Annotated in this window: 413 protein-coding genes, 10 tRNA genes, 1 other RNA gene and 1 pseudogene (2 of these 425 only partly in view); 243 read left to right on the top strand and 182 right to left on the bottom strand. The window is 73.3% G+C overall.

Going from position 1 to position 457,669, the window contains the following annotated elements; translation table 11 throughout:
- The 7 genes from J3P32_RS07640 to J3P32_RS07670 form a co-directional block, all read left to right on the top strand.
- Positions 1-84: the 3' end of an anti-sigma factor gene (locus J3P32_RS07640; protein ID WP_210439219.1), read on the top strand. Its footprint begins 648 nt before the window's first position; 84 of the gene's 732 nt are visible here — the last part of the coding sequence; the start codon falls outside the window, past its left edge; the stop codon is at positions 82-84.
- A gap of 58 nt (positions 85-142) precedes the next feature.
- The gene (locus J3P32_RS07645) at positions 143-694 is read left to right on the top strand and encodes an RNA polymerase sigma factor (protein WP_210439220.1); all 552 of its coding nucleotides are present in this window, start codon (positions 143-145) and stop codon (positions 692-694) included.
- Between the two features lie 34 nt (positions 695-728).
- The gene (locus J3P32_RS07650) at positions 729-1,757 is read left to right on the top strand and encodes a hypothetical protein (protein WP_210439221.1); all 1,029 of its coding nucleotides are present in this window, start codon (positions 729-731) and stop codon (positions 1,755-1,757) included.
- Positions 1,758-1,824: 67 nt separating this feature from the next.
- A complete protein-coding gene (locus J3P32_RS07655; protein ID WP_246849968.1) occupies positions 1,825-2,292 on the top strand; it encodes a helix-turn-helix domain-containing protein in 468 nt (155 codons plus the stop codon).
- A gap of 10 nt (positions 2,293-2,302) precedes the next feature.
- Entirely contained in the window at positions 2,303-2,767 is a 465-nt protein-coding gene (locus J3P32_RS07660) for a VOC family protein (protein ID WP_210439222.1), read from the top strand.
- Positions 2,764-3,243: a cupin domain-containing protein gene (locus J3P32_RS18450; RefSeq protein WP_210439223.1), complete on the top strand. Its 480-nt coding sequence runs from the start codon at positions 2,764-2,766 to the stop codon at positions 3,241-3,243. The genes J3P32_RS07660 and J3P32_RS18450 overlap by 4 nt, the downstream gene beginning before the upstream one ends.
- On the top strand, positions 3,243-3,800 hold the full coding sequence (locus J3P32_RS07670) for a protein-L-isoaspartate O-methyltransferase family protein (RefSeq protein WP_210439224.1): 558 nt from the start codon (positions 3,243-3,245) through the stop codon (positions 3,798-3,800). The genes J3P32_RS18450 and J3P32_RS07670 overlap by 1 nt, the downstream gene beginning before the upstream one ends.
- A 7-nt stretch (positions 3,801-3,807) precedes the next feature.
- Here the strand turns inward: J3P32_RS07670 and J3P32_RS07675 are convergent, their stop codons facing one another.
- Together J3P32_RS07675 and J3P32_RS07680 are read right to left on the bottom strand one after the other, a co-directional pair.
- Positions 3,808-4,185, bottom strand: a complete 378-nt coding sequence (locus J3P32_RS07675; protein WP_307861617.1) for an MmcQ/YjbR family DNA-binding protein — start codon at positions 4,183-4,185, stop codon at positions 3,808-3,810.
- A 249-nt stretch (positions 4,186-4,434) separates the two neighbouring features.
- Positions 4,435-4,905 carry an SRPBCC family protein gene (locus J3P32_RS07680; protein WP_307861618.1) on the bottom strand — a complete coding sequence of 157 codons (471 nt, stop codon included), beginning with the start codon at positions 4,903-4,905 and terminating at the stop codon, positions 4,435-4,437.
- Positions 4,906-5,243: 338 nt separating this feature from the next.
- Here J3P32_RS07680 and J3P32_RS07685 point away from each other — a divergent pair, with 338 nt between their 5' ends.
- Entirely contained in the window at positions 5,244-5,714 is a 471-nt protein-coding gene (locus J3P32_RS07685; protein ID WP_210439225.1) for a DUF4282 domain-containing protein, read from the top strand.
- Between the two features lie 99 nt (positions 5,715-5,813).
- Here the strand turns inward: J3P32_RS07685 and J3P32_RS07690 are convergent, their stop codons facing one another.
- From J3P32_RS07690 to J3P32_RS07705, 4 genes are all read right to left on the bottom strand, one after another.
- Complete coding sequence (locus J3P32_RS07690; protein ID WP_210439226.1) at positions 5,814-7,364, bottom strand: hypothetical protein; 1,551 nt, start codon at positions 7,362-7,364, stop codon at positions 5,814-5,816.
- Positions 7,348-8,046 (bottom strand): ABC transporter ATP-binding protein, encoded by a 699-nt coding sequence (locus J3P32_RS07695; protein WP_210439227.1) that lies wholly within the window; start codon positions 8,044-8,046, stop codon positions 7,348-7,350. Before J3P32_RS07695 ends, J3P32_RS07690 begins: the two co-directional genes overlap by 17 nt.
- A gap of 255 nt (positions 8,047-8,301) precedes the next feature.
- Positions 8,302-10,584: a 3-hydroxyacyl-CoA dehydrogenase NAD-binding domain-containing protein gene (locus tag J3P32_RS07700; RefSeq protein WP_210439228.1), complete on the bottom strand. Its 2,283-nt coding sequence runs from the start codon at positions 10,582-10,584 to the stop codon at positions 8,302-8,304.
- Between the two features lie 15 nt (positions 10,585-10,599).
- Complete coding sequence (locus tag J3P32_RS07705) at positions 10,600-11,811, bottom strand: acetyl-CoA C-acetyltransferase (RefSeq protein WP_210439229.1); 1,212 nt, start codon at positions 11,809-11,811, stop codon at positions 10,600-10,602.
- Positions 11,812-11,915: 104 nt separating this feature from the next.
- Here J3P32_RS07705 and J3P32_RS07710 point away from each other — a divergent pair, with 104 nt between their 5' ends.
- The 3 genes from J3P32_RS07710 to J3P32_RS07720 all read left to right on the top strand — a co-directional run bounded on the left by J3P32_RS07710 (position 11,916) and on the right by J3P32_RS07720 (position 14,877).
- Positions 11,916-12,506, top strand: a complete 591-nt coding sequence (locus J3P32_RS07710; RefSeq protein WP_210439230.1) for a helix-turn-helix domain-containing protein — start codon at positions 11,916-11,918, stop codon at positions 12,504-12,506.
- An 88-nt stretch (positions 12,507-12,594) separates the two neighbouring features.
- A complete protein-coding gene (locus J3P32_RS07715) occupies positions 12,595-13,923 on the top strand; it encodes a cation:proton antiporter (protein ID WP_210439231.1) in 1,329 nt (442 codons plus the stop codon).
- 45 nt (positions 13,924-13,968) lie between these two features.
- Positions 13,969-14,877 (top strand): NAD(P)H-binding protein, encoded by a 909-nt coding sequence (locus tag J3P32_RS07720; protein WP_210439232.1) that lies wholly within the window; start codon positions 13,969-13,971, stop codon positions 14,875-14,877.
- Here the strand turns inward: J3P32_RS07720 and J3P32_RS07725 are convergent.
- The 5 genes from J3P32_RS07725 to J3P32_RS07745 form a co-directional block, all read right to left on the bottom strand.
- On the bottom strand, positions 14,860-15,546 hold the full coding sequence (locus J3P32_RS07725; RefSeq protein WP_210439233.1) for a CPBP family intramembrane glutamic endopeptidase: 687 nt from the start codon (positions 15,544-15,546) through the stop codon (positions 14,860-14,862). The two genes, J3P32_RS07720 and J3P32_RS07725, sit on opposite strands and share 18 nt — an antisense overlap.
- Positions 15,547-15,566: 20 nt before the next feature.
- A complete protein-coding gene (locus J3P32_RS07730; RefSeq protein WP_210439234.1) occupies positions 15,567-16,697 on the bottom strand; it encodes a glutamate--cysteine ligase in 1,131 nt (376 codons plus the stop codon).
- A 58-nt stretch (positions 16,698-16,755) separates the two neighbouring features.
- Entirely contained in the window at positions 16,756-17,832 is a 1,077-nt protein-coding gene (locus J3P32_RS07735; RefSeq protein WP_210439235.1) for an LLM class flavin-dependent oxidoreductase, read from the bottom strand.
- Between the two features lie 115 nt (positions 17,833-17,947).
- Positions 17,948-19,462 carry a DEAD/DEAH box helicase gene (locus J3P32_RS07740; RefSeq protein ID WP_210439236.1) on the bottom strand — a complete coding sequence of 505 codons (1,515 nt, stop codon included), beginning with the start codon at positions 19,460-19,462 and terminating at the stop codon, positions 17,948-17,950.
- 270 nt (positions 19,463-19,732) lie between these two features.
- Positions 19,733-20,137: an ArsI/CadI family heavy metal resistance metalloenzyme gene (locus J3P32_RS07745; RefSeq protein ID WP_210439237.1), complete on the bottom strand. Its 405-nt coding sequence runs from the start codon at positions 20,135-20,137 to the stop codon at positions 19,733-19,735.
- Between the two features lie 82 nt (positions 20,138-20,219).
- Here J3P32_RS07745 and J3P32_RS07750 point away from each other — a divergent pair, with 82 nt between their 5' ends.
- Genes J3P32_RS07750 through J3P32_RS07760 form a run of 3 tightly spaced genes read left to right on the top strand, consistent with a single transcriptional unit; the run spans position 20,220 to position 21,647 of the window.
- Positions 20,220-20,576, top strand: a complete 357-nt coding sequence (locus tag J3P32_RS07750; RefSeq protein WP_210439238.1) for an ArsR/SmtB family transcription factor — start codon at positions 20,220-20,222, stop codon at positions 20,574-20,576.
- Positions 20,573-21,259 carry an aquaporin gene (locus tag J3P32_RS07755; protein WP_307861619.1) on the top strand — a complete coding sequence of 229 codons (687 nt, stop codon included), beginning with the start codon at positions 20,573-20,575 and terminating at the stop codon, positions 21,257-21,259. The genes J3P32_RS07750 and J3P32_RS07755 overlap by 4 nt, the downstream gene beginning before the upstream one ends.
- Entirely contained in the window at positions 21,252-21,647 is a 396-nt protein-coding gene (locus tag J3P32_RS07760) for an arsenate reductase ArsC (RefSeq protein ID WP_210439239.1), read from the top strand. Before J3P32_RS07755 ends, J3P32_RS07760 begins: the two co-directional genes overlap by 8 nt.
- Before the next feature lie 57 nt (positions 21,648-21,704).
- On the opposite strand, the gene J3P32_RS07765 is transcribed toward J3P32_RS07760, so the two are convergent.
- From J3P32_RS07765 to J3P32_RS07775, 3 genes are read right to left on the bottom strand one after another with little or no spacing between them, the layout of a single operon-like run.
- Entirely contained in the window at positions 21,705-23,153 is a 1,449-nt protein-coding gene (locus J3P32_RS07765) for a flavin-containing monooxygenase (RefSeq protein ID WP_210439240.1), read from the bottom strand.
- A gap of 43 nt (positions 23,154-23,196) precedes the next feature.
- Positions 23,197-24,411: an MFS transporter gene (locus tag J3P32_RS07770; RefSeq protein ID WP_210439241.1), complete on the bottom strand. Its 1,215-nt coding sequence runs from the start codon at positions 24,409-24,411 to the stop codon at positions 23,197-23,199.
- Positions 24,408-25,556: a CaiB/BaiF CoA transferase family protein gene (locus tag J3P32_RS07775; RefSeq protein WP_282593970.1), complete on the bottom strand. Its 1,149-nt coding sequence runs from the start codon at positions 25,554-25,556 to the stop codon at positions 24,408-24,410. Before J3P32_RS07775 ends, J3P32_RS07770 begins: the two co-directional genes overlap by 4 nt.
- Positions 25,557-25,665: 109 nt before the next feature.
- Here J3P32_RS07775 and J3P32_RS07780 point away from each other — a divergent pair, with 109 nt between their 5' ends.
- Together J3P32_RS07780 and J3P32_RS07785 are read left to right on the top strand one after the other, a co-directional pair.
- A complete protein-coding gene (locus tag J3P32_RS07780; protein ID WP_210439242.1) occupies positions 25,666-26,205 on the top strand; it encodes a PadR family transcriptional regulator in 540 nt (179 codons plus the stop codon).
- Complete coding sequence (locus tag J3P32_RS07785) at positions 26,202-28,289, top strand: NADPH-dependent 2,4-dienoyl-CoA reductase (protein ID WP_210439243.1); 2,088 nt, start codon at positions 26,202-26,204, stop codon at positions 28,287-28,289. Before J3P32_RS07780 ends, J3P32_RS07785 begins: the two co-directional genes overlap by 4 nt.
- Positions 28,290-28,553: 264 nt before the next feature.
- Here J3P32_RS07785 and J3P32_RS07790 read toward each other — a convergent pair whose 3' ends face one another.
- The 3 genes from J3P32_RS07790 to J3P32_RS18160 all read right to left on the bottom strand — a co-directional run bounded on the left by J3P32_RS07790 (position 28,554) and on the right by J3P32_RS18160 (position 30,240).
- The gene (locus tag J3P32_RS07790; protein ID WP_210439244.1) at positions 28,554-29,552 is read right to left on the bottom strand and encodes a beta-ketoacyl-ACP synthase III; all 999 of its coding nucleotides are present in this window, start codon (positions 29,550-29,552) and stop codon (positions 28,554-28,556) included.
- A gap of 50 nt (positions 29,553-29,602) precedes the next feature.
- A complete protein-coding gene (locus J3P32_RS18155) occupies positions 29,603-29,737 on the bottom strand; it encodes a hypothetical protein (RefSeq protein WP_282593971.1) in 135 nt (44 codons plus the stop codon).
- 371 nt (positions 29,738-30,108) lie between these two features.
- Positions 30,109-30,240: a hypothetical protein gene (locus tag J3P32_RS18160; RefSeq protein WP_282593972.1), complete on the bottom strand. Its 132-nt coding sequence runs from the start codon at positions 30,238-30,240 to the stop codon at positions 30,109-30,111.
- Between the two features lie 118 nt (positions 30,241-30,358).
- Between J3P32_RS18160 and J3P32_RS07795 the strand changes: the two genes are divergently transcribed.
- The 3 genes from J3P32_RS07795 (at position 30,359) to J3P32_RS07805 (ending at position 33,097) form a co-directional block, all read left to right on the top strand.
- Positions 30,359-31,084 (top strand): hypothetical protein, encoded by a 726-nt coding sequence (locus J3P32_RS07795; RefSeq protein WP_210439245.1) that lies wholly within the window; start codon positions 30,359-30,361, stop codon positions 31,082-31,084.
- Positions 31,085-31,115: 31 nt separating this feature from the next.
- Positions 31,116-31,835 (top strand): hypothetical protein, encoded by a 720-nt coding sequence (locus J3P32_RS07800; protein WP_210439246.1) that lies wholly within the window; start codon positions 31,116-31,118, stop codon positions 31,833-31,835.
- A gap of 137 nt (positions 31,836-31,972) precedes the next feature.
- The gene (locus J3P32_RS07805) at positions 31,973-33,097 is read left to right on the top strand and encodes a nucleotide sugar dehydrogenase (RefSeq protein ID WP_210440694.1); all 1,125 of its coding nucleotides are present in this window, start codon (positions 31,973-31,975) and stop codon (positions 33,095-33,097) included.
- A gap of 45 nt (positions 33,098-33,142) precedes the next feature.
- Here the strand turns inward: J3P32_RS07805 and J3P32_RS07810 are convergent, their stop codons facing one another.
- The 5 genes from J3P32_RS07810 to J3P32_RS07830 all read right to left on the bottom strand — a co-directional run bounded on the left by J3P32_RS07810 (position 33,143) and on the right by J3P32_RS07830 (position 40,015).
- On the bottom strand, positions 33,143-34,705 hold the full coding sequence (locus J3P32_RS07810; RefSeq protein ID WP_210439247.1) for a glycosyltransferase family 2 protein: 1,563 nt from the start codon (positions 34,703-34,705) through the stop codon (positions 33,143-33,145).
- Between the two features lie 4 nt (positions 34,706-34,709).
- Positions 34,710-36,500, bottom strand: coding sequence for a hypothetical protein (locus tag J3P32_RS07815; RefSeq protein WP_210439248.1), 1,791 nt, complete (start codon positions 36,498-36,500; stop codon positions 34,710-34,712).
- Positions 36,497-37,435, bottom strand: a complete 939-nt coding sequence (locus tag J3P32_RS07820; RefSeq protein ID WP_210439249.1) for a glycosyltransferase family 2 protein — start codon at positions 37,433-37,435, stop codon at positions 36,497-36,499. The genes J3P32_RS07815 and J3P32_RS07820 overlap by 4 nt, the downstream gene beginning before the upstream one ends.
- Positions 37,435-38,505, bottom strand: a complete 1,071-nt coding sequence (locus tag J3P32_RS07825; protein ID WP_210439250.1) for a sulfotransferase family protein — start codon at positions 38,503-38,505, stop codon at positions 37,435-37,437. The genes J3P32_RS07820 and J3P32_RS07825 overlap by 1 nt, the downstream gene beginning before the upstream one ends.
- Positions 38,506-38,668: 163 nt before the next feature.
- A complete protein-coding gene (locus J3P32_RS07830) occupies positions 38,669-40,015 on the bottom strand; it encodes a GH1 family beta-glucosidase (RefSeq protein WP_210439251.1) in 1,347 nt (448 codons plus the stop codon).
- Positions 40,016-40,032: 17 nt separating this feature from the next.
- Here J3P32_RS07830 and J3P32_RS07835 point away from each other — a divergent pair, with 17 nt between their 5' ends.
- Complete coding sequence (locus tag J3P32_RS07835) at positions 40,033-40,719, top strand: pirin family protein (RefSeq protein ID WP_210439252.1); 687 nt, start codon at positions 40,033-40,035, stop codon at positions 40,717-40,719.
- Positions 40,720-40,775: 56 nt separating this feature from the next.
- On the opposite strand, the gene J3P32_RS07840 is transcribed toward J3P32_RS07835, so the two are convergent.
- Positions 40,776-43,805, bottom strand: coding sequence for an amidase family protein (locus J3P32_RS07840; protein ID WP_210439253.1), 3,030 nt, complete (start codon positions 43,803-43,805; stop codon positions 40,776-40,778).
- A 241-nt stretch (positions 43,806-44,046) separates the two neighbouring features.
- On the bottom strand, positions 44,047-45,630 hold the full coding sequence (locus J3P32_RS07845; protein ID WP_246849972.1) for an FAD-binding oxidoreductase: 1,584 nt from the start codon (positions 45,628-45,630) through the stop codon (positions 44,047-44,049).
- Between the two features lie 17 nt (positions 45,631-45,647).
- On the opposite strand from J3P32_RS07845, the gene J3P32_RS07850 reads away from it, so the two are divergent.
- Together J3P32_RS07850 and J3P32_RS07855 are read left to right on the top strand one after the other, a co-directional pair.
- Positions 45,648-46,238, top strand: coding sequence for a TetR/AcrR family transcriptional regulator (locus J3P32_RS07850; RefSeq protein WP_210439254.1), 591 nt, complete (start codon positions 45,648-45,650; stop codon positions 46,236-46,238).
- Positions 46,239-47,810 carry a glycerol-3-phosphate dehydrogenase/oxidase gene (locus tag J3P32_RS07855; RefSeq protein ID WP_210439255.1) on the top strand — a complete coding sequence of 524 codons (1,572 nt, stop codon included), beginning with the start codon at positions 46,239-46,241 and terminating at the stop codon, positions 47,808-47,810. It begins immediately after the preceding gene.
- A 150-nt stretch (positions 47,811-47,960) separates the two neighbouring features.
- Here the strand turns inward: J3P32_RS07855 and glmS are convergent, their stop codons facing one another.
- A complete protein-coding gene (gene glmS / locus J3P32_RS07860) occupies positions 47,961-49,784 on the bottom strand; it encodes a glutamine--fructose-6-phosphate transaminase (isomerizing) (protein WP_210439256.1) in 1,824 nt (607 codons plus the stop codon).
- 12 nt (positions 49,785-49,796) lie between these two features.
- The gene (locus tag J3P32_RS07865) at positions 49,797-50,057 is read right to left on the bottom strand and encodes a hypothetical protein (RefSeq protein ID WP_210439257.1); all 261 of its coding nucleotides are present in this window, start codon (positions 50,055-50,057) and stop codon (positions 49,797-49,799) included.
- Positions 50,058-50,304: 247 nt separating this feature from the next.
- On the opposite strand from J3P32_RS07865, the gene J3P32_RS18165 reads away from it, so the two are divergent.
- A complete protein-coding gene (locus tag J3P32_RS18165) occupies positions 50,305-50,430 on the top strand; it encodes a hypothetical protein (RefSeq protein ID WP_282593973.1) in 126 nt (41 codons plus the stop codon).
- Positions 50,431-50,606: 176 nt separating this feature from the next.
- The gene (locus J3P32_RS07870; protein WP_210439258.1) at positions 50,607-51,176 is read left to right on the top strand and encodes a YceI family protein; all 570 of its coding nucleotides are present in this window, start codon (positions 50,607-50,609) and stop codon (positions 51,174-51,176) included.
- A gap of 146 nt (positions 51,177-51,322) precedes the next feature.
- Here the strand turns inward: J3P32_RS07870 and J3P32_RS07875 are convergent, their stop codons facing one another.
- Entirely contained in the window at positions 51,323-53,062 is a 1,740-nt protein-coding gene (locus J3P32_RS07875) for a DEAD/DEAH box helicase (RefSeq protein WP_307861621.1), read from the bottom strand.
- A 105-nt stretch (positions 53,063-53,167) separates the two neighbouring features.
- On the opposite strand from J3P32_RS07875, the gene J3P32_RS07880 reads away from it, so the two are divergent.
- The 6 genes from J3P32_RS07880 (at position 53,168) to J3P32_RS07905 (ending at position 59,178) form a co-directional block, all read left to right on the top strand.
- The gene (locus J3P32_RS07880) at positions 53,168-54,118 is read left to right on the top strand and encodes a GNAT family N-acetyltransferase (protein ID WP_210439260.1); all 951 of its coding nucleotides are present in this window, start codon (positions 53,168-53,170) and stop codon (positions 54,116-54,118) included.
- Positions 54,119-54,288: 170 nt separating this feature from the next.
- A complete protein-coding gene (locus J3P32_RS07885) occupies positions 54,289-55,122 on the top strand; it encodes a response regulator transcription factor (RefSeq protein ID WP_210439261.1) in 834 nt (277 codons plus the stop codon).
- 155 nt (positions 55,123-55,277) lie between these two features.
- Positions 55,278-56,027, top strand: a complete 750-nt coding sequence (locus J3P32_RS07890; RefSeq protein WP_246849974.1) for a response regulator transcription factor — start codon at positions 55,278-55,280, stop codon at positions 56,025-56,027.
- Positions 56,028-56,103: 76 nt separating this feature from the next.
- Positions 56,104-56,754, top strand: a complete 651-nt coding sequence (locus tag J3P32_RS07895) for a response regulator transcription factor (RefSeq protein ID WP_210439263.1) — start codon at positions 56,104-56,106, stop codon at positions 56,752-56,754.
- A 55-nt stretch (positions 56,755-56,809) separates the two neighbouring features.
- Positions 56,810-58,330 (top strand): SDR family NAD(P)-dependent oxidoreductase, encoded by a 1,521-nt coding sequence (locus tag J3P32_RS07900; protein ID WP_210439264.1) that lies wholly within the window; start codon positions 56,810-56,812, stop codon positions 58,328-58,330.
- Positions 58,331-58,383: 53 nt separating this feature from the next.
- Positions 58,384-59,178: an alpha/beta hydrolase gene (locus tag J3P32_RS07905; protein ID WP_210439265.1), complete on the top strand. Its 795-nt coding sequence runs from the start codon at positions 58,384-58,386 to the stop codon at positions 59,176-59,178.
- A gap of 25 nt (positions 59,179-59,203) precedes the next feature.
- Here J3P32_RS07905 and J3P32_RS07910 read toward each other — a convergent pair whose 3' ends face one another.
- The 4 genes from J3P32_RS07910 to J3P32_RS07925 all read right to left on the bottom strand — a co-directional run bounded on the left by J3P32_RS07910 (position 59,204) and on the right by J3P32_RS07925 (position 62,147).
- A complete protein-coding gene (locus tag J3P32_RS07910; protein ID WP_210439266.1) occupies positions 59,204-59,629 on the bottom strand; it encodes a VOC family protein in 426 nt (141 codons plus the stop codon).
- A 176-nt stretch (positions 59,630-59,805) separates the two neighbouring features.
- Positions 59,806-60,222, bottom strand: a complete 417-nt coding sequence (locus tag J3P32_RS07915) for a PRC-barrel domain-containing protein (protein WP_210439267.1) — start codon at positions 60,220-60,222, stop codon at positions 59,806-59,808.
- A 108-nt stretch (positions 60,223-60,330) separates the two neighbouring features.
- The gene (locus tag J3P32_RS07920) at positions 60,331-60,993 is read right to left on the bottom strand and encodes an FMN reductase (RefSeq protein WP_210439268.1); all 663 of its coding nucleotides are present in this window, start codon (positions 60,991-60,993) and stop codon (positions 60,331-60,333) included.
- Positions 60,990-62,147, bottom strand: a complete 1,158-nt coding sequence (locus tag J3P32_RS07925) for an LLM class flavin-dependent oxidoreductase (RefSeq protein WP_210439269.1) — start codon at positions 62,145-62,147, stop codon at positions 60,990-60,992. Before J3P32_RS07925 ends, J3P32_RS07920 begins: the two co-directional genes overlap by 4 nt.
- A 111-nt stretch (positions 62,148-62,258) precedes the next feature.
- Here J3P32_RS07925 and J3P32_RS07930 point away from each other — a divergent pair, with 111 nt between their 5' ends.
- The 3 genes from J3P32_RS07930 (at position 62,259) to J3P32_RS07940 (ending at position 64,454) form a co-directional block, all read left to right on the top strand.
- The gene (locus J3P32_RS07930) at positions 62,259-63,014 is read left to right on the top strand and encodes a hypothetical protein (protein ID WP_210439270.1); all 756 of its coding nucleotides are present in this window, start codon (positions 62,259-62,261) and stop codon (positions 63,012-63,014) included.
- A gap of 119 nt (positions 63,015-63,133) precedes the next feature.
- A complete protein-coding gene (locus J3P32_RS07935) occupies positions 63,134-63,520 on the top strand; it encodes a tetratricopeptide repeat protein (protein ID WP_210439271.1) in 387 nt (128 codons plus the stop codon).
- Between the two features lie 133 nt (positions 63,521-63,653).
- Positions 63,654-64,454, top strand: a complete 801-nt coding sequence (locus J3P32_RS07940) for a glycerophosphodiester phosphodiesterase family protein (protein WP_307807795.1) — start codon at positions 63,654-63,656, stop codon at positions 64,452-64,454.
- Between the two features lie 12 nt (positions 64,455-64,466).
- Here J3P32_RS07940 and J3P32_RS07945 read toward each other — a convergent pair whose 3' ends face one another.
- A complete protein-coding gene (locus J3P32_RS07945) occupies positions 64,467-65,102 on the bottom strand; it encodes a helix-turn-helix transcriptional regulator (protein WP_210439272.1) in 636 nt (211 codons plus the stop codon).
- 188 nt (positions 65,103-65,290) lie between these two features.
- On the opposite strand from J3P32_RS07945, the gene J3P32_RS07950 reads away from it, so the two are divergent.
- From J3P32_RS07950 to J3P32_RS07975, 6 genes are all read left to right on the top strand, one after another.
- Positions 65,291-65,593 (top strand): metal-sensitive transcriptional regulator, encoded by a 303-nt coding sequence (locus J3P32_RS07950; RefSeq protein WP_210439273.1) that lies wholly within the window; start codon positions 65,291-65,293, stop codon positions 65,591-65,593.
- 94 nt (positions 65,594-65,687) lie between these two features.
- The gene (locus tag J3P32_RS07955; RefSeq protein WP_210439274.1) at positions 65,688-65,894 is read left to right on the top strand and encodes a heavy-metal-associated domain-containing protein; all 207 of its coding nucleotides are present in this window, start codon (positions 65,688-65,690) and stop codon (positions 65,892-65,894) included.
- Positions 65,894-66,895, top strand: coding sequence for a hypothetical protein (locus J3P32_RS07960; RefSeq protein WP_210439275.1), 1,002 nt, complete (start codon positions 65,894-65,896; stop codon positions 66,893-66,895). The genes J3P32_RS07955 and J3P32_RS07960 overlap by 1 nt, the downstream gene beginning before the upstream one ends.
- Complete coding sequence (locus J3P32_RS07965) at positions 66,885-69,131, top strand: heavy metal translocating P-type ATPase (protein WP_210439276.1); 2,247 nt, start codon at positions 66,885-66,887, stop codon at positions 69,129-69,131. Before J3P32_RS07960 ends, J3P32_RS07965 begins: the two co-directional genes overlap by 11 nt.
- A gap of 560 nt (positions 69,132-69,691) precedes the next feature.
- On the top strand, positions 69,692-70,051 hold the full coding sequence (locus J3P32_RS07970; RefSeq protein ID WP_210439277.1) for a hypothetical protein: 360 nt from the start codon (positions 69,692-69,694) through the stop codon (positions 70,049-70,051).
- On the top strand, positions 70,048-70,449 hold the full coding sequence (locus tag J3P32_RS07975; RefSeq protein WP_210439278.1) for a hypothetical protein: 402 nt from the start codon (positions 70,048-70,050) through the stop codon (positions 70,447-70,449). The genes J3P32_RS07970 and J3P32_RS07975 overlap by 4 nt, the downstream gene beginning before the upstream one ends.
- Before the next feature lie 238 nt (positions 70,450-70,687).
- On the opposite strand, the gene J3P32_RS07980 is transcribed toward J3P32_RS07975, so the two are convergent.
- Positions 70,688-71,878 carry a RimK family alpha-L-glutamate ligase gene (locus J3P32_RS07980; RefSeq protein WP_210439279.1) on the bottom strand — a complete coding sequence of 397 codons (1,191 nt, stop codon included), beginning with the start codon at positions 71,876-71,878 and terminating at the stop codon, positions 70,688-70,690.
- 55 nt (positions 71,879-71,933) lie between these two features.
- Here J3P32_RS07980 and J3P32_RS07985 point away from each other — a divergent pair, with 55 nt between their 5' ends.
- Genes J3P32_RS07985 through J3P32_RS07995 form a run of 3 tightly spaced genes read left to right on the top strand, consistent with a single transcriptional unit; the run spans position 71,934 to position 74,630 of the window.
- Positions 71,934-72,437, top strand: coding sequence for an ATP-dependent zinc protease family protein (locus J3P32_RS07985; protein ID WP_210439280.1), 504 nt, complete (start codon positions 71,934-71,936; stop codon positions 72,435-72,437).
- A 29-nt stretch (positions 72,438-72,466) separates the two neighbouring features.
- Positions 72,467-73,384: a succinylglutamate desuccinylase/aspartoacylase family protein gene (locus J3P32_RS07990; RefSeq protein WP_210439281.1), complete on the top strand. Its 918-nt coding sequence runs from the start codon at positions 72,467-72,469 to the stop codon at positions 73,382-73,384.
- A 31-nt stretch (positions 73,385-73,415) separates the two neighbouring features.
- Positions 73,416-74,630 carry a cysteine desulfurase-like protein gene (locus J3P32_RS07995; RefSeq protein WP_210439282.1) on the top strand — a complete coding sequence of 405 codons (1,215 nt, stop codon included), beginning with the start codon at positions 73,416-73,418 and terminating at the stop codon, positions 74,628-74,630.
- Positions 74,631-74,646: 16 nt separating this feature from the next.
- Here the strand turns inward: J3P32_RS07995 and J3P32_RS08000 are convergent, their stop codons facing one another.
- Both J3P32_RS08000 and J3P32_RS08005 read right to left on the bottom strand, forming a co-directional pair.
- Complete coding sequence (locus J3P32_RS08000) at positions 74,647-74,889, bottom strand: hypothetical protein (RefSeq protein WP_210439283.1); 243 nt, start codon at positions 74,887-74,889, stop codon at positions 74,647-74,649.
- A gap of 134 nt (positions 74,890-75,023) precedes the next feature.
- On the bottom strand, positions 75,024-75,257 hold the full coding sequence (locus tag J3P32_RS08005; protein ID WP_210439284.1) for a hypothetical protein: 234 nt from the start codon (positions 75,255-75,257) through the stop codon (positions 75,024-75,026).
- A 41-nt stretch (positions 75,258-75,298) separates the two neighbouring features.
- Here J3P32_RS08005 and J3P32_RS08010 point away from each other — a divergent pair, with 41 nt between their 5' ends.
- On the top strand, positions 75,299-76,348 hold the full coding sequence (locus J3P32_RS08010) for a DNA polymerase IV (protein ID WP_307861622.1): 1,050 nt from the start codon (positions 75,299-75,301) through the stop codon (positions 76,346-76,348).
- 132 nt (positions 76,349-76,480) lie between these two features.
- On the opposite strand, the gene J3P32_RS08015 is transcribed toward J3P32_RS08010, so the two are convergent.
- A complete protein-coding gene (locus J3P32_RS08015) occupies positions 76,481-79,024 on the bottom strand; it encodes an ABC transporter permease (RefSeq protein WP_210439285.1) in 2,544 nt (847 codons plus the stop codon).
- A gap of 4 nt (positions 79,025-79,028) precedes the next feature.
- The gene (locus tag J3P32_RS08020) at positions 79,029-79,805 is read right to left on the bottom strand and encodes an ABC transporter ATP-binding protein (protein WP_210439286.1); all 777 of its coding nucleotides are present in this window, start codon (positions 79,803-79,805) and stop codon (positions 79,029-79,031) included.
- A gap of 156 nt (positions 79,806-79,961) precedes the next feature.
- Here J3P32_RS08020 and J3P32_RS08025 point away from each other — a divergent pair, with 156 nt between their 5' ends.
- Entirely contained in the window at positions 79,962-80,561 is a 600-nt protein-coding gene (locus J3P32_RS08025; protein ID WP_307807797.1) for a LysE/ArgO family amino acid transporter, read from the top strand.
- Between the two features lie 427 nt (positions 80,562-80,988).
- Here the strand turns inward: J3P32_RS08025 and J3P32_RS08030 are convergent, their stop codons facing one another.
- The gene (locus J3P32_RS08030) at positions 80,989-81,171 is read right to left on the bottom strand and encodes a hypothetical protein (protein ID WP_210439287.1); all 183 of its coding nucleotides are present in this window, start codon (positions 81,169-81,171) and stop codon (positions 80,989-80,991) included.
- A 39-nt stretch (positions 81,172-81,210) separates the two neighbouring features.
- Between J3P32_RS08030 and J3P32_RS08035 the strand changes: the two genes are divergently transcribed.
- Positions 81,211-81,843, top strand: a complete 633-nt coding sequence (locus J3P32_RS08035) for a hypothetical protein (protein ID WP_210439288.1) — start codon at positions 81,211-81,213, stop codon at positions 81,841-81,843.
- On the opposite strand, the gene J3P32_RS08040 is transcribed toward J3P32_RS08035, so the two are convergent.
- Complete coding sequence (locus tag J3P32_RS08040) at positions 81,833-82,789, bottom strand: helix-turn-helix transcriptional regulator (RefSeq protein ID WP_210439289.1); 957 nt, start codon at positions 82,787-82,789, stop codon at positions 81,833-81,835. The two genes, J3P32_RS08035 and J3P32_RS08040, sit on opposite strands and share 11 nt — an antisense overlap.
- Before the next feature lie 112 nt (positions 82,790-82,901).
- Here J3P32_RS08040 and J3P32_RS08045 point away from each other — a divergent pair, with 112 nt between their 5' ends.
- Positions 82,902-83,585 (top strand): alpha/beta fold hydrolase, encoded by a 684-nt coding sequence (locus tag J3P32_RS08045; RefSeq protein ID WP_210439290.1) that lies wholly within the window; start codon positions 82,902-82,904, stop codon positions 83,583-83,585.
- An 8-nt stretch (positions 83,586-83,593) separates the two neighbouring features.
- Here the strand turns inward: J3P32_RS08045 and J3P32_RS08050 are convergent, their stop codons facing one another.
- Entirely contained in the window at positions 83,594-84,568 is a 975-nt protein-coding gene (locus tag J3P32_RS08050) for a serine/threonine-protein kinase (RefSeq protein ID WP_210439291.1), read from the bottom strand.
- 158 nt (positions 84,569-84,726) lie between these two features.
- Here J3P32_RS08050 and J3P32_RS08055 point away from each other — a divergent pair, with 158 nt between their 5' ends.
- The 7 genes from J3P32_RS08055 to J3P32_RS08085 all read left to right on the top strand — a co-directional run bounded on the left by J3P32_RS08055 (position 84,727) and on the right by J3P32_RS08085 (position 90,650).
- Complete coding sequence (locus J3P32_RS08055; protein ID WP_210439292.1) at positions 84,727-85,068, top strand: ArsR/SmtB family transcription factor; 342 nt, start codon at positions 84,727-84,729, stop codon at positions 85,066-85,068.
- 26 nt (positions 85,069-85,094) lie between these two features.
- A complete protein-coding gene (locus tag J3P32_RS08060) occupies positions 85,095-85,583 on the top strand; it encodes an SRPBCC family protein (protein WP_210439293.1) in 489 nt (162 codons plus the stop codon).
- A gap of 49 nt (positions 85,584-85,632) precedes the next feature.
- Positions 85,633-86,196 carry a dihydrofolate reductase family protein gene (locus J3P32_RS08065; RefSeq protein ID WP_210439294.1) on the top strand — a complete coding sequence of 188 codons (564 nt, stop codon included), beginning with the start codon at positions 85,633-85,635 and terminating at the stop codon, positions 86,194-86,196.
- Positions 86,197-86,429: 233 nt separating this feature from the next.
- Positions 86,430-88,268, top strand: coding sequence for a Na+/H+ antiporter (locus tag J3P32_RS08070; RefSeq protein ID WP_307861623.1), 1,839 nt, complete (start codon positions 86,430-86,432; stop codon positions 88,266-88,268).
- A 20-nt stretch (positions 88,269-88,288) separates the two neighbouring features.
- On the top strand, positions 88,289-89,950 hold the full coding sequence (locus tag J3P32_RS08075) for an FAD-dependent oxidoreductase (protein ID WP_210439295.1): 1,662 nt from the start codon (positions 88,289-88,291) through the stop codon (positions 89,948-89,950).
- A 103-nt stretch (positions 89,951-90,053) separates the two neighbouring features.
- Positions 90,054-90,269: a hypothetical protein gene (locus J3P32_RS08080; protein ID WP_210439296.1), complete on the top strand. Its 216-nt coding sequence runs from the start codon at positions 90,054-90,056 to the stop codon at positions 90,267-90,269.
- Positions 90,270-90,332: 63 nt separating this feature from the next.
- A complete protein-coding gene (locus J3P32_RS08085) occupies positions 90,333-90,650 on the top strand; it encodes a hypothetical protein (RefSeq protein ID WP_210439297.1) in 318 nt (105 codons plus the stop codon).
- Positions 90,651-90,659: 9 nt separating this feature from the next.
- On the opposite strand, the gene J3P32_RS08090 is transcribed toward J3P32_RS08085, so the two are convergent.
- Positions 90,660-90,896 carry a DUF1059 domain-containing protein gene (locus tag J3P32_RS08090; RefSeq protein WP_210439298.1) on the bottom strand — a complete coding sequence of 79 codons (237 nt, stop codon included), beginning with the start codon at positions 90,894-90,896 and terminating at the stop codon, positions 90,660-90,662.
- Positions 90,897-90,979: 83 nt separating this feature from the next.
- A complete protein-coding gene (locus J3P32_RS08095) occupies positions 90,980-91,843 on the bottom strand; it encodes a sigma-70 family RNA polymerase sigma factor (RefSeq protein WP_210439299.1) in 864 nt (287 codons plus the stop codon).
- A 101-nt stretch (positions 91,844-91,944) separates the two neighbouring features.
- Between J3P32_RS08095 and J3P32_RS08100 the strand changes: the two genes are divergently transcribed.
- Complete coding sequence (locus J3P32_RS08100) at positions 91,945-93,081, top strand: alpha/beta hydrolase family protein (RefSeq protein ID WP_246849981.1); 1,137 nt, start codon at positions 91,945-91,947, stop codon at positions 93,079-93,081.
- A gap of 28 nt (positions 93,082-93,109) precedes the next feature.
- Here the strand turns inward: J3P32_RS08100 and J3P32_RS08105 are convergent, their stop codons facing one another.
- Positions 93,110-94,531, bottom strand: coding sequence for an MFS transporter (locus J3P32_RS08105; protein WP_307861624.1), 1,422 nt, complete (start codon positions 94,529-94,531; stop codon positions 93,110-93,112).
- A gap of 131 nt (positions 94,532-94,662) precedes the next feature.
- Here J3P32_RS08105 and J3P32_RS08110 point away from each other — a divergent pair, with 131 nt between their 5' ends.
- Positions 94,663-95,166, top strand: coding sequence for an MOSC domain-containing protein (locus J3P32_RS08110; RefSeq protein WP_210439300.1), 504 nt, complete (start codon positions 94,663-94,665; stop codon positions 95,164-95,166).
- Positions 95,167-95,259: 93 nt separating this feature from the next.
- Here J3P32_RS08110 and katG read toward each other — a convergent pair whose 3' ends face one another.
- The 6 genes from katG to J3P32_RS08140 form a co-directional block, all read right to left on the bottom strand.
- A complete protein-coding gene (katG, locus tag J3P32_RS08115) occupies positions 95,260-97,533 on the bottom strand; it encodes a catalase/peroxidase HPI (protein WP_210439301.1) in 2,274 nt (757 codons plus the stop codon).
- A 47-nt stretch (positions 97,534-97,580) separates the two neighbouring features.
- Complete coding sequence (locus J3P32_RS08120; RefSeq protein WP_210439302.1) at positions 97,581-98,024, bottom strand: Fur family transcriptional regulator; 444 nt, start codon at positions 98,022-98,024, stop codon at positions 97,581-97,583.
- Positions 98,025-98,093: 69 nt separating this feature from the next.
- The gene (locus J3P32_RS08125) at positions 98,094-98,963 is read right to left on the bottom strand and encodes an aldo/keto reductase (protein WP_210439303.1); all 870 of its coding nucleotides are present in this window, start codon (positions 98,961-98,963) and stop codon (positions 98,094-98,096) included.
- Between the two features lie 108 nt (positions 98,964-99,071).
- On the bottom strand, positions 99,072-99,506 hold the full coding sequence (locus J3P32_RS08130; protein ID WP_210439304.1) for a BLUF domain-containing protein: 435 nt from the start codon (positions 99,504-99,506) through the stop codon (positions 99,072-99,074).
- A gap of 69 nt (positions 99,507-99,575) precedes the next feature.
- On the bottom strand, positions 99,576-100,508 hold the full coding sequence (locus J3P32_RS08135) for an NADP-dependent oxidoreductase (protein ID WP_210439305.1): 933 nt from the start codon (positions 100,506-100,508) through the stop codon (positions 99,576-99,578).
- A 99-nt stretch (positions 100,509-100,607) separates the two neighbouring features.
- Positions 100,608-100,925, bottom strand: a complete 318-nt coding sequence (locus J3P32_RS08140) for a hypothetical protein (RefSeq protein ID WP_210439306.1) — start codon at positions 100,923-100,925, stop codon at positions 100,608-100,610.
- A 150-nt stretch (positions 100,926-101,075) separates the two neighbouring features.
- Here J3P32_RS08140 and J3P32_RS08145 point away from each other — a divergent pair, with 150 nt between their 5' ends.
- Complete coding sequence (locus J3P32_RS08145; protein ID WP_210439307.1) at positions 101,076-101,366, top strand: DUF1540 domain-containing protein; 291 nt, start codon at positions 101,076-101,078, stop codon at positions 101,364-101,366.
- Between the two features lie 47 nt (positions 101,367-101,413).
- Here J3P32_RS08145 and J3P32_RS08150 read toward each other — a convergent pair whose 3' ends face one another.
- The 3 genes from J3P32_RS08150 to dnaB form a co-directional block, all read right to left on the bottom strand.
- On the bottom strand, positions 101,414-102,070 hold the full coding sequence (locus J3P32_RS08150; protein ID WP_210439308.1) for a class F sortase: 657 nt from the start codon (positions 102,068-102,070) through the stop codon (positions 101,414-101,416).
- A 12-nt stretch (positions 102,071-102,082) separates the two neighbouring features.
- Positions 102,083-110,170: a CshA/CshB family fibrillar adhesin-related protein gene (locus J3P32_RS08155; RefSeq protein WP_210439309.1), complete on the bottom strand. Its 8,088-nt coding sequence runs from the start codon at positions 110,168-110,170 to the stop codon at positions 102,083-102,085.
- A 203-nt stretch (positions 110,171-110,373) separates the two neighbouring features.
- Positions 110,374-111,771 carry a replicative DNA helicase gene (gene dnaB, locus J3P32_RS08160; protein WP_210440702.1) on the bottom strand — a complete coding sequence of 466 codons (1,398 nt, stop codon included), beginning with the start codon at positions 111,769-111,771 and terminating at the stop codon, positions 110,374-110,376.
- A 550-nt stretch (positions 111,772-112,321) separates the two neighbouring features.
- Between dnaB and J3P32_RS08165 the strand changes: the two genes are divergently transcribed.
- The 4 genes from J3P32_RS08165 (at position 112,322) to J3P32_RS08180 (ending at position 120,327) form a co-directional block, all read left to right on the top strand.
- The gene (locus tag J3P32_RS08165; protein WP_307807801.1) at positions 112,322-113,647 is read left to right on the top strand and encodes an MATE family efflux transporter; all 1,326 of its coding nucleotides are present in this window, start codon (positions 112,322-112,324) and stop codon (positions 113,645-113,647) included.
- 46 nt (positions 113,648-113,693) lie between these two features.
- A complete protein-coding gene (locus tag J3P32_RS08170; RefSeq protein ID WP_210439310.1) occupies positions 113,694-114,851 on the top strand; it encodes a hypothetical protein in 1,158 nt (385 codons plus the stop codon).
- A gap of 195 nt (positions 114,852-115,046) precedes the next feature.
- Positions 115,047-119,771, top strand: a complete 4,725-nt coding sequence (locus tag J3P32_RS08175) for a S8 family serine peptidase (protein WP_210439311.1) — start codon at positions 115,047-115,049, stop codon at positions 119,769-119,771.
- Between the two features lie 163 nt (positions 119,772-119,934).
- On the top strand, positions 119,935-120,327 hold the full coding sequence (locus tag J3P32_RS08180) for a hypothetical protein (protein WP_210439312.1): 393 nt from the start codon (positions 119,935-119,937) through the stop codon (positions 120,325-120,327).
- 81 nt (positions 120,328-120,408) lie between these two features.
- Here J3P32_RS08180 and rplI read toward each other — a convergent pair whose 3' ends face one another.
- From rplI to rpsF, 4 genes are all read right to left on the bottom strand, one after another.
- The gene (rplI, locus tag J3P32_RS08185; protein ID WP_210439313.1) at positions 120,409-120,855 is read right to left on the bottom strand and encodes a 50S ribosomal protein L9; all 447 of its coding nucleotides are present in this window, start codon (positions 120,853-120,855) and stop codon (positions 120,409-120,411) included.
- Positions 120,856-120,869: 14 nt separating this feature from the next.
- Positions 120,870-121,106, bottom strand: coding sequence for a 30S ribosomal protein S18 (rpsR, locus tag J3P32_RS08190; protein ID WP_056603689.1), 237 nt, complete (start codon positions 121,104-121,106; stop codon positions 120,870-120,872).
- Positions 121,107-121,216: 110 nt separating this feature from the next.
- Positions 121,217-121,792, bottom strand: coding sequence for a single-stranded DNA-binding protein (locus J3P32_RS08195; protein ID WP_210439314.1), 576 nt, complete (start codon positions 121,790-121,792; stop codon positions 121,217-121,219).
- 116 nt (positions 121,793-121,908) lie between these two features.
- A complete protein-coding gene (gene rpsF / locus J3P32_RS08200; protein ID WP_210439315.1) occupies positions 121,909-122,199 on the bottom strand; it encodes a 30S ribosomal protein S6 in 291 nt (96 codons plus the stop codon).
- 244 nt (positions 122,200-122,443) lie between these two features.
- Between rpsF and J3P32_RS08205 the strand changes: the two genes are divergently transcribed.
- Together J3P32_RS08205 and J3P32_RS08210 are read left to right on the top strand one after the other, a co-directional pair.
- Positions 122,444-123,382 (top strand): serine/threonine-protein kinase, encoded by a 939-nt coding sequence (locus J3P32_RS08205; RefSeq protein WP_210439316.1) that lies wholly within the window; start codon positions 122,444-122,446, stop codon positions 123,380-123,382.
- Positions 123,379-124,179 (top strand): deoxyribonuclease IV, encoded by an 801-nt coding sequence (locus tag J3P32_RS08210; RefSeq protein WP_210439317.1) that lies wholly within the window; start codon positions 123,379-123,381, stop codon positions 124,177-124,179. Before J3P32_RS08205 ends, J3P32_RS08210 begins: the two co-directional genes overlap by 4 nt.
- 6 nt (positions 124,180-124,185) lie before the next feature.
- Here the strand turns inward: J3P32_RS08210 and J3P32_RS18170 are convergent, their stop codons facing one another.
- Positions 124,186-124,833, bottom strand: a complete 648-nt coding sequence (locus tag J3P32_RS18170; RefSeq protein WP_307861625.1) for a class F sortase — start codon at positions 124,831-124,833, stop codon at positions 124,186-124,188.
- Positions 124,826-126,187: a hypothetical protein gene (locus tag J3P32_RS08220; protein WP_210439318.1), complete on the bottom strand. Its 1,362-nt coding sequence runs from the start codon at positions 126,185-126,187 to the stop codon at positions 124,826-124,828. Before J3P32_RS08220 ends, J3P32_RS18170 begins: the two co-directional genes overlap by 8 nt.
- Positions 126,188-126,518: 331 nt before the next feature.
- Here J3P32_RS08220 and J3P32_RS08225 point away from each other — a divergent pair, with 331 nt between their 5' ends.
- Together J3P32_RS08225 and J3P32_RS08230 are read left to right on the top strand one after the other, a co-directional pair.
- A complete protein-coding gene (locus J3P32_RS08225; protein WP_307861626.1) occupies positions 126,519-127,655 on the top strand; it encodes a lipid II:glycine glycyltransferase FemX in 1,137 nt (378 codons plus the stop codon).
- A 7-nt stretch (positions 127,656-127,662) separates the two neighbouring features.
- The gene (locus tag J3P32_RS08230; RefSeq protein WP_210439320.1) at positions 127,663-128,742 is read left to right on the top strand and encodes an alanine racemase; all 1,080 of its coding nucleotides are present in this window, start codon (positions 127,663-127,665) and stop codon (positions 128,740-128,742) included.
- Here the strand turns inward: J3P32_RS08230 and J3P32_RS08235 are convergent.
- Together J3P32_RS08235 and J3P32_RS08240 are read right to left on the bottom strand one after the other, a co-directional pair.
- Complete coding sequence (locus J3P32_RS08235) at positions 128,653-129,888, bottom strand: hypothetical protein (RefSeq protein ID WP_210439321.1); 1,236 nt, start codon at positions 129,886-129,888, stop codon at positions 128,653-128,655. The two genes, J3P32_RS08230 and J3P32_RS08235, sit on opposite strands and share 90 nt — an antisense overlap.
- Before the next feature lie 2 nt (positions 129,889-129,890).
- Positions 129,891-132,263 (bottom strand): transglycosylase domain-containing protein, encoded by a 2,373-nt coding sequence (locus J3P32_RS08240; RefSeq protein WP_210439322.1) that lies wholly within the window; start codon positions 132,261-132,263, stop codon positions 129,891-129,893.
- Positions 132,264-132,336: 73 nt separating this feature from the next.
- Here J3P32_RS08240 and J3P32_RS08245 point away from each other — a divergent pair, with 73 nt between their 5' ends.
- The 6 genes from J3P32_RS08245 (at position 132,337) to J3P32_RS08270 (ending at position 141,421) form a co-directional block, all read left to right on the top strand.
- Positions 132,337-132,933: a PadR family transcriptional regulator gene (locus J3P32_RS08245; RefSeq protein WP_210439323.1), complete on the top strand. Its 597-nt coding sequence runs from the start codon at positions 132,337-132,339 to the stop codon at positions 132,931-132,933.
- Between the two features lie 69 nt (positions 132,934-133,002).
- Positions 133,003-134,085 carry an inositol-3-phosphate synthase gene (locus J3P32_RS08250; RefSeq protein ID WP_210439324.1) on the top strand — a complete coding sequence of 361 codons (1,083 nt, stop codon included), beginning with the start codon at positions 133,003-133,005 and terminating at the stop codon, positions 134,083-134,085.
- Positions 134,086-134,242: 157 nt separating this feature from the next.
- The gene (locus J3P32_RS08255) at positions 134,243-135,619 is read left to right on the top strand and encodes an extracellular solute-binding protein (RefSeq protein ID WP_210439325.1); all 1,377 of its coding nucleotides are present in this window, start codon (positions 134,243-134,245) and stop codon (positions 135,617-135,619) included.
- Positions 135,616-136,551, top strand: coding sequence for a carbohydrate ABC transporter permease (locus J3P32_RS08260; RefSeq protein ID WP_210439326.1), 936 nt, complete (start codon positions 135,616-135,618; stop codon positions 136,549-136,551). The genes J3P32_RS08255 and J3P32_RS08260 overlap by 4 nt, the downstream gene beginning before the upstream one ends.
- 70 nt (positions 136,552-136,621) lie before the next feature.
- Complete coding sequence (locus tag J3P32_RS08265) at positions 136,622-137,560, top strand: carbohydrate ABC transporter permease (protein WP_210439327.1); 939 nt, start codon at positions 136,622-136,624, stop codon at positions 137,558-137,560.
- A gap of 96 nt (positions 137,561-137,656) precedes the next feature.
- Entirely contained in the window at positions 137,657-141,421 is a 3,765-nt protein-coding gene (locus J3P32_RS08270; RefSeq protein WP_210439328.1) for a PKD domain-containing protein, read from the top strand.
- 115 nt (positions 141,422-141,536) lie between these two features.
- Here J3P32_RS08270 and J3P32_RS08275 read toward each other — a convergent pair whose 3' ends face one another.
- The gene (locus tag J3P32_RS08275; protein WP_210439329.1) at positions 141,537-143,018 is read right to left on the bottom strand and encodes a CCA tRNA nucleotidyltransferase; all 1,482 of its coding nucleotides are present in this window, start codon (positions 143,016-143,018) and stop codon (positions 141,537-141,539) included.
- Between the two features lie 53 nt (positions 143,019-143,071).
- Between J3P32_RS08275 and J3P32_RS08280 the strand changes: the two genes are divergently transcribed.
- From J3P32_RS08280 to trxA, 7 genes are all read left to right on the top strand, one after another.
- The gene (locus J3P32_RS08280; protein ID WP_210439330.1) at positions 143,072-145,327 is read left to right on the top strand and encodes a DUF6049 family protein; all 2,256 of its coding nucleotides are present in this window, start codon (positions 143,072-143,074) and stop codon (positions 145,325-145,327) included.
- A complete protein-coding gene (gene murJ / locus J3P32_RS08285) occupies positions 145,324-146,955 on the top strand; it encodes a murein biosynthesis integral membrane protein MurJ (protein WP_210439331.1) in 1,632 nt (543 codons plus the stop codon). Before J3P32_RS08280 ends, murJ begins: the two co-directional genes overlap by 4 nt.
- 74 nt (positions 146,956-147,029) lie before the next feature.
- Complete coding sequence (locus J3P32_RS08290; protein WP_210439332.1) at positions 147,030-149,066, top strand: protein kinase family protein; 2,037 nt, start codon at positions 147,030-147,032, stop codon at positions 149,064-149,066.
- The gene (gene sigM / locus J3P32_RS08295) at positions 149,063-149,716 is read left to right on the top strand and encodes an RNA polymerase sigma factor SigM (RefSeq protein ID WP_210439333.1); all 654 of its coding nucleotides are present in this window, start codon (positions 149,063-149,065) and stop codon (positions 149,714-149,716) included. Before J3P32_RS08290 ends, sigM begins: the two co-directional genes overlap by 4 nt.
- A 97-nt stretch (positions 149,717-149,813) precedes the next feature.
- Complete coding sequence (locus J3P32_RS08300) at positions 149,814-150,593, top strand: hypothetical protein (RefSeq protein WP_210439334.1); 780 nt, start codon at positions 149,814-149,816, stop codon at positions 150,591-150,593.
- An 88-nt stretch (positions 150,594-150,681) separates the two neighbouring features.
- Positions 150,682-151,710 (top strand): thioredoxin-disulfide reductase, encoded by a 1,029-nt coding sequence (gene trxB / locus J3P32_RS08305; RefSeq protein WP_210439335.1) that lies wholly within the window; start codon positions 150,682-150,684, stop codon positions 151,708-151,710.
- A 144-nt stretch (positions 151,711-151,854) separates the two neighbouring features.
- Positions 151,855-152,178, top strand: coding sequence for a thioredoxin (gene trxA / locus J3P32_RS08310; protein WP_056603764.1), 324 nt, complete (start codon positions 151,855-151,857; stop codon positions 152,176-152,178).
- 27 nt (positions 152,179-152,205) lie between these two features.
- Here trxA and J3P32_RS08315 read toward each other — a convergent pair whose 3' ends face one another.
- Positions 152,206-152,850 carry a GNAT family N-acetyltransferase gene (locus J3P32_RS08315; RefSeq protein WP_210439336.1) on the bottom strand — a complete coding sequence of 215 codons (645 nt, stop codon included), beginning with the start codon at positions 152,848-152,850 and terminating at the stop codon, positions 152,206-152,208.
- Between the two features lie 42 nt (positions 152,851-152,892).
- Here J3P32_RS08315 and J3P32_RS08320 point away from each other — a divergent pair, with 42 nt between their 5' ends.
- Together J3P32_RS08320 and J3P32_RS08325 are read left to right on the top strand one after the other, a co-directional pair.
- Positions 152,893-154,107, top strand: coding sequence for a pyridoxal phosphate-dependent aminotransferase (locus J3P32_RS08320; RefSeq protein WP_210439337.1), 1,215 nt, complete (start codon positions 152,893-152,895; stop codon positions 154,105-154,107).
- A 46-nt stretch (positions 154,108-154,153) separates the two neighbouring features.
- The gene (locus J3P32_RS08325; RefSeq protein ID WP_210439338.1) at positions 154,154-154,936 is read left to right on the top strand and encodes a lysophospholipid acyltransferase family protein; all 783 of its coding nucleotides are present in this window, start codon (positions 154,154-154,156) and stop codon (positions 154,934-154,936) included.
- Positions 154,937-155,145: 209 nt separating this feature from the next.
- Here J3P32_RS08325 and J3P32_RS08330 read toward each other — a convergent pair whose 3' ends face one another.
- From J3P32_RS08330 to rpmH, 8 genes are all read right to left on the bottom strand, one after another.
- On the bottom strand, positions 155,146-156,156 hold the full coding sequence (locus tag J3P32_RS08330) for a ParB/RepB/Spo0J family partition protein (RefSeq protein ID WP_210439339.1): 1,011 nt from the start codon (positions 156,154-156,156) through the stop codon (positions 155,146-155,148).
- Complete coding sequence (locus J3P32_RS08335; protein WP_210439340.1) at positions 156,153-157,187, bottom strand: ParA family protein; 1,035 nt, start codon at positions 157,185-157,187, stop codon at positions 156,153-156,155. The genes J3P32_RS08330 and J3P32_RS08335 overlap by 4 nt, the downstream gene beginning before the upstream one ends.
- A 130-nt stretch (positions 157,188-157,317) precedes the next feature.
- Complete coding sequence (gene rsmG / locus J3P32_RS08340; protein WP_307807805.1) at positions 157,318-158,010, bottom strand: 16S rRNA (guanine(527)-N(7))-methyltransferase RsmG; 693 nt, start codon at positions 158,008-158,010, stop codon at positions 157,318-157,320.
- 50 nt (positions 158,011-158,060) lie between these two features.
- Entirely contained in the window at positions 158,061-158,615 is a 555-nt protein-coding gene (locus tag J3P32_RS08345; RefSeq protein ID WP_307807806.1) for a R3H domain-containing nucleic acid-binding protein, read from the bottom strand.
- A gap of 66 nt (positions 158,616-158,681) precedes the next feature.
- Entirely contained in the window at positions 158,682-159,659 is a 978-nt protein-coding gene (gene yidC / locus J3P32_RS08350; RefSeq protein WP_210439342.1) for a membrane protein insertase YidC, read from the bottom strand.
- A complete protein-coding gene (gene yidD, locus J3P32_RS08355) occupies positions 159,660-159,914 on the bottom strand; it encodes a membrane protein insertion efficiency factor YidD (RefSeq protein ID WP_210439343.1) in 255 nt (84 codons plus the stop codon).
- Positions 159,911-160,264 (bottom strand): ribonuclease P protein component, encoded by a 354-nt coding sequence (gene rnpA / locus J3P32_RS08360; protein WP_210439344.1) that lies wholly within the window; start codon positions 160,262-160,264, stop codon positions 159,911-159,913. Before rnpA ends, yidD begins: the two co-directional genes overlap by 4 nt.
- A 25-nt stretch (positions 160,265-160,289) precedes the next feature.
- Entirely contained in the window at positions 160,290-160,427 is a 138-nt protein-coding gene (gene rpmH, locus J3P32_RS08365) for a 50S ribosomal protein L34 (protein ID WP_011758123.1), read from the bottom strand.
- 511 nt (positions 160,428-160,938) lie between these two features.
- On the opposite strand from rpmH, the gene dnaA reads away from it, so the two are divergent.
- The 11 genes from dnaA to J3P32_RS08420 all read left to right on the top strand — a co-directional run bounded on the left by dnaA (position 160,939) and on the right by J3P32_RS08420 (position 173,041).
- Positions 160,939-162,378 carry a chromosomal replication initiator protein DnaA gene (gene dnaA / locus J3P32_RS08370; RefSeq protein ID WP_374222512.1) on the top strand — a complete coding sequence of 480 codons (1,440 nt, stop codon included), beginning with the start codon at positions 160,939-160,941 and terminating at the stop codon, positions 162,376-162,378.
- A gap of 450 nt (positions 162,379-162,828) precedes the next feature.
- Positions 162,829-163,965 (top strand): DNA polymerase III subunit beta, encoded by a 1,137-nt coding sequence (gene dnaN / locus J3P32_RS08375; RefSeq protein WP_210439346.1) that lies wholly within the window; start codon positions 162,829-162,831, stop codon positions 163,963-163,965.
- A 68-nt stretch (positions 163,966-164,033) separates the two neighbouring features.
- Entirely contained in the window at positions 164,034-165,008 is a 975-nt protein-coding gene (gene gnd / locus J3P32_RS08380; RefSeq protein ID WP_210439347.1) for a phosphogluconate dehydrogenase (NAD(+)-dependent, decarboxylating), read from the top strand.
- A gap of 6 nt (positions 165,009-165,014) precedes the next feature.
- On the top strand, positions 165,015-166,172 hold the full coding sequence (gene recF, locus J3P32_RS08385) for a DNA replication/repair protein RecF (protein ID WP_210439348.1): 1,158 nt from the start codon (positions 165,015-165,017) through the stop codon (positions 166,170-166,172).
- Positions 166,162-166,746: a DUF721 domain-containing protein gene (locus J3P32_RS08390; RefSeq protein WP_210439349.1), complete on the top strand. Its 585-nt coding sequence runs from the start codon at positions 166,162-166,164 to the stop codon at positions 166,744-166,746. The genes recF and J3P32_RS08390 overlap by 11 nt, the downstream gene beginning before the upstream one ends.
- Positions 166,747-167,229: 483 nt before the next feature.
- Positions 167,230-169,281, top strand: coding sequence for a DNA topoisomerase (ATP-hydrolyzing) subunit B (gene gyrB / locus J3P32_RS08395; protein ID WP_210440706.1), 2,052 nt, complete (start codon positions 167,230-167,232; stop codon positions 169,279-169,281).
- Positions 169,282-169,338: 57 nt separating this feature from the next.
- A complete protein-coding gene (gyrA, locus tag J3P32_RS08400; RefSeq protein ID WP_210439350.1) occupies positions 169,339-172,062 on the top strand; it encodes a DNA gyrase subunit A in 2,724 nt (907 codons plus the stop codon).
- A gap of 3 nt (positions 172,063-172,065) precedes the next feature.
- Complete coding sequence (locus J3P32_RS08405; protein WP_210439351.1) at positions 172,066-172,611, top strand: DUF3566 domain-containing protein; 546 nt, start codon at positions 172,066-172,068, stop codon at positions 172,609-172,611.
- 93 nt (positions 172,612-172,704) lie between these two features.
- Positions 172,705-172,778: transfer RNA gene (locus J3P32_RS08410), tRNA-Ile, on the top strand.
- 34 nt (positions 172,779-172,812) lie between these two features.
- Positions 172,813-172,938, top strand: a complete 126-nt coding sequence (locus J3P32_RS08415) for a DLW-39 family protein (protein WP_210439352.1) — start codon at positions 172,813-172,815, stop codon at positions 172,936-172,938.
- A gap of 30 nt (positions 172,939-172,968) precedes the next feature.
- Positions 172,969-173,041: transfer RNA gene (locus J3P32_RS08420), tRNA-Ala, on the top strand.
- A gap of 58 nt (positions 173,042-173,099) precedes the next feature.
- Here J3P32_RS08420 and J3P32_RS18175 read toward each other — a convergent pair.
- Positions 173,100-174,911, bottom strand: coding sequence for a zinc-dependent metalloprotease family protein (locus tag J3P32_RS18175; protein ID WP_282593975.1), 1,812 nt, complete (start codon positions 174,909-174,911; stop codon positions 173,100-173,102).
- 301 nt (positions 174,912-175,212) lie between these two features.
- Between J3P32_RS18175 and J3P32_RS08430 the strand changes: the two genes are divergently transcribed.
- Genes J3P32_RS08430 through J3P32_RS08445 form a run of 4 tightly spaced genes read left to right on the top strand, consistent with a single transcriptional unit; the run spans position 175,213 to position 178,209 of the window.
- The gene (locus tag J3P32_RS08430; protein ID WP_210439353.1) at positions 175,213-175,941 is read left to right on the top strand and encodes an SURF1 family protein; all 729 of its coding nucleotides are present in this window, start codon (positions 175,213-175,215) and stop codon (positions 175,939-175,941) included.
- Positions 175,942-175,965: 24 nt separating this feature from the next.
- Positions 175,966-176,346, top strand: a complete 381-nt coding sequence (locus J3P32_RS08435; RefSeq protein WP_210439354.1) for a DUF3817 domain-containing protein — start codon at positions 175,966-175,968, stop codon at positions 176,344-176,346.
- Between the two features lie 19 nt (positions 176,347-176,365).
- Positions 176,366-177,196 carry a patatin-like phospholipase family protein gene (locus tag J3P32_RS08440; RefSeq protein WP_210439355.1) on the top strand — a complete coding sequence of 277 codons (831 nt, stop codon included), beginning with the start codon at positions 176,366-176,368 and terminating at the stop codon, positions 177,194-177,196.
- Entirely contained in the window at positions 177,193-178,209 is a 1,017-nt protein-coding gene (locus tag J3P32_RS08445; RefSeq protein ID WP_307861627.1) for a lysophospholipid acyltransferase family protein, read from the top strand. Before J3P32_RS08440 ends, J3P32_RS08445 begins: the two co-directional genes overlap by 4 nt.
- Before the next feature lie 84 nt (positions 178,210-178,293).
- On the opposite strand, the gene J3P32_RS08450 is transcribed toward J3P32_RS08445, so the two are convergent.
- The gene (locus J3P32_RS08450; protein ID WP_210439356.1) at positions 178,294-179,163 is read right to left on the bottom strand and encodes a hypothetical protein; all 870 of its coding nucleotides are present in this window, start codon (positions 179,161-179,163) and stop codon (positions 178,294-178,296) included.
- Positions 179,164-179,387: 224 nt separating this feature from the next.
- Here J3P32_RS08450 and J3P32_RS08455 point away from each other — a divergent pair, with 224 nt between their 5' ends.
- Positions 179,388-179,900 (top strand): peptidylprolyl isomerase, encoded by a 513-nt coding sequence (locus J3P32_RS08455; protein WP_210439357.1) that lies wholly within the window; start codon positions 179,388-179,390, stop codon positions 179,898-179,900.
- 63 nt (positions 179,901-179,963) lie between these two features.
- Positions 179,964-180,929: a rhomboid family intramembrane serine protease gene (locus J3P32_RS08460; RefSeq protein WP_210439358.1), complete on the top strand. Its 966-nt coding sequence runs from the start codon at positions 179,964-179,966 to the stop codon at positions 180,927-180,929.
- Positions 180,930-181,512: 583 nt separating this feature from the next.
- Here J3P32_RS08460 and J3P32_RS08465 read toward each other — a convergent pair.
- Entirely contained in the window at positions 181,513-181,965 is a 453-nt protein-coding gene (locus J3P32_RS08465) for a cell division protein CrgA (RefSeq protein WP_307861628.1), read from the bottom strand.
- Between the two features lie 94 nt (positions 181,966-182,059).
- On the opposite strand from J3P32_RS08465, the gene J3P32_RS08470 reads away from it, so the two are divergent.
- On the top strand, positions 182,060-182,812 hold the full coding sequence (locus tag J3P32_RS08470) for a DUF881 domain-containing protein (protein ID WP_210439360.1): 753 nt from the start codon (positions 182,060-182,062) through the stop codon (positions 182,810-182,812).
- A gap of 55 nt (positions 182,813-182,867) precedes the next feature.
- Here the strand turns inward: J3P32_RS08470 and pknB are convergent, their stop codons facing one another.
- From pknB to J3P32_RS08505, 7 genes are read right to left on the bottom strand one after another with little or no spacing between them, the layout of a single operon-like run.
- On the bottom strand, positions 182,868-184,664 hold the full coding sequence (gene pknB / locus J3P32_RS08475) for a Stk1 family PASTA domain-containing Ser/Thr kinase (protein WP_210439361.1): 1,797 nt from the start codon (positions 184,662-184,664) through the stop codon (positions 182,868-182,870).
- Positions 184,661-186,325, bottom strand: coding sequence for a serine/threonine protein kinase (locus J3P32_RS18455; protein WP_210439362.1), 1,665 nt, complete (start codon positions 186,323-186,325; stop codon positions 184,661-184,663). The genes pknB and J3P32_RS18455 overlap by 4 nt, the downstream gene beginning before the upstream one ends.
- A complete protein-coding gene (locus tag J3P32_RS08485) occupies positions 186,322-187,782 on the bottom strand; it encodes a peptidoglycan D,D-transpeptidase FtsI family protein (RefSeq protein ID WP_210439363.1) in 1,461 nt (486 codons plus the stop codon). The genes J3P32_RS18455 and J3P32_RS08485 overlap by 4 nt, the downstream gene beginning before the upstream one ends.
- The gene (locus J3P32_RS08490) at positions 187,779-189,185 is read right to left on the bottom strand and encodes an FtsW/RodA/SpoVE family cell cycle protein (RefSeq protein ID WP_210439364.1); all 1,407 of its coding nucleotides are present in this window, start codon (positions 189,183-189,185) and stop codon (positions 187,779-187,781) included. Before J3P32_RS08490 ends, J3P32_RS08485 begins: the two co-directional genes overlap by 4 nt.
- 10 nt (positions 189,186-189,195) lie before the next feature.
- Complete coding sequence (locus tag J3P32_RS08495; RefSeq protein WP_210439365.1) at positions 189,196-190,437, bottom strand: PP2C family protein-serine/threonine phosphatase; 1,242 nt, start codon at positions 190,435-190,437, stop codon at positions 189,196-189,198.
- Positions 190,437-190,916 carry an FHA domain-containing protein FhaB/FipA gene (locus J3P32_RS08500; RefSeq protein WP_210439366.1) on the bottom strand — a complete coding sequence of 160 codons (480 nt, stop codon included), beginning with the start codon at positions 190,914-190,916 and terminating at the stop codon, positions 190,437-190,439. Before J3P32_RS08500 ends, J3P32_RS08495 begins: the two co-directional genes overlap by 1 nt.
- Entirely contained in the window at positions 190,909-191,625 is a 717-nt protein-coding gene (locus J3P32_RS08505) for an FhaA domain-containing protein (RefSeq protein WP_210439367.1), read from the bottom strand. Before J3P32_RS08505 ends, J3P32_RS08500 begins: the two co-directional genes overlap by 8 nt.
- A 186-nt stretch (positions 191,626-191,811) precedes the next feature.
- Between J3P32_RS08505 and J3P32_RS08510 the strand changes: the two genes are divergently transcribed.
- Positions 191,812-191,898: transfer RNA gene (locus J3P32_RS08510), tRNA-Leu, on the top strand.
- A gap of 53 nt (positions 191,899-191,951) precedes the next feature.
- On the opposite strand, the gene J3P32_RS08515 is transcribed toward J3P32_RS08510, so the two are convergent.
- Positions 191,952-194,144, bottom strand: coding sequence for a glycoside hydrolase family 15 protein (locus J3P32_RS08515; RefSeq protein WP_210439368.1), 2,193 nt, complete (start codon positions 194,142-194,144; stop codon positions 191,952-191,954).
- A gap of 105 nt (positions 194,145-194,249) precedes the next feature.
- Between J3P32_RS08515 and J3P32_RS08520 the strand changes: the two genes are divergently transcribed.
- The 3 genes from J3P32_RS08520 to J3P32_RS08530 all read left to right on the top strand — a co-directional run bounded on the left by J3P32_RS08520 (position 194,250) and on the right by J3P32_RS08530 (position 195,772).
- Positions 194,250-194,588, top strand: coding sequence for a hypothetical protein (locus J3P32_RS08520; protein WP_210439369.1), 339 nt, complete (start codon positions 194,250-194,252; stop codon positions 194,586-194,588).
- An 87-nt stretch (positions 194,589-194,675) separates the two neighbouring features.
- Complete coding sequence (locus tag J3P32_RS08525; protein ID WP_210439370.1) at positions 194,676-195,299, top strand: nitroreductase family protein; 624 nt, start codon at positions 194,676-194,678, stop codon at positions 195,297-195,299.
- The gene (locus J3P32_RS08530; RefSeq protein WP_210439371.1) at positions 195,296-195,772 is read left to right on the top strand and encodes a glutathione peroxidase; all 477 of its coding nucleotides are present in this window, start codon (positions 195,296-195,298) and stop codon (positions 195,770-195,772) included. Before J3P32_RS08525 ends, J3P32_RS08530 begins: the two co-directional genes overlap by 4 nt.
- Before the next feature lie 70 nt (positions 195,773-195,842).
- Here J3P32_RS08530 and J3P32_RS08535 read toward each other — a convergent pair whose 3' ends face one another.
- From J3P32_RS08535 to J3P32_RS08555, 5 genes are all read right to left on the bottom strand, one after another.
- The gene (locus tag J3P32_RS08535; RefSeq protein WP_210439372.1) at positions 195,843-197,108 is read right to left on the bottom strand and encodes a glutathionylspermidine synthase family protein; all 1,266 of its coding nucleotides are present in this window, start codon (positions 197,106-197,108) and stop codon (positions 195,843-195,845) included.
- Between the two features lie 27 nt (positions 197,109-197,135).
- The gene (locus J3P32_RS08540; protein ID WP_210439373.1) at positions 197,136-197,594 is read right to left on the bottom strand and encodes a DUF350 domain-containing protein; all 459 of its coding nucleotides are present in this window, start codon (positions 197,592-197,594) and stop codon (positions 197,136-197,138) included.
- 84 nt (positions 197,595-197,678) lie between these two features.
- Positions 197,679-198,065, bottom strand: coding sequence for a hypothetical protein (locus J3P32_RS08545; RefSeq protein ID WP_210439374.1), 387 nt, complete (start codon positions 198,063-198,065; stop codon positions 197,679-197,681).
- Positions 198,062-198,634, bottom strand: coding sequence for a potassium channel family protein (locus tag J3P32_RS08550; RefSeq protein WP_210439375.1), 573 nt, complete (start codon positions 198,632-198,634; stop codon positions 198,062-198,064). The genes J3P32_RS08545 and J3P32_RS08550 overlap by 4 nt, the downstream gene beginning before the upstream one ends.
- Before the next feature lie 84 nt (positions 198,635-198,718).
- A complete protein-coding gene (locus J3P32_RS08555) occupies positions 198,719-199,000 on the bottom strand; it encodes a GNAT family N-acetyltransferase (protein WP_210439376.1) in 282 nt (93 codons plus the stop codon).
- A 60-nt stretch (positions 199,001-199,060) separates the two neighbouring features.
- On the opposite strand from J3P32_RS08555, the gene J3P32_RS08560 reads away from it, so the two are divergent.
- Complete coding sequence (locus tag J3P32_RS08560; protein WP_210439377.1) at positions 199,061-200,440, top strand: NAD-dependent malic enzyme; 1,380 nt, start codon at positions 199,061-199,063, stop codon at positions 200,438-200,440.
- Positions 200,441-200,601: 161 nt separating this feature from the next.
- On the opposite strand, the gene J3P32_RS08565 is transcribed toward J3P32_RS08560, so the two are convergent.
- Positions 200,602-202,701: an MMPL family transporter gene (locus J3P32_RS08565; RefSeq protein WP_307861629.1), complete on the bottom strand. Its 2,100-nt coding sequence runs from the start codon at positions 202,699-202,701 to the stop codon at positions 200,602-200,604.
- Between the two features lie 88 nt (positions 202,702-202,789).
- On the opposite strand from J3P32_RS08565, the gene J3P32_RS08570 reads away from it, so the two are divergent.
- Positions 202,790-203,281 carry a MarR family winged helix-turn-helix transcriptional regulator gene (locus J3P32_RS08570; RefSeq protein ID WP_210439379.1) on the top strand — a complete coding sequence of 164 codons (492 nt, stop codon included), beginning with the start codon at positions 202,790-202,792 and terminating at the stop codon, positions 203,279-203,281.
- Positions 203,282-203,309: 28 nt separating this feature from the next.
- Here J3P32_RS08570 and J3P32_RS08575 read toward each other — a convergent pair whose 3' ends face one another.
- Entirely contained in the window at positions 203,310-207,581 is a 4,272-nt protein-coding gene (locus tag J3P32_RS08575) for a LamG-like jellyroll fold domain-containing protein (RefSeq protein ID WP_210439380.1), read from the bottom strand.
- 150 nt (positions 207,582-207,731) lie between these two features.
- Positions 207,732-208,487 carry a polyphosphate--glucose phosphotransferase gene (gene ppgK / locus J3P32_RS08580; protein WP_210439381.1) on the bottom strand — a complete coding sequence of 252 codons (756 nt, stop codon included), beginning with the start codon at positions 208,485-208,487 and terminating at the stop codon, positions 207,732-207,734.
- A gap of 280 nt (positions 208,488-208,767) precedes the next feature.
- On the opposite strand from ppgK, the gene J3P32_RS18645 reads away from it, so the two are divergent.
- Positions 208,768-210,234, top strand: a complete 1,467-nt coding sequence (locus J3P32_RS18645; RefSeq protein ID WP_210439382.1) for a fatty acid desaturase — start codon at positions 208,768-208,770, stop codon at positions 210,232-210,234.
- Positions 210,235-210,401: 167 nt separating this feature from the next.
- Here J3P32_RS18645 and J3P32_RS08590 read toward each other — a convergent pair whose 3' ends face one another.
- The 3 genes from J3P32_RS08590 to J3P32_RS08600 form a co-directional block, all read right to left on the bottom strand.
- Entirely contained in the window at positions 210,402-212,144 is a 1,743-nt protein-coding gene (locus J3P32_RS08590; protein WP_210439383.1) for a selenocysteine-specific translation elongation factor, read from the bottom strand.
- A complete protein-coding gene (gene selA / locus J3P32_RS08595; RefSeq protein WP_210439384.1) occupies positions 212,144-213,442 on the bottom strand; it encodes an L-seryl-tRNA(Sec) selenium transferase in 1,299 nt (432 codons plus the stop codon). The genes J3P32_RS08590 and selA overlap by 1 nt, the downstream gene beginning before the upstream one ends.
- Before the next feature lie 21 nt (positions 213,443-213,463).
- A tRNA-Sec gene (locus J3P32_RS08600) sits at positions 213,464-213,558 on the bottom strand.
- Positions 213,559-213,595: 37 nt separating this feature from the next.
- Between J3P32_RS08600 and selD the strand changes: the two genes are divergently transcribed.
- From selD to J3P32_RS08655, 10 genes are all read left to right on the top strand, one after another.
- A complete protein-coding gene (gene selD, locus J3P32_RS08605; protein ID WP_210439385.1) occupies positions 213,596-214,609 on the top strand; it encodes a selenide, water dikinase SelD in 1,014 nt (337 codons plus the stop codon).
- 75 nt (positions 214,610-214,684) lie between these two features.
- Positions 214,685-218,068 carry a formate dehydrogenase gene (gene fdh / locus J3P32_RS08615; protein WP_307861630.1) on the top strand — a complete coding sequence of 1,128 codons (3,384 nt, stop codon included), beginning with the start codon at positions 214,685-214,687 and terminating at the stop codon, positions 218,066-218,068.
- Positions 218,065-219,009, top strand: a complete 945-nt coding sequence (locus J3P32_RS18460) for a 4Fe-4S dicluster domain-containing protein (RefSeq protein ID WP_307807812.1) — start codon at positions 218,065-218,067, stop codon at positions 219,007-219,009. Before fdh ends, J3P32_RS18460 begins: the two co-directional genes overlap by 4 nt.
- Complete coding sequence (nrfD, locus tag J3P32_RS08625) at positions 219,006-220,025, top strand: NrfD/PsrC family molybdoenzyme membrane anchor subunit (protein ID WP_210439388.1); 1,020 nt, start codon at positions 219,006-219,008, stop codon at positions 220,023-220,025. Before J3P32_RS18460 ends, nrfD begins: the two co-directional genes overlap by 4 nt.
- Positions 220,026-220,080: 55 nt before the next feature.
- Entirely contained in the window at positions 220,081-221,364 is a 1,284-nt protein-coding gene (locus J3P32_RS08630; RefSeq protein WP_210439389.1) for an L-lactate MFS transporter, read from the top strand.
- 19 nt (positions 221,365-221,383) lie between these two features.
- Entirely contained in the window at positions 221,384-221,959 is a 576-nt protein-coding gene (locus tag J3P32_RS08635) for a TetR family transcriptional regulator (RefSeq protein ID WP_210439390.1), read from the top strand.
- Positions 221,960-222,007: 48 nt separating this feature from the next.
- Positions 222,008-223,396, top strand: coding sequence for an MFS transporter (locus J3P32_RS08640; protein ID WP_210439391.1), 1,389 nt, complete (start codon positions 222,008-222,010; stop codon positions 223,394-223,396).
- Positions 223,397-223,406: 10 nt separating this feature from the next.
- On the top strand, positions 223,407-224,660 hold the full coding sequence (locus J3P32_RS08645) for a M15 family metallopeptidase (protein ID WP_210439392.1): 1,254 nt from the start codon (positions 223,407-223,409) through the stop codon (positions 224,658-224,660).
- 168 nt (positions 224,661-224,828) lie between these two features.
- A complete protein-coding gene (locus J3P32_RS08650) occupies positions 224,829-225,806 on the top strand; it encodes an NADPH:quinone oxidoreductase family protein (RefSeq protein WP_210439393.1) in 978 nt (325 codons plus the stop codon).
- 35 nt (positions 225,807-225,841) lie between these two features.
- Positions 225,842-227,785 carry a M13 family metallopeptidase gene (locus J3P32_RS08655; protein WP_307861631.1) on the top strand — a complete coding sequence of 648 codons (1,944 nt, stop codon included), beginning with the start codon at positions 225,842-225,844 and terminating at the stop codon, positions 227,783-227,785.
- Positions 227,786-227,854: 69 nt separating this feature from the next.
- On the opposite strand, the gene J3P32_RS08660 is transcribed toward J3P32_RS08655, so the two are convergent.
- On the bottom strand, positions 227,855-228,382 hold the full coding sequence (locus J3P32_RS08660; protein ID WP_210439394.1) for a hypothetical protein: 528 nt from the start codon (positions 228,380-228,382) through the stop codon (positions 227,855-227,857).
- Between the two features lie 125 nt (positions 228,383-228,507).
- Between J3P32_RS08660 and J3P32_RS08665 the strand changes: the two genes are divergently transcribed.
- The 6 genes from J3P32_RS08665 to J3P32_RS08690 all read left to right on the top strand — a co-directional run bounded on the left by J3P32_RS08665 (position 228,508) and on the right by J3P32_RS08690 (position 238,234).
- A complete protein-coding gene (locus J3P32_RS08665) occupies positions 228,508-229,305 on the top strand; it encodes a 2-phosphosulfolactate phosphatase (protein WP_210440710.1) in 798 nt (265 codons plus the stop codon).
- Between the two features lie 75 nt (positions 229,306-229,380).
- Positions 229,381-232,239: an AfsR/SARP family transcriptional regulator gene (locus J3P32_RS08670; RefSeq protein WP_210439395.1), complete on the top strand. Its 2,859-nt coding sequence runs from the start codon at positions 229,381-229,383 to the stop codon at positions 232,237-232,239.
- A gap of 143 nt (positions 232,240-232,382) precedes the next feature.
- Positions 232,383-232,922, top strand: a complete 540-nt coding sequence (locus tag J3P32_RS08675; RefSeq protein ID WP_210439396.1) for a GNAT family N-acetyltransferase — start codon at positions 232,383-232,385, stop codon at positions 232,920-232,922.
- Positions 232,923-232,933: 11 nt separating this feature from the next.
- Positions 232,934-234,826 carry a hypothetical protein gene (locus tag J3P32_RS08680; protein ID WP_210439397.1) on the top strand — a complete coding sequence of 631 codons (1,893 nt, stop codon included), beginning with the start codon at positions 232,934-232,936 and terminating at the stop codon, positions 234,824-234,826.
- Positions 234,827-234,927: 101 nt separating this feature from the next.
- Positions 234,928-235,959, top strand: coding sequence for an Ig-like domain-containing protein (locus tag J3P32_RS08685; RefSeq protein ID WP_210439398.1), 1,032 nt, complete (start codon positions 234,928-234,930; stop codon positions 235,957-235,959).
- 139 nt (positions 235,960-236,098) lie between these two features.
- On the top strand, positions 236,099-238,234 hold the full coding sequence (locus tag J3P32_RS08690; RefSeq protein WP_210439399.1) for a RecQ family ATP-dependent DNA helicase: 2,136 nt from the start codon (positions 236,099-236,101) through the stop codon (positions 238,232-238,234).
- A 547-nt stretch (positions 238,235-238,781) separates the two neighbouring features.
- Here J3P32_RS08690 and J3P32_RS08695 read toward each other — a convergent pair.
- On the bottom strand, positions 238,782-240,356 hold the full coding sequence (locus J3P32_RS08695) for a DHA2 family efflux MFS transporter permease subunit (RefSeq protein ID WP_307807814.1): 1,575 nt from the start codon (positions 240,354-240,356) through the stop codon (positions 238,782-238,784).
- Between the two features lie 712 nt (positions 240,357-241,068).
- Between J3P32_RS08695 and J3P32_RS08700 the strand changes: the two are divergent.
- Positions 241,069-243,150: pseudogene (locus tag J3P32_RS08700) on the top strand (DEAD/DEAH box helicase); the annotation flags it as partial.
- Positions 243,151-243,382: 232 nt separating this feature from the next.
- Positions 243,383-244,090 carry an SWIM zinc finger family protein gene (locus J3P32_RS08705; RefSeq protein WP_210439400.1) on the top strand — a complete coding sequence of 236 codons (708 nt, stop codon included), beginning with the start codon at positions 243,383-243,385 and terminating at the stop codon, positions 244,088-244,090.
- A gap of 8 nt (positions 244,091-244,098) precedes the next feature.
- Here J3P32_RS08705 and J3P32_RS08710 read toward each other — a convergent pair whose 3' ends face one another.
- Both J3P32_RS08710 and J3P32_RS08715 read right to left on the bottom strand, forming a co-directional pair.
- The gene (locus J3P32_RS08710) at positions 244,099-244,611 is read right to left on the bottom strand and encodes a ferritin (protein ID WP_210439401.1); all 513 of its coding nucleotides are present in this window, start codon (positions 244,609-244,611) and stop codon (positions 244,099-244,101) included.
- 48 nt (positions 244,612-244,659) lie between these two features.
- The gene (locus tag J3P32_RS08715) at positions 244,660-245,211 is read right to left on the bottom strand and encodes an SACE_7040 family transcriptional regulator (RefSeq protein WP_307807815.1); all 552 of its coding nucleotides are present in this window, start codon (positions 245,209-245,211) and stop codon (positions 244,660-244,662) included.
- 307 nt (positions 245,212-245,518) lie between these two features.
- On the opposite strand from J3P32_RS08715, the gene J3P32_RS08720 reads away from it, so the two are divergent.
- From J3P32_RS08720 to J3P32_RS08755, 8 genes are all read left to right on the top strand, one after another.
- Positions 245,519-246,214 carry a response regulator transcription factor gene (locus tag J3P32_RS08720; protein WP_246850003.1) on the top strand — a complete coding sequence of 232 codons (696 nt, stop codon included), beginning with the start codon at positions 245,519-245,521 and terminating at the stop codon, positions 246,212-246,214.
- On the top strand, positions 246,211-247,422 hold the full coding sequence (locus tag J3P32_RS08725; RefSeq protein ID WP_210439403.1) for a sensor histidine kinase: 1,212 nt from the start codon (positions 246,211-246,213) through the stop codon (positions 247,420-247,422). Before J3P32_RS08720 ends, J3P32_RS08725 begins: the two co-directional genes overlap by 4 nt.
- A 9-nt stretch (positions 247,423-247,431) precedes the next feature.
- Positions 247,432-249,039 (top strand): carboxyl transferase domain-containing protein, encoded by a 1,608-nt coding sequence (locus tag J3P32_RS08730; protein WP_455430090.1) that lies wholly within the window; start codon positions 247,432-247,434, stop codon positions 249,037-249,039.
- A 10-nt stretch (positions 249,040-249,049) separates the two neighbouring features.
- Complete coding sequence (locus tag J3P32_RS08735; protein ID WP_307861632.1) at positions 249,050-250,999, top strand: ATP-binding protein; 1,950 nt, start codon at positions 249,050-249,052, stop codon at positions 250,997-250,999.
- Positions 250,992-251,924 carry a hydroxymethylglutaryl-CoA lyase gene (locus tag J3P32_RS08740; RefSeq protein WP_210439404.1) on the top strand — a complete coding sequence of 311 codons (933 nt, stop codon included), beginning with the start codon at positions 250,992-250,994 and terminating at the stop codon, positions 251,922-251,924. Before J3P32_RS08735 ends, J3P32_RS08740 begins: the two co-directional genes overlap by 8 nt.
- A gap of 80 nt (positions 251,925-252,004) precedes the next feature.
- Positions 252,005-253,090, top strand: a complete 1,086-nt coding sequence (locus J3P32_RS08745; protein ID WP_210439405.1) for a hypothetical protein — start codon at positions 252,005-252,007, stop codon at positions 253,088-253,090.
- Complete coding sequence (locus J3P32_RS08750) at positions 253,087-254,235, top strand: hypothetical protein (protein ID WP_210439406.1); 1,149 nt, start codon at positions 253,087-253,089, stop codon at positions 254,233-254,235. The genes J3P32_RS08745 and J3P32_RS08750 overlap by 4 nt, the downstream gene beginning before the upstream one ends.
- The gene (locus J3P32_RS08755) at positions 254,232-255,422 is read left to right on the top strand and encodes a hypothetical protein (RefSeq protein ID WP_210439407.1); all 1,191 of its coding nucleotides are present in this window, start codon (positions 254,232-254,234) and stop codon (positions 255,420-255,422) included. Before J3P32_RS08750 ends, J3P32_RS08755 begins: the two co-directional genes overlap by 4 nt.
- Positions 255,423-255,429: 7 nt before the next feature.
- Here J3P32_RS08755 and J3P32_RS08760 read toward each other — a convergent pair whose 3' ends face one another.
- Positions 255,430-256,107, bottom strand: coding sequence for an EcsC family protein (locus tag J3P32_RS08760; protein WP_210439408.1), 678 nt, complete (start codon positions 256,105-256,107; stop codon positions 255,430-255,432).
- 106 nt (positions 256,108-256,213) lie between these two features.
- On the opposite strand from J3P32_RS08760, the gene aat reads away from it, so the two are divergent.
- The 3 genes from aat (at position 256,214) to J3P32_RS08775 (ending at position 257,963) form a co-directional block, all read left to right on the top strand.
- On the top strand, positions 256,214-256,900 hold the full coding sequence (aat, locus tag J3P32_RS08765) for a leucyl/phenylalanyl-tRNA--protein transferase (protein WP_307861633.1): 687 nt from the start codon (positions 256,214-256,216) through the stop codon (positions 256,898-256,900).
- Positions 256,901-256,976: 76 nt separating this feature from the next.
- Positions 256,977-257,465, top strand: coding sequence for a hypothetical protein (locus tag J3P32_RS08770; RefSeq protein ID WP_210439410.1), 489 nt, complete (start codon positions 256,977-256,979; stop codon positions 257,463-257,465).
- Positions 257,466-257,576: 111 nt separating this feature from the next.
- Positions 257,577-257,963 carry a ClpX C4-type zinc finger protein gene (locus tag J3P32_RS08775; RefSeq protein ID WP_210439411.1) on the top strand — a complete coding sequence of 129 codons (387 nt, stop codon included), beginning with the start codon at positions 257,577-257,579 and terminating at the stop codon, positions 257,961-257,963.
- Positions 257,964-258,083: 120 nt separating this feature from the next.
- Here the strand turns inward: J3P32_RS08775 and J3P32_RS08780 are convergent, their stop codons facing one another.
- Positions 258,084-258,965, bottom strand: coding sequence for an Fpg/Nei family DNA glycosylase (locus J3P32_RS08780; protein ID WP_210439412.1), 882 nt, complete (start codon positions 258,963-258,965; stop codon positions 258,084-258,086).
- A gap of 45 nt (positions 258,966-259,010) precedes the next feature.
- Here J3P32_RS08780 and J3P32_RS08785 point away from each other — a divergent pair, with 45 nt between their 5' ends.
- Both J3P32_RS08785 and J3P32_RS08790 read left to right on the top strand, forming a co-directional pair.
- Entirely contained in the window at positions 259,011-259,274 is a 264-nt protein-coding gene (locus tag J3P32_RS08785; protein WP_210439413.1) for a hypothetical protein, read from the top strand.
- A gap of 221 nt (positions 259,275-259,495) precedes the next feature.
- Entirely contained in the window at positions 259,496-260,701 is a 1,206-nt protein-coding gene (locus J3P32_RS08790) for an ATP-binding protein (protein WP_210439414.1), read from the top strand.
- A 355-nt stretch (positions 260,702-261,056) separates the two neighbouring features.
- Here the strand turns inward: J3P32_RS08790 and J3P32_RS08795 are convergent, their stop codons facing one another.
- Positions 261,057-262,472, bottom strand: coding sequence for a dihydrolipoyl dehydrogenase family protein (locus J3P32_RS08795; protein ID WP_210439415.1), 1,416 nt, complete (start codon positions 262,470-262,472; stop codon positions 261,057-261,059).
- Between the two features lie 177 nt (positions 262,473-262,649).
- Between J3P32_RS08795 and J3P32_RS08800 the strand changes: the two genes are divergently transcribed.
- Positions 262,650-263,663, top strand: coding sequence for a TerC family protein (locus tag J3P32_RS08800; protein WP_210439416.1), 1,014 nt, complete (start codon positions 262,650-262,652; stop codon positions 263,661-263,663).
- A gap of 72 nt (positions 263,664-263,735) precedes the next feature.
- On the opposite strand, the gene J3P32_RS08805 is transcribed toward J3P32_RS08800, so the two are convergent.
- Complete coding sequence (locus J3P32_RS08805) at positions 263,736-264,359, bottom strand: LysE family translocator (RefSeq protein WP_210439417.1); 624 nt, start codon at positions 264,357-264,359, stop codon at positions 263,736-263,738.
- A 174-nt stretch (positions 264,360-264,533) separates the two neighbouring features.
- On the opposite strand from J3P32_RS08805, the gene J3P32_RS08810 reads away from it, so the two are divergent.
- From J3P32_RS08810 to J3P32_RS08820, 3 genes are all read left to right on the top strand, one after another.
- Positions 264,534-264,884, top strand: a complete 351-nt coding sequence (locus tag J3P32_RS08810) for a UBP-type zinc finger domain-containing protein (protein ID WP_210439418.1) — start codon at positions 264,534-264,536, stop codon at positions 264,882-264,884.
- Positions 264,885-264,957: 73 nt separating this feature from the next.
- Positions 264,958-265,779, top strand: coding sequence for a glycerophosphodiester phosphodiesterase family protein (locus J3P32_RS08815; protein ID WP_210439419.1), 822 nt, complete (start codon positions 264,958-264,960; stop codon positions 265,777-265,779).
- Positions 265,780-265,838: 59 nt separating this feature from the next.
- Complete coding sequence (locus J3P32_RS08820) at positions 265,839-266,768, top strand: DUF5926 family protein (protein ID WP_210439420.1); 930 nt, start codon at positions 265,839-265,841, stop codon at positions 266,766-266,768.
- 165 nt (positions 266,769-266,933) lie between these two features.
- Here the strand turns inward: J3P32_RS08820 and J3P32_RS08825 are convergent, their stop codons facing one another.
- The 6 genes from J3P32_RS08825 to J3P32_RS08850 form a co-directional block, all read right to left on the bottom strand.
- Positions 266,934-267,971, bottom strand: a complete 1,038-nt coding sequence (locus J3P32_RS08825; protein ID WP_307861634.1) for an adenylate/guanylate cyclase domain-containing protein — start codon at positions 267,969-267,971, stop codon at positions 266,934-266,936.
- Positions 267,972-267,976: 5 nt separating this feature from the next.
- The gene (locus J3P32_RS08830) at positions 267,977-268,351 is read right to left on the bottom strand and encodes a cyclic nucleotide-binding domain-containing protein (protein ID WP_210439421.1); all 375 of its coding nucleotides are present in this window, start codon (positions 268,349-268,351) and stop codon (positions 267,977-267,979) included.
- 282 nt (positions 268,352-268,633) lie between these two features.
- The gene (locus tag J3P32_RS08835) at positions 268,634-269,860 is read right to left on the bottom strand and encodes an arginine deiminase (protein WP_210439422.1); all 1,227 of its coding nucleotides are present in this window, start codon (positions 269,858-269,860) and stop codon (positions 268,634-268,636) included.
- Positions 269,861-269,914: 54 nt separating this feature from the next.
- On the bottom strand, positions 269,915-271,066 hold the full coding sequence (locus J3P32_RS08840; protein WP_210439423.1) for a GNAT family N-acetyltransferase: 1,152 nt from the start codon (positions 271,064-271,066) through the stop codon (positions 269,915-269,917).
- Positions 271,048-271,653 carry a TMEM165/GDT1 family protein gene (locus J3P32_RS08845; protein WP_307861635.1) on the bottom strand — a complete coding sequence of 202 codons (606 nt, stop codon included), beginning with the start codon at positions 271,651-271,653 and terminating at the stop codon, positions 271,048-271,050. The genes J3P32_RS08840 and J3P32_RS08845 overlap by 19 nt, the downstream gene beginning before the upstream one ends.
- A 16-nt stretch (positions 271,654-271,669) precedes the next feature.
- The gene (locus tag J3P32_RS08850; RefSeq protein WP_307861636.1) at positions 271,670-272,530 is read right to left on the bottom strand and encodes a prephenate dehydratase; all 861 of its coding nucleotides are present in this window, start codon (positions 272,528-272,530) and stop codon (positions 271,670-271,672) included.
- 69 nt (positions 272,531-272,599) lie between these two features.
- On the opposite strand from J3P32_RS08850, the gene J3P32_RS08855 reads away from it, so the two are divergent.
- Entirely contained in the window at positions 272,600-272,992 is a 393-nt protein-coding gene (locus J3P32_RS08855; RefSeq protein ID WP_210439424.1) for a DUF4446 family protein, read from the top strand.
- A 65-nt stretch (positions 272,993-273,057) separates the two neighbouring features.
- Here J3P32_RS08855 and J3P32_RS08860 read toward each other — a convergent pair whose 3' ends face one another.
- Positions 273,058-274,632 (bottom strand): YegS/Rv2252/BmrU family lipid kinase, encoded by a 1,575-nt coding sequence (locus J3P32_RS08860; RefSeq protein WP_210439425.1) that lies wholly within the window; start codon positions 274,630-274,632, stop codon positions 273,058-273,060.
- 59 nt (positions 274,633-274,691) lie between these two features.
- Here J3P32_RS08860 and serS point away from each other — a divergent pair, with 59 nt between their 5' ends.
- The 4 genes from serS to J3P32_RS08880 are packed head-to-tail and all read left to right on the top strand — an operon-like array spanning position 274,692 to position 278,198.
- Positions 274,692-275,957 (top strand): serine--tRNA ligase, encoded by a 1,266-nt coding sequence (serS, locus tag J3P32_RS08865; RefSeq protein WP_210439426.1) that lies wholly within the window; start codon positions 274,692-274,694, stop codon positions 275,955-275,957.
- Entirely contained in the window at positions 275,950-276,789 is an 840-nt protein-coding gene (locus J3P32_RS08870) for an HAD family hydrolase (protein ID WP_210439427.1), read from the top strand. The genes serS and J3P32_RS08870 overlap by 8 nt, the downstream gene beginning before the upstream one ends.
- 1 nt (position 276,790) lies before the next feature.
- Entirely contained in the window at positions 276,791-277,615 is an 825-nt protein-coding gene (locus tag J3P32_RS08875; protein ID WP_210439428.1) for an HAD family hydrolase, read from the top strand.
- Positions 277,616-277,625: 10 nt separating this feature from the next.
- Positions 277,626-278,198 (top strand): hypothetical protein, encoded by a 573-nt coding sequence (locus J3P32_RS08880; protein ID WP_210439429.1) that lies wholly within the window; start codon positions 277,626-277,628, stop codon positions 278,196-278,198.
- A 42-nt stretch (positions 278,199-278,240) separates the two neighbouring features.
- On the opposite strand, the gene J3P32_RS08885 is transcribed toward J3P32_RS08880, so the two are convergent.
- The 4 genes from J3P32_RS08885 to mobA all read right to left on the bottom strand — a co-directional run bounded on the left by J3P32_RS08885 (position 278,241) and on the right by mobA (position 280,870).
- On the bottom strand, positions 278,241-278,867 hold the full coding sequence (locus J3P32_RS08885) for a bacterial proteasome activator family protein (RefSeq protein WP_210439430.1): 627 nt from the start codon (positions 278,865-278,867) through the stop codon (positions 278,241-278,243).
- A gap of 30 nt (positions 278,868-278,897) precedes the next feature.
- A complete protein-coding gene (locus J3P32_RS08890) occupies positions 278,898-279,866 on the bottom strand; it encodes an NAD(P)H-quinone oxidoreductase (protein ID WP_210439431.1) in 969 nt (322 codons plus the stop codon).
- 4 nt (positions 279,867-279,870) lie between these two features.
- Positions 279,871-280,194 carry a DUF6457 domain-containing protein gene (locus J3P32_RS08895; protein WP_210439432.1) on the bottom strand — a complete coding sequence of 108 codons (324 nt, stop codon included), beginning with the start codon at positions 280,192-280,194 and terminating at the stop codon, positions 279,871-279,873.
- Between the two features lie 85 nt (positions 280,195-280,279).
- Entirely contained in the window at positions 280,280-280,870 is a 591-nt protein-coding gene (gene mobA / locus J3P32_RS08900; protein WP_210439433.1) for a molybdenum cofactor guanylyltransferase, read from the bottom strand.
- Positions 280,871-280,895: 25 nt separating this feature from the next.
- On the opposite strand from mobA, the gene J3P32_RS08905 reads away from it, so the two are divergent.
- From J3P32_RS08905 to J3P32_RS08920, 4 genes are read left to right on the top strand one after another with little or no spacing between them, the layout of a single operon-like run.
- On the top strand, positions 280,896-281,660 hold the full coding sequence (locus tag J3P32_RS08905) for a carbon-nitrogen hydrolase family protein (RefSeq protein WP_210439434.1): 765 nt from the start codon (positions 280,896-280,898) through the stop codon (positions 281,658-281,660).
- 11 nt (positions 281,661-281,671) lie between these two features.
- Entirely contained in the window at positions 281,672-282,973 is a 1,302-nt protein-coding gene (locus J3P32_RS08910; protein WP_210439435.1) for a hypothetical protein, read from the top strand.
- Positions 282,974-283,030: 57 nt separating this feature from the next.
- Positions 283,031-283,258, top strand: a complete 228-nt coding sequence (locus J3P32_RS08915; RefSeq protein ID WP_210439436.1) for a biotin/lipoyl-binding carrier protein — start codon at positions 283,031-283,033, stop codon at positions 283,256-283,258.
- 33 nt (positions 283,259-283,291) lie between these two features.
- On the top strand, positions 283,292-284,302 hold the full coding sequence (locus J3P32_RS08920) for an aldo/keto reductase family protein (RefSeq protein ID WP_210439437.1): 1,011 nt from the start codon (positions 283,292-283,294) through the stop codon (positions 284,300-284,302).
- A 143-nt stretch (positions 284,303-284,445) separates the two neighbouring features.
- Here the strand turns inward: J3P32_RS08920 and J3P32_RS08925 are convergent, their stop codons facing one another.
- Positions 284,446-285,723: an MFS transporter gene (locus tag J3P32_RS08925; RefSeq protein WP_210439438.1), complete on the bottom strand. Its 1,278-nt coding sequence runs from the start codon at positions 285,721-285,723 to the stop codon at positions 284,446-284,448.
- 65 nt (positions 285,724-285,788) lie between these two features.
- Between J3P32_RS08925 and J3P32_RS08930 the strand changes: the two genes are divergently transcribed.
- Positions 285,789-286,121: an ArsR/SmtB family transcription factor gene (locus J3P32_RS08930; RefSeq protein WP_210440718.1), complete on the top strand. Its 333-nt coding sequence runs from the start codon at positions 285,789-285,791 to the stop codon at positions 286,119-286,121.
- Positions 286,122-286,130: 9 nt separating this feature from the next.
- Here the strand turns inward: J3P32_RS08930 and J3P32_RS08935 are convergent, their stop codons facing one another.
- On the bottom strand, positions 286,131-286,739 hold the full coding sequence (locus J3P32_RS08935) for a vitamin K epoxide reductase family protein (RefSeq protein WP_210439439.1): 609 nt from the start codon (positions 286,737-286,739) through the stop codon (positions 286,131-286,133).
- Between the two features lie 136 nt (positions 286,740-286,875).
- Here J3P32_RS08935 and J3P32_RS08940 point away from each other — a divergent pair, with 136 nt between their 5' ends.
- From J3P32_RS08940 to chrA, 3 genes are all read left to right on the top strand, one after another.
- Positions 286,876-287,775 carry a cation diffusion facilitator family transporter gene (locus tag J3P32_RS08940; protein WP_210439440.1) on the top strand — a complete coding sequence of 300 codons (900 nt, stop codon included), beginning with the start codon at positions 286,876-286,878 and terminating at the stop codon, positions 287,773-287,775.
- Between the two features lie 111 nt (positions 287,776-287,886).
- A complete protein-coding gene (locus J3P32_RS08945) occupies positions 287,887-288,147 on the top strand; it encodes a GlsB/YeaQ/YmgE family stress response membrane protein (RefSeq protein ID WP_210439441.1) in 261 nt (86 codons plus the stop codon).
- A 74-nt stretch (positions 288,148-288,221) separates the two neighbouring features.
- The gene (gene chrA / locus J3P32_RS08950) at positions 288,222-289,631 is read left to right on the top strand and encodes a chromate efflux transporter (RefSeq protein ID WP_307807821.1); all 1,410 of its coding nucleotides are present in this window, start codon (positions 288,222-288,224) and stop codon (positions 289,629-289,631) included.
- A gap of 141 nt (positions 289,632-289,772) precedes the next feature.
- On the opposite strand, the gene J3P32_RS08955 is transcribed toward chrA, so the two are convergent.
- Genes J3P32_RS08955 through J3P32_RS08965 form a run of 3 tightly spaced genes read right to left on the bottom strand, consistent with a single transcriptional unit; the run spans position 289,773 to position 293,770 of the window.
- On the bottom strand, positions 289,773-290,543 hold the full coding sequence (locus tag J3P32_RS08955; protein WP_210440720.1) for an HAD-IIA family hydrolase: 771 nt from the start codon (positions 290,541-290,543) through the stop codon (positions 289,773-289,775).
- 54 nt (positions 290,544-290,597) lie between these two features.
- A complete protein-coding gene (locus J3P32_RS08960; protein WP_210439442.1) occupies positions 290,598-293,081 on the bottom strand; it encodes an MMPL family transporter in 2,484 nt (827 codons plus the stop codon).
- A gap of 29 nt (positions 293,082-293,110) precedes the next feature.
- On the bottom strand, positions 293,111-293,770 hold the full coding sequence (locus tag J3P32_RS08965) for a TetR/AcrR family transcriptional regulator (RefSeq protein ID WP_210439443.1): 660 nt from the start codon (positions 293,768-293,770) through the stop codon (positions 293,111-293,113).
- A 63-nt stretch (positions 293,771-293,833) separates the two neighbouring features.
- Here J3P32_RS08965 and J3P32_RS08970 point away from each other — a divergent pair, with 63 nt between their 5' ends.
- Both J3P32_RS08970 and J3P32_RS08975 read left to right on the top strand, forming a co-directional pair.
- A complete protein-coding gene (locus J3P32_RS08970) occupies positions 293,834-295,333 on the top strand; it encodes a fused MFS/spermidine synthase (protein WP_210439444.1) in 1,500 nt (499 codons plus the stop codon).
- Between the two features lie 29 nt (positions 295,334-295,362).
- Positions 295,363-295,830, top strand: coding sequence for an aminoacyl-tRNA deacylase (locus J3P32_RS08975; protein WP_210439445.1), 468 nt, complete (start codon positions 295,363-295,365; stop codon positions 295,828-295,830).
- A gap of 80 nt (positions 295,831-295,910) precedes the next feature.
- Here the strand turns inward: J3P32_RS08975 and J3P32_RS08980 are convergent.
- The 4 genes from J3P32_RS08980 to J3P32_RS08995 all read right to left on the bottom strand — a co-directional run bounded on the left by J3P32_RS08980 (position 295,911) and on the right by J3P32_RS08995 (position 297,743).
- Positions 295,911-296,000 (bottom strand) — tRNA-Ser (locus J3P32_RS08980).
- 299 nt (positions 296,001-296,299) lie between these two features.
- Entirely contained in the window at positions 296,300-296,764 is a 465-nt protein-coding gene (locus tag J3P32_RS08985; protein ID WP_210439446.1) for a GNAT family N-acetyltransferase, read from the bottom strand.
- Entirely contained in the window at positions 296,761-297,231 is a 471-nt protein-coding gene (tadA, locus tag J3P32_RS08990; protein ID WP_210440721.1) for a tRNA adenosine(34) deaminase TadA, read from the bottom strand. The genes J3P32_RS08985 and tadA overlap by 4 nt, the downstream gene beginning before the upstream one ends.
- A 26-nt stretch (positions 297,232-297,257) precedes the next feature.
- Entirely contained in the window at positions 297,258-297,743 is a 486-nt protein-coding gene (locus J3P32_RS08995) for a tRNA adenosine deaminase-associated protein (RefSeq protein WP_210439447.1), read from the bottom strand.
- Positions 297,744-297,854: 111 nt separating this feature from the next.
- Between J3P32_RS08995 and upp the strand changes: the two genes are divergently transcribed.
- Positions 297,855-298,496: a uracil phosphoribosyltransferase gene (gene upp, locus J3P32_RS09000; RefSeq protein WP_210439448.1), complete on the top strand. Its 642-nt coding sequence runs from the start codon at positions 297,855-297,857 to the stop codon at positions 298,494-298,496.
- Between the two features lie 127 nt (positions 298,497-298,623).
- Here upp and J3P32_RS09005 read toward each other — a convergent pair whose 3' ends face one another.
- The 3 genes from J3P32_RS09005 to J3P32_RS09015 all read right to left on the bottom strand — a co-directional run bounded on the left by J3P32_RS09005 (position 298,624) and on the right by J3P32_RS09015 (position 300,693).
- A complete protein-coding gene (locus J3P32_RS09005) occupies positions 298,624-299,340 on the bottom strand; it encodes a PDDEXK family nuclease (RefSeq protein WP_210439449.1) in 717 nt (238 codons plus the stop codon).
- A 55-nt stretch (positions 299,341-299,395) separates the two neighbouring features.
- Positions 299,396-299,533, bottom strand: coding sequence for a hypothetical protein (locus tag J3P32_RS09010; RefSeq protein ID WP_210439450.1), 138 nt, complete (start codon positions 299,531-299,533; stop codon positions 299,396-299,398).
- Positions 299,534-299,652: 119 nt separating this feature from the next.
- Entirely contained in the window at positions 299,653-300,693 is a 1,041-nt protein-coding gene (locus J3P32_RS09015) for a LacI family DNA-binding transcriptional regulator (protein WP_210439451.1), read from the bottom strand.
- Positions 300,694-300,844: 151 nt separating this feature from the next.
- Between J3P32_RS09015 and J3P32_RS09020 the strand changes: the two genes are divergently transcribed.
- The 12 genes from J3P32_RS09020 to J3P32_RS09075 all read left to right on the top strand — a co-directional run bounded on the left by J3P32_RS09020 (position 300,845) and on the right by J3P32_RS09075 (position 313,935).
- Entirely contained in the window at positions 300,845-302,362 is a 1,518-nt protein-coding gene (locus J3P32_RS09020; RefSeq protein WP_210439452.1) for a sugar ABC transporter ATP-binding protein, read from the top strand.
- On the top strand, positions 302,359-303,438 hold the full coding sequence (locus tag J3P32_RS09025; RefSeq protein ID WP_210439453.1) for an ABC transporter permease: 1,080 nt from the start codon (positions 302,359-302,361) through the stop codon (positions 303,436-303,438). The genes J3P32_RS09020 and J3P32_RS09025 overlap by 4 nt, the downstream gene beginning before the upstream one ends.
- Positions 303,435-304,514, top strand: coding sequence for an ABC transporter permease (locus tag J3P32_RS09030; protein ID WP_210439454.1), 1,080 nt, complete (start codon positions 303,435-303,437; stop codon positions 304,512-304,514). Before J3P32_RS09025 ends, J3P32_RS09030 begins: the two co-directional genes overlap by 4 nt.
- Before the next feature lie 21 nt (positions 304,515-304,535).
- Entirely contained in the window at positions 304,536-305,582 is a 1,047-nt protein-coding gene (gene rhaS / locus J3P32_RS09035) for a rhamnose ABC transporter substrate-binding protein (protein ID WP_210439455.1), read from the top strand.
- A gap of 80 nt (positions 305,583-305,662) precedes the next feature.
- Positions 305,663-306,082 carry an L-rhamnose mutarotase gene (locus tag J3P32_RS09040; protein WP_210439456.1) on the top strand — a complete coding sequence of 140 codons (420 nt, stop codon included), beginning with the start codon at positions 305,663-305,665 and terminating at the stop codon, positions 306,080-306,082.
- Complete coding sequence (rhaI, locus tag J3P32_RS09045) at positions 306,082-307,260, top strand: L-rhamnose isomerase (RefSeq protein ID WP_210439457.1); 1,179 nt, start codon at positions 306,082-306,084, stop codon at positions 307,258-307,260. The genes J3P32_RS09040 and rhaI overlap by 1 nt, the downstream gene beginning before the upstream one ends.
- Positions 307,261-307,329: 69 nt before the next feature.
- Complete coding sequence (locus J3P32_RS09050) at positions 307,330-309,372, top strand: bifunctional aldolase/short-chain dehydrogenase (protein WP_210439458.1); 2,043 nt, start codon at positions 307,330-307,332, stop codon at positions 309,370-309,372.
- 32 nt (positions 309,373-309,404) lie between these two features.
- Positions 309,405-310,823, top strand: coding sequence for a rhamnulokinase (locus tag J3P32_RS09055; RefSeq protein WP_307807822.1), 1,419 nt, complete (start codon positions 309,405-309,407; stop codon positions 310,821-310,823).
- A complete protein-coding gene (locus tag J3P32_RS09060) occupies positions 310,820-311,029 on the top strand; it encodes a response regulator transcription factor (RefSeq protein ID WP_210439459.1) in 210 nt (69 codons plus the stop codon). The genes J3P32_RS09055 and J3P32_RS09060 overlap by 4 nt, the downstream gene beginning before the upstream one ends.
- 55 nt (positions 311,030-311,084) lie before the next feature.
- Entirely contained in the window at positions 311,085-311,867 is a 783-nt protein-coding gene (locus J3P32_RS09065) for a (Fe-S)-binding protein (RefSeq protein ID WP_210439460.1), read from the top strand.
- Positions 311,864-313,354 carry a lactate utilization protein B gene (locus J3P32_RS09070; protein WP_210439461.1) on the top strand — a complete coding sequence of 497 codons (1,491 nt, stop codon included), beginning with the start codon at positions 311,864-311,866 and terminating at the stop codon, positions 313,352-313,354. Before J3P32_RS09065 ends, J3P32_RS09070 begins: the two co-directional genes overlap by 4 nt.
- The gene (locus J3P32_RS09075; RefSeq protein ID WP_210439462.1) at positions 313,351-313,935 is read left to right on the top strand and encodes a LutC/YkgG family protein; all 585 of its coding nucleotides are present in this window, start codon (positions 313,351-313,353) and stop codon (positions 313,933-313,935) included. The genes J3P32_RS09070 and J3P32_RS09075 overlap by 4 nt, the downstream gene beginning before the upstream one ends.
- 114 nt (positions 313,936-314,049) lie before the next feature.
- On the opposite strand, the gene J3P32_RS09080 is transcribed toward J3P32_RS09075, so the two are convergent.
- The gene (locus J3P32_RS09080) at positions 314,050-314,805 is read right to left on the bottom strand and encodes an endonuclease/exonuclease/phosphatase family protein (protein WP_210439463.1); all 756 of its coding nucleotides are present in this window, start codon (positions 314,803-314,805) and stop codon (positions 314,050-314,052) included.
- Between the two features lie 53 nt (positions 314,806-314,858).
- Between J3P32_RS09080 and J3P32_RS09085 the strand changes: the two genes are divergently transcribed.
- The 3 genes from J3P32_RS09085 to pntB all read left to right on the top strand — a co-directional run bounded on the left by J3P32_RS09085 (position 314,859) and on the right by pntB (position 318,580).
- On the top strand, positions 314,859-315,428 hold the full coding sequence (locus J3P32_RS09085) for a nucleotidyltransferase family protein (protein WP_210439464.1): 570 nt from the start codon (positions 314,859-314,861) through the stop codon (positions 315,426-315,428).
- Positions 315,429-315,591: 163 nt separating this feature from the next.
- A complete protein-coding gene (locus J3P32_RS09090) occupies positions 315,592-317,136 on the top strand; it encodes a Re/Si-specific NAD(P)(+) transhydrogenase subunit alpha (RefSeq protein WP_210439465.1) in 1,545 nt (514 codons plus the stop codon).
- A 1-nt stretch (position 317,137) separates the two neighbouring features.
- Positions 317,138-318,580: a Re/Si-specific NAD(P)(+) transhydrogenase subunit beta gene (gene pntB / locus J3P32_RS09095; protein ID WP_307861637.1), complete on the top strand. Its 1,443-nt coding sequence runs from the start codon at positions 317,138-317,140 to the stop codon at positions 318,578-318,580.
- Between the two features lie 15 nt (positions 318,581-318,595).
- Here pntB and thpR read toward each other — a convergent pair whose 3' ends face one another.
- Both thpR and J3P32_RS09105 read right to left on the bottom strand, forming a co-directional pair.
- Positions 318,596-319,159, bottom strand: coding sequence for an RNA 2',3'-cyclic phosphodiesterase (gene thpR / locus J3P32_RS09100; RefSeq protein ID WP_210439466.1), 564 nt, complete (start codon positions 319,157-319,159; stop codon positions 318,596-318,598).
- A 10-nt stretch (positions 319,160-319,169) separates the two neighbouring features.
- Positions 319,170-320,315, bottom strand: a complete 1,146-nt coding sequence (locus J3P32_RS09105; RefSeq protein WP_210439467.1) for an acyl-CoA dehydrogenase family protein — start codon at positions 320,313-320,315, stop codon at positions 319,170-319,172.
- A gap of 120 nt (positions 320,316-320,435) precedes the next feature.
- Here J3P32_RS09105 and J3P32_RS09110 point away from each other — a divergent pair, with 120 nt between their 5' ends.
- The 3 genes from J3P32_RS09110 (at position 320,436) to J3P32_RS09120 (ending at position 324,993) form a co-directional block, all read left to right on the top strand.
- Positions 320,436-322,208 carry a sensor histidine kinase gene (locus tag J3P32_RS09110; RefSeq protein ID WP_210439468.1) on the top strand — a complete coding sequence of 591 codons (1,773 nt, stop codon included), beginning with the start codon at positions 320,436-320,438 and terminating at the stop codon, positions 322,206-322,208.
- Positions 322,209-322,212: 4 nt separating this feature from the next.
- A complete protein-coding gene (locus J3P32_RS09115; protein ID WP_307807824.1) occupies positions 322,213-323,100 on the top strand; it encodes a M15 family metallopeptidase in 888 nt (295 codons plus the stop codon).
- Positions 323,101-323,220: 120 nt separating this feature from the next.
- The gene (locus tag J3P32_RS09120) at positions 323,221-324,993 is read left to right on the top strand and encodes a sensor histidine kinase (protein WP_210439469.1); all 1,773 of its coding nucleotides are present in this window, start codon (positions 323,221-323,223) and stop codon (positions 324,991-324,993) included.
- Positions 324,994-325,025: 32 nt separating this feature from the next.
- On the opposite strand, the gene J3P32_RS09125 is transcribed toward J3P32_RS09120, so the two are convergent.
- Together J3P32_RS09125 and J3P32_RS09130 are read right to left on the bottom strand one after the other, a co-directional pair.
- Positions 325,026-325,703, bottom strand: coding sequence for an NAD-dependent deacylase (locus tag J3P32_RS09125; protein WP_210439470.1), 678 nt, complete (start codon positions 325,701-325,703; stop codon positions 325,026-325,028).
- 16 nt (positions 325,704-325,719) lie between these two features.
- Positions 325,720-326,655 (bottom strand): 1,4-dihydroxy-2-naphthoyl-CoA synthase, encoded by a 936-nt coding sequence (locus tag J3P32_RS09130; protein WP_210439471.1) that lies wholly within the window; start codon positions 326,653-326,655, stop codon positions 325,720-325,722.
- A gap of 116 nt (positions 326,656-326,771) precedes the next feature.
- Between J3P32_RS09130 and J3P32_RS09135 the strand changes: the two genes are divergently transcribed.
- A complete protein-coding gene (locus J3P32_RS09135; protein WP_210439472.1) occupies positions 326,772-327,230 on the top strand; it encodes a nitroreductase family deazaflavin-dependent oxidoreductase in 459 nt (152 codons plus the stop codon).
- Positions 327,231-327,341: 111 nt separating this feature from the next.
- On the opposite strand, the gene J3P32_RS09140 is transcribed toward J3P32_RS09135, so the two are convergent.
- From J3P32_RS09140 to J3P32_RS09165, 7 genes are all read right to left on the bottom strand, one after another.
- Entirely contained in the window at positions 327,342-327,521 is a 180-nt protein-coding gene (locus J3P32_RS09140) for a hypothetical protein (protein ID WP_210439473.1), read from the bottom strand.
- Positions 327,522-327,742: 221 nt separating this feature from the next.
- Positions 327,743-328,348 (bottom strand): ACT domain-containing protein, encoded by a 606-nt coding sequence (locus J3P32_RS09145; protein WP_210439474.1) that lies wholly within the window; start codon positions 328,346-328,348, stop codon positions 327,743-327,745.
- A gap of 64 nt (positions 328,349-328,412) precedes the next feature.
- Entirely contained in the window at positions 328,413-330,215 is a 1,803-nt protein-coding gene (recD, locus tag J3P32_RS09150; protein WP_210439475.1) for an exodeoxyribonuclease V subunit alpha, read from the bottom strand.
- Complete coding sequence (locus tag J3P32_RS09155; protein WP_210439476.1) at positions 330,212-333,625, bottom strand: UvrD-helicase domain-containing protein; 3,414 nt, start codon at positions 333,623-333,625, stop codon at positions 330,212-330,214. Before J3P32_RS09155 ends, recD begins: the two co-directional genes overlap by 4 nt.
- On the bottom strand, positions 333,622-337,026 hold the full coding sequence (gene recC / locus J3P32_RS09160) for an exodeoxyribonuclease V subunit gamma (RefSeq protein WP_210439477.1): 3,405 nt from the start codon (positions 337,024-337,026) through the stop codon (positions 333,622-333,624). Before recC ends, J3P32_RS09155 begins: the two co-directional genes overlap by 4 nt.
- Positions 337,027-337,105: 79 nt before the next feature.
- Positions 337,106-337,240, bottom strand: a complete 135-nt coding sequence (locus J3P32_RS18195; protein WP_282593977.1) for a hypothetical protein — start codon at positions 337,238-337,240, stop codon at positions 337,106-337,108.
- A 114-nt stretch (positions 337,241-337,354) separates the two neighbouring features.
- Complete coding sequence (locus J3P32_RS09165; RefSeq protein WP_210439478.1) at positions 337,355-337,528, bottom strand: CsbD family protein; 174 nt, start codon at positions 337,526-337,528, stop codon at positions 337,355-337,357.
- 229 nt (positions 337,529-337,757) lie between these two features.
- Between J3P32_RS09165 and J3P32_RS09170 the strand changes: the two genes are divergently transcribed.
- The 4 genes from J3P32_RS09170 to speB all read left to right on the top strand — a co-directional run bounded on the left by J3P32_RS09170 (position 337,758) and on the right by speB (position 341,168).
- Positions 337,758-338,219 carry a DUF6328 family protein gene (locus tag J3P32_RS09170; protein ID WP_210439479.1) on the top strand — a complete coding sequence of 154 codons (462 nt, stop codon included), beginning with the start codon at positions 337,758-337,760 and terminating at the stop codon, positions 338,217-338,219.
- A gap of 81 nt (positions 338,220-338,300) precedes the next feature.
- Entirely contained in the window at positions 338,301-338,879 is a 579-nt protein-coding gene (locus J3P32_RS09175) for a TetR-like C-terminal domain-containing protein (protein WP_210439480.1), read from the top strand.
- Positions 338,876-340,036 (top strand): GDSL-type esterase/lipase family protein, encoded by a 1,161-nt coding sequence (locus tag J3P32_RS09180; RefSeq protein WP_210439481.1) that lies wholly within the window; start codon positions 338,876-338,878, stop codon positions 340,034-340,036. Before J3P32_RS09175 ends, J3P32_RS09180 begins: the two co-directional genes overlap by 4 nt.
- Before the next feature lie 121 nt (positions 340,037-340,157).
- A complete protein-coding gene (gene speB, locus J3P32_RS09185) occupies positions 340,158-341,168 on the top strand; it encodes an agmatinase (RefSeq protein ID WP_210439482.1) in 1,011 nt (336 codons plus the stop codon).
- On the opposite strand, the gene J3P32_RS09190 is transcribed toward speB, so the two are convergent.
- From J3P32_RS09190 to J3P32_RS09220, 7 genes are all read right to left on the bottom strand, one after another.
- Complete coding sequence (locus tag J3P32_RS09190; protein WP_210439483.1) at positions 341,169-342,017, bottom strand: nucleoside hydrolase; 849 nt, start codon at positions 342,015-342,017, stop codon at positions 341,169-341,171.
- A 130-nt stretch (positions 342,018-342,147) separates the two neighbouring features.
- Positions 342,148-343,155 (bottom strand): signal peptidase I, encoded by a 1,008-nt coding sequence (locus tag J3P32_RS09195; RefSeq protein WP_210439484.1) that lies wholly within the window; start codon positions 343,153-343,155, stop codon positions 342,148-342,150.
- Complete coding sequence (locus J3P32_RS09200; protein ID WP_210439485.1) at positions 343,152-343,817, bottom strand: SipW-dependent-type signal peptide-containing protein; 666 nt, start codon at positions 343,815-343,817, stop codon at positions 343,152-343,154. Before J3P32_RS09200 ends, J3P32_RS09195 begins: the two co-directional genes overlap by 4 nt.
- A 22-nt stretch (positions 343,818-343,839) precedes the next feature.
- Positions 343,840-344,358 (bottom strand): signal peptidase I, encoded by a 519-nt coding sequence (locus J3P32_RS09205; protein ID WP_307861638.1) that lies wholly within the window; start codon positions 344,356-344,358, stop codon positions 343,840-343,842.
- Positions 344,359-344,391: 33 nt separating this feature from the next.
- Positions 344,392-344,964 (bottom strand): alternate-type signal peptide domain-containing protein, encoded by a 573-nt coding sequence (locus J3P32_RS09210; protein ID WP_210439487.1) that lies wholly within the window; start codon positions 344,962-344,964, stop codon positions 344,392-344,394.
- A 221-nt stretch (positions 344,965-345,185) separates the two neighbouring features.
- Positions 345,186-346,256, bottom strand: a complete 1,071-nt coding sequence (locus J3P32_RS09215; protein WP_210439488.1) for an NADH:flavin oxidoreductase/NADH oxidase — start codon at positions 346,254-346,256, stop codon at positions 345,186-345,188.
- Between the two features lie 149 nt (positions 346,257-346,405).
- A tRNA-Arg gene (locus J3P32_RS09220) sits at positions 346,406-346,478 on the bottom strand.
- A 174-nt stretch (positions 346,479-346,652) separates the two neighbouring features.
- On the opposite strand from J3P32_RS09220, the gene J3P32_RS09225 reads away from it, so the two are divergent.
- From J3P32_RS09225 to J3P32_RS09235, 3 genes are all read left to right on the top strand, one after another.
- A complete protein-coding gene (locus tag J3P32_RS09225) occupies positions 346,653-348,491 on the top strand; it encodes a phosphoenolpyruvate carboxykinase (GTP) (protein ID WP_210439489.1) in 1,839 nt (612 codons plus the stop codon).
- Between the two features lie 242 nt (positions 348,492-348,733).
- Positions 348,734-350,587, top strand: coding sequence for a phosphoenolpyruvate carboxykinase (GTP) (locus J3P32_RS09230; protein WP_210439490.1), 1,854 nt, complete (start codon positions 348,734-348,736; stop codon positions 350,585-350,587).
- An 84-nt stretch (positions 350,588-350,671) separates the two neighbouring features.
- Positions 350,672-351,670, top strand: coding sequence for a phospholipase D-like domain-containing protein (locus J3P32_RS09235; protein ID WP_210439491.1), 999 nt, complete (start codon positions 350,672-350,674; stop codon positions 351,668-351,670).
- Positions 351,671-352,195: 525 nt separating this feature from the next.
- Here the strand turns inward: J3P32_RS09235 and J3P32_RS09240 are convergent.
- Both J3P32_RS09240 and J3P32_RS09245 read right to left on the bottom strand, forming a co-directional pair.
- Positions 352,196-352,286: transfer RNA gene (locus tag J3P32_RS09240), tRNA-Ser, on the bottom strand.
- A 63-nt stretch (positions 352,287-352,349) separates the two neighbouring features.
- Positions 352,350-352,811 carry a hypothetical protein gene (locus J3P32_RS09245; RefSeq protein WP_210439492.1) on the bottom strand — a complete coding sequence of 154 codons (462 nt, stop codon included), beginning with the start codon at positions 352,809-352,811 and terminating at the stop codon, positions 352,350-352,352.
- A gap of 117 nt (positions 352,812-352,928) precedes the next feature.
- Here J3P32_RS09245 and J3P32_RS09250 point away from each other — a divergent pair.
- Positions 352,929-353,013: transfer RNA gene (locus tag J3P32_RS09250), tRNA-Ser, on the top strand.
- A 347-nt stretch (positions 353,014-353,360) separates the two neighbouring features.
- Here the strand turns inward: J3P32_RS09250 and J3P32_RS09255 are convergent.
- Genes J3P32_RS09255 through J3P32_RS09265 form a run of 3 tightly spaced genes read right to left on the bottom strand, consistent with a single transcriptional unit; the run spans position 353,361 to position 356,086 of the window.
- On the bottom strand, positions 353,361-354,713 hold the full coding sequence (locus tag J3P32_RS09255; RefSeq protein WP_210439493.1) for a hypothetical protein: 1,353 nt from the start codon (positions 354,711-354,713) through the stop codon (positions 353,361-353,363).
- Between the two features lies 1 nt (position 354,714).
- Positions 354,715-355,662, bottom strand: a complete 948-nt coding sequence (locus J3P32_RS09260; protein WP_210439494.1) for a hypothetical protein — start codon at positions 355,660-355,662, stop codon at positions 354,715-354,717.
- A 1-nt stretch (position 355,663) separates the two neighbouring features.
- Positions 355,664-356,086, bottom strand: coding sequence for a hypothetical protein (locus J3P32_RS09265; RefSeq protein ID WP_210439495.1), 423 nt, complete (start codon positions 356,084-356,086; stop codon positions 355,664-355,666).
- Between the two features lie 208 nt (positions 356,087-356,294).
- Here J3P32_RS09265 and J3P32_RS09270 point away from each other — a divergent pair, with 208 nt between their 5' ends.
- Positions 356,295-357,812 (top strand): potassium/proton antiporter, encoded by a 1,518-nt coding sequence (locus J3P32_RS09270; protein WP_210439496.1) that lies wholly within the window; start codon positions 356,295-356,297, stop codon positions 357,810-357,812.
- Between the two features lie 16 nt (positions 357,813-357,828).
- On the opposite strand, the gene J3P32_RS09275 is transcribed toward J3P32_RS09270, so the two are convergent.
- The gene (locus J3P32_RS09275; protein WP_210439497.1) at positions 357,829-358,332 is read right to left on the bottom strand and encodes a LytR C-terminal domain-containing protein; all 504 of its coding nucleotides are present in this window, start codon (positions 358,330-358,332) and stop codon (positions 357,829-357,831) included.
- The gene (locus J3P32_RS09280; protein ID WP_210439498.1) at positions 358,329-358,628 is read right to left on the bottom strand and encodes a type II toxin-antitoxin system VapB family antitoxin; all 300 of its coding nucleotides are present in this window, start codon (positions 358,626-358,628) and stop codon (positions 358,329-358,331) included. Before J3P32_RS09280 ends, J3P32_RS09275 begins: the two co-directional genes overlap by 4 nt.
- A gap of 70 nt (positions 358,629-358,698) precedes the next feature.
- On the opposite strand from J3P32_RS09280, the gene J3P32_RS09285 reads away from it, so the two are divergent.
- Positions 358,699-360,315: a helicase HerA-like domain-containing protein gene (locus tag J3P32_RS09285; protein ID WP_210439499.1), complete on the top strand. Its 1,617-nt coding sequence runs from the start codon at positions 358,699-358,701 to the stop codon at positions 360,313-360,315.
- A gap of 393 nt (positions 360,316-360,708) precedes the next feature.
- Here the strand turns inward: J3P32_RS09285 and eccCa are convergent, their stop codons facing one another.
- Positions 360,709-364,710, bottom strand: a complete 4,002-nt coding sequence (gene eccCa / locus J3P32_RS09290) for a type VII secretion protein EccCa (RefSeq protein WP_307861639.1) — start codon at positions 364,708-364,710, stop codon at positions 360,709-360,711.
- A gap of 116 nt (positions 364,711-364,826) precedes the next feature.
- Here eccCa and J3P32_RS09295 point away from each other — a divergent pair, with 116 nt between their 5' ends.
- The 8 genes from J3P32_RS09295 (at position 364,827) to J3P32_RS09330 (ending at position 373,638) form a co-directional block, all read left to right on the top strand.
- Entirely contained in the window at positions 364,827-366,197 is a 1,371-nt protein-coding gene (locus J3P32_RS09295; protein WP_210439500.1) for a hypothetical protein, read from the top strand.
- Positions 366,198-366,339: 142 nt separating this feature from the next.
- Complete coding sequence (locus tag J3P32_RS09300) at positions 366,340-366,651, top strand: WXG100 family type VII secretion target (protein ID WP_210439501.1); 312 nt, start codon at positions 366,340-366,342, stop codon at positions 366,649-366,651.
- A gap of 36 nt (positions 366,652-366,687) precedes the next feature.
- Entirely contained in the window at positions 366,688-366,978 is a 291-nt protein-coding gene (locus tag J3P32_RS09305) for a WXG100 family type VII secretion target (protein ID WP_210439502.1), read from the top strand.
- A gap of 165 nt (positions 366,979-367,143) precedes the next feature.
- Positions 367,144-368,526, top strand: a complete 1,383-nt coding sequence (gene eccD / locus J3P32_RS09310) for a type VII secretion integral membrane protein EccD (protein WP_210439503.1) — start codon at positions 367,144-367,146, stop codon at positions 368,524-368,526.
- A gap of 16 nt (positions 368,527-368,542) precedes the next feature.
- The gene (locus J3P32_RS09315; RefSeq protein ID WP_210439504.1) at positions 368,543-369,961 is read left to right on the top strand and encodes a type VII secretion protein EccB; all 1,419 of its coding nucleotides are present in this window, start codon (positions 368,543-368,545) and stop codon (positions 369,959-369,961) included.
- Positions 369,961-371,193, top strand: coding sequence for a S8 family serine peptidase (locus tag J3P32_RS09320; RefSeq protein WP_210439505.1), 1,233 nt, complete (start codon positions 369,961-369,963; stop codon positions 371,191-371,193). The genes J3P32_RS09315 and J3P32_RS09320 overlap by 1 nt, the downstream gene beginning before the upstream one ends.
- Before the next feature lie 37 nt (positions 371,194-371,230).
- Positions 371,231-372,298, top strand: coding sequence for a sugar phosphate nucleotidyltransferase (locus tag J3P32_RS09325; RefSeq protein WP_210439506.1), 1,068 nt, complete (start codon positions 371,231-371,233; stop codon positions 372,296-372,298).
- Positions 372,299-372,336: 38 nt separating this feature from the next.
- Positions 372,337-373,638, top strand: a complete 1,302-nt coding sequence (locus J3P32_RS09330) for a UDP-N-acetyl glucosamine 2-epimerase (protein ID WP_210439507.1) — start codon at positions 372,337-372,339, stop codon at positions 373,636-373,638.
- 68 nt (positions 373,639-373,706) lie between these two features.
- Here J3P32_RS09330 and J3P32_RS09335 read toward each other — a convergent pair.
- A tRNA-Ser gene (locus tag J3P32_RS09335) sits at positions 373,707-373,792 on the bottom strand.
- Positions 373,793-373,881: 89 nt separating this feature from the next.
- Here J3P32_RS09335 and ffs point away from each other — a divergent pair.
- From ffs to J3P32_RS09370, 7 genes are all read left to right on the top strand, one after another.
- Positions 373,882-373,974, top strand: an RNA gene (gene ffs, locus J3P32_RS09340) — signal recognition particle sRNA small type.
- 77 nt (positions 373,975-374,051) lie between these two features.
- Positions 374,052-376,220: a DNA polymerase III subunit gamma and tau gene (locus J3P32_RS09345; RefSeq protein WP_210439508.1), complete on the top strand. Its 2,169-nt coding sequence runs from the start codon at positions 374,052-374,054 to the stop codon at positions 376,218-376,220.
- A 78-nt stretch (positions 376,221-376,298) separates the two neighbouring features.
- Positions 376,299-376,685 (top strand): YbaB/EbfC family nucleoid-associated protein, encoded by a 387-nt coding sequence (locus J3P32_RS09350; RefSeq protein ID WP_210439509.1) that lies wholly within the window; start codon positions 376,299-376,301, stop codon positions 376,683-376,685.
- A gap of 8 nt (positions 376,686-376,693) precedes the next feature.
- Entirely contained in the window at positions 376,694-377,290 is a 597-nt protein-coding gene (gene recR, locus J3P32_RS09355; protein ID WP_210439510.1) for a recombination mediator RecR, read from the top strand.
- The gene (locus J3P32_RS09360) at positions 377,287-377,868 is read left to right on the top strand and encodes a DUF5063 domain-containing protein (RefSeq protein ID WP_210439511.1); all 582 of its coding nucleotides are present in this window, start codon (positions 377,287-377,289) and stop codon (positions 377,866-377,868) included. The genes recR and J3P32_RS09360 overlap by 4 nt, the downstream gene beginning before the upstream one ends.
- An 89-nt stretch (positions 377,869-377,957) precedes the next feature.
- A complete protein-coding gene (locus tag J3P32_RS09365; protein ID WP_210439512.1) occupies positions 377,958-379,244 on the top strand; it encodes an aspartate kinase in 1,287 nt (428 codons plus the stop codon).
- Entirely contained in the window at positions 379,241-380,290 is a 1,050-nt protein-coding gene (locus tag J3P32_RS09370; RefSeq protein WP_210439513.1) for an aspartate-semialdehyde dehydrogenase, read from the top strand. The genes J3P32_RS09365 and J3P32_RS09370 overlap by 4 nt, the downstream gene beginning before the upstream one ends.
- On the opposite strand, the gene J3P32_RS09375 is transcribed toward J3P32_RS09370, so the two are convergent.
- The 4 genes from J3P32_RS09375 to J3P32_RS09390 form a co-directional block, all read right to left on the bottom strand.
- Entirely contained in the window at positions 380,291-380,968 is a 678-nt protein-coding gene (locus tag J3P32_RS09375) for a hypothetical protein (RefSeq protein WP_210439514.1), read from the bottom strand. It lies immediately after the preceding gene.
- Between the two features lie 64 nt (positions 380,969-381,032).
- Positions 381,033-381,106, bottom strand: a tRNA-Pro gene (locus tag J3P32_RS09380).
- Between the two features lie 51 nt (positions 381,107-381,157).
- Positions 381,158-381,808, bottom strand: a complete 651-nt coding sequence (locus J3P32_RS09385) for a dihydrofolate reductase family protein (RefSeq protein WP_210439515.1) — start codon at positions 381,806-381,808, stop codon at positions 381,158-381,160.
- Positions 381,809-381,851: 43 nt separating this feature from the next.
- Entirely contained in the window at positions 381,852-382,787 is a 936-nt protein-coding gene (locus J3P32_RS09390; RefSeq protein ID WP_307807827.1) for a metallophosphoesterase, read from the bottom strand.
- Between the two features lie 25 nt (positions 382,788-382,812).
- Here J3P32_RS09390 and J3P32_RS09395 point away from each other — a divergent pair, with 25 nt between their 5' ends.
- Positions 382,813-383,271 carry a GatB/YqeY domain-containing protein gene (locus tag J3P32_RS09395; protein WP_210439517.1) on the top strand — a complete coding sequence of 153 codons (459 nt, stop codon included), beginning with the start codon at positions 382,813-382,815 and terminating at the stop codon, positions 383,269-383,271.
- 50 nt (positions 383,272-383,321) lie between these two features.
- On the opposite strand, the gene J3P32_RS09400 is transcribed toward J3P32_RS09395, so the two are convergent.
- Complete coding sequence (locus tag J3P32_RS09400) at positions 383,322-385,664, bottom strand: penicillin-binding protein (protein WP_210439518.1); 2,343 nt, start codon at positions 385,662-385,664, stop codon at positions 383,322-383,324.
- Between the two features lie 195 nt (positions 385,665-385,859).
- Here J3P32_RS09400 and J3P32_RS09405 point away from each other — a divergent pair, with 195 nt between their 5' ends.
- A complete protein-coding gene (locus tag J3P32_RS09405) occupies positions 385,860-386,159 on the top strand; it encodes a WhiB family transcriptional regulator (protein ID WP_210439519.1) in 300 nt (99 codons plus the stop codon).
- Positions 386,160-386,180: 21 nt separating this feature from the next.
- Here the strand turns inward: J3P32_RS09405 and J3P32_RS09410 are convergent, their stop codons facing one another.
- Positions 386,181-387,335 carry an ArsA family ATPase gene (locus tag J3P32_RS09410; protein ID WP_210439520.1) on the bottom strand — a complete coding sequence of 385 codons (1,155 nt, stop codon included), beginning with the start codon at positions 387,333-387,335 and terminating at the stop codon, positions 386,181-386,183.
- Positions 387,332-388,369 carry an ArsA-related P-loop ATPase gene (locus tag J3P32_RS09415; protein WP_307861640.1) on the bottom strand — a complete coding sequence of 346 codons (1,038 nt, stop codon included), beginning with the start codon at positions 388,367-388,369 and terminating at the stop codon, positions 387,332-387,334. The genes J3P32_RS09410 and J3P32_RS09415 overlap by 4 nt, the downstream gene beginning before the upstream one ends.
- Positions 388,370-388,570: 201 nt before the next feature.
- On the opposite strand from J3P32_RS09415, the gene J3P32_RS09420 reads away from it, so the two are divergent.
- The 4 genes from J3P32_RS09420 (at position 388,571) to J3P32_RS09435 (ending at position 397,822) form a co-directional block, all read left to right on the top strand.
- Positions 388,571-395,512, top strand: coding sequence for an OmpL47-type beta-barrel domain-containing protein (locus J3P32_RS09420; RefSeq protein WP_210439521.1), 6,942 nt, complete (start codon positions 388,571-388,573; stop codon positions 395,510-395,512).
- Between the two features lie 129 nt (positions 395,513-395,641).
- Positions 395,642-396,475: a CoA transferase subunit A gene (locus J3P32_RS09425; protein WP_210439522.1), complete on the top strand. Its 834-nt coding sequence runs from the start codon at positions 395,642-395,644 to the stop codon at positions 396,473-396,475.
- Between the two features lies 1 nt (position 396,476).
- Positions 396,477-397,157 (top strand): 3-oxoacid CoA-transferase subunit B, encoded by a 681-nt coding sequence (locus J3P32_RS09430; protein WP_210439523.1) that lies wholly within the window; start codon positions 396,477-396,479, stop codon positions 397,155-397,157.
- Positions 397,158-397,315: 158 nt separating this feature from the next.
- Positions 397,316-397,822 (top strand): hypothetical protein, encoded by a 507-nt coding sequence (locus J3P32_RS09435; protein ID WP_210439524.1) that lies wholly within the window; start codon positions 397,316-397,318, stop codon positions 397,820-397,822.
- A 98-nt stretch (positions 397,823-397,920) separates the two neighbouring features.
- On the opposite strand, the gene J3P32_RS09440 is transcribed toward J3P32_RS09435, so the two are convergent.
- The gene (locus J3P32_RS09440) at positions 397,921-399,180 is read right to left on the bottom strand and encodes a sulfatase family protein (RefSeq protein WP_210439525.1); all 1,260 of its coding nucleotides are present in this window, start codon (positions 399,178-399,180) and stop codon (positions 397,921-397,923) included.
- 437 nt (positions 399,181-399,617) lie between these two features.
- Here J3P32_RS09440 and J3P32_RS09445 point away from each other — a divergent pair, with 437 nt between their 5' ends.
- Positions 399,618-400,088, top strand: a complete 471-nt coding sequence (locus J3P32_RS09445; protein ID WP_210439526.1) for a hypothetical protein — start codon at positions 399,618-399,620, stop codon at positions 400,086-400,088.
- A gap of 17 nt (positions 400,089-400,105) precedes the next feature.
- On the opposite strand, the gene J3P32_RS09450 is transcribed toward J3P32_RS09445, so the two are convergent.
- Positions 400,106-400,495, bottom strand: coding sequence for a VOC family protein (locus J3P32_RS09450; RefSeq protein ID WP_210439527.1), 390 nt, complete (start codon positions 400,493-400,495; stop codon positions 400,106-400,108).
- A 158-nt stretch (positions 400,496-400,653) separates the two neighbouring features.
- Here J3P32_RS09450 and J3P32_RS09455 point away from each other — a divergent pair, with 158 nt between their 5' ends.
- The 6 genes from J3P32_RS09455 (at position 400,654) to J3P32_RS09480 (ending at position 406,847) form a co-directional block, all read left to right on the top strand.
- Positions 400,654-401,715, top strand: a complete 1,062-nt coding sequence (locus J3P32_RS09455) for an LLM class flavin-dependent oxidoreductase (RefSeq protein WP_210439528.1) — start codon at positions 400,654-400,656, stop codon at positions 401,713-401,715.
- 96 nt (positions 401,716-401,811) lie between these two features.
- The gene (locus J3P32_RS09460) at positions 401,812-402,864 is read left to right on the top strand and encodes an ABC transporter substrate-binding protein (protein ID WP_210439529.1); all 1,053 of its coding nucleotides are present in this window, start codon (positions 401,812-401,814) and stop codon (positions 402,862-402,864) included.
- Positions 402,864-403,700: an ABC transporter permease gene (locus J3P32_RS09465; protein ID WP_210439530.1), complete on the top strand. Its 837-nt coding sequence runs from the start codon at positions 402,864-402,866 to the stop codon at positions 403,698-403,700. The genes J3P32_RS09460 and J3P32_RS09465 overlap by 1 nt, the downstream gene beginning before the upstream one ends.
- On the top strand, positions 403,676-404,458 hold the full coding sequence (locus J3P32_RS09470) for an ABC transporter ATP-binding protein (RefSeq protein WP_210439531.1): 783 nt from the start codon (positions 403,676-403,678) through the stop codon (positions 404,456-404,458). The genes J3P32_RS09465 and J3P32_RS09470 overlap by 25 nt, the downstream gene beginning before the upstream one ends.
- The gene (locus J3P32_RS09475; RefSeq protein WP_210439532.1) at positions 404,455-405,804 is read left to right on the top strand and encodes an LLM class flavin-dependent oxidoreductase; all 1,350 of its coding nucleotides are present in this window, start codon (positions 404,455-404,457) and stop codon (positions 405,802-405,804) included. Before J3P32_RS09470 ends, J3P32_RS09475 begins: the two co-directional genes overlap by 4 nt.
- Positions 405,801-406,847 carry an aldo/keto reductase gene (locus J3P32_RS09480; protein ID WP_210439533.1) on the top strand — a complete coding sequence of 349 codons (1,047 nt, stop codon included), beginning with the start codon at positions 405,801-405,803 and terminating at the stop codon, positions 406,845-406,847. Before J3P32_RS09475 ends, J3P32_RS09480 begins: the two co-directional genes overlap by 4 nt.
- 29 nt (positions 406,848-406,876) lie before the next feature.
- Here the strand turns inward: J3P32_RS09480 and J3P32_RS09485 are convergent, their stop codons facing one another.
- Positions 406,877-408,268: an MFS transporter gene (locus tag J3P32_RS09485; protein WP_210439534.1), complete on the bottom strand. Its 1,392-nt coding sequence runs from the start codon at positions 408,266-408,268 to the stop codon at positions 406,877-406,879.
- 87 nt (positions 408,269-408,355) lie between these two features.
- On the opposite strand from J3P32_RS09485, the gene J3P32_RS09490 reads away from it, so the two are divergent.
- On the top strand, positions 408,356-409,390 hold the full coding sequence (locus tag J3P32_RS09490) for an LLM class flavin-dependent oxidoreductase (protein ID WP_307861642.1): 1,035 nt from the start codon (positions 408,356-408,358) through the stop codon (positions 409,388-409,390).
- Positions 409,391-409,393: 3 nt separating this feature from the next.
- On the opposite strand, the gene J3P32_RS09495 is transcribed toward J3P32_RS09490, so the two are convergent.
- From J3P32_RS09495 to J3P32_RS18465, 3 genes are read right to left on the bottom strand one after another with little or no spacing between them, the layout of a single operon-like run.
- The gene (locus J3P32_RS09495; RefSeq protein WP_210439536.1) at positions 409,394-409,792 is read right to left on the bottom strand and encodes a low affinity iron permease family protein; all 399 of its coding nucleotides are present in this window, start codon (positions 409,790-409,792) and stop codon (positions 409,394-409,396) included.
- Between the two features lie 20 nt (positions 409,793-409,812).
- Positions 409,813-410,472 (bottom strand): response regulator transcription factor, encoded by a 660-nt coding sequence (locus tag J3P32_RS09500; RefSeq protein ID WP_210439537.1) that lies wholly within the window; start codon positions 410,470-410,472, stop codon positions 409,813-409,815.
- The gene (locus tag J3P32_RS18465) at positions 410,469-412,526 is read right to left on the bottom strand and encodes a sensor histidine kinase (RefSeq protein ID WP_210439538.1); all 2,058 of its coding nucleotides are present in this window, start codon (positions 412,524-412,526) and stop codon (positions 410,469-410,471) included. The genes J3P32_RS09500 and J3P32_RS18465 overlap by 4 nt, the downstream gene beginning before the upstream one ends.
- Positions 412,527-412,708: 182 nt before the next feature.
- Between J3P32_RS18465 and J3P32_RS09510 the strand changes: the two genes are divergently transcribed.
- From J3P32_RS09510 to J3P32_RS09535, 6 genes are all read left to right on the top strand, one after another.
- Positions 412,709-413,329, top strand: a complete 621-nt coding sequence (locus tag J3P32_RS09510) for a hypothetical protein (RefSeq protein WP_210439539.1) — start codon at positions 412,709-412,711, stop codon at positions 413,327-413,329.
- A gap of 150 nt (positions 413,330-413,479) precedes the next feature.
- Positions 413,480-413,635 carry a hypothetical protein gene (locus J3P32_RS09515; RefSeq protein WP_210439540.1) on the top strand — a complete coding sequence of 52 codons (156 nt, stop codon included), beginning with the start codon at positions 413,480-413,482 and terminating at the stop codon, positions 413,633-413,635.
- Position 413,636: 1 nt separating this feature from the next.
- Positions 413,637-414,104: a RidA family protein gene (locus J3P32_RS09520; RefSeq protein WP_210439541.1), complete on the top strand. Its 468-nt coding sequence runs from the start codon at positions 413,637-413,639 to the stop codon at positions 414,102-414,104.
- Between the two features lie 2 nt (positions 414,105-414,106).
- On the top strand, positions 414,107-414,967 hold the full coding sequence (locus J3P32_RS09525) for an NUDIX hydrolase (RefSeq protein ID WP_307861643.1): 861 nt from the start codon (positions 414,107-414,109) through the stop codon (positions 414,965-414,967).
- Complete coding sequence (locus J3P32_RS09530) at positions 414,964-415,758, top strand: MBL fold metallo-hydrolase (RefSeq protein ID WP_307861644.1); 795 nt, start codon at positions 414,964-414,966, stop codon at positions 415,756-415,758. Before J3P32_RS09525 ends, J3P32_RS09530 begins: the two co-directional genes overlap by 4 nt.
- 38 nt (positions 415,759-415,796) lie before the next feature.
- Entirely contained in the window at positions 415,797-416,333 is a 537-nt protein-coding gene (locus tag J3P32_RS09535) for a TIGR03086 family metal-binding protein (RefSeq protein WP_210439542.1), read from the top strand.
- A gap of 118 nt (positions 416,334-416,451) precedes the next feature.
- On the opposite strand, the gene J3P32_RS09540 is transcribed toward J3P32_RS09535, so the two are convergent.
- Complete coding sequence (locus tag J3P32_RS09540; RefSeq protein WP_210439543.1) at positions 416,452-417,129, bottom strand: Crp/Fnr family transcriptional regulator; 678 nt, start codon at positions 417,127-417,129, stop codon at positions 416,452-416,454.
- Between the two features lie 227 nt (positions 417,130-417,356).
- Between J3P32_RS09540 and nth the strand changes: the two genes are divergently transcribed.
- The 4 genes from nth to J3P32_RS09560 are packed head-to-tail and all read left to right on the top strand — an operon-like array spanning position 417,357 to position 420,543.
- Entirely contained in the window at positions 417,357-418,013 is a 657-nt protein-coding gene (nth, locus tag J3P32_RS09545; protein ID WP_210440729.1) for an endonuclease III, read from the top strand.
- Positions 418,010-418,639 (top strand): TlpA family protein disulfide reductase, encoded by a 630-nt coding sequence (locus J3P32_RS09550; RefSeq protein WP_210439544.1) that lies wholly within the window; start codon positions 418,010-418,012, stop codon positions 418,637-418,639. Before nth ends, J3P32_RS09550 begins: the two co-directional genes overlap by 4 nt.
- A complete protein-coding gene (locus J3P32_RS09555; protein ID WP_210439545.1) occupies positions 418,636-419,364 on the top strand; it encodes an NUDIX hydrolase in 729 nt (242 codons plus the stop codon). The genes J3P32_RS09550 and J3P32_RS09555 overlap by 4 nt, the downstream gene beginning before the upstream one ends.
- Positions 419,365-419,367: 3 nt before the next feature.
- Positions 419,368-420,543 (top strand): MarP family serine protease, encoded by a 1,176-nt coding sequence (locus J3P32_RS09560; RefSeq protein WP_210439546.1) that lies wholly within the window; start codon positions 419,368-419,370, stop codon positions 420,541-420,543.
- A gap of 27 nt (positions 420,544-420,570) precedes the next feature.
- On the opposite strand, the gene J3P32_RS09565 is transcribed toward J3P32_RS09560, so the two are convergent.
- Positions 420,571-420,975, bottom strand: coding sequence for a phage holin family protein (locus J3P32_RS09565; protein WP_210439547.1), 405 nt, complete (start codon positions 420,973-420,975; stop codon positions 420,571-420,573).
- Positions 420,976-421,150: 175 nt separating this feature from the next.
- Here J3P32_RS09565 and nhaA point away from each other — a divergent pair, with 175 nt between their 5' ends.
- A complete protein-coding gene (gene nhaA, locus J3P32_RS09570; RefSeq protein WP_210439548.1) occupies positions 421,151-422,530 on the top strand; it encodes a Na+/H+ antiporter NhaA in 1,380 nt (459 codons plus the stop codon).
- 281 nt (positions 422,531-422,811) lie between these two features.
- On the opposite strand, the gene acs is transcribed toward nhaA, so the two are convergent.
- The 3 genes from acs to J3P32_RS09585 form a co-directional block, all read right to left on the bottom strand.
- Entirely contained in the window at positions 422,812-424,764 is a 1,953-nt protein-coding gene (acs, locus tag J3P32_RS09575) for an acetate--CoA ligase (protein ID WP_210440730.1), read from the bottom strand.
- A gap of 132 nt (positions 424,765-424,896) precedes the next feature.
- A complete protein-coding gene (locus tag J3P32_RS09580) occupies positions 424,897-426,504 on the bottom strand; it encodes a solute symporter family protein (protein ID WP_210439549.1) in 1,608 nt (535 codons plus the stop codon).
- Complete coding sequence (locus J3P32_RS09585; protein WP_210439550.1) at positions 426,504-426,845, bottom strand: DUF485 domain-containing protein; 342 nt, start codon at positions 426,843-426,845, stop codon at positions 426,504-426,506. Before J3P32_RS09585 ends, J3P32_RS09580 begins: the two co-directional genes overlap by 1 nt.
- 326 nt (positions 426,846-427,171) lie before the next feature.
- Here J3P32_RS09585 and J3P32_RS09590 point away from each other — a divergent pair, with 326 nt between their 5' ends.
- The 4 genes from J3P32_RS09590 (at position 427,172) to J3P32_RS09605 (ending at position 430,957) form a co-directional block, all read left to right on the top strand.
- A complete protein-coding gene (locus J3P32_RS09590) occupies positions 427,172-427,570 on the top strand; it encodes a VOC family protein (protein WP_210439551.1) in 399 nt (132 codons plus the stop codon).
- Positions 427,571-427,673: 103 nt separating this feature from the next.
- Entirely contained in the window at positions 427,674-429,251 is a 1,578-nt protein-coding gene (locus J3P32_RS09595) for a phosphatidylinositol-specific phospholipase C/glycerophosphodiester phosphodiesterase family protein (RefSeq protein ID WP_210439552.1), read from the top strand.
- A 124-nt stretch (positions 429,252-429,375) separates the two neighbouring features.
- Positions 429,376-430,032: a phosphatase PAP2 family protein gene (locus J3P32_RS17805; protein WP_210439553.1), complete on the top strand. Its 657-nt coding sequence runs from the start codon at positions 429,376-429,378 to the stop codon at positions 430,030-430,032.
- A 22-nt stretch (positions 430,033-430,054) separates the two neighbouring features.
- Positions 430,055-430,957: an NAD-dependent epimerase/dehydratase family protein gene (locus J3P32_RS09605; protein WP_210439554.1), complete on the top strand. Its 903-nt coding sequence runs from the start codon at positions 430,055-430,057 to the stop codon at positions 430,955-430,957.
- A 46-nt stretch (positions 430,958-431,003) separates the two neighbouring features.
- Here the strand turns inward: J3P32_RS09605 and J3P32_RS09610 are convergent, their stop codons facing one another.
- Positions 431,004-431,402, bottom strand: coding sequence for a DUF1304 family protein (locus J3P32_RS09610; protein ID WP_210439555.1), 399 nt, complete (start codon positions 431,400-431,402; stop codon positions 431,004-431,006).
- A gap of 1 nt (position 431,403) precedes the next feature.
- Positions 431,404-432,486 (bottom strand): methyltransferase, encoded by a 1,083-nt coding sequence (locus J3P32_RS09615; protein WP_210439556.1) that lies wholly within the window; start codon positions 432,484-432,486, stop codon positions 431,404-431,406.
- Between the two features lie 55 nt (positions 432,487-432,541).
- Here J3P32_RS09615 and J3P32_RS09620 point away from each other — a divergent pair, with 55 nt between their 5' ends.
- Positions 432,542-432,976 (top strand): MarR family winged helix-turn-helix transcriptional regulator, encoded by a 435-nt coding sequence (locus tag J3P32_RS09620; protein WP_246850025.1) that lies wholly within the window; start codon positions 432,542-432,544, stop codon positions 432,974-432,976.
- A 59-nt stretch (positions 432,977-433,035) separates the two neighbouring features.
- The gene (locus J3P32_RS09625) at positions 433,036-434,571 is read left to right on the top strand and encodes an alpha/beta hydrolase family protein (RefSeq protein ID WP_210439557.1); all 1,536 of its coding nucleotides are present in this window, start codon (positions 433,036-433,038) and stop codon (positions 434,569-434,571) included.
- A gap of 4 nt (positions 434,572-434,575) precedes the next feature.
- Here the strand turns inward: J3P32_RS09625 and J3P32_RS09630 are convergent, their stop codons facing one another.
- Complete coding sequence (locus J3P32_RS09630; RefSeq protein ID WP_210439558.1) at positions 434,576-436,033, bottom strand: phospholipase D family protein; 1,458 nt, start codon at positions 436,031-436,033, stop codon at positions 434,576-434,578.
- Between the two features lie 56 nt (positions 436,034-436,089).
- On the opposite strand from J3P32_RS09630, the gene J3P32_RS09635 reads away from it, so the two are divergent.
- Positions 436,090-436,533 (top strand): hypothetical protein, encoded by a 444-nt coding sequence (locus J3P32_RS09635; protein ID WP_210439559.1) that lies wholly within the window; start codon positions 436,090-436,092, stop codon positions 436,531-436,533.
- Between the two features lie 106 nt (positions 436,534-436,639).
- Here the strand turns inward: J3P32_RS09635 and J3P32_RS09640 are convergent, their stop codons facing one another.
- The 6 genes from J3P32_RS09640 to J3P32_RS09665 are packed head-to-tail and all read right to left on the bottom strand — an operon-like array spanning position 436,640 to position 442,767.
- Positions 436,640-438,154 (bottom strand): sodium/solute symporter, encoded by a 1,515-nt coding sequence (locus J3P32_RS09640; RefSeq protein WP_210439560.1) that lies wholly within the window; start codon positions 438,152-438,154, stop codon positions 436,640-436,642.
- A gap of 7 nt (positions 438,155-438,161) precedes the next feature.
- Positions 438,162-438,551: a hypothetical protein gene (locus J3P32_RS09645; RefSeq protein WP_210439561.1), complete on the bottom strand. Its 390-nt coding sequence runs from the start codon at positions 438,549-438,551 to the stop codon at positions 438,162-438,164.
- A gap of 10 nt (positions 438,552-438,561) precedes the next feature.
- A complete protein-coding gene (locus J3P32_RS09650) occupies positions 438,562-439,287 on the bottom strand; it encodes a LytR/AlgR family response regulator transcription factor (protein ID WP_210439562.1) in 726 nt (241 codons plus the stop codon).
- The gene (locus J3P32_RS09655; RefSeq protein WP_210439563.1) at positions 439,284-440,408 is read right to left on the bottom strand and encodes a sensor histidine kinase; all 1,125 of its coding nucleotides are present in this window, start codon (positions 440,406-440,408) and stop codon (positions 439,284-439,286) included. Before J3P32_RS09655 ends, J3P32_RS09650 begins: the two co-directional genes overlap by 4 nt.
- A 40-nt stretch (positions 440,409-440,448) precedes the next feature.
- Positions 440,449-441,879: a calcium-binding protein gene (locus tag J3P32_RS09660; RefSeq protein ID WP_210439564.1), complete on the bottom strand. Its 1,431-nt coding sequence runs from the start codon at positions 441,877-441,879 to the stop codon at positions 440,449-440,451.
- Between the two features lie 36 nt (positions 441,880-441,915).
- Positions 441,916-442,767, bottom strand: a complete 852-nt coding sequence (locus tag J3P32_RS09665) for a class I SAM-dependent methyltransferase (RefSeq protein WP_210439565.1) — start codon at positions 442,765-442,767, stop codon at positions 441,916-441,918.
- An 81-nt stretch (positions 442,768-442,848) separates the two neighbouring features.
- Between J3P32_RS09665 and J3P32_RS09670 the strand changes: the two genes are divergently transcribed.
- The gene (locus J3P32_RS09670; RefSeq protein ID WP_210439566.1) at positions 442,849-443,568 is read left to right on the top strand and encodes a Fic family protein; all 720 of its coding nucleotides are present in this window, start codon (positions 442,849-442,851) and stop codon (positions 443,566-443,568) included.
- 254 nt (positions 443,569-443,822) lie between these two features.
- Here the strand turns inward: J3P32_RS09670 and J3P32_RS09675 are convergent, their stop codons facing one another.
- Positions 443,823-444,617, bottom strand: a complete 795-nt coding sequence (locus tag J3P32_RS09675) for an HAD family hydrolase (protein WP_210439567.1) — start codon at positions 444,615-444,617, stop codon at positions 443,823-443,825.
- Positions 444,618-444,845: 228 nt separating this feature from the next.
- Between J3P32_RS09675 and ssd the strand changes: the two genes are divergently transcribed.
- From ssd to J3P32_RS09695, 4 genes are all read left to right on the top strand, one after another.
- A complete protein-coding gene (gene ssd, locus J3P32_RS09680; RefSeq protein ID WP_210439568.1) occupies positions 444,846-445,859 on the top strand; it encodes a septum site-determining protein Ssd in 1,014 nt (337 codons plus the stop codon).
- Complete coding sequence (locus J3P32_RS09685; protein ID WP_210439569.1) at positions 445,856-447,031, top strand: TadA family conjugal transfer-associated ATPase; 1,176 nt, start codon at positions 445,856-445,858, stop codon at positions 447,029-447,031. Before ssd ends, J3P32_RS09685 begins: the two co-directional genes overlap by 4 nt.
- Entirely contained in the window at positions 447,028-447,702 is a 675-nt protein-coding gene (locus J3P32_RS09690) for a type II secretion system F family protein (RefSeq protein ID WP_210439570.1), read from the top strand. The genes J3P32_RS09685 and J3P32_RS09690 overlap by 4 nt, the downstream gene beginning before the upstream one ends.
- Positions 447,703-447,821: 119 nt before the next feature.
- Positions 447,822-448,385 carry a type II secretion system F family protein gene (locus J3P32_RS09695; RefSeq protein ID WP_307807832.1) on the top strand — a complete coding sequence of 188 codons (564 nt, stop codon included), beginning with the start codon at positions 447,822-447,824 and terminating at the stop codon, positions 448,383-448,385.
- Between the two features lie 31 nt (positions 448,386-448,416).
- Here J3P32_RS09695 and J3P32_RS09700 read toward each other — a convergent pair whose 3' ends face one another.
- Entirely contained in the window at positions 448,417-448,890 is a 474-nt protein-coding gene (locus J3P32_RS09700) for a GNAT family N-acetyltransferase (RefSeq protein ID WP_210439572.1), read from the bottom strand.
- Positions 448,891-449,063: 173 nt separating this feature from the next.
- Between J3P32_RS09700 and J3P32_RS09705 the strand changes: the two genes are divergently transcribed.
- The 3 genes from J3P32_RS09705 to J3P32_RS09715 are packed head-to-tail and all read left to right on the top strand — an operon-like array spanning position 449,064 to position 449,982.
- Positions 449,064-449,249 carry a DUF4244 domain-containing protein gene (locus J3P32_RS09705; RefSeq protein WP_210439573.1) on the top strand — a complete coding sequence of 62 codons (186 nt, stop codon included), beginning with the start codon at positions 449,064-449,066 and terminating at the stop codon, positions 449,247-449,249.
- Positions 449,249-449,611 carry a TadE family protein gene (locus J3P32_RS09710; protein WP_210439574.1) on the top strand — a complete coding sequence of 121 codons (363 nt, stop codon included), beginning with the start codon at positions 449,249-449,251 and terminating at the stop codon, positions 449,609-449,611. The genes J3P32_RS09705 and J3P32_RS09710 overlap by 1 nt, the downstream gene beginning before the upstream one ends.
- A complete protein-coding gene (locus tag J3P32_RS09715) occupies positions 449,608-449,982 on the top strand; it encodes an Rv3654c family TadE-like protein (RefSeq protein ID WP_210439575.1) in 375 nt (124 codons plus the stop codon). Before J3P32_RS09710 ends, J3P32_RS09715 begins: the two co-directional genes overlap by 4 nt.
- 28 nt (positions 449,983-450,010) lie before the next feature.
- Here J3P32_RS09715 and J3P32_RS09720 read toward each other — a convergent pair whose 3' ends face one another.
- Both J3P32_RS09720 and J3P32_RS09725 read right to left on the bottom strand, forming a co-directional pair.
- Positions 450,011-450,316 (bottom strand): hypothetical protein, encoded by a 306-nt coding sequence (locus J3P32_RS09720; RefSeq protein ID WP_210439576.1) that lies wholly within the window; start codon positions 450,314-450,316, stop codon positions 450,011-450,013.
- A gap of 9 nt (positions 450,317-450,325) precedes the next feature.
- Complete coding sequence (locus J3P32_RS09725; RefSeq protein ID WP_210439577.1) at positions 450,326-452,674, bottom strand: DEAD/DEAH box helicase; 2,349 nt, start codon at positions 452,672-452,674, stop codon at positions 450,326-450,328.
- A gap of 168 nt (positions 452,675-452,842) precedes the next feature.
- Between J3P32_RS09725 and J3P32_RS09730 the strand changes: the two genes are divergently transcribed.
- From J3P32_RS09730 to J3P32_RS09745, 4 genes are all read left to right on the top strand, one after another.
- Positions 452,843-453,178 carry an anti-sigma factor antagonist gene (locus J3P32_RS09730; protein ID WP_129427178.1) on the top strand — a complete coding sequence of 112 codons (336 nt, stop codon included), beginning with the start codon at positions 452,843-452,845 and terminating at the stop codon, positions 453,176-453,178.
- A gap of 179 nt (positions 453,179-453,357) precedes the next feature.
- Positions 453,358-455,640, top strand: coding sequence for a sodium-translocating pyrophosphatase (locus J3P32_RS09735; protein ID WP_210439578.1), 2,283 nt, complete (start codon positions 453,358-453,360; stop codon positions 455,638-455,640).
- Positions 455,641-455,842: 202 nt separating this feature from the next.
- A complete protein-coding gene (locus tag J3P32_RS09740) occupies positions 455,843-457,312 on the top strand; it encodes a DUF7059 domain-containing protein (protein WP_210439579.1) in 1,470 nt (489 codons plus the stop codon).
- Positions 457,313-457,374: 62 nt separating this feature from the next.
- Positions 457,375-457,669, top strand: partial view of a baeRF2 domain-containing protein gene (locus tag J3P32_RS09745; RefSeq protein ID WP_210439580.1) — the beginning only. The gene runs 863 nt beyond the window's last position; 295 of the gene's 1,158 nt are visible here — the first part of the coding sequence; it begins with the start codon at positions 457,375-457,377; its stop codon lies beyond the right edge, outside the window.

Here is a 457,669-nt window from a genome sequence, read left to right on the forward strand (position 1 = left end):
GGCATCACCGTCGAGCCGGACGGCGGCTCCGAGCAGCCGACCAGCGACCCGATCGCGCTGTTCGACCTCACCGAGGGCGTCTGACCGGCACGCGCCGGGGGCAGCCTGTCGGTGGGGACCGACCGCGGGTGACAATGCGCGGGTGGCTGGGGAGGGCGGCCTCGACCGGGCGGTCGAGGCCCTGCGGGACGGGGACGAGGCGGCTTTCCGCCTGGTCTACCGCCACGTGCAGCCCCCGCTGCTGCGCTACCTGACCGTCCTGGTCGGCCCGGACGATGCGGAGGACGTCGCCAGCGAGGCGTGGGCGCAGGCGGTCCGCGACCTCGACCGCTTCCGCGGCGACATCGACGGGTTCCGCGGCTGGATGACCACGATCGGCCGCCACCGGGCGCTCGACCACCTGCGCCACGGCCGCCGCCGACCGGTGTCCGAGCGCCCCGTCGACGAACTGGTCGACCTGCCCGACGTCACCGACGTGGAGGGCGACACCCTCGCGCGGGTGGGGTCGGAGGTGGCGCTGGAGCTCATCCGCTCGCTGCCGCGGGATCAGGCCGAGGCGATCATGCTGCGCACCGTGCTCGGCTTCGACGCGCCCACCACTGCGCGCATCCTGGGGAAGCGACCGGGCGCCGTGCGTGCGGCGTCGCACCGAGGCCTGAAGCAGCTGGCGAAGAAGCTGGCGCCGGAGGCGTAACACCCGTGATGACCGAGACGCTGAAAGGAGTGAGATGACCACTCCCGACCCTCGCCTGTCCCGCCGCGAAGCCGAGCGCCTGCTCGACGCCCCGGAGGAGCACGGCAGCGCCCTCGGGGCGGCTCTCGGCGCCGCCCGCGGCCCGGGCACCCCGCGGGAGCTCGCGGGCGAGGAGGCCGCCCTCGGCGCCTTCCGCGCGGCGCGAGCGACCCCCTCGGCCGCCGCTCCGGCCGCTGCTCCGGCCGCACCGGCCCCACGCCGGCGGGCAGCCTCGCGCGCGGTCGTCGCCACCGGGGCCGTCGTCGCCCTCGTCTCGGGAGGCCTGGCGCTGGCGGACGTCGCCGACGTCCCGCTGCTGCCGGGGCCGTTCGAGCGCACGTCGGAGTCGGCCTCGGAGCCCCCCTCCCGCTCGACGTCCGGCTCGGCGTCGGGCTCGACGCCGGGCTCGACGTCCGGCTCGACCTCAGGGCCCGGTGACGGGACGAGCGAGCCCTCGACCGGTGGCCCGACGAGCGGGTCGTCCTCACCGGGCGCTCCCGACGGCTCGTCCAGCCCGACCCGGCCGGGATCGCCCAGCGGCTCCGACCCCGGCTCCCCCTCGTCGCCGTCCTCCCCCACGGCGTCCTCCCCGACCTCGCCCGCACCCACCTCGTCCACGCCGTCCTCCCCCACCTCGCCCTCCCCGGCACCCGACCTGCGCGGGCTCTGCCGCGCCTACCAGGCCAGCCAGCGCGGCGGCGCCCCCCTCGACAGCGCCGCGTTCCGGACGCTCGCGGCCGCGGCCGGAGGCGCCGGGCGGGTCGCCGACTACTGCGTCGCCCTGATCGGCGAGCCGGACCGCGACAAGCCCGGCAAGCCCGCCAAGCCCGAGCCCGATCCGGACAGGACCGGTCAGTCGGGCCAGCAGAGCCAACCGGGCCAGCAGACCCCGTCCGGCCAGCAGACTTCGTCCGGCCAGCAGGGCCCGTCCGGCCAGCAGACCCCGTCCGGCCAGCAAAGCCAGCAGAGCCAGCCGAGCCAGCCCGCTCACGTGGGACAGCCCGCCCGGGACGGCGACCTCTAGACGTCGGGCCATCCGGACGTCACGTCATCCGGGCGGCGCGGTCGTCGGTGTGTCGTAGGTTCGTCCCATGGGGCGGTCGCTGTCGCAGCAGGAGGACACCAACCGCCGCATGCTGCGCGCCCGCGACGAGATGGACCGGCGCTACGCCGAGCCCCTCGACGTACCGACGCTCGCCGCGATCGCCCACCTCTCCGCGTCGCAGTTCGGCCGGGTGTTCAAGGACGTCTACGGCGAGACGCCGCACCGCTACCTGCAGCGTCGCCGTGTCGAGCGGGCCATGACCCTGCTGCGGCAGACCGACCGTCCCGTCACCGAGGTGGCCTGGGACGTCGGCTTCGCCAGCCTCGGCACGTTCAGCCGCACGTTCAGCAACATCGTCGGCTGCTCACCCACCGAGTTCCGCGCCCAGCACGCGCCGGTCGCGGTGCCGTCGTGCTTCATCGCCGCGTGGACCCGGCCGCGCGAGCACCCCGCGCCCACGGCGCCGCCCCGGACAGCGGTTTCGGAGAAGCGGGAGGAGGTCGACGCTGGCTAGCGTCCTCGTCATGACCACCAACCACATCACCAGCCTCCACCTCCGCAGCGTCCCGGTCCTCGACCAGGACGAGGCGCTCGACTTCTACACCACCCACCTGGGCTTCGAGGTCCGCGACGACATCGACCTCGGCTTCATGCGCTGGCTCACCGTCGGCGTGCCCGGCCAGGACACCGCGCTCCTTCTCGAGCTCGTCGGCGGGCCGCAGCACGACGAGTCCACGGCGAAGCAGGTGCGCGAGCTGGTCACCAAGGGTGCGCTGGGCGGGCTGTTCCTCATCAGCGACGACGTGCAGGCGACGTACGCCGCGCTGCGCGACGCCGGTGTCGAGATCACCCAGGAGCCGGTCGAGCAGCCCTACGGCACCGACTTCGGCATCCGCGACCCCTTCGGCAACCACGTCCGCATCAACCAGCCGAGCGGCGCTGCGGCGGGCGACGTGCAGGACGCCTACGACGCGGCGGGGGCCAGGTGAGCTACCCGCCGCCGATCTACCACGGCGACTCCGGGGAGGTCTCCGCCCGCGTGACGCCGGCGGACGTCGAGCCGGCGGTCGTCTACCCCAACGGCAACAAGGTGTTCTACCTCGCGCAGGGCACCGAGACCGCGGGGACGTTCGGCCTCTACCGCTGGGAGTTCGCCGGTCCGGCCAGCGGTCCAGGAGCCCACTTCCACCGGACGATCACCGAGTCGTTCTACGTCCTCGAGGGCACCGTGACCATCTTCGACGGCGGGGACTGGGTGAAGTGCCACGCCGGCGACTTCGCCCACGTCCCCGCCGGGGGGATCCACGGGTTCCGCAACGAGGACGGCGCCGCCACGATGCTCCTGCACTTCGCCCCGGGCGCGCCGCGTGAGGCCTACTTCGAGGGGCTCGCGGCGGGCATGGGCAACCTCGACGGCGACGCCTACGACCGCTTCATGCGCGGGCACGACAACACCTGGGTGTGATGGCCGTGGACCCGGTGTCGGCTGCCTTCGACGCGACTCCGCGGCGGGACTTCCTCCCGCCCGGGTTGCGCCGACGGGCGGCGTACGACGGCCCGTTGGAGATCGCGGCCGGGCAGACCAGCTCCCAGCCCCGCACCGTCGAGGACATGCTGCGGCTGCTCGACGTGCGGCCGGGGCAGCGAGTGCTCGACGTGGGCGCCGGGTCGGGCTGGACCACCGCGCTCCTCGCGCACCTCGTCGGGCCCACCGGCTCCGTGCTGGGGCTGGAGCTCGAGGAGGAGCTGGTGGCCTTCGGCGGCGCGAACCTCGCGCGCGCCGACCGGCCGTGGGCGGCCATCCGGCCGGCGGACCCGGGGGTGCTCGGCGACCCCGCCGGCGCGCCGTACGACCGGATCCTCGTCTCGGCAATGGCCGACGAGCTGCCCGCCGCGCTGGTGGCGCAGCTCGCCGACGACGGCGTGCTGGTGGTTCCCGTGGCCGGCACGATGCTGCGGGTCGCGAACCCCGGCCCGGTCGTCACCGAGCACGGGCGCTACCGGTTCGTGCCGCTGCGCTGAGCGCCGCTCAGGCGCCCGGGCGCTGCACCTGCGCGGCGAGGTGGGCGGGCGCCTGGATGCAGTAGGAGTCGGTGAGCAGCTCGGCGAGCTCGTCCCAGTCGGTGTCGTCGTCGAGGAGCATCCCGATCGCGTTGCCGCCCCACCCGGAGCGGAAGTAGGGCTCGCCCAGGTGCTCGAAGGCCGCGACCTCGTCGGGCTCGCCGCGGAACGTGATGCGGAACAGCTGGTCCTCGCCGCCGAAGACGTGCGCCACGGTCGCGCCCCCGACCCGCCACCGGGTGCCCGTCCAGGCCTGCTCCTGCGTGCAGCGAGGCAGCCGGCCGAGGATGGCGTCGATGCGCAGCACCCACTCCTCGGGCACGAGCGGACGGTCGGCGAGGGCCACGCGGCGATCCTGCCACCGGGCGCCGACAGTCGCCGCCGTCCCCTCGTCCGCCGCTGCGGTCCCGGCTTCGGCCGCTGCGTCATACGAACCCGCGGCTATACGTTCCGATCGGCATGACGCAGCCCGCTCACGGCCCCCTCTTCCGCCGCTACGTCATACGAACCCGCGCCTATACGTTCCGATCGGCATGACGCAGCACCGGGCTCACGCCGCCGGCGGGCTTGTCGGGCATCGACCCACGAGGGGACGTCACGCCTCCACCACCGCCTTCATCCGCGCCAGCGTCGTGCGCATGCCGCGCTGGTTGGTACGCCGCCGCAGTGGCCCGAGGACCAGCCAGTAGAGCCGCGTCGGAAGGTTCGGGTCGAGACGGAAGTACTCCGTCACCAGGGTGCCGCCGTCCTGCGGTTCGAGGCGGTAGCCCCAGTTGTTGACCGTGACGGCGTCGGTCCCGACGGAGAACTCGAAGACGCGCTCGGGCTCACACCGCGTGACCCGGCAGCCCGACCAGTAGGTCGGCCCGACGCCGTTGCGCTTGACGTGGCCCTTGAAGTACGCGCCCACCTCGGGCCCGGTCGATCCCCGCGTCCACCGCGCCTCGAACGTCTCCGGGCTGAACTCGCCGATGCGCGTGACGTCGCTGACGAGGTCCCACACCTCGGCCGGCGAGGCGTCCATCCAGAGGGAGACCTCGTCACCGAGCGACGGAAGCGTGATCACCCTCGTCCCCCATGTGACCGCTGGCTCGACGTCGCCCGGGCGTCCGCAGGCCGGCAGGGGCGTCCGCGCCGCGCGACCACGCGCTCCGCGACGGGGCGACGAGGTCGACGGGGAGCTGCTCGACCGGCGCGTCGAGGCCGTGCGCCCGCAAGGACCAGGTGTACGGATGCGCCCACAGGGGGCGCCGGGGCGGACTCGGGTGCCGGGGTCACCGCGCCAGCCTGACGGCGTACGGACGAAAGTCAAGCCTGACCCCTCCTCGGACGGCTGGGTTTGCGGGGCTCGACGCGGGGCAGGTAGGGCTCGACCGCCCGACCCACGCCTCCCGAGGAGACCGCATGTCCCAGCCCGGTGACCACCAGCAGCAGCCCTACGGCCAGCCGACCGCCCCGTACGGCCAGCCGCCCGCCGGTGGCTCGTACGGCGGCGGAGGTTCGTACGGCGGGGGCGGCTCCTACGGGGGCGGCGGCTCGTACGGCGGGGGCTCCTACGGTGGCGGCCCGGTGGGCAACCAGCTCGCCGGCAAGGGGTTCGTTGGCGCGCTGTTCGACCTGAGCTTCACGACGTTCGTGACCCCGATGATCATCAAGGTCGTCTACGTGATCGGGCTCGTGCTGATCGGCCTGGCCACGCTGTTCTTCGCGTTCAGCGGCTTCGCCGGCGACAACGCGGCGCTCGGGATCGTCACGCTCGTCGTCAGCCCGCTGGTCGGCCTCCTCTACCTCTGCTTCTTCCGGATGATGTGCGAGTTCTACCTCGCCGTCACGAGGATGAGCGAGGACATCAACCGGCGCCTGCCCCGCGTCTGAGCCGGCTGCCGCCGCGACCTCCTGACCCTTCTGTGAACTTCCGGGGGCGTGCAGGCCCCCGGAAGTTCGCAATCCCCCGCTTGAGCGGGGGATTCGAGATCACACCGCCGCGACCGTCAGCACGACGCGAGCCCGTTCGTCGCCGGTCAGCCAGCGACGCCGCGCCCGCAGGAACCGGCCGCCCGACCAAACCAGGAACGGCAGGGCGAGGACCGCGGGCGCCCACACCCAGGGCAGGGCCGCCGCACCGGTGAAGAGCATCGCGGTGAGGGTCGTGACCAGCGAGAGCCGGCCGGCGTAGCCCGCCATCGCGGCGTGCGGGGCAGGCGTGGCGCGCGGCGACGAGAGGTCGACGGCGTAGGGCGAGCGGATCGACCACGTCATCGTTATCGCGAGCACCTGCACGACCACGACGAGCCAGCACGCCGCCACCGCGATGCCGGTGACCAGCGGCGGGGGCCCGTTGCGGAGCAGCGCCAGGACGACGGTGACGCCCGAGACGAGCGCCATGCACTCCGCGACGACCTGGGCGCGTACGTCGAACACGTCGCCGGCCGAGACCGGGAGGGTCTCGCGCCACACCATCCCCCGACCGTCGAGGCAGAAGGCGTTCACCCCGAAGAGCAGCGCCGCGCCGCTCGCGGTGAGCCCGGGCAGCAGCATCACCGAGCGCCACTCGAGCCCGGCCACGAGCGCCACCACCCCCGGCCCGAGGCCCAGGACGAGGAGGCCGCGTCGCATGCCGACCGACCGCCATACGGAGCCGCGGTCGAGGCGGCGCAGCAGGGCGCGGTCCGGCGATCCCCGGCGCGGCGTCGGCACGGGACGCGCCTCGTGGACGCCGGACTGCACCCGCAGCTCCTCGCGGGGTGGCAGGCGGAGCGCCCAGGCGGCCGGCCCGGCGCCGGCGACCACCCCGGCAACGGCGACCGCGAGCAGGAGCAGGACGACGACGGGCCACCCGGCGGTCTGCCCCGTCGCGGCGACCCACGTCGTGGGCAGCGACCGCACGAGCGGCAGCAGCACCCCGGCCAGGTGGAGGCCGGCCAGGGCGGCGGCGGCCAGGACGGCGGCGAGCCGGACGACGAGGACGCCGTGCGCGGTTCGGCGTACCCCCTCCACCACCCAGCCGACCACCTGACCCCAGGCGGTGGCCGCGAGCACCCAGGCGAGCACCACGAGCTGCGCGCCCAGCAGGCGCCCGTCCGGCGCGACGAGGGCGGTGACCGCCAGGAGGGCCCAGGCCTGCACCAGCCAGGCGAGGTTGACCGGCGCGAGCAGGAGGGCGCCCAGGTGCTCGGTCACGGGGCTGATCGGGTGGACGGCCGACTCGGTGCGCGACAGCAGCTCCCGTCCGCCGCCGCTCGCCACCGCCGAGCTCACGGCCAGCAGCACGAAGCCGGCGAGCGCGGCACCGAGGTTGTCCTGCAGGGCGCCGAGGGCGCGCTCCAGGGCCGGCTGGTCGACGGATCCGACGTCCACCGCACGGGGCCCGAGCGCGAAGATCGCGGTGAGGCCGAGCACGACCGCGAGGCCGAGGGCGCTCGCGCGGCGGCGTCGTACGGTCCGGGCGCGGAAGGCCACCAGGTGGCCGGTGTCGCGCACCGCGTCCCACCAGGCGCCGGGCCCCGCCTCAGTCGAGGAGCGCACGGTAGGTCTCGCCCGTCAGCTCGGCGGCCTGCATCGCGGCCACCCGGTTGCCGCCGCGCAGCACGACCGCCTCGCCGCAGGCCTCCAGGGCGAGGTCGCGCAGGTGGGTGGAGAGCAGCACGCACGCGCCCCGGGCCCGCGCGTCGGCCACCACCTCGAGGGTCGCCTCGACCCCGATCGGGTCGACGCCGTCGAAGGGCTCGTCGAGCAGCAGCACCGCCGGCTCGTGCAGTGCAGCCAGGACGACGCTGAGCCGGCGGCTCATGCCGTGGCTGAAGCCGCCCACCACGCGGTGCGCGACGTCGCCGAGCCCGAAGCGCTCCAGCAGGTCACGCCCGCGCTGCTCCCAGTCGTCCATCCGGCGCAGCCGGGCGCTCAGCTGGAGGTGCTCCCAGGGGGTGGCGCGCGGCACCAGGCCACCGACGTCCGGGCAGTAGCCGACGGCGCGCTTGACCCCCAGCGCGTCGGTGGCGGCGTCGTGTCCGGCCACGATGACCTCGCCGGCGGTGGGTGGCACCACGCCCGCCAGCACCTTCATGGTCGTCGACTTGCCGGCGCCGTTGCGGCCCAGCAGCGCGGTCGCGCGGCCGCTCGCTGCCGTCAGGTCGACGCCCGACACGGCCTCGACGTCACCGAACCGGACGTGCAGGTCGCGGACGACGACGGCGGGCGCTCGACTCACCCGTCCATCCTCCCCGAGTCGGCGCTTGTGCGCCCCCGAAACGCCTCGAGTCGGCGCTCGGGGACTTCCCAGGGGCGCCGAGTCGGCGCTGGGGCACTCCGTGGAGGAGTCGAGTCGGCGCCGAGGTCCCCGAACGCGGGACCGAAGCGCCGAGTCGGCGGCCGAACGCGGGACCGAAGCGCCGACTCGGCACCCGAACGCGGGACCGAAGCGCCGACTCGGCACCCGAACGCGGGACCGAAGCGCCGACTCGGCTCAGGCGGGGAAGGACCCGCCCGTCGCGGCCAGCTCGCGGAGGTACGCCGTCGGCCGGAAGCGCTCGCCGTAGGCCTCGGCCAGCTCGTCGGCGCGGTCGAGGAACGCCTGCAGCCCCACCGGCCCGACACCCCGGCCCGTCTCGTCGAGCGCCTGCCACCCGGTCATGAACTGCGCGGCGCCACCGGTCATCGCCGGGAAGCCGATGCCCATGATGGAGCCGATGTTGGCCGCGGCGGCCGAGGTCACCACGCCCTCCTCGAAGCACTTCGCGGTCTCGAGCGCCTCGATGAACAGCATCCGGTCGCGGACGTCGCGGATCGGGACCTGCTGCTCGGCCACCGGGAACGTCTCCGCGAGGCCGGGCCACAGCGTCGTGCGCCGCCCGTCCGCGTCGTAGTCGTAGAACCCGGCGCCCCGCAGCCGCGAGGGCCGGCCCAGCGCGATCATCGTGCTGATGACCTCGCCCGCGGGGTCGGGACCGAGGTCGACGCCCTCGCGTGCGGCCGCGTCGGCGGTCGCCTTGCGGATCTTCGCCATCAGCTCCATGTTGAGCTCGTCGCTGATCTGCAGCGGACCGACGGGGAAGCCCGCCGAGGTCGCCGCCCGCTCGAGGGAGACCGGGTGCACGCCCTCGGCGAGCATGGTGAGGCCCTCGTTGATCTGGGTGCCGATGACGCGCGAGGTGTAGAAGCCGCGGGAGTCGTTGACCACGATCGGCGTCTTGCGGATCTGCTGGACGACGTCGTACGCCCTGGCCAGCGCCGCGTCGGACGTCTCGGCACCGCGGATGATCTCGACCAGCGGCATCTTGTCGACGGGGCTGAAGAAGTGCAGGCCGATGAAGTCGGCCGGACGGTCGACACCCGTGGCGAGCTCGGTGATCGGCAGCGTCGAGGTGTTGGAGCACAGCAGCGCGTCGGCGTCGACGTGGGGCGCCACCTCCGCGAACACCTGCGCCTTGAGCGTCGGGTCCTCGAAGACGGCCTCGATGACGAGGTCGCAGCCGGCGAGGTCGGCGGCGTCGGCCGTCGCGGTGATCCGGCCGAGCAGCTCGTCGGCCTTCTCCTGCGTGATCTTGCCGCGCGCGACGCCCTTGGCGTTGAGCTTCTCGGTGTACGCCTTGCCCTTCTCCGCCGCCTCGGTCGAGACGTCCTTGAGCACGACCTGCATGCCGGCGCGGGCGCAGGAGTACGCGATCCCGGCGCCCATCATCCCGGCACCGAGCACGCCGACCTTGGTGGCGGTCCACCTCTCGAAGCCCTGGGGTCGCAGCGAGCCGGAGTTGATCGCCTGCAGGTCGAAGAAGAACGCCTGGATCATGTTCTTGGCCTGCTGGCTGACCACCAGGCTGGTGAAGTAGCGGCTCTCGATGCGCGAGGCGGTGTCGAAGTCGACCTGCGCACCCTCGACGGCAGCGCTCATGATCGCGCGGGGAGCGGCGTAGACCGCACCCTTGGTCTGCTTGCGCAGCAGCGCGGGGAACGCGGGCAGGAACTGCGCGAGCGCGGGCGTCCTCGGCGTGCCGCCCGGCATCTTGTAGCCGGCGCGGTCCCACGGGTTCTTCGCCGCCTCCTCGTCGTCGCGGTGCTCGAGGATCCACGCCCTCGCCGCCGGCAGCAGGTCCTCGCGGGTCGCCACAAGCGCGTCGACAAGGCCCTTGGCGAGCGCGCCCTGCGGGTCGAACTGGGTGCCCGGCATCAGCACGTCCATCAGCGCCGTCTGCAGCCCCAGCATCCGGACTACGCGGGTCACGCCGCCCCCGCCGGGCAGCAGGCCGAGCGTCGACTCCGGCAGGCCGATCCTGACCGACCGGTCGTCGACCGCGATGCGGTGGTTGGCGGCGAGGGCGATCTCGAGGCCGCCGCCGAGCGCAGCGCCGTTGATCGCCGCGACGACCGGACGCGGATAGGTCTCGAGGGCGCGCAGGCTCGCCTTGACGGCCTCGCCCATCGCGAAGATCGCCTCGGCGTCGTCGGGGGTCGCCCTGATCATGCTCTTGAGGTCGCCGCCGGCGAAGAAGGTCTTCTTCGCGCTCGTGACGACCACGCCGGTCACCTCGTCCTGCTCGTCGCGCAGGCGCCGGACGGCCGCCTCCATCGACGACTGGTAGAGCTCGTTCATCGTGTTGGCGCTGGACGTCGGGTCGTCCAGCGTCAGGGTCACGATGCCGTCGGCGTCGCGGTCGTAGCGCACGGCGCCCGGCTCGTCGGTGCCTGCGGTCCCGGTGCCTGCGGCCTCGGTGCCTGCGGTCTCGGTGCGTGCGGTCTCGGTGGTGCTCATGGTGTCCAGTCCTCCTCAGACCAGCTCGACGATCGTGGCGATGCCCATGCCGCCGCCGACGCACAGCGTGGCCAGGCCCCGCTTCTGGTCGCGGCGGGCGAGCTCGTCGATCAGGGTGCCGAGGATCATCGCGCCCGTGGCGCCGAGCGGGTGGCCCATGGCGATGGCGCCGCCGTTGACGTTGGTGACGTCGTGGCCGATGCCCATGTCGCGCATGAAGCGCATGGCGACGGCCGCGAAGGCCTCGTTGATCTCCCACAGGTCGATGTCGTCGACCTCGAGACCGGCGCGGGCGAGCGCCTTGCGGGCGGCCGGGGCGGGCCCGGTCAGCATGATCGTGGGGTCGGCGCCGGACACGGCGGTGGAGACGATGCGGGCGCGAGGCGTGAGGCCGAGCGACGTACCGACCTCCTCCGTGCCGATCGCCACCACGGCGGCACCGTCGACGATGCCGGAGGAGTTGCCCGCGTGGTGGACGTGGTCGATGGCGGGGATCCAGTGGTACTTCTCCAGCGCCACGTCGTCGAACCCGGCGTCGCGGCCGATCTGCGCGAACGACGGCTTGAGGCCGGCGAGTCCCTCGACGGACGTGTCGGGACGGACCGTCTCGTCCCGGTCGAGCACCGTCACGCCGCTGAGGTCCTTGACCGGGACGACGGCGGCGTCGAAGTAGCCGTTCGCCCAGGCCTTGGCCGCGCGGTGGTGGGACTCGGCGGCGTAGGCGTCGACGTCCTCGCGGCTCCAGCCCTCGATCGTGGCGATGAGGTCCGCGCCGATGCCCTGCGGCACGAAGCCCGTCTGCAGCGCGGTGGCCGGGTCCATCGCCCAGGCGCCGCCGTCGCTGCCCATCGGCACCCGGCTCATCGACTCCACGCCGCCGGCGACGACGAGGTCCTCGAAGCCCGAGCGCACCCGCTGGGCGGCCTGGTTGACCGCCTCGAGCCCGGAGGCGCAGAAGCGGTTGAGCTGCACCCCGGCGACGGTCTCGGGATAGCCGGCCTTGAGCGCGGCGGTCTTGGCGATGTCGCCACCCTGGTCGCCGATCGGGGTCACGACGCCCAGCACGACGTCGTCGACGCGGGCCGGGTCGAGGGTGGGGTTGCGGGTGCGCAGCTCGTCGAGGAGCCCGACGACCAGGTCCACCGGCTTCACCTCGTGCAGGGAGCCGACGGCCTTGCCGCGGCCGCGCGGCGTGCGGAGGTGGTCGTAGACGAATGCTTCAGCCATGCGCATGATTGTGACACCATCACTGTCACAGTCCAACAGGTGTGGCGCGGGTCACCACGGCGGGCCGCTCGCGCGCCCCCCACCCGCGACGAGAGGATGGGCGCGTGGAGACGGAGTCGGACGAGGCCGGGCTGCTCACGCTCGACGAGCTGACCGAGCGCACCGGCGTGAGCGCGCGCAACGTGCGCTTCTACACCTCCCGCGGCCTCGTCCCGTCGCCGATCCGCCGCGGCCGGTCGGGCTACTACGGCCCCGACCACGTCGCGCGCCTGGAGCTGGTCCGCGAGCTGCAGGGCCACGGCTTCACGCTGTCGGCCATCGAGAGGTACGTCGAGCAGATCCCCGCCTCGGCCACCCCGTCCGACATCGCGCGGCACCTGTCGCTGCTCGCGCCCGTCACCGCCGACAGGGACGTCGACGTGTCGGGCGACCTGTCGGGGATGGGCATCTCGCCCGAGGCCGCGGAGGCGGTCGCCGAGGTCTACGCCGAGCACGGGCGGCAGGTGGCCCAGGAGCTGTCGGAGATCGTCCGGACCATGGTGTGGCCCCAGTTCCGCGAGGCCGGCTACACCGCCGAGCAGCTGCGGGAGTTCATCCACCGCCTCAAGCCCCTCACCATCGCCGGGCTGGTGACGGCCTACGAGCAGGCGATCGACGAGAGCCAGGCGTCGTACGACGGCCGGCGGGCGCGCTGACCGCCCGTCGGGGTGTTCGGTGGCCGCCCGGCCGCTGGGAGGCTGGGGACGTGCCTGACGACGCGACGCCGCCCGGGATCCGGACGCGATGACCGACGCCACGGTCTACCTCCTCCTCGGACTGTCGCTGCTCCTGGCGACGGTCCTCCCCCACGCGACCCGGCGCATCGCGCTGTCGCCGCCGATGGTGCTGGTGGGCGTCGGCATGGCCTTCGGCATGCTGCCCCTGGTCGACGAGGTGAGCCTCGACCCCGAGGAGCACCGCGACCTCATCACGCACGTCACGGAGTTCACCGTCCTGGTGTCGCTGATGGGCGTGGGACTGGCGATCGACCGCGCCCTCGAGGCGCGCTCGTGGCGGTCGTGGCGGTCGTGGTCGCCGGTGTGGCGGCTGCTCCTGGTGACCATGCCGCTCACCATCGGCGGCGTGCTGCTGCTCGGGTGGTGGGTGGCCGGGCTCGCGCCAGCGGTCGCGCTGCTGCTGGGCGCGGTGCTCGCGCCCACCGACCCGGTGCTGGCCTCCGACGTGCAGGTCGGCGAGCCGATGACCGAGGACGTGGACCGGCCCGAGGGTGAGGACCCCGAGGGGACCGAGGAGGACGACGACATCCGGTTCTCGCTCACCGCCGAGGCGGGACTGAACGACGGCCTGGCCTTCCCCTTCGTGCACCTCGCCCTGCTGCTGCTCGCCGGCGGGTTCGGCCTGGCCGACGCGGCCGAGTGGGTCGGCTGGTACGTCGTGGGCAAGATCGCGGTCGGCGTCGCCGTCGGCGTGGCGATCGGCTGGCTGCTCGGCCGCCAGGCGTTCCACGCGCGCGCCGACACGCTGCGCCTCGCCGAGGTGGGCGAGCCCCTCCTCGCCCTGGCGGCGCTGCTGGCGTCGTACGGCGCCGCCGAGCTGATCGGGGGCTACGGGTTCCTCGCGGTCTTCGTGTGCGCCATGCGGCTGCGCGCCTCGGAGCGCGACCACTCCTACCAGCGCGCCATGCACGGGCTCGTGGAGCGGCTGGAACGGCTGATGACCCTGCTGGTGCTGCTCGTGCTCGGCATGGCGATGACGCAGGGCCTGCTCGACCACCTCGACTGGCGCGGCATCGTCGTGGCGCTGGCCCTGGTCCTGGTCGTGCGACCGGTCGCCGGCTACGTCGCGCTCGCGGTCCTGCCTCGCGGCGAGCAGCACGACGGCGGGCTGGACCGCGGCGAGAAGCTCGCCGTGTCGTTCTTCGGCGTCCGCGGCGTCGGCTCGCTGTTCTACCTGGGCTACGCCACCAGCCACGAGCACGTGCCGGACGAGCCGTGGCTGTGGTCCACCGTCGCGTTCACGATCATCGTCTCGGTGCTGCTGCACGGGGTCACCGCGACGCCCGCCATGGCGCGCATCGACGCCCGCCGCGGTCGCGAGCCGGCGACGGCCTGAGGCGCGGGTGCACAGGGTTCGGGTCGGGCTGGGAGAGTGGACGCCATGGCCACCGTCCTCGTGACCGGCGCGACCGGCTTCATCGGCCGCCGGCTCGTCCCCGCTCTCCTCGACGCCGGGCACGACGTCCGTGCGATGACCCGTCGCCCCGAGTCGTACGACGGTCCGGGCGAGCCCGTCGGCGCCGACGTGATGGACGCCGAGTCGCTGGCGCCCGCGCTGCGGGACGTCGACGTCGCGGTCTACCTGGTCCATTCCCTCGACGACCCCGACTTCGAGCGCAAGGACGCCGAGGCGGCCCGCCACTTCAGCGCCGCGGCCGCCCGGGCCGGCGTGCGGCAGATCGTCTACATGGGCGGCCTCGGCGACGAGGACCACGACCTGTCGGCCCACCTGCGCTCGCGGCGCGAGGTCGAGCGGCTGCTCGGCGGGGACGGGGTGCCGGTCACGGTGCTGCGCGCCGCGATCGTCGTCGGGCACGGAGGGATCTCGTGGGAGATCACCCGCCAGCTGGTGAAGAACCTCCCCGCGATGGTGGTCCCCCGCTGGGTCGGCACGCGGACCCAGCCGATCGCGATCGACGACGTGGTCCGCTACCTCGCCGGGGTCGTCGACCACCCCGACGCGATCGGGCGGGTGTTCGAGGTCGGTGGCTCCGAGCAGCTGACCTACAAGACGATGCTGGAGGTCGCCAACGAGGTCGCCGGCGGCCGGGCGTTCCCGATCGTCGTGGTGCCGATGCTCACCCCCCGGCTCTCGTCGTACTGGCTGGCGCTGGTCACCGACGTGGACGTCACGACCGGTCGCAACCTCATCGACTCGATGTCCACCGAGGTCGTCGTGCGCGACACGTCGATCCGCGAGGTGGTCCCGGGCGAGCCGCTGTCCTACCGCGAGGCCGTGCGTCGGGCGCTGGCCGAGCAGGACGCCGCCGGCTCAGAACAGCAGCGGTAGCAGGAACAGCATCGACAGCGACCAGGTGATGTGGGTGAGGATCGGCGCGAGCACCCCGCCGCTCGCCCGCCGCTCGAGGCCGCAGACGGTGCCGAGCAGGATCGCCGCGAAGGCCAGCATCACGTTGCCGGTGGCGAGCGTGGCCACCACGTAGGCGATGGTGGTCCACAGCACCGGGTGGTGCGGGATCGCGGCGTACATCGCGCCGCGGAAGAACAGCTCCTCGGCGATGCCGTTGACGAAGGTGATGGCCGCCAGCAGGGTGAGCGAGCCCTCGTCGGCGTACTCCAGGACGGAGGCGACGTAGGTGGCCAACGGCTCGATCTCGCGCACCACCAGCGCCCCGAGGACGAAGACGCCGACGATCAGCAGGCCGAGCAGGACGGGCGCGAGGATCGGGCGGATGAAGACCTCACCGTCGCCGGCGATGCGCCCGAGGTGCAGGCGCCCGGACAGGAACGCTCCGGCGGCCCAGACGCCGGCCAGCACCACAGCGGCGACGTAGAAGGTGTTGCCCCCGGGCTCGAGGCGCAGCGACCAGCCGAGGACGGTGGCACCGACGAGGACGACCGCCGCCGCCACCACCTGCCGTCGGCGCAGCGCCTCGGCGGTGTCGCGCTGGTCGCGGGGGACGACGTCCCACAACGACCGCTTGATCCAGGTGCGCATGCGGCCAGCCTAGGAAACGCTCACTCGTCGACCGTGAGGCGGCTCAGCGCGACGACGGCCTGGGCCAGGGCGTCCTCGTCGTCCGGGTCGAGGCCGTCGAGGAGCTCGCGCTGCCGCTGTGCGCCCGTGCCCCCGGCGAGCAGGCGCTCGAGGCCGTGCGACACGTGGTCGTGGTCGCCGGCGTCGCGCAGGGCGTCGCCGACGTGGTCCAGCAGCGCGCCCAGCACGTCGGCGGCCGGGCGCGACGTGCCCGTGGGCGGGTGGACGAGCTCGGCGGTGAGGCCGTGGCGTCCGGCCTTCCACCCGGCCAGCCGGACGAGCGGGGCCGGCACGTCGGGCGCCGGCACCCCCTCGGCCCACTCCCTGGCAGCGGTCTCGACAAGGGCGCGGGCGAGCGCGGCCACCAGCACCGTGTCGCGCACGTCGAGGCACACGTCGGCGGTGCGGATCTCGAGCGTCGGGTGGTGCGCCGAGAGTCGGGCGTCGGTGTAGACCATCCCCTCGTCGAGGGGCACCCCGGTGGCGAGCATCGCGTCGACGTAGCCGCGGTAGGCCTCGAGCGAACCGAGGACCGGCATCGGGCCCGCGCTCGGCCACCGCATCTGCATCTGCCAGCGGTAGCTCTCGTAGGCGGTGTCGACGGACTGCGACCACGGCGAGTTGGCGCTCACGGCGAGCAGGAGCGGCAGCCAGGTCCGGATCCGGTCGAGGACGCCGACGCCCTCCTCGGGCCCCGACACGTCGACGTGCACGTGGCAGCCGCACACCAGCTGCTCGGCGATCATCAGCCCGTAGCGCTGGGCCATCGCGTCGTAGCGCGGACTGCGCTCCATCTTGGTGTCACCGGCGAGGGGCGAGGTGCCCGAGGCCAGGACCCGGGCGCCGACCTGCAACGCGGCCGTGCGCACCCGCTCCCGCCAGGCACGCAAGGCGTGGTCGAGGGCCGGGAGGGACTCGAGCGGGGGTGTGTCGGTCTCCACCTGGGTCTGATGGAGCTCGTGCCCGAGCGAACCCCCGTGCTCGTCGCTCGGCGCCGGGTTGCGCGCGTCACGTGCCGCTGCCGCCCGGATCACCTCGGCGGCGACGTTGCGCGGTCGGCCCGAACGCGCGTCGACCAGCAGCAGCTCCTCCTCCACGCCCATCGATCGCATGGCACGATCCAAGCAGTGGCAGCGGGGCGCCGCTCCATCCCTTCGGACCTCCGGCAGGTCAGCCCGCCGCGAGCAGCCGGCGCACGCGCGGGATCACTTCCTCGCCGTACAGCCGGATCGACTCCATCCGCTGCTCGTGGGGCAGCGAGCCGACGGAGTACTTCAGCTGGAACCGCGAGAGGCCGAGCGTCTGCACGGCCCAGGCGATCTTCCGGGCCACGGTGTCCGGCGAGCCGACGAACAGCGCCCCCTGTGGCGAGGCCCCCTGCTCGAACGCGATCCGGCTGTAGGGGCCCCACCCGCGCTCGCGTCCGATGCGGGTGACGAGCTCGGCCTGGTGGGGGTAGAGCTGCTCGCGCGCCAGCTCGTCGGTCGCCGCGACGTGGCCGGGCGAGTGCATGCCGATCGGCAGGTCGGGGCGCCCGTACTCCACCAGGGAGCGCCGGTAGAGGTCTGCGAGCGGCACGAACTGGGCGGGTGAGCCGCCGATGACGGCGAGCATCAGCGGCAGGCCGTGGTGGGCGGCGCGCACGACCGACTGCGGCGTGCCCCCGACGCCGATCCACGCCGGCAGCATGCCCGCGGCCGTCGTCGGGTAGACCCGCTGGTCGACCAGCGGCGGGCGGACCGTGCCCTCCCACGTCACGGGCTGCTCGGACTGCAGCGCGACGAAGAGGTCGAGCTTCTCGGCGAAGAGCCGGTCGTAGTCGGACAGCTCGAGGCCGAAGAGGCCGAAGGACTCGACGAAGGAGCCGCGACCCAGCTGCACCTCGGCGCGGCCACCCGAGACCGCGTCGAGGGTGGCGAAGCGCTGGTAGACCCGGATGGGGTCATCGGAGGACAGCACGGTGACGCCGGTGCCGAGCCGGATCCGCTCGGTCTGCCCGGCGATCGCGGCGAGGACGACGTCGGGCGCCGAGATCGCGTAGTCGGGACGGTGGTGCTCGCCCAGGCCGACGTAGTCGACGCCGACCCGGTCGGCCAGCGCTGCCTCGGCGACGACCTCCCGGATGGCCGCGGGGTGGTTGTCCGGTGCGCCGTCGAGCGGCGCGTCGCCGAAGGTGTCCAGGCCCAAGGTAGGGTGCTCGCGGGTGCCGAGCACCGCGTAGTCGAAGCTCGTGTCCGGATCAGCCATCACGCTCGTCCTCCGCCTTCGTCGGTCGGAGGATGAACGCCGGCGCCCGCGCACGGATTCCCGTGCAGCCTCGCCAGGGATCCCCGGGCCGGCCGGGGATCCCTCACGGGCCGGTTCAGCGGCCGCGGCTGAACGACGTGGCGCTGTGCCCGCCGGAGCTGCGCTGGCCCTGTCCGGACGCGTTGGCCGGACCGCCCTGGCCGCCGCGACGGCGGCGGCTGCCACCGCCGCCCTGGCCGTTCTGGCCGCCCTGGCCGCCCTGGCCGCCGCCGGAGCGACGGCGCTGGCCGCCGGTGGAGCCGCCGGCGCTGGGGCCGCTGCCGGCGGAGCCGCCGGTCGGGTTGCCGCGTCGCGACTGGCCGTTGGTCTGGCCGGCGCTGCGGGCCCGCTTGCGCTGGGCGTTGGCGCCGGTGGAGCGGCCGCCGCCGGTGGACGACGGCACGTCGACGACGAGGCCACCGGGGACGAGCGTGCGCTCGCCCGGGGCGAGCTGGACGAGCACCGGGTGGCCGGGGCCGTCGACCTTCGTCGTGACCGGCTTGATGCCCGCCTGGCGGGTCAGGTCGCGCACGTCGCGCACCTGCTCGTCGGTCATGAGCGTGATGACGGTGCCCTCGTTGCCCGCGCGCGCCGTACGGCCGGAGCGGTGCAGGTAGGCCTTGTGCTCGACCGGCGGGTCGGCGTGCACGACCAAGGCGACGTCGTCGACGTGGATGCCGCGGGCGGCGATGTCGGTGGCGACCAGCGTCGTGGCGGTGCCCGAGTGGAACGCCTCCATGTTGCGGGTGCGCGCGTTCTGCGACAGGTTGCCGTGCAGCTCGACGCTCGGCACGCCCGACTTGTTGAGCTGGCGGGCCAGCGCCTTGGCGCCGTACTTGGTGCGGGTGAAGACGACCGTGCGGCCCGGCGCGCTGGTGAGGTCGACCAGCACCGGGACCCGCTGCTCGCGCGCGAGGTGCAGCACGTGGTGCGACATGGTCGCGACCGGCGACTGCGCCGAGTCGGCCTCGTGGGTGACCGGGTCGGTCAGGAACCGCTTGACCAGGACGTCGATCGCCTTGTCGAGCGTCGCCGAGAACAGCAGGCGCTGGCCCGACCGCGGGGTCTTGTCCATGATGCGGCGCACGCCGGGCAGGAACCCGAGGTCGGCCATGTGGTCGGCCTCGTCGAGCACGGTGATCTCGACGGCGGACAGGTCGGCGTGGCCCTGGCCCATGAGGTCCTCGAGGCGCCCCGGGCAGGCGATGACGATGTCGACGCCCTTCCTCAGCGCGGTGACCTGCGGGTTCTGGCCGACGCCGCCGTAGACGACGACGGTCGACAGGCCGGCGGCCTTGGCGAGCGGTGCGAGCGAGGCGTGGATCTGGCCCACGAGCTCGCGCGTCGGCGCGAGAACGAGGGCGCGGGGCTTGCGCGGCATGGCCGGCAACTTGGACGCGTCGAGGCGGGCGACCAGCGGCAGGAGGAAGCCGTACGTCTTGCCCGAGCCGGTGCGGCCGCGGCCGAGCACGTCACGGCCGGCGAGGCTGTCGGGCAGCGTCGCGGCCTGGATGGGGGTGGGAGTGGTGATGCCCTGCTGCTCGAGGATCTGGACGAGCGAGGACGGCACGCCGAGGTCGGCGAAGGTCATGTGTTGTGCTTTCGGTTGGCGTCTCGCCACCGTGAGCCGCGAGCCATCGCGGCGTACGTGCCTCAGAGTGAGGGAGGGTGTCGCGCTCGCGACACCTGCGCCCGGGGCAAGACCGGCCGGGCGGCTGTGGTGGGAACGCTAGTGGGACCGGGGGTGTTCCCGTGAATCGGTGGCGGTGTGATGCGCGCCCGGCAGGCAGCTCGCGGTCCGTCTCGCCGCTCGCGCGCTCGAGGACGGGGCCGGACCGGCGAGCTGCCATCGAGGTGCACGTCAGGCGCAGCACACAGCGGGCTCGGCCGGCTCGGCCGGCGTGTCGTCGGTGACCGTGTAGACCTCCCACCGCTCGCCGTCGGGCGCGCCACCCACCCAGAACTTCTCCTGCCGGGCATGGCAGCAGACGGTGTCGCGCTCCTCGCTCGTCGCCAGGCCCGCCCCGGCCAGCCGGGCCTGCTCGGCGTCGACGGTGGCGACGTCCCCGACCTCGATGCCGAGGTGGTTGATGCCGCCGCCGCGGCCGGGGCTCTCGACCAGCACCAGCTTGAGCGGGGGCTCGGCGACGGCGAAGTTGGCGTAGCCCGGACGGACCTTGTGGGGCGCCGTGCCGAGCAGCGCGGAGTAGAAGGCGATGGACGCGTCGAGGTCGTCGACGTCGAGGGCGAGCTGCAGTCGGGACATCAGGTGCTCCTGTCATATAGATGGATATCGATGTTGTGGCAGCAGGTTGCACCCTCATATCGACATCTGTCAATATCGACCCATGTCGAAGTCCCAGCTGACCCTCACGCCGGTCGAGACCGTCGCGTGCTGCTCGCCGCTCGTGCGCGAGCCGCTCTCCGCCGAGCGGGCCGAGCGGGTCACGCCGCTGCTCAAGGCCCTGGCCGACCCCGTCCGGCTGCGCCTGGTCTCCATCGTCGCGGCGAGCGAGGGCGGCGAGGCGTGCGTGTGCGACCTCAACGACGCCTTCGACCTGTCGCAGCCGACGATCAGCCACCACCTCAAGGTGCTCCACGACGCCGGCCTGCTCGACCGGACCAAGCGCGGCGTGTGGGTCTACTACGCCGTACGCCGCGACGTGCTGGCCGACGTCGCCGCCCTCATCGGCGGGGGCGCGTGAGCCCGTCGCTGGCCGCGCGGGCCACGGCGGAGCTGGTCGGCACGGCGCTGCTCGTCGCCACCGTCGTCGGCTCGGGCGTGATGGCGACGCGGCTCACGCACGACGTCGCCGTGCAGCTGCTCGCCAACTCGCTGGCGACCGGCGCGGTCCTCGTCGCCCTCATCGTGTCCCTCCAGCCGGTCTCGGCCGCGTTCAACCCCGTCGTCACGCTCGCCGAGGTCGTCCTGCGGGTGCTGGCGCCGCGCGCGGCCGTGGCGCTCGTCGTCGCGCAGCTCCTCGGCGGGGCGATCGGCGCCGTGCTCGCCAACGTCATGTTCGACCTCGACGCGGTCAGCATCGCGACCCGCGACCGCACCGGCGCAGGCGTCTGGACCGGCGAGGTCGTCGCGACCCTCGGACTGCTGCTGGTCGTGCTCGGCTGCGCTCGCGCGAGGCGTCCGGACGCGATCCCGTGGGCCGTGGCCGGTTGGATCGTCGCCGCCTACTGGGCCACCTCCTCCACCAGCTTCGCCAATCCGGCCGTGACCGTCGCCCGCACCCTGTCCGACTCCTTCGCAGGGATCAGCCCCGCGTCCGTGCCGATGTTCGTGCTGATGCAGCTGCTGGGCGGCGCCGTCGCCTTGGGCGTTATGCGGCTGCTGCACCCGAGCCCCCCGAGCCCCCTGGAGGCCACCGATGGCTGAGACCACCGTCCTGTTCGTGTGCGTGCACAACGCCGGCCGCTCCCAGATGGCCGCCGGCTGGCTGCGCCACCTCGCCGGCGACCGCGTCCGGGTGCTGTCCGCAGGCTCCGCACCGGCCGACGGCGTCAACCCCGTCGCGGTCGCGGCGATGGCCGAGGTCGGCATCGACATCGCGGGGCGGCAGCCCGAGCTGCTCAGCGACGCGGCCGTGCAGGAGTCCGACGTCGTGATCACGATGGGTTGCGGCGACGCCTGCCCCTTCCACCCGGGCAAGCGCTACGAGGACTGGGCGCTCGACGACCCCGCCGGCCAGGGCATCGAGACCGTCCGGCCGATCCGCGACGAGATCCGGCGGCGGGTCGAGGAGCTCATCGCCTCGCTGGACTGACGGCGCTCAGGCGCTCTGCCGGTGCACCGGCGTCGGCGGGATGACGGGCGTCACAGGTCACGCCCAGCGCAGCACGCCGTCGTCGAGCCGGGCGGTGCGCAGCGCCACGGCGTCGTGCAGGTAGCTCTGCTTGAGCGTCCACGGCGCGGCCGTCCCCTGGCGGGGCAGGGTGTGCACCGCCCGCTGGACGTAGCCGGCGTCGAAGTCCATCAGCGGCACCTCGGCCATCGACTCGTCGCGCACCGGGACGACCGAGCGCGCGCCGGTGGACCGCATGCGCTGCAGCAGCCGGACGACGTACTCGGCGACGAGGTCGGCCTTCAGCGTCCAGGAGGCGTTGGTGTAGCCGATGGTGAAGGCGAAGTTGGGCACGCCCGAGAGCATCATCGCCCGGTAGGCCATGGTCTCGTGCAGCTTGACGGCCTCGCCGTCGACGCTGAGCTCGGCGCCGCCGAAGACCTGGAGGTTCAGGCCGGTGGCCGTCACGACCACGTCGGCCTCGAGCCGCTCGCCCGAGGTCAGCTCGAGACCGGTCTCGGTGAAGGTCTGGATGCGGTCGGTGACCACCGAGGCGGCACCCGACCGGATGGCCCTGAAGAGGTCACCGTCCGGCACCAGGCACAGCCGCTGGTCCCACGGGTCGTAGGACGGCTTGAAGTGGGTGTCGACGGCGTACCCGGGCGGCAGCTGTGCGACGTTGGCCTTGCGCACGATCCTGCGCACGAGGTCCGGTCGCGAGCGGCTGAGCTTGTAGAGCGCGGACTGGACCGCGATGTTCTTCCACCGCGTGACGGCGTACGACGCGCCCTCGCCCAGGATCGGCGTCAGCCGGGCCTTGACCGCGTCCTCGGCGGGCACGGACAGGACGTAGGTCGGCGAGCGCTGCAGCATCGTCACGTGCGCCGCGCCCCGCGCCGCGATCGCCGGCACCAGCGTCACCGCGGTCGCGCCGGAGCCGATGACGACGACCCGCTTGTCCGCGAGGTCGAGGTCCCCGGGCCAGTGCTGCGGGTGGACGAGCCGACCCCCGAAGCGCTCCCGGCCCGCGAAGTGCGGCGCGTGGCCCTGGTCGTAGTCGTAGTAGCCGCTGCACGCCCACAGGAAGTTCGCGGTCGTCGTGCGCGGCTCGCCGTCGACCACGGCCGTCACCGTCCAGCGCGCGGTGGCCGAGTCCCAGGCGGCGGAGGTGACGTGGTGGCCGTAGCGGATGTGCCGGTCGACGCCGTACTCCCGTGCGGTGTCGCGCACGTAGCGCAGGATCGAGGCGCCGTCGGCCAGCGAGGTCTCGCCGCGCCACGGCCGGAAGCGGTAGCCGAGGGTGTGCATGTCGGAGTCGGAGCGGATCCCCGGGTAACGGAACAGGTCCCACGTCCCGCCGCTGGCCGCGCGACGCTCCAGCACGGCGTACGACGTCCCCGGCAGGTCCTTGGCGAGGTGGGCCGCCGCGCCGATGCCCGAGAGGCCCGCTCCGATGATCAGCACGTCCACGTGCTCGACAGCAGTCACGCCCCGAGCCTAGGCGACGCGGACGACGATCCGTAACTGCGAGTTACACCTGCCGGAGGTCGCGCGCCATCGCGACCAGCCCGAGCACGGGGCCGGGGAGCAGGAGCCACGAGACGTGGGCGCCGAGGTCGCCGACGAGCGCCGTGCCGAGCGCGATGGCGCCGATGGTGAGCCCGAACCCCAGGCCGTTCTGGATGGCGAGCGCGCTGCCCACGAGGTGCGGGGGGCAGGCCCGGGCCGACAGCGCGGAGAACTGCGCCGAGTCGGCGACGACGGCGACACCCCACACGAGCAGCAGCGCGAGCACGACGGCCGTCGGCGCGGGTGCTGCGAGGGGGAAGACCAGGCAGCAGACGCCCGAGACCGTCAGCGCCGTGGCCGCGACGCGGACACCGCCGACGCGGCGGCTCCACAGCCCGCCGGCGACGGACCCGGCGGCGCCGATCCCGATGACGGCGAAGGACCAGCCGCTGACGCGGGCACCCCCGTCGTCGAGCACGCCCGCCAGGAGCAGCGGCACGAGGGTCCAGAAGGCGTACAGCTCCCACATGTGGCCGAAGTAGCCGAGCGCGGCGCCCCGGTAGGCCGGCAGGCGGAACGCTCCGAGCACGGCGCCGGGTCGCCACCCGCTCCGCCTGCCCCGGGGCAGGTGCGGGCCGTCGCCGAGGGACAGGACCACCGCCCCGGCGAGGAGGGCGAGCACCGAGGACGCGAGCACGGTCCCCTCCCAGGGCCACCCCACGCCGACCGACGTCACCAGGTGGGGCAGGGCGGTGCCCAGCGTCAGCATGCCGACGAGCCAGCCCAGCGCCTCGCCGGACCGTGCCGGAGCCCACGACACGACCAGCTTCATGCCGAGGGGGTAGATGCCGGCCAGGCTCAGGCCGGTGACGAACCGCCACGCCGTCCCGGCGCCCGTGCCGTCGGCCAGCAGCGCGAACCCCGCGTTGCTCGCGGCGCCCAGCACGCACGCGGCCGCGAAGATCCGGCTGGCCGGGAAGCGGTCGGCCAGGCTGGTCACCGCCGCCAGGACCGTGCCCAGCGCGAAGCCGGACTGCACGGCGATGGTGAGCCGGCCGAGGTCGTCGTCGGTGAGCGCCCACACCTCCCGGAGGTCGGCGGCAGCGGCATTGGCGCTGAACCACAGCGACGTGCCGAGCAGCTGCGCGACCACGACGAGCGGCACGGCGAGGCGGGCCCTCCACGCTCCGCGCGCTCCCCCGGCTGCCTCGTGCCGCTCGTCCGGCGACGGCCTCATGCCTGGGTCGCGGCGCCCGAGGCGAGCAGCGCGTCGACGTCGGCCACGCCCCAGGCCGCGAGCGCCTCGCGGGTGTGCTCGCCCGGGAGCGGTGGCGGCGCGCCCAGGGTGGCGCGGGTGCGCGAGAACCGCGGGGCGGGCGCCGGCTGCACCACCCCGTCCGGGGCCACGAAGGTGCCGCGGGCCGCCAGGTGCGGGTGGTGCGGCGCGTCCGCGAGGCGTACGACCGGCGTGACGCAGGCGTCGGTGCCGTCGAACGTCGCGGCCCACTCGGCCTGCGTGCGCTCCTTGAAGCGCGCGGCCAGCGCTGCCCGGATCGCGGCGTGGTTGGCCGGGTCGTCGCGGTCGGGGAGGTCGGCCCCGACGCGCTCCACGAAGGCCGCCCAGAACTGCGGCTCGAGCGCCGCGAGGCTGACGTGCTCGCCGTCGGCCGTCTCGTAGAGGTCGTACCACGGGACCCCGCCGTCGAGCAGCCCGGCAGCGCGCCTGCCGGTGGCCATCCCGGCGGCCGCGAAGGCCCATGCGATGGCGTTGAGGTGGGCGGTGCCGTCCACGATCGCCGCGTCGACGACCTGGCCCGTGCCACTGGTGCGCGCCTCGAGGAGGGCGGCGAGGATGCCGATCACGAGGTACGTCGAGCCGCCGCCGAAGTCGCCGAGCAGGTTGCCCGGGAAGTGCGGGCGGTCCGGGTCCTGGCCGAGCCCGTGGAGCGCGCCGGTGACCGCGACGTAGTTCATGTCGTGGCCCGCCGCAGAGGCCCACGGGCCGTCCTGGCCCCAGCCGGTCATCCGCCCGACGACGAGGCGCGGGTTGCGCGCCCAGCAGTCCTCGGGGCCGAGGCCCATCCGCTCGGCGGTGCCGGGCCGCATGCCCTCGACGAGCACGTCGGCCTCCGCGACGAGGTCGAGCACCGTCGCCACCGCCTCGGGGTGCTTGAGGTCGAGCGCGACGCTGGGCCGACCTCGGTTGAGCAGGTCCGAGCGGCCGCTGGAGAACATGCCGCCGCCCGGGCGGTCGACGCGGATCACGTCGGCGCCGAGGTCGGCGAGGAGCATGCACGCGTGGGGTCCCGGCCCGATGCCGGCCAGCTCGACCACCTTGACGCCCCGCAGCGGACCGGTGCCGTGACCCAGCTCGTACGCCATGCGGACGATCATGACACCGGCGCTGTCAGGGTCGCGAGCGCCGTCGTCGCCGACCACGCCGCGAGCGAAGGCTTGCAACTCGTTGCATAGGTGAGCCACACTGCCCGGCATGCCCCTCGAGCACGCCCTCCTCGTCGCGCTCAGCGAGCGCCCCGCGAGCGGGCTCGAGCTCACCCGGCGTTTCGAGAAGTCGCTGGGCTTCTTCTGGCACGCCACCCACCAGCAGATCTACCGCGTCCTGGGACGGATGGAGGCCGACGGCTGGGTGAGCGTGGAGGTCGTCGAGCAGGAGGGCCGCCCCGACAAGCGGGTCCACACGCCGTCGCCGGAGGGCCGCCGGGTGCTCGCCGAGTGGCTGGCCACGCCGATCCCGCCGGAGACCTTCCGCAGTGAGCTCGCCGTGAAGCTGCGCGGAGCGTCGTACGGCGACCGCGCGACGCTCGCCGCGCACCTCGTGGAGGTCCGCGCCGACCACGCGGCCCGGCTCGCGCACTACGAGACGCTCGAGCGCGAGCAGTTCCCCGACCCCGGGTCGCTCGCCGGGCCCGGGCTCGACCAGTGGCTGGTGCTGCGCGGCGGCATCCGGCTCGAGCGGTTCTGGGTCGAGTGGATCACCGAGTACCTGCAGGCCCACGAAGGAGCCACATGACGCACCCCCGCTACCCCCACCTGCTCGAGCCGCTGACCCTCGGGGCCGGTCCGGACGCGCTGACGCTGCGCAACCGGGTGGTCATGGGGTCGATGCACACCGGGCTCGAGGACCGCCCGTGGGACATCGACAGGCTCGGCGCGTTCTTCGCCGAGCGGGCGCGCGGCGGCGTCGGCCTCATCGTCACCGGCGGGTACGCCCCGACCAAGCGCGGCTGGCTCAAGCCGTTCGCCTCCGAGATGACCAACCGTCTGCACGCGATGCGCCACGAGCGGATCACCGGGGCGGTGCACGACGCCGGCGGCGCGGTCGCGCTGCAGGTGCTGCACGCGGGCCGCTACGGCTACCACCCGCTCTCCCAGAGCGCGTCGGCCCGCAAGTCGCCGATCACGCCGTTCACGCCGAGTGCCATGTCGAGCCGGGAGGTCGACCGCACGGCCACGGCCTTCGCCCGGAGCGTCGCGCTGGCGCGCAAGGCCGGCTACGACGCCGTCGAGGTCATGGGCTCGGAGGGCTACCTCCTCAACCAGTTCCTCGCCGCGCGCACCAACGACCGCGACGACGAGTGGGGCGGCTCTCCCGCGCGCCGGATGCGCTTCGCCGTCGAGGTCGTCCGCCGCTCGCGCGAGCTGGTCGGCGGGGACTTCCCGATCGTCTACCGGATCTCGCTGCTCGACCTCGTCGAGGGCGGCCAGACGTGGGAGGAGACCGCCGAGCTCGCGCTGCGCCTGCAGGACGCCGGCGTCACCGTGTTCAACACCGGCATCGGCTGGCACGAGGCGCGGGTGCCCACGATCATCACGCAGGTCCCGCGCGGGGCGTGGCGCTCGTGCACCGCCCGGCTCAAGCAGGTCGTCGACGTCCCGGTCTGCGCGTCCAACCGGATCAACACGCCCGAGCTCGCCGAGGACATCCTGGCCTCGGGGGAGGCCGACCTGGTGTCGATGGCCCGCCCGCTGCTCGCCGACCCGGCCTTCGTGGCCAAGGCGATGGACGAGCGTGCCGACGAGATCAACACCTGCATCGCCTGCAACCAGGCGTGCCTCGACCACGTGTTCAGCAACGAGCGGGCGTCCTGCCTGGTCAACCCGCGCGCGTGCCGGGAGACCGAGCTGGTGCTGCTGCCGGTCCCGTCGGTGCGCGCGCCGGCCCCCTCCGCTGCGTCATCCGAGGCCGCGCCCATGGGTGCGGGTCCGCATGACGTCGCGCGGCGGCCCACCCTCGCGGTCGTCGGTGCGGGACCGGCCGGCCTGGCGGCCGCGACGGCCGCGGCGGAGCGGGGCTTCGAGGTGACGCTGTTCGAGAGGTCGCCCGAGATCGGCGGGCAGTTCCGCCTCGCGATGGAGGTCCCCGGCAAGGAGGACTTCGCCGACACGCTGCGCTACTTCGGTCGCCGGCTCGAGGTGCTCGGGGTGGACGTACGCCTCGGCGTGGAGGCGACGGCCGACGACGTCGCCGGCTTCGACGATGTCGTCGTCGCGACCGGCGTGGAGCCGCGGATGCCGGCCATCCCGGGCATCGAGCACCCCCGCGTCGCGTCGTACGCCGACGTGCTGAGCGGCGCGGTCGTCCCGGGTCGCCGCGTGGTCGTGATCGGCGCCGGCGGCATCGGCGTCGACGTGAGCGTCTTCCTCACGCACGAGGAGGAGGACCTGGAGGACTGGATGGCCCACTGGGGCGTCGGCGACCCCGCGCTCCACGAGGGCGGGCTGACCGAGCCCAAGCCACGCAGCGCTGCCCGCGAGGTGACGCTCGTGCAGCGCAAGACCACGCCGATCGGCATCGGCCTCGGCCGGACGTCGGGCTGGGCGCACCGGGCGGTGCTCAGGCAGTCCCAGGTCACCCAGGTCAGCGGCGCGACGTACGACCGCATCGACGACGACGGCCTGCACGTCACCGTCGACGGCGTCGCGCGCGTCATCGAGGCCGACACCATCGTGGTCTGCGCCGGCCAGGACTCCGTGCGCTCCCTCTACGACGCGCTGGACCGCGAGGCGCACCTGGTCGGCGGCGCCGACCTGGCGGCCGAGCTCGACGCGAAGCGCGCCATCAGGCAGGGCACCGAGGTCGTCGCGGCGCTCTGAAGCCTCGGGCGCGTGTCGGACTCGCCGACCCGAGCGCTGCCCGGGTGCACCGGCGGCACCGGCGGGCCGCACCTGACGATCCGGCCCGCCGGGCAACCCCTGCCGATGTGGTCGTACCACTGTTCACGGATCCCGGTCGCCGCGCAGGTCGAGCCTGCGGAGCCCGGCCCCAGGGGTGAGGCGAGGACTCGAGTCCAGGCGGGCCGTCGGGCGGCACGAGGGCGTCATCGTTCGGCGGCTGAGCGGATCGGCCGCGCCGCGGGCTCAGGCCAGCGGCGGGAGCGTCACGACCTGGCCGGCGTAGCTCAGGCCGGCGCCGAACGCGATCAGCAGCGCGGTGTCGCCGGCCGACGCCTCGTCCTGGCGGAGCATCGCCTCCATGGCGAGCGGCACCGACGCGGCCGAGGTGTTGCCGGCGTCGATGACGTCGGTCGCGACCGCGACCGAGTCGGGCAGGTCGATCTTCTTCGCGAGGGTCTGCGTGATGCGCAGGTTGGCCTGGTGCGGGATGAAGGCGTCGAGCTCGTCGACCGAGACGCCGGCCAGGCGCAGCGCCTCGTGGGCGACGTCCGCCATCGCGAACGGCGCCCACCGGAACACCGCGGTCCCCTCCATCTGCACGACCGGGTGGCCCGTCGACCCGTGCCCGCCGAGGCAGCTGGGCGACTGGGTGATGACGTGCGCCTGCGACCCGTCCGAGCCCCACGCGGTCGGGCCGATGCCCGGGGCGTCGGACGGTCCCACGACCACGGCGCCCGCGCCGTCGGCGAAGATGAAGGCGGTGCCGCGGTCCGTCGGGTCCATGAACCGGCTGAGCTGCTCCACGCCGACCACGAGGACGTACGTCTCGGCGCCGGCGCGCACCATGGAGGCGGCGAGGTTCAGCGCGTGGCAGAAGCCCGCACACCCGGCCGAGATGTCGAAGGCCGCAGCGGTGATGCCGAGGTTGGTCGCGACCTGCGGCGCCGCGGCCGGGGTGTGCTCCGGATGGGTGGAGGTCGCGACGATGACGCACCCGAGCTGGGCGGCGTCCACGCCGGCGGCCGCGAGGGCGCGCTCCGCGGCGGCGGTCGACATGCCGATGAGCGTCTCGTCCTCGCCCGCGAAGCGCCGCGTGCGGATGCCCGAGCGCGTCTGGATCCACTCGTCGGAGGAGTCCAGGACCTCGCAGATCTCGTCGTTGGTGACGACCCGCTCCGGGCGGAACACGCCCAGGCCGAGCATCGCGGCGTGGGTGAGGTCGGTGGACTGCTGGATCGTCATGGCGCGAGCATAGGCAGGGGCACGGGCAGCGGTACGAATCGGCCAGCCGGCTAGCGCGGACCGTCCGGCTGCGTCTCCGGAATCGGCGAGTCGGGCACCTGACCCGGGTCGATCGGGCTGACGTCGGGGTCGCCGGAGGGCACGACCGTGGGCTCGACCTCGGGCTCGCTCGGTGTGGTGGTCATCCGTCAGTGGTACGCCGCCGGCAGCGCTCGCGCAACGGCCGGTCACCCCTTGTGATGGGCCGAGCCCGCGCCGAGCCGCCCCGCGCGGAGCCGCCCCCGAGCCGCCCCCGCGCGGGTAACGCCGCCAAGACGGCACTCCCGCCCCCACCGGTGGGGGCGGGAGTGCACGTCTCGAGGCGTTACCCGAAGGAGGGGGACCACGGCGGACGTCCGGCAGCGCCAGAGGGACGCGCGGGCGGCGTCGCCGGGCTGCTCGCACGCGGCGCGACCCGTCCGCGCGAGCAGCCGCCATGAACGGCGCTCGCCCGCCCGAGGGCGACGAGCTCTGCAGGCTCTGCCGGACCGAGGCCCCTGGTCGGGCCCCGAGCGGATCAGCGCGGCCTGCGGCGCTCCTGCACCTTCTGCATGGCCGCCCTGATCTTGGCCTGGTTGTGCGGCTTGCGCGCCTCGTCGTAGACCTTCTTCGCGATGCCGAGCGCCGCGATCTTCTTCGCCATACCCATGCCCCGACCGTACCCAGCAGCGGCAAGGGTGATCCCCACCCATCCGTGACGCGGGCCACTCCGAAGCACCGGCGAGCCGCCGGTCCGGGCGGCCCCGCCGACGAAGGGTCACACGCACATGCGCCTCCCCGCTCTCCGCCGCCCGTCCCCCTCCATGGCCGTCTCGGTCATGGCGCTGGTCGTGGCCTCCACCGGGACCTCGTACGCCACCGGTCTGATCGGCTCCGCCGACATCCGCAACGACTCCGTCCAGTCGCGAGACGTCAAGGACCGGACCCTCAAGGGCCGCGACCTGAAGAACGGCGTCATCGGCTCGAACAAGGTCCGCAACGGGTCACTGAAGTCGAAGGACTTCTCGGCCGGCCAGCTCCCCGCCGGTCCCCAGGGCCCGGCCGGCGTCGGACGCTGGGCGCTGGTCGACGCGACCGGGGCGATCGTGGCGCAGTCGGGCGGGTTCTCGGTGACCGCCGCCTACCCGACCCTCGCGCCGTCCGGCGCCGACACCGCGGGGCTCCGCGCCAACGGCAATGTCTACATCAACGCGGGCGAGAACCTGGCCGACAACGGCATCCTCGCCGTCGTCGCGCTGCAGAACACGGTGGACCAGAACGGCGACTCGATCACCAACGGCCGCGCCGCGGGCGCGGACGCGAACCCGGAGTTCTCCGGCGAGATCACCGCGGCGATGTGCCAGCCCGGCGTGGTCAACTGCGCGCCCCCCGGCACCGGCAACGCCAACCACCTCGTGGTGAGCCCGCGGAACAGCGACGGCAGCGTCACCACCGACGGCACCCGGAAGCGGTTCTACGTCGTGGTGACCGGGAACTCCGCCGACCGCGGCTGAGCCCCAGCCGGTGGAGCGGTAGACATGGACCGTGCGGCTGCTCGAGGCCACGATCACCTGGCTGCGCGTCGCGCTCGCCCGGTGGGCGGGGCCCGGGCGGCCGCCGGTCGTCGCCGGTCCGGCACCGCTCGGCGCGGGCCGGCGCGTGGTGGTGGCAGGACTCGTCCAGCCCGACCGGACCACCTGCGGCTCCGCGTGCCTCGTCGTGGCGCGGATGCTCGGCGACCCGTCGTACGCCCGGTGGCTGGCGACGGGTGAGGCCGGCGGGAGCCGGCGCGACGTGCGCGCGCCGGAGCGCCGCTTCGCCGACGAGGCCCTGGCCGCTCACGCGCGCACGAGCCACTGGGCGGACGCCGACGGCCACCTCCAGGTCCCGTGGCCGCGCCGGTACGGCACCGCGCCGTGGTCGCTGGCCCGCGAGCTGAGCCTGGTTGGTGGGACGACGCCGCCCGGGACCAGGCACCGCGTCCGGACGATCTCACCCCGCCGGCGCGGAGAGGCGTTCGACGAGGTCGCCGTGAGCGTCGGCACCGGTCACGCCGTCCCGCTCTTCGTCGGCAACCGGCTGCTGCCCCGCCACGTCGTGCTGGTCGTCGGTGCGAGCGCCGACCGCCTCACCGCCTACGACCCGGCCACGGGCCGGCGCGTCGTCCTCCCCCGCGACGCCTTCGTCACCGGGACGCTGCGGGTCTCGGGCTGGTCCGAGCCGTGGTTCGCGGTGCTGCCCGAGCCGCCGCAGGCCGACGGGTGAGAGCCGGCCGCAGAGCGCTCACCGCCCAGGTTCGGTAGGTGCGCCCGGAGTTCACCTCCCGGCCGGCCACGTGCGGCAGACTGAACGCCGTGACCACGAAGATCTCCGTCGCCGGCCTCGGCTACGTCGGCCTCTCCATGGCGGTGCTGCTCGCCCGGCACAACATCGTCGTGGGCCTCGACCTCGACGCCGCCCGGATCGAGAGGCTCAAGGCCGGCCAGAGCCCGATCCACGACGAGGACATCTCGCGGTTCCTGGCCGAGGAGGACCTCGACCTCACCTTCACCACCGACCCGGAGGAGGCGCACGCCGGCGCCGACTTCGTCATCATCGCCACGCCGACCAACTACGACCCGGTCACCAACTACTTCGACACCTCCTCGATCGAGGCGGTCATGCGCGACGTGCACCGCATCAACCCGCACGCGACGATGGTCGTGAAGTCCACGGTGCCGGTCGGCTACATCGAGGACGTCCGCGTCCGGCTGGGCATCCCCGACGTCATCTTCTCGCCCGAGTTCCTGCGCGAGGGGCGGGCGCTGCACGACAACCTCCACCCGGCGCGGATCGTCGTGGGCGAGGACTCCGAGCGCGCCCGGGCCTTCGCCGAGCTCCTCGTCAAGGGCGCGGACGCCGACGACGTGCCCGTGCTCTTCACCGAGCCCACGGAGGCCGAGGCGATCAAGCTCTTCGCCAACACCTACCTCGCGATGCGGGTCGCGTACTTCAACGAGCTGGACTCCTTCGCGCTGTCCCGCGGGCTCGACACCCGCCAGATCATCGACGGCGTCGGGCTCGACCCGCGGATCGGCACGCACTACAACAACCCGTCGTTCGGCTACGGCGGCTACTGCCTGCCCAAGGACACCAAGCAGCTGCTCGCCAACTACTCCGACGTCCCGCAGACGCTGATCTCGGCGGTCGTCGACGCCAACACGACCCGCAAGGACTTCATCGCCTTCGACATCCTCGACCGCAACCCGGAGGTCGTCGGCATCCACCGGCTGATCATGAAGGCAGGCTCGGACAACTTCCGCGAGTCCTCGGTGCAGGGGATCATGAAGCGGCTCAAGGCCAAGGGCGTCGAGGTCGTGGTCTACGAGCCCGAGCTCGGCGAGGACACGTGGTTCGGCTCGGAGGTCGTCGACGACCTCGACGGCTTCAAGGAGCGGGCGGACCTCATCGTCGCCAATCGCATGGTCGAGGAGCTCCACGACGTGCGCGAGAAGGTCTACACGCGCGACCTGTTCGGCGGCGACTGACCGGCGAACGGCGGTGTCCGACGGGTCGGCTGGTCCGGCGACGCGTCAGCGGCGGCGGCCGAACAGGCCCCGCTTGTGCTCGCCGTCGGCGGGCGGCTCGGTCGGCAGCGCGGGGGCGGCCTCGTCGGCCTTGCGCAGCGCCTTGCGCAGCCGGTTCTCCGACTTGTCCGGGTCCATCGGCGGACGGGCCCCGAGGGTGAACCGCTCGACGACGCGCTGGTCGGCGGGGACCCAGCCCACGTCCGTCGCCGGGTAGGTCTTGACCCCGAACGACTCCTCGAGCAGCGCCTCGCGGTCGTCGCCCGGGCCGGCCAGGCGCGCCACCCGCGCCGACGCCGACGTGCGCTCGAGACGCGCGAGCGCGCCGTCGGCGTACGACAGCAGGCGGGCGCCGTGGTGGGTGCGCTCGAGGTCGTCGAGCAGGGCTCCCAGCGCCGCGGGGAGCGGCGCGAGCGAGACGTCCGGCAGGTGCATCACGAACTCCGCGTCGGACACCGCGGGTGCCTCGACGAGCCGGACGCGCGGCTCGTGGAGGTACGAGCGGTGCACGAGCCGCGTCTCGAGCACCGGGTCCTCCACGGGCTGGACCCGGTCGTCGTGGACCGAGGACCACGGCCCGACCACCGTCACCCGCAGGTCGGGGACGTCGCCGTCGAGCAGCGAGTCGACGACCCGGATGGTCTGGTCGGCGGGTCCGGCCTCGAGGACCACCTCGAGGTAGGGCACCTGGTAGGCCCGGCCCCGCTTGTTGCGCTTGGGCCGCATGGTCGGCACGAGGTCGGCGAGGTAGGGGTCGTTGAAGCGGTTGACCTGCTCGGCCCGTCGGAGCACCTGGGAGCGACCGAGGTGCCAGCTGCGGGCCTCCCGGTCGACGACGAAGACGCCGCCGGCCTGGGCGAGCGCGTGGCCGAGGTGCATGTCCTCGCCGAGGCGCAGCGTGCGGTCGAAGCCCTCGGAGTCGAGGTAGAGCGCCTTGGTCACCGAGCCCGTCATGCCGATGTGGTAGCGCTGCGCCCGCGGACCGGCGGTGCGGAGGTCGTCGGTCTTCGCCCAGTAGTCCTCCACCCATTGGTGCGGCTCGTGCTCCAGCCCGGGGAACAGGTCGCCGGCCCCGCCCGCGGCGACGCGGTCGCGGACGGTCGCGGGGTCCAGCTCAAGCAGGGACGTCGGGTCGACGAACAGCTTGTGGCCCCCGGGGACGGCGTAGTCGACCAGGTGGTGCCAGCGGGCGTGCGCCTCGACCTCCTCGCGGTAGGCCAGCATGTCGGCGTCGTACCAGTGCAGGACGTCGCCGCCGGCGGCGAGCGCACCGAGGTGGCAGGCGTTGGCACGGCCCCAGCCCTCCTCGACGCGCACCAGCGTGGTGTTCTCCGGCCGCACCTCGGGCAGCTCCTGCGGAGGTGAGCTCTGGTCGTCGACGACGACGACCTCGAGCAGGTGCGCGGGGTAGGACTGGGCGGCGAGGCCGGCCAGGACGTAGGGCAGGGTGCGCTGGTAGTTGAACGTCGGCACGACGACGCTCACCGCCAGCCGCGGCTCCCAGTCGCCGAGGGCGGGCGGCGTCAGGCTGCCCCAGTCGTTGTGGCGCACCACAGGCTGCCGCGGCACCGACTCACCCCCCATCCGTCGTGACCGACACCGGTCGGTCGAGCGGGTCGGCCTCCAGCGCCCGGCTCGGCCGGAACCCCTCCCACTCGGAGGCCACGATGTCAGGTCGGCGGAACTCCTCGTCGTCACGGACCCAGGTGTGTCCCTCGCCGGTGCGGCGCAGCACGTAGCCCAGTCCGTGGGTGCGGTAGATCCGTCCGCCCGCCGCCTCCACCCCGGAGAGCAGCTGGGCGTCGACGAACCTGCGCACGCGCCGGAAGTCGCCGAGCGAGCGGAGCAGGCCGCGCTCGAGCAGGAGGGTGCCGCCGGCCACGAACCGCGCGAAGACCTCCGAGGGGTGCCTGCGTCGCACGGTGAGGTCGCCGCGGTGCAGGTAGACGAACTCCGAGGGCATCCCGACGACGTCGGCGCCGGAGAAGCGCCGCGCCATCAGCAGGTCGTGGACGGCGTCGGGCGAGTACCAGTCGTCGTCGTCGACCTTGAGCAGCACCTCGCTCGACGCGGCGCGCGAGGCAGCGGTGAGCACGTCGCCGAAGAACGCCGACGCGTCGAAGGTGAGGACCTGGTGCGGTCGGTCGCCGAGCGCGCGGCGCACGGCGTCGCGGTCGGGCTCGAACCCGTGCGCGGCCAGCACCAGCTCGACCTCCGCGCCCCGCTGGCGCGCGACCTGTCGCAGCGCGAAGTCGAGCATCTCCGGGCGCCGGGTCGCCAGCAGCGCGCTGACCGGCGGGAGGGCGACGTGGCGCACCCCGGCGCGCGAGGCGAGGGCGGAGCGCCAGGCCAGCGTGGAGTGGTGGTCGAAGGCGGCGCGCCGCACGGCGAGGCTGTGCTCCTCGCGACGCAGGGGGTCGTCGAGGTCGACGTCGGCGTCGAGCGCCTCGGCCAGCGGCGGGGCGACGTCGAGGACGCCCGAGGTGACCAGGGGGACCCCGGCGCTCGCGAGCGCGAGGAGGTCGGCGGTGCGGGTGTCGGTCGGGAGGCGTACGGCCTGGAAGGCGCGGGCGGCCGCCACGACGTCCTCGGTGACCGGTCCGCGTCCCGAGCCGGTGACGAGCCGGGCGAGGTCGACGACGGGGTGGTCCCAGTCCTTGCGGAAGCCGACGGGGTTGAACACCAGCTCGTCGACGGGCTCCGGGCCGGGGTCGGTCACGACGGTCGGGGCTCGGTCGATCACGTGGTGCTCGGCCACCTCGCCACCGCGGCTGGCGACGACCACGTCGGGCGGGACGTCGCGCGCGCCGTCGCCGGCGTCGGCGACGTCGGCCAGCAGGACCGAGCGGGCGTCGAGCCCGGGCGCGGCGGGTCGGCCGGCGTAGGACACGACGAGTCCGCCGTGGGTGGTCTCGCCGGGCCCGGCGGCCTGCCGGGCCATCTCCATCACCACGAGCTGGGCCCGCGCCCCCGACGCGAAGCGGGCGACGGTGAGCACGCCGCGGTCGCCGGCCTCGCGGGCGGCGAGGTGCACCAGCCGCGGCCACTCCGGGCGCGGCACGAGCACCCACGGCGTGGGGGCGTCGGTGAGCCAGCACGCGACGGCCTTGCACTGGCCGAGCAGCGGCACGGCGCTCGCCATCCGGCGCAGCCGAGCGCGGTCGGCGGCGACGACCAGCACCGAGCCCCAGCCCTTGAGCGGCCCGTCGAGGGAGGACAGCGTGACGACGCGCGGCTCGATGCCCGGGACGTCCTCGACGCCGCGCAGCGCGTCGAGGGCGAGGCCGTCGGAGTCGTCGACGAGGACCAGCGTCGGGCCGGGGAGCCGGAGGTCGTGGAGGGGGTGCTGGGCGGGCGGGTTCACGGTCGCGCGCGCTCCTTGAGCGAGGCCGGCAGTGAGTGCTGGACGAGCGGACGCGGCTGGCGCCAGAGCCAGTCGCGGCTGACGTGGTCGATGATGTGGACGCCCTCGGGTGCGGTGACCTTCACCAGTCCGCCGAGCGCCTCCGGGTCGCCCGTGCGGATCGCCTCGTCGACCTCGAACTCGCGCAGCTTGCGGTAGAGCCGGGTGTTGGTGAAGTCCACGCCGTCGCGTCGCCAGTGGGCGTACTCGTCGGCGTCGAGCCACTTGACCTCGAGCACCAGCCCCTGCTGCAGCACGATCCGCTCGACGCCGGGCGGGAACTCCCGCAGCTCCCAGTCGAAGGCCTTGACGAAGGTGAACTCCGGACCCATCGGGTAGACCCACGGCTCGAGGAAGCGCAGCGAGAGGTCGAGCCAGCCGGTGCGCTCGTCGACGACGGTGAGCGGGTGGCGCGGGATCGCGACGATCGCGCGCGTCGCCTGCAGCTGCCACGACAGGTCGCGCAGGATGCCGGTGCCCTCCGGGGTGAGCACCATGTCGCCGTCCCACTTCATCGAGTAGGTCGTGCGGACGTGCGAGAAGCACCAGTTGTAGAAGTGCGTCAGCGAGTGCACGCTCGTGGCCGGCGTGGCCAGGTGCTCGCTGCCGGCGCGCGCGACCCGGTGCGGGTAGTCCAGCACGGTGAGCCGGTCCACGGCGCCGCACCGCTCGGCGACCTCGCGGGCGACGTCGGCGGTGCCGTCGTCGGAGCCGTTGTCGACGAGCAGCACCTGCTGCACGGCGGCGAGGATCGGGGGCAGCACCCACGGCAGGTTGCGGGCCTCGTTGCGCACCCGGAACACGCAGGTCAGCCCCGGCGCCAGCGGCTCGCCGGAGGTCCACGGCCACGTGACGTCGTACGCCGGGTCTCCCTCGAGGGAGACGATGTCGGGCATCAGGCCTGGCCCCGGGGGCGCTCCCGGCCCACGGCCCTCCGCAGCCTTCGCCGGGCGGCTGGCGGCACCATGGCGCGGACGGCGTGGGGCACCCGGTCGGCGACGCTGCGCGCGGCACCCTGCCGCTCCGCCGGACCTCGTGCCGCCTCGGTCGCCGCCGCCCGCCGCTGCGCGACGACGGTCGAGTGCGCGAACGCCTCCGCCTCGGCGTACTGCTCGGCGTAGGCCGCCCGCAGCTGGTCGCAGGTCTGCTGCAGCTCGGCCGAGTCGTCGGCGGCGAGGGCGTCGAGGGCGTGCCAGGTCTCGTCGGCGAGCTCGCGCAGCCGGTCGGGCACGGGGACGTCGTCCCACGTCATCGTGACGCGTCGCAGCGAGGGGTCGATGAAGCGGTGCACCTCGGCGATGTCCACGGCCATGGCCGTCTTCACCGCCGCGAGGTCGAACGCCTCGCCCAGCGCGAACACCGGCCGCGTCCAGTCGTCGAGGAGGTCGGCGTAGTGGACGAACGCGCGCTGCTGGCCGCGGGTCGCGCGCTCGGTGTGCAGCATCATGTTGACCCAGGCGGCGGTGCGGGTGACCGCGCCCCGGTCGGAGCCGGCGCCCATGCGGCCGTAGTAGGTCTGCTTGGAGCCGACCACCTCGGTGACCGGCCGGAGCATGGTGACGTACGACGACGTGGCGCCGCAGCGGTCGGCCGCCGCCCGCCACAGCCCGAGGAACCAGGCGGCGCGCGGGTCCTTGATGACGAGCTCGTTGCCGACGGCGAGCTGCTCCTCCAGCCAGGCGGTCACCCGGGCGCGGGTGGCGTGGTCGCCGCTGGTGGTGCCGGTGTCGAGCCAGGCCCGCGGGCGGGCGTCGGAGACCTGGACGTTGCTGCGCGCCAGCAGCTCGGCGTGGAGGTCGACGACCCAGCGCGGCTCGCCGAACCCCTTGGGGTTGGTGGCGTCGGCGACGACCTCGGGCTGGGGCACGTGCAGCCCCAGCGTGCGCAGGGTGCCGGCCATCGTGCTCGTGCCGCTGCGTCCCGAGCCGACGACGAACACGACCCGTCGGCTGGTCGGCTCCGTCATGCGTCAGAGACTATCGGTGGGGACGACCGCCACTGACCCGCCCGGGGGCGGGGCCGGTCCCCGGATCCCCCGCTTGAGCGGGGGATTGCGAACTTCCCGTGGCATGCAGACCCCCGGAAGCTCACGGAACCCTCGCGAGGTCCGGCGCTCCGGAGGCAGCCGGCTACAGGTGCTGGGGCTGCGCCTTGATGAGGTCGGCGTACCACTGGAACGACGCCTTCCTGGTGCGCGCCTGGGTCTCGAAGTCGACGTGGACGAGGCCGAAGCGCTGGGTGTGGCCCTCGGCCCACTCGAAGTCGTCCATCAAGGACCAGCAGTAGTAGCCGCGGACGTCGACGCCGCGCGTGACGGCCTCGGACACCGCGTTGACGTGGGCCCGGAGGTAGTCGATGCGCGCCTGGTCGTCGACGACGCCGTCCTCGCCGGGACCCGTGTTGTAGCTGCAGCCGGACTCGGTGATCACGATGGGCGGCAGCGCCGCGCGGAAGCGCGCGCGGAACATGACCAGCCACTCGCGCAGGGCGTCGGGCACGACCGGCCACCCCGCGTCGGTGGTGGGGTAGCCGACGATCTCGCGCAGCTCGAAGGGCACCTCCGCGTCCTCGTCGGCGGCGGCGACCTTCATCGGGTTGTCGTAGTTCACGCCGTAGAAGTCGAGCGGCTGGCGGATGGTGGCCAGGTCGCCGTCGGCGGCCACGCCCTCGAAGAGCGGCACGAGGTCGACCGGGTAGCGCCCGAGCAGCATCGGCTCGAGGAACATGCCGTTCCACAGGGCGTCGAAGATCTTGCTCATCCCGACGTCGGCGTCGTCGTCGCTGGCCGGCCAGATCGGCGCGTGGTTGTTGGCGCAGCCGACGGACGTCGCGCCCGCCCGGCGCAGCTCGATCGCGGCCCGTCCGTGCGCCAGGAGCAGGTGGTGGGCCGCGGGCAGGCAGTCGAAGAGCAGCGCCTTGCCGGGCGCGTGCTTGCCGAGGCCGTAGCCGAGGAGCGAGGCCACGTTGGGCTCGTTGACCGGGATCCAGTGCTCGACCCGGTCGGCGAGGCGCGCGCCCACGATGGCGGCGTACTCCGCGAAGCGCTCGACAGTGCCGCGGTTGAGCCACCCGCCGTCGTCCTCGAGCGCCTGGGGCAGGTCCCAGTGGTAGAGCGTGACCATCGGCTGCTGGCCGTGGGCGAGCAGCGTGTCGACCAGCCGGTCGTAGAACGCCAGGCCCTTCTCGTTCACGGGCCCCCGGCCGGTGGGCTGGACCCGCGGCCACGCGACCGAGAAGCGGTAGCCGCCCGTGCCGAGCTCCCCCATCAGCGCGACGTCCTCGTCCACCCGGTGGTAGTGGTCGCAGGCGACCTCGCCGCTCGTGCCGTCTGCCACCCGCCCCGGCTCGGCGGTGAACGTGTCCCAGATGCTCGGCCCGCGTCCGTCCTCGGCCACCGCGCCCTCGACCTGGTAGCTCGCGGTGCTGGTCCCGAACCGGAAGCCCGGTGGGAGCAGGGGGAAGTCATGCGGGGGCACTGAGCGAAGATATCGGCATGGCAGTCGCCCTGTACGCCGGTTCGCGGAGGTCGTCCTCCGCCGGAGCGGGGCGGCTGACCCGGCACTCCTTCTCCTTCGGCCCGCACTACGACCCCGCGAACCTCGGGTTCGGCCCGCTGGTGTGCCACAACGACGACCTGCTCGACCCGGGCGCCGGCTACGGCGAGCACCCGCACTCCGAGCTGGAGATCGTCACCTGGGTGCTCGAGGGGTCGCTGGTGCACACCGACTCGACGGGCGCCCGCCACGTGGTGGACGCGGGCCGGGCCCAGGTCCTCTCGGCGGGCGCCGGCATCCGGCACAGCGAGGTGGCCGACGCCGGGTCGGGACGCTGCCGCTTCGTGCAGGCGTGGCTGCGGCCCAGCGAGCCGGGCGGGCAGCCGTCGTACGTCGTGGGCGAGGCGCCGACGCCCGGCTCCGGCGGCCTGACCGAGGTGGTCGGCGGCGACGGCCTCCCCATCGGGGCGTCGGGCGCGCGACTGCTCGTGGCACGGCTCGCGGCCGGTCAGTCGGTGACGCTGCCCGAGGACCCGCGCCAGCACGTCTTCGCCGCGACGGGATCCGTCGACCTCGCCGGCACCTCGCTCGGCGACGGCGACGCGTTCCGGATCGAGGGCGAGCCCGGGCGGGTGGTCACCGCGAGCGCGGCGGCCGAGCTGCTGGTCTGGTCGTTCTCGGCCTGACCGGCCGCGGCCGCTGGTCGAGGAGGGCGACCTCCTCGACCAGCGGACCGCATGGACTACCTCCGCCGCTGGACGACCTTCAGGCGGAGCGTCCTGCTGGTGGCTGCGGCGTGCTGCTCGCCCGCGACCACCTGGAGCCGGATCTTGTGCTTGCCGGCCTTCAGCCGGGGCAGGGTGATCGTGCTCCGGCCGGTCACCGACCGGGTGCGGACCACCTCGGCGCCGACGTGGACCAGGACGGTCGAGGCGCCGACGCCGCCGACCGCGACCCGGACCTTCGCCTTGGTGCCGACCTTGATCCTCGACTTCACGAGCGCGGCGGTGATGCTCGGTGCCGCCCTGTCCACCTTGAGCGTCGCGGTCGCGGCGCTCGGCGCCACCGTCGGCGAGCCGGCGTACGACGCGGTGACGAGGTGGGTGCCCACCGGCGTGCCGGCCGGCAGGGTGACGGTTGCCGTGCCGCCGGCGAGGGTGCCGGTGACGCTCGTGCCGGCGACCTCGACGGAGACCGAGCCGGTGGCCGCGGGGTCGGCCGCGACGGTGACGGTGGCCGTGGTGGCGGTGCCGTACGCCGTCGCGGTGGAGGCGAGGCGCACCGAGGTGGTCGACGCCGCCGGACCGCTCCAGGCGAGGGCCGGGGCGAAGTCGGTGCGCACCGCGGCCTTCGCCTGCTGCTCGACGGCGTACGCGTAGCCGAGCACCGCGGCGTCGTCCCAGGCCCGGCCGACGATCTGCACGCTGTTGGACTGGCCCTCGTCGTTGGCGCCGACCGGCAGGATCGCGGTCGGCAGGCCGATGCCCTGGGTGATCACTCCCGAGGCGCGGTCGGAGCTCATGATCGCCGACGCGGCGTCGTTGTTGCCGACGCTCGAGAGGAAGCCCGGGTAGACCACCGCGTCGACCGACCGGCCGAACGCGGTGTCCATCCACGCGTCGGCGTTGACCTTGTACGCGTCGCGCCGGGCCAGCAGGTTGGCGACGCTGGTGTCGTCCATCGGGCTGTAGGTGTAGTTGCTGGAGACGTTGTAGGGCAGGTTGGCCTGGTTCTCCAGCAGCTGCTCGGCGGTCATCGGGAAGGTCGCCGGACGCTCCTCGGCGATGTAGCGCTCCCAGCCCTCCGAGCCGGCGCTGCCCGAGGTCGGGCCGACGGCCGGCGGGTTGGTGGGCGCCGTCGCGGCACCTGCGGGCAGCGCCACGAGGGTGCCGCCGGCGGCCTCGATGGCGGCCCGGGCGTCCGCGAGCGCGACCGCGCCGGCGTTGTCGTCGACGATCGCGGTCGAGGCGAAGGCGGTGGGCACGTAGCCGATGACCTTGCCCTGCAGCGCACCCGCCTCGAGCGAGGACTTCCACTCGACCGGCCGCAGGCTGTTGTCCACGCGGCTGGTGAGCAGGTCGTCGGGGTTGTTGCCGGTCGCCTGCGTCGAGGTGGCGTCCAGCAGCGACGCCACGTCGGTGACCGACTTGGCCATCGGGCCGGCGTAGTCGGTCGCCCACGTGAGCGGCATGACGCCGTTGGTGCTGGCGAGGCCGTCGGTGCCGCGGAAGGTCGTCAGACCGGCACCGGTCGACGGCGCGTAGAGCGAGACGCCGGTCTGGGTGCCCATCGCCGCGGCCGCGAGGTCGGCGGCGACCGCGGTGGCCGAGCCGCCGCTGGAGCCGAACGACGTCTTGGACGGGTAGAGGGCGTTCCAGACCTGCTTGAAGCCGCTCTCGCTGAAGGACCCGGAGTTGGCGAACTCCGAGAGCACGGTCTTGCCGATGATGACGGCGCCGGCCTCGCGCAGCCTCGCCACCTGCCAGGCGTCCTTCTTCGGCTCCCAGTCCTTGAGCGCGAGGGTGCCGCCGGAGGTCGGCATGTCCTTGGTGTCGTAGATGTCCTTGAGCGCGATCGGGATGCCGAGCAGGTCGCCGGTGCGACCGCCGCGGCGTGCCTCGTCCGCGGCGAGCGCCTGGGCGACGGCGTCCTTGGCGACGGTGATGAAGGAGTGGAACCCGAGGGCCCCGTCGTCGTACGCCTCGATCCGGTCGAGGTAGGCCTTGGTGACCTGCACGGAGGTGACCCGTCCCGCGACCATGTCGGCCTGGAGCTCGGCGATGGTCTTGCCGGTGACGTCGTAGGCCACGTCGGTGGTGTGCTCGACCTCGACGTCGGCGGCCGGCAGCTGCAGCGGCTCCGCGCCGGCGCAGGCCGCGGCGTACGCCGCGAGGTCGACGTTCTGCAGGGTGCAGATCTCGTCGATGGTGAGCGTCGAGAGGTCCGGGGTGGCCGCCAGCGCCGCCGTGTCGGCGGTGATCTGGGTGGTGTCGGCGAGGGCGCCCACGACGACGTACTGCATGAGGGACTCGGTGGCGCCGGGCTCGATGGTGAGCGTCCGGACGAAGCCCAGGTCGTTGGCGCGGCTGCCGGTCGGCACGTACGCCGTCTCGAACGGGTTCGACTGCTGGTCGCCCAGCTGCGTCACCCCGGTCCCGACGACGACGCCGGTCGGGCGGGTGTTGCCCGGGGTGGTCGCGGTGACCCAGGTGTCGGCTGGACCCACGACAGCGTCGCCGCTGCTCGAGGCGCTGATGGTGGCCTTGTTGGGACTGGTCGTGGACGTCAGGCCCGAGCCCAGCGAGCCACCGAAGGACACGTCGAGGGTGACCGGCTCGGTCGAGGTGTTGGTGAAGGTGTCGAAGAAGCTCGTGGTGCTGCGCGCCGTGGCCACCTGCACCTTCCGGGTCATCAGCACGTCCCCGAGGCGCACCGACCTCGTGGAGGCGTACGAGCCGGGCGTGGTGGCGGTCAGGCCGAAGCCGCGCATCATCTGGTCGTTCATCCGCGGCTCCTCGCCGGCGGGCGCGTCGACGTGGACGAAGATGTTGCCGAAGCCCTCCAGGCGCGACCCGCTCACGTTGCGGATCGAGCCGGTGTCCAGGCCGGGGCGGCGGGCGTCGTTGATGTTGACGGTCGCACCGTTGGCGGTGGCGACGCTGGTCAGCGCCTGGGAGGCGGGCGTGACGGCGAGGGTGCCGACGGCGACCGTCGTGATCGCCGGGAGGGCGACCAGGCGGGCGGCGCGGCGCCCGGGTGTGCAGAAGGACATGTGGGATCGAGCGCCTCTCGGGGACGGGGGATGAAGGCGCTGCCTGTCTATGAGCCGCACGTGACGGCCGTCGACGGCATCCGTTTCGCCCATGTAACGTTTCAACCCGCGTCGGCGTCATACCGATCCGCAGCTGTACGTGCCGGTCCGCATGACGCAGGCGGGTCCGCGTCGGAGGGCCGCGGGTGGCCGCCGGGGTCCGCCGGGGTCCCGCTGAGGATCGTGCGGGTGGGAGCAGCGGCTAGGGGACCAGCACCCCGGGGTTGAGGATCCCCTCCGGGTCGACCTCGGCCTTCACCGCACGCAGCAGCCGGACCCCCACCTCGCCGACCTCGGCGGCGAGCCACGGCAGGTGGTCGGTGCCGACCGCGTGGTGGTGGGTGATGGTGGCGCCGGCGGCGACGATCGCGTCGCTCGCTGCCGCCTTCGCGGCCCGCCACTGCGCGACGGGGTCCTCGCCCTGGCGGGCGGCGACGGTGAAGTAGAGCGAGCACCCGGTCTCGTAGACGTGCGAGACGTGGCAGAGCACGAGCGAACCCTCGCCGAGCGCGGCGGTCAAGGCCCGCTTCACCTCGGCGTACAGCCGCTCGCGGCCGGACCAGAAGGTGGCGGTCTCGAGGGTCTCTACGAGCACGCCGTGGTCGAGGAGCGCGTCCCTCAGGTACGGCGCCGCGAACCGGCCCTGCGCCCACCTCTCCCCCGGCTCCGGGCCGAGCGGCGCGCCGCCGAGGCCCTCCAGGGCGGCCGCGACCGCGGCCCGTCTCGTGCGCACCTGCTCGGGGGTGCCCTCGTAGCCGGCGACCATCAGGCAGCCGGGGTCCTCGGCGCCGCCGATCGAGGACGGGTCGGCGAGGTTGATCGCCGTCTCGGCCTCGTCGGAGAGGCGCAGGACCGTCGGCAGCAGTCCCGCCTGGGCCAGCACGCGCATCGCCTCGGACCCGGCGCCGAACGACGGCCAGCGCCACCCCTCGTACGCCGTCTCCTCCGGCGCGCGACGGACGCGCACCCGGACGGAGGTGATCACGCCGAAGGCGCCCTCCGAGCCCAGCAGCAGCTGGCGCAGGTCCGGGCCGGCGGCGCTGGTCGGCGCCGCGCCGAGGTCGAGCGAGCCGGTCGGCGTGGCCGCCGTGAGCCCGACGACCATCGCGTCGAACCGGCCGTAGCCGGCGCTGGACTGGCCGCTCGACCGGGTGGCGGCGAAGCCACCGATCGTCGCGTGCTCGAAGGACTGCGGGTGGTGGCCCAGCGTGAGGCCGTGCCGGCCGAGCAGCGCCTCGGCCTCGGGTCCGCGCAGGCCCGGCTCCAGCGTCGCGGTCATCGACACCTCGTCGACGGCGAGCAGGCGCCTCATCCGGGCCAGGTCGAGGCTGACCAGCCCCGCGAAGCCGTCGCGGCGCGCGGCCAGCCCGCCCGTCACGGAGGTCCCCCCACCGAAGGGCACGACCGCGACGCGGTGCTCGTGGGCCCACCGCAGGACCGCCTCGACCTCGCCGTGGCCGTCGGGCCGGACGACGGCGTCGGGCGCGTCGGACAGGTCGCCCGCGCGGGCGCGCAGCAGGTCGGGCGTCGACTTGCCCCGGGTGCGCCGGGCGCGCGTCGCGTCGTCGACCAGCACGTGCTCGCGGCCGACGAGAGCCCGCAGCTCCTCGAGCAGCTCCGCGCCGAGGGCGGGCGGCGGCGGCGTCGCCGGCGCGGGTGAGCCGAGCCGCTGCAGCCCGAACGCCAGGTCGACCAGCTCCAGCGCGGGGGCGGGCAGGCCGACGGCGGCGGCCGGGTCGCCCCAGCGCTGCGGGTGCATCTCGACGGCGAACGGCACGGTGCTCATGCGTTACAGTGTGACATATGTCGTCACTTCGTCACAGGGCCGACCCGCGGCTCGACGCGTACCTCGACTCCGCACGCGACTGCATCCTCGACCTCGGGTGGCGCCGCACGACGCTCACCGAGGTCGCCCGGCGCGCCGGGGTCTCCCGGATGACGATCTACCGCGCGTGGCCCGACATGGGCTCCCTCCTCGGCGACCTGATGACCCGCGAGTGGGTCGCCGTCGCGGCAGCGACGCGCGTCGCGGCGGACGACACGACGAGTCCGGCGGGCATCGCCGCCGCAGCGCTCAGCACCGTGCGAGCGCTGCGCGACAACGAGCTCTTCGTCCGCATCGTCGAGCTCGACCCCGACCTGATGCTTCCCTACCTGCTGCACCGCCGTGGCCGGTCGCAGGAGGCGCTGATCGAGATCCTCGCCTCCGAGATCGCGAGCGGGCAGGCCGCCGGCGCGATCCGGCCGGGCGACCCCGTGCTGCTGGCGCGGACCCTGACGCTCGCCGGGCACGGCTTCGTGTTCTCCGCGATGACGATGACCGACGACCGGATCGGTCTCACCGAGCTCGACGCGGAGTACGCCCGGCTCATCACCCGGACCCTGGAGCCCTGAATGCCGCCGGGCCGCGCGATCACCCCGGGGCTCGCCGGGATCCGGGACGAGGTGGACGTGGTGGTCGTCGGCCTCGGCATCACCGGCGCCGGCCTCGCGCTCGACGCGGCGGCCCGCGGGCTGACGGTGCTCGCGCTCGACGCCCACGACCTCGCGTTCGGGACCTCGCGGTGGTCGTCCAAGCTCGTGCACGGCGGCTTGCGCTACCTCGCCCGGGGACACCTCGCGATCGCCCACGAGAGCGCCGTCGAGCGCGGCATCCTGATGGACGTCACCGCTCCGCACCTCGTGCACCCGCTGCCGATGCTCACCCCGGTCGGCCACGACCTGACCCGGGCCCGCGCCGCGATGACGTGGGCCGGGCTCCACGCCGGCGACGTGCTCAGGCGCACGGCCCGCACGAGCGCGCGCACGCTCCCCCGGCCGCGCCTGCTCAACGCGACCGAGGCCCTGCGCCTCGCCCCGTCGCTGCGCGCGGACGCCCTCCGCGGCGGCCTGCTCGCGTGGGACGGGCAGCTCGAGGACGACGCCCGCCTCGTCGTGACGGTCGCCCGCACCGCGGCGTCCCTCGGGGCCGACCTGCGCACCCGCGCCCGCGTCACCGCGGCGACCGGCACCCGCGTCGCGGTGCGCGACGAGCTCACCGGGGTGGCGTACGACGTGCGCGCCAGGGCGGTCGTCAACGCGACCGGCGTGTGGGCCGGCGGCCTCGACGAGGAGGTGCGGCTGCGTCCGAGCCGCGGCACCCACCTGGTGCTGCGCGCGTCCACCCTCCCCCACACGCGCGTCGCCGTGATGGTGCCGATCCCCCGGACGAGCGCGCGCTTCGCGATGGTGCTGCCGCAGCCGGACGGCACGATCTACGTCGGCCTGACCGACGAGGCGGTGACCGGACCGGTGCCCGACGTCCCGGTGCCCAGCGAGGCCGAGGTCGACTTCCTGCTCGACGTGGTGGCGTCCGCCTTCGCCAGCCCGCCGACGCGTGCCGACGTCGTCGGGGCGTACGCCGGGCTGCGGCCGCTGCTGGAGGTGCCCGGCAGCAGGGCGACGTCGGACCTGTCGCGCCGCCACGCGGTCCTCACCTCCGACACCGGCCTCACCACGGTGGTCGGCGGCAAGCTCACGACCTACCGCCGCATGGCCCAGGACACGCTCGACGCGCTCGTGGCCGACGGACGCCTCGACGCCGGTCCGTGCCGCACCGCCTCGCTGCCGCTCCTCGGCGCAGCGCCCCCCGACGAGCTGCGGCGCCTCGACGCCGACGCCCGGCTCGTACGTCGCTTCGGCACCGACGCGGAGCTGGTGCTGTCCACGGCCCGCGGGGTGACCGGGCTCCCCGACGACGACCTCCTCGCGCCGGCCTCCGACGACGTGCCGGTGACCCTCGCCGAGCTGGTGTTCGCCGTCACCGACGAGGGCGCGCACGACGTCGGCGACCTGCTCGACCGGCGCACCCGGGTCGGGCTGGTCGCCGCCGACCGGGTCGTCGCGGAGCCGCTCGCCAGGCGGGCGCTGGAGCTGGTCCGCGCTGCGCCGCAGGGCGCCCGTGACCCGCGCCTGCACCGCACGTGACGCCGGCCACACCGGAATCCGTGGCGAGTTCGGAGGAATCCCGGACAGGACGGGAGCCGGGTGGGAAGGTTCTCTCCGGCGCGCCCCTTGCCGACCCCATGCGGCAAGGGGCGGCCAGTCCATCCCGGGCCCGGAGCGACGCCCCGGGGCTCACTCGACGGTGACCGACTTGGCGAGGTTGCGGGGCTTGTCGATGTCGTGACCGAGATGCAGCGCCGCGTGGTAGGCGAGCAGCTGCAGCGGGATCGTCAGCAGGATCGGGTCGAGCTCGGGCTCGTTGCGGGGAACGACGATCCGGCGGGCGCCGATCTCACCGAGGTCGACGTCCTCGTGGGTGACCACGACGAGGGGGCCCCTCCGCGCGGCGATCTCGTGCAGGGCCCCGACGTTGCGCTCGGTCAGCTCGTCCTGGGGCACTAGCGCGACCGTCGGCACCTCCGGGTCGATGAGGGCGAGCGGACCGTGCTTGAGCTCGGACGTCTGGTAGGCCTCGGCGTGGCGGTAGCTGATCTCCTTGAACTTCTGCGCGCCCTCCCGGGCCACCGGGAAGCCCCGCACGCGGCCGATGAAGAACAGGCTGCGCGCGTCGGCGAGCTCGTGGGCGACGTCCACGAGGTCGGCCTCGCCGGCGAGGACCTCCTCGATCTGGCCCGGCAGCCGCTCCAGGCCGGCGACGAGCCGCTTGCCGTCGGCGATCGAGAGGTCGCGCACCCGGCCGAGCTGCAGCGCCAGCAGCGCGAAGCCGAGGAACATGTTGGTCAGGGCCTTGGTGCTCGCGACGGCCACCTCGGGCCCGGCGTGCAGGTAGATCCCGCCGTCGCACTCGCGCGCGATCGCGGAGCCGACGACGTTGACGAGGCCGACGCAGCGCCCGCCCTTGCGGCGTACCTCCTGCACCGCGAGCAGGGTGTCGATCGTCTCCCCGGACTGGCTGACCGCGACGTAGAGGGTGTCCGGCTCGATCACCGGGTCGCGGTAGCGGAACTCGCTGGCGGCCTCGGCGTCGGCGGGGATGCGCGCCAGCTCCTCGACGAGGGCGGCGCCCATCTGGCCGACGTAGTAGGCCGAGCCGCAGCCGAGGATCTTGACCCGGCGCACCGCCCGCAGGTCGCGCGCGTCCATCTCCAGGCCGCCGAGGTGCGCGGTGCCGAACCGCTCGTCGAGCCGACCTCGGAGCACCGCCTGCGCCGTGGTGGGCTGCTCGAGGATCTCCTTGCGCATGTAGGACTCGTGCTCCCCCGCCTCGTACGCCGCGGCGTCGATGTCGACCTGCGCGGCGGTCTTGCCGGTCGAGGCGAGGTCGCTGTGCCGCATCGTGCTGAAGCCCGCGGCGGTCACGGTGGCCATCTCGCCGTCGTCGAGCACCGCGACCGTGGTCGTGTGGCGCACGATCGCGGCGAGGTCCGAGGCGACGTACATCTCCTTGTCGCCCACCCCCACGACCAGCGGGCTGCCGTTGCGGGCGACGACGATGCGGTCGGGGAAGTCGGCGTGCAGCACGGCGAGGCCGTACGTCCCGACGACGGCCCGGAGGGCGTCGCGCACCTTGCCCTCGAGCGTGTCGGCGTCGCTGCGAGCGACCAGGTGCGCGAGCACCTCGGTGTCGGTGTCGCTGGCGAGCTCGACCCCGGCGCGGGTGAGCTCGGCGCGCAGGGCGGCCGAGTTGTCGATGATGCCGTTGTGCACGACCGCGACGCGTCCCGACTCGTCGGTGTGCGGGTGGGCGTTGACGTCGGTCGCGGGGCCGTGCGTGGCCCACCGGGTGTGGCCGACCGCCGTCGTGCCGGCGAGACGCCTGGGCAGCGCGGCGGTCAGGTCGCGCACCCGGCCGGCCTGCTTGGCGACCCGGATCCCGCGGCCGCCGAGCACGGCGACCCCCGCCGAGTCGTACCCGCGGTGCTCGAGGCGGGTGAGACCCTCGAGGACGACGGGAGCCGCGTCCTGGCGCCCGATGTAGCCGACGATTCCGCACATGGTTCCTGCTTCCTATCCGTAGACGATCCGGCGCAGCTGCCGCTCGGAGAGCTCCGGCGGCGCGACGACGCGGCTGCCGAGCTCCTCGGCGATGGCGGCGAAGATCTCGGGGTTCTTGGCGCCGTACGCCTTGAGGTGGGCGTGACGCATCCGGACGTAGTCCTCCACCGGCTGGGCGTGGAAGGCGATGACGTCCTCGATCACCCGGACCGCCTCTCCCGGCGTCAGCGACGTGGTGGCGACGACGTGGGAGACAAGAGCGGGGTCGGGCACTCCCCGAGCATGAGCCGATGCCCGTCGTCGTGCAACTTCCTGCCCGAATTCGGGCAAGAACAGGCTTGGTGGCGCCAGGTGCTCGACCGAGCCGCACCCCTGCTGCGCACGAGGTGGAGCACCGCGTGCCGCCAGCCGCAACTCCTGCCGGCCGAGTGGGGGATGCTCGCGATGTCGCGCGATCACGATGGTGCGTGGGTGGGGCTGTGGTACCTTGGGTGAACAGAAGGTGAACGGGAGGTGTCACATGAGCAAGCAGTCGATGACCGGAGCCCCGGCCTGCACCTGGGTGGCCGTGACGGATGCGTCGGGTCGCACCCGCATGGAGGCACGCTGGTCGACAGCCACCGCGGTCGCCGCGCAGGCCGCCTGACCTCGGTCCCGGAGACGAGCCACGCCCCACGGGGGCGTGGCTCGCCGGCATTTCGGCCCAGCGGCGACGCCCGGCCCGGGCGCGGCGGGAAAAATCCTCGGGTCGGGGAATGAAACTGGACCGCGGTCCGTTCCAGTGGTTGAATCTTCTACCAACACCCCGACCCAGGAGCTCTCATGACCACCGGTTTCGACGCCCCCACCACCGCCATCGACAACACCACCGGCGACTACACCATCGACGTCACGCACAGCCGCCTCGGCTTCGTCGCGCGCCACGCCATGGTGACCAAGGTCCGCGGCCAGTTCACCTCGTTCAGCGGCACCGCCCACGTCGACGAGGCCAACCCCAGCGCCTCCAAGGTCGAGCTCTCCATCGACGTCGCCTCGATCGAGACCGGCACCGCCGACCGCGACGGCCACCTCAAGTCCGGCGACTTCTTCGACGCCGAGACCTACCCCAACATCACCTTCTCCTCGACCGACGTGCAGCGCGACGGCACCACGTGGACGATCACCGGCGACCTCACCATCAAGGACGTCACCAAGCCCGTCACGATCGAGTTCGAGCAGACCGGCTCGGCCCGCGACCCCTTCGGGAACCTCCGCGTCGGCTTCGAGGGCGAGACCACCATCAACCGCAAGGAGTGGGGCCTCACCTGGAACGCCGCGCTCGAGACCGGCGGCGTCCTCGTCTCGGACAAGATCAAGCTCGAGTTCGACGTCTCGGCGATCCAGAACGCCTGACGCCACGGGCCTCCCGGCCCTGGAGTCCTCGAGGAGCCCCGCCTGCGACCCCCCGGTCGCGGCGGGGCTCCTCCGCGTTCGGACGTGGACGCGGTGCGTGGACCGACGTGCGGTCGCCGCGGGGGCACCGCTGCCGGGACGCCGGCTCAGTCGCGGGGGCGCTTGCCCTGGTAGCCGCCGCCCTTGCGGTGACCGGTCGGACGGCTGCGCGGCGGGCCGTCGTCGGCCTTGATCTCGATCAGCTTGCCGGAGATCCGGGTGCCGGCGAGCCGGTCGAGCGTGCCCGGGGGCAGGTCGGCGGGCAGCTCGACGAGGGAGAAGTCGGGCTTGATCGAGATGTAGCCGAAGTCCCCGCGCGACAGGCCGCCCTCGTTGGCGAGCGCCCCGACGATCTGGCGCGGCTCGACCTTGTGCCGCTTGCCGACCGCGAGGCGGTACGTCGCCATGGGCACGCCGCTGCGCGACTCGCGCGGGCCTCGGGAGGCCGACCGGTCGGCCTTGCCGCCGTGGCTGGCGCGCTCCTCGAACGTGCGTCCCCGCGGCTCGGGCTCGGGCTCGAGCAGCAGGGGCTGCTCCCCGTGCATCACGGCGGCGAGGGCGGCGGCCACGTCGACCTCGGCGACGCCGTACTCGCTGACGTAGTGCGAGACCACGTCGCGGAAGAACTCGATCCGCTCGGGCTCGGCCAGCGCCTGGGTGATCTGGTCGTCGAAGCGGGACAGGCGCGTGGCGTTGACGTCGTCCACGGTCGGCAGCTGCATCTGGGTCAGCGGCTGGCGCGTGGCCTTCTCGATCGCCCGCAGCAGGTGGCGCTCACGGGGGGTGACGAAGGCGATCGAGTCGCCGGTGCGCCCGGCGCGGCCCGTGCGGCCGATGCGGTGGACGTAGGACTCGGTGTCGGTCGGGATGTCGTAGTTGACCACGTGGCTGATGCGGTCGACGTCGAGCCCACGCGCGGCGACGTCGGTGGCCACGAGGATGTCGAGCTTGCCGGCCTTGAGCTGGTTCACCGTGCGCTCGCGCTGCACCTGGGCGACGTCGCCGTTGATCGCCATCGCCGAGAAGCCGCGGGCCCGGAGCTTCTCGGCCAGCGTCTCGGTCTCGTTCTTGGTGCGGACGAAGACGATCATCGCCTCGAAGTTCTCGACCTCGAGGATGCGGGTGAGCGCGTCGACCTTCTGCGGGTAGGACACGATCAGGTAGCGCTGGGTGATGTTGGCCGCGGTCGAGGTCTTGCCCTTGACGGAGATCTCCACCGGCTCGGTCAGGTAGTTCTCCGCGATGCGGCGGATGGCCTTGGGCATGGTCGCGGAGAACAGCGCCACGTCCTTGTCGGCCGGGGTGTCGGCGAGGATGGTCTCGACGTCCTCGGCGAAGCCCATGTTGAGCATCTCGTCGGCCTCGTCGAGGACGAGGAAGCGCAGCTCGCTCAGGTCGAGGGTGCCCTTGTCGAGGTGGTCCATGACGCGGCCGGGGGTGCCGACCACGACGTGCACGCCGCGGCGCAGCGCGGAGAGCTGGACGCCGTAGCCCTGGCCGCCGTAGATCGGCAGCACGCGCACGCCCGGGAGGTGGGCGGCGTAGCGCTCGAAGGCCTCCGACACCTGCAGCGCCAGCTCGCGGGTGGGCGCGAGGACGAGGGCCTGCGGGGTCTTCTGCTCCCGGTCGAGCCGCGAGAGGATCGGCAGCGCGAACGCGGCGGTCTTGCCGGTGCCGGTCTGCGCGAGACCGACGACGTCGCGGCCCTCCAGCAGCGGCGGGATGGTGCGCGCCTGGATCGGGGAGGGCGACTCGTAGCCGACGTCCGCCAGCGCCTTCAGCACCTCGGCGGAGAGTCCGAGGTCGGAGAAGGTCTGCTCGGGTGCTGCGGGCTGGTCGTCACTCACGCTCCAACGGTAGGGCCTCACGGGGGAACCACGCATTCCCCGGACGGCCGCTGCAGCCCCCATAAGCGCGCGACAGCGCAGCACGTGAGGCAGCACACTCCTCCCATGCCCCACCAGCCCTCCCGCCGGGCGCGCCCGCCCCTCCCCGCCGGCCTCGCCACCCGACCGCTCCGGACGTCTGATGCACGCGACGTGCACCTCCTCATCGCCGCGCAGGAGCAGGAGGACATCGGCGAGGTGGTCATCGAGGAGGCCGACATCGTCGGCGACTGGGCCAAGCCGAGCCACGACCTCGGCGCCCGCTCGGTCGGCGTCTGGGACGGCGAGACCCTCGTGGCGTACGCCGAGCTGATGGGCGTCGACCGCGCTGACACCGCGGTGCTGCCCAGCCACCGCGGTCGCGGGATCGGCACCTGGCTGGCGTACTGGCTCCAGGACCTCGGGCGCAGCCTCGGCTCCCCGGTCCTCGGCATGCCCGTCCCGCAGGGCTCGCCGGGCGACCGGCTCCTGGAGTCCCTCGGCTACCGCGTGCGGTGGACGAGCTGGGTGCTCCGGCTGCCCGAGGGCGCGGCGATCCCGGACCGGGAGCTGCCCGAGGGCTACGCCGTCCGCACAGCACGGCCCGAGGAGCTGCGGGCCGCCCACGACGTGCTCGAGGACGCCTTCCTCGAGTGGTCGGTGCGCGAGCGGGAGCCCTTCGAGGACTTCGAGGCCGCCACGCTGGGCCGGCCCGGCTTCGAGCCGTGGAACCTGCGCGTGGCGCTCGACCCCGAGGCACGGGTCGTCGGCGTCTCCCTGGTGCTGGTGGCCGATGACGGCCGGACCGGGTACGTCGACCGGCTCGCGGTCCGACGCGACCAGCGCAACCGCGGGCTCGCGCAGGCGCTGCTCGTCGACTCCTTCGCCGCGGCCCGCGCCCACGGCACCACCACCTCCGAGCTGAGCACGGACTCCCGCACCGGAGCCCTGAGCCTCTACGAGAAGGTCGGCATGGTGGCGGAGAGCGTCTGGGTCAACCGTGCCGTCGACTTGGTTTCCGCGGAAACCGCACCCTGACGCGTTCACGACAAAGGTTTCCGTCGATTCGCGCGGTCTAGACAGGAGTTCAGCCATGAGAACGCCTCTAGGCCTGGACCGTCTGTGGCATTAGCATCAAGCGACGCCGCTCGGGCGGCGACACGGCGGGGGCGTGGGGCCCTTGTCTCGTTTTTTCTGTGGGGGTTGTCGTGCAGGAACTTCATGCTCTGGTCGTCGAGGACGATCCGGACATCTCGTCAGCGCTGGTGGAGACCCTCGAGGGGGCGGGTTTCCGGGTGACGTCGGCACGGGACGGACGGGAGGCGGTCGGCGTCGCAGCCGCCGATCCGCCCGACCTGGTCACGCTCGACCTGACACTCCCGCACATGGACGGCATCGAGGTGTGCCGCCGCATCCGCGAGACGAGCGACTGCTACATCGTGATCGTCTCCGCCCGCTCCGACGAGGTCGACAAGCTGATCGGCCTGGAGGTAGGCGCCGACGACTTCGTGCTCAAGCCCTTCTCGCCGCGCGAGCTCCGGGCCCGGGTCGCAGCGCTGTTCCGGCGGCCCCGCTCCGGGGCGCCGGCGGACGAGCCGGCGCGCCCGGCACCGCACGTGCCCAGCCCGTCGCAGCCGGCGGACGAGCCGGCCACGATCTCCGCGGGGGCGGGGCTCGTGATCAACCCGGCTCGCCGTGAGGTGCAGATCGACGGCACGATCGTCGAGCTCACCCGCATCGAGTACGACGTCCTGGAGTACCTCGCCAGGCACCTCTCGCGCGTCTGCACCCGCGAGGAGATGGTGCTGGCGATCTGGAGCAGCGCGCTCACCCACGACCACCACCTCGTGGACGTGCACGTGGCCAACCTGCGCGGCAAGCTGCGGCGCCACTCGGACGCGACCTGGATCCACACGATCCGCGGCATCGGCTACCGGATGGACCGCGAGGACGGCGGCCAGCAGGACCGGCGCGCGGGCGGCGGGCCCTACCTCGTCGCCCGGATCGACTCCGAGGACTGGGCACGCGGCCTCGACTTCTGAGGACGACGCCTCCGAACGGCGGAACCGGGCGCCGAGCAGGGGGAGGCCGCCTACGATCGCGGGGCCGGCCTCGTGCACGGCGGCCGGGATTCCGCGTTTCGGCCCCGGCGGGACCGGGTAGGTGGTTGACTCCTCAACCGGGAGCACAGGTGATGATGGACGAACGTAGCGCCGTGGTCGTCGAGGACGACCCTGATCTCGGCGACGCCATCTCCCAGGTGCTGCAGCAGGCCGGGTTCCACACGGTCGTGGCGTCCACGGGCGCCGACGCCCTCGCACTGGTGCACGGCACTGCTCCCGACCTCGTCACGCTCGACCTCACGCTCCCTGACATCGACGGCGTCGAGGTCTGCCGCCAGATCCGCACCGTGAGCGACTGCTACGTGATCGTGATCAGCGGTCGCTCCGCGGAGGTCGACCGGCTCATCGGGCTCGAGGTGGGGGCGGACGACTACCTGGTCAAGCCGTTCTCGATGCGCGAGCTGCAGGCCCGCGTGGCGGCGCTCTTCCGTCGCCCACGAGGCACCGACCCGGCCGTGGCCGTGGCCGCCGCCGCCCCTCCGGCGAGGCGGGCTGAGCCGCCGGCGTGGACCCCCCCGCCCGGTTGCGACGACCTCGTCCTCGACGAGAGCGCTCGCGAGGTGCTCGTGAAGGGTGCGGAGGTCGACCTGACCCGCACGGAGTTCGACCTGCTCGCGCACCTGGTCAACCGACCGGGTGTCGTCATCGCGCGCGACGACCTGATGCGCGCGGTGTGGGCGAGCGACTACGTCCCCGACAGCACACACGTCGTCGACGTGCACCTGGCCAACGTGCGTCGCAAGCTGCGCCACGCGGCCGCCGGCAACCAGTGGATCCGCACGATCCGCGGCGTGGGCTTCCGCTACGACCCCTGCTGCACCTGAGCGCGGCCGGCAGGGCCCGGTGAGCCCGGTCGCCGGAAAACGGTTCACGGCCGCCGAACCGCAGTACGTTGAACACATGGTCATCCGGGTCGCGCTCGTGAACGACGACGAGGTCGTCGTGCGCGGCCTCGACGCGATGCTCCGCAGCTACGGCCACCGGGTCGAGGTGGTCGAGCTGGCCGCGTCCAAGCCGGTCGCCCACCCGGTCGACGTGGCGCTCTACGACACCTTCGGCATGGGTCAGGGCAACGGTTCGGCGGTGCGCGAGCTGGTCCAGAACCCTCAGGTGCGCACCGTCGCGGTGTACACGTGGAACTTCCAGCCGTGGCTGACCCGGGAGACCCTCGACCTGGGGGTGCGCGGCTATCTCGCGAAGAGCCTGCCCGCGGCGCGGCTCGTCGACGCGCTCGCCGCGATCTCCGCCGGCCAGCTGGTGGTCTCACCGTCGCGCGGACGCTCCTCCCTGGTCGGCGGCGACTGGCCCGGGCGCGAGGAGGGCCTCACCGCCCGCGAGGCGGAGGTGCTGTCGCTGATCACGATGGGACTGAGCAACCAGGAGATCGCCGAGCGCACGCTGCTCTCGCTCAACTCGATCAAGTCCTACATCCGCTCCGCGTACCGCAAGATCGACGTGGACTCGCGCTCCAAGGCGGTGCTGTGGGGCGTCGAGCACGGCATGCGGGCCGACCGGGTCCGGATCACCGGCTCGCCCGCCCGGGAGGCGTGACCGTCGGAGCCGGGGAGCCGGCGACCGCGGCGGTCGCGGCCCGTACCCTGCTCCGGTGACCCAGCCGGAACCCGTCGTCCTCGACAGCCCCGCCGGCGTCGACCCCGAGAAGCTGGCGGTCGCGCTCGACGTGCTGCGCCAGGTGTCCGCGCTGCCGCCGGACCACGACGACGTACGCACGGTGAAGCGCGCCGCGTCCTGGATGTACAAGCAGCTCAAGAAGCAGCGTCGCGCCGAGATCCGCCTCGAGCGGCAGCGCCACGACCAGCGGATCATCGAGCGCACCGCGACCGGCTCCCCGATGCGCATCGACGACGAGACCGCGGGCATCCCGCTGGTGCCAGGCACCACCGGCGCCTTCGCCGGAGAGCTGATCACCGCCCGCGGCTGCTACATCTGCAAGCAGGACTTCACGCTGGTCGACGCGTTCTACCACTGGCTGTGCCCCACGTGCGCGGCGATGAGCCACGCGAAGCGCGACCAGCGCACCGACCTCACCGGCCGGCGCGCGCTGCTCACCGGTGGGCGGGCGAAGATCGGGATGTACATCGCCCTGCGCCTGCTCCGCGACGGCGCGCACACCACCATCACCACCCGGTTCCCCAGGGACGCGGTGCGGCGCTTCTCCGCGCTGCCCGACTCGCACGAGTGGATCGACCGGCTCAAGGTCGTCGGCATCGACCTCCGCGACCCCACGCAGGTGCTGTCGCTGGCCGACGACGTCGCGGCCGCCGGACCGCTGGACATCCTCGTCAACAACGCCTGCCAGACCGTGCGTCGCACGCCCGGCGCCTACGCGCCGCTCGTCGACGGCGAGTCCCGTCCGCTGCCCGTAGGGGTCGCGCTGCCCGAGCTGGTCACCTTCGACCACGTCTCCGAGGCCCACCCCGCCGCCATCGCCGGGGCCCTGCGCGACACCGCCGTCGCGCACCACGAGGGCGAGTCGCGCGAGCACGCACGTGCCGCCCACAACGCCGCGACGCTCACCGCGCTGGCGCTGAAGGCCGGCCACGCCTCCCTCGACGCCCACCTCGCCGGCACCGCCGTCGACGCCGGCGGCCTGCTGCCGGACGTGCAGGTCAGCAACTCGTGGACCCAGACGGTCGGCGAGGTCGACCCGCTGGAGCTGCTCGAGGTGCAGCTGTGCAACTCGATCGCACCGTTCCTGCTGGTGTCCCGGCTGCGCCCGGCCCTGGCCGCAGCCGCGTCGGCGGCCGCGTCGGGGCGGTCGTACGTCGTCAACGTCTCGGCGATGGAAGGGCAGTTCAGCCGCCGCTACAAGGGCGCCGGGCACCCCCACACCAACATGGCGAAGGCCGCGCTCAACATGCTCACCCGGACCAGCTCGGGGGAGATGTTCGAGACCGACCGCATCCTCATGACGGCGGTCGACATCGGCTGGATCACCGATGAGCGCCCGCACCACGAGAAGCTCCGGATCGCCGCCGAGGGCTGGCACGCGCCGCTCGACCTCGTCGACGGGGCGGCCCGCGTCTACGACCCGATCGTGCTCGGCGAGGCGGGCACCGACCTGTTCGGCTGCTTCGTCAAGGACTACCAGCCCTCGCCGTGGTGAGCGCCGGCGCGGCGCCGCGGCATGGCCCGGCCACGGCTGGGTAACGACAGGCGGTGAGCCTCAGTCGCAGGTCCGTGCTGGTCGGCGGCGCGACGGTGTCGATGACCGCCACGCTCGGTGCCTGCGGCCGGGAGCCGGGGGTGGACGAGAGGAGCCCCGCGATGGACGCGTCGACCGCCGAGGTGCGGCGGGGCCGCCTGGCGTTCCGGCCGCCGGAGCAGCCCCGAGCCGCCACAGGACGAACGGGGACGTTCGCGATGTCGGGGGGCGGCGGGGCGCCGCCCGCGGAGCTCCACGTGCCTGCGCTCGACGGCCGGGAGCCGCTGCGCCTCGTGGTGATGCTCCACGGCGCCGGCGGTGTCGCGCGCAGTGCCCTCGACCGACTCCGTGGCGCGGCGGACGCGCACCGGCTGCTCGTGCTCGCCCCGAAGTCGACCTCCACCACGTGGGACGTCATCGGAGGCGGCTACGGTCCCGACGTCCGCAACCTGGACCGGCTGCTGGCCGAGGTCGCGGCCGCCTACCCGCTCCGCGGCTTCACCATCGGCGGGTTCTCGGACGGCGCGAGCTACGCCCTGTCGCTGGGGATCGGCAACGGTGACGTCTTCGACTCCGTCATCGCGTTCTCACCCGGGTTCCAGGCCGCCGGGACGATGAACGGTCGACCGGAGTTCTTCGTCTCGCACGGCACCGCGGACCGGGTGCTGCCCATCGATCGCTGCAGCCGCCGCATCGTCCCGGCGCTCGAGGAGGCCGGCTACGACGTGACGTACCACGAGTTCGACGGCGGCCACGTGGTGCCGGAGCCGGTCCGGGACGAGGCGGTCGCCTGGCTCGACGCGCGCTGACCGGCGGGCGGTTCGGCCTCCCCGCTCAGCCCGCCGGAGCGCCGGCGATGTTGACCATCCAGCTGATGCCGAACCGGTCCACGAACATCCCGAACTCGTCGCCCCAGGGCGCCGGCTCGAGCGGTTGACGCACGTCGCCGCCCTCGGAGAGGCCCGCGAACCACGCGCGCATCTCGTCGGCGTCCTCGGGGCCGCCCGACAGGCTGACCGAGACGTTGTCGCCGTAGGTCACCTGCACCATCTCCGCGGGCGCGTCGGCGCACATCAGCGTGAAGCCCGACGGCGTCTCCAGCTGCCCGTGCATGACCTGGTCGGCCAACGGGCCCCCGGTGCCCATGTCGCCGAAGGTCATCACGTCGAGCTCGCCGCCCAGCACGGACCGGTAGAACTCGATCGCCTCCCGAGCCCTGCCGTCGGGGAAGTTCAGGTAGGGGTTCAGCCTGGTGGTCACGGGACGCTCCTCGCACGCTCGGACGACGAGCACCACGCTAGCCAGCGGCGGCGCACGGCGGAAGGCTCAGCGGCCCATGTTCAGCAGCACCGTCAGCAGCACCGAGAGCACCACCGACACCAGGATCATCATCAGGCAGCCGATGCCGCCGCCCAGCGGGCGGATGCGCGCGGGGCTCATCGCTCCCCCACGTTCCCGCCGGCGCCCTCGCCCGTCGACCAGGAGTCGCCGGGCAGGTCCTCGCGGTTCTCGTGGCCGGTGCGCTGCGTGTAGTGCTCGGCGTGCAGGCCCCGCGACGTCTCGTCCCAGGTCCCCTCGTCGTAGTCCGGGGCGTCCTTGACCTGGTCCTTGCTGACGTTGACGATGATGCGGCGTCCCTCGTGGTCCATGCCCACCACGGTGCCGGCGGGGATCACCCGCTTCTTGCCGAAGATCCAGAAGCCCGTGTCGACGACGAGCCACGCGCCGTCGGTGTCGGCGGTCGCCTGGTCGACCGTGCCGAGCGAGCCGTCCTCGCCCTCGACGTCGTAGCCCACCAGGTCGCGGTCCTCGGCCCACTCGCTGTCGCGGTAGCTCCAGACGATGTCGCTCATGGTCTCCTCCAGGTTCGGCGGTGCGGTCCCTCCGACGCAACCATGCCGCCGCACCCGCCACCACCCGCGTCGGGGTGGGTGTCGCGGGGGACGTGAGCCGGGCCTGCGTCAGTCGGAGCCGGAGTGGCCGCGCAGCAGGTCGCCGAACGGCGTCACCTCGGCCTCGACCTGCGCGCCGGACGTACGCCGGGGGCGGGCCGCGAGGTCGGGGCCGAAGCCGCCGACGCCGTAGCCGTCGCGGCCCACCACCAGCGCGGCGAGCTCGGAGGCCGCGCGGGCGATCCGCTCGGACAGGCCGTGGCTGCCGAAGTCCTCGGTGGCGGCGAAGACGCCGGTCGGCACCACGACCGCGCGGAGGTAGGCGAACAGCGGCCGCATCGCGTGGTCGAGGACCAGCGAGTGGCGGGCCGTCCCGGCGGTGGCCGCGACCAGCACCGGCGTACCGGTCAGCGAGTCCTTGTCGAGGGCGTCGAAGAACATCTTGAACAGCCCGCTGTAGCTGCTGTTGAAGACGGGGGTCACGGCGATCAGGCCGTCGGCGGCGGCCACCTGCTCGCGCAGCTCGGTGAGCCGGGGGGTGGGGATGCCGCCGGTCACCATGAACTGCGCGAGCTCACCGGCGACCTCGCGCAGCTCCACGAACTGCACCTCCAGGGCCTCACCCCGTGCCGTCACCTGCGCCGAGGCGGCCTCGGCCAGCTGGTCGGCGAGCAGCCGGGTCGACGACGGGACGGTCAGTCCCGCCGTGACGACGACGACGCGCCGGCTCATGCGGTGGCCTCGGCGGCCTGCTCGGCCTGCAGCTTCTCCACGTGCGCGCGGGCGGGCTCGACGAGGTGGTGCGGGGCGTCCGCGCCGGCGGCGACGAGGGAGGCGTGGGTGGGCGGGTCGCTCGGCACGTGCGCCGGGCGGCGTCGCTCGAACTCGGCGCGCAGCACGGGGACGACCTCGGTGCCGAGCATCTCGACCTGCTCCAGCACCAGCGACTCGGGCAGGCCGGCGTGGTCGGCGAGGAACAGCTGCCGCTGGTAGTCGCCGACGTAGTCGGCGAAGCCGAGGGTGCGCTCGATGACCTGCTCGGGGGTGCCGACGGTCAGCGGCGTCATCTTCGTGTAGTCCTCCAGCGAGGGGCCGTGGCCGTAGACCGGGGCGTTGTCGAAGTAGGGACGGTAGACGCGCTTGGCCTCCGCCTCGCTCGAGGCCATGAAGACCTGCCCGCCGAGACCGACGACGGCCTGGTCGGCCGCGCCGTGGCCGTAGAACTCGAAGCGGCGCCGGTAGAGCCGCACCATCTGCTCGGTGTGCTCCTTGTTCCAGAAGATGTGGTTGTGGAAGAACCCGTCCCCGTAGTAGGCCGCCTGCTCGGCGATCTCCGTGCTGCGGATCGACCCGTGCCACACGAAGGGCGGCGTGCCGTCGAGCGGCGCCGGGGTCGAGGTGTACCCCTGCAGCGGCGTGCGGAACTGCCCCTGCCAGTTGACGACGGGCTCACGCCACAGCTTGCGCAGCAGGTGGTAGTTCTCGACCGCGAGCTTGATGCCGTCGCGGATGTCCTTGCCGAACCAGGGATAGACCGGGCCGGTGTTGCCGCGGCCCATCATGAGGTCGACACGCCCGCCCGACAGGTGCTGCAGGAAGGCGTAGTCCTCGGCGATCTTCACCGGGTCGTTGGTGGTGATCAACGTCGTGCTGGTGGAGAGCAGCAGCTTCTCGGTCTTGGCCGCGATGTAGCCGAGGTGCGTGGTCGGGGACGACACGACGAAGGGCGGGTTGTGGTGCTCACCGGTGGCGAAGACGTCCAGCCCGACCTCCTCGGCCTTGAGCGCGACCTTCGTCATCAGGTCGATGCGCTCGGCCTCCGACGCGGTGCGCCCCGTGGTCGGGTCCGTGGTGACGTCGCCGACGCTGAACATGCCGAACTGCATGATGTCCTCCGGTGGTGGTTGAAGATTGTACGACCTTCAACGGGCCTGGCGTGCCCAGTATTCCGCGCGTTCGGCTGCACGGCGGTCGGCGCCCACCTACGCTCGCGTCCCATGCGCTCCTCCCTGGCCTCGATCGCCGCCCTCGCGACCCTGGCGGCCCTCGCCCCCATGGGCCCAGCGGCGCATGCCGCAGCGCCGGGCGACTGGCGTACCGCCGCCTGTGCGGACGACAACCACGACGACCTCGCCCTCGGCGCCTACACGGTGACGCAGGCGAAGAGCCACCGCGTGCGGCAGATCCGCTCGCTCACCCTCACCGCCGAGCGACTCGTCTTCGCGAGCGGGACCCGGTGCGACCTGCTCAGCGTCGACGGCCGGGTGCGAGGTGGCCACGAGCTCACCGGCCACGGCTCGGACATGGCCTTGATGGGCGAGCTGGTCGTGGGCGGCGTGAGCCAGGGCGAGATGGAGGGCCACAGCTCGCAGACCGGCGCTGGTGGCACCGAGCCGATCCGTCACGCTCGGCACCGGGTGCTGGACGCGATGGTCTTCCGCGACGTGGAGAGCGGCACCGTGCCCGACTCCGCGGCCGTCCCGGAGGCCTGGCGCAACCAGCCCTACACCTTCACCCACACGAGGACGACCTTCACCGCGACGGTCACCGGCCGGGTGGCCCGGAGGAAGACCTTCACCGTCACGCCGGCCACGACGGCCGCCGCGGATCGCCGGCTCGCCGCAGCGCTCGCGGTCGCCGACTCCACCGCCGAGCGCAGGGCCGCGCGCAAGGTGCACCGGCTGGCACTGCGTGGGGTCCGGGTCGTCATGAGGAAGTTCCGCCACGACTGGAGCGACGAGCTGCCGCGTTGACGCCCACCCTCGCGGCGCCGCGCCCGAGGAATGCCTCCCGCGTCCCGGGCGTTGAGCGGGGCACCATCGATGTCATCGATGTGACCGACCCGCCACCGGGCCGTGCGAGAGGAGCGACGATGACCGACTTCACCCCCTTCGAGGACCTGCTGCGCGGGCACGCGGGCCTGCTCGAGGACACCACCCACGACCGCTGGGTCCGCGCGCAGACGCTCTTCGAGGAGCGCGCCTACCGCGAGGCCGCCGTGCTGCTGACGGAGCTGCTCGACGACCACGGTGAGGTCGTGCACGAGCTCACCGACGTACGCCTGCTGCTGGCGCGCTCGCTGTTCCACTCCGCCCAGCTCGAGGGCACCATCCGGGTCGCGACCGAGCTGCTCGAGCACGACCCCAACGAGCCCTACGCCCACCTGCTCCTGGGCCGGGCGATGCAGCGCCAGGGCCGCAAGGACGAGGCCCAGCCGCACCTGCGCCTGGCCGAGCTGCTGGGCGGCTACCGCAGCTGAGCGCGCCCGCGACGGCGCGTCCGGGAGCTGACGTACGACGCCTCCCGGACCTCCGCGCGAAGGCTGGGTGAACACTCGCCGCAGGGCGCCTCGCGGGCGCGACAGCGTCCTGCGAGCGGCCCATGCTGGGGACGTGACCAGCTACGGCGACCACACTGGACCGCTGGCCATCGCCCACCGCGGTGGCATGGCGCTCGCCCCCGAGAACACCCTGGCAGCCTTCGGGCGCGCCACCGCCCTCGGCCTCACCCACCTCGAGACCGACGTGCACACCACCCGCGACGGGCACGTGGTCTGCTTCCACGACGCGACGCTCAGGCGCGTCACCGGCCACCGCGGCCGGGTCGCCGACCTCGACCTCGCCGACCTCCGCCGGCTGCGGGTGCACGGGACCGACCAGGTGCCCACGCTGGTCGAGGCGATGGCGACCTTCCCGCACGCGCGCTTCGCGATCGACCTCAAGAGCGAGGCCTCGATCGGGGCGATGGCGCGGCTCCTGCGTGCGCACCCGGGGTGGGCGGAGCGCGTCTGCGTGGCCGGCGCGTGGAGCCGGTGGCTGCGCCGCCTCCAGGACGACGCGCCGGGCGTCACGACGGCGCTCGGCTGGCGGTCGTTGACGACGCTCATCGCCTGCTCGCGCGGCGGCGTACGACCGCCGGGGATCGGGCCGGCGGGCGGCGCCTTCGCGCACGTGCCGATGCGGCTGGGCCGGCTGCCGATCCACTCGGATCGGGTCATCGCGCGAGCCCACGAGCTCGGCATCCGCGTCGTCGTCTGGACCGTCGACGACCCGGCGACGATGCGCGGACTCCTCGACATGGGCGTCGACGGGATCATCACCGACCGGCCGGACGTGCTCCGCGAGGTGCTGATCGCGCGCGGCGAGTGGTCCCGGCCCGCGCCCGTGCGCCCCGCGGCCCCCGCGCCGCGGTAGCGCCCCCGACCCTCAGGCGGGGTCGCCCACGGACAGGTCGGCGAGCGCCTCGGCGCCGAGGCCGTGCGAGACGGCCCACAGCACCGCCTGGCTGCGGCTCTGCACCCCGGTCTTGCGGTAGGCGTTGCGGATGTAGGACTTCACCGAGTTGAGCGAGATCTGCATCTGCCGGGCGATCTCGTCGTTGCTCTTCCCGGTCGCGATGTGGGCGAGCGTCTCCCGCTCGCGCACCGTGAGCAGGTCGACCTGCGTGGTCGAGCGGAGCTCCTTGGTCGGCAGGACCGGCAGCAGCGGCGCCACGACCGTCTCCCCGAGGTGGATGCTCCGCAGGGCCCGCCCGAGCTGGGCGGCGTTCAGGCTCTTGGAGAGGTAGCCCGCGACACCGTGCGCGAGCGGCTCGTGCGACAACCCCGGTTGGTGGTTCCACGTGTAGACCGCCACGTGCCGGATGAAGGGGTCGGCGACCGCGCGCTGCAGCGTGGTGTCACCCCGGGGCGCTCCGAAGGTCTCGACCAGCGCGACGTCGACGGGCGTGCGTGCGCGGTCCTTGACCGACACCAGCTCGAAGCCGCCCAGCGTTTTGAGCATGCTGTCCAGACCGCGCCTGACGAGCTCGTCGCCGCCCAGCAGCGCGACACGGATGTCCATGAGGGGTCCCCAGTCGTCCAGGAGGCGTGGACCGTCCACTCCTCGACGACCCCCCAGCCGTCACAAGGACAGTAGACCGCGCCGGCCCGGTTCATGCGTCGCCGTCGACCGGCCCCCACGCGACTACACCCCCACGGGTGAGCCTGGCCGGTTTGGAACTGATACCCCCTAGGGGTATAGTCGACGGCATGAGCGAGCAGCACGGTCACCTCGAGGGCAACGCCGACGCGGTGCAGGCCCACCTGAAGCGACTCCGCCGGATCGAGGGCCAGGTCCGCGGCATCCAGCGGATGGTCGAGGAGGAGAAGTACTGCATCGACATCCTGACCCAGGTCTCGGCCGCGACCAAGGCGCTCCAGGCGCTGGCGCTCTCGCTGCTCGACGACCACATGGCGCACTGCCTCGTCGACGCCGCCCGCGAGGGAGGCGCTGAGCAGGAGCAGAAGCTCAAGGAGGCGTCCGAGGCCATCGCGCGCCTCGTGAGGTCCTGAGCCGCCAGGCTCCCCACCGCGCACTCCCGCCCGCACACCGTCCGACCAGCCCGACCCGCCTGACCCCATTCCACCGCCTGACCAGGAGCCCACCATGAGCCAGACCCAGACCTACGCCGTCACCGGCATGACCTGCGAGCACTGCGCCGCGTCGGTCACCGAGGAGATCTTCGAGATCGCCGGCGTCGAGGACGTCGACGTCGTCGTCGAGACCGGCGCCGTCACCGTGACCAGCACCGCCCCCCTCGACGAGTCGGCCGTCCGGGCCGCCGTCGAGGAGGCCGGCTACACGCTCGCCTGATGAGCACCCCCGTGCGCGTCGTCGCCTTCGTCACCGCCCTCGCCGCCGCCTTCGCGGTGGCGTGGGGCGGGGGCCGGCTCGTCGGCCCCCTGGACACCGAGCCCGTCGCCGCCCACGGCGGCATGGCCGGCGTGTCCGCCCACGACGAGCAGGCGGACGCGGCGGGTCGCGGTGCCGCGGACGGGCACGGCGTGCACGCAGCCGGCGTCGCCGCGGCTTCGGGGCTCACCGCCCGGGCGGACGGCCTCACCCTCGCCCTCGCGGACCGCTCCCTGCGCCCCGGTCGTCAGCGGCTGGACTTCCGGGTGCTGACGTCCAGCGGCCGGCCGCTGCTCGACTACACCCGCGAGCACGAGAAGAACCTCCACCTGATCGTCGTACGTCGCGACCTCACCGGGTTCCAGCACGTCCACCCGACGCTCGACCGGTCGACCGGCACGTGGTCGGCGCGGGTTCGCCTCACGCCGGGCGTGTGGCGGGTCGTGGCCGACTTCACCCCCGAGGACCGTGACGGCACCACGCTGGCCGACGACGTGGCCGTGGCCGGGACGTTCGCGCCGGCCGACTCCCCCGTCGACGACCGCACGGCGACGCTCCGGACCGACCAGGGCACCTACACGGTCACCCTCACCGGCGACACCGCTCCCGGCGCGCCCACGGTGCTGACCACCCGCATCGAGCTGGACGGCGAGCCGGTCACGGACCTCGAGCCCTACCTGGGCGCCCACGGACACCTCGTCGCGATCCGTGCCGGCGACCTCGGCTACCTGCACGTGCACCCCGAGGAGGGCGCGCCCGGACCGGGGATCGACTTCGCCACCGGGTTCCCCGAGCCCGCGACGTACCGCCTGTTCCTCGACTTCCGGCACCGCGGCACGGTCCGGACGGCCGCGTTCACCGTGGCCTCCGGCGCCGCGCGGGGCGACGCCACCACCGAGCACCCGACCCAGCACCCGAGCCAGCACCCGAGCCAGCACGAGGAGGACGACCATGACCACTGACACCTCCCCGGCCCAGCTCAGCGACGTCGAGCTCGCCATCACCGGCATGACCTGCGCCTCGTGCGCCAACCGGATCGAGCGCAAGCTCAACAAGCTCGACGGGGTCACCGCGAGCGTCAACTACGCCACCGAGAAGGCGAAGGTCTTCTACCCGCAGACGGTCTCGACCGACGACCTGCTGCGCACCGTCGAGGCGGCGGGGTACGCCGCCGCGCTGCCGGCAGCCCCCGACGCCGCGACGGCGACCACCGGGCCCGAGCGCGACCCCCTGCTGCAGCGGCTGCTGGTCAGCGCCGCGCTCAGCATCCCGGTCGTCGCGATGGCGATGGTGCCGGCGTGGCAGTTCACGTCCTGGCAGTGGGCCTCGCTCACCCTCGCCGCGCCGGTCGTCGTCTGGGGCGCGTGGCCCTTCCACCGCGCCGCGTGGACCAACCTGCGCCACGGCGCGACGACGATGGACACGCTCGTGTCGCTCGGCGTACTGGCCGCCTTCGGCTGGTCGCTGTGGGCGTTGTTCCTGGGCACCGCCGGCGAGCCCGGCATGACCCACCCGTTCCGGCTCTCGATCGACCGCACCGACGGCGCGGCCAACATCTACCTCGAGGCCGCGGCCGGGGTGACGACGTTCCTCCTCGCCGGCCGCTGGCTCGAGCACCGCTCCAAGCGGCAGGCCGGTGCCGCGCTCCGCGCCCTGCTCGAGCTCGGAGCGCGCGACGTCGGGGTGCTGCGCGACACCTCGTCCGGCGAGCGTCGAGAGACCCGCATCCCGGTCGACCAGCTGGTCGTGGGCGACGAGTTCGTCGTCCGCCCGGGCGAGAAGGTCGCCACCGACGGCGAGGTGGTCGAGGGCACCTCCGCGGTCGACGCGTCGATGCTCACCGGCGAGTCCGTGCCCGTGGAGGTGCGTCCGGGCGATGCCGTCGTCGGCGCCACCGTCAACGCCGGCGGGCGGCTCGTCGTCCGCGCGACCCGCGTGGGAGCCGACACGCAGCTCGCCCAGATGGCGCGCCTGGTGGAGGACGCGCAGAACGGCAAGGCGGAGGTCCAGCGCCTCGCCGACCGGATCTCCGGCGTCTTCGTGCCGATCGTGATCGGCCTGTCGGTCGCGACCCTCGGCTTCTGGCTCGGGGCGGGCGGCGGCGCGACGGCCGCCTTCACCGCGGCTGTCGCCGTCCTCATCATCGCCTGCCCGTGTGCGCTCGGCCTGGCCACGCCCACCGCGCTCATGGTGGGCACCGGCCGCGGCGCCCAGCTCGGCATCCTCATCAAGGGCCCGGAGGTCCTCGAGTCCACCCGCCGAGTCGACACCGTCGTGCTCGACAAGACGGGCACCGTGACCACGGGGGAGATGACGGTCCACGACGTGGTGGCCGCCGACGGCGAGTCCGTCGACGACGTACGCCGCCTCGCCGCCGCTCTCGAGCAGGCCTCCGAGCACCCGATCGGCCGGGCCATCGCCGGCACCGGCGACCGGCTGCCCCCGGTGGACGACTTCGTCAGCCGCGAGGGGCTCGGCGTGCAGGGCCTCGTCGAGGGCCACGCCGTCGTGGTCGGTCGCCCGCAATTGCTGGCCGAGTGGGCACAGCACCTCGACGACGACCTGCGCGCGGCCGTCGAGCAGGCCCAGGCCTCCGGTCGTACGCCCGTCGCGGTGGGCTGGGACGGGCGGGCGCGCGGCGTCGTGGTGGTGGGGGACACCGTGAAGCCGACGTCGGCCGAGGCCGTCGCGCGCCTGCGCGACCTCGGGCTGGAACCGGTCCTGCTCACCGGCGACAACGAGGCGGCGGCCCGCCACGTCGCCGAGCAGGTCGGCATCGAGACGGTCGTGGCCGACGTGCTGCCCGCCGACAAGGTCGCCGAGGTGCAGCGGCTCCAGGCCGCCGGCAAGGTCGTCGCGATGGTCGGCGACGGCGTCAACGACGCCGCGGCGCTCGCGCAGGCGGACCTCGGTCTCGCGATGGGCACCGGTACCGACGTCGCCATCGAGGCCGGCGACCTCACGCTCGTGCGCGGCGACCTGCTCGTGGCCGTCGACGCGATCCGCCTCGCCCGCAGGACGTTGTCGACGATCAAGGGCAACCTGTTCTGGGCGTTCTCCTACAACGTCGCCGCCCTGCCGCTGGCCGCGGCGGGGCTGCTCAACCCGATGCTCGCCGGTGCGGCGATGGCGTTCTCGAGCGTCTTCGTGGTGACCAACAGCCTCCGGCTGCGTGGGTTCCGCTCCTCGGTCTCGTGAGCGGTGCGTGAGGCAGGTTCTGCACCTCCGGAACCTGCCTCACCCACCGCTCGCCCGCCGCGTTTCTTCAGCGGTGCGTGACGCAGGTTTCGCGCTCCCGAAAGCTGCCTCACCCACCGCCCGCCACGCCGCCGCCTCTCCGGCGGTGCGTGACGCAGGTTCTGCGCTCCCGGAACCTGCCTCACCCACCGCTCGCCACGCCGCGTTCCCCCGGCGGTGCGTGACGCAGGTTCTGCGCTCCCGAAAGCTGCCTCACCCACCGCTCGCCACGCCGCGTTCCCCCGGCGGTGCGTGACGCAGGTTCTGCGCTCCCGGAACCTGCCTCACCCACCGCTCGCCACGCCGCGTTCCCCCGGCGGTGCGTGACGCAGGTTTCGCGCTCCCGGAACCTGCCTCACCCACCGCCCGCCACGCCGCCGCCTCTCCAGCGGTGCGTGAGGCAGGTTTCGCGCTCCCGGAACCTGCCTCCCCACCGCCCGCCACGCCGCGTTCCCACCGCCGCCGGGCAGAGGGTCGGCGCGGGGCAGCCCGCCGCGAGGCGTCTGGGACAATCGGCCCTCGTGGACGGACCCCTGCCCCTCGCGCTGCTCGTCGGCTCCCTGCTGTTCGCGGCGGTCGTGCTGGTCTACGTCGTGCTCGACCGCACGCCCGACTGGGGCCTGCTCGGCCTCGCCGGCGTGGTCGAGGCGGCGACGCTGGTGCTGCTGGTGGTCGCCGCAGTGCAGGTGGGCGGCGTGGATCTCTCCGGAGGCGCGGTCGTCACCCTGTTCGGGTACCTGCTGGCCGGTCTGGTGCTGCTGCCCATCGGCTTCGTGTGGTCGCTGGCCGAGCGGAGCCGCGGCGCGACCGCGGTGCTGCTGGTCGCGGGACTCGCGCAGGCCTTCGTCGTGCTGCGCGTCATGCAGGTCTGGCCGTCATGAGGACGAACCCTTCCACCCGCACAGGCGCCGGCCGCGCCCTCGTCGCCGTCTACGGCGTGTTCGCGCTCGCCGCGACCGCGCGCTCGCTCGTCCAGCTGCTCACCAAGGCCGACGAGGCGCCCCTGGCGTACGCGCTCTCGGCCGTCGCCGGGCTCGTGTACGTCGCGGCCACGATCGGCCTCGCCGAGCTCGGTCCCGACCCGCGCCGGCTGGCGTGGGCCGCGGTGGGCTTCGAGCTCGTCGGCGTGCTGACCGTCGGCACGCTCACGGTCCTGGACCCCGAGCTCTTCCCCGACCAGACGGTGTGGTCGGCGTACGGCGCCGGCTACGGCTGGCTGCCCCTGGTGCTCCCCTTCGCCGGCATCGCCTGGCTGTGGCACACGCGGCCGCGGCCCTGAGGCGGCGCCAGGCGCCGAACCGGATCCACTCCTCTCGGAGACCGCCTCGAGGGACCCGTCCACGACCCGGATCGCGGTCTGCTCGTCGATCGCGTACGCCGGTCCGCCGACCCGGCTGCCCACCGCTCCGCCTCGGACGGCGAGTTCTCCGGGAACGCGCCGAGGTGGGGGAGGACCGAGAAGTCGACGACGCTGAGGGTGCAGTCGTCCGGCGCCGCCGGCCGCCCGACCGCCGAGGTCAGTGGCTCTCCGGCGGCAGGTGCTTCTTCATGAGCCGCCGGACCCGCTTCTGCTTGCGGTCGGGGATCATCGAGCGCATCTCCTCCAGCTTGCCGAAGCACAGCAGCCGGTCCTCGCCCTCGAGCACGGTCTTGTTGCGGGGGTTCGGGATGACGTGGGTGCCGCGGTGCAGCGTCAGCACGGTGATGTCGCGCTCGTCGAGGCCGGACTCGCCGAGCCTCTTGCCGACCATCTCCGAGCCGGCGTGCACGACGATCTCGGCCACGCCGTAGCCGGTCGACACCGTCAGCCGCTGGCGTACGTCGATGTCGGGGAAGGCGACCTGGTTGGCCATGTAGTCGACGATCGCGCCGGCGACGTCGAGCCTGGTCGCGGTCTCGATGCCCTCGAGCCCGGGCGAGGAGTTCACCTCCATCACCTGCGGTCCCTTGCGGCCCTCGAGCATGTCGACGCCGGCGACCCGGAGCCCCATGATCTGCGCGGACCGCACGGCGACGCGCTCGAACTCCTCGTCGAGCTCGACCGCCTCCACGCTGCCGCCGCGGTGGACGTTGGAGCGGAACTCGTCTCCCTGTGCGACCCGGCGCATGGCCGCCACCACCCGGTCGCCGACCACCAGCGCGCGGATGTCACGGCCCTTGCTCTCCTTGACGAACCGCTGGATGAGCACGTTCTGCCGGGTGCTCTGCAGCGTCTCGATGATCGCCTCGGCGACCTTGAGGGTCGGCGCCAGGATCACGCCGATGCCCTGCGTACCCTCGAGCAGCTTGATCACCACCGGGGCGCCGCCGACCCGCTCGATCGCCGGGATCACGTCGGCGCGGTCCCGCACGAACGTCGTGGCCGGCATCGGGATCTTGTGGCGCGACAGGATCTGCGTGGCGCGTAGCTTGTCGCGGCTGTTGGCGATGCCGTAGCTGGTGTTGGGCGTGTAGACGTCCATCTGCTCGAACTGGCGCACCACGGCGGTGCCGAAGTAGGTGATCGAGTTGCCGATGCGCGGCAGCACGGCGTCGTACGTCGAGAGCTGCTTGCCGCGGAACAGCAGGTCGGGCTCGTCGCCGGACAGGTCGATGCCGAAGCGCAGCGTGTTGAGCACCTTCACGTCGTGGCCACGGTCGAGGGCCGCCGTCCGGAGCCGCTGGGTGCTGTACGAGCGCGGGGCGCGGGAGAGGATGGCGAGCTTCACGGGCGTCATACAAGCACGCCCCCTCCTGGTCCGGACCACCTGACAAGATGGGCCCGTGTCGTCCCCCGAGCCGCCCGAGCCGCCCGAGCAGCCGGCGCAGCCGCACGTCGTCGTCGGGTGGCGTGAGTGGGTGGCGCTGCCGCAGGCCGGCCTGCCGTGGGTGAAGGCCAAGATCGACACCGGGGCACGGTCGTCCTCCATCCACACCTTCGACCTCGAGTCGTTCGACCGCGACGGCGAGGAGTGGGTGCGCTTCTCGATCCACCCCTGGCAGCGCTCCGACGAGGACCACGTCGAGCTCGCCCTGCCCGTGCTCGACCGCCGGGAGGTGCGCTCCAGCAACGGCCAGGCGGAGGAGCGGTACGCCGTCGCGCTGGACGTGACGCTCGCCGGGCGCACCGTCACCACCGAGATGACGTTGAGCAACCGGGACGAGATGGGCTTCCGGATGCTGATCGGGCGCGCGGCGCTCGAGCGCGGGTTCCTCGTCGACGCGTCGCGCTCCTACGCCGGCGGCCGGCCGCGCCGGTCCGTGCGGCGGAAGAACTGGGGGAAGTAGTGGCGCGCGAGTCGTTCGCCATCGGGGGCGTGAGGATCCGCTCCGGGACCGCGCGCGCCCTCGAGCTGCCCATCACGCGGCTCGTCACCGGCGCCGACGTCACGCTGCCGGTCCGCGTGGTGCACGGACGGGAGGACGGGCCGAGCGTGTGGATCGACGCGGCGATCCACGGCGACGAGGTCGCCGGCGTCGAGGTGGTCCGGCAGGTGATGGCCGGCCTCGACCCCAAGGCCTTCCGCGGCACCCTGGTCGCGGTGCCGATCGTCAACGTCCTCGGGTTCATGACCGGCGACCGCTACCTGCCCGACCGGCGCGACCTCAACCGCTCCTTCCCCGGCTCCGCGCGGGGCTCGCTCGCGAGCCGCATCGCCCACCTGTTCATGCGCGAGATCGTCGCGGGCTGCGAGGTGGGCATCGACCTCCACACCGGCTCCGACCGGCGCAGCAACCTGCCGCAGGTCCGCGCCGACCTCGACGACCCGCGCACCCGCGAGCTCGCCGCCGCCTTCGGGGCGCCGGTCATGCTGCACGCCCGGATCCGCGACGGCTCGCTGCGCCATGCCGCCCGGGAGCAGGGCGCGAAGGTGCTGCTCTACGAGGCCGGCGAGCCGCTGCGGTTCGACGACTACGCCGTGCAGGCCGGCGTCGTCGGCGTACGCCGGGTGCTGGCGGCGCTGGGCATGACCGAGGCCGTCGACGAGCCCCCCGTCGAGCCGAGCCTGGAGTGCCGCGCCAGCGGCTGGGTGCGCGCGCGGCGCACCGGGATCCTCCACCTCGACGCTCAGCTGGGCCAGAAGGTCAGCGACGGGGAGCGCCTGGGCACGCTGTTCGACTCCTTCGGCAAGACGCTGCGGGCGGTGTACGCCAACCGCGACGGCATCGTGATCGGCCGCACCGAGGCGCCGCTCGTGAACTCCGGCGACGCCGTGGTGCACATCGCCGAGTGAGCGGTCCGGCGCGTCTGGTTGAGTGCGCGACATGGTCTTCGACGCTCCTGCCTTCGACGTGGCGGCCTTCCGCGCCGGGTTCCCGTCCCTCGACTCGGGCATCGCCCACTTCGACAACCCGGGCGGCACCCAGACACCACGCGTGGTCGGCGACGCGATCGCCCGGACCCTGACCGGGCCGCTCTCGCAGCGCGGCGCCGCGACGCTGAGCCAGCGCAACGCCGAGGACGCCGTCGCCGGGTTCCGCTCGGCGGTCGCCGACCTCGTCGGCGGCGACCCGCGCGGTGTGGTGCACGGTCGCAGCGCCACCGCGCTGACGTACGACGTCTCCCGCACGCTCGCGGCGACGTGGGCCGCCGGCGACGAGGTGGTCGTCAGCGAGCTGGACCACGACGCCAACGTGCGGCCGTGGGTGCAGGCGGCCGAGCGCGTCGGGGCGAGCGTCCGGTGGCTCCGGCTCGACCCCGCGACGGGCGAGCTCGATCTCTCCTCCCTCGACGTCATCGGCGAACGCACCCGGCTCGTCGCCCTGACGGCTGCCTCCAACCTGCTCGGCACGCGGCCGCCGGTGGCGACCGTCGCCGCCCGGGCGCACGAGGCGGGCGCGCTGGTCCACGTCGACGCGGTGCACCACGCCGCGCACGCGGCTCCGGACGTCGCCGTGATGGGGGCCGACCTGCTGGTCTGCTCGCCCTACAAGTTCTTCGGTCCGCACTGCGGCGCCCTCGTCGCCGACCCCGCGCTCCTCGAGACGCTGCGGCCGGACAAGCTGGTGCCGTCGAGCGACGCGGTCCCGGAGCGGTTCGAGCTCGGGACGCTGCCCTACGAGCTGCTCGCCGGGACGACCGCCGCGGTCGACCTCATAGCCTCCCTCGGCTCCGGTGCCTCCCGGCGGGAGCGGCTGGTCTCCGCAGCAGGCCTGGTCGCGGCGCACGAGCTGCGGCTGCGGGAGCGGATCGAGGAGGCGCTGGGCTCGCTCGGCGACCACCTGACCCTCCACTCGCGGGCGGCGGACCGGACGTCCACGCTGTTCCTCACCTTCCACGAGCGCCGGCCCGTGGACGCGTACGAGCACCTCGCGAAGCGCGACGTCCTCGTGCCGGCCGGCACGTTCTACGCCCACGAGACGTTCCGGGCGCTGCGGCTGCCGGTCGACGCCGGCCTGCGGATCGGGCTGGCGGCCTACAACGACGACGGCGACGTCGACCGGCTGATCGACGGGCTGACCGACTTCCTCGGGGCCTGAGTCGCCGGGGTCCGGCTCAGCCGTGCCGCCACCCGTACGTCCGGCTGCGGGCGCCCGCGCGGAACCCGATCCGGCGGTGGAGCCGCCCCGGCGCGGGATAGCCGTCGTCCCCGTCAGGGCCGGTCACGACGTGGTCCAGGCCGGGGTCGTGGGGCGCGAGCGTCATGAGCCGCTCGTACGCCGCGGCGGTGACCCGGAACGTGGCCGACCAGGCGGCGCGGTGGACCGCCGCCCAGCGCTCGTGCTCGCCGCGGCGCACCGCGAGCCCGGCGAAGACAGCCGTGACGCGAGCGCCTGCATCCGCCGCAGCGCCTGCTCGACGTCGAGCCGCTCGGGGGTCATGACCGCACCGTGGCACCGCGCGGGGTGGACGCGCGCAGGCTCTGCGCGCCGTCAGCCGTCGTGGACCTGCTCGGCCACCTCCTCGGAGGCGAGGCCCTGTTCGTGGGCGCGCGAGTCCACGCCGTCGGCGTCGACCATGTCGCCGACGGTCGCGTTGCCAGTGGGCTCGGCGTCGAGGGCGGCCTGGCGCTCCTCGTCGCTGACCCGCTCGCCGGCGGTCGGGAACGCCGACTCCTCGGGGTGCGGGGCGTAGGGGTCGGGCTCGGTGCGGTCGTCGCTGGTCATGGTCCGACCGTACGCCGCCGGCGCTCCTCCACAATGGACGGGTGGACGGCGAGGCTCACTGGGTGCTCCACGTCGACATGGACCAGTTCCTCGTCGCCGTGGAGCTGCTGCGCCGTCCCGAGCTCGTCGGCCTCCCGGTCGTGGTCGGCGGCCGCGGCGACCCGACCGAGCGCGCGGTGGTGTCGACGGCGTCCTACGAGGCCCGCGCGCGCGGCGTGCGCAGCGGCCTCGCGCTCAAGCTCGCGAAGCGGCGCTGCCCCGACGCGGTCTTCCTCCCGGTGGACTTCCCGGTCTACGAGGAGGCCTCGGCGCGCGTGATGGAGACGCTGCGGTCGCTCCCCGGCGCGGTGGTCGAGGTGCTCGGGTGGGACGAGGCGTTCGTCGGCATCGAGACCGACGACCCGCTCGCCACGGCCCGGGCGATCCAGGCGGCGGTGCTCGAGGCGACCGGGCTGCACTGCTCGGTCGGCATCGGCGACACGCTGGTGCGCGCCAAGATCGCCACCGACTTCGGCAAGCCGCAGGGCACCTTCCTGCTCACCCGCGACAACTGGATGGAGGTCATGGGCCACCGGCCGACGACCGCGCTGTGGGGGGTCGGCACCCGGATCGGGGCCCGCCTGCAGTCGATCGGGATACGCACGGTCGCCGACCTGGCCCGCGCCGACGAGGCCGCCCTCGTCGCGGAGTTCGGGCCGTCCAACGGACCGCACCTCGGTCGGCTCGGTCGCGGCGGCGGACGCGCGAAGCCCGACGACACGCCGTGGGTCGCGCGCGCCCACGGCCGCGAGACGACCTACCAGGCCGACCTCACCACGCCCGAGGAGGTCCGCGAGGCGCTGCGTGAGCTCGCCGAGCGGGTCGTCGACGACGTCCGCGCCGAGGAGCGCCCGGTGCAGCGGGTGCACCTCAAAATCCGCTTCGTCCCGTTCTTCACCGTCACCCGCATCCGCAAGCTGCCCGAGCCCACGTACGACGTCGAGGTGATCGCGCGGACGGCCTTCGAGCTGTTCCTCGCCCTCGACGACGCCCGGCCGGTGCGGCTGCTCGGCGTGCGCGGTGAGATGGTGCCGCCCGCCGGCGGCTACTGACGCCTAGCCGCCCGCCAGCGGCGACAGGCCGGCCGCAAGGGCGCGCCGCGCTCGCGTCCGGGGGTCGTGGGCCGTGAGCCGGGTCACGACCGGAGCCGTGGGCGCCGCCGCGGGTGCGGCCGCGCCGCCGGGCTACTCGGTCGCGATGGCGTCGAGCACCTTCATCCGCGAGGCGCGGACGGCCGGGACGATCGCCGCGAGCACGCCGAACACCACGGCGACGACCAGGAACATCACGAGGGAGCCGAACGGGATCGCCAGCACCGTGAGGTCCTCCGCGAGCGACTGGCGCAGCGCGACGCCGACCAGCAGCCCGACGACGAGCCCCAGCACGGCGCCGAGCACCGCGATGGCGATCGACTCCAGCGTGATCATCCGGCGCAGCCGGCGACGCGACAGTCCGACCGCGCGGAGCAGGCCCACCTCGCGCGTGCGCTCGATGACGCTCAGGCCGAGCGTGTTGACGATGCCGATGACCGCGATGATCACGGCCAGCGCGAGGAGCCCGTAGATCATGAACAGCAGCTGGTTGACCTGCTGCTTGATGAGCTCGGCGAAGCCCTCCTTGTCCTGCACCGTGACGATCGGGGTGTCCGCGACGACCTCGTCGAGGGCCTCGTGCACCTCGTCGACGTCCGCGGACTCGGTGACGTTGACGCTGAGCATGCTGTCGGTGCGGCGCAGTCCGGCCTCCTCCAGGACGCTGATGGGCAGCGTGACGCCGTTGGTGATCGGCGTGTCCTCGAAGATGCCGACGACCTCGAGGTCGACGACCTCGCCCCCGGGGAACGCGACCGGCACCTCGGAGCCCACCTCGGCGCCGAGCTCGGCGGCGCTGCTGGCGCTGAGGATCGTCTGCTCACCCGACATCTGCTGGGTCCCGCGGCGCATCTCGAGCTCGTAGATCTCCGCGAAGGCCTCGTCGACCCCCATCACGAAGCCCTGGTCCTGCTTCACCATCGCCACCGAGCCCTGCATCCGCGAGACGGTCTCGACGCCGTCGACCGCCGCGATCTCGTCGCCGATGGTGGTCGAGAACCCCTGGAAGGTCGGCGACTGCACCAGGAAGTCGCTGCGGAACTCCTTGTCGACGAGCTCGTCGTTGGTGGCGCTCAGCGAAGACGCCAGCACGCCGACGGCGGACACCACGGCGAGGCCGATCATCAGCGCGGAGGCGGTCGCGCCCGTACGACGGGGGTTGCGCAGCGCGTTCTCCCCGGCCAGCTTGCCGGTGGTGCCGAACACGCGGCCGAACACCGTCCGGCAGGCCAGCAGCACCGGGTGCCCCAGCACGGGGGCGAGCACCGCGACGGTGATCACCCAGATCACCGCGCCGGCGCCGATCCAGGCGGCGTCGGCACCCGGCGCACCCACCAAGCCGGCGCCGATGAGCGCGGCCCCCACGAGGAGCGCGAGGCTGCCCAGCACGATCCGTCGGCGGCCGAGCGCCTTCTCCTGCACGGTCAGGTCGTCGCGCAGGGCCGCCACCGGCGGGACCTTCGCCGCGCGGCGCGCGGGCACGAAGGCCGCCACCATGGTCACGCCGATCCCCACCGCGAAGGCGGCCACGACGGTCGAGGTCGTGAGCACCAGGACGTCGCCGGCGATGTCGAGGCCCTGGGCGCGGAAGATCGCGGCGAGGCCGCGCGAGAGGCCGAGACCGAGCAGCAGCCCGAGGGCGGAGCCCAGCAGGGCCATGAGGAACGCCTCGACGAGCACCGACCGCGTCACCTGGCGCCGGCTGGCGCCGAGCGCGCGCAGGAGGGCCGACTCGCGGACCCGCTGGGAGACCAGGATGGAGAAGGTGTTGAAGATGATGAAGGCACCGACGACGATCGCGATCACCGCGAAGGCGATGAGGAAGTAGCCGATGAGGTCGAGCAGCTGGCCGATCTGCTCGTCGGACTCGTCGATGACCTGCTGCCCCGTGACCGCGGTGAAGCCGTCGGGCAGGACCGTCCTCGCCGCGTCGGCGAGCTCGGTCTGCGAGACGCCGTCGGCGGCGGTCAGGGTGACCGTCGTGTAGGCGTCCGCGCCGTCGAGGAAGGCCTCTTGCGCCTGGCTCGTCTCCAGCAGCGCGAGGGTGGCGCCGGCGGTGCCGCCGCCGTTGAAGTTCGACGTGCCGACCAGCTCGAACGTGCGGCGCTGCTCACCGGTCGGCATCAGGAGGGTGACCTCGTCGCCGATCTCGTACCCCCCGCGCTCGGCGGAGGACACGTCGAGGTTGATCTCGCCGGGCCGCTCCGGCCAGGCCCCCTCCTCCAGGATCAGCACCGGCTCGCCCTGGACGTTGACGCTGTCGTAGTAGTTGAAGACCAGGGTCGGCGCACCCGTGCCGCCGACCAGCTTGCCGTCCTCGTCGAGGAGGTTGGCCCCGACGCCGTCGACGGAGCCGTCGGCCGCGGCGACCTCGGGCAGCTCCCGGAGCCGCTCGACGACCTCCGGCTCGACGAGGTTGGTGGTGCCGGCACCCGAGGCCTGGAAGGACACCTCGCCCTCGGTGCGCACGACCGCGTCGGAGGTGGAGCCCTCGATGATGTTGTCGAACGTCGCACCCAGGCCGTGGCTGAACGTGAGCACGCCGGCCAGGAACCCGATGCCCAGCACGATGGCCAGGGTGCTCATCACCAGCCGGACCTTGCGCGCGACCAGGTTGCGCCACGTGAGGCGGAGCACCGGCTCAGCCCGCCTTGCGCGCGGAGGCGTCGTGCAGGCGCCCCATGCGCTCGAGGATCGCGTCGCGGTCGGGGTCGCGCAGCTCGTCGACGATGCGGCCGTCGGCGAGGAAGAGCACGCGGTCGGTGTACGACGCCGCCACCGGGTCGTGGGTCACCATCACGACCGTCTGGCCGAACTCGTCGACGCTGCGGCGCAGGAAGCCGAGCACCTCCGCCGAGCTGGTGGAGTCGAGGTTGCCGGTCGGCTCGTCGGCGAAGACGATCGACGGCCGGCTGACCAGCGCGCGGGCGCAGGCCACCCGCTGCTGCTGGCCGCCCGACATCTCGCTGGGCCGGTGGCCCAGGCGAGGCCGGAGCCCCACCGCGTCGATGACCGCGTCGAACCACTCCTGGTCGGCCTTCCTCCCGGCCAGGTCGAGGGGCAGCAGGATGTTCTCCCGAGCGGTCAGGGTGGGCACGAGGTTGAAGGCCTGGAAGACGAACCCGATCCGGTCGCGGCGCAGGGTCGTCAGCGCCTTGTCCTTCAGGCTGCCGAGCGAGGTGCCCGCCACGACCGCCTCGCCCGAGGTCGGCGTGTCCAGCGCCGCCAGGCAGTGCATCAACGTCGACTTGCCGGAGCCCGACGGACCCATGATCGCGGTGAACTCGCCGCTCATCAGGTCGACCGTCACCCCGTCCAGCGCCCGTACCTCCGCCTCCTGCGACCCGTAGGTCTTCACCAGGTCCCGAGCGCTCGCCGCGACGCCGCGCGTCGCCTCCCCCGTCGCGTGTCCAGTCATGCGGCAAGTCTGGCAGCGGGCTCCGACGCCCTGCCATGGGATAAGACCCGCAGGCGACCCTGACATCTGTCAGGGGACACACCGGGGGCGCAGGTGGGCGTACCTGGGGCGGACCGCCGGTCGGGGCAGGGCCGGCGAGGCCCTAGGTTGTCGGGCGTGGGAGACGTCGCGGCCGGGCTGCTGACCGGCCTGTCCCTCATCGTGGCGATCGGGGCGCAGAACGCCTTCGTGCTGCGCCAGGGCCTGCGCCGCAGCCACGTCGGCCTGGTCGTCGCGGTCTGCGCGGTCTCCGACCTCGTGCTCATCCTGGCCGGCGTCACCGGCATCGGCGTGGTGGTGGACCGCGCGCCGTGGGCCGTCGAGGTCGTGCGCTGGCTCGGCGTCGCGTTCCTCACCGTCTACGGCGTCGGCTCGCTGCTGCGCGCCCGCCGGCCGCAGGTGCTCGCCGTCGGCGAGGGCGCCGTCGAGTCGCGGCGCGGCGTGCTCGCCCGGGCGGTCGCCCTGACCTGGCTCAACCCGCACGTCTACCTCGACACCGTGCTGCTGCTGGGCTCGATCGCGGGCACACACGGCGACCCCGGCCGCTGGTGGTTCGCGGTGGGCGCGGGCGTGGCGAGCATCCTGTGGTTCGCGGGGCTCGGGTACGGCGCGCGCCTGGCCGCACCGCGGCTCGCGAGCCCCCGGGCCTGGCAGGTGCTCGACGTGCTGATCGGCCTCGTGATGCTGGCGATCGCCGTACGCCTCGCGCTCGGCTGACCCCTCCCCTCCCCCTGGGTAGTCCACCGGGAAACGGTCGTCGGGGGCGCGTCGCGGCAGCCGTTCCCCGGTGGACTACCGCAGCTGGCGGCGGCGGGCCCGCGGCGGGCCGGCGGCGGTCATTCGCCGGCCATTCCGCGGGCCCCCGCGGGGTAGTCCACCGGGTAACGGTCGTCGGAGGCGCGTGGCGACAGCCGTTGCCCGGTGGACTACCGCAGCTGGCGGGGGGCCGGCGGCGCCCATTCGGCGGCCATTCCGCGGGCCCCGCGCGGGGTAGTCCACCGGCAAACGGTCGTCGGGGGCGCGTCGCGGCAGCCGTTGCCCGGTGGACTACCGCAGCTCGCGACGGCGGGCGGCGGCGGCGGGGCCGGCGGCGGCGGGGCGGCGGCCGCGGGCCGGCGGCGGGCCAGCGATGGGCGGCGGCCCGTCAGTCGGCGTCGGGGGCGGACGCGGCGTCGCGGGCGACGGCCTCCTCGTGGCGCCGGTGCAGCCGCTCGCGGATCTCCGCCGCGTCGTAGTGGCGGCGTACGCGCTCGTCGCGGGCGACGGCCGCGCCCGTGGCCACCCCGGCGAGGATCCCGGCGAGGCCGAGCCACTTCCATCCCTGCACGGGCCGAGCCTAGACGCGTCGTGCGGCAGACTGCCACGCATGGCAACGCCCCTGACCCTCGACGAGGCGGTCGACCTCACCCGCAGCGGCGACATCTGGTTGTTCCGGGGCCGCCGGGCGCCGGACCGCGCGATCCGGGCCGTCACGAACTCGCCGGTCAACCACGTCGGCATGGCCGTCGTCGTCGACGACCTGCCGCCCCTGATCTTCCACGCCGAGCTGGGCAAGAAGCAGGTGGACATGTGGACCGGGGCCAACCACCGCGGCGTGCAGCTGCACGACCTGCGCGAGGCGGTCGCGCGGTGGCAGGGGGAGTACGCCCAGGACGCGTGGTTCCGCCAGCTCGAGCCCGAGATCGGGCGGGACGAGGAGGACGGCATGCTGCGGGCCATCGCCCGGCTCGACGGCGTGTCGTTCCCGAGCCTTACCCGGCTCGGCGCGCGCTGGCTGCGCGGCCGGGACGCCTACGTGCCGCGGCGCAAGCGCGGCCACCGGGTCACGCCCGAGGCGGCGTTCTGCGCGGAGATCGTCGCGACCTGCTACATCGAGATGGGCATCCTGCGCGACGACCGGCGGGCCACCTGGTACGACCCCGGCACGTTCTGGAGCGGCGACTACCTGCCGATCTCCTCCGGCTGGAGCCTCGGCACGGAGGTCGCGGTCAGCCGCTGACGGCCCGGGCCAACCGGTCCGCGACCACCCGCACGGCGGCACGCAGCTCGTCGCCGCCCACCACCGTGAACGGGATCGGCACGTGCGCCAGCCACTCGCCGGCGTACGCCTCGGGGTTGCTGGTGCTGCCCACGAGCTCGCAGCGGCCGTCGGACAGCTCGCGCAGGTCGCCGAGCGTGGGGCGCACCCACGGCCGGACCTCCGCGAGGGGCGCGTCGAAGACCACGTGGGTGTCGTGCTCCCAGCCCTTGCCGAGGTTCGCCTCGAGCGCGGCCGCCGGGTCGAGGTCGGCCGGCACCTCGAAGACCCCGTCGAGCCGGGTGACCTCGGTGATGCGGTCGATCCGGAAGGTGCGCAGCGCGTCGGCGTGGTGCGAGTGGCACAGCAGGTACCACCGGCCGTAGCGCACCACGACCGACCACGGGTCGACCTCGAAGGTGCGCGCGTTGCCGGCCGCCGTGCGGTAGCCGACCCGCACCCGGCGCTGCGCCGCGACGGCGGCGACGAGCTCGCTGGTCACCTCAGGGTCGGGCCGGGCCGGGTGCCGCTGCGGCACCGCCCGGGCCGTCTCCCGCAGCGCGACCGCCTGCCGCGCGACGTTCGTCGGCAGCACCCGCAGGATCTTGCCGAGCGCCGAGCCGACCGGGTCCTCGGGGTCGGCCACCGCGTGCTGGGAGTCCAGCGCCGCCATCACCAGGCCGAGCGCCTCGGTCGCGGAGAAGACGAGCGGCGGCAGCCGCAAGCCGCGTCCGAGCGTGTAGCCGCCGTACGGACCGCGCGTGGACTCCACCGGGATGTCGGCCTCCCGCAGGATCGCCACGTAGCGGCGAGCCGCCCGCTCGGTCACCCCGAGGCGCTGGGCCAGCTCCGCGGCTGTGGTGCCGGGACGGCCCTGAAGCACGTCGAGGGCACGCAACGCCCTGGCTGTGGGGCTGGTCGGGCTCATGCACAGATCCTGCCACCGGTTCCGGACGCGGATCGTCCGGAATGCTCCCTAAGGTCGGTGTCGGGATCGGTGCTGCCGACCCCGCCATCCCATCACCACCGAAGGAGAACCCATGGACATCGTGCTCGTCGCCGGACTCTGGCTCGACGGATCGGCGTGGGACGCCGTGCTGCCCGAGCTCGAGCGGCTCGGCCACCGCGGCATCCCCCTGACGCTGCCCGGCCAGGGCGACGGCGCGACCTCGTCGACGTACGACGACCAGGCGGCGGCCGTGGCCGCGGCGGTCGACGCCGCCGACGGGTCGCCGCTCGTCGTGGGTCACTCCGCCGCGTGCACCCTCGCCTGGGTGGCGGCCGACCGGCGCCCGGAAGCCGTCACCGGCGCGGTGCTCATCGGCGGCTTCCCGGCCACCGAGGGCAGCACGTACGCCGACTTCTTCGAGCCGGCCGGCGAGAGCGTCCCCTTCCCCGGCTGGGAGCCGTTCGCCGGGCCCGACTCCGACGACATGTCACCCGAGCTCAAGGCCGAGGTCGCCGCCGGCGCCCATCCGGTCCCGGTCGGCGTCACCAAGGGCGTCGTGCACTGGACCGACGAGCGCCGCCACGGCGTGCCGCTCACGCTGGTCTGCCCGGAGTTCAGCCCGGCCCAGGCGCAGGAGTGGATCGCGTCCGGTGACGTGCCCGAGCTCGCCGCCGCGACCGCCCTGGAGCTCGTCGACATCGACTCGGGCCACTGGCCGATGTACACCCAGCCGGCCGCCCTCGCGTCACTGCTGGACGAGGCGACACGCCGCTGAGCCGCTGCTCAGTCGAGCAGCTCCTCGGGACCGGCCGCCATCGTCGGCATGTCGGCCGGCGCCCGGTCCGCGGGTCGGACCGCCTCGAGCGGCGTCGGCGGCGTCATAGGGGTGATCGGCAGGACGACGTACCCGCTCGGGACCCCGGCGGCCAGGTCGACGTCGAGGTCGACCAGCTCGGCCGGCGCCACGCCCAGCATCACCGCGACCGTGAGGGCGTTGTCGGGCCGGTCGGCGGGGTCCTTCTGCAGCAGCGCCGCCACGACCTCTCGCAGGTCCTCGGGCACGTCGTCGCCCAGCGGCGGCGGCGGCTCGTTGACGTGGCACATCGCCGTCGCGATCGGGGTGCCGCGGTCGAAGGGGCGCTGCCCGGTGAGCATCTCGTGCCCGACGACGCCGAGGGCGTAGAGGTCGCTGGCCCCCGTGGCGCGCTCGCCGACGGCCTGCTCGGGGCTGATGTAGTTGGGGGTGCCGAGCATCTCGCCCACCCGCGTGTGGCCGATGGCGTCGATCGCCCGGGCGATGCCGAAGTCGGTCAGCTTCACCAGTCCGTCCTCGCGCACCAGGATGTTCGCCGGCTTCACGTCGCGGTGGACCACTCCCGCCTCGTGGGCGGTGCCCAGCGCGAGGGCCGCCTGGCCGAGGATCGAGCGCACGGTGTCGGGCGGCATGGCCCCGTGCTCGCGGATCAGCGCGGAGAGCGGCAGGCCCGGCACGAGCTCCATCACCAGGTAGGAGAGGTGGTCGTCCTCGCCGTAGTCGAACACGGTGGTGATGTTGGCGTGCAGCAGCGCGGCCGAGTGGAGCGCCTCGTCGCGGAAGCGCTGGGCGAAGATCTCCTCGTTGTCCGGGTCGGGGCGCATCACCTTCACCGCGACGTCGCGCTGGAGCACGTCGTCGAGGGCGCGCCACACGTCGGCCATGCCGCCGGACGCGATGCGCTCCTGCAGCACGTAGCGGTCCCCGAGACGGAGTCCTTCCACGAGCCTGTGCATCGGGCTGTGCCCCACTTCCCTCGGAATCGGTGCAGATGACCGCACCAGCCGGTGATGCTACGCCGCCTCCTCGCCATCCCGCTCGTCGTACCCCCCTGCGGGTGACCGCTTGACAACGTACAACCACTCGGTTGTATGTTTGTCCTGTGAACGAGACGGACGAGGACCGGGCCGATGCCTGGTTCCACGCGCTCGCCGACCGGACCCGGCGCGACATCCTGCGTCGCGTGCTGGCCGGGGAGCACTCCGTCTCCACCTTGGCGCGGAGCTACGACATGAGCTTCGCCGCCGTCCAGAAGCACGTCGCCGTGCTGGAGCGGGCGGGCCTGCTGACCAAGCGTCGCCAGGGACGCGAGGCCCTGGCGAGCGGCGACGTGGAGGCGGTGCGGTCGGTGGGCGCCATGCTCACCGAGCTCGAGGCGCTCTGGCGCGGCCGCATCGCGCGGATGGACGAGCTCTTCGCCACGGACCCCGACCCCCAGCAGTAGCACCCACTCACCGGAGGATCACCGCCATGCCCGTCACCGACGTCCAGCACGACCTCGACGCCCTCACCCTGACCATCACCGCCGACTTCGCCGCGCCGGTCGAGCGGGTCTGGCAGGTGTACGCCGACCCGCGCCAGCTCGAGCGCGTCTGGGGCCCGCCCGGGTGGCCGGCCACCTTCGTCGACCACGACCTGTCGGAGGGCGGCCGGATGACCTACTACATGACCGGTCCCGAGGGGGAGAAGTACTACTCCTACTGGAACGTCGTCGAGGTCCACGAGCCGCACCGCTTCGACTTCAAGGACGGCTTCGCCCTCGACGAGACCTTCGCGCCCAACACCGAGATGCCCGAGTCGTTCAACACCTACAACTTCTCCGGCACCGCCGACGGCACCCGCGCGACGTTCATCGCGACCTACGGCTCGGCCGAGGCGCTGCAGCAGGTGCTCGACATGGGTGCCGTCGAGGGCTCGACGCAGGCCATCAACCAGATCGACGACCTCCTCGCCTCCTGACCACGCTCGTCCCCCACCTCTCCAGACCCCGACCCGGAAGGCTGCACCCATGCGACCCATCGTCGTGACCGAGTTCATCACCCTCGACGGCATCGTCGACTCCCCCGGCGGCGGGGACCACCCCCACGCCGGCTGGACGTTCAAGGACGTCCCCTTCGAGGAGGCGGCGTACGAGATCAAGGGCCGCGAGACCGACCAGGCCAGCGCGCTGCTGCTGGGCCGCCGCTCCTACGACGAGTTCGCGCCCGTGTGGCCCTCGATGGAGGAGTTCACGACCTACAACGCCATGCCGAAGTACGTCGTCTCCACGACGCTCGCCGGCGACACCGCTCCCTGGGGCGACGGCGAGGTCGCGGTGCTGCGCTCGATCGACGACGTCGCCGCCCTGCGGGAGACCGACGGCGGCGAGATCCACGTCCACGGCAGCGCCACGCTCGCGCAGGGCCTCGCCCGCGCCGGGCTCGTCGACCGCTACCACCTCCTGGTCTTCCCGCTCCTGCTCGGCGGCGGCAAGAAGCTCTTCGGGGAGGGCGACAAGACGTCGCTGCGGCTCACCGAGCACGCGACGTACGCCAACGGCATCACCCTCCAGGTCTACGAGGTCGCTCGCTAGGTCCCGCTGAGGATCCGCTGAGGTCCCCCGCCGCGAGGTCCCGCGCCGGCCGAGCCTCGGGTAACGCCACGGAACGTGCGCTACCGCCGCCACCGGTGGGGGCGGGAGTGCACGTTTCGTGGCGTTACCCGGGCGGCGGGTGGGACGGCGGGGCGCGGCGGAGGGACGGCCGGGCGCGTCCGGGACCGGCGGGACCGGCGGAGCGGGGACCTGCGTTCTGCCAGACTCGGCGGGTGGAGCTCGCCCTGCTGCTGGTCTCGATGGCGGCCGTCGTCCTGGCGGCCACCGCGGTCAGCGACCGCCTGCACGTCCCGGCGCCGCTCCTCCTGGTCGCGGTCGGCGCCGCGGTGGCGTACGTCCCGGGCGTGCCGACCATCCACCTCGAGGCCGAGGTCGTCCTGCTCGGCCTGCTGCCGCCCCTGCTGTACGCCGCTGCGATCCAGACCTCGCTCGTCGACTTCAACGCCAACCGCGGGACCATCCTGCGCCTGTCCGTCCTCCTCGTGGTCGTCACCGCGCTCGCGGTCGCGGTGGTCGTCCACTGGCTGGTGCCGAGCCTCGGCTGGGCCGCGGCCATCGCGATCGGCGCGGTCGTCGCGCCGCCGGACGCCGTCGCCGCCACCGCGGTGGCGCGACGGATCGGGCTGCCCCGCCGGGTCGTGACCATCCTCGAGGGCGAGTCGCTGCTCAACGACGCCACCGCGCTCGTCGCCCTGCGCACCGCGATCGCCGCGCTGTCGGGCGGTGTGGCGCTCGCCGAGGTGGGCATCGACTTCCTCCGCGCGGCCGGCGGCGGGCTCGTCATCGGCGTCGCCTGCTTCCTGCTCGTCGCGTGGCTCCGCAAGCGCGTCACCGACCCCCTGATGGACACCGCCATCTCCTTCCTGACCCCGTTCGCGGCGTTCGTCGCCGCGGAGGAGGTCCACGCCTCGGGAGTGATCTCGGTCGTCGTGGCGGGCCTGCTGCTCGGGCACAAGGCGCCGATCATCCAGACGGCCCAGTCGCGCATCACCGAGCGGATCACCTGGCGCACCGTCGCCTTCGTCCTGGAGAACGCCGTCTTCCTCCTCATCGGCCTGCAGCTCGACTGGATCCTCGAGGACGTCAGCGAGTCGACCCTCCCCGCCGGCCGGATCGTCCTGCTGTGCCTGGCCACCCTCGCCACGGTCGTCGTCGTCCGGGTCGTCTACATGCAGCTCACCTGGTACCTCCGGCGCTCCAACCCGATCCCGGCCAGCTGGACCTTCCTCCTCGGCTGGGCCGGGATGCGCGGCGTCGTCACGCTGGCCGCCGCCTTCGTCATCCCCGAGGACGCCCCGCACCGCGAGGTGCTGCTGCTCGTGGCGTTCAGCGTCGTGGCGGGGACGCTGTTCCTCCAGGGGCTCACGCTGCCGCTCCTCACCCGGCTGCTCCACGTCCCGCCCCCCGACCCGGCGGAGGACGCGCTGTCGCGCGCCGCCCTGCTCCAGCAGGCCGCGGACGCGGGCATGAAGAAGCTCGAGGAGCTGGAGTACGACGACCACCACGGCGTCGTCGACCAGATCCGGGCCCGCGTCGACCAGCGCACGTTCGCCGCCTGGGAGCAGCTCGCGACCGCGGACGGCGAGGAGACCCCGTCCGAGCTCTACGCGCGCATCCGCGGCGAGATGATCGACGCCGAGCGGGCCAAGGTGCTGCTGGTGCGCAGCCGGGGCAAGGTGCCCTCCGACGTCGTCAGCCAGGTCCTCGGGATGCTCGACATCGAGGAGTCGATGCTCGACGCCGGGGCCCAGGCGCGCGAGGGCGTCCGGTCCGGGTCGCTCGCCTTCACGGCCGGACGCTCCTGCGACGACCTCGCCGCGTTCCCCGCGACCGACACGGTGGCCGACCCCGCGTGCGCGACCTGCCTGGCCGACGGCACGAGGTGGGTCTCCCTGCGCCAGTGCCTGGAGTGCGGCCACGTCGGCTGCTGCGACTCCTCGGTCGGCAAGCACGCGACGGCGCACTTCCACGAGACGCTGCACCCCGTCATGCAGTCGGCGCAGCCCGACGAGTCGTGGCGCTGGTGCTACGTGCACAACCTCACCGGCTGAGCCGCACTAGGCTCCTCGGCATGGGCGCCCCTGCCATCGTCATCGCCACCGCGAACCACGCGACCGAGCTGGGCGAGGCCTTCGCCCGCTACGAGCGTGAGTACGACGTCCGCCTCGTCGGCGACGAGATCGCCGCCAAGGCCACCGCCAAGGAGCTGATCGGCTCGGGCCACCAGGTCGCGCTGTTCGTCGTCGACAGCGACCAGGACCAGGACGCGCTCTACCACCTGATCGGCGGCACCCGGCAGGCCGTGCCGACCGCGCGACGGCTGATCGTGACGCACGTGAGCCGGTTCCGCGACGACAACCAGACCTTCCGCCACGCCGTCGCGGCCGGGAAGGTCGACGCCCTCCTGCTGATGCCGCAGGGTCCGCGCGACGAGGAGTTCCACCTCGCGGTCGGCGAGCTGCTCAACGAGTGGAACGCCACCGTCGCCGCGCCCGTCGTGGAGAACGTCCGCATCATCACCCCGGAGAAGGACACGCTCGCCCGCGAGCTGCTCGACTACCTCGCCCGCGTCGGCATGCCCGCCGGCGTGCACCACCCCGACAGCGAGGTCGGGCGCGCGGTGATGGAGCAGTGCCCCGAGGAGCACGGCCGCTGGCCGGTCGTCTCCTCGCTCGCCGGCTGGTGCGGCCACTGCCCCGACGTGCGCGCGCTGGCCAACCAGCTCTACGGCCGGCCCGACGACATCGACGTCGACGAGGTGGTCGACCTCGTCGTCGTCGGGGCGGGCCCCGCGGGGCTCGCCGCCAGCGTGTACGCCTCGAGCGAGGGCCTCACGACGGTCTGCCTGGAGGCCGAGGCCATCGGCGGGCAGGCCGGCACCAGCTCGATGATCCGCAACTACCTCGGCTTCCCGCGCGGCATCTCCGGGATGCGGCTGGCCCAGCGCGCCCGCGGGCAGGCGCTGCGCTTCGGCACCCGCTTCTTCACCGGCTGGCCGGCGACCGGCATCTCACCGTGCGAGGACGGGGGCCACCACGTCGTGCACACCGACGGCGGCGACGTGCACACCCGGTCCGTGCTCGTCTCGACCGGCGTCGACTACCGCCGCCTCGGCGTGGAGTCGCTCGAGGAGCTCGTCGGCCGCGGCGTCTACTACGGCGCCGCGATGGCCGCGGCGCGCGAGCTCGCCGGCGACCACGTCGTGATCGTCGGCGGCGGCAACTCCGCCGGGCAGGCGGCGATCCACGCCGCCCGCTTCGCGCAGTCCGTGACGATCGTGGTGCGCCGCCCGGACCTCACGGCCACCATGTCGTCGTACCTCATCGACGAGATCGAGTGGAACCCGCGCATCGAGGTCCGCGGCTGCACCCGCGTCGTCGCCGGCGGCCCGGACGACGTCGGGCACCTGGCGTGGCTGACGGTGGAGGACGTCGGGTCGGGCGAGCAGGAGCGCGTCGAGGCGCGCGGCCTGTTCCTCCTGCTCGGCGCCGCCCCCGAGTGCGGCTGGCTGCCCGACGCGGTGCTGCGCGACGAGCGCGGCTTCGTGCTCACCGGTCGCGACATCCCGCCCGAGCGGTGGGCCGGGGACGTGCCGCCGGAGGACCTCGCCACGACGGTCCCGGGGATCTTCGCCGGCGGCGACATCCGCTCCGGCTCGATGAAGCGGGTCGCCTCGGCGACCGGCGAGGGCGCCTCCGTGGTGTCGTCGGTGCACGCCTTCCTGGGCCGCTGACCCGGAGCGCGCGCCTACCCCAAGGTGGGTGGTACGACGCTGCGCCGGGGACGCACAGTGGGGCGAGGCGGCAACCCGGCCGTGAGGATCGAGGGAGGTCCCCGTGGGACGACTGATCGGCATCCTTCTCGTGATCTGGCTCCTCGTCGGGGCGTTCGCCGCCTACCAGCGCGGCTACTTCGACGACACGCGGACGAACTGCTCCGAGGCCAGCGACATCGCGCTCAACGTCGTCGCCGGACCGCTCAACTACGCCGGCCTGAACCCGAAGGTGTCGTGCGCCGACGTGGACGTCGACACCCCCGAGCCCAGCCAGTAGTCACCACCGCACCCGGCGCCGCGTGAGCAGGGGCCACCACGCGGCGCCGGCTAGGCTCGTGCGGTGCCCGACCTGACCAGCGTCCCCACCGCTCCCCTGCTCGCCGGCGGCCTCGTCGGCGGGTTCACCCTCGCCCAGCGGACCGGCGTACGCCCCCTCGGCGGCGCCGCGATGCTCGCCGCGAACGCCGCCGCCGCCCCGCAGTGGTACGCCGTGGGCGGCGCGCCCCTGGCGGCTGGCCTCAGCGCGGCGTACTGGTCCGCGATGGGGGTCTCGCACCCGCTCGCCAGGAGGGTCGGCACCTGGCCGTCCGTCCTAGGCGTGGCAGCGGCCGCCTCGGGGGCGGCGTGGCTGCTCTCGGACCGTCGCCGCGCTCGCTGAGGACGCAGCTCACTCCTCGGGCAGGTCGGCGAAAACCTGCCTCATGTCGCGGTACCACCCGAGCGACTTCTTCGGGTGCCGCCACCGCTTCTTCATCTCCTCCCGCGCCGGCTGGTGGGCGACGTCCCCGTCCTTCTCGGCCTGCTTGAGGTGCTGGTCCTGGGCGTTGATCACGTCGTCGTGCGTCTCGCCGCGGTGCGCGAGGTCGCAGGGGCCGCCGAGCTGGCGGCAGGTCATGGTCTTCATCGCTGGCCTCCGTGGTGGGTGTGGTCGTGGTCGTTGCTGCCCTGCTGGTCCGACGGTCGGGCGGGGACCGATGTGACGGGGCGTCACCTCCGGGCGGCGCCGTCGCGACGCACCACCCGGGCGAGCACCGACGGGTCCGCACGGAAGGTGATGCGCCGGACGTGACCGTCGCGGACCTCGAAGTCGAAGACGACGGCGGCCGCGCCGCGGTGGAACCAGGCGGACCCCGGGCGGTCGCCGACGAAGACGGCCAGGGCGGCCTGCGCGCTGCCGTTGAAGAACGCGGCCACCTCGTCGCGGCCCTCGATGGCCGCCGGCGTCCCGACGAGGATCGCCGCCTCGTCGGCACCGACGACCGCGTCGGGCGCCAGGAGCTCGAGCAGCCGCTCGAGGTCGCCGCCCCGGGCGGCGGACATGAAGGCGTCGACGACCTCCCAGTCCGCCAGCGCGTCGTCCGTGGCCGGCTGCGCCACCTTGGCCCGGGCCCGGGACGCGAGCTTCCGCGCGGCCGCGGGCGTGGTGTCGAGGACCGCGGCGATGGTGGCGAACTCGAACCCGAAGCTGTCGTGGAGGACGAACGCCACCCGCTCGCGCGGCGAGAGCCGGTCGATCACGGCCTGGAGCGCCACGCCCACCATGTCGGCCAGGGCGACGTCGTCGGCCGGGTCGCTGGCCGGCCTCGCCCAGGCCCCGCCGGCGTCGAGCTCGAGGTCCTCCACCGGCACGGGCGTGCGGGCGCGCAGGCGGTCCAGGCACAGCCGGGTGGTGACGGTGGTCAACCAGGCGGGCAGGTTCTCGATGCCGGTGCCGTCGCCGGACGCCGCGCGGTCGAGCCGCAGCCACGCCTGCTGGACCACGTCCTCGGCCTCCGCGTGGTCGTCGAGCACCCGGCCCGCGAGGCGGAGCAGGCGCGGCCGCTCGGCCTCGAAGATCTCCGTCTGGTCCATGGCTCCCACCCTCTGTCGTCGGCATCATCGACCATCCGACGTGCGAGGCGGCGCGAGTGTGACACGCGCGCGGCGACCGGGCGTCCCGCACACTGGTGGACATGGCAGCCCAGCACCGACGTGCCGCCGGCCCGGTCGCGACCGTCACCGCTGCCCTCGTGCTGCTCGCCGGGTGCTCCGCGGCGTCGGGGCCCGGGTCCTCGGAGTCCTCCGGGTCCGGATCGTCGGAGTCGGCGCCCTCGGACCCGGCCGCGAGCGACCCCACCGACCAGCCGGCCGACGAGCCGACCGACCAGCCCACCGAGGAGCCGACCGAGGAGCCGACCGAGGAGCCCGAGCCGGCGCACCCGATCTCCGTCGCCGCCCTCGCCCGGGCCGACCTGACCGGGGGCGGTCTGCGGCTCGGCTCCGTGCGCGAGCGCACCGCGGCGTACACGTCGTACGACGTCACCTTCGCCTCCACCACGATGGGAGCCGGGACCGAGCCCCTGCGGATCAGCGGGGTGCTCAACGTGCCGGCGGGCCGCGGCCCCTTCCCCGCGGTGGTGCTCGCGCACGGCTACATCGACCCGGCGTACTACGTCCGCGGGCAGGGCATGACCCGCGAGCGCGGCTTCCTCGCCCAGCGGGGCTATGTCGCGCTGCACGTGGACTACCGCAACCACGCCGAGTCCACCGACGACCCCCGCGTCGAGCAGGCCGTCCGGCTCGGCTACGCCGCCGACACGATCGCCGCCCTGCACGCCCTGCGGAGGTCCCGGGACGTCCGCGTGGACCCCGAGCGGATCGCGCTGTTCGGACGTTCGATGGGTGGCGGGGTGATGATGAAGGCGCTGGCCGCGAAGCCCGGCCTCTTCGCCGCCGGCGTGGGCTGGGCGTCGGTCTCCAGCCTCGAGGCCGAGAACTTCGACCAGTTCCAGCGGCCGGACGCGCCGCTCGCCCAGCTCGAGGCGGGGTTCCGCGGCCGGCACGGCCTGCCGGGCGAGGACCCGGCGTTCTGGCGCGGCGTCTCCCCGCGACCCCTCTTCGGTGCGATCACCGAGCCGGTGCTGATGGTGCACGGCCGCTTCGACGACACCTGCCCGCCGGCGTGGGCCCGCGCGACCCATCGAGCCATGACGCGGGCCGGCGTCGACGCGACGCTCGAGTGGTACGACGACGGGCACGCGTTCGGACCGGCCTTCGTCGCGGCGATGGACCGGACCGTGCGGTTCCTCGACGCCCGGATGCCAGCCTGACGCCGCCCGGTCGACGGGAGGTCGCGGCTCAGTCGGTGGCGCCGCTCGTCTCGAGCTGCTGCGGCGGCGCCGCGGCGTACGCCGAGGAGAGCCGCCGGTAGGGAGCCGAGGCCAGCGCCAGCAGCACCGTCACGAACATGATCGCCCCGGCCGCGAGGAAGACGAGCGCGATGCCGCGCGCGTCGCCGTCGCCGAGCAGCCAGCGCCACGTGTCGCGGCCCTCCGCGGACTCCATGTAGGGGATGAGCGCGAACTCCGCGACCGGACCGATGAGGAACGCCGACAGCGGGCTCGCCGCCAGCTCGACGCTCTGCGCGAAGCCGAACACCCGGCCCTGCGTGCGGTAGGGCACGACCCGCTGCAGGATCGTCTGCTCCGCCGACTCGGCCATGGGGATGATCGCCATGAAGACGAAGATCCCCAGGACGTAGAGCCAGGCCCACTCCCGGAGCGTGAAGGTCATGCCCAGCACGGCGATGCCGAGGTTGACGAGCAGGAGGGTGCGCACCGGGTCGGAGCCCAGGCCGAGCTTGGCGACGAGGCCGCCGCCGACCACGAAGCCGAGGCCGGTGACACCCAGCACGATCCCCCACGCCTCGACGCTGAAGAGCGTCAGGCCGTAGGGGTCCATCAGGGCGATGTAGACGCCGTTGACGAGGTTGTTGAACGTCGTGAAGAGGATCAGCGCGACGAGGCCCGGGACGGCGGTGATGGCGCTGATCGCGCCCCGGACGTCGATGCGGGGCCCGCCCTCCTCGGGGTCCGGGTCGAGCTCGGGGATGGTGACCGGCACGAGGTGCAGCAGGGCGACGCCGGTGAGGACGATCGCGATCGCGAGGGTCCACCCCATGCCGAGGAGGCCGACGCTCAGTCCGCTGAAGACGCTGGTGATCATGAACGAGACGCCCTGGACGGTGCCGACCAAGCCGTTGGCCTTGTCGCGTCCGTCCTCGGGGACGAGCAGGGTCACGGTGGTGGACAGCGCGATGTTGCGCAGACTCTCGACCACGCCGCCGACGAGGATGACGCCGGTGAACAGCCAGAACCAGGCGCTCCCCCAGTCGGCCAGCCGCTCCTCGCCCAGCAGCAGCCACAGGCCGCCGGACGCCGCGTAGGCCAGGAGCGTGACGGTCGAGGAGGCGACCATGACCTGCTTCTTGCGGTGCCGGTCGACGAGGGTGCCGAAGAAGGTGCCGAGGACTGCGGTGAACAGCATGTAGCCGCCGCCGATGATCGCGGTGGCCATGACCGAGCGGGTCTCGAGGTAGGCCCAGAAGGTCAGGGCGAACCACAGGTAGCTCGAGGTCACGTTGGCGACGAGGGTGTTGGCGAGGACCTTCCGGAACGCGCGGAGCGTCCCCTCCCCCCGGGTCACGCCCGGTGGGAGGTGCGCCTCGACGTGCGGCGCCGAGGGGTCCGCCGGCACGGGGTCCGTCTCGTCGATGGGCACGTCCGGCACCCTAGGCGGCACCACCGACAGCGCGCCTCCGAGTTTCCGGGCCGTCGCGCTGGTGCGGGCGCTGCCTGTCCGGGCACTGGGTCGTCCGCGACCGCGTTGTGCGCGGGTCGTACGGTCGCACCGTGAGGACCCGCGTGCACGCGATCCACGTCGCGCCCGGACGGCGGCTGCCGACGAAGGCGGTCGCGCAGGTCGCGGCCGAGGCGGGCGCGGGGCTCGTCGGCGACCGCTACCACGGCACCAGGCACCGCCACGTGACGGTGCAGGCGCTCGACGACCTCGCCGCGGCGGCCGAGGTCCTCGGTCGCCCGGTCGATCCCGGCCTGACCCGCCGCAACGTCACCGTCGAGCACGGGCCGCTCCCGACCCGCCCCGGCGAGCGGCTGCGCATCGCGGACGTCGAGCTCGAGGTCGTCCGGATCGCCGCCCCGTGCCGCCTCCTCGACGACTGGCTGGGGGCGGGGGCGATGCAGGCGATGCGGTCGCCGCGCGGCGGGACCGTGTTCCGCCTGCTGTCGTCGGGCACGATCCGCCTCGGCGACGAGGTGGTCGGCGGCGACGACCTCGACGGCGCCCCGGCCCGGGACGTCATGGGAATCGACGGCCCTGGGCGGAGATCGCCATGACGTCCCGCGGTGGGCGCACGGCGGCGGTCCCGGCCGGGACGCGCGACGGCCCGGACCCCAGCGGGGTCCGGGCCGTCGTGGTCGTACGAGGCGTCAGCGCAGGTCGAACCGGTCGCTGTCCATGACCTTGACCCAGGCGGCGACGAAGTCGCGCACGAACTTCTCGCGGGCGTCGTCGCTGGCGTAGACCTCGGCCAGTGCGCGGAGCTGCGAGTTGGACCCGAAGATGAGGTCGACCGCGGTGGCGGTCCACTTCAGGTCGCCCGTCGCGGCGTCGCGGATGTCGTAGACGTTCTCCTCCGACTCCGAGGCCTTCCACTGCGCGCCGGGGGCGAGCAGGTTGACGAAGAAGTCGTTCGTGAGCACGCCGGGCCGGTCGGTGAGCACGCCGTGCTGCACGCCGCCGACGTTGCCGCCCAGTGCGCGCATGCCGCCGACCAGGACGGTCATCTCCGGGGCCGTCAGGTCGAGCATGTAGGCCCGCTCGACGAGCAGCTTCTCCGGCTGAAGCTTCTCACCGGCACGCAGGTAGTTGCGGAAGCCGTCGGCGCGCGGCTCGAGCACCCGGAAGGAGTCGACGTCGGTCTGCTCCTGCGAGGCGTCGGTGCGACCGGGGTGGAACGGCACGGTGACCTCGACGCCGGCGTCGCGGGCGGCCTTCTCGACCGCGGCCGATCCGGCGAGGACGATCACGTCCGCGAGCGACACCTGGGCACCGCCGCGGCCGTTGAACTCCGCGCGCACGCCCTCGAGGACCTCGAGGACGCGCTCGAGCTGCTCGGGCTGGTTGACCGTCCAGCTGCGCTGCGGCTCCAGGCGGATGCGGGCACCGTTGGCGCCACCACGCTTGTCGGTGGAGCGGAAGGACGCCGCGGACGCCCACGCGGTCGAGACCAGCTCGGCGACGGTCAGGCCCGAGTCGAGGACGGCGGCCTTGAGCGCGGCGACGTGGGCGTCACCGACGAGCTCGCCCTCGTGCGCCGGCACCGGGTCCTGCCAGAGCTGGGTCTCGGGCACCCACGGGCCGAGGTAGCGCGTGACGGGACCCATGTCGCGGTGCAGCAGCTTGTACCAGGCCTTCGCGAACGCCCGGGCGAACTCGTTGGGGTTCTCGAGGAAGCGGCGCGAGATCTTCTCGTACTCCGGGTCGAAGCGCAGGGCCAGGTCGCTGGTGAGCATCGTGGGCTTGCGCTTCGGCGAGTCCGGGGTCGGGCCCGGGACGATGTCGTCGGCGTCCTTCGCGACCCACTGCCAGGCGCCGGCCGGGCTCTTCACGAGCTCCCACTCGTACTGGAAGAGGAACTTGAAGTAGTCGTTGCTCCACCGGGTCGGGGTCGAGGTCCAGGTGACCTCGAGGCCGGAGGTGATGGCGTCCTTGCCCTTGCCGGAGCCGAACGAGCTCCGCCAGCCGAGGCCCTGCTCCTCCAGGGGAGCGGCCTCCGGCTCCGGGCCGACGAGGTCGGCGTCGCCGGCACCGTGGGTCTTGCCGAAGGTGTGACCGCCGGCGATGAGGGCGACGGTCTCCTCGTCGTTCATGGCCATGCGGGCGAACGTCGTGCGGATGTCGCGGGCCGAGGCCAGCGGGTCCGGGTTGCCGTTGGGGCCCTCGGGGTTGACGTAGATCAGGCCCATCTGGACCGCGCCGAGGGTCTCCTCGAGCTCGCGCTCGCCGGAGTACCGCTCGTCGCCCAGCCAGGTGTCCTCGGGACCCCAGATGATCTCCTCCGGCTCCCAGATGTCCTCGCGGCCGAAGCCGAAGCCGAAGGTCTGGAACCCCATGTCCTCCATGGCCACCGTGCCGGCGTACACCAGCAGGTCGGCCCACGAGATCTTCCGGCCGTGCTTCTGCTTGACCGGCCACAGCAGGCGACGGGCCTTGTCGAGGTTGGCGTTGTCGGGCCAGCTGTTGAGCGGGGCGAAGCGCTGCGAGCCCTCGCCGGCGCCGCCGCGGCCGTCGAAGATGCGGTAGGTGCCGGCCGCGTGCCAGCTCATCCGGATGAAGAGCCCGCCGTAGTGGCCGAAGTCGGCGGGCCACCAGTCCTGGGAGGTGTTGAGCACCTGGACGATGTCGCGACGCAGCTCGGCGAGGTCGAGCTTCTCGAACTCCTCCGAGTAGGAGTAGTCGGGGCCGAGCGGGTTGCTCTTCGAGGAGTGGGCGTGCAGCGGCGTCAGGTCGAGGGTGTTGGGCCACCAGTCCTGGTTGGTGCGGGGGCGGCGGTTCGTCGCCGGCGTGGGCGAGTCGATCGCCGGGTTCTCGCTCTCGCTGCCCTGGGCGGCGGCGGAGTCGTGCATCACCGGGCACCCGGCCTCGGCCTTGCGGTCCACCCCCTGCGGGCTCTCGGTCACGTTGTCCTGGCTGTCGGTCATGGCGTTCCTTCCGGATGCGGGGCGGGTGTCACGGGTGTGCGAGTGGCTCAGGGCGCGGCAGCGGCGGGGGCACGGTCCGCGGCGCAGGTGGGGCACAGCCCCCAGTAGGTGACCTCGGCCTCGTCGATCACGAAGCCGTGGGTGTCGGAGGCGTCGAGGCAGGGGCGTACGCCGACGGCGCAGTCGACGTCGGCCACCGTGCCGCAGGAGCGGCACACCACGTGGTGGTGGTTGTCGCCGACGCGCAGCTCGTATCGCGCGACCGAGCCGGCGGGCTGGATCCTGCGCACGAGGTCGGAGTCGGTCAGCGCGCCGAGCACGTCGTAGACCGCCTGGTGCGAGACCGACGGCTCCTCGACGCGCACCGCTGCGAGCAGCGTGGCGGTGTCGGCGTGCGGCTGGCGCCGGACGGCGCGCAGCACGGCGAGACGCGGGCGGGTGACCCTCAGGCCGGCGCTGCGGAGCAGGTGCTCGAACTCGCTGTCCTCCATCGGGTCAACCCTGCCCGGCTTTCTTGAACGAGTCAAGTTTTCCGGTCCGCTCCCGCCGGGCCGCTGCGTTCAGCTGGCGTCGAGCCGCTCCAGCTCGTCGGCGGTGAGCTCGAGCTCGGACGCGGCCGCCGAGTCGAGGATCGAAGAGGGGCGCTTGGCCCCGGGGATCGGGATCACGACCGGCGACTGGGCCAGCTCCCAGGCCAGCGCGACCTGCTGGGCGCTGACGCCCCGGTCGGCGGCGATCTCGGCGAAGGCGGGATGTCTGTCGGCCAGCTCCTTGGCGTCGGACAGGCCGCCGAGCGGGCTCCAGGGCAGGAACGCGAGGCCGAGCTCCTCGCACACGTCGATCTCCGGCCTGCTCGAGCGGAACTTCGGGCTGAACTCGTTCTGCACGCTGACCAGGGCGTCGCCGAGGACGGCGTGGGCGTCGCGGATCTGCTGCGGGTTCGCGTTGGAGAGCCCTACGTGGGCGACCTTGCCGCTGTCGGCGATCTCCTTGAGCGTGCCGATGACCTCGTCGTAGGGGACGTCGGGGTCGGGGCGGTGGTGCTGCCACAGCGACAGCTGCTCGACGCCCAGCCGCTGCAGGCTGGCGTCGACCGCCCTGTGGAGGTGGGCCGCGGAGCTGTCGGTGTCCCAGCCCCCGCCCTCGGTGCGCACGTGGCCGCCCTTCGTGGCCAGGAGGACGCGGTCGCGGGCACCGAGCTCGTCGAGGATCGAGGCGATCAGCCGCTCGTTCGCGCCCTGCGCGTCGGCCCCCAGCTCCTCCCCGGGCCCGTAGGCGTCGGCGGTGTCGAACAGGGTGACGCCGGCGTCCAGCGCGGCGGTGACGGTGTCGACGAGCTGCTGGCGGGGCTGGGTGCCGGTCTGGTCGAAGGTCATCAGGCCGAGGCCGATCGCGCCGACCTCCTGGCGTCCGAGGGTGCGAGTCTGCATGCCGTCGACCCTACGGCCCGGGGTGTCGCGGCCGTCGGGGGCGCCGGGAGCTCGGCCGGCCGGCCGTCGACGGCGCCACGTGCGCGCCGCGGTCGCACGGCTGGGGCCTCAGCCGGCCTCGGCCCGGAAGGTGTCCAGCAGCCTGAGTGCCGCGACGGCGTGGGCGCTGAGGTCCTCGGCTACCGACCGGCGAGCGAACTCGGTGACGTCCCGCAGCTCGTCGACCTCGCGGGCGGTGACGTTGCGGAAGCCCATCGACCACGTGGCGAACGCGCGGTCGTCGACGATCCGGCGGTCCACGACCTGCAGCTCGGTGTGGCGCGGGTCGTCGACGATGGCGCCGTACACCTCGTCGACCGCATCGGTCGTGCCCTCCAGCGTCTGGATCACGTTCCCGCCGCTGTAGAGCAGCAGGCCGGTGATGCCGAGCCGCTCGTTCTTCGGCCGGATCTGCTCGATCAGCTCGACCAGCTGCGGGACGTCCAGCAGGTCGGTCGCCGAGCTGGTGTAGGTCAGGGTCAGCAGCGGTGGGTCCGTGTCCATGGCGTGACCGAGACTAGCCCGGCGCGTCGCGGGCCCCCTCGGACGAGGTCCCGGCCCGCGGGTCGGCCCTCAGATCGTGACGGCGATCTTGCCGCCGGGGCTGCCCTCCTGGGAGAGCCGGTGGGCGTCCGCGATCCGCTCGAGGGGGAAGGTGTGGGCGACCCGCACGCGCAGACGCCCCGACTCGACGAGGTCCGCGAGGGCGTCGAGACCCGGGCGGTCGGGGCGTACGAAGACGTAGCGACCCCCCAGCCCGAGGACCGTCTCGGGCTCGATCACCGAGGCGATGCGTGCCGTGTCGCGCACCTGCCGGGGTGCATCGGCGAGCGCGGCGCCGCCCACCAGGTCGAGCACCGCGTCGACGGGGCCGCCGTGCGCGGCGAGCTGACCGCTCACCGGGCCGGCGCGGTGGTCGAGCACCGCGCTCGCGCCGAGGCCGCGCACGAGCTCGTGGTGGGCGGGCGAGGCGGTGCCGACGACCTCGGCGCCGAGGGCCACCGCGATCTGCACGGCCAGCTGACCGACGCCCCCGGACGCGGCGTGCACGAGCACCCGGTCACCCGTCCCGACGTCCAGCGCCTCGGTGAGCGCCTGGTAGGCCGTCAACCCGGCCAGGGGGACCGACGCCGCCTCCTCGAACGACAGCGACCCCGGCTTGTGCGCGACGGTGCGCTCGGGCGCCGGCACGAGCTCGGCCGCGGTGCCGTGGGCCACGTCGTCGCGACGCACGTAGCCCCAGACCTCGTCGCCCACCCGCAGGCCGGTGCGCACCGAGGGGCCCACCGCCTCGACCACTCCTGCCACGTCCCAGCCGGGGATGATCGGCAGGTGGTGCGGGTAGGCGCCGCGGAGGTGGCCCTCGCGGATCTTCCAGTCGACGGGGTTGACGCTGGTGGCGCGCGCCCGGACGAGCACGGTGTCGGGCCCGACCGGCGGGTCCGGCCGCTCGCCGATGGTGAGGACCTCCGGCCCTCCGTACGTGTCGTAGCTGGCTGCGCGCACCACTGTCTCCTCACCTCGTGTCGGCCCCGCGGGACGGCGGGCACCTCTCGCCAACACGGTCGGGGGCCGGCCTGTTCCGACGGCGTCGGGTGCGGCGCCTCAGTCGTCGTCGAGGTCGATGGTGCCCACCCAGCGCTCGCCGGGGTCGCCGCCCCAGGCGTCCCAGGCGACGCGGCCCGGCGAGGGGAAGCCGTCACCGCCCTGGGCGAACCCGTCGGCGTCCTTGTCGACCGTGTGGCGGGCGAAGTAGGCCTGCATCTTCTTCACGTCCTCGTCGCTCACGTCCTGGCCCTCGGCGAGCTGGTGCGCTCGGTGGCGTCCGACGTCGGTGAAGCCCTTGCCGGCCTTGCCGTCCTCGATCCAGCGGACGGCGCGCTGGGCGGCCTCCTGCACGTCCTTCGGGGGCTTGTGCGGCATGGCTCCTCCTCGGGTCGGTGGTCGCTCCACGCTAGGCACGTGGAGCGACGGTGCGCCTCACCCCCCGGACGGTGGTCGCGGCACCGGGGTCGGTCGAAGGCAAGCCTGTCCTGTCTGGACGGGCGGCGGTTCGAGGCGCATGGTCGGAGCATGACCACCATGAACCTCCCCATCGTCAGCTCGTGCAGCGTCGACGGCTGCTCCTACAACCACGACCACGACTGCCACGCCGGCGCGATCACCGTCACCGAGGCCGCCGGGCCCGCCTGCGGGACCTTCGTCGACGCCCACGACAAGGGCGGTGTCGACGCCAGCGGGCACGTCGGCGCGTGCCACCGGTCCGACTGCACCCACAACGACCACCTCGAGTGCACCGCTGCCGGGGTCGACGTGGGCGCCGGCGAGGACCGCGCCGACTGCCTCACCTTCGCGCCTGCCTGACGCGGCCCGCGTGCTCGCGTGGAGCCCGCCGGCGGAGCGACGCGTGGTCAGGAACGCTGCACGGGCTCGGCGAACCAGATGGTGCGGTGGCTCCAGTCGCCCGGGCCGCGCCGCGTGCCCGAGCACACCAGGATGGCGAGCCGGTGCCGTCCGGTGGAGGCGTAGTAGGCCGGCGCCGTCCGCTCGGCCCGCACGTCCAACCGCCTCGTGACCCGGTAGCACAGCCGGTCCCCGCCCCCACCGGCGACGACCAGCCGGTCGCCGCGGCTCAGGGTGGACAGCAGCCGGTTGCCCAGCGCCAGGCCGTGGCTGCCGTCGCGCGGATAGGTGTGCGCCGTGAGCCTCATGACACCTCGAGGCGCACCCGCCGCGACCTGGCGGTCCCAGCCCACCTGCCACTTGCCGCGGTCGGTCAGGGGCGGTGTCCGCGGCACACCGCCGCGGTCCCGGCCCAGCGCCAGCACCCTCGTCGCACCCACGACCTCCCGGATCGTCATCTGCCGGGGAGCGAAGGCGCGGTCGCCGGTCCCGCAGGCCGGGCTCGTGGGAGCCGGGGCGGCGGCTCGGACCGGCGCCCCGACCGCCAGGCCGGGACCCGCCCCGGGACCGGCCAGCGCGGTGCCGGACAGTGCGGTGCCGGACAGCGCCGCGCCCGCGAGCACGGTGGCTGCGACGCGCAGCGTCCATCGAGTCGTGGCGTCCATCCGGCGGTCCGCTCAGTCCCGGCGGGCGTTGCCGCGCCCGGCGGAGCGGAAGCCGGTCCCGGGCAGCGCCGGCGGCGCGGAGACCCTCACCCCGGCGACGTCCCGATTGTCCGCGGGCCGGGTGTCCCGACCGCCCCTGACGGTGGCGACGTTGACGGTGCGGCCCGTGGCCGCCGCGGTGGCGCGGGCGACGAGGACGACGGCGGGAGTCCTCGCGCCGGGGCGCAGCGCGCTCGTGCGCGTGCACGCGGCGCGGTCGGCGCCCCGGTCGACCTCGCACTCCCAGCCCCGGCCCTTCGCCGAGAGCAGCTCGAGCCCACGCGGGAGCCGGTCGCGGACGACGATCGGCCCGGCCGCGACCGCAGGTCCCTTGTTGGAGACGCGCAGCGTGTAGCGGATCCGGTCGCCCACCAGCACCTTGCGACCGGAGACCACACGCTTCGCGAGGGCCAGGTCGACGTCGGAGGCGGCGACCGGGTTCGAGGTGCAGTCGGACTGGCCGGCACGTGCCGTCGGCGGCGTGCTGCACGACGTCGGCGGTGCCTGGCCGGGGTCGACGAGGTGGTTGACCAGCCGGTCGTCGCCTCGCCGGCCGTCCGGTCCGACCTCGACGGTGTAGGTCACGGTCGCGGTCGTCCCGGCGGGGACGGTGCCGGTGACCGAGATCCGTCCCGCGACCGGCGCCCCGGCCGCCAGGCCGGGAGTCGACGCGGTCGGACCCGCGACGAGCGCGGCGTCGTCCAGCACGCCACTGAGGTCGTCGACCCGGTGGACGCGGACCGGACCGGTGCCGGAGCCCTGGAAGTGCAGCGTGTACGTCACCCTCTCGCCGGCACGCACCGCGGTCCCGGCCGACGGCGCCACGGTCTTCCAGTCCACCAGGTCGCCGACGGGGTGCCTGGTCGTGGCAGGCGGCACCGGCGTGCACCCGGAGACGGTGCAGCCGACCTGCGGGGTGTCGGGGGCCAGCACGTTGAGGAGCGAGTTGTCACCGTGCTGGCCGGCCGGCCTCACGAGCACGACGTAGGTGACGGCGACGGTCTCCCCCGGGGCGAGCGGCCCGGTGACGCGCAGGCGGTCGCCCGTGCGGGTCGCCGTCACGGCCGGGTCGGAGCTGGTCGGCTCCTGCACCACCTCGGCGTCGTCGAGGACTCCGGACAGGTCGTCGGTGCTGTCCACGGCACCGACCGCCCGGCCGTCGTTGCTCCACGTCAGCGTGTAGGTGACCCGGTCCCCCGGCTGGACGGGCTGGCCGCCCGCGGGCGTGGCCGACTTGCCCGGCACCACGTGCGGCAGCGGCGTCACCACGGGGTCGGGCGTGCACTCCGCGAGGGCGCACCCGCTGACGGAGGCGATGTTGACGAGCCGGTGGTCCCCGAGGTTCGTCACCACGACGGAGTAGGCGACGCGCGCCGTCTCGCCGTGGGCGAGGGCGCCGGTCCAGGTGAGCTCGGGCTCGGAGAACGTCACCGCACCGGTGGAGGCGCTCGCGTCGTCGGCCCAGGTCGCGTCGTCGAGCACGCCCGCGAGGTCGTCCACGACCTCGGCCGGGTCGGCGCTGGTCCAGTCGCCCGCGCCGTCGTTGCGCACGGTGAGGGTGTAGGTGACGCGGTCGCCGGTGTCGGGGGACGCCGGCGAGGTCTGCTCCTTGTGCAGGGTGAGGTGGCGCACCGGGTTGGACGTCGTGGCCGGCGCGCAGGGCGTCGGGTCGCCCGGCTCGCACGCCAGCGCGTTGGTGAGGACGTGGTCGCCCTGGCGATCGAACGGCTTCACCGTCACCCGGTAGGTCACCGTGCGGGTCGCGCCGGCGGGCACGGTGCCCGTGACGGCGATGGTGTCCGGTGCTTCGGCCGGGTCCGGCGTGGCGGTGAGCCCGGCGCCGGCGGTGACGGACGCCTCGTCGAGCGTGGCGTCGTCCACGACCCGGCGGAGGTCGTCGGTGGTGTCCACGACGGCGGCAGCGGCGCCGGCGGTGTTGTCGAAGGTGAGCGTGTAGGTGAGCGTGTCACCCACCTCGACCGCGGTGCCGGACGCGGGGTCGACGGTCTTGCGGTGCACGAGCCCCGAGCCCGGGACGGACGCGGTGTCGCACGCCGCCGCGGGGTCCTGCGCCTCGGCGGCCGGGACGCAGGCGGTGTTGTCGAGAACCCGGTCGCCGGTGCCCCGGTAGGTCACGGTGTAGGTGACCTCCGCGGCGTCGCCGGGCGCACCCAGCACGCCGGTCCACGACAGCTCGTCGCCGTCGAGGGTCGCCTCGCCCACCGTGGCGGTGGGTACGCCGACGGTCCCGTCGTCGGTGACGTCGGAGAGGTCGTCGGTGAACGTCGCCGGGTGCTCGGCGGTGTAGCCGCCCGGGCCGGCGTTGGCGACCCGCACCGTGTAGGTCACGGTCTGCCCGACGGCGGGCAGGTCGGCGCGGTCGGCCGACTTGTCGAGGGTGAGCTTGGGCAGGTCGAAGGACTCGGTGCTGCAGGGCACCGTCGCGGTGGCGCAGTCCGGGGTGGGCCCCGGGTCGCGCGGGTCGGCCGGCTGCCAGGCGACGTTGCGCACGACCCCGTCGCCGCCGCCCTTCAGCACCACCTCGTAGGTGACCCGGACCTCCGTGCCGGCCCGCAGCGGCCCGGACCAGCTGAGCCGGGGCGCGTCGTACGTCGGGGCGGGACCCTGGTTGACGTTCGCGACGCCGGCGAACGTGGCGTCGTCGAGCACACCGGTGAGGTCGTCGACCACGGTCGCCGGGGCCGCGGCGGTGTAGTCGCCGGCCCCGTCGTTGCGCAGCCGGACCGTGTAGGTGACGGTGTCGCCCGGCTTGCTGTCCGCGGTCGCGTCCGAGGTCTTGCCCACCACCAGGTGGCGCACCGGGTTCGACGTGGTCGTCGGGTCGCACGGCTGGGGGTCACCGGGCTGGCAGGCCAGCGCGTTGGTGACGACGTGGTCGCCCTGGTCGGCGAAGGCCCGGACGCGCACCCTGTAGGTGACGGTCAGCACCTCCCCGGTCGGGACGGAGCCGGTGATCGTCAGCGCCTCGCCGCCCGCGTCGGGCGTCACGACCAGGCCGGCGTCGGCGCTGATCGAGTCGACGAGGAGGTCGGCGTCGTCGACGACGCCGGACAGGTCGTCGACCGTGTCCACGGTCGCCGCGGCGGGGCCGACGTTCTCGAAGGTCAGCGTGTAGGTGAGCACCTGGCCCTCCACGACCGAGGTGCCGGTGCGGGGGTCGACCTTCTTGGTCTGGCGCAGGCCCGATCCGGGGGTGTGCACCGTGCGGCAGGGCTCGTCGGGGTCGAGTGCCTCGTTGAGCGGGATGCAGGCGCGGTTGTCCACGACGAGGTTGCCGGTCTCCTCGTAGGTCAGCGTGTAGGTCACCGTCGCCGACTGGCCGGCGGGGAGTGCCCCGCTCCAGTCGAGGGTGTTCCCCACGAGGGTGGCGGTACCGGTCGATGCCGCGATGGACCCGTCGTCGAAGGTGGCGTCGTCGAGGACGTCGGAGAGGTCGTCGGTGAAGCTCGCCGGGGCCGACGCCGTGTAGTCGCCCGGACCGCGGTTGGTGACGGTGACCGTGTAGGTGATCTTGTTGCCCGCCGCGGGGAGCTGTGCCCGGTTGGAGGTCTTCCTGATCGTCAGCTTGGGCAGGTCGAACGACTCGGCGGCGCAGGCGCGGGGGGCGCCGGTGCACACCTCGTTGTCGACCTCGCCGTCGCCGCCGCCGCTCAGCGTGACGGTGTACTCGACGGTGACGCTCGCGCCGGCGGCGAGCGCTCCGGTCCAGGTCAGCCGCGGCGCGGCGTACGACGTGCTGCCGGCGCTGGCGGTGGCGGTGCCGTCGAAGTCGGCGTCGTCGAGCACGTCGCCGAGGTCGTCGACCAGCGTGGCCGGGTCGGTGGCGGTGAAGTCGCCGGTGCCGTCGTTGGTGGCCGTGACGGTGTAGGTCACCTGGTCGCCGGGCCGGCTGTCGGCGGTGGCGTCGGAGGTCTTGGTGACGGCGAGGTGGCGCACCGGGTTGGTCGTGGTCTCCGGCGCGCAACCGGCCGGCTCCCCGGGCTCGCAGGCCAGCACGTTGGTCAGCACGTGGTCGCCCTGGTCGGCCCACGGGAGGACCTGCACCCGGTAGGTGACCTCGAGGGTCTGCCCGGGCGGCACGCTGCCGGTCACGGCGATCGCGTCGCCGGAGGCGCTCGGGGTGGCGACGAGACCGGCGTCCGCGGTGACGGACGTCGGGTCCAGGACGGCGTCGTCGACGACGCCGTCGAGGTCGTCGGTGGTGTCGACGGTGGCCGGCGTCGGCCCGACGTTCTCGAACGCCAGGGTGTACGTCAGGACCTGCCCGGCCTCGACCGGCGTGCCGGAGGCGGGATCGACGGACTTGTCGTGCCGCAGGCCCGAGCCCGGGACCGACACGGTGCGGCAGGCCTCGTCGGCGTCGGCAGCCTCGGCGGCCGGCACGCATGCGCTGTTGCGCAGCACCTGGTCGCCGGCGCCGGTGTAGGTCAGCGTGTAGGTGACCGTGGCGCTCTGGCCGGCCGCCAGGGTCCCGGTCCAGGCGAGGGTCGAGCCGGACACGGTCGCGGTGCCGCGACTGGCCGTGACGTCGGCCTGCGCCAGCGTGGCGTCGTCGAGGACCTCACTGAGGTCGTCGGCGAACGTCGCGGGGTGGTCCGCCGTGTAGGCGCCGAGACCGGCGTTCGTCACGGTGACCGTGTAGCTGACCTGCTGCCCGACCGCGGGGAGCTGGGTGCGGTTCGCGGTCTTGGTGATGCTGAGCCTGGGCAGCTCGGTGGTGGTCGTCGCGCAGGGCCGCGCGGTCTGCGCGCAGTCGGGCGTCGGCGGGTTCGGGTCGCCCGGCGGCGGCACGAAGGCGGTGTTGCGGACGTGGCCGTCTCCGCCGCCCTCGAGGTCGACCGCGTAGGTGATCACCACCGAGGCCCCCGCTGCGAGCGGGCCGGACCAGGAGACCCGCGGCTCGGCGTACGCCGGGGCGGCGACGGCGGTGCCGCCGACGGTGGCGGTCGCGCCGCCGGCGTACGTGGCGTCGTCGAGCACCGCGGACAGGTCGTCGACCACCCGCGCCGGGTTGGCGGCGGTGAACGCGCCGCTGCCGGTGTTCGTGAGCGTGACGGTGTAGGTGACGGTGTCGCCGGGACCGCTGTCGGCGGTGGCGTCGGAGGTCTTGGTGAGCGTCAGCGCCGGGTTGAGCACGGTCACGCGGTGGTCCTCCACCTCGCCGACGGGGCCTGCGCCGGTCGGCTGGGGGTCGGCGATCGCGCCGCGCAGCAGCCGGAACCGGACGTAGGTGTCCTGCGTGGTCGTCACCGCACCGAGGTCCACGGTGTACGTCGCCGTCCCGGAGCCGGCAGGCACGGGGACCATCACGCGCTCGTCGGCGTCGAACGTGCCGGAGCGGTCACGGTCGAGCCAGGCGGCCAGCGTGGCGGGGTCGGCGAGGTCGTTGGTCACGCTGACCTCGGCCGACGACGGCTCGCCGCGAGTCACCGAGATCGGTGCGGCGACGGCGTCCTCGTCGTCGTTGCGGTTGGTGTCGTCGCCGTCCGCGGCCGCGGTGGGCTGCCCGTCGGCGTCGAACTCCACGTCGGCGCCCATCTTGAGCGACTGGGACGCGAAGTTGCGGGCGCCGTCCCTCGCCAGGGTGGTGCCGTAGGTGTCGGGGGCGTCGCCGTAGTCGTCGCACGACGTGGGGACGGGGGTGTCGCCGTCGCCGTCCACCAGGAACCCGGAGCCGGCGAACCCGCGCCAGATCGCGCCGACGGCGCTCCTGTTCTTGAACCACACCTGATAGCGGCTGCGGGTGTCGTTGTTGCCGCTAACCGTGCCGCTGAAGACCAGACGGCCGCCCGAACGGCTCACCGCCACCATGCTGCCCGGGGTGAGCGCGTAGTCCTCGACCTGGGTGTCCGGGACGAAGTCCGTGCGCTCGGTGGCGTCCATGTCGTTGATGGTCCACACCGAGTTGAAGGCCACCGGTGTGCTGGTCCCGGTCCGGACGAAGCTGAAGGTCACCGCCGTGGCGGCACCGCTGCCGTTGAGGTTCCACGCCGCGTCGTCGCCGGCCACGAAGAAGCCGTTGGCGTTGATCGTGCTTCCGGGGTTGCCGGTTGTGGCCACCGCATCGACGACCTCGCCCCTGACGACCGCGACCCGTGGGTACCTCGCGGAGGTGCCCGGGGCGCCCGCGCCGCTCTTGTCGGTGACCGAGTTGAAGGTCATCGCGTAGTACGGCTCCGCCACAGGCGAGCACGCCGCCGGGACGATGAGCCGCTCGACGAGCACCCGGTAGTCCTCGACCTCGCCGTCGGGGGCGATCCCGACGGGTGAGTGGACGGCCGACGCGTCGGTGCTGTAGCGGACCCGCACCAAGGCCTCGATGTCCGGCGGGTTCACGCCCTCGGTGAAGGTGATGATGTTGGCCCCGGCCACGACGGGCGCCGCGTCGACCTCGCGCTCGCCGTCGTCGCCGAAGTCGCCGTCGCCGTTCAGGTCGACCCACACGCTGACGAAGCCGGCCGAGGAGGCCGTGACGTCGAGCGTGTTGACGACCGGGTCCAGGGTGATGGCGTCCGTGCCGGTGCGCAGCACGGGCGCGGCGTACCCGAGCGAGGTGTTGAAGGCAACGCCGTCCTCGTCGTCGACGCCGGCGTTGTCGTCGCCGTCCGCGGCCGGGCCGGGCGCGCCGTCGTCGTCGAGGTCGATCCGGTCGCCGAGCATCACCGGCGCGGTCGAGCGGGCCGCGTCGTGGTCGGGGACGAGGTGGCGCGCACCGTTGTCCGCCGCCGTGGTGCCGGCCGTGTCCGGTGCGTCGCCGTAGTCGGCGCGAGGCACGACGACCACCGCGTGGTCCTCGACCTCGCCGGCGGTGCTGACGCCGGTCGGGCCGGCTACGGCGGCGGCGTTCGGACCGATGCGCAGCCGCATGAACGTCGGACCGGTGTCGGGGCGAGCCGGCACGTCCCAGGTGAGGGCGACGCTGGAGCCGGTGCAGCTCGGCTGGTCGGACCGCTCGCTCGGCTCGAAGGTGCCGTTGCCGTTCCAGTCGACCCAGCCGCTGACCACACCCGGGCCGGTGCAGGCGACGTCGGGCAGGGTGTACGACGTGCCGGGAGTGGGGCGCAGGCGCACCGGAGCGGCGAGCGCGTCCTCGTCGGCGCCGTCCGCGCCGGCGGCCGGCCCGGCCTGGTGTGCGCCCTCGGAGTCCACGGTGGCGCCGAGCCGGGGCGCCGGTTGGGTCGGCGAGGCGAGGGGTCGGGCGAAGAGCGCTGTGGTGCCCTGCGGCACCGGGTCACCGGTGAATCCGGGCGAGTACAGCGCACCGGCGTCGCCATAGCTGGCCGGGGCGTCCCCGAAGTCGTTGAAGAGCATGACGCCCAGGGCGATCGCCGACGCCCCACCGCCCTGGATCACCACGTCGGCGGAGGTTGCGCCTTCCATGAAGGCCACACCCGTAGGCCCGGAGGGGCAGGCCTGGGCGTTGCCTGCAAGGCGCAGGGTCTGGCCGGTACGCACCACGGCGGTGTCGTTGGTGCAGCCCGCCGTCCGTCCGCGGTCGATGATCCGCCAGTCGGCGCCGGCCGGGATGGTGGCCTGGACGTACTCGTTGGTGATGCTCTGCTCGGCATCGGCCATGACGAGACCGGCCAGCGGGACGGGGACCCCGTCGAGGGTGACGTCGCACGAGAGGTGGAAGAGGACCGGCCCGCCGCCGATCCACAGGCCCGAGATGAGCTGGTTGGCGCTGCCGGACTGGGCGCCGATGCGGTACATGTCGTCCAGGCCGTCACCACCCCAGTGGCCCGGCCGGTAGGCGGACAGCTTGTTGCTCGCGCCCTGGGCCCGGTCGTCGATGTCGGAGAGGGTGCAGGTGGTCGCCAGGGTCCCGCCCGCCACGACCCGCGTGTTGGTCCTGGTCAGCCCTGCGGGCGGGATCTTCTCCAGGTGCGCACCCCACTCGAACCAGTCGATGGCGCCCAGGTAGGTGCCCGTGCCGTGGGTGGCGTACCTCGCCTCGGCCGGCGAGGCCGTCAGCAGCGTCACCGGGACGACCGCGAGGAGCGCGCCGAGGAGCGACGTGACGACCGCCGCCGTCGACATCCGACGTCGGCGTCCCCGACGAGCAGTGCGACCGGACCGAGATGTACCCGAGTGCTTCACGATGCCTCTTCCCCCGTGCACGGGGAACCGGCAGTCCCCCGACAGACTACGACGACGGTAGGGGCAGGTCCTCGCTCACGTCCGGAGAACGAGGAAATCGGGCGAGGGTCGCTCCGCGACGGGAGGACCGGCAGCGGCGCCGGTCAGCCCTGCGCCATGTCGACGAAGCGCGAGTAGTGGCCCTGGAACGCGACGGTCAGGTCGCGGGTGGGGCCGTTGCGGTGCTTGGCGACGATGAGGTCGGCCTCGCCGGGGCGGGTCGACTCCTTCTCGTAGACGTCGTCGCGGTGCAGCAGGATCACCATGTCGGCGTCCTGCTCCAGCGACCCGGACTCGCGCAGGTCGCTCATCATCGGGCGCTTGTCACCACGCTGCTCGGGACCGCGGTTGAGCTGGGAGAGGGCGATGATCGGCAGCTCGAGCTCCTTGGCGAGGAGCTTGATGTTGCGGGAGAACTCCGAGACCTCGAGCTGGCGCGACTCGACCTTGCGGCCCGAGCTCATCAGCTGCATGTAGTCGATGACGATGAGCTTGAGGTCGTGGCGCTGCTTGAGGCGGCGTGCCTTGGCCCGGATCTCCATCATCGTCATGTTCGGGCTGTCGTCGATGAACATCGGCGCCCCGGAGACCTGGCCCATCTTGCGGGCGAGCTTCTCCCAGTCGTCGTCGCGCATCGTGCCGTTGCGGATGTGGTTGAGCGGCACCTTCGCCTCGGCCGAGAGCAGGCGCATCATGATCTCCGAGCGCGTCATCTCCAGGCTGAAGAAGACGCTCGTGAGGTTGTTGTGGATCGACGCTGCGCGACAGAAGTCCAGGGCGAGCGTCGACTTCCCCATGGCGGGACGGGCCGCGACGATGATCATCTGGCCGGAGTGGAGGCCGTTGGTGAGGTCGTCGAGGTCGGCGAAACCGGTGGGCACGCCGTAGAGGCCGGCCTCCCGGTTGCCGATCATCTCGATCTCGTCGAGGACGCCGCTCATGATGTCGCTCAGCGGGGCGTAGTCGAGGGTCGCGCGCCGGTCGGTGACCTTGTAGACCTCGGCCTGCGCGCTGTCGACGACGTCGTCGATCTGTCCCTCGCCGGCGTAGCCGAGCGCGGCGATGCGGGTGCCGGCCTCCACGAGGCGGCGCAGCACCGCCTTGTCGCGCACGATCTCGGCGTAGTAGCCGGCGTTGGCCGCGATCGGCACGTTGGCCGACAGCGTGTGGAGGTAGGGCGCGCCACCGATGCGCTGCAGCTCGCCGCGCTTCTGCAGCTCGGCCGCGACCGTGATCGGGTCGGCCGGCTCGCCGCGGCCGTAGAGGTCGATGATCGCGTCGTGGATGACCTCGTGGGCCGGCCGGTAGTAGTCGACGCCCTTGATCACCTCGACGACGTCGGCGATCGCGTCCTTGGAGAGCAGCATCGAGCCGAGCACGCTCTGCTCGGCCGCGTTGTCCTGGGGCGGCGTGCGGTCGCCGGCCGAGCGCGGCGACTCCCCCGGCTCGTAGGCCGCGGGACCGTCGCCCCACGCCTCGTCGGTGTCTCCCCCGAAAGCGATGCTCACCGGCGCTCCTCCCCTGTCCACTGATCCTGTCCGCCGACCGCCTGCCACGACCCTGCCGACGACGGTAGGGACGACCACCGACACCGCCGACGGCCTTCGCACGCCCCGGGAGCCGGATCCCGGAGACCTCGTCCGCGCGAGACCGTACGTGCTCCGCGGCCGTGGGGGGAAGCCGGCGGCGCCGACTTGTCCACAGGCTCTGTGGACAAGCTGGGCACTCAGGTGGACGACACGCGCGCGGAGGTGCACACGCCGTGGAACCGGCTGTGGAGAAGCCGGGGCCGGTGCCGATGATGCGCCGTCTGACCTGCGCAAACTCGGTCCCCAGCCTGTGGATCGAAATTCCTTGGTCGGCTCGGTCGTTCACCTGTCCGACATCTGGGAGATGCCGGGCGCTGGGTCGCCACCGACGCGTGACGACCGACACCGGCGGCGTCATCCACACGGCCATTCACAGGTAGTCCGAAGAGACTATGGACACGTCCGGCCGGCCGACCGGCCGTCGCTGCACGCGGCCGGTGGCACGGTCCCTAGGCTGGGCCGCGTGAGGGCGGTCGACCGGGAGATCCTGCGCCTGGCCGTGCCCGCCTTCCTCGCGCTGGTCGCCGAGCCGCTGTTCCTGATCTCCGACGCCGCGATCGTCGGCCACCTCGGCACCCCCGAGCTGGCCGGGCTCGGCGTCGCGGCGGTGGTGCTCCAGACCGTGGTGGGCCTGTGCGTGTTCCTCGCCTACGGCACGACCGCCAGCGTCGCGCGCCACCTCGGTGCCGGCGACCTGCGCGCCGCCCTGGCGCAGGGCGTCGACGGCGTCTGGCTGGCGGTCGTCATCGGCACGATCGCCACCGTCGGCGGTGTCCTGGCGACCCCGGCTCTCGTGGGCGCCTTCCACACCGGCGCGGACGTCGCCGAGCACGCCGAGACCTACCTGGCCATCGCGTTCCTCGGCACCACGCCCCTGCTGGTCATGCTGGCCGCGACAGGCGTGCTCCGCGGCCTGCAGGACACCCGCACGCCGCTGCTGGTCGCTGTCGTCGGCAACGGCCTCAACATCGTCCTCAACGTCGTGCTGGTCCACGGCCTCGACATGGGGATCGCCGGGTCGGCCCTCGGCTCGGTCGCCGCACAGGTGATCAGTGCCGGCTGGTTCCTCGTCGTGGTCGTCCGCGCGGCGCGCGAGCACGGGGCGCCCCTGAGCCCGGACCGCGCCGGCATCCTGGCTGCCGCCCACGCCGCCGTGGCGCTCGTCGTCCGCACCGTCGCGCTGCGCGCCTGCCTGCTCGTGGGCACGTACGCCGTCACGCGCGTCGGCACGCAGGCCAGCGACGTCAACGTGGCCACGCACCAGGTCGCGATCACGCTGTGGAGCTTCCTCGCCTTCGCCCTCGACGCCATCGCCATCGCCGCGCAGGCGCTCACGGGGCGGGCGCTGGGCAGCGGCGACGTCGACGGCACTCGTCGACTCACCCGACGGATGGTCGCGTGGGGCTGGGGCAGCGGCATCGTCGCCGGGCTCGGTCTCGCAGCCGTCTCGCCCTTCATCGGCGCGCTGTTCACCAGCGACCCCGCGGTGCGCGACCTGCTCGTGCCCGTGCTGCTGGTCGCCGCGCTCGGGCAGCCGGTCGCCGGCGTGGTCTTCGTGCTCGACGGCGTCCTCATCGGCGCCGGCGACGGCACCTACCTGGCCTGGGCGGGCATCGTCGTGCTGGCGCTGTACGCCCCGGCGGCCCTGTGGGCGGCCACGCTCCCGCACGGGGTGGTGGCCGTCTGGGTGGCGATGACCGTCGTGTTCATGGGCGCCCGGTGGGTGCTGCTCTCCCGACGGGCACGGAGCGACCGCTGGCTCGTGACCGGAGCGAGCGTCGTTCGTTAGGCCGTGCAGTCCTCGCCGGAGGACTGAGTCGAGACGAGGGGGGACCATGGCAGGCCACAGGATCGCGGCCCGGCTGGGAGTGCTGGCGCTGCTCGCGGGGGCGCTCGTGCCGCTCGGCGCCGCGCCCGTGAGCGCCCAGCCCGGGTGCGTCGACGAGACCTCGCCCGGCATCCTGCAGAACGGCTGCGACGACAGCACCCCGCCCGAGACCACCCTCACCGCGTCCGCGACGCCGAACGCGGCCGGACTCGTCGCCGTGCCGTCGATGACCTTCGCCCTCGGCTGGCAGGTCTCCGACGGCGACGCCGGACCCTTCGGCCTCGAGTGCCGGCTCACCGGCGGCCCGCAGGCGCACGACTGGCGGGCGTGCACCAGCCCCGTGACGTACGCGGGCCTGCCGGACGCCCCGGCCGGCACGTACGTCTTCGCGGCGCGCGCCGTCGACCTCGGCGACCGGGCCCGCACCCCCGACGTCGCGCCGCTGCTGCCACCCGCCGTCGAGGACACGCCCGACGAGGACCCCACGCCCGCGACGCTGACGTGGGGCCAGGACACCACGGCGCCGTTCGTCTACGTGACCAGCACCTCCTACGACGAGGCGACGCCCACGCAGCCGGTGGTGACCGGCGCGAGCGTGCCGATCAGGATCAACACCAGCGAGCCCGGCTCGACGTTCGAGTGCACCGACAACGGCCGTGCCGTGGCCTGCGCGGGCGGCCGCTGGCAGCTCGAGCACCCGCGGTCGGGCCGTCACACCTTCGCCGCGCGGACGATCGACCGTGCCGGCAACGCCAGCGCGTGGTCGGCGCCCATCGAGTTCTTCGTCCCGCGCAACGTGACCCGGCAGCGGGGCTGGAGGAAGCTGCGCGACGCGGCCTGGTTCCGCGGGGACGCCGTCACGGCGTCGCGGCGTGGCGCCCGGCTGGTGATGCCGCGCGCCGACGTCGGCGAGCTGCGCCTGATCGCGCCGAGCGGCCCGCGCTACGGCAAGGTGCGGTTGCGCGTGGGCAAGCGTGACTGGCACGTGGTCGACCTCGCCGGCACGAAGGCGGCCCTGCGCCAGCACGTCGTCATCGACCGCTACTCGGGCATGCGGACCGGCCGGATCGTCATCGAGTCGCTGAGCGACAAGCGGGTCGTGATCGACGCGGTCGTCGCGCGCCCGAACCGGTTCCCCGCGGCGACCCGCCGCCACACCCGCTGAAAGCCCCCTGAAAGCCTTCCGGGGTTACGTCTCCGTTACGGAAGAAGTTCCAGGTCAGGAATTCGTTGACACCTGCCCCACCGGTGACTTCAGATACAGGGGCTCCACCACCCTCCGCCTGCACCGCTACGTGTCTCGTCCTCGGGGTCGCTTCGTGCTGCAGTCGGGCCATCCTGAGTCGAACGGGGAATACGCGTGATCCGTCGTACCATCGCGGCCGGCGCTGCCACCAGCGTCGCTGCCGCACTACTCGCGCCGTGGGGGGTGGCGGCCACCGCGGCCGACCTCGACCCCGGCCGGCTGACACCGGCGAAGGCGTCGCCGGCGAAGGCGCTGAAGAAGGGCACGGTGCTCGAGCTGGGCACCGGGACCGCGCCCGAGACGTACATCGTCCAGCTGGACGCGCCGGCCGTCCCGACGCGCGAGCAGGCCGAGGACCGCGGCCTCGCCGCCGCCGCCGACTCCGAGTCGGCCTACCGGAGGGGGCTCAAGGCCGAGCAGGCCGACCTGGTCTCCTCCATCTCCCGGGTGACCGGCCGCCCCGCCAAGGTGCTCCACCGCTACACCGAGGCGCTCAACGGCATCGCGGTGCAGCTCACCCGCGGCCAGGCGCAGAAGGTCGCCGGGATCGACGGCGTCTCCGCCGTGCAGGTCGACTTCGAGCGCCAGCTCACCACGGACAAGGGACCCGAGTGGATCGGCGCGCCGACCATCTGGGACGGCTCGAACGTGCCCGCCGGCTTCGAGGGCACGAAGGGCGAGGGCGTCGTCGTCGGCATCCTCGACTCCGGCATCAACCCCGCCAACCCGTCCTTCGCGGACGTGGTCCCGGCCGAGGACGGCGGTGACGGCTACGACCACACCAACCCGCTCGGCGCGGGCACGTACCTCGGCATGTGCGACCCGGCCAACGCCGCCCAGTACGTCGCGGACTGGGGCTGCAACGACAAGCTGATCGGCTACTACAACTTCGAGAACCCCGCCACCGGTGGCAACCCGTTCGACGACCCCTACGACGACGACGGCCACGGCAGCCACACCGCCAGCACCACCGCCGGCAACCAGGTCGAGGCCACGGCCTACTCGGCGAGGGGCACCGAGCACGAGTTCTCCGTTACGTCGACGATCAAGGGCGTCGCACCCCACGCCAACATCATCGGCTACGACGTGTGCGACGGCGGCTGCCAGGGCTACTCGATCCTGGCCTCGATCAACCAGGCGATCCTCGACGGGGTCGACGTCATCAACTACTCGATCGGGTCCAGCGCCCCGTCGAACCCGTGGACCGATGCCGACGCGGTGGGCTTCCTCAACGCCCGCGCCGCCGGCATCCACGTGGCGACCTCCGCCGGCAACGACGGGCCCGGCGAGGCCACGCTCGGCAGCCCCGGCGACGTCCCGTGGATGACGACGGTCGGCGCGACCACGCACGACCGGAAGTACGTCGCCTCGGTCACCGACATCAGCGCCACCGACGGAGCCACCCTGCCCGACATCGCCGGTGCCGGCCTGGCCGGCGCGACCGACGGCACCTTCCCGGTCGTGTACGCCGGTGCGGCGCCGTACAACAACCCGCAGTGCGGCCTGCCGCCGGACAGCACGCCGGCCGGCACCTTCCCGGCGGGGACGGACCTCAGCGGCCTCATCATCATCTGCGACCGCGGCGGCAACGGCCGGGTCGAGAAGGGCGAGAACGTCGAGTCCCTCGGCGCCGAGGGCATGATCCTGGCGAACGACCAGGCCAGCGGCACCTCGCTCAACGGTGACGCGCACGCCCTGCCGGCCGCGCACATCACCTACGCCGACGGGCAGGCGCTCAAGTCGTTCATCGCCGCCCACCCCGGCACCGAGGCCGCCCTGTCCGGCTCCGTGGCCGACGTCGCCGACGAGAACGGCGACATCATGGCCGCCTTCTCCAGCCGCGGTCCCAACCGCGCGCTGTCCTCGATCAGCCCGTCCGTGTCCGCGCCCGGCGTGGACATCCTCGCCGCCGCCGGCGCGGAGAACAGCGTCGAGTGGCACTTCATCTCGGGCACCTCGATGGCGAGCCCCCACACGGCTGGCGCCTTGGCGCTGCTGCGGGGCATGCAGCTCGACGACGAGGACGCGTGGACCCCCGCCGAGGCGCAGTCGGCGCTGATGACCACCGCGGAGCGCGACATCACCGACTCCGACGGCACGGCGGCCGACTGGTTCGACATGGGCTCGGGCCGCATCGAGCTCCGCCGCGCGGCCAAGGCCGGCCTCGTGCTCGACGAGGACCTCGCCGGCTACCAGGCCGCCGACCCCGCCAAGGGCGGCGACGTGCGCGACCTCAACACCGCCAGCATGGCCGACGACGAGTGCCTGCAGACCTGCGGCTGGACGCGTACGTTCACCGGCACCGCGACCGGTGCCGGCACGTGGACCGTGTCCGTGGAGGACCTCTCCGAGGGCATCACGCTCGACACCGACGTCGAGTCCATCGAGGTGACCGACGGCGGCACCGCCGACGTCACCGTCACCGCGACGGTCGACAACGGCGCGGCGACCGACGAGTGGCTGTTCGGCACCCTGGTGCTGACGCCCCCCGCCGGCTCCGAGGCACCGGTGGCCCACCTGCCCGTGGGCGTGCTGCCCTCGGCGGGCGTGCTGCCCACCTCGATCGACGTCACGACCCGTCGTGACGCCGGCTCGCAGCTCACCACGGACCTCGAGGCCATCGCGATCACCGACCTGCAGGTCGACGCGAGCGGCCTGGTCCCCGAGGACCGCACCGAGCTGTCCATCTTCGCGGACTCGACGAACACCGACCCGTACGACGGCAACGGCACGCACGTCGAGATGATCGACGTGCCTGCGGGCGCCACCAGCCTGATCGCGAGGCTGCAGGACCCGACGGCGCCCGACTTCGACCTCTACGTCGGTCGGGGCGAGGTCAGCGCCGCCAACGAGATCGCGATGAGCGCCAGCGCCGGCTCCGACGAGGCGATCACGATCGCCGACCCCGAGCCGGGCACCTACTGGGTCCTGGTGCAGAACTGGGAGGCCTCCACGGCCGGCGGGACCGACACCACCGACCTCGTCACCGCGGTGGTGGCCGGCGACCAGGGCAACCTGTGGGCCGAGGGTCCTGAGGGCCCCGTCCCTGCCGCCACCCCGTTCGACATCCGCACCTTCTGGGACGAGAACGAGATGGACGCCGGGGAGACCTGGCACGGCACGCTGACCCTCGGCACCTCGCCAGCGACCCCGGGCGACATCGGGGTCGTCCCGGTGACCGTGTCCCGGGTGGCCGACGACGTGACCAAGACGGCCGACACGACCGAGGCGGCACCGGGTGACACCATCACCTACACCGTCGACGTCGCGCCCAACGTCTCGCAGGAGGACCTGACCTACTCCATCACCGACGCGCTCCCCGAGGGCACGACGTACGTCGAGGGCTCCGCCACCGACGGCGCCACCTTCGCCGACGGCGTCGTGTCGTGGAGCGGTGTCCTCGACTCCACCTACGGCGAGGAGGGCAACTACACGCTGACCACCAGCGCGGACGACCCCGAGGCCTGCGAGCCGGGCTACCTCGACCTCGCGTCCCTGGGCATCCCCGCCCAGGACGCGGTGGTGGGCGACACCGAGACGTTCTCGGCCTTCGGCTCGGGCACCTTCGGGTTCTACGGCCAGGACCACAAGGGCCTGACGTTCTCCGACGACGGCTTCCTCGTCTACGGCGACGGCTACGCCGGCTCGCCGTGGGTCCCGCAGTCAGTTCCCAACGCCGCCGCGCCCAACGACGTGGCAGCCCTGCTCTGGCAGGACATGGAGATCCGCTACGACGCCGCCTCCGGCGCCGGGGTGACGCTGGCCAGCACGGCCGGCGCCAACGGGGTGCTCGACCCGGGCGAGATCGCGATCGTCGAGTACGACGACATGCGCCTCTACGACGACGACGCGGGCGCCGGTGGGCAGCTGGACATGCAGGTCATCGCGACGGCCGGCAGCAACGACCTCGTGTTCGTCTACGACAACGTGGACGCGGGAGCGATCCTCGACGACGTCACCATCGGCACCGAGAACGCCGACGGCACCGTGGGCGCGGCGCTCATCAACGCCGGCGACGCCTCCGCGGTGATCGAGGACGACCTCGCCGTCTGCGCGACGTACTCCGAGCCGGAGGCGGAGGGGGCCAGCTTCAGCTACCAGGTCACCGTCGACCCGACCGTGGGTGAGAAGGACCTGACCAACAAGGTCGTCCACACCACCGACGACCCCGGCGCGAAGCCCGTCACGGCCCGGCACACCGTGCGGATCACGGGCTCCGCCGTGCGCACCAACGTGGCGCTGTCGCTGGACCCGACCACCATCGAGACCGGAGGCACCACCACCGCCACCGCGCAGGTGTTCAGCACCGGCCCGAAGGCGCCGACGGGCACCGTGGAGTTCTGGGCGGGCACCCGCCTGGCCGGCACGGGCACCCTCGACGCCACCGGGAGGGCGACCGCCACCCTGTCGGGCTTCGCCACTGCCGGGACCGTCCCGGTGACGGCGAAGTACCTCGGTGACGCCGCCAGCGCGCCGGCCACCTCGGCACCGGTCAACCTGGCCGTCACCGCGAACGGTCCGGTCGACAAGGCCCGGGCCAAGATCGCCACCAAAGTGGTCAAGCCGGTCGAGGTCGGAACCCGGGTCAAGCTGCGGGTCACCGTGCGGGCACGGGACATCGTGCCGAGCGGCACGGTGAGGATCGTGGTCCGCGGAGCCGGCCAGGAGAAGACCTGGACCGAGACGTTGAACGACCGGGGCAGGACCAAGGTCGTGCTGCCGAAGTTCACGAGGACCGGGAAGGTCAAGGTCCGCGTCGTGTACGCCGGCGACGCCGCGACCGAGCCGGCCACGAAGGACATCCGGTTCCGGGTGGTCGACCGGCGCACCGTGCGCTGAGGTGGAGTGAGCTCCAACGAAGGGGCCGTCGGTGCGATGCACCGGCGGCCCCTTCGCCATGTCGGACCCTTCGCCATGTCGGACCCTTCGCCATGTCGGACCCTTCGCCATGTCGGACCCTTCGCCATGTCGGACCCTTCGCCATGTCGGTCATGCTGGTGACATGACGGTCGTCCGTGCCTGGGTCCTGGCGGCGGCGTGCTGCCTGGCCCTCGCGGGGTGCGCCGACGGTCCCGCTCAGCCGCCCGAGAAGGAGACCCCCGTGGACGAGCCGTCCTCCGCGCCCTCGACGGCGTCCCCGCCCCCCTCGGCGGTCCAGCAGTCCGTCGCGGACCTGGCTTCGAGCCTCGGCCTCCCCGCCGACGAGGTCGAGGTCGTGTCGGTCGAGGAGGTCACCTGGCGCAACGGGAGCCGCGGCTGCGCCCGTGCCGGCATGGCGTACACCCAGGCGCTGGTCGACGGCTCACGGATCGTCCTGCGCGCCGGCGGCCGGACGTACGAGTACCACGCGGGCGGGCGCCGACCACCGGAGCGGTGCGACGAGCCGACGGAGTGAGCGCGACGCACCCCGGGACGCCGAACGGCCCGCCGCCTCCGAGGAGGCAGCGGGCCGTCGGGTGCTGCGTGACGTCGGCGGTCAGGCCGGGACGACGTTGAGGGCCACCGTGGCGGACACCTCGTCGTGGAGCTTGACCGTCACCTCGTGGGCACCGAGCGACTTGATCGGGTTGGCCACGACGATCGTGCGGCGGTCCACCGTCTCGCCGGAGACGGCGGTGACCGCGTCGGCGATCTCGGCGGTGGTGACGGCGCCGAACAGGCGACCACCCTCACCGGCACGCACCTTCACGTTGACCGCGTTGGCCTCGAGCTTGCCCTTGATCTCCTGGGCGTGGCTCTCGTCGCGGGCCGCGCGGCTCGCGCGGGCGGACTTGATCGACTCGATGGTCTTCTCGCCACCGCGGGTCCAGCGGATGCCGAGGCCGCGGGGGACGAGGTAGTTGCGGCCGTAGCCGTCCTTGACCTCGACCACGTCGCCGGGGGCGCCGAGGCCGTCGACCTCCTGGGTCAGGATGAGCTTCATGTCCCGTGCTCCTCTCAGCGACCGGTGGACGTGTAGGGCAGCAGGGCCAGCTCGCGCGCGTTCTTGACGGCGATGGCCACGTCGCGCTGGTGCTGGACGCAGTTGCCGGTCACGCGGCGGGCGCGGATCTTGCCGCGGTCGGAGATGAACTTGCGGAGCAGCGTGGTGTCCTTGTAGTCGACACCGGTCGCCTTCTCCTTGCAGAACTGGCAGACCTTCTTCTTCGGCTTGCGCAGAATTGCCTTGGCCATTGTGGTGCTCCCTTTCAGTGAGCCCGGCCCTGAAGGCAATCAGGGACGGAATGGTGATGGATGAAAGTGTCCTCGGGCCCCAGGCAGCGTGCTGCATGTGGCCGAGGGGATCAGAAGGGCGGCTCGTCGTTCCCGCCGCTGACCCCGGGCGTGGCCCAGGGATCGTTGGTCGGAGCGGACTGGCCGCCACCCTGGGACTGACCGCCCCAGCCGCCGCCACCCTGGGAGGGAGCCGGGCTGGCCCACGGGTCGTCGGCCGGCGCGGACTGACCGCCGCCGCCCGAGTAGCCGCCGCCGGAGTAGCCGCCACCGCCGCCCTGCCGCGTCGTCTTGGTGACCTTGGCCGATGCGTTGCGCAGCGACGGGCCGACCTCCTCGACGTCGATCTCGAACACGGTGCGCTTCTCACCCTCGCGGGTCTCGTACTGACGCGACTTGAGGCGACCCTGGACGATCACGCGCATGCCCCGCTGGAGGGACTCGGCGACGTTCTCCGCTGCCTGCCGCCACACCGCGCAGGAGAGGAACAGCGTGTCGCCGTCCTTCCACTCGTTGCTCTGGCGGTCGAAGGTGCGCGGCGTCGAGGCGATCCGGAAGTTGGCGACGGGCGCCCCCGAGGGGGTGAACCGCAGCTCCGGGTCGTCGACGAGGTTGCCGATGACGGTGATCGTGGTCTCGCCTGCCATGTCAGGTCTCCTCAGAATGTCCTGCTGCTGATCCGGGGTCCGCCCCCGGCGATGCGCCCATCAAACAGGCACGCACCGACGGCGGGAAGGGTCTTTCCACAGACGCCCGTGGGCGGTCAGTGGGCGTCGGGACGCATGACCTTCGTGCGCAGGATCGACTCGTTCAGCGTGAGCTGGCGGTCGAACTCCTTGACCGTCGCGGGCTCGGCCGTCAGGTTGATGACGGCGTAGATGCCCTCGGCGTTCTTCTTGATCTCGTACGCCATCCGGCGACGACCCCACACGTCGAGCGACTCGATCGAGCCACCGTCCTTGCGGATCACGTTGAGGTACTTGTCGAGCGACGGCTCGATGGTGCGCTCGTCGAGACTCGGGTCGAGGATGACCATCACTTCGTAGGCACGCACAGCGTCTCCACCTCCTCTGGGCTAGAGCGGCCACGGGCTCTCCGTGGCAGGAGGACTCTGCGTTCGTGGCCGCGACACCGGTCGCACGCCACGGTCGCCCGAAGGCAACCGGGCAAGATTACCAGCGGCCGCGCGGCAGGCCCGCATCGCGGAGCGCCCGGCCGCCCGGTCCCGCCCGACCCGCCTCGCGCGCCCCTGTGGAGGGCGCGCCCGCGGCGGGGCGGCTCGGGGCTAGCGTCGAGCGGTGTCCAGGACCGCAACGCCCCGGTCCGCCATCGTGGTGGCGGGACGCTACCGCCTGCTCGACCAGGTCGGCACCGGGGGCATGGGCTCGGTGTGGCGCGCCCGCGACGAGCGCACGGGTCGCCTCGTCGCGGTGAAGGTGCTGGGCCGGCACGGCTCGGCGGTGCTCGCGCGGTTCGTCCGCGAGCAGGCCGTCCGCGTGCGCCACCCCCACGTCGTGGCACCGCACGGCTGGGCCGCCGAGGACGAGCTGGTGGTGCTCGCGATGGAGCTGGTCACGGGCGGGTCGGTCGCCGACCTGCTCCGCGAGCACGGCGCGCTCGACGCCGGCACCGCGGGGCTCCTGGTCGGGCAGCTGCTCAGCGGGCTCGCGGCCGTGCACGGTGCCGGACTGGTGCACCGCGACGTCAAGCCGGCCAACCTCCTGCTCGAGGCGACCGGCGACGGACCACCGCACCTGCGCCTCGGCGACTTCGGCGTCGCCGCCCCGGTGGCCGACCGGCGCTTCACCACCGTCCCCGGCGCCATCGGCACCGACGGCTACATGGCGCCGGAGCAGGCGCGTGGCGCCCCGCCCGACCCCGCCCAGGACCTCTACGCCACGGGTCGCGTCGCCCTCGAGCTGGTCACGGGGCTGCCTCCCGCCCTCCAGCGGGGGATCCCCTCCCACCCGCTGCGGCCCCTCGTCGAGCGGCTGGTCGTCGACGACCCGGAGCAGCGCATCGCCACCGCCGAGGCGGCGCTCCGCCTGCTCCGCCGGCTCCCCCTGCCGGCGCCCGACGGCCCGCCGGTGCCCGACCGCCTGGGTCCCCCGCCGCGCCGCCGCACGCCCTCGGCGTCGGTCCGCGGCGACGTCGACTGGGCCGGCTGGACGGCCGTCGCGGTCCTGGCCGGCGTGGTCGTGGCGTGCCTGTGCCTGCTCCTAGGCTGGACCGCATGAGCACCCAGCTTGCCGTCGGCGCCCACGTCGCGCAGGAGGACCCGGTCGGCGAGGCCGTCGCGCGCGACACCTCGCTCGTGCAGTTCTTCCTCGGTGACCCGCAGGGCTACAAGGGTCCCGAGGTCCGCTTCGACGGCGGGGCGGCCGCGCTGCGCGCCGCGGCGGAGGACGCCGGGGTCGACCTCTACGTGCACGCCCCCTACGTCGTCAACGTCGCCACGACCAACAACCGCATCAGGATCCCGAGCCGCAAGCTGCTCCAGCAGCACATGGTCGCGGCGGCGGAGATCGGCGCCAAGGGCCTCATCGTCCACGGCGGGCACGTCAACAAGGCCGACGACCCGGCCGTCGGCTTCGACAACTGGCGCAAGGCGATCGAGGCCACCGACATCCTGGTCCCCCTGCTGATCGAGAACACCGCGGGCGGCGAGAACGCGATGGCGCGCCACCTCGACCGGATCGCCGGCGTGTGGGACGCCATCTCCTCGGCCGACGGCGCCGAGCGTGTCGGCTTCTGCCTCGACACCTGCCACGCGTGGGCCGGCGGCATCGACCTCGGTGACGCCGTCGAGAAGGTCCGCGGCATCACCGGCCGCATCGACCTCGTCCACGCCAACGACTCGCGTGACGACTTCGGCTCGGGCGCCGACCGCCACGCCAACTTCGGCCGCGGCCGACTGCCCGCCGACGAGTTCGCGGCGGTGGTCCGCGAGGCCGGCGCGCCCGTCATCTGCGAGACGCCCGGCGGGGCGGCCGACCACCTCGCCGACTTCGCCTGGCTGCGCGAGCGCCTCTGACCGGGCTCAGCTCGTGGGGAGAGCGGTCACCACGACGTTGCTGAGGTAGGCGGTCCCGTCCCAGTCCTCGCAGGTGATCAGGACCAGCCGTGCGGGTCCGCCCCGGCCGAGGACGCGCTCGTTGCGGCGAGCCAGCTCGCCGCGGCCCAGCACCTCGACCGACGCGACGGCGTACGACGAGCGGCGGGTGCCGTCGAGCACCAGCACCTCGTCGCCGCGACGCAGGTCCTCGAGGTCGTCGAAGGCACCGCCCCCGCTGCTCACGGTGTGCCCGGTCAGGACCGTGGCGCCTGTGGCGGAACCGGGGCGGGCCCCATCCGCCCACCAGCCCACGCGACGAGGGTCCGCGGGAGGGGTCAGCACGCGGCGGACGGCCACGATCGGCGTCACCGCGGCGCGCACGCCGAGGGCGGGGACGACGACACGCCGCGGTCGCCGGGCCGGGACCGAGGACGCCGGCGGCGTGGCAGCCGTCGGCTCGGCCCGGTCGGCGCGGACGACGCCGGCGGTCTCGCGGGCCTGCTCGTCGACCGCCGGAGCCTCGCCGGGGCGCAGCCCGACGAGGACGCCGGCGACGACGAGCGCCGGCGCGGCGAGCACCGCCCCCAGGTGGAGGAGGCGCTCGCCGCGTCGAGAGGAGGTCGGCTCAGCCACGAGCCCGTCGGGTCCACGCGAGCCGTCCCGCGACGCCACCGAGCAGGACCAGCAAGAGGGCGAGCAGCGAGGTGCCGGCGACGGCGTCGGAGCTGCCTCGGGCGTCCACGCCGGCGTCTACCGCGGTGGGAAGCACGTCGTTCGACGCGCCCTGCTCGGTCGGGAGCGTGGCGTCCGACCCGAACGCCTGCTCCCCGAGGACCTCGGCGTCGGACGGCTCGAGGGACACGGGCGACTCCAGCGACTCCGACGGCTCGGTCGACGCGGGAGACGTCGGGGACGTCGGGTCGGACGTCTCGTCGTCCACGTCGGTCGACCCGGGCGTCGTCGACGTGGGGGTGCCCGGCGTCCCCGGCTCGGTCGGCGCCGACGACGTGCCGGGCGCGCACTGCTGCACCCAGAAGACCTTGGTCTTGGTGTCGTTGCCGTTGGAGCGCGGCGTGCTGATCGTCAGGCGCACGTGGTAGCCCTGCTTCGGGTGCGGTTCGCCGGTGAAGGAAAGAGTGTACGCCTGGCGCCCGTCCAGCCCGGTCTCCGTGCCGGCACCGGTGGCCGGGTCGCCCCCGACGAACACCTGCGCCGGTCCGTCGACCGTCATGCCGACGCCGGTCGTCGGCGCGTGCTCGGTGAACGTCACCGTCGAGATGATGTCGGCGCCCTGGTCGAAGCCGTACCACTCGACCTGGAAGGTGCATCCGGGGTGCGGGGTGTTGTTCGGGATGCGGTCGAGCTCGCCGAGGGGGGCGATCTTCACCGTGCCGTTGTTGCCCGCGGGATCGCCCTGACCGCTGCCGTTGCCGTTGCCGTTGCCCGGGTTGCCGTTGCCGTTGCCGGGGTTGGCGTTCCCGGAGCTCCCGTTCCCGTTGCCGGGGTTCGCGTTGCCGTTGCCCGCGTTGCCGTTGCCCGGGTTCCCCTGGTGGCCGTTGCCGTTGCCGCCGCCGTTGCCCTGGCCGTTGCCCTGGCCGTTGCCCTGGCCGTTGCCCTGGCCGTTGCCCTGGCCGTTGCCCTGGCCGTTCGCCTGGCCGTTGCCCCGGCCGCCGCCGTTGCCGTTGCCGTTGGCCTGGCCGTTGCCGTTGGCCTGGCCGTTGCCGTTCCCTTGGCCGTTGGCCTGGCCGTTGCCCTGCGGCGCCGGCGGCTGCTGGGCGGCCGGAGGGGCCGTCGGCGTCGCGGCCTGGGTCCCGCCGTTGCCGTTCGTGAGCCCGTGCGCGTTGCCGTTGCCGTTGCCGGGGTCGGCGACGGCGGGCGTTGCCGCGAGCCCGAGGCCCAGACCGGTGCTCGCGGTGAGGATGGCCGCAGCAGCGAGTCGGGCCTGCGACCGGATCCGGTGGCCGGTCGAGCGAGACGTGGGTGACATGTGTCGTGTTCCTCCTATAGTCCGGCGACGCTGCCGGAGACCTGTACGCGAGTCATCGGCTCAGCCGTCCCTCCCGAGCGGGCCGATGCGCCGTAGTACCCACCTCAACCACCCACCCACCGATGGGTTACGCCGAGCCACCCGGTCGGGTGGGGGTCTCCTCACCCGTTCGGGCCACGCGGGGCGAGCCGCCCGGGTCAGGGCTCGCCGGGAAGGGGGTCGCAGGAGCTCGGCACGGGCGTGCAACCGAACCGGCGGGCACTGCGTCTCTCCTCACGAAGGGACCAGACACGCACGGGGGTGGTGTCTGGTCCCTTGTAGCCTTTCCGGAGTGACGACCCCCCTGACGCTGCGCCCTGTCTCCGCGCCCGAGCACCGAGACTTCATCGCCGGCCGGTCGTCCGCCAGCTTCCTCCAGACGCCCGCCTGGGCGCAGGTGAAGGCCGAGTGGAAGGCCGAGTCCATCGGCTGGTTCCGCGGCGGCGAGCTGGTCGGTGCCGGTCTGGTCCTCTACCGCCAGCTGCCGAAGGTGAAGCGCTACCTCGCCTACCTCCCCGAGGGTCCGGTCATCGACTGGTCGGGCGACGACCTCGAGTCCTGGCTGCGCCCGATGGTCGCCCACCTCGCGCGCCAGGGCGCGTTCGCCGTGCGGATGGGTCCGCCCGTGGTGACCCGCCGCTGGTCCGCGGAACAGGTGAAGGCCGGGATCGCCGACGAGTCGGTGCGGCGGCTCGGCGACGTACCCCCTCTCGAACGCTGCCAGGACGGGGCGCGGGTGATCGCGCAGCTGCACGAGCTGGGCTGGCAGCGGCAGTCGGCGGAAGGCGGCTTCTCCGCCGGACAGCCGCAGTTCAACTTCCAGGTCCCCCTCGTCGACGAGGACGGCCGCCCGCGAGCGGAGTCCGACGTCCTGGCCGGGATGAACCAGCTGTGGCGCCGCAACATCAAGAAGGCCGACAAGGCGGGCGTGGAGGTCTCTCTCGGCGAGCGGGCGGACCTCAAGGCCTTCCACGACCTCTACGTGCACACCGCCGAGCGCGACGGCTTCACCCCGCGCCGCCTCGCGTACTTCCAGACGATGTACGACGCACTCGCCGCCGAGGACCCCGACCGGATCCAGCTCTGGCTGGCCCGCCACGAGGGCGACCTCGTCGCCGCGACGATCGCGATCCGGGTGGGGACCCATGCCTGGTACTCCTACGGCGCGTCCTCGACGGAGAAGCGCGAGGTGCGCGGCTCGAACGCCGTCCAGTGGGCGATGATCCGCCACGCGCTGGCGGCCGGCGCGCACGTCTACGACCTCCGGGGGATCACCGAGACCCTCGACGCCGACGACCCGCACGTCGGGCTGATCCAGTTCAAGGTCGGCACCGGCGGGCAGGCGGTCGAGCACGCGGGCGAGTGGGACCTGCCGGTCAACCGGGTCATCTACAAGGCGTTCCAGCTCTACCTGGCGCGCCGGGGGTGACGGGTCGATGAGCCTCACCCTGACCGTCGACGGCGAGCGCTGGCGCGCACACCTCCTGGCCACCGTCGCGCGCCACCCCGGCATCGTGCCGGTCGCCAAGGGCAACGGCTACGGGATGTCCGTCGGACGCCTCGCGCGCCGGGCGCAGTGGCTGGCCGACCACGCCGCCGAGACCGGCACCGACGTCGACCTGCTCGCGGTCGGCACCTACGACGAGGTCGAGGAGGCGGCCAGCCGCTACGCCGGCGACTTGCTCGTCCTCACGCCGTGGCGCCCGTTCGGCGCCGCCCTCGAGCTCGACGACCGGACGGCCCGCCGGGTCGTGCACACCGTCAGCCGGCCCGAGGACCTCGCCGCCCTGCGGGGGCGACACCCCGACGCCAGGTTCGTGCTCGAGCAGCTGACCTCCATGCTGCGGCACGGGATGACCCGTCGCGACCTCGCCGCCGTGGCCGAGGCGCTCGGCCCGGGTCGTGGCGGCCTCGGGGGCGTGGCCATGCACCTGCCGCTCAACACCACCTCGCACCTCGGCGAGGTCAGCCGGCTCGTCAACGACGTCGTCGCCTCGGGACTGCCCACGCGCACGGTGTTCGTCTCGCACCTCACCCACGCCGAGCTCGCCCAGCTGGCGGCGGCCTACCCCGACTTCACGGTGCGCCCGCGCATCGGCACCGACCTCTGGCTGGGCGACCGCGGTGCGCTGCGGGCCACGGCCACCGTGCTCGACGTGCACGAGGTGGAGCGCGGCGACACGTTCGGCTACCGCGGCCGCACCGTGCCCAAGCCCGGGCACATCGTCGTGGTCAGCGGCGGCACCGCGCACGGCATCGGCCTCGAGGCACCGACCGGGGACCAGTCGCTCAAGGCGCGCGCCGCGACCCTGGCGCGTGGCGGCCTCGACGCGGTCGGCTTCGTCCGGTCGCCGTTCTCCATCGACGGCAAGCAGCGGCTGTTCGCCGAGCCGCCCCACATGCAGGCGTCGATGCTGTTCGTCCCCTCAGGGGCGCGCGTCCCGAGCGTCGGCGAGGAGATCGACGTCCGCGTCCGCTTCACCGCCACCGACTTCGACCGCGTCGTCGTCGCCTGAGGCGTCCTTCAGCACCGCGACGACCAGCCACACCAGGCCCAGCACGCGCAGCACGACGGCCAGCCAGTAGGCCCTGCCGTCGTCCTGCAAAGTCGGCACGAGAGCCTGGCCGACGTACCACCCGGTGAGCACCCAGCTGACGAGGTGCAGCCCCTGCCAGACGAGCAGGTCGCGCCAGCGACGTACGGCGAGCGCGGCCAGCGGGAGCAGGAGCAGCGCGGTCTCCGGCGGCGCCGACGGCGCGACCACGAGGGCGGCGGCCAGCAGCACCAGGCCGGCACGCGCACTCGCCCGCGGGGTCGGGGGCCCGCCCCGGATCCCCCACCACGCAGCAACCGCGGCGACGGCGAGCACCACGAGCTGCGCGACGGCGCGGGCGGCGCCCGAGCTGCCGACCCCGAGCTGCTCGAGCAGCAGCCAGATCGAGCCGAGGTCGGGGTCCTCGCCCGTCGCCCGGCCGGGCAGGGTGACGACGACGTACGCCGCCGCTGCCGCGAGGATCGCGTCGACGCGGTCGCGCGTGCGGCCACCGACGGCCACCACGCCGAGGAGCGCCACGGCCACCGGCAGCGCGAACGCCGCACCGACACCGGCGCCGACGCCGGCGAGCCAGGCCCGCCCGGACGTCCAGCCCCAGAGCAGCACCGCGACACCCGCGGCCGCGACGAGCTCCCACGACAGCCAGTGGACGAGCAGGACCGGGCCGAGCGCCCACCCGGCGGCGGCCCACGGACGCCGGCGGTCGACACGCACGAGCAGCACCGTGGTGAGCAGCGCCAGGGCGGCGAGCAGGACGGCCAGCCCCGCTGTCGTCGACACCGTGCCCGAGCCCGGGTGGAGCGCCGCGAGGCGCTCGATCCAGGCCGCCACGCGCGGCGGGGTGCCCGCGTCGGCGGAGGCGCCCGCCAGCTCGGTCCAGCACAGCTCGGCGTAGGGCTGGTCGGGCTTGCTCCACCCCGAGGGCACGCATGCCGCCTTCGTCGCCATGCCGGCCGCCAGCACCACGGACGTCGCGCCCACGAGCGCCCGGGATGCGTTCCACCACCGGTGGCCGCCGGCGTGGTCCCCGACCGGTCCGCCGAGCACCTCCGACATCGCGGACGCCACCGGGTCGGTGCGCGTGGGCGCCTCGCGGTCGGGCCGCACGGTCAGGGTCGGGTGTCCGGCACGGCCCGGCGCGCGGCCGGCGACCACGGGGAGCGCGACGTCGGGGTGGGCGTCGGAGTGGGCGTCGGGGTGGCCGTGGGCGGCGGCGGGGGCGGCACCGGGGTGGTGGGCGGCGGCGGCACCGGGGTGGTCGGCGGCGGCGGCACCGGGGTCGTCGGTGGCGGCGGCACCGGGGTCGTCGGCGTCTCCGTCGGCGTCTCGGTCGGCGTCTCGGGCACCACGGTGGGCTCCCCGGTCGGGCTGGGGTTCCGCGTCGGCTGCTGGGTCTGCGACGGCGTGGTCGGCGGCGGGACGTACTCGTGCCCGTCGTCGGGCGCGTCACCGTCGACGAAGACCGGCTCCGGGAAGTCCTCGACGTCCTTGCCCTCCATCACGCGCTGCATGATCGAGGTCCAGGTCTTGGCCGGGTAGTTGCCGCCGAAGTAGCCCGACCGGCCGTCGGAGCTCGTCGGCAGCCAGAGGTCCGCGCCGTCGGGGCGCGGGACGTCGAGCCCCTCCCGGCCCTTGCCACGGACGTACATCACCGCGGTGGAGATCTGCGGGGTGAAGCCGACGAACCAGGACGACGACACGTCGCCGTCGTCGTTGGTCGCCGTGCCGGTCTTCGCGGCGGCGGGACGGGCCAGGCCCAGCGCCTCGGTGCCCGAGCCGCTCTCGACGACCTGCTGCAGCGCGTAGGTCACGTCGGCCGCGATGTCGGGGTCGACGGTCTCCTTGCTGCGCTGCTTCGCCTCGTAGAGGACTTCGCCGTCCTTGTCGACGACCTTCTGCAGCACGTGCACCTCGTTGCGGGTGCCGCCGTTGGCGAGCGTGGCGTAGGCGTTCGCCATGTTGATCGGGCTGACCTGCGCCGTGCCGAGCGTGACGCCGACGTTCTCCTGGAAGTCGATCGAGCGGCGCGGGATGCCCCAGCGCTCGCCCCCGTTGCCCGGGATGCCGAGGTCCTCGGCCGCCTGGATGACCTTCTGCGGGCCGTCCTCCATCGAGTCGACCATGTCGACGAAGGCGGTGTTCACCGAGTTCTCGGTCGCGGTGATCATCGAGACCGCCGACCCGTAGTCCTCGTCGCCCTGGTTCTCGAACTCGGTGCCGGCGATGTCGATGGGACTGTTGCCCTCGAAGGTGTCGTTGAGCGAGAAGCCGTCACGGATGGCGGCGACGTCGGTGGCGGCCTTCATCGTCGAGCCGGCCATGCCGCCGGAGACCGCCCAGTTGATCTGGGACTCGAGGTAGTCCTGACCACCGTAGAAGCCGAGCAGCTCGCCGGTCCGGGTGTCGACGGTCGCGGCCCCGACGTGCAGCTCCTTGTTGCCGGCCGGCCCGGGCATGCCGGCGTCGGGTCGCTGCTCCTCGACCGACTCCTGGACGTCGGCCATCACCTGGGGGTCGAACGTCGTGGTGATCCGCAGGCCGCCGCCGTCGATCTCGTCCTCGCTCGCGATGCCGCGGTCGAGGATCTCCTGCTTCACCAGCGAGAGCATGTGGCCGCGCTGGCCGCCGAACTGGCTCTGGGCCTTCACCTTGGGGAACTTCGGGAGGCGCTGGACCGCCTGGTCGCGCTCCTCGGTGGTGATCGTCCCCATCTCGGCCATGCCGTCGAGGACGTACTCGTAGCGGACCCTGAGGTCGTCCTTGGCCTCCTGGCCGTTCGCCGGGTCGTAGCGCGAGGGGTTGTTGAGCACGGTGGCGAGCACCGCGGACTCCCGGAGGCTGAGCTCGCTCGCGTCGTGGTCGAAGTAGGCCTTCGACGCCGCCTGGATGCCGTAGGCGCCGCGGCCGAAGTAGATGGTGTTGAGGTACCCCTCGAGGACCTCTTCCTTGCTCAGCTGCTGCTGGATCTTGAGGGAGACGATCGCCTCGCGGATCTTGCGCTTGTAGCTCTGCTCGCTGGTCAGGTAGAGGATCTTGACGTACTGCTGGGTGATCGTGGACGCACCCTGGCGGTCGTTGCCGCGGGCGTTGGAGAACAGCGCGCGCAGGATGCCCTTGGGGTCGATGCCCTTGTCGGTCCAGAACGTGCGGTTCTCGGCGGCGACGACCGCGTCCTGCATGGTCTGCGGCATCTCGCCCAGGGGGATCGACTCCCGGTTCTGGTCCTCGTAGTAGGTGCCGAGCTGCTGCTTGCCGTCGCGGTAGTACACGAAGGTGGTCTGCGCCTCGAAGGCGGAGTTGGGCGTCGGGATGCTGATCGCCTGGTAGAGCACCACCACGATCCCGCCCAGCACGAGGGCGCCGACGACGCCGAGGATCGAGAGGACCTTGACGACCTGGGCTGCTCGCTGCTTCCTCGTACGCCGCGGCTGGGGCCGCCGGGTCTGGGCCTTGCCGTCAGCCCTCCGCTTCTTCGCACTCACGCGGGCAAGCGTACGGTGACCGGCGCGGCAACCCGGATTCGTCACCGGCGGATATATCGCTACGATAGGTCACATGGCACGCCGTGGTGACACCATCGAGCTGGCAGTCCTCGGGCTGCTGCACGAGGGACCCATGCACGGCTACGAGCTGCGCAAGCGGCTCAACCTCATGCTCGGCTGGGGCCGTGTGCTGTCCTACGGCTCGCTGTACCCCGCCCTGAAGAAGATGCTGCGCGCCAACCTGATCCGCGAGGTCAGCGCCGCTGCCACGCCGACCAGCCGTCGGCCCCGCATCGTCTACGAGGTCACCCCCGCCGGCAACGAGGAGTTCCAGCGCCTGATGTCCGAGGTGGGCCCCACGGCGTGGGAGGACGACAACTTCGACATCCGGTTCGCGTTCTTCTCCTCCACCGACATGGAGATCCGGCTCAGGGTCCTGGAGGGTCGGCGCTCGCGGCTGCAGGAGCGACTGGCGCGCGTCCAGGCCGAGCTCGCGCGCACCCAGGCCGAGGTCGACCGCTACGCCGGCGAGCTCCAGCGCCACGGGGTGGAGTCGGTGGAGCGCGAGGTCCGCTGGCTCTCCGACCTGATCCGCGCCGAGCGGGGCGACTCCGAGGCGCCACCGACCCGGTCCGCCGGCACCGCCGGCGTCCCCACCCCGAGCGACTGACGGCAAGACCCGCACACAGACCCCCAACACAGACCCCAGCACAGAGCCAGGACAGAGAAGGAGAGCCCCATGGGTTCGGTACGAGTAGGCATCGTGGGAGTCGGCAACTGCGCCACCTCCCTCGTCCAGGGCGTGGAGTACTACAAGGACGCGGACCCCGCAGGGACCGTCCCGGGCCTCATGCACGTCGTGTTCGGTGACTACCACGTGCGCGACGTGCAGTTCGTCGCCGCGTTCGACGTCGACGACAAGAAGGTCGGCAAGGACCTCTCCGAGGCCATCAACGCCTCGCAGAACAACACGATCAAGATCGCCGACGTCCCGACCCTCGGCGTCGAGGTCCTGCGTGGGCCGACCCTCGACGGCCTCGGCAAGTACTACAGCCAGACCATCGAGGAGTCCGGCGCGGAGCCGGTCGACGTCGTGCAGGCGCTCAAGGACGCCGCGGTCGACGTGCTGGTGTCCTACCTGCCGGTGGGCTCGGAGGAGGCCGACAAGTTCTACGCCCAGTGCGCCATCGACGCGGGCGTGGGCTTCGTCAACGCGCTCCCCGTCTTCATCGCCTCCGACCCCGAGTGGGCCAAGAAGTTCGAGGACGCCGGCGTCCCGATCGTCGGCGACGACATCAAGAGCCAGGTCGGCGCGACCATCACCCACCGCGTGATGGCCAAGCTCTTCGAGGACCGCGGCGTGGCGCTGGACCGCACCTACCAGCTCAACGTCGGCGGCAACATGGACTTCAAGAACATGCTCGAGCGCGAGCGCCTGGAGTCCAAGAAGGTCTCCAAGACCCAGGCCGTGACCTCCAACCTCAAGGGCGAGCTCGCCGACAAGGTCAGCGACCGCAACGTCCACATCGGCCCGTCCGACTACGTCGAGTGGCTCGACGACCGCAAGTGGGCCTACGTCCGCCTCGAGGGCCGCGCGTTCGGCGACGTCCCGCTCAACCTGGAGTACAAGCTCGAGGTGTGGGACTCCCCCAACTCGGCCGGGATCATCATCGACGCCGTCCGCGCCGCGAAGATCGCCAAGGACCGCGGCATCGGCGGTCCCATCATCCCCGCGTCGACCTACCTGATGAAGTCGCCGCCGGTGCAGATGCCCGACGACCTCGGTCGCGCCGAGCTCGAGAAGTTCATCGCCGGGGAGTGATCTCCCCGCGTCGCACGACGCGCGCAGCAGCGGCCCCACAGGTCCACGTCCCGGACCTGCGGGGCCGCTGTCGTCCCCTGCCTATGGATAGAAGCGCTTCTCGTCGGGTACAACCGGACGAGGCCACCGGAGACACCGGTCGGGGAGGAGGACCCACATGCGAGGCGTACGACGGATCAGCGTGGCGGCCGCGGCGATGCTGCTGGCGGGGTGCGCGCAGGGCACCGGTGACTCGGAGGACACGTCCGACGCGACGTTCGACAGCGACGCGGAGCTGTCGGGCGAGGTGCAGGTGATGGGCTTCGGCGCCGGCGACGAGATCGCCACGGTGCGCCTGGACCGGGCCACGGAGGCCCTGGGCAGCGAGGCCGACGTCAAGCTGATCGAGGGCGACCTCGACATCCAGCAGTTCCTCTCCTCCGTGGCCTCGGGCGAGCCCCCGGCCCTCGTCTACGCCGAGCGGTCCCAGATCGGGACGTTCGCCTCGCGCGGTGCCGTCGTGCCCCTCACCGACTGCATCGAGGGCGAGGGCATCGACACCTCCGTCTTCCGCGAGTCGGCGCTCAACGAGGTGACCTTCGACGACGAGGTCTACGGCATCCCCGAGTTCAACGTCGTCCAGCTCACCCAGGCCAACGCCGACCTGCTCGAGCAGTCGGGGCACACCATCGAGGACGTCAACGGCTCGGACTGGGACGCCGTCTCCGCGGCCAACGAGGACCTGATGAAGATGGAGGGCGGCAACCTCGCCACCATCGGCTACGACAGCAAGCTCCCCGAGTTCCTGCCGCTGTGGGCCAAGGCCAACGGCGCCGACCTGATCTCCGAGGACGGCCGCACCGCGCAGCTCGACGACCCGGCGGTGGTCGAGGCGCTCGAGTGGGCGGTCTCGATCTACGACGCGCAGGGCGGCTTCGGGGAGGTCAAGGCGCTGCGCGACTCGGCCGACTTCTTCGGCGACGGCAACCAGTTCGCCACCGGTGTGCTGGGGGCGATGCCCATGGAGCAGTGGTACGTCAGCGTGCTCAACGACGTCTCCCCCGACGCGCCGATGGCCTTCGACACCGTCCGCGACCTGCAGGGCGAGCCGATCGCCTGGGCCTCCGGCTCGGCCTGGGCGATCCCGAAGGGCAGCCCCAACCCCGAGGCGGCCTGCCGGCTCGCCCGCGTGATGACCGAGACCGACTCGTGGATCGCGGCCGCCGAGGAGCGCGTGCGGCTCCGCGAGGAGAGCGGCGGGCTGTTCACCGGCATCCTCACCGCCAACGAGGCGGCCGACGAGGCCGTCCGCGAGATGGCGCCCACCGACGGCGACTCCGTGTGGTCGCAGGCCGTCGCCGCGATGTACGAGGCGAACGACCACACCTTCGCGATGCCGGCCAACCCGGCGGGCGACGAGTTCGAGCAGGCCTGGCAGGACGAGGTCAACAAGGTCCTGACCGACGGCAAGGAGCCGGCCGACGCGCTGGCCGACGCCCAGACCGCGGCGCAGGAGGCGCTCGACGAGGCCTGGGCGACCTGGGACGAGAAGTGAGCGTCGCCGCCCCTCCGGCCCGACGGGCTGCCGGAGGGCGGCGGCGGCGCGAGGGACGCGCCGCGCTGCTGTTCATCAGTCCGTGGCTGATCGGCTTCGCCGTCTTCATGGCCTACCCGGTCCTCTACACGATGTACCTCTCGCTGACCGACTACGACGTCATCAACGACCCGACCTTCGTCGGCCTGGAGAACTACCGCGAGCTCGTCTCGGACGAGAAGGTCACGCTGGCCCTGCGCAACACCTTCGTCTACACCGCCATGGCCGTGCCCGCCCAGCTGGTGCTGTCCCTCGCCCTGGCGCTGCTGCTCCAGCGGGCGGGGCGGGCGGCCGGGTTCTTCCGCACCGCGTTCTTCCTGCCCAAGATGACGCCGCCGGTCGCCGTCGGCGTGCTCCTGCTGATGCTGCTCAACGGCCAGAGCGGCCTGCTCAACGAGTTCCTCGGCTGGTTCGGCATCAACGGCCCGAACTGGACCACCGACCCGGACTGGGTCAAGCCCGGCCTGGTCGTCATGTCGCTGTGGACCGTGGGATCCTCGGTCATCATCCTGCTCGCGGCGCTGCAGGAGGTCCCCGACGAGCTGCTCGACGCCGCGCGCGTCGACGGTGCCGGGTGGTGGGGCCGGCTGCGGCACGTGGTCCTGCCCATCATCAGCCCGGCCATCTACTTCATCGTCGTGGTCGACACCATCGCCTCGCTGCAGTCGTTCACCGAGGCGTACACCGCCTTCTTCGGTGCCGGCAACACCACCTACAGCAACGACGCGGCGCTGTTCTACGCCATCTACCTCTTCCAGCAGGCCTTCGAGTTCCTGCACATGGGCTACGCGTCGGCGATGGCGGTGCTGCTCTTCGGCATCGTGATGGTCGTGACCGCCGTGCAGGTGATGCTGAGCCGGCGCTACGTCCACTACACGGGGGGCCCACGATGAGCTCACCCCACGTCGTTCTCCGACTCCTCCGCTTCGCTCCCCCGCCGAACAACGACGAGGGGACCCCGAAATGAGCACGCTCGACCGGGCCGGCGAGGTCGGCCCCACCACGGTTCCGCCCCTCGTCGAGGACGAGGCGCACACGCCCCCGGCCCCGACCGCCCCCCCGAGCCGGCGGCCGCGCGGGCTCGCCGCGCGCGTCTTCGTCACCGTGGCGCTCGTGGTCATGACGATCGCCTTCGTCTACCCGTTCGTCTGGCTGATCAGCGCCTCGCTCAAGCCGCGCAGCGACGTCTTCGACAACCGGCTGATCCCCGAGACGCTGACGTTCGACAACTACGTCGAGGTGTGGAACGCCGCCCCGATGGGGGCGTGGCTGCTCAACACGGCGTTCGTCACGGTCATGGCGACGCTCACCGTGACGCTGTCCAGCGCGCTGGTGGCGTGGGGGTTCGCGCGCTACCGGTTCCGCGGGCGCAACGTGCTCTTCGGGCTCGTCCTCGCCTCGATGATGATCCCGGGCGCCGCGACGATGATCCCGACGTACCTGATCTGGGACTCGCTCGGCATGGTCGGGACGCTCACGCCGCTGTGGGCGGGCAACCTGTTCGGCACGGCGTTCTACATCTTCCTGCTGCGGCAGTTCTTCCTCGGCCTGCCGCCCGAGCTCTTCGACGCCGCCGAGATGGACGGCGCCGGGCACTGGAAGGTGTTCTGGCACATCGCGCTGCCACTGACCCGCCCCGCGCTGGTCGTGGTCGCGCTGTTCGAGTTCCAGGCCGCGTGGACCGACCTCATGCGGGGCCTGATCTACCTGCGCGACCGCGAGGACTTCACCGTGCCGCGGGGGCTCAAGTCGATGCTCGACCAGTTCGGGTTCGGCGGCGAGTGGCACTGGGAGCTCGTCGTGGCGGCCAGCGTGATCGCGACGCTGCCGATGATCGTCGTGTTCTTCATCGGCCAGAAGCAGATCATTCAGGGAGTCGCCAGCACCGGCACGAAGGGCTGAGCACACCGGCCGCCCACGAGCGAGTAACTTCGCGACCACGACGTCGTTCTCAGGTCATCGACGCGCCCCCGACGCGTCCTACCACTGAGGAACCCGATGTCCCGATCCCGTCGGCTCGCGGCCACCACGGCCGTACGCGCCCTCGCCACGACCACCCTCCTCGCCGGGCTGCTGACCGCCACCACGGTCGCCACCGCCGGCTCCGCCACCGCCGCCGGCGCCCCCAGCGCCCCGGCCGCGTCCCCCACCGTCGTCTCGGAGGGGGTCGTGGGCGGCCTCGAGGTGGAGAACTCGTTCGTCTCCGCCGTCGGCTGGGTCAAGCCCGGCGAGACCTACCCCTCGCGCATCATCGTCCGCAACACCTCCGCACTCCCCGTCGTCGGGGCGAGCGTCGCCATCACCGCACCCACCGGCAGCCGCATCCTCAAGGCCGGCGCCACCGCGGTGGACGCCCGCAGCCACACCTGGCAGGTCGGCAGCCTCGCTGCCGGCGCGACCCGCACCCTCGTCCTCGAGAGCCGCGCCGACGACCTCGCCCAGCTGCCCACCGTCGTGTGGCGCGACCTGTCCACCACCGCCACCGTCACCGTCGCAGGCGCCAGCCGGGCCTTCACCAGCCACGGCCCCAAGGTGATCCCGCCCGGTTCCGAGTACGACACCGCGCGCTACGGCGACCGGCCGTTCCCCGTCGTCCCGGTCGCCTACACCGACCGCGGCTACGGTGAGCACGAGCGCTCCCTCGACACCGTCATCAACGACCCCTCCTTCGAGGGCTCGACGTTCAACCTGTTCCAGGAGATGAGCCTGGGCCAGCTCTACCCGGAGGGCACCGTCCCCTCCGCCGGCATCGAGTCCGCGGACTTCGCCTACGAGGGCAACACCGCGACCGGCGGCCAGAAGGCGTTCCCGTTCACCAAGGTGGTGCCGGGCCAGACCTGCCTCGGCGTGACGCACGCCGACGTGCCGCTGCCGACGAACCCGCTCTACACCCAGCGGATCCGCGACGGGGTCTACCAGCTCCCGGGCAGCACCGGCTACTACGGCTCCGACGGCAACGGCTCCGCCGTCGTCGGCTCGCTCGCCGGCGCCGCGGCGCTCATGCAGATCGACTCCGGCTGCGGACCCACCGGCAAGATCGTCGTCGACGCGGCCGCCATCGCCGACCCGGAGATCGACTACTCCGACTACGACACCGACAAGGACGGCGTGGTCGACTTCTTCATGGCCGTGTTCGCCGGGTGCGGCGGCAACGGGTCCTCGCAGCTCGGCCCCGCCGGCTGCGACCTGCCCAACCCGACGACCGGCACGCCGGACCTGCCCTACGACAACATCTGGCCCCACTCCTCGAGCCTGGAGTTCTACTACACCGACCCCGTCACGGGCCTGCCAGGCTTCACCACCGACGACCAGCTGAAGGACCTCGAGGGCCGGCCCCTCTGGTACACCGACGACAGCTACGACGAGATGACGACCACGCCGGGTCCCGACGCCCTCAAGGTGTTCGTGCGCGTGGGCCCCTACAACCTCAACCCGGAGACGGCCATCGACCACGCGTCGGTCATCTCCCACGAGTACGGCCACTCGCTCGGCCTGCCGGACTTCTACTCCCTCGGCGGGCGCGAGACCTACGGCGACTGGAGCCTGATGGCGACCGACAAGTCGCACCACATCGACGCCTTCGGGCGCCAGGAGCTCGGCTGGGTGGTCCCCGAGGTCCTCGACTCCTCGCGCACCGAGTCGGGGATCACCGACTCCAAGCAGGACACGAACACCATCACGTGGCAGACGCCCACGGGGACGGCGTACACCCTCACCGAGGGCCAAGGCGGCGTCGGCCGGGTGCAGAACTCCCAGATGTACGTCGCGAAGCTGCCCGGCCGCGTCCTCCTCGACCCGGCGAAGTTCGACACCGGTGACACCGCCACCGCCTCGCACACCTGGTGGTCGCGCTCCGGCAACGACTTCGGCTGCTCGACCGACGGCGGCGGGCACAACATCGACGTCGCCCTCCCCGAGGCGGCCGACCTGCCCGCCGGCACCACGCTCTCGCTCGATTTCAAGTCGATGTGGGACATCGAGTGGGACTACGACTACGGCTTCGTGCTGACCTCCGGCGACGGCCGGGACTACGTCTCCCACGCGTCCGCCGAGGGCTACACCACCTCCAACACCGACCTGCTCGCCGGCAACCCCAACCAGAACGGCTGCCAGGCGGCCTACGACAACGGGATCACCGGCACGTCCGGCTCCTACGCAGCCGGCACCGAGGCCACCGACCGCAAGCTGGGCGAGACCCCGGAGATGGTCTTCCTCGCCGACTCCTACGACATCTCCGACCTGGTCGGCACCGACGCCCCGGTGCTGCGGTTCAGCTACGCGACCGACCCCGGGCTGGCGCGCCCCGGCTGGTTCATCGACGACGTCACGGTGACCGCGACCCTGCCCGACGGCACCACGCGGGAGATCTACGCGACCGACTTCGAGACCAGCGGCTCGTCCGACGACCCGCGGATCTTCAACGGCGGCTGCCGGGCCGACGGCCCGGGCGGGGACTGCGGACAGGGGTGGCAGTACGTCGCCGCCGGCGCGGAGGGCCCGTCCGACCACGCGTACTACCTCGAGATGCGTGACCGGTCCGGGTTCGACCTCGACGGCAACGGCCAGGTCGACCGCGACCCGATCGCCTTCCAGTCCGGGTTCTACACCGCCTACACCGACGAGGCGCACGGCTACGGCAATGCCGGGACCGACGACCCGCCCGCCCAGTCGCCGCTCGACAGCCAGCCGGAGCCGGGCAGCAACACGCCCGACCTCGGCGACGCGGCCTGGACCGCGGCCGACGGCGACTCCCACTTCTCCGACGGCGGCGAGGGGTGGACCGACAACTACGCCGACCCGAGCAGCCCGTCGGGCAACTGGGAATTCCGCCACGACTGCCTCACCTTCGACGTCCTGCGCATGACCGGCAACGGCGACGGCACGGAGACCGGCGAGGGTCCGCAGCAGGCCGACGGCGACCTGACCGGCGACGTCCGGTTCACCCTCGGGAAGGGCTGCGGCACCTTCGACTACGGCTACGACGAGGAGCCCCTGCCGCCGGCCAACACCGCGCCCCAGGCGCGGGCGACCGCGACGCCGGCCACCGCCGCCGCGGGGACCGAGGTCACCCTCGACGCCTCCGGCAGCACCGACGCCGAGACACCCGGCAGCCTCACCTACTCGTGGGACCTCGGCAACGGCGGCACCACCAAGGACGCCGAGGGCCCGGTGGTGAAGCGCGTCTTCGGCAGGCCCGGGACGTACGACGTCACCGTGACCGTCTCCGACGCCGAGGGCCTGACCGGCACGGCGACGGTGCGGGTGACGATTACCGAGCGCGGCGGCCCGACCGGTCCCTCGCCCACCCCGGACCCCACGTCCACCCCGGACCCGGGTGCGGGCGGCGCGGGCCAGCCGACGGTCGCCGTGACCTCCCAGGCGCCCGACGGCCTCACGCGCCGGCACCCGTGCCAGGGGCGCTCGGTGGGCCACCTCGGGAGCTGGCGGGTGCTGCGGGGCGAGGCCCCCGGCGGTTCCTACTGCGACAACCGCGGTCGACGCCCGGGACGCGACGTGCTGCGCCTGACCTTCGAGGGCGACGCGGTGGACGTCGTCCTCGGGCGCGCGGCGCGGGGCGGCCGGGCCGTGCTGTTCGTCGACGGCGAGCGGATCGGAACGGTGTCCTTCGCGGGACGGCGGGCGCGTCCCCGCCTCGACCGGCACGCGGTGATCAGCGGCCTCCGCGGCGACCGCCCGCACCGGCTGCGGCTCGTGGTCACCCGCGGGACGGCGTACGTGGAGGGCTTCCGCACCGCGCGCTGACCGCCGCCCACGCGGTGCCCACACGGCACCCACACGCGACCCGCCCGGACCCGGTCCGGGCGGGTCGTGCCGTTCCGGCGCCGGTCACGGGTCGGCGGGTCAGCGGGTCGGCGGGTCAGCGGGTCGGCGGTTCCTGGTCCTGCCGCCCGGCCCACCAGGCGCGCAGCGCGGCCTCGGCCTGCTCGGGCGTCTGCGGGCCCTCGTCCATCCGCAGCTCGAGCAGGAACGCGTACGCCTGCCCCACCTCGCGACCGGGTCCGATGCCGAGGACCTCCATGATGCGGTTGCCGTCGAGGTCGGGCCGGATCGCGGCCAGCTCCTCCTCCTCCGACAGCCGGGCGATGCGCTCCTCGAGCGCGTCGTACGTCCGGCGCAGGCGGTCGGCCTTGCGCTGGTTGCGCGTGGTGCAGTCGGCCCGGGTGAGGATGTGCAGCCGCTCGAGCTGGTCGCCGGCGTCGCGGACGTAGCGCCGGACGGCGCTGTCGGTCCACTCGCCCGAACCGTAGCCGTGGAAGCGCAGGTGCAGCTCCACCAGCCGCGAGACCGCCTCGATGTCGTGGTTGGAGAAGCGCAGCGCCTGCATCCGCTTGCGGGTGAGCTTGGCACCGACGACGTCGTGGTGGTGGAAGGTCACCACCCCGCCGGCCTCGAAGCGGCGCGTCCTGGGCTTGCCGACGTCGTGCATGAGGGCGGCGAAGCGGCTGATGAAGTCGGGAGCAGCGTCGCGACCGCCGCCGAGGCGGTGCTCGAGGTCGATGGTCTGCTCGAGCACGGTCAGGGTGTGCTCGTAGACGTCCTTGTGCCGGTGGTGCTCGTCGCGCTCCAGCGCCAGCGCCGGCAGCTCCGGCAGCACGTGGGCCGCCAGCCCGGTCTCGACGAGGAGCGTCAGGCCGAGCCGCGGGTGCGGGGCGCACACCAGCTTGACGAGCTCGTCGCGCACCCGCTCGGCCGAGATGATCTCGATGCGCCCCGCCATCGCGGTCATCGCCTCGACGACCTCCGGGGCGACGGAGAACCCGAGCTGCGCGGCGAACCGGGCGGCGCGCATCATCCGCAGCGGGTCGTCGGAGAACGAGTCCTCAGGGGCACCCGGCGTGCGCAGGACCCGCTCGGCGAGGTCGACGATGCCGCCGAACGGGTCGACGAACTCGCGCCCGGGCACGCGGACGGCCATGGCGTTCACGCTGAAGTCGCGCCGCCCCAGGTCGCCCTCGAGGCTGTCGCCGAAGTCGACGTCGGGCTTGCGCGAGGCCGGGTCGTAAGTCTCGGAGCGGTAGGTCGTGATCTCGACCTGCCACGGGCCCTTGCGGCAGCCGATCGTGCCGAAGTCGCGACCCATGTCCCACACGGCGTCGGCCCACCCGGCGAGCAGTCGCTCGGTGACGTCGGGACGCGCGGAGGTGGTGAAGTCGAGGTCGTTCTGCAGCCGTCCGATCATCGCGTCGCGGACCGGGCCGCCGACCAGCGCCAGCTCCTCGCCCGCCGCGGTGAACCTCGCGCCCAGCTCGTCGATCACCGACCCGATGCGCGCGAGCTCGTCGGCGACGCGCGCCTGGATCTCCACGATCGTGAGCGGTTGCAGGGAGGCGTCGGACACGACAGGCCAGTCTACGTGCCGGCGCGGCTCGGCCCAGCAACTAGCATCGGTGCGTGCCCCGCCCGTCCGTGTTCCGTGCTGCCCTGGCGGGGCTCCTGACCTCCGCGGTCGCGGCCGCGGGCCTCGCGGCGCCGGCCGCCGGCGCCCCGGCACCCGCCGAGGCCAAGGACGCCGACCCGCTCGTGGTGCACCTCGACGCCATCAGCCCCGAGCTGCCGCGCTCGGGCGACGTCGAGATCACGGGCACGGTCACCAACGTCAGCGACGAGACCTTCACCCGGATCAACCTGCACGCGTTCTCCTCCCAGACGCCGATCCTCGACTCCGCCACGCTCGGCGTCTCGGCGACCATCGACCCGGCCGAGTACGTCGGCCAGCGGGTGACGGTCCCGGGCACGTTCGACACCGTGGACGAGCTCGCGCCCGGGCAGAGCGCCACGTTCTCCGACACCGTGCCCGTCGAGCTGCTCGAGACCTCCGGCCAGCCGGGCGTCTACTGGATCGGCATCCACGCCCTGGGCGACAGCTCGGTCCCGCGTGACGGCGTGGCCGACGGTCGCGCCCGCACGTTCATCCCGATGCGCCCGACCGGCCGCGACACCCAGGAGGTGTCGGTGGTGCTCCCGATCCGCGGCCGCGTCTGGTTCGACGAGGACGGCGCCGTCGCGGGCACCGAGCGCTGGGCCCGCCGACTCGCCGAGGGCGGCAGCCTCGACGGGGTGCTCGACATGGCCGACTCCGCCGGGTCGACGCCGTACAGCTGGCTCGTCGACCCGGCGGTGCTGCTGGCGGTCGCGCGGCTCTCGCACGGGAACGTCCCCCGAAGCCTGGGCCCGGACCCGAGCGTGCCGGACCAGCAGCCGACGCCGAGCGAGTCACCGAGCGACGACACGCAGGACCCGGAGTCCCTCGAGACGCTCACCCCGACCGAGTCGCAGCCCAGCGAGGAGCCGACCGAGGACCAGGCCGCCCTCGCCGTCGCCGCCGGGGCATGGCTGGCCCGCTTCCAGGACCTGGTCGGCGCCACGCCCGTGCTGACCCTGCCCTACGGCGACATCGACGTGTCGGCGGCCGTCCGCCACGACCGCACCCGCCTCGACCAGGCCGTGGCCCGCGGCGCGGAGGTGATGGCGGCCCTCTCGCTGCCGTCGCAGCCGGTGGTGGCGCCGACCAGCGACGTGCTCAGCCCCGAGGCCCTCGCGCAGGTGCCGGCCGGCACGCAGGTCCTGGTGGGCGACAACGCGTTCGCCGTCCCACCCGCCAGCCCCACCTCGATGGTCCGCGTCCTCGGCCACAAGGTGCTGGTGACGAGCACCGGCGCCGAGGCGGGAGGCCCCGGACCCACGGCCGCGAACGACCCGCTCGCCCTGCGGCAGCGGCTGCTCAGCGAGGCGGCCCTGCGGCTGAACGGCGACGACACTGCGCCACTGGTGGTCACGCTGCCGACGGTGTGGCGCGGCGAGGACGCGCAGAGCTTCTTCGACGATCTGGAGCAGTCGTGGCTCGAGGTCGTGCCGGTCGCCGACGTCACGTCCCGGCAGGCCTTCGGCGTGCCGGCCTCGAGCCTCGCCTACACCGACGAGGACCTCGCCGCCGAGCTCGACGCCGCGAGCTTCACCGCCGCCAGCCGCGCCACGCAGGCCGCCACCCTGCTGGAGCAGGTCCTGGCCCTGGTGACCCGGGTGGAGGCCCAGGTGCGCGACGAGGTGCTGGTGACCCTCTCCGAGCAGCACCGCGCCCAGCCCGGTCTGGCCCGTGCGGCGGCGGAGCGCGTGGAGGACGCGATGCGCGAGGACCTCGGCAAGATCGACATCGAGGCGCCGGCGGCCGTCACGCTGTCCAGCGACTCCGGACCGCTCGGCGCCACCGTCGTCAACGGCCTCGACCAGCCGGTCGAGGTGCGCATCGAGGCCCGGACGGACGGCGAGGTCACGCTCACCGGCGGCGGCGTGCGCGAGCTGGGGCCCCGGGCCCGCAGCTCGCTGCGCTTCGTGGCCACCACCCGCCAGCCCGGGGTCCACAACGTCCGGCTGAGCGTGCTCAGCGTCGACGGCGTACCGCTCGGCTCGTCGGACCAGCTCCCCATCCGCGCGGCCCGCGTCAGCGCGGTCATCTGGATCCTGATGGGCGTCGGCGCGCTCGTGCTGTTCGGGATGATCGGCTACCGGCTGCCCGGGCAGATCCGGGCCCGGCGCGCCGAGCTCGCGGCGGCCGAGCCACTGGCGGGTGCGCAGGAGCCCCCCGGTCGCGCCGAGCCGGCCGCCGAGCACCCCCCGGGCCCCACGACCCCGCTCTCCGGACGCCCATGAGCGACCAGCGGATCCTCGCCTCCTCGGCCGTGATGGCCGCCGGCACGGTGTTCTCGCGCGCGTCGGGCTTCATCCGCAGCGCCCTGCTCGTCGCCGCGCTCGGTGGCGTGCTGCGCGCGGACCTCTTCACGATCGCCAACACGCTGCCCAACATGGTCTACATCCTGCTGGCCGGCGGCATCTTCAACGCCGTCCTGGTGCCGCAGCTGGTGCGACGCATCACCGACGACCCCGACGGCGGCGACGCCTACGCCAGCCGGGTCATCACCTTGTCGGCGCTGTTCCTCGGCACCGTCACGGTCCTCCTGGTCGTGCTCGCACCGCTGTTGCTGCGGGTCTACCTCGACGGTCGCTTCCTCGAGCCCGACCGGGCCGCCCACCTCGAGTCGATCGTGGACCTGACGCGGTGGTGCCTGCCCCAGGTGTTCTTCTACGGCATGTACGTCCTGGTCGGCCAGGTGCTCAACGCGCGCGGACGCTTCGGACCGATGATGTGGGCACCGATCGCCAACAACCTCATCGCGGTCGCCATGCTGCTCACCTACCTCCTCGTCTGGGGTCCCGTCGGCGAGGGACCGCTGCGCGACCAGGCGTTCGACACCGGCCAGGAGGTCCTCCTCGGCCTCGGCTCAACGGTCGGGATCGTCGCGCAGTGCCTGGTGCTGGTGCCCTACCTGCGCGCCTCGGGCTTCACCTACCGCCCCCGCTTCGACTTCCGCGACCCCGAGCTGCGCAGGACGCTGTCGCTCGGGATGTGGACCGTGCTCTTCGTCGTCGTCACCCAGGCGGCGTACCTCGTCGTCGTGCGCCTCGCCTCCGGCGGCGCCGTGGCGGGCGGCACCGGCTACACGGTCTACTCCAGCAGCCTGCTGATCATGATGGTCCCGCACTCGATCGTCACAGTCTCGCTGGCGACCGCGATCCTCCCGCGGATCTCGGGCTTCGCCCACGAGGGCCGGCTCGCCGACCTCGGGAGCACCGTCGGCTCGACGCTGCGGACGGCGCTCGCGCTGGTGCTGCCGTTCGCCGTGCTGCTGCCCGTGGTCGCCGAGGACGTCGCCGGCTTCGCCTTCGGGTGGTCCGACCCCGACACGGCAGCCACCTTCGCCCCGACCCTGGCGCTCTTCGGCCCGGCGCTGGTCCTCTTCACCGTCCACTACTTCATGCTCCGCGGCTTCTACGCCATGGAGATGACCCGGCTGGTGTTCCTCATCCAGGTCGCGGTGTCGCTCACCAACGTGCTGGTGGCCACGGCGCTGGTGCCCTCGCGGCCGCCGGAGGAGACCGCCCCGATGCTCGTGGTCGCCTATCTCGCGTCGTACGCCGTGGGAGCGGTCGCGAGCTTCGCCCTGCTCCAGCGCACCGTGGGCGGGCTCGAGGCGCCGCAGCTGGTCCGGTTCCTGGTCCGGATGGCGGTGGTGCTCGCCGCGGCGGGCACGACCGCCTGGCTGGTCGAGCGCGGCCTGGCCGGCCTCGGCGAGCACCCCGGACCGGTCGTCGCCCTGCTCCGCGGCGGCGCGAGCGCCGGGGCCGGGCTGCTCGTCGTGCTCGTCGGCGCCCGCCTGCTGCGGGTGCGCGAGGTGATGGGGCTGGTCGACACCGTCGCGGCACGGCTGCGGCGCCGGTGAATCTGCCTAGAGTGGCCGCAACAACGGTGAGGCGGGTCGGGACCGACCGGCCGGACGCGGACGGGAGGTGAGCGGTGCCCACGTCGACGCAGGCCGGTGACGTGCTCGCGGAGCGCTACCGGCTCGACGACCTCCTCTCCGAGAACGGGTCCTGCCGGTTCTGGCGGGCCCACGACCTGGTGCTGCACCGTCCGGTCTCCGTCCACGTGATCCCGGCCGACGACGAGCGCGCGCAGCCGGTCCTCGACGCCGCCCGGCGCACCGGGCCCGTCATCGACCGGCGCCTGCTGCGAGTGCTCGACGCCGAGGCCGCGGGCGGGCTCTGCTACGTCGTCAACGAGTGGGGGCAGGGCGACTCGCTCGACGCGCTGCTCACCCGCGAGGGCCCGCTGGCCCCCCGGCGGGCCGCGTGGCTGGTCGCGGAGGTGGCCGACAGCCTCGCGGTGGCGCACGCCGCCGGTCTCGCGCACGGGCACCTCGCGCCGGAGAACGTGCTCGTCGACCAGAACGGGCACGTCCGGATCATCGGCTTCGGGGTCGAGGCGGCCCTGCGCGGACTGACCCCCGGCCGGCTCAACGTCGACGAGATCGACCTCGTCGGCCTGCTCTACTGCTCGCTCACCGGCAGGTGGGCCGGTGTGTCACGCTCCGCGGTGCCCCCGGCGCCGGAGGTGCACGGCGAGGTGCTGCGTCCGCGCCAGGTGCGCGCCGGGATCCCGCGCACCCTCGACGCGCTGTGCGACCAGGTGCTGAACCCCCGGCAGGGCCCCGCGACCACCCGCCCGTCGGCCCAGACCGTCCGCGACCTGCTCCGCGACTACGTCGGCGAGACGACCGGGACGCTCGTCACGGTCCCCGGCGGGCACGCACCTGCCACTCGGGCCTTCCCGCCGGTCGATCCGTCGTCGGTCCCCACCGCCGCGGTGCCGGTCGTGCCCGTCGACGACCCGGCAGCCCGGGCCGGCCGCCCGGAGGCCGCGGAGCCCGCAGAGCCCGCAGAGCCCGCGGAGCCAGCAGAGCCCGCAGAGCCCGCAGAGCCCGCAGAGCCCGAGCACGAGGACCCGGCGGGCCAGGCGGAGGTCGCGGCACCGCAGGACCCCGGTCCTGCGGCCGCGTCGACGGCGCCGCCCTCCAGCACGGACCTGCCCACGGAGGCGGGCATGCCGGTCTTCCACGAGGACGACGAGGTCGACTGGCTGCGCGCCCGCACCGAGAAGCCCACGCCCCCTCCACCGCTCACCGACCCCGATCCGAAGCCGCTCTTCGCCCCCGACCCGCCCGAGGGCCAGCCCGTCCGCCGGCCGCGCCCGGGCAGCCGCGCGCCGTCGGCCCCCGACTACTGGCCGTGGGACGCCTCCCAGGACTCCGGCCGGGACGCCGGCCCCGACTCCGGCACCGGAGCGGTGGGCCGCGACACCGGCTCGTGGGCCTCGGGTTCGTGGGGCACCGGCTCGTGGTCCGACGACCGGTGGGGCACCGGTCAGGGGCTCGACGACACGAACGACCAGGTGCCCGGGCGCAGCTGGATCCGCCTGGCGCTGATCGTCGCGGCGTGCCTGCTCGTCGGGGTTGCCGCCGTCGCCGCGTACCAGCTCGGCCTCAAGCCGCCCACCGTCGGGTCGGACGACGACCCCACGGCGACGGCCAGCCCGACGGCCGTGGAGCCGACCCCCCTCACCGACCTCGTGGCCGACGACTTCGACCCGCAGGGCACCGACGGCCGGCAGGAGAACCCCGAGACCGTCCCCAACGTCCTCGACGGTGACCCCGCGACCTCGTGGACCACCTCGACCTACGAGCAGAACTTCGGCCCGGCCGGCCTGAAGACCGGCGTCGGCCTGGTCGTCGACCTCGGCTCCACCCGGGCGGTGCGCCGCGTGGTCGTGTCGACTGAGGGCGGGCAGACCTCGCTGGCGGCGTACGTCACCTCAGACGCGCCGACCGGCGTCTCCGAGCTCACGCCCGTCGGGACGGCGTCGGGCACCGGCGAGCTCACGATCGACCTCGACGAGGCGGTGTCCGGCCAGTACGTGACGGTCTGGCTGACGCTGCTCCCGCCGGTGGACGGCGGCTTCCGCGGCACGATCACCGAGGTTCAGGTGCTCGGGTGAGCGACCGCTCCGACCAGGCACTGCTGCAGGCCCACGTCGACGGGGACACCGAGGCGTTCGGTGAGCTCTTCGCGCGGCACCGCGACCGGTTGTGGGCCGTCGCCCTCCGCACGATGGGCAACCCGGAGGACGCCGCCGACGGCTTCCAGGACGGCATGGTCGCCGCGTTCCGCCGGGCCGGGTCGTACCGTGGCGAGGCGGCCGTGACCACGTGGCTGCACCGGGTCGTCGTCAACGCCTGCCTGGACCGCCTCCGCGCCGCCAAGATCCGCCGCCTCGATGCGCTGCCCGACGACGTCGAGGACCGCGGCACCGTCGTCGCGAGCGCCGTGCGCGACGACCAGCCCGATGCCGTCGCCGAGGACACCGAGCGCCGGCAGCGGGTGCTCGCCGCGCTTGCGACCCTGCCTGCCGAGCAGCGCGCCGCGCTGGTGCTGGTCGACATGGAGGGCTACCCCGTCGCGGAGGTCGCCGCGATGCTCGGGTGCGCCGAGGGCACCGTGAAGTCCCGCTGCTCGCGCGGGCGCACCAAGCTCGCGGCGCTCCTCGCCGACCTGCAGCAGGAAGCCGGTGACCAGTCCGGCGGGAACCCCCCGCCCGACGGACCCGTCCAACCCACCGTGCGTCCGCGCGGGCCGCCCGCGTCCTGACCCCGTCCGCGCCCCGACCACGCTCACCACGCCCCGCACCCACGCTCCGCACCCGGCACCCACGCCCCGCACCCACCCCTCGAGGAGGTGACCCGCGATGACCGACGCCGGACTGACGCCCGAGCAGGAGGCCGTACGCCGCCTGCTCGCCGACGCCCGTCACGACGGGCCGCCCCCGCCCGAGGTCGTCGCGCGCCTCGAGCGGACGCTCGAGACCCTGGTCGCCGAGCGGGGGTCCACGCCCGACGCCGCACCCGACGCCCCGACCCACGCCCCGGGCCACGCCCCGGGCCACGACAGGCCCCACGACACGCCCCCGCGGGTCGTCGACCTCGGGTCCCGGCGCCGCCGCCTCGCCTCGGCAGGCGTGCTCGCGGCTGCGGCGGTCGTGGTCGCCGGCATCGCCGTGGGCCAGATCCTGCCGCAGGACGGCGGGGACGACGCCGGCGCCGGCTCGAGCGCCACGTCCGCGGACTCCACCTCCCCCGGGCTGGCCGACGGCCGCGGCGGGAACGGCGGCGCCCGCACCGAGGAGGGCGCCGGGGCCGACGCCGGGCTCGCGCCGGAGTCCCTGAAGAGCTCCGCGCCCTCGGCACCCGGGAGCTATCCGACGCTCTCCTCGACCGACGCCGAGCTGGCCCAGCAGCTGCTCGCCCTGCGGCCCGGCGCCGCCCGCCGCTCCTCGGCCACCACCCTGGAGGCCCTCAGCGGCTGCGACGGCCCTCGCCACGGCCCGGGTCGTCGCCTCGTGGCCGAGGTCGACGGGCAGCGCGGCGTCGTCGTGTTCCGTCGCCCGGACGCGGAGGCGCAGCGGGCCGAGGTCTACGTGTGCGGCACCCCGGACCCGGTGCGCACGCTGACGCTGCCCGCGCCCTGAGCGCTCGCGCCACCGGCGGAACAACGGTCGCCTACGATCGGTTGGACAGGCGTACGCCCCATCCGATCCCAGGAGTCACTGACCGCTCATGAGCACCAGCACCGCCACCACCGAGTCGACGCCGCGCAACGTCATCATCATCGGCTCGGGGCCCTCGGGGTACACCGCCGCCGTCTACGCGGCCCGCGCCTCCCTCGAGCCGCTCGTGTTCGAGGGGTCGGTGACCGCCGGCGGTGCGCTGATGAACACCACCGAGGTGGAGAACTTCCCCGGCTTCCGCGACGGCATCATGGGTCCGGCGCTGATGGACGAGATGCGCGCCCAGGCCGAGCGCTTCGGCGCCGAGCTGGTCGCCGACGACGTCGTCGAGGTGGACCTCACCGGTGACCTCAAGGTCGTCAGGACCGCCACCGACACCTACACCGCGCGGTCGGTGATCCTCGCGACCGGATCTGGCTACCGCAAGCTCGGGCTCCCGCGCGAGGACGAGCTCTCGGGGCGCGGCGTCTCCTGGTGTGCCACCTGTGACGGCTTCTTCTTCCGCGACCAGGCGATCGCCGTCATCGGCGGTGGCGACTCCGCGGTCGAGGAGGCGACGTTCCTGACCCGCTTCGCCTCGAAGGTCTACCTCGTGCACCGCCGCGGCGAGCTGCGCGCCTCCAAGATCATGCAGGAGCGCGCCTTCGCCGACCCCAAGCTCGAGATGGTGTGGAACGCCGAGGTCGCCTCGATCAACGGCACCGACAAGCTCGAGTCGGTCACGCTGCGCGACACCGGGACCGGCGAGGAGCGCCGGCTCGACGTCACCGGCCTGTTCATCGCGATCGGCCACGACCCGCGCTCGGAGCTGCTGACCGGCCAGGTCGACCTCGACGACGACGGCTACGTGCTCGTCGACCACCCCTCCACCAAGACCAACCTGCCGGGCGTGTTCGCGGCCGGCGACCTGGTCGACCACCACTACCGCCAGGCCATCACCGCGGCCGGCACCGGCTGCGCCGCCGCCCTCGACGCCGAGCGATTCATCGCCGCCCTCGACCACGAGGCGTCCACCGCCGGCGACGCGGCGGCCACCGTCGCGCTGATCGAGGAGCAGGTGGAGACCGCCCGCGCCTGAGCGCGGGCCGGCCGCCGACGGACGGCCGCGCCGGGTGCCGGACGGGAACAACCGTCGCGAGCCCGGTGTTGACCCAGACGTCGGTCGTTGGAGACCGTTCAACGACCCGGACCATCGAAGAGACCCACGAAAGGGGCAACCGCCGTGGCCAACATCGCCGCCGTGACCGACGCCGAGTTCGAGGCGCAGGTCCTCAAGTCCGACAAGCCCGTCCTGGTGGACTTCTGGGCCGAGTGGTGCGGCCCGTGCCGCCAGGTCGCCCCCATCCTCGACGAGCTCAACGCCGAGCACGGTGAGAAGCTCACCTTCCTCAAGATGAACGTCGACGAGAACCCGGTGACGCCGTCGTCCTACCGTGTCACCGGCATCCCCACCATCAACGTCTACCAGGGCGGCGAGGTCGTGAAGTCGATCGTCGGCGCCAAGCCCAAGGCCGCGCTCCTCAAGGAGCTCGAGGGCATCATCTGAGCGACGCGCAGTCGACGAGCACGCTCGTCAGTCGCGAGAGGCGACCCGCACCGATCCGATCGGGCGGGTCGCCTTCTGCGTGGGGCGCACGACGCCCCACACCCGCTCGAGAGCCAGCTCGACCTCGTCCTTCCAGCTCAGCGTGGTGCGGAGCTCCATCCGCATCCGCGGGGTCGTCGGGTGCGCCCGCTGGGTCGCGAAGCCGACGCTGCCGAGGAACTCCGCGGGGAGCACGCAGCCGTTCGGTCGGCCCCGCGTGTCGCCGTACGCCTCGATCGCCGTGTGCCTGCGCTCGACGAGGTCGGCCGCCATCGACTGCACGAGCAGCCGCCCCAACCCGCCGCGGCGGTGCCGCGGCTCGATCCAGGCCGTCGCCGCGAGCACGGCGTCGGGCGAGCCCGGCGCGGTGGGGAGCGCCGCGGCCCCGGGCAGCAGCGCCGCGGGGGCGTACACGATCAGCCCCACGGTGCGGCCGTCGACGCGGACGACCCGCCCACAGGAGCCCCAGTCGCGCAGCGTGCCCGCCAGCCACTCCTGCTTCGCCGCGGCCCGTTCCTGCTCGTCGAGGCGGGCACGCTCCACCGGTGGAAGCTCCCAGAACAGGCAGGAGCGCACCGGGTCACCCAGGTCGACGAGGTGGTCGACCGTCAGCGCTGCGGTCTTGCGGGACACGCAGTCGATGCTAGCCCCGGTGGGCGCCTGAGAGGATGCAGCGTGCGCCCGATCCGACAGAGCAAGAAGCTGCAAGGTGTCCGCTACGACGTGCGCGGGCCGATCCTCGTCGAGGCGCAGCGCCTCGAGGCCGAGGGCCACCGCATCCTCAAGCTCAACATCGGCAACACCGCTCCGTTCGGCTTCGACGCCCCCGAGCAGATCGTCGCCGACATGGTGCACCACCTGCCGCAGTCCCAGGGGTACGCCGACAGCCAGGGCATCTGGTCGGCCCGCACCGCGGTGATGCACTACTACCAGTCGCGAGGACTGCGCGACGTGGGCGTCGAGGACGTCTACATCGGCAACGGCGTCTCCGAGCTGATCTCGATGGTGCTCCAGGCGTTCGTCGACGACGGGAACGAGATCCTGGTGCCGGCACCGGACTACCCGCTGTGGACCGGCGCGGTGACGCTCGCGGGCGGGGTGCCGGTGCACTACCGGTGCGACGAGGAGGACGGCTGGAACCCCGACCTCGCCGACATCGAGTCCAAGATCACCGAGAACACCCACGCCATCGTCATCATCAACCCCAACAACCCCACGGGCGCGGTCTACAGCGAGGAGACCGTGAAGGGGCTGGTCGACATCGCGCGTCGCCACCAGCTCGTCGTGATGTCCGACGAGATCTACGAGAAGATCCTGTTCGAGGACGCCCAGCACCACCACGCGGCGACCTACGGCGGCAACGACGTGCTGTGCCTGACGTTCTCGGGCCTCTCCAAGGCCTACCGCGTGTGCGGCTACCGCGCCGGCTGGGTCATGGTGTCGGGCCCCAAGGAGATCGCCACGGACTTCCTCGAGGGCCTCACGCTCATCGCCAACATGCGCATGTGCGCGAACGTGCCGGCTCAGCACGCCATCCAGACCGCGCTGGGCGGCTACCAGTCGATCGAGGAGCTCGTCGGACCCGGCGGACGCTTCTACGAGCAGTCGATGCTCGCGCACCGCCTGCTCAACGAGATCCCCGGCGTCACGAACGTCAAGCCGCGCGGCGCTCTGTACTGCTTCCCCCGGCTCAACCCGGAGGTCTACGCGATCGACGACGACCAGGCACTCGTCATCGACCTGCTCCGGGCCAAGAAGATCCTCGTCACCCACGGCACCGGCTTCAACTGGCCGGCCCCCGACCACCTCCGGCTGGTGACCCTGCCCGAGGCGAGCGTCCTGGAGGAGGCGATCGGACGGATCGCCGACTTCCTGGCCACGCGTCGCTGACGACCTCGGTTCGCGGGCGGTCAGGGCGCGACCCTAGGCTCTCGTCATGCGCGACGTGACCTACCCGGCCATCATCGTCACCGCCAAGGCGGCGTTCCGGGCGCTGGGCCAGCGCATCCACCTCAGCGGCACCGAGCACGTGCCGCGGGAGGGCGGCGTGCTGCTGGCCTGCAACCACGTCAGCTACGTCGACTTCATCTACGGCGGGCTCGCGGCGAACCCGTCGGGCCGGCTGGTGCGCTTCATGGCCAAGCGTGAGGTCTTCGACCACCCGGTGGCCGGACCGGTCATGCGCTCGATGCACCACATCGACGTCGACCGGGACGACGGCGTCGCGAGCTTCCGCACCGCGGTCGACCGCCTCCGCGAGGGCGAGGCGGTCGGCATCTTCCCCGAGGCGACCATCTCGCGCGCGATGGAGCTCAAGGAGTTCAAGACCGGGGCGGTCCGCATCGCCGCGACGGCCGGCGTACCCGTCGTCCCGGTCATCCTGTGGGGCACCCAGCGGATGATGACGAAGGACCGCCCGCGTGACTTTTCCCGGGGCAGGTCGATCGTGATCAAGGTCGGCGAGCCGCTCCACCCCACCGGCGCGGACCCCGTCGCGGAGACGGCCACCCTGCACGCCCGCATGTCGCAGCTGCTCGGCGAGGCGGTCCGGGAGTACCCCGCCGATGAGCAGCCCCCCGGCTCCTGGTGGGTGCCCGCGTCGATGGGCGGCTCCGCCCCGACGCTCGAGGAGGCGGCCCGCCTCGACGCCGAGGAGATGCGTGCACGGGCCCGCAGGCGGGCGGAGCGGGCGGCGGCGAAGCGACAAGGCGGCAAGTAGATCCGTCGACAGGTCGACGTGTCTCTTCGGCGCTTTGTCCCTTTGTTTGTTTGTCGACATTACCGCGCGCGTAGTCGTCCCCCCTGAACCCCCGCTTAAGCGGGGGATTCGAAACTTCTAGAGGCATGCAGACCCCTCAAAGTTCACAATCCCCCGCTTAAGCGGGGGATTTGAGAGGGCCCGTACGCCGGGCGCGCGGGCGACGAGCCTTAGATCGGGCGGTCGTCGCGGTTGCGCGGGTCCATGATGTCGACGATGCGGCGGAGGTCGTCCAGGCTGGCGAACTCGACGGTGATCTTCCCCTTGGCCTTGCCGAGGTCGACCTTGACGCGCGTCTCGAGGCGGTCCGAGAGCCGGTCGGCGAGCTCGCTGAGGCCGGGGGCGACGGGCTTGCGCCGCATCACGCGCGGAGCAGCTTCCTCCTCCACACCGAGGGACACGATCTCTTCGAGCCCACGTACGGAGATGCCTTCGGCCGTGACCCTGGCGGCGAGCTTGTCCTGGAGAGCCGGGTCCTCGACCGACAGCAGGGCGCGGGCGTGACCGGCAGACAGCACGCCCGCCGCAACACGGCGCTGGACCGCGGGCGAGAGCCGGAGCAGGCGCAGCGTGTTGGAGATCTGGGGCCGCGACCGGCCGATGCGCTGGGCCAGCTCCTCATGGGTGCACCCGAAGTCCTCGAGCAGCTGGCCGTAGGCCGCGGCCTCCTCGAGCGGGTTGAGCTGCGAGCGGTGCAGGTTCTCCAGCAGCGCGTCGCGCAGCATGTCGTCGTCGTCGGTCTCCCGGACGATCGCCGGGATCGTGTCGCGACCTGCCTGCTGCGACGCCCGCCAGCGCCGCTCCCCCATGATCAACTCGTAGGAGTCCTCATCGGTCCTGCGCACCACGACGGGCTGCAGGAGGCCCACCTCGCGGATCGAGTGCACCAGCTCGGCGAGGGCCTCCTCCTCAAAGACCTGTCGCGGCTGCCGGTGGTTCGGGCGCACCTGCGCGATGGGCAGCTCGGCGAAGTAGGCGCCCGCCACGGTGCCGGCCGTCCCGGCCTGGCTGGTCGGCGCCGGGGCGGACGCCGTGCCTGCGGCGGGTCCGGTGCCGGTGGTGCCTGTCCGCGGCGCGGTCGCGGTGGTGCCGGACCCGCCGTCCGCCGGGCTGCTCGGGGCGGTCGGGATGAGCGAGCCGAGGCCGCGTCCGAGGCCGCGACGGGGCGGGGTGGCGTTCATGCGCGTGGGGCTCCCTTGCTGGCGATCTCTCGGGCGGCCTCGAGGTAGGAGAGTGCTCCGGCCGACGCCGGATCGTAGGTCATCACGGTCTGCCCGTACGACGGTGCCTCCGAGACCCGCACGGAGCGGGGCACCGCGGTCTTGAGCACCTGGTCGCCGAAGTGCCCGCGGACCTCCTCCGCGACCCCCGCGGCGAGCCGCGTGCGCGCGTCGTACATGGTCAGCAGGATCGTCGAGATCGTGAGTCGCGGGTTGAGGTGCTGGCGCACCATCTCGACGGTCTCGAGCAGCATGCCGAGGCCCTCCAGCGCGTAGTACTCCGCTTGGATCGGGATGAACATCTCTCGTCCCGCGACCAGGGCGTTCAGCGTCAGCAGGCCCAGCGACGGCGGGCAGTCCACCAGGACGTAGTCGAACCGGTCGTCGCCCACCTCGACCGCCGTCCCCACCAAGGGGTGCGCCGCGATCGCCCGGGCGAGGCGCTGCTCGCGCGCGACGACGCTCACCAGCTCGATCTCGGCGCCCGCGAGGTCGATGGTGGCCGGGACGACCCAGAGGCCGGGGAGGTCGGCACACTCGGTCATCACCTCGGCCAGGGGCCGGCCCTCCACGAGCATGTCGTACGTCGAGGGGACGCCGCGGTGGTGGTCGACGCCGAGCGCGGTGGAGGCGTTGCCCTGTGGGTCAAGGTCGATCACGAGGACCTTCTGACCGAGCTGCGCCAGACCGGCTGCCACGTTCACGGTCGACGTCGTCTTGCCGACGCCACCCTTCTGGTTCGCGACGACGAGCACCCGGGTGGCCGCGGGGCGCTCCACTCCCTGGCGCCGGAGCCCACCGGAGCGGGCCAGCACGGAGTGCTGGGCGGCTTGGGCGAGCGGCGTCCCGGGGTCCGTGAACTCGCTGTCCTGGGCCGCGATCTCCGCGGCCGTGCGTACGTGCCGCAGCGGGTTGGTTTCACGTGAAACGCCGGCGTGGCCGGCAGATCCGGACGCATCGGATGCTGTTTCACGTGAAACGTCGCTGTCCACGCCCTGTGGATGAATCGCGACGTCCTGTGGACGGCCGCGCTCAGCCGGGCGGTCTGAGCCGGTGGAAAACGGGTACGGCGCGCCCTCGACGGCGCGCCACCCGGCGTCCTCGGTAGGACCCTCGCTCAACTCAACTCACCTCTCGGCTCGCTCGGCGGTCGCGGCGCGACGAGCGCCGCGGGGACCGCTTCTTCTCCGTCCGCGGAAGGGGCCAACCTATCCGGCCGGGGTCCGCCCAGGGCACCCGCACCACGGTGGTCGCGGGATCGACCACGCCGACCCCGACCTCGAACACCTCGGGCTCACCACAGCGCCACTCGCTCAGGAACGCGCGCGCCTCGGCGATCTCGTCGCGCACGCCCCGGCCCTTCATCGCCACGAGGGCTCCCGTCGGCGCCACGAGCGGCATCGACCAGCCGAGCAGACGCTTGAGCGGGGCGACGGCGCGCGAGGTGACCACGTCGAACGTCGCCCGCCCGTGCAGGTCCTCGGCCCGTCCCCGGACCACGGTGACGTGGGCCAGCTCGAGCTCGGCCACCACCTCGTCGAGGAACGTCGTCCGCCGCAGCAGGGGCTCGACGAGCGTCACGTCGAGGTCGGGGCGGGCGATCGCCAGCACCACGCCTGGCAAGCCGGCGCCGGTCCCGATGTCACAGACGGATGCCTCGGCCGGAGCCGCGTCGCTGAGCACCGCCGAGTTGAGGACGTGGCGCTCCCAGAGGCGCGGCGCCTCCCGGGGACCGATCAGCCCACGGACGACGCCCTCGGTCGCCAGCAGCTCGGTGTAGCGCTCGGCGAGCGGGAGCCGGTCGGACGCGAACACCCTCCGCGCCTCGGGAGGCACGGAGGGTGTTCCACGTGAAACGTCCTCGCTCACGCGGGCAGGATCACCACGTGGCGCCTCGGCTCCGCGCCCTCGGACTCGGAGGTCAGGCCGGCGGCGGCCACGACGTCGTGCACCACCTTCCGCTCGAACGCGCTCATGGGCTCGAGGGAAACCGCCTCGCCCGTCTCCCTCACCTGCGCGATCGACGTCTCCGCCAGGGCGACGAGACGGGTGCGCTGCTGCGCCCGGTGGCCACTGATGTCGAGCATCAGGCGCGACCGCTCGCCGGTCTCGCGGTACACCGCGAGCCGCGTGAGCTCCTGAAGCGCCTCGAGCACCTCGCCGTTGCGCCCCACGAGGAGGCTCAGGTCCGCGCCGCCGATCTGCACGCTCGCCCGGTCGCCCTCGACGTCCATGTCGAGGTCGCCGTCCAGGTCGGCGATGTCGAGGAGCTCCTCGAGGTAGTCCGCGGCGATGTCGCCCTCGTGCTCGAGGCGCTCCACCTTCGACGGGCGGGCCTTGCCCGTGGCGGCGTCCTCGGAGGCGGACGCATCGGCGTCGGTGCTCTCGACGGACTCGCCGTCGGTCAGCTGCTCAGTCACGTGTGTCTCCTGCTTCTCGATCAGGTACGACGGCAGCCACGCGGGCGCCGTCGCGGGATGTCTGGGTCAGCGCTTCTTCTTGCTCTTGGTGCGCTGTGCCTTCGTCTGGCGCTGCGGCTGCTGACGGATCTGCGCCTTCTCCTCGCGCCGCGCCTCCGCCTCGGCCGCGAGCCGCTCCTCCTCGAGCTGCGCCGGCGTCTTCAGACCCTTGCGCGCGGCCTTGGCACGGTCGCGCTCCTCCTTGGCATCGGCCGCCGGGGTTCCCGGAGCGGGGTTGTTCCGGATGACGTAGAACTGCTGGCCCATGGTCCACAGGTTCGAGGTCGTCCAGTAGAAGAGGACGCCCACGGGGAAGGCGATGCCGCCTACCGCGAAGACGATGGGCAGGACGTAGAGCAGCATCTTCTGCTGCTGGGCGTAGGGACCCGAGAGCGCGTCGGCGGGCATGTTCTTGCTCATCAGCTGTCGCTGCGTCAGGAACGTCGTCGCGGTCATGGCCAGCACCAGGACGGCGGCGAGCACCCGGACCTCGACGCCGTCGGCGTTGAGGAACGTGTCGGAGATCTTGCCGCCGGCGAACACCGCCGAGCGGAGCTGCTCGTTCAGCTCGGGCGTCATCAGGCCGCGCTTGTCCTGGGGGTTGCGCGCAGCCTGGTCGAGGATGCGGAACAGCGCGAGGAAGATCGGCATCTGCAGCAGGATCGGCAGGCAGGAGGCGAACGGGTTCGTCCCGGAGTCCCGGTACAGCTTCATCGTCTCCTGCGCGAGACGCTCCCGGTCGTGCCCGTACTTCTTCTGCAGCTCGCGGACCTTGGGCTGGATCAGCTGCATGTTCCGGCTGGACTTGATCTGCTTGACGAACAGCGGGATCAGGGCCGCCCGCACCACGAGCGTGAGTCCGATGATCGACAGCACCCACGCGAGTCCGGAGGTCGGGCCGAAGAGACCGCCGAACACGTTGTGGAAGCCCACCAGCACGAAGGAGATCGCGTAGTAGAGCGGCGTCATGATGGCGCTGCCGATCGCGCCGAAGAAGTCGAGCACTCATGCTCCTCGAGTTGCAGGGGACTCCGCGGCCTGGGCGGCACGGGAGGGAACGGGGTCGTAGCCGCCAGCGGCCCAGGGGTGGCACCGGCACAGGCGACGTACGGTGAGCCAGGAACCGCGCACCGACCCGTGCTGCGTGACGGCCTCGAGGGCGTACGCCGAGCAGCTCGGGTGGTAGCGGCACACCTGGCCGTAGAGCGGGCTGATGGCGAAGCGCCACGCACGGATCAGGCCGATGAGCAGGTGCTTCATGTGGCGCTCACCCTGCCCAAGGTACGGGCCAGGTCGGTACCGAGGGCGGCGTACGGGGCCTGCGCCGCGGCGGGGAGCGCCCGCACCACGAGCACAGCACGACCCGGGAGCTCCTCCAGTGCAGGGAGGTGCTCCCGGGTCAGGTGCCGGAGTCGTCTCTTCACACGGTTGCGGGTGGCGGCGTTGCCCACGGCCTTGCTGACCGTGAACCCCACCCGCACCGGGCCGGGCGCGGCGGCCGGGTCGGTCCACAGGTGGACGACCACGGTCGAGCAGCCCGAGCGACGCCCGCTCCGGACCGCGCGACGGAAACCGTCGCTGTCGGTCAGGCGGTTGACGGCGGAGAGCACGGCGGGCGCCGTGAGCCCGGGGCCGTCAGACGGCCAGGCTCTTGCGGCCCTTGCGGCGACGGCTCGACAGGATCGCGCGGCCGGCACGGGTCCGCATGCGCAGGCGGAAGCCGTGCACCTTGTGACGGCGACGGTTGTTCGGCTGGTAGGTACGCTTGCTCACGGCTATTTCTCCGAAGGTTTCGAGGGATGTCCACTCCACGCGAGTCGGTGCTCGGCCCGGGTCAGGGCTTTCGGCCGGCACCGCCCACCCACGCGGCCGCCAGGTGGCGGATCGTGGACATGCGGCACCCGTCGACACGGAGCGACCGGCCAACGGTACGCGGTCGGGAAACAGAGGGTCAAACCCACGACGGCGGCCTCCCGCCGGCCTGTGGATGACGTCTTGCCCGCGCGCGGACCCGGTTGTTACGTTCCCCTTCTCCGAGGTCTGTGGAAATCGCGGTCTCGTCAGGTTCACCGAGGTGCTGTGAGCCGGGTCACGCGCACGCGCAACCCGGTCCTGACCTGCGGGAACATCGACGGGACGCGCTTGCGCGGCATCGCGGGTGGTCCGATCCCGACGATCGGTCCGATGAGTTCACAGCTTGTGGACAACTCTGTGGACTCGGTGGGCAGGCGCCAGCCGCGACCTGGGCCCCAGACAACTCACGGTGGAAGCGAAGGCGAGTCCGGTGGACGACCAGGTAGATCTCGGAACGGTGTGGCAGCAGATCGTCGCGGACCTGCAGCCCAACCAGCGCGCCTGGCTGCGCCCCAGCGTGCCGATGACCCTGCATGAGAACACCGCGATCATCGCCGTCCCCAACGACTTCACCCGCAACCAGCTCGAGGGCCGCCTGCGCAGCCACATCGAGGACGCGCTCACCGAGCGCTTCGGTCGGGAGATCCGGATGCTGGTGACCGTCAACCCCGCCCTCGAGGACGCGGAGCCCGCGCACGCCGCCGTCGACGAATCGCCAGATCGATCTGTCGGTATGTCGACAATGGAGCCGAGCTACGAGCCCGCCGCGCCGATGGCGGCCGAGCAGCACGAGCCGTCCGCGACCGCCACCGAGCGTCGCCCGTCGGCGCTCGAGACCCGGCTGAACCCCAAGTACACCTTCGAGACCTTCGTCATCGGCTCCTCGAACCGCTTCCCGCACGCGGCGGCGGTGGCGGTGGCCGAGGCGCCCGGCAAGGCCTACAACCCGCTCCTGGTCTACGGGGAGTCCGGGCTGGGCAAGACCCACCTGCTGCACGCGATCGGCCACTACGTCCGCAGCCTCTACAGCAACGCCAAGGTCCGCTACGTCTCGAGCGAGGAGTTCACCAACGAGTTCATCAACGCCATCCGTGACGACCGTCAGGACCGGTTCAAGCGGCGCTACCGCGACGTCGACGTCCTGCTCATCGACGACATCCAGTTCCTCGAGGGCAAGACCCAGACGCAGGAGGAGTTCTTCCACACCTTCAACACGCTCCACAACGCGAACAAGCAGATCGTCCTGACCTCCGACCGGGCGCCGAAGCGGCTCGAGGCCCTCGAGGACCGCTTGCGCAACCGCTTCGAGTGGGGGTTGATCACCGACGTCCAGCCGCCTGACCTCGAGACCCGCATCGCGATCCTGCGCAAGAAGGCGGCAATGGACCGCCTCACCGCGCCGCCGGACGTCCTGGAGTTCATCGCCTCGAAGATCCAGACCAACATCCGCGAGCTCGAGGGGGCCCTCATCCGGGTGACGGCCTTCGCGAACCTCAACCGCCAGGAGGTCGACATGACCCTGGCCGAGATCGTGCTCAAGGACCTGATCCCCGAGGGCGGCGAGCCGGAGATCACGCACGCACTGATCATCGCGCAGACCGCGGCCTACTTCGGCGTCTCCCTCGAGGACCTCACCGGTCCCTCGCGCGGCCGGCACCTCGTCATGGCCCGGCAGATCGGCATGTACCTCTGCCGCGAGCTCACCTCGATGTCGCTCCCGCAGATCGGCCGCGAGTTCGGCGGCCGCGACCACACCACGGTGATGTACGCCGACCGCAAGATCCGCCAGCTGCTCGCCGAGCGCCGCGCGGTGTTCAACCAGGTCAGCGAGCTCACCAACCGCGTGAAGATGCAGGCACGCCAGGGCTGACCCGTCCCGCACGGACCGGACGGACCCGACGGACCGGACCGGACGGCTCCCGGGGCGTCCGGCGAGGTGCCGCGTGTGGAGAAGTTGTGATGCGCCCCGACGTGTCGTCCCCAGACCCTGTGGACACCGGGGGACGAACCACACGACGGCGGCGCCCGTCCACACGGGCCGCAGGTCCGCCGAAGCGCGTCCACATCCGTCGTCCACAGGGCGCCACCGCCCTGACCTGCGCAGATCGTGGCCGTCCACAGTTTCCACGGACCCTATGACGACTGTGAACCTCAAGACTGGTCCCATCTCCCACGAACACCGGACCGACCTCCCTCTGGGGAGAACCCTGCCGCCGGCGCGACGGCGCGTGGCAGGATGCACTTCCCACGTGCACGCGTGTGGTTCCCGCCTGCGTGCAGCCGCTCGTTGCCCGCACCACCTCTCGTCGAGGAGATCCCCGTGAAGTTCCGCGTCGAACGCGACGTCTTCGCCGATGCCGTCGCCTGGGCTGCCCGCAGCCTGCCGGTCCGTCCCAGCTCGCCGGTGCTCGCCGGCCTGCTGATCGAGGCGAGCGACGCCGGCCTGGTGCTCTCCACCTTCGACTACGAGACGTCGGCGCGCGCCACCCTCTCCGCGGAGGTCAACGACGAGGGCCGGGCGCTCGTCAGCGGCCGCCTCCTGGCCGACATCTGCCGCAGCCTGCCGGCCAAGCCCGTCGAGCTGACGCTCGAGGGCCCGCGCGTCTCGCTGACCTGCGGCTCGGCACGCTTCAGCCTCCAGACGATGCCGGTCGAGGACTACCCGACCCTGCCGGAGATGCCGTCGGCCACCGGCACCGTCTCCAGCGCCGACTTCGCGCACGCGGTCGCCCAGGCGGTCACCGCCGCGGGCCGCGACGACATGCTCCCCGTGCTCACCGGCGTCAGGATCGAGATCGACGGCTCGACCATGGCGCTGCTGGCCACCGACCGCTTCCGGCTCTCGCACCGTGAGCTGACCTGGAACCCCCAGTCCCCCGACGAGTCCGTCGCCGCCCTCGTCCCGGCCAAGGTGCTCGGCGACACCGCCAAGTCCCTCACCTCCGGCGCGGAGGTCACGATCGCGCTGAGCGCGAGCGGTGCCGGCGAGGGCCTGATCGGCTTCGAGGGCACCGGCCTGGGCGGCGTACGCCGCACCACCACCCGGCTGCTCGACGGCGAGTTCCCCAAGGTCCGCTCGCTCTTCCCGGCCGAGCACCTCACGGTCGCGAAGGTCAACAAGGCCGAGCTCATCGAGACCGTCAAGCGCGTCGCGCTCGTGGCCGAGCGCAACACGGCGGTGCAGATGAAGTTCGCCGACAACCAGATCGTGCTCGACGCCGGCTCGGGCGACGAGGCCATGGCCACCGAGGCGGTCGACGCCGACATCACCGGCGACGACCTCACGACCGGCTTCAACCCCCAGTTCCTGCTCGACGGGCTGACCGCCATCGACGGCGAGCACGTCGACCTCGCCTTCACCCAGGCGACCAAGCCGGTCGTCATCTCGGGCACCGACGCCGACGACGACACCAGCTCCTTCCGCTACCTGCTGATGCCTCGGCGACTGCTCAGCTGAGCACCCGCGCGAGCGCTCGTCCCCGCTGGGCCGCTCGCGCGGCGAGGCGGGGAGGCTAGGCTCCGAGCATGGACATCGGACTCGTCGGACTCGGCAAGATGGGCGGCAACATGCGCGAGCGCATGCGCCGCGCGGGACTCACCGTCGTGGGCTACGACCGCAACCCCGACGTGAGCGACGTGGACTCGCTGTCCGCGCTGGTGGAGGCCCTGCCCAGTCCCAAGGTCGTGTGGGTGATGGTGCCCGCCGGTGACCCCACGCGCGCCACGGTCGAGGAGCTCGCCGGGCTGCTCGGCGAGGGCGACGTGGTGGTCGACGGCGGGAACTCGCGCTGGACCGACGACCTCGTCAACGCCGAGCTGCTGGCGGAGAAGGGCATCGGCTACGTCGACTGCGGCGTCTCCGGCGGCGTGTGGGGTCTCGAGAACGGCTACGCCCTGATGTACGGCGGCGACGAGGCCGACATCGCCAAGGTGCAGCCGGCGTTCGACGCCCTCGCCCCCGAGGGCGACTTCGGCTCGGTCCACGCGGGCAAGGTCGGAGCGGGCCACTTCTCCAAGATGGTCCACAACGGCATCGAGTACGCGATCATGCAGTCCTACGCCGAGGGCTGGGAGCTGCTCGAGGCGGCCGACGTGGTCGACAACGTGACCGAGGTGTTCCGCTCGTGGCGTGAGGGCACCGTCATCCGCTCCTGGCTGCTCGACCTCATGGTCGCCGCACTCGACGAGGACCCCGGCCTGAGCAAGATCGCCGGCTACGCCGAGGACTCCGGCGAGGGCCGCTGGACGGTGGAGGCCGGCATCCAGCACGCCGTCGCCACGCCTGCGATCACCGCGGCGCTCTACGCACGCTTCGTCTCCCGGCAGGACGACAGCCCCGCGATGAAGGCCGTCGCGGCGATGCGCAACCAGTTCGGCGGGCACGCCGTGCGCACGCCCGCACCGAAGGGCGGCGACGTCGAGGACGGCGGCACGGCCGCCCAGACCGAGACCGCGCAGCAGGCCGGTGCCGGCACCGATCAGGAGCCCAGCGAGAGCTGACGGCCCGTGCACGTCGCGCACCTGTCCCTCCACGACTTCCGCTCCTACGTCGACGTCGACGTCGCGCTGGAGCCGGGAGCCACCGCGTTCATCGGGCGCAACGGCCAGGGCAAGACGAACCTCGTCGAGGCGATCGACTACCTCTCGCGGCTGTCGTCGCACCGGGTGGCGACCGACGCCCCGCTGGTCCGCGCCGGCGCGGACCAGGCGGTCGTCCGGGCTTCGGTGGTGAAGGAGGGGCGCACCGCCCTCCTCGAGGTCGAGCTGAACCCGGGTCGCGCCAACCGCGCCCGCATCAACCGCTCCCCGCTGCCGCGCCCGCGCGAGATCATCGGGCTGGTGCGGACGGTGGTGTTCGCGCCGGACGACCTGACCCTCGTCAAGGGTGACCCGTCGGACCGGCGGAAGTTCCTCGACGACCTGCTGGTCCTGCGTGCTCCCCGGCTCGCCGGTGTGCGCTCGGACTACGACCGCATCCTCAAGCAGCGCAACAGCCTGCTGAAGACCGCCGGCATCGCCCGCGGGTCGTCGCGCGACGCCGCGCTGTCGACGCTCGAGATCTGGGACGACAACCTGGCGCGCACCGGCGCCGAGCTGCTCGGCGCGCGGCTGGCGCTGGTGGAGGACCTGCGGCCCTACCTCGGCAAGGCCTACGAGGCGGTCGCCCGGGGGGCCAGCCGCGACGACGCCGACCTGGAGTACCGCGCCAGCGTGGACCTCGGCTCCGTGGGCCCGCAGCAGGAGGCGCTGCAGCAGGGGCTGCAGGAGGTGCTGCTGGGCGCGATCGCGTCGAGGCGCAAGGAGGAGCTCGACCGCGGCATCTCGCTCGTCGGACCGCACCGCGACGAGCTGCTGCTCACCCTCGGCGACCCCGAGCTCCGGCTCCCGGTCAAGGGGTACGCCTCGCACGGGGAGTCCTGGTCGTTCGCGCTCGCCCTGCGGCTGGCGTCCTACGACCTGCTCCGAGCCGACGGCGACGACCCGATCCTCGTCCTCGACGACGTCTTCGCCGAGCTCGACGCCGAGCGGCGCAACCAGCTCGCCCAGCTCGTGGCCGGCGCCGAGCAGGTGCTGGTCACCGCCGCCGTGGCAGCGGACGTGCCTCCGTCGCTGCAGGGGGTTCGGTTCCTGGTCGCGGACGGGACGGTCACCCGTGACGAGTGAGGAGACGCCCGGTCCGGGCGGCGAGGCCCACGAGGACGCCGGCGTCGGCACGCCGGCTCCGGAGCACCACCCCGACGGTCTCGACCTCGCGCGCGCAGCCGCGCGCGCCGCGGCCACCGGTCCCGGCGCCCCGCCCGCCCGCCGCGGGTCCTCCGCCGCGCGTCGGCGTACGACCGGACGCGTGAGGAGCAGGGCGTCCGGGGCCAGGCCCGACGACCGCGACCCGCAGTTGCTCGAGGAGGCGATCGGTCGCCTCGTCGCCAGCCACGGCTGGGAGGTCGACCTCAAGGTGCAGGGCGTGTTCGGCCGGTGGGTCGAGCTGGTGGGGACCGAGGTGGCCGACCATTGCACGCCGGAGTCCTTCGACGACGGGCGGCTCGTCGTGCGCACCGACTCCACCGCCTGGGCGACCCAGCTCAAGCTGCTCGCGCCCACCGTCGTACGCCGGCTCAACGAGGAGCTGGGGCACGGCACCGTGACGGTGATCGACGTGCTCGGTCCGCACCTGCCGAGCTGGAGCAAGGGCCGGTTCTCCAGCCGCGACGGTCGCGGCCCGCGCGACACCTACGGCTGAGGCGTCGGGACGCGCGGGCCCCGGAGGCCCGCTCTGCCGATCTGGGAGGTCGTCGACCGCATGGGGGCCCACCAACCCCCCTGTTCGTCCGGCTGACAGGCCCTCACGGGGCCGCCAGGGGCACTTTTTCCGCCGGATCCATCCCCAACCCCGGGTCGGTCCTTCGGTCCAGGAGCGCTGGCGGGTAGTATGGGCTCACGAGTCGCACGTCGTGTTGCCGTCGCAACCGCCGCGACTCGACTCATGTCGAGCGTGCCCGGCGAAGGCCGGGCGCGATGAGCAGAAGGCCGTGCCTTGAGCGAAGAGAATCACGAGTCCACCGCAGGTCCGACCCCCGATTCCGCTCCTGACCCGCAGCCCGCCGAGGCCTCCTTCACCGAGGCCGAGCGCGCGGCGGCGCTGGCCGACGCCGTCGAGGCCGCGGGCGACCCGGCCGCCGACCCGGCATCCGGTGCGGTCGCGGAGCGCCGCTCGAACACCGCCGTGGACTCCGGCGTCGAGTACGACGCCTCGGCCATCCAGGTCCTCGAGGGGCTCGAGGCCGTGCGCAAGCGACCCGGCATGTACATCGGCTCGACCGGGGAGCGCGGCCTGCACCACCTGATCTGGGAGATCGTGGACAACGGCGTCGACGAGGCCCTCGCCGGCTTCGCGACCCGCATCTGCCTGACGCTGCAGGCCGACGGCGGCGTGCGCGTGGAGGACGACGGCCGCGGCATCCCGACCGACACGGCGCCCGGCCAGGAGATGCCCGCCCTCACGATGGCGCTGACGATGCTGCACGCCGGCGGCAAGTTCGGCGGCGGTGGCTACAAGGTCTCCGGCGGCCTGCACGGCGTCGGCGTCTCGGTCGTCAACGCGCTCTCGACGCGGCTCGTGGCGGAGGTCAGGAACCGCGGCCACCTCTGGCGCCAGTCGTTCCAGCTCGGCGTGCCCGACGCCGACCTCGAGCAGGTGCGCCCGATGGAGCCCGGCGAGAGCACCGGCACGACCGTGACCTGGTACGCCTCGGAGGACATCTTCGAGAGCCTGCACTACAACCTCGAGACGATCACCTCCCGGCTGCGCGAGATGGCGTTCCTCAACAAGGGCGTCGAGTTCGTCGTCCGCGACGAGCGACCGCAGGCCGACGCGATCATCGACGCCGTCGAGGACGACACCATCGCCAACGACGTCGACAGCGCCGGGCACGACGCGATCAAGCGCGGCGAGTCCGGGGGCCTGGAGCAGGTGTTCAAGTACGACCGCGGCCTCGTCGACTACGTCGAGCACCTCAACCGCCGCAAGGCCACGGCCAACCCGACGGTCATCTCCTTCGAGGCCGAGACCGCCGAGGGCGCCACGGGGCAGCACATGAGCCTCGAGATCGCGATGCAGTGGAACACCAGCTACACCGAGTCGGTCCACACCTTCGCCAACAACATCAACACCCACGAGGGCGGCACCCACGAGGAGGGCTTCCGCGCCGCGCTGACGTCCCTGGTCAACAACTGGGGCGAGGAGTGGGGCCTGATCAAGAAGCGCGAGGACCGCGTCTCCGGCGACGACATCCGCGAGGGCCTCACGGCGATCATCTCCATCAAGCTCAGCGAGCCGCAGTTCGAGGGGCAGACGAAGACCAAGCTCGGCAACACCGAGGCCAAGGGCTTCACCCAGCGCGTCGTCAACGACCAGCTCGGCGCCTGGCTGGAGCAGAACCCCGCCGAGGGCCGCGACATCATCCGCAAGGCGCAGGCCGCCGCCACCGCGCGCATCGCCGCGCGGAAGGCGCGCGAGCTGGCGCGCAGCCGCAAGGGCCTGCTCGGCGGCGGTGGCCTGCCCGGCAAGCTGAGCGACTGCCAGTCGACCAACCCCGCCGAGTGCGAGGTCTTCATCGTCGAGGGCGACTCCGCCGGCGGCTCGGCGCGGCAGGGCCGCGACCCGCGCATCCAGGCGATCCTCCCGATCCGGGGCAAGATCCTCAACGTCGAGAAGGCCCGCATCGACAAGGTGCTGGCCAACACCGAGGTCCAGGCGATCATCTCCGCGCTGGGCACCGGCATCCAGGAGGAGTTCGACCTCGAGAAGCTGCGCTACCACAAGATCGTGCTGATGGCCGACGCCGACGTCGACGGCCACCACATCAACACGCTGCTCCTCACGTTGCTCTTCCGCTTCATGAAGCCGCTGATCGAGCACGGCTACGTCTTCATGGCGCAGCCGCCGCTCTACCGCCTGCGGTGGAACAAGCCGGCCGAGCACGAGTTCGTCTTCTCCGACGCCGAGCGCGATGCGCTGATGCGCGACGGCCTCGCCCAGGGAAAGAAGCTGCCCAAGGAGAACCCGGTGCAGCGCTACAAGGGTCTCGGCGAGATGAACGCCGACGAGCTGTGGGAGACCACCATGGACCCCTCGGCCCGCCTGATGAAGCAGGTGACGCTCGAGGACGCCGCCCACGCCGACGAGATCTTCTCGATCCTCATGGGGGAGGACGTCGAGCAGCGCCGGTCCTTCATCCAGCGCAACGCCAAGGACGTCAGGTTCCTCGATATCTAGGTCGCTAGTCCCCTCTACGACCAGCCCTAGACATCGTCAGACAGCAGGAGAGAACCCATGACCGAGATCCCGACCGACCTCACCGCCGGAGCCGGCGACGGCGGTGGCGACGAGCGCGTCGAGCAGGTCGAGCTGCAGCAGGTGATGCAGCAGTCCTACATCGACTACGCGATGACCGTCATCGTCGGTCGCGCGCTGCCCGACGTACGTGACGGGCTCAAGCCCGTGCACCGGCGCATCCTCTACGCGATGTACGACGGCGGCTACCGGCCCGACCGCGGCTTCTCGAAGTGCTCGCGCGTCGTCGGCGACGTGATGGGTCAGTACCACCCGCACGGCGACTCGGCGATCTACGACACCATGGTCCGCCTCGCCCAGCCGTGGGTGCTGCGCGCGCCGCTGATCAACGGGCAGGGCAACTTCGGCTCGCCGGGCAACGACTCCGCCGCCGCCATGCGGTACACCGAGTGCCGGATGGCGCCGCTGGCCATGGAGATGGTCCGCGACATCGACGAGGACACCGTCGACTTCCAGCCCAACTACGACGGTCGCTCGCAGGAGCCGACCATCCTGCCCAGCCGGTTCCCGAACCTGCTGGTCAACGGCTCGGCCGGCATCGCGGTCGGCATGGCCACCAGCATCCCGCCGCACAACCTCGTCGAGGTCGCCGAGGGCGCGCGGTGGGCGCTCGAGCACCCCGACGCGACGAAGGAGGAGCTGCAGGACGCGCTCGTCGAGCGCATCAAGGGCCCCGACTTCCCCAACGGTGCGCTGATCGTCGGCCGCCAGGGCATCGAGCAGGCCTACCGCACCGGCCGCGGGTCGATCACCCAGCGCGCGGTGGTGGAGATCGACGAGGACAGCAAGGGCCGCACGATGCTCGTCATCAGCGAGCTGCCCTACCTGGTCAACCCCGACAACCTCGCGCTCAAGATCGCCGAGCTCGCCGACTCGGGTCGGGTGCAGGGCATCTCCGACGTCCGCGACGACACGTCCTCGCGCACCGGCCAGCGGCTGGTCGTCGTGCTCAAGCGCGACGCCGTCGCCCGCGTCGTGCTCAACAACCTGTTCAAGCACACCGAGCTGCAGACCAACTTCTCGGCCAACATGCTGGCGCTGGTCGACGGCGTGCCGCGCACGCTCAGCATCGACGCCTTCATCAGCCACTGGGTCACCCACCAGATCGAGGTCATCCAGCGGCGCACCCGCTTCCGCCTCGCCGAGGCCGAGCGCCAGGCCCACGTCTACCGCGGCCTGGTCAAGGCGCTCGACGCCCTCGACGAGGTCATCGCGCTCATCCGCCGCAGCCCCGACGTCGAGGAGGCGCGCACCGGGCTGATGGGGCTGCTCGAGATCGACGAGATCCAGGCCAACGCCATCCTCGAGATGCAGCTGCGCCGGCTCGCCGCCCTGGAGCGCCAGAAGATCCTCGACCGCCTCGCCGAGCTCGAGCGGGTCATCGCCGACCTCGAGGACATCCTCGCCAACGAGGCACGGCAGCGGCAGATCGTCTCCGACGAGCTCACCGAGATCGTCGACAAGTACGGCAACGAGCGGCGTACGCAGATCATCGCGGCCGACGGCGACCTCTCGATGGAGGACCTGATCCCCGACGAGGACCTCGTCGTGTCGATCACCCGCGGCGGCTACGCCAAGCGCACCCGCGCCGACCAGTACCGCCTGCAGAAGCGCGGCGGCAAGGGCGTGCGCGGCGCGACGCTGCGCGGCGACGACGTCGTGCAGCACTTCATCGCGACCACCAACCACCACTGGCTGCTGTTCTTCACCACGGCCGGCCGGGTCTACCGCACCAAGGCCTACAACCTGCCGGAGGCCGCGCGCGACGCGAAGGGCGGACACGTGGCGGGGCTGCTGAGCTTCCAGCCCGACGAGGACATCGCCCAGGTGCTCGCGATCCGCGACTACGACCAGGCGCCCTACCTCGTGCTCGCCACCCGCACCGGACTCGTGAAGAAGACCAGGCTCGCCGACTACAACAGCCCGCGGCAGGCGGGCGTCATCGCGATCAACTTCCGCGAGGACGACGACGAGCTGATCGGCGCCGAGCTGGTCAACGGCGACGACGACATCCTGCTCGTCTCGCGCAAGGGCCAGTCGATCCGCTTCAAGGCCGACGACGAGCAGCTGCGCCCGATGGGCCGGGCCACGGGCGGGGTGCGCGGCATGAAGTTCCGCGACGGCGACTCGTTGCTGTCCATGTCGGTGATCCGCGCCGCACAGATCGAGGCGGAGGAGGCCGTCGAGGGCGACGCCGCGGACTCCGACGAGGTGAAGGAGCAGTACGTCTTCACGATCACCGACGGCGGGTTCGCCAAGCGCAGCCGCATCAGCGAGTACCGGCTGCAGACCCGCGGCGGCCTGGGGATCAAGGCGATGTCGCTGTCCAACGAGGACCGCGGCGGGCTCGTCGGTGCCTTCATCGTGGAGGAGGGCGACGAGGTCCTGTCGATCACCAGCGGTGGTCAGGTCGTGCGCAGCCCCATCGACGAGAACTTCCGGCCCACCGGCCGCTCGACCATGGGCGTGAAGTTCGTGTCGCCCAAGTCCGGGGACTCCGTCGCCGTGGTCGCCCGCTCGGTCGAGGCCAAGGTCGCCGAGGAGGTGGAGGAGCAGGTCGCGGAGAGCGCCGCCGCCGTGGACGCGGAGGCGCGCGAGTCCGCAGCCGTTTCGCCGGACGTGGTCGACGATGCAACAATCGAGGGTCAGGACGCTGTCGAAGCACCTGCCGACGCCCCCGACGAGCACCCCGAGGATGAGTGAGCCATGTCGGAACGCACCGCGACTCCCCGACGTACGTCCGGGAACGAGCCGGAGAAGCGGTCCCTGACGGGGCGGCTCCAGGACACCCTGTCCAACGCGGCCGAGGAGCACCGCGCGAACGCCACGCCGCGTGACGCCCGGGGCAACCGCGTGCGTCGTACGCCGGGGCGCCAGCCCCGGCGCGCCCGCCTGCGGCTGACCCGCATCGACCCGTGGTCGGTGATGAAGACGTCGTTCCTGCTCTCGGTCGCCTTCGGTGTCGTCACCTTCGTCGCCATCTTCATGGTGTGGTCGGTGCTCGGCGCGGCCGGCGTGTGGGACTCCATCAACTCCGCCGTGGCCAGCATCGTCGAGGGCGACAGCGGCAACTCCTCCTTCGACGTCACCGACTACGTCGGCATGTCGCGGGTGCTGGGCTTCACCCTCCTGGTGTCGGTGCTCGACGTCGTGCTGATCACCGCGATCGCGACGCTGACGGCCTTCCTCTACAACCTCGCGGCCGCCCTGCTCGGCGGCATCGAGGTCACCCTCGCCGAGGACGAGAAGTGAGCCGGAGCCGAGCGGTGCTCCTGGGGCGACCCTCGATTGGCACCGCCTGACCGCGGTCAGGTAACCTTCGGCGTCGCCGCTTGCGGCGCATGCGGGCCTATAGCTCAGACGGTTAGAGCGCTTCCCTGATAAGGAAGAGGTCACAGGTTCAAGTCCTGTTAGGCCCACTCCCGTTCGTCGTCCGATCCCGAGGAGAGTGGCGTGAAGAAGCTCCTGCTGGTCGCCCTCGCCGCCGCCGGCGCGGCGTTCGCGAAGCGGAAGATGGACGAGGGCAGGAACGAGCAGGCCCTGTGGGCCGAGGCCACCGACCCCGTCGACAAGGCCTGAGCCCGATCCACCCGGCGCCGCAGGCGCTGCGGGGCCTTGGCGCAATTGGTAGCGCACCTGCTTTGCAAGCAGGGGGTTAGGGGTTCGAGTCCCCTAGGCTCCACCGACAGGCCGACGGCGTGCGTCGGCCCATCCCGAAGCGGCCGCATCCTGCCGAGCGGTCAGCAGACGCGGAGGCGGAAGGTCCGCCGTGTCGACACGTCCGACCCGACGAGGGTCACCTGGACGTCGAACCGACCGCGCCGCCGGGCCGCTCCCACGACGACGATCCGCCCACCGCGCCGGCGCGCCTCGAGGCCGGGCGCCAGGCCGCGGATCCTGGCTGTCACGGCAGTACCGGTGAACTCGATGACCCCGCGGTAACGCTCCTTCCGCGTCGCCCGTGGCAGACGAGGGTCCGTGGTGAACGTCGGCGGCCGTGCGACGACAGTCGTGGACACGGAGGTCGCGGAGCCGGTCGGAGCGGCCCCGGGGGTGGGGCCTGGGGTGGGCACCAGGGTCGGCGTCGGGGTGGGCGTCGGGGTGGGCTCCGGCTGCGTGGTGTCGCTGCTCGCGTGCAGGACCACCTGGTAGGCGCCGAGCGACCCGTAGTCGTCGTAGCCGCCCGGCGCGAGTGGGTCGCCGAAGCCGGTGCCGTCCACCAGGGCGACGTACGTCCTGGGGGTGTCGGGCAGCGTCACGTTCCACGTCGCGTGCAGGGAGGCGTCGTTCGCCGTGTCGCTCGTCGGGTTGACGGTGGCCACGCGGGCGCCCGCCTCGTCCAGGACGGTGAGCGCGATGTCGCTGTCCGACACCCCCTGGCCTCCTGCGACCGAGAGCTGCGTCGCGCCTGACGCGACGAAGGCGAAGGCGTCCACGTCGGTGCGCGAGCCGATGATCCCGCCGACGGGGACGTCTGCGACGAGACGGGTGGCGCCGGCGGAGGTGGCGCCGTGGTCGTCGACCCGCAACGGCGCCGCACCGGCGACGATCGCGATGTCGTCCTCCTTGTTGGTGGCGCCGGCGTACCGCCCGTTCGACCACTGGGACAGACGCTTGTTGTACGACGCCCCCATGAGCGGCGCCCAGCCGTTGGCACCGGCGTAGTACGCCGAATTCGACGTCCCGTCGTGGTGGAGGCCGAAGTTGTGGCCGACCTCGTGGGAGATGGCCTGGGCGACGTTGTACCCGTTGAGGCCCGTGCCATCGGTGAAGACCCACGCCGGTTGGTAGTAGCCGCCACCCACGCTGTCGAAGACGTCGATGTAGGCGACGCCGCCGCAGCTGCAGCGCTCGCGCACAGCGTTGGTGGGGGTGATGACCACACGTGTGCCGTACGTCGTGTCCGAGGGCGAGGACCTCACGATCGCCGCGGGGTCGGGTTCACGCGTCGTGACGTTGACGTCGAACGCGGCGAAGTCCTCGGCGACCGTGCGCCAGGCCAGGTGGATCGCAGCGCGCTCGGCGTCGTCGAACCTCGCATCGACCGGGGCGTTCAGGGAGTATGCGGGCGAGGTGATGGTGGTGCCGTACGTCTGGTTCCACGCGGTGCCGGTGGTGGTGTCGCCGGTGAAGTCGAGATAGATGGTGCGCGCCGACCCAGGCAGCGACGAGAGGTCCAGCACGTCGGACGGCACCGCCGCACCGGCGGTCGCGGGGGCGGCGCTGCTGGGCGCACCCTCCCCGGCGTGCTCGTCGTGACCGCGGGCGGGCTCGGTGTAGAACACCGCGCCGCAGCGGTCGACCCAGGCGCGGGGGTCCGCGACCACCGTGGACAGACCCGTGGCGGTGAGGTCGTTGCGCTCGCGCACGGCGGCGAGGTCGGCGTGCCGCACCTTGCTGGCGCGCACCGGCTCAGCGAAGGCGTCCGTGGAGCATCCGGCAGCCCCGCCCCGGGGCTGCGACGCCTGCCCGGCCGAGACCGGAGGGGCGGCCGTCACCACAACGGACACGACGGCGGCGAGCACGAGGAGGGCGGAGCACGAGCGGAGCATGCCCCCATTCCATCGGTAACAAGACATCCACAAACGAGTAACAGAACAGGATGGTCAGAACGGACCATGCCGGACCCCCGGGTGGGTCGCGCGCCGCAGCACCACGCCGGGGCGAGCGCGGAGCATCCGGGTCACCCGGTGGCACTGATCCTCCACGATGTCGCATGACGTCGGGCCGCCCGGCGTCCGACCGCGGCGACCCGGCTGACCGGCACCGCCGAGATGGCGTACCTCACGCGCAGGAGGCACGAGCTCGCGGCCGCCGGGGGTTGCTGACCGGCCGGCTGGGACAATCGGCGGCGTGACCGCACCCCGCCGACCCGGCCTGCTGACCGACCTGGGCGCGGCGGCCCTGGCGCTGGTGCTCGTGGTGATCGCGGGCCTGCTCGGCAAGTGGCAGTACGACGCGTGGCAGGCGCACCGGGACGCCGAGGCGCGTGACCTGACGGGCCTGGCCCCCGTGCCGATGACCGACGTCCTCGACAGCGACGACCCCTTCCCCGCACCCGACGTCGGCCGGCCGGTCGAGGTCGCCGGCGAGTGGCTCGACGGCGGCTTCTGGGTGGCCGACCGCGAGCACGACGGGGTCCCCGGCTACTGGGCCGTCGCCCCGCTCGACATCGGCGACGCCGCGGTGCTCGTCGTACGCGGCTGGGCGCCGCAGCCGGACGACGACCTGCTCCTCGCGACCGGCGAGGCCGACGTCAGCGGGTGGCTGCAGCCGCCGGAGGGCAGCCTGGTGACCGACGACGACCCGAACGACGACGTCTTCCCCGAGATCCGCGTCGCGGACGCCGTGCAGCGCGTGGACGTCGACCTCTACTCGGCCTACGTCATCAGCCAGGAGCCGGCCGGGGGGCTGGAGGACGCCGAGCTCGAGGCGCTGCCCAACCCCAGCCGCTTCACCGGCGTCCGCAACCTGCTCTACGCCTTCGAGTGGTGGGTCTTCGGCGCGTTCGCGGGCTACATCTGGTGGCGCTGGCGGCGCGACGCCACCGCTGCGGAGGTCGCCTCGCCGACGGTCCGGTAGGCGCTGCCCGATACGTTGGGCGCCGTGTCACGCAACCTCACCGCCTACCGCGTCATGGCCGCCGTCGTGGGCGTCCTGCTCGTGGTGCTCTGCCTGATCGGCGTGCCGCTGGCCAACTTCGACGGCTCCCCCATGTGGGGCGTCTTCGACAGCACGCCGGCTTGGTTCGCGACGGGATCCGACGCCCAGCACGCGGGCGACCTCATCACGACGTACCTCGGTGTCGCGCACGGCTGGCTCTACATGATCTTCCTGTTCAGCGCCTTCCTGCTCTCGCGGCGGGCCGGGTGGGACCTGCCCTTCACGTTGGTGACGCTCGCCTGCGGCACCGTCCCGGTCCTGTCCTTCTGGGCCGAGCGCCGCGCGACCAGGCGGGTGCGCGCCGAGCACCCCGAGCTGGCCTGACCTTCACTACGCTCGGGCCATGACCACCGCGTTCGTGCTGGGGGGCGGGGGAGTCCTCGGCGCCGTGGAGGTCGGCATGCTGCGCGCCCTGCTGCAGCGCGGCATCGTGCCCGACCTCGTCCTCGGCACCAGCGTGGGCGCGCTCAACGGCGCGATGGTCGCGCGCCAGCCCGACGTCGGAGTCGTCGAGCGGCTCACCAGCCTGTGGGCGGCGACCGCCGAGAGCCGCGAGGTGTACGGCGACCGGCCGCTGCGCACCGTCCGGCGCGTCGTGTCGACCGGCACCCACATCTACTCCGCCACCCCGCTGCGCCGCCGGCTCGAGGAGGAGCTCGGCGACGCCCGCTTCGAGGACCTCCCCGTGCACCTGGAGGTGTGCGCGGCCAGCATCGAGCGCGCCGCTGAGCACTGGTTCACGAGCGGACCGCTCGTGCCGGCCATCCTGGCCAGCGCCGCCGTCCCGGGGCTCCTGCCGCCCGCCGAGGTCGACGGCGAGCACTTCCTCGACGGCGGACTGGTGAACTCCATCCCGGTCGGCCGCGCGGTCGAGCTCGGCGCCACCCGCGTCTTCGTGCTGCAGGTCGGCCGCATCGACCGGCCGCTCAAGCCGCCGACCCGGCCGTGGGAGGTCGCGCGGGTCAGCTTCGAGGTGGCCCGGCGGCACCGGTTCATGCGCGACATGGCCACGATCCCCGACGGCGTCGAGGTGCACGTGCTCCCGGCCGCCGGCACGTCCGCGCGGGACGACTCGCTGTGGGCCCACCGCGACTTCCGCGGGGTGCAGGAGCGGATCGACGCGACGTACGCCGCCTCGCGGGCCTACCTGGACGAGCGGCTCGGCCGCTCGTGAGCCGCCTGCTCGTCCGAGCCCTCCGTCGGCTGGTGGGCGCGCCCGCCGTGGTCCTCGTCACGGTGGCGATGTGGGTGACCCTGCCGCTGTGGCTGCTCGCCACGGCGGCGCTCTCCCCGATCCTGCCCGGACGGTGGCGCGCCCTGCGCCTGCTGTGGCTGGTGGTGGTCTACCTGACCTTCGAGACGCTGCTGCTCCTGGTGCTGCTGGGGCTGTGGCTGGCGAGCGGCTTCGGGTGGCGGATCCGGTCGCCGTACTTCACCGGGATCCACTACGACCTGGTGCAGGGCACGCTCATCGTGTTCTTCCGCGAGGCCCGCCGCGTGCTGGCGCTGCGGATCCGCACCGACGGCCCCCACCCCTCGCGCGTGCCCGACGAGCCAGTGCTGGTGATGTGCCGGCACGCGGGACCGGGCGACTCGTTCATCCTGATGTACGCCCTGCTCCACTGGTACGCCCGCGAGCCGCGGGTGGTCCTGAAGAACACGCTGGCCTGGGACCCCGCCATCGACGTCATCCTCAACCGGATCCCGGCCCGCTTCATCTCCCCGAACCCCGCGGCCGGCGAGGACCTGGAGTCGCAGATCGCGGCCCTGGCGACCGGGCTGGACGTCAACGACGCGTTCGTGATCTTCCCCGAGGGCGGCAACTTCACCCCCGTGCGCCGCGACCGTGCGATCGCCCGGCTCCGGCGGCTGGGCCTGGAGCGGATGGCGGTGCGCGCGGAGGAGATGACGCACGTGCTCGCCCCGCGACCCGGCGGCGTGCTCGCCGCCCTCGAGGCGGCGCCCGGGGCCGACGTCCTCATGGTCGCGCACACCGGGCTGGACCACCTGCTCACGGTGGCCGACCTGTGGCGCGAGCTGCCGATGGACAAGCAGATCACCATGCGGTGGTGGCAGGTGCCGCGGGAGGACATCCCCGCGGACCGGGAGGCGCGGATCGACTGGCTCTACGCGTGGTGGGAGCGGATCGACGACTGGATCGAGGAGAACCGGGTCCCCGCGCCCTGAGACGGCGCGAGCGGCGCGCCGGCCACCGGCCCGCGGACGGGAAGTGGCCGGCACGCCGCTCGGGCGTGCCGCGGGTGCTGCCCGCTACGACCGCTTGGTCGCGTCGTCGATGTCGATGACGTCGGCGGGGTCGTCGGGCGTGGTGGACTCGTGCGGGTCCTCCACCGCGTCGCTGATCGCCTCGCCGGGCGCGCCGCCGCCGGCGTCATCGGTCGCCGGCGGGTCGACGGTCACCACGTCGTCGGCAGTGACCTCCTCGGCGGTGACGTCGGGCAGCGGGTCGGTGAGCGGGTCGCTGAGCTGGTCGGTGAGCGGGTCGGTGAGCGGGTCGCCGACCGGCGCTGCCGGCGCGGCCGCTGCCGCCGACGTGGTGGCGGGCGAGGCCGGCGTGGGGGGCGGCGTCGGCGCGGTGGGCGCCGGCGGGGCCGGAGGCACGTAGGTGGACTGCCAGTTCGCGTCCGCGTCCTGCTTCCCGCGGAGCTTGCTGAACACGACCCCGCCGATGGCGAGCAGGCCGCCGAGCAGCAGCAGCCGCTTGAGCCGGCTGCCCCGGGGCTCGGGCTCGACGCCGCGCAGCTCGTTGATCCTGGTGGCCGCCACCTCGCGGGCCTCGGCGGCCCGCTCGGCGGCGAGCGCCGCGGCGACGGCCGCCTTGTCGGCCCCGGCGGCACGAGCCTCGGCAAGGATGGGGGCGGCCTTCTCGCGGACCTCGGCGGTCTTCAGCGCGGCCAGCGCGGCGCCGGCGGTCGCCGCCTCAGCCGCGCGCACGCGACCCTCCTCGATGAGCGGCGTGGCCTTCTCACGTGCATCGGAGATGGCGGGTGCGGCCTTCTCCACGGCCTGCTCCCACGCCGACTCCAACTGGGGGATGACGGTCTCGGTGACGGTGTCCGACAGCTGCTCGACGTAGTCGTGGGCCCGGTCCATGAGGGACTTCCTGCGGCCGAAAGGCATGCGTGACCTCCTCAGTCAGTGTGTCTCCATCTCACCATGCACACCCTGACGCGACCAGCCCCGTCCGGACCGGCGCGGAGGTGAACCCGGGTGGGCAGCCGCGGCGGCGCCGGCGTACGACGGCGTACGACGGCGGGGCGAGGCCTGCGTGCGCCCCGTGTGGGCGGTGCGTGGCAGGATCGAGTCGCACACGCGATCGAGACCCACAGCTGAGAGGCACTTCCATGGCCGACCCCAAGGCGACCTTCAAGACCAACCGGGGCGACATCGTCGTCAACCTGTTCCCGAACCACGCCCCCGAGACGGTCGACAACTTCGTCGGCCTGGCCGAGGGCACCAAGGACTACCGCGACGACGCCGGACGCTCGGGCGAGAAGTACTACGACGGTCTCGGCTTCCACCGGGTCATCGACGGCTTCATGATCCAGGGCGGCTGCCCGCTCGGCACCGGCACCGGCGGACCGGGCTACACGTTCAAGGACGAGATCCACCCCGAGCTGGTCTTCGACAAGCCCTACCTCCTCGCGATGGCCAACGCCGGCCCGGGCACCAACGGCTCGCAGTTCTTCATCACCGTCGGCGCCACCCCGTGGCTCAACCGCAAGCACACGATCTTCGGCGAGGTCGCCGACCAGTCCAGCCGCGACGTGGTCGACGCGATCGCCACCACGCCCACCGGCGCGATGGACCGTCCCGTCGAGCCCGTCGTCATCGAGTCGGTCACGATCGAGCGCTGAGCCGGTCCGCGACCGGTCCACGGACCGACCGATCGACCGACTGATCGACTGATCGAGCCACCCATGACCCAGCCGCCCGAGGGGCCGACTGCGGACACGACCGCGGCCGGGGTGCCGACCTGCTACCGGCACCCCGACCGCGAGACGTGGATCCGCTGCCAGCGTTGCGACCGTCCCATCTGCCCCGACTGCATGCGCGACGCCGCTGTCGGGTTCCAGTGCCCCGACTGCGTCAAGCAGGCCAACAAGGGCTCGCGCCAGAACCGCGCGATGTACGGCGGCGAGCGCAGTGCCGACCCGCGGCTGACGTCGTACGTCCTCATCGCCCTGAACGCGCTGGTGTGGCTGGCGATCACCGCGACGGGCGGCCGCCTGTCGCGCGTCGTGGAGCTGCTGGCGCTGGCCCCGACCGGGCTCTGCGGGTCGGCGTCCACCCCCAATCAGTACTACCCGGCCATCACGGATTCCCGGATCTGCGAGACCTTCACCTCCGGTGACGGGGTGTGGCGTGCCGGTGTCGCCGACGGCGCCTGGTGGCAGCTGGTCACCAGCGCCTTCACCCACGTCGAGATCTGGCACGTCGTGATGAACATGTTCGCGCTGTTCGTCTTCGGGCCGGCCCTCGAGGGCATCCTGGGGCGGGCGCGCTTCCTCGCGGTGTACCTCATCGGCGCGCTGGGCTCGTCGGTGCTGGTCCTTTACCTCGCCGACGCCGACTCCAGCACGGTGGGCGCGTCCGGTGCCCTCTTCGCCCTGCTCGGCGCGCTGCTCGTCACCGCCCGCAAGGCCCGGCTCAACTCCCAGTGGCTCGTGCAGAACCTCGTGCTCGGCGTCGTGATCACGGTCGTGGGCTGGCGGATGATCTCCTGGCAGGGACACCTCGGCGGCTTCCTCGCCGGAGTGGCTGCCGCCGCCGTCATCGCGTACGCCCCGAAGTCGCGCCGCTCCCTCGTCCAGTGGGCGGGGCTGGGCGCGCTCGCCGTCGTGCTGCTCGTGCTGGCCGTGGTGCGCGCCGGCGCGCTGTCCTGACGCCGGGTCCCGCTGCGCGGCCTGACGCGGCGCTCCGCCCAATTTCTGCCCGGCCGGCGTCATACGAACCGGCACATATGGGTACGCCTTCGTCTGACGCAGGCAGCACCGGCCGCGTCGGCCCAGTGAACCCACAGGTGTGCACATTGCTGTGGACAACTACACGGGTGTAATTCTCCACAGCGGTTTTCCACAGTGTGGAGAACCGAGCGGACGTTCGACCGCTGACCGGCGGCTAGGTAGGCGCTCGACATGCGGCTGGCCGGCGCTGGCTCCGCGTCCTGGGTGGGCCGCGAGCCGACGCGAGCCGGCCGGCGGCGTTGGGCGCGCTGGGCGGCGTACGAACCTCCGCCGCGCCGAAGCCCCGTGCCCCGAGCCGGACTTCCCGGGGGTTGTGCGAACTTCTCGGGGTCTGCACGCCACTGGAAGTTCGCAATCCCCCGCTTAGGCGGGGGATTCGAAGTGCCGGCCAGTCCCGGAAAAGCGGCTCGAGCGGTGAGAGAGACGCCTCCCCTTCCCCAGGAAGGCGCCTCACTCACCGCTCGAGACGACGAGTGCCCCGCTCAGCGGGACGAGGGAGAACCTACTCCCACTTGGTGGCGAAGCTGAACCCCACCGCCATGAAGGCGATGCCGACGACGAGGTTCCACTGGCCGAGGTCGTTGAGGACCCACAGGCTCGAGAGGTCGTCGGAGAAGACGTAGAACGTGCAGATCCACAGCAGGCCGATCAGGAAGCACGCCAGCATGCCCGCCACGACGCCGCGGCCGCGGCCGAGCGGGGTGGAGCGGTGCGCGGAGACGACGAGGCCGAGCATGAGCAGGCCGAACCCGATGACGTAGTTCCACCGGCCCAGGTCGGCCACGGCCTTGGGGCTGCCGGCGACCGGGGGGACCGCCGTCGGGTTGCCGCGGCCCTGGACGTAGTAGAAGACGATCCAGGCGATGCCGGCGACGATCAGCAGCAGGGCGATCAGGAACCTGGCGGTGAAGAGCGAGGTCTTCTCCTCGGTGGCGATCGTCTTGGACTTGGACACTGCTGCTCCTGGGGTTGGGCTGGACGGGTCGCGGCGGGTCAGGGCGCGCCGGTCACGGGGCCTCGGCGCCCGACGGGGGGTTAGCGTAGTCGCCATGCCGTCGCCGTCACACTCGTCCCCCGGGCGCCGCCGCGCCTGGCGGGCCGCGACGCCCGTGGTCGTGCTGCTCAGCGGAGCGCTCTTCGCCGTGAGCGCCGAGCAGAGCGACGGCTTCGACCTCCGGGGCGGACGCCTCACCGACCTGGCGTCGGTCGTGCGTGCCGAGCGCGACGAGGCGGGCGACCTGACGACGCAGGTCGCGGCCCTCAACGCCGAGGTCGAGGCGCTCAGCACGAGTCTCGGCGACCGCTCGGTCGGGCGGGTGCAGGACGAGATCGCCACCCTCGTCGACCCGGCCGGACTCACGGAGAAGTCGGGTCCCGCGGTGCAGGTGACCCTCGACGACGCGTCGATGGAGGCGCGGCTGGCCTACGAGGGCGACCCCGGGGACCTCGTCGTCCACCAGCAGGACATCCAGGCCGTGGCCAACGCGATGTGGAACGCCGGCGCGGTGGCGGTGACCATCCAGGGCCAGCGCCTCATCTCCACGACCGGCATTAAGTGCGAGGGCAACCAGGTCACCCTCCACGGCCTGCCCTACTCGCCGCCCTACGTGATCGTGGGGATCGGCGACCCCGCCCGCCTCGAGGCCGAGCTCGGCACCGACCCGATCCTGGCGACCTACCGCGACTACACCGACATCCCCGGTGGCGGCGTCTCGTGGGAGATGACCCCGCTGGAGTCCGCGGTCGCCCCGGCGTACGACGGCCTGCTCGACCTCACCTACGCGACACCGATGACCGACTGAGCGGCGCTGGTCGTCCGCGGCCGTCGTCGGCGGCGCGACCGAGCCGTCGGAGCCCTCAGGGCCGCCGCGGTGCGGTCGTCGGGGTCTCGGTGGGCGTCTCGGTGGGGACCTCCGTCGGCGTCTCGGTCGGGGTCTCCGTGGGGGTCTCGGTCGGCGGCTCGGTCGGCGGCTCGGGCTCCTCGAACACCGAGACGAAGATCGTGACGGTGCTGCCCTGGTCGGCGGTGCCGCCGACAGGGATCTGGTCCACGACGGTGCCCTTCGGCTCGGTCGACGCAGGGTCGGTGCGCACGTCCGGCACGAAGCCCACGGCGCGGATCGCGCGCTCGGCCTCGCGCTGCGTCAACCCGCGGACGTCGGGCACCTGCTCGGGACCGTCGGAGAAGACGATCGTGACCAACGTGCCCTCGGCGAGCGGCGTGCCGGCCGGGGGGTTGGTGCTGAGCACCTGGTTGCGCGGTGCGTCGGCGTCCTCCTGCTGGAACCGGACCCGGAGGTTCTGCTCGAGCATCGCGGCCCGGGCGTCCTTGCGCATCGTGCCCACCACGTAGGGCACCTCGACCTCGGGGCGGCCGAGCGACAGCACGAAGTCGATCGCGCTGCCCGGCTCGGCGAACACGTCACGGTTGGGGTCCTGCTCGATCACCGTGTCGGCCTCGACGGTCTCGGAGGTCTCCCGGTCGACGCGGCCCACCCGGAAGCCGGCGTCGACGATCGCGAGCCTCGCGTCGTCCTCGGTCATGCCGACGACGTTGGGCACGGGGTCGCGCTGCGGAGCCTCCTCGAACAGCACCCCGTTGAGGACGTACGCGCCACCCGCGAGCAGCGCGACCACGAGGATGCCGGCCAGCACCCACCAGGCGGTGCGGCGTCGCGACGGCTCGTCGCGGTGCGGCGGCGGGGCCGCGCCCAGGGCGCTCGTCGCGTCCGGCGGCAGCACGGGCGGCACGTACTGCGTGTCGGCCGGCGGCGGCACCACGGCCGGAGCCTGGATCGGGTGACCGGCAAGGTAGCGCTCGATGTCGGCCTTCATCGCCGCGGCGCTCTGGTAGCGGTCCTCCACGCGCTTGGCGAGGGACTTCATCACGATCGCGTCGATCTCGGCGTCGAGCTCGTCGTCGAGGTCCGACGGCGGCGCCGCCGGCTCACGGACGTGCTGGTACGCCACCGCGACGGGGCTGTCCCCGACGAAGGGCGGCCGCCCGGTGAGGAGCTCGTAGAGCAGGCAGCCGGTCGAGTAGACGTCGGACCGCGAGTCCACGGTCTCGCCCCGGGCCTGCTCCGGGGACAGGTACTGCGCCGTGCCCACGACGGCGGCGGTCTGGGTCATCGTCGAGGAGGCGTCGGAGATCGCCCGCGCGATGCCGAAGTCCATGACCTTGACGTCGCCCGACGGCGTCAGCATGACGTTGCCCGGCTTGATGTCGCGGTGGATGATGCCGGCGCGGTGGCTGTAGTCGAGCGCCGAGAGCACGCCCGCGGTGATCTCCAGGGCCCGCTCGGGCAGGATCTTGCGGCCCTCGCGCAGGATGTCGCGCAGGGTGCGTCCCTCGACGCACTCCATCACGATGTAGGGCTGGGCGACGCCCGTCCCGTCGGTCGCCATCTCCTCGCCGGTGTCGTACGTCGACACGATCGCCGGGTGGTTCAGCGACGCCGACGACTGGGCCTCGCGGCGGAACCGGGCCTGGAAGGTCGCGTCGCTGGCGAGGTCGGTGCGCAGGCGCTTGACGGCGACGGTCCTGCCGAGCCGCAGGTCCTTGCCCTTGCGCACCTCGGCCATGCCGCCCCGGCCCAGCAGCTCCCCGAGCTGGTAGCGGCCCCCGATCAGGGTCGGGTCCGACTGCGTCATCCCTCGCTGCCCTCCTCGTTGCCGTCCCCCGCGTCCACGCCCTCCACGCCCTCCACGCCCTCAACGTCCCCCGCGCCGTCCGAGCGGCCGGGCGCCCCCTGGCCGTCGGGTCCCTGCCCGTTGCCGACGCCCTCCCCGTTGCCGAGACCGTTGCCCACGCCGTTGCCCTGGCCGTTGCCCTGGCCGTTGCCCTGGCCCTCGCCGCCGGGCTGCTTGCCGGCGTAGGTCACCACGACGGTCTCGCCGACGGGCACGCTGCCGCTCGGGTCGACCGAGGTCACCAGCCCCTCGCCGACGTCACCCGCGTTCTCGACCTCCTGCTCGGTGACGGTGAGCCCCAGCTCCTCCAGCTCGCGGGTCACGTCCTTGTGGTCACGCCCGACGTAGGCCGCCGGGTCGACCTCGACGGTCTCCGGCTCGGTCTCGGTCGGCGTCTCAGTGGGGGTCTCGGTGGGGGTCTGCGTGGGCGCCTCGGTCGGCGTCGGGCTGCTCGGGTCCTGCGTCGGGGTGTCGGTCGGCGACGGCGACCGGTCCTGCGTCGTGCTCGGATCGGCGGTCCCCGACCCGGTGGGCGCGTCGTCGCGGGTGCCCAGCCAGAACGCCAGCAGCACGGCGGCGAGCACCGCGACCAGCCCGATGAGCAGGGGCCAGGGGGTCGTCCGCCGGCTCTCGCGGCGCTCCGGTGCCGGCGTCGGGCGCGCGGGCGGCGGGGCGGGCGCGGCGGCCGGCACAGGCGCGGCGGCGGGCATGACCTGCGTCGTGGACCCGCCCGGAGCGGCCGCCGGTGCCACGACGGTGGACTCGCCCGCCGGACCGGCCGTCGCGGGGTCCCGCAGGGCCGCCGCGAACGCGGCCCCGTCGCGGAACCGGTCGTCGGGGGACTTCGCCAGGGCTCGGCGGACGACCGCGGCCAGGTCGGGGGGCACCGTGCCGGGGAGCTCGGGGACCGGGTCGCGCAGGTGCGCGACGGCGGTGGCGACCGGGGTGTCGGCGGCGAAGGGCTTGCGGCCGGCCAGGCACTCGAAGGCGACGACACCGAGGGAGTAGACGTCGGACGCCGGGGTGGCAGTGCGGCCCTCGGCCTGCTCCGGTGAGATGTACGCGGGCGTGCCGAGCACCTGTCCGGTCTCGGTGAGCGCCATCCCCTCGGCGGCCCGGGCGATGCCGAAGTCGGTGACCTTCACCTGCCGGTCGGGGGTCACGAGCAGGTTCGCCGGCTTCACGTCGCGGTGCACGATGCCGGCCGCGTGCGCGACGCCCAGCGCGTCGGCCGCCTGGGCGAGCAGCAGCTGGGCGGCGGCCGGGTCGAGCGGCGCACCCGGGCGCAGCAGCGCGGAGAGCGGCTGCCCCTCGACGAGCTCCATGACCAGGTAGGGACGCGGGGCCGACGAGCCGTCGTCGGCGGTGCTCTGGCCGTAGTCGAAGACCGCGGCGATACCGGGGTGGTGCAGGGCGGCGGCGTGCCGCGCCTCGGTCTCGAAGCGGCTGCGGAAGAGCGCGTCGTCGGCGTACTCCGGCTTGAGCACCTTGACCGCGACCGGCCGGTCGAGCACGGTGTCGCGCGCCGCCCACACCTCGCCCATGCCGCCGGTGGCGATGCGGGCCTCGAGGACGTAGCGGCGGGCGTCGTCGACGGGATTGCCCGGGGCGAGCGCGCTCACGGGTTGATCACCGCCTCCATGACCGCCTTGGCGATCGGACCGCCGAGGAGGCCGCCGGCGATCTCGTCGCGCGAGGTGTCGCTGGACTGCACGAGGACGGCGACGGCGACCTTCGGGTCGTCGGCCGGTGCGAAGGAGACGAACCACGCGTACGGCGGGCGGTCGGCGGTGGACTGCGCGGTGCCGGTCTTGCCCGCCACCTCGACACCCGGGATCTGGGCGGGCGTCGCGGTTCCGGTCTCGACGGTGGCCACGAGCATCTTGGTGAGCTCGTCGGCGGTGGTGCTCGACATCGCCTTGCTGATGCTCTGGGGGTCGGTGCGGTCGAGCACCGACAGGTTGGGTGCGCGGACCTCGTCGACGACGTAGGGGCGCATGACGTCGCCGTCGTTGGCGATCGCCGCGGCGACCATGGCCATCTGCAGCGGCGTGGCGGTGACGTTGGACTGGCCGATCCCGGACATCGCGGTCTGCGGCGCGTCCATGTCGCGGGGGTAGAGCGACTCCGCCTGCCCGCCGAGGTCCTCGAGCGAGGTGTCGTTGAAGCCGAACGCCTCGGCCTGGTCGGCCATCGCCTCGGTGCCGAGCTCGTTGGCCAGGGTGAGGAAGGTGACGTTGCACGAGACCTCCATCGCCTGGGTCATCGTGATGCGCCGCCCGCCGCAGTCGCCGCCGTCGTGGTTGCCGATCGTGGTGCTGGACTGCGGCAGCTTGTACCGGAAGCCGCCGGGGACCATCGAGTCCGCGTCGTAGTTGCCCGACTCGATGGCGGCGGCCGCGGTGACCAGCTTGAAGGTCGAGCCGGGCGGCAGCGTCGTGCCGATCGCACGGTTGACGAGCGGCTGGCGCGGGTCCGCGTTGAGCTGCTCGCTGAGGTCGGCCACCGCGCCGAAGTCGTGGGAGGCGAGGTTGTTGGGGTCGAAGGTCGGCGTCGAGGCCATCGCCAGAACCCGGCCGGTCGTGGGCTCCAGCGCGACGACCGCGCCCTGGGCGTCGCCGGGGAGGTTCTCCAGCCCCGCCCACGCGGCGTCCTGCGCGGCTGCGTCGAGGGTCAGCTGGACGTTGCCGCCCTTGGGGTCGCCGTTGCTGAGCATGTCGACGAGCCGGGTGACGAACAGCCGGGAGTCGTCGCCGGCGAGCACGGAGTTCTGCGAGCGCTCCACCCCGGTCTGGCTGAAGAACGCGAAGTAGCCGGTCACGGGGGCGTACTTGAACGGCTCGGAGTAGGTGCGCTGGAACTTGTACCTGTCGTCGGAGGGGACGCTGCGCGCGATCGCCTCCTTGCCGACCAGGATCGCGCCCCGCTCGCGGGAGTACGTCGCGGTGATCACGCGCCGGTTGCGCGGGTCGTCGGACAGGTCGTCGGCGCGGACGTACATCAGGTAGGTGGCGTTGACGAGCAGCGCGAGGAAGAGGACCAGGCAGAACACCGAGACGACGCGGATGGGCTTGTTCACCGGAGCTTCACCACCTGGGTGCTCTCGCTGTCGGCGACGGAGTCGTCCACCGGGTCCAGCCGCGGCGCAGGACGGCGCGCCTGGTCGGAGATGCGCAGCAGCAGCGCGACGACCACCCAGTTGGCCACGAGCGACGAGCCGCCGTAGGAGAGGAAGGGAGTGGTGAGGCCGGTCAGGGGGATGAGCCCGGTGACGCCGCCGATGACGACGAAGACCTGCAGCGCGATGATCGCCGCGAGGCCGACGGCCATGAGCTTGCCGAAGCCGTCGCGCGAGATGAGCGCGATCCGCAGCGCGCGCTCCACGATCAGGCCGTAGCACAGGACGATCGCCATCACGGCGGTCAGGCCGAGCTCCTCGCCGATGGTGGACAGGATGAAGTCGGAGTAGGCGAACGGCACCCGCTCGGGGAAGCCGTTGCCGAGGCCGCGGCCGATCAGGCCGCCCCACCCCATCCCGAAGAGCGCCTCGACCAGCTGTCCGCTGCCGGGGCTGGCCTCGTAGTACTCGAAGGGGTGCAGCCAGAAGTTGAAGCGGTTCTGCACGTTGCCGACGAAGGTGTACGCCGCGAGCGCGCCGCCGGTGAAGAGCAGCCCGCCCACGACCAGCCAGCCGGCGCGCTCGGTGGCGACGTAGAGCATCACCAGGAACAGGCCGAAGAACAGGAGCGAGGACCCGAGGTCGTTCTGCGCGACGAGGATCATCATCGAGATGCCGAACATGGCCAGGATCGGCCCGAGGTCGCGCCCGCGCGGGAGGTCGACGAAGAGCACCCGTCGGCCCGCGAGCGCGAGGGCGTCGCGGTGCAGGACGAGGTAGCCGGCGAACGCGATCACCAGCAGGACCTTGGCCACCTCGCCGGGCTGGAAGCTGAAGCCGGCGACGTAGATCCAGATCTTCGCGCCGTTCTTCGCGCTGCCGATGACCGGCAGGAACGGCAGGACCAGCAGCACGATGCCGGCCAGGCCGGAGGTGTAGGTCAGCCGCTGCAGCGAGCGGTGGTCGCGCAGCAGGAAGAGCGTGGCGACGAAGAGGATCACGCCGAGCGTCATCCAGGTCAGCTGCTGGCGCGCGAAGGTGTGCTGGTCGAAGCCGTTGGCCTCGTAGGTGAGGTCGAGCCGGCGCAGGATCGCCAGCCCGAGGCCGTTGAGCGCGGCGACGAGCGGCAGCAGGACGGGGTCGGCGTACGGCGCGACGAGGCGGACGGTGACGTGGGCGGCGACGATCAGCGCGGTCAGCCAGCCGCCGTAGCCGACGAGGTCCGCCGGCACGACGCCCTCGACGCCGAGGCCGACGGCGGCGTAGGCACCGATGCCGACCACCAGCGCCAGCACGAGCAGGAACAGCTCCGCACCCCGGCGGCGCCGGTGCACGAAGCCCATGAGGGTCCCGGTCTGACTCATCGAGGGCCCGTCAGTCGACTTCCTGCCACGCGGCGTAGTTGTCCACCGTCAGCCGTGCGTCGTCGAGGTCGTCGGCCTCGATGCCCTCGCGCACCGTCTCGGCGTCGATGTCGCTGAGCTGGGTCAGCTCGACGTCGGTCACCTCGAAGGGGTGGGACAGGGAGATCCCGGGCAGCGAGGCGTCGATGCCACGGAAGATCGCGACCTTGCCGTCGTGCTCGGCGACGTAGAACTGCTGCTGGCTCCACGACCAGCCGGCGGCCAGCACGACCCAGGCCAGCCCGAGCACCACGACGGCGGCCAGCAGCCGGCGCAGCCAGGCGTGGCGGCCGGGGTCGCGCGGGGCGTAGCGCACCGTCTCCGGGTCGATCGGGTCGGCGACGTAGGCGCCGGGAGGCAGGTCGTCGGGCACCGGCGCGATCTCGCCGGTGTCGCCGGACCGGTGACCGCGGAACAGCCCGCCGACGGCGCCGCTCAGCGGCATCCGCCGCGGCAGGTCGGCCGCCGCGCCGACGAGGAGCGGGGCCAGCTCCTCCGGTGGCGGCTCCTCGAGGACGTCGGCGACGACGCAGGTGACGTTGTCGGTGCTGCCGGCCTCGAGGCTCGCGCGGACGAGCTCCACCGCGGCGAAGTCGGGGGTGCCGCTGCCGAGGATGTCGGCCATGCGCTCGTGGCTCAGCGTGCCGCAGGCGCCGTCGCTGCAGATGAAGATGCGGTCCCCGGGCTCGGCGGGCAGCTCGAAGAGGTCGGGCTCCTCGTGGCGCACGCCGTCGAGGGCCTTGAGGATGAGGTTGCGGTGCGGGTGGGTCCGCGACTGCTCCTCGGTGATGCGCCCCTCGTCGATCAGCGACTGGACGAACGTGTGGTCGTGGGTGAGCTGGCGCAGCTCGCCGCGGCGGTAGAGGTAGGCGCGGCTGTCGCCGATGTGGCCGATGCCGAAGCGGCTCCCGTCGAAGAGGGCGACGGTCGCGGTGGTCGAGGTGCCGTTGAGGTCGGGGTCCTCCTCCACGAGCTCGGCGATCCGGTCGTCGGCGCGGTGCACGGCGCCGGCCACCTGCCCGAGGAGGTCCTCGTCGGGCTGCTGGTCGAGCTTGCGCAGCGCCTGCACGGCCGTGCTCGAGGCGAGGTCGCCGCGCACGGCGCCGCCCACGCCGTCGCACACGGTGAGCAGCCAGGGCCCGGCGTACCCGCTGTCCTGGTTCTCGCGCCGCACGCGTCCGACGTCGGAGATCGCGGAGTAGTGGAGGTACATCACTTCCGCAGCTCCAGGATCGTCTTGCCGACGCGGACCTGGACGCCGAGGCCGATGGTGGTGGGCTGGGTGATCCGGACGGGGCCGACGTAGGTGCCGTTGGTGGAGCCGAGGTCCTCCACGAACCACTCGTCGCCGGAGGCGGCGACCCGGGCGTGGCGGGTGGAGACGTAGTCGTCGTCGAGCTTGATCGCCGCGTCGCTGCCGCGGCCGATGAGCAGCGGTGCGTCGGCGAGCTCCGCACGGACGCCGGAGTTCTCGCCCTCGACCACGAGCAGGTGGGTCGGCGCGCCGCGGCGCGGCTTGCGGGGCTTGCCGTTGCCCTTGCGGCTCGTCGGCGCCGGGGCGCCGCCGCGGGCGGTCTCCGGGACGCGCGCGCCGAACATGTCGGAGCGGATCACCGAGATCGCCGAGAGCACGAAGATCCAGAGGATCGCGAGGAAGGCCACGCGGATCAGGAAGAGGGTCAGCTCAGACATTCCAGCCCCCGGCCTCGTCGCGACCGCCGTCGATGCGGACCGTCATGTCGGTGTGCCCGATGCGGATGGTGGACCCGTCGCGCAGCCGGGCCCGCGTGACCTTCGTGCCGTCGACCAGGATGCCGTTGGTCGAGCCGAGGTCGACCGCCTCGACGCCGTCGATGCTCACCTCGAGCTCGAGGTGGCGCCGGCTGACACCGGGGTCGTTGATGCGCAGGTCGGCCTCGGTGCCGCGGCCGATCACCAGGCCCGGCGGCCGGAGCGGGTGGCGGGTGCCGTTGACCTCGAGCGTGGCGTGGGAGGAGCGGGTCCGCGTGCGGTGGTCGTTGTCGGTGACGCTGGCCTGGGCCTTGCTGCGGATCCGGAAGCGGCCGGTGGTGAGGTCGTCGGCGGACTCGAAGGCGATCGAGATCGGGCCGGTGAACACGTAGCCCTGCGCGTCGGCGTGGTCCTGCAGCTGGTCGACGAGGTCCTGCTCGAGCGCGCGACCGAGGCCGACGATGCGGTCGAGGTCGGTGGCCGACAGCTCGACGTGGAAGTCGTTGGGCACCAGTCGGCGCTGGCGGCTGAGCACCTGCGCGTTGTTGTCGCACTCGCGCTGGAGCGCCGCGGCGATCTCCACGGGCTGCACGGCGCTGCGGAAGGCTCGTGCGAAGACCCCGGAGATGACGGTCTCGAGCCGCTGCTCGAAGCGTTGCAGGGGGTTCATCGTCAGGCCTCCTCTCGTCGCGCTCGGGTCGCACCGTCGTGGTGGGCAGGCTTCACGGACCGCCCGGCCGGTGCCGCCGAGCGTACCGGCCGGGCGCGATGGCGCGACGGTGCCGCCCCGCCGAAGGGGTGGCGTCGCCCGATTGGGAGCGCGCCTCGCGGGTGGGGTAGCCTGAGCCCGCTTCTGGCGCGAGTGGCGGAATAGGCAGACGCGCACGGTTCAGGTCCGTGTGTCCGAAAGGACGTGGGGGTTCAACTCCCCCCTCGCGCACCACCAGAGCACGAAGGCCCCGGATGACCTCCGGGGCCTTCGTGGTCTCGCCGGACTCACCGCAGGTAGCGCCGCGCCACCACGTCCGGCTGGTCGACGGGGGTGCCGCGCTGGATCGTCCAGGCCAGCCGCACCAGCCCGGCGTGCGACCAGGTCAGCGGGGTCGCGGCCCGCGTGCCCTCGCCGAGCGGGCAGCACGCCTCGCCGGTGGGCGGGCGGCCGTCCCAGACCTGCTCGGAGATCATGTCGCTGCTGCCGGCGGCCGCGGCCATGGCGGCGAGGAACGGCGTCGCGTCCTGGCCGGCGGTGACGGCGTACTCGCCGCGCTCGCCGGTCAGCAGCGGCCACGCGCGCCCGAGCGTGGTGCCGGTGTCGTCCTCGGTGATCTCCCACTGTCCGCCGTCGCGGGTCTCGCCGTAGCCGTCGAAGCTGAAGCGGTGCCAGAACGGCCCGTTGGGCGTCTCGACGCGAAGGTCCTCGTCGACCACGGCGAGGGTCGAGACGACGTCCGCGTCGTCGGCCGGGAGCAGGCCGAGGCGGACGAGGTCGAGGAAGCTCGGGTCCACGACCCGCCGCTGGTCGACCTCGGAGGGGCCGCCGTCCCCGATGGCGTACTCGGTGCCCCGGTCGGGGCGGCCGTCCTTGGTGATGCGCAGGAAGTAGGGCGCCTCGGACAGCGGCCCGGTGGTGGTGACCGTCCAGTCCTTGACCCGGGACTGCCACCGGTCGGCGACCCGCAGCCAGCGGCGCGCCGAGCGGCGGTCGCCGTTCTTGCGGGCGATGTCGGCGGCGCAGACCAGGCCGGCCACCTGGGTCGCGATCGAGTTGGGCGAGTAGCCCGCCTGGTTCTCCCAGCGCTCCTGGGGCGAGTACGGCGCGCGGCGGCCGGTCTCCTCGTCGCGGAACCGCACGAGGAAGTCGGCCGCCCGGCGCACGCCCCGCCACGTCCGGGCCCCGTCGCGGCCGACGAGGTGCGCCAGCACGATGGGCAGCGCCACCTCGTCGAGCTGCAGCTCCGACCACACGGGCGTGCCCTCCACGTCGGAGTTCTGCGGGAACGACCCGTCGGGCTTCTGCTGCACCTCGAACAGCCAGTCCACGGACCGCCGCGCCGCGGCCCTGTCGCCCATCGCCCAGAGCGCGGTGCCGAACTGGTAGGAGTCGCGCGACCACACCAGGTGGTAGGCGCCCGAGGGCGAGGACAGGTCCTTCACCTCGTCGCCCCACACCCACGGCGCCGAGGGGGAGGCGACCAGCGCGCCGGGGTTGAGCTTGTCCTCGGCGGCCGCCAGGACGAGCGCGGAGGCGAGGTACTGGCGACGTACGCCGTGCGCGCTGGCGGGCACCGCCTCGAGGCTGCGCAGGTAGCGGTGCCAGCCGCGGTCGTAGCGGGCGGCCGTGGTGCGCGCCCCGGTGCGGACCGCGGCCGACGCCGCCCTGGCCGCCGCGCGACCGGTCCGGCCGTAGCCCAGCACGAGCGTCGCGCGCTGCTTGCCCGGGCGGCCTGTCACGCCTGCGACCCGGCCCGTCTGGACCACGTTGCCCGGACCTGCCGCGCGCCTGCCGTCGTCGAGGCGGTGGTCGGCATCGAGGTCGGTCCACCCGTCGTCGCGGCCCAGGACCCCGGTGCGCGTGCGGTCGAAGCGCGGCCGGGCGACGAGCGCGGACGCGACCGGCTCGGTCCCGTCCGTCGCCACCAGCGCGCGCCCCGTGCTGCGGCCGGAGTCGTCCATCCCGGAGTTGGCCAGGGCCGGGTCGTGCACGGCGTACAGCCGGTAGCGCCCGCCGTCGAGCGACTCGAGGCGCACCCGGACCACGAGGGCGTCACGACGGGGGTCGGTGACGAAGGTCTTGGTGATGCGGTACCTCCCGGACGCCGCGGTGCCGACCTGCCGGAAGCGCAGGCTGCGCGCGTCCGGGCGCGTGGTGACCACGTCGACGTCGCGGCTCTCGCGGTCGGTGAAGCTCGAGCCGTCGGTGACGGCGAGCTCGAGGGCACGGGTGCTCGGCGTCGAGAGGTCGGGGTGGAACACCTCGCTGACCCGGCCGTCCTGCAGCGTGAACCAGACGTTGCTCCGGCGGGTGCGGGCGGTGCCGAACCCGGTCTTGTCGGCCTCGGTCCAGGTGCTCTTCGCGCCGCGCTCCGGCACGAGCCGCTCCGCGGGGGCGCCGGCTGCCGGGAGCGAGGGCGCGGTGGCGGTGACCGCGAGCGCGAGGACGGTCGGTCCGACGAGGGTGCGCAGTGCCATGGGTGCCTCCGTGGTCGACTCCTTCCCGTCGTACTCCTCCGGGTGGGCGGCAGCCACACCCCGGCGGGTGCACGAGGCGGCGCGCCGGCCGGTCACACTGGGCCGGTGGCCCAGCCCGACGGATCGCCCGACGGATCGCCGGTCGCGCCGGACGACGCGCCGGACGACGAGAGGTGGCTCGTCGTCGACGGCCGCCGGTCGCGGCGCACGGACCCCGCCATCCCGGCCGCCGAGCTCGCCCGCCTGAAGTCGCACCTCGGCCGCGGCCGCTCCGGGGTCCGCACGGCGCGCGACGACGTGGAGCTCGCGGCGACCCGGCACCGGACGCAGCTCGCGAAGGTCGGGCTCGGGGAGCGTGGCACCCCGTGGTGGGAGCAGACCGACTCCCAGCGCCGGGAGCGCTGGGAGTCGGCGTTGGCCGAGCTCGACGCCCTGGACGACTAGCCGAACCCGTCGACTGGGCGGACCTCGACGTCCGCCCACCACGACACCGGCTGCAGGGCCATCCTCCGCGCTCGGCATACTCGCCCGATGACCGACCGCGCTCCCCAGCACACCGCCGAGAGCCTCGCCGAGCCGATGCGGTCCCGCTGGAGCACGAGCGTGTACGACGACGCGCACCGGCTGGCCGACCACGAGATCGAGACCCTGCTGCGGGCGGCACAGTGGGCGCCGAGCAAGGGCAACACCCAGCCGTGGCTGTTCTTCGTGTGCGTGCGCGGCACGGCCAACCACGACCGGCTGCTCCCCACCCTGAGCCGCGGCAACTCCGGATGGGTGCCACGGGCCTCGGTCGTCTTCGTCACCGCCGCCCACGTGCGCACGGGTGCCGAGCCGGACGCGCCGGCGTACAGCGACCACGCGCTCTACGACGTGGGCCAGGCCGCCGCCCACCTCACGCTGCAGGCCCATGCGATGGGGCTGCTCGCCCACCAGTTCGCCGGCTTCGACCACGACGCCCTCGCCGCCGCGCTGGTCGTGCCGCCCACCCACCGGGTGCTGACGGGCATCGCCGTCGGAGTGCCCGGGGACCCGGCGCAGGTGGACGAGCGCACCGCCGCGCGCGACCACCGCGAGCGCGTGCGCAGACCGCTGGAGGAGTGGGCGTTCGGCGGGCGGTTCGGCGAGCCGTGGGTGGCAGACTCGCCGTCATGACATCGCTCACCGACTTCTCGGCGGTCGCCATCGACGGCACCGACACCGACCTGTCCGCCTACGACGGCAAGGTCGTGCTGGTCGTCAACACCGCCTCGCAGTGCGGCTTCACCGGCCAGTACAAGGGGCTGCAGCAGCTGCAGGACGCCTACGGCGACCGGGGGCTCGTCGTGCTCGGCTTCCCGTGCGACCAGTTCGGCGGCCAGGAGCCGGGGGACGAGGCGGAGATCTCGGAGTTCTGCGAGCGCACCTTCGGCGTGACGTTCCCGCTGTTCGCCAAGGTCGAGGTCAACGGGAAGGGCGAGCACCCGCTCTACACCTGGCTCAAGGAGTCGAGGGGCGGCATGCTCGGCAGCACCATCAAGTGGAACTTCACCAAGTTCCTCATCGGCCGCGACGGGCAGGTCATCGACCGCTACGCCCCCACCACGGAGCCGGACAAGATCGCCGGCGACATCGAGAAGGCGTTGTGACCCGCGAGCCGGTCGAGCAGCGACCCGGCGTGCACTGACCTGAGGGCATCGACCGGAGTGCGGTGACGCCTCAGGACACGGTGGGCGCGTCCGGCCCGACGCGCTCGGCCAGCCACTGCGCCACCTGCGCCTCGGACGGCGCGAGGCCGTCGCTGATCACGTGCGGCGCGACGCGGGAGAAGTAGTCGGTCACCATCCCGTCGGACTCGCGCACCAGCATCCCGGCCGCCTCGCCGTCGACGATCCACGACCCGAGCACCACGCGGTTGCCCTCGAAGCTCGGGAGGTCGGTGTAGGCCTGGTAGACCCAGCCCTCCGCGCCGTAGCCGCCCGGCATGACGACGTCCTCGAGCATGTCGTCGAGGTGGATCCGGATGTTGTCGCCCTCCCGCCCGTGCAGGGGCTTGGCGACCCAGCGCTCGAGCTCGCGCGGCTCGTCGAAGTACGCCGGCAGCAGCAGGCGGTGGCGCGGGAACAGCTCCCACAGCACCGGGAGCAGCGCCTTGGTGCTGAGGAGCACCTTCCACGCCGGCTCGATCCACTTCGTCGGCCGCGACTCCAGCTGGTCGACGACGTAGCGGCCGAACGGCTCGGCGAGCATCTCCTCCCACGCGTAGAGCTTGAAGGCGTTGCGCAGCGGCTCGTCGTGGACGTCCCGGTAGTCGCGGGTGTCGGGGTTCCACCCGACCTCCGCCATGGGGTGGGCGAGGGCGATCCACCCGGCCTGGATGGCGGTGTCCATCAGGTAGTGGACGGTCATCTCCATCTCGCCGCCGTCGTAGGAGTCCTCCTCGCCGAGGTCGTAGAGGAAGTGCAGGCGGTCGCCGTCGAAGTGCCCGGAGCGGCGCAGCTTGCGCCAGCCGGCGATCAGCCGGTCGTGGACGGAGTTCCACTGGTCCATCTCCGGCATGACGTCCTCCATCCAGTTCCACTGGATGATCCCGGTCTCGACGAGCCCGGTGGGGGTGTCGCCGTTGATCTCGAGCATCTTGATGGACCCGTCGGCGCCGTAGGCCAGGTCGAAGCGCGCGTAGAGCGCAGGGTCGCCGGCCTCGATGGACCGGCGCACGACCGCCAGCGAGCCGGGCGGGAGCCCGAGCCGCTCGTCGGTCATCGTCGTGGCCATGTGGGTCACGGCCTGCAGGCACATCGCCCACAGCTCCTCGGTGGCGGCCTCGAGGGCCTCCACCTCCTCCATGGTCACCTCGTACCAGGCGTCCTCGTTCCAGTACGGGAGCTCCGAGCCGTCGGGCATCTTCGTGACCGGGAAGACCAGTCCCTGCTCCACGACGGTGTCGCGCCAGCCCTCACGCGCCCGCGACCGGTGCCGCCACATGTCCGATCCTCCCGCTCGTCCGGGCCGTCAGGCGATGCTGGCGCAGACGATGGCGCCGACCGAGAGGGCGACGGCGGCCGCGACGTGGGCCAGTGGGCGCACGGGGCCGGGCTCGGTCACGATCTGGCGCAGGTTGCCCGGGGTGATCGCCTCGACGGCGAAGAACATGGCGGTGTTGAGGGCGATGCCGAGAGCCCCGAAGCACACGGTCCACACCAGCGCCCAACCCAGCGACGTCTCCCCGTTGGTCCAGATGGCGGTGAAGAGCACCGCTGCGTTGGACAGGAGCCAGGCCGAGGTGACCACGCCCGCGCCGCGCGAGTGCGCGTGCACCGACTCGTTGCCGTTCTCGTCCACGCCACGCAGGTGCGTGCCTAGGTGGCCCGGCGTCGCCAGGTCGAGGACGTAGTAGGCCGCGACGAGCATCGCGCCGCCGACGAGGGCGTACGCGACGGCGTGGAGGAGGGCGTTGATCAGGTCGGTCACGGGTGTCTCCTGGGAGGCAGGCGGGAGTCGGGACGAGAGGGCGAGCCGGGCGGGGTCCCGGGGGATCGGGCGACGCGGCAGTGCTCAGCCGAAGCCGCGGGAGCTGCCGCCGAACCCGCCCTTGGTGGTGGCGGACTTGACGGTGGATCCCCCGGTGGTCGGCAGGCCGCCGCGCTGCACCGAGCCGTTGAGGGTGCTGCCGCGGAACGTGCCGCCCGTGGCCGGTTGGCCGATCGCGGGGATCCGCGAGCTGGCGCCGAGGTAGTACCAGAAGAAGCCGCCGCCCACGCCGTTGTAGTCGGAGTCGTCGTCGCACTGGTCGTCGTCGACGCGCTCCTGGGTCTCGGGGTCGACGCAGACCGCGGCGTAGTCGGCGCTCGACGAGCACCCGGTCAGGCTGCTGGCCATGAGCGCGGTGATGCCCAGCGAGATGCTGGTGGACCGCATGCGGCGGCGGGTGGGCGTGGTCATCGGGTGCCTCCGGGCGGGTCCTGGACGTCGAACTTCGGCTTGAACATCGCGAGCATCCGCTCGGCGACGTCGGTCGTGGCTGCGTCGGCCGCCTCGTGCTCGGCGAGCCGCTGCTCGAGCCACTCGCGACCGTGCTGCGCCTCGAGCGAGGCGAGCGTGAGGTGCTCGAGCCGGTCGATGCGCTCGTGGACGTCCTCGAGGACCGTCGCGACGGCGAGGGACTCCTTGTCGAAGACGAGGTTGGCGATCACGTGCCCGATGGCGATCGGGACGAGCACGAGCATCGACACGATCAGGATCGCGCCGACCGCGCGGCCGGCGGTGGTGGAGGGGTAGAAGTCGCCGTAGCCGACAGTCGAGCCGGTGACGATGCCCCACCAGAGGCTCTCGATCGGGCCCTTGTCCTCGAGCAGGGCGTACACGAACGAGCACGCCACCCAGGTGCCGAGGACGACCAGCACCAGCAGGTGCGGCGCGTTGACGAGGGTGCGGACGGGTCGGGTGATGAAGCCGAGCCGTCGGGCCAGGCTCGCATCGGCCTGCTCGACGTCGGTGGCCACCTCGGCCATGCACGCACCCCCGTTCCCCCGCGCTGTCGCGGCGACTATAGGTCTTCCCGCGGGGCCGCCCGTCAAACGTACGCCAGCCGGCGGCTAGCCGGCGACGAGGTCGGCGTACTCCGGGTGCTTCTCGACGTACGACGCGACGTAGGTGCAGGAGGGCACGACCCTCAGCCCGCGCGCGCGGGCGTCGTCGAGCGCCGACGAGGCGAGCGTGGCGGCGTGGCCCTCGCCGGAGAAGGCCTCCGGCACCTCGGTGTGCGCCAGGTCGATGACGTCGCCCTCCAGCCGGTAGGCGAGGAGGCCGACGAGCTCGTCGCCGGAGCGGAGCTCGTAGCGGTGCTTCTCCGGGTTGTCCACGAAGTCGGTGTCCACACCATGAGCCTAGACCGACCCGACTTGCCCGTAACCCTCGCCGGGGGAGAGGGTCGGGGCATGGCAGCAACCGCGTCGTCCTACTCGATCACCATGCGGTTGTACACCGCCCCGGACCACAGCGTCGTCGGCGCCGTCGCGACCACGATCGCGCACAACGGCGGCGTGGTGACCGCCATCGACGTGACGGAGTCGCGCCACGACCGGCTGACCGTCGACGTGACGTGCTCGGCGGCCGACGCCGGCCACTCGCAGGAGCTCGTGGCGGCGGTGTCCGAGGTCGAGGGCGTGACGGTCCACAAGGTCAGCGACCGGACGTTCCTGCTCCACCTCGGCGGCAAGATCGAGGTCACGTCCAAGGTGCCGCTGCGCACCCGCGACGACCTGTCGATGGCCTACACGCCGGGCGTGGGCCGGGTGTCGATGGCGATCCACGACAACCCCGAGGACGTCCGCAAGCTCACGATCAAGGGCAACTCCGTCGCCGTCGTCACCGACGGCTCGGCGGTCCTGGGCCTGGGCAACATCGGCCCCGGAGCGGCGATGCCGGTGATGGAGGGCAAGGCCGCGCTGTTCAAGCGGTTCGCCGACATCGACGCCTGGCCGATCTGCCTGGCCAGCCAGGACACCGACGAGATCGTGAAGGCCGTCGAGATGATCGCGCCCGGCTTCGGGGGCATCAACCTGGAGGACATCGCAGCGCCGCGCTGCTTCGAGATCGAGGCGCGGCTGCGTGAGTCGCTCGACATCCCGGTCTTCCACGACGACCAGCACGGCACCGCGATCGTGGTGCTGGCCGCCCTGACCAACGCGCTGCGCTGCGTGGAGAAGCAGCTGACCGACGTGCGCATCGTGGTGTCCGGCGCCGGCGCCGCCGGCACGGCCATCGTCACCCTGCTGCTCGCCGCCGGTGCCCGCGACGTGGTGGTGGTCGACCGCGAGGGTGCGCTCGCCGCCGGCGACGGGTCGCTGTCGGTCGCCCACACCGAGCTCGCGGCCGCCACCAACCCGCGGCGCGCGACCGGGTCGCTGCAGGAGGTGCTCGTCGACGCCGACGTCTTCATCGGCGTCTCCGCGCCGCGCATCCTCGACCCGCAGTGGATCCCGACGATGGCCCCCAAGCCGGTCGTGTTCGCGCTGGCGAACCCCGACCCGGAGGTCGACCCGGCCGAGGCCGACAAGTACGCCGCCGTCGTCGCGTCTGGCCGCTCGGACTACCCCAACCAGATCAACAACGTGCTGGCCTTCCCCGGCGTCTTCCGCGGCCTGCTCGACGCCGGCGCCGACGAGGTCACCGTCGACATGCTGCTGCGCGCGGCCAAGGCGATCGCCGACACGGTGAGCGCCGAGGAGCTGCACCCGGCGTTCATCATCCCGAGCGTCTTCCACCCCGACGTCACCAAGCGGGTGGCCTCGGCGATCAGCGGTCGCGAGGGCTGAGCTCCGGCGCTGCGGACGCGGGGGTGGCGCGGCGGCCGGGCGGCGGCCGGGCGACGGGACGGGGCCGGACTTCGAGGGGTCTTCGTGAACTTCCGGGGGTCTGCACGCCACCGGAAGTTCACGATCCCCCGCTTGAGCGGGGGATCCGCGCGTCGCCCGCCTCAGCCCCCGGCAGGCCTCACCCGCCGCGGCCACCAGAACCGCTCCCCGAGCGTCAGCGCGAGCGCCGGGACGAGCACCGTGCGGACGACGAGGGTGTCGAGCAGGACGCCGACGAAGATGATCGCGCCGAGCTGCGCCAGCACCACCAGCGGCAGCACGCCCAGCACGGCGAAGACCGCCGCGAGCAGGATGCCCGCGCTGGTGATGACGCCGCCGGTGGCGGTCAGCGCGCGCAGCATCCCCGTGCGGGTCCCGTGCTCGGCGGCCTCCTCGCGGGCGCGGGTGACGAGGAAGATGTTGTAGTCCACGCCCAGGGCGACCAGGAACAGGAAGGCCAGCAACGGCACGCCGCTGTCCATCGCGGCGAAGTCGAAGACGCCGCGGAACAGCCACCACGAGGCGCCCATGCTGGCGGCGTACGTCGCCACGACCGTCGCCACGAGCAGGACCGGTGCCAGCACCGACCGCAGCAGCAGCACGAGGGCACCCAGCACGAGCAGCAGGATCAGCGGCAGGATCAGCAGCCGGTCGTCGGCGGCGTAGGCCTGCTCGTCGAGGGCCTCGGCGTCCCCGCCGCCGACGTGGGTGTCGTCGAGGTCGGCGACCGCGGAGCGGATGTCCGCCACGACCGCCTCGGCGGCGTCGCTGCCGGGCTCCGCGTCCGGTACGACGTCGACCTGGGCGACGCCGTCGCCGCGCGAGGTGATCCGCGCAGAGGTCGTGCCCTCGACGCCCTCGACGGCGGCGAGCACCTGCTCGGGGTCGGCGCGGGTGACGACCTGGACCGGGTCGGTCGTGCCGGCGGGGAACGACTCGGCGAGCCGCTTCGCCGCCGTGATCGCCTCGGGCTCCTGCAGGAACTGGTCGGCCGGGTCGAGGCCGGTGGAGATCGAGAGGGTGCCGGTCGCGAGGACGGCCAGGCCGGCCACGGTGGCGACGACGAAGGTGCGCGGGCGCCCGGCGACGGCGTCGCCGACGCGGCGCCACAGCGACCGGGAATCGACCAGCACGGCGTCGCCGACGCGCGGGACGCGCGGCCAGAACACCCAGCGGCCGAAGAGCACCAGCGCGGCCGGGAGCACGACGAGGGCGAACGTCGCCGCGACGACCACACCCACCGCACAGGCGACGCCGAGCCCGCGCGTCGTGGGGATCGCGGAGAGGAGCAGCGTCAGCAGGCCCAGCACGACGGTGGTCGCGCTGGAGAGGACGGCCTCGGTGGTGCGGGCGAGGGCGTGCGCCATCGCCTCGTGGCGCGAGTCGGTGGTCTTCAGCTCGTCGCGGTAGCGCGAGATCAGCAGGAGCGCGTAGTCGGTGCCCGCTCCGAACACCAGCACGCTCAGGATGCCGACGGTCGACTCGTCCCAGGCCAGTCCGGCCAGCTCGAGGACGTTGGTGGCGGCGATGGCGGAGAACCGGTCGGCGATGCCGACGACGGCCAGGGGGACCAGCCAGAGCACCGGGCCCCGGTAGGTGATGATCAGCAGGACGGCGACCACCGCCGCGGTCGCACCCAGCAGCCGGATGTCGGCGCCGTCGAAGACCTGGCCGATGTCGGCCTGGATCGCGGCCGGGCCGGTGACCTGCACCGCGAGCTCGTCCGGCACGTCCTCGCGCAGCCGGTCGCGCAGCTCCTCCACCTGGTCGATGTTGTCGGTGTTGGAGGACGAGGCCACGGGCACGACCGCGAGCGCCGCGGTGCCGTCGTCGGCGACCACCAGCGGGGGACCCTGAGGCTGCCCCCCGTCCCGGCCCGCGTCCGGGCCCGCGTCCTGACCCGCGTCCTGGTCGTCTGCGGGCACCAGCGCGGTGGCCTGGCCGGTCACCGCCTCGACGTCCGCCTCCGACAGCTCGCCGTCGGCGGTCCACAGCACCAGCGCGACCTGTCCCTCGTCGTCGGGCAGCTGCCCGGCCAGCTCGACCGCCGCCGTGCTGTCGGCTCCCGCAGGGAGGGTGTCGCTCGCCCGTGCCTCGTGCTCGCCCTCGGGCACGAGGAGGATCGCCGCCAGGGCGAGGAGCAGGGGCACGAGCGCGACGACCCACGCCGTACGGCAGCCGGCGACGAGCCGGGCGGGAGCGGGCGGGTGGAGACCGGGCACGGGCATCCTTAGGATCAGGTCGCTAGCGAAGCAGGTTGCTAAGCAAGTTAGCGACCGAGGCCCCGTCGTCGCAAGTGCAGGAGGTGCCGTGGCCGATCCGTCCGGACCGCCCGAGGGCTGGCATGCGTCGGCGACCCTCGAGGCCCTGCGCGAGCTGGTCGCCATCGGCGCGCGGGTCAACCACGTCGTGGCGCGTCGCGCGGGGATCAGCGACACCGAGCTGGTGACCCTGGAGCACCTCAGCCGCGAGCAGATCGGACCGGCGGAGGTCGCCCGGCGGCTGGAGGTGTCGACGGCGGCGGCGACGGGCATCGTCGACCGGCTGGTCGCGCGGGGGCACGTCGAGCGCCGGCCGCACGCCGCCGACCGACGGCGTACGCAGCTGGTCCTCACCGACTCCGGTCGTCGGGAGGTGGTCAGGCACCTGCTGCCGATGTTCGTCGCGCTCGACCGGCTCGACCGCGACTTCACCGATGGCGAGCGGGAGGTCGTGGAGCGCTACCTGCGCGGAGCGGCTGCGGCGTTCGAGCGGGTGCTGGAGACCGGCGTCGCAGACGACGACGGGCGGCCCCGGGCCTGAGCCCGGGACCGCCCGATCATCGGGTCGGTCAGCGGCGCACCCGGATGGTGCGCTTCACCGTCGTCCGCTCGAAGGACTCGCTCGCCACGAGCACCGCCTTGACCCGGTGCTTCCCGGCGCTGAGCTTCGGCAGCGTGACCCTGACGGTCCCGTCCGCCCGCAGCTGCACCGCGCGGAGGGTCCGGCCGTCCACCTTGACCACGACGGTCCCGGTCGGGACCGTGCCCGGCGCGGTGAAGGCGACGGTCGCGGTGGCCCGCTTGGCGGCCTTCGCCTTGGTCACCTTCATCGTCGCGGCGGCCCGCGCCCTGCCGACCACCGACTCGGCCGACGTGGCGGCGACGGGCTCGCGGCCCGTCACCCGGGCGGTGACCCGGACGGCGATGCGCGCGCCGGAGTCGGCCCCGGTGAGGGTGTACTCGCCCCCGGTGGCGCCCTGGATGGGCACCCCGTCGCGCAGCCACTGGACCTCGAACGTGGCCCGGTCGGCGTTGGTCCACCGGCCCTGGTCGGCGGTGACGAGCGAGCCGACCGCGAGGGTGCCGTTGACGGCCGGCCTGGCGGTGTTCACCGGCGCGGGCGCCGGCTGGACCGTCACCTCGCGGGTCGCGACGGACTGGTTGCCGGCCGCGTCGCTGACCAGGTAGACGAGCTGGTAGCGCCCGGCCACGGAGGTGTCGACCTCACCGAGGACGGAGACCCGGTCGGTGAGGTCGCCGTCGCGGTCGTCGGTGACCGAGACCCCGGCCAGCGGGTCGAACGCGGCGCCGTGGGCGACGACGTCCGCCGCGCCCAGGGTGATCACCGGCGCGTCGACGTCGGCGACGCCGTCGGCGGTCGCGGTGAACAGCGCCAACTGCGAGACCTGGCCGGGCAGCTCCTCGCCGCTGGCGGCGTCACGGCTGACGGCCTGCCAGGCGTACGTCTCGCCGATGGTCAGCCCGTCCCAGGTGACGGAGGCGGGCCAGCCGGACCGCGCGGTGTCGGTGCCGATGACCTCCTCGGTCGGGTCGAGCACCACGAGCGAGTCGGTGGCGAAGCTGGTCGCCCGGTGCTGGAGCTGGATCGGCATCTTGAAGTCGTCCTCCGTGCCGTTGTAGCGGTTGCGGTCGTCGTACTCCGTCGCCCCGAAGTTGTCGAGGAACGGGGAGTAGGTGTCCACGCTCATCTCCGACCGGTCGACGTCGACCTGCAGGAGCCGGAAGAACGACGACCCCATCTGCAGCAGCGTGTCCGGGGTCAGGGTGCCGGTGCCGCCCAGCCCCACCTCGCCCGCGCGGACCTTGTAGAACTGGTAGTCGGCGAGCAGCTCGACCACGTGGTTGCCCGGGCGGCCGAGGTCCTTGCGCACCTCGATGTTGACCCCGTGCTCGTGCCCGGAGAGGACCAGGAACACGTTCGGGTTCTCCTTCACGACCGAGCTGCGCACGCTCATGCCGTCGTAGGACATGCCCCCGCCGCGACCGTCCGGGTTGGAGCTCGGCGTGGTGTAGGCGTGGGTCAGCACGATCGCGTTGCGGTCGGCGTACTGCTCGAGGATCGCGTCGGCCCAGGCCGCCTCCTCGGCGGTGACCCCGAAGCCCAGGCTGACCACGACGAAGTCGAGGCCGCCGGCGCTGAACAGCACGTAGTTGTTGGCGTTGTCGCCCGGCTTCCACGGCTGGTACGACGCCCGCTCGCCCGCCCACCGCGGGTGCTGCGAGAGCGCGGCGTAGCGCTCCGGCCCGAAGTAGTCGTTGTAGAGCGCGTCCGGACCGTTGTCCTGGCCGTACTGGTTGTCGTGGTTGCCCGGGAGCACCGTGTTGACCAGGCCGGCGTCGTCGAGGATCTTCTGCGCGGCCGAGGCCACCTCGTACTCCCGCACCGCCTTGGCGCGGTTGTCGGTGAGGTTGTGCCAGTTCTCCATGATGTCGCCGGTGTGCGCGGTGAAGGCGATCTTGCGCGACTCGGAGTTGGCGACGATCCACTCGGTGATGTCGGTGTACGCACGGCGCCAGGTGTCGCGCTCGGCCTGCGTCGGCGGCTCGTCGGCACCCTCGGAGAGGTACTGGGTGTCGGTGAGGTGGGCGAGCGAGAAGTCGTACGCGGACGGGTCCTCGAAGGCCGGCCGCACCTCGTTGGGGATGTCGTCGGCGAACGGGTCCTCGCCGGTCACCATGATCGGCACGACGCCGTCGTGGTGGTGGCGGGGACGGACGTCGCCGGTGAGCGCGACGGAGCCCTCGGCGAGCCCGCGGGCGGTGTCGAGCGCCTCCCAGGCCTCGCCGTTCCAGGCGCGCAGGGTGACGCTGCGGGTCGGGTCGACGGTGCCCGACCAGCTGATGCGCTGACCCTCGGCCGCGCTCACCGCGACGTCGTGGCGCTGGAAGGAGATGCCGGTCGCGGAGGGGCTCGTGACGAGCGCGTCGTCACCGGGCTGGAGGGGCCCGGTGAGGTCCTCGGCCTGCTCGTGCTCGAACTCCCGCGTGGTGGGCAGCTCGGCGAAGGAGCCCTGGAAGCCGTCCTCGGCCACCTTGGCCTCGGCTCGGACGAACGTCGTCGTGACGTCGCCGCCGCTCGGGTTGGTGGCCACCGACGAGAGGGTGACCGAGCCGCCGGCCTGCCCCGTCCGGGTGCCGCCGCCGACCGGGATGTTGCCGGACCGGAAGGTCACGGACTGGTCGATCGGACGGCCGAAGACGTCGCTGCCGCGGAGCGTGAGGGCGTGCTCGCCGGCGCGGAGGCCCGGGCCGACCTCGTCGCCGGGCCGGACGAGCGCGCCGTCGATGCGGTACTCGGCCGTGCGGCCCACCGCCTGCGGCATGGAGCTCTCGACCGACAGGGTGGTGGGACCGGTGATGCGGCTGCCGGCCGCCGGGGTGGAGCCGGTGATGGTGACGGGCGCGGTGGCGAGGCCGTCGGCCAGGACGTCGCGGCGCAGGGCGAGGACGTCGGTGCGGTCCACGGGCTCGGAGAAGAGCCGGGCGGTGGCGACGGTGGCGGGCGCGAGGAAACTCGCCCGGTTGTTGGTGCTGGCGTCGCCGCCGACCACGAGGTTGCGGGCGGTCGCGTTCGGGGGCACGGTCAGCGCGCCCGCGGCCGGTGCCTGCTTGGCCAGCACGCCGTCGACGTACAGGCTGGCCACCTGGCCGTCCCAGGTGCCGACCACGTGGTACCACCGGTCGGCCACCACCGGCACGTTGAGGTTGCGGTAGCTGCCGCCGATGTGGGGGTTGAACGACAGGTTCGGTCCGTAGAGCGTGATCGAGAAGCCGCCGGCCTCCTTGGCGCCGCAGATGTTGCCGCGCTCCTCACCGCTGGCGGCGAGGTCGGCGTCGTACTTGAACGTGCACTCGACCGCGAAGCCGTCGACGAGCGCGTCGTAGTCGTCGGCGAGGGGGTAGAGGTAGGCCGAGCTGCCGTCGAACGCGCCGACGTTGCGGCCCAGGGGCACGTCGGGACGGACGACCGGCTCGTTCCACTCGGTCACGGGAAGGCCCTGCGCCCGGTCGGTGGGGGTGCCGTCGGCGAAGTCGACGTCGAGGACGTCGGCGGTCGGGGCGACCGGCTCGGCGACGGCGGCCGCGGCCAGCGCGGCGGCGTCGCCGGCCGTCAGGGCCGACGAGTACACCCGGGCGGTGTCGATGGTGGTGGCGGCGAAGAACCCGACGCCGTTGCTCGGCTGGGCGTCGGCGCCGAGGGCGAAGTTCTGCGCGCCCACGGACGGGGCCTTGAACACGCCCGACGCGGCGGTCTGTGCGACCTGCTCGCCGTCGACGTACAGCACGAGCGTGGAGCCGTTCCAGACGACGAGCGTGTGGTACCACTCGCCCGCCTCCATCGGGAAGCGCACGTTCTTGTAGCCACCGCCGATGTGGGCCATGAAGCCGCCGCGACCTCCGCTGACGTACGTCGCGAAGCCGCCGGCCTCCTTGGCGCCGCAGAAGTCCTGCTCGCCGCCGGCGAGGTCGCTGCCGTCGTAGCGGAAGCTGCACTCGACCGAGAAGCCCGACGCCATGGCGTCGTACTGGCCGGCGAGCGGGTAGAGCGCCGCGTCGTCGCCGTCGAGGGCGTACGCCGTCCGGGCGCGCGCCGCGTCGGAGACGATCTCCGGGTCGCCGAACAGCGTCGGCGTGAGGTCGCGGGCGCGGTCGTCGGCGGTGCCGTCGGCGAAGTCGATGTCGAGGATGTCGGCGACGGGCAGCTCGGCCGCCGTCGCTGGGGAGGCGGTGCCGGGCACGATCGCGAGGAGCGAGCCAGTGACGGCGACCGCGCCGGCCGTGGCCAGCATCGAGCGCCAGCGGTTGCTGTGGCGTTTCACAGAGGGATTCCTGTTCGGTTCGATCCGATGGGGACCCGAACAGGTTTCCGGCGCGGGATGACCGGAAGGTGGCAGCGGTGCGGACGCGGGGTGGACCGGCGTTGGCCGGTTGCTCGGCGGACGCCCGGGGCGTCCGCCTGAAGTCGCACCTCAGCCCTCGGTGCCCGCCTTGCGGTGCGCGACGAGGGCGGCGCCGACGATGCCGGCGCGGTTCTGCAGGGTCGCGGGCACCATCTCGGTCTCGACCTTGATGAGGTGGCCGAAGCTGTCCCACGACTTGCTGACGCCGCCGCCGATCACGAAGAGGTCGGGGGTGAAGAGGCGCTCGAGGTGCCGGAAGTAGGTGGTGAGCCGCTCGGCCCAGGCCTCCCACGACAGGCCCTCGCGCTCGCGGGCGCTCGTCGCGGCCCGCGACTCGGCGACGGCGCCGTCGATCTCGAGGTGGCCCATCTCGGAGTTGGGGACGAGCCGGCCGTCGTGGATCAGCGCCGAGCCGATGCCGGTGCCGAGCGTGATGACCATGACCAGTCCGCGGCGGCCCTGCGCCGCGCCGTACTCGGCCTCTGCCAGGCCGGCGGCGTCGGCGTCGTTGACGACGTGCACCTCGCGCCCGAGCGCCTCGGTGAAGATCGCGTCGGCGTCCTCGTTGATCCACGACTTGTCGATGTTGGCCGCGGACAGCACGACCCCGCGCCGGACGATGCCGGGCACGGTCACGCCGACCGGCGTCGTCGAGGCCGGGAAGGAGTCGACGATCTGCTGGAAGACGTCGGCGACGGCCTGCGGGGTCGCCGGCTTGGGGGTGTCGATGCGGACCCGGGCGTGGGCGAAGTCGCCGACCTCGAGGTCGACGGGCGCACCCTTGATGCCGGTGCCACCGAAGTCGATGCCGAAGGGGTGATCCATGCGCACAACCTAGCGTCCGTCCTCGCGAGGTGTGACGGGGGCAACACGGTGTGGGACGGCGCCTCGCCGGTCCTGCTCCGCCCACGGGGCGAGGCGTCTCGAATCCCCCGCTTAAGCGGGGGATCGCGAACATCCAGTGGCATGCATGCCCCGAGAAGTTCGCAGTCCCCCGCTTAAGCGGGGATTCGTGGGGCGGTGAGCGGTTGACAAAGGGGTGCCTCTTGTCAAACCCGCTTTACAGAACCTACAGTCGTGTACACCCACGGCAGGAGGTCAGGACATGCCCGGCTACCCCACTCGACTCGCCCCTAGCGGCACGGTCCCCGACGGCACGACCGAGCTGTGGAGGGACCGCAAGCGCTACCTGTGGCTGATCGGCCTGGTCGTCCCGAGCCTGGCCTTCGTCGCGTTCGGGGGCTACCTCGCGACCGGGTGGAGCGTGTGGTTCTGGGTCGGTCCGATCGTGGTCCTCGGCATCGTGCCCGCCATCGACCTGCTCGCCGGCCTCGACCGCTCCAACCCGCCGGACGACGTCATCGAGGCGCTGGAGCAGGACAGGTACTACCGGTGGATCACCTACCTGTTCCTGCCGATCCAGTACGCCGGCTTCCTGGCCGCGATGGCGGTCGTCGGCGGCTGGGACGCCTTCGGCCTGCTCGCCGAGATGCCGCTCTCGACGCTCGACAAGGTGGGCCTCGCCGTCTCGATCGGCTGCATCGGCGGCATCGGCATCAACACCGCCCACGAGCTCGGCCACAAGAAGGAGGCCAACGAGCGCTGGCTGTCCAAGGTCGCGCTCGCGCAGGTCTTCTACGGCCACTTCTACATCGAGCACAACCGGGGGCACCACGTACGGGTGGCGACCCCGGAGGACCCGGCGAGCGCACGGCTGGGGGAGAGCTTCTACCGGTTCTGGCCCCGCACGGTCGGCGGCTCCCTGAGGTCCGCGTGGCGCCTGGAGAAGCGCCGGCTCGCTCGTCGCAAGCAGAGCCCGTGGCGCCTCGACAACGACGTCCTCAACGCGTGGCTCATGTCCGTCGCACTGTGGGCCGTGGTCGTCGCGGCGTTCGGCGTCGAGGTGCTGCCGTTCCTCCTCGTCCAGGCCGTCGTCGGCTTCTCGCTCCTCGAGGTCGTCAACTACATGGAGCACTACGGAATGCTGCGGCAGAAGGTCGGCGAGGGCGACCGGCAGCGGTACGAGCGGGTGCTGCCCAGTCACTCCTGGAACTCCAACAACATCGCCACCAACGTCCTGCTCTACCACCTGCAGCGGCACAGCGACCACCACGCGAACCCCACCCGGCGCTACCAGACGCTGCGCGACTTCGAGGAGAGCCCGGTGCTCCCGACGGGGTACGCCGGCATGATCGTGCTCGCGATCGTCCCTCCCCTCTGGCGACGCGTCATGGACGAGCGGGTGGTCGACCACTTCGGCGGCGACGTCACCCTGGCCAACATCAGCCCGCGCAAGCGCGAGACGTACCTGCGCCGGTACGACGCCGCCGGGCGCGCCGCGGCCGCCGAGGCAGCCCGCCGGGCGCGCGAGGAGCTGCCGGGCGCCACCGCCGAGGTGCTGGCGGCGCGCTGCCCGAGCTGCGAGTACGTCTACGAGGTCGCGGCGGGCGACGAGCACGAGGGCTTCGCGGCCGGCACCGCCTGGGCCGACATCCCGGACGACTGGTGCTGCCCGGACTGCGGCGTGCGCGAGAAGGTCGACTTCGTGCCGCTGGAGCCGACCGCGCGCTGAGCGGTGCGTGAGGCAGCTTCTCGTGAGCGGAAACCTGCCTCACGCACCGCTCGGGGGCCGACGGGCGGGCCGATCGGGCCAGAACCTGCCCCACGCACCGCTCGGGGGCCGACGGGCGGGCCGATCGGGCCAGAACCTGCCCCACGCACCGCTCGGCAGCCGCGAGCTCAGCGCACGACCTCGCGCCGGTCGTCGGCCAGCCGCCGGGTGCGTCCCGCGCGGTCGAGGTGGTCGAGCAGCGGCAGCGCCACCCGGCGCGTGGTCGCCAGCCGCTCGCGCGCGGCGCTGGTCGTGAACGGCTGCTCGAGGCCGCGCAGCAGCTCGACGGCGCGGTCGACCGCGTCGGGCGCCAGCACGATGCCGGGTCCGAGCCGACGGAGCAGGCCGCTGCGCTCCGCTGCCCCGAGCGCACGCTCGTCGAGGCGGAGCTCGCGCAGCCGGTCGGCGGTGGGCGCGGCGAACGGGGCGTCGGCGAGGCCGCGCAGGACCTCGTCGACCGACGCGCGGACCGGCGCCGGGAGCCCGGGGGAGCCGGGACCCAGCACCCGGCCGTCGACGACGCGGAGCGGCGGCCGCACCAGCGCGCGCACGAGGTCGGGGGTGGGCAGCCGCAGCCGCCCGGCGAGCACGGACAGCGGCACCGCCGGGTCCAGCGGGTGGCTGCGCGCGTGCTGCTCGACGAGGCCCGGGAGCCGGTCGGCCAGCGCCCGGGCGACGGCGGGATCCACGAGCCAAAGACCGGCCGCGAGGTGGTCGCCGTCGGTGAGCGGTACGCCGAGCTGCTGGAGGCGGTCGGCACGCGCGATGCCCCGGCGCGCGAGCTCGTCGGCGAGACGGGGGGTGCCGTCGGCACCGGCCAGCTGCCCGGCGCGGCGGGCGGCTGCACCGCGACGACGCAGCCGGGGCGGGTCGGGGTCGAGCACGTCGACGCGCCACACCTGCCGCCGCCCGGGGTCGCGCAGCAGGGCCCGGTCGCCGATCCGCAGGGGCAGGGGACGCTCGAGCGAGAGCCGCGCCAGCCCCGCGCCGAGCGGCCGGAAGCGCACCGGCAGGTCGGCAGCACCGACGTGCAGCACGGGCGCGGTGGGCGGCTCACCGGTCCCGGACCACCGGACGTCGACGACGCTGGTGTGGTGCCAGGCGCCGGGGGTGACCAGCACGCTGCCCCGGGCGAGGTCGTCGGTTCGGCCGGTCACGTTCAGCGCGACGCGAGCCACGCCGCTCACCTCGTCGCGGTCGCGGCCGAGCGCCTGCACCTCGCGGACCCGCAGGACCGTGTCGCCGAGCGCGAGCCCGTCGCCGCGTCGCACGGTGCCCGCCGCGAGGGTGCCGGTGACGACGGTGCCGGCCCCGCGGACCGTGAAGCGCCGGTCCACCCAGAGCCGGACGTCGGCGGCGGGGTCGGGCCGCGGCAGCGCGGTGACCATCGCCGAGAGCGCGGCGCGCAGCGCGTCGATGCCCGCGCCGGTCCGGGCGCTCACCGGGAGCACGGGGGCGCCGGCCAACCCGGTCGCGGCCACCTCCGCCGTGGCCCGCGCGACGGCCGGGGCGGGGTCGGCCAGGTCGGCGCGCGACACCGCCACGACCGCGTGGCGTACGCCGATCGCGTCGAGGGCGGCGAGGTGCTCGGCCGCCTGCGGCATCCACGGGTCGTCGGCCGCGACGACGAGCAGCGCCGCGGGCACCGGGCCGATCCCGGCGAGCATCGTGGTGAGGAACCGCTCGTGGCCCGGCACGTCGACGAAGGCGACCTCGCCGGCCTCGGGCCACTCGGTCCAGCAGTAGCCGAGCTCGATCGTCAGTCCCCGGCGCCGCTCCTCGGCGAGCCGGTCGGGGTGGGTCCCGGTCAGGGCCTCCACGAGGGCCGACTTGCCGTGGTCGACGTGACCGGCCGTGGCCACGACGTGCATCAGCCCGGCTCCGCCACGCGTCGTACGGCGGCGACGAGGACCGCGTCCTCGGCGGGGTCGACCGCGAGCAGGTCGAGCAGCAGGCGCCCGCGCTCGAGCCGGCCGACCACCGGCAGGTCCAGCGCCCGCAGCGGCTCGGCGTACGACTCCGGCAGCGCCACCGCGGCGCTCGGGATCACGACGTCGGGGGCGCCGCCCCCACCGACGGCCCCGTCGGAGTCCACGACGCTCGCCCCGAGGTCGTCGGGCAGGGCGGCGACGACGGCCGCTGCGCGGGCGCGCAGGTCGTGGACCGAACGGGACAGCGCCGCGGCGACGGGCGGGACCGGGCCGGCGAGCGTCGCCTCGAGCGCGGCGAGAGTGAGCTTGTCGACCCGCAGGGCGCGGGCGAAGGGGTCGCGCCGCAGCCGCTCGAGGAGCGCGGCGCGGCCGAGCAGCAGTCCGCACTGCGGCCCGCCGAGCAGCTTGTCGCCCGAGGCGGTGACCAGGTCGGCACCCGCGCGGAGGGTGGTGGCGGCGTCGGGCTCGTCGGGCAGGCGCGGGTGCGGCGCGAGCAGGCCGGAGCCGATGTCGACGACCAGCGGTGCGCCGAGGGTGGCGAGGTCGGCCACCGGGACCGAGGAGGTGAACCCCCGGACGCTGAAGTTGGACGGGTGCACCTTGAGGACGAAGGCCGTCGTGCCGTCGACCGCCGCCGCGTAGTCCTCGAGCCGCACCCGGTTCGTCGTGCCGACCTCGCGCAGCCGGGCCCCGACCGACTCCATCAGCTCGGGGATGCGGAAGCCGTCACCGATCTCGACGAGCTCGCCGCGCGCGATCACCACCGAGCCGCCGCCGCGCGCCAGGACGCGCGTCACGAGGGCGAGCGCGGCCGCGCCGTTGTTGACGACGTGCACCGCCTCCGCGTCCGGCACCGCGGCGGCGAGCGCCTCCAGGGTGCCCCTGCCCCGGCGGCCGCGGCGCGCGGTGGTGAGGTCGAGCTCGACGTCGGTGGCACCCGCGGCCGTGCGCAGCGCCTCGACCGCCGCGGCGGACAGGGGCGCGCGGCCGAGGTTGGTGTGCACCACGACCCCCGTGGCGTTCACGACCCGGCGCAGCGTCGTCGCTGCCGGGGGCAGCGCGGCGACCGCCTCGTCGGCGACCGCGGCCGGCGCCAGCGCGCCGTCGCGGCAGCGCTGCTGGGCGGCGGCGACGGCCCGCTTGACCAGCACCGGGCCGAGCCGGTCGGCCGCCTCCCGCAGCCGCGGGTCGGCGAGGAGCTGGTCGGTGCGCGGGACGGCCCGTCGCGGATCCGGCACGCACCCTCCTGCGGTCACGAGTGGCGGAGGCGGACGGGAATCGAACCCGCCTGGCCCAGGTGCTGGGCCACAACGGTTTTGAGGACCGCGTCCGTCACCAGACGAGAACCGCCTCCGTCGTCAGCGTAGCCACAGCCGTCCTAGGTTGGGGCCATGACGTCACCCCTCCGGCTGACCCAGTACGCCGCCGGCGGCGGCTGCGCCTGCAAGGTCCCCCCGGGCGAGCTCGAGCGGGTCCTGGGCGACCTGCCCGGCGGCCGCGCGGGCGGCGACGGGACAGGGGACCTCGTCGTCGGGGTGGAGCACGGCGACGACGCCGCGGCGGTGCGGATCCATCCGGCCGCCGACGGCACCGACCGGGTGGTCATCCTCACCACCGACTTCTTCACCCCGGTCGTCGACGACCCCCGCGACTGGGGCCGCATCGCCGCGACCAACGCGCTCTCCGACGTCTACGCCATGGGCGGCACGCCCGTCGTGGGGGTCAACCTGCTCGGCTGGCCGCGCGAGAAGCTGCCCTTCGAGATCGCCGCCGAGGTGATGCGCGGGGGCGCCGAGGCCTGCGCGGCCGCCGGTGCGCACCTCGCCGGCGGCCACAGCATCGACGACCCGGAGCCGAAGTACGGGCTGGCGGTCACCGGCCTCGCCGACGCCGACCGGCTGCTGCGCAACGACGCCGCGGCGCCGGGACTGCCCCTCACCCTCACCAAGCCTCTCGGCCTCGGCATCCTCAACAACCGCCACAAGGCCACGGGTGAGCGCTTCGAGGAGGCCGTGGCGGTCATGACCACGCTCAACCGGGACCCCTCCGCGGCCGCGGTGTCGGCCGGCCTGCGGGCCGCGACCGACGTCACCGGCTTCGGGCTGCTCGGCCACCTGATGAAGATGATGCGCGCCAGTGGCACGTCCGCGGTGGTCGACGCCGCCGCCGTGCCGTACGTCGACGGGGCTCGGCAGTCGCTGGCCGACGGGTTCGTGCCCGGTGGCAGCCGGCGCAACCTCGACTGGGTGCGAATCCACCTCGAGGCGTCGGTCGGCGACGACGAGCTGCTGCTGCTCGCCGACGCACAGACCTCCGGCGGGCTGCTCGTGGTGGGCGAGCTGCCCGGCCACCCGGTGGTCGGCGAGGTCGTCGCGGGCGGTGGCGCGCTGCTCACCGTCCGCTGACCCACCCCGGCGGGCGGTGGACCGGCGGCCCGGCCCGTCGTAGGTTCGGGGGCAACGGTGACGAAGGAGGCTCGGGTGACGGAGACGCCGGCACGGACGAAGCGCTCCCTCCTGCCCTGGCCGGTGCTGCGCCAGCTCGCCGACGGCGACGTGCTGGGTCGCGGCCGGTCGGTCCGCTCGAAGCGCACCGACGAGATCGAGCCGCGCACCGCGACCGCCGACCGCGTCGCCAGGAGCGTGTGTCCCTACTGCGCCGTGGGCTGCGCCCAGAAGATCTTCGTCAAGGACGAGAAGGTCGTGCAGATTGAGGGCGACCCCGAGAGCCCGGTCAACCGGGGACGGCTCTGCCCCAAGGGCTCGGCGAGCAAGAACCTCGTCACCAGCCCGCTGCGCCAGACCGCGGTCAAGTACCGCCGTCCCTACGGCACGGAGTGGGAGGAGCTCGACCTCCACACGGCGATGGAGATGGTCGCCGACCGGGTGCTGCGGGCGCGGCGCGACAGCTGGCAGGACCTCGACGAGCACGGCCGCAAGGTCCGGCGCACGATGGGCATCGCCAGCCTCGGCGGCGCCACGCTGGACAACGAGGAGAACTACCTCATCAAGAAGCTGTTCACAGCGATGGGGGCCATCCAGATCGAGAACCAGGCACGTATTTGACACTCCGCCACCGTCCCCGGTCTGGGGACCAGCTTCGGACGCGGCGGCGCCACCGGGTTCCAGCAGGACCTGGCCAACGCTGACTGCATCGTGATCCAGGGCTCGAACATGGCCGAGGCCCACCCGGTGGGCTTCCAGTGGGTCGTGGAGGCGAAGAAGCGCGGCGCGCGGATCATCCACGTCGACCCCCGGTTCACCCGCACGAGCGCGCTGGCCCACCAGCACGTGCCGATCCGCGTCGGCAGCGACATCGCGTTCCTGGGCGGGATCATCAACTACGTCCTGCAGAACGAGCTCGACTTCCGCGAGTACGTCGTCAACTACACCAACGCGGCCAACATCGTCAGCGAGGACTTTCAGGACGCCGACGACCTGGACGGCCTGTTCTCCGGGTTCGACACCGAGACCAGGACCTACGACCCGACCAGCTGGCAGTTCGCCCAGGAGGACGACCAGGGCGACCTCGGCCCGGCGCAGGCCGACGACGCGGGCGACAGCGCGGAGCAGCGCAACACCGCCAGCGGCCTGCAGAACGAGGCGCACGGCATGCAGGTCGGGAGCCGCCCGCCCCGCGACGAGACCCTCCAGCACCCCCGGTGCGTCTACCAGGTGCTCAAGCGCCACTACGCGCGCTACACGCCCGAGGTGGTGGAGCAGGTCTGCGGCGTCTCGCAGGAGGACTTCCTGGAGGTCTGCCGGGCGTGGACCGAGAACTCCGGTCGTGAGCGCACCACGGCGCTGGTCTACAGCGTCGGCTGGACCCAGCACAGCGTGGGCGTGCAGTACATCCGCGCGGGCGCCATCCTGCAGCTGCTCACCGGCAACGTGGGCCGGCCGGGCGGCGGGATCATGGCGCTGCGCGGCCACGCCAGCATCCAGGGCTCCACCGACATCCCGACGCTGTTCAACATCCTCCCGGGCTACCTGCCGATGCCCAACGCGGAGAAGCACCAGACGCTGACGGAGTGGATCGACGCCGTCCGCAACCCCGGCAGCAAGGGCTTCTGGGCCAACGCCGGGGCGTACGGCATCAACCTGCTCAAGGCCTACTGGGGCGACGCCGCCACCCCCGACAACGACTTCTGCTTCGACTACATGCCGCGGATCACCGGCGACCACGGCACCTACCGGACCGTGCTCGACATGATCGACGGCAAGGTCAAGGGCTACTTCCTGCTCGGGCAGAACCCGGCCGTCGGCTCCGCCCACGGCCGTGCGCAGCGCCTCGGGATGGCCAACCTCGACTGGGTGGTGGTGCGCGACCTGTTCGAGATCGAGAGCGCCACCTTCTGGAAGGACTCGCCCGAGGTGGCGACCGGCGAGATCGTCCCGGAGGAGTGCCGCACGGAGGTGTTCCTCTTCCCCGCCGCCTCGCACGTGGAGAAGGAGGGGACCTTCACCCAGACGCAGCGGATGCTGCAGTGGCGGGAGAAGGCCGTGGAGCCGCCGGGCGACGCCCGCTCGGAGCTGTGGTTCTTCTACCACCTCGGCCGGATGCTGCGGGAGCGGCTGGCGGGGTCGGACGACGAGCGCGACCGCCCGCTGCTCGACCTGGCCTGGGACTACCCCATGCACGGCGACCCCGAGCAGGTGTCGTCCGGCTGGGGCGAGCCCAGCGCCGAGGCGGTGCTGAAGGAGATCAACGGCTACGAGGTCGCGACCGGCCGTCCCCTCTCCGGGTTCCTGGAGATGAAGGACGACGGCTCGACGCTCGGCGGCTGCTGGATCTACAGCGGTGTGTACGCCGACGGGGTCAACCAGGCCGCGCGCCGCAAGTCCCGCCACGACCAGTCGTTCGTCGCCTCCGAGTGGGGCTGGGCGTGGCCGATGAACCGCCGCATCCTCTACAACCGCGCGTCCGCCGACCCGGAGGGGCGGCCGTGGAGCGAGCGCAAGGCCTACGTGTGGTGGGACGAGGACAAGCAGGAGTGGACGGGCGACGACGTGCCCGACTTCGAGAAGACCAAGCCGCCGTCCTACCGGGCGCCCGAGGGCTCCGACGGCGTCGCGGCCATCGAGGGCGTCGACCCGTTCATCATGCAGGGCGACGGGAAGGGTGCCCTCTACGCGCCGCAGGGGCTCATCGACGGCCCGCTGCCGACCCACTACGAGCCGGTGGAGTCGCCGTTCCGCAACCTGCTGCACGGCCAGCAGGCGAACCCGACGCGCAAGGAGTACCGCCGCGCGGACAACCCGATGAACCCCGACCCGCGCTCGCCCGGGGCGGCGGAGGTGTTCCCGTTCGTGTTCACCACGAGCCGCCTCACCGAGCACCACACGGCCGGCGGGATGAGCCGCTTCGTCGAGCACCTCGCCGAGCTGCAGCCCGAGATGTTCGTCGAGGTCTCCCCGGCGCTCGCGGCGGAGCGCGGCCTCGAGCACATGGGCTGGTGCCACGTCATCACCGCCCGGTCGGCGGTCGAGGGACGCGTCCTGGTCACCGAGCGGCTGCGCCCGCTGCGCGTCGAGGGCCGGACCGTCCACCAGGTGTGGATGCCCTACCACTGGGGGCAGGGCGGGCTGGTGGCCGGTGACTCGGCCAACGACCTCATCGGGATCTCCCTCGACCCCAACGTGCTGATCCAGGAGAGCAAGGTCGGCACCTGCGACGTCCGGCCGGGCCGCCGGCCCACCGGCCCGGCCCTGCGCGAGTACGTCGAGGGGTACGCCCGCCGCGCCGGCGTGCTCGACGGCAGCGAGGGGCCCGTGGTGACGGCCTCGGCCGCTGCCCAGCGGGAGTCCGCCGCCGCCCAGGCCGGCGACGACCAGCACGCCCCTCACCAGCGGGAGGACCAGTGATCGGCCGCAACAGCCTCTTCGGCCCGCTCGACCCGGCGCCCGACGCCGGCTACGCCGACGCCCCGCCCCGCAAGGGGTTCTTCACCGACACCAGCGTGTGCATCGGCTGCAAGGCCTGCGAGGTGGCGTGCAAGGAGTGGAACGACGTCCCGGAGAACCTCTTCCAGATGCTCGGCACCTCCTACGACAACAGCCACTCGCTCAACGCCAACCAGTGGCGCCACGTGGCCTTCATCGAGCGGCCCGGCCGGGCGCCCGCGCCGGACCAGCCGGCGGTGCCCACCACGCCGCCCGTCGACATCGGGATGCCGACGGTGGGTGCCCCGCCCAGCGACGTGCCGGACGAGGCCAAGCCCGACTTCCAGTGGCTGATGTCGTCCGACGTGTGCAAGCACTGCACGCACGCCGCCTGCCTCGACGTGTGCCCGACGGGCTCGCTGTTCCGCTCCGAGTTCGGCACCGTCGTGGTGCAGGACGACATCTGCAACGGGTGCGGATACTGCGTCGCGGCCTGCCCCTACGGGGTGATCGACCGGCGCAAGGGACCCGACGGCGACCCTCGCGTCGGCATCGCGCAGAAGTGCACGCTCTGCTACGACCGGCTGACCGACAACCAGCGCCCTGCCTGCGCGCAGGCGTGCCCGACGGAGTCGATCCAGTTCGGCGACGTCGAGGAGCTGCGCGAGCGCGCCAGCGCGCGGGTCGCGACGCTGCACGAGCAGGGCGTCATGGACGCCCGGCTCTACGGCAACGACCCGGAGGACGGCGTCGGCGGCACCGGCGCCTTCTTCCTGCTGCTCGACGAGCCGGAGGTCTACGGGCTGCCGCCCGACCCGGTCGTCACGACCAAGGACCTCCCGCGCATGTACCAGCGGGCCGCGATGGCCGCCGCGGCGATGCTCGCCGGCGCCGCCGTGTCGTTCGTGAGGAGGAAGCCGTGACGGAGGTGTCGCACCAGCACGGCGGCAGCCCGTCGCGGCAGCGCGGCCAGCGTGGCGGCGGCGACCGCGTGATGGTCCCCGAGGCCGACTTCACCTCCTACTACGGCCGGGCGATCGTCAAGCCGGCCCCGTGGGAGAAGGACATCGCCTTCTACCTCTTCACCGGTGGGGTCGCGGCGGGCAGCTCGCTGCTCGCCGCCGGGGCGGACCTGACCGGCCGTCCCGGCCTGCGCCGCGTCGCCCGCCTCGGCTCGCTCGGCAGCCTCGGGCTCAGCGTCGGCTTCCTCGTCCACGACCTGGGCCGGCCGAGCCGCTTCCTCAACATGCTGCGGGTCGCCAAGCTGACCTCGCCGATGTCGGTCGGCACCTGGATCCTCAGCCTGCACGGCCCCTTCGCGGCCCTGGCGTCGGGCGCCGAGATCGTCTCCATGCTGCCGGCGTCGTGGCAGCGCGGGCCGCTGCGGCTCGTCGCCGTGCTGGGCCGCCCGGCCGGCCTCGTCGGCGCCCTCACCGCGACGCCCGTCGCGGCGTACACCGCGGTGCTGCTGGCCGACACCGCCACCCCTGCGTGGCACACCGCCCACGAGGAGCTGCCGTTCGTCTTCTGCGGCTCGGCGGCCGCCGCCTCCGGCGGGCTCGGCCTGCTGGGCGCGCCGGTCGCCCAGACCGGCCCGGCGCGTGCCTTCGCCGTGGGCGGCGCGGTGGTGGAGCTCGCGGCCGAGAGGCGCATGGAGCGGTCGATGGGGATCTCGGCGGAGACGCTGCACCACGACACGGCGGGCCGCTGGATGCGCGCGAGCACCCTGCTCACCGCGGCCGGCGCGCTCGGCGCGCTCGTCGGACGGCGCAGCCGGCTCCTGTCCGCGGTGTCCGGCGCGGCGCTCATGGCGGGCTCGCTGTGCACCCGGATGGGCGTCTACGAGGCGGGGCTCGCCTCGGCCAAGGACCCGAAGTACACCGTCGTGCCGCAGCGTGAACGAGTCGACCGAGGGGTACCGGTGCGCCACCGCCAGTGAGCCGGCGTCCACCAGCCAGGGGCGCCGTCGCGGCGCTCGGACCGGAGGAGGACACATGAGCCAGACCAGCGACACCACCACCCGAGACACGGGCACCTCGCCCGGTGGCTCCCGCTGGCTGCTGGTTGCCGCGGGGCTGCTGCTGCAGTTCTCGATCGGCGCGGTCTACGCGTGGTCGGTCTTCGGCGGCGCCCTGGAGAAGGCCGAGCCGTGGCAGCTGAGCAAGCTGCAGGCGTCGCTGCCGTTCACCGTCACGATCGGCATGATCTTCATCGGCAGCTACGTCGGCGGCCGGCTGCAGGACGCCCGCGGGCCGCGCCTGGTCGCCCTGGTCGGCGGGGTCGTCTACGCCGTGGGCATCCTGCTCGCGTCGTTCACCAACGGCGAGGAGGACTACTGGCTGCTCATCCTCGGCTACGGCGTCATCAGCGGCTTCGGCCTCGGAGCGGCGTACATCGTGCCGATCGCGATGCTGCAGAAGTGGTTCCCGGACAAGAAGGGCCTCATCACGGGCCTCGCCGTCGGTGGCTTCGGCTTCGGCGCCGTGCTCACCTCGCCGGTCGCGCAGTGGCTGATCGACCGCGACCCCGACGACCCGACCGGCGCGTTCCTGCCGCTCGGCATCGCCTACCTGGTGATGTCGCTGGCCGGCGCGGCGTTCTTCCGCAACCCGCCCCAGGGCTACACCGTGCCCGGTTTCGAGCCGGTGGCCGAGGCCGGCGGCGCCCCGGAGGCCGGGCACGACTACACGCAGGGTGAGGCCCTGCGCACCAAGCAGTGGTACCTGCTGACCGCGATCCTCGCGCTGAGCGTGAGCGCGGGCATCTCGCTGATCTCGCAGGCCAAGACCAGCGCCACCGACATCGCCGGCTACAGCGTCGGCGGGGCGGCCGCGCTCGTCGGCGTGCTGGCGATCTTCAACGGCGGCGGGCGGATCGTGTGGGCCGCGATCTCGGACTACATCGGCCGGATGCGCACCTTCGCCGCGATCCTCGTCCTCCAGGGCGTCTGCCTCATCCTGCTGCCCCACGCCGACAACGTGGCGTTCTTCGCGATCCTCGCGGCGATCGTCTACCTCTGCTACGGCGGCACCTTCGGCACCATGCCGGCCACCGCCGGCGACTTCTTCGGCGTCCGCAACGCCGGCGCGATCTACGGCCTCATGCTCATCGGGTGGAGCGTCGGCGGGATCATCGGCCCGGTCATCGCCTCGGCGCTGATCGGCGAGGACAAGGCGTACACCCTCGCGTACACGACCATCGGGATCATCGCGCTCGCCTCGGTGCTGCTCACGGTCCTCACCAAGGTGCCTGCGGGCCGGCGGGCCGCCGACGGCTGAGGACTGCCAGACTCGCCCCATGGCGACGACCACCCGCAAGCGCATCGTCGCCGCGGCCGTCGAGATGACCACCGCGTCCGGATGGGCGTCGGTGACGATGGCGCGGCTCGCGAAGGCCGCCGGGGTGAGCCGGCAGACCGTCTACAACGAGGTCGGGTCCAAGCCGGCACTCGCGGAGGCGATGATCCTCGACGAGCTGGCCCGGTTCCTCGGCGTCGTCGAGCAGGCCTTCGACGCCGAGCCCGACGACCTCACCCGCGGCATCGAGCGGGCGGTCTCCGACGTGCTGACCTACGCCCACGCGAACCCGTTGCTGCACGCGGTCGTCAGTGCCACCCACGGCGCCGACACCGAGCTGCTGCCGCTGCTCACCACCAACGCCGCCGGGTTGCTGGGCGTCGCCAAGGAGGTCATCAGCGCCCGGGTGACGCCGTACGAGCCCGGCATCGACCCCGACCGCCTCGGCCCGGCGATCGACATGGTCGTCCGGGTCGTGCTGAGCCACGTCATGCAGCCCTCGGGGACGCCGGAGCAGACCGCAGCCGACATCGCGTGGCTCGCCGGGCGGGTGCTCGGCGGCCGACCGGCCGGCTGAGCCCCCCGCTCGGCGGGCGCCGGGCGGGGCTGCCCCTAGCCTTGCCCCGTGAGCGGAGTGGCTTGGGGTACGCCGGCGGCGCGGGGCATCGTGGCCGCGGCCACCCTCGGCTCGGGGCTGACGCTGCTGGACGGCACGGTCGTCAACGTGGCCCTGCGCTCGATGGGCGACGACCTCGGCGCCTCCCTGGAGCAGCTCCAGTGGATCACCAACGGCTACTTCCTCTCCCTCGCCTCCCTCATCCTGTTCGGCGGCTCGCTGGGCGACCGGCTCGGCCGGCGGCGCGTCTTCGTCGTCGGCACGGTGTGGTTCGCGCTGGCGTCGCTGGTGTGCGGCATCGCGCCGAACGCCGAGGTCCTCATCGCCGCCCGGGTGCTGCAGGGCATCGGCGGCGCGCTCCTCACGCCCGGCAGCCTGGCGATGATCCAGGGGGCGTTCCGCGCCGAGGACCGCAGCCGCGCGATCGGCGCCTGGTCGGGAATGGGTGGGATCGCCGCCGCGCTCGGACCGCTGGTGGGCGGGCTGCTCGTCGACCACGCCTCGTGGCGGTGGATCTTCCTCATCAACCTGCCGCTCGCGGCGCTCACCGTCTGGCTGGCGCAGCGCTGGGTGCCCGAGACGCGCGACTCACGCGGGCGGTCCCGCTTCGACCTCCCCGGTGCCGCACTGGCCTCGCTGGCGCTGGCCGGGACCACGTGGGCGCTCACCGACGCCGGCGGACGGGCGACGTGGTGGGCGGCCGGCGCCGGCCTGGCCGCGGCCGTCGCCTTCGTCGTCGTCGAGCGGCGCTCGCGAGGACCGATGGTGCCGCTCGGCCTCTTCGCCGACCGCACCTTCAGCGCCGCCAACCTCATGACGCTGCTGGTCTACGCCGCGCTGGGCGCGATCCTGTTCTTCCTCGTGCTCCAGCTGCAGACGGTGGGCGGCTACAACGCTCTCCAGGCGGGGCTCGCGACCCTGCCGGTCACCGCCTGCATGCTCCTCCTGGCGGCGCGCGGCGGCGCCCTCGGCGATCGCATCGGGCCGCGCCTGCCGATGACGCTGGGGCCGCTCGTCATGGCTGCCGGCACCGTCTGGCTGCTGGCGGTCGGTCCGGGGGTGAGCTGGTGGCGCGACGTCGCACCCGGGCTGACGGTCTTCGGGCTGGGGCTCGCCCTCATGGTCGCGCCGCTCACCTCGACCGTGCTGGCGGCTGCGCCCGACGAGGTCGCGGGCATCGCGAGCGGCATCAACAACGCCGTCGCACGTGCCGGGTCGCTGCTGGCGGTCGCCGCGCTGCCCATGGCCGTCGGCATCGCCGGCGACGACTACCGGGACCCGGCGCGGTTCGACACGGCGTACGGCACCGCGATGCTCGCCTGCGCGGGGCTGCTCGCCGTGGGCGGCCTGGTGTCCTGGTTCACCATCCCGCACCGCGTCCGCACCTCGGATGCCTAGGCTTGGCGCCATGCGCGCACGACGTGGGGCCGGCCTGGTGGCGACGGCCGCCCTGCTCGCCCTCCTCGGCGCGTGCAGCGACCCCGCCGACCCCGCGGTGGGCGATCCCGCACCGGCCGCGTCCGGCACCGAGCCCACCTCGCCGGACCCGAGCCCCGGCGAGGACCCGACCGGGAGTCCGCCGGCGACACCGGCCGCCCCCGTCGCCGACCCCGCGCACGCGGTCGACCCGCCCGGGGAGCGCGACGGCCGGCTCTGGAGCGCCGACATCCTCGTGCAGTGGGACCGGCCCATCGACGACGAGCTCCTGCAGCGGATCGAGGACCTCGAGGGCGTCGCCCACACCGAGCGCATCGGCCTGGGCCAGGTCAGCCTGGAGAACCGGGTGCTCACCGTCGCGGCGGTGGACCCCCGCGGCTACCGGCACTTCACGCGGGCCGAGGTCGCCGACTTCCAGGCGGCGTGGGACCGCGTCGCCGGCGGCGAGCTCGCGATCGACAGGACGGTCGCCAAGCGCCTCGCCGACGAGGACGGGATGATCCGCCTCGGCACCGACGACGGCGCACCGACCCTGCACGTCGGCGCGTACACCCCCCAGGTCCCGACGATCGACATGGTCGTGAACACCGCGTGGGCCCCGGACATCGAGATGGCCACCGACAACGGGCTGCTGATCTCGACCGACAACGCCACGCCGTCGAGCATCCGCGAGCCGCTGGAGCGGATGGTCGGCGAGGACGCGTCGGTCCAGATGCTCGACGTCGCGTCCCGCATCGGCCTGGACCCCGAGGCCAAGCTCACCGCCATCCCGACGGGCGGCACCCTCGGCAGCGTGGTCGGCACGTACCGCTACCGCGTCCTCGGAGGCGGCCGGATCGCGCCCGACCCGGCGTGGGTCGCGGCGAACATCCGCACCGAGGCCGTGCCGATCCTGGGCAGCGTCACCTGCCACAAGGACCTCTTCCCCCAGCTGCGGGCGGCCCTGCTGGAGGTGCAGCAGCGCGGGCTGGCCGACGAGATCGACCCGGACGAGTACGCCGGGTGCTACTACCCGCGCTTCATCGCCGACACCACGACGCTGTCCAACCACTCGTTCGGCCTGGCCCTCGACCTCAACGTCCCCGGCAACCAGCGCGGCACCGTCGGCGACATCGACCGCGACGTCGTGGCGATCTTCAAGACCTGGGGCTTCGCCTGGGGCGGCGACTGGCGCTGGACCGACCCCATGCACTTCGAGCTGGCCGAGGTGAAGGCGGTCGGCTGACCAGCGGCCCCCGGGGTAGTCCACCGGGAAGTGGCTGCCCTGAGGCGGTCCTGACGACCATTTCCCGGTGGACTACCCGCCCCGCCGGCCCGGGTAGTCCACCGGGAAGTGGCTGTCCGGGGGCGGTCCTGTCGACCATTTCCCGGTGGACTACCTAGGGTCGGGCGCATGAAGGCAGTGCAGGTCGTCACCCTCACCGGCCCCGCCGACGTCGAGGTCCGCGAGGTCGACCCTCCAACCCCGGGCCCGCACGACGTGCTCGTGGAGGTGCACAGCGTCGGTGTCGCGTTCCCCGACCTCCTGCTCAGCCGCGGCGAGTACCAGTTCCGGCCCGAGCCGCCGTTCACGCTCGGCGTCGACTTCGCGGGCGTGGTCCTCGACCCCGGCTCGCCGGAGTCGAGCGGGTTCACCGTCGGGCAGCGGGTCGCCGGCGTGAACCTGCACGGCGGGGCGGCCGAGGTGGTGGCCAACCCGGCGATCTTCACCTTCGCCCTCCCCGACGCGCTGTCGTACGACGAGGGGGCGGCGCTGCCCATGAACTACCTCACCGCGCTGTTCGCACTGGAGGAGCGCGGCGGCCTGCGTGAGCGCGAGACGGTCCTCATCCACGGCGCGGCCGGGGGCGTCGGCACCGCGAGCCTGCAGGTGGCGCGCGGGCTGGGTGCGCGGACGATCGCGGTCGTCAGCACCGAGGAGAAGGCGGCGTTCGCCCGGGCGGCCGGCGCCGACGAGGTGGTGGTCGGTCCGGACTTCCGGGACGCCGTCAAGGACCTCACCGGCGGCCGGGGCGTCGACGTGGTGGTCGACGTGGTGGGCGGCGACGCCTTCACCGACTCCCTGCGCTGCCTGGCCGAGCTGGGCCGGGTGCTCGTCGTCGGCTTCGCCGCGGGCCAGGGCATCCCGCAGGTGAAGGTCAACCGGCTGCTCCTGGGCAACACCGACGTCCGCGGCGTCGGCTGGGGGGCGTACGCCATGACCCGCCCCGGCTACATGCAGAGGCAGTGGCACCGCCTCGTCCCCATGATCGAAGCAGGGACCGTCAGGCCGCCGATCGGCGAGACCTACGACCTCGCGGACTTCGGACGCGCGCTGGTCGACATGGACGAGCGGCGCACCCTCGGCAAGTCGGTCGTCCGGGTGAGGTGAGGCGCCCGCTGGGCGGTCAGGGTTAGGGTCGCGGCGTGACGATCCTCGACGCTGCCCGCGACGGCATGAACCCCGCCATCCGACCCCAGGACGACCTCTTCGGCCACGTCAACGGACGCTGGCTGGACGAGACCGAGATCCCGTCGGACAAGTCGAGCTGGGGCGCCTTCATCGCGCTCGCCGACGCCGCCGAGCAGCAGGTGCGCGACATCATCACCGAGCTCGCCGACCGCCCCGCCGCGGAGCTCGACGAGGAGGAGCGCAAGATCGGGGACCTGTACGCCTCGTTCATGGACACCGACACGATCGCGGCCAAGGGCCTGCGGCCGGTCCAGGGGCTGCTCGACCGCGCGCACCAGGTGGCCGACCTCACCGACCTCGCGGCGTTCCTCGGCGTCTTCGAGCGCATCGGCGGTCCCGGGCTGTTCGGGTCCTACATCACGCCCGACCGTGCCGACGCCTCGCGCAACATCGTCTACCTCGCGCAGGGCGGCCTCGGGCTGCCCGACGAGTCCTACTACCGCGACGAGAAGTTCGCCGAGATCCGCGAGAAGTACCTCGCCTACCTGACCACGCTGCTGCGCCTCAGCGAGCACGACGACCCCGAGGGCGCTGCGGCGCGCGTGCTGGCCTACGAGACGCGGCTGGCCGAGGGCCACTGGGAGGCCGCCGCGACGCGCGACGTGCAGAAGACCACGAACCACAAGAGCCTCGAGGAGCTGCTGGAGCTCTGCCCGGCCTTCGACTGGATCACCTACGTCACCGGCCTCGGTGGCACCGAGGAGACGCTGCGCCGCACGATCGTCATGCAGCCCGACTTCTTCACCCACCTCTCGACGGTGCTGGAGGAGACGCCGATCGAGACGTGGCGCGACGTCCTGCACGTCCGCGTCGTGCGGAGCTCCGCGCCGTACCTGCCCGACCCGTTCGTCGAGGCCAACTTCGACTTCTACGGCCGCACCCTCAACGGCACCCCGGAGCTGCGCGCCCGCTGGAAGCGGGGCGTCGACTTCGTCGAGGGCGCCATCGGCGAGGCGGTCGGCAAGGTCTACGTCGCGCGCCACTTCCCGCCCTCGTCGAAGCAGATGATGGACGAGCTGGTCGCCAACCTGGTCACGGCCTACCGGCGCTCGATCGAGGCGCTGGACTGGATGGGCGAGGAGACCAAGCAGAAGGCCTACGACAAGCTCGACCGCTTCTACCCCAAGATCGGCTACCCGGAGGAGTTCCGCGACTACTCAGCGCTCACCATCTCCGCCGACGACCTCATGTCCAACGTCGCGGCGGCGTCGGCCTTCGAGACCGACCGCCAGCTGGCGAAGGTCGGCCAGCCGGTCGACCGGGACGAGTGGCTCATGCTGCCGCAGACGGTCAACGCCTACTACCACCCCGGCACCAACGAGATCTGCTTCCCGGCCGCGATCCTCCAGCCGCCGTTCTTCAGCCCCGACGCCCACCCCGCGGAGAACTACGGCGGCATCGGCGCCGTCATCGGTCACGAGATCGGCCACGGGTTCGACGACCAGGGCGCGCAGTACGACGGCGACGGCAACCTCCACGACTGGTGGACCGCCGACGACAAGGCCGCCTTCGAGGAGAAGTCGCGCGCGCTGATCGAGCAGTACGACGCCTTCGAGCCGCGCACCCTGCCGGGTGAGCACGTCAACGGCAGCCTCACCGTGGGGGAGAACATCGGCGACCTGGGCGGACTGACCATCGCTCACAAGGCGTTCGTCATCAGCCAGGGTGGCGAGGCCTCCGTCGAGGACCGGCGCACGCTCTTCCTCAACTGGAGCCACGTGTGGCGCACCAAGCGGCGCAAGGAGCAGGAGCTGCAGTACCTCACCATCGACCCGCACAGCCCGGCCGAGTTCCGCGCCAACATCGTGCGCAACCTCGACGAGTTCCACGAGGTCTTCTCGACGCAGCCGGGTGACGGCCTGTGGCTCGAGCCGGAGGCCCGCGTCCGGATCTGGTGACCCGCGCTCAGCGGGCGCCACTCGGCCCGGGGTCCTCGGCCGAGGACCCCGGACCGCCCGCGGTCGGCGTCAGCCGGGGATGGCGGCGCAGACCACCTCGAGGGAGAGCGTCTGCGGCGTCGGCAGCAGGTTGACGCCCGTGGCGCGGAAGGCGCTCTCGCTGGTGCGCGTGACCTGGCTGAGCAGGTTCGCGACCGGGGCGGCGTACGCAGCCGTCGCGGCGATGGCCTTCTTGCCCTCGGGGCACGCCGCGGTGAGGGTGTCCGTGCCGCCGACCCCGCCGAGGATCCCGGGGATGGGCAGGCTGCGGGTGACGACCTCGAAGCCGCTCAGCCCGGACGCGCCCGCGGGCCCGGCGGGGCCGGTCGCCCCGCGCGGGCCGACCGGGCCTGCCGCTCCCGTGAGCTTGGCGGTGGCGCGGGCCGAGAGGTCCTTGACCTTCAGCGAGCGGTTCTTGATGTCGCGGCTGGCGACCGTGCCGTCCTTGATCTGGTTGCCGGTGATGAGCAGGGACGCGGTGGCGCCCGCCCCGGCGGACAGGACCAGCGCGATGACGGCGACAGCGACGGCGAGCGCCGTGCGAGGTGTTGCGTTCATGTGGAGGCTCCCTGGCGGTGATGAGTGTCCGGTGGTGAGCCGGACAGTAGGTGGCGCGGCGGCCGGCGGGAGGTCGTTTCACGATTTCCGCGAACCGGACGTACGCGCTGTTGAATGAGCACGTGATGCTGCCCGGCCACGACCAGTCCACCTACCGGCTGCGGATGGAGTGGGGCCCGACGGGCGCCGAGGCAGTGCCTGCCGACTTCGCCGTGGTGGTCGACGTGCTGTCGTTCACCACCACGCTCAGCGTCGCGATCGAGCGCGGCATCGAGGTGTTCCCGTTCCGCTGGCGCGACTCGCGCGCCGCCGAGCACGCGATGCGCCACGGCGCGACGCTGGCGGTCGGCCGGTTCGAGGCGCTCTCGCGCGGCGACGCCCGGCACGTCTCGCTCTCGCCGGCCAGCCTGGCCGAGGTGCAGGGCGTCGAGCGGCTGGTGCTGCCCTCGCCCAACGGTTCCACGATCGCGTTCGCGCTCGCCGAGTCCGGGGCGCAGGTCGTGGGGGCGTGCCTGCGCAACGCCGGCGCCGTCGCCCGCTGGCTGGCGCCCAAGGTGGCCGAGGGTGCCAGCGTGGTCGTCGTACCCGCCGGGGAGCGCTGGTACGACGACACGCTCCGGCCGGCGGTCGAAGACCTGTGGGGAGCCGGCGCCGTCCTCGCCGCGCTCGACCGGGAGGCGGAGGCCGAGGCCAGCCCCGAGGCCCGCACGGCGATGGCCGCGTGGCACGCGGCGGTGCTGCCCTTCGACCTGCTCCACTGTGCCGGCGGACGCGAGCTGATCGAGGCGGGGTTCGTCGCCGACGTCGAGATCGCCGCGCAGCACGACGTCAGCGAGGTGGTCCCGGTGCTGGTCGGCGAGTCGTTCCGCGACGCCACCGACCTGCTGCCGCCCGGGCCCCGGCTCAGGCGGGTCGGCGGCTGAGCCGTTTCGGCTTCGGGCGCGCGACCACGCCGGCGTCCTAGGATGCCGCCGGGGCGCACCGACGGGGGGGAACGCGTGATCGAGGTCCTGGGGCCGTTGCAGGTCCGCAGCGGGGGCACGGACGGCCCTGGCGGGGGCGGGGCGGTCGACATCGGCTCCCCGCGCCACCGCGAGGTGCTCGCCGCGCTGGTCGCCGACGCCGGCCGCGTGGTCTCCACCGACACGCTGCTCGAGCGCGTGTGGGGCGACGTCGGCCGCGGTGCGAGCACGTCGAACCTGCACGCCGTGATCTCCCGCCTGCGTGCCCGTCTGGCCGGCGCCGGCCTCGGCATCGGCATCGCGACGGCCTCGCCGGGCTACCGGCTCGACGCGCCCGGGGCCGTCGACGCGATCCGCTTCCAGGACCTCCTCGCCCGCGGCCGGGCCGCGTACGCCGCGGGCGACCTGTCGCCGGCCCGGGAGCTGCTCGACGAGGCGCTCGCCCTGTGGCGCGGACCGGCGTACGCCGACATCCGGCTGCCGTTCGCGGAGGTCGAGGCGGCCCGGCTCGAGGGACAGCGGCTCGCGGCGTGCGAGCTGCTGGTCGACGTCGAGCTCGCGCTGGGCAGGTACGCCACCGCGCTCGACCGGCTGCCGCCGCTGGTCGCCGAGCACCCGCTGCGCGAGTCGTTCCGCCGCCAGCAGATGCTCGCGCTCTACCGCAGCGGACGGCAGGCCGAGGCGCTCGAGGTGTACGCCGACCTGCGGGAGGTGCTCGCCGAGGAGCTGGGCATCGACCCGGGCCCGGAGCTGCAGGAGCTCCACCAGCGGGTGCTCGAGCAGGACGAGGACCTGCGGGTCACCGAGGCGGACCACCGCGCACCCGCCCCGCCGGCCGCGGCGCCGCTGTGGCACTCCGAGGTGGTGGTGCCGGCCGACGACCTGGTCGGGCGCGAGCACGACGTGGCGCAGCTGACCGACCTGCTCACCGGCTCCGGGCAGCGCCTGGTCACGGTCACCGGGGTGGGCGGCGTCGGCAAGACCCGGCTGGCGTACGCCGTGGCCCGCGCGTCGCGCGAGGCCTTCCCCGACGGGGTCGTGCTGATCTCGCTCGCCCCTGTCACCGACCCGGCGCTCGTGCTGCCCCTCGTCGGTCGGGCCGCGGGACTGGCCGGCGCCGAGGGGCTCGACCCGCTGGAGGCGGTGGCGGGGCACCTGCGCTCGCGCAAGGTCCTGGTGGTCGCCGACAACCTCGAGCACCTGCTGGACGCGGCGCCCGACCTGGCCCGGCTGGTGGCCATGTGCCCGCGGTTGAGCGTCCTGGTCACCAGCCGCACGACGCTCCGCGTGCGCGGCGAGCTGCACTACCAGCTCGCACCGCTCGAGCTGCCCGGCGAGGGGGAGGCGGACGCCGACGTGCTGGCGCGGTCGGCCGCCGTGGCCCTCTTCGTCGACCGGGCGCGGGGCGTCCAGCCGGACCTTGTCCTCGACCCGCCGACCGCCGCCGCCGTCGCCGGCATCTGCCGCCGGCTGGCGGGGATCCCGCTGGCCATCGAGCTCGCGGCCGCCCGCGCCAACCTCATGCCGCCGGCCCTGCTCCTGGAGCACCTCGACCGCGTGATGGCGGGGACCGGTGCGCGCGACCTGCCGGCCCGTCAGCGCACGATGCGCGCCGCGTTGGAGTGGAGCCACCGGCTGCTCGGGCCGGAGCAGCAGCAGGTGCTGCGCCGGCTGGCGGTGTTCTCCGGCGGCTTCACCCTCGACGCGGTGGAGGCGGTGGTGCCCCCGGGCACCGACGCCTTCGGGGTGCTCGAGGAGCTGGTCGCCCACTCGCTCGTGCAGCGCGACCTCGACGACCCGGGCGTGCTGCGGTTCCGGCTGCTCGAGCCCGTCGCGCAGTTCGCGGGTGAGCTGCTCGGGGGCGACGAGGCTCGCGCGGCCCGGGACGCGCACCTGGCGCACTTCCTGCGGTTCGCGGAGGACACCGAGCCGGGCTTCCGCGGAGCCCGCACCCGGGAGGCGCTGGCCGTCACCCACCGTGAGCACGCCAACCTCGTCGCCGCCACCGAGTGGGCGCTCGCGTCCGGGCAGGGTGACCTCGCCGGCCGCATCGTGTGGGCGATGTGGCTCTTCTGGTGGCTGCGCGGCAATCTCCTCGAGGGTCGCCGGCTCGCGCAGGGCGTGCTGGACCAGCCGACCAGCGACGAGGTCCGCGCGCGGGCGCACGCCGTCATGGGCGCCATGACCTTCGCGCAGGGCGACACCCGGCTAGCTCGTCACTGGTGCACCGGCGTGAGGCTGGCGCGCAGCATCGGCGACGTGGAGGCCGAGGCGCACAACCTCGCCGGGGAGGGCCTGATCGCCCTCGCCGAGGGCCACCTCGACGAGGCCGAGGTCCGCTTCGTCGACACCATCCGGCTCACCGAGGAGGGCGGGCTCGCCGGCGGGTGGCTGTGGACGCTGGCGCACGTGTGGCAGGCGACCGTTCGCCTCGTGCTGGGCTTCCCGGACCAGGCCGAGCCCCTGCTCGCCGCGGCGCTGGCCGCCGCCCGCGCCCGCCGCGACCCGCTGGCCACCTACATCACCCTGTTCACCTCGGTGCAGGCCGCGACGGCGTCCGGCGACCTGGCGACGGCCCGTGCGCAGCTCGACGAGGGCATCGCCCTCAGCGTCGAGACCGGCGACCTGGCCAACCTGGCCTACTTCCTCGAGGCGCTCGCGGTGGTGGAGTCGCAGCAGGGCGGCCACGACAGGGTCGCGGTGCTCCACGGCGCCGCGACCCGCCTGCGGGAGACCGTCGGCGCCAACGTCTACGGCTACTACAAGCCCGACGAGCAGCTGCTGGCCGCCTCGCTCGTCGCGTCGCGCGAGCGGCTCGGGGCGGCGTACGACGAGGCCGTGGCGCACGGGCGCTCGCTCGACGTCCCCGCCGTCGTCCGGTTCGCCGTCGGCTGACGGGGACGCAGGCGGGCGCGGGCGGCCGCAAGGAGCCGCAAGGAGCCGCAAGCCGGCCGCAGGCGAGCCGCAAGACCGGCCCGGGAGCGTGAGGGCTCCCGGCGAGGTACGTCGGGACACCGAACCACCGGAGAACCGACGCCATGAGCTCATCGACGAGCACGCCCGCGGCAGACGCCCGCTGGCTGCCCACCGACTGGACCCACCCGGTCCACGTCCCGGTCGGCGCCGACCACCACCTGCGGCCCATCCGGGCCACCGACGTCGACCTCGACCTGCCGGCCGTCCACGGGTCGCGCGAGCGCCTGTGGGCGATCTACGGCCGTGCCTGGGGCTGGCCGCCCGTGGCGATGACGCGCGAGCAGGACCTCGACGACCTCGCCCGCCACGAGGCGGAGATCGAGGCGCACGAGTCGTTCAACTACGCCCTCTTCGACGCTGCCGAGACCCGCCTGCTCGGCTGCGTCTACATCGACCCGCCCGAGAAGGTCGGCGCGGACGCCGAGATCTCGTGGTGGGTCGTCGACGAGCTCGTCGGCAGCGCCACGGAGGCCGCCCTGGACGCCCTCGTCCCGGCCTGGATCGCCGCCGACTGGCCGCTCGAGCGGCCCCGCTACGTCGGCCGCGACCTCACCTGGGACGAGTGGCTGGACCTGCCCGACCTGCCGACCCAAGAGACCTGAGGAGGACCGACATGCCCACCCACACCCAGCACCCGACCCAGCACCCGCGCCGCCGCTCGCTGCTGCGGGCGCTCCTCGCCGGTCTCGCCGCCCTGGCCGCGACCACCGGCCTCCTCGCCACGACGTCCGCCCCCGCGAGCGCGGGACAGGTCGGCGTCACCGTCGGCATCCGCGGCGCCGGCTCCGTCACCGTCGTCGAGGGGTCCATCGAGGACGGCGCGCAGCTGACCTGCCAGCGCCACGACAACCAGGACCAGCGCGTCACCGCCTGGTGCCCGCGGATGCGCAACTCCGAGGCCTTCGAGGCCTGGGTCTGGCTCCGCGCGACGCCTGCGTTCCAGCCCGCCGACCAGTGGGTGTTCCGCCGCTGGACCGGCTGCGACCAGACGCGCGAGCGCAACGGCTTCCAGGAGTGCGCCGTGCACTCGGGAGCGTTCAGCAGCGACGAGAAGTACCCCGTCGCGGAGTTCCTCGACGTCGTGGCGCCCGAGGTCTCCGGTCCCATCGCCGGTCCCGTGGCCGGCCAGGACCGCACGTTCTCCTTCCTCTTCAGCGCCAGCGACGGCGTCACCTCCTGCCGCGTCGTCGGCGTGGTCGAGTGGTTCCGCTGCGCCAACGGACACCCGGTGCAGGTCCCGGAGGGGGCACACAGCTTCCAGGTCCGCGCCACGGACCCGTCCGGCAACGAAGGTCTCGAGACGGTCGGCGTCGTCGCCGTCGACACCCGCATCGCCTCCGGGTCCCCGTCGCGCACCAACGACCCGACGCCGAGCTTCGACCTCAGGACCGGCGCCGGCAAGGGCTTCTGGTGCTCGCTCGACGGCGGCGACTGGGCCGCCTGCGGGACCGGCACCGCCGCGACGTACGAGACGCCCGCCCTGGCCGACGGTGCCCACCGACTCCTCGTCCAGGCCCGCAGCGGCACCTGGCTGGACTCGGTCCCGGCCGAGTGGCGGTGGGTGAGCGACACGGTCGGCCCGACGACGACCATCAGGGCCGTCACGGCGGGCAATACGGCCGAGGTCACCCTGACCAGCGCCGACGCGGTGCGCTACGAGTGCCGCCTGGACCGGCCCACCGGCCCCGGTGCCTGGGCGGAGTGCGCCTCCGGGATGCGCTTCACCGGGCTCGCGGACGGCGAGCACAGCCTGTCGGTCCGCGGGATCGACGACGTCGGCAACGTGGAGTCCCCCGCCAAGGTCCACCGCTGGACGGTGCGCACCAGCCCCGCCCCGGACCCGGGCCAGGACCCCGGTCAGGACCCGACCCAGGACCCCGCCCCGGTCCAGCTCCCCGGCGACACCACGCCGCCGGAGACCACGGTGATCAGCGGACCCGCGGGCTTCGTGGCGGCGCCGTCGGCCACCTTCGGGTTCACGAGCGAGGCGGGCGCCGGCTTCCGGTGCACCCTCGACGGCGCACCGGTGACCTGCGGCAGCGCGCTCGCGCTGAACGGCCTCCGCAGCGGCACGCACGCCCTGGCCGTCGCAGCGGTGGACGCCGCGGGCAACGTCGACCCCACGCCCGCGGTCCGCACCTGGACCGTGCCGGCCACGGCGGCCGAGCTCCGGCCCGGACGCGGCTGGAGGCTCGAGCGCAGCGCGAAGGCGTACGGCGGCAGCCACCTCGAGTCGAGCCGGCGCGGCGCGGCCCTGACCCGCAGGGTGCAGGGAGCGCGTGAGGTCGCCCTCGTCGTCGGCAAGGGCCGGCGCCACGGCACGGTGAAGGTCTACGCCGGCTCGCGCCTGGTCGGCACCGTCCGGCTGGCGGCCACGCGGTCCACGACCCGGCAGGTCGTGCCCGTCACGAGGTTCGCCACGCCGTACACCGGCCGCCTCCGCGTCGTCATCGCGACGCAGGGCCGCCCGGTCCGCATCGAGGGACTGGGGGTCGCCACCGGATGACCACCCGTCCCGGGCGAGCGGCGACACCGCTCGCAGCACTGCTCCGCAGCACCCGCACACATCAGCACACCCATCCCAGCACCACCACGAAAGGCACTGCCATGAAGAAGCTCCACCTGGCCCTCACAGCGATGACCACCGTCGCCGCGGGCCTCCTCGCGCCGCTCTCCCCGAGCGCGGCCGCCACCGCGTGGAACGACGGGTTCCACGACGAGGACCAGATCATCGACTGCATCACCAGCAGCCCGGCGACGGGCGTCAGCGCGAACGTCGGCTGGTCCTCGCCCACGGGCAACGTCCCGAAGGTCGGGGAGACGTTCTGGCTGCGCGGCTACGTCGGCCTCGTCGGCCTGCCCTGCAGCGGCAAGGTCGGCGTCCTGCCGGAGATCCTCGTCCCACGAGGGGTGGAGTACGTCGACCAGGACGTCCGCTGGGACCTCACCCCCGCCGGCCAGCAGCAGCAGCTCGGCACCGGCGGCCTGGCGTTCGACTGGGGCGCCAACGGCGGCATCCTCATCGGCAACGCCGACTTCACGCCGTTCACGCTGCGTCAGGGCGACATCCTCGAGTTCCAGGTGCCGGTCCGCGCCACCCGGGAGCTGAAGGGCCCCGCGACCCAGCAGCCGCAGTGCCAGTCGAGGCTCGACGGCGACGCGCCCTGCCCGATCGCCCAGTCCGGCGACCACCTGCAGATCGCCTACACGGTCACCGGGCACGGCGGTGACAAGCACTACGTCACCCCGTTCGTCGGGCTCTTCGCCAGCGGCGCGGGCACCACCCCGAACCCGTCGCCGAACCCGTCGCCGAACCCGTCGCCCACGCCGAACCCGTCGCCCCAGCCCGGGGCCGGGAAGGCCGCGTCGACGACCAAGGCGACCTGGAAGCCGTCCGCCGCCCGCAAGGGCAAGGTCACCGTGGTGGTGTCCTCGGCGGCCACGCCCACGGGCGCGGTCGTCGTCAAGGACAACGGCAAGACGATCGCCAAGGCCGTGCTGAAGGCGTCCCACAAGGGCCGGTTGACTATCACCCTTCCCCGGATGCGCAAGGGGACCCACACCCTCGTCGCCTCCTACCGCGGATCGGGCACGACGTCCCCGTCGTCCTCCGCGAAGCGCACCGTCCGGCTGCGCTGACCCCGCCGCCGCACCCGCCCGGGCTCCCCACACCCGGGCGGGTGCGGCACCCTGCCTGCTCGCGCAGCCGCCGCTGACCCGCGCAGCGCTCCGGGGCCGCGCCGTCGCCGGCGTCGGTGGCGGTTGGTAGACAGGACGCATGACCACGACCGCCAGCGACGACGTACGCCTCACCGCGCGGGAGGCCGCCGAGCGGCACCTGCGCGCCCTCGTGGGCCGCGACGACGCCCGGCTGCGCGAGGACCAGTGGGCCGCGATCGAGGCGCTCGCCGTCGACCGACGGCGTGCGCTGGTCGTGCAGCGCACCGGCTGGGGCAAGTCGGCGGTCTACTTCGTGGCCACCAAGCTCCTGCGCGAGGCCGGTGCCGGGCCGACGGTGATCGTGAGCCCGCTGCTCGCGCTGATGCGCAACCAGATCGCCGCCGCGGAGCGCGCCGGCATCCGGGCGGTGACGATCAACTCCACCAACATCGACCAGTGGCAGCCGATCCACGACCAGATCCACGCCGGCGAGGTCGACGTCCTGCTGGTGAGCCCGGAGCGGCTCAACAACCCCGGCTTCCGCGACGAGGTGCTGCCGCGCCTCGCGGCCACCTGCGGCCTGCTGGTCGTCGACGAGGCGCACTGCATCTCCGACTGGGGCCACGACTTCCGCCCCGACTACCGCAGGCTCCGCACCCTCCTCGCCGAGCTCCCGTCCGGCATCCCGGTGCTCGCCACCACCGCCACCGCCAACGCCCGGGTGACCGACGACGTCGCCGAGCAGCTGGGCGTCCACGCCGACGGGTCCGCCGACTCCGCCGTCCTCGTCCAGCGCGGCACCCTCGACCGCGAGTCGCTGCGCCTCGGCGTCGTGCAGCTCACGACCGCCGAGCAGCGGCTCGCCTGGCTGGCCGACCACCTCGCCGAGCAGCCGGGATCCGGGATCGTCTACTGCCTGACCGTCGCCGCCACGCAGGAGGTCGCCGGATACCTCCGCGACCGCGGCCTCGAGGTCGCGGCCTACTCCGGGCAGACCGAGGCCGACGAGCGGCACGCGCTCGAGCAGGCGCTCGTCGAGGGCCGGGTGAAGGCGCTCGTCGCGACCAGCGCCCTGGGCATGGGGTTCGACGCCAGCCTCGGCTTCGTCATCAACCTCGGTGCGCCGTCCTCGCCGGTCGCCTACTACCAGCAGGTCGGCCGTGCGGGCCGCGGCACCGACGACGCGACCGTCGTGCTGCTGCCCCAGGTCGAGGACCGCGACATCTGGGCCTACTTCGCCTCGCTCGGCTTCCCGCGGGAGGAACAGGTCCGCGAGACGCTGGCCGCGCTCGCCGGCTCCGACCGGCCCCTGTCCACCGCGACGCTCGAGACGCGCGTCGAGCTCGGTCGCAACCGCTTGGAGTCGATGCTCAAGGTGCTCGACGTCGACGGAGCGGTCCAGCGGGTGCAGGGGGGCTGGGTCGCCACGGGTCGGCCGTGGAGCTACGACGCCGAGCGCTACGCGCGGGTGGCCGAGGCGCGCGAGCGCGAGCAGCAGGCGATGCTCGGCTACCTGCGCACCACCGAGTGCCGGATGCGCTACCTGCGTGAGCAGCTCGACGACCCCGACGCCGCCGACTGCGGTCGCTGCGACAACTGCGGCGGCCTGACCCTCTCGACCTCCGTGAGCGAGGCGGCCGTCGCCGAGGCCGGCGAGCGCCTGTCGCGCCCGGGCGTCGTCCTGGAGCCGCGCCGCATGTGGCCGACCGCCCTCGCGAACCTCGGCCTCGACCTCAAGGGCAAGATCGCCGAGGGAGCCGAGCCGGGCCGAACCATCGCCCGCCTCACCGACCTCGGGCACGGCCAGGCGCTGCGCGCCCTCTTCCGCGAGGACACGCCCGACGGACCGGTTCCGCCGAGCCTGGCCCGGGCCGTGATGGACGTGATGAAGGACTGGTCGTCGGAGTGGACGTCGCGCCCCGACGCCATCGTCGTCGTCGAGTCGGCCACCCGACCCACCCTGACCCGCGACCTCGCCGACGGCCTCGCCCGCGTGATGCAGGTTCCCGTCGTGGGCACGTGGTCGATCCGCGACGGCTGCGTGCCGCCGCGCGCCGGACAGTCCAACTCCGCGCAGCGCGTGGCCGCCGTACGTCGCCGCGGTGGCCTCGACGCCGACATCCCGCCCGGCGCGACCGTCCTCCTCGTCGACGACCAGGTGGCCACCGGCTGGACCCTCACCGTCGCCGCCACCGCGATCCGCGCCGCCGGCGCGAGCGCCGTGCTGCCCCTCGCCCTCGCGACCCAGGGCTGACCCGGCTCTCCTCCGTCCGCCTGCCCGCCGCGCCCGCTCGGCGGGCCGCCGCGCCGCTTCCCGCGGGCCGCTTCCGGCGGGGCGCCGCTGCGTCATACGAACCCGCACCTATAGGCGCCGGTACGTATGACGCAGGCCCCGCCGCAGCTCGAGCGTCATGCGAACCCGCACCTATAGGCGCCGGAACGTATGACGCAGGCCCCGCCGCAGCTCGAGCGTCATACGAGCCGGCACCTATAGCGTCCGCTTCGTATGACGCAGGGCCTGGGGGTGCCGCCCGCGCCGGCCGCGGACGCCAGCGTCATACGAACCGGCACCCATAGCGTCCGCTTCGTATGACGCAGGGCTGCGGCGGACCGCAGCGTCATACGAACCCGCACCCATAGGCGCGGGTTCGTATGACGCAGGCGCCCGTATGACGCAGGCGCCCGCCCACGCAGGCGCCCGCGCGACGCGGACGCCCGCGCGCGGCAACAGACCCTCCGGAACGACAGCGGCCCGCCCTCGAGAGGAGGGCGGGCCGGGAGTCGTCGTACGACGTCGGGCTTCAGTGGCCCATCATGGCGGTCGGGTCGACCGGGGCGACCTTCTTGCGGGGCAGGAACGCCGCCGGGATCAGGCAGCAGGCCACGAGCACCGTCGCCACGATGAAGACCGTCGCGAAGGCGTCGGCCATGTCGCTGGTGACCAGCTGCTCGAGGTTGCCGAGCTGGTCGGGGGAGATGCCGAAGCGCTCGATGACCGCGGCGACCTGCGACTGGTCGTCGCCGGCCTCGGCCAGCGCGGCACCGGCGGCCGCGAACTTCGAGTCCTTCAGCTCGTTGGTGAGGATCACCGAGAAGAGCGCGGTGCCGATCGAGGCCGCCACCTGCTGGGTGATGTTGAGCAGCGTCGAGCCGCGGGCCACGTTGTGCGCGGTCAGCGTCGCGAGCGCGGCGGTCATGATCGGCATCATCGTGCCGCCCATGCCGAGGCCCATGATGAAGAGCGCGCCGAGGATGTACCAGTACGACGTGTCCGCGCCGATCTGGGTGAACATCGCCATGCCGACGGTGATCACGGTGATGCCGACGAGCACGATCTTCCCGGGGCCGATCTTGTCGGCGAGGATGCCGGCGATCGGCATGGTGATCATCGCGCCGACGCCCTGCGGGGCCAGCAGCCAGCCGGTGAACAGGGTGCCCTCGCCGCGGACCTGGATGAAGTAGAGCGGGAACAGCAGCGACGCGCCGAAGAACGCGATGGCGAACAGCGTCATCGCGATGACCGCGACGGTGAGGTTCTTGTTGGAGAACAGGCGCAGCTCGACGAGCGGGTGGATGTTCTTGCGGTTGAGCGCCCACGGGACGAACGCGGCGATGAGCGCGAGGCCGAGGACCATCGGGACGAGGACGCGGGCGGCCATCGCGGTGCCCTCCTCGGGGATGGAGCTGACGCCGTAGAGGAACGCCGCCAGGCCCGGGGAGAGCAGGATCATGCCCAGCCAGTCGAAGGTCTCCGACGGCTCGACCTCGTCCTTGGGCAGGACGACCCAGGCATAGGCGATCGCGGCGATGCCGATGGGCAGGTTGATCAGGAAGATCCAGTGCCACGAGGCGCTCTCGATGAGCGCGCCGCCGATGATCGGGCCGAAGATCGGGCCGAGGAGCATCGGGATGCCGAGCACGGCCATCACGCGACCGACCCGCTCCGGACCGGCGGCGCGGGTGAGGATCGTCATGCCGAGCGGCATGAGCATGCCGCCGCCGAGGCCCTGGAGGACGCGGAACAGGACCAGCAGCTCCAGCGAGGTCGCCGCGGCGCACAGCACGGAGCCGGCGGTGAACAGCGCGACGGCCAGCAGGTAGAGGCGCTTGGTGCCGAAGCGGTCGGCGGCCCAGCCGGTCAGCGGGATCACGCTGGCCAGGGCCAGGGTGTAGCCGGTCATCGTCCACGCGACCTCTGCGGCGGTGGCGTCGAACTCCTCCTGGAAGGTGTTGAGCGCGACGCTGACGACGGTGATGTCGAGGATCGACATGATGGCGCCGAGGACGACCACGCCGGCGACCATGAGGACGCCCCTGTCGAGCTTGTCGGAAGGCTCCGGCTGGATCTCACCGGGCTGGATCTGGGTGTCAGTCACCCGGAAAGGCTATTGGTTGCGTCCGACAACGACCCAATTGTTTTTGCGGTGTGCTGGGTCACGTCGAGGCCGTGCGCGAGGACCCGCCCAGGACCCGCCCAGGCCCGGCCCAGCCTCGGGCAGCGTCGACGAGACGCAGCCGGTACGTCGTCGCGCGTCGCTTCCTGGACCGGCGCGGCGGCGCCGGTCCCCGCGCCGGAGGGTTCGAGGCCAGGCGCTCGTGGCGCCGGGCCGCCCGCGCCGAGGACGCTCGCCCGGAGCTCTCGGAACTCCGTGTCGGTGCGAGGCGTTAGCGTCCCTGTTGCCCGTCCTGCCGAGAGGTGCCTGCATGAGCGTCGTCCCGGTCACCGGTCCTGCCCGGCTGCTGGTGGGCCAGCCGCCCCGCGACGGCTCCGTGGAGTTCACCGACGACCGCCGCACGATCGTCATGCCGATCCGGGGGGCGCTCCCGGTCCTGGGCAAGGTGCGCGACCGCCCCGACGTGCACCCGTCGGTCGCCATGCTGGCGGGCGCCGCGCTGATGGGGCTGCAGCTCGTCGCCTCCGGTCGGTTCGCGCCCGACGCCGAGGGGCGGCACTGGCAGGTCGCGGGGCTCGACGCCGACGACGAGCGCCGCATCGCCGAGCTGGCGCGCGCCCGGGCATGGGACGGCTTCGACGAGGCGACCGCCGAGGGCATGGTGCGCGGGCTGCTCGACGCCGTGGTCGACACCATGCCGCGCACCTCCCCCGGGCGGTCGCGGCACCGCGCGCCGGCTCCGGTGGGCGGGGCCCCCGAGCCGCGCAGCCCCGACGACTTCAGCGACGAGCTCCGCCAGCGCATCGCCCGGATCCGGGCCCGCGGCCGCGACGACCGGCCGCACCTGGTGTCGATCTCGTTCCGGATCGAGGCCGACGAGGAGGAGCTCGTCGCCGGCGCGGTGCGCCTGGTGCTGCAGGTGCACGCGGTCGACAACGCCGCCCACGTCGCCGACGCGTCCGAGCTGTGGGCCGACTCCGGGCCCGACGCCGCGCACGGCTTCGGTGACCGCGCGCGCACCCACGCCGCGATCGCGCTGCGCTCGGCGGCCGACGCCTGGCCGGTCCTCGACCGGCTGCTCGACCTGCGCGTGCCCGACGAGATCACCCTCGACAGCGACGAGATCCTCTCGCTCCTCGACGGCGGCGCCGCCGCGCTCACCGAGGCGGGGCACCCGGTGATGTGGCCGAAGTACCTCGACCGCGAGGTCACCCACCGCGTCGAGCTGGGTCGGTGGACGGCGTCGTCGCCCCGGGAGGAGATGCTGCAGGACGGGCTGTTCGGGCCGCAGGCGCTCTTCGGGTTCGAGTGGCAGCTCTCGCTGCACGGCGAGGAGCTCACCCAGGAGGAGATGGACGAGCTGGCCCGCACGACCAGCCCGATCATCAAGCTCCGCGACAACTGGGTCGCCGTCGACTCGGCGGTGATCAAGCGTGCCCGCAAGCGGTTGATCCGCACGGTCACGCCGGTGCAGGCCCTCGCCGCGACCCTCACCGGCGTGGTGGACGTCGAGGACGCGCCCTACGAGGCCGTCGTCGGCGCCAGCCTGCTGAAGGTGCGCGACCGCGTCCGCGACGCCGGCTCGGGAGCGCTCGTCGAGGTGCCGGCGGCCCTGCAGGCCGACCTGCGCGACTACCAGCGCCGGGGGCTCTCCTGGCTCGCCGAGCTCACCTCGCTCGGGCTGGGCGGTTGCCTCGCCGACGACATGGGCCTCGGCAAGACCATCACGGTGATCGCGCTGCACCTCCATCGCGCGGCAGCCGGGGCCGGCGGGCCCACGCTGGTGGTCTGCCCCGCGTCGCTGCTCGGCAACTGGGAGGCGGAGATCCGCCGGTTCGCACCGGGGGTCGGCGTACGCCGCCACCACGGGAGCGCCCGGGACCTCGACGGCGTGAGCGGCGGGTTCGTGCTCACCACCTACGGCACGATGCGCAACGACGCGGCGCTGCTGGCCGAGGTGCCGTGGGAGCTCGTCGTCGCCGACGAGGCGCAGCACATCAAGAACTCGCGGTCGGCCGCGGCCCGGGCGCTGCGCACGATCCCCGGCACGGCGCGCGTTGCGCTCACCGGCACGCCCGTCGAGAACGACCTCACCGAGCTCTGGTCGATCCTCGACTGGGCGATCCCCGGCCTGCTCGGCAGCCGCAACGCCTTCCGCAAGGTGTGGGCCGGGCCGATCGAGTCGGGGCTCGAGCCGACGAAGGCGCGCCAGTTCGCCGACCTCATCGGCCCCTTCCTGCTGCGACGGCGCAAGTCCGACCCCGGCGTCGCGCCGGAGCTGCCGCCCAAGACCGAGACCGACCACGTCCTCGGCCTGACCCGCGAGCAGGCGGTCCTCTACGAGACGCTCGTGCGGGACTCGATGCGCCGCATCGAGGAGGCCGACGAGGAGACCCGCCGCGGCCTGGTGCTCAAGCTGCTGACCGGGCTCAAGCAGATCTGCAACCACCCCGCGCACTTCCTGCGCCAGCCGGCGCCGAAGCTGCGCGGACGCTCGGAGAAGCTCGAGCTGCTCGACGAGCTGGTCGGCACCGTCATGGCCGAGGACGGCGCGGTCCTCGTCTTCACCCAGTACGTCGCGATGGCCGACCTGCTCGTCCGGCACCTCGCCGCGGCCGGCGTGCCGCACCAGCTGCTCCACGGCGGGACGCCGGTGCGCCAGCGCGACGCGATGGTGGCCCGCTTCCAGGCGGGCGACGTCCCGGTGTTCCTGCTCTCGCTCAAGGCCGGCGGCACGGGGCTGAACCTCACGCGGGCCGACCACGTCATCCACTTCGACCGCTGGTGGAACCCCGCCGTCGAGGACCAGGCCACCGACCGCGCCTACCGCATCGGCCAGACCCGGCCGGTGCAGGTGCACCGCTTCGTCACCCAGGGCACGATCGAGGAGCGCATCGCCGAGCTGCTCACCCGCAAGCGCTCGCTCGCCGACGCGTGCTGTCCACGGGCGAGGCGGCGTTCACCGAGCTGTCGGACGACGAGCTGCGCGACCTCGTGGAGCTGCGACGGTGAGCGCGTCGCCGAGGCCGGTCACCACCCACCCGCGGCTGCCCGCCCGCCGCGGTGGCGGCGCCGGCACGTGGTGGAGCAAGGCGGTGCTGCGGGCGGTGGAGGAGGCCGCCTTCAGCGTCGCCGACCTCCGCCGCGGTCGTACGCTCGCCCGCGCGGGCGCGGTCGGCTCGATCACCGTGTCCGAGGGCGGCGCCCTCGCGGCGGTCACCGACGGGCAGGACGCCTGGACCGTCGAGGTCACCGTCCCGGTGCTCGACGACGGGGACGCCGCGGCGTTCGTGGAGCTCGTCGCCGCCGAGTCCGGCCGCATCGGCGCGCTGCTCGCGGGGCAGCTGCCGCACTCGCTCGTCGAGGCGGTGGAGGAGGCCGGCGTCGAGCTGCTGCCCTACGGCGGCGAGCTGGGGTCGGCGTGCACCTGCGACGCGTGGCTCGACCCGTGCTCGCACGCGCTGGCCGTGCTGACGCAGCTGGCGTGGCTGATCCAGGCCGACCCCTTCGTGCTCACCCACCTGCGCGGGCTGTCGCGCGACCGGGTGCTCCGCGACCTGCACGCGCTGACGTCGCCGCGCGCCCCCGACCCGGGGTCGCCCGGGGACCAGCCGGCCCTCGACGACGAGGTCCTCGACGACCTGGTGGTGGCCGAGGACGCGGCCGTCCGTGCGGCGCGGCTGCTCGGCCAGGAGCGCCCGTTCGACGCCTGGTGAGCCGGCGCTCAGCGCGCCTCGGGGGCGGGGGCCGGGCGCGCGCCCAGCTCCTCGTCCAGGCGCAGCAGGCCGGGACCGTCTTCGTTGATCATCCGCACCCGGCCGACGATCTCCTTGACCGTCGCCTCCTCCTCGATCTGCTCCTCGAGGAACCAGTTGAGCAGCGGGCGGGAGTCGAGGTCGCCCTCGGCCTCGGCGAGGCGGTAGAGCCCGCGGATGGACTCCGAGACCTTCTCCTCGTGCGCCAGGGCCGCCTCGAAGGCGTCGAGCACCGACGCGACCGGGACCTGCGGCGCCTCGACGGCGCCGATGCGCGGGTGGTTGTCGCGGTCGGCGACGTGGTCGATGAACCGGTGGGCGTGCAGCAGCTCCTCGTCGGCCTGGTGGCGGAACCACGTGGCGATGCCGGAGAGGTCCATCAGCTCAAGCTCGATCGCGAGCTGGCGGTAGACCAGCGACGCCTGGAACTCGAGCGTGATCTGCGCGTTGAAGGCCGTCTCGAGGGTGGCGCTGAGCTTCATGGCCGCACCCTAGCCGGTGCCGGTCGCGGCGGCCGCCGGGCGCAGCGCTCAGGCGAGACCGAGGGCGCCGTGCGCCATCTCCCGCAGCACGTCGTGCATCTGCGGGTCGGGGAGCCGGCCGCTGTGCGGCGTGGAGTTGAGCAGCCCGAAGAGCACGTGCGCCCGGGTGCGGGAGGCCTCCGGGCTGAGCGCGGGGTCGTGGCGCCGCACCTGGGTGGCCCAGACGTCGACGTACGCACGCTGGAGGGCGCGGACGCGCTCACGGGCCTGGTCGGGCAGGTTGCTCCAGTCGCGGTCCTGGACGACGATGAGCGCGCGGTGGTCGAGGGCGAACTCGATGTGCCACTCCACGAGCGCCTCGAGCGCCTCACGGGGGCTCGCGGCGCTCGCGACGCGCGAGCGGCCCTCGGCCAGGAGCGTCTCGCTGATGGTCACCAGCATCTCGGCGAGCATCGCGTCCTTGGACTCGAAGTGCTTGTAGAGCGCCGGCCCGGAGATGCCGCACGCCGAGCCGAGCTCGGCGACCGACACGCCGTGGAACCCGCGGGCGGCGAAGAGGTCCGCCGCGATGTCGAGGATCTGCTGGCGGCGGGGCGTCACGAGCTCGAGGTTAGTGCCTGCTAACCCGTCCCGTGGCGTGCGCGGGGCCGGGAGCGCCATGCCACGCTCCGGATCCTGCCTGACGGCGAGCGGAATCACACGTACCTCCCCTGTTGCGGTGCACCCAGTGGGCCGCACCCCCGCGGCGGCCCACTGATCCCTCCACGAGTCAGCGCACCTTCCCCGCTCAGGATTCTGGGTGAGGCCTCGGACAGGCGCAGTGGTGCCAGCACCACCTTCGGTCCTCGCGGCCGCGGTCGTGCCTGCTCTAGCGACGCAGGGGCGCGCGCGTGGCTACAGTGCGCGCATGTCGCAGATCCGCGTCGTCCTGGCCGAGGACGGTGACCTCCTCCGCGCCGGCGTGCTCGCGCTGCTCGAGGCCTACGACGACATCGACGTGGTCGCGACCGCGACGAGCCTGCCGGAGCTGGTCGCGGCGGTGGACGAGCACCGGCCCGACGTCGTGCTCACCGACATCCGCATGCCGCCCGACTTCACCGACGAGGGCATCCGCGCGGCGGGCGAGCTGCGGCGTACGCACCCGGGCATCGGAGTGGTCGCGCTCACGCAGTACTCCGACGTGGAGTACGCCCTCGACCTGGTGCGCGACGGCAGCGACGGTCGCGGCTACCTCCTCAAGGAGCGCGTCGCCGACGTCGACGAGCTCGTGGCGGCGCTGCGTTCCGTCGCGGCGGGTGGCTCGGTGATCGACCAGATCGTGGTCGACGCGCTGATGGCCACCGGCACCAGGCGTCACGACTCGCTCCTCGACCGCCTGACGGCGCGCGAGCTCGAGGTGCTGGGCATGGTGGCGCGGGGGATGACCAACGCCACGATCGCCGACGCGCTCGTGATCACCGACCGAGCCGTGGAGAAGCACATCGGCTCCATCCTGACCAAGCTCGACCTGCCGTCGGACGCACCGGTGCACCGCAGGGTCGCCGCCACCTTGGTCTTCCTCAGCGAGGCAGGCGTCGGCGGCGGGGTGTCGCCGCGCCGATGAGGGGCCTGCTGGCGGGTTGGTCGAGCCTGGACCCCGCCCTGTGCAGGCTGCTGCACATCAACCTGCTGGTGCTCACGGTGTCCACGGCGGCGCTCGGCGCGGCCTACGTCCTGGGGTTCGAGCACACCGCCGTGGAGATCGACCTCGCGGTGATGGTGGCCGCCCTCGCGATCCTGCTTGCGACCCCACCCCTGTGCCGCCGTCACGGCGCCGTCGCGGCGGTCGTCGGCCTCACCCTGGCCTCGCTGTTCTTCGCCGTCGGGGCCACGTGGGCGACGCCCGTCCTCACCCCGCTCACCGTTCTGGTGACGACGGTGCCGCTGCTGGTCGGCTTCCCGTACCTCAGCCGGCCCTGGATCGGCGCCCTCATGGTCGTGGCGGTCGTGGGCAGCGCCTCGGTCGCCGCCCTCGGCGAGTGGCGTCGTGTCGAGGCGGTCCACGAGCAGTGGTGGGTGAACGCCGTCGTGGTCGCGGCCTCCCTGCCGGCCGGCGTGGCCGTCGTGGTGTTCCTGGTCCGCGACGCCTACACGCGGCTGCGCGACCAGACCGACCAGCTCGCCGAGTCCCGCACCCGGATCGTGGAGGTCGCCGACGCCGCACGCCGCAGCCTCGAGCGCGACCTCCACGACGGCGCCCAGCAGCACCTGCTGACGATGAGCGTGACGACCGAGCGGGCGCGCAAGGAGCTGCTCGCCGGCCGGCACGAGGGCGCCGCGGCGCTGCTCGACCAGCTGGCCGCCGACACGCGGCAGGTGGTGCAGGAGCTGCGCGAGCTCGCCCGCGGCATCTACCCGCCGCTCCTCACCGAGCGCGGGCTCGTCGCGGCGCTGCAGTCCACCGCCCGCCGCTCCGCGGTGCCGGTCACGCTCGACGTCGCCGACTTCGAGCGGCCGAGCCGGCAGGTCGAGGCGGCGGCGTACTTCTGCATCCTCGAGGCGCTCACCAACGCCGCCAAGCACGCCGGCGCCAGCGAGGTGCTGGTGACCCTGCGCGGGCGGCCGCACCTGACCTTCAGCGTCTCCGACGACGGACGCGGCTTCGACCGCGCGCAGATCGGCGAGGGCGGCCTGCTCGGCATGGAGGCGCGGGTCGCGGCCGCGGGGGGCACGCTCACCCTCGAGACCGAGCCGGGCCACGGCACGGTGCTGCGCGGGGAGTTCCCGCCGCCCCCGCCCGGCCGATGGACACCGGAGGTTAACGATCGCTAACCTGAGCCGGTGCCCGAGCCCCTGAGCCCTCCCGCCGGTCCCACCGCGGGTCCCACCGCGGGTCCCGCGCCGACCATGCGCGAGCTCGTCGACGACCTGCGCGCCCGGCTGGCCCGGGTCCGCCAGGGCGGGTCGGAGAGCGCGCGCCGCAAGCACACCGACCGCGGCAAGCTGCTCGTGCGCGACCGCGTGGACCGGCTGCTCGACACCGGCAGCCCGTTCCTCGAGGTCGCGCCGCTCGCGGCGTACGGCATGTACGGCTCGGGCTCGGGCGACGACCACGCGGTCCCCTCCGCAGGTGTCGTCGCCGGCATCGGCCGTGTGTCGGGGCGCGAGTGCGTGATCGTCGCCAACGACGCCACCGTCAAGGGCGGCACGTACTACCCGATGACGGTCAAGAAGCACCTCCGCGCGCAGGCGATCGCCGCGGAGAACCACCTGCCCTGCATCTACCTCGTCGACTCCGGTGGCGCGTTCCTGCCGATGCAGGACGAGGTGTTCCCCGACCGCGAGCACTTCGGCCGGATCTTCTTCAACCAGGCGACCATGTCGGCGCGGGGGATCCCGCAGATCGCGAGCGTGATGGGCTCCTGCACCGCCGGCGGCGCCTACGTGCCGGCGATGTCGGACGAGACGGTGATCGTGCGCAACCAGGGCACGATCTTCCTCGGCGGGCCCCCGCTGGTGAAGGCCGCGACGGGCGAGGTCGTGACGGCCGAGGACCTCGGCGGCGGCGACGTGCACGCGCGGACCTCCGGCGTGGTCGACCACCTCGCCGAGGACGACGCCCACGCCCTCGCCATCGTCCGCTCGATCGTCGACACGCTCCCGGCCCGCACCGCGGTGCGCACGCCCGGCGCGGACGTCGAGGAGCCGCACGAGCCGCCGGAGTCGCTCTACGACGTCGTGCCGACCGACACCCGCACGCCCTACGACGTGCGCGAGGTCATCAGGCGGGTGGTCGACGGCAGCCGGTTCCACGAGTTCAAGAGGCTCTACGGCGACACGCTGGTGTGCGGCTTCGCCCGGATCTTCGGCCACGAGGTCGGCATCGTCGCCAACAACGGCATCCTCTTCAGCGAGTCGGCGCTCAAGGGCGCGCACTTCATCGAGCTGTGCAACCAGCGCGGCATCCCGCTGGTCTTCCTGCAGAACATCACCGGCTTCATGGTCGGGCGCGAGTACGAGAACAAGGGCATCGCCCGCGACGGCGCGAAGCTCGTCACCGCCGTCGCGTGCAGCGTGGTGCCCAAGTTCACCGTCGTCATCGGCGGCTCCTTCGGCGCGGGCAACTACGGCATGTGCGGGCGGGCCTACGACCCGCGCTTCCTGTGGATGTGGCCCAACGCGCGGATTTCGGTCATGGGCGGCGAGCAGGCGGCGTCCGTGCTGGCGACCGTGCGGACCGACCTCCAGGACGAGGCGGCGGTGGAGGCGTTCAAGGCCCCGATCCGCGAGCAGTACGAGACCCAGGGCTCGCCCTACTACGCAAGCGCCCGGCTGTGGGACGACGGGATCATCGACCCCGCCGACACCCGCCGCGTGCTCGGCATGGCGCTGGCCGCGACGTCGTACACCCCGATCCCCGAGCCGTCCTACGGCATCTTCAGGATGTGATGGCGCCCCCGTGACCACCTTCGACCCGACCATGCGCGTGCTGATCGCCAACCGCGGCGAGATCGCGATCCGCGTCGCGCGGACCTGCCGGCGGCTCGGCCTGCCGACGGTCGCCCTCTACACCGACCTCGACGCCGACGCCCCCCACGTCCGCGCGTGCGACGAGGCCGCCCACGTGCCGTCGTACCTCGACGTCGAGGCGGTCGTCGCCCGCGCTCGGGCGCACGGGTGCTGGGCGGTGCATCCCGGCTACGGCTTCCTCTCCGAGCGGGCGCCCTTCGCCCGCGCGCTGGCGGACGCCGGCATCACCCTGGTCGGGCCGTCGGCCGAGGTGATGGACGCCATGGGGCGCAAGGACGCCGCCCGCGAGGTCGCCGTGGCGGCCGGGGTGCCGGTCGTGCCGTCGTACGTGCTGGACGGCCCGGACGCCACCGACCCGGCGCGGTTCGCCTACCCGGTGCTGGTCAAGGCCGCCGCCGGCGGTGGCGGCAAGGGCATGCGGGTGGTGCGCTCGGTCGAGGAGTACGACGAGGCCCTGGCCGCGGCGCGGCGCGAGGCCCGGTCCTCCTTCGGCGACGACACGATGCTGGTGGAGAAGTACGTCGAGTCCGGTCGCCACATCGAGGTGCAGGTCATGGGCGACGCCCACGGCACCGTCCTGCACTTCTTCGAGCGCGACTGCTCGACGCAGCGCCGCCACCAGAAAGTGCTCGAGGAGGCGCCCGCGCCCACGATCAGCGACGAGCAGCGGGCGGCGATCACCTCGGCGGCGGTCGCGCTGGCCCAGCAGTGCGGCTACACCGGCGCCGGCACCGTCGAGTTCCTCCTGGACGCCGCCACCGGCGAGTTCTACTTCCTCGAGATGAACACCCGCCTCCAGGTCGAGCACCCGGTCACCGAGGAGGTCGTCCGCGTCGACGGGTGGGGCGACGACGGGCGCGTCGACCTCGTCGAGCTCCAGCTGCTCGTCGCGGCCGGCGAGCCGCTGCCGTTCGACCAGGACGCGGTCTCGCTCGAGGGCCACGCGGTCGAGGCGCGCGTGTACGCCGAGGACTCCTTCTCCGGCTTCCTGCCGCAGGCCGGGCGCACGTCGATCGTGAGGTGGGGCGACGGCGACCGCGTGCGGGTCGACCACGCGCTCGGGCCCGACCAGGAGGTCAGCACCTCCTACGACCCGATGCTCGGCAAGGTGATCTCGTGGGCGCCGACGCGCGAGGAGGCCATCGACGACCTCGCCGACGCCCTCGGTCGGACCGCGATCCTCGGCATCACCACCAACACCGGCTTCCTGCGCGCGCTGGTCGCGTCGCCGGAGTTCCGCGAGGCGACGATCGACACCGCCTGGCTGGACCGCCACGAGGTGCCGGCTCCCGACGGGCGTCTCGCGCGCGTGATCGGCGCCTGGACGCAGGTCCTCCTGGACACCTCCGGCGCGGCCGGGCCGTGGCAGGCCGACGGATGGCGGATGGGTGCGGACCCGGCGCCGGACACGGTCGTGCTGGGCGACGACGTCGTCGTGGTCGACCGCCACCGCGGACGCGTGCGCCTCGACGGGCGCAGCCACGAGGTCCGGATGGTGTCGGCAGCCGACCACACCGTGCACCTGCTCGTCGACGGTGTCGCCGAGCACGCCGTGCTGAACGTGCAGCGCGACGCCGTCGACGTCGTCCACCGCGGGCAGCGCTGGGTGTGGGAGCGCCCCGACCCGTTCGGCGACCACGCCGCCGCCGGCGGCGACGGCACCCTGCTCGCACCCATGCCCGGCACCGTCCTCGCCGTCAACGTCTCCGCGGGTCAGCCGGTGGCCGAGGGTGAGACGCTGGGGGTGATGGAGGCGATGAAGATGGAGCTCGCGCTCAAGGCGCCCTTCGCCGGCACGGTGACCGCTGTCGGTGCGGCGCCGGGCGACCTGGTCAGGCTCGGTGCCGTGCTGTTCACCGTGGAGGCCTCCGATGACTGACCTGCCGATGACCGTCCGCGCCGACGGCCTCCCCGAGCGGGTCACGATCTACGAGGTCGGCCCCCGCGACGGCCTCCAGAACGAGCAGGCGGTCGTGCCCGTCGAGGTCAAGGCCGAGTTCGTACGCCGGCTGCTGGCGGCGGGCCTCCCGGTCGTGGAGGCCACCAGCTTCGTGCACCCCCGGTGGGTCCCCCAGCTCGCCGACGCCGCCGAGCTGATGGCTGCGCTGGGCGAGGAGGGCCGGCGCCTGCCGGTGCTGGTGCCCAACGAGCGTGGCCTCGACCGCGCCCTCGAGCTCGGCCTGCAGCACGTGGCGATCTTCGGCAGCGCGACCGAGACTTTCGCGACCAAGAACCTCAACCGCACCTTCGACGAGCAGTTCGCGATGTTCGAGCCCACCGTCGACCGCGCCCGCGCCGCCGGGATGGACGTCCGGGCGTACCTCTCGATGTGCTTCGGCGACCCGTGGGAGGGGGCGGTGCCGCTCGAGCAGGTCGTCACGGCCGGCACGCGGCTGCTCGACCTCGGCGCGAGCCGGCTCAGCCTCGGCGACACCATCGGCGTCGCGACCGCCGGGCACGTCAAGGCGCTGGTGGCGGCCTTCGCCGACGCGGGCGTCGATGCCGACCGCCTGGCGATGCACTTCCACGACACCTACGGGCAGGCGCTGGCCAACACCTACGCCGCGCTCGAGGCCGGCATCACGACGTTCGACGCGAGCGCGGGCGGGCTCGGCGGGTGCCCGTACGCGAAGTCGGCCACCGGCAACCTCGCCACCGAGGACCTGGTGTGGATGCTCGACGGCCTCGGCATCGACCACGGCGTGGACCTGGCCGCCGCCGTCGCCACGAGCGCCTGGATGGCGCGCGAGCTGGGCCGGCCGAGCCCGAGCGCCGTCGTACGCGCGCTCGCCTCGGCGGGGTAGTCCACCGGCATGCGGTCGTTCCGGGGGACACCTGGCAGCCATTTCCCGGTGGACTACCCCGCTCGGGCACAATCAGCGCCATGAGCCGCGTCGTCCACCTCCACATCGGGGCCCCCAAGACCGGCACGACGTACCTCCAGGACCGGCTGATGCTCAACGCGGCCTCCCTCGGCCGGCACGGCGTCGCCGTCCCGGGCACGCGCACCGGCCGCACCGACGTGTTCCACTTCCGCGCGGCGCTCGACCTCCTGGACCAGGACTGGGGCGGCGCGCCCGGCCACGCCAAGGGCGCCTGGGACGCGATGGTCCGCAAGGTGGGGCGTGCCGACGGCAACGTGGTGATCAGCCACGAGATCCTCGCCGGGGCCAAGCCCGACAAGGTGGCCAAGGCAATGAACGACCTCGCCGGCGCGGAGGTGCACGTCGTCTACTCCGCGCGCGACCTCGGCCGGCAGCTGCCGGCGGCGTGGCAGGAGTCGATCAAGCAGGGCCGCAAGTGGCCCTTCCGCCGCTTCCTGACCAAGGTCGAGCGCGGACAGACCTGGTTCTTCAACGCGATGGACCTGCCGACGGTCCTGTCGCGCTGGGGCGCCAAGCTGCCCCCCGAGCGCGTGCACGTCGTGACCGTGCCGCACGACCGCGGGCCCAACGGCGACGAGCTCTGGCTGCGCTTCTGCCGCGCCTTCCGCATCGACCCCGCCTGGGCGCCGCTCGACTCCGAGCGCGACAACCGCTCGCTCGGCATCGCGGAGACCTCGCTGCTGCGCAAGCTCAACCGGCGCCTCGAGCTCGGCGTGTGGCGCGACCCGGCGTACGACAACCTGATCCGCGAGATCCTCGCCCAGGAGGTGCTCGTGTCCCGCGACGCCGTTCCCGTCCGTCTGCCTCCCGACCGCTACGACTTCGCCGAGCACCAGGCCGGCCTCTGGATCGACTGGATCAAGGGGAGCGGGGTGGACGTCGTCGGCGACGTCGAGGACCTGCGACCGCGCCGGCCGGCGGAGGGGGACCCCTGGAAGGACCCCGACCACGTGCGCGCCAAGCTCGAGCTCGGCGCCGCGCTCGACGCCCTCACGGTCATGACCCAGGAGGCCGCGAACCGCACCACGAGCGACACCGTGGGCGCCCGCCTCCGCGACACCGCGCGCCGGCTGCGGGTCCGGTGACCGCCGCCGGCTCGACGGCTCGCGCGCACGGCTGGGTCGCCCACCTCCGCGACGGAGGTACGACGCCGTGGCTGGCGTGGGCCGACGACGGCGGGTCCGCCGCGTCGGCCCGCGCGCTGCCGGGCGCCCAGCAGCTCGAGCTGCTGCGCCGGCTGAACCTCGCCGTCGCGTCGGGCGCGGGCCGGAGCGGGGCCCGCAGGCGCGACCACGCGCGGCTCGCGGACCGCGTCCTGACGACGTCGGCCGCCGGCCGCGGCAAGGCCGACCTCCCCCTCCTCGGGCTGCCCGCCTCCTCCTTCGGCCCGCGGCCGGTCGACCCGGCGGGCGTGAGCGCCCACGAGCTCCTGCGGGTGGCGAGCGCCGTGCTGGCCGACGACCTCGTCGAGCTGGGCCCCGACCCGGTGCGCCGGACCTGGGCGAAGCCGTGGCGTCGCCGCTTCCGCCTCGTCGGCGACCCCGTCGTGACCACCGCGGCACGCGAGCACCTGCTCGGGCGCGGTCGCCCCGAGGGCGGGCCGCGGCCGTTCGTCGTCGCCGTCGGCGCGCCGCTGGACGTCCTGCTCGCGCACACCTGGACCCAGCGCTGCTTCGAGCACGGCAGCAGGCCCTGGGAGGACTGGCTGCGCTTCTGGCGCCAGCGCGACCAGCTGCCCGCCCGCGTCGACCTCGGCGACTCCGTACGCCGCTGGAACGGTCGCCGCCCGTTCGTCCGGGTCGTCACCGACCTCGACCTGCTGCCGCGGCACCTCGGCGTGCGGCACCTGCCGGAGGTCCGGGAGCCGGGGGCCGACCAGGCCGAGCTGGCGCGCCGGATCGCCGCCGTCGTCGGCCTGCGCGTGCCAGCGTCCGAGCGTCCCGCTCTGATGCGGACGCTCCAGCGACGGATCCCCGACACCGGCGTCGCGCCGGTCGGCGTACCCGCCCGGGAGCGTGCGTGGGTCGCGTCGTCCGCGGCACGCATGACCCGCGAGCTGACCCGCGCTGGCTACCCTGTCGTCGGCGACCTCGCCGACCTCGCCCCCCGCTCCGCGCCCTCCGCAGCGACCGGCGCCGACGACGAGCAGGTGCTGGAGCTGGCGATCAGGATGATCGTGGACCCGGCGTGGCGACGGACGCGGGCGACGACGAGGGAGGTGGAGCGGTGAGCAGGCGGGTGCTGCTGCACGTGGGCTGCCCGAAGACCGGCACGTCGTACCTCCAGGACGTCCTCTTCCGCAACCAGGCGACGCTCCGCGAGCACGACATCCTCTACCCCGCCGAGCGGTTCGACGCGCACTTCCTGGCCGCGCTCGACCTGATGACGCTCCCGTGGGGCGGCATCGAGACCGAGGCGGTCGGTGCCTGGGACCACCTCGCCGAGCAGGTCCGGGAGTGGCCCGGCACCTCGATCGTCAGCCACGAGATCTTCGCCCGCGCGACGCCGACGCAGGTCGAGCGCGCGCTCGCGTCGCTCGGTGACGCCGAGGTCCACCTCGTGCTGTCGGCGCGCGACCTCGTGCGGCAGGTCCCGGCGGAGTGGCAGGAGAACGTCAAGCACCGCAGCCACATCACCTACGCGGCGTTCCTCCGCACCATCCGCGACCCCGGGCGCGACTCGCGGATCGGGTCGTGGTTCTGGGCGGTCCAGGAGGTCCCCGACATCCTCGAGCGGTGGGGCGCGTCCCTGCCGCCCGAGCAGGTGCACCTCGTGACGCTGCCGCCGCCCGGCTCCGATCGCGGCGAGCTGTGGCGGCGGTTCTCGCGGACCTTCGGCCTCGACGGCCTGCCGCTCGACCTCACCGCGGAGCGCGAGAACCCCTCCCTCGGCGTGCCGGAGACCTCGCTGCTGCGCACCATCAACGAGCGGGTCACCTCGATCATCGCGCCGCCGGACTACCGTCCGCTGGTCCGCGAGACGCTCGCGCACCAGACCCTGTCGCGCAGCGTCGCGTCGGCACGGCTGGGCCTCTCGCCCGACGACCACGCCTGGGCGCGCGAGCTGTCGCGCAGCTGGATCGACGCCCTCGCCGGGCGGGGGTACGACGTCGTCGGCTCGCTCGACGACCTGCTCGGTCCCGACCCGGGGACGTTCACCGACCCCGACTCCGTGCCGGCCGACGAGCTGCTGCCCCCGGCGCTCGACGCGATCAGCGCCCTGCTGGTGGAGGGCGCGCGGCTGCGCGCCGTCGAGGAGCGGCTGCACGAGGAGCTGCGGGAGGCGCGCGAGGAGCGCGACCGGGCGCTGATGACGACGACCCACCGGGTCAAGCGCAAGATCGTCACCACGCTGGAGGACAGCCCGGCCGGGCGCGGCACGCTCGACGCCTACCGGCGGATCAAGCGCCGGAGCTAGCGGCGGCTCAGCGCTTGCGCGGCAGGAGCTCGCGGTCGGCGTAGCGGCCGATCTTCCAGGTGGCGTAGCCGTCGGCGCCCATGCCCACGACGCCGCCGATCACCGGCACCCGGCGACCCACCGTCGTCGCGAACCGCTTGCCGGCGACGCGGGCGATGATGTCGGTCGCGACGACGGCCGAGATCGTGCCGTCGATCGTCGGGTCGTGCGCCGGAGCCGTCGCCAGCGCCATCGGCGTGCCGGCCAGCTTCTTCCTCTTCACGAGGGCGGTGACCTGGTCCTCGCCGAGCAGCAGGGCGAGGATCGCGTTGCGCACGCGCGGGTCGGAGAGGTCGTGGCCGCGCAGGTGCGCGATGCCGGCGACCATCCGGCACTGGATGAGGGCCAGGCCGGTGACGTTCGCCGGGATGGTGACCGCCATCGTCACCAGGCCGCCGATGTTCGTGGCGAAACCCTGGGCGCCGGCGATGCGCACGTTGTTCTCGATGACCTCGTGGATCGCGCGGTCGACGTCGCCCCGCTGCTCGGCGAGCTGCTTGTCGGCGGCCACCGCCGCGGGAGCGAGCGGCCCCACGCCGTCGATCGCGCGGTTGAGCGCCTCGCGCACGAAGCCGCTGGTCAGCCCCGGAGCCAGCTGCTGGATCCTCGGCGCCAGCTGGCGCCCGACGGTGTGCTTCAAGCCCATGCGGCGATCGTACGGTCGGTGGCGTAGCCACGCCCAGCGAGGCGGCAGCGCCGCGCTCGTGCCACGGGCGCGCCGGCCCGCCGGGGCGTTCGGTAGCGTGCGAAGCGTGCCGACCGCCCCCGCTCCGACGCCGTGGGCCTTCCCGGAGCACGCGACGTGGGACCCCGAGGACGACCTCGTCGCGCTCGGTGCCGACCTCGAGCCCGGCACGCTGGTGACGGCGTACTCCCTCGGCCTCTTCCCGATGCCGGTCACGCTGGACGGCGAGGAGCACCTCGGCTGGTTCTCCCCGGTCGAGCGGGGGGTGCTGCCGCTCGACGGGCTGCGGGTGTCCCGCTCGCTGCGGCGCTCGCTGCGCGACTTCGAGATCCGGGTGGACACCGCCTTCGACGAGGTGGTGTCGCGGTGCGGCAGCCCGGACCGTCCCGACGGCTGGATCACCTCGGACTTCGAGCACGCCTACGGTCGCCTGCACCGGCTCGGGTGGGCGCACTCGGTCGAGACCTGGCGCGACGGGCGGCTCGTGGGCGGGCTCTACGGGGTGAGCATCGGCGGGCTGTTCGCGGGGGAGTCGATGTTCCACCGCGAGCGGGACGCCTCGAAGGTCGCCCTCGTCGCGCTGGTCGACCTGCTCCGCGACGAGCAGGCCGACCAGCGGGTGCTCGACGTGCAGTGGCAGACACCCCACCTGGCGTCGCTCGGCGTCGTGCGCCGCCCGCGCGCCGAGTACCTCGAGCAGCTCGAACGGGCCCTGCGGGTGCCGCTGCCGGCGGCCTTCCGGTTGGACGGTTGACCGACGTCGCGGGAGGCTGACCCCACCACGAGCGGCGACCCCGCCGCACGTCGTGGCCGACACGAGGGGGAAGCCCATGCACATCCGTACCCGCCTCACCCTGGCCGGCGCCGCGGTGCTGGTCGGCACCGTGACCGCGGCCTGTGGCGGCGGGGGCGGCGGCGCCCCGACCGACGCGAGCGAGAAGGGCTTCTGCGCGGCGGCCAACAGCCTGTGGGCTGACCTCGCGCCCGAGGACATGAGCGCGCCCGAGACGCCCAGCGACGGGGAGATGGCGCGGGTGGTCGAGGACTGGGGCAACGAGATGGAGGAGGTCGGCACGCCCGAGGGCATCCCCGACGACGCGCGCAAGGGCTTCGAGGCCGTCGTCGACCAGGCCAAGGACGTCGACGCGGCCGACTTCTCCGCCGAGAGCCTCGAGGAGCTCGGCCGCGGCGGCGCCGACGCCTCCGAGGAGGTCCAGCAGCAGGCCGAGGCGTTCGCCGACTACCTCACCGAGACCTGCGGCAACCCGCTCGACGACATCGAGATGCCCGAGCTGGAGGCGCCCGGGACCACCGGGTGACCGCGTGCCGGTGCGCGGCCACCCGCCGTGCACCGGCTCGTCGGCGCACCGACACCCGCCCATCAGGCGTGACGGTGCATCATGGGAACCGCGGCGGAAGGAGGGTGCACGATGGCGATCACACGCGCCGGCAAGATCTGCTCGTTCTGCGGTGAGCCCGGTGGTCCCGGCACCGACCTGCCCCTGATCGGTGGGCTCGGCGCCCAGGTGTGCGCCCGGTGCGTCGACGACTTCCACGCCACCCTCCACGACGAGCAGCGGCTCGCGGCCGCCCGCGGCGCGTCCCCGTGGGACACGATGGACGAGGCCGAGCTCGTCGCGACGCTCCCGATGATCCTGGCCTCCGCCGAGCAGAACACCGCCTTCGCCCGCGAGTGGGTCGACCTGCTGCGCAGCCGCAACGTCTCCTGGGCGCAGATCGGCCGCGCCCTGGGCGTCTCGCGCCAGGCGGCGTGGGAGCGGTTCGCCCGCAAGGGCGACCGGACGGCGAGCGCGTGAGACGATCGACCTGCCGTCAGGCTAGTCTTGACGCACGGGGTGCGGGCCGGATCTCCACGGGGGTGGGTCCGGCCGGCACCTCGCCTGCCTCGTCAGCGGCGACGCCGGCCCCCAGCCGCGCTACTTGAGCAGCCTCGACATCCGCCGGTCCGCCAGTGGCTTCCCGCCGGTCTGGCACGTCGCGCAGTACTGCAGGCTCGAGTCGGCGAACGACACCTCGCGCACCACGTCACCGCACACCGGACAGGTCTGGCCGGTGCGGCCGTGGACCGCGAGGTTGCTCTTCTTCTCCCCCTTGAGCTCGCTCGCCGCGAGCCCGCTCGAGCGCTGCACGGCCTCGCCCAAGGTGCCGCGGAGGGCGTCGTACAGCGTCTGCAGCTCGGCCTCGTCGAGGCTGTTGGCGGGCTTGAACGGCGACATGCGCGCGGCGTGCAGGATCTCGTCGGAGTAGGCGTTGCCGATGCCGGCGATGATCGACTGCATCCGCATCACGCCCTTGATCTGCTTGCGCCCCTCGGACTCGAGGATCCGGCGCAGCGCCTCGAGGGTGAAGTCGTCGGACAGCGGGTCGGGGCCCAGCCGGGCGATCCCCTCCACCTCGCGCGGGTCGCGGACGAGGTAGATCGCGAGGCCCTTCCGGGTGCCGGCCTCGGTGACGTCGAGACCCGGCTGCGCCTCGAGGTCCGGGTCGTCGATCACGATGCGGGCGGCGAGCGGGTTCTTGGCGTTCGGCCGGGCGGGCACGGCGGGCACCTCGTCGCGCCAGCGGATCCAGCCGGCGCGGGCGAGGTGGATCACCAGGTGCACGCCGCTGGCGTCGATGTCGAGGAACTTGCCGTGCCGCTCCACGCCGTCCACGAGCGTGCCGTGCAGCGCCTGCAGGGGCGGGTCGAACGTCTTGAGCGCGCTGAAGGCGGTCAGGTCGACGCGGCTGATCGCCCGGCCGACCAGGCGGCCGCGCAGGTCCTGGACGAGGGCTTCGACCTCGGGCAGCTCGGGCACGACCCGAGTCTAGGCAAGGCGCTGTGCCCCGGGTCACAATGGCGCATGGCGCAGCGTCAGCTTCCTCGCACGGGGGCGGTCTTCCTCGACCCCCGCGGGCAGGACCGCTCGCTGCGCGTCACCTGGCACCAGGAGTCGCAGCTCGTGGTGCTCTCCCTGTGGCGCGACAACGTCTGCGCGGGGACGTTCCGCCTCTCGGCCGACGAGGTCCCCGGTCTGATCGCCCTGCTGCGCCGCGGCCTCGACGAGGCGTACGACGCGGCGCGGGAGCGGGTCGAGCGGGTCGACGGCGCGCCTCGCGCGGGCTGACGAGGGCCGCCCCTGCCGTACGGTGCCGCCGCCGGGCGCCCTTTCGAATCCCCCGCTTAAGCGGGGGATTGCGAACTTCTCGTGGTCTGCATGCTCCCTGAAGTTCGCACATCCCCGCTTAGGCGGGGGAACAGGAGGCGGGAGTGACGTGGGCAAACCCGCGACTCGCGGAGTATCGGCGAATCTAGGGCCGCGCCTAGAGACGCGAATAAGGTGCGATCGTGGACCCGATCCGTAACCCGTACGCCCCGGGCGCGGGGCAGCGGCCGCCCGAGCTGGCCGGTCGTGACGAGCAGCTCGCCGCCTTCGAGGTGGTCCTCGAGCGGGTCGCGAGGGGCCGCCCTGAGCGCAGCCTGGTGCTGACCGGGCTGCGCGGGGTGGGCAAGACGGTCCTCCTCAACGCGCTGCGCGGCGCCGCCGTACGCAAGGGGTGGGGCACCGGCAAGCTCGAGGCGCGCCCGGGCCAGGGCCTGCGACGGCCGCTGAGCAGCGCGCTGCACCAGGCCGTGCGGGAGCTCGGGCACCGCGACGAGGAGTCGGTCGACCACGTGCTCGGCGTTCTCAAGTCCTTCGCCCACCGAGACGCCGGGACCGGGGCGCGGCTGAAGGACCAGTGGAGCCCGGGCATCGACGCGCCGGCCGTGCGCGGTCGTGCCGACTCCGGGGACGTCGAGATCGACCTCGTCGAGCTCCTCGCGGACGTCGGCGGGCTGGCCGCCGACGTCGGCAAGGGCGTCGCCGTCTTCATCGACGAGATGCAGGACCTCGGCGTCGACGACGTCTCGGCGCTGTGCGCCGCCTGCCACGAGCTCAGCCAGTCCGGTCTGCCGGTGATCGTGGTGGGGGCGGGACTGCCGCACCTGCCGGCTGTCCTGAGCGCGAGCAAGTCCTACAGCGAGCGGCTCTTCCGCTACCAGCGCATCGACCGGCTCGGCCGCGACGCCGCCGACCGGGCGCTCGAGGCGCCGGCCGCCGAGGAGGACGCGGCCTTCGAGCCCGACGCCCTGGCAGCGATGTACGACGCGACCGGCGGCTACCCGTACTTCATCCAGGCCTACGGCAAGGCGGTGTGGGACCTCGCGCCCCGCTCGCCGATCACCGCCGCGGACGTCGCGGTCGCGGCACCGGAGGCGGAGTCGGAGCTCGCCGTCGGCTTCTTCGGCTCGCGCTACGAGCGGGCGACCCCCGGGGAGCGGGACTACCTCATGGCGATGGCCGACGTGGCCGCCGCTGGGGCCGCCGACGCCGGCGTCGAGGGCGACGCCGTGCTGAGCGCCGACGTCGCCGCGGCGCTGGGCAAGAAGCCGCAGTCGCTGTCGCCGGCGCGCGACTCCCTGCTCAAGAAAGGGCTCGTCTACTCGGGCGAGCGCGGCCGGATCGCGTTCACCGTCCCCCACTTCGGCCGCTACCTGCGCGAGCGGGGCTGACCCCCGCTCCTTGAGCGGTGCGTGAGGCAGGTTCTGCCGCCCGGAAACGTGTCTCACGCACCGCTGGGCCCGGGGCCGGCAGGCGCCCAGCCTCCCGAGCGGTGCCTGAGGCAGGTTCTGCCGCCCGGAAACGTGTCTCACTCACCGCTGGCGGGGGTGGGATGGTCGCCCGCTCCCCGAGCGGTGCGTGAGGCAGGTTCTGCCGCCCGGAAACGTGTCTCACGCACCGCTGGGCCCGGGGTCGGCAGGGACGCCGCTCCCCAACCGGTGCGTGAGGCAGGTTCTGCCGCCCGAAAAGGTGCCTCACGCACCGCTGCGGCTGCGGCTGCGGCTACCGCTGCGGCTACGGCTACCGCTACCGCTGCGGCGGGGTGCGGAACGACCGCGGCAGCTCCTCGAGCAGCCGGAGGTAGAGCTCGGAGGCGGTGGGGTACGACGCCACGGCGTGCCGCAGGACGTGCACGGGGACCCCGCCGGTGATCGCCACGGTCGCGGCGTGCAGCAGCTCGCCGGCTGCCGGACCCACGAAGGTGGCGCCGAGCAGCAGGTGGGTCCGCGCGTCGACGACCAGCTGGGCGTGGCCGGTGACGTGGTCGCGCAGCAAGCCGGTCCCGGCGACCGCTGAGCTCGGCACCCGCGAGACCGCGACGTCGTACGCCGCCTCCCGGGCCTCGGCCTCGGTCATCCCGACGCTCGCGACCTCGGGCTCGGTGAAGACGACCTGCGGCACCGGCGCCTCCCGGTCCGGCTCCCACGCCGCGCCGCCGGCCGCCGCAGCGGCGATGCGGGCGCCGACCACGCGTGCCTGGTGCTTGCCCCAGTGGGTCAGCGGCGCCCCGCCGCTCGCGTCGCCGACGGCGTGCAGCCACTCCGGCATCCGGCCGCCCGTGACGTCGTCGGGGGTCAGGCCGATCGCGTCGAGGCCGACGTCGTCGAGCCGGGGGGACCGCCCGGTCGCCAGCAGCACCTCGTCGACCTCGAGCCGGCCGCTCGAGGTGTCGAGGGTGACGGGGCCGCCGTGGATGCGCCCGGTCGCGGTGGCCGCGGCGTCCGGGCGGTGCACCGACTCGACCGTGGTGTCGAGCCGGACGTCGACCCCGCGCTCCCGCAGCCCCTCGAGCACCGCCTCGCCCGCGAAGGGCTCGGTCCGGCCGAGCAGTCGGCCGCCGCGCACGAGCAGCGTGACCGAGGACCCGAGGGCCGTCATCCAGGCCGCCGCCTCGCAGGCGACCACGCCGCCGCCGACGATCGCGAGGCGGCCGGGCACCTCCACCACGCCCGTCGCGTCGCGCGAGTCCCAGGGCAGCGCGGCGGCGTACGGCTCCGGCACGTGCGGCGAGCTGCCCGTGGCGATGACGACCGCCTGCCGGGCGCGGACCAGCCGGTCGCCCTCGGGGGAGGAGACGCGGACCTCCTTCTCGCCGACGAGGCGGCCGGCGCCGCGCAGCACCGCGAGCCCGGCGCCCTCGGCCCACGAGACCTGGCCCGCGTCGTCGTAGTGCGAGACCCAGTAGTCGCGCCGCTCCAGCAGCTCGCGGGGCGAGACGTGGGCGGTGGAGACGCCGCTGAGGTCGGCGGACGCGTCGGCGACGGCGACCGGCCGGAGAAGCGCCTTGCTGGGCATGCAGGCCCAGTAGCTGCACTCACCGCCCAGCAGCTCGTGCTCGACGATCGCCGCGGTCATGCCGGTGCCCTCCACCGCGTACTGGGCGGCGTTCTCCCCGGCCGGTCCACCGCCGATGACGACGACGTCGTACTCCACTGCGTCCATGGCGGTGAGACTACGGGCGCCGTCGTGCGGGTCGCTTGAGCGCGGCGAATAGACTCCTCCGCGAGGGGAGTACCCCACCAACCTCCGTCGGTCACTACGGCGCCCCCGCGGGCGCCCCGGCGGGGACCGGCTCCGGCCGGTGGGGGAGACCTCAGGAGATCGATCCTGAGGAGACCCATGTCGTCCATCGCGTCCCCCACGCTGTGGTTCGCCACCATCGCGGTGGTGCTCGCCCTGCTCGCCGTCGACTTCGTCGCCACCCGGCGACCGCACGAGGTCTCGATGAGGGAGGCCATCGGCTGGTCGGCGTTCTACGTCGCGCTGCCGCTCGCCTTCGGCCTCTACGTCTGGAGCGCCCACGGCGGTGACCGCGGGCTGGAGTACTACACCGGCTACCTCATCGAGAAGACGTTGAGCGTCGACAACCTGTTCGTCTTCATGCTGCTGCTCGCGGCGTTCGCGGTGCCGGAGGTGCTCAAGCAGCGGGTGCTGCTCTACGGCATCATCGGCGCGCTGGTGCTCCGCGGCGTCTTCATCGCGCTGGGCGCGGCCGCGCTCTCCGCCTTCGACTGGGTGTTCCTCGTCTTCGGCGCGATCCTGCTCGTCACGGGCGTGAAGATGCTGCGCGACGCGGTGCGTGGCGAGGAGCACCAGGTCGAGGTGTCGGAGATGCGCACGGTGCGGCTGATGCGTCGCATCATGCCGGTCACCGACGAGTACGACGGCCCGCGCCTGACGGTCGTGCGCGACGGGGTGCGCGCGCTGACGCCCTTCGCGCTCGTGACCGTCGCCGTGCTCGCCACCGACGTCGTCTTCGCCGTCGACTCCGTGCCGGCCGTCTACGGCATCACCGGCGACCCCTACCTGGTCTTCGTGACCAACGCCTTCGCGCTCCTCGGCCTGCGCGCGCTCTACTTCGTGCTCGAGGGTGCGCTGTCCGCCCTCGTCCACCTCGGCTACGGCCTGGCCGCGATCCTCGGCTTCATCGGCGCGAAGCTGGTGCTGCACTGGGCACACCTGGTGTGGCCGTCGGTGCCCGACGTGCCGACCCTGGCCTCGCTGTTCGTCATCGTCGGCATCCTCGCCGTCACCGTCGTCAGCAGCCTCGTCGCCTCGAGGCGAGGCCGGGCAGCCGACGTCGACCCGCGCGAGGACCAGGACGAGGACCGCGACGAGGTCGCAGTGCGCTGACGCGAGGCAAGGCGTCGGAGGACCCCGCGAGGCGGGCGGACGGCGGTGGCGTGGCGCGCCCCCGGGCAGGCGTCACTCGGCTGCCAGCATGGTGGCACCGAGCCCCACCATCATGGTCCCGCCGGCGGCGCCGAGCGCGTCGAGCCGACCCGGCCGGCGCGCGAACCAGTCGCGGGCGGTTGCCGCTGCGACCGCCCAGACGCTGTCGGAGGCGGCCGCCAGCACGCCGAAGACCAGCCCGAGCAGCATCGTCTGGAGCGCCACCGGGCCACCCGGGTCGGTGAACTGCGGCAGGAAGGCGACGAAGAACACCAGCGTCTTGGGGTTCGTGGCGCCCACGGCGAAGCCGATGCGCACGGGGTGGCCACGTCGCACCGGCGCCGCCTCGGCCATCGCCAGACGGGCGTCGGCGCGGTGGCGGATCGCCTGGACGCCCAGCCAGATGACGTACGCCGCCCCGGCGAGCTTGATCACCGTGTACGCCGTCGCGCTGGCGGCGACGACGGCACCGAGCCCGACCGCCACCAGGCCGACCTGGGCCGTCACGCCGAGGGCGTTGCCCACCACCGACAGGAGCGCCTCACGCCGCCCGACGGTCAGTGCGCGGCCGATGGTGAAGAGCAGGCTCGGTCCGGGCACCTGGATGAACAGGATCGACGCGACGAGGAACGCGACCCACTGGCTCGAGGACGGCATGGCCCCAGTGTGGGGCCACGCGGGTCCCGCTGTCGCGTGGGTTCGGCAGCGGCAGCGCTCGACCCGCCAGGTCCCGATCGAGCGCCAGGAGGTCCCGCCGTGGGAGGCGCACTGGCTGCCGGGGTTCCGTCGACGGCACTGGCTGAACGGGCGCGGACGCGGCACTCTGGTGCCATGACTGCTGGACGCCAGGGCATCGACCCCGAGGTGGCCCCCTCCGGTCCGGGCTGCGTGGAGTGCGAGGAGACGGGCGGCTGGTGGGTGCACCTGCGCCGCTGCGCCGCGTGCGGGCACGTCGGCTGCTGCGACACCAGCCCGTCCCAGCACGCCACGGCCCACTTCGAGGCGACGGGGCACCCGGTGATGCAGAGCTTCGAGCCGGGAGAGGACTGGTTCTGGGACTTCACCCGGTCGGTGGGCGTGACCGGTCCGCGCCTGGCCGACCCCCAGAGCCGACCGGAGGAGCAGCCGGTGCCGGGACCGGCCGGCCGGGTGCCCGAGGACTGGCAGGACCACATCCACTGAGCAGGGCCGCGGCGCCGGCCCGTCCAGCGGCCGGTCGCACGGCTGGTGCGGGCACGCGTGGCATGCTCGACCCATGCGTCGTACGCCGCGCATCCGCCGGCCCCGCGAGCCCGCCTCCCGGCCGCAGGTCGTTGCCCACCGCGGCAGCAGCCACGAGAGCGCCGAGCACACGCTGGGCGCCTACGTCAGGGCGCTCGACGAGGGTGCGGAGGCGCTCGAGTGCGACGTCAGGCTGACCGCCGACGGGCACCTCGTGTGCGTCCACGACCGTGACCTCCGGCGCACGGCCGCCACCCACGGGGTCGTGTCCACGATGAACCTCGCCGAGCTCGACGAGCTGGACTTCGCGTCGTGGAAGAACCCGTGGGCCGACCTCGACGACGAGGCGCCGGACCGCGACCCGGAGGAGGGCAGGGTCCTGACCCTGCGCAGGCTGATGGAGATGGTGGCCGACTACGACCGGCGCGTCGAGCTGGCGATCGAGACCAAGCACCCGACGCGGTACGGCGGGCTCGTCGAGCGGCGCGTCGTGGAGACGCTCGCCGACCTCGGCTGGGACCGGGCGGGGTCGCCCGCGCGGGTGATGAGCTTCTCCTTGAACGCCGTCAACCGCGTGCGGCGGATGGCGCCGGACCTCGACGTGGTGATGCTGGTCGAGCGGGCGCACCTGTGGCCGGTGCTGCGGCCGGTGGTCGGCGACGACTGGATCGTCGGCCCCGGGGTCCGCGAGCTGCGCGCGCACCCCGGGCTGGGTCGTCACCTGGTCAGGGCGGGCCGGGAGATCCACGTGTGGACGGTCAACACACCCGAGGACCTCGACCTCTGCCTCGACCTCGGGGTCACGGCGGTCATCACCGACCGGCCGGCGTACGTCCTGGGGCTCCTGGACGGGTAGGCCGGCGACCACTCACCGGGGCGCGCACCGGTGCCTCGTGCCCGACTAGGGTTCGGGGCATGGCCAAGAAGTCCCGTCGTCACCAGCCCGCTGCCGTCGCCCCGGGGGAGGTGGGCCCTCGCCAGCCCTGCCCCTGCGGGTCGGGGAAGCGCTACAAGGCCTGCCACGGGGCAGCCGGCGGTGCCGCGCCGACGTTCGTGGCCCGGCCGTTCGAGGGGATGCCCAGCGAGTGCGACGTCATCGCACTGCGCGAGCTGGTCCCGGCCGCCACGGCTCCGCTGACCCTCGCGGAGGGCGACCGCACCGTGCGCCTCGCCACGCTGCTCCCCGGCGCCGCGCCGGCGATGGTGCGCGAGTCCGGCGACATCTGGCTCGGCCTGCAGGTGCAGCACTCCTACGGCAACCCGGCACGCGACCTCGGCGCGGTCCTCGAGGCGGCGCTGGGCACCGACGAGCCGGGCGTGGTCGGGCTGCCGAACGCTCCGGGCGAGGGGCCGAGCATCCAGGACCTCGTCGTCGGCAGCGACCTCGACATCACCGTCCACGAGGGCTTCGAGTACTGGATCGACGACATCCCCGAGCGCGACGCCGCCATGGAGGCCGCTCTCAAGCAGGCCAACGGCGGCGTGATGCCGACCAGCCGGCTGGCGTCGGTCGAGGCGGCGTACTGGACCAACGTCGGGACGAAGGAGCACCTGCGCTGGGTCATGCCGCACCCCGAGGACCAGCTGCTCGACGCCCTCGCCCGCCTCCACGCGGCCGGCCAGGACTCCATCGCGGAAGGCTCGCGCCTCGTCGGGATGTTCCGCGCCCACGGCCTGCTCGCCCCGGTCTGGGACCTGCCCGTCGGGACCGGCGCGGAGGTGCTCGAGGAGCCGGCCGCGAGGTTCGCCGCGGACCTCCAGGAGGCGCTGGAGGGGGGCGAGCTCGACGCGGCTGAGCGCTCCGCCCGCGCCGGTCTGGCGAACCGTCAGGTGACCATCCGCTGAGGTCCGCGCTCGTGTGGCCGAGGTCTCGAACAGACCTGGGACAATGGTTGTGCGGGCGCTGACCGGCGGAGTAGATTCGACCAGGCCCGGTCGTTGTCGTTTCCCCCGTCGACAACGGCCGGGCTCTCACGTGCAGGGGTGCCGCGAGGCCTCGTCGGGCTGCGATCAGTCGTCGTCGCGCGGCGGCTTCACCCGCCAGGCCTCGAGGTTCGTGAAGCCCTTCGCCGACACGCGGCGGACGCGGCGCCAGCGCCACGGGGAGCTCTCCGCGCGCGCGTCCTCGTCGTCCCCGGCGAGCGCCTCGTGCACGCCTGCGTCGACCAGGACCGTGCCCGGTCGGGCTGCGGAGGTCAGCCGGGAGGCGGCGTTGACCGTGGAGCCGAACACGTCGCCGAGGCGGCGTACGACCGCGCCGTGCGCGACCCCCGCGCGCACCGCGGGAAAGGGGTCCGCGTCGTCGGCGCCCCGCGCCGTCAGCTCCACCGCGATCGCCACCGCGGCCGCCGGCTCCGCGACGGTGAACAGCACCTCGTCGCCGATGGTCTTGATGACCTGGCCTCCGTGGTCGACGACGAGCGCCGTCGTGTCCTGCTCGAACCGGTCGACCCACTGCACGAGCTCCGCGCCGTCCAGGCTGCGGCTCTGCGTGGTGTAGCCGACGATGTCGATGAAGCACACCGACATCCGCGCCTCGCTCGTCGTCAGCGCGCCGGCGTCCTCGAGCAGGTGCTGGGCGGCGCTGGCCAGGTGGCGGCGCCACACGTAGGACTGCAGCGCCTCGACGCGGGGGAGCACGTCGCCCGCGAGCCGGGTGAGCCCGCCGGCCGGGTCGCCGCCCTCCACGGCGAGGCCGGCGAGCAGGGTCGTCTGCCACTCGGCGAGCCGGGCGTAGCTGCGGCCCCACGTGCGCACGAGCGCGGCCTGCGACTCCGGCGACAGCACGCCGATCCGCACCAGGTCGGCCGTCAGCCGCAGCGCCTCGATGTCGCTCTCGCCGAACGCGACGTCCTCGTCGGTGCGGTGGGGGAAGCCGAGCTGGTGCCACAGCACGACCGCGACGTCGAGGGGCACGCCGGCCCGCTCGGCGACCTCGACCCGGGTGAGGGTGGGCTCCTCGCCGAGCAGGAGGGCCTCCATCGCGGCGGTCACGTCCGGAGTGACGTCGAGGGCCGGCGCCGCCCGGTCCGGGTGGGGCTCGGCCACCGGGCTCAGCTCCCGCCGAGGCGTCCGGCGGCGGCCGCGCGGAGGGCCGCGCCGAAGGCCGGGACTTGGTCGACGAGCTCCTCGATCGTCTCGCTCGTGAAGTGCACGACCCGCAGCGGAGTGAGGGCGACGACGGTCGCCGAGCGGAGCGTGCGGTTCACGATCGCCGCCTCGCCGACGACGGCGCCGGGGCCCAGCGTCGCGACCTCCACGCCGCCCTTGCGGACCGACACCTCGCCCTCGGTGATGAGGTACGCCTTGTCGGCCGGCGTGCTCTCCGCGATGGGGGACCAGCCCTGCGGGACCGTGAGGGCACGACCCGCGGCCAGCACGCGCTGGGCGTCAGCCGGGTCGAGGGCATCGAGGATCGACTCAGTCATGTCCCCTCAACGATCCACCGGAGGGAACGTGATGGGCGAGGTGGGGGGTGCGTGGGGGCGCGGCGCCTGTTTCGAATCCCCCGCTTAAGCGGGGGATTGCGAACTTCCGGTGGCATGCAGGCCCCCCGAAGTTCGCGACACGCTCAGGAAGTCCGGGCGTGGCTGGCCCCCGGCCCGCGGCGGACCGCAGCCCGCGGCTGACCGCAGCCCGCGCCCGACCCACCGGCAGCCGCGCCGGCAGCCGGACCGGGCGGGCCGCAGAGGGCGACCACCGGGCCCCGCTCAGTCGACGTGCAGCGGCTCCCGCGCGATCGGGCAGCTCATGCACCGCGGGCCGCCCCGCCCCGAGCCGAGCTCGGAGCCGGCGATGCGGACGACCTCGATGCCGGCGTCCTCGAGCCGGTCGTTGGTCTCGTCGTTGCGCTCGTAGGCGACCGCCACCCGGGGCGCGAGCGCCAGCGTGTTGTTGCCGTCGTCCCACTGCTCGCGCTCGGCGGTGACCGGGTCCAGGCCGGTGTCGATCTGGTGGAGCGTGTCGATCTGCATGGCCTTGGCGGCGGCGACGAGGAACGGCTCGGACTCGCTGACGTCGAGCGTCAGGTCCGCCTCGCCGGAGCCGGGGTCGGCCAGCGTCACGGTGACCGCGCGGAGGGTGTCGGCGACGTTGGGGTACATCACGACCTTGTCGACGTCGACCATCGTGCAGACGGTGTCGAGGTGCATCGTGGCGCGCTCCTGCGCGATCGGCACCGCCAGCACCGTGTGGGCGAGGTCGGCGTGGAAGACCTGGCGCGCCAGCCGCTCGACGCCCGCGGGGGTCGTACGCTCCCCGACGCCGACCGCGATCACGCCCGGCGCCAGCAGCAGGACGTCGCCGCCCTCCACGTGCTCGTTGTGCCAGCCGTGGATCTTGCGCGTGCCGGCGAAGCGCGGGTGCTCGGTGTAGATGAGCTCGGTCAGCTGCGTCTCGCGCTTGCGGGCGGGCATCGCGAGGCTCGTCACGGCCACCCGGTCGCGCACCCACACGCTCGAGTCGCGGGTGAACAGGAGGTTGGGCAGCGGGTCGATCAGGAAGTCGTGCGGGTCCAGCAGGCTGGTCACCAGCCCGTGGCCGCCGCGCACCTCGTCGTTGCGGATGCCGGCGGTCAGCACGTCGGTGAGCTCGGCCGGCGTCAGGTCGCGCAGCGCCTGTGCGAGGTAGCGGCGCATGGTGTCGCCGAGGTGCAGCCCCGACAGCGCGCTGGTGATCGCGTGGTTGCGGGCGAGCTCGCTCTCGAGGGTCTCGGTGAGCAGCTCGGTCAGGTACAGGACCTCCACGCCGCGCTCGCGCAGCGTCTCGGCGAAGGCGTCGTGCTCCTCCTGCGCCCGGTTGACCCACGGGATGCCGTCGAACAGCAGGCGGTCGTTGTTGCGCGGCGTCAGCCGCTTCAGCTCGTTGCCGGGGCGGTGGAGCATCACGGTGGCCAGGCGGCCCACCTCGCTGTCCGCTCCATGAGGGGTGGAGACCATGGCCGGACTCTATCCCTGCCGGCCTCGTCGACCGCTGTCCGAGCGGCGCCGGGGTCAGCTCCCGGCGCGCCACTCCTCGCGCAGCAGGGCGTACTCGTAGGAGCTGGTCCACGTGCCCTTCGACCAGAAGTCGCCGACGCGGTGGACCTCGCGGCGCATGCCGAGCCGCTCGCAGAGCGCGGCGGAGCGGTCGTTGCGGGCGTCGAGGTTCGCCACGATGCGGCGCAGCCCGTAGTGCTCGAAGCCCAGCCGCAGCACGGCCCGCGCGGCCTCGGTGGCGTACCCCCGACCGCCGTGCTGGGGGAGGATCGTCCAGCCGATCTCGCCCTCGCTGAGGCCGGTGCCCTGCAGGTGCAGGATCGAGTCGCCGACGACCGTGCCGTCGTGGGTGGTGACGACCAGGCTCAGGAACTCGACGCTGTCGGACTCGGTGCGGCGGCGCACCATCTCGACGACCTCGGCGCGGTTCATCGGCCGCGTCAGCAGGAGGCTGGTCCACTCATCGGAGGCCCACGCGTCGACGAACGCCTCGGCGTCCGAGGCGGCGTACGGGCGGAGCAGGAGCCGCTCGGTGCGCACCGGCCACACCGGCGGCGCCGGGGTGAGGAACGCCGCCCGAGGGGCGTCGACCCACTGCTCGCGCGGCGTCGGCCCGCCGAGGCGGAGCCGGTCGTACGCCGTCATCGGCAGCAGCAGCGAGTCGAGACCCGACACCCCGAGGACGCCGTCGACGGCCTCCCCGAGCATGCCGCGCGCGACCGGGTCGTGCGGATCGCGGCGCAGCAGGTCGACCGCGGCCGCCGCCTCGGCGACCCGCTCGGCCACCTGCTTGATCCGCACGGGCGTCACCTCGCGCAGGCAGACGTGCTGGCCGGAGAGGTAGCCCACCCACTCCTGCTCACCGGCGGCGGGGTCGTCCTCCCTGAACGCCACGAACCAGTCGTGGAGGCGGTCCACGCCGCCCGCGACCTCGGCGAGCCGGCCGTGGTCCGCGGGCACCATCGGCGTGCCGTCGGAGAGCACGTACGACGGCAGCGGGAGGCGGCCGGCCAGCATCAGCTCGAGCGCCTCGGGCGTGGCCGGCACGAAGTGCTGGCGGGCGTAGGCGTCGTCGGCGACGGTCATGGGGTGGTCGCCGTTGACCGCGACGTAGCGGTCGTGGACCGCCATCCGGGTGGCGTCCGGACTCAGCGCGTCATCTCCCACACGGTCAAGGCTGCCATGAGGACGCAGACGCTCGCACCGACATAGTGCAGCACGGCGAGCCTGATCCGCTGCAGCAGCAGCCGGCCGACGATGACCGCGAGGCCGGACACCGCGAGCAGGGCCCCCCAGGCCCCCAGGAAGACCGACACGGGGTCGTCGTACTTCGCGACGAGCGAGATCGTCAGCAGCTGCGACAGGTCGCCCCACTCCGCGGCGAAGAGCACCAGGAACGACGTCGCGACGACGCGGAAGCCCTGCGCGGTGGCATCGGCCTTCGAGGCGTACTCGTCCTCCTGCTCGGCCTCCTCCTCGTCGGCCGTGCGGGCGGCGCGGAAGAGGATGACCGCGCCGATGACGAACATCAGCGCCGCGACCGTGTGGATGAGCTGGTCGGGCAGGAACGACGCGGCCTTGCCGACGCCGACGGCGACGCCGGTCTGCACCAGGAACGCCAGCCCCACGCCGATCCAGACGAAGAGCGGGCGCATCTTCGTCGACATGACCAGCGTGGCGATGAAGGTCTTGTCGGGCAGCTCGACGACGAAGATGGCCCCGAAGGCCAGGGCCACCACCAGCAGATCGATCACCGGGAGAGTGTGTCAGTCACGCGGCCCGGAACGGGTCCGCGGGGTACACCCCGAGCACCTTGACCTCGGTGGTGAAGAAGGCGAGCTCCTCCAGCGCGTTGCGCACGGCCGGGTCCTCGGGATGGCCGTCGACCTCGGCCAGGAACTGGGTGGCGGTGAACTGACCGTCCACCATGTAGCTCTCGAGCTTGGTCATGTTCACGCCGTTCGTCGCGAAGCCGCCGAGCGCCTTGTAGAGCGCGGCAGGGAGGTTGCGGACGTTGAAGATGAACGTGGTGACCACGGGCCCGTCGCCCACGGGCGCCTGCTCGAAGTCGCGCGAGAGCACGACGAAGCGGGTGGTGTTGTGCTCCTCGTCCTCGATCTCCTCGCGCAGCACCTGCAGGCCGTAGATCTCGGCGGCCAGCGGCGGGGCGATCGCGGCCTGGGTGGGGTCGCCCGACTCCGCCACCTCGCGGGCGGCGCCGGCGGTGTCGCCGGCCACGACGGGCGTGAGCCCGAGCTCGCGGATCACGCCGCGGCACTGCCCCAGCGCGTGGACGTGGCTGTGCACGGTGCGCAGCGAGTCCACGCTCGCCTCCGGCAGCGCCATCAGGGAGAACTGGATGCGCAGGAACCGCTCGCCGACGATGTGCAGCGTCGACGTCGGCAGGAAGTGGTGGATGTCGGCCACCCGGCCGGCGATCGAGTTGTCGATCGGGATCATCGCCAGGTCGGCGTCGCCGTTCTCCACCACGGCGAAGGCGTCCTCGAAGGACGCGCACGGCAGCGGCTCCCAGTCGGGGTAGGCCTGCTGGCACACCAGGTGGGAGTTGGCGCCCGGCTCGCCCTGGTAGGCGATCCGCCTCGGCGCACCTGCCACGTCGGACTCGGTCACGGTCGCGAGTCTGGCACGACCGGCCGTGTCCGCCCGCCGGTGACCGCCCCCCGAACATAGGGTCGAGGCATGCTCGACGTGCTCGCCGTGGTCCTCGCCGCCGTCGCCTGCGTGCTCGCCGCGCTGGCCCTCCGACGTACGGCCCCCCGCTCCGCCGGGGAGGGGGTCGACGCGCTGCCCGAGGACGTGCACGGCCTGCGCCAGGAGGTCGCGGCCCTCAAGGCGGAGAACGCCGACGCGCTGCGGCACCTGTCGGTGGTGCGGTACGACGCCTTCGGCGACGTCGGCGGGCACCTGAGCTGGAGCCTGGCGGTGCTCGACGACGCGGGGCACGGCGTCGTGCTGACGTCGATCCACGGCCGCAGCGAGGCCCGGACGTACGCCAAGTCGATCTCCTCCTGGTCGTGCGAGCAGCAGCTCTCGCCCGAGGAGGAGGAGGCGATCGAGCACGCGCGTGCCTGAGGTCATCCCCCGCAGCTGAGCGCGAGCGGGGCGAGCACCCAGGTGCCCGAGCTCACCTGCCGAGGTCAGCGCGGGACGCGGACCAGCAGCCGCCCGTGGATGCACTCCATCCGCAGCTCGCGGCCCTCGCCGATGGAGTCACCGTCGAGCTGGCGCGGGGTGTCGGCGGAGGCCCTGATCCGCACGCGCGTGCCGGTGCGGCGGTCGAGCGTCTCGTCGACGACGGGGCTCTTGCGCAGCACCCGCATGGCCACCGTGATCCACGACAGGAACTGCCGGGGATGGATGATCACCACGTCGAGGATGCCGTCGTCGATCGTGGCGTCCGGCAGCAGCGGCATCCCGGCCTGGAGGAAGCCGACGTTGCCCACGACGACCGTGCGGGCGCGGTGGACGGTGGGCTCGCCGTCGTCGATCTGGATCTCGACCTTCACCGCGGGGAACATCAGCGACTTGAGGCCGGAGACGACGTAGGCGATCCAGCCGATCCGCTTCTTGATGTCCTCGTTGACGCCCTCCATGATCGCGGCGTCGAACCCCATGCCGGCCATCACCATGAAGTGGGTGTCCTCGATGCCGTCGCCGCCCACCTCGACGAGGTCGATCGCCCGGTCCTGGCCGTTGAGGGCGACGTCGATGGCCGAGCGCAGGTAGAGCGGGATGCCGAGGTTGCGCGCCAGCAAATTGCCGGTGCCGGCGGGGATGATGCCGACCGGGATGCCGGTGCCCGCGAGCTCGGCGCACACCTCGCGCACCGTGCCGTCGCCGCCGCAGACGATGACGAGGTCGGCGCCGGAGACGGCGGCCTGCTCGGCCATGCCGGTGCCGGGGTCCTCGATCGTCGTGTACTGCCAGGTCGGCTCGGACCAGCCGGACTCCCTGGCCATCGCGCTCACGATGGAGCGGAACTGGCCGACGTCCTCCACCTTCACCGGGTTGAGGATCACGGCCAGCCGCCTCGCCGAGGCGTACACCTGGGGCAGCGGCTCCGCCTTGGCCGCGATCGAGCGCGGGCGCGGGTCGATGAACGCGAGCGCGAGCAGGAAGATGCCGACCCCGACGAGCGAGCCGCCGATCACGTCGCTGGGGAAGTGGCGTCCGAGCAGCACCCGGTCCAGGCACACCAGCAACCACCACGCGACGACGAGCGCGATCCCGACGCGACGGACGTTCGCGCGGCGTACGAAGAGCACGAGCAGCATCACCAGGATGGAGGCGAACGCGGCCGACGAGGTCGCGTGGCCCGACGGGAAGCTGTGGTTGGTGTGCAGCCCGAGGGTGTCCTGCCAGTCCGGCCGGTCCCGGCCGAGCCAGGTCTTCAGGCCGGTGGTCGCCAGCGACGTCGCGAGCATCACCACCGCGGCGAGGAGTGCGGCCCACCTGTGGTGGCGCAGGAACAGCGCCGAGACCAGCACGACGGTGAGGATCGTCATCCCGACGGTGCCGAACGCCGCCTCCACCCCCCGCAGCACGTGGACGAGCAACGGGAGGTCGTCGGCCCAGTCCTCCAGGCGCCGGCCCCCGACGTCGAAGGAGTCCAGCGGCGCCCGGTCCCGGGTCACGAGGTAGCCCAGCACGGCGAACAGCGCTGCGGCCACGACGGCCCCGGTGAGCGAGCGGGTGCGGAGGACGGGAGTCACCCGCGAAGTATGCCCAAACCGGTTCGTGGGCCCCACGCCGCTCCGGATAGCCTTCCGATGTGATCGACCCTCGCCTGCTCCGTGACGACCCCGACCGCGTACGCGCCGCCCAGGCCAAGCGGGGGTTGTCCGACGACGTGGTCGACCGGGCGCTGGAGGCAGACGCCGCACGCCGCCGGGCCATCGCCGACTTCGAGGCCAAGCGCGCCGAGCAGAAGGCCAGCGGCGCGCTCGTCGCGAAGGCGCAGGGCGAGGAGAAGCAGGCCCTCCTCGCGCAGGTCAAGGAGCTCGCCGCGAGCGTGAAGGAGGCCGAGGCGACCCGCAGCGCCGCCGAGGCGGCGTGGGACGACGCCATCAAGGCGATCCCCAACCCCGCGGCAGACGAGGCGCCCGCCGGGGGCGAGGACGACTTCGTCGTGCTCGAGCACGTCGGCACCCCCCGCGAGTTCGACTTCGAGCCGCGCGACCACATCGAGCTCGGCAAGCTGCTCGGCGCGATCGACCTCGAGCGCGGCGCCAAGGTCAGCGGCTCCCGCTTCTACTTCCTCACCGGCGTCGGCGCGCAGCTCGAGCTCGCGCTCGTCAACATGGCGATGGACCAGGCCCGCAACGCCGGCTTCACGCAGGTGATCGCCCCGTCGCTGGTCAAGCCGCGCGCGATGGAGGGCACCGGCTTCCTGGGCCAGGCCGCCGACGACGTCTACCGCATCGAGGGCGAGGACCTCTACCTCGTCGGCACGAGCGAGGTCGCGATGGCGGCCTACCACTCCGAGGAGATCCTCGACGCCGCCACGCTGCCGCGCCGCTACGCCGCCTTCAGCCCGTGCTTCCGCAAGGAGGCCGGCAGCCACGGCAAGGACACCCGCGGCATCATCCGGGTGCACTGGTTCGACAAGGTCGAGATGTTCGTGCACACGACCGTCGAGGAGTCGTACGCCGAGCACGAGCGGCTGCTGGCCTGGGAGAAGGAGTTCCTCGACAAGCTCGAGCTGGCCTACCGCGTGATCGACGTGGCCGCCGGCGACCTCGGCCTGTCGGCGCAGCGCAAGTTCGACTGCGAGGCGTGGATCCCCACCCAGGGCAAGTACCGGGAGCTCACCTCGACCTCCAACTGCACCGACTTCCAGTCCCGCCGCCTCGACATCCGCACCCGCAAGGACGGCCAGACCGTCCCGGTCGCGACGCTCAACGGCACCCTGACCGCAATCACCCGCGCCATCGTCGCGGTCCTGGAGACCCACCAGAACGAGGACGGGTCCGTGACCGTGCCGCAGGCCCTGCGTCCCTACCTCGGCGGCCTGGAAGTGCTGAAGACCGTTGGCTGACTGGACCCCCAAGCTCGTCGCCCTCGACATCGACGGCACCCTCCTCTCCTGGGTCGACGGGCAGACCGAGGACTACGAGACGATCAGCGAGCCGGTGCACGACGCGGTGCACCGTGCCCTCGACGCCGGCGCGCACATCGTGCTGTCCAGCGGTCGCTCGCCGCACGGCATGACCGGCATCGCCGACCTGCTGCACATCCCGCGCGAGGACGCCGACCGGCTCTGGGTGGTGGCCTCCAACGGTGCCGTGGTCTTCCGCTACCCGCCGATGGAGGTCGTTCACGAGGAGACCTTCGACGCGGCGCCCGCCGTCGCCGCGGTGCTGGAGCACCACCCGCACGCGCTCGTCGCGGTGGAGGAGCGCACGGTCGGCGGCTACCGCGTCAACCGGGTCTTCCCCGAGGGTGAGCTCTCCGGCGAGCAGCTGATCACCTCCGTCGACGACATCGTCGGCGAGCCGGTCAGCCGCGTGATCATCCGCGACCCGGAGGCGACCGCGGAGGACTTCATCGAGCTCGCCGCCCGGCTCGGGCTGCACGGCACCGACTACGTCGTCGGCTGGACGGCGTGGATGGACCTGTCCCCGGTCGGCGTCTCCAAGGCCTCCGGGCTCGAGCACGTCTGCGACAAGATCGGCCTCGGCGCCGCGGACGTGCTGGCCATCGGTGACGGCCGCAACGACATCGAGATGCTGCGCTGGGCCGGCCGCGGGGTCGCGATGGGGCAGGCCGTCGAGGAGGTGCGGGCCGCCGCCGACGACGTGACCGCGCCGGTCCACGAGGACGGCGCCGCCGTCGAGATGTCCCGCTGGTTCCCGCCCGCCGGCGGCTGAGGTGGCGCCGGCCAGGCAGCCGCGCCTCGTCGCGACCGACCTCGACGGGACCCTGCTGCACTCCGACGGCACCGTCACGGCGCGGACCCGCGCCGTCCTCGACGAGCTCGACGCCGCCGGCGTGCCGGTCGTCTTCACCACCGGCCGCCCCATCCGCTGGATGGAGGAGCTGTGGGACGCGGTCGGCGGCCACGGCCTGGCCATCTGCAGCAACGGCGGGATCGTGTACGACGTCGCGCGCCGCGAGGTGCGCACGGCACGGACCATCCCGGCCGACGTGCTGGTGGAGGTCGCCGCCCTGCTGCGCAGGGAGGTGCCGGGGACCGTCTTCGCGCTGGAGCGCACGACCGGCTTCGCGAAGGAGCCCGGCTTCCTGCCGCGGCTCGCGGTGAACCTCACGCCCGACGTCGACGAGGGCCCGCTGGAGGAGCTCGTCGACGACACCGTGGTCAAGCTGCTGGCGCGGCACGAGGAGCACGAGCCCGAGCCCTACTGGCACCGGGTCGCCGAGGTCGTCGGTGCGCAGGTCGTGACGACGTGGTCGTCGGTGGGCACCCTCGTCGAGATCAGCGCCGCCGGCGTCACCAAGGCCACCACGCTGGCCACGATCGCGGCCGAGATGGGGCTCGGGCCCGACGAGGTGGTCGCGTTCGGCGACATGCCCAACGACCTGGCGATGCTGGAGTGGGCCGGCACGTCCTACGCCATGGCCAACGGCCACCCGACGGTCCGCGAGCTCGCCGACCACGTCGCTCCGGCGAACGACGAGGACGGCGTGGCCGCCGTGCTGACGGACCTCTTCGGGCTGTCCGGCCGGTCTCGGTAGGCTGCCCGCCATGCTCCGCACCGCCCGGCTCGCCGCCGCACTCCTGCTCGCGTGCCTCGGGCTGGTCGTCACGGTCAGCGCCCCGGCCTCGGCCGCCTGCTCCTGCCGGGAGGGCACGCTCGAGCGGCAGGCCGCCCACGCCGACGCCGTGTTCGTCGGCACCGTCGAGGCGGTCGAGGCGGCCGGGAACGACTGGACCTACGACATCACCGCGTCCCGCGCCTACAAGGGCGTCCCCGAGCGCTCCACGCAGGTCTTCTCCGCCGGAGGCAGGAACGCCTGCGGCCTCGGCGAGCTCGCCGTCGGCACCGACTACCTGTTCCTCGCGACCGGCGAGGCGGCGCCCTACGACGCCGACAGGTGCGGCGGCACCGCCGAGCGGACCGACGCCAAGGTGCAGCGGATCGAGCGGATCCTCGGTGCCGGCACCTCGATCGAGCCGCCCCCGCCGCCGACGGCCGAGCTCACCCGGGTCGAGGACTCACCGCCGGCCGGCTTCGCACGCACGGCGGCCCCCGGCGCGGCGGCCGTGATCATCGGCCTCCTCGGCCTGGTCGTCGTACGCCGCCTCGCCCGCCGCTGACCCCCGGCGGTCCACCGCCCCGGCCGCGGCCGGGGACCCCGGTCAGAGGTACATGCCTCCGGAGTGACCGCCCTGCTCGCCGGCGGCGTCGGAGGTCGGCATGGTGGGCATCCCGGTCGGCTGCTGCTGTCGCCCGCCGTGGCCGGCCGCGGGGAGGGCGCGGCGGATCTGCTCGAGCTGCGCGCGCGAGGCCATCTGCTGGGCGTAGATCGCGGTCTGGATGCCGTGGAAGAGGCCCTCGAGCCATCCGACGAGCTGCGCCTGCGCGATCCGCAGCTCGCCCTCGGACGGCGTGCCGCCCTCGGTGAACGGCAGGGACAGCCGCTGGAGCTCGTCCACCAGCTCCGGGGCGAGGCCGGACTCCAGCTCGGTGATCGAGGCGGCGTGGATCTCCTTGAGGCGCTGGCGGCTGGCCTCGTCGAGCGGTGCCGCCTTCACCTCGTCGAGCAGCTGACGGATCATGCTGCCGATGCGCATCACCTTGGCCGGCTGCTCGACGAGCTCGGTCACGTGCCGCTCCCGCTCGCCGTCGTCGTCGGAGGCCTGGGACATCTCCGGGAGCGCGCTGGCGGGGATCGTCCCGATGGGCTGCCCGTCGGGTCCGATGACCACCACCTGGTCTTCGCCCTGGGAGCGGCTGGCGGACTCCGGCTGCTGCTGCTCGGTCATGCGGCCCACCCTAGTCCGGGGGTGGGGAGGTCAGAGCGTGAGGACGATCTTGCCGGCGCGGCCGCCGTCCTCCATCAGCTGGTGGGCGCGGGCGACGTCGTCGAGGGGCATGGTGGCCTCCACGATCGGCCGCACCCGGCCCGAGGCGACGAGCGGCCACACGTTCTCCACGACCCCGCAGCAGATGGCGGCCTTCTCCGCGCGCGGCCTCGCTCGCAGCGACGTCGCCGTGACGGACGCCCGCCTGCGCAGCAGCGCGTTGATGTCGAGCTCGCCCTTGGTGCCGCCCTGGAACCCGATCACCACGAGGCGCCCGTTGGTGGCGAGCGCCGAGACGTTGCGGGCGAGGTACGCGGCGCCCATGTTGTCGAGGATGACGTCGGCGCCGCCCGCCTGCTCCAGCACCTCGACGAAGTCCTCCTCGCGGTAGTCGATGGCGTGCGAGGCGCCGAGCGAGCGGCACAGCTCCAGCTTCTCCGGTGAGCCGGCGGTCGTGAACACCTCCGCGCCGCGGGCCGCGGCCACCTGGATCGCCATCGTGCCGATGCCCCCGGTGCCCCCGTGGACGAGGAAGCGCTCGCCGCGGGCGAGGTGCGCGGTCATGAACACGTTGGACCACACGGTCGCCGCGACCTCGGGCAGGCAGGCCGCCTCGACGAGCGGGACGCCGGCGGGGACCGGCATGACCTGGCCGACCGGCACGACCACCCGGGCGGCGTACCCTCCGCCGGCGAGCAGCGCGCACACCTCGTCGCCCACCGACCAGCCCCCGACGCCCTCGCCGAGCTCGGCGACGCGACCGCTGCACTCCAGGCCGATCACCTCGGACTCGCCGTGCGGCGGCGGGTAGAAGCCGCGCCGCTGGAGGGTGTCGGCGCGGTTGACGGCGGTCGCCACCACGTCGATGAGCACCTCCCCGGCACCCGGACGCGGGTCGTCGACCTCGCCGACGGACAGGACCTCGGGGCCACCGGTGCCGGTGGCGACGACAGCACGCACGCGATCAGTCCTCGTAGAGGTCGTCGGAGTGGTCGACCGACGAGTCGTCCGGCACGTCGTCGTCCACCTCGTCGAGGTCGCGCGCGGCGGCCGGCCGGTCCCAGCGCTCCGCGAGCTGCTGCGCACGGGCCGCGAGGCGCTCGACCGACTCGGGGTCCGCGTCGGTCGAGCCGGCTGCGAGGCCCAGCAGGTACGCCGTGATGGGGGCGGCCGTCTTCTGCACGTTCTGGGAGGCCGTCCTGGCCAGGTCGAGGATCAGACCCTCGTCGACCTCGGCCTCGACGTCGAGGACGTCGCTCAGCTCGTCGATCCAGTCGTGGAGGTTCACCCCACCAATGTCTCGCAACCCGACGGCACCCGGCAAGGAGCCGGACGCAGCAGGACGCTCGCCCACCTCGGACGGACCCTGTCCGCTAGCGACCCGTCCGCGAGCCGAGGTCGCGCAGGTCCGCCCACGAGTCGATGTCGGCCGCCTCGTCGCCGACCGCGGCCACCTGCGCGAGGTCGAGCGGCGCGAGCAGCCGGTGCAGCGCCATCCCGTGCTGGCCCTCGAGGTCGGGGCGCACCGCGTCGAGCCGTGCCGCGTCCAGGACCCCCGCGAGCTGCCGCCGGCCCGTGTCGTCGACGAGGAACGCGCCGTCGCGCCCGGCCGCGGCGTCGCGCAGCCGCCGCATCGTCGCGGGCGTGACCCGCGGCATGTCGACCGCGAGCACCCCGACGAGCCGCGGCCGGCGCAGCAGGGCGTCCACGCCGGTGAGCAGTCCGGCGACCGGGCCCCCGCGCGGCGGGTCCTCCCGCACCGTCGTCACCGGCCGCTCGGTCCGGGCGCCCGGCGGCCCGACGACCACGACCTCCTCGGCATCGAGGAACGCGTCCACGGCGTACGACAGCAGCGTCCGGCCGGCCAGCTCGATGCCCGCCTTGTCGATCCCGTCCATCCGCGCGGCGGTCCCGCCGGCGAGGACGACGCCGCAGAAGCCGCCGGCGCCGGGGTCGAGGTCCATCCCCACATCCTCCTACGCTGGGGTCATGGCCGACCAGCTGCGGGTCCGCGTCCACCAGTGGGCGAGCGGGCTCGACCCCGCCGCGAACCGCGCCCGCCTCACGGACCTGGCGCCCGGTGCCGACCTCGTCGTCCTCCCCGAGGCGTTCGCGCGCGACTTCGGAGAGGCCGGCTCCGACGTGAGCGCGTACGCCGAGCCGCTCGACGGCCGGTTCGTGCAGGGCCTCCAGCAGGCGGCGGAGGCGGCGTCGTGCACCGTGGTGGCCGGGATGTTCGAGGCCGCCGACGACCCGGCCCGGCCCTACAACACCCTCGTGGTCGCCGGCGCGGCCAGCGCGGCGTACCGCAAGATCCACCTCTACGACTCCTTCGGCTACCGCGAGTCCGACCGGCTCACCGGCGGGCCGCTCGAGCCGGTCGTCGTCGAGGTCGCGGGATGGCGGGTCGGCCTCATGACCTGCTACGACCTGCGGTTCCCCGAGCTGGGCCGTCGGCTGGTCGACGCGGGCGCCGAGGTGCTCGTCGTGCCGGCCGCCTGGCTGCCGGGCGAGCGCAAGGTCACCCACTGGCGGACGCTGCTCGCCGCGCGCGCCATCGAGAACACCTGCTTCGTGGTCGGCGCCGGCCAGCCGGAGCCGCGCTACAGCGGGCACTCCGCGGTCTACGGACCCCTCGGCGACACGCTCGCCGAGGCCAGCGGTGGGGAGGAGACGCTCGAGGTCGTCCTCGACCGTGCCGACCTCGACGGGGCCCGCCGCACCAATCCGTCGCTGGCCAACCGCCGGCTGTAACCTCGTCCGACGTGCCTTCCCCCACCTCCGACAGCGCGCGCGGGTCCTCCCGCGGCAAGCGGGCTGCGGAGCGCCCGCCCTCGCGGCTGCGCCGGAGGCGGAGGTCGGAGCCCGGCCCCGCCCGCGTGACGGAGCCGGCCGCACCCGCGGCGACTCCGCAGCCCGCCGCCCCCGACCCGGCCGCCGGCCGCGAGCCGACCCAAGTAGCCCCGCCCGCCCCGGTCGCCCCGCCCGCCGTCGAGCCGGCCCACCGGCCCGCCGACCGCCCCTCCGACAGCGCCTCTGACGGCGCCTCCGACGGCGCCTCCGACGGGCCCCGCCGCTCCGTGCTGGTCGCCTGGTTCGGGGTGCTGCTGCTCGGCGCGCTCGCCCTCGCCTGGTCGGCGCTCACCGGTGTCCTGGGCGACCGGGCCCCCACCGGCCTCCCCCCTGCCCCCGAGTGGCTCGACGGCGCCGGCTCGGTCGCCGTCGTCACCGCCCTGTCGTGGCTGCTCGCCACCCGCACCGCCGGCCGCGCGCTCGTCTCGGCGGGCCTCGCCCTCGTCCTCGGCGCTGCGAGCCTCCTCGTGGGCGGGCGCGTCCTGCCCACCGGGGCCGCGGTGATGACGTGCGTCGTGGGCAGCGTGTACGCCGTCATGGTGACGGTCCCCGCCGTCACCGGTCTCAAGGCCGTGCGCGAGGCCCTGGTCGCCAGCCTGGTCGCGGCCGTCACGGCGTTCGCCGCCGTGGGCTTCGAGCCGACCGTCGCGACCGAGCGCTTCGAGATCGTGGCGCTGCTGCTCGCGCTCGTCCTGGCGCTGGCCATCGTGTGGCGGCTCGGCGCCGGCCTCCACGGCCTCGGCCGCCGCGGCATCGTCGTCGTCGCCGTCGGCCTCGGGGTCCTGCTCGCCACCCTTGCCTACGCCGAGCTGCTGCGGCGCTACGGCGCCCAGGCCTTCGTGTCGTCGGTGCTCGACTTCGCCGACTGGACCTCCGAGCGCATCGGGGCGTTCCCGCGGCCGCTCGTCGTCCTGCTCGGCATTCCCGCGCTGGTGTGGGGCACCCACGTGCGCGCCCGCCGGCGCCAGGGCTGGTGGGTGTGCGCGTTCGGCGTCGCGGCGACGGTGCCGCTCGCCACCGGGCTGGTGTCGCCCGAGAGCAGCTACGCCCAGGCCGGCCTGCGCGCGGCGTACTCCCTCGTCCTCGGCCTCGTGATCGGTTACGTCGTCATCCGCGCCGACCTCGCGCTCACCGGGCCGAAGGGCCGTCGCGGGCGTCGCGCCGAGGAGGCCGGCCCGCACCGGCCCGAGCCACGACGCTTCGCCGAGCTCTGACCGGCGGGCGCTCCCGCGATCAGCGGCTACGCCCGGGTAACCGCTAGCGTCGACCGCATGGCCCGCACCACGTCGCTCGAGATCGTCTCCGAGCTGGTCGCCAACGTCCTGACCATCGAGGTCGCCGAGGGTGATCGCGTCGAGGCCGGCGACACCGTCGTGCTGCTGGAGTCGATGAAGATGGAGATCCCCATGCTCGCCGAGCGGGGCGGCACGGTGACCGCGATCAAGGTGACCGTGGGCGACGTCGTCCAGGACGGCGACGTCCTGGTCGTGCTCGACTGAGGCGCTGCTTCGCAGCCCCACTAGGGTCGTGGCATGGAGTTTCGATACCTCGGCAACAGCGGACTGAAGATCTCTGAGATCACCTACGGCAACTGGCTGACCCACGGCTCCCAGGTCGAGAACGACGTCGCGACGCAGTGCGTGCGCGCCGCGCTCGACGAGGGGATCTCCACCTTCGACACCGCGGACGTGTACGCCAACACCGCGGCGGAGACCGTGCTCGGCGAGGCGCTGAAGGGCGAGCGGCGCGAGTCGCTGGAGATCTTCACCAAGGTCTACTGGCCCACCGGACCGAAGGGCAAGAACGACACCGGCCTGTCCCGCAAGCACATCATGGAGTCGATCAACGGCTCGCTGCAGCGGCTGCAGACCGACTACGTCGACCTCTACCAGGCCCACCGCTACGACACCGAGACGCCGCTCGAGGAGACGATGCAGGCCTTCGCCGACATCGTTCGCCAGGGCAAGGCCCTCTACATCGGCGTCAGCGAGTGGACCGCCGACCAGATTGGCGCCGGCGTCGAGCTGTCGAAGGAGCTCGGCTTCCAGCTGATCTCCAGCCAGCCGCAGTACTCGATGCTGTGGCGCGTCATCGAGGAGGAGGTCGTGCCGACCTCCCGCGAGCTGGGCGTCTCCCAGATCGTGTGGAGCCCGATCGCGCAGGGCGTGCTGACGGGCAAGTACAAGCCCGGCCAGGCGCCGCCGGAGGGCTCGCGCGCCACCGACACCAAGGGCGGCGCCGACATGATCTCGCGCTTCATGAAGGACGAGACCCTCACCGCCGTGCAGGGCCTGGAGCCGATCGCCGCCGACTGCGGCCTCACCATGGCGCAGCTGGCCATCGCCTGGGTGCTGCAGAACGACAACGTCGCCGCCGCGATCGTCGGCGCCTCGCGCCCCGAGCAGGTCGCCGACAACGTCAAGGCCGCCGGGGTGAGGCTCGACGCCGACGTCATGCAGCGCATCGACGACGCCCTCGGCGCCGTCGTCGTACGCGACCCGGCCAAGACGGCCGAGGGTGCCCCGAAGGCGCGCGTGGCCTGACGTACGCCGGGGGTCCCGCGCCTGCCCGCGCTTCCCCCGCCCGCTTCCCCCGTGCCCGCCCCCGCCCCGCCCCGCGCGGGTAACGCCCCGACGCATGCGCTCCCGCCCCCACCAGTGGGGGCGGGAGTGCCGGTTCGGGGGCGTTACCCGAGCCGACGGGTGCGCGTCGTGACGCGGTAGCGCACGAACGCCGGCACCGCCAGCGCGGCGACCACGGTGAGGACGACGACGAGCACGCCGCCGCCCGCCGCCGCGACGGCTGCTCCGGTCGCGGCCGCGGTCGCGCCGTGGGCCACGTCGGCGACCCGCGGCCCGCCGGCGACCACGACGATGAAGATCCCCTGCAGCCGGCCCCGGACCTCGTCTGCCGCGGCGGACTGCAGCATCGACATGCGGAACGCCGAGGACGCCATGTCGGCGGCACCGCCGACGGCCAGCATGAGGACGGCGACGCCGAGCATCGCCGCGGGCGCGTGCGGGGCCAGCATCGCCGCGACCCCGAAGCCCGTCATCGCCAGACCCCACACCACGATCGCGACGATCACCGCCAGGCCCTGCCGCTCCACGTGCGAGACCCATCCCGACAGGACGCCGCCGACGACGGCGCCCGCCGGGATCGCGGCGAACAGCAGCGCGAACGCGAGGCCGCCCTCGCTCGGCCCGCCGAAGTCGAGGTGCGCCATCTCGGGGAACAGCGCGCGCGGCATCCCGAAGACCATCGCGATGATGTCGACGACGAATGACATCATCAGCACCGGTTGCGTGCGGAGGTAGCGGAAGCCGTCGACGACGGCCCGGAGGCCGGGCGCCACGGTGACGCCGACGACCGGCATCGGCGGCAGCCGCACGACGGCGCCGAGGGTCGCGAAGAGGGTGATCGTGTCGAGCAGGTAGAGCCAGGAGTAGCCGATCAGCGGGATCAGCGCCCCGCCGACGAGCGGGCCGGCGATGCCCCCGGCCTGCATGACGGTGGTGTTGAGCGAGTTCGCGGCGGGGAGCAGGTCGTCGTTCAGCAGCCGCGGCAGCAGCGCCGAGCGGGTGGGCTGGTTGACGGCGAAGAAGGCCTGCTGCACCGCGAACAGCCCGAGCAGGAGCCACACGTCCTCCCCGCCGAACGCCGCCTGCAGCCAGAAGCACGCGCTGGTCGCGATGAGGCCGGTGGTGGTGATCAGCAGGAGCGTGCGCCGGTCGAAGGCGTCGGCCAGCGCCCCGCCCCACAGCCCGAACACCACGAGCGGCACGAGGCCGAACACCCCGGTGAGGCCGACGTACGCCGACGAGCCGGTCATCGCGTAGATCTGCGCGGGCACCGCCACGACGGTGAGCTGGGCGCCGATCACCGTGACGATGTTCGCGAGCCAGAGCCGCTTGAAGTGGGGGTTGGCCAGGGGACGGGTGTCCGCCAGCAGTCGCCTCTCCACGTCGGCAGGGTAGGTGGCGACCGCGCGTCGCCGGCGCGCGCATGGCCTAGCATCGTTGTGTGGCGATGGAAGCGGACGCGACGGGGCTGACGGCCGAGGCGGCGCTGTTCCACGCGCTGTCCGACCCGTCACGGCTGCTCATCGTGCGACACCTCGCCCTCGGCGAGCACCGGGTGGTCGACCTGACCGCCCACCTCGGCCTGGCGCAGAGCACCGTCTCGCAGCACCTCGCCTGCCTCCGCGACTGCGGCCTGGTGAGCTCCCGCCCGGAGGGCCGGGCCTCGATGTGGTCGCTCAACCACCGCGAGGAGGCGCTGGCGGTCGTCGCGGCGGCCGAGCGCCTGCTGGCGCTGACCACCGTGCAGGGCGGGCACCACTACGAGGAGCGGCACCGCTGACCCGCCGGGTCAGACCAGCGTCGACCAGTAGGACCAGAAGCGCTCGAGCACCAGCAGCACGACGACCATGTAGGCGCCGAAGAGCAGCGGTGCCCGCCACTCCCGCAGCCCGGTGACGAGGCGGCTCCCGGCGGCCGCGTCGCCCAGCACGCCGGTCGTGAGGTTGCGCACCGTGACGTAGACGAACATCGGGATCACCACCACCCACACGACCATGCAGTACGGGCACAGCGCGCCGATGCGGTAGATGCTCTGGAAGACCAGCCAGCAGATCAGGGCGAACGCCGCGGTCACGCCCGCCTGCAGGCCGAGCCAGTACCAGCGGGCCAGGCGGGCACCCGCGAGCAGGGCGGCGCCGGTGGCGACGACGACGGGGAAGCCGGCGACGCCGAGGATCGGGTTCGGGAAGCCGAGCAGGGCGGCCTGTGCGGACTCCATCACGTTGCCGCAGCTGAGCACCGGGTTGATGCTGCAGGTGGGCACGTAGCTGCTGTCCTCGGCCAGCCGGATGCGCTCGACGAGCAGGACGGCCGCCGCGAGGAGGCCGACGAGTCCACCCAGGACCAGGCCGATGGCGAGGCCACGCTCCTGCGGCACGTCGGCGACGGGCTGGCTCATGGGGTGGGCGTCCTCCTGGGGCGTAGGGGCGGCAGTCGGGTACATCCTGCGCGATGGCGGCAAGGTGGACGACACCGGCTCCACCGGCTAGCATCGTCGTACGGCGATGACACGGATCGTCGACGATGGAGGGGACATGGGCGCCGGACACGGGCACGACCACGCCGGCGGCCGTCACCGCTGGCGCCTGGCCGTCGCGTTCGCGCTCGTCGCGGCCTTCTTCGGCGTCGAGCTCGCCGTCGGCCTTGCCACGGGCTCGCTGGCGCTCGTCTCCGACGCGGGCCACATGGCGGCCGACGTGGTCGCCCTCGGCGCCGCGCTGCTCGCGACGACGATCGCGACGCGTCCCGACGGCACGGGCCGCCGGACCTACGGGTCGTACCGTGCCGAGGTCCTCGCCTCCGGCCTGACCGTCCTCGTCATGCTCGGCGTGTCGGCGTACGTCGTCGCCGAGGCCGTCCACCGCGCCGGCCGGGCCGTCGAGGTCGCCTCCGGCCCGCTGCTACTGGTGGGCGGGCTCGGACTGGTGGTCAACCTCGCGTGCCTGGTGCTGCTGCGCGGCGGCGCGCGCGAGTCCCTCAACGTCAGGGGCGCCTACCTCGAGGTCCTCGCCGACGCCGTGGGCAGCATCGGGGTGCTCCTGGCCGGCCTGCTCGTCGCCCTCACCGGCTCGGGCCGGTGGGACACGGCCGTCGCGCTGGCGATCGGGGTCTTCGTCGCGGTGCGGGCGCTCCTGCTCGGCCGGGAGGTGCTCGCCGTGCTCGCCCAGCACGCGCCGCGGGGCGTCGACCTCGACGCCGTGGTCGACGACCTCGAGCGCGTTCCGGGGGTCGCCGAGGTGCACGACCTCCACGTCTGGACGCTGACGTCGGGGATGGACGTCGCGACCGCGCACCTCGTCGTCTGCGTGGGTGCCGACCCCCAGGTCGTCCTCGGCGCGGCGCAGTCGGCGCTCCGTGAGGGCCACGGGATCGACCACGCGACCCTGCAGGTCGAGGCCAATCCCGCCCGGGAGTGCCACGCCGCGACCTGGTGAGCGGGCGGGGGTAGCCGGGCCGGGGGTCGGCGGCCAGCGAGCCGGACGGCGATGTCTATGCTCGCAGCACGGAGCCCACCCGCTCCGACCCTCGAGCCACAGGAGCAGGACATGATCGGATTCCTCGTCGCCGGCCTCATCATCGGAGCGCTGGCCCGGCTCATCAAGCCCGGCAAGCAGAACCTCGGCATCCTCGCCACGCTCGGCCTGGGCCTCGTCGGCTCCCTGATCGGCGGCGTGATCGCGCAGTTCTTCGGCACCGGCAGCATCTGGGAGCTCAACGTCATCGGCTTCGTGCTGGCCGTCATCGCCGCCGTGCTGCTGATCGGCGTCGCTGAGTCGGTCGCCGGCAAGAACAAGAGCACCGTCTGACGGACTCGCGCCAGAGCAGCCGTAAGTCGAGTGACTGACTTGACTTCGGGTGCTGCTGGCGGTTCCATGCACCCGTGGACCCAGCGACCGGCCCGTCGAGCCCCGTGACCGCCCCGGACTCCGCCGGACCCGCGCGTCGCCCCCGCGACGTCATCCCCCTGCGCGAGGCGACCCGCGCCTGGTTCGCCATCTCGCTGCAGACCTTCGGCGGGCCGGCCGGACAGATCGCGGTCATGCAGCGCATGCTCGTCGACGAGAAGCGCTGGATCGGGCAGCAGCGGTTCCTCTTCGCCCTCTCCTACTGCACGCTGCTGCCCGGGCCGGAGGCGCAGCAGCTCGCGACGTACGTCGGGTGGCTGCTCAACGGCGTGAGGGGCGCGCTGATCGCGGGCGTCCTCTTCGTCCTCCCGGGCGTCGTGGCGCTGCTGGTGCTCTCCGGGGTCTACGTCGCCTTCGGCGACACCACCCTCGTCGAGTCCCTGTTCCTGGGGCTGGCGCCCGCCGTGATCGCCATCGTGGTGCAGGCGGTGGTCCGGGTGGGCCGCAAGGGGCTGGGCCACCCGGCCCTCGTGGCGCTGGCCGTCGCCTCCTTCGTCGCGCTGACCGCGTTCGGCGTCCCGTTCCCGGCCGTCGTGCTCGCGGCCGCGCTCATCGGCTGGGTGCTCGCCCGGCGCATCCCGACGTTGACCGCGCCGCCGAAGGTGGCCGCCGACGCCGGCCCGCCGCCGCTCATCAGCGACGACCAGCTGCACACCGAGCGGCCGTCGGGGCGCCGGGCGGCCACCACGCTCGTCGTGGGCCTTCTCGCGTGGTTCGTGCCCGTCGCGGTCGCTGCTCTGCTGTTCGGGCGCTCGAGCATCTTCGTCGACCAGGGCGTGTTCTTCTCCGGTGCCGCGCTCGTCACCTTCGGCGGCGCCTACGCCGTGCTGGCCTACGTCGCGCAGCAGGCGGTCGAGGTCTACGGCTGGCTGGCGCCCGGGGAGATGGTGCGCGGCCTGGCGCTCGCCGAGACGACCCCCGGCCCGCTGATCATGGTGGTCCAGTTCGTCGCGTTCGTGGGTGCCTATCGCGCCCCCGGCGACCTCGACCCGTGGGTCGCCGCCGTGGTGGCGGCGCTGCTGACGACCTGGGTGACGTTCGTCCCGTGCTTCCTCTTCATCCTGCTCGGGGCGCCGTACGTCGAGCGCCTGCGCGGCAACCGCGGCCTCGCCGCCGCGCTCGCGGGCATCACGGCGGCCGTCGTCGGCGTGATCGCGAGCCTGGCGCTGTTCTTCGCGCTGCACACCCTCTTCGACGACACGTCCCGGCTGGCGGCGGGTCCGCTGGACCTCGAGTACCCGGTGCTCGGCTCCCTCGACGTGCCCTCCCTCGCCATCACGGCCCTGGGCTGCGCCCTCGTCTTCTGGCGGAAGTGGTCGGTGCTCCGCACGCTCGGCGCGTGCGCGCTCGCCGGGATCGTGCTGGGCCTCGCGCTGGCCGCCTGACCCGGCGCGGATGGCGCCGGGCGCCGTGGGTACGGGAGCGGGTGTTCCTCTTCTTCAGCAACCGCCTCGGCTGTGCCGGCTCCGTGCTCGTCTCGCTGCTCGTGACCGTCGTCATCGTGGCGATCTTCATCCTCTGACGTCTCAGGCCTCCTCGGGGAGCACGCCCTCGCTGACGAACGGCAGCACGTCGGCGATCGAGTCGACCACGCGCGTCGGCCGGTAGGGGAAGTCCTGCACCTGGTGCCGCTCGGTCGCGCCGGTGGCCACCAGGACCGTGCGCATCCCGGCCTCGAGCCCGCTGATGATGTCGGTGTCCATCCGGTCGCCGATCATCACCGTCGTCTCCGAGTGCGCCTCGAGGCGGTTGAGGGCGCTGCGCATCATCAGCGGGTTGGGCTTGCCGATGAAGTACGGCGCACGCCCGGTCGCGGTGCTGATCAGCGCGGCGACCGACCCGGTCGCCGGCAGCATCCCCTGGGCGCTGGGGCCGCTGGGGTCGGGGTTGGTGGCGATGAACCTGGCGCCGTCGTTGATCAGGCGGATCGCCCGGGTGATCGCCTCGAACGAGTACGTGCGGGTCTCCCCGAGCACGACGTAGTCGGGGTCCTGGTCGGTCATGACGTAGCCGATGTCGTGCACGGCCGCGGTGAGGCCGGTCTCCCCGACGACGTACGCCGACCCGCCGGGCCGCTGGTCGTCGAGGAACTGCGCGGTCGCGAGCGCCGAGGTCCAGATCGACTCCTCGGGCACGTCGATGCCGCTGCTGCGCAGCAGCCGGACCCGCAGGTCGCGCGGGGTGAAGATCGAGTTGTTGGTCAGCACCAGGAACGGGACCTCCTGGGCGCGCAGCGCGGCGATGAACTCCTTGGCGCCGGGGATCGGGTCCTCCTCGCGCACGAGGACGCCGTCCATGTCGGTCAGCCAGGTGGTCACGGTGCGGGTGTCGCTCACCCGCACATTGTGTCGTCAGTCGGCGTGGCCGTGCACCGGGTGGCTGCGCTCGAGACCCGCTCCCTCGACGTCGACGTCCGGCAGCAGCCGGTCCAGCCAGCGCGGCAGCCACCACGCCGCCTCGCCGAGGAGGTGCATCGCCGCCGGGATCAGCAGCATCCGCACCACGAAGGCGTCGAGCAGGACCCCGAAGGCCAGGCCGAAGCCGATGGGCTTGATGGTCGCGTCGTGGGAGAAGACGAAGCCGGCGAAGACCGAGATCATGATGATGGCCGCCGCGGTGACCACGGCGCGTCCCGCGTGCAGCCCGTGCTGGACGGCGACGCGCGCCGGCGCGCCGTGGGCGTACGACTCGCGCATCCCCGAGACGAGGAACAGCTGGTAGTCCATGGCGAGGCCGAAGAGGATCCCGGTCGCGATGATCGGCAGGAAGCTGAGCACGGGGCCGGGCTCGTGCACCCCGAGGGCGTCGGCGAGGAAGCCGAGCTGGAAGATCGCCGTGATGCCCCCGAACGCCGCGAGCAGCGACAGCACGAACCCGAGCGTCGCGGTCAGCGGCACCAGGATCGAGCGGAAGACGAGCACCAGGATCAGCAGCGAGAGCCCGACCACCAGGACGAGGTAGGTCGGCAGCACGTCGGAGAGCTGCTCGGAGATGTCGATGTTGGCGCTGGCGTTGCCGGCGACGCCCAGGGTGGCCCGGCCGCCGTCGGTGGTCTGCGGGGTCATCTCGCGCAGGGCGTGCACGAGCTCCTGGGTCGACTCGCTGGAGGGCGCGCCGTGCGGGATGACCTGGAAGGCCAGCGCCGTGCGGTCCCGCGAGGCGCCGATGGGCACCACCGCCTCGACGGACCACATCGTGCCGATGCCCTCCGCGATCGCCGCCTGCTCGGCGACGACGGCGTCCTGGCCGATGGCGTCAGGCAGGTCGGCGACCACGAGCAGCTGCCCGTTGGAGCCGTCACCGAACTTCTCGGCCTGCACCTCGTAGGCCAGGTAGCCCGGGGAGTCGGGCGGCTGCGTGGACCCGTCGGGGAGCCCGAGCCGCATCTGCGTGGCCGGGGCGGCGACGGCGAGCAGCGCCACGACGCCGACGGCCAGCACGGCCCAGGCCCGGCCGGTGCCCATCGGCCGGTCGCGCTCGCCGGCCGTGTCGTCGTGCGCCAGCTCGCCGGCGGCCAGCCGCTCGCGCTCGCGCCGCCGCAGGATCCGCGTGCCGACGAGCGACAGGACGGCCGGCGTGAGGGTGACGGCCATCAGGATGGCGACGAGGACGGCGACGGCGCCGACCGTGCCCATCAGGCCGAGGAACCCGACGCCGGTCACGTTGAGCGCCAGCAGCGCGACGATGACGGTGACGCCGGCGAAGACGACCGCGTTGCCCGACGTGCCGTTGGCGATCCCGATCGACTCGTGGACCTCGGCGCCGCGCTTCAGCTGGCGGCGGTGGCGGTTGATGATGAACAGCGAGTAGTCGATGCCGACGGCGAGACCGAGCATCACACCCAGCACGGGCGTGACGGAGACGAACTCCACGAGCCCGGAGAACGACAGCGACGCCAGCGAGGCGACGCCGACGCCGAGCAGGGCGGTCAGCAGCGGCAGCGCAGCTCCCAGGAGGGTGCCCAGCATGACGGTCAGCACGACGGCGGCGATGACGACGCCGGCGACCTCGCCCGGACCGAGGATCGAGGGCACGGTCTGCGCGATCTCCTGCGAGGGGTGCAGCTGCACGCCGTCGATGCCCGGGTCGGCGACCACGGCCTCGACGTCGGCCCGCGTCTCCTCGCTCACCTCGTTGGTCGGCGTGGAGAAGACCACGTTGGCCACGGCCGCCGACCCGTCCTCGGAGACCGTGCGGAACCCGGAGGAGAGCCGGGCCAGCACGGCCGCCTGCTCGAGCCGCGGGGCCTGTGCCTCCACCTCGGCGCGGCGCCCGTCGAGCTCGGCCTGCCCCTCGTCGAGCTGCCGCTGCGCGGCGGCGAGCTGACGGCGTACGTCGGCCAGGGTGCCGGCGTCGCGCGCCTGCGCGCGCTGCTGCGCGAGGGCGTCGCGACCCAGGTCGATGCGTGCCTGGGCGTCGCGGAGCTCCTGCAGGCCCTTGCTCAGCTGCTGCTGGCCCTCGGCCACCCGCGCGGCCGACTCGTCGACCTGGTCCTGGGTCCGGAACGGGTCGCTCACGTCGGCGACCCCCTCGACCTGCGCCAGCCGGTCGAGGAGGTCGACCAGCGCCTCCTCCTGCTCCTCGGTGAAGCGGGAGCCGTCGGTCGTCTCGACGACGATCGAGCCGTTGCCGCCGCCGGTGCCCTCGAAGTCGCGCGCGAGCTGCTCGGAGACCCGCGTCGTGGGGGTGTCGGGGAGGGAGATCGACGACGACAGCGCCCCCGCGAACGACACGTACGTGACCGCGGTGACCGCCAGCACGGCGAGCCAGGCGCCGACGACGGTCCAGTGCCGGCGCGCCGCGAAGCGTCCGATGCGGTAGAGGAGCTCGGCCATGGGGGGAGTCGTGCCTTTCGTGGGAGCGGTCAGCCCGCGTGCCCGACGCGGAGCCGGTGCAGCAGGCGGTCGACCAGCCGGTCCCAGTCCGCGCGGGCCACGGCCGGGACGTCGGCGGTCAGGTCGGGGTGTTGCGCGAGCCAGTGCCCCGCGAGGAGGGTCAGGCCGTTGGTGAGCAGGGTCAGCGTCAGCTCGAGGTCGAGCGGGTCGAGGTGCGGTGCCCGGTCGAGCAACCGGCCGCGCAGGCGGCCACCGACGTGCTCGAACGCCCTCCGCGAGATGGCGGCCGCCCGCTCGTCGCCGGCGGCAGGAGCGCCCAGGACGCGGTGGATCGTGACGATCGCCGTGGCGAGGTCCACCTCCCGGGTGGCCTCGACGAGGGCGTCCAGGGCGGCGCGCCCGCCGGCGGTGCCCGTGGGGAGGTCGCCGGTCAGCCGGTCCACCGCCGCGAGGAGGTCGGCGGTCGCCTCGGCGAGCACCTGGTCGCACACGGCGACGAGGAGCTGCTCAATCCCCCCGAAGTGGTTGAAGACGGTGCGCCGCGAGACGCCCGCGAGCGCGGCGACCTGGTCGATGGTGAAGCCGCGCGCGCCCCGCTCGCTGGCGAGCGCACGTGCGGCGTCGACGAGCGCGCGGCCGTGCTCCTCGCGCACGGCGCTGCGGCCGTCGGGGGCGGGAGGGGGCAGCACACGTCGATTGTTGCACTCAGTGCAAAAACTGCCCTGTTCCTGCGGGGTGCGAGGATCTGCGGCATGTCAGGGGAGCGGCCGGTGGCCGCGGAGCGCGAGCCGGCCGGGCTGGGCGCCTGGTCCGCAGCGGTTCTCGTGTTCGGGTCCTCCGCCGCGGTGCTCGTCGTCGAGCTGGCCGCGCTCCGGCTGCTGGCGCCGTACTTCGGCCTGACACTCGAGACCAACACGCTGGTCATCGGGCTCGCGCTGGCGGCCATCGCGGCCGGCACCTGGGCCGGGGGCTGGACGGCGGACCGCGTCGCGCCGCGCACGCTGCTCGCGCCGCTGCTCGGCGTCTCCGGGGCCGCGGTCGCGCTGACGCCCGTCGTGGTCCGCGGCTCGGCCGCAACGGGCCCCGGCGCGCTGATGCTCGCCGCGACGCTGTCCATCCTGGTCCCGGGGGCGCTGCTCTCGGCGGTGAGCCCGGTGGTCATCAAGCTGCGGCTCACCAGCCTGCGCGAGACCGGGTCGGTCGTGGGCCGCCTGTCCGGCATCGGGACGGTCGGGGCGATCGCCGGCACGGTGGTCACCGGATTCGTGCTGATCTCCCGCGTGCCGGTCAGCGCGATCCTCGTCGGGCTCGGCGTGCTGCTGCTGGCGACGTCGGTGCTCGTCCAGGCGGCGGGCCGGCGCGGCCGCGGGGACCTGCTGCTCGGGGCGGTCGTGGCGCTCGGCGGCCTGGGCGCGAACCTCGCCCCGAGCGGCTGCGACACCGAGACGACGTACCACTGCCTGGCCATCGACGCCGATCCCGACCGCCCGACCGGGCGGACCCTCGTGCTCGACGGCCTGCGCCACTCCTACGTCGACCGCGAGGACCCGACCTTCCTGGAGTTCGAGTACGTCCAGGCGATGGCGTCGGTCGTCGACACGGCGTACCCCCCGGGCGAGCCGATCCGCGCCCACCACCTCGGCGCCGGCGGGCTGACGCTGCCGAGGTACGTCGCCGCGACCCGCCCGGGGTCGGCCAGCACGGTGTCCGAGATCGACGGCGGCGTGGTGGCCGCCGACGAGCGGCTGCTCGGCGACGACTTCCCCGCCGGTACTGACGTGCGGGTGGAGGACGGCCGGCTCGCGATCGACGGCCTCGGTGCCCGGAGCCTCGACCTGGTGGTCGGCGACGCGTTCGGCGGGGTCAGCGTGCCGTGGCACCTCGCGACGCTGGAGGCGCTCGACGGGCTGGGCCGCGCGCTGGACGACGACGGCCTCTACGTCGCCAACGTCATCGACCACGGACCGCTGCACTTCGCCCGCGCCTACGTGCGCACGACGGCCGAGGTGTTCGGGGAGGTCGCGCTCCTCGCCGACCCGCGGGTGCTGGCCGGCGAGGACGGCGGCAACCTCGTGGTGGTGGCGTCGCGCTCGCCGGTGGACGTCGCCGCGATCCTCGACCGCATGGCGGCACGCGGGCTCGGCTGGGGAGCGCTGGCCGGCGACGAGCTGGACACCTGGACCGGTGCCGCGCCGGTCCTCACCGACGACTTCGCCCCGGTCGACCAGCTGCTGACGCCGTACGGCGCCTGAGCCGAGCGCCGCCGCCGTACCCTCGGAGCGTGGACGACGACACCCCCGCCCTGCGCGCCCTCGCGGCCAGCGGCATCGCGCACACGGTCACCCGGCACGGCCGGGTCGGGTCGCTCGCCGAGGCCGCCGCGGCACGAGGGGTGGAGCCCTCGGCGATCGTCAAGACGATGGTCGTGCGTCGCGGCGAGGGCGACCACCTCTTCGTGCTCGTGCCCGGCGACCGGCAGATCTCGTGGCCGAAGCTGCGGGCGCTGCTCGGCGTGAACCGCATCTCCCTGCCGGACGCCGAGGCGGCCCGCGCGGTGACCGGCTACGAGCGCGGCACCATCACGCCCTTCGGCTCGGCGAGCGCCCTCCCGGTCGTCGCCGACGAGCGGATCGCCGGCACGGTCGTCTCCCTCGGTGCCGGCGCCCACGGCGTGGCCGCGACGCTCGCCGGCGACGACGTCGTACGCCACCTCGGCGCGCAGGTGGCGGACGTCACCGACCCGGCGTGAGCCCCGCGTGCGTCCCGAACCCGAGCGTGGCCCCAGCAGACGCAGATCGGGCCGGCCCACGGAGGACCGGCCCGATCGGCTGGCGGTGACGGAGGGATTTGAACCCTCGGTGGACTTGCGCCCACAAACGCTTTCGAGGCGTTCTCCTTAGGCCGCTCGGACACGTCACCGCCGGGAAGGCTACCGGAGGGAGCGCGCGAGGATGAAACCGGCGCCGGTCGAGCGGACCGGTCGTGTGGACCGCCGAGCGGGCCGACGCGACGGCCGGCTGCTCCGGCCGGGCCGGTCCCCGCGGCCCGTCATCCCCCGTAACGCCTCGACCCCGATCCCGGGTAACGCCTCGAAGCGTGCACTCCCGCCCGCACCGGTGGGGGCGGGAGTGCACAGATGGAGGCGTTACCCGGGCGGCGGCGCGCCTCACCGGGGCGGGAGTGCACTCACCGAGGCGTTACCCGGGCGGGCGCGCGCGTCACCGGGTGGGGCCGACGTAGCAGAGCATCCGGTAGTCGGTGCCCTCCTCGATCGTGACGAAGCCGTGCCGCTCATAGAACCGGCGGGTGTCGACGTCGACCTCGTCGACGTTGATGTGCATCTCGGGGGAGCCGAGCTCGCGGACGAGGCGGCGGCACCGCTCGAGGACCTGCGTGCCGATGCCGTGGGAGCGGCGATCGGGCACGACGTAGAGCTCCTCGAGCTGGGAGACGGGACCGTCGAACCAGATGGCCGGCCGCAGGCTGACCAGGGCGAACCCGACGGCCCGTCCGTCGTCCTCGGCCAGGACCGCGACGATGCCGTCCAGGCCGAGGATGCGACCGAAGCGCGCGGCCAGCACGTCGACGTCGTCGGTCTCGGTGTCGAACTCGGTGTTGAAGTCCCACAGCAGGCGGGCCAGCACGTCGGCGTCGGTCGCGCTCGCGCGGCGGACGACGGTCATCGCACGTCCGGGGACAGCGGCGGGGACAGCGGCTGGGACCGGTGGCCCGCGAAGAAGCCGTCGAGCAGCGCGGCGGACTCGGCGGCGAGCACGCCGGACACGACCTCGGGCCGGTGGTTGAGCCGGCGGTCGCGCACGACGTCCCACAGCGACCCGACGGCGCCGAGCTTGTCGTCGTACGCGCCGAAGACGAGGCGGTCGACCCGGGCCAGCACCAGGGCGCCGGCGCACATGGTGCACGGCTCGAGGGTCACGACCAGGGTGCAGCCCGCGAGCCGCCACTCGCCGCGCGCGGCGGCAGCGCTCCGGAGGGCGACGACCTCGGCGTGGCCGGTGGGATCGGCGTGCGCCTCACGCGTGTTGTGGCCGGTGCCGATGACGGTGCCCGCCTCGTCGACGACGACGGCGCCGACCGGTACGTCGTCCGCGCCGAGGGCAGCCTGCGCCTCGGCGAGGGCGAGGCGCATGGCGTCGTCCCAGGGGGCGGCACGGGTCATGCGGACGTGAGCCCCACGGCGTCGTCGAAGAGCTCCCCGAACCCCAGCTGCCGTGCGACCTCCGAGAGCATCTCGTCGGGGTAGAGCTCCACGTCGTCGAGCAGGGCGCCCATGTCGATGGCGTGCAGGCCGAGGTCGCCGAGGAGGTCGAGGTCGCCGGCGGGCACCTCGACGTCGTCGTCCTCCGGCGGCGGCAGGCCGAGGAAGTCGATCGCCGACTGCGCGAGCTCCCACTCGTCGGCGGCGGTGACGTCGGAGAGCAGCACCCGGGTGCGCGGGCCGTCCACGCGGACCAGCACGAAGAAGTCCTCGTCGATCGCGACCATCCCGACCGCGCCCTCGTCGCGGGAGACCTGGCGCAGCGCGTGGCTCAGGGAGTCGATCGTCTCGTAAGCCGGCGGCGCGATGTCCTGGAGCTGCCAGACGCCGTCCTCGCGGAACGCGACCAGCGCGAAGTCGACCTCGCCGTTCTGCTCGGACATCGACGCGACCTCCCACGCGCTGCGGACTCGTCCAATGTCCCAGAAAGGCGGGGGTGCGCCAACCCTCTTTCGTCTCGTTCGGGAACAAGCGCCGCCACTAGGGTGGCCCCCATGCGCCTGCACGTGGTCAACCACCCCCTCGTCTCCCACAAGCTGACGGTCCTGCGCGACGCGCGCACCGACTCGCCGACGTTCCGCCGGCTGACCGACGAGCTGGTGACGCTGCTGGCCTACGAGGCGACGCGGGAGGTCCGCGTCGAGTCGGTGGACATCACCACGCCGGTGTGCCCCACCACGGGCGTGCGCCTCGCCTCGCCCAAGCCGATGGTCGTGCCCATCCTGCGCGCCGGGCTCGGCATGCTCGACGGGATGATGCGGCTGCTGCCCACGGCCGAGGTCGGCTTCCTCGGCATGGTGCGCAACGAGGAGACGCTCGAGGCGTCGACGTACGCCGAGCGCCTGCCCGAGGACCTGTCGGGCCGCCAGTGCTACGTCCTCGACCCGATGCTGGCCACCGGCGGCACCCTCGCCGCCGCGATCCGTTTCCTCACCCACCGCGGCGCGGACGACATCACCGCCATCTGCCTCCTCGCCGCACCCGAGGGCGCCGAGAACCTGGAGAAGGGCCTCGAGGGGCTCGACGTCCCGGTCACGGTCGTCACCGCGGCCCTCGACGAGAAGCTCAACGACAAGGGCTACATCGTGCCGGGCCTCGGCGACGCGGGCGACCGGTTGTACGGCGTCGCGCACTAGCCCGCCGCTCCCCGCGGTCCCCCGGTCGAGTGCGCCGGCGGTAGTGGTCGCCGCAGGACTGCGCACTCGACGCCGGTGCTGCATGGTCGAGTGCGCATGAGGTGGCAGCCGCCGAGGCGCGGACCCCTCAACCGAGGGTGGGTACGCCGAGCGCGATCAGGTCGCGCATGACCTCCGCGGGCTCGTGCCGGAGCTCCCACGCCGAGCACTGCACGACGAGCAGGCGGGCGCTGCCGAGCCGCCGGTTGCGACGTCGGTCGGACGTGGACTGCTGGGGGTCGTCGTGGAAGCCGCCGTCGACCTCCAGCACCAGCACGCGTCCATCCGGCAGCAGCCACTCGGCGTCGGTGTAGCGCGTCCGGCCGCGGCTGTCGCGTCGCCTGTTCTGCGATCGAGGCGGCCGTACGCCGAAGTCCCGGCACGCTCTTCGCAAGTCGACCTCGGCCATCGAGTGGGCGCCGTCGCTCACCTCGGCCAGCAGAGCGCGCAGGTCGCGCGACCTGCGCAGTGGCGCCAGGCGGTCGATCCAGTGCACGAGCGCGTCGGCGGTCGTGAGGCGCTGCTGCACCGTGGCGGCGACGGCACCGAGCGCCGTACGCAGGCGAGGTTCGTGCGCGGCGAACATGAGCACCGCGGGCTCGAGGCGGCACGTGGGCAGGTCGCCCGACCCGAGCAGGACGTCGTAGGGCCGTCGGGTCCGGAAGAAGCGGTAGCCCGGCAGTGGCTCGAAGCTCAGGGGGTTGGCGACCAGGATCGTGATGTCGGCGCGCTCCCAGCGCGTCAACCCCCGCACGGCCGCCGCGCTCAGCGCGCCGACCATCGCGCTGGGGCCGCCGTGGAGCACCCCCAGCCAGAGCGCCTGGTCGGGCGAGAGCGGGCCCGTCGTCGTGCTGACGACCTCACCGGACCGTACGGCCCAGCGACCGACGCAGGTGGTTGCGGACCTCGCCGCGCGACACCCCGAGCTCGCGCAGCTGCCGGTGGCTCAGCAGGCCCGCCTGCGACCGTGCGAGCTCCGTCCAGCGAGCGTCCCCCATCGGCGCAGTCTGCGCCGGCGCGGCGGTCCTCCGCGCGGCTCGTCCACAGGCGTCGCGGGGTCGAGTGCGCACTGACGCAGCGACTACTACCGCGGGAGCACTCGACCGCGGCTCGTCGGTCAGCCCAGCGTGGAGACGCGGGCGATCAGCTCGGGGGTGAACTCGACCTGCTGGTGCTCGTGATCGGGGTTGTTGACCTCGTCGATGAGCAGGTCGGCGGCGGTGCGGCCCAGCGCCTGGCGCGGCTGGCGCACGGAGGTGAGGGGCACGGCGGCGCCCGCGGCGAAGGCGATGTCGTCGTAGCCGACGATGGCGAGGTCCTGCGGGACCCGCTGCCCGGTGGAGATCACCTGCTGCAGCAGCCCGAGGGCGACGAGGTCGTTGGCGCAGAAGACGGCGGTGGGCCGGGCCCGCTTGGGAAGCCCCGCCAGCCGCTCGCCGGCCACGCGACCCTCCTCCACCGACAGCGCCTCGGTCTGCACGTGGATGAGGTCGGTGTCGCGGTGGCCGGCGTCCCGCCACGCATCGCACGCGCCCTCGTAGCGCTCCCGCACCTGGCCGATCGAGACGGGGCCGCCGACGTACGCGACGCGGGTGTGGCCGCGGTCGACGAGGTGCTCGATGGCCATGCGTCCGCCGAGCCGGTCGTCGACGGTGACCGAGCAGAACGAGCCGGATGTGGTGGCGCGGTCGACGATCACCACGGGCGTGCCCTGGAGCGTGATGCGCTCCAGCTCCGCCGACTCCGGGTCGACCGGCGTGATGAGGATGCCGTCGACCCGCTGCTGCTGCAGGTGCTCGAGGTGGGCCCGCTCGCGGGCGTCGCGCCCGTCGCTGTTGCACAGGAACAGGGACAGGTCGGCCTTCTCGGCAGCCAGCTCGATGCCCCGGGCGACGTCGGTGAAGAACGGGTTGGTGGCGTCGAGCATGACGTAGGCGAAGGTGTTGCTGCGTCCCATCCGCAGCTGGCGCGCGGTCTCGTTGAGCACGAAGCCGAGCTCGGTCATTGCGCGCTCGACCCGCTCGCGGGTCCCGGCGCTGACGCGGTCGGGACGGTTCAGCACGTTGGACACCGTGCCGAGGGAGACCTGCGCGCGCTCCGCGACGTCCTTCACGGACGGGCGGCGCCCGTTGCGGGGCGTGGCGCTGCGCTTCGACATCGGGCTCCTCGGCCTCAGGGGACCTCCGGAGAGTAGTGGACAGGGCATGAGGAGTGAAACGTCACAGAAAAGTTCGATCAGTGCTTGACGGATGTGATGGCCGCCACTTACGGTCTAACCCGTTCTGAAACCTTTCAATGCAAGGACGCCCATGCCCGCCACCTCCACCGCCGCACCGGTGCTCGAGCTGCGCGACGTCTCCAAGTCGTTCGGCCCCGTGGTCGCCCTCCGCGCCGGCAGCCTCGCCGTGGACGCGGGCTCGATCCACGCGCTCATCGGTGAGAACGGCGCCGGCAAGTCCACCCTCGTCAAGGTCGTCGCCGGCGTCCACCGCCGCGACTCCGGCGTGTTCCGGCTGGGCGGGGAGGCGGTCGACTTCGGCTCGACGGCCGAGTCCAAGCAGGCCGGTGTCGCGGTCATCTACCAGGAGCCGACGCTCTTCCCGGACCTCTCGGTCACCGAGAACATCTTCATGGGCCGCCAGATCCTCGCCCGCGGCCGCCGCGTCGACCGCCAGGCGATGTACGCCGAGGCGGAGCGGCTCTTCGAGCGCCTCGGGGTGCGGATCGACCCCCGCCGGCCGGCCGAGGGGCTCTCCATCGCCGACCAGCAGATCATCGAGATCGCCAAGGCCATCTCGCTCGACGCGCGGCTGCTGGTGATGGACGAGCCGACCGCCGCGCTGAGCGGAGTCGAGGTCGACCGGCTGTTCGCCGTCGCTCGGAGCCTGCGCGACGAGGGTCGTGCCCTCGTCTTCATCTCCCACCGCTTCGACGAGGTGTTCGCGCTGTGCGACACGGTCACCGTGATGCGTGACGGCTCCTACGTCGACACCCGGCGCATCGACGCGACGACGCCGTCCGAGCTGGTCTCGCTCATGGTCGGCCGCGACGTCGACGAGCTGTTCCCCAAGGTCGCCGCCGAGATCGGCGAGCCGGTGCTGCAGGTCCGCGGGCTCAGCCGCGCGGGCGTCTTCCACGACATCGACCTCGAGGTCCGCGCCGGCGAGATCGTCGGCCTGGCCGGGCTGGTCGGCGCGGGACGCAGCGAGGTGGCCCGGGCCGTCTTCGGGGTCGACGCCTACGACTCCGGCTCCGTGGCCATGGGCGGCAAGACGGTGCGACCGCGTGACCCGCGGTCGGCGATCCGCGCCGGCATGGCGTTCATCCCCGAGGACCGCCGCAAGCAGGGCCTCGTCATCGACTCCTCGGTGACCCGCAACGTCGCCGGCGTCATCCGCCGCAGCATCGCCAAGGCCGGCCTGCTGACGGGTGCGATGGAGAACCGTGCGGCCGGCCCCTGGGCCAGGCGCCTCGAGGTCAAGACCAGCGCGCTCGACATGAACGCCGCCACCATGAGCGGCGGCAACCAGCAGAAGGTCGTCATCGCGAAGTGGCTGGCCACCGACCCCAAGCTGCTGATCATCGACGAGCCCACCCGCGGCATCGACGTCGGCACCAAGGCCGAGGTGCACCGCCTGCTGTCCGAGCTGGCGGGTCAGGGCCTCGCGATCCTGATGATCTCCTCCGAGCTCCCCGAGGTCCTCGGCATGGCCGACCGCGTCGTCGTGCTGTGCGAGGGACGCATCACCGCGGAGCTCGACCGCGCCGAGGCCACCCCCGAGGCCGTCATGCACGCCGCCACCCACCACCTGGAGGACGCCCGATGAGCCACACCGACGTCGAGCGCCCCGAGACCGCTGACGTGCCCGCCAGCGAGGCGCTGCTGGTCGAGCCGAGCCGCCTGTCGCCGACGCGCCGAGCGGTCACGACCGTCCTCCGCTCGCGCGAGCTGTCGATCTTCCTGGTGCTGGTGGCCGTCGTGGTCCTCGCGACGAGCAAGAACAACGGCTTCCTGTTCAGCGCCGACGGCTGGCGCAACTTCCTGCTGAACCCGTCGATCCTGCTGCTGCTGGCCGTGGGCCAGGCGGTCGTGATCATCACCCGCAACGTCGACCTGTCGGTCGGATCGGTGATGGCGCTGACCGCCTACCTCACCGGACGGCTCTTCATCGAGCAGCCCAACCTCCCGATCGTCGCGGTGCTGGCGGCGTGCCTGCTCCTGGGCGCCGTCCTCGGCCTCGTCAACGGCGCGCTGGTCGCGTACGGCGGCGTACCGGCCCTCGTGATCACCCTCGGCACGCTGTACATCTACCGCGGCATCATGCTCACCTGGGCCGGCAGCGACCGGATCAACGCCGGCGACCTGCCGCGCGAGTTCCTGCAGCTCGGCACCCGGTCCGTGCTCGGGGTGCCGCTGCTGACGATCCTCGCGCTGGTCGTCCTGGCCGCGGTCGGCTACTACCTCCACACCGCACGCGGTGGCCGCGAGCTCTACGCGATCGGCTCCGACCCCGACGCCGCCGTGCTCTACGGCCTGCCCGTGCGCCGCCGGCTCCTCGCCGCGTTCGTCCTCAGCGGTGCGCTGGCGGGCCTCGCCGGCGCCCTCTACACCGCCCGCTACGGCACCGTCAGCTCGAGCGTCGGCAGCGGCATCGAGCTGCAGGCGGTCGCCGCAGCGGTCATCGGCGGCATCGCGATCTTCGGCGGCAGCGGCACGGTGTGGGGCGCGGCGATCGGCGCCTTCCTGCTCGTCACCATCAACCGGGCCCTGCCCAGCCTCGGCATCGAGGACTTCTGGCAGCGCGCCGTGGTCGGTGCGCTCATCCTCGGCGCGATCGTCCTCGACCGCGTCCTCGCCCGCCGACAAGCACGCAAGCTCGCCGAATCGAGGGACCACTCATGAGCACCGCGACCCAGGCTCCGGCTGCGCCGACCCGCACGTACGCCGACTACTCGGCGCCGCTGTGGAAGCGCCTGCTGCTGACCCGCGAGACCGCCGTCATCGCGCTGACCGTCGCGGTCTTCGTCTACGCGACGCTCAACGTGGAGAACTTCGACGGTCCGCTGACCGTGAAGTTCCTGCTCCAGGACATCGCGCCCATCCTGCTGATCGCCCTGCCGATGACGCTGATCATCATCACCGGCGAGATCGACCTGTCGGTCGCCAGCATCATGGGCCTGAGCAGCGTGCTGCTCGGCGTCTTCCACGACAGCGGCATGTCGATCCCGGCCGCCGCGGCCCTCGCCCTGCTGGCCGGGCTCGCGTGCGGCGCCCTGAACGGCTTCCTCGTCGCCTACGTCGGACTGCCGTCGCTGGCCGTCACCATCGGCACGCTCGCGCTCTTCCGCGGCATCGCGGTCGGCCTGCTGGGCACCACGGCCATCACCCAGTTCACGGACACGTGGGCCGACCTCGCCACCGACACGATCGGCGAGACGCGCATCCCGCTGGTGATGATCCCGTTCGCGGTGCTCGCGATCGCGTTCACGGTGCTGCTGCACTTCTCCACCTTCGGCCGCGGCGTCTACGAGATCGGGCTCAACGACGAGGCGGCGCACTTCACCGGCGTCGACGTCGCCCGGACGAAGTTCATCCTCTTCGTCCTCTCCGGCGTGGTGTCGGCCTTCGCCGGCATCTACTTCACGCTGCGCTACGGCTCGGCCCGCGGCGACAACGCCACCGGGTACGAGCTGCAGGTGATCGCCGCGGTGCTCCTGGGCGGCGTCTCGATCTTCGGCGGCCGCGGCCGGCTGCACGGCGTGCTCGCCGGCGTCGTGCTGATCGGCGTCATCTCCAGCGCCCTGCGCCTGGAGTCCGTGACGGTCAACGTCACCAACATCATCGTCGGGCTGCTGCTCGTGGCCTCGGTGGTGCTCCCCAGCGTCCTTGGGTGGGCCGGCTCGCGGCTGCCCCGCAAGGCATCAGCGGATCCTGCGGGACCGCGCCCCGACAAGGACGCGGCGACCGCCGGCGTCTGAACACTCGAAAGGTAGGACCAGATGAAGTTCCAGAAGAGGCGGACCACCGCACTCGCGGCGCTTGCCCTGACGGCGACGTTCGCCTTCGCCGGCTGCGGCAGTGACGACGGCGGCAACGGCGGCTCGTCAGGGTCCGGCAGCGAAGGTGGCGACCTGAGCATCACGATGCTGCCGAAGAACCTCGGCAACCCGTACTTCGACACCAGCACCGACGGCGCCGAGGCGGCCGCGGAGGAGATCGGCGCCGAGCTGGAGGAGGTCGGCCCGGAGACCGCCAGCCCCGACGCCCAGGTGTCCTACATCAACACCGTCGCCCAGCAGGGCCAGGACGCCCTGATCCTCTCGGCCAACGACCCCGAGGCGCTGTGCGACGCGCTCGAGGAGGCCCGCAGCGCCGACGTCAAGATCGTCACCTTCGACGCCGACACCAACCCCGAGTGCCGCGACCTGTTCGTCAACCAGGCCACCGCCGAGGGCATCGCCGCCAAGCAGCTCGAGCTGATCTCGGAGCAGATCGGCGGCGAGGGCGAGATCGCCATCCTGTCGGCCGCCGCCAACGCGACGAACCAGAACGCGTGGATCGAGATGATGGAGACCGAGCTCGCCGAGAACCCCGACTACGCGAACATCGAGCTGGTCGACACGGTCTACGGCGACGACGACGACCAGAAGTCGTTCGACCAGACCGAGGCGCTGCTGCAGAACCACCCCGACCTCAAGGGCATCATCAGCCCGACCACGGTCGGCATCGCCGCCGCGGCCCGCTACCTCTCCGACAGCGAGTACAAGGGCAAGGTCGCGCTGACCGGTCTCGGCACCCCGAACCAGATGCGCGAGTACGTCGAGAACGGCACGGTCGAGGCGTTCGCGCTGTGGAACCCGGGTGACCTCGGTGCCCTCGCGACGTACGCCGCGGCCGCGCTGGCCAACGGCGACATCTCCGGCGAGGAGGGCGACACCTTCGAGGCCGGCGACCTGGGCGAGTTCGAGGTCGACGCCGACGGCGTCGTCCTGCTGGGCGAGCCCTTCACCTTCAACGCCGACAACATCGGGGACTTCGACTTCTGAGTCGGACCCCCGGGTCCGGACGCCCGCCCGCGCGACGAGCGGGCGTCCGGTCCCCACGGCCAACCGGGAAGGACCACGCGATGCATCGCGTCTGCTTCACCCTCCAGGTCCGACGGGACCGGATGGAGGAGTACGCCGAGCGGCACGCGGCCGTGTGGCCCGACATGCTCCGCGCCCTCGCCGACACCGGCTGGCACAACTACTCCCTCTTCCTGCGCGAGGACGGCCTGCTCGTCGGCTACCTCGAGACACCGGACCTCGCCGCCGCCCAGGAGGGCATGGCGCGCACGGACGTCAACGCCCGGTGGCAGGCCGAGATGGCCGAGTTCTTCGAGGACCTCGACCTTCCCCCAGACCAGGGCTTCTGGCAGCTCCGCGAGGTCTTCCACCTCGAGGACCAGCTCGCCGCCCTCGACTCCCGACCCGACTCGGCCACCCGACCCGAGGACTCCACCCGTACGAGCTCCACCACGAGCTCCACTTCCAGCCAGGACCAGTGATGACTTCCTTCTCCCAGATCAGCGACCGGCTCGGCGACCTCGCCATCGAGGTCCCGTCCTGGGCCTACGGCAACTCCGGCACCCGCTTCAAGGTGTTCGGCTCGCCGGGCACCCCCCGCAGCGTCGAGGAGAAGATCGCCGACGCGGCCGCCGTGCACCGCTTCACCGGCCTCGCGCCGACCGTCGCGCTGCACATCCCGTGGGACAAGGTCGACGACTACGCGGCCCTCTCGGCGTACGCCAAGGAGCAGGGCGTCGCGCTGGGCACCATCAACTCGAACACGTTCCAGGACGACGACTACAAGCTCGGCGCGCTCACGCACACCGACCCGCGGGTGCGCCAGAAGGCCATCGACCACCACTTCGAGTGCATCGAGATCATGAACCGGACCGGGTCGCGCGACCTGAAGATCTGGCTGGCCGAGGGCACGAACTACCCGGGCCAGGGCGACATGCGCGCCCGGCAGGACCGGCTGGCCGAGGGCCTGCGCACGATCTACGACCAGCTCTCCGAGGACCAGCGCCTGGTGCTGGAGTACAAGTTCTTCGAGCCGGCGTTCTACCACACCGACGTCCCGGACTGGGGCACGTCGTACGCCCACGTGGCCGCCCTCGGCGAGCGCGCCCTGGTGTGCCTCGACACCGGCCACCACGCGCCGGGCACGAACATCGAGTTCATCGTGGCGCAGCTGCTGCGGCTCGGGAAGCTCGGCTCGTTCGACTTCAACAGCCGCTTCTACGCCGACGACGACCTGATCGTCGGTGCCGCCGACCCGTTCCAGCTGTTCCGCATCATGGTCGAGGTCATCCGCGGCGGCGGCTTCGGCGCCAAGGCCGACGGCAGCCCCAACGACGTGGCGCTGATGCTCGACCAGTGCCACAACATCGAGGACAAGATCCCCGGCCAGATCCGCTCGGTGCTCAACGTGCAGGAGATGACCGCCCGCGCCCTGCTCCTCGACACCGAGGCGCTCGACGCGGCGCGCTCGGCCGGCGACGTGCTGCTCGCCAACCAGGTCTTCATGGACGCGTTCTACACCGACGTCCGCGCCGACCTGGCGGCGTGGCGCGAGGAGCGTGGCCTGCCCGCCGACCCGATGCGCAGCTACCTCGAGTCCGGCTACCAGCAGCAGATCGAGGCCGACCGCGTCGGCGGCTCGCAGCTCAGCTGGAACTGACCCCCACCCGATCGACCCGACCCCGATCGACCCGACCCCGATCGACCCCGATCCGAAGGAACCCGCACCGTGAGTGACCTCAACCCCACCGTCGCCGCGCTCGTCGAGCGCTCGAACCGGCTGGGCTCCGACCCCAAGAACACCAACTACGCCGGCGGCAACACCTCCGCCAAGGGCACCGAGACCGACCCCGTCACCGGCGAGGACGTCGAGCTGCTGTGGGTCAAGGGGTCCGGCGGGGACCTCGGCACGCTGACCCCCGCGGGGCTCGCGGTGCTGCGGCTGGACCGGATGCGGGCGCTCGTCGACGTCTACCCGGGCGTCGAGCGCGAGGACGAGATGGTCGCGGCCTTCGACTACTGCCTGCACGGCAAGGGCGGTGCCGCGCCGTCGATCGACACCGCGATGCACGGCCTGGTGGACGCCGCCCACGTCGACCACCTGCACCCCGACTCCGGCATCGCCATCGCCACCGCGGCCGACGGCGAGGAGCTGACCCGCACGATCTTCGGCGACGAGGTCGTCTGGGTGCCGTGGCGCCGGCCCGGCTTCCAGCTCGGCCTCGACATCGCCGAGATCAAGGAGAAGAACCCGCAGGCCCGCGGGTGCATCCTCGGCGGCCACGGCATCACGGCGTGGGGCGACACCACCGAGGAGGCCGAGGCCAACTCACTGTGGATCATCGACACCGCCGCGGCGTACATCGCCGAGCACTCGAAGGCCGAGCCCTTCGGCCCCGCGCTCGAGGGCTACGCCGCCCTGCCGGCCGACGAGCGCCGCGCGAAGGCCGCCGCCCTCGCTCCGACGATCCGCGGCATCGCCTCGGCCGACCGCCCGATGGTCGGCCACTTCACCGACTCCGACGTCGTCCTCGACTTCCTCGCGCACGCCGAGCACCCCCGGCTCGGCGAGCTGGGCACCTCGTGCCCCGACCACTTCCTGCGCACCAAGGTCAAGCCGCTCGTGCTCGACCTGCCGGCGTCCGCCTCGGTCGAGGACAGCATCGCCCGCCTCCAGGAGCTCGCGGTCGCCTACCGCGAGGACTACCAGGGCTACTACGACCGCAACGCCACCCCCGACAGCCCCGCCATCCGCGGCAAGGACCCGCTGATCGTGCTGGTGCCCGGCGTGGGCATGTTCAGCTTCGGCAAGGACAAGCAGACCGCGCGCGTGGCCGGTGAGTTCTACGTCAACGCCATCAACGTGATGCGCGGCGCGGAGGGCCTGTCGTCGTACGCCCCCATCGACGAGTCGGAGAAGTTCCGCATCGAGTACTGGGCGCTGGAGGAGGCCAAGCTGCAGCGGATGCCGAGGCCGAAGCCGCTCGCCACCCGCGTCGCCCTGGTCACCGGTGCCGCGTCCGGCATCGGCCTGGCGACCGCGAAGAAGCTCGCGGCCGAGGGCGCTGCCGTCGTGATCGCCGACCTCGACCCAGCCAAGGCGCAGGCCGCCGCCGCGGAGATCGGGTCGACCGACGTGGCCGTCGGCGTGCAGGTCGACGTCTCGGACGAGGCCGCCGTGCAGGCCGCCGTCGACGCCACCGTCCTCGCCTTCGGTGGCGTGGACCTCGTCGTCAACAACGCGGGTCTCTCGCTGTCCCGCTCGCTGCTCGAGACCACCGAGAAGGACTGGGACCTGCAGCACGACGTGATGGCGAAGGGCTCGTTCCTCGTCGCCAAGGCGACCGCGAAGGCCATGATCGAGCAGGGGATGGGCGGCGACATCGTCTACATCTCGTCGAAGAACTCGATCTTCGCCGGCCCGAACAACGTCGCCTACGGTGCCGCGAAGGCCGACCAGGCGCACCAGGTGCGGCTGCTCGCGGCCGAGCTCGGCGAGCACGGCATCAAGGTCAACGGGGTGAACCCCGACGGTGTCGTCCAGGGCTCCGGCATCTTCGCCGGCGGCTGGGGCGCCTCGCGCGCCGCGGTCTACGGCGTCGAGGAGAAGGACCTCGGCAAGTTCTACGCGCAGCGCACCCTGCTCAAGCGCGAGGTGCTGCCCGACAACATCGCCAACGCGGTCTTCGTGCTCTGCTCCGACCAGCTGAGCCACACCACCGGCCTGCACGTGCCCGTCGACGCCGGCGTGGCCGCGGCGTTCCTCCGGTGACCCGCGGGGCCGGCCCCGTCAGCGTCGCCGCCGTGGACCTCGGGGCGTCGAGCGGCCGGGTGATGCTCGGCGAGGTCGGTCCCGACGTCCTCCGGCTGACCGCGGCGGCGCGGTTCGGCAACGACCCGGTCCGCACGCCCGACGGGCTGCACTGGAACATCCTCGAGCTCTACCGCCAGGCCCTCGTCGGTCTCGCGGCTGCGGCGCGGCTGGCCGCCGGCACTCCCGCGGGCCGGCTGGCCAGCGTGGGCATCGACAGCTGGGCGGTGGACTACGGCCTGCTGCGCGACGGCCGGCTGCTGGGGCAGCCGTTCCACTACCGCGACGAGCGGCGGGGCGGAGCCGGGTCGCGCGCGGTGCACGTCGTCGTGTCGGCGGAGGACCTGTACGCGCGCAACGGCCTGCAGTTCCTGCCGTTCAACACCGTCTACCAGCTCGCCGCCGACAGCTGGCACCGCGACGCAGACCGGGTGCTCCTCGTGCCGGACCTCCTCGCCCACTGGCTGACGGGGGAGGAGCGGACCGAGCGCACCAACGCCTCGACGACCGGGCTCCTCGACGTCACCACGGGCGACTGGGACACCGACCTGATGACCCGGCTCGACCTCGCACGCCACCTGTTCGCCGACCTGGTCGACCCCGGAACCACGGTGGGTGCCGTGCAGCCCGGGGTCGGCGAGGCGGTCGGCGCTGCGGAGCTGAGCGGCCTGCCGGTGGTCGCGGTCGGCTCGCACGACACGGCCTCCGCCGTCGTCGGCGTGCCGTTCGCGCGGCCGGAGTCGGCTTACATCTCGCTCGGGACGTGGGGACTGGTGGGGCTCGAGCTCGAGACGCCGGTGCTCACGGACGAGAGCCGGCTGGCGAACTTCACCAACGAGGGCGGCGTGGACGGCACGGTCCGCTTCCTCACCAACGTGATGGGCACCTGGCTGCTCAGCCAGACGCTGCGCACCTGGGGACGCGACGACCTCACGGCGCTCCTCGCCGCCGCAGCCGACGTGCCGGCGAGCACCGTGCCACTGGTCGACGTGCAGGACCGCCGCTTCGTGCCGCCCGGCGACATGCCGGCCCGCATCGCCGAGTGGTGCGCCGAGCACGACGTCGCGCCGCCCCGCGACGCGGCGTCGACGGTGCGGTGCATCATCGAGTCGCTGGCCGCGGCGTACGCCGACGCGCTGGCGACAGCGACCCGCCTGGCCGACCGGAGCGTCGAGGTCGTCCACGTCGTCGGCGGCGGCAGCCAGAACACCCTGCTGTGCCAGGCGATCGCGGACCGCACCGGCCTGCCCGTCGTGGCCGGGCCGGTCGAGGCGACCGCCCTGGGCAACGTGCTCGTGCAGGCCAGGGCCGCGGGGGCGGTCACCGGCGGGCTGGACGACCTGCGGCGGCTGGTCCGCACGACGCACGACCTGCGCCGCCACGAGCCCGTGGGGATCCGATCGAGCGCATGAACGAGGTGCGCAGGACGGTCCTGTCCGACGACGAGATCCGGGTCCTCCGGCTGATGGCCGAGGGGGAGACGGTGCCGGTCGTGGCACGCAGGCTGGACATGTCCGAGCGCACGGTGCGACGCAAGGCACGCAGCGCGTGCGACAAGCTGGCGTGCGACTCCACGATCGAGGCGATCGTGTGGGCCGTGCGCAACCGGCTCTTCTAGCACTCTCTTCCAGCAACGAGGAGCACACTGTGAGGCAGACGAGAGGAACGATGACGTGAAGGTCGCTCTCCAGGTCACGTGCGTCAACGACGCCATGTTCCCCGACACGGGGAAGGCGGTCGTGCGCCTGCTGCGGCGGCTCGGCGTCGACGTCGACTTCCCCGGCGCGCAGACCTGCTGCGGGCAGCCGATGGTCAACACCGGCTACCTCGACGAGGCGGTGCCGGTCGTGCGCACCTTCGTCGACGCCTTCGCCGGTTACGACGCCATCGTGACGCCGTCGGGGTCGTGCGCCGGGTCCGCCCGGCACCAGCACTCCATCGTGGCCGAGCGCTCGGGCGACCCGGCACTCGTCGCCGCCGTCGCCGAGACCGCTCCGCGGACCTACGAGCTCACCGAGTTCCTGGTCGACGTGCTGGGCGTGACCGACGTCGGCGCCTACTTCCCGCACCGGGTGACCTACCACCCCACCTGCCACAGCCTCCGGATGCTCGGCGTGGGTGACCGGCCGCGGCGGCTGCTCGAGGCGGTGCGGGGGGTCGAGCTGGTCGAGCTCCCGCAGGCGACGGAGTGCTGCGGGTTCGGCGGCACCTTCGCGCTCAAGAACGCCGACACCTCGGTGGCGATGGGTGCCGACAAGGCGCGGCACGTCCGTGACACCGGCGCCGAGGTGCTGGTCGCCGGCGACAACTCCTGCCTGATGCACATCGGCGGGATGCTCTCGCGCCAGCGGGCCGGCGTACGCGTGATGCACCTGGCGGAGATCCTCGCCGCCACCGAGGTGTCCGAGGGCGAGACCGGCGGTGCGGCCGTCGGCGCGAGGGCGGCCGGGGCATGAGCGGCACCTTCGTCGGCATGCCGGCCTTCCCGACGGCTGCGCGCGAGGCGCTGGCCGACACCCAGCTGCGCCGCAACCTGGCCCACGCCACGCACACGATCCGCGACAAGCGCGCGCGGGTGGTCGCCGAGGTCGAGGACTGGGAGGACCTCCGGCTGGCCGGAGCCGGCGTGAAGGAGGCCGCGCTCCGCGACCTGGCCACGCACCTGGAGACGCTCGAGGCCTCGCTCGTCCGAGCCGGTGCGACCGTGCACTGGGCCCGGGACGCCGAGGAGGCGTGCGCCATCGTCGCCGACGTCGCGCGCCGGCACGGCGCCGACGAGGTGGTCAAGGTCAAGTCGATGGCGACCCAGGAGATCGGCCTCAACGAGGCGCTCGATGCCGAGGGCATCGCCGCCTGGGAGACCGACCTGGCCGAGCTGATCGTCCAGCTCGGCGACGACCTGCCCTCCCACATCCTGGTGCCGGCGATCCACCGCAACCGGGCCGAGATCCGCGAGATCTTCCGCAGGCGGATGGCCGACGTCGGCCGCGCGGCGCCCGACGACCTCAGCGACGAGCCCGGCGTCCTCGCCGGCGCGGCGCGCGAGCACCTGCGGGAGAAGTTCCTGCGCGCCAAGGTCGCGGTCAGCGGCGCGAACTTCGCCGTCGCCGACACCGGCACCCTCGTCGTCGTCGAGTCCGAGGGCAACGGCCGGATGTGCCTGACGCTGCCCGAGGTGCTGGTGAGCGTGGTGGGGATAGAGAAGGTCGTGGCGACCTGGTCCGACCTCGACCCGATGTTGCGCCTGCTGCCCCGCTCGTCGACCGGCGAGCGGATGAACCCCTACACCTCGACGTGGACAGGCGTGACCCCCGGGGACGGGCCGCAGGAGGTGCACGTCGTCCTGCTCGACAACGGCCGCACCCGGGCCCTCGCCGACGAGGTCGGGCGCCAGGCGCTGCGCTGCATCCGCTGCTCGGCCTGCCTCAACGTCTGCCCCGTCTACGAGCGGGTCGGCGGGCACGCCTACGGCTCGGTCTACCCCGGGCCCATCGGGGCGATCCTCAACCCCCTGCTGCGCGGGGTCTCCGACGAGCAGACGGCCTCGCTGCCGTACGCGTCGTCCCTGTGCGGCGCCTGCTTCGAGGTCTGCCCCGTCCGGATCGACATCCCGTCGGTGCTGGTCGACCAGCGCGCCGCGGTCGTCGACTCGCACCGCGGGGACCGCGTCCCGAAGGCCGAGGCGGCGGCGATGAAGGCCGCGGCCTGGACCTTCGCCGACGCCCGGCGCCTCCGGTGGGCCGAGCGCGCCTCCGGTCTCGCCGGACGGGTGCTGGGCCGCTTCTCCCGCACGACGCTGCCCGGCGGTCGCGCCGCCGCCGGCCGGTTGCCGGGGCCGGGCGCCGGCTGGACCGGGGCCCGCGACCTCCCAGCCCCTCCCGCGGAGTCCTTCCGCGAGTGGTGGGACCGCACCGACGGCGGACAGGACGGTGACCGACCATGAGCGCCCGTGACGAGATCCTCGGGCGCGTGCGCGCCGCGCTCGCCGACGTGTCGCCCGCCGTCTCGGTCCCGGCCGCGCCCCGCGTCCCCGACCGGGGCGACCTCGTCGGCCTGTTCGTCGAGCGCGTCGAGGACTACCGGGCGGTGGTCACCCGGTGCGCGGAGGCGGACCTCGCGTCGGTCGTCGCCGACGTGCTGGGGACGGCCCGCGCCGTCGTACCGCCGGGCCTCGGGCTCACCGTCGCCGACGCCGTGGTCGACGAGGGGCTCAGCGCGGCCGACCTCGACGCGATCGACGCCGTCGTCACCCGGGCCGCCGTGGGCATCGCCGAGACCGGCACGATCGTGCTCGACCACCAGCCCGACCAGGGGCGGCGCGCGATCAGCCTGGTGCCCGACCTCCACGTCTGCATCGTCGACGAGAGCCAGGTCGTGGCCGACGTGCCAGACGCGATCGCCCTCCTCGACCCGGCCCGGCCGCTGACCTGGATCAGCGGGCCGTCGGCGACCAGCGACATCGAGCTCGACCGCGTCGAGGGCGTCCATGGTCCTCGGACGCTGCACGTGGTGCTCGTGGGCTGACGTCACTCGACACCTCTCGCACCCCGGGCGGTGCGTGAGGCAGGTTCTGAGCCCGCAGAACCTGCATCACTCACCGCTGGGCTCCCGGCCGCGCCGGCTCCGAGACGTACGACGTCAGATGTCGACGACCAGCGCCCGGTGGTCCGACAGGGGCAGCTCGACGACCCGACCGGTCGCCGGCGGCAGGTCGCCGTCGAGCAGCACGTGGTCGAGCTGCTCACGGGGGGAGCCGGCGGGGAAGGTGAGGCCGCTGACGAGGGGCCGCATGCGCGAGATCCGAGCCGCCCGCTCGGGCCCCATGTTGAGGTCGCCCATGAGCACGAAGGGCCGGTCGGCCCCGGAGAGGGAGTCGCGCACCCGGGCGAGCTGCCGGCCGTTCCACCACTCGACGAAGGTGAGGTGCACGTTGGCGACCGTGATGACGCCGTGCGGGGTCTCGACGGTCGCCGCCACCGCCACGCGCGGCTCGTCGCGCACCAGCTCGGGGCGCCTGGATCCCGAGAACATCATCGGCACCCGGACGGGCACCGGAGCGAGCCGGACCGTGTGCCAGGCCCGCACCGGGCACCGCGACAGCAGCGCGATGCCGTACGCCGCGCTGTCCGGCTGCTCGTCGCCGACGGCCGCCATCCACGTGGCGCCCGGCACCCCCGCGAGCGCGGCGACGAAGCGGTGCTCCGACGCGCCCATCGCCTCGGCGGCGAGCGCGGTCAGGTCGACCTCCGACGAGCGGGACTGGTAGCGGTCCACCTCCTGCAGCGCCAGCACGTCGGCGTCGAGCGAGGCGACCGCCCCCGCGAAGCGGTCGAGGTCGACCCGGTCGTCGCTCTGCGACCGGCCGTGGAGGATGTTGAAGGTGGCCAAGCGCACGCGCCCCGGTGCCCGACCCCGGTGAAGTCATGCGTGGTGGGTACCTGCTGCCCATGCCCCGTTCCGCCGTCCCGGAGTCGCAGGAAGCCCTGCGCGAGGCGCTCAAGCGCGTCGCCGTCGTGCTGAAGGAGGGCGGTGTCCCCTTCGCGCTGACCGGCGGGTACGCCGTGTGGGCGCGAGGCGGCCCGGAGTCGGTGCACGACGTCGACTTCCTGATCGCGGCCGAGGACGCCGAGCGCGCCGCGGAGGTGCTCGAGGCCGGTGGCGTCGAGGTCGTGCACCCGCCGGAGGACTGGCTGTTCAAGGCGTACAGCGACGGCGCGATGGTCGACCTCATCCACCGGCACTCGGGAAGTCCCGCGCCGCGCGCGATCGTCGAGGACGCCGACGTGCTGGAGGTGCTCTCGGTCCAGATGCCGGTGCTCTCCGCCACGGAGGTGCTCGTGCAGAAGATGCTGGCGCTCGACGAGCACTACTGCGACTTCGGCGCGATGATCCCGGTGGTGCGGGCCCTGCGCGAGCAGGTCGACTTCGCGCGGGTGCGCGAGGAGACCGCCGGGAGCCCGTTCGCGGCGGCGCTGCTGTTCCTGCTCGAGCGCCTGGACGTGGTGCCGCCGGCCTGAGCCGCCCAGGCGCGGAACGCCGGGGCGGGCGGGCTGACGCGGTGATGTGGTCCACGCCACACCGGGTGGCGCTGACCGGAGCGCTGACTTCGGTACGTTGTGCCCGGTCCCGCACGCCTGTCAGCTCCGTCCACCCACCCGAGCCCCCACCCAGGAGGCAGCAGTGCGCATCGGCATCCCCCGCGAGTCCCGGCCCGGCGAGACCCTCGTCGCCGCCACCGCGAAGACGGCGGCCCAGCTGGCCGCGCTCGGCTACGACGTGGTCGTCGAGCGAGGCGCTGGCGCGGCCGCGGACCAGCCGGACGGCGCGTACGTCCACGCCGGCGTGCGGGTCGGCGATCGCGACGAGGTGTGGGCGAGCGACGTCGTGATCAAGGTCGACGCGCCGACCGACGACGAGGTCGCGCTGCTGCGGCCCGGTGCGACGCTCGTCGGCCTGCTGGCCCCCGCGCGCAGCCCTGAGCTGGTCGAGCGGCTCGCCGCGGCAGGCGTGACGGCCCTCGCGATGGACGCCGTGCCGCGGATCTCCCGGGCGCAGTCGATGGACGTGCTGTCGTCGATGGCCAACGTCGCCGGCTACCGCGCCGTCATCGAGGCGGCACACGAGTTCGGCCGGCTCTTCACCGGCCAGGTCACCGCAGCCGGCAAGGTGCCGCCGGCCCGGGTCTTCGTCGTCGGCGCGGGCGTCGCGGGCCTGGCGGCCATCGGCGCCGCCGGCTCGCTGGGCGCGGTCGTGCGGGCGTTCGACGTACGTCCGGAGGTCGCGGAGCAGGTCGAGTCGATGGGCGCGGAGTTCGTCAGGGTCGACATGCAGCAGGAGGTCTCCTCCGACGGCTACGCCAAGGAGATGACCGCCGAGCAGGAGGCCGCGACCGCGGCGATGTACGACGAGGAGGCGCGCGCCGCCGACATCGTCATCACGACCGCGCTCATCCCCGGCCGGCCCGCGCCCCGGCTGATCACCGCCGAGACGGTCGCGACGATGCGCCCCGGCTCGGTCGTGGTCGACATGGCCGCGGCCAACGGTGGCAACGTCGCCGCGACGGTGAAGGACCAGCGGGTGGTGACCGGCAACGGCGTCACGGTGCTGGGCTACACCGACCTCGCCGGACGCCTGGCCGCGCAGACCAGCCAGCTCTACGGCACCAACGTCGTCAACCTGCTCAAGCTGCTGACGCCGGCGAAGGACGGCGTGCTGACCCTCGACCTGGACGACGTCATCCAGCGCGGCATCACGGTGACCCGTGCCGTCGAGGCGGGCGCCGCGGTCATGTGGCCCCCGCCGCCGGTGCAGGTGTCCGCGGCCGCCCTCGCGACCCAGGTGCTGCCGGCCGCCGAGCCGGCCCCGCCTCCCCGGCCGGCCGACCCGAGGAGGAAGTGGTACGCCGCCGGGCTGGCGGCCGTCGCCTTCGCGGTGCTCGCGTCGCTGGCCCCTGCCAGCTTCCTGGGCCACTTCACCGTCTTCGCGCTGGCCGTCGTCGTCGGCTACTACGTCATCTCCAACGTCTCGCACGCGCTGCACACCCCGCTCATGGCGGAGACCAACGCCATCTCCGGGATCATTCTGGTCGGCGGCATCCTCCAGGTCGGCAGCGACGACGTCGCCGTGATGCTGCTCGCGCTGGTCGCGGTGTTCGTGGCGAGCATCAACATCTTCGGCGGCTTCCTCGTGACGCTGCGCATGCTCGAGATGTTCCGGAAGGACTGACGTGAGCGACTTCTTGACGTCCGACAACCTCTTCGGCCTCGTCACCGGCGCCTACATCGTCGCCGGCCTCCTCTTCATCGGTGCTCTCGCCGGGCTGTCGAGGCACGAGACGGCCAAGCTGGGCAACCTCGCGGGCATGGCCGGGATGGGGCTGGCGCTGCTGGCGACCCTCCTGCTCGCCGCCCAGAAGGCCGAGGTCGCCCGCGAGCGCAGCTTCGCCGTCACCCTGCTCCTGGTGCTCCTCATGATGGCTGCCGGCGCCGCGGTCGGCGCCTGGCGGGCACGCACCGTCGAGATGACCGGGATGCCCGAGCTGGTCGCGATGCTGCACAGCTTCGTCGGCCTCGCCGCCGTGCTGGTCGGCATCAACTCCTACCTCGAGCTCGACGGCCACGCCGACGCCGCGCACGACGTGGAGGTCTTCGTCGGGGTGTTCATCGGCGCGGTGACCTTCACCGGCTCGGTCGTCGCCTGGGCCAAGCTGAGCGGCCGGATGTCGTCCTCGCCGCTCACCCTGCCGGGACGGCACCTGCTCAACCTCGCCGTCATCGTCGCCTCGGTGCTGCTGATGGCCTGGTTCGTCGCGCTCGACGGGGAGCTCGCCCTGGGCCTGGTGCCGCTGCTCGCGATGACCGTGCTCGCGCTGCTGCTGGGCTTCCACCTCGTCGCGGCCATCGGTGGCGGCGACATGCCGGTCGTGGTGTCGATGCTCAACAGCTACTCCGGCTGGGCGGCGGCCGCGGCCGGGTTCATGCTCGGCAACGACCTGCTGATCATCACCGGAGCGCTGGTCGGCTCGTCGGGTGCGATCCTCAGCTACATCATGTGCAAGGCGATGAACCGCTCGTTCATCAGCGTCATCGCGGGCGGCTTCGGCTCCGACGGCGGCCAGGCCGGCGGCTCGGACCGCGACTACGGCGAGCACCGCGAGATCCAGGCCGACGGGGTGGCCGAGCTGCTCGCGAACGCCTCGTCCGTCGTGATCACCCCGGGCTACGGCATGGCGGTCGCGCAGGCGCAGTACCCGGTCGCGGAGATGACCAGGAAGCTGCGCGAGAAGGGCGTCGAGGTCCGCTTCGGCATCCACCCGGTTGCCGGCCGCCTGCCCGGCCACATGAACGTCCTGCTCGCCGAGGCCAAGGTGCCCTACGACATCGTGCTGGAGATGGACGAGATCAACGACGACTTCCCCGACACCGACGTCGTGCTGGTCATCGGCGCCAACGACACCGTCAACCCGGCCGCCCTCGAGGAGCCGGGCTCGCCCATCGCCGGCATGCCGGTGCTCGAGGTGTGGAACGCCCGCGACGTCGTGGTGTTCAAGCGCTCGATGGCCACCGGCTACGCCGGGGTGCAGAACCCGCTGTTCTTCAAGGAGAACACGCAGATGCTCTTCGGCGACGCCAAGGACAGGGTCACCGAGATCGTCGCCGCGCTCGGCTGAGTGTTTCGGGCAGGCTCAGCCCAGCGCGTACGTGCCGACGACCTCGTGCCGCGGCCGCCGGCGGGGTCCCTCGCCCAGGTGCGAGGCCACCAGGGCGAGCTCGTCCACGGTCCACGCCGGGCCGTCGTAGGCGTCGAGCAGCCGTACCCACGACGTGACGTTGTCGGGCCGGCCGAGCCGGCCGAGGGTGAGGTGGGGCCGGAAGCGCTGGCCGTCGACACGGGCACCGGCCCCGGACATCGCCGCGCGGCAGCCGGCCGCCAGCCGGTCCAACGCGTCGGCTGCCGTGTCGTCGGCGGCGAGCCGTGCGTAGAGCACGCGCGCCCGGTCGGGGTCCGGGAAGGCGCCGCCGCCGGCGACGCGCAGCGCGAACGGCGCGCGTCGCCGGGCGAGGGCGGTGAGGCGCTCGTCGAGCTCGTCGAGGCCCCGCTCCGGGACGGCGTCGGAGAAGGCGAGCGTCACGTGCCACTGGCCCGGGTCCGACCAACGGAACGCCGCCGCGTCACGGCGCACGGCCAGGAAGTCGTCGAGGTGCTCGACGACCTCTGCGGGCGGCACCACGGCCACGAACATCCTCATCGGACGGCTCTCACAGGCCGAGGTCGCGCCCGATCAGCATCTTCATGATCTCGTTCGAGCCGGCCCAGATCTTGGTGACGCGGGCGTCGCGCCACGCGCGGGCGACGCGGTACTCGTTCATGTAGCCGTAGCCGCCGTGGACCTGCACGCATTGGTCGAGGACGTCGTTCTGGACCTGCGAGGTCCACCACTTCGCCTTCGCGGCGTCGACGGGGGTGAGCTCCTTGCGGGTGTGCGCGATGACGCACTGGTCGACGAAGGCCTGCGTCACGTCGATGCGGGTCACGAGGTCGGCGAGCAGGAACTGCGTGTTCTGGAAGGTGCCGATCGGCCGGCCGAACGCCTGCCGGTCCTTGGCGTACTGGATCGTCTCCTCGAGGATCTGCTTGGCGTGGGCGAGGTTGGTGATCGCCGAGCCGAGGCGCTCCTGCGGCAGGAACTGCATCATCGAGATGAAGCCGGTGTCGAGCGGGCCGACGAGGTCGTCGTGGCTGACGCGTACGTCGTCGAAGGCGAGCTCGGCGGTGTCGGACTCGTCCTGGCCCACCTTGTCGAGCACACGGCCCACGCTGAAGCCGTCGAGGCTGGTGTCCACGGCGAAGAGCGAGATGCCCTTGGCCTTCTTCTCCGGGCTCGTGCGCGCGGCCACCAGCACGAGGTCGGCGGAGCCGCCGTTGGTGATGAAGGTCTTGGAGCCGTTGATGACCCAGTCGTCGCCGTCGCGCACGGCGGTCGTCCTGAGGTTCGCGAGGTCGGAGCCGCCGCCGGGCTCGGTCATGCCGATCGCCGTGACGATCTCACCGCTGGCGCACTGCGGGAGCCAGCGGGCCTTCTGCGCGTCCGTCGTGAGGTGCACGAGGTACGGGACGGTGATGTCGGCGTGGATGCCGAGGCAGCTCGGCAGGGTCATGTTGACCTTCGCGAGCTCCTCGGTGAGCACGGCGTTGAAGCGGTAGTCGCCGGCCTCGGCGCCGCCGTACTCCTCGGGGATCTCCAGGCCGAGGAAGCCCTGCTTGCCTGCGGCGAGCCAGAAGTCCCGGTCGAGGCCGTGGCCGGCGGCGTAGCCCTCGAGGTGAGGGGTCACCTCGCGGTCCAGGAACTGCTTGACCGACGCCCGGAAGGCCTCGTGGTCCTCGTTGTAGATGTCGCGCTGCATGGCGCTATGTTACCCACCAGTCAACTAACGTGGCGCGTTCATCCCGAAGTTCGCTGCCGCCCCCGGCCGCGCCCGCGTAACGTCCCGGGGCGGAACGCGTTGTCGGGGGCGGGGGCATCGATGAGGCAGGACGACGGGACGTGGGTGCGTCCTCGGGCACAGGCGTGGGGCAACGAGGCCCAGCGTGCGGTGCTGCACGCGCTCGCCGAGGACATCGCCCGGCGCTCGGAGCACCGGGTGGCCGCCATCCAGGTGCTGCGCTCCGACGGCCACCTCGAGTTCGCCGCGATCACGGGCGACCCGGACGTCCGGGCCCGGCTGCTGGGCCAGGCGGCGCCCTTGGCGCTCGAGCCGATGACCGCGTTCGGCTCGCCCGTCGAGGGCTGGATCCACATCCCGGGCGAGCGGCTCGACGACGACGCGCGCGCCTGGCTGGCCGAGTACGGCCACACCCCCGACCTGCCCGCGCCGGACCGGCAGGACGGGTGGCGCCCGGACGACCGGCTGGTGCGGTTGCTGCGCAACGACGCCGGCGAGCTCCGGGCCACCCTCTACCTCGACGAGCCCCTGTCGGGCCTGCGACCCACGAGGGCCTCGGTCGCGGCGATCAACGCGGAGGCGCACGTGCTGTTCGACGCGATCGTGGGCGTCGTCGAGCGCGAGCTGTACGCCCAGGAGGTGCGCATGCTGGCGCAGGTCCGCACGGCGCTGCACAGCGTACGGCCCGGACTGCCCCTCCAGGACTTCGTCGCGGAGGTGTCCGGAGCGATGGTCGCGGCGCTCGACGTGCACTCGGTGGACCTCGTGGTGGCCGGCGGCACGGTCCCCGACCTCGAGCCGAGCACCGCCGCCGCCCTGGAGGCCCACGTGCGCGACGCGTGGGCGGACCGTCGGCACTTCGTCGTGGAGCGGACGCAGACCTGGGGAGCCGCCGAGGCGGCGGTCGCCACCCCGCCTGCGCTCCGCGCCCTGATGGAGGGTCGTGGACTCGAGTCGCTGCTCCTGGTGCCGATCGGGATGGGCGAGGACTACCTCGGGACGCTGGCGCTCGGCCGGACGCGAGCACAGTCGCGCTGGATCGACTCGGAGGTCAACGCCGCGACCACGGTGGCCAGCGACATGGCCGGCGTGCTCCTCGGGTCCCGCCTGATGGACCGTGAGCGCAGGCTCAACGCCGAGCTGCGCAGCGTCAGCGACTACCGCCGTGACATGGTCCTCACCCTCGCGCACGAGCTGCGCAACCCCGTCAGCGTGCTGTGGATGCACCTCGAGATGCTGGGCGAGGTCGTCGGGTTCCGTCCGGTGCAGGAGTCGCTGGCCGCCATGGACCGTGCCACCCGGCGCATCGAGGACATGGTCGAGGACCTCATGGCACTGGCCTCGGTGAGCGACACCGGGCACGACTCGCCGTCCGACGTCGACCTGTCCGCCCTGGTCCGGGAGGGCGGCGAGTTCCTCGCGCCGACCGCTCGGGCGTCGGGCGTGGCGTTCGAGCTCCGCGTGGCCGACGACCTGCGGGTCGTCGGTGAGCCCGCCGGGCTGCAGCGCATGGTGAGCAACCTGCTGTCCAACGCCTTCAAGTACACGCCCGCCGGCGGCCGGGTCACGATGGAGGCCGGCAGCCGCGCGGTCGGCGGCCGTGACGGCGTCTCGATCACGTGCGCCGACACCGGCATCGGCATCGGGTCCTCCGAGCTCGGGCAGGTCTTCTCACCGTTCTTCCGCTCGCGCGACGCCGAGGCCCGCAAGCGCCCGGGCACCGGGCTCGGGCTCGCGATCGTCGAGCGGGTGGTCGCGCGTCACGGCGGCACCGTGGAGGTGCAGTCGGTGCTGGGCGAGGGCACCACGCTCACGGTGTGGCTGCCGCTGGCGCCGCCCGACGACGTACCGTGAGCCCGTGCCCTCCGTCCTCTCCGCCGCCCTCGGGGTCGACGCGCTCGTCGCGGCCCTGGTCCAGGCGCTGCTGACGGTCTCGGGTGTGCCGGTCGCGGTCCCGGACGAGTCGGCGCGGCCGCCCGCCCGGGCGGCGGCGCGCAGCGTCGACGGCACGCAGCCGCTCCCGGCGACCGGCTTCGGGAGCGTCCCCCCGCGCTGGCTGGGCACGCGCGTGCTGCCCGAGGACCCGCGCACGGGCTACGGCCGGGTGCTCCCGACGCCGTCGGTCATGCGGCACCGGCGCTGGACCCTGCCCGACGACGTACGCCCCCTGCCGGGACGCGGCTATGCCAGCGAGGTCGTCGCGCCGGCGCCGCGGCGCGTGGTCCGGCGGTCCACCTGGCGGCCGGGCTGCCCGGTCGCCGCCACGGACCTGGCGTGGGTGCGCCTGGCGTTCTGGGGCTTCGACGGCCGGCGCCACACCGGCGAGCTGCTGGTGCACCGTGCCGTGGCCCACGACGTCGCGCAGGTCTTCGGCGTGCTGTACCGCGCGCGGTTCCCGCAGGAGCAGGTCGGCATCGTCGGGTCCTACGACCCCGACGCTCCCAGCACCGGCGACGGCAACGGCACGGGCGCGTTCGTGTGCCGGTCCTCCACCGGCGCCTCGTACTTCTCCCAGCACGCCTACGGCTTGGCGATCGACCTCAACTCCTTCCAGAACCCCTACGCCAAGGGCGACGTCGTGCTCCCGGAGCTCGCGTCCTCCTACCTCGCCCGGGCCCGGGTGCGGTCCGGGATGGTGACCGCCGACGGCCCGGTCGTGCGGGCGTTCGCGCGCATCGGCTGGGAGTGGGGCGGCGCCTGGCGCTACTCCAAGGACTACATGCACTTCAGCCGGAACGGTCGCTGACACCGTCGGACGACGGTCCGACGACAACGCCGCCCAGTCCGGACCCGGTCCGGCGGAACGCCTGCCGGGACGCGGCCGGCCACCTACGATCCCAGTGGTGGACAGGAGGACGGGTGGCTCATGGATCAGCGGCAGACGGGTGAGCGCAGGACGCGCGACCTGAACTGGGGCGACGCGCGCGCCCGCGCCCTGATGGACGCGCTGGCCGCAGACGCCGCCGCCCGCACCGGCTTCCGGGTCTGCGCGATCGAGGTGGTGAGGCCCCGGGGCCTCCTCGAGTTCGTCGCCATCCACGACGACGCCGACAACGCTGCCGATCGCATCGGCACCGCCTCGCGCCTCTCGGACATGGAGCAGGTGTTCGCCGACGGCAAGCCCTTCGGGCACCTCGTCTGGATGCCGCAGGAGGTCTACTCCGACGCCTCCCGCGAGGTCATGGCCGGGGTGTCGTTGATTCCGGACATCCCGGCCACGGGCGACCCGGCCGACTGGCACCCGATGGACATGCTCGCCGCCCGCATCACCGACGAGCGCGGCGACCTCCGGGCCCTGCTGTACCTCGACGTGCCGGTCGACCTCCGGCGCCCCGACGAGGACCGGCTGTTGCGGATCAGCGACGAGCTGGCGATGACGCTGCGGTCGGTGGTCACCGCCGTGGAACGCGAGGAGTACGCCCACCACATGCGGGTCATCCGGGCCACTCGCCGGCTGGCTCGGTCGGCGCCGGCCCGGCACGACGTCAACCACCTGCTGCGCGAGGCCCGCGCGACGCTGCTGACCGCCTTGTCGGTCGACGAGCTCGAGATCCGGCTCTTCATCTGCGACGAGTCCGGCGCCACCGACGCCCTCGGCCTCGGCATGGCGCCGGACGTCCGGCAGGCGCTCGACGAGGCGGCCGGCCGCGCGTGGACCGGCCAGCGGGTGCTCATCGTCGAGCCGGGGCAGGTGTGGGGCGACGACGGCCTGGCGGCGCACGCCGACTGGTTCACCGGTGCGCTGGCCGCCGCGGGCTTCGAGGCGGTCGTCGTGGCGCCCGTCGGCGTCGACGACGAGGTCCTCGGGATGCTGATGTGCGCCCGGCGCACCGGCTCCCGGCGCTGGACCGACGGCGAGGGGATCGCCGCGCTGGAGCTCGGTCACGACCTCGGCCGGGCGATCGCCAACGCGCACGCCACGCAACGCGAGCGGCGCCTCCTCGAGGAGCTCCGCGGTGTGGAGGAGGCGCGGTACCGCTTCCTGCGCGAGCTGACGCACGAGATGAACAACCCGCTGACCGTGGTCACCGCCAACGCCGAGCTCCTCGCGGTCAGCGGCCTCGCGGACGAGCACGAGCGCCGTGTGCGGGCGATCCTGCGCGGCAGCGAGCGGCTCGGCGGCCTGCTCGAAGGCCTTGCGACGCTCTCCCGCGTCAGCGACCCCCACCACCCGCCGAGCATGCAGCGGGTGGACCTGCTGGCGATCGTCGAGGAGACGCTCGCGTCGATGGCGGCCGTGGCGGAGCGGGCGGGCATCGCCCTCCACCGCGTCGGGGAGTCCGACGAGGCGGTCGTGCTCGGCGACCCGAAGGAGATCGCCAGCGCCGTGGCGAACCTCGTCGACAACGCGGTGAAGTACTCCGACCCCGGTGACGAGGTCTGGCTCGGGATCGAGCGTCGGGCGGACGGCGGCCTGACGTTCGGCTGCAGGGACGAGGGCATCGGGATCTCCGACAGCGACCAGGCCGACCTCTTCCTGCCCCTCTTCCGCTCGACGAACCAGGCGGCGCTGCTGCGCCCGGGCACCGGTCTCGGCCTCGGCATCGTGCGGGAGGTCATGCACCGCCACGGCGGCACCGTGGAGGTGGAGTCGGCGCTCGGCCGCGGCACGCACGTGCGACTCCACTTCCGGTCCTGACCCCGCCCCACCCGAGGTCGGGTCCGGCCCGCTCAGGCCAGGAGCTCCTCCACCCACGCCGGCACCAGCCGGGTCGCCGGTCCCTGCCGCGACTCGGCGAAGTCGGTGGCGCCGGCGCTCGGCTCGAGGTTGAGCTCGAGGGTGGCGCCGCGAGCCCAGTGCACGAACGCCGCGGCGGGGTACACCAGTCCGGACGTGCCGACCGAGACGAAGAGCTCGCACTCCCACAGCGCCTGCTCGACGCGGTCCATGCCGTAGGGGATCTCCCCGAACCACACGATGTCGGGCCGCAGCGTCGCGGACCCGCACCGGGGGCACGGCGGCCCGTCGGCCAGCGGCCCGTCCCACTCGTGCCGCGCGTCGCACGTCGTGCACCACGCCGACCGGAGCCGGCCGTGGATGTGGTGCACCCGCTGCGACCCGGCACGCTCGTGGAGGTCGTCGACGTTCTGGGTGACGACGAGAAGGTCGTCGCCCAGGGCGTGCTCGAGCCGGACGAGCGCGTGGTGCGCGGCGTTGGGCTGCACCCGCGAGAGGGCCGCGCGACGGTCGTCGTAGAACCGCTGCACGAGCCCCGGGTCCGCGGCGTACGCCTCGGGGGTCGCCACCTGCATCGGGTCGACGCCCTCCCACAGGCCGCCGGAGTCGCGGAAGGTGGTGAGGCCGCTCTCCGCGGAGATGCCGGCACCGGTGAGCACGACGACCTTCATGGCTGTCCCGAGCCGCTCAGTAGTACCAGGGGTACGGCGACCAGTCCGGCTCGCGCTTCTCGAGGAACTGGTCGCGGCCCTCCTGCGCCTCGTCGGTCATGTACGCCAGGCGCGTGGTCTCGCCGGCGAAGAGCTGCTGTCCCACGAGCCCGTCGTCGAGGAGGTTGAAGGAGTACTTCAGCATCCGCTGGGCCGTCGGGGACTTGCCGTTGATCCTCCGGCCCCAGTCGAGCGCGACCCTCTCGAGGTCGGCGTGCGCGACCACGCGGTTGACCGCGCCCATGCGGTGCATCTCCTCGGCGTCGTACTCGTCGGCGAGGAAGAAGATCTCGCGGGCGAACTTCTGGCCGACCTGCCGGGCGAGGTACGCCGAGCCGTAGCCGCCGTCGAAGGAGCCGACGTCGGCGTCGGTCTGCTTGAAGCGCGCGTGCTCGCGGCTGGCGAGCGTGAGGTCGGCCACGACGTGCAGGCTGTGCCCGCCGCCCGCGGCCCAGCCGGGGACGACGCAGATGACGACCTTGGGCATGAAGCGGATCAGCCGCTGGCACTCGAGGATGTGGAGACGGGCGAGCCTCGCCTTGTCGATGGGGTTCGGCGGCGCGCCCTCGTCGACGTGGCCGTCGGTCTCGTACTGGTAGCCGGCCCGGCCCCGGATCCGCTGGTCGCCGCCGGTGCAGAAGGCCCACTTGCCGTTCTTCGCGCTGGGACCGTTGCCGGTCAGGATCACGCAGCCGACGTCGGCCGACGTGCGCGCGTGCTCCAGCGTGCGCAGCAGCTCGTCGACGGTGTGCGGCCGGAACGCGTTGAGCACGTCCGGGCGGTCGAAGGCGATGCGCACGGTGCCGTGCTCGCGCGCGCGGTGGTAGGTGAGGTCGGTGAGGTCGTCGAAGCCCGGGACGGCGTCCCACGCCTCCGGGTCGAAGATCTCGCTGACGCCCTCGATCGCACTCATGCCTCCGGAGGCTAGTTCACCGGGGAACGGTCGCCCGGACCGACCGTCGACGACCCTTTCCCGGTGGACTACCCGCGGTGAGGAAGACGACGGCGCGGCGCGGTGTTGTGGCAGGCATGGCACTGACTGGAACGTACGTCCCGAGCGCGGCCGAGTGGGTCCGCAACCAGGTGGCCGAGTACGAGGCCACGAACGGCGAGAAGGCCGGCACGCTGCGCGACACGGGCTACCCGATCGTGGTCATCACGTCGGTGGGCTCGAGGTCGGGCAACCTGCGCAAGAACCCGGTGATGCGCGTCGAGCGCGACGGCGCGTACCTCGCGGTCGCGTCGAAGGGCGGCGCGCCCGAGGACCCGGCATGGGCCGACAACTTCCGCCAGCACCCCGAGGTCGAGCTCCAGGACAAGGCCGAGAAGCACCTGTACCGCGCGCGTGAGCTCAGCGGCGAGGAGCGCGCGGACTGGTGGGAGCACGCCGTCGCGACGTGGCCGACGTACGCGTCGTACCAGGAGAAGACCGACCGGGAGATCCCGCTCTTCCTGCTCGAGCGGGCTGACGCGCCGGCCGGCTCGTAGGGCTGCTGCCCGGCTCGGCTCGTCGGGTCGGGCCGCCGAGCCCGGCGCGTCAGCCGGGCCGGTGGGCTGTGCTCGTCGGCGGGACTCGCGGGACGTGCGAGCGTGGGCCTGTCAGCTGGGCTGGGGCGGGGACGGGTCGGCGCCGTCCACCGTGGCCTCGTCGTCGTTGTCGCGGTGCGCCGCGGTCTCGGGATCGGGATCGACGTGGGCGGGCGCCTCGGGCTCGAACGGGTCGGCCGGCTGCGGCGACCCGGCCTCATCGGGCATGTCGGGCTGTACGTCCTGGCTCATCGGGCGTCCTCTCGTCGGGTGCGTCGGGGTACCCGGGCAGCGTAGGCGGTATGCCGGGTAGGGCAGATGCGGCGGGCGCGGACTTCGTGAGCGTGTCGCGAACTTATCGAGGCCTGCACGCCCCCGGAAGTTCGCAATCCCCCGCTTAAGCGGGGGATTCGAAGAAGGCCCGGACCCGGACCCGGACCCGGACGCCCCGGCCGCGGAGGCGCCCCCCGGGCTCAGCCCCGGCTGATCGTGGTCGCGAGCCCGAGCAGGTGCGACAGCCGGGCCAGCTCGGAGTCGAGGAACTCGGGGCCACCGCGGCGGCCCATCAGCACCAGGTCGTCGCCGAAGGGGGCGGCGCACTCGACGTAGACGTCGTCGCCCGGCAGCCGGGTCGGGGACTGGACCTGTCCGACCGTGAACTCGGTCGGGGCGGCGTCGGTGGCGTGGACGACCGCGACGCCCGTCCCGCTCGGCCGCACGCGCGCCGCCCAGTCGACGCGGAACGCGATGGGCAGCAGGTCGACCAGCCGGTCGCCGGCCGAGGCGGGGTCCTCGGTGAGCGCCTCGACGACCTCGAGGTCGAGGAAGAGGTTCCCGCCGGCCGCGTAGCGGTTGATCCACAGGACGCTGACCCCGTCGAGCACGCTGCAGGCGGAGACGACGGAGTCGGGCATCGTGCTCGGCGCCATCTCGAGCAGCACGTCGTCGACGGCGAAGCCGTCACGCTTCTCGACGATCTCGATCGCCTCGATGTCGCCGCCGGCCTCACCGATCGCGCTCGCGACGCGACCCAGCGACCCGGGGACGTCCGGGAGCTCCACGCGCATCAGGTAGGGCATGGCTCGAGGCTATCGGCCCGGTGTGTCGAGGAGGTTTCGCCGTCCACCAGCGGCGTGGCGCGGCTCAGGGCGCGTCGCGCAGGCGTACGGCGAGCCCGCTCGCGCGCTGGGCGCGCCGGCCGATCGCGGCGCGCACCGCGTTCTCGGACCCCACCACCCGCACCCGTCGGCGTGCCCGGGTGACGGCGGTGTAGAACAGCTCGCGGGTCAGCAGCCGGGACTCCTCGTCGGGGAGCAGCACCGTCACCTCGTCGACCTGGCTGCCCTGGCTCTTGTGGATCGTCATCGCGTGCATCGTCTGGGCGGCGCCGAGCCGGGCGGGAGCGACGAGGGTCGGCGCCCCGTCGGCCGTCGGGAACGCCACCCGCGGGCCCTCGTCGGTGAGGACCACCACGCCGGAGTCGCCGTTGTAGAGGCCCAGGGCGTAGTCGTTCGCCGTGACGAGGACCGGTCGGCCGGGGTACGCCGGGTCGTGGACGGCGTCGCCGGTCTCGGCGGCCAGCCAAGCCTCGATGCGCCGGTTCCAGTGCTCCACGCCAGCGGGACCGTCGCGGTGCGCGCACAGCATCCGGTGGGTCTCCAGCACGCGGAGGGCGTGCGCGGCGTCGCCGGACCTCGCCGCGTCCCGGGCGGCGAGGGCGGACGGCAGCGTGGCCGCACGGATCGCAGCGGACGGCTGCTCGTCGGCGACCCAGTGGACGGCGTCGTCGCCCGAGGCCAGGATCTCCAGCGCCTCGTCGGCGTCGGCGTCGCGGACCGCGCGGGCCAGCGCGCCGATGCGGTCGCCGAAGCGGTGGGAGGTGCGCAGCGCGACGACCGGTGAGTCCGCACGCGGTGCGAAGCCCGCGACGAGGTCGCCGAGCACCGCGCCGGCCTCGACCGAGGACAGCTGGTCGGGGTCGCCGACCAGCACCAGGCGGGTGTCGGGCCGGACCGCCTCCAGCAGCCTGGCCATCATCGTCAGCGACACCATCGACGTCTCGTCGACCACGACCACGTCGGCCGCGAGCCGGTTGCCGCGGTGGTGGCGGAAGCGCGTCTCGCTGTCGGGGCGGCGACCCAGCAGGCGGTGCAGGGTCATCGACTGCAGGCCGGCCAGCCAGGTGCGCTCCTCGTCGGTGAACCGGTCGGGCTCGCCCTCGCGGCGCCGGGTCGCCTCGCCCAGCGACTCCTGCAGCCGCGCCGACGCCTTGCCGGTGGGTGCCGTCAGCGCGACCCGCAGCGGCGGGCCGTCGACGGGGTGCTGGGCACGCAGCGCGACGAGGAGCCCCGCCACGGTCGTGGTCTTGCCGGTGCCCGGACCACCGGTGAGAACGGTGGTCCACTGCCCGGCGGTGCGCAGCCCGGCCTCGCGCTGCTCGGCGTACTGCTCGCCGGGGAACACGCGGTGCAGGACGGGGGCGAGCGCCTCCGGGACGGGCGGCGGCGTGCGGGCCGCCCGCTCGGCCAGGTCGCGGAGCACCTGGGACTCCTGCTCGTGGTAGCGATCGAGGTAGACCAGCCCGTGCTCCCAGCGCACGACGCCGTGCTCCACGAGCGGGCTGGCGGCCAGTGCGGCCGCCCAGCGCCCGGTCTCGGGCCACGGCAGCGCCGCGACCGCGTCGTCCTCGCCTGCGGCGGCCGCGACGGAGCCGGCCGCCCCCGCCAGGTCGAGGCACACGGAGCCGGAGCGTACGGCCCGGCACGCCAGGGCGACGGCCAGCAGCACCTCGTCGTCGGCCTCGCGCGTGAGCAGCCCGACGGCGCGCGCGACGTGGACGTCGCCCGCGGTGAGGATGCCGGCGGCGTTGAACTCGCCCAGCACCCCGGTGGCGGCGAGCGCGAAGCGCGGGTCGGCGGGGTCGGTGGTCTCCCAGATCTCGGTCACCGCGCCCGCCTCCCCGGGTGTACGCCGTCGAGCAGGTCGGACAGCTCCAGCACGAGCGGCACCGGTGGGCGCCACTCGAAGACCCCCGGAACCCGTCCGTCGAGGCCGGGCAGGTCGGCCGCGTCGGGCCCGCAGAGGCCGCGCAGGTAGAGGTAGAGGACCCCGCCGAGGTGCTGCGCCGGGTCGTAGCCGGGCAACCGCCACCGCAGGAAGCGGTGCAGCACCACGGTGTAGAGTAGCGCCTGCAACGGGTAGTCGGAGTGGCCCATCGCCTCGTCGAGCACCTCCGGCCGGTAGTCCCAGGCGGTGAGCTCGGCCGTCGGGTCGCCCAGCCGGTTGGTCTTGTAGTCGACGGTCACGAAGCTCGGACCCGCGTCGGTCGGCACCCGCATGACCACATCGATGGACCCGGTGAGGTAGCCGCGCAGCGCCTGGCCCGCGAGCGCCGGGTCGGAGGCGAGCGTGTCGGCGTAGGAGAGGACCGGGTCGCCGGTCGCCAGGTGGCGGCGCAGCAGCGGCTCCAGGTCGCCGAGGGTGATCCTGTCGACGTCGTGGCCGGTGAGGTCGCCACCGCTGAGCGGCAGCTCGAAGTCGAGCTCGGGGAGCCGGTCGGCGGCGGCGATGTCGGTCAAAGCCCGTCCTCCCGTCATCGAGCCGAGGGGCGTGCGGCACACCGGGACGAGCGCGTCGGCCAGCGCCCCGCTCTCGATCTCGACCGGCCACCACGACCGCTGCTCCTCGATCCGGTGGAGGAGCTCCTGGCGGAGGTCGTCGGCCTGGAGGTCGGCGTGCTCGAGGACGGCGTGCACCAGGGAGCCGAACGCCGCCCCGGCGGGGAAGTCGGACATCGGGGAGGCGAGCGCGGTGAGCGCGAGGTCGTCGCCCGCAGCGGCGTCCGGGTCCAGGTCGGGCGCCCACTGGTCGGCCGTCTCGAGGTCCTCGCCGATCTCCGGCTCCGACAGCGGGACGTCGGATCCGTGGGCGGGATCCGTGGCGGCGGCCGACAGCGCGGTGTAGGAGGTGCGCCGCCACTCCGTGTCGACCCGGCGGGCGAAGGACCGCACGTGCAGGTCGTGCACCGGCGCGGCGAGCGGCTCGGGACTGGGGGCGACCACCTCCGCGAGCTCGGGCCACACCGCTCCGGCGTCACGCCAGTGACCGAGGATCTCCACGATCCGGTCGTCGTCGACCACCGGCTGGCTGTCGGGCACCTCGGCCGTGCCGGGCCGGCGTCCGAACAGGATCCGGTGCAGCGCCGACCCCGGCGTGTTGTTCGACGGGCAGTACCAGGCCACGACCTGCGAGCGCGCCCGGGTCATGGCGACGTAGAGGAGGCGGAGCGCCTCCCCGGCGTCCTCGGCCTGGTGGCGGGCGACCGCCTCGGGCCGCCACCGGCTGGGGCCGCCGACGTCGCGGCACCGCCGACCGGTGGCGTCGTGGTAGCGCGGCACGTCGGGCTCGCGCCCAATGAAGCGGTCCCACAGCGAGGGGAGGTAGACGACGGGGTACTCCAGGCCCTTGCTGCCGTGGATGGTCACCAGCTGCACCGCGGCGGCGTCGGAGTCGAGCCGGCGGGCGCGCTCGGAGGCGACCTCCACCTTGTCCTCGGCGACCTGCTCGCGCAGCCAGGCCAGCAGGCCCACCACCCCGAGACGGTCCTCCACCGACACCCGGTGCAGCGCCTCGCCCACGTGGCGGAGGTCGGTGAGGAGCCGCTCGCCGCCCACCCGGCCCAGCACCCGCGCGGTCATGCCGCCCACGACGGCGTACTCGAGGACCGCGGCGACGCCCTTGGCCTCCAGCAGGTCGGCGAGCGTGCGGGCCCGGTCGGAAAGGCGGTCGGTGAGCTCGTCGCCGCCGGCGTCGAGGGCCGTGGCGGTGTGGCCGAGGAAGCTGGTGAGCGCGGCGGCGCGTACGCGGTCGGTGCGGTGCGGCTGCTCGAGCGCCTCCAGCAGCGTCAGCCACTCGGTCGCGGCCGGGCTGTGGAACACCGACCCGCCGGACGTCACGACGGACGGGACGCCGACATCGGCCAGGGCGCGCTGGATGGCCTGCAGCATCGTGTGGGTGTAGGCCAGCACCGCGACGTCGCCGGCGCGCACCTCCCGGCCGTCGATGCGGGCGTCGCTGGTGAGCAGCCGCTTGACGTCGGCGGCGAGGTCGGCGACCACGTGGCCGCGCCAGCGGTCGACCGGCGGCTTGCTGCGCGGGCCCTCGCCGAGCTCCCGGCGGCGCGCGACCCGCAGCCGCACCGGCGGACCGGCGCCGACGAGCCGCGACCGCTCGTGGTGGGCGTCGACCTCGCGGACGACGATGTCGGGGTGGCCGAGCTGCGCGGGCGCCAACAGTCGCTGGAGGGCGTCGACGAGCGGCCTGTCGCTGCGCCAGTTGACGCCGAGGGTCTGCCGGTCGCCGGCGGTGCGGGCTGCCTCGAGGTAGGTGGCGACGTCGCCGCCGCGGAAGGCGTAGATGGCCTGCTTGGGGTCGCCGATCAGCACGAGGGTCGCGACGCCCGAGAAGGCGCGGTCGAACACCTGCCACTGCACCGGGTCGGTGTCCTGGAACTCGTCGATGAGCGCGACCTTCCAGCGCGCCTGCATGCGGGCCCGTGCCGGCCGGCGGGGGTCCTCGAGGGCGTCGGCGAGCTGGCCGAGGAGGTCGTCGTAGCTGAGGATCCCCAGGCGACGCTTGCGCAGGTCGAGCTCGCGCAGCACCGAGCGGGCGAAGCGGACCCGCTGGGCCGCAGGGGAGTCCGGCGCGTCGTCGACCGCCGCCTCCGGCTGGACCGCGGCGCGCGGGTCGCCGACGACGGCGCGGGCGATGGCACCCGCCGTGGCCCGGTCGAACGCCGGGGCCTCGGCGTCGGCGAAGGCCGCGAGGTAGCAGTCGTCGACGACCTCCTCCGTCAGCTGCTCGAGGTCCTCGACGAGACGCGCCTGGCGGTCGGTGTCACCGGCGACACCGAGGCTGCGCAGCACCAGCTGGCAGAACTGGTGGATGGTGGCGATCGTCGCGGCGTCGAAGTCGGCCAGCGCCTCGGTGATCCGGCGCAGCCGCGTGGCACGCCCCTCCTCGTCGACGTCGAGGAGGTGGGCCTGCAGCTCGTCGCGCTCGGCCTCGGGCGGCGGGTCGGCGAGCGCGCGCTGGGCGCTCACCAGGCGTTCGCGGACCCGCTCGCGGAGCTCCTGGGACGCGGCGCGGGTGAAGGTCACGACGAGCAGCTCGTCGAGCCGCAGGCCCTGCTCGGCGACGTAGCGGGTCACCAGCGCGCTGATCGTCCAGGTCTTGCCGGTGCCGGCGCTCGCCTCGAGGAGAGTGGTGCCGGTGGGCAGAGGGGCGGTGATGCGGAACGTGCCGGGGCTCGGGTCGGGGCGCGCGGTCGGCGTGGTGGTCGCGGGGGTGGACGTCACAGCGGCTGCACCACCTCGTGCTCGAGCAGCGGCTGCCACAGCGCCCAGGCGTAGCGACCCAGGCGGTGCCGCTCCGTGCCGGGGTCGCCGGGCCGGGGCGGGCTGCAGAGCACGTCGAAGGGGGCCTGCTCGCCCCAGGCCAGCCGGTGCCAGGCGTCGGCGTCCTCGGTGGGCACCGGGGTCTCGCTGAACCGGGGCGTCGTCCACTCCCGGTCGGCGGCGCGGTCGGCGTCGGCGTTGCCGCGGCCGGCGAGCTCGTGGACGTGCTCGGCGGCCCACGCCAGCGACGTCTTGGGCGGCGCCGGCAGGGGCTCGCACAGCCCCGCCGCCCGGATGTCGAGCAGCCGGTCGAGCCACCCGCGCGCCTCGTGCTCGGCGAGCGGCCCGATGCGCGCCACCTGGCCGCCGTTGCGGCCGCGGCCGATGCTGTGGACGGTCCAGTTCTCGTCGGGCAGGCCGGCGGCGAGCGCGAGCGCGTCGATCCAGCCGGCGACGCGGTGCTTCGCGGCGAGCCGCGAGTAGGTGACGGTCACGAGGTGGTTGCCGAACAGGTCGTCGACCGTGCCGGTGACCCGGCGCCCGCCGAGGTCGATGTCGACGTCCACGGTGCGCGGCGCTCCCCGACGGGCCGCGAGCCCTGCGGTGACCAGCGGTCGCACCTGCTCGACGATGGAGCCCAGCACCGACTCGCCCAGGCAGCGCGGGGGCAGCAGCCCCCGCAGCTGCTCGGCCGTCATGGCCTGCGCCGGGTCGGCCCCGGCGAGCACGTCGCGGATCAGCCGGTCGCCGACGTCCCAGCGCTCGAGGCCGTCGAGCTCGATGGGGACGGCGTCGGACAGCTCGTCGGCGGCCAGCGGCGTGGACACCCGCAGCCGGCGCCGCAGGAACGACCGGACCGGGTGGGCGAAGAACTCGTGGAGGTCGGCGAGCGCCACCTCGGTGTCGTCGCCGGCGGGGGCGGGAAGGGACTCCGCGACGACCTCGCGGACCACCGGCCGTTGGTCGCGGGCGGCGAGGGCGCCGGCCAGCGACGTCCGGTCGAAGGTGAACGGCTCGTCGGTGAGGGTCAGGTGCGGCACGCCCGGCGGCCGGTCGCGGCCGGCCAGCAGGTTGGCCTCGTCGAAGGGCTGCAGGGGGTGGAAGACCCGCGCCTGGTCCTGGACGCGTCCGCCGTCGGCGGCGGTGGCAGTGACGTCGAGGGTGTCGAGGAGCTCGCCGAGCGGGACCGCGGGCGGCCGGTCGGCGCCGGTGTGCTCGCCGCGGCCGGTGTAGGTGACGACCAGGGTCTGCCCGGCGGCGGCGATGGCGTCGAGGAAGAGCTGGCGGTCCTCGGCGCGGACGTCGCGCTCACCGGTCAGGGGCGCCCGTGCGAGGACGTCGTCGCCGTCGATGCTGTCGAGTCGCGGGAAGACGCCGTCGTCGAGGCCGAGCAGGCACACCACGCGGTGCGGGACCGAACGCATCGGCACCATGGTGCAGACCGTCAGGGTGCCGGTGCGGAAGTTGGCCCGCGTCGGCCGGCTCCGCAGCCGGTGGGCCAGCAGGGCCCGGACGTCGGCGTGCCGCAGGACGGTGCGCTCGGCGCCGCCGTCGACCACGCTGGAGCCGATGCGCGCGAGCTCGCGGTCGAACTGGGCCACCTGCCAGGTGTCGTCGGGCAGCGTGCGGGTGAGGCTGTGCACGCCGCCGGCGAGGGCGTCGGTCCACTCCCCGGCGGACGTGGCTGCGCGCGCACGGTCGAGGGTCCGCTCGAGCCGGTCGACGTACTCCACGAAGCGGCCGAGCAGGTCGAGCTGGGCGTCGCCGACGTCGTCGAGCGGGAGGGCGTCGCCGACGAAGCGGTGACCGCTGCCGGACATCGCCGCGCCGAGCAGCATCCGCCGCAGGCCGGACTGCCAGGTGTTGTCGGGCAGGGCGAGACCGAACCGTCCACGGTGGGCGGGGTCCTGCCCCCACCGGACGGCGGCGCCGCGCACCCAGCGCTGCACCTGCTCGAGCTCGTCGTCGTCGAAGCCGAACCGTCGCCGCACCGGCTCGGTGCCGGCGAGGTCGAGCACCTCGGTGGCGGTGAGGCGGCCGCCGGCGAGCTCGACGAGCGTCGCGGCCATCGCGAGCAGCGGGTTGGTCGCGCCCGGCGAGCGGTCTGCCAGCCGGACGCGCAGCTCGTGGGCGGGGTGCCCGGCGCCCCCGGCGAGGTCGGCGAGGCCGAAGGCGGCGGAGATCAGCGGTGCGTAGGACTCCACGTCGGGGCACATGACGACGATGTCGCGTGGCTCGAGCGTCGGGTCGTCGGCCAGGAGGCCGACCAGCACCTCCCGCAGGACGTCGACCTGGCGGGCCGCGCCGTGGCAGGCGTGCACCTGCACCGACCGGTCCGCGCGGGCGACGACCCGCGCGGCGCGCTCCTCGGCGGACGGCAGCCGATCGGCGCGGAGGTCGGCCTGCAGCCACCCGAGCAGCGAGTCGGGTGGTGGTCCGGCACCGAGCGGGGTCGCCTCGGCGGCGCCGGTCGCCCCGAGGGTCCGGCGCAGCTCCCGGGCGTCGCGGCCGAGCGAGGCGACCAGGGGATGGTGCACCAGGGCTGCCGAGGTGTCGGCCGCCCGCGGCACCGGCCCCTCCGTCGCGGTGGGCGCGAGCGACTGCCACGACCGGGGCGAGACCTGCGGGAGCCACAGGTGCACGTCGCGCACCTCACCGAGCGCTCCGACGAGCTCGGCCTCGGTCCGCGGGATGCGGGTGTGCCCGAACAGCGAGAGCCGGGGCGGCAGGTCGAGCCCGTCGCCGCCGGAGCGTAGCAGGGCCAGCGTGTCGAGGTGCCGCTGGTCGGGAGGTGGTGCGCCCACCCGGGACACCAGCCGGCGCCACAGCTCGGGCTGCCACCTGAGGTCCTCGGGCACCGGGCCGCCCGCCCCGTCGGTGTCGCGACCGGCGCGCCAGTCGGTGACCAGCTGCGGCCGCTGGACGGCGTAGCGGTGGTAGAGGCCGGCGAGCCGGTGCGCGACGGAGTAGCGCCGGGCCGAGCGCTCGTCCGCCGGGTCGCCGCCACCGAGGTGGTCGGTGAGCGCCTCGAAGCCCGGCTCGCCCATCGCGTCGTCGACGACCTCCAGCAGCGGCCACGCCAGCGCGTCGGGCTGCCAGGGGTCCGAGTCCTCGGTGCCGAGCAGCAGCGTCACCAGCGAGCGCGGGCTGACGAACCGCACGCCGGCGCACACGCCGTCGGCGGCGCGCTCGCCGGTGCCGAGCCGGTGGGAGAGCCGCTGGGTCAGCCAGCGCTCGACCCCTCGGGCGGGCACGACGACGACCTCGCGCGCGAAGGGGTCGGGGAGCGGGGTGACCAGCAGGTCCGCGAGGCCGTCGGCCAGCGCGTCGGTGCGCTCGGCGGTGTGGAGGTGCAAGGTCACGGGCAGCACCCTACGAGCGGGTGCCGACAGCGCCTGTCGGTCGCGGGCCGATCCTGGGGACGACGAGGACCGTCCGGGGTCAGGAGGCCCGGTTGTAGACGAGGATCAGCAGGGCGAGGACGACCAGCAGCGACACGACGGCAGCCGTGATGATCAGGGGGCGGCCCGACTGCTTGGTCGGGTCGACGCGGTTGGGATCCTGGCCTTGGGTCATGCGTGGTCCGTACCCAGCAGGTCGGGCCGCATGCGCGGCGGACGCCGGGGCGCGGCCGCCGTCGCTGGCGACCACCGCGAGGTGGCCGCCGCGGCGGGCAGGGGTGGCGGACGGTCAGTGCTTGAAGGCGTCCTTGACCTTCTCGCCGGCCTGCTTCAGGTCGGCGCCCATCTGGTCGCCCTGGCCCTCGGCCTCGAGCTGCTCGTCGTCGGTGGCCTTGCCGGTGTGCTCCTTGGCCTTGCCCTTGAGCTCGTCGGCCTTGTTGTCGAACTTGTCGTCCAGACCCATCGTCGTTCCTCCCTCTGAGGTCGGTGCGGACCGGGTGGCCCTCCCTCCAACGTGCCACGCAGGGGCACGGGCAACGACACCCGTGCGGGTGGGCTGGGTGGGCGGCAAAACACCCTTCGGCCGGCACGTCAGGGTGACGGCGCGAGCCGGAGCGCTCCGCCGGGCTGGTGCGCCCGCACTCACCCGTGGGGAGGTTGGCGGCCCGGACGGAGTGAGTACCGTCCCGGTGATGACGAAGGGCAGGCGGGACGAGACCCCCCAGGAGCGAGCGGACCGGAACTGGAACGACCTCCTGCAGGAGCTGCGTGTGAGTCAGACGGGCGTGCAGGTGCTGGCCGGCTTCCTCGCCACGCTGCCGTTCCAGGAGCGCTTCGAGGACCTCGACGCCTTCCAGCGCGGTTGGTACGTCGGGCTGCTCTCGCTGTCGTTCGCGACGGTCAGCGTGCTGCTGGCGCCGGTCGCGATCCATCGCCATGTCTTCCAGCGGGACGTGAAGGCCGAGCTCGTGCGGGCCGGCCACGTGCTGATGTCGGTGGCCCTCGCCCTGATCGGCCTGCTGCTTGGCGGCATCCTGTTCTTCATCGTGGACGTGGTGTACGACCGCAGCGCGGCCGCGTGGAGCGCCGTCGGGTCGGTGGTCGTCCTGGTCGGCCTGCTGGGCGTGCTGCCCCGGCGCGCGATCGGAGGCTGACCCTCGCTGCAGACAGGCCTCTCTCCGCGACGTTTCCTACGGTGCTAAGGTTCTGACCTCTGCTACTGAGGAAGGACCGAGATGCCCCGCGCAGGTCTCACCAGCGCCCGCGTCACCGAGGCGGCCGCCGCGCTCGCCGACGAGGCGGGCCTCGACCACGTGACGCTCGCCGCCCTCGCCAAGCACTTCGGCGTGGCCGCCCCGAGCCTCTACACGCACGTCCGCAGCCAGGCCGACGTCCGCACCCGCGTCGCCCTCCTCGCGCTGGCGGAGACCGCGGACCACATCGCCGCTGCGCTGGCGGGAGTGAGCGGCCGCGACGCGCTCGCCGCGATGGGCGGGGTGTGGCGCACGTACGCCGTCGAGCACCCGGGCCGGTACGCCGCCACCCGGCTGCCGCTGGACGCGGCGACCGCCGCCGCGAGCGCCGGTCCCCGCCACGCGGAGCTCGTGCGGGCGGCGCTGCGCGGCTACCGCCTCGGGGAGGACGACACCACCCACGCGGTCCGCCTGCTCGGGGCCACCTTCCACGGCTACGCCGCGCTCGAGGCCTCGGGTGCGTTCGGCCACGGCGCGGCCGGCACCCCGACGTCGGAGGAGTCCTGGGAGCGCGTCCTCGACGGGCTGCACGCGACCCTGACCTCTTGGGGAGCGCGATGATCGACCCGTCCCTCGTGCTCGGCGCGCTCGAGATCGAGCGCACCCCGCGCGGCCTGCTGCCGCACCGGCTGCCCGCCTGGGCACGAGCCCAGTGCGACGACCCGCAGCTGCGGCTCGTCGAGGCCCAACCCGCCGGCGTACGACTCGCGATGTGGACGACGGCCACGCTGCTCGAGCTCGACGTGCTGCCGACCAAGCGCCGCTACGTCGGGGCGCCGCAGCGCCCGGACGGCTGGTACGACGTGCTCGTCGGCGGCGAGCTGGTCGAGCGTCAGCAGGCGACCGGCGGCAACGTGCTCGACGTCGACATGATGACCGGCGCGAGCACCTTCCACCCGGGCGCGCCGACGACCCTCACCATCGCGCTCGCCGGTGGCGAGCAGGACGTCGAGGTGTGGCTGCCGCACGACGAGCAGACCGAGCTCATCGACCTGCGTGCCGACGCGCCGGTGACGCCGCTCGCGGGCGGCCGACCGCTGTGGGTGCACCACGGCAGCTCGATCAGCCACGGATCCGTCGCGACGTACCCCACCGAGCCGTGGCCCGTCGTCGCTGCCCGCCTCGCGGGGCTCGACCTGGTCAACCTCGGCCTCGGCGGCAGCGCGCTGCTGGACCCGTTCGTGGCCCGGACGATCCGTGACACCCCGGCCGACCTCGTCAGCCTCAAGATCGGGATCAACCTCGTCAACCAGGACCTGCTGCGCCGCCGTGCCCTCGGGCCGGCGGTCCACGGCTGGCTCGACACGATCCGCGACGGCCACCCCGACACGCCGCTGCGACTGGTCTCGCCGCTCCACTGCGCGATCCAGGAGGCGGTGCCCGGGCCCACCGTGCCCGACACCGCCGCGCTCGCCGAGGGTCGCGTCGCGTTCCTCGCGGGCGGCGACCCGGAGCGGGTGGCGCGAGGGGCGCTGACGCTGGAGGTGGTGCGCGAGGTGCTCGCCGAGGTGGTCGACCGCCGCGGCGACCCGCACCTGTCGTACGTCGACGGGCTCGCGCTCTACGGCCCGGCCGACGCCGAGCGGCTGCCGCTGCCCGACAACCTCCACCCCGACTCGGCGACCCACCGGCTCATCGGGGAGCGGTTCGCGGCGCTGGGCGAGTGGCGGGCGGCTTCCGGTGGGGGTGCTGGGGCTGGTTTCGAATCCCCCGCCTAAGCGGGGGATTGCGAACTTCCAGCAGCGTGCACGCCCCCAGATGTTCGCGAAACCCTCGGGAAGTCCCGCGAGGAGCACCCGACCGAGCACCCCGACGGCCGGACGGCCCTAGAGTCGGGCCATGACCCGCTACGGCGCTCAGTTCGGCCCCGACATCACCTTCCTCGGCGTGCCCGCGTGCGACCTCGACGAAGAGGCGACGTACGCCGACGCGGACGTCGTCATCGTCGGCGCGCCGTTCGACGGGGGTACGTCGCACCGGCCGGGCACGCGCTTCGGGCCGCAGGCGATCCGGATGACCGACTACCTGCCGCACGACGGCTCCCGGCCGTCGCTGGCCCTGCGCACCGACGCGCTGCGTGACCTCGTGGTCTACGACGCGGGCGACGTCGAGATGTACTCCGGCGACATCGAGGTCGCCCTCCCCGCCCTGGAGGCCGCCGTCGAGAAGGTGGCGCGCGCCGGTGCGATCCCGGTCGTGCTGGGCGGCGACCACTCGATCGCCTACCCCGACGCCAAGGGCGTGGCGAACGTCCTCGGGCACGGGCGGGTCTCGATGATCCACTTCGACGCCCACGCCGACACCGGCGACATCGAGTTCGGCTCGCTGTGGGGCCACGGCCAGCCGATGCGCCGGCTCATCGAGTCCGGCGCGCTTCGCGGCGACCGCTTCCTCCAGGTCGGCCTCCGCGGCTACTGGCCCGGACCCGAGACGCTGGACTGGATGGCCGCCGAGCGGATGCGGTCCTACGAGATGACCGAGATCGTCCACCGCGGCCTCGAGGAGTGCCTCACCGAGGCCTTCGCGATCGCGACCGACGAGTGCGAGGGCGTCTTCCTCTCCGTCGACATCGACGTCTGCGACCCCGGGCACGCGCCCGGCACGGGTACGCCGGAGCCCGGCGGGCTGTCGGCTCGCCAGCTGCTCGACTCGGTGCGCCGCATCTGTCTCGAGCTGCCGGTCGTCGGCGTCGACGTGGTCGAGGTCAGCCCGCCCTACGACCACGCCGACATCACCGCGGCCCTCGCCAACAGGGTCGTCCTCGAGGCGCTCTCGGCGATCGCCCGCCGACGGCAGGACGAGCGCGACGGCACGACCTGGGACCCGGGGCGCCCGCTGCTGGACCGCTGATCAGCGCACCGCCAGCAGCGTGTCGACGTACGCCCGCGCGACCGACGCGGCGTCGACGTCGACGACCACGTCGAGCAGGCGGCCCCCGGGCACCTCGGTGAGCGCTCGGCCGGCGAGGGCCATCGGCCGCGGCTCGACCCGGAACAGCTGCGGGTGCGTCAGCAGGACGAGCGCGCCGGCGTCGCCGACCAGGTGTCCCCGGCGCACCGCGAGCAGCTCGCCGGCCAGCCGCGCCGCCGGCCGGTCGGACGACCTCAGTCGATCCACGTCGGCCGGGGTGACCGAGACCTGCTCGAAGACGTCGGCGACGTAGAGGGTCGTCGGCCGACCCGCGGCGAGCACCCGGGCGGTGGCGTCGACGTCGTGGGCGGCGTTGAACTCCGGCGGGTCCTCGGGCACCAGCTCGCCGGCCACCGCGACCAGCCGCTCGGCGAGCGGCGCGAGGTCGGCGACGTTCGTGAGCGGTGCGAGCCCCACGAGCGTGACCGCGGCGTTCGCGGCGGCCTCGGCCACCAGGTCGCGCACGCTCGTCCGCGCCGGGCGGGGACCGGGCGGCACGCGAACGCCGCCCAACCCGTCGGGTCCGTGGTTGGTGGGTCCGCTCCGCGGCCCGGCGCCCGTCGTCGTGCGCGGGGCGCCCACGACCACCGGCACGTCGGCCGCACCGGCGTGGGAGAGCACGGCCGCCGAGTTGCGGGCAGCCACCTCGACCGGCACGTTGCCCGCCACGGTGGTCACCGCGCACAGCTCGAGCGCCGGGCTCGCGACGGCGTACAGCAGCGCCAGCGCGTCGTCGATGCCGGTGTCGACGTCGAGGACGACGCGCCTCGGCGCTGCCCGATCGGTCATGACGGCAGGCTAGGCCGCGTCGGGCGAGTGCGGTACGACGAGGCGCGGGCGTCGAGCCGGTCGACCACGACTCCTCCGGTGCGACGGTCCCTCGCGCTGTCGCGGGGGGCGAGACGCCTCGACGGTCGGATCAGGAGCAGGTCGTGGTCAGCCCCAGCCCCAGCAGCGACTTGCGGCCGGTGGCGACGGTCCCGGTCGACGAGGCCCACGACGGCGAGTCCGCCAGGAAGGCGCTGACGCGGACCGTGAAGCCGCCGAGGGGGAGGTCGGCAGCCGCATACGCCACGCTGTACGTCGTCGTTCCCGTCCTCGGCGCCACCACGCGGTCCGCGCCGTGGAGCATCCCCTGGGCGTCGGTGAGCCGCACGCGGTAGCCGTAGCGCGGGTCCTGGTCCGGCCACGAGTACGTCAGCGCCTCCAGCAGGCCGCCACCCGCGCAGCTCACGGACGGGGGAGGCAGGACCGCGTGCGCGCGCAGCGAGGTGCCGCTCAGAGCCACGGTGTCGATCCACGACGCCCACCCCGGGGCGCTGTGGGTGACGCCGGTCGCTGCGCCGGCGATCAGCAGCACGGCGAGCGTGAGTACGCGCAGTGGTCCACGCCGCCCGCGCCGCGCGTCCGCGCGAGGGTGAGGACCCGGCGACGCGACCCGGACGGCGTCGACGGGGTGCCCCGCAGACGGGCGGAGCGCCACGTGCAGCAGGTACGCCCCGTAGAGGAGGAGCGCGAAGCGTCCCGCCCCGGTCCCGAGCCAGCCCAGGGCGTACCCGAGCCACGGCACGGCGAGCACGACGCGCTCGGCTGCGGTGACGTGGTACGGCTGGGGGTCCGGCACGCGGTTGGCGTCGCCCTGCAGCCGCAGCGTCGCGACGTCCCCCTCGAGGGCCGCGCCGACGACGCGGTGGGTGACCCGAGCCCCGTTCGTCGTGGTCACGGCGACCACGTCGCCGGCGGCGATGTCGGCGGCGTCGATCCGGTGCACCCACGCCAGCGCGCCGGTGGGGATGGTCGGAGACATCGACCCCGAGCGGAAGACCATCGGACGGACGTCGAACGCGAGCGCGCACACCGTGGCGAGCAGGCAGAGGCAGCCCAGGACCGCTGACGCGGTCAGCAGGGCGTGGCGGGCGCGCGTCACGACACGTCCGAGGTGCCGTGGACGGTGATGCGCACGGACGTGGTCGCGCCCTGGAGGGCGGCCGCCGCGGTCGACGGCATCGTGACCTGCACGCAGACCCGCTCGGACCCGCCCGGGGCGAGCAGCCTGCCGCTCGCGATCAGGGGGCCGTCGAGGGTGGCGGCGGTGCCGGACCATGCCGGGCCGGGACAGGTGGCGGCGGGAGCGACACCGGTGGTCGCCGTGTCGCCGGTGACCTTGACCGCCAGCGCGCCGGCGAGCCCCTTGCCGTCGGGGTTCGTGGCGGACGTGGCGGCCGTGTACCTCAGGGGCGCCGTCCCGGTGTTCCTGACGGTCAGCACGGCGGCCGTCGAGCTCCCCGGGACCATCGCTGACAGGTCCAGCGCGGTGTAGCCGGCGACCTGGTCCTGGCCGTCCACGCGGAGGTCGAGCGTGCCCGCGGTGACGGTGGTGCCCGCGACCTCGACCTCGTCGGTCCAGTGCGCGTACGTGCCGGGCGTGGCGAGGACGAGCACCGTCCCCAGGCCCAGGAGGGCTCGGACCCGCGCGGAGGTGCGGCCCGCCGTCCGCGTCGAGGGACGCCCCGGCCCGCCGGTGGGCGCCGCAGCGTCCCGGCGGGGGAGCCACGGCGTGGCGCGCCTAGACATGCTGTGCCTGGACATGCTGCGCCTAGACATGCTGGGCCTAGACATGCTGTGCCCTGACGTCGTCGCGGGCCGGGCGCCGCGCGCGCAACCCCGACCTCAGCAGCACGGCCGCGTAGACGAGCAGCGCGGCGGCGACGAGGCGGGTCCCGGCCTGGCGTGCCTCCGCGGTCAGCAGCTGACCTGCGAAGCCGAGCCACGGCACGGCGTACCACTCCTCGCCCCTGACCTGCACCGGCCGCACCCAGCGCCGGTCGGGCACGGCGTTCGCGTCCCCGCGGGTCTGAAACACGGGCTCACCCTCGGCGTCGACGCCCTGGCTGACGACCCGGTGGGTGACCACCGTCGGCTCACCGGAGTCCAGCTGGTAGGTGATGACCGAGCCGACCCCGATGTCCTCGGGCTCGGTGGGACGTACGACGACGAGGGTGCCGGGAGGCATCGTCGGTTCCATGGAGCTGGTCAGCACCGTGTAGGGCACGGCCCCCGCCAGGCGCGGCACGACGACCGCGAGGGCCATCGCCGCGCCGGCGGCGAGCAGCACCGCCAACGTGGTCACGCGCCACGCCCGCCTGAGGACCGACATCGACGATCAGGCGTGCTGCTGGCTCAGCGAGACCGTCAGCGCGTCGAGCGTCGCCGTGACGCCCTGGGCGGTCGTGCCCGCAGTGGCGGCGTCGAACGTCACGCTGACGACAGCGGTCAGCACCTTCCCGTTGTCGGCACTGGTGATGGCGCCTCCGTCCGCGAGCGGCGCAGCAGCGGTTCCAGCACCTGCGGCGCCGAGGGTGTAGACGGCGCTCGGCTTGAGCTGCTTGACGAGGTCGGCGTCGCTTGCGGCGGCGAACTTCGGCGTGCCGAGTCCCGCCGTGGCCTTGAGGTGCGCGCCAGACGCGTTCACGGTGTAGGTGCACGTCCGGGTGATGACGTCGCCCGGCACGAGGAGGGTGGATCCGGGCGAGAAGACCTCGCCACCGCCCGCGGCGTCGAGGATCCAGTCGCCGCAGCCCTGGCCCTCCGCTTGGACGAGGCTGAGCGTGCCGGACCTGATGTCACCGCCGCTCACCGACTCGCTGTCGTTCCAGGACGCCAGTGTCCCGGCTCCGCCGATCAGCAGGACCGAGGCCGTGGTGACCGCGAGGGCGGCCTTGGTGTTCTTGTGCATCTGTTGCTCCCGTGGTGTGGATTACGGATCGCCGACGGGGGTCGACGGCAACGAAGTGGAACCTGAACGGTTACGCCTCGGTGAGCAAACAGGGTCGATATCACCCGACTGGGCCAGCGCGAACCACCCGCCTGCGTGGGCCCGGTCGGCGGACGGGTCATGCGTCCCTTCCGCGCGGGTCAGCCGCAAGGGGTGGGCCCCGGGGGTCGGGCGCGCCGGCCCTACCGAGCGGCTCGCAGGTACTGCACCGGCCACAGGTCGTGGTCGGTCTCGCCCAGCTCGTGGGCGGCCCGGAGCGGCCAGTGCGGGTCGCGGAGCAGCTCCCGACCCAGCAGGACGACGTCGGCCGAGCCCTCGGCCAGGATCTCCTCCGCGTGCTTGGGCTCGACGATCAGGCCCACGGCGCCGGTGGGGACCTCGGCCTCGGTGCGGATCCGACGGGCGAACGGCACCTGGTAGCCCGGCTCCACCGGGATGTCGGCGGCGACGTTGCCGCCGGTCGAGGTGTCGACGAGGTCCACGCCCTCCTCGCGCAGCACGGCCGCCAGGCGCACCGTCTCGTCCGCGGTCCAGCCGCCCTCGACCCAGTCCGTGGCGGAGACCCGGACGAGGAGCGGCACGCCGGCGCCCACGCGGTCGCGTACCGCCCGGGTCACCTCGAGCACGAGCCGGACGCGGTTCTCGAAGGACCCGCCGTACTCGTCGTCGCGGAGGTTCGACACGGGCGACAGGAACTCGTGCAGCAGGTAGCCGTGTGCGGCGTGCACCTCCACCACGTCGAAGCCCGCGGCCACGGCGCGGCCGGCGGCGTCCGCGAAGGCCTCGACCACCCTGCGGATGCCGGCACGGTCGAGCGGCTCGGGGTCGTCGCGGAGGCCGGGGTAGGGGGCGGCCGACGGGCCGACGGGACGCCAGCCGCCGTCGGAGTCCGGCACGCCGCCCCTCCTGCCGTCGAACCCGGAGTACGTCGACGCCTTGCGACCCGCGTGGGCGAGTTGGACGCCGGCGGTCGCGCCCTGGCTGTGCAGGAAGTCGACGATCCGCGACCATGCCGCCTGCTGCTCGTCGTTCCACAGGCCGGTGTCGTCGGGGGTGATGCGTCCCTCCGGGACGACCGCCGTCGCCTCCGCGAGCACCAGGCCCGCCCCGCCACGGGCGAACGAGCCGAGGTGGACCAGGTGCCAGTCGCCGGGGACGCCGTCGACGGCCGAGTACTGGCACATGGGCGCCACCCACGCCCGGTTGCGGATCGTGACGTCACGGAGGGTGATGGGGGAGAACAGCAGGCTCATGCCATCGTCAAGGTGCTCGACCCCTCATCGATTCCGCGCAGTGGGCGAGATCACGAGCGCTGCCGGCGGCCGGTCGACGACGCGCGGCGTGCAGTCGGGAGATGGACGAAGCCGCAGGCAGCTTCGCTGACCTGCGGCTTGATGTCTTGCGCGCCTGTAGGGATTCGAACCCCAAACCTTCTGATCCGTAGTCAGATGCTCTATCCGTTGAGCTACAGGCGCCCGTCTGCGCGAACCGTGCGGCCCGCGAGGACTGGTCGAGGATAGCCGACGTACTCCGGACGAGCGAAATCAGCACGTCCGAAGGACCGGTCCCGACCCCGTGGCGGTGCCTTATGGTGCCTAGCACCCGCACACGCGGCGGTCCGCACCCGCCGCAGACTGAGAGGTAGCGCGATGGCAGATCTCGAGGCAGTCATGGACGAGGCCGGGCTCACGAACCCCCGGGTCCGCGAGTTCGTCAAGGAGTACGCCGAGCTCACCGGGGCGGCGCGGATCGAGGTGGTCAACGCCTCGGACGACGCCCGACTGCTCGAGGAGGCGGTCGAGGCCGGCGAGCTCCAGCGCGCGGGCGAGGGCCGGTACTACTCGCGCAGCTACCACAAGGACACCGCGCGCTCGGAGGAGCGCACGGTCGTCGCGACCAGCGACGAGAAGGACCGCGGCGTCTACAACAACTGGCGTCCGGCCTCGGAGATGAAGCCGCTGCTGCACGACCGGATGCGCGGCGCCTCCGAGGGCAAGACGATGTACGTCATCCCCTACCTCATGGCTCCGGCCGGCAACGTCCTGGAGCCGTGGGCCGCCGGCGTCGAGCTCACCGACACCCGCACCGTGGTGCTGCACATGATCCGCATGTCCCGCGTCGGCGTGCAGTTCGTCAACGACCTCGACGACCCCGACTCGTTCGTCCGCGCCGTGCACGTCACCGGCGACCTCGAGCACCTCGGCCAGGGCACGGCCGACGACCAGCGCTGGTTCGTCACCGTCGCCGACGAGCGCACGATCCTCCACTACGGCTCGTCCTACGGCGGCAACGCGCTGCTCGGCAAGATCGCCCACGGCCTGCGGCAGGGGGCGTACGACGGCTGGGCCAGCAGGAAGTTCCTCGCCGAGCAGTACATGCTCATCGGCATCCACGACAAGCAAACCGGGAGGACCTGGCACGTCTGCGGCGGCTTCCCGAGCGCGTCGGGCAAGACGAACCTCGCGATGATGGCGGCTCCCGACGCCCTCGGCGACCGCTACCACGTGTCCTTCTACGGCGACGACATCGCCTGGCTGTGGGTCGACGAGGAGTCCGGCCGGCTCATGGGGATGAACCCGGAGTACGGCGTGTTCGGCGTCGCCAAGGACACCAACGAGGTGACCAACCCCAACGCCCTGCACTCCATCGGCGAGGGCTCGCAGGCGATCTTCACCAACGTCGCCTACAACCCCACGACCGGCGAGGTGTGGTGGGAGGGCAAGACGCCGCGGCCGCCGGCCGACGTGCGGGGCTGGCTCGACTGGACCGGATCCCCGCTGGCCGACCGCAAGGACGACGACACCGCCGCCTGGGCGCACCCCAACAGCCGCTTCACCACCACCCTGGCCAACGTCCCCAACATCGCGCCCGACTACGACGAGCCGGCGGGCGTGCCGATCGACGCGATCATCTTCGGCGGACGCACCCGCGACCGCGAACCGCTGATCCGTGCGATCACCGACCTCGCCGAGGGCGTCTACGACGGTCTCACGCTCGGCGCCGAGGCCACGTTCGCCGCCGAGGGCGTCGACGGACAGCTGCGCTACGACCCGATGTCCAACCGCCCCTTCATGGCCTACGGCGAGGGCGACTACGCGCGCCACTACCTCGACGTGGTGGGCGCGGCCGCCGAGCAGCCGATCTTCGCCCACGTCAACTGGTTCCAGCGCGACCCCGAGGACGGCCACTTCCTGTGGCCGGGCTACCGCGAGAACCTGCGGCCGCTGCTGTGGCTGCTGCAGCTCAAGGCCGGCGAGGTCCAGGGGCGGCGGACCGCCGTCGGCATCCTGCCGACCGAGGAGGAGCTCGACCTCCGCGGCCTGGACGTGCCCGCGGAGCACCTCGAGCGGATCCTCAGCATCGACAAGGCTCGCTGGCAGCAGGAGATGGGCTTCCGGGAGGAGCACCTGTCGCAGTTCGAGCGGATGCCGGAGGAGATCTGGGAGGCGCACCGACGTGTCGCCGCCGACCTCGAGCAGGAGGACTGAGCCCCGCCGGGGCCGCGAGGCACATCCCGGCACCGTCGCGAAACCCCCGCCGGGACGGGGGTTTCGTGCGTCCGGAGGGCCTCAGGCGTGCTGAAACGACTCAACGGATGAGGGGCGAGACACAGGTCACAACCCTGTGATCGATCCAATATGTGGACACCGGGCGGAGGGCTAGTTTCCCCGCAAGTCGCCGACAACGAGGCCGCGCGAACCAGACGCTCCGCACGCTGAAGGAAACGGTCATGACAGCAACGATCGACCCGCAGACGCCCACGATGAATGACGCCGAGCCGCCGACGACCCACCAGGGCATCCTGGCCTGGGTCAGCGAGGTCGCCGAGCTCACCCAGCCCGACGCCATCCACTGGTGCACCGGCTCGGACGAGGAGTGGGAGCGGCTCACCGCGGCCCTGGAGGCGACCGGGACGTTCACCCGGCTGAACCCCGAGGTGATGCCCAACTCGTTCCACGCCGCCTCCGACCCGACCGACGTGGCACGCGTCGAGGACCGCACCTACATCTGCTCGGTCGACGAGCGCGACGCCGGTCCCACGAACAACTGGATGGACCCGGCGAAGATGAAGGACCTCATGCGCGGGCTGTACGCCGGGTGCATGCGGGGTCGCACGATGTACGTCATCCCGTTCGTGATGGGCCACCTCGAGGCCGAGCAGCCGATGTTCGGCGTGGAGGTCACCGACTCGGCGTACGTCACCGTCTCGATGCGCGTCATGGCCCGCATGGGCACCGACGTGCTGCGTCGCATCGAGGAGCTCGAGGCCCGGGGGGAGGACCCGAGGTGGGTGCCTGCGCTGCACTCCGTCGGGATGCCGCTCGAGCCCGGCCAGGACGACGTCGCGTGGCCGTGCAACGACACCAAGTACATCGTGCAGTTTCCCGAGGAGCGGATGATCTGGAGCTTCGGCTCCGGCTACGGCGGCAACGCGCTCCTGGGCAAGAAGTGCTACGCCCTGCGGATCGCGTCGGTCATGGCGCGCGACGAGGGCTGGCTGGCCGAGCACATGCTCATCCTCAAGCTCACCTCGCCGCAGGGCGTGACCAAGTACGTCGCCGCGGCGTTCCCGAGCGCGTGCGGCAAGACCAACCTCGCGATGCTCAAGCCGACGATCCCCGGCTGGACGGTCGAGGCCATCGGTGACGACATCGCCTGGATGCGCATCGGCGAGGACGGGCGGCTGTGGGCGGTCAACCCGGAGTTCGGCTTCTTCGGCGTCGCGCCGGGCACCAACGAGCACACCAACCCACACGCGATGGAGACCATCCGCAAGGGCAACTCGGTGTTCACCAACGTCGCGCTGACCCCCGACGGCAACGTGTGGTGGGAGGGCCTGGAGAACACCCCCGCCGAGGCGACCAGCTGGAAGGGCGAGCCGTGGACCCCCGAGTCGGGCGAGCTCTCCAGCCACCCCAACAGCCGCTACTGCACCCCGATCAAGCAGTGCTCGATCCTCGCCGACGAGTACGACGACCCGCGTGGCGTGCCGATCGACGCGATCCTCTTCGGCGGTCGCCGCAAGACCACGATTCCGCTGGTGACCGAGGCCCGCGACTGGAACCACGGCACCTTCATGGGTGCCACCCTGTCCTCGGAGACCACCGCTGCGGCCGTCGGCGCGGTGGGCGTGGTCCGCCGCGACCCCATGGCGATGCTGCCGTTCATCGGCTACAACGCCGGTGACTACTTCGGGCACTGGATCGGCATGGGCAAGGACCACGACGCCGCGAAGCTGCCGAAGATCTTCTACGTCAACTGGTTCCGCCGCGGCGAGGACGGCGACTTCCTGTGGCCCGGCTTCGGCGAGAACAGCCGCGTGCTCAAGTGGGTCATCGAGCGCATCGACGGTCATGCGGCGGCGGTCGAGACGCCCATCGGCCACGTGCCGGCCCCGGGCTCCCTCGACATCGACGGCCTCGACGTCACCGAGGAGCAGCTCGCGCAGGCCCTCGCGGTGGACCCCGAGGAGTGGAAGGCCGAGATCCCGCAGATCGAGGAGTGGTTCGCCAGGTTCGGCGACGACCTGCCGGCCGTGCTCTGGAGCGAGCTCGACACACTCAAGGCACGCCTGGACGCCTGACGGCTCGGTCCGTCGTCCCCAGCCACGTGGGGAGGGGTGTGGCACCATTCCTCCCCACGGGACGAGGTCTAGTGGAGGTGGGCCATGCCCTTGGGGCCGCAGGAGCGCATCCTCTTCGAGGAGCAGTCGTCGCCCCTCTACGAGGAGATCGTGAGCTCCGGAGGCATCAGCCGCACCGACGAGCGCATCCTCGAGGGCGGTGAGCTGCACCGGGCGTTCGAGCTCCTCGTCGACGTCGGGCTGGTGGCCGAGGACGACGACCAGTGGCGCGCCGTGGACCCGGCCGCCGTCCAGGCGCAGGTGGTCGCGCCCCTGGGCCAGCAGGGCGCCGAGCTGATCGCCGAGTCGGCCCACTGGGCACAGGCCTTCAGCACCCTGACCCACGCCTGGCGCCGCTCGCCCCACGCGGTGGGCGGTCCCTTCGCGGAGATCCGGGGCCTCGCCACGATCGGCAACTTCCTCGCCTCGCTGGTGAGCGACGCCGAGGTCGAGCTGCTCACCGCCCAGCCCCAGGACCGTCGCGGGGTCAAGCAGCTCGGGGCGGCGGGCGCCCGTGAGATCGCCGCGCTCAAGCGCGGGGTCAAGATGCGCACGCTCTACCAGCACGCCGCCCGACGCGGAGCGGACACCCGCAAGTACGTCGCCGCCGTGACGGCGGCCGGTGCCGAGGTGCGCACCCTCGACGAGTTCTTCAACCGCTTGATCGTGGTCGACCGGCGGATCGCCCTGATCCCCAGCCACGAGGGCCTGACCACGGCGATGCTCATCAACGAGCCGTCGATGGTCGGCTACCTCGTCGACATGTTCGAGCGGCACTGGGAGCGCGCGCGGCCCTTCACCAACAGCGAGAGCTCCCTCATGCGCGACATCGCCGCCGAGCAGCGCGCGATGACGATCCGGATGCTGCTCGAGGGTCGCGCGGATCCCGCCGGCGCCAAGCGCCTGGGCGTCAGCCCCCGCACGTACGCCGCCTACGTGGCCGACCTCAAGAACGAGTTCGAGGTCGAGACGCGCTTCCAGCTCGGCTACGAGATGGGCAAGCGCGGCATCTCGGGGCGCGAGGACGACGAGCCGGCTCGCTGACCCGAGCGCGCCGGAGCAGGTTCCCTCGAGCCGGGACAGAGACGAGGGCAGCACCTCGGTGAAGTGCTGCCCTCGGTGCCGGGACGGGCCTGTGGGGGAGGCCGTCGGACCAGAACTCGTGGGGGGTTGAGGGGTCCGTGTCCCAGCTCTCTTGTTACGTGCCCATCATGGCACGGCTCGTGTCAGCGGGGGGCCTTGATCTTTCCCCCCCAGGTGGTGTCGATGCTCGTGGGGGCCTTGGCCTTTCCGCCCCACGTGGTGTCTGCGTTGGCAGGGCCGGCCCCGATGCCGACGACTCCGAAACCGAGGACTGCCACGATGGCAGCGGCGGCGATGCGGCGTACTGGGGTCATTGCTCTTCACCTCGAATATCACGTGTCACAGGGGGATGACCGGACCATTCTCTCCCACCGTCCGCGAGGACGTCCCCTCGCGGCGGTTGCAGATCTGTGCATTGCAGGATCCTGCAAGAAGGTAACGGACGGCGCACGCGAACGGCCCCCTCTGAAAGAGGGGGCCGATCGGCGGAGGCGGAGGGATTTGAACCCTCGATGGGGTTTTAGCCCCAAACCCGCTTAGCAGGCGGGCGCCATAGACCGGACTAGGCGACGCCTCCATGCCCGACCGGGGCCGGGCGCACAGAAGGTTACAAGGATCGACGCTCCCGCGCCGAATCAGGTCACCACTTGCGGAGGCCGTGCCCGCGCTGGAGGTGGTCCTGGACGTCCCGGACGAAGGCCTCGCGGTCGATCGCGAGCACCTCGACCGGGATGGTCGTCGTCCGGCCGTCGCGCAGGCGCAGCACGACCACGGGCGAGCCGGCGACGGTGGTGGTGACCGCGTCCTCGACGTCGCGCCAGCGGGCCGAGGCGACACCCACGCCGCGGACCCACTGCACGCGGTAGCCCTCCTCGGTCAGCCGGACGACCCAGCCCTTCTGCCGCCAGGTCCACCATGCGGCGAGCAGGAGCAGGAAGGTCAGCACGACCGGCACGAGCAGGAAGACGGTGTGCAGGTCGGCGACGGCGATCACCACGGTGCTGACGAGGATCAGCACGGCCACCGCGCACAGCACGACGCCCAGCAGGCGCGCCGCGACGGCGGGGGCGAGGCGGTGGACGGTGGCAGGGTCGGTCGGCACGCCTCGAATTCCACCACGGGAGCGACGTACGGCCCGCGCTCGGGTCGGCCGGCCGGCTGCCCGCGCCGGACCGGTTGGGTAGAGTCCGGCGGTGTGCGGCGCCGCGGCGTGGCACGAGGAGGGGTGCCGGAGCGGCCGATCGGAACCGCCTTGAAAGCGGTCGTAGGGAGACCTACCGCGGGTTCGAATCCCGCCCCCTCTGCGGATGCGAGCGGAGCGAAGCCTCCGCTGAGGGGGCATGGCCGGGCAGGCGGCTGCGGATGCGAGCGGAGCGAAGCCTCCGCTGGACCCGTGCGTCATACGAAGCCGGACGTATCGGCGCGGATTGGTATGACGCAGGGCGGCCCAACCGGCGGTGGCGCCTTTTGCGTCATACGGAACGGGACGTATGGGTGCGGCTCGGTATGACGCAGCGCGGCCCGAGCGTCGGCCCGAGCTCCGTACGTCATACGGAGCGGGACGTATAGGTGCGGATCGGTATGACGCAGAGCGGCGGCGGCGGCCAGGGGAGGGCGCGGACGAGCCGCAGCGGCGAGAAGGCGAGGGGCGTCAGCCGGCGAGGAAGCCGAGGTCCTGCATCCGGCCGATCTCCGCCCGCAGCTCGGGATGCTCGGCGCTGTCGGCGGCCCGGGCGCCCGCGAGGTAGAGCGGCGTGCCGTCCGCGCCGCTGCCGTCGAAGACCACCGTGAGCCGGTTGGCGGACGACGCGTTGATCAGCGAGCCGAGCAGCGCCACCGGGTCGGAGCGGTCCTCCAGCGAGAGCACGCGGGTGGACTCGGGGATCCGCGGCACCTGCGCCGACGGGGCGCCGGCGGTGACGACCTGGTCGACGACGAAGCGCGACGAGACGGCGGTCGCCGCGATCTCGGCAGCGATCGTCCCCCCGGAGGCGGACCCCACCAGCATCACGCGGGCGTCGTCGTCGGTGACGGCCTTCTCGATCGCGCGGACCACCTGGCCGACAGCGGTGGTCGGATCGGCTCCCACGAGGCGCAGCCGGCCGGACTCGTTGCCGAGCGGGCCCGGCAGGTAGGCGATGTAGCGGCCGGCGCCCACCCGCTGCACGCTGACCCTGCGGTCCTCGGCGAGCAGGTTGCCGATCAGCTCCTCGAGCGTGCGCGGGGCGTCGCCCGCCGACGTACCGGCCTCGGTCCCCGGCTCGTCGACCTCGACGAAGGAGCCCGCGGAGTCGCGGAACGCGGAGACCGCGTCGGTGGGGAACGGGTCCACGCCGATCGCGCGGAGCCCGCCGCGGGCGGCGTGGGAGCCCCGGTCGGAGCCGAGCACGCCGGCGGTGAGCAGCGAGCGCATGTGGAGGCCGTCGAGCAGCCCGCCGCCACCGGACAGGTGGTCCATGAGGTCGGGGTTGTTCTCGGCGAGCTCGCTGAGGTACGCCGTCACGCCGTCGCGGTCGAGGGTGTCGGTCTCGATGAGCCCGGCGCTCACGATGGCGCCGCCGAGGGCGACCTCGGGTGCGAGGTAGCCGATGGCGCGGCCCGCGATGGAGCCGAGCGTCTTGTAGGCGGCCTGCTGCAGCTCGTCGATCCAGCGGTAGGTCAGCACCGTGGCGCGTACGACGAGGGCGTCGGCGTCGAGCTCGACCGACCGGGTCAGCAGGCCGTGCTTGCCCGTGGTGGCGGCGCGGACGTCGTCCTCCGCCTGCGCCCAGGTGGCCCGGGACAGCTCACCGGTGTCGACCACGTCGTCGTCGGCGAGGATCTCGGTCCCGAGGCGCGCGCGGGTGCGCATCTCGTTGCCCGCGGCGTCGAACAGGTCGGCCAGGGCGAGCATCCGGTCGTACTTGTCGGCGGCGACGGACGCCGAGGAGTCGGCCGGCGGCCCGGCGGGCTGACCCGCGCGCGAGCCGGCGCCGTGGGCGCGGAGGTCGTCGAGGTCGCTCATCTCACGCCACGTCCTCTCGGAGGGCGACCTGCGCCAGGACCGGGGCCAGCTCGGTGGCGAGGTCGTCGGGGTCGACGCGAGCGACGGCCACGCGCGCCCCGTCGTCGTGGCGGGGGGTCAGCGAGTGCCAGCCGTCCCCGAGCAGCACCCACGACACCACGCCGACCGACGTGGTCGCCCGCTCGGACACCTCGGCCGCCAGGATGCGCATGCGGCCGCGGCTCTCGGTGTGCACCGCGGAGACGGCAGCCGCCGCCTCCGCGTCGCCGAGCTCGGCGCCGTCGGCGAGGACCGAGCCGCCCGACTGGCTTACGAGCACCGGGACGAGGTCGGCGCGACCGGCCCGCAGCGCCTCGCCGACGGGGTCGGCCAGGGCGTAGGGGACGTCGAGGAGCGCCGGCACCTGCGAGGCGCCGAGGGGCAGGTCCTCCGGCGGCGCGGTCACGCGGGCCAGCTCGGTGGTCCACTGGTCGACGGGGAACCACGCCAGCTCGAAGACGATGCCGTCGCAGGTCGACAGGCTCGCGACCGCCTGGCCGGACTGGCGGTGCCACGCCTTGACCTGCGCCTGGCCGGCGGCGACGTCGATGTCGAGGGCGAGGCGGGGCGTGGCGAGGAGGCCGACCGCCCCGACGAGGCCGGGGTCGGCGCCCTCGTCGGTGACCAGCCCGCGCCGCCGGAGGGTGTCCTCCGGGTCGTGCAGGGTGGCGAGCGCGTCGGCGTAGGCGGAGTCCTCGACCGAGCCGAGGCTCCGGCCGAGCCGCCCCGAGAGGGCGCTCGTCTCGGAGCGCGCGGCGTCCTCCGCAGCGAGGTTGAAGGGCAGCGGTGCGCCGCCCGCGAGGTCGGCGACCAGCCGGAGCTCGGGCAGGGTCAGTGCGAGCCTGCGGGCCATGCCGTCGAGCAGGCTCGTGGGCGGCGGGGGAGGCGCGGTCAGGTCGATGGTCACCATGTCAGAGCCCCGGGAGTGTGACGGTCAGCCAGTCCTTGTGGCCGGCGGGCGGCGGGTCGAAGGCCAGGAGGACGGCGTCGGTGTCGTCGGGTGTGGCTCCCTCGCCGGCCTCGCCGAGACGAGTGCGCGCGTCCTCCACCAGCGTGGTGGCCTTGCGGGAGCGGAGCTCGATCGCGTCCTTGAGCGTGTCGACCTCGGCGAGGTGCCGAGCCAGGGACTCCGCGGCGGTCTCGTGGTGCGCGGCGGCGACGCGGAGGTGGGTAGCACGCTCCTTGATGCGTTCGCGCATCGCGTCGGCCGCCTTGCCGTGCCACGGCACGGCCTCCGCCTGGGACACGAGGCGGGCGGCGAGGGCCCGGATGTCGCCACCCTGCTCGCGGAGCTGCGCCACGCGCCTGCGGCCCGCGGCGGTGTCGCCGTACATCGATCACACCCTTTCGTCCGTCCACGCCTACCCACCGGGACGCGCGCCAAACGCCCTCCGCCCCGGCTGATTGTGCCGCAGGTCCCGCCCCCGGTGCTTCCTCCACACTGGTGCGGCGACGGGTCGGCGGGGCGTGGGACGCGGCGTCCCGGAAGGTCGCCGGCCGATAGGATCGGGCGCGCCCCGACCGTCACGACACGAGGTGTGCATGACCTTCGACGTCCACCAGCTCGACCTGTTCGTGCTGGTCGGGGCGGTCGTGACGCTCGCGGCGATCCTGGCCGTGCGGGTGTCGGCGGGCGTCGGCCTGCCCTCGCTGCTGATCTACCTCTTCATCGGCGTGCTGCTGGGGGAGGGCGGCCCCTTCGGGATCCCGTTCGAGGACGCGCAGCTCGCGCACGCGCTGGGGTTCGGGGCGCTGGCGATCATCCTCGCCGAGGGCGGACTGACCACCGACTGGCGCCAGATGCGCTCGAGCATCAGGCTGGGGCTGTCGCTGGCCACGCTCGGCGTCGCCGTCTCGGTCGCGGTGGTGGCCGTGGGCGCGCACTACCTCCTGGGCCTGCCGTGGGAGCTCGCGATCCTGCTCGGGGCGATCTGCTCGCCCACCGACGCGGCCGCGGTGTTCTCGGTGCTGCGCGCCCTGCCCCTGCCGAAGCGCCTGACGGGTGCGCTCGAGGCGGAGTCGGGGCTCAACGACGCCCCAACCGTCGTCCTCGTCGGCATCATCTCCAGCGGGGCGCTCGCCGGGTCGAGCGCCGTCGAGACGGCCGGCATCATCGTGTTCGAGCTGGTCGCCGGCGCGTTGGTCGGCGGCGCCTGCGGCGTCGCCGGCGCGTGGATCATGCGCCGGGTGGCGCTGCCGTCGTCGGGCCTCTACCCGCTCGCCGTGCTGTGCCTGGCGTTCCTGGCGTACGGCATCGCGGCCGCCGCGCACGCCTCACCCTTCGCCGCGATCTACGTCGCCGCGCTGATCCTGGGCAACAGCGAGCTCCCGCACCGGGTCGCGACCCGGTCGTTCGCCGAGGGCGTCGCCTGGCTGGCCCAGATCGGGCTGTTCGTGATGCTCGGCCTGCTGCTCTCGCCCGGTCGCATCGACCTGGAGACCGTGGTGCAGGCGCTGGTGACCGGACTGGTGCTCACCGTCGTCGCCCGGCCCCTGTCGGTCCTCGTCAGCACCGTGGTGCAGCCCATGGCGGCGCGCGACGTGGCGTTCCTGTCGTGGGCCGGGCTGCGCGGAGCCGTGCCGATCGTGCTGGCGACGATCCCGCTGGCCGAGGGCGTCGAGGGGGCCGACGACCTCTTCGACATCGTCTTCGTGATGGTCGTCGTCTACACCCTGCTGACCGGCCCGACGCTGCCGTGGGTGGCTCGCCGGCTGCGGGTGGCCCGCCGCTCGCAGCCCCGCGGGCTCGACGTGGAGGCCGCACCGCTCGACAAGGTCGCCGCCGACCTCCTCCAGGTGACCATCGCCCCCTCGTCGAAGATGCACGGCGTCGAGGTGGGGGAGCTCCGGCTGCCGAAGGGCGCCTCGGTCTCCCTGGTCATCCGGGCCGGCGACGTGCTCGTGCCCGAGCGGCGTACGGTCCTGCGGGCCGGCGACGACCTGCTGGTCGTCACCCCGCGCAAGCTGCGCGAGGCCACCGAGGCGCGGATGCGGCACGTCTCGGACAACGGACGCCTCGCGCAGTGGCTCGGCGACCCGTCACGGCGCGAGCGCGACTAGACCGGCGACCCTCGCCTCACTCGGAGCCGGTGGCCCGGCAGTAGGTGGCGTCCGCCTTCGCGACCACCGACTCCACCTGCTTCTTGCGCAGCGTCTGGAACCTCTCGCCCACCACGACCACGATCCCCGGTCCGATCGCGTCGCCGGGGACGACCTCGGCCTGCTTGAACTGCCGCTGCACGAGCACGACGGCAGGATTGGTGGGGTCGGCGGACCAGATCTGCGTGGTCGCGGCCGGCAGCGGCGAGTCGCCGACCTCTCCGGTGACGAAGCCACGCTCCTCCAGCTGCGCGCTGGTCGCGCTCGCGAGCCCGCTGCGCTCGCTGCCGTTGAAGACGCTCACCACGACCTGGTCGCGCCGCACCTCCGACCCGGCGGCGACCGGTGTGTCCTCGCAGATCGCGACGGGCTCGTCCTCGGGGAACGGCTCGGTGAAGGCCGCCCACCCCCAGAGCGCCGCCACGAGCACCAGCGCCGCGAGCACCGCCAGCGTGAGGGCCGACCTCAGGGCGCCGCTCACTGCTCGGCCACCTGGTGGACCCGGGCGTGGAGCACGCTGCGCTGGTGCAGGGCGGCGCGCAGCGCCCGGTGCAGGCCGTCCTCGAGGTAGAGCTCACCGCGCCACTGCACGACGTGGGCGAAGAGGTCGCCGTAGAAGGTGGAGTCCTCGTCGAGCAGCGTGTCGAGCCGGAGGGTGTCCTTGGTCGTCACCAGCTCGTCGAGCCGCACCTGTCGCGGGGGCAGCTCGGCCCAGGCGCGCGACGACAGCCCGTGGTCGGGGTAGGGCCGGCCGACGCCCACCCGCTTGAAGATCACGCCGGTGATCATAACGACGCCCTCCTGCGCGACGCCGCGTCCGAGGCGCGTGCGCGGCTAGGCTCCGGACATGAGCGAGACCTCCGACGTGGAGCCGAACCCCGACGACCCGATCTCCGCGGCCGTGGCCCCGGGCTACCGGTTCGAGGGGCCGGCGCTCGAGCTCGGCGGGCTGATGCTCGACGCGGAGCGCCTCGGCGACACCCGCATCCGGATCCCGCTGGGCATGCTGAACCGGCACGGCCTCGTGGCGGGCGCCACCGGCACCGGCAAGACCAAGACCCTGCAGCTGCTGGCCGAGCAGCTCAGCGCCAACGGCGTGCCCGTCTTCGCCGCCGACATCAAGGGCGACCTCTCCGGCATCAGCGTCCCCGGGGAGGGCGGCGACAAGGTCACCGCGCGCGCGGCAAGCGTCGGCCAGCAGTGGACGGCGACCGGCTTCCCGACGGAGTTCTACGCGATCGGCGGGCAGGGCGTCGGCGTACCCGTCCGCGTCACGATGAGCGCGTTCGGGCCCACCCTGCTCGCCAAGGTGCTGGACCTCAACGAGACCCAGGAGTCCTCGCTCGGCCTGGTCTTCTACTACTGCGACAAGCAGGGGCTGCCGCTGCTCGACCTCGCCGACCTGCGCGCGGTGCTGCAGTACCTGACCGGAGACGCGGCCGGGAAGGCCGAGTTGAAGACGATCGGCGGGCTGTCGCCGCAGACGGCCGGCGTGATCCTGCGGGAGCTGGTGGCCTTCGAGGCGCAGGGCGCCGACGTCTTCTTCGGCGAGCCCGAGTTCGCGACCAAGGAGTTCCTGCGCGTCACCGAGGACGGCCGAGGAGTCGTCAGCCTCCTCGAGCTGCCGCACCTCCAGGACCGGCCGGCCCTCTTCTCGACCTTCCTCATGTGGCTGCTGGCCGACCTCTTCCACGACCTGCCGGAGGAGGGAGACCTCGACAAGCCGAAGCTGGTGTTCTTCTTCGACGAGGCGCACCTGTTGTTCGACGACGCCTCCGAGGCCTTCCTCGACCAGGTCGCGCAGACCGTGCGGCTCATCCGCTCCAAGGGCGTCGGCGTCTTCTTCGTGACGCAGTCGCCGACCGACGTCCCCGACGAGGTCCTGGCGCAGCTCGGGTCGCGCATCCAGCACCAGCTCCGCGCGCACACGCCGAACGACGCCAAGGCGCTGCGGGCGACCGTCGACACGTACCCGAAGAGCGCGTACGACGACCTCGGCGAGGTCATCACCAGCCTCGGCATCGGCGAGGCCGTCGTGACCGTCATGAACGAGCGCGGTGCGCCGACGCCCGTGGCCTGGACCCGGCTCCGCGCGCCCGAGTCGCTGATGGACCCCGCGCCCGCCGCGGTGATGGAGGCGGCGGTCGCGGCCTCGCCGCTCAGCGCCAAGTACGCCGAGCCGATCGACCGGGAGTCCGCGCGCGAGCTGCTCGCCGCGAAGCTCGAGGAGGGCGCACGGAAGGCGGCTGAGGACGCCCGCATCAAGGAGCTCGAGCGGGAGCAGAAGAAGGAGCGGGTGACCAAGGCCTCCCGGAAGTCCTCCCGGGCGCCGCGCGCGCCGCGGGCGCCCGAGGAGCAGGACGGCATGGTGGAGACGGTCGTGAAGTCGGCGGCGTTCAAGGACTTCATGCGCACCGCGGCCCGCGAGGTCGCGCGGGGGATGTTCAAGAGCGGGCGGCGCTGAGGGTCGTCGGCTGGCCGCGGCTGGCCGCCGGGCTGACCGCCGGGGCGACCGCCGGGCCGGCGCGGGCGTCATGCGGACCGGCGTCTATACGTGCGGCTTCGTATGACGTCGCCGGCGGCCGGCGCCACCGACGGGTGTCATGCGGACCGGCGCCTATACGAGCGGCTTCGTATGACGTAGCCGGCCGCCACCGCCAGGGCCACCGCCAGCGTCATGCGGACCGGCGCCTATACGTACGCCATCGTATGACGCAGCCCCCGCCACCGCCGGGCGTCATGCGGACCGGCGCCTATACGTACGCCTTCGTATGACGCAGCCGGCCCCGCCGGGAGCAGGGGCCCCCCGGGAGGAGGAGCAGCGCAGCGCAGCCGCGCGCCCCGGCCGGCAGCCACGTCACATCGTGGGCTCGAGCCAGGCCAGCTGCGTGGTCTGCGTGCCGCCGTCGCGGGTCACGACGCGCGCGCGGCCCTCGGGCGCCGGCTGCGGGCGGAGGTTGCCGATCAGCACGCCCTCGTCGCGCGGACCCGACAGCATGACGCCGGGCATGGCGAGGTCGCGCAGCGACTGGATGACCGGCTCGTAGAGCGCGCGCGAGGCACCGCCCGTGCGCCGAGCGACCACTACGTGCAGGCCGACGTCGCGGGCCTGCGCCATCAGCGGCTGCAGCGAGGAGACGGGGGAGGACTGGGCGGTCGCGACGAGGTCGTAGTCGTCCACCACGACGAAGACCTCGGCGCCGGTCCACCACGACCGGTTGCGCAGCTGCTCGGGCGTCACGTCCGGTCCGGGGATGCGGCCCTCGAGGTAGGTCGCGATGTCCTTGAGCGTCGGCGTCGCCTGCGTGCCGGAGGTGAGGTAGTTCAGCAGGTACTCGTCGGGCACCTCCCCGAGCAGCGAGCGCCGGTAGTCGACGAGGACGATCTGCGCCTCCTTGGGCGTGCGGGTGCGCATGACCTCGTGGACGTACGCCCGCAGCAGCGCGCTCTTGCCCGACTGGCCGTCACCGAAGACGAGCAGGTGCGGCTCGGCGTCGACGTCGAGGCCGACGGGGGCGAGCTCCTTCTCGTTGATGCCGAGCAACAGGTGCCTGGCCGGCAGCTGCCGCCGCGCGGCGTCCTCGCGGACCGCGTCGAGGGTGACCATCTCAGGCAGCAGCCGCAGCTTGGGGCCCTGCGGGCCCTGCCACGCCTTCGCCACCCGGTCGATGAGGTCGTCGACGCCGTCGCCGAGGGTCTCGGGGTCGCCGACGCCGTCGATGCGGGGCAGCGCTCCGAGGAAGTGCAGCTTGGACGGCACGAGCCCGCGGCCCGGTCGGCCGGCCGGGACGAGCGCCGCGACCTTGCGGTCGACCTCGGAGTCCAGCGGGTCGCCCAGCCGCAGCTCGAGCTTGGAGCCGAACACGTCGCGCATCGCGGCGCGGAAGTCGGCCCAGCGCGTGGAGGCGGTGACGATGTGCAGGCCGAACGTCAGGCCGCGCGCGGCGAGCTGCTGGATCTCCATCTCGAGGTCGTCGAACTCCGCCCGCAGGGTGCTCCAGCCGTCGATGACCAGGAAGACGTCGCCCCAGCCGTCGTCCGCGCGGCCCTGGGCGCGGCGGGAGCGGTAGGTCTCGATCGAGTCGATGCCGTTGTCCCGGAAGTAGGCCTCGCGCCGGTCGACGATGCCCTCGACCTCGGCCATCACGCGGCGTACGACGTCGGGCTCCGAGCGGGTGGCGACGCCGGAGACGTGCGGCAGCCGGCCCAGCGGCGCGAACGTGCCGCCGCCGAAGTCGAGGACGAAGAACTGCGACTCCAGCGGGGTCGTCACCAGGGCCATGCTCGTGACGATGCTGCGCAGCATGGTGCTCTTGCCCGAGCGGGGGCCGCCGACGACGGCCACGTGGCCGGCGGCGCCGGTGAGGTTGAGGGTCATCGTGTCGCGGCGCTGCTCGCGCGGCCGGTCGACGGTGCCGAGCGGGACCACCAGGCCGGGCAGGTTGCGCCACTGCGGGGACGTGAGGCCGAGCTCCGGGCTCTCCACGAGGTCGGGCATGAGCTCGTCGAGGGTGTCGGGCACGTCGAGCGGCGGCAGCCACACCTGGTGGGCCGCGGGACCCCTCCCGGCCATCCGCTGCACGGCGATGTCCAGCAGGGACGGCTGCTCGCCCTGCTGCTGCGGCTGCGGCGCGGCCACCTCGGCCACCTCCTCGGCCAGCGGCTCGAGCGCCTGCACCTCCGAGATGGTGAACGGCAGGATGCCGCGGATCGCTCCGCCCTCGTCGCGGGTCACCCGGGCGCGGCTCGACGGCGGACCCGAGACGTACGCCGCCTTGAACCGCAGCAGCGTGGACTGGTCGGGCTTGAGGTAGCCCAGGCCGGGCACGGCGGGGAGCTCGTAGGCGTCCGGCACCCCCAGCACCGCGCGGGACTCGCCGGCGGAGAACGTGCGGAGGCCGACGCGGTAGGACAGGTGCGACTCCAGGCCGCGCAGGCGACCCTCCTCGAGCCGCTGCGAGGCCAGCAGCAGGTGCAGCCCGAGCGAGCGGCCGAGGCGCCCGATCGCGACGAAGAGGTCGATGAACTCCGGCTTCGCCGACAGCATCTCGGAGAACTCGTCGACGACGATGAAGAGCGAGGGCATCGGCTCGAGCGGCTCGCCGTTGGCGCGGGCCTTCTCGTAGTCGCGCACCGAGGCGTAGTTGCCGGCGTCGCGCAGCAGCTCCTGCCGACGCGTCATCTCGCCGGACAGTGCGTCCTGCATGCGGTCGACGAGGGTGAGCTCGTTGGCGAGGTTGGTGATGACGGCCGAGACGTGCGGCATGCCCGCCATGCCCGCGAAGGTCGCGCCGCCCTTGAAGTCGACCAGCACGAGGTTCAGCTGCTCCGAGGAGTGCGTCATCACCAGGCCCAGCACCAGGGTGCGGAGGAACTCGGACTTGCCGGAGCCGGTCGCGCCGATCACCAGGCCGTGGGGGCCCATGCCCTGCTGGGCCGACTCCTTGATGTCGAGGTGGATCAGGCCCCCGGAGTCGCCGATGCCGATCGGCACGCGCAGGCGGTCGCGGGCGGGCCGGGGTCGCCAGGCGGTGTCGGGGTCGTAGGAGAAGATGTCGCCCAGGCCGAGCAGGTCCATGTGGTCGGGCGTCGCCGAGGTGATGTCGACGGCGCCGCCGGCCGAGGACGCCTCGGCGCTCGCGGTCTTCAGCGGCGCGAGGCGCCGGGCGAACGCCTCGGCCGTCGCGATGTCGCACTGGTCGGCCAGCGCCCTGACCGGCTCGCCGCGCAGCCGCAGCGCTCTGACCGGGCGCTTGCCGAGCTCGTCGGGGGCGTCCGCGTACTCCAGGCGCAGCCGGGTGGGGTCCTCGAGCTCGTCCCACCGGCTCGGCAGGTCGAGCAGGGTGACGCCGTGGAGGCCGTCGGGCGGCACGATGTGGTTCCCGGGCGGCAGGTGGCCGCCGTCGATGACGAGCAGGATGTGCGGCGTCGCCGCGCGCTCGTCGGCGCCGAAGCGCGGCCGGTCGCTCAGGTCGGGCGGCAGCAGGTTGCCGAGGTCGTCGAGCGAGGTCGAGACCAGGCGCATCGGGCCGACCGCGTCGGCCTCCCGGGTGCTCTGGGCGTGCGGGAGCCACTTCACCCAGTCCCAGTGGGTCAGGTTCTGCTCGGAGCTCAGCACCGCGACGATGAGCTGGTCGGGGTTCTGGAACGCCGTCGCCGAGCAGATCATCGCGCGTGCCGTCGAGCGGACCTCCTCGGCGTCGCCGCACAGCTCGATCCGGTCGAACGCGCGGAGGTCGATCGACGCCGGCAGGTGCGGCTGGAGCCGGTGCACGACCAGCAGGCGGTGCAGGGCCGACGCGGCGGCGGGGTCGACCTGGTCGACGGGCGCGCTCTCCGGGGGCACCAGCTCCAGCGACAGCGGCTGCGAGCACAGGCCGTAGCGCACGTGCAGGAAGTTGTCGTCGGACGCGGTGTGCTCCCACAGCCGGGTGCGGTCCTCGGCGAGCGAGGGCAGCGCCGAGGGCTCGGGGTGGTGCCAGTTGAGCGCGCGCCGCTGCTGGTCCGCCGCCTCACGGGCCACCTGGCGGATGTTGCTCAGGTAGCGCAGGTACTGGGTGCGGGAGCCGGTGACCTGCTGGGCGCGCTGCTTCCGCTGCCGGTCGATCTGGACGACGATGAAGCCGAGGGTCGCGAAGAGGAACATGCCCGCGGCGAGGAAGCTGCGCCCCTTGTTGGCGCCGCCCATGGTGGCCACGAGCACGATCGAGCCGAGGCTGCCGAGCATCGGGATGGCGTTCATGAGCACGCCGCTCGCGCCCTCGCCCTCCTGCAGCTCGGGCGGCGGCTGGAGCACGATCTGACCGCCCGGCATCTCGGGCTCGTCGAGCCGCTGCCCGCCCCGCAGTGTCGTGCTCACGCGTCCCCCCGTGCCTCACCCGATGACGTCGCGACGATGATAGGTGGTGTGCTGCTCAGCGCCCGCGACTACTGTGTGGCGCGCAGGAGCGCCCGCACGACGCGAAGGGGGTGTCCGTGTCGGACGTCGCGATGCCCGGCTCGACCGCCGCGACGATCGCGCTGAGCATCCACGGGCCCGCCGGGGTGCTCGACCTCGTCGTGCCGGCCGGCGCGACGCCCGTCGACGTCGCACGCGAGTACGCCGCCCAGGCCGACGTCGCCGGCATCCCGCTGCTGCAGACCGCCCTCGGCGAGCGCCTCAACGCCGCGGTGCCGCTCGCCGATGCGGGCATCCAGACCGGTGACCTGCTCGTGGCGACGACCGGGGTGCACCGCCCGCGCCGGGTGACGCTGCTCGAGGCCGCGAAGAACGCGCCCGAGAGCCCGGCGCTGGCGTCGCTGGTCGCCGCGACCGCCTCGCTCGTCGCCGGCCTCGCCGCCTGGTACGCCGGACGGTCGGGGGACGACACGGTCCGCACCGTCGCCGTCGGCCTGCTGCTCGCGTGCGCCCTCGGCGGCGCGCTGCCGATCGGCCGGCACACGCGCCAGCGCGCCGCGGCGGCGCCGGCCTTCGGCGCCGCCGCCGCCTTCGCGGCGCTCCACGAACCCGGTGTCCACCTGCTTCCCGCCATCCTCGGCGCCGCCGGCATCTCGGCGGCCGTGGTCGCCGGCATCGGTCGTGCGCTCGCCGTCGACGACGGGGCGGAGGTGGCCACGGTGTGGATCGCCGGCGGGCTCACGGTGTTCGGGTGCTGCGCGCTGCCGACCCTGCTCGGGTGGGACGACCGGATCGCGTGGACCCTGCTGGTCCTCATGTCGATGATGGCCGCGCGCTTCGCGCCCGCGCTCGCCGTCGACGTGCCCGACGAGGCCCTCCTCGACCTCGACCGGCTCGCCGTCACCGCCTGGTCGGCGCGCGACGGCGGGCGGCGGGCACGCCGCGGCCGGGTCGTCGTCGCCGCGGACGCGATGGAGCGGCTGGTGCGTCGCGCCTCGCGCACCGTCACGGGCGCCGCAGCCGCGGTCCTGGTGACCGTCGTCATCGCGAGCCCGCTGCTGCTGACCAGCGCGACCATCGACCTCGACCGCATCGGGGCGCGATGCCTGGTGCTCTTCGCCGGCTGCGCGCTGCTGCTGGCCGCCCGCTCCTACCGGCACGCGGCCGCCCGCGCGCTCCTGCGGCTCGCCGGGCTCGGGGCCCTGGTCGCGCTCGCGGTGCACCTCGTCGCAGGACCCGGCGCGGCGCACCTCGACACCTTCGGCTACCTGGCCGTCGGGCTCGGCCTCGTGGCGGTCGCGGCGGCGGTGGCCACGGGCCGCGGCTGGCGCTCGGTGTGGTGGTCGCGGCGGGCGGAGGTCGCGGAGTCGCTGTGCGGCAGCCTCGCCTTCGCGGCGGCGGTCGTCGCGGCGGGCGTCTTCCGGCGCCTGTGGGAAATGACCTCGTGATGTTTAGCGGTGACCCGGTCGGGTAGACGCCCGATCAGCGCGGGGGGTCGGGACGTCTCCCCGAGCGCAGGACGCCGTCCGGCGGACCACCAAACACACACGAGACTCGGTCGGTTCGACCGCCGAGGGAGAAGGATCTTTCATGAGCGAGATGTACGGCCAGACAGAGAAGGCCCTCTCCAAGGGTGCCGACTTCGTCGACCAGGCCCGCGGCGACGTCAAGAACAAGTGCGGCGTGCTGTCCGGCAACATCCAGTCGATGATGGCTGGCTGGGGCGGTCAGGGCGCCACGGCGTTCAACAACCTGATGATCGCCTGGGACCAGAAGCAGGAGACCATCCTCAAGGCCCTCGACCAGCTCTCGGCCGCGATGAAGGAGACCGAGCGCGACAACGTCTCGACCGACGAGGCCCAGTCCGCCACCCACGCCAACCTCCAGAGCCGTCTCGGCTGACGCCGGCGCCCCGACCCGACAGACCAGGAGATCGACATGACTTTCGACGGAATCAAGGTCCAGCACGGACACCTCGACACGGGTGCGGCCGACGTGATGAAGGCCGCCAAGGACATCGAGGCCCGCCTCGACCAGCTCGAGAACGAGCTCAACCCGCTCAAGTCGGACTGGAACGGTAACGCCAAGATGGCCTACGACCAGGCCAAGGCCCGGTGGGACCAGGCGATGTCCGAGATGACCCTCCTGCTCCAGCAGGCCAGCCAGGGGGTCGACGCGTCCAACGCCGAGTACAAGGCCGCCGACGCGCGCGGAGCCAACCGGTTCTGAAACCCACCGGCTCGGCGCCCGCGCCGGCCACCGAGGCCGGTCGTCCCTCTCGGGCCGACCGTCCTCGGCCCGATTTCGGGGTGCGCCTTCGCCTAGGCTGCTCCCCGTCCGGCGCCGCCGCACCGCACGCGCGCGTGGGAGAACGACGATCAGGGGGAGACGCCAATGAGCCAGGGGTCCTCGGTCGCCTCGGGACTGGTCCGGGTGACCATCGCCTCGGGGTCCCGTCGCGTCGACCTGGTGCTGCCCGGCGCCATCCCCGTCGCCGAGCTCGTGCCCGAGCTCGCCCGGTCGGTCGGCCTGCTGGACGCCTCCACCGTCTACGGCGGCTATCGCCTGGTCACCCAGGAGGGCCGGGTCCTGGCCGACAACGCCGGACTCACCATGCAGGGCATCGAGGACGGCGGCCTGCTGACCGTCACCGCCGGCGTCGACGAGAAGGCGCCCCGCGTCTACGACGACGTGGTGGAGGCGATGGCCGACGTCGTGGAGAACGAGCTCAAGCCGTGGGAGCCCGCGGCGGGGCGGCGTACGGCACTGGGTGCGGGCAGCATCCTGCTCGGCCTGGGTGCCCTCGCGCTCCTGCTGCAGGGCGAGAGCCTGCTCGGCGGCGTGGCCGCGGCCGTCATCGCCTGTCTGCTCGTGGTGGGTGGCGTCGTGCTCGCCCGCGCCCAGCGCGAGCCGGAGGCCGCCATCGCGGTCTCGCTGCTGGCCGCGCTCTACGCCGGCGTCGCGGGCCTGCTCCTCGCGCCGGGTGAGCTGCCCATTTGGAGCTGGCCGCTCGCCGACACCTTCTTCGGCGACCCGCTCCTCTACGCGGGGCTGGGTGTCCTCGCCGTCGGCCTGTTCGCGGTGGTCGGGCTCCAGGACGGCCGACCGCTGGTCATCCCGGCCATCGTGGTCGGCGGCGTCCTCGTGGCCGGCTCGCTGCTGGTGCGGGTCGCCTCGCTCGAGCCGAGCGTCGTCCTCACGGTGCTGCTCACCCTCGTCGTGCTGGCCGGCAGCGTCTTCCCCTGGCTCGCCCTCGGCGTCACCGGCACCAGCGTCGACCAGCTCTACTCGCTGCACGACATCACCGCCGACCCCGACGAGATCGACCCCGGCGAGGTGGCCGACGACGCCCGCGTCGGACACGAGATCCTCTTCGCGGTGTCCGCCACCGTCGGGACGCTGCTCGTCCTCCTCGCGCCGTTCGCGGTCGGCCGCGGCGTCCACGGCACCGTCCTCGCTGCGGTGTGCTGCCTGGCGGTCATGTTCCGCACCCGCCAGTACCGCACCGGCTCCGAGGTCCTGGCCGGGCTCGCCTCCGGCATCCTCGGCCTGGTGTCGGTGGCGGTCGCCATGCTGCTGATCCACGACGAGTGGCGCGCCGGGGCGGCCATCGGCCTCGCCGGTGTCGGTGCCGTGCTGCTGTCGCTCACCCTGGTCCCCGCCTCGCCCTCCGTTCGCCGGGGACGCATGGGCGACGTCGTGGAGACCATGACCCTGCTGGCGCTGCTGCCGCTGATGGTCCTCGCGGCCGGGTTCGTCTCCGCGGTGGCGGGCTGAGGCGGCACCGGTACCCATGGCGACCAAGAAGGACCTCGTCGAGGCGCACGCGTTCAGCCGGCGACGCCTGGTGACGGCGTTCGTCTCGGGCGCTCCCGGCGGCCGCGAGGTCGAGCCGGTCCGACCGGGGCGGGTGCTGATCGGCGGCATCGCGCTGTCGGTGCTGCTCCTCGCCGGCGCCGCCATCGCCGGCTTCCTGCTCGGCCGACCCCCCGCGGAGTGGCTCGACAAGGGCAGCTTCGTCATCTCCAAGGACACCGGCGAGCAGTACGTCGTCCTCCGCGGTGGCGAGGACCCCCTCCTCCAGCGGGTGCCCAACTACGTCTCCGCCCAGCTGCTGCTCGGGCAGGCGGAGCTCACCCCGTACACGGTGCGCGACAAGTACATCCGCACCGTGCAGCTCGGCGAGGACCTCGGCATCGAGGGCGCGCCGGCCGGCCTGCCGTCGGCCGACGAGCTGGTCGGTGACGGCTGGACCGCGTGCACCGGGTCCGGGGTCGGCATCCAGCTGGCGATCCAGCAGACGCCGGCGGTCGAGGACCGGGTGGGCTCGGCGTTCCTCGTCGAGAGCAGGGGGAGGCAGTGGCTGATCGCGACCGCGCCGGCGGTCGGCAGCACCCCGGGCCGCGCCTACCGCTTCGCCATGCCGAGCGACGAGACGCAGTCCTCGACGCTGGGGACCCGCCTGGGCTTCGGTGCCTCGGCCACCGAGGTGGACGAGGCCTGGCTCAACCTCTTCCCGGTGGGCGACGAGCTCGAGCGTGACGCGTTCGGCGTGACCCGCGCGGGGGAGCGGGTGCCGTACGCCGCCACCGGCACGGACCTGTCCCGCTACCGCATCGGCGACCTCCTGCGGTCCGGCACCGGTGCCTACTACCTGCTCGGCGACGAGAAGCCCGAGCGCCTCACCGACTTCGCCGCCATGGTCTACGGCGTGGTCGGCGGCCCCGCCGAGGACCTCCCGGAGGACCTCATCGCCTCCTTCGGCGACGTCCGGTTCCCGGCCGAGTGGCCGGACGAGGTCCCGCAGCCGATCGCCGACGGCGCGCTGTGCGCGGTGCTGCACCCCGGTGCGGACCGGGCCGCCTCGGTCAGCCTGGCGACGAACCCGACGGGCGCAGCCGACCCGGCGGAGGTCGGCGCCGGCCACCACGCCGTCGACGTCGAGCCCAGCGCGGGCGCCTACGTGCTGTCCGGCTCGGGGGAGACCGCCGACAGCGGCACGCCCTACGTCGTCGACACGAAGGGCGCCAAGTACCTGCTCATCGGCTCCGAGGTGCCCGACTACATCGGCTACGCCGAGGTCGACCCCCCGCTGGTGCCGAGCTCGTGGCTGGAGTTCTTCGAGCCGGGCGTCCCGCTCTCGACCAACAGCGCGCGACGCGTGCCCGAGGACGCCCCGCCGGCCGACGACGCGGCGGCGGACGCGGGCTGATGGGCCGCACGCGACTGCGGGCGACGGTCGCCGCCGGTGTGCTGGCCGCCTCGGTCGTCCCCGCCTGGGCCCCCGCGGCCGAGGCCGACCACTCGGCGCCGTGCCTCACCGACCAGGTGCCCGGCTCGGAGCGTCTCGCCGACGCGCACGCCGACGAGAACCTCGCGCTCGAGCGCATGCACGTCGAGCAGGCGCACGAGGTCGGCACCGGACGCGGCGCGAAGGTGGCGGTGATCGACAGCGGCGTCGCGCCGGTGGACGGCCTCGCCGTCACCGGTCGCGTCGCGATCCCGGGCGTCGCACCCGACGCCGTCCTGTCCGGCCACGGCACGATCGTCGCCGGCCTGATCGCCGGGCCGCGCGGGGTCGCGCCCGACGCCGAGGTGTTCGACGTCAAGGTGTTCGACGTCGAGCAGGCAGACCCGAGCCGCGGCGAGCGGCCGCTGACCTCCGCCGGCATCGTCGCCGGCATCGAGGCGGTCATCGCCGCGCAGCCGCGGCAGCGGTTCGACGTCGTCAACATCTCCCTCGCGGTCCGTCAGTCCGACCCGGCGCTCGAGGCGGCCGTCGCCCGCCTCGTGGCGCTCGACGTGGTGGTGGTCGCCGCAGCCGGCAACGTCGACGGCGACGCCGACACCGGCCGGGGCACGCCCGGCAACGACGCCGAGGTCTTCCCCGCCGACTACCCCGGCGTGCTCACGGTGAGCGCGACCCCGCCGGGCGACGAGAGTCCCGCCGGCTACGTGCTGCCCAACCTGGACACCGACGTCGCCGCGCCGACACTGGGCGCCGTCTCCCTCAACGCCACCGGGCAGGTCTGCGTCGTCGACGAGGTCGCGACCTCATGGGCCGCCGCCGAGGTCAGCGGCGTCCTGGCACTGCTGGCGCAGCGCTTCCCGCGGGAGACGCCTCGCCAGCTCGTGGCACGGCTCCGGGCCACCACCGAGGGCGGCGGCGCCTCGCAGCGGCACGCCGTCGAGAACCCGTGGACCGGCGCCGGTGTCGTGCAGGCCCACGACGCGCTGACCCGCCAGATCGAGCCGGGACGCCGCGGCACGGTCCGCACGACGGTGCGGGAGACCCGCGCCGACGCGCAGGCGCCGCCGGCGCCGGAGCGGGTCGACCTGTTCAGCACGCCGCGAGCGATCCTGCTGTGGTCGGGCCTCGCGGCCGGGTCGCTGCTCGCGCTCGCGTTCATGCTGCGGCCGCTGGTGCGCCGGTCGCGGCCGTAACGGGGGTGGCGCGTGGTGCGGCATGATGGAATGGACCATGACCGACACCGCGGACGAGCCCGTCGCCGTGATCCTGGCGGGCGGCCAGGGGTCGCGCCTGTGGCCGATCAGCCGGGACCGCGCCCCCAAGCAGTTCCAGCCGGTCGTCCGCGACCGGCCACTCCTCACCGGCACGATCGAGCGGCTGAGCGAGATCGTCGACCCGCGCCGAATCCATGTCTCCACGCGGGCTCGCTTCGCCGACGCAGCGCGCGCGAACCTCGGCCCGGTGCCGGCCGAGAACCTGATCCTGGAGGAGGACCCGGCCGGCCCGGCGACCGCCTTCGCGCTCAGCCTCGCGACCCTCGCCCAGGAGTACGGCGACGTTCCTGCACTCATCGCCCCCTCGGACCACCTCATCAACGAGGAGGAAGCCTTCAACGCGGCCTCGCGCGACATGCTCGCCCAGCTCGAGGAGTCCCCGGGCTCGATGGTGGTGCTGGGTGCGCAGCCGACGCGGTACGACCCCAGCCTCGGCTACATCCACACCAAGGGTGGGGACGGCGCGGTCGAGGTGATCGCGTCGTTCCACGAGAAGCCCGACGCGGAGACGGTCGACGAGCTGGCAGGCACCGGTTCGCTCTACTGGAACACTGCCTGCTACGGCGTACGGGTGGGTCCGGCGTGTGACGCCTACCGGACGGCGCTGCCGTTGATCTTCGACGCGATCGAGCGATTCGCGCGCGGCCGTACCGCCGACCAGGCCTACCGGGGAGCGGCCATCGGCGGCCACGAGATCCATCCCCTGATGTGGGCCGGGATGGAGTGCCTGGTCGTGCCCCGCCAGCTGGGGTGGACCGACGTCGGCACCTGGACCCGCCTGGAGCGGGTGCTGCACGACCAGCGGGTCACCTCGATCGGTCCCGCGCTGCAGCTGGACGCCGAGGACACCCTCGTGGCCAGCATGGACGGGCGCCCCGTCGTCACGCTGGGTGCCCGGGGACTCATCGTGGTCACCCACGAGGACGCCGTCTACGTGCTCGACAAGCAGAAGGCACTTGACACCGGCACGCTGGAGCGGCTGCGTTCGCTCCTCGCGGCCAGCACGCGCGAAGATCTCCTCTGACCCGGCACCGGACGCGACGCACCCGAGCGAAGGAACCCATGTCCCACGAGAACAGCCAGCACATCGTCGTCGTCGGCACCAAGCCCGACATCATCAAGCAGGCGCCGATCTACCACGAGCTGCGCGCCCGCGGTCACGACGTCGTGCTCTGCCACACCGGGCAGCACTACGACCACAACCTCTCGCAGTCGATGCTCGACGAGTTCGGCGTGCGCGAGGACATCAACCTGGAGGTACGCGGCGGCGTCAACGACCTCGTCTCCGGCATCACCGCCAAGCTCGCGCTCTACCTGCGCGGCTTCGCCGAGCGAGGCGGCTTCCCGATCACCTACGTCCACGGCGACACCACGACGGCCATGGCCGGCGCGCTGGCCACCTTCGGCGAGCGCCAGGCGCTGGTGCACGTCGAGGCCGGCCTCCGCACCCTCTCGCCCACGGCCGAGGTGCTCCGCGGCTGGCTCGAGCAGGGCGCCGACCTCGACTGGGCGTCGTTCCGCGAGCAGTCGATCGACCGCGCCAGCTGGTCCAAGGGCAGCCGCGAGCCGTCGCCCGAGCAGTTCAACACCCGCGTCGCCGACGCCGGCTCCGACCTGCACGCCGCGCCGGTCGAGCTCAACCGCGAGTTCCTCGTCGAGGAGGGCTTCGCGCCGGCGGCCATCGACGTCGTCGGCAACTCCGTCGTCGACGCGCTCGCGCAGGCGGTCGCTGGCAGCGACAAGAACCAGGTGCTCCAGAAGTACCCGCAGATGGGCGACGGCTCGTTCCTCCGCTTCTGCGTGCACCGCCGGGAGAACACGACCAACCGCGACCGGTTCAACCTGCTGATGGACGCCATGGAGGACCTGCTCGAGCAGGGGCACCACGTCCTCTTCATCCGTCTGCTGGGCACCGAGGCGGCCATCGACAACTTCGGCCGGCGCCAGTGGCTGGAGGACCTCGAGGCGCGGTTCGGCGACGCGCTCATCTCCACGCCGGTGTGGGACAGCTACCTCGACGTCGTCGCCGCGATGTCGATGTGCGCGGTCATCGTCACCGACTCCGGCAGCATCGTCGAGGAGGCCAACGTGCTGCAGGTGCCCTGCGTGACGCTGCGGTTCGGCTCCGACCGCTCCGAGACCTTCCTCGCCGGCAGCAACTTCCTCGCCCCGCCCGTCGACAAGACGCTGATGGTGAGCGTCATCCACAACGTCTTCGAGCACCGCGCGGAGCTCTCCTGGGAGCGGGTCTACCCCGAGAAGGCGTCGGCGATGCTGGCCGACGCGGTCGAGCGTCGCCTCGATGAGGGCAGCCTGCTGATCTCCGAGGAGTGGCGCTACGGGCTCAAGGCCAAGCTGCGCTGACGCCCTCACGACGCCGTCGCGACGTGACGAGGGCCCCGCACCTGCTCGGTGCGGGGCCCTCGTGCCGGCGGAGGTAGGGGGATTCGAACCCCCGAGGGCTGTTAACCCAACCCGCTTTCCAAGCGAGCGCCATAGGCCACTAGGCGATACCTCCGCGGAGGAGAGTACCGGTCGGCTCTCCGGCCGGTGAAATCGCCCGGGCCGGGTTTGGGCCGCCGTCCCCGGCTCGCCTAGACTCCCGGCCAACCCCCCACGCGGCGTCACCTCGCCCAACTCCCCCAGGGCCGGAAGGCAGCAAGGGCAAGCGAGCTCTGACGGGTGCGTGGGGGGCCTTCTCATGTCCGGCGCCGTGTCGCCCGGGCCGGTCGTACGCGCGGTGGTCGCTGTGGGCGGGCCCGGTTAGGGTTTCCGACGTGGAGTCACCGCTCGCGCTCTATCGCCGCTACCGGCCCGAGACCTTCCAGGAGGTCATCGGGCAGGACCACGTGACCGAGCCGCTCCGGGCCGCCCTGGCGGCCAACCGGGTGAACCACGCCTACCTGTTCTCCGGCCCGCGCGGCTGCGGCAAGACCACCTCCGCGCGCATCCTGGCCCGGGCGCTCAACTGCGCCCAGGCCCCGGTGGCCGATCCCTGCGGCGAGTGCGACAGCTGCCGCGACCTCGCCCGCGGCGGGCCCGGGTCGATCGACGTCATCGAGATCGACGCGGCCTCCCACGGTGGCGTCGACGACGCCCGCGACCTGCGCGAGAAGGCGTTCTTCGCGCCCGTCCGCGACCGCTACAAGGTCTACATCATCGACGAGGCGCACATGGTCACCACGCAGGGCTTCAACGCCCTGCTCAAGCTCGTCGAGGAGCCGCCGCCGCACCTGCGGTTCATCTTCGCCACGACCGAGCCCGACAAGGTGCTGCCGACGATCCGCTCGCGCACCCACCACTACCCCTTCCGGCTGATCCCGCCCCGGCTGCTGAGCGACTACCTCACGCAGCTCGCCGCCGAGGAGGGCGTGGCGATCGAGTCCGCCGCCCTGCCGCTCGTCGTGCGCGCCGGAGCGGGCTCCGCGCGCGACACGCTGTCCGTGCTCGACCAGCTGCTCGGCGGGGCCGGTCCCGACGGGGTGACCCACAAGCTCGCGACCGACCTGCTCGGCTTCACCCCCGACTCGCTGCTCGACGAGGTGGTCGAGGCCTTCGCCACCCGCGACGGCGCCACGGTCTTCTCGGTCGTCGACAAGGTGGTCGAGACCGGGCAGGACCCGCGCCGCTTCACCGAGGACCTGCTCCGGCGGCTGCGCGACCTCGTCATCGTCACCGCGGTGCCCGACGCCCCGGCGACCGGCCTCATCGACGTCTCGGAGGACGCCGGCGAGCGCCTGGTGGGTCAGGCCGCCCGCTTCGGCGCCATCGAGCTCAGCCGGGCCGCCGACATCGTCGCGGCCGGGCTCACCGAGATGCGCGGCGCCACCGCGCCGCGCCTGCTCCTCGAGCTGCTCTGCGCGCGCGTGCTGCTGCCGGGCGCCGACCACACCTCCGACGGCGTGATGGCACGCCTCGAGCGCATCGAGCGCCGGCTGGACGTCACCGGCGCGCCCGCACCGGCCCCGCGGTCGGCTGACCCGGCCCCCGCGGCGAGGCCTGCCGCGTCGTCGGCTCCGGCCGCCTCCGGGGCTCCGGCCGCCCCCGCTGCCCCGTCCCCGGCAGCTCCGGCAGCCTCCGCGGCCGCGTCCCCAGCGCCCACCCGCACCGACGAGCCGGCGCCGCCTCCGCCGATCCCGTCCGCGGCTCCCCACGACGACGGCCCGCCGCCGCCTCCGCCCATGCCCACCTCGGCGCCCACCTCGATGCCCACCTCGGCGCCGACGTCCGCGCCGCAGGCGCCTCCGGTCGTGGCCGACCCGGCGCCGGCCACCGCGTCCGCGGTCGGGCCCGACGCGCCGGTCGCGCAGCAGCCGGCCGGTCCGCGCGGCGGCCTCAGCCTGGTCGACGTACGTCGCCTCTGGCCCGACATCCTCGAGCAGACCAAGAACCGTCGCCGGCTCGCGTGGATGGTGCTCTCCCAGCACGCACACGTGGTCGACGTGGACGGCGTGCGCCTGACCGTCGGCTTCGCCAACGCCGGCGCTCGTGACTCCTTCGTCAACGGCGGCTGCGACGAGATCCTGCGCCAGGCCGCGATCGACATCGTGGGGATGGACTGGCGCATCGAGTCGATCGTCGACCCGTCCGGCGCCGGGGCCGACGCGCCGGTGGTCCGCCAGGCCGCCACCGACCCCGCTCCGGTCGGCGCGCCCCTGCGCGCTCCCGTGCAGGCGGCCCCGGACACGCCGCCCGCATGGGTGACCGGTGCCGCCGCCCCCGCCGTCGTGCAGGCCGCCGAGCCGCCGGTCTCGGCCGCCTCGGCGCGCGAGGCACTGGAGGCGGCCCGTTCCGGGGGCGGCACCGAGCCGTCCGGGCCGGTGCGCTCGGCCGACGACGACGTCGACCCCGACGACCCCGACGCCGAGACGGCAGCGCTCGACACGGAGTCGCTGCTGAGCCAGACCCTCGGCGCCCGGCTGATCGAGGAGATCACCAACGACTGAGCGCTGCGACCAGGCGCCCGACCCCCCGACCCGACGCTCGACCCGACCCTCGACCCCGACCCTGACGTGGGAGACCCGATGACCCAGAACCCGTTCGACGCCCTCGGTGGCGGCTTCGACATGAACGCCCTCCTCCAGCAGGCGCAGCAGATGCAGCAACAGCTCGAGCAGGCGCAGGCCGACCTCGCCGAGCAGACCGTCGAGGGCACCGTCGCGGGCGGTGCGGTCACCGTCACCGCCAACGGCGTGGGCGAGCTGGTCGAGGTGACGATCCGCGCCGGGGAGTTCGACGGCAGCGACCCCGACGACCTGTCCGACCTCTCCGACCTCATCGTCGCCGCCTACCGCGACGCGCGGGCGAAGTCCGAGGCCCTGGCCGGTGAGTCGCTCGGGCCGCTGGCCGGAGGCCTGGGCGGTCTCGGCGGTGGGACCGGCGGCGGGCCGGGCCTGCCCGGCCTGGGCTGAGGCACCCCTTGTACGAAGGTGTCGTCCAGGACCTGATCGACGAGCTCGGCAGGCTGCCGGGCGTGGGCCCGAAAAGCGCACAGCGCATCGCCTTCCACCTGCTGCAGGCCGAGCCCACCGACGTCCGCCGCCTCGCGGACGTGCTGATCGAGGTCAAGGCCAGGGTGAAGTTCTGCTCGACCTGCTTCAACGTCAGCGAGGACGAGCAGTGCCGCATCTGCCGCGACGAGCGGCGCGACCCGAGCGTGCTGTGCGTCGTCGAGGAGTACAAGGACGTCGTCGCCATCGAGCGCACCCGCGAGTTCCGCGGCCGCTACCACGTCCTCGGCGGTGCGATCTCCCCGATCGACGGCATCGGCCCCGACCAGCTCCACGTGAAGGAGCTGATGCCCCGACTGGCCGACGGCGCGGTCACCGAGGTGATCCTGGCCACCGACCCCAACCTCGAGGGCGAGGCCACCGCGACCTACCTCACGCGACTGCTCCTGCCGATGGGGTTGCGCGTCACCCGCTTGGCGAGTGGACTTCCGGTGGGTGGTGACCTCGAGTACGCCGACGAGGTCACGCTCGGCCGGGCGTTCGCCGGAAGGAGATCAGCCGAATGACCGACGATGACCAGATCAGGTTCGAGGAGCAGATCGCCGACTCGGTGACGAGCTTCCTGCTCGCCCTGCGCGCGATCGCGCGCGAGGGCAACGGGGCGCAGGCGGTGTCGCTGCTGCTGCTCGAGATCAGCCAGGTGCTGCTCGCCGGAGCCCGGCTCGGCGCGCAGACCGACTTCACCCCCCGCGAGGAGTTCCAGCCCGACGTGGGTCCCGAGGCCGACATCGACGACCTGCGACTGCGCCTGGCGGACATGCTCGGGGGCGTCGACGCCTACACCTTCGTCTTCGACCCCTACGTCCCGGAGCTGGTCGAGAGCCGGCTCTCCGACGACCTGGCGTCGATCGCCATCGACCTCGAGAACGGCCTGCGCCACTTCCGCGCCGGTGACGTCGAGGAGGCGCTGTGGTGGTGGCAGTTCTCCTACGTCAACAACTGGGGCAACCTTGCCGGGGCGGCGCTCAACGCGCTGCTCACCGTGGTCGCACACGACCGCTTCGACACCGACTTCGAGGCCGACGCCGAGGCGGTGGCCGTCGCCGATGAGATGCTCGGCAGTACGCCTGTGGTGCAGCCGTAGAATCGTCGGTGGCCTCCCGGCAACGGCGCCGGTGGGCACGCCACACCAACGCGGCCGCTGACGGCTGCACCCCGACCCGAGGACCAACCGTGGGCATTGTCGTGCAGAAGTACGGCGGCTCCTCGCTCGCCGACGCCGACGCGATCAAGCGCGTGGCGCGGCGCATCGTGGACGTCAAGAAGTCCGGCCACGACGTGGTCGTCGCCGTCTCCGCCATGGGCGACACCACCGACGACCTGCTCGACCTGGCCACCGGCGTCTCGCCGCTGCCGCCGGCGCGCGAGATGGACATGCTGCTGACGGCGGGGGAGCGCATCTCGATGGCGCTGGTGGCGATGGCCATCAGCGACCTCGGCTTCACCGCCCGGTCGTTCACCGGCTCGCAGGCGGGCGTGATCACCGACTCGGTCCACGGCAAGGCCAAGATCATCGACGTGACGCCCGGCCGCATCACGCAGGCGATCGGCGAGGGCCACATCGTCATCGTCGCGGGCTTCCAGGGCGTCTCGGCGGACACCAAGGAGATCACCACGCTCGGTCGCGGCGGCACCGACACCACGGCCGTCGCGCTGGCGGCCGCCCTCGAGGCCGACGTCTGCGAGATCTACACCGACGTCGACGGCGTCTTCACCGCCGACCCCCGGATCGTCCCCAGCGCCCGCAAGCTGGGCCGGGTCTCCTACGAGGAGATGCTCGAGCTGGCCGCGTGCGGCGCCAAGATCCTGCACCTGCGGTGCGTGGAGTACGGCCGCCGCTACGGCATCCCGATCCACGTGCGCTCGTCGTTCAGCCAGCTCGAAGGCACCTGGGTCGTCAACGACCCGCAGCTCAGCGGACCCAGCCAGGGAGAGACCATGGAACAGCCCATCATCGCCGGCGTGGCCCACGACCGCAGCGAGGCCAAGATCACCGTCGTCGGCGTGCCGGACAAGGTCGGCGAGGCCGCCCGCATCTTCGAGGCGCTCGCCGACGCGCAGATCAACCTCGACATGATCGTGCAGAACATCTCCGCGGCGGCGACGAGCCTGACCGACATCTCCTTCACCCTGCCCCGCAGCGACGGGCAGACGGCGATGACCGCCCTCGCGCGCATCCAGGCCGAGGTCGGCTACGACAAGCTGCTCTACGACGACAAGATCGGCAAGGTGTCGCTCATCGGCGCCGGCATGCGCTCGCACCCCGGCATCACGTCGAAGTTCTTCGGTGCCCTGGCCTCCGCGGGCGTCAACATCGGGATGATCTCGACGTCGGAGATCCGCATCTCGGTGATCGTCGACGAGAACGCCGTGGACGACGCCGTCCGCGCCACCCACACGGCGTTCGACCTCGACGCCGACGAGGTCGAGGCCGTGGTCTACGGAGGGACCGGACGATGAGCGACACCGTGAACATCGGCATCGTGGGTGCCACCGGGCAGGTCGGCGTCGCGATGCGGCAGATCCTCCTCGAGCGGGAGTTCCCGGCCGACCGGGTCCGCTTCTTCGCCTCCTCGCGGTCCGCCGGCACGGTGCTGCCCTTCGGCGACCGTGAGATCACCGTCGAGGACGCCGCGAGCGCCGACCCGGCCGGGCTCGACATCGCGCTGTTCTCCGCCGGTGCCACCACCTCCCGCGCCCTCGCGCCGCGGTTCGTCGACGCCGGCGTCGTCGTCGTCGACAACTCCTCGGCCTACCGCAAGGACCCCGACGTCCCCCTCGTGGTCTCCGAGGTCAACCCCGACGCGATGGCCGGCGTGATCGAGTCGGGGCGCGGCATCATCGCCAACCCCAACTGCACGACCATGGCGGCGATGCCGGTGCTCAAGCCGCTGCACGACGAGGCCGGCCTGGCCCGGCTCGTCGTCTCGACCTACCAGGCGGTCTCCGGCTCCGGCGTCGCCGGGGTCGACGAGCTCGCCAACGGCGTGGCGCAGGCGGGCGACAAGGCGCGCGAGCTGGCCTACGACGGCTCGGCGATCACCTTCCCGGACCCGGTGAAGTACGTCGAGCCGATCGCCTACAACGTGCTGCCGATGGCGGGATCGATCGTCGACGACGGGCTCAACGAGACCGACGAGGAGCAGAAGCTGCGCAACGAGTCGCGCAAGATCCTCGGCCTGCCCGACCTGCTCGTCTCCGGGATCTGCGTCCGGGTGCCGGTCTTCACCGGCCACTCGCTCGCCGTCAACGCCGAGTTCGAGCGGGCCATGACCCCCGCCCGCGCCCGCGAGATCCTCGCGTCCGCGCCGGGCGTCGAGCTCGACGAGGTGCCGACCCCGCTGAAGGCCGCCGGGCGGGACCCGTCCTACGTCGGCCGGCTGCGGCAGGACCCCGGCGCGCCGGGCGACCGCGGCCTGGCGATGTTCATCAGCAACGACAACCTGCGCAAGGGCGCGGCCCTCAACACCGTGCAGATCGCGGAGCTCGTCGCAGCCGCGCGCTGATCACCGGACGTCGTGGGGTGCGCTGCCCCCGACGGCCGGCTCACCGCCCCCCACGGCCGTGGTGACCCACCACGACCCCGCGTAGGCGACCAGCGACGCCACCGGGACGGCGAGGACGCCCCACCACTCGTCCAGCGAGCCCAGCAGGAACACCATCACCAGCACGGCCAGGACGCCGACGGCCAGGAGGCTGGTCGAGCCGGCGTCGGCGACGCCGCAGGCGCGCAGCAGCAGTGTGCCGGCCCAGGCCAGCGCGACCAGCGTGGCGAGGAGGATCGGCAGTCCGGCAGCGCCCCCGCACGACGACGTCCCGCGCGCGGCGCTGCAGCCCGCGGCGGCGAGCCAGCCGAGGAGGACGGCGAGCCCTCCGACCAGGACGCCGGTGACTGCCGCGGCCGGCAGCCCACCGAGCCGGATCGTCCGTCCCTCGCGCGGCCCCCGGCGGGCCGAGGGCCGGGAGGGCTCGGAGGGCTCCGAGGGCCGGCGAGGCAGGGAGGGCTGGGAGGGCTCCGAGGGCTGTGGAGGCAGGGAGGGCTGGGGAGGCCCGGCGGCGGGCCCGGCCGCGGACGCACCGCCGGTCGGGGCAGGGGGACGCCCCTCGCGCGCCCTGCTCCTGCGCCGCAGCGACAGGGAGGGCATCTCCAGGGAGGGACCGTCGTCGGGCGTGCCGTCTGCCATGGGGGGAAGTGTGCCAAATGGCAGGAGCTCCCGGACCCGTGACGGGTCCGGGAGCTCCACGCTGTCGGGCTGACAGGATTTGAACCTGCGGCCTCCTCGTCCCGAACGAGGCGCGCTACCAAGCTGCGCCACAGCCCGCCGCCCGGCCAGGGATCTGGCCGGGCAACGCGGGCGAGCATACCGGAGCGGTCAGGCCGCCCCGAAATCGCCCCGGCGCCGGGTGAGGGTCAGGTGCGTGACACCCGTCGGCGACGACACCGACTCCACGTGGAAGGCGTCCTCGATCCCCTCGAGGCCGTCCCACAGCCGGGCGCCGCGACCCAGCACGATCGGCACGACCACCACGTGGAGGTGGTCGACGAGCCCGGCGGCGACGAAGTCGCGGATCGTGGTCGCGCCGCCTCCGAGGCGTACGTCGAGGTCGCCGGCCGCCTGCTGCGCGACGGCGAGCGCCTCGGCGGGCGAGGCGTCCAGGAAGTGGAAGGTGGTCCCACCCGACATCTCCAGCGGTGGTCGGGGGCGGTGGGTCAGGACGTACGTCGGGGTGTGGAACGGCGGGTCGTCGCCCCACCATCCCCGCCAGTCGGGATCGTCCTGCCAGCCGGGCGGACCGAACTTGTTGGCTCCCATGACCTCGGCACCGAAGCCGACTGCGTGGCGGGCCGCGAACGCGGCGTCCACGCCTCGCGCGCCGCCCTCGGGGTCCCAGAAGTCCGTCGCGAACATCCACTGGTGCAGGCGTTCGCCGGCATGCCCGAAGGGGGACTCCAGCGACTGCGGCTCACCCGCGCCGAAGCCGTCGAGCGAGATCGAGAAGTTGTGGACGCGCACGAGCGGCACGGAGACCTCCTGGAGGCCGGCGGGGTCCTGTCGACCCAGGATGTCAGGACGCCGCCACCAGTGTCAGCAGCGTCGCCTCGGGACGGCACGCCACCCGGAACCGGATGTAGGGGTTCGTGCCGAGCCCGGCCGAGACGTGCAGCCAGGCGGAGCCCTCGTCGCCCGGCGCGGACGTCGCCGGGTGGCGGTGCAGGCCGCGGGCCCGGCCGCGGTCGAGGTCGCAGTTGGTGGTGAGCGCCCGGCCGGGACCTCCGAGCGTGGGCAGGCAGACCTGGCCGCCGTGCGTGTGTCCCGCGATGATGGCGTCGTAGCCGTCGCGCGCGAACTGGTCGAGCACGCGGAGGTACGGCGCGTGGGTGACGGCGAGGCGCACGTCCGCGGTCCTGTCGGCCGGTCCGGCCACCCGGTCGAGGTCGTCGTAGCGCAGGTGCGGGTCGTCGACGCCGACGAACGCGAGGGAGGTGCCGCCCACGGTCAGGGCCGCGAAGCCGTTGGTGAGGTCCAGCCAGCCGGCCGAGTCGAAGCGGTCCTTGAGGTCGGGCCAGGGCAGCTGGGGAGTCGTGGTGTTGCGGTCACCTGTGTCGGGCAGCAGGTAGCGCACCGGGTTGCGCAGGCCCGGTGAGTAGTAGTCGTTGGAGCCGAGGACGTAGACGCCCGGGACGTCGAGCAGCGCGGCGAGGGCGTCGGCGACGACCGGCACCGCCCGCATGTGGGCGAGGTTGTCGCCGGTGTTGACGACGAGGTCCGGACGGAGGTCCGCGAGCCCGCGGAGCCACTCCTGCTTGGCCCGCTGGTCGGGCGTCATGTGGATGTCGCTGAGGTGCAGCACCCGCAGGGGGCCGTGCCCGGCCGGCAGCAGAGGGACGGTGACGCGCCGCAGCGTGTACTGCCGTGCCTCCCAGGCGGCGTACGTCGCCAGCCCCGCGCCGGCGACGGCGCCCGCGGTCGCCGCACGACGGACGAACGGGAGGGGGGGCACGGCGCAAGGCTGCCACAATGGCCCCATGAGTGCTCTGAAGGACCGTCTCCGCGCCGATCTCACCACCGCCATGAAGGCGCGTGACGAGCTGCGCTCCTCGACCCTGCGGATGGTGCTGACCGCCATCACCAACGCCGAGGTGGCCGGCAAGCAGGCGCGTGAGCTCTCCGACGACGACATCATCGGGGTGCTCTCCACCGAGGCGAAGCGGCGCCGCGAGGCCGCCACCGCGTTCGAGGAGGGCGGGCGCGCCGAGATGGCGGCCAAGGAGGCCGCCGAGGGCGAGGTCATCGCCGAGTACCTCCCCGCCCAGCTCAGCGGCGAGGAGATCGCCCGGCTGGTGTCCGAGGCGATCGAGCAGACGGGCGCCGCCGGCGAGGGCATGCGGGCCATGGGCAAGGTGATGGGCGTCGTGACGCCGCAGGTCAAGGGCCGGGCAGATGGCGGCGCGGTGGCCGCCGAGGTGCGTCGCCAGCTGGGCTGACGACGCGCCCGCGGACGTCGCCCCCGGGACGACGGGACGCGGGGGCCGGGTCAGCCCCGGCCGCCGCCGTTGCCGCGACCGCGACCGCCGCCGTTCCCGTTGCCGGTGGAGGGCTCGGTGCCCGTCGAGGTGTAGAGGGTGACGGTGTCCCCGCTGCTGAGCTGGGTGCCTGCCTCGGGGGAGGTGGACACCACGGTGCCCTCGGCGGTCTCCGAGTCCACCGGGCCGCCGTCGGCGACGGTGAACCCGGCCGCCTCGATCGCCTGTGTCGCGGCCTCGACCGTCTGGCCGGTCACGTCGGGCACGCTGGTGAGCACGCCGGCGACCTGGTCGCCGGGCGGGGCCTGGAAGTCCTCGTAGGGCAGCTTGGCCGAGACGGCCGCCATCGCGTCGCCCCAGATCGGTCCGGCCACGGTCGAGCCGAAGGCCTCGCCGATGTAGCTGCCGCCGACGACCTGCCCGTTGAGGCTGACCCACTCGCCGAACTCGTTGGCGCCGGCGACCATGGCGACGGTGGACAGCGACGGCGTGTAGCCGGCGAACCACACCGACATGTTCTGCTGGTTGGTGCCGGTCTTGCCGGCCGACGGCTTGTCGATCGCGATGTTCTGCCCGAAGCCGCCCGGCTCCATCACGCCGCGCAGGATGTCGTTGACCGCGTCGGCGGTGGCGCCCGGCATCACCTGCTCGCACTGGGACGCGAAGTCCTTGAGCACCTGGCCGGAGGAGTCGAGCACCTGCGTGACGGGTCGCGGGTCGCAGTGCAGGCCGCGCGCCGCGAAGGTGGCGTAGGCCTGCGCGAGCTCCAGCGGGTTGCTGTCGGAGACGCCGAGGATCCACGACGGGACCTCGTGCATCTTGGGGATCCTGACGCCCATGCTCTTGGCCAGCGCGATCGGCTCGCACATCCCGGTCATCACCTCGAGCTGGGCGAAGAACGTGTTCACCGACTGCTGCGTGCCCGAGTAGAGGTCGTAGGTGCCGAAGCCCGTCGAGTTGGAGACCGGCCAGCCCTTGCCGTCACCGGCGTAGGGACCGTCGCAGGTCTCGAACTCCTCGTCGGGGATCAGCATCTCCTGCGGCGAGTTGATGCTCGTGCTCAGCGGGATGCCCTGGTTGATCGCCGACGCCAGCACGAACAGCTTGAACGTCGAGCCGGCCTGGAAGCCGTTGGCGTCGCCGTACTTCTTGGGCACGACATAGTTCAGGTAGGTCTCGCCGGCCGCCTTGTCCTTGCCCATCGGGCGGGACTGCGCCAGCGCACGGACGTCGCCGGTGCCCGGCTCGACCATCGCCAGGCCGCCGATGGCCTGGTCGGTCGGGAAGACGTGCGCGGCCACGGACTCGTCGGCGGCCCTCTGCATGTCGAGGTCGATCGTGGTGTTGATCGTCAGGCCGCCGTTCTTGAGCGTCGTACGCCGCTCCTTGGGCGTGTCGCCCAGCACGGGGTCCTTGAGCAGCCAGTTCACGACGTAGTCGCAGAAGAACGGCGCGCGGGACTGCTGGCAGCCGTTGGGCGCGGTCTCGATCTCCAGCGTGTCCTTCAGCGGCGTGGCCTTGAGGCGCTCGGCCTTCTTCTCGGTCAGGATCCCGAGCTGGGCCATGCGGTCGAGCACGACGTTGCGGCGGCCCTCGGCGCGCTCGGGGTTGTCGATGGGGTCGTAGCCGACGGGGTTCTTGACGAGGCCGGCGAGCGTCGCCGACTCCAGGAGGTTGAGGTCCTTGGCGTTCTTGGAGAAGAAGTGCCGGGCGGCGGACTGCACGCCGAAGGCGCCGTCGCCGAAGTAGGCGATGTTGAGGTAGCGCTCGAGGATCCAGTCCTTGCTGTGGTTCTTCTCGAACGCGATGGCGTAGCGCAGCTCGCGGATCTTGCGGGCGTACGTCTCCTCCGTCGCGGCCCTGCGCTCCTCCTCCGTCTCGGCCTGGTAGAGCAGGGTCTGCTTCACCATCTGCTGGGTGATCGACGAGCCGCCCTGCACGGCTCCGCCGTTGGCCTGGTTGGTGATGAAGGCGCGCAGCGTGCCCTTGAGGTCGAGCGCGCCGTGCTCGTAGAAGCGGTAGTCCTCGATGGCGACGATGGCCTTCACCATCGGGCGCGAGATCGAGGCCAGCGGCACGTTGATGCGGTTCTGGTCGTAGAGCGAGGCGATCAGGTTGCCGTTGACGTCGTAGATGCGCGTCTTCTGCGACAGGTCCTTCGCCTCGAGCGACTCGGGGAGGTTGACCATCCCCTTGCTGACGTCCTTGGCCGCCACCCCCACCAGGCCGGCGAAGGGGATGGCGAGGCAGGCGACGAGGACGCCCATGACCACGGCGACGGCCCCCATGACCGCGAGGTGGGAGGCGACGCGGCCGGCGTCGGGCCCGGAGGGCGAGGACGAGCGGGAAGGCATGCCCACCAGAGTACGGGTGGATCGCATAGCACCTCACATCCAACGTGCGCAGCGGGATAGTCACATCGGACTATTCGATTTGGGCCACCTGGCCCTGCCGCGGTCGTTGGACTTTCGTTTACTTTTCTCGAGGAGTCAGGGATGGCCGCTATGGGGGCGGCTGACCGGCTCTTCACACACCGTGGGGATCACACTATGTGGGTCGAGGACTGGGCATCACGCGCCGCGTGCAAGGGCGACACTCCGGACGCGCTGTTCGTGCGTGGCGCCGAGCAGAACAAGGCCAAGCAGGTCTGCGCCGGCTGCCCCGTGCGCACCGAGTGCCTGGCAGAGGCGCTCGACAACCAGATCGAGTGGGGCGTCTGGGGCGGGATGACCGAGCGTGAGCGCCGCGCGCTGCTCCGCCGCCGCCCCGGCTCCTCGTGGCGCTCCATCCTGGAGACCGCCCGCACCAAGGTCGAGACCCCCTCCGAGACCCGCTCCGCCTCCGTCTGACTCCCCCCCGCGCCGGGGACGTCAGGCCTGCCGTGCCAGGCTCTCGCCGATCGCGCGCAGGCCGTCGAGGTCGTGGACGTCGCCGGCCATCGCCGGTACGACCGCCGTCGGCACCCGCGGGTGCGAGGCGGCGAAGCGCCCGCACAGGTGCTGCTCGCGCTCGACGAGGCGGACGCGGTCGGCGTGCAGCTGGAGCAGCCCCGCGGTCACGGACGACGGGTCCGACGACCGGAGCCGGTCGGCTGCGGCGATGGCCTCCTCGGCGGACAGCGCGGTGCGCGCCGACGGGCTGGCGCGGTTGACCACGAGCCCGGCCAGCGGCATGTCGTCGTCGGTGAGCCGGTCCACGAAGTACGCCGCCTCGCGCAACGCGTCCGGCTCGGGTGCCGCCACGACGACGAACGCCGTGCCGCGCGCCTGCAGCAGCGCGAACGTCTGCTCCGCACGCTGGCGGAAGCCGCCGAACAGGGTGTCGAAGGCCGCCACGAAGGTCTGCATGTCGCGCAGCACCTGCGCCCCCAGGACCTTGGTCAGCGCGCCGGTCACCACCGAGAAGCCGGCCGTCATCAACCTGGCCGGTCCGCGGGCCGGGGCCAGCAGCAGCCGGATGAAGCGGCCGTCGAGGAAGCTGGACAGCCGCTCCGGCGCGTCGAGGAAGTCCAGCGCCGAGCGCGACGGCGGGGTGTCGACCACGATGAGGTCGTAGGTGTCGTCCTGCCTGGCCCGCCGGTACAGCTGGCCCAGCTTCTCCATCGCCATGTACTCCTGCGTGCCCGCGAACGAGCTGGACAGCGCGACGTAGAACGGGTTCTCCAGGATCTGCCGGGCCTTCTCCGGGCTCGCCTGCCCCTCGACGACCTCGTCGAAGGTGCGCTTCATGTCGAGCATCATCGCGTCGAGGGAGCCGCCGGCGCCGGGGCGCACGCCCGGCACCGGGCGCGGGGTGTTGTCCAGCTGCTCGATCCCCATGGACTGGGCGAGCCGGCGGGCCGGGTCGATCGTCAGCACCACGACCGAGCGGCCGCGCTCCGCCGCGCGGAGCGCCAGCGCGGCGGAGGTGGTCGTCTTGCCGACGCCTCCCGAGCCGCAGCAGACGATGATCTCGGTGGTCCGGTCGTCGAGGAGCGCGTCGACGTCGAGCACCGGCGCCGGCCCGTCCGGCCGGGCGGTCCTCACGCCATCCCCTGGCGGCGGAGGAGCTGCGCCAGCTCCACCAGCGCGCCGTGGTCGATGCCGCTCGCGAGCCGGGGCAGCTCGTAGGTCGGCACGCCCTCGGCCGCGACGAGGTCGCGCTGCTCGTCCTCGAGCCGACGGCGTACGGCGTGCTCGCGTGCCTCGGCGACCAGGGAGGCGACCAGCTCGGCGTCCACGTCGACGCGGGCCCGCTGGAGGTCGGAGGTGATGGCGGAGGGGTCGAGCCCGCCGTCGCGGACGCGGGCGAGGGCACCGGCCCCCAGCGCTCGCGGCCGGACCAGGTTCACCACGACGCCGCCGACCGGCAGGCCCGCCGCGCGCAGCTCGGCGATCCCGTCGGAGGTCTCCTGCACCGGCATCTCCTCCAGGATCGTGACGAGGTGGACGGCCGTGCGCGGGGAGCGCAGCAGGTCCATGACCTTGTCGGCTTGTGTCTTGACGGGGCCGACCCGGGCCAGGCCCGCGAGCTCGGAGTTCACCCCGAGGAACTGGCTGATCCGTCCGGTGGGCGGCGCGTCGAGCACCACGGCGTCGTAGGTGGTCGTCCCCTCGGGCCCGTCGGTGCTCCGCCCGCCCCGCGGTCGCTGCACCGCCTCGTAGACCTTGCCGGTGAGCAGCACGTCGCGCACCCCCGGCGCGATGGTCGTGGCGAAGTCGACGACCCCGAACCGGTCGAGCGCCTTCCCCGCGCGCCCGAGCCGGTAGTACATCGCCAGGTACTCCAGGAGCGCCGACTCCGCGTCGATGTGCAGCGCGTGGACCCGTCCGGACCGGCCGTCCGCCTCGGGCGCGCCCTTGGCGATCCGGCGCTCCTCGTAGGGGAGCGGGTCCACGTCGAACATCCGCGCGATGCCCTGGCGCCCCTCCACCTCGCACAGCAGCACGTTGCGGCCGGCGGTGGCCAGCGCGAGCGCCAGCGCGGCGGCGACGGTCGACTTGCCGGTCCCGCCCTTGCCGGTCACCACGTGGAGGCGCACCTTCGGCCAGTCGTCGGGCCGGTCGGCAAGCGCGGTCACGCCCCGAGGATAGCGACGGGCGACGGCGTCCTACTTTGGTCGCTTCTTCACGCTCGTCGGCGTCCTTCTTGTCCATCGCGGGCGACTTTTGCTTGACCGGTGCACAAAAGTCTGCGAGCGTCCGTGAGATACCGGTCGTGACGCCTGTCACACGCGCGTCCTGCGGCCGTTGCCACCCGTCAGCACCTTGGAGGCCCTGGGATGTCATCACCCACCGCTCGACGCTTCACCGTCGGCACCGCACTCACGACAGTCGCGACCCTCGTCGGCAGCGTGCTGCTCGGCGTGGTCGCGGCCGTCCCCGCCCAGGCCCACGAGGGCCACGGGCACGTCCTGATCTTCACCGAGGACGCCGCCGGCGACTGGCACGACGCCGCCATCGCGCAGGCGACGCCGAAGGTCCAGGCGGGCCTCGAGGCGGCCGGCATGCAGGTGAGCGTCGTCCACAAGGAGACCCCCGGTGGCTCCGAGGCGGTGTTCACCGACGAGGGCCTCGCGCCGTTCGACGCGATCCTGGTCTTCCAGGCCAACGGCGACCCGTGGAACGCCGACGAGAAGGCGGCCCTCGAGCGGTGGCACGCGAAGGGCAACGGCATCGCCGCGGTGCACAACGCGCTCGACATGCGCGGCAACTACCCATGGTGGGACAACATGGTCGGCTCGCTGATGCCCGGCCACGCGCCCACCGGCACCGACCCGGGTCCCGCGGGCGTGGTGCGCAACGAGGACACCGTCCACCCCTCCACCGAGCACTTCCGCGGCACCCCGGACGCGACCCGCTGGCTGCGCAACGACGAGTGGTACAACTTCAGCAACAACGTCCGCGGCACCGCGCACGTGCTGCAGTCCATGGACGAGTCGACCTACTCCGGCGGCAACATGGGCTACGACCACCCGATCACCTGGTGCAAGCCCTACGAGGGCGGCCGCTTCTGGGGCACCGCCCTGGGCCACTTCCCCTCGCACTACGACGAGCCCGAGTTCATGGCCGAGATCGTCGGCGGCGTGAAGTACGTCGCCGGCCTCGAGGAGGGCGACTGCGGCGGCACCGTGTGGAGCAACTACGAGCGCATCCCGCTCGACCAGAACACCTCCGCGCCGTTCGCGATCGACGTCGCCGACGACGGCAAGGTCTTCTACACCGAGCTGGTCCGTGGCCAGCTGCGCATGTACGACCCCAAGACCCAGGCGGTCACCACCGTGCTCACGCTCCCGGTCTACTCCGGCGGTGAGGATGGCCTCCTCGGCGTGGCGCTCGACCCGGACTTCAGCACCAACGGGCACATCTTCCTCTACCGCTCCGCGGAGTCGCCGGACAACGCGAACCCGAACAACTTCTGGTCCACCGTCTCCCGGTTCACCTTCGAGAACGGGTCGGTCGACCCCGCCTCGGAGAAGGTGATCATCAAGATCCCGGCCCGGCGCCTCCCCGACGAGCCCGGCCACACCGGCGGCGGCCTCGACATCGACGACAAGGGCAACCTGTTCATCGGCGTGGGCGACGACGTCAACCCGCACTCCGAGCCCTCCGGCGGCTACGCCCCGCTCTCCGAGCGCGCCGGCACGTTCCACGACGCCCGCGCCACCTCGGCCAACACCAACGACCTCCGCGGCAAGATCCTGCGGATCAACCCGGTCGACAACCCGGGCGAGCCCGGTGTCGGCAGCAGCTACACCATCCCCGAGGGCAACCTGTTCCCCGAGTCCGAGGACGCCGGGCGTGACAAGACTTTGCCCGAGATCTACGCGATGGGCTTCCGCAACCCGTTCCGGTTCTCGATCGACAGCGAGACCGGCTGGCTGAGCATGGCCGACTACTCGCCCGACAACGGCACCGACGCGCCCGCGACCCGCGGCCCCGCCGGCATCGCCGAGTGGAACCTCATCAAGAGCGCCGGCAACTACGGCTGGCCGATGTGCATGGGCGGCAACCACCAGGGCCAGAACCCCAACGGCGAGCCGTTCCGCGACGTCGACTACGGCCACACCACGCCGCTCAACCCGCCGGTCGTCGGTGGCTACTTCGACTGCGCCAAGCCCATCAACGACTCGGTGCACAACACCGGCCTGACCGAGCTCCCGCCGGCACGCCCCGCCGACATGTACTACGGCTACCGGCGCTCCTCGGTGGGCGCGATCCCGCAGGGCGGCGGCCTGGCCCCCATGGGCGGCCCGATCTACCGCTACGACGAGACGCTCGAGTCGGACACGAAGTTCCCCGAGTACTACGACGGGAAGCCGTTCTTCTACGACTGGGCCCGCAACAAGATGTACAACATCCAGCTCAAGGACGGCGGCGGCGCCCAGCCCGGCGCCGCGGTGGAGAAGGTCAACCCCTTCCTGCCCAACGTGCCCTTCCTGGCGCCGATCGACTCCAAGTTCGGTCCCGACGGCTCGATGTACGTCCTCGACTGGGGCGGCGGCTACGGGCGCGACAACCCGACCTCGGGCCTCTACCGGATCGACTACATCAGCGGCTCCCGCTCGCCGGTGGCCCGCATCGATGCCAGCCCCGACTCCGGCCAGGCGCCGCTGACGGTGACCTTCGACGGCGGCGACTCGACCGACCCCGAAAGCGAGCCGATCACTTACGCGTGGGACTTCGACGGTGACGGCGAGACCGACGCCACCGGCGAGACGGTGACCCACACCTTCACCGAGAACGGTGTCTTCAACCCCCGCCTCACGGTCACCGACCCCGCGGGCAAGACCGGCACGACGACGGTGCCGATCACGGTCGGCAACACCCGGCCGGTGGTCGAGCTCCAGATGCCGCCGGACGGATCGTTCTTCGACTTCGGCGACGAGGTGAGCTGGAAGGTCCAGGTCACCGACCCCGAGGACGGGACCATCGACCCGCAGCGCGTCGAGGTGCAGCCCGCGCTGGGCCACGACGACCACGCCCACCCGCTGGTCGCCTCCCGCGGCCTGACGGGCAGCACGGTCACCAGCATCGGCGGCCACGCGGCCGACGAGAACATCTTCTACTCGATCGACGCCCGCTACACCGACACCGGCGGCGAGGGTGGGGCCAACCCGCTCCTCGCCTCCGACACCTCGGTGATCTTCCCGAAGCTGCGCCAGGCGGAGTGGTTCGACGCCAAGTCGGACACCGCCACCCTCGCCCCCGGCCGTGACGCCGCGGGCGGCGGCCAGGTCGTGGTCGGCAAGAACAACGCCTGGGTGAACTTCGAGCCGGTGAGCTTCCACAACATCGACACGTTCAACCTGCGCGTCCAGGCAGCCGCCGCCGGCGGCACGATCGAGCTGCGTGACGGCGGCCCGACGGGACAGCTCATCGGCACCGCCGCCGTCCCCGCCACCGGGCAGCAGTTCCGCGACGTGGCGGTCGACGTGAGCGAGCTCGGCGACGAGACGTTCGACCTCTACCTGGTGTTCACCGGGACGAACGACATCAAGCTCAACTTCTTCGAGGCCATCGGCCAGGGCATCTCGCCCGAGGCCAAGCCGGTCGTCGCCATCACCTCGCCGGCCGACGGTGAGAAGGTCGACCCCGGTGCCGCCGTGACCCTGACCGCCGACGCCTCCGACGCCGACGGCTCGGTCGCCAAGGTCGAGTTCTTCGCCGGCGACACCAAGATCGGCGAGGACACCACCGCGCCGTACACGGTGACGTGGACCGCCCCGGCCGCGGAGGGTCTCTACGACCTCACGGCGAAGGCGACCGACGACGCCGGCAACACCACGACGTCGCGACTGGTGCAGGTGCAGGTGGGCGAGCTCTTCGGCGACCTCCTCCCCTTCACCAACGTCAACGGCGAGTTCGAGCGGCTCGGGGCCGGCCAGTTCCGGATCTCGGGTGCCGGCTCCAACGCCTGGCAGGGTGTCGACCAGTACACGACGCTCTACAAGCCGGGTGCAGGCGACGACTCCTACGACGCGATCGTGCGGGTCGACGCCAGCACGCTGGTGAACAACTCGGGCAAGGCCGGGCTCATCATCCGCAACGACATGACGCAGCCCGGCGTCTCGCCCGGCTACGCCATGCTCGCGTGGCGTCGGGCCGCCGGGATGGAGTTCCTGACCGACCCCGACGGCAACGGCCAGCTCAACCAGTCGATCGCCGGCGGCACCAGCACGGTGCCCAAGTGGCTGAAGCTCAGCCGCCGGGGCAACCAGGTGTCGGCCTTCTGGTCGAACAACGGCACGGCGTGGACCCAGGTCGGGACGGCGGTGACGCTGGCGAACATCGGCGCCACCCAGGACGTCGGCATGTTCATCATGGCCCACGAGACCGGGGTCCGGACGGCTGACTTCTCGCAGTTCTCGGTCGACACCGACCCGCAGGCCCCCCAGCCGCAGGCGCCGAGCGACCCGCTCAGCTGCGTGGGCGGACCCCTCAGCGACGACTTCACCTCGCCGTCGCTGCTGCCGAAGTGGGCCCTGCGCCACGACCCGGCCCGGCCGATCACCCAGTCGGGCGGCGCGCTGAACCTGCCGGTCACCAACGGCGACATCAACGAGGCGTCGGCCGGTCCGGTGAGCTTCGCCGGTCAGGCCGTTCCCGCCGGGAACTGGGTCGCCACCACGAAGCTGACGCTCGCGCACACCTCGCACTGGCAGTGGGCCGGCCTGGTCGTCCACCGCTCCGACGACGAGTACAACAAGCTCGGCTTCGTGCGGGGGCAGAACGGCGCGGCCAACCGGTTCGTGGAGTTCCAGTCCGAGACCAACGGACAGCGCACCACGCCGGGCAGCCCCGACCTGCCGGCCGACTTCCCGTCGACGATCCACCTCCGCCTGACCAACACCAACGGAACGCTCACCGCGGCGTACTCCAGTGACGGCCAGGCCTGGACCAACGTCAACGGCTCGACGCCGCTGAAGACCGGCGCCGGCACCCGCATCGGCGTGATGGCGGCGGGCGACCTCGGCACCACCCCGGTGTCCGCCGCGGTCGACTCGTTCACCATCACCCCCGACGGGACCGCCGCGGCCTTCGAGCCCGGCGACGAGTTCGACGGCACCGCGCTGAACGGGTGCCGCTGGGCGGAGTCGGTGCGCTACAACTCGCACACCGAGTCGGTGGCCGACGGCCACCTGAAGATCGCGACGGAGCCGGGCGACATCAACGGCAACAACCCGATCAAGCCGCGCAACTTCATCCTGCAGGACGCCCCGGCGGGCGACTGGGTGGCCGAGACGAAGCTCAAGGCTCCGCTCAAGCACCGCTACCAGCTCGCCGGCCTGCTGATGTACGGCAACGACGACAACTACGCCAAGGCCGACATCGTCGCCTACAACGCCCCCGGCGCGGCGCTCGACCTGCGCGCCGAGCTGGCCGCCGAGAAGGGCGGGAGCGGTGTCGCGGGCGGTGACGCGGTCAACATCCCCGACACCACGGAGAGCGGCTACTGGTGGGTCCAGGTGACCAAGGTCGGCACGCGGTACACGGCGGCGGTCAAGTCCACCGCTGGCGCCTCGTGGACGCCCATCGGTGACGGCATCACCTACGACGGTCCGCTCAACTCGCTCGGCCTGATGGCGATCGGCCCGGAGCAGGAGGAGCCGGTCACGGTGGAGTTCGACTACTTCCACCTCGACACCGAGGAGGAGCCGCCGGCCGACACGACCGCCCCGGTCACCTCGGCCAGCCAGGCCGTGGTCGAGGGTGGCGTGCAGGTCACGCTGACCGCGACCGACGAGACCGGCGGCAGCGGCGTGAAGTCCACCGAGTACCGGATCGACGAGGGCGCGTGGACGGCGTACACCGCGCCGTTCACCCTCACCGAGGCCGGCACCCACACCGTCGAGTTCCGCTCGACCGACGTGGCCGGCAACGTGGAGGTCGCCAGGAGCATCGAGGTGGTCGTCGAGGCCGCCGACGCCGACGCGCCGACCACCACGATCACCTGGTCGCCCGCCACGGCGGACGGCGAGGAGGGCTGGTACGTCACCGCTCCGAGCTTCACCCTCGCCGCCGAGGACGGCGACGGCTCGGGCGTCGCCTCGACCGAGTACCGGATCGACGGCGGTGAGTGGACGGCGTACGACGGTGCCGTGACGCTCGCCGACGGCGACCAGGCGGTCGAGTACCGCTCGACGGACGAGGCGGGCAACGCCGAGGACGTCCAGCAGTCCGAGGTCAAGGTCGACACGGTCCCGCCGGCGACCGGCGCCACCCAGGAGCGGGCCGGCAACGGCGTGCGGGTGGTGCTCGAGGCGACCGACGCCACCTCGGGCGTGGCCACCACCGAGTACCGCCTCGACGGCGGCGACTGGACCGACTACTCCGACCCGGTCGTGGTGACCGGCGCCGGGGACCACACGGTCCGCTTCCGCTCGACCGACGTCGCGGGCAACGTGGAGGAAGAGGGGTCGATCGAGGTCACCGTCGACGGTCCCCCCGCCGACACCACGGCCCCGGAGACCACCGTGACGACCGCCCCGGCCTCGCCCGACGGCAGCGCCGGCTGGTTCACCACGGCTCCGAAGGTCACGCTCGCCGCCACCGACGCCGACTCCGGGGTCGCGCGCACCGAGTACCGCCTCGGCAACGGCGAGTGGACGGCGTACTCCGCTCCGTTCACCGTCACCACCCAGGGCCGCCAGGTCCTCGAGGTGCGGTCGGTCGACCGGTCGGGCAACATCGAGACGGCGCAGTCGACGACCCTGGCGGTCGACACCGGCGAGCCGGACGTCGCGATCTCCGGGATCCGGGCGCGCACCTACCCGAGCCACAAGGCGACGGCGGTGGCGTGGACGGCGACGGACGCGACCTCGGGGGTCCGCGGAGTGCGGGCGACGCTCGACGGGGAGCCCGTCGAGGCCGGCGAGTGGGGCATGTGGAACCTGTCCACCGGCCGCCACGTCCTCACGGTCACGGCGACGGATGTCGCCGGGAACACCGACTCGCAGACGGTGGTCTTCACCGTGCAGGCGACCGGCAAGTCCCTGGAGAAGGTCGTGACGACCGTGGCCGCCGACGGCGACCTCGGGCCGAAGCTGGCCAACAAGCTCCTCCAGCTCGACAAGGACGCCCGGAAGGCCGAGCGGCAGGGTGACCGCCGCGAGGCGCGCCAGCACCTCAAGGCGCTGCGCAAGCTTGTCCGCAGCAAGGTCGAGGGCGAGCTGCGCGCGGCTCTCCTCGCCCAGGTGAAGGAGCGTCTGGCCAAGCGCTGATCGGCGCTCATCCGGTGGACGGCCGGGCCCGGGGAGACCCCCGGGCCCGGCCGTCCGCGTCTGCCTCCGCCGTCGGGCGGTCGCGGCCCAGGCAGTGGCGGCGGTCACACGGCCGCTAGTGTCTGCGGCATGGACAAAGTGGTCTCCTCTGCGGCCGACGCGGTCGCCGACATCCCGGACGGCGCGACCCTCGCGGTCGGCGGGTTCGGGCTGTCCGGCGTCCCGTCGGTGCTCATCGACGCGATCCTCGAGGCGGGCACGACCGACCTCGAGGCGGTCTCGAACAACTGCGGCGTGGACGAGTGGGGCCTGGGTCGGCTCCTGTTCGCCAAGCGGATCCGACGGATGATCTCCTCCTACGTCGGTGAGAACAAGGAGTTCGCGCGGCAGTACCTCTCCGGCGAGCTGGAGGTGGAGCTGACCCCGCAGGGCACGCTGGCGGAGCGGATGCGCGCCGGCGGGTCCGGCATCCCCGGCTTCTACACCGCGACCGGGGTCGGCACGCAGGTCGCCGAGGGCGGGCTGCCCTGGAAGTACGACGCCGAGGGCACCGTCGTGGTGGCCTCGCCGCCGAAGGAGACCAAGGTCTTCTCGACCGCCGAGGGGGAGAAGGAGTACGTCCTCGAGCGGGCCATCGTCGCCGACTTCGCCCTGGTGCGGGCCTGGAAGGGCGACCGCCACGGCAACCTCGTCTACCGCCGGTCGGCGCGCAACTTCAACCCGCTCGCCGCGATGTGCGGCCGGGTCACCATCGCGGAGGTGGAGCACCTGGTCGAGCCCGGTGAGCTCGACCCCGACCTCGTCCACACGCCGGGGGTCTACGTCCAGCGGGTGGTCCCGCTGACGCCGGAGCAGGCGGCGGACAAGAGGATCGAGAAGGTCACCACGCGACCCCGGCCCGAGCAGGGCGCCGACCCGGTGCAGGGCTCGGACGACGCGGCGAGCTTCGGACTGGGAGGCTGACATGACCGACAAGAGGGGCTGGACGCGGGAGCAGATGGCGGCGCGGGCGGCGTCGGAGCTGCGGGACGGGTCGTACGTCAACCTCGGCATCGGGCTGCCGACGCTGGTGCCCAACTACGTCGCCGACGACGTGGAGCTGGTGCTCCAGTCGGAGAACGGCATCCTCGGAGTGGGGGCCTACCCCTACGAGGGGGAGGAGGACCCCGACCTGATCAACGCGGGCAAGGAGACGGTGACCCTGCGCAGTGGCGCGTCGTTCTTCGACTCCGCGCAGTCGTTCGGGATGATCCGCGGCGGCAAGATCGACGCCGCGATCCTCGGCGCCATGCAGGTCTCCGCGGCCGGCGACATCGCCAACTGGATGATCCCGGGGAAGATGGTCAAGGGCATGGGCGGCGCGATGGACCTGGTGCACGGTGCCAAGCGGGTGATCGTGCTGATGGAGCACGTCGCCAAGGACGGGTCGCTGAAGATCCTCCACGAGTGCGACCTGCCCTTCACCGGCAAGCGCGTGGTGCAGCGCATCATCACCGACCTCGCCGTGATCGACGTGATCGACCCCGCCACCGGCGAGGTCGCCCCGTCGGGCACGGCCGGCGACCGCGTGCTCAGGCTGGTCGAGCTCGCCCGGGGGGTGTCGGAGGACGAGGTGCGCGAGAAGACGCAGCCCGACCTCGTCTGAGCGCGCCCCAGCCGGTCTGGACCGGTCAGGCCCGCGGCGGAGGGCCTGCTCGCGCGCAGGCATGGTCGAGCCTCGCCTCGTTGACCCCTGCCTCGTGCCGGGAGCACGATCGACGGTGGCCGCGCGCCACCCGGGCGCGCCAGGAGGGGAGCGGAGCCATGCAGCACGACACATCGAAGGGGACCCCGGTGGCGATCAACGCCTCGCGGCCCCTCAACGGCCACATCGTCGACGTCGGCAGCCGGGACGACGGGTCGCCGCACGAGGTCATCACGTACTGGGAGTGCTCGGGCGGGCACATCGTCATCCACACCGGCCACACGGACGCCACGACGATGACCTCGGTCGAGGACGGGTCGGTGACCACCAGCATCCCCTGCGGTTCCTCCGACTCGCCGTCGTCGGGGTCCGGCTGGAGCATCGAGGTGCAGGGCAGCGGCTTCCTCGCCACCGTCCCGCCCGACCTCGTCGACCGCGTCGACGTGGGCGACAGCACGTTCGTCGTGGCCACGCAGGGCGGCGCGGCGGACTCCGACCGCTCGCTGACGATCTGGAGCACGGCCACGTGCGAGGGCGGCCATGTGGTCATGCACTACGGCCACGAGGACGCCGGTGCCGGGACCTCCGTGTACGACGGCTCGGTGGTGACGTCGGTCCCCTGTTGAGCAGCAGTCGCGGGTGTCGCCCTGCAGCCGACGGCGAGGCGGCCGGGCTCCACCCTCCGGGGAGGGCGGACCGGCTGTCGGCACGGGGGGCCTCGGACCTACTGCTCGAGGGCGCGCATGGCGAGGCCCCGCGAGCCGAACAGCTGGCGGGCCTTCCTCGACCACTCGGACACGTCGGCGTCCTGGAGGCTGCGGAGCTGGTGAGGGTCCCGGGCGAGGTCGTAGAGCTCCCACTCGCCGGCGCCCTGGTGCTCGACGTAGACGTGTGAGCCCTCGCGCACGAGCACCCAGTCGAGGTGGGTGTTCTCGACGGCGAGGCGGCGGCGCCAGCCCGACCAGTCGCCGGAGGTGAGCGGACCGAGCATGGAGCGGCCGTCGAGGTCGCGGCCGGCGTCCGGGTCGAGCCCGGCGAGGTCGAGGGTCGTCGGCATCAGGTCGACCTGGGAGACCAGCGCGTCGACGGCGCGCGGCTCGACCCCCGGCCCGCGGACGACGAACGGGACGCCGGCCGACTCCTCGTAGGGCTGCGACTTGTGGAAGAGGCGGTGCTCGCCGAGGAGGTAGCCGTTGTCGGAGACGAAGAAGATCCACGTCCGGCCGAGCTGGCCGGTGTCCCGCAGGACGTCCAGCACCTTGGCGACCTGGTCGTCGACGTCCTGGAGCTCCTCCAGCTTGCCCTCGTAGATCCGGCGCATGCGGCGGCGGTCCTGCGGCGGCAGGTCGCGCAGCCACGTGGGCTTGTCGCTCATGTCGGCCTCGTTCGACGCCGGCGGATCCCACTCGACGGCGTCGAAGTCGTCGGCGTGCTGCGGACTCGGCGTGTAGGGACCGTGCGGCGCCGTCGGCGAGAACACCGCGAACCACGGTCCGCTGTCCTGACGACGGCGGATGAACCGGCGCAGCCGCCGGGCGGCGAACCGGTCGAACGCCCGCTGTCCCTCGACCCTGCGGATCTCCCCGTCCACGCTGACCCGGGGGTCGTCGATCATCCCGTCGAGCAGCGCGACCCAGCGGTCCCAGCCCGGCGCCACGTACGTCGGGTCCTGGGCGAGGCCGTTCATGTACTTGCCGAAGTAGCCGGTGTCGTAGCCGGCCGCCTGCAGCCTCGTCGCCACCGTGTCGCGGTCGCGCCGCTGCGCCACGAACGGCTGGTGCGTCATGTTGGTGTCGCACCCGTGGTTGTGCGGGTAGAGGCTCGTCAACATCGACGCCCGCGCCGGCCCGCAGAGCGGCATCGCGCTGTAGCCCTGGCGGAAGTGCACGCCCTTCCCGGCCAGGCGCCGCCACGTGCTGTCCATCGACCTGAGCGTCGAGCGCGGCTGGTCGTCCGTGATGATCCACAGGACGTTGTCGGGCACGGGGTCAGGTTACGTCGGCCCGGGGCCGACGGGTGCCCGCATCCGGGTGGGTTCGTCGGAGGGCAAGACCTTCGCCGCGCGTGTGGCCCGCGCTCAGGGGAGACATGCCGCAGCCGGCCTCACCTGCCGGACGCGGCGTACCGTGGACCTCGGATTCCTGGGGAGGGACAGTGCGTGGAGACCGGCGCCGCATCAGGCTCAGGCCGCATCCGTGGTTCGGCACCATCGCGGTCGTGGTCGCCGTGCTCGCGATGACGACGACCTTCTCCTGGCTGAGCCTCGAGGATCATCGGTCCCCGCGGCCGCGGGACAGCGGGACGGTGGCGATCGATCCCAGCACCTCTCCGCCCGCCTCCGTCGACACGGAGTCACTGCAAGCCGCCATCGACACGGCCGTCGAGGAATGCCGAGGAGTCTGGGAAGCACAGGAGCAGCCGTTGCAGGCTGCGGCTGTCTCCCTCGCGCAGTGGCAGCTGCACGTCGACGCGATGAACCAGCTGGTGGCCGATGAGATCACCTTCGCCCAGGCGACGGCGTTCTGGGAGCAGACCCGAGTCCAGGCTGCCGACAACGTCACGGCGTTCACCGAGGCCGACAGCGGTTACGTCGCCAGCGACCCCTCCTGCCCGACGCCGGTCGTGCCCGACGGCATCGTCGTGGACACCGGGGCCCTCACTGCGTGCGAGGACGGCATCGAGGTGAGGGACCAGGCGCTGGACGCCGCACGGGTGTCGATCCGAACCTGGCACCACCACGTCATCGACATGGACCTGCTTCGCGCGGGCAAGCTGTCGCCCGAGCTCGCCCTCGAGCTGTGGCGGAGGTACTGGAGGCAGGGTGTCGAGGAGCTGGCCGCCTACCGCGAGCAGCTCGGGCTCGCCGAGCAGGAGTCCTGTGCCGGAGCGTGAGCCGCCGGGGCTCGCGGCTACTCGACCACCGACGCGGCCGCGGACCGGTCGGGCAGCTGCTGGAGTGCCCAGCCGTTGCCGTCGGGGTCGGCGAAGAACACGAACCGGCCCCACTGGAGCTCCTCCACCTCGCTGACCTCGACACCGCGCCCGACCAGCTCGGCGCGCACGGCGTCGGCGTCGGCGACCACCATCTGGAGGTTGTCGAGCGAGCCGGGCTCGAGGCGGGTGAGCCCCTTGCCGAACGCGATGGAGCACGCCGACCCCGGGGGCGTCATCTGCACGAACCGCACGTCGTCGCTGACGACGTGGTCGTGGTCGGCGGCGAAGCCGACCCTCCCGTAGAACTCCTTGGCCCGGTCGACGTCGGTGACGGGCACCATCACCAGCTCCAGCTTCATGTCCATGCTCCGAGGCTAGAGCCGACCCAGGCCGACCGCCGGCCGCTCTGGCGTCCGACTCGCGTCCGACTCGCGACCACCTGCGGGCACGGGGGGTGCGCGTGTGTTATCTCTAGTAACCCACTAGACAATAGTCCGATACGCAGCGCGGGAAGGCTCGCTCCATGGAGTTCCTCTGGTACATCCCCAACCAGGTCACCCCGGGTCACCGGCTCGACGACACCGTCGCGGAGCACAACAGCCTCGGCCGTCTCACGAGACTGGCGCGTCTCACCGAGGACCACGGTTGGGGCGGCGCGCTCATCGGCACCGGCTGGAAGCGGCCGGACACCTTCACCGTCGCCACCGCGCTGGTCGCAGCCACCACCACCTTCAACCCGCTGGTCGCGATCCGCCCCGGCTACTGGACGCCCGCCCACTTCGCCTCGTCCGCGGCGACGCTCGACCACCTCAGCGGCGGGCGGGTGAAGGTCAACATCGTCTCGGGGCCGGACCACCAGCCGCAGTACGGCGACGACGAGGGCGACCAGGCGCAGCGCTACGCCCGCACGCGCGAGTTCATGCGGCTCGTGCGGCGCTACTGGACCGAGGACGACATCACCGTCGAAGGCGAGCACTACACCGCCGAGGGCGCCACCCTCGAGCACAAGCCGGTCGTCCGCGAGGGCCGACCGCACCCGCAGCTCTACTTCGGCGGCGCCTCCGAGGCCGCCCAGCGCACCGCCGCCGCCGAGGCGGACGTCCAGCTCTTCTGGGGCGAGCCGCTCGACGGCGTCGCCGCCCGCATCGAGCACCTGCGCGCGCTCAGCGCCGAGCTCGGCCGGGACCTCCCGCCGCTCGAGTACGGCCTGCGCATCACCACGCTGGTGCGGAACACGACCGAGGAGGCGTGGGCCGACGCCGAGGCCAAGGTCGCCGCGATGGCCGCGGGCCAGGACGAGTGGGCCGCCGACCCGGGACGCCGCGTGGCCGTCGGGCAGCAGCGGCTGCTCGACCTGGCCGGACGCGGCGACGTCCTCGACGACTGCCTCTACACCGCGCCCGGCCGCGTGGGCGGCGGCGGCGCCGGCACGACGTGGCTCGTCGGCTCCGCGGACGACGTCGCCAAGGCGCTGCGCCGGTACGCCGACCTCGGCGTCACCCACTTCGTCCTCAGTGACACGCCGTACGAGCGTGAGATCGCCCGCGTCGGCGATGCCCTCCTGCCGCTCCTCCGCCCGGCCTGAGGAAGGCGCCGGGTGCAAGGGAGAACCGCGCGCTCAATGTGAAGTAAGACGACTAAACGTGTGTACTTTAGTCCCGACCCGAGAAGGAGAACACCCATGCCACGACGAGGGCCACACCGCCCCCTGATCCACACCGCCCTGCTGACGACCGTCGGCCTGCTCGCGCTGTCCGCCTGCGGCGGTGCCGAGGCCGGGCCGCGGCTCGAGCTGTCCGCCGCCCTGCCCGACGCCCCCGCCGAGGGCACCGTCCTCCGCGTGGGCGACCCGGCCACGCAGGTCGCCCTGGAGACCTCCGGCATGATCGACGAGCTCGACGTCGAGGTCGAGTGGGCCAACGTCACCGGCGGACCGAAGACGCTCGAGGCCTTCCGCGCCGACGCCATCGACATCGGCTCCGTGGCCGACATCCCGCCCCTCTTCGCGCACTGGACCGGCACGGACGTCCGCATCGTCGCCGCCCGGGAGACCGTGGACCCGATGGAGCACCCGACCTACGAGCTCGGTGTCGCGCCCGGCGTGGTCGTGCGGAGCACCGAGGACCTGAAGGGCAAGACGATCGCCTACAGCCCCGGCCAGGCGCAGGGCGCGCTGGTGCTCAACGTGCTGCGCGAGGCCGGCCTCACCCAGGACGACGTCGAGTTCGTCGAGATGCAGAGCGTCGACGACGCGTTCTCGGTCGCGCTGGCCAGCAAGCAGGTCGACGTCGCCCCGCTGGGGCAGACGCTCGCCAAGACCTACCTCGCGAAGTACGAGCAGGACGGCGCCACCACCATCGACCCCGGTGTGCGCGACGACGCCTGGACGCTCTACACGCCGACCGCCGTCCTGGAGGACGCCGACAAGGCGGCCGCGATCAAGGAGTACGTCGCCATCTGGGCGAAGGCCCAGCAGTGGATCTCCGACAACCCCGACGAGTTCGCCCAGGCCTACTACGTCGACCACGAGGGCCTCTCGCCCGAGGACGCGCAGCACGTCGTCGAAGCCCTCGGCGAGTTCACGGTGCCGACGAGCTGGGACGAGTTCATCGCTCGCCACCAGGAGACGGTGGACACCCTGGTCGAGGCGCAGGACCAGGAGCCCCTGGACGTGGAGACGCTCTACGACCGCCGGTTCGAGAAGGCCATCGCGGCCGCGGTCGGCGGGTCGTGATGGCCACGCTCACCGCACCCTCGCGCCCGGTCGCGACCGCGCAGGACGTCCGTCCGGTCCGGCGGCGGCTCGGTCCCGGCGAGCCGATCCGCTTCGGCGGGCTCGTCGGCATCGTCGCCCTTCTCGCAGCGTGGGTCGTCGGCTCGGCCACCGGCCTGCTGGACCCCCGCACGCTGACGGAGCCCTGGACGGTCCTCGAGACGGCGGGCATGCTCGTGGAGAACGGGCGGCTGCAGGAGAGCCTGGTGACCTCGGGCGTCCGCGCGGCGCTCGGCCTCGGCCTCGGCGTGGCCGTCGGCACGGTCCTGGCGCTGGTCTCCGGACTGTCCCGGATCGGCGAGTCGTTCATCGACGGGCCGATCCAGGTCAAGCGCTCGATCCCGACGCTCGCCCTGATCCCGCTGCTCATCCTGTGGCTGGGGATCGGCGAGCCGATGAAGATCATCACCATCGCCCTGGCGGTCTTCGTGCCCGTCTACATCCACACCCACAACGGCCTGCGCACCATCGAGGGCCGTTACGCCGAGCTCGCCGAGACCCTCGGCGTGACCCGCGGCGAGTTCATCCGCCACGTGGTGCTGCCCGGCGCCATGCCGGGCTTCCTGCTCGGCATGCGCTTCGCGGTGACCTCGTCGCTGCTCGCACTCGTCGTCGTCGAGGTCATCAACGCCACGAGCGGGATCGGCCACATGATCACGCTCGCGTCCAACTACGGGCAGACCGACATCATCGTCGTCGGCCTGGTCGTCTACGCGCTGCTCGGCGTCACCGCCGACGCGGCGGTCCGGCTCATCGAGAGGAAGGCCCTGTCATGGCGTCGCACCCTGGCCAGCTGACCCCCGCGGTGCGGGTGAGGTCCCTGCACCGCAGCTTCAACGAGGCGGGCGGTGTGCTCAACGGCCTCGACCTCGACATCGCGCCCGGCGAGTTCGTGGCCCTCCTCGGGCGCAGCGGATCGGGCAAGAGCACCTTGCTCCGCGCCCTCGCAGGTCTCGACCGCGGCGTCGCCGGCACCGGCGTCATCGACGTCCCCGAGAAGGTCTCGGTCGTCTTCCAGGACTCCCGGCTGCTGCCGTGGAAGCGCCTGCTCGACAACGTCGTGTTCGGGCTCCGCAGCCGCGACGCCGCCGATCGCGGGTCGCAGGCGCTCGCGGAGGTCGGCCTCGGCGGCCGTGAGAAGGCCTGGCCCCACGAGCTGTCGGGCGGGGAGCAGCAACGTGCCTCGCTCGCGCGGTCCCTGGTCCGCGACCCCCAGCTGCTGCTGGCCGACGAGCCGTTCGGTGCCCTCGACGCGCTGACGCGCATCCGCATGCACACCCTGCTGCGCAAGCTGTGCGAGGTGCACCGGCCGGCCGTGCTGCTGGTGACCCACGACGTCGACGAGGCGATCGTCCTGGCCGACCGCGTCATCGTGCTCGACGGCGGCGTGGTGCGTCACGACGCACGCATCGACCTCGGCACCCGCCGCTCGCAGGCCGACCCGGCGTTCGCGCTGCTGCGCTCGCGGCTGCTCGCCGAGCTGGGCGTCGAGGACGACCACGACGCCGTGCCCGGACGCCACGCCGACCTCCCCGTGGAGAGGGCCGCCTCGTGACCGCTCAGCTGCACCTCAACCTGTTCATCTACCCCGACGGCCACCACGAGGCGGCCTGGCGGCGCCCGGAGTCGCAGCCCGAGCGGATCACCGACATCACCTACTACCAGGAGCTGGCCCAGCGTGCCGAGGCGGCGAAGTTCGACGCGGTCTTCTTCGCCGACGGCCCGGCGCTGGCCGACAACATCCGCTACGCCGCGCGCGGCGGGCTCGAGCCGATCACCAAGATGACCGCGATCGCCGCGGCCACGGAGCGGATCGGCGTGATCGGAACGTCGTCGACGACCTACAACGAGCCCTACAACCTGGCCCGGCAGTTCGCCTCGCTCGACCACCTCAGCAACGGGCGGGTCGGGTGGAACATCGTCACCACCTCCTCGGCCGCGGCGGCGCACAACTTCGGCCTCGACGCGCACCCCGCCCACGCCCAGCGCTACGAGCGCGCCGAGGAGTTCCTGGACGTCGTCACCAAGCTGTGGGACAGCTGGGAGGACGACGCGGTCCTCGCCGACCGCGCGAGCGGCATCTACGCCGACACCGACAAGATCCACCGCATCGACCACGAGGGACCGCACTTCTCGGTCGCCGGACCCCTCAACGCGCCGCGCTCGCCGCAGGGACGGCCGGTCTACGTGCAGGCGGGGTCGTCGGAGGACGGCAGGGCGTTCGCGGCCCGCTGGGCGGAGGCGATCTTCACCGCGCACCAGACCCTGGAGAACGCCCGGGAGTTCTACGCCGACATCAAGTCGCGGGCCCGGTCCCAGGGCCGTGACCCCCGCCAGCTCAAGGTGCTGCCCGGCATCAGCCCGTTCATCGCGTCGACGGCCGCCGAGGCCCGCGCGCTGGAGGAGGAGTTCAACGACCTCACCCAGCCGGCGTACTCCCTCAGGCAGCTGAGCAACCTCGTCGGCGTCGACCTGACGGCGTACGACCTCGACGGGCCGTTCCCGACCGAGGTCGTGGCGCCCGTGGGGGAGCGCGCCTTCCACAGCCGCTCGCAGCTGGTGCTCGACATCGTGGCCCGCGAGAACCCGACCATCCGGCAGCTGTGCCACCGCCTGGCCGGTGCGCGCGGTCACCGCGTGGTGGCGGGCACCCCGGTCGACGTCGCCGACACCATGCAGGAGTGGGCCGAGAACGGCGCCGCCGACGGGTTCAACGTGATGCCGCCGTGGCTCCCAGGTGGGATCGAGGTCTTCATCGAGGAGGTCGTGCCGATCCTGCGCCGCCGCGGCTTGTTCCGCAGCGAGTACACCGGACGCACGCTGCGCGACCACCTCGGCCTCGACCGCCCCGACAGCCAGTACGCCCCCCGACCCGCCTCGATCCAGAAGGAGACTGCATGAGCTACGAGTCCTACCGGCCGCTGGGCCGCACCGGCGTCCAGGTCAGCCCGCTGACCCTCGGCGCCATGATGTTCGGCGAGTGGGGCAACCCCGACCACGACGAGTCGATCGCCATCATCCACCGTGCCCTCGACGCCGGCATCAACGTCATCGACACCGCCGACGTCTACGCCCGCGGCGAGTCCGAGGAGATCGTCGGCAAGGCGCTCCGGGCGCGCAGCGGCAGTCGCGACGACGTCTTCCTGGCCACCAAGTTCCACGGCAGCATGCACGACGAGGACCCCAACCAGGCGGGCAGCTCGCGGCGGTGGATCATCCGCGAGGTCGAGCACTCGCTGCGCCGCCTGCAGACCGACCACATCGACCTCTACCAGGTCCACCGGCCCCGCCCCGAGGTCGACGTCGACGAGACGCTCGGCGCGCTGACCGACCTGGTCCGGCAGGGCAAGGTGCGCTACATCGGCACGTCCACGTTCCTGCCGTCGCAGGTGGTGGAGGCGCAGTGGGTCGCGGAGAAGCGGCAGCGGGAGCGTCCCGTCACCGAGCAGCCGCCGTACTCGATCCTCGCCCGCGAGGTCGAGCGCGACATCCTGCCGACCGCGCAGAAGTACGGCCTCGGGGTCCTGCCGTGGAGCCCGCTCGCCGGGGGGTGGCTGTCGGGCCGCTACCGCCGGGGCGAGGACCCGCAGGTGACCTCGAGCCGGCTGCGGCGCCAGCCCGCGCGGCACGACCCCGCGTCCCCGGAGAACAGGGTCAAGCTCGAGGCCGTGCACCAGCTGCAGGAGCTGGCCGACGACGCCGGTCTCTCCCTGATCCACCTCGCGCTGGGCTTCGTGCTCGCCCACCCGGCCGTCTCGTCGGCCATCATCGGCCCGCGCACGCTCGAGCAGCTCGAGTCGCAGCTCGGCGTGGAGAAGGTCGTCCTGCCGCCCGACGTGCTGGACCGCATCGACGAGATCGTCCCGCCCGGCACCACGCTCAACGAGGCCGACCGGGGTTACGCACCTCCGGCGCTCGTGGAGGCGGCGCTCCGGCGCCGCTGACGTCCGCCGCCTGGTCCCACGGGGGAGGATCAGGCGGCGGGCGCCGCCCGCACCGCGGCCAGCACGCCCAGGACGCCGATGGCGACCGACAGCGCGTAGACCGCCGGGAACGGGTCGTGACCCGCCCTCTCGGCGGTCGCGTAGGCGATGCCGCTGACCGACAGCGCGAGGGCGGCACCCAGCGAGTCGGCCACGGTCAGGGCGGAGGAGTTGAAGCCCCGGTCCTCGTCGGTCGTCGCTGCGAGCATCGCCACCCCGGTGCGCGGGTAGGCGAACCCCATGCCGACGCTGGCCAGGACGTACGCCGCGACCGGCACGGCCGCGGGCACGCCGGCGCCGCCGGAGCGCAACCACACCAGCACGGCGATCCCGGCGACGCCGACCAGCACCACCGTCGTGCCGAAGCGCAGCGCGGCGACGTCGGAGACCCGCTCGCCCAGGCGCGATGACGCCTGGCTGGACGTCGCCCACACGACCCCCACGCAGGTCAGCGCGATGCCGGCCTGGCCCGGGGTGAGGTCCCAGCGCTCCTGGAGGACGTAGACGATGTAGGCCTCGGCGCAGAAGAACGACGCGGCCAGCAGGCCGCGCGTGGCGATGACCGATGGCAGGCCCCGGCCGCCGGTGAGCGTGCCGACGGGCAGCAGCGGCCGGAGGCCGACGACGACGAGCACGAACGCCCCGGCCGCGGCCGCGAGCGTCGCGCCGGTGCCGGAGCCCAGCAGCTCGAGCGCCAGCACGGCGGCCGCGGCCAGCACCGCCCAGCCGAGCCGCGAGCGTGAGGCGGCGCCGGGCTGCTCGGGCACCGGCTGGGAGCGCGCGGTGCCGGTGACCAGCGCCGCCGCGACCGCCACCAGCACGACGATCCCCAGGAAGACCCAGCGCCAGCCGAGCGCGTGCGCGACGAACGCCGCCACGCCGGGTCCGAACAGCGCGGGCAGCACCCACGCGGCGGCGAACGACGCGAACACCGCGCCCTGCAGCCGTGCGGGGTAGACGAGCCCCACCAGCACGTAGGCCACCACGATCATGGCGCCGCTGCCGAGCCCCTGCACGATGCGCCCGAGGACGAACACCTCCATCCCCCACGCCGTGCCGCACACGGCGAGGCCGAAGGAGAAGGTGGCCAGCGACGCCAGCAGCGGCTGCAGCGGTCCGCGCCGGTCGGTCCACATGCCGGCTCCGACCATCCCCACCACGCCGCTGGCGAAGGGCGCTGCGAAGGCCAGCGCGTAGAGGTCGAAGCCGTCGAGGCTGCGGGCCACCGTCGGCATGACGGTGGTGACCGCCATGGACTCGAACGCCGCGAAGACGATGAGGGAGAACAGGCCGATGGTGGTCGTCGCGTAGGCCGGGGAGAGGAGGCCCCCGCGGGGGCGGCTCGTGCCCGACCCGGTGCCGGGGGTGGTGCTGCTGGTCACTGTCGAGACGGTATGACCTCGGCCGCACCCGGGGGCACCCGGGTGGTGCGCCGGAATAACCGGGCACGCCGGCACGCTGGGCCGACAGTGACTGCCCTCTCCGTGCTCGACCTCGTGCCCGTCCGCAGCGACCAGAACACCGGCGACGCCATCGCCGCCTCGCGCAGCCTGGCGCGGGTCGCCGACGAGCTGGGCTACCGCCGCTACTGGGTGGCCGAGCACCACAACATGCCGGCCGTCGCGGCGACGAACCCGCCGGTCCTCATCGCGATGCTCGCCGCCGCCACCGAGCGGATCCGGCTCGGCTCGGGCGGCGTGATGCTGCCCAACCACGCGCCGCTCGTCGTGGCGGAGCAGTTCGCGCTGCTGGAGGCCGCCTTCCCCGGCCGCATCGACCTGGGCATCGGCCGCGCGCCCGGCACGGACCCGTTGACCAGGTACGTCCTGCGGGGCGGCAGCGCGGAGTCGGCCGACGAGGCCGTGAGCAAGTTCCCCGACTACGTGGAGGACATCCGCACCCTGATGACCTTCGACGGCGTCGAGCTCCAGGTCGGCCCGCGCCGCCAGCCCCTCCGGGCCACCCCGTCCGCCCGGTCCGTCGCGGACATCTGGCTGCTGGGATCGAGCGACTACTCCGCCCGCCTCGCCGCGGAGAAGGGGCTGCCCTACGTGTTCGCGCACCACTTCTCCGGCGAGGGGACCGCCGTCGCGCTGGACCTCTACCGGTCGTCGTACCAGCCCTCACCGGAGTACCCGGAGCCGCGCACGTTCCTCACCGTCAACGCCGTCGTGGCCGAGACCGAGGAGGAGGCGCGCCGCCAGGCGCTGCCCAACGTGCAGCAGATGCTCGCCCTGCGCACCGGTGGGCCGCTGCTGGCGCAGCGGCTCGTCGAGGAGGCGGAGGCCGTCGAGATGACGCCCGACCAGCGGGCGTTCGGGCAGGCCATGGCCAGCCGCTGGATCGTCGGCTCGCCCGACCAGGCGCGCGCCCGGCTCGAGGAGCTCGCGGCCGAGCACGGCGTCGACGAGGTGATGGTGCACCCCGTCGCCGGGGCGGCCACGGGGACCGACGTGCGCACCTCGCCGAACCGCGAGACGACGCTGCGGCTGCTGGCCGGCTGAGCCCTAGTGCCGCTCCTCCAGGCCGACCGCCTCGCGGAGCCTCGTGACGGCCTCGGTGAGCTCGGGGTCGTCGGCGGCACGTGACGCCATGAGCGCGGCGAGGGCCTCGGCCAGCACGTTGAGCTTCTCCTGCATGGCCTCGGTGCTGCGCCGCCCGGCGTTCTCGAGGAGCACCAGGAGCAGCAGCGAGAGGACCGCGCCGAAGGTGTGGATCGCCAGCTCCCACTTCGTGGTGCTGGTCCACAGCGGATAGCTGAGGGCCCAGATCGCGACGACGGCCACGCACACCGCGAAGAACGGTGCGCGGCTGATCAGCTTCGTCGACAGGTCGACGAACCGCTCGAACGGGTCGGGACCCGCCTTGTTCTCGCGGCTCTCCGCCGCGTCGGTGCGCTGCTCCATCCCCGGAACCTAGCGCCTGCTCAGCCGTCGCGCCCCAGGCCGGCGTCGCGCGCGCGGATGATCACGTCCGCCCGGTCGGTGGCCTGCAGCCTGGCCAGGATGCTGGTGATGTTGTTGCGGATCGTCTTGGGGGAGAGGAACAGCTGCTGGGCGATCTGGCCGTTGGTGCGCCCCGCGGCGATGAGGTCGAGCACCTCGGTCTCCCGCTCGGTGAGCTCGGGGAAGGGCCGCTCGGGTCGGGCGGCCGGGGCGAGCACCTCGGCGATGCGTGCGGCGAGGGAGGCGCCGAAGACGACCCCGCCGGCATGGACCGTCGACACCGCCCGGACGATCTCGTCCTGCTCGGCGCCCTTGCGGAGGTAGCCGCGGGCACCCGCCCGGAGCGCCGACAGCACCGTGCCGTCGTCCTCGCCCATCGTCAGCACCAGCACGCCGACCTCGGGCTGCGCGGCGACGACCGCGCGAGTGGCCTCGATGCCGTTCATCACGGGCATCTGCACGTCCATGACCACGACGTCGGGCCGGTGCTCCGCGGCCAGCGCGACCGCCTCCGCGCCGTCGGAGGCGCGAGCCACCACCGTGATCCCGGGCAGCGGGTCGAGCAGCGAGGCGAGGCCGTCGCGGAAGACGGGGTGGTCGTCGGCGATCAGCAGCCGGATCGGGTCGGACGCATCGGTCATCGCACGCTCCCCTCCTCGCGGGGCACCGCCGCGGTCTCGCTCACAGCGGTGCCGTAGGGCAGCACCGCGCGCACGGTCGTGCCGCCGCTCTCCGGGCAGGAGACCTCGCAGCGTCCGCCGAGCTCCTCGGCCCGCTCGCGCAGGGAGAGCAGTCCCACTCCCGCGGAGACGTCGGCGGCGATGCCGCGCCCGTCGTCGGCCACCACCACGGTGAGGGCGCCCGGCCCCGCCTCGAGGCACACGTCCGCGCGGCTCGCGCCGGCGTGGCGCACGACGTTGGTCAGCGCCTCGGCGACGATGCGGTACGCCGCCACCTCCACGGCGGCCGGGAGCCCGGAGACGCCCGAGGCGGTCACGGTGACGTCGAGCTCGGAGCGCACCCGCTCGGCCTGCTGGCGCACCGCCGCCTCCAGGCCGAGGTCGTCGAGGGCCGGCGGGCGCAGGTCGTGCACCAGGCGGCGCACGTCCTCGAGCGCGTCGCCGACCTCGGTGCGAGCCAGGCGCACCAGCTCACGAGCACGCACGGGATCGGCGTCGATCGCGTTGCCGGCCGCCTGCAACCTCAGGGCGACCCCGCCGAGAGCGGGGCCCAGCCCGTCGTGCAGGTCGCGGCGGATGCGGCGTCGGTCGTCCTCCCGACCGATGACCAGGCGTTCGCGGCTCTCCTGCAGCTCGGTCGCGAGCAGCCGCGCGCGGATCGCGACGGCCGCCTGGCGGACGAGGTCGACGAGCAGGCCCCGGTCGCGGTGGGACAGCATCGACCGGAAGCCGTCGACGGGGAGCACGAGCCGGCCGACCTGCTCGCCCTGGTAGGCGATGTCGATCTGGTGCACCTCGGTGGGCGCGGTGCCGTGGGCCGCGGACAGCAGGCCGCCGTCGGGGGTCAGCACCTCCACCCGCACGTGCCGCACCTTGAACGCGTCGGCCACCGCGCCCGCCAGCGCCGGCAGCTGCTCGTCGACGCTGTCGCTGGTCTCGAGGCGGGCGGCCAGCGCCGACACGGCGCCGTACCGGTCGCCCCGCCGACCCAGCAGCAGGCGCCGGACGAGACCTCCCAGCCAGGCGCGCAGGGGACCGTAGACCACGACGGCCAGCACGAGCACCACCACCGTCACGTCGCGCTCGTCGAGCCGCTCGCCCAGCACGGCCGTGCCGGCCGCGAGCACGAGCAGGTCGACGGCGACGACGACGGCCGCCACGACGGCGGTCGTGAGCGTCCAGGCGACGAGGGCGTCCACGTCGAGGGTGCGTGGGCGCACGAGACCGATCGCCACGGAGATCGAGAGGGCGGCGACGGCGAGGTCGAGCAGGACCGTCGTCACGAGGCCGCCCACCGACAGGGTCGAGGCGGCCACGACCATGAGCACGCACATGATGCCGGCCCAGAGCAGCCACCGCAGCTGCGTGCGCTCGTACGCCGACGCGCCGCGGTGACGCACCCACAGCAGGGCGACCGCCAGGACGACCGAGCCGAGCGTGAGCACCTGTCCCGCCCGCAGCATCGCCTCCGCGGCGGCGTCGGAGAAGGGGAACGGGACCAGCTCGGTCGAGCCGACCGGCTCGCCGGCGCCGAAGACGACGGCGTCGGGGGCGAGGAGCAGCGCGACCGGCAGCGCCACCGAGGCCGCGGCGGCGAGGACGGCCAGCGGTCGCCAGCGGCCCGGCAGCAGCCGACCGGTGGGGTAGAGCAGGAGCAGCCCGACGAGGCCGGAGAGCAGGAAGGCGCCGGACCGGGCCACGAACCAGAAGCCGAGGTCGGTGCCCGGGAGCCCACGGGCGAGGCTGAACGCGATCCAGCCGTAGAAGCTGCCGTCGAGGGACCACCAGCACGCCACCACGCCGAGCAGCCGGCCGACGGTGTCGCCGGGCCGGGCGAGCAGGACGACCACGGACGCGGCGGCGAGCATCAGGCCCGGGACGGCCGTGCTGGTGGCCGCCTCGGTCGAGGCGGCGGCGCGCTCGGCGTCGGTGGTGACGAGGTCGAGCCAGAGCGACGCGCCGACCGCGGCGAGCGACGTCACGGCGACCGCGACGGGCTCGAGGAGTCTGCTCACGCGAGCAGTATCGCCGCGCGGGGGTCCCGTCGTCAGGGGACCGCGGTCCCGTCCGCGCGGGACACCCGGACGGGACGTGCCTCGGGACGGCTGTCCCTGTGGCTCGGGCCGCCAGGACGGCGAGGGTTCCGGTGTGCCGCACTCCGCGGCGTACCACCTCCGACACGACAGGAGTCACGACCGTGACGATCTCGCAATCCCCCGCTCCCGCTCGCTCCGACATCGCCGCCGCGACCGCCCCCGGGTCGAGCCCGCGCCACCCGTACGCCGTGCACGGCGCCGTGCTGACCGCCGGCGCCCTCGCCTGGGCCGGGGCCATGGCGTTCACCGGCATCGACCCGCAGACCCGCGCCACCGAGGTGGCGTTCTCCGTCTCCTCGGGCCTGTTCCAGGTCGGCCTGCTGTTCCTGCTCCGCACCCTGTGGCGCACGCAGGCCCTCGGCACGGGCCGCCTGGCCCGGGCCGTGTTGCGCATCGAGGCGGTCGCCGTGGCCCTGGCCATCGGCTCCACGGCCGGCGACGGGCTCGGCCTCACCGACATGGACCAGCTGGGGTGGATCCTCCTGGACATGTTCTGGCCGCTGTCGATGCTCGGGATGTTCCTCATCGGCATCCGGATCGCGGTCGCCGGCCGCTGGAAGGGCGTCACCCGGTTCTGGCCGATGGTGGCGGAGAGCTGGGCCGTGGTCACCATCCCGGTGCTCGCCGTCTTCGGCGACACGGCCGCCCACGTCGTCGCCTGCGCCCACCTGGTCGTCGGCTACGCCGTCCTGGGCGTGCTGGTCAGCCGCAAGCAGGACTGAGGCTCGTGCCGCAGGACCCGGGCCCCTACGCGGAGGGGTCCGGGGCCTGCGTCGTGCGCCCGGTCGCCGGTGCGGTCCCTGGGTCGTCGCCGCGTCGGTCCACGGAGGACGCGGGGTGGCGGTGCGTCCGGCCCGAGTAGGGTGCCGAGCATGACCAAGTGGGAATACCAGGTGGCGCCGATTCCGCTCCACAACGAAGCGCTCATGCTCAACAACTTCGGCCAGGACGGCTGGGAGCTGGTGGCCATCCACACCAACGCCCAGGGTGGCCTCGTGGCCTTCCTCAAGCGCCCGGGCCAGGCCTGACGTGGCGGCCTCCCCGTCCCCCGAGGCGCGGCTCGCCGAGCTGGGCATCACCGTCCCGGAGGTCGTCCCGCCGGTGGCGGCCTACCAGCCCACCGCCCGCAGCGGGAACCTCGTGTTCACCGCCGGGCAGCTGCCCGCCCGCGACGGCGAGATGATCGCGGTCGGCAAGGTCGGCGGTGAGGTCACCGAGCAGCAGGGCTACGAGTGCGCGCGGCAGTGCGCCCTCAACGCACTGGCTGCGGTGAAGGCCGAGGTGGGCTCGCTCGACGAGGTCAAGCGGGTGGTGAAGGTCGTCGTCTTCGTCGCCTCGACCCCCGACTTCACCGGCCAGCCGAAGGTCGCCAACGGCGCGTCCGAGCTGCTCGGCGAGGTGTTCGGCGACGCCGGCAAGCACGCCCGCTCGGCCGTCGGCGTACCCGTCCTGCCGCTGGACGTGCCCGTCGAGGTCGAGATCGTCGTCGAGGTCTGAGCGTGCAGCGTCTCCCGCTGCCCGAGGCGCTCGTCGCCCAGGCGCGGTCCTACGCCGAGGGCGGCGGGCGACCGGCCGAGCCGCGTGACGCGGCCACGGTGGTGCTGATGCGCCCCGGGGCCGCGGGGCCGGAGGTCTACCTGCTCCGGCGGCAGGCGTCGATGGCCTTCGCGGGCGGCATGTGCGTCTTCCCCGGCGGCGGGGTCGACCCCCGCGACTTCGACGCCGAGCTCGTCGACCGCAGCCTCTGGGCCGGTCCGTCCCCGGCCGAGTGGGCCGCCCGGCTGGGGTGCGAGGAGCCGAAGGCCCGCGCGCTGGTGTGTGCGGCGGTGCGCGAGACGTTCGAGGAGTCCGGTGTCCTGCTCGCCGGAGCGGCCGCCGGCGAGGTCGTCGCCGACACCACGGGCGACGACTGGGAGGCCGACCGGGTCGCCCTGGAGTCGCGCAAGCTGTCCCTGACGGCGTTCCTCGAGCGGCGCTCGCTCGTGCTGCGCACCGACCTGCTCGGCGCCTGGTCGGGCTGGCTCACGCCGGTCTTCGAGCCGCGGCGCTACCGCACCTGGTTCTTCGTCGCCCGCCTCCCCGAGGGCCAGGTCACCCGCGACGTGTCGAGCGAGTCGTCGTCGGTGACGTGGGCCGGCGTCATGGAGGCCGTCGAGCAGGTCGAGCAGCAGCGGCTCTCCATGCTGCCGCCGACCTGGCTGACGTGCCTCGAGCTGGGCCAGTACGCCGACCCCGACGCGGTGCTCGAGGCCTCGCGGGGTCGGACGGTCGAGATGTACATGCCGGAGGTCGTCGCCGACGGCGAGGAGTTCGTCCTCTCCACGCCTCCCGCCTACGCCGCGCTGGCGGCGGCCCGGTGACCCAGCCGGCGCCCTGGGCCGGCGGGTCCTTCGGCGAGACGGGGACCTGTGTGCTCGCGCCCAACGCCGGCGTGATGACCCTCGACGGCACCAACACCTGGGTGCTGCGCGACCCCGGCTCCTCGCGCTCGGTCGTCGTCGACCCCGGGCCCTCGGTGCGCGCACACCTCGACGCCGTCGACGAGGCCGCCGGCGACGTCGCGGTGGTGCTGCTGACCCATCACCACGCCGACCACAGCGAGGCGGCCCGGGAGTACGCCGAGCGGCACGGCTGTGGCGTACGTGCCCTCGACCCGGCGTACCGGCTCGGCTCGGAGGGCCTCGGCGAGGGTGACGTGGTCGCGGTCGGCGACCTGGAGGTGCACGTCGTCGCGACGCCGGGCCACACCGCGGACTCGCTGTCCTTCGTCGTCCCCCGGGACCGTGCGGTGCTCACCGGCGACACCGTCCTCGGGCGGGGCACCACCGTGGTGGCGCACCCCGACGGCCAGCTCGGCGCCTACCTCGCCTCGCTCCAGCGGCTCCACGCCCTGTGCGGCGAGCAGGGCATCACCACCGTCTGGCCCGGCCACGGTCCGGTGATCGACGACGCGCTCGGCGCCCTCGACCTCTACCTCGCCCACCGCGAGCAGCGGCTGGAGCAGGTACGCGCGGCGCTGGCCACGCTGCCCCACCTCGACGACCCGGCGCGCGCGGTCGTGGAGATCGTGTACGCCGATGTCGACCCCGTGCTGTGGGGAGCCGCCGAGCTGTCGGTGCGCGCGCAGCTGGCGTACCTCGCCGGCTCCTGACCCTTGCGCGGGCCCGCGCGCAGTAGTGGCATGGGGCCATGAGCTCCGAGCACCAGCCCGTCGTCGTCCTGTCCCGTGCCCTCGACCGGGCCGGCGACGCGCTCGCCGCGATCCGCGCCGACGACCTCGACAAGCCGACGCCGTGCGAGGGCTGGACCGTGCGGGAGCTGGCCGACCACCTGGCCGCGGCGCCCGAGCACTTCCTGCAGATGGCCCGCGGGGAGGAGGTCGACTGGTCGGCAGGCACCGGCGTGGAGCCGGAGCGGCTGGCCGCGCACTTCAGGTCGCGGGCCGACGACCTGATCCACCACTGGCACGGCCAGCCCGACGACCAGGTCGCGACGGCCGACTGGCAGAGCGCCGAGCTCGCCGTCCACACCTGGGACCTCGTGCGGGCCCTCGGCCGGCCCGTGGCGCTGGACGAGGAGGTCGCCGAGCGCGGCCTCGCCTTCATGCAGCAGGGCCTGACGCCCGACAACCGCGGCGAGGCGTTCCGCGCCGAGGTCGCCGTCCCGGCCGGCGCGACGGCGTACGACCGGCTGGCGGCCTTCGCGGGCCGCGACCCGCGGGCCTGACGCGGCCGCAGGATCTTCCCCGCTGCGTCGCTCCGCGCCCCCGGGTAGTCCACCGGGAAACGGCTGGCGATGACCGCGATCCGCAGCCACTGCCCGGTGGACTACCCCAGCGCTGGGGTCAGCGGGCCCGGCGGGAGAGCCTCTCGATGTCCATGATCACCACGGAGCGGGGCTCGAGGCGCAGCCAGCCGCGGGAGGCGAAGTCGGCGAGCGCCTTGTTGACGGTCTCGCGGGAGGCGCCGACCAGCTGGGCGAGCTCCTCCTGGGTGAGGTCGTGGTGCACGTGCACGCCGTCGTCGGCGGTGCGGCCGAACCGGTCGGCGAGGTCGAGCAGCGCCTTGGCGACGCGTCCGGGGACGTCGGAGAACACGAGGTCGGCGACGACGTCGTTGGACTTGCGCAGCCGGGACGCCAGCTGGGACAGCAGGCCGCGCGCGACCTGGGGGCGGCCCTCGAGCCAGCGGAGGAGGTCGTCGTGCGACAGCGAGGCGAACGACGCGTCGGTGACGGCGGTGACGGTCGCGGAGCGCGGGCCGGGGTCGAAGAGGGACAGCTCGCCGAACATCTGGCCCGGGCCCATGATCGCGAGGAGGTTCTCGCGGCCGTCGGAGGAGGAGCGGCCGAGCTTCACCTTGCCCTCGGTGACGATGTAGAGCTTGTCGCCGGAGTCGCCCTCGTGGAAGAGCACGTCGCCACGACGGAGCGTGGTCTCGGCCATCGAGCCGCCCAGGGCGGTCGCCGCCTCGTCGTCGAGCGAGCTGAACAGCGGTGCCTGCCGAAGCACGTCGTTGTCCACGTCAATCCTCCATGTGAGTGCGTCCCGTCGAGGTGGGGCCCGGGATCGACACGATCCTAGCCGTGGTGCGGCTCACAACGACCACTCCCCGCCGTGCCGACGCCGTTTGCGCCGGCTTCGGAGGTGTCGGTCCCGGACCGTAGGCTGGGCGGGTGCCCGCCTCCGCCAAGGTCGTCAAGGTCGAGATCCCGAAGCCCGACACCTCGCTCGTGCGTCGGGCACGCAAGATGGACCGGATCCTCGCCGAGACCTATCCCGACGCGGCGACCGAGCTCGACTTCACCAACGCGTTCGAGTGCCTGGTCGTCACCGTGATCTCCGCCCAGACCACCGAACGCAGGGTGAACGCCGCCAGCCCCGCGCTGTTCGCCGCCTACCCCACGCCCGAGGCGATGGCCGCTGCGCCGCGCGAGCACATGGAGCAGCTGCTCGGGCCGCTGGGATTCTTCCGGCAGAAGACCGACGCGCTGCTCAAGCTGAGCCAGGCGCTGGTCGACACCTTCGGCGGCGAGGTGCCGTCCCGGCTCGAGGACCTGGTCACGCTGCCGGGAGTGGGGCGCAAGACCGCCAACGTCGTGCGCGGCGAGGCGTTCGGCCTGCCGGGCATCACCGTCGACACCCACTTCGGGCGCCTGGCGCGCCGCTTCGGCTGGACCGAGGAGACCGACCCGGTCAAGGTCGAGCACGCCGTGGGCGCCCTGTTCCCCAAGCGTGACTGGACGCCCCTGTCCCAGCACCTGATCTGGCACGGCCGGCGCCGCTGCCACGCCAAGAAGCCGGCGTGCGGCGCCTGCCCGATCGCGAGGCTGTGCCCGTCCTTCGGCCTGGGCCCGACCGACCCGATCGAGGCGGAGAAGCTGGTCACCACCCAGGGCCCCGCATGAGTAAGGCCCCACCGGCCGCCGTCCTGGCCGTCGTCCTGGCGGTCGTGCTCGCCGCGCTCTCGGCCTGCACCACCGGGCCCCGTCCGGTCGACGTACGCCCGCCCGACGTCGAGGTCGACACCCCCGCGATGCGGAAGGTGAAGGCGCGCATCGGCATGGAGTCCTGCGAGCCCGGCACCGGGGCGCCGGTGGAGGGCGGCCTGCCCGAGATCACGCTGCCGTGCCTCGGCGGGGGGCCCGACGTGGAGCTCTCCTCCCTGCGCGGGCCGACGGTGATCAACCTCTGGCAGGCGCGGTGCGAGCCGTGCCGGCTGGAGATGCCCGCCCTGGAGGAGTTCCACCAGCGGCACGGCGACCGGGTGCGCATCCTCGGCGTCGACTTCAACGACGTCCATCCCGACGCCGCGCTGGCGCTCGCGGAGGAGACCGGTGCGACGTACCCCTCCATCGCCGACCCCGGCGGCGAGCTCATGGCCGAGGACGCCTTCGCGATCGGCCGACGCGGGCTGCCCGCCTTCGTCTTCGTCGACGCCGACGGCGTCGTCGTGGGGCACAGCTCGGGTGGCGTCGACTCGCTCGCGGAGGTCGAGGAGCTGGTCGCCGAGCACCTCGGGGTCGACCTGTGAGCCCCGCCCTCCCGGGCTGGCTGGCGCCGGTCGTGGAGGCGGCGTCCACCATCACCGTCCACGAGCTCACGCACTTCGTGCCGCCGGAGGGCACCGACCCCCGGCGCGGCGCGGTGCTCATGGTCTTCGCCGACCGCGACGCCGACCCGGCCTCGCCCGACGACCTCGCCCACCGCGGCGAGCTCCTGCTCACCGAGCGCAACCACCACATGCGGTCCCACCCGGGCCAGGTGTCCTTCCCGGGCGGCCGGCTCGACCCCGGCGAGACCCCGCGGGAGGCGGCGCTGCGCGAGGCCCACGAGGAGATCGGGCTCCAGCCGACGGAGGTGCAGGTCTTCGGCGAGCTCCCCGAGCTGTGGCTGCCGCCCAGCAACTTCGCCGTGACGCCGGTCCTGGGCTACTGGCGCGACCGCGGCCAGGTGCGCATCGAGAGCCCCGACGAGGTCCACGAGATCCACCACGTGGCGATCGCCGACCTGCTCGACCCCGACAACCGCGTGAGCGTACGGCACCCCAGCGGCTGGACGGGCCCGGGGTTCCTCATCGGCCCGGACCGCGACGTGGTCCTGTGGGGCTTCACCGCCGGGATCATCGCCCGGCTGTTCTCCTACCTCGGGTGGGACGGCGACTGGGACCGGGCGCGGGTGCGTGACCTGCCCGACCACATGCTGCAGGGTGTCCCCAGGAACACCGACCTGGCACCGAACACCAAGCTCGAGGAGTAGCGCATGAACGTCCTCGACTGGTGCCTCGTGGCGCTCGTGGGGATCTACGCCCTCTCGGGCTACTGGCAGGGGTTCATCACCGGCGCGTGCGCCACCGCCGGCCTCCTGCTCGGCGGCCTCGCCGGCATCTGGGCCGCCCCGCTCGCGCTCGGCGACGCCGCCCCGTCGCTGTGGGTGTCGCTGGGGGCGCTGTTCATCGTGATCATCTCCGCCTCGCTCGGGCAGGCCGTGCTCCAGTACGCCGGCGCCAAGGTGCGCGAGCGCATCACCTGGCAGCCGGTGCGCGCCGTGGACGCCGTCGGCGGGTCGGCCCTCAGTGCGGTCGCGGTGCTCCTCGTGGCGTGGGCGCTCGGCGTCGCGGTCTCCGGCACCCGCATCGGCGCCATCACGCCGCTGGTGCGCGACTCCACGATCCTCGCGAAGGTGGACCGGACGCTGCCGGCGGACTCCGGCACGGTGCTCCAGGCGTTCAACAACGTCGTCGGCACGACGTTCTTCCCCCGCTACCTCGAGCCGTTCGCGCCCGAGCGGATCGTCGCGGTCAAGCCCGGCGACCCGCGGATGCTCACCGACCCCGACGTGGTCGCCGCCGAGGCGAGCGTGCTCAAGGTGCGCGGCACCAACGGCTGCGGCAGCGGCGTCGAGGGCACCGGCTTCCTCTTCGCGCCGGGCCGGCTGATGACCAACGCGCACGTCGTCGCCGGCGTGACGCGCCCCGAGGTGGAGGTCGGCGGGTCGTCCGTCACGGCGTCGGTCGTGCTCTACGACCAGGACCTCGACATCGCGGTCCTGTCGCTGCCCGACACCGGCACCCCCCACCTCGTCCTCGACACCGAGGCGCAGCCGCGCGACCCCGTCGCCGTGCTGGGCTACCCCGAGGACGGCCCGTACGACGTCGAGTCCGGCCGCATCCGCTCCGAGCAGCGGCTGCGCTCACCCGACATCTACGGCGAGGGCACGGTCCTCCGCCAGGTGTTCTCGCTGCGCGCGCTGATCCGCCCGGGGAACTCCGGAGGCCCGATCGTCACGTCGGCCGGCGACGTCGCCGGCATGGTCTTCGCCGCCTCGGTCAGCGACCAGGACACCGGCTACGCGCTGACCGCCGACCAGGTGGCGGAGTCCGCGGCGGCCGGCGTCACCCGGCAGGCGCCGGTCGACACCGGCACCTGCGTGCGCTGAGCGTCGTACGACCGCCCGGGTGCGGGCTCAGCCCCTGCCCTTGAGCGCCTGCGGGATCTGCCTGCCCTGCTCGATCGCCCGCTCGGGCGCCTTGACCTTCTTCACCTGCTTGACCCCGATGAGGGCGAGCAGCCCGGCGAGCAGCAGGTAGACGGCGAAGACGATGAGGAACGCCCAGTGCAGGTCGAGGCCCTGCCCGTTCCAGTGGATGAGGTAGGCGATCGCCACCGACAGCATGATGACGGCGAGCAGGCCGAGGAACGCCGCTCCCGCGAACAGCCCGACTCCCACGCCGCCGTGCTTGACGCTGACCTTGAGCTCGCTCTTGGCGAGCTGGATCTCCTTGGAGATCAGGGTCGAGATGTCGCGCTGGGCGTCGATGACGAGCTTGCCGAGCGTCGGATCGGTGTCCCTGACGGGTTCGTTGGCCATGGGTGCGGTCCTTCGGTCGTGCGCCGGCGAGCTGTCGTTGCGACCCTACCAACGCCGACGGGGCGCCCAGCCGCCCGGCTAGAGTGGTGTCAGGTGCGCCGGGAAGTCTGGTCGGCCCGTGGCGTGGAGCCGCGGTGACAAGTGCCCCCGCCGACCCCGAAGGATGCGTAGCCGCATGGCCACACCTCGCAAGTCCCGCCCGAGCGCCCCCGACGACCTGTGGCAGTCCGGGCCCGTCTACAGCGCGAGCGGCAAGCCCCTGGCCCGCCTCGTCGCGCGACCGGTGCGCGAGTTCCTCCGCATCGAGGCCGCCGGCTCGATCCTGCTGCTCCTCGCGGCGGCCGCCGCCCTGGTGTGGGCCAACAGCCCGTGGGCGGCGTCGTACGACTCCCTCTGGCACACCCACCTGGCCCTCGACGTGGGTCCGCTGCACCTCGACGAGTCGCTCCAGCACTGGGTCAACGACGCCCTGATGGTGATCTTCTTCTTCGTCGTCGGCCTCGAGATCAAGTACGAGCTGGTCAACGGCGACCTGCGCGACCCCAAGGCCGCGGCGCTGCCGATCGTCGCGGCGGTCGGCGGGATGCTCGTGCCGGCCGGGATCTACCTCGCGCTCAACCCGCCGGGCAGCGCGGGGAGTGCCGGGTGGGGGATCCCGATGGCCACCGACATCGCCTTCGCCGTCGGTGTGCTCGGCGTGCTGGGACGGCGGATCCCGTCCGCGGCGCGGCTGTTCCTGCTGACGCTGGCGATCGTCGACGACATCGGCGCGATCCTCGTGATCGCGGTGTTCTACACCAGCGACCTGTCCCTGGGCTGGCTCGCGGCCGCGCTCGGCCTGCTCGCCGTCATGGTGCTGGCGCGCCGGATGCGCATCTGGACGATCGTCGTGTACGTCGTCCTCGGTGTCGCCGTCTGGTTCGCGCTCCTCGAGTCGGGCGTCCACGCCACGCTCGCCGGCGTCGCGATCGGCCTGCTCGCCCCGGCCCGTCCGCTGCTCAACGAGGACGTCGCACGCGGCTACGCCATCGACGCCCTGCGCGACCACCACATCGACCCCGACGAGCTCGCCCGGCTGCGCTTCCTGCTCAAGGAGTCGGTGTCGGTCGTCGAGCGCCTGCAGGCCACGCTGCACCCGGTCTCCGCGTACGTCGTCCTGCCGGTGTTCGCGCTCGCCAACGCCGGGGTCGAGCTCGGCGCGATCGGCGAGGTGTTCACCGCGCCGGTCGGCCTGGGGATCGTGCTCGGGCTCGTGCTGGGCAAGCCCGTGGGCATCGCGCTCGCCTCCTTCGTCGCCGTCCGCCTCGGCCTCGGCAGGCTGCCCGAGGGCACGACCTGGCCGATGGTGTTCGGGCTCGGCGCGGTCGGCGGCATCGGCTTCACCGTCTCGATCTTCATCGCGGGGCTGTCGTTCCCCGGCTCCGACCTCCTGACCGAGGAGGCGAAGATCGCCATCCTGCTGGCCTCGGTCATCGCCGCCGTCGTGGGTGTCGCGCTGCTGCTGGCCTCCACCCGCGGCTCGGGGGCCGAGCGTCATGCGGAGCCGCCCGCATAGGTGTGGGTCCGGATGACGCCGGGGGCTGCCGCGCGGGGGTCGGGCCGGACGTCATACGAACCCGCACGTATAGGTGTGGGTCCGCATGACGCCGGGGGCTGCCGCGCGGGGGTCGGGCCGGACGTCATACGAACCCGCACGCATAGGTGCGGGTCCGCATGACGCTGGAAGCTGCCGCGCGTCGGTCGGGGCCGGACGTCATACGAACCCGCACCGATAGGTACGGGTTCGTATGACGCAGCCGCCCGGGGCGGGGCCGCGGGCCGCCGGGCCGGACGAGCTCAGTCCTCCGCCGGCGCGGAGGTCTCCTTCGACTTGATCAGGTCCATGACGGTCGAGTCGGCGAGCGTCGTGACGTCGCCGACCTCGCGGTGCTCGGCGACGTCCTTGAGCAGGCGCCGCATGATCTTGCCCGAGCGGGTCTTGGGCAGCTCGGGAACCACCATGATCTGCCGCGGCTTGGCGATGGCGCCGATCTCCTTGGCGACGTGCTTGCGCAGCTCCTCGACGATGTCCTCCCCGCCGTCGCCGGCGGAGTCGCGCAGGATGACGAAGGCGCACACGGCCTGGCCGGTGGTGTCGTCGGCCGCTCCCACGACCGCGGCCTCGGCGACCTTGGGGTGCGAGACCAGGGCGGACTCGATCTCGGTGGTGGAGAGGCGGTGGCCCGACACGTTCATCACGTCGTCGACCCGCCCGAGCAGCCAGATGTCGCCGTCCTCGTCCAGCTTGGCCCCGTCGCCGGCGAAGTAGAGGCCCGGCCAGCGCGACCAGTAGGTGTCCTTGAAGCGTTGGTCGTCGCCCCAGAGCGTCCGCAGCATGGCCGGCCACGGCTCGCGGAGCACGAGGTAGCCGCCGTTGCCGTTGCCCACCGACCGGGCCTCGTCGTCGACCACGTCGGCGGAGATCCCGGGCAGCGCCTTCATCGCCGAGCCGGGCTTGCCGGCGGTGACGCCGGGCAGCGGGCTGATCATGATCTGGCCGGTCTCGGTCTGCCACCAGGTGTCGACGACGGGGCACCGGCCGCCGCCGATGACCTCGCGGTACCAGATGTACGCCTCGGGGTTGATCGGCTCGCCGACCGACCCGAGCAGCCGCAGCGACGACATGTCGTAGCCGTCGGGGATCTCGCGGCCCTGCTTCATGAAGGTCCGGATGGCCGTCGGCGCGGTGTAGAAGATCGTCACCTTGTAGTCCTGCACGATCTGCCACCAGCGGCCCTTCTCGGGCGTGCCCTCGTACATCACCTGCGTCGCGCCGTTGGCCAGCGGGCCGTAGACCATGTAGGAGTGGCCGGTCACCCAGCCGACGTCAGCGGTGCACCAGTAGACGTCGGTCTCCGGCTTGAGGTCGAAGACCGACCAGTGTGTGTACGACGTACCGGCGAGGTAGCCGCCGGTCGTGTGCAGGATGCCCTTGGGCTTGCCGGTCGTGCCCGAGGTGTACATGACGTACAGCGGGTGCTCGGAGTCGTGCATCTCCGGCTCGTGGTCGGTCGACGCGTTGTCGACGACGTCGTGCCACCACACGTCGCGGCCACCCTCTTCCCGGCCGTGCCAGTCGACGTCCTGGCCCGTACGCCGGACGACGAGGACGTTGCGCACCAGGTCGCCGGTCTTCCCGACCGCCTCGTCGACGGCCGGCTTCAGCGCGCTGGCGGCGCCACGGCGGTAGCCGCCGTCGGAGGTGATGACGACGTGGGCCTCGCAGTCGGTGATGCGGGAGGCCAGCGCGTCGGCGGAGAAGCCGCCGAAGACGACGGTGTGCGGGGCGCCGAGGCGGGCGCACGCGAGCATCGCGACGACCACCTCGGGGATCATCGGCATGTAGATCGCGACCCGGTCGCCCTTCTGCACGCCCAGCTCGGTCAGCGCGTTGGCGGCCTTCGACACCTCGTCCTTGAGCTGGGCGTAGGTGATGTCGCGCGTGTCGGCGACCCCGTCGTGGATGGGCTCGCCGACCCAGTGCAGGGCGACCTTGTCCCCGCGGCCGGCCTCGACGTGGCGGTCCACGCAGTTGACCGCGGCGTTCAGGGTGCCGCCGACGAACCACTTGGCGAACGGCGGGTTGGACCAGTCGAGGACCTGGTCCCACTTCCGGCCCCAGTCGAGCCGCTCGGCGGCCTCGGCCCAGAAGGCCTCGCGGTCGGCGTCGGCACGGTCGTACGCCTCGGCCTTGACGTTGGCGTTCTCCGCGAGGTCCGCCGGCGGCTCGAAACGGCGGTCCTCGTGCATCAGGTTCGACAGGGTCTGCTCGGACAAGGCTCTCTCCTCGTGCGGGACGCGTGCGGGTGCGGGCAAGCTCTCGGGGATGGGGAGACCCCTCCGCCGAACCTACTCCGGCTCGGCGAAGGGGTCACGGGGCGATCAGTGCTGGACGGCCTGCTCGGCTCCGGCGCCCGTGAGGGCGCGGACCTCGAGCTCGGTGAAGCGGTCCTCGGCGGCCGGCTCCCGGGAGGTGACGGTGCCGATGTAGCCCAGCAGGAACCCGATCGGGATCGAGATGATGCCGGGGTTGTTGAGCGGGAAGACCGACCAGTCGGAGTCGGGGAACAGCGACGTGGGCAGCCCCGACATGACGGGCGAGAAGAACACCAGCCCGACGGCCGCGATCAGACCGCCGTAGATGCTCCAGGTCGCGCCGCGGGTGTTGAAGCGCCTCCAGAACATGTTGTAGATGATCGCCGGCAGGTTCGCCGACGCGGCGACCGCGAAGGCCAGCGCCACGAGGAACGCGATGTTCAGCCGCTGTGCCGGGATCGACAGGGCGATGGCGACCGCGCCGATGACGAAGGCGGCGATCCGGGCGACCTTGACCTCGTCCTTCTCGGTGACGCCCTGGTCCTTGCGGATCACGCCCTTGTAGAGGTCGTGCGCCACCGACGACGAGCTCGCCAGGGTCAGGCCGGCCACCACCGCGAGGATCGTCGCGAACGCCACCGCCGCGATGAGAGCGAGCAGCACCGCTCCGCCGGTCGAGTCGCCGCCTCCGCCGACCGCCTCGGCGAGGAGGGGCGAGGCGAGGTTCTGGTTGCCGCCCTCGAGCGGGTCGACCTGGCTGCGGTCGAGCAGCGCCGCAGCGCCGAAGCCGAGCACCAGCGTCATCAGGTAGAAGGCGCCGATGAGCCCGATCGCCCAGAGCACCGACTTCCGCGCGTCCTGGGCGGTCGGCACGGTGTAGAAGCGGATCAGGATGTGCGGCAGGCCCGCGGTGCCGAGCACGAGGGCCAGGCCGAGGGAGAGGAAGTCGATCTGCGACGTCAGCGTGGCGCCGTACTGCAGGCCGGGCTGCAGGAACGCCTCGCCCTTGCCCGAGTTGTCGGCCGCGGCGCCGAGCAGCTCGGAGAGGTTGAAGTTGAACTTCGCCAGCACCAGCAGCACGATCAGCGCGGAGCCGACCATCAGCAGGACGGCCTTGACGATCTGGACGTACGTCGTGCCCTTCATGCCGCCGACGACGACGTAAAAGATCATCAGCGCGCCGACGCCGATGATCGTGACGTTCTTGACCGCCTGGCTGTCGACGCCGAGGAGCAGCGCGACGAGCGAGCCCGCACCGACCATCTGGGCGAGCAGGTAGAAGATCGACACGACGACGGTGGAGATCGACGCGGCGGTGCGCACCGGGCGCTGCTGCATCCGGAAGGCGAGCTGGTCGGCCATCGTGTAGCGGCCGGCGTTGCGGAGCATCTCGGCGACGAGGAGCAGCGCGACGAGCCAGGCCACGAGGAAGCCGATGGAGTAGAGGAACCCGTCGTAGCCGTAGACGGCGATGGCGCCGGAGATGCCGAGGAACGACGCGGCGGACATGTAGTCGCCGCCGATGGCGAGACCGTTCTGGAAGCCGGAGAACGACCGGCCACCGGAGTAGAAGTCGGCGGCCGTCTTGGTCTGGCGGCTCGCCCAGAAGGTGATGCCCACCGTCGCGGCGACGACGAGCAGGAACAGGCTGGTGGTGAGGACCTGGGTGTCCATCAGGCGTCGCCTCCCTTGCGGTAGTCCGCGTCGAGCTGGCGAGCCAGCGGGTCGAGCTTCTTCTGCGAGTAGCGGGCGTACATGTAGGCGAGGCCGAAGGTGGTCACGAACTGCAGCAGGCCGAAGACCAGCGCGACGTTGATGTGACCCACGACCCGGGTCGACATGAAGTCGCCGGCCCAGTTGGAGAGGATGACGTACAGCAGGTACCAGACGAGGAAGGCGACGGTCGCCGGGAACACGAAGCCGCGGTAGCGGCGCCGCAGCTCGGCGAACTCGGGGGTCGCATGCAACCGGTCGTAGATGGGATCGTGGCGCGCGGCCTGGTCGGGCTCTGTCACGGATCGGTCCTTCCGAGCATGGGTGGCCACCGGGTGTGACCGCCGTCACGGTGGCACCGCCGGGGCCGCGGACGGGAGGGGCGCGCCCGCCCGGGTCGGCCGGTGGAGGCGGCTCGTCGCCCAGCGGTCGGTGTCGTACGACGAGCGGTCGCCGGTCTGGTCCTCCGGGTAACGCCTCCGTCCGTGCACTCCCGCCACCACCGGTGGGGGCGGGAGCGCACGGATGGTGGCGTTACCGGGCGCGCGGCTGCCGCGTCGTGGCCGCCGCCGCGCAGGCCGCCACCGGCCCTTGACCGCCCACGCACCGGGTCGAGGACGATGGCCGCATGAGCGATGTCCAGGAGTTCCGCATCACCCTCACCGTCGACGACTTCGACGCCGCCGTACGCCTCTACCGCGACGCGCTGGGCCTGCCCGAGGTGGCCGACTGGAGCAGCGAGCAGGGGCGCGTGCTGCTGCTCGACGCCGGCCGCGCGACCCTCGAGCTGTTCGATGCCGCCCAGGCCGCCATGGTCGACGACCTCGAGGTCGGGCGCCGGGTGTCGGGCACGGTGCGCTTCGCGCTCCAGGTGCCGGACGCCGACGCGGCGGCCGCGTCGCTCGTCGAGGCCGGGGCGACGTCGGTCGCGCCCGCCGTCGACACGCCGTGGGGCGACCGGAACGCGCGCGTCGCGGCGCCCGACGGCATGCAGCTCACGCTGTTCACGCCGGCCGAGGTGTCCTGACCGGCTGCCTCTGCCGACGCCGGCACCGAGAGTTCTCCGGCGTTCGCCCTGCCGCACGCGTCCGGTCACCCGGAGTTCGCCCGCGGGAGGTGGGCTCGCAGGCATGTCTCGGACGCTGCGCGCACTGCTCGCGCCCCTCCTCGCCGCCCCCCTGCTGACCCTCGCCCCGACGCCGACGACCGCCGCGCCGGCCGGGCCGCCGGAGCCGCGCGTGCGGCCCCTGCCGCAGGCCCACGCCCACAACGACTACGAGCACGACCGCCCGCTCCACGACGCGCTGTCGCACGGCTTCACCAGTGTCGAGGCGGACGTCTGGCTCGTCGACGGGGAGCTCCTGGTCAGCCACGACCGGCAGGACGTCGACGCGTCCCGCACCCTCGAGTCGCTCTACCTCGACCCGCTCGTCGAGCGCACCCGCCACGAGGGCGGCCGGGTCCACCGCGGCGACCGGGGCGTCTTCCAGCTGCTGATCGACGTCAAGAGCGAGGCCGGCCCGACGTACGCCGCCGTGCACGAGGCGCTCGCCGAGCACCGAGGCATCCTGACGACGTTCCGCGACGGGCGGGTGGAGCAGGGCGCGGTCACCGCGGTCATCAGCGGCAACCGTGACCTCGCCGCCATGCAGGCGCAGCGAGTGCGCTACGCCGGGTACGACGGACGCCTGGGCGACCTCGGCTCGGGGGTGCCGGCCAGCGACCTGCCGCTGCTCAGCGACAACTGGACCAAGCACTTCAGTTGGCTCGGCGTGGGTCCCATGCCCGAGGCCGAGCGCGCGAGGCTGCACGACCTGGTGGACCGTGCCCACGCAGCCGGGTACCGCGTGCGGTTCTGGGCGACCCCCGATGCCGCCGGACCGGCGCGCGACGCGCTGTGGGACGAGCTGCTCGACGCCGGGGTCGACCACCTCAACACCGACGACCTGGCCGGCCTCGAAGCCTTCCTCCGGGCTCGCCCGACGGCGCCGTCGCGGCCCGGGCGCGGTGCGCCGTACGCCGTGCTCCAGATGAACCTGTGCCTGTCCGGCCTCGCCGGCTGCTTCGGCCGCACCGCCTATCCCGCGGTCGTCGACGAGGCGGTCGCGACCATCGAGGGCCAGGACGCGGAGGCCGTGTCGCTCAACGAGGCCTGCAGCGGCGACGCCGCGGAGATCGCGCGCCGCACCGGCTACCACCTCCGCTTAGCGCCGGTGATCTACCGCGGCGCCGAGCTGCCGTGCGTGAGGCCCGAGGGCCGCGGCGTGTTCGGCAACGCCGTGCTCACCAAGGAGCGGATCGTGAGCTCGCAGGACCGGGCCTTCGCCGTGCAGTCCGGGGTCGAGGAGCGCCGCTGGATCTGCGCGACCACCGCGCGCGGCGTCACCGCGTGCTCGGCCCACCTCAGCACGCGGGGCACCGCCGACGCGCAGGCGGCCAACGACGCCCAGTGCGCCGAGCTGGCCACCGTCCTGTCGTCGTACGCCGACACGGCGGTGGTGCTCGGCGGTGACGTCAACCGGCAGGCGTCCTGCGCGCCGGCCGGCTGGTGGACGCTCACCGACGCGGCAGCGGCGCAGGCGCCCGGCATCCAGCACGTCTACGGCAACGACCGGTTCCGCGGCCCGGCGGGCACCGTCGTACCAGCCATCCACACCGACCACGACTTCCTGCTCGCGGACTCCCGGCTGGTGCGACCGGGCCGCTGATCGCGTCCGACTTCTCGGGGTCTGTGTGAACTTCCGGAGGCATGCACGCCCCCGGAAGTTCGCAATCCCCCGCTTAGGCGGGGGAATTAAACCCCCGCCCCCCCACCTGGGGCAGGCTCGACCCGTGACCGAGCACACCCGCCGCGCGAGCGCACGCACGCTGGCGTCGGCGTGGGTCCTGCTGGTCCTGGCCGTCCTCGCCGTCGGGTGGCTGGTCACCGGGCCGCTGGAGCCGCGCGTGGATCCCTGGGACGACGGCGTCGCGCGCGACATCGCGGCCGGACGCACCCCCGGGCTGGACAGGGCGGCGGCCGCCGGCAGCGCGATCGCCGACACGGTCGTCGGCGTCGCGCTCGCGCTCGTCGTCGCCGCGCTCGGAGCGCGGTGGCGGCGCTCGTGGCAGCCGGTGGTCTACTTCACCGTCCTGGTCGGCGGCAGCCTGCTGCTCTACGTCGTGGTGACGCACCTCGTCCCGCGCGACCGCCCACCGGTGCGGATCCTCGACCCGGGCCTGGTGCCCGACCACAGCTTCCCGTCGGGGCACGTGGCGACCGCGATCGTGGTCTACGGCGGCATCGCGCTGTGGCTCACACGGGTGGCGCCGCGGTGGCGCCGGTGGTCGTGGCTGCTGTTCCTGGCGCCGCTGGTCGTGCTGCCCGCCCGGCTCTACCAGGGCGCGCACCACGTCACGGACGTGCTGGCCAGCGTGGTGTTCGCGACGGCCTGGCTGCTCGTGGTCGCCCGGGTGCTGCTGCCGCGCACCGTCCGTCGCCAGCGCTAGGACGGGCTGTCAGGGTGGGAGCATGACCTCCCGCATCGTCGTCGTGACCGGAGCCAACGGACTCGTGGGCAGCCACGTCGTGTCCGCCCTCAGCGAGCGGGGAGCCACGGTCCGCGCCGTCGTACGCCGCCTCGGGACCGCCCCGGTGCTGCCGGGCGTCGAGGAGCACGTCGGCGACTTCGCGGACCCGGCCTTCGCGGCACAGGTGGTGGCGGGCGCGGACACCCTCGTCACCACCGTGCACCCGCTCGGGAGCGGGCGCGACGACCAGCGCCGGGTCGGCCTGGACGGCACGCTGACGATCGCCGAGGCGGCCGTCGACGCCGGCGTGCCGCTCCTCGTGCACGTGTCGACCGCCGGGGTGTACGACCGCAGCCCCGGCGTCGGCGACGTCGACGAGTCCGGGACCCTCGTGGGCGACGACTCCTCGGCCTACAACGTCATCAAGCGTGACCTCGACGCGGCGCTGGAGCGGCTCGAGGGCACGACGCGCGTGCTTCTGCGGCCCCCTGCGATCCTCGGAGCGGGGGAGACCTCGGTCTGGAACACCGTCCGGCCCGCGCAGGTCCGCGACGACACGACCCAGCGGCACGCCAACCCCGACCAGAGCTTCGCCTGGGTGCACGTCGACGACCTCGCCCGCCTCGCGGCCGACGTCGCCACCGGCGCGATCGCGACGGCCGACGACGCGGGCTCCGGCCCCGTGGCGGCCGAGTGCACGGCCGTCAACGTGGCCGCCGGGCCGGCCACCCAGCGCGACTACCTCGGCGCCGTCACCGAGGCGCTCGGCATCGAGCCGGTCTGGGAGGACGGGCCGGCATGGACCGGCCGGATCGTCGCCGACCGGGCACGGGCCTGGGGCTGGACGCCGCAGGTCGACCTCCCGAAGGCGCTCGAGGAGCTGCGGGCCGGGTTGCGCCCCTGACCGGCGCGGGGCCGGCGCGGGGCCGGCGCCGGGCCGGCGCGGGGGTTCACACCGCGAGGGCCACGAGCGCCACCGCCGGCAGCACCGACGACGCCACCGTGCCGCGCACGCTCCCGCCCCGCGGCCGCCAGTAGCCCAGCAGGTCGGCGACGCCCATGGCGAGCGACGCCAGCAGCATGTAGGCCAGCGAGACCACGACCACGACCGTGCCGGTCTGCTCGTCGCCGCGGTGCACCATCCAGAGCCCGGTGAGCGCCCCCACCCCGGCCAGCGCGTTGCGGGCCCCGATGCAGAACGACCACAGGTGCACGTTCGCGATGCCGTACGGCTCGATGCCGAGGAACCGCTGCACCCAGGGCCGGTCCACGAGGAAGGCCTCGAGCGGGAAGACCGCGATCAGCACGACGGCCGACACGACCGTGCAGACCTGCGCGAGCGCGTCCACCTCAGGTCACCGGCCGAGCCTCGACGAGGGACACCGTCGAGACGGTGGGGACCACGCGCGTCAACCGGAAGCCGGCACGCTCGAGGAGGGCGGCGTACTCCTGCTCGGTGCGTTCGCGTCCGCCGACGAAGAGCAGCATGTCGAGGTCGAGGGACGTCGCGAAGTGAGGACCGCCGTCCGGCGGCACGACGCTCTCCATCAGCACGAGGGTGGCTCCGGCCGGCGTGTGCGCCCGGAGGGTGGTGAGGACGGCGACCGCCTGCTCGTCGTCGAGGTCGTGGACCACGCGTCGCAGGACGTAGAGGTCGCCGTCGTCGGGCGCGGTGTCGAAGAACGACCCGCCCACGAGGCGGCACCGCTCGAGGACCCCGGCCTCGCGCAGGTGCCGCTCCGCGTGGGGGAGGAGCGCCGGTCGCTCGAGCAGGACACCCCTGGCCGCCGGGGCCACGCCGAGCACGGACGCCAGCAGCTGCCCGTGCCCGCCGCCCACGTCGACGACGACGCCGTACGGCGTGAAGTCGTACGCCGCCGCGACCGTCGGCCAGTCGAGCGCGGTCAGGCGCGTCATCGCGTCGTCGAAGACGGCGGCGTAGTCGGGCTCGCGGTCGAGCAGCTCCCACATCGACACCCCGTGGACCGCCTCCGCGCGCGGAGTGCCCGTGACCACCGCCTCGGGCAGCTGGCCCCACACCGCCTGGTAGCGCGGGTCCCCGATCATCAGCACCACCGGGCGCATGGACCCGGGGTGCTGCGACACGAGTGCGCGGCCGAGGGGGGTGAGGGCGAAGCGGTCGCCGGACCGGGTGAGCAGCCCGTGCCCGGCGCACGCACGCAGCAGCCGGTAGGTCGCGTCGGGGTCGGTGCCCGCCTCGGCGGCCACCTCCGCGGCGGTGCGGGGGCCGCTCGCGAGGGCGTCGGCAGCGCCCACCCGCGTCAGGGCGTACGTCGCGTGGGTGGCCATGAAGGACGACATCACCTCCAGTACGCCGACCTCGGGCGGCACCATCCGCCGGGTCAGCCCCTGGAGCGCGGTGCGGACACGGGTCGCCGCGCGGGCGAGGGGCACCGGAGGAGGCTTCGTCATGCGCACTCCTATGATCGTCAGGAATGCTGACCATAATGGTCAGCGAGGCTGACCAATGTCAAGGGGAGCGATGGACCTCGCCACGCTGATGTTCGTCTCGTACCGGGCCATGGACGAGCGAGTCATCGCGGCGATGCGCGGGGCGGGCTACGACGTCACGGTCGCCCAGTCGCGCATCGCCCAGCGGATCGCCGACGACGGCTCGCGGCTGACCGAGCTCGCCGACCGGGCGCAGGTGACCAAGCAGACCGCCAGCCTGCTCGTAGCCGCCCTCGAGCGTCAGGGACTCGTCGAGCGGGTGCCCGATCCGGCGGACGGCCGGGCCCGGCTGATCCGGCTCTCCGGCCGCGGCCGGGAGGCGGCGCGGCACGCCGCCGAGGTCGTGCAGGGCGTCGAGCGGGAGTGGGTCGAGCACCTCGGGCCCGAGCTCGCGGGGCACCTGCGCACCGCGCTCGTCCGGCTGCGCGAGGTCACCGACCCCTTCGCGTGACGTAGCCCCTGCGGCGGTTACTCGTTGGTACGTGTGACCCCCGTCATAGGAGACCGTCCATGCACCGACTCGTCGCGTCCGCCGTCGCCACCGTCCTCGCCGCCGCCTCGACGCCGTTCCTCGGCCCGCCGGCCTCGGCGGCCGAGGTCACCACGACCAACGGCTGCGTCCAGAGCATCGCGGACCCCGGCACGAGCGCGCCGGTCGACATCTGCTGGACGATGTTCCGCCCCGCCGGCGCCACCGAGGACCGCCCGGTGCCGCTCGTGATGCACAGCCACGGCTGGGGTGGGAGCCGGACGACGGATCCCGCCGCCTTCGCCTACCTCACCGACGCCGGGTTCGGCGTGCTGAGCTTCGACCAGCGCGGGTTCGGGGAGAGCGGCGGGCACGCCCACATCGAGGACCCGGACGTCGAGGGCCAGGACGTGCAGCGGCTCGTCGACCTCGTCGCCGCCCAGGACTGGGTGCGCAAGCAGCGGCCGGGCGACCCCGTGCTGGGCGCGATCGGCGGATCGTACGGCGGCGGCTACCAGTTCGCCGGAGCGCTGAGCGAGGTCCGCGACCGCGGCGCGACCCGCTTCGACGCGCTGGTCCCCGAGATCACGTGGTTCAGCCTGACCGAGAGCCTCTTCCCGCAGGGCGTGCCGCGGACCGAGTGGGCCACCGCGCTGGTGGCGGCCGCGCTGCCCACCGACGCCCTCCCGCCCATCGTGCTGCAGGGATTCGTCGAGGCGGCGGCGACGGGCAACGTCCCGCCGTACCTCCACGAGTTCCTCGACCAGAACGGTCCCGAGTGGCACGTGCGCCAGGGGCGGCGACTCGACGTGCCGGTGCTCTTCGGCCAGGGCGCGACCGACAACCTCTTCCCGCTCGACCAGGGGCTGGACAACTTCTCCCGGCTGCTCACCGACCGGGCGCGGGCGCGGAGCATCTTCGTCGGCTACAACGGCGGCCACACGCTGCCGTCCGTGCTCCCGGCCGGCACCAACGCCGACGTCCCCGTCGCCGGCGGGACCGACGCCTGCTCGCCGGTGCTCGGCAGCGAGTCCTTCGCCGACCTCGGCCTGCGCTTCCTCCAGCAGCGCCTCCAGGGGACGAAGAGCGGCCTCACCGGCTTCGGCCGCTACCACCTCGCCACCGCCGGCGGTCGCTGCGTCAGCGTCGCGTCGGTCGCGCCCAACACGTCGGTCGAGCTCGGCGAGGTGGTCAGCACCGTCGGCGTGGGCGTCCCGGTCGCCTACCCGATCGCGCACGGACCGCTCACCGTCGCCGGGTCGCCCAGCCTCGACGCGCGGCTCACCACCATCGGCCTGGACAACCGCGCCTTCCTCGCCCTGTCGGTCGGCACCAGCCCGCTGGACGCCAGGGTCGTGCAGAACAACATGCTGCCGATCCGGGAGAACGGCATCGCGATCGGCAAGCCGCGCACCGGCGTCGAGCTGCCGTCGGTCGCCGTCGACGTGCCGGCCGGCCAGACGCTGTTCCTCACCGTGTCGCCGGTGTCGGACATGTCGGTGGGCTTCGGCAGCCGGGTCGTCGGGGCGATGCGGATGCGCGACGTGGTGGTGCACCTCCCCGTGGCCGGTCGGTGACGGCTCAGAAGTCTGCGGTCCCGCGGAGCGCCCTCGGCCTGCCGTCGGGGTCGTACGCCAGCCGGTAGGCCGGTCGCGCCCAGAGCGCCGTGCCGCGCGGCAGCCGCGGCGGCTCGTGGAGCGAGACACGGCTGCCCGGGGCACCGACGCGCGACGTCCAGAGGGCCATCGCGTCGTCGAGGTCGGCGAGCCGGTCGTCGTCGTCCGGCAGCCCCAGGTGCTCGGCCCACAGGGACGTGCGCAGGCGCCGCGGCAGCTCGTCGTCGGGATCGACGACCGCGCACGTGAGCTCGGAGTCGTGCGTCCACGAGCGGAGGTTGAGGTTGTCGGACCCGATGGTCATCCACTGGTCGTCGACGATGCAGACCTTGGCGTGGACGTAGATCGGCGTGCCCGCGGCGTTCTCCAGGTCGAACATCGCGAACCGTTCGCCACCGGCCTCGCGTAGCCGGTCCCACGCGATCCGCTGGCCGTACTTCATCGGCGGGCCCCCGACCCTGCTGTCCTCCTCCGGGTGGCGCGGCACGACGGCGATGACCTGCAGGGTGGGCTCACGGCGCAGGGCGTCGGCGAGGGTGGTGGCGACGACGTCGGACCAGAAGTACTGGTCCTCGACGTAGACCAGCCTCCTCGCCCTGCTGAAGGCCCGGGTGTAGGCGCGGGCGATCGACCGCTCGCCCTCCGGCGCGAACGGGTAGCGGGGCCGCTTCGCCGGGTAGGTCCGCAGGATCTGCACCCGGTGCCGCCCGGCCTCGGGCGGCGGGTCCCACCGCTCGGGCAGCCGCTCGGGGTGCCGCGGCATCCGCGCGACCCGGTGGGCGAGGGCGCGGTAGGGGTTGCGGTGGTCGAGGGGGGTGTCGTCGTCCCAGCGCTCGGTGAAGGTGTCGAGCACGTGGGCGACCGCCGGTCCGCGGATCTCGGCCATCGCGTCGTGCCACGGCGGAGAGTCGCCGTACCTGTCGTCGAGCGGCGGCGCCTGCGGGTCGCCGGCGTGCCGCGCGTCGTCCCGGCGGCCGTGGCAGAGGTCGATGCCGCCGACGAAGGCGACGTCCTCCTCCGGCCGGCCCTTGCGGCGTACGACGAGCAGCTTCTGGTGGTGCGACCCGCCGCGGCGCACCCGCTCGTCGAGCAACGCCTCGCCGCCGCACTGGTTGAGGACCCGGCCGAGGTGGCCGTTCTCCTCGCCGTTGAGGCGGCCCGGGTGGGAGCGCCACATGAGCGCCCGCACCTCGACGCCGCGCCCCGCCGCGGCCTCGAACAGCTCGGCGACGGTCGGCCCGTGCTCGGTCAGCAGCTCGTCGGAGTCGCCGCGCCAGTCGGTGAAGAAGATCCGGTCGCCCGCCTCCGTCGCCTCGACGAGCTCGACGACCCGCGCGAAGTAGTCGGCGCCGTGGACCCGCGGGACGACCAGGTTGCCGGACGTCCAGGGACGCTCCGACTCCGGCAGGAACCAGTCGCTCACGCGCCCACGCTCGCACCCGCCGTGGCTGCGTGTCGACGGTGTGCCACCCTCAGGGAGTGGCAGCTCCCGCTCGCGCCCTGACCGTCGACACGCTCGGTGCGTGGCTCGTCAAGGCCAGCGGCGCCGCGCCCTCGACCCGGTCGCACGTGCTGGGCGGTTTCGCGCAGGCGGACACCTGGTGCGTGCGCCCGACGTACCGCACCGACCTCGTCGCGGCCGGCCAGCGGGTGCTGCTGTGGGTCAGCGGCAGCGAGGCGGACCTGCCCGCCGGGATCCACGCGCACGGTCGGACGACCGGCCCCGCGCGCGAGGGCGTGATGCCGGTCGAGCTGACCCCGCTCGGCGTCCCGGTGCTGCGCACCGAGCTGGTGGGCCATCCGCGGCTGGGGGCGATGGAGGTGCTCCGGATGCCGGCCGGCAGCAACCCGTCGTACGTCACGCCCGAGCAGCTCGACCTGCTGGCGGCGATGTGCCCGGAGCTCGCCGCGCCCCTGCGATAGCGGCGCCGGGCCGAGCACCGTGCAGGCGGCTCGCGGCTGCGGTGGTCGGGTCGAGCGTGGCGGGTCGGGCTCGGCGCCCGAACTGCCTGCGTGGTGCACGGGCAGGTCAGCGCTGGAGCTGGACCGCCTCGGGCGTGTGCAGCCGCACCATGAACCGGCCGGCGTGCGCCGGCACCGAGGCCCGGGTCAGCCGCGAGACGACCACCATCGCGAGGAAGGACGCCGGCACCGACCAGGCCGCCGGCTGCCCGAGCAGCGCCGGACCCCAGCCCGACGACGGGGAGGCGGCCAACGTCCAGGCGACCGCGGCGCCCGACCCGAGCCCGCCGACCAGCAGCCCCGCCACCGCACCGGCAGGCGTCAGGCCGCGCCACCAGATCCCGAGCATCAGCAGGGGGGCGAACGTCGATGCGGTCACCGCGAAGGCCAGGCCGACGGTCCGGGCCACCGCCACGTCCTGGGCGGGCAGCGACATCAGCAGCGGTACGACGACCGCGACCGCCGCGGCCACCCGGAACGCCGCGACCCCGCCGAGGCGGACCGACCCCCACCGCCGGCCGGTCACGTCCTGCGACAGCACGCCCGCGACCGCGATCGTGAGCCCCGAGCTCGTCGAGAGGAAGGCCGCGAACGCCCCGGCCGTGACGAGGCCGGTCAGCACGGCGCCCGCGACGCCGCCCACCATCAGCGACGGCAGCGCGAGCACCAGCACGTCGGAGCCGTCCTCGACGAGCGACGGCGCGTAGATGCGCCCCAGCGCGGCGTACACCGGCGGCAGGACGTAGAACACGCCCAGCAGGCCGAGCACCGCCAGCGTCGTGCGCCGCGCCGCCCGGCCGTCGGGGTTGGTGTAGAACCGCACGACCACGTGCGGCAGGCCCATCGTGCCGAGGAACGTCGCGACGATGAGGGAGTACGTCGTGTAGAGCCCGATGCCGCCACCCGGGGCGGCGAGGGGGACCGACCAGGAGTGCGGCGCGGCGGCGGCGGGGTCGGCCGCGCCGTCGGCCAGCCAGACGGCGACCAGCACGAAGACCGGCACCAGCAGGGCGGTGAGCTTGAGCCAGTACTGGAAGGCCTGCACGAAGGTGATCGACCGCATCCCGCCGGGGCTCACCGACGCCAGCACGACGACGGCCACCACCAGCGAGCCCGCCCACGGCGGTGCGCCGATCGTCGCTCGCAGCGTGACGCCGGCGCCCTGGAACTGCGGCAGCAGGTAGAGCCAGCCGATGCCCACGACCAGCACCGAGCAGAGCCGGCGCACGCCGCTCGACCCGAGCCGCGCCTCGGCGAAGTCCGGCAGCGTGTAGGCGCCCGAGCGTCGCAGCGGAGCGGCGACGAGCACCATCAGGACGAGGTAGCCCGCGGTCCAGCCGACCGGGTACCACAGCATCTCGGCGCCGAACGTCAGCAGCAGTCCCGCGACGCCGAGGAACGACGCCGCCGAGAGGTACTCCCCGCCGATCGCGCTTGCGTTGAGCCGCGGCCGCACCGTCCGCGAGGCGACGAAGAAGTCGCTGGTGGTGCGCGAGATCCGCAGCCCCCAGGTGCCGATCGCGAGGGTGGCGATCGAGACGAGGACGACGGCGACGACGCCCGGGACGACGTCGGTGCTCATCGGGCGCTCACCGGTCCTCCTCGGGCAGCACCGACCCGACCAGGTCGGCGAAGTCGCGCTCGTTGTGCTCGGCCCGCCGGATGTAGGCCCAGCCCAGCACGACCAGCCACGGGTAGGTCAGCACCCCGAGCAGCAGCCACGCGACCGGCACGGGCCCGACCCTCACGTCCCCGAGCCCGGGGAACAGGTGGAACAGCAGCGGCAGCAGGCCGACGGTCAGCGCCAGCGCCGCGAGCACGCGCAGCGCGAGGACGAGCTGCTCGCGCAGGAGCGAGCGCATGAACACCTCGCCCAGCGCGGTCTCCGCGTCGATCTCCCGCGTGCGGGCCGCGCGTACGACGTGCGCGCGCCGCCGCGGTGGACCGGTGACCCGGACCCGGGACAACGGGTCGCTCATCGCCGCGTCCTCACGACTGGCGCCGGGTGAGGACCGAGCGGAGCTCGCGGGTGTGGCGGCGGCTGACCGGCAGCTCGGTGCCCCCGATGACCACGCTCACCCGACCGCCCTCGCTGCGCACCTCTTCGACGTGGGGGAGCGCGACGAGCACCGAGCGGTGGATCCGCACGAAGCCGGCCGCGGCCCACTGCTCGGCCAGCGAGGAGAGGGGGGTGCGGACCAGATGCGAGCCGTCCGCGGTGTGCAGCCGCGCGTAGTCGCCCTGCGCCTCCACGTGGGTGATCTCGGAGCGGTTGACGAAGCGGGTGACCCCACCGCGCTCGACGGGGATCTGCACGTCGCCCGACGGCGCCGGTCCGCCGGCCTCGACCACGCGGCGCACGGCCTCGGCGAGGCGCTCCTCGCGCACCGGCTTCAGGACGTAGTCGACCGCGCGGAGCTCGAAGGCGGCGACCGCGTGCTCCTCGTGGGCCGTCACGAAGACGACCGGGGGCGGCTGCCTGAAGCGGGACAGGACCTGCGCGAGGTCGAGCCCGGTGAGGCCCGGCATCTGGATGTCGAGGAACACCGCGTCGACCTCCTCCGCCTGCAGCACGCGCAGCGCATCGGTCGCGGAGTCGCTGCCGGTCACCTCGCCGATGCGGGGGTCCCGGCCGAGGAGGAAGGTCAGCTCGTCGAGGGCGGGGCGCTCGTCGTCGATGGCGAGCACCCTCAGCCGGGCCGTCGACTGCGTCATACCTGCACTCCGGGGGCGAACTTCGGCACCCGGACGATGACCTTCGTGCCGGCCCCGGGTGCGGTCTCGACCACCAGACCGTAGTCGTCCCCGTACGCGTTGCGCAGCCGGGCGTCCACGTTGCCCAGTCCGACGGAGTCCATCGAGGCGTCACCGGCGAGCGCGCGGCGTACGCGCTCGGGGTCCTCCCCGGTGCCGTCGTCCTCGACCTCGAGCACGCACTCCTGGTCGAGGTCGCGGGCGGTGATCGAGAGGCGGCCGACGCCGTCCGCCTTGTCCGCGCTGGCCTCCAGCCCGTGGCGCACGGCGTTCTCCACGAGGGGCTGGATGCACAGGAACGGCACGGCGACCGGCAGCACCTCCGGGGCCACCTGGAGCGTCACCTGCAGCCGGTCGCCGAAGCGCGCCTGCTCGAGGAGGAGGTAGCGCTCGACGGAGCGGAGCTCCTCGGCGAGCGTCGTGTAGTCGCCGTGCCGGCGGAAGGAGTAGCGGGTGAAGTCGGCGAACTCGAGCAGCAGCTCGCGGGCCCGGTCGGGGTCGGTGCGCACGAAGCTGGCGATCGCACCAAGGGAGTTGTAGATGAAGTGGGGGCTGATCTGAGCACGGAGGGCCCGCACCTCGGCCTCCATGAGCCGGGTCCGGGACGCGTCGAGCTCGGCGAGCTCGAGCTGGCCGCTGACCCACGAGGCGACCTCGTCGGCCGCGCGCACCAGGCCACCGGTGGTGTGCGGTGCGCCCACGACCAGGGCGCCGACGAGCGTCTCCTCGACGACCAGCGGGCTGACGATCGCCTGCCGCACCTGGCAGCCGCCGTCGTCGCAGACCAGCGTGCGCTCGTCGACGATCATGGTACGGCCGGTCTCCGCGACCTGGCCGACGGTGGCCGCGAGCTGCGAGCGGTGGTGGCCGCCCAGGCCGTCCCACGCGAGCAGCCCCCTCGCGTCGCCGAGCCCGGCGGCCGGCGTGCCGAGGAGGGCCCGGAGGTGGCCCACGGACCGCTCCGCGCTCGACGACGTCAGCCCCTCCCGCAGCGCCGGGCTCGCCAGCGACGCGTTGTGCAGGGCGCGAAAGGCGGCGCGGTCGGCCTCGCCGCCCAGCGACGTGCGCCGCCACCTCCACATGGCGCGACCCTAGCCCCACCCCCGGGCAGGCGGGCAGGTGTCAGCGCTCGCACCGCTTCTCGCGCTCGGCGACGCAGCGGTCGCGGCCGCGGCTGCCATCGGCCCGGTCGCGCCCGGGGCCGCCGATCAGCACGTCGGCCGCCATGTGTCCGTCGAGCCGGTCGGGCCCGCCGTTCCCGCGCACGTCGTCGCGGCCCTCGCCGCCGTCGATGGCGTCGCCGGCTGCGTTGCCGCGGATGCGGTCGTGCCCGCCGCGCCCGGCGATCGTGTCCTGGCCCCCGCCGCCGAGCAGCCGGTCCGCTCCCTGTCCGCCCTGCAGCACGTCGGCGCCTGAGCCGCCCGTCATCCTCGTCCTCGTGGCGCACTCGTAGGTGTAGGTCTCGAAGTAGCTGTCGAAGACGTTGAGCAGGCGGTCGCGCCCGCCGTTGCCGCGGAGGGTGCCCGCGCACCCGGCGAACGACAGGTTGTTGCCCCGGGCGTCGCCTACCATGGTGACGTCCGGAGCCAGGAGGAACGCGTCCTGGATGCCGGCGGCGGTCACCGAGGTGCCACCGACCACGAGCTCCTGCTCGCCGAGGTCGAGCGACATGGTGCCGCTCCGGCTGGCGGCGACGAGCACGTTGCGGCCCTCACCGCCGTCGAGGCGGCTGCCGGCGGCGAAGGTCGCCGGCTCGACGACGATCTCGTCCTGGCCCGCAGCGGTGCTGATGTCGAGCAGTGGCGCGCCGGCGGTCGGGTGCACCCTGACCAGGTCGTTGCCGGGCGTGCCGCGGTAGGTCAACCGGCCCGGCCCCGTGGTGATGACGGCGCTCTCGAGGGAGGCGAAGGTCGCCGTTCCGGCGGGCGTGGTGAAGGTGTCCGCGGCCATGTCGATCACCAGGTCGGGTGCGTCGTTCGCCAGGCGCAGCACGTCGGTGCCGGCGCCGCCGCTGATGGAGGCCTGCTGTCCGAGCTCGGGGGACGGGAGGTTGACGGAGTCGTCACCGGGTCCGGTGTCCACGACGTCGCGGTTGACGGCGCCGCCCGAGCCGCTGATGACGCTGTCCCCACCGTCACCCGTGGTGATGGTGTCGGTGTCCGTGTCGGTACGCGGCTCCGTGCGCACGCCGCCGTGGACCGTGTCGCGGGCCGGCCCACCCGCGAAGGTGTCCGCGCCGGCGCCGAGGACGGTGGTGAGCAGGTGGCTCGCGGCGACAGCGGTGGCGTCCACCACGTCGTCGCCGCTGCCGGCGTCGACGACGAGGACGTTCGAGCTGGTCACGGTGCCTGCGACACAGACCAGGTCGTCACCGCCGCGGGCGTCGACGACAACGGCCGTGCCGGTCACGATCACGTCGCGTCCCTCGGTGCCGGTCACGCTGGCGCCGGTGCCCACGATGGTCGCCGCCTCGCCCCGGCAGGTCTCGCCGGCGGCGGTGGCCGACGCGTTTGGTGCGAGCAGGGCCAGGCCGAGCAGGCCGGCAGCGGTCATTGTCGTCGTACGACGCATGGGTCCCCCTGGGACGGATCAGCGGAAGTCGATGAGCAACATGTCGGTGTCGGTGCCGTCGCTCACGACCGGACCCTGCTGTGACGGCTCGTCCCCGTCGGAAGTTGTGGACTCGTCGCGATCGATCACGACGGCGCGGTAGCAGCGCGCCACGTAGGGGATCCGCATGCCGTCCATGCCGCGGCCGTAGTCGTCGTAGAACGCCAGCATCCGGCCGAGCCTCTCCTCGCGCTCGTCGTCGGTCATGGTCGCGAAGCTGGAGCGCGAGCGGGCCAGGTCGAGGATCGTCTCGCGGTTGACCTCCTGCCAGTGCTTGAAGTTCGCCTCCTCCACGAAGCCGAAGAGGTCGCTGTGCACCAGGTGCTCCGCCGACGACGTGTCGAGGTCCTCACGCCCGAGGATGTCGCCCATCCGCCGCACCCACGGGATCCGCTCGTCGCGGCTGTTCCACACGAGCGCGAGGTGACCGCCCGGCTTGAGGATCCGCGCGATCTCGGTCAGCGCCGCCTCGTGGTCGAACCAGTGGAACGCCTGCGCGACGACCACCACGTCGACCGAGCGGTCGTTGGCCGGGACGTCCTCCGCGGTGGCCACCTTCGCGCTCACCTCCGGCACCCGCTCCCGCAGGACCCCGAGCATCGCCTCGTCGGGCTCGGTCGCGAAGACCGCGTGGCCCTGGTCGACGAGCGCGCGGGTCAGCTTCCCGGTGCCGGCGCCGAGCTCGAGGACGACCTTCGCCTCGCCGCCCGCCAGCCACGCGACCGCCTCCGCGGGGTACGTCGGCCGGCCGCGGTCGTACGCCTCCGCGACCGAGCCGAAGGACCGCGCGCGGTCGGCAGGGGCGGTGGGCTCGGGCTGCTCGTCGCTCATCCCGGTCAGGCTACAAGCGGACCGCCCCGCGGTGGGGAGGCACTGCCCGGCGACGCCGCACCCGCGACTACCGTCCTGCCCATGACCGACCCGCTGGCCTGGCTCACCGACCTCGAAGGGGTCCGCTCGGCCTACGCCGGCACCCGCGACGGGATCGACGTGATGCTCCGCGACCGTGGACTGCGGCGCACGACGCCGGAGCTGACCGCCGAGTCGCTGCTGCGTGGCGCCCACGCGAGCGCCGTGCTGGAGGGGTCCTCCTCGACGGTGGACCAGGTGCGGGCCGGGGAGGGCGACGCGGTGGCAGCCGACGCGGTGCGCCTCTCCGCCTCGATGCTCGCGCTGGCCCCGCTGCTCAAGACCGCGCCGCTGCAGGCGATCGCCCGGCTCCACACGGTCGTGGCGGCCTCGGCCCTCCCGGCCGAGCAGCTCGGCCGCCCGCGCGACGCCGCCTCGGCCGACCGGCTGCGGGGCGTCGCCGAGCTGCTGCTGTCCGGCACGTCGGCGCCCGCGCTGCTCGTGGCCGCCGTCGCGCACGCCGACGTCGCGACCGCCGCGCCGTTCGCCTCGCACAACGGGATCGTGGCCCGGGCGCTCGAGCGGCTCGTGCTGGTCTCCCGCGGGGTCGACGCGAAGTCGCTCGTCGTGCCCGAGGCCGGGCACCTCGCCCACCGCGCGGCGTACGAGTCGAACCTGCGCGCCTACAGCGAGGGCGGTCCCCGCGGAGTGCACGCATGGGCGCTCTACGGGGCGGAGGCGTTCGCCGCCGGAGCCGAGGCCTCGCCGCTGGTCACGGGCTGAGCGGTCCGCGCATGCGAGCGGCACCCGCTCGCGTGGATCGGGTGCCGCCGCTGACACGTGACGCCAGGGTTACCAAGCGTGCTCTGCTCAATCGCTGCCTCGGGCTGATCCCGACCGGCCAGCACCCCATCGGATGGGTGGATCGCCGCGTGGGTACCCGGGTCACGTGCTGCTTGTGGAGTTGACACTCCAGTTGTAGCCCCGTCGGGCGGCACCTTCAAGCCTTGACTTTGCCGGCCGTCGGTGGGTGTCGCTCAGGCGCCGGGGCGCTTGCGGCGGTTGGCCCACAGGACGCCGCCGGCGGCGACGGCCCCGCCGACCGCGAGCGCGGCGAGCGTCGGCCGGGCGGGCGGCACCGGGATCCGGCGACGCAGCGCGACGGGGCGCACGAAGCTGAGGATGGGCCACTCGTTCGCGGTCGCGAGGCGCCGCAGCTCCTTGTCGGGGTTGACCGCGAAGGGGTGCCCCACCACCTCCAGCATGGACGAGTCGGTGACCGAGTCGCTGTAGGCGTAGCACTCCGCGAGGTCGTAGCCGACCGCCTCGGCGAGGCCCTCGATCGCCCGCGCCTTCTCCTCGGCGTAGGCGTAGTAGTCGATGTTGCCCGTGTACTTGCCGTCGGCGATCTCCATGCGGGTGGCAATGACCCGGTCCGCCCCCAGCATCTCGCCGATCGGCTCGACGACCTCGGCGCCCGACGCCGACACGATGACGATGTCGCGGTCGGCGAGCCGGTGCTCCTCGATGAGGCTGACGGCCTCGTCGTAGACGAGCGGCTCGACGATGTGGTCGAGCGTCTCGTGCACGATCTCGCGGACGGTCGCCACGTCCCAGCCGGCGCACAGCTGCGACATGAACTTGCGCATCTTGTCCATCTGGTCGTGGTCGGCCCCGCCGGTGAAGAACACGAACTGGGCGTAGGCCGAGCGCAGCATCGCCCGCCGGGAGATGAGCCCGCCCGCCTGGAACTCGCGGCTGAAGGCCAGCGTGCTCGACTTGGCGATGATCGTCTTGTCGAGGTCGAAGAATGCCGCGGTCGGGCGGGTCATGCCGCCATCGTAGGTGTCGCCCGACAACGGTCGCCGCCCTTCTGGGGGCTGTTCTCGGTGTTTCCGGCTCCGCGCCGGAGTCCGGCGTCCTCGTGTGGGTCGCGAGCGGCTCGTGTGCGGGCGTGCGTGGGCCCGGAGGTGTCCACAGGGCGGTGTTCGGCGGCCTCGTCCACAGGGCCCGCCGACGCGGGCTGTCCGGCGTCGGGCCCGGCGCGGAGGCTCGTCGCCATGCCCGTCCTCCTGGTCACCCGGTCCCCGTCCGTCCACGAAGCAGTCGTCCCCCTCTGTGCGGCGGCGGGGGTCGGGGCCGAGGTGTGCGGCGACGCCGCGCTCGCCCTGGCGTCGTGGCGCGACGCCGAGCTGGTGCTGGTGGGCGCCGACCTCGGCGACGCCGTCGCCGCGCTGTCACCGCCTCGCCGCAGCGACGTCCACGTCGTCGGCTGCTCGCCGGGCCCGAGCGCCTTCCGGTACGCCGTCGAGCTGGGTGCGGCGTCGGTGGTCGATCTGCCGGGGGCGTCCGGCTGGCTCTCCGACGCCCTCGCCGACGTCGGCGAGCGGACCTCGCCGGGGCGTCTCGTCGGCGTCGTGGGCGGCACCGGCGGCGCCGGTGCCACCACGCTGGCCTGCGCGCTCGCGCAGTGGCACGCGACCCGCGCTCCCACGCTGCTGGTCGACACCGACCCGCTCGGCCCGGGGCTCGACCGGCTGCTCGCGATGGAGGACGTCGCCGGTGTCCGGTGGGAGGCGTTGGCCGAGACCGATGGGCGGCTCGGGGCGCGGGCGCTGCGCGAGGGCGTGCCGCGGGCGGGCCGGCTGGGGCTGCTCACGTGGGCGCAGCTGCGGCGGCGGCTCGACGTGCCGACCGTGCGCCGGGTCCTGCCGGCGGCGGTGCGCGGCCACGACCTGGTCGTGCTCGACCTCCCCCGGCAGGGCGGTGCGGCCCTCGCCGAGCTGGCCGACCGGTGCGACGACCTGCTGGTCGTGGCGCCCGCGTCGGTGCCCGGGCTGGCGGCGACCGCGCGCCTGGTCGCCGACGTCGGCCGCGACGGCCGCACCGGCCTCGTGCTCCGTCCCGGCTCCCTGGGCGACGCCGACGCCGAGCGCGTCACCGGGCTGCCCGTGGTCGCCGTCGTCGGCGACCAGCGCGGTGTCGCATCGTCGCTCGACCGGGGCCTCGGCCCGCTCTCCGCCCGCGGTCCCCTCGCGCGTGCGGCTCGCGCCCTCCTCCCGGACGCGGCATGAGCACGCCTGCAGGGCCGCCCGTGCCCACCGCGGTCCTCGACGACGTGCGACGGCGGCTCGCCGGTGCGACCGGCGAGCTCACGCCGCACCGGGTGGCGGAGGCTCTGCGGGCGTCGGGCTCGCCGGTCGGGGACGCCACCGTGCTCGCGGTCCATGACCTGCTGCGGCGTGACGTGCTGGGCGCAGGGCCGCTGGAGGACCTGTTGCGCCTCCCCGGCGTCACCGACGTGCTGGTCAACGCGCCCGGCGAGGTCTGGATCGACCGGGGGTCCGGTCTCGAGCGGACGGCGGTGTCGTTCCCGGACGACGCCTCGGTCCGGCGGCTCGCGCAGCGCCTCGCGGCATCGGCCGGGCGTCGGCTCGACGACGCCACCCCGCACGCCGACGTGCGCCTGCCCGACGGCACCCGCTTCCACGCCGTGCTCTCGCCGGTCGCGCGGTCCGGGACGGTGCTGTCCCTGCGCGTCCCGCGCGGACGGGTGTGGACGCTGCCGGAGCTGGTCACGGCCGGGGCCGTGCCGCCCGACGGCGCCTTCCTGCTCGAGGAGGTCGTCGACTCCCGCTGCGCCTTCCTCGTCACCGGAGGCACCGGCACCGGCAAGACGTCCGTCCTGTCGGCGCTGCTGTCGCTGGTCGACCCCGGGGAGCGCCTCGTGGTCGTGGAGGACGCGAGCGAGCTGCGACCCGAGCATCCACACGTGGTCGCCCTCGAGGGGCGGCCGGCCAACATCGAGGGCGCCGGGGAGGTCTCCCTGCAGACGCTGGTGCGGCAGGCGCTGCGGATGCGCCCCGACCGCCTCGTGGTCGGCGAGGTGCGGGGCGCCGAGGTCGTCGACCTGCTCGCCGCGCTCAACACGGGCCACGGCGGTGGCTGCGGCACCCTGCACGCCAACTCCGCCGCCGACGTCCCGGCGCGCATCGAGGCGCTGTCCCTGGCCGCCGGGCTGCCGAGGGCGGCTGCGCACAGCCAGCTGGCGTCGGCGCTCGACGTGGTGATCCACCTCGGCCGGGGGCGCGACGGGCGCCGCCGCGTGCTGGAGCTCGGCGTCCCCGAGCGCGCCGAGTCGGGGCTCGTGGTCCTGAGGACCGCCGCGACGTTCGCCGACGACCGGGTCGCCCGCGGTCCCGCGGCCGCGGCGCTCGCCGCTCGGTTGCGGGCGGTGGCGTCGTGAGCGGCTGGCTCGCGGCGGTCGCCCTCGGCGCGGCGGTCGCGCTGCTGCTGCCCGATGCTCCGCGCGCCCGCCGCCGTGAGCCCCGGGCGCGCCCGCCTCGGCCGTCGCCGCCGCTGCTGCTCGCGCGCCGCCGGCGCATCGCCGCGGACCAGGCCGCGGTGCTCGAGGTCTGCGACCTGCTGTCCGCCGACCTCGCGGCCGGCAGGCCACCGGCCGCCGCCCTGGCAGCCGCGAGCGGTCGGTGGCCGCCGCTGGAGCAGGTCGTCGAGGCCGAGAGGCTCGGCGCCGACGTCCCCGAGGCGATGCGGCTCCTCGCCGACCGCCGCCCCGGAGCCGCCGACCTGCGGTGGCTCGCGGGCGCCTGGCACGTGGCACACGAGTCCGGGCACGGTCTGGCGGCCGCGCTGGACCGCACCGCGGATGGACTGCGGGCGAGGCGTCGCACCCGTCGGCTCGTCGACTCCGAGCTGGCCTCCGCTCGGGCCACTGCGCGCCTGGTCGCGTGCCTGCCGCTCGCCGTGCTGGTCATGGGGTCCGGTGCCGGCTCCGACCCGTGGTCCTTCCTCCTCGGCACGCCGGCCGGGTGGGCCTGCCTCGCGGCGGGCGTCACGATGATCGCCGTCGGACTGTGGTGGATCGAGCTCCTGGCCGACAGGGCGACGGCGCCGTGACCGGGCCGAGCGTGGTCTGCGCAGCACTGGCGGTCGCCGTGTGGGTGCCGCCGGTGCCCCGTGCGGGGCGCGCACGCCCCAGGTCCGCTCCGGACAGACGGCCGGTGGCCGTGGCCGGCGTGGGGATCGGAGCCTGGTTGCTCGTCGGCGGCGTGCCGGGAGTCGTCGCGGCCCTCGTCGCCGCGGCCGCAGCCCGGCACCTGCTGTCCTCCGCGGAGACGACGTCGAGGCGCCGCGACCGCGAGGAGGTGGAGAGGACCCTTCCCCACGTGGTCGACCTGTTCGCCGCGACGCTGCGCTCGGGCGCCGAACCCGTGGCGGGGCTCGCGAAGGTGTGCGCTGCCCTCCCGGGGCCGGCAGCGGAGCGTCTGCGTCCGGTCGTCGAACGCTCGCGGTGGGGCGCCGGCGGGATCGAGGCATGGGCGGCGGTGGCCGACGACGAGGCGCTCGCGCCGCTGTCCCGCGCCATGGTGCGCTCGCAGGCGTCGGGCGCCTCGGTCGTCCGCACCGTCGAACGCCTCGCCGAGGAGCTCCGGCGCGAGTCGCTGGCCCACGCCGAGGACGCCGCCCGTCGCGTCGGCGTGGCCGCGGCGATCCCCCTGGGGGTGTGCCTGCTGCCCGCCTTCATGCTCCTCGGAGTGGTGCCGACGGTGGCGTCGCTCTTCCGCAGCATCGCGCCCTGACGACGGGCGACTGCGACGGTCCGCGCTGCGCTCAGTCGCGTCGGTGACGCATCCGGCGCTCCAGCGGGGCGTCGTCGGGCCATCCGTCGGGCACGCCGAGGTCCACGAAGCCCACCCGCGCGTAGGAGCGGATCGCCGCCGCGTTGTCGTCGCGCACCATCAGGAACGTCGGCCGCTCCCGGTCCCGCGCCCAGCCGACCACCCGGTCGATCAGGCGTCCCGCCAGGCCCGACCCACGGTGAGCGGGCGCGACCCACACGGAGATCAGCTCGACTCCGTCGTCCGCGTCCACCCCGGAGGCCACGCCCACCGGGCCCGTCGCCGAACGCGCCACCACCGTGAACGGGACCTCGGTCAGCCGCTGCCGCCAGCGCTCCTCGGAGGCGTCGACCCAGTCCGCGTGCGTCGCACCGAAGGCGCCCGGGGCGTCGCTCAGCGACGCAAGCCGGACCTCGCGGAACTCACGCCAGTCGTCCGGACCGATGCGCACGATCTCGACCCCCACGTCGCCGAGGCTAGCCACCGGTGAGGCGGAGGTCCCACCGATTTCCGTCCACAGGGCCGCGGTGCGGGGCGTCCTCCACACGCCGGCCGGCGGGCAGGTGCGGGTGCCGGCCCGCGACCCGAGGCTGGAGGCACTCGGGGCTCGTCGGGAGCCCCACGAGGACAGGGGATGCGATGAAGGTCCGTCGTCACGCGAAGACACGCACGGAGTCCGGGATCACCACCGCCGAGTACGCCGTCGGCACCGCTGCCGGGGCCGGGTTCGCCGGCCTGCTCTACACCCTGCTAACCGGTGCGTTCGGTGACCAGCTGCTCGAGCGGTTGTTCCGGCACGTCATGAGCCTGCTCGGCATCGGCTGATGTCCACGCGGCGCCGCGGTGAGCGGGGTGCTGCGACCGCCGAGCTGGCGGTCGGCATCCCACTGCTGGTCGCGCTGACCGCCGGTCTGGTGTGGATGCTGGCGGTCGGTGCGGCCCAGGTGCGCGTCATCGACGCCTCGCGCGAGGCGGCCCGGGTCGTGGCCCGCGGCGACGACCCGGCCGCGGCCGAGGCCGTGGCGCTGCGGATCGCGCCCGACGGGGCGCGGCTGCGCATCGCCGTCTCCGCCGACGAGGTGCTGGTCAGCACCTCCGCCAAGGTGTCCGGCCCCGGGGGCGTCCTCGACGTCCTGGGATCGGTCACGGTCTCGTCGGACGCCGTGGCGATGGTGGAGCAGTCGTGACGCCGCCCGACGGCGTGCGCGAGTCGGGGGCCGCCACCGTCCTCGTGGTGGCCATGGCGGGCGTTCTGATGTTCGTGCTGGTCGGCGTCTCAGCGGTGGGTGGCCTCGTGACCTCGCAGCGACGCACCCAGGCGGCCGCCGACCTCGCCGCTCTGGCCGCCGCGGCCGAGCTCGCGGGCGACGGCTCCGGTGGCGGTCCCTGCGCCCGGGCCGGCCGGGTGGCCGGAGCCAACGCCGCGGCCCTCGAGGAGTGCGTCGTCGACGGACGCAGCGTCACGGTGGTCGTGTCCGCCAGCGGGCCGCACCTGCCGTGGTCGTCGCGCTGGTCCCGGGTGCGGGTGAGCGCCGAGGCGCGCGCCGGACCGGCCTGACGCGGGCCCGACGGGGGCTCCGCCGCCTTCAGACGGTGTCGCGTCGGTCCGGGTCGTCCCCGCGCCGCTCGGCCTCCACCCGCTCGAGCTTCTGGTTCAGCTCGGTGAGCTCCTTGCGCTCGCGGCGGTGCGCCAGGCTCCGCTTGGTGCCCCACTTGAGGATCGCGAAGCCCCACAGGATGGCGGCGCCGGCGCCCACGCCGACGAAGAAGGACTCCAGCGTCGTGACGTCGAAGCCGAGGAGCTCGCCGCCGGCGCCCGGCTCGCTGACGAAGATCGCGGAGAGGACGGCGATGCCGCCGAGGATCATGAGGCCGAGTCCGAGGATCACCATGCAGGCAATCTAGCCCTGTCCGACGGGGCGTGGCGCCCCCGCGAGCAGGGCGTCCAGCAACACGATGGCGCCAACCTTGTCGAGCGGGTTGTTCTGGTTGCCGCACTTGGGCGACTGGATGCACGACGGGCACCCCGCGGCGCACTCGCAGCTCGCGATGGCCTCCCGGGTGGCCCCCAGCCACGCGGCGGCCGTGTGGAACCCGCGCTCGGCGAAGCCGGCGCCGCCGGGGTGGCCGTCGTAGACGAAGACGGTGAGCACCCCGGTGTCGGCGTGCCGGGCGGTGGAGACGCCGCCGATGTCCCAGCGGTCGCAGGTGGCGAAGAGGGGCAGCAGGCCGATCGAGCAGTGCTCGGCCGCGTGCGCGGCACCCGGCACGTCCAGCGCGAGCAGCCCGGCCTCGGCCACCACGTCGTCGGGCACGGTCCACCACACCGCGCTCGTCCGCAGCGTCCGCTCGGGCAGGTCGAGCGGCTCCTCCGACATGACCTCACCGCCCGGTTGCCGCCGCTTCAGGAAGGAGACCACCTGGTGGGAGACGTCGACCTCCCCCAGCGCGAGCTCGCAGCCCGCCCACGACCGGCGCTCGCGGGTCTCGACGATGCTGATGTCGGTGACCTCGCGGGCCGTCGTGCTGTACGCCGGCTCCTCGCGCCGCATGACCGCGACGTGCTGCTCGAGGTCGAGGTCCTCGACGAGCCAGGTCTCGCCCTGGTGCACGTAGACCGCGCCGGGGTGGGCCTGGTTGTGCGCGCCGCCGGCGTCGACGGTGCCCACCACGCGCCCCGTCCCGGCCTCGACGAGCTGGACGGGCGAGCCGCCCGCCGAGCGGATGTCGGCGAGGTCGGCCGCCCGGCTGCGGTCGGTCCAGAACCACCCGCGCGGCCGGCGGCGCAGCACCCCGAGGTCGGTCAGCCGGTCGACGACCTCGCGCGCGGTGGGGCCGAAGAGCGGCAGGTCCGCCTCGGTGAGCGGCGACTCCTGCGCGGCGGCAGCGAGGTGCGGCCCCATCACGTGCGCGTTCGAGGGGTCGAACACCGACGCCTCGACGGGGGCGCCGATGAGCGTCTCGGGGTGCGTCACCAGGTAGGTGTCGAGCGGGTCGTCCTTCGCGACGAGCACGCCGAGCGCGTCCTGCGCCCCACGGCCCGCGCGACCCACCTGCTGCCAGAAGGCGGCGCGGGTGCCCGGGAAGCCGGCGATGAGCACCGCGTCGAGGCCGCTGATGTCGATGCCGAGCTCGAGGGCGTTGGTCGCGGCCAGTCCGACGAGGTCGCCGCGCCGCAGGGCCGCCTCGAGGGCGCGGCGCTCCTCGGGGAGGTAGCCGCCTCGGTAGGCGGCGATCCGTTCCGGCAGCGACGGGTCCACCTCGGCCAGCAGCTCGGCGGCGTTGAGCGCCACCTGCTCGGCACCGCGTCGCGACCGGATGAAGGCCAGGGTTCGCACGTCCTCGGCCACCAGGTCGGCGAGCAGGTCGGCGACCTCCGACGACGCGGCCCGCCGCACCGGCGCGCCGTTCTCGCCGCCGTGCGAGGTGAACGGCGGCTCCCACAGCAGCAGCGAGACGCGACCGCGGGGGGAGTCGTCGCGGGTGAGCGCCACGACGTCGAGGCCGGTCAGCCGACCGGCGGTGACCTCCGGCTGGGCGACCGTCGCCGAGGCGAGCACGAACGTCGGGTGGGCGCCGTACATCGCGCACACCCGACGCAGCCGGCGCAGCACGTGGGCGACGTGGGCCCCGAACACCCCGCGGTAGTGGTGGCACTCGTCGACGACGACGTACTGCAGCGATCCGAGGAACCGCGCCCACCGGTGGTGCGACGGCAGCAGCGAACGGTGCAGCATGTCGGGGTTCGTAAGGACGTACTCCCCGAAGTCGCGGGTCCAGTCCCGCTCCTCGCGCGAGCTGTCGCCGTCGTGCGCGGCCAGACGTACGTCGAGGCGCAGCGACGCGAGCCCGGCGAGCTGGTCGTGGGCCAACGCCTTCGTCGGGGCGAGGTAGAGCACCGAGGCGCCGCGCTCGCCGCGGGGACCGCGAGAGGCGCGGATCGCCGAGAGGGCCGGCAGCTGGTAGGCCAGCGACTTCCCGGAGGCGGTCCCGGTCGCGACGATGACGTGGTCGCCCGCATGGGCGGCGTCGGCGGCCACGACCTGGTGCCGCCACGGACGGGCCACCCCCTGCGCGGCGTACGCCCCGCGTACGTCATCGGGCACCCACTCCGGCCAGTCCTCGTGGACGGCCTCCCGGGCCGGCAGCACCTCGAGGTGCTGGAGCCGGTCCTCACGTCCGGGGACCCCGGTGAGTCGACGGACCAGCGCCTCGACCGAGGGCGCCGCGCGCGGGTGGGACCGACTCACCCGGGCAGTCTGGCAAACGCCACGGACGTCGCCGCAGGCGGTGAGTTGTGAGGGAGTCCTGCGCGACGCTTGGGACTCGTGGTTTGATACCACCCGGAACGAACAAGGGGTACGTCGTCGTGCCCGCAGGCACACTGTCCGAACGAGTTCGGGGACCGGGGAGCAGTCGTGGATCTCACCCTTGCGACACGCGAGGTGGATGGTCGTGCCGTCGTCGCCGTCGGCGGGGAGATCGACGTCTACACCGCGCCCAAGCTGCGTGACTGCATCACCGAGCTCGTCGGCGCCGGCACCTACGACATCGTCATCGACCTCGAGGCCGTCGAGTTCCTCGACTCCACCGGCCTCGGTGTGCTCGTCGGCGGGCTCAAGAAGGTCCGTGCCCACGACGGCTCGCTCGACCTGGTGTGCACCCAGGAGCGACTGCTCAAGATCTTCCGCATCACCGGCCTCGCCAAGGTGTTCGTCATCCACGACTCCGTCGGCCTGGCCCCCGGCGCCTGACCGCCCGGCCCACGCCCGGCCGACCCGGCCACCACCCCTCCGGACGTGACCGGAGGGGGTTTTGCACGTTCCGAGCAGGTCGCCGGTGTGGTGCGGGCCACCCGTCCCCGTGATCTGGATCACGTCTGCGTAGACTCCGGCGCGTTCATGGATGCACACGAAGTCCTAGGAGGACGCGCATGACGGGGATCCTGCCCGCGGTCGTGAAGCCGGAGCTCGAAGGTGGCAACCTCGTCCTGGTCGTCGTCGTCGCCCTGATCGCGCTCGGCGCGCTCGGGATGGCGGCGATGTTCAGGTCGCAGGTGTTGGCCGCCGGTGAGGGCACCGACAACATGAGGACCATCGCCCAGGCCGTTCAGGAAGGCGCCAACGCCTACCTGCAGCGGCAGTTCCGCACTCTCGGGATCTTCGCCGCGGTGGCGTTCGTGGTCCTGTTCGCACTGCCCGCAGACGACGTCACCGTCCGCATCGGCCGCTCGATCTTCTTCCTGGTCGGCGCCGGCTTCTCCGCCGCGATCGGCTACCTCGGCATGAGCCTCGCCGTCCGCGCCAACCTGCGCGTCGCGGCCGCCGCCGAGACCGAGGGCCGCGACCCCGCCATGACCATCGGCTTCCGCACCGGCGCCTTCGTCGGCATGGCGACCGTCGGCCTCGGCCTCCTCGGCGCGAGCGTCGTCGTGCTCCTCTTCGAGGACGAGGCGCCGCACGTCCTGGAGGGCTTCGGCTTCGGTGCCGCGCTGCTGGCCATGTTCATGCGCGTCGGCGGCGGCATCTTCACCAAGGCCGCCGACGTCGGCGCCGACCTCGTCGGCAAGGTCGAGCAGAACATCCCCGAGGACGACCCCCGCAACGCCGCCACCATCGCCGACAACGTGGGCGACAACGTCGGCGACTGCGCCGGCATGGCCGCCGACCTCTTCGAGTCGTACGCCGTCACGCTGGTCGCCGCGCTGATCCTCGGCGCCGCGGCATTCGGCGACAAGGGCCTGGTCTTCCCGCTGCTGATCCCCGCCATCGGCGCCCTGACGGCCGTCGTCGGCATCTACATCACCAAGCCGAAGGCCGGCGAGAACGGCCTCACCACGATCAACCGCGCGTTCTACATCTCCGCGGCCATCGGCGCCGTGGCGTCGGTCGTCCTGTCCTACCTCTACCTGCCCGGGGAGTTCGCCGGCTTCGGCGAGGACTTCGCCGGCATCGACGGCGACCCGCGCTTCATCGCCAGCGCCGCCGTGGTGATCGGCATCGTGATGGCCGCCGGCATCCTGGCCCTCACCGGCTACTACACCGGCACCGAGCACCGCCCCGTCAAGGACGTCGGCAAGACCTCGCTCACCGGACCGGCGACGGTCATCCTGTCGGGCCTGAGCGTCGGCTTCGAGTCCGCGGTCTACACGACGCTGGTCATCGGCGCGGCCGTGTTCGGCGCCTTCCTCCTCGGCGGCGCGACCCTCACCGTGTCGCTGTTCGCCGTCGCGCTCGCCGGCTGCGGCCTGCTCACCACCGTCGGCGTCATCGTCGCGATGGACACCTTCGGCCCCGTCTCCGACAACGCCCAGGGCATCGCGGAGATGTCGGGCGACGTCAGCGAGAACGGCGCGCAGATCCTCACCGAGCTCGACGCCGTCGGCAACACCACCAAGGCCATCACCAAGGGCATCGCGATCGCCACGGCCGTGCTCGCCGCGACCGCCCTGTTCGGCTCGTACGCCACTTCGGTCGCCGACGCCCTCGTCGAGTCCGGCTCCACCGAGGTCCTCGACTTCCAGGTGTACAACCCGGCGGTCCTCGTCGGCGTGCTGCTCGGCGCCGCCGTGGTGTTTCTCTTCTCCGGCCTCGCGATCAACGCGGTCGCGCGCGCGGCGGGCGCGGTGGTCTTCGAGGTGCGCCGCCAGTTCCGCGAGATCCCGGGGATCATGGAGGGCACCGGTCGCCCGGAGTACGGTAAGGTCGTCGACATCGTCACCCGCGACTCGCTGCGCGAGCTGGTGACCCCGGGCATCCTGGCCGTGATGGCGCCCGTCGCCGTCGGCTTCGGCCTCGGGGTGACGGCGCTGGCCGGCTTCCTCGCCGGTGCGATCGGCGCCGGCACCCTCATGGCCGTCTTCCTGGCCAACGCGGGAGGCGCGTGGGACAACGCCAAGAAGCTCGTCGAGGACGGCCACCACGGTGGCAAGGGGTCCGACGCCCACGCCGCGACCGTCATCGGCGACACGGTGGGCGACCCGTTCAAGGACACCGCCGGCCCGGCCATCAACCCGCTGATCAAGGTGATGAACCTCGTCTCCCTGCTCATCGCGAGCGCCATCGTCTCGATGAGCGTCGGCAAGGACGAGAACGACGCGCTCCGCGTGGTCATCGCCCTCGTCGCGGTCGCGATCATCACCGTGGCGGTGGTGCTCTCGAAGAAGCGCGACGTCGCCATCGCCGACGAGGAGCCGGCAATCGGCAGCACGCTCTGACCCCCGCTCCGCCACGTACGACGTCATGGCGGCCGGTCGCCCGAGGCGACCCGGCCGCCATGGCGCTTCCCGGACCCGGTACGGCCGCGCCGGACGCCCGGACGCCCGGACGCCCGGACGCCCGGACGCCGCCGCCCGGCACACCCCGGCTCCCCTCGACATGGCTGCAGCCCGCTCGCGCGTCGCCTGAGAGGCTGGTGCCATGAGCACCGACGTCGCCGCCCCGCTCCGCGAGGCGCTGCTCGCCGCCGACTTCACCTACGACCGCGTCGCGGAGGCGCTCGGCGACGACGCCCACCGCGCACTCGGCCGCAACGAGACCCTGCCGGCGCTGCGCCGTACGGCCTCGGGCCGGCCGCTCGACACGCTGGTCCGGCTCTTCCTCCTGCAGACGACGGTCACCCGCGAGGCGGCCGACCGCGCGCTCCCGGGGCTGGTCGACCGCCTCTGCAACGCCGGTCTGCTCGAGCAGAGCGTCAGCGAGGTGGCCGCGCGCACCGACTGTCGTCCCTACGCCACGTCCGGAGACGAGGACCGCGACCTCTGGGTGGTCTCCGACCTCACGCCCGGCCTCGACGGCGCGCCCGTCGCCGTGGGCCCCGACCACGTCCTCGGGATCTCGAGCGCCTCCACGAGCCTGGCGCAGCTGACCATGCGCGAGCCGGTCGCCCGCTCCCTCGACCTCGGCACGGGCTGCGGGGTCCAGGCGCTGCACCTGGCCGCGCACTCCACGGCCGTCGTCGCGACCGACGTCAACGAGCGCGCGCTCTGGATGACGCGGCTCAACGCCGAGCTCAACGAGGTCGAGGTCGACGTGCGCGGCGGCTCCTTCTTCGAGCCGGTGGCAGGGCAGCGGTTCGACCTCGTCACGACCAACCCGCCGTTCGTGATCTCGCCCGCGACCGGTGAGCGGCTGGTCTACCGCGACTCCGGGCTGCCGGGCGACCGCGTCGTCGAGCACATCGTCCGCACCGGCCCCGACCACCTCACCGACGGTGGCTGGCTGCAGGTGCTGGCCAACTGGGCGGTCGTGGAGGGCCGCCCGTGGGACGAGCGCCTCGCCTCGTGGCTGCGCGCGGACTGCGACGCACTGGTCGTGCAGCGCGAGACCCTCGACCCCTCGGCGTACGTCGAGCTGTGGCTCAAGGACAGCGGGCACCACGGCGGGCCCGACTACGCCCGGCGCTACGACACCTGGCTGTCGTGGCTCGAGGAGTCCGGGATCCGGGGCGTGGGCTTCGGCTGGGTCAACGTCCGCCTCGGCGGTGCCGGGCACCACGAGCTGCTCGAGTGGCCCTACGACGTCGAGCAGCCGATCGGTCCGGCGGTCCACGCCTGGGGCGAGGCCGTCACCGAGCTGCGCGGGCTCGCCGACGGCGACCTGCTCGGCACGAGGCTGCGCGCCCGCGAGGACGTCCAGCAGGAGACGGTGGGGCGTCCGGGCGCCGAGGACCCCGAGGCGATCGTCCTGCGGCAGCACCGCGGGTTCCGGCGCGCGCGCACGGCGGACACGGTCGAGGCCGCCCTCGTCGGCGCCTGCGACGGCGACCTCACCCTCGGCCAGATCCTGGGTGCCCTGGCGGCGCTGCTCCAGCGCGACGAGGCCGAGCTGCGGCGTACGTACCTGCCGGTGGTGCGCGAGCTGGTCGGCGAGGGCTTCCTGGGCGTCTGAGGACCGCGGCCGGGACCAGCGGGCCGGCTGATGACGCGCAGGAGATTGGGTACTGCGGCGCCATGACGATGCGACGACCAGAAGCACTGTCCACCCTCAGGCGGGCCGCCGAGCTCTACGGCGACGTGGTGACCGCCTACGTCGACGTGAGCCGGGCCAGCGAGACCGGCGCCCGGGAGGTGGAGCTGCGAGCGGACAACGTCCGCCGCGAGCTCCTCGAGTCCGGGGCCGCCGAGGACCTCGTCGAGACGGTGGTCGCCAGGCTGACCGAGCCGACCGGCCACGGCGGCGACGCCTCCCGCGTCGTCGTCGCGCACGACGGCACCCTCGTCACCGACCTCGTCCTGGCCGGTGCCG

The sequence above is a fragment of the Nocardioides xinjiangensis genome, assembly GCF_017916385.1.
GTDB classification, from domain to species: domain Bacteria; phylum Actinomycetota; class Actinomycetes; order Propionibacteriales; family Nocardioidaceae; genus Nocardioides; species Nocardioides xinjiangensis.

What these genes read in the sequence shown, in the direction of transcription:
- J3P32_RS07925 (WP_210439269.1), bottom strand. Translation starts at nt 62,147, where the DNA reads ATGCAGTTCGGCATGTTCAGCGTCGGCGACGTCACCACGGACCCGACC.
- J3P32_RS08985 (WP_210439446.1), bottom strand. Translation starts at nt 296,764, where the DNA reads ATGACCGTCGTCCGCCGCGCGAGCGCGACCGACGCCGACGTGCTGGCC.
- J3P32_RS08495 (WP_210439365.1), bottom strand. Translation starts at nt 190,437, where the DNA reads ATGTACCTCCACTACTCCGCGATCTCCGACGTCGGACGCGTGCGGCGC.
- J3P32_RS09015 (WP_210439451.1), bottom strand. Translation starts at nt 300,693, where the DNA reads ATGTCGAAGCGCAGCGCCACGCCCCGCAACGGGCGCCGCCCGTCCGTG.
- J3P32_RS07965 (WP_210439276.1), top strand. Translation starts at nt 66,885, where the DNA reads ATGACCACTGACACCTCCCCGGCCCAGCTCAGCGACGTCGAGCTCGCC.
- J3P32_RS09210 (WP_210439487.1), bottom strand. Translation starts at nt 344,964, where the DNA reads ATGCACAAGAACACCAAGGCCGCCCTCGCGGTCACCACGGCCTCGGTC.
- J3P32_RS08635 (WP_210439390.1), top strand. Translation starts at nt 221,384, where the DNA reads ATGGCGACGACCACCCGCAAGCGCATCGTCGCCGCGGCCGTCGAGATG.
- J3P32_RS08545 (WP_210439374.1), bottom strand. Translation starts at nt 198,065, where the DNA reads ATGACCACGCCCACCCGCCGCCGCATGCGGTCCACCAGCATCTCGCTG.
- J3P32_RS08330 (WP_210439339.1), bottom strand. Translation starts at nt 156,156, where the DNA reads ATGAACGCCACCCCGCCCCGTCGCGGCCTCGGACGCGGCCTCGGCTCG.
- J3P32_RS09465 (WP_210439530.1), top strand. Translation starts at nt 402,864, where the DNA reads ATGGCCACGCTCACCGCACCCTCGCGCCCGGTCGCGACCGCGCAGGAC.
- J3P32_RS09140 (WP_210439473.1), bottom strand. Translation starts at nt 327,521, where the DNA reads ATGAGCCAGGACGTACAGCCCGACATGCCCGATGAGGCCGGGTCGCCG.
- J3P32_RS08820 (WP_210439420.1), top strand. Translation starts at nt 265,839, where the DNA reads ATGGCCAAGAAGTCCCGTCGTCACCAGCCCGCTGCCGTCGCCCCGGGG.
- J3P32_RS18645 (WP_210439382.1), top strand. Translation starts at nt 208,768, where the DNA reads ATGCCCGGCTACCCCACTCGACTCGCCCCTAGCGGCACGGTCCCCGAC.
- J3P32_RS09650 (WP_210439562.1), bottom strand. Translation starts at nt 439,287, where the DNA reads ATGACGCAGTCGACGGCCCGGCTGAGGGTGCTCGCCATCGACGACGAG.
- J3P32_RS08500 (WP_210439366.1), bottom strand. Translation starts at nt 190,916, where the DNA reads ATGTCTGAGCTGACCCTCTTCCTGATCCGCGTGGCCTTCCTCGCGATC.
- J3P32_RS08630 (WP_210439389.1), top strand. Translation starts at nt 220,081, where the DNA reads ATGAGCCAGACCAGCGACACCACCACCCGAGACACGGGCACCTCGCCC.
- yidD (WP_210439343.1), bottom strand. Translation starts at nt 159,914, where the DNA reads ATGAAGCACCTGCTCATCGGCCTGATCCGTGCGTGGCGCTTCGCCATC.
- J3P32_RS09675 (WP_210439567.1), bottom strand. Translation starts at nt 444,617, where the DNA reads ATGACCCGCCCGACCGCGGCATTCTTCGACCTCGACAAGACGATCATC.
- J3P32_RS08665 (WP_210440710.1), top strand. Translation starts at nt 228,508, where the DNA reads ATGCTGCCCGGCCACGACCAGTCCACCTACCGGCTGCGGATGGAGTGG.
- J3P32_RS07995 (WP_210439282.1), top strand. Translation starts at nt 73,416, where the DNA reads ATGGTCTTCGACGCTCCTGCCTTCGACGTGGCGGCCTTCCGCGCCGGG.
- J3P32_RS07760 (WP_210439239.1), top strand. Translation starts at nt 21,252, where the DNA reads ATGGCTGAGACCACCGTCCTGTTCGTGTGCGTGCACAACGCCGGCCGC.
- J3P32_RS09255 (WP_210439493.1), bottom strand. Translation starts at nt 354,713, where the DNA reads ATGAGCGACCTCGACGACCTCCGCGCCCACGGCGCCGGCTCGCGCGCG.
- J3P32_RS07745 (WP_210439237.1), bottom strand. Translation starts at nt 20,137, where the DNA reads ATGTCCCGACTGCAGCTCGCCCTCGACGTCGACGACCTCGACGCGTCC.
- J3P32_RS08255 (WP_210439325.1), top strand. Translation starts at nt 134,243, where the DNA reads ATGCGAGGCGTACGACGGATCAGCGTGGCGGCCGCGGCGATGCTGCTG.
- J3P32_RS09125 (WP_210439470.1), bottom strand. Translation starts at nt 325,703, where the DNA reads ATGAAGGTCGTCGTGCTCACCGGTGCCGGCATCTCCGCGGAGAGCGGC.
- J3P32_RS08250 (WP_210439324.1), top strand. Translation starts at nt 133,003, where the DNA reads ATGGGTTCGGTACGAGTAGGCATCGTGGGAGTCGGCAACTGCGCCACC.
- J3P32_RS09640 (WP_210439560.1), bottom strand. Translation starts at nt 438,154, where the DNA reads ATGAGCACCGACGTCGTCCCGGGCGTCGTCGCCGTCGTCCTCGTCTCG.
- J3P32_RS08740 (WP_210439404.1), top strand. Translation starts at nt 250,992, where the DNA reads ATGACTGACCTGCCGATGACCGTCCGCGCCGACGGCCTCCCCGAGCGG.
- J3P32_RS09500 (WP_210439537.1), bottom strand. Translation starts at nt 410,472, where the DNA reads ATGACCGATGCGTCCGACCCGATCCGGCTGCTGATCGCCGACGACCAC.
- J3P32_RS07805 (WP_210440694.1), top strand. Translation starts at nt 31,973, where the DNA reads ATGGCGGTGCTGCTCGCCCGGCACAACATCGTCGTGGGCCTCGACCTC.
- J3P32_RS08775 (WP_210439411.1), top strand. Translation starts at nt 257,577, where the DNA reads ATGGCGATCACACGCGCCGGCAAGATCTGCTCGTTCTGCGGTGAGCCC.
- J3P32_RS08125 (WP_210439303.1), bottom strand. Translation starts at nt 98,963, where the DNA reads ATGCAGACTCGCACCCTCGGACGCCAGGAGGTCGGCGCGATCGGCCTC.
- J3P32_RS08270 (WP_210439328.1), top strand. Translation starts at nt 137,657, where the DNA reads ATGTCCCGATCCCGTCGGCTCGCGGCCACCACGGCCGTACGCGCCCTC.
- J3P32_RS07650 (WP_210439221.1), top strand. Translation starts at nt 729, where the DNA reads ATGACCACTCCCGACCCTCGCCTGTCCCGCCGCGAAGCCGAGCGCCTG.
- rplI (WP_210439313.1), bottom strand. Translation starts at nt 120,855, where the DNA reads ATGAAGCTCATCCTGACCCAGGAGGTCGACGGCCTCGGCGCCCCCGGC.
- J3P32_RS08835 (WP_210439422.1), bottom strand. Translation starts at nt 269,860, where the DNA reads ATGGTCTCCACCCCTCATGGAGCGGACAGCGAGGTGGGCCGCCTGGCC.
- J3P32_RS08440 (WP_210439355.1), top strand. Translation starts at nt 176,366, where the DNA reads ATGACCACCGCGTTCGTGCTGGGGGGCGGGGGAGTCCTCGGCGCCGTG.
- J3P32_RS09300 (WP_210439501.1), top strand. Translation starts at nt 366,340, where the DNA reads ATGAGCGAGATGTACGGCCAGACAGAGAAGGCCCTCTCCAAGGGTGCC.
- J3P32_RS08470 (WP_210439360.1), top strand. Translation starts at nt 182,060, where the DNA reads ATGCCGTCGCCGTCACACTCGTCCCCCGGGCGCCGCCGCGCCTGGCGG.
- J3P32_RS09270 (WP_210439496.1), top strand. Translation starts at nt 356,295, where the DNA reads ATGACCTTCGACGTCCACCAGCTCGACCTGTTCGTGCTGGTCGGGGCG.
- J3P32_RS09605 (WP_210439554.1), top strand. Translation starts at nt 430,055, where the DNA reads ATGACCTCCCGCATCGTCGTCGTGACCGGAGCCAACGGACTCGTGGGC.
- ssd (WP_210439568.1), top strand. Translation starts at nt 444,846, where the DNA reads ATGCCCGTCCTCCTGGTCACCCGGTCCCCGTCCGTCCACGAAGCAGTC.
- J3P32_RS08075 (WP_210439295.1), top strand. Translation starts at nt 88,289, where the DNA reads ATGGGCGCCCCTGCCATCGTCATCGCCACCGCGAACCACGCGACCGAG.
- speB (WP_210439482.1), top strand. Translation starts at nt 340,158, where the DNA reads ATGACCCGCTACGGCGCTCAGTTCGGCCCCGACATCACCTTCCTCGGC.
- J3P32_RS09130 (WP_210439471.1), bottom strand. Translation starts at nt 326,655, where the DNA reads ATGAGTGCGATCGAGGGCGTCAGCGAGATCTTCGACCCGGAGGCGTGG.
- J3P32_RS07750 (WP_210439238.1), top strand. Translation starts at nt 20,220, where the DNA reads ATGTCGAAGTCCCAGCTGACCCTCACGCCGGTCGAGACCGTCGCGTGC.
- J3P32_RS08650 (WP_210439393.1), top strand. Translation starts at nt 224,829, where the DNA reads ATGAAGGCAGTGCAGGTCGTCACCCTCACCGGCCCCGCCGACGTCGAG.
- J3P32_RS09430 (WP_210439523.1), top strand. Translation starts at nt 396,477, where the DNA reads ATGACCGACAAGAGGGGCTGGACGCGGGAGCAGATGGCGGCGCGGGCG.
- J3P32_RS09670 (WP_210439566.1), top strand. Translation starts at nt 442,849, where the DNA reads ATGACCGACCCGCTGGCCTGGCTCACCGACCTCGAAGGGGTCCGCTCG.
- J3P32_RS07895 (WP_210439263.1), top strand. Translation starts at nt 56,104, where the DNA reads ATGGTCATCCGGGTCGCGCTCGTGAACGACGACGAGGTCGTCGTGCGC.
- J3P32_RS08405 (WP_210439351.1), top strand. Translation starts at nt 172,066, where the DNA reads ATGTCGGAACGCACCGCGACTCCCCGACGTACGTCCGGGAACGAGCCG.
- J3P32_RS09495 (WP_210439536.1), bottom strand. Translation starts at nt 409,792, where the DNA reads ATGGAGCAGCGCACCGACGCGGCGGAGAGCCGCGAGAACAAGGCGGGT.
- J3P32_RS08800 (WP_210439416.1), top strand. Translation starts at nt 262,650, where the DNA reads ATGTCGTCCATCGCGTCCCCCACGCTGTGGTTCGCCACCATCGCGGTG.
- J3P32_RS08530 (WP_210439371.1), top strand. Translation starts at nt 195,296, where the DNA reads ATGACATCGCTCACCGACTTCTCGGCGGTCGCCATCGACGGCACCGAC.
- J3P32_RS07935 (WP_210439271.1), top strand. Translation starts at nt 63,134, where the DNA reads ATGACCGACTTCACCCCCTTCGAGGACCTGCTGCGCGGGCACGCGGGC.
- J3P32_RS09085 (WP_210439464.1), top strand. Translation starts at nt 314,859, where the DNA reads ATGCCCCGTTCCGCCGTCCCGGAGTCGCAGGAAGCCCTGCGCGAGGCG.
- J3P32_RS08995 (WP_210439447.1), bottom strand. Translation starts at nt 297,743, where the DNA reads ATGTCCGAGCAGAACGGCGAGGTCGACTTCGCGCTGGTCGCGTTCCGC.
- J3P32_RS08100 (WP_246849981.1), top strand. Translation starts at nt 91,945, where the DNA reads ATGGCAGCCCAGCACCGACGTGCCGCCGGCCCGGTCGCGACCGTCACC.
- J3P32_RS07660 (WP_210439222.1), top strand. Translation starts at nt 2,303, where the DNA reads ATGACCACCAACCACATCACCAGCCTCCACCTCCGCAGCGTCCCGGTC.
- J3P32_RS09405 (WP_210439519.1), top strand. Translation starts at nt 385,860, where the DNA reads ATGTGGGTCGAGGACTGGGCATCACGCGCCGCGTGCAAGGGCGACACT.
- J3P32_RS07705 (WP_210439229.1), bottom strand. Translation starts at nt 11,811, where the DNA reads ATGGCTGAAGCATTCGTCTACGACCACCTCCGCACGCCGCGCGGCCGC.
- J3P32_RS08710 (WP_210439401.1), bottom strand. Translation starts at nt 244,611, where the DNA reads ATGAAGCTCAGCGCCACCCTCGAGACGGCCTTCAACGCGCAGATCACG.
- J3P32_RS08145 (WP_210439307.1), top strand. Translation starts at nt 101,076, where the DNA reads ATGACCACCATGAACCTCCCCATCGTCAGCTCGTGCAGCGTCGACGGC.
- J3P32_RS08795 (WP_210439415.1), bottom strand. Translation starts at nt 262,472, where the DNA reads ATGGACGCAGTGGAGTACGACGTCGTCGTCATCGGCGGTGGACCGGCC.
- J3P32_RS08460 (WP_210439358.1), top strand. Translation starts at nt 179,964, where the DNA reads ATGACCCAGCCGCCCGAGGGGCCGACTGCGGACACGACCGCGGCCGGG.
- J3P32_RS07740 (WP_210439236.1), bottom strand. Translation starts at nt 19,462, where the DNA reads ATGACCTTCGCCGACCTCGGCGTGCCGTCCTCGCTCGTCCAGATCCTC.
- J3P32_RS08170 (WP_210439310.1), top strand. Translation starts at nt 113,694, where the DNA reads ATGGCAGGCCACAGGATCGCGGCCCGGCTGGGAGTGCTGGCGCTGCTC.
- J3P32_RS09170 (WP_210439479.1), top strand. Translation starts at nt 337,758, where the DNA reads ATGACGAAGGGCAGGCGGGACGAGACCCCCCAGGAGCGAGCGGACCGG.
- J3P32_RS07820 (WP_210439249.1), bottom strand. Translation starts at nt 37,435, where the DNA reads ATGCCCGACATCGTCTCCCTCGAGGGAGACCCGGCGTACGACGTCACG.
- J3P32_RS08810 (WP_210439418.1), top strand. Translation starts at nt 264,534, where the DNA reads ATGACTGCTGGACGCCAGGGCATCGACCCCGAGGTGGCCCCCTCCGGT.
- J3P32_RS09535 (WP_210439542.1), top strand. Translation starts at nt 415,797, where the DNA reads ATGAGCTCCGAGCACCAGCCCGTCGTCGTCCTGTCCCGTGCCCTCGAC.
- J3P32_RS09710 (WP_210439574.1), top strand. Translation starts at nt 449,249, where the DNA reads ATGTCCACGCGGCGCCGCGGTGAGCGGGGTGCTGCGACCGCCGAGCTG.
- J3P32_RS08090 (WP_210439298.1), bottom strand. Translation starts at nt 90,896, where the DNA reads ATGAAGACCATGACCTGCCGCCAGCTCGGCGGCCCCTGCGACCTCGCG.
- J3P32_RS08095 (WP_210439299.1), bottom strand. Translation starts at nt 91,843, where the DNA reads ATGGACCAGACGGAGATCTTCGAGGCCGAGCGGCCGCGCCTGCTCCGC.
- J3P32_RS08960 (WP_210439442.1), bottom strand. Translation starts at nt 293,081, where the DNA reads ATGGCCGAGCTCCTCTACCGCATCGGACGCTTCGCGGCGCGCCGGCAC.
- J3P32_RS09645 (WP_210439561.1), bottom strand. Translation starts at nt 438,551, where the DNA reads ATGAGCGACCCGTTGTCCCGGGTCCGGGTCACCGGTCCACCGCGGCGG.
- nhaA (WP_210439548.1), top strand. Translation starts at nt 421,151, where the DNA reads ATGGCCACACCTCGCAAGTCCCGCCCGAGCGCCCCCGACGACCTGTGG.
- J3P32_RS08645 (WP_210439392.1), top strand. Translation starts at nt 223,407, where the DNA reads ATGCGCGCACGACGTGGGGCCGGCCTGGTGGCGACGGCCGCCCTGCTC.
- J3P32_RS07720 (WP_210439232.1), top strand. Translation starts at nt 13,969, where the DNA reads ATGGCCACCGTCCTCGTGACCGGCGCGACCGGCTTCATCGGCCGCCGG.
- J3P32_RS09180 (WP_210439481.1), top strand. Translation starts at nt 338,876, where the DNA reads ATGATCGACCCGTCCCTCGTGCTCGGCGCGCTCGAGATCGAGCGCACC.
- J3P32_RS08590 (WP_210439383.1), bottom strand. Translation starts at nt 212,144, where the DNA reads ATGCACGTCGTGGCCACGGCCGGTCACGTCGACCACGGCAAGTCGGCC.
- J3P32_RS08945 (WP_210439441.1), top strand. Translation starts at nt 287,887, where the DNA reads ATGATCGGATTCCTCGTCGCCGGCCTCATCATCGGAGCGCTGGCCCGG.
- J3P32_RS08140 (WP_210439306.1), bottom strand. Translation starts at nt 100,925, where the DNA reads ATGCCGCACAAGCCCCCGAAGGACGTGCAGGAGGCCGCCCAGCGCGCC.
- J3P32_RS08680 (WP_210439397.1), top strand. Translation starts at nt 232,934, where the DNA reads ATGCCCACCCACACCCAGCACCCGACCCAGCACCCGCGCCGCCGCTCG.
- rhaS (WP_210439455.1), top strand. Translation starts at nt 304,536, where the DNA reads ATGAAGTTCCAGAAGAGGCGGACCACCGCACTCGCGGCGCTTGCCCTG.
- J3P32_RS08490 (WP_210439364.1), bottom strand. Translation starts at nt 189,185, where the DNA reads ATGAGTCAGACCGGGACCCTCATGGGCTTCGTGCACCGGCGCCGCCGG.
- J3P32_RS09010 (WP_210439450.1), bottom strand. Translation starts at nt 299,533, where the DNA reads ATGGGGGACGCTCGCTGGACGGAGCTCGCACGGTCGCAGGCGGGCCTG.
- J3P32_RS07930 (WP_210439270.1), top strand. Translation starts at nt 62,259, where the DNA reads ATGCGCTCCTCCCTGGCCTCGATCGCCGCCCTCGCGACCCTGGCGGCC.
- J3P32_RS08155 (WP_210439309.1), bottom strand. Translation starts at nt 110,170, where the DNA reads ATGTCGACGGCGGCGGTCGTCACGTCGCTCCTCGGCGCGCTCCTCGCG.
- thpR (WP_210439466.1), bottom strand. Translation starts at nt 319,159, where the DNA reads ATGAGGATGTTCGTGGCCGTGGTGCCGCCCGCAGAGGTCGTCGAGCAC.
- J3P32_RS07840 (WP_210439253.1), bottom strand. Translation starts at nt 43,805, where the DNA reads ATGTCCTTCTGCACACCCGGGCGCCGCGCCGCCCGCCTGGTCGCCCTC.
- J3P32_RS09260 (WP_210439494.1), bottom strand. Translation starts at nt 355,662, where the DNA reads ATGGTGACCATCGACCTGACCGCGCCTCCCCCGCCGCCCACGAGCCTG.
- J3P32_RS09560 (WP_210439546.1), top strand. Translation starts at nt 419,368, where the DNA reads ATGAACGTCCTCGACTGGTGCCTCGTGGCGCTCGTGGGGATCTACGCC.
- J3P32_RS09360 (WP_210439511.1), top strand. Translation starts at nt 377,287, where the DNA reads ATGACCGACGATGACCAGATCAGGTTCGAGGAGCAGATCGCCGACTCG.
- J3P32_RS09265 (WP_210439495.1), bottom strand. Translation starts at nt 356,086, where the DNA reads ATGTACGGCGACACCGCCGCGGGCCGCAGGCGCGTGGCGCAGCTCCGC.
- J3P32_RS07775 (WP_282593970.1), bottom strand. Translation starts at nt 25,556, where the DNA reads ATGGCGTACGAGCTGGGTCACGGCACCGGTCCGCTGCGGGGCGTCAAG.
- J3P32_RS08915 (WP_210439436.1), top strand. Translation starts at nt 283,031, where the DNA reads ATGGCCCGCACCACGTCGCTCGAGATCGTCTCCGAGCTGGTCGCCAAC.
- J3P32_RS09305 (WP_210439502.1), top strand. Translation starts at nt 366,688, where the DNA reads ATGACTTTCGACGGAATCAAGGTCCAGCACGGACACCTCGACACGGGT.
- J3P32_RS09480 (WP_210439533.1), top strand. Translation starts at nt 405,801, where the DNA reads ATGAGCTACGAGTCCTACCGGCCGCTGGGCCGCACCGGCGTCCAGGTC.
- gnd (WP_210439347.1), top strand. Translation starts at nt 164,034, where the DNA reads ATGGACATCGGACTCGTCGGACTCGGCAAGATGGGCGGCAACATGCGC.
- J3P32_RS07955 (WP_210439274.1), top strand. Translation starts at nt 65,688, where the DNA reads ATGAGCCAGACCCAGACCTACGCCGTCACCGGCATGACCTGCGAGCAC.
- J3P32_RS08265 (WP_210439327.1), top strand. Translation starts at nt 136,622, where the DNA reads ATGAGCACGCTCGACCGGGCCGGCGAGGTCGGCCCCACCACGGTTCCG.
- trxB (WP_210439335.1), top strand. Translation starts at nt 150,682, where the DNA reads ATGAGCACCAGCACCGCCACCACCGAGTCGACGCCGCGCAACGTCATC.
- J3P32_RS09460 (WP_210439529.1), top strand. Translation starts at nt 401,812, where the DNA reads ATGCCACGACGAGGGCCACACCGCCCCCTGATCCACACCGCCCTGCTG.
- J3P32_RS09135 (WP_210439472.1), top strand. Translation starts at nt 326,772, where the DNA reads ATGGCACTGACTGGAACGTACGTCCCGAGCGCGGCCGAGTGGGTCCGC.
- J3P32_RS07735 (WP_210439235.1), bottom strand. Translation starts at nt 17,832, where the DNA reads ATGGCTGATCCGGACACGAGCTTCGACTACGCGGTGCTCGGCACCCGC.
- J3P32_RS07825 (WP_210439250.1), bottom strand. Translation starts at nt 38,505, where the DNA reads ATGACGGAGCCGACCAGCCGACGGGTCGTGTTCGTCGTCGGCTCGGGA.
- J3P32_RS09120 (WP_210439469.1), top strand. Translation starts at nt 323,221, where the DNA reads ATGGATCAGCGGCAGACGGGTGAGCGCAGGACGCGCGACCTGAACTGG.
- J3P32_RS09320 (WP_210439505.1), top strand. Translation starts at nt 369,961, where the DNA reads ATGGGCCGCACGCGACTGCGGGCGACGGTCGCCGCCGGTGTGCTGGCC.
- J3P32_RS07915 (WP_210439267.1), bottom strand. Translation starts at nt 60,222, where the DNA reads ATGAGCGACATCGTCTGGAGCTACCGCGACAGCGAGTGGGCCGAGGAC.
- J3P32_RS09515 (WP_210439540.1), top strand. Translation starts at nt 413,480, where the DNA reads ATGACCAAGTGGGAATACCAGGTGGCGCCGATTCCGCTCCACAACGAA.
- J3P32_RS08785 (WP_210439413.1), top strand. Translation starts at nt 259,011, where the DNA reads ATGGCGCAGCGTCAGCTTCCTCGCACGGGGGCGGTCTTCCTCGACCCC.
- J3P32_RS08935 (WP_210439439.1), bottom strand. Translation starts at nt 286,739, where the DNA reads ATGAGCCAGCCCGTCGCCGACGTGCCGCAGGAGCGTGGCCTCGCCATC.
- J3P32_RS08300 (WP_210439334.1), top strand. Translation starts at nt 149,814, where the DNA reads ATGACCGACGCCGGACTGACGCCCGAGCAGGAGGCCGTACGCCGCCTG.
- J3P32_RS07790 (WP_210439244.1), bottom strand. Translation starts at nt 29,552, where the DNA reads ATGACGATCCAGCAGTCCACCGACCTCACCCACGCCGCGATGCTCGGC.
- J3P32_RS09735 (WP_210439578.1), top strand. Translation starts at nt 453,358, where the DNA reads ATGACGGGGATCCTGCCCGCGGTCGTGAAGCCGGAGCTCGAAGGTGGC.
- selD (WP_210439385.1), top strand. Translation starts at nt 213,596, where the DNA reads ATGACGTCACCCCTCCGGCTGACCCAGTACGCCGCCGGCGGCGGCTGC.
- J3P32_RS09740 (WP_210439579.1), top strand. Translation starts at nt 455,843, where the DNA reads ATGAGCACCGACGTCGCCGCCCCGCTCCGCGAGGCGCTGCTCGCCGCC.
- J3P32_RS18195 (WP_282593977.1), bottom strand. Translation starts at nt 337,240, where the DNA reads ATGACCCAAGGCCAGGATCCCAACCGCGTCGACCCGACCAAGCAGTCG.
- J3P32_RS09350 (WP_210439509.1), top strand. Translation starts at nt 376,299, where the DNA reads ATGACCCAGAACCCGTTCGACGCCCTCGGTGGCGGCTTCGACATGAAC.
- rhaI (WP_210439457.1), top strand. Translation starts at nt 306,082, where the DNA reads ATGACTTCCTTCTCCCAGATCAGCGACCGGCTCGGCGACCTCGCCATC.
- J3P32_RS08005 (WP_210439284.1), bottom strand. Translation starts at nt 75,257, where the DNA reads ATGACCAGCGACGACCGCACCGAGCCCGACCCCTACGCCCCGCACCCC.
- J3P32_RS09025 (WP_210439453.1), top strand. Translation starts at nt 302,359, where the DNA reads ATGAGCCACACCGACGTCGAGCGCCCCGAGACCGCTGACGTGCCCGCC.
- J3P32_RS08955 (WP_210440720.1), bottom strand. Translation starts at nt 290,543, where the DNA reads ATGGACGGCGTCCTCGTGCGCGAGGAGGACCCGATCCCCGGCGCCAAG.
- J3P32_RS08245 (WP_210439323.1), top strand. Translation starts at nt 132,337, where the DNA reads ATGGCACGCCGTGGTGACACCATCGAGCTGGCAGTCCTCGGGCTGCTG.
- J3P32_RS08815 (WP_210439419.1), top strand. Translation starts at nt 264,958, where the DNA reads ATGCGTCGTACGCCGCGCATCCGCCGGCCCCGCGAGCCCGCCTCCCGG.
- J3P32_RS08855 (WP_210439424.1), top strand. Translation starts at nt 272,600, where the DNA reads ATGCTCGACGTGCTCGCCGTGGTCCTCGCCGCCGTCGCCTGCGTGCTC.
- J3P32_RS18175 (WP_282593975.1), bottom strand. Translation starts at nt 174,911, where the DNA reads ATGCTCCGCTCGTGCTCCGCCCTCCTCGTGCTCGCCGCCGTCGTGTCC.
- J3P32_RS08920 (WP_210439437.1), top strand. Translation starts at nt 283,292, where the DNA reads ATGGAGTTTCGATACCTCGGCAACAGCGGACTGAAGATCTCTGAGATC.
- J3P32_RS18165 (WP_282593973.1), top strand. Translation starts at nt 50,305, where the DNA reads ATGAGCAAGCAGTCGATGACCGGAGCCCCGGCCTGCACCTGGGTGGCC.
- J3P32_RS09370 (WP_210439513.1), top strand. Translation starts at nt 379,241, where the DNA reads ATGAGCGACACCGTGAACATCGGCATCGTGGGTGCCACCGGGCAGGTC.
- J3P32_RS08830 (WP_210439421.1), bottom strand. Translation starts at nt 268,351, where the DNA reads ATGACTGAGTCGATCCTCGATGCCCTCGACCCGGCTGACGCCCAGCGC.
- J3P32_RS08560 (WP_210439377.1), top strand. Translation starts at nt 199,061, where the DNA reads ATGGCAGCAACCGCGTCGTCCTACTCGATCACCATGCGGTTGTACACC.
- J3P32_RS09665 (WP_210439565.1), bottom strand. Translation starts at nt 442,767, where the DNA reads ATGAGCGACGAGCAGCCCGAGCCCACCGCCCCTGCCGACCGCGCGCGG.
- eccD (WP_210439503.1), top strand. Translation starts at nt 367,144, where the DNA reads ATGAGCCAGGGGTCCTCGGTCGCCTCGGGACTGGTCCGGGTGACCATC.
- J3P32_RS09615 (WP_210439556.1), bottom strand. Translation starts at nt 432,486, where the DNA reads ATGACGAAGCCTCCTCCGGTGCCCCTCGCCCGCGCGGCGACCCGTGTC.
- J3P32_RS08535 (WP_210439372.1), bottom strand. Translation starts at nt 197,108, where the DNA reads ATGTGGCGGCACCGGTCGCGGGCGCGTGAGGGCTGGCGCGACACCGTC.
- rpsR (WP_056603689.1), bottom strand. Translation starts at nt 121,106, where the DNA reads ATGGCCAAGGCAATTCTGCGCAAGCCGAAGAAGAAGGTCTGCCAGTTC.
- J3P32_RS09020 (WP_210439452.1), top strand. Translation starts at nt 300,845, where the DNA reads ATGCCCGCCACCTCCACCGCCGCACCGGTGCTCGAGCTGCGCGACGTC.
- J3P32_RS08450 (WP_210439356.1), bottom strand. Translation starts at nt 179,163, where the DNA reads ATGCCTTTCGGCCGCAGGAAGTCCCTCATGGACCGGGCCCACGACTAC.
- nth (WP_210440729.1), top strand. Translation starts at nt 417,357, where the DNA reads ATGGACCGGATCCTCGCCGAGACCTATCCCGACGCGGCGACCGAGCTC.
- J3P32_RS07855 (WP_210439255.1), top strand. Translation starts at nt 46,239, where the DNA reads ATGCCGCCGGGCCGCGCGATCACCCCGGGGCTCGCCGGGATCCGGGAC.
- J3P32_RS09325 (WP_210439506.1), top strand. Translation starts at nt 371,231, where the DNA reads ATGACCGACACCGCGGACGAGCCCGTCGCCGTGATCCTGGCGGGCGGC.
- J3P32_RS08180 (WP_210439312.1), top strand. Translation starts at nt 119,935, where the DNA reads ATGACGGTCGTCCGTGCCTGGGTCCTGGCGGCGGCGTGCTGCCTGGCC.
- J3P32_RS09215 (WP_210439488.1), bottom strand. Translation starts at nt 346,256, where the DNA reads ATGAGCCTGCTGTTCTCCCCCATCACCCTCCGTGACGTCACGATCCGC.
- J3P32_RS09685 (WP_210439569.1), top strand. Translation starts at nt 445,856, where the DNA reads ATGAGCACGCCTGCAGGGCCGCCCGTGCCCACCGCGGTCCTCGACGAC.
- J3P32_RS09040 (WP_210439456.1), top strand. Translation starts at nt 305,663, where the DNA reads ATGCATCGCGTCTGCTTCACCCTCCAGGTCCGACGGGACCGGATGGAG.
- J3P32_RS09315 (WP_210439504.1), top strand. Translation starts at nt 368,543, where the DNA reads ATGGCGACCAAGAAGGACCTCGTCGAGGCGCACGCGTTCAGCCGGCGA.
- acs (WP_210440730.1), bottom strand. Translation starts at nt 424,764, where the DNA reads ATGCACGAGGACCGCCGTTTCGAGCCGCCGGCGGACCTCGCGGAGAAC.
- J3P32_RS08930 (WP_210440718.1), top strand. Translation starts at nt 285,789, where the DNA reads ATGGAAGCGGACGCGACGGGGCTGACGGCCGAGGCGGCGCTGTTCCAC.
- J3P32_RS08690 (WP_210439399.1), top strand. Translation starts at nt 236,099, where the DNA reads ATGACCACGACCGCCAGCGACGACGTACGCCTCACCGCGCGGGAGGCC.
- J3P32_RS09620 (WP_246850025.1), top strand. Translation starts at nt 432,542, where the DNA reads ATGTCAAGGGGAGCGATGGACCTCGCCACGCTGATGTTCGTCTCGTAC.
- J3P32_RS07725 (WP_210439233.1), bottom strand. Translation starts at nt 15,546, where the DNA reads ATGCGCACCTGGATCAAGCGGTCGTTGTGGGACGTCGTCCCCCGCGAC.
- mobA (WP_210439433.1), bottom strand. Translation starts at nt 280,870, where the DNA reads ATGGACCTCGACCCCGGCGCCGGCGGCTTCTGCGGCGTCGTCCTCGCC.
- J3P32_RS07880 (WP_210439260.1), top strand. Translation starts at nt 53,168, where the DNA reads ATGCCCCACCAGCCCTCCCGCCGGGCGCGCCCGCCCCTCCCCGCCGGC.
- J3P32_RS09625 (WP_210439557.1), top strand. Translation starts at nt 433,036, where the DNA reads ATGCACCGACTCGTCGCGTCCGCCGTCGCCACCGTCCTCGCCGCCGCC.
- J3P32_RS08885 (WP_210439430.1), bottom strand. Translation starts at nt 278,867, where the DNA reads ATGACCGAGCAGCAGCAGCCGGAGTCCGCCAGCCGCTCCCAGGGCGAA.
- J3P32_RS07670 (WP_210439224.1), top strand. Translation starts at nt 3,243, where the DNA reads ATGGCCGTGGACCCGGTGTCGGCTGCCTTCGACGCGACTCCGCGGCGG.
- J3P32_RS08035 (WP_210439288.1), top strand. Translation starts at nt 81,211, where the DNA reads ATGGCAACGCCCCTGACCCTCGACGAGGCGGTCGACCTCACCCGCAGC.
- J3P32_RS09580 (WP_210439549.1), bottom strand. Translation starts at nt 426,504, where the DNA reads ATGGACACCCAGGTCCTCACCACCAGCCTGTTCCTGCTCGTCGTCGCC.
- pknB (WP_210439361.1), bottom strand. Translation starts at nt 184,664, where the DNA reads ATGACGCAGTCGGACCCGACCCTGATCGGGGGCCGCTACCAGCTCGGG.
- J3P32_RS09395 (WP_210439517.1), top strand. Translation starts at nt 382,813, where the DNA reads ATGAGTGCTCTGAAGGACCGTCTCCGCGCCGATCTCACCACCGCCATG.
- J3P32_RS07770 (WP_210439241.1), bottom strand. Translation starts at nt 24,411, where the DNA reads ATGAGGCCGTCGCCGGACGAGCGGCACGAGGCAGCCGGGGGAGCGCGC.
- J3P32_RS07730 (WP_210439234.1), bottom strand. Translation starts at nt 16,697, where the DNA reads ATGCGATCGATGGGCGTGGAGGAGGAGCTGCTGCTGGTCGACGCGCGT.
- J3P32_RS08550 (WP_210439375.1), bottom strand. Translation starts at nt 198,634, where the DNA reads ATGGCCGAGGTGGCCACCGACGTCGAGCAGGCCGATGCGAGCCTGGCC.
- J3P32_RS09590 (WP_210439551.1), top strand. Translation starts at nt 427,172, where the DNA reads ATGAGCGATGTCCAGGAGTTCCGCATCACCCTCACCGTCGACGACTTC.
- J3P32_RS08515 (WP_210439368.1), bottom strand. Translation starts at nt 194,144, where the DNA reads ATGGCACTGCGCACCCTCGTCGGACCGACCGTCCTCGCGCTCGCGGTC.
- J3P32_RS08525 (WP_210439370.1), top strand. Translation starts at nt 194,676, where the DNA reads ATGACCGACCGCGCTCCCCAGCACACCGCCGAGAGCCTCGCCGAGCCG.
- J3P32_RS08040 (WP_210439289.1), bottom strand. Translation starts at nt 82,789, where the DNA reads ATGAGCCCGACCAGCCCCACAGCCAGGGCGTTGCGTGCCCTCGACGTG.
- J3P32_RS07975 (WP_210439278.1), top strand. Translation starts at nt 70,048, where the DNA reads ATGAGGACGAACCCTTCCACCCGCACAGGCGCCGGCCGCGCCCTCGTC.
- J3P32_RS08660 (WP_210439394.1), bottom strand. Translation starts at nt 228,382, where the DNA reads ATGAACGCAACACCTCGCACGGCGCTCGCCGTCGCTGTCGCCGTCATC.
- J3P32_RS09550 (WP_210439544.1), top strand. Translation starts at nt 418,010, where the DNA reads ATGAGTAAGGCCCCACCGGCCGCCGTCCTGGCCGTCGTCCTGGCGGTC.
- J3P32_RS07945 (WP_210439272.1), bottom strand. Translation starts at nt 65,102, where the DNA reads ATGGACATCCGTGTCGCGCTGCTGGGCGGCGACGAGCTCGTCAGGCGC.
- J3P32_RS07960 (WP_210439275.1), top strand. Translation starts at nt 65,894, where the DNA reads ATGAGCACCCCCGTGCGCGTCGTCGCCTTCGTCACCGCCCTCGCCGCC.
- J3P32_RS09060 (WP_210439459.1), top strand. Translation starts at nt 310,820, where the DNA reads ATGAACGAGGTGCGCAGGACGGTCCTGTCCGACGACGAGATCCGGGTC.
- J3P32_RS09375 (WP_210439514.1), bottom strand. Translation starts at nt 380,968, where the DNA reads ATGGCAGACGGCACGCCCGACGACGGTCCCTCCCTGGAGATGCCCTCC.
- J3P32_RS07700 (WP_210439228.1), bottom strand. Translation starts at nt 10,584, where the DNA reads ATGAGCACCACCGAGACCGCACGCACCGAGACCGCAGGCACCGAGGCC.
- J3P32_RS08880 (WP_210439429.1), top strand. Translation starts at nt 277,626, where the DNA reads ATGCTCCGCACCGCCCGGCTCGCCGCCGCACTCCTGCTCGCGTGCCTC.
- J3P32_RS09450 (WP_210439527.1), bottom strand. Translation starts at nt 400,495, where the DNA reads ATGGACATGAAGCTGGAGCTGGTGATGGTGCCCGTCACCGACGTCGAC.
- J3P32_RS08505 (WP_210439367.1), bottom strand. Translation starts at nt 191,625, where the DNA reads ATGAACCCCCTGCAACGCTTCGAGCAGCGGCTCGAGACCGTCATCTCC.
- upp (WP_210439448.1), top strand. Translation starts at nt 297,855, where the DNA reads ATGCGCCTGCACGTGGTCAACCACCCCCTCGTCTCCCACAAGCTGACG.
- J3P32_RS08970 (WP_210439444.1), top strand. Translation starts at nt 293,834, where the DNA reads ATGTCAGGGGAGCGGCCGGTGGCCGCGGAGCGCGAGCCGGCCGGGCTG.
- J3P32_RS09660 (WP_210439564.1), bottom strand. Translation starts at nt 441,879, where the DNA reads ATGACCGCTGCCGGCCTGCTCGGCCTGGCCCTGCTCGCACCAAACGCG.
- J3P32_RS08720 (WP_246850003.1), top strand. Translation starts at nt 245,519, where the DNA reads ATGTCGCAGATCCGCGTCGTCCTGGCCGAGGACGGTGACCTCCTCCGC.
- J3P32_RS09105 (WP_210439467.1), bottom strand. Translation starts at nt 320,315, where the DNA reads ATGCAGCGCGACATCTACAACGAGGACCACGAGGCCTTCCGGGCGTCG.
- J3P32_RS09165 (WP_210439478.1), bottom strand. Translation starts at nt 337,528, where the DNA reads ATGGGTCTGGACGACAAGTTCGACAACAAGGCCGACGAGCTCAAGGGC.
- J3P32_RS08760 (WP_210439408.1), bottom strand. Translation starts at nt 256,107, where the DNA reads ATGGGCTTGAAGCACACCGTCGGGCGCCAGCTGGCGCCGAGGATCCAG.
- J3P32_RS08060 (WP_210439293.1), top strand. Translation starts at nt 85,095, where the DNA reads ATGCCCGTCACCGACGTCCAGCACGACCTCGACGCCCTCACCCTGACC.
- J3P32_RS09145 (WP_210439474.1), bottom strand. Translation starts at nt 328,348, where the DNA reads ATGCCCTACCTGATGCGCGTGGAGCTCCCGGACGTCCCCGGGTCGCTG.
- J3P32_RS08220 (WP_210439318.1), bottom strand. Translation starts at nt 126,187, where the DNA reads ATGTCACCCACGTCTCGCTCGACCGGCCACCGGATCCGGTCGCAGGCC.
- glmS (WP_210439256.1), bottom strand. Translation starts at nt 49,784, where the DNA reads ATGTGCGGAATCGTCGGCTACATCGGGCGCCAGGACGCGGCTCCCGTC.
- J3P32_RS09200 (WP_210439485.1), bottom strand. Translation starts at nt 343,817, where the DNA reads ATGTCCAGGCACAGCATGTCTAGGCGCGCCACGCCGTGGCTCCCCCGC.
- J3P32_RS07685 (WP_210439225.1), top strand. Translation starts at nt 5,244, where the DNA reads ATGTCCCAGCCCGGTGACCACCAGCAGCAGCCCTACGGCCAGCCGACC.
- J3P32_RS07920 (WP_210439268.1), bottom strand. Translation starts at nt 60,993, where the DNA reads ATGAGCCGGCGCGTCGTCGTCGTCACGGCGGGACTGACCGTCCCGTCG.
- J3P32_RS09425 (WP_210439522.1), top strand. Translation starts at nt 395,642, where the DNA reads ATGGACAAAGTGGTCTCCTCTGCGGCCGACGCGGTCGCCGACATCCCG.
- J3P32_RS08130 (WP_210439304.1), bottom strand. Translation starts at nt 99,506, where the DNA reads ATGGACACGGACCCACCGCTGCTGACCCTGACCTACACCAGCTCGGCG.
- J3P32_RS07835 (WP_210439252.1), top strand. Translation starts at nt 40,033, where the DNA reads ATGGCAGTCGCCCTGTACGCCGGTTCGCGGAGGTCGTCCTCCGCCGGA.
- J3P32_RS09330 (WP_210439507.1), top strand. Translation starts at nt 372,337, where the DNA reads ATGTCCCACGAGAACAGCCAGCACATCGTCGTCGTCGGCACCAAGCCC.
- J3P32_RS09565 (WP_210439547.1), bottom strand. Translation starts at nt 420,975, where the DNA reads ATGGCCAACGAACCCGTCAGGGACACCGATCCGACGCTCGGCAAGCTC.
- J3P32_RS09705 (WP_210439573.1), top strand. Translation starts at nt 449,064, where the DNA reads ATGAAGGTCCGTCGTCACGCGAAGACACGCACGGAGTCCGGGATCACC.
- murJ (WP_210439331.1), top strand. Translation starts at nt 145,324, where the DNA reads ATGAGCGACCAGCGGATCCTCGCCTCCTCGGCCGTGATGGCCGCCGGC.
- J3P32_RS08725 (WP_210439403.1), top strand. Translation starts at nt 246,211, where the DNA reads ATGAGGGGCCTGCTGGCGGGTTGGTCGAGCCTGGACCCCGCCCTGTGC.
- tadA (WP_210440721.1), bottom strand. Translation starts at nt 297,231, where the DNA reads ATGCGCCTCGCCCTCGCCGAGGCGCAGGCTGCCCTCGGCGCGGACGAC.
- J3P32_RS07845 (WP_246849972.1), bottom strand. Translation starts at nt 45,630, where the DNA reads ATGAGCACCGTGCCGTTCGCCGTCGAGATGCACCCGCAGCGCTGGGGC.
- J3P32_RS09075 (WP_210439462.1), top strand. Translation starts at nt 313,351, where the DNA reads ATGAGCGCCCGTGACGAGATCCTCGGGCGCGTGCGCGCCGCGCTCGCC.
- J3P32_RS07950 (WP_210439273.1), top strand. Translation starts at nt 65,291, where the DNA reads ATGAGCGAGCAGCACGGTCACCTCGAGGGCAACGCCGACGCGGTGCAG.
- J3P32_RS08940 (WP_210439440.1), top strand. Translation starts at nt 286,876, where the DNA reads ATGGGCGCCGGACACGGGCACGACCACGCCGGCGGCCGTCACCGCTGG.
- J3P32_RS09285 (WP_210439499.1), top strand. Translation starts at nt 358,699, where the DNA reads ATGAGCGAGACCTCCGACGTGGAGCCGAACCCCGACGACCCGATCTCC.
- J3P32_RS09595 (WP_210439552.1), top strand. Translation starts at nt 427,674, where the DNA reads ATGTCTCGGACGCTGCGCGCACTGCTCGCGCCCCTCCTCGCCGCCCCC.
- J3P32_RS08195 (WP_210439314.1), bottom strand. Translation starts at nt 121,792, where the DNA reads ATGGCAGGCGAGACCACGATCACCGTCATCGGCAACCTCGTCGACGAC.
- J3P32_RS09110 (WP_210439468.1), top strand. Translation starts at nt 320,436, where the DNA reads ATGAGGCAGGACGACGGGACGTGGGTGCGTCCTCGGGCACAGGCGTGG.
- J3P32_RS07780 (WP_210439242.1), top strand. Translation starts at nt 25,666, where the DNA reads ATGCCCCTCGAGCACGCCCTCCTCGTCGCGCTCAGCGAGCGCCCCGCG.
- J3P32_RS09070 (WP_210439461.1), top strand. Translation starts at nt 311,864, where the DNA reads ATGAGCGGCACCTTCGTCGGCATGCCGGCCTTCCCGACGGCTGCGCGC.
- J3P32_RS08455 (WP_210439357.1), top strand. Translation starts at nt 179,388, where the DNA reads ATGGCCGACCCCAAGGCGACCTTCAAGACCAACCGGGGCGACATCGTC.
- J3P32_RS08770 (WP_210439410.1), top strand. Translation starts at nt 256,977, where the DNA reads ATGCACATCCGTACCCGCCTCACCCTGGCCGGCGCCGCGGTGCTGGTC.
- J3P32_RS08210 (WP_210439317.1), top strand. Translation starts at nt 123,379, where the DNA reads ATGAGCACCCAGCTTGCCGTCGGCGCCCACGTCGCGCAGGAGGACCCG.
- J3P32_RS07655 (WP_246849968.1), top strand. Translation starts at nt 1,825, where the DNA reads ATGGGGCGGTCGCTGTCGCAGCAGGAGGACACCAACCGCCGCATGCTG.
- J3P32_RS09655 (WP_210439563.1), bottom strand. Translation starts at nt 440,408, where the DNA reads ATGTGGAGGTGGCGGCGCACGTCGCTGGGCGGCGAGGCCGACCGCGCC.
- J3P32_RS18160 (WP_282593972.1), bottom strand. Translation starts at nt 30,240, where the DNA reads ATGGGTATGGCGAAGAAGATCGCGGCGCTCGGCATCGCGAAGAAGGTC.
- gyrA (WP_210439350.1), top strand. Translation starts at nt 169,339, where the DNA reads ATGACCGAGATCCCGACCGACCTCACCGCCGGAGCCGGCGACGGCGGT.
- J3P32_RS09455 (WP_210439528.1), top strand. Translation starts at nt 400,654, where the DNA reads ATGGAGTTCCTCTGGTACATCCCCAACCAGGTCACCCCGGGTCACCGG.
- J3P32_RS08120 (WP_210439302.1), bottom strand. Translation starts at nt 98,024, where the DNA reads ATGGAGGACAGCGAGTTCGAGCACCTGCTCCGCAGCGCCGGCCTGAGG.
- J3P32_RS08745 (WP_210439405.1), top strand. Translation starts at nt 252,005, where the DNA reads ATGAGCCGCGTCGTCCACCTCCACATCGGGGCCCCCAAGACCGGCACG.
- J3P32_RS09400 (WP_210439518.1), bottom strand. Translation starts at nt 385,664, where the DNA reads ATGCCTTCCCGCTCGTCCTCGCCCTCCGGGCCCGACGCCGGCCGCGTC.
- J3P32_RS09720 (WP_210439576.1), bottom strand. Translation starts at nt 450,316, where the DNA reads ATGGTGATCCTCGGACTCGGCCTCATGATCCTCGGCGGCATCGCCGTC.
- J3P32_RS07890 (WP_246849974.1), top strand. Translation starts at nt 55,278, where the DNA reads ATGGACGAACGTAGCGCCGTGGTCGTCGAGGACGACCCTGATCTCGGC.
- J3P32_RS07870 (WP_210439258.1), top strand. Translation starts at nt 50,607, where the DNA reads ATGACCACCGGTTTCGACGCCCCCACCACCGCCATCGACAACACCACC.
- J3P32_RS07785 (WP_210439243.1), top strand. Translation starts at nt 26,202, where the DNA reads ATGACGCACCCCCGCTACCCCCACCTGCTCGAGCCGCTGACCCTCGGG.
- J3P32_RS08905 (WP_210439434.1), top strand. Translation starts at nt 280,896, where the DNA reads ATGGCCGACCAGCTGCGGGTCCGCGTCCACCAGTGGGCGAGCGGGCTC.
- J3P32_RS08045 (WP_210439290.1), top strand. Translation starts at nt 82,902, where the DNA reads ATGGACATCGTGCTCGTCGCCGGACTCTGGCTCGACGGATCGGCGTGG.
- J3P32_RS18155 (WP_282593971.1), bottom strand. Translation starts at nt 29,737, where the DNA reads ATGACCACCACACCGAGCGAGCCCGAGGTCGAGCCCACGGTCGTGCCC.
- J3P32_RS07715 (WP_210439231.1), top strand. Translation starts at nt 12,595, where the DNA reads ATGACCGACGCCACGGTCTACCTCCTCCTCGGACTGTCGCTGCTCCTG.
- ppgK (WP_210439381.1), bottom strand. Translation starts at nt 208,487, where the DNA reads ATGGATCACCCCTTCGGCATCGACTTCGGTGGCACCGGCATCAAGGGT.
- J3P32_RS09470 (WP_210439531.1), top strand. Translation starts at nt 403,676, where the DNA reads ATGGCGTCGCACCCTGGCCAGCTGACCCCCGCGGTGCGGGTGAGGTCC.
- J3P32_RS09225 (WP_210439489.1), top strand. Translation starts at nt 346,653, where the DNA reads ATGGCAGATCTCGAGGCAGTCATGGACGAGGCCGGGCTCACGAACCCC.
- J3P32_RS07795 (WP_210439245.1), top strand. Translation starts at nt 30,359, where the DNA reads ATGCGCCTCCCCGCTCTCCGCCGCCCGTCCCCCTCCATGGCCGTCTCG.
- J3P32_RS08675 (WP_210439396.1), top strand. Translation starts at nt 232,383, where the DNA reads ATGAGCTCATCGACGAGCACGCCCGCGGCAGACGCCCGCTGGCTGCCC.
- J3P32_RS08325 (WP_210439338.1), top strand. Translation starts at nt 154,154, where the DNA reads ATGCGCGACGTGACCTACCCGGCCATCATCGTCACCGCCAAGGCGGCG.
- J3P32_RS08020 (WP_210439286.1), bottom strand. Translation starts at nt 79,805, where the DNA reads ATGACTGGACACGCGACGGGGGAGGCGACGCGCGGCGTCGCGGCGAGC.
- J3P32_RS08685 (WP_210439398.1), top strand. Translation starts at nt 234,928, where the DNA reads ATGAAGAAGCTCCACCTGGCCCTCACAGCGATGACCACCGTCGCCGCG.
- J3P32_RS09235 (WP_210439491.1), top strand. Translation starts at nt 350,672, where the DNA reads ATGCCCTTGGGGCCGCAGGAGCGCATCCTCTTCGAGGAGCAGTCGTCG.
- J3P32_RS07850 (WP_210439254.1), top strand. Translation starts at nt 45,648, where the DNA reads ATGTCGTCACTTCGTCACAGGGCCGACCCGCGGCTCGACGCGTACCTC.
- J3P32_RS09420 (WP_210439521.1), top strand. Translation starts at nt 388,571, where the DNA reads ATGTCATCACCCACCGCTCGACGCTTCACCGTCGGCACCGCACTCACG.
- J3P32_RS08150 (WP_210439308.1), bottom strand. Translation starts at nt 102,070, where the DNA reads ATGGACGCCACGACTCGATGGACGCTGCGCGTCGCAGCCACCGTGCTC.
- J3P32_RS08805 (WP_210439417.1), bottom strand. Translation starts at nt 264,359, where the DNA reads ATGCCGTCCTCGAGCCAGTGGGTCGCGTTCCTCGTCGCGTCGATCCTG.
- J3P32_RS09435 (WP_210439524.1), top strand. Translation starts at nt 397,316, where the DNA reads ATGCAGCACGACACATCGAAGGGGACCCCGGTGGCGATCAACGCCTCG.
- J3P32_RS09030 (WP_210439454.1), top strand. Translation starts at nt 303,435, where the DNA reads ATGAGCACCGCGACCCAGGCTCCGGCTGCGCCGACCCGCACGTACGCC.
- J3P32_RS09190 (WP_210439483.1), bottom strand. Translation starts at nt 342,017, where the DNA reads ATGACCGATCGGGCAGCGCCGAGGCGCGTCGTCCTCGACGTCGACACC.
- J3P32_RS08065 (WP_210439294.1), top strand. Translation starts at nt 85,633, where the DNA reads ATGCGACCCATCGTCGTGACCGAGTTCATCACCCTCGACGGCATCGTC.
- J3P32_RS09230 (WP_210439490.1), top strand. Translation starts at nt 348,734, where the DNA reads ATGACAGCAACGATCGACCCGCAGACGCCCACGATGAATGACGCCGAG.
- J3P32_RS08230 (WP_210439320.1), top strand. Translation starts at nt 127,663, where the DNA reads ATGAGCCTCACCCTGACCGTCGACGGCGAGCGCTGGCGCGCACACCTC.
- J3P32_RS09175 (WP_210439480.1), top strand. Translation starts at nt 338,301, where the DNA reads ATGCCCCGCGCAGGTCTCACCAGCGCCCGCGTCACCGAGGCGGCCGCC.
- katG (WP_210439301.1), bottom strand. Translation starts at nt 97,533, where the DNA reads ATGACCGACAGCCAGGACAACGTGACCGAGAGCCCGCAGGGGGTGGAC.